This window comes from Rhodococcus sp. 008 (assembly GCF_001682295.1).
GTDB lineage: Bacteria > Actinomycetota > Actinomycetes > Mycobacteriales > Mycobacteriaceae > Rhodococcus_F > Rhodococcus_F qingshengii.
Genome location: NZ_CP012749.1, coordinates 5452353 through 5913725, shown reverse-complemented (window position 1 = coordinate 5913725; position 461373 = coordinate 5452353). Strand labels below are relative to the sequence as shown.

Annotated in this window: 361 protein-coding genes, 4 tRNA genes, 3 rRNA genes, 3 pseudogenes and 3 riboswitches (2 of these 374 running past the window's edge); of the genes and pseudogenes, 235 read left to right on the top strand and 136 right to left on the bottom strand. The window is 62.6% G+C overall.

Features of this window, described 5'->3' with window-relative positions; translation table 11 throughout:
- The 10 genes from AOT96_RS27280 to AOT96_RS36630 all read left to right on the top strand — a co-directional run.
- Positions 1-903, top strand: the 3' portion of a protein-coding gene (locus AOT96_RS27280; RefSeq protein ID WP_065352553.1) for a recombinase family protein. The gene continues 441 nt to the left of window position 1, outside the view; the window shows 903 of its 1344 coding nt (coding positions 442-1344); the start codon falls outside the window, past its left edge; its stop codon occupies positions 901-903.
- A gap of 764 nt (positions 904-1667) precedes the next feature.
- Entirely contained in the window at positions 1668-2222 is a 555-nt protein-coding gene (locus AOT96_RS27275) for a hypothetical protein (RefSeq protein ID WP_156778981.1), read from the top strand.
- 663 nt (positions 2223-2885) lie between these two features.
- Positions 2886-3407, top strand: a complete 522-nt coding sequence (locus AOT96_RS27270; protein ID WP_065352551.1) for a hypothetical protein — start codon at positions 2886-2888, stop codon at positions 3405-3407.
- Between the two features lie 308 nt (positions 3408-3715).
- A complete protein-coding gene (locus AOT96_RS35820; protein WP_197523613.1) occupies positions 3716-3889 on the top strand; it encodes a hypothetical protein in 174 nt (57 codons plus the stop codon).
- Positions 3890-4046: 157 nt separating this feature from the next.
- Positions 4047-4415, top strand: a complete 369-nt coding sequence (locus AOT96_RS36635) for an HNH endonuclease signature motif containing protein (protein ID WP_083197671.1) — start codon at positions 4047-4049, stop codon at positions 4413-4415.
- Between the two features lie 326 nt (positions 4416-4741).
- Positions 4742-5179 carry a hypothetical protein gene (locus AOT96_RS27265; protein ID WP_065352550.1) on the top strand — a complete coding sequence of 146 codons (438 nt, stop codon included), beginning with the start codon at positions 4742-4744 and terminating at the stop codon, positions 5177-5179.
- Positions 5176-7224: a phage terminase large subunit family protein gene (locus tag AOT96_RS27260; protein ID WP_065352549.1), complete on the top strand. Its 2049-nt coding sequence runs from the start codon at positions 5176-5178 to the stop codon at positions 7222-7224. The genes AOT96_RS27265 and AOT96_RS27260 overlap by 4 nt, the downstream gene beginning before the upstream one ends.
- 99 nt (positions 7225-7323) lie before the next feature.
- On the top strand, positions 7324-8646 hold the full coding sequence (locus AOT96_RS27255; RefSeq protein ID WP_197523612.1) for a phage portal protein: 1323 nt from the start codon (positions 7324-7326) through the stop codon (positions 8644-8646).
- The gene (locus AOT96_RS27250) at positions 8643-9053 is read left to right on the top strand and encodes a phage scaffolding protein (protein WP_065352547.1); all 411 of its coding nucleotides are present in this window, start codon (positions 8643-8645) and stop codon (positions 9051-9053) included. Before AOT96_RS27255 ends, AOT96_RS27250 begins: the two co-directional genes overlap by 4 nt.
- A 129-nt stretch (positions 9054-9182) precedes the next feature.
- Entirely contained in the window at positions 9183-9725 is a 543-nt protein-coding gene (locus AOT96_RS36630) for a phage major capsid protein (RefSeq protein ID WP_083197670.1), read from the top strand.
- Here AOT96_RS36630 and AOT96_RS27245 read toward each other — a convergent pair.
- Positions 9666-10649, bottom strand: a complete 984-nt coding sequence (locus AOT96_RS27245) for an IS3 family transposase (RefSeq protein WP_231917465.1) — start codon at positions 10647-10649, stop codon at positions 9666-9668. The genes AOT96_RS36630 and AOT96_RS27245 overlap by 60 nt on opposite strands.
- Positions 10616-10783: pseudogene (locus AOT96_RS36105) on the bottom strand (transposase); the annotation flags it as partial. The pseudogene AOT96_RS36105 and the gene AOT96_RS27245, both read right to left, overlap by 34 nt.
- Before the next feature lie 3 nt (positions 10784-10786).
- Here AOT96_RS36105 and AOT96_RS34875 point away from each other — a divergent pair.
- The 3 genes from AOT96_RS34875 to AOT96_RS27225 all read left to right on the top strand — a co-directional run bounded on the left by AOT96_RS34875 (position 10787) and on the right by AOT96_RS27225 (position 12145).
- A complete protein-coding gene (locus AOT96_RS34875; RefSeq protein ID WP_083197669.1) occupies positions 10787-11299 on the top strand; it encodes a phage major capsid protein in 513 nt (170 codons plus the stop codon).
- Positions 11300-11415: 116 nt separating this feature from the next.
- Positions 11416-11754: a hypothetical protein gene (locus tag AOT96_RS27230; RefSeq protein WP_156778979.1), complete on the top strand. Its 339-nt coding sequence runs from the start codon at positions 11416-11418 to the stop codon at positions 11752-11754.
- Positions 11755-11767: 13 nt separating this feature from the next.
- Positions 11768-12145 (top strand): hypothetical protein, encoded by a 378-nt coding sequence (locus tag AOT96_RS27225; RefSeq protein ID WP_065352544.1) that lies wholly within the window; start codon positions 11768-11770, stop codon positions 12143-12145.
- Between the two features lie 46 nt (positions 12146-12191).
- Here the strand turns inward: AOT96_RS27225 and AOT96_RS27220 are convergent, their stop codons facing one another.
- Positions 12192-12872: a hypothetical protein gene (locus AOT96_RS27220; protein WP_156778978.1), complete on the bottom strand. Its 681-nt coding sequence runs from the start codon at positions 12870-12872 to the stop codon at positions 12192-12194.
- Positions 12873-14099: 1227 nt separating this feature from the next.
- A pseudogene (locus AOT96_RS27215) lies at positions 14100-14489 on the bottom strand (LysE family transporter); the annotation flags it as partial.
- A gap of 110 nt (positions 14490-14599) precedes the next feature.
- Here AOT96_RS27215 and AOT96_RS27210 point away from each other — a divergent pair.
- Positions 14600-15256, top strand: coding sequence for a nitroreductase family protein (locus AOT96_RS27210; protein WP_003942413.1), 657 nt, complete (start codon positions 14600-14602; stop codon positions 15254-15256).
- Positions 15250-15855 (top strand): dihydrofolate reductase family protein, encoded by a 606-nt coding sequence (locus tag AOT96_RS27205; RefSeq protein ID WP_030537073.1) that lies wholly within the window; start codon positions 15250-15252, stop codon positions 15853-15855. The genes AOT96_RS27210 and AOT96_RS27205 overlap by 7 nt, the downstream gene beginning before the upstream one ends.
- Here AOT96_RS27205 and AOT96_RS27200 read toward each other — a convergent pair.
- Complete coding sequence (locus AOT96_RS27200; protein ID WP_231917357.1) at positions 15852-16655, bottom strand: sulfite exporter TauE/SafE family protein; 804 nt, start codon at positions 16653-16655, stop codon at positions 15852-15854. The genes AOT96_RS27205 and AOT96_RS27200 overlap by 4 nt on opposite strands.
- A gap of 92 nt (positions 16656-16747) precedes the next feature.
- Here AOT96_RS27200 and AOT96_RS27195 point away from each other — a divergent pair, with 92 nt between their 5' ends.
- A complete protein-coding gene (locus tag AOT96_RS27195; protein ID WP_065352542.1) occupies positions 16748-17551 on the top strand; it encodes an AraC family transcriptional regulator in 804 nt (267 codons plus the stop codon).
- Here AOT96_RS27195 and AOT96_RS27190 read toward each other — a convergent pair.
- The 3 genes from AOT96_RS27190 to AOT96_RS27180 form a co-directional block, all read right to left on the bottom strand.
- Complete coding sequence (locus tag AOT96_RS27190; protein ID WP_003942394.1) at positions 17529-17978, bottom strand: hypothetical protein; 450 nt, start codon at positions 17976-17978, stop codon at positions 17529-17531. The genes AOT96_RS27195 and AOT96_RS27190 overlap by 23 nt on opposite strands.
- Positions 17979-18024: 46 nt before the next feature.
- Positions 18025-19278, bottom strand: a complete 1254-nt coding sequence (locus tag AOT96_RS27185; RefSeq protein WP_080961256.1) for a glycoside hydrolase family 1 protein — start codon at positions 19276-19278, stop codon at positions 18025-18027.
- Between the two features lie 140 nt (positions 19279-19418).
- Positions 19419-22688, bottom strand: a complete 3270-nt coding sequence (locus tag AOT96_RS27180) for an arabinosyltransferase domain-containing protein (RefSeq protein WP_442978594.1) — start codon at positions 22686-22688, stop codon at positions 19419-19421.
- A gap of 118 nt (positions 22689-22806) precedes the next feature.
- Between AOT96_RS27180 and AOT96_RS27175 the strand changes: the two genes are divergently transcribed.
- The 11 genes from AOT96_RS27175 (at position 22807) to hisF (ending at position 31111) form a co-directional block, all read left to right on the top strand.
- Positions 22807-23289 (top strand): hypothetical protein, encoded by a 483-nt coding sequence (locus AOT96_RS27175; protein WP_231917356.1) that lies wholly within the window; start codon positions 22807-22809, stop codon positions 23287-23289.
- A gap of 153 nt (positions 23290-23442) precedes the next feature.
- Complete coding sequence (hisD, locus tag AOT96_RS27170; protein WP_020908000.1) at positions 23443-24765, top strand: histidinol dehydrogenase; 1323 nt, start codon at positions 23443-23445, stop codon at positions 24763-24765.
- Entirely contained in the window at positions 24762-25904 is a 1143-nt protein-coding gene (locus tag AOT96_RS27165; protein WP_042449556.1) for a histidinol-phosphate transaminase, read from the top strand. Before hisD ends, AOT96_RS27165 begins: the two co-directional genes overlap by 4 nt.
- On the top strand, positions 25901-26515 hold the full coding sequence (gene hisB, locus AOT96_RS27160; RefSeq protein WP_003942383.1) for an imidazoleglycerol-phosphate dehydratase HisB: 615 nt from the start codon (positions 25901-25903) through the stop codon (positions 26513-26515). The genes AOT96_RS27165 and hisB overlap by 4 nt, the downstream gene beginning before the upstream one ends.
- Positions 26512-26661 (top strand): hypothetical protein, encoded by a 150-nt coding sequence (locus AOT96_RS35815; protein WP_007732248.1) that lies wholly within the window; start codon positions 26512-26514, stop codon positions 26659-26661. The genes hisB and AOT96_RS35815 overlap by 4 nt, the downstream gene beginning before the upstream one ends.
- 68 nt (positions 26662-26729) lie before the next feature.
- Positions 26730-27851 (top strand): MFS transporter, encoded by a 1122-nt coding sequence (locus AOT96_RS27155; RefSeq protein WP_065352539.1) that lies wholly within the window; start codon positions 26730-26732, stop codon positions 27849-27851.
- A 9-nt stretch (positions 27852-27860) separates the two neighbouring features.
- A complete protein-coding gene (hisH, locus tag AOT96_RS27150; protein WP_003942389.1) occupies positions 27861-28496 on the top strand; it encodes an imidazole glycerol phosphate synthase subunit HisH in 636 nt (211 codons plus the stop codon).
- Complete coding sequence (locus AOT96_RS27145; protein WP_030537065.1) at positions 28493-28744, top strand: hypothetical protein; 252 nt, start codon at positions 28493-28495, stop codon at positions 28742-28744. The genes hisH and AOT96_RS27145 overlap by 4 nt, the downstream gene beginning before the upstream one ends.
- Positions 28745-28763: 19 nt before the next feature.
- Positions 28764-29498 carry a bifunctional 1-(5-phosphoribosyl)-5-((5-phosphoribosylamino)methylideneamino)imidazole-4-carboxamide isomerase/phosphoribosylanthranilate isomerase PriA gene (gene priA / locus AOT96_RS27140; protein ID WP_003942371.1) on the top strand — a complete coding sequence of 245 codons (735 nt, stop codon included), beginning with the start codon at positions 28764-28766 and terminating at the stop codon, positions 29496-29498.
- Between the two features lie 9 nt (positions 29499-29507).
- Positions 29508-30341, top strand: coding sequence for an inositol monophosphatase family protein (locus tag AOT96_RS27135; RefSeq protein ID WP_003942414.1), 834 nt, complete (start codon positions 29508-29510; stop codon positions 30339-30341).
- Positions 30338-31111, top strand: coding sequence for an imidazole glycerol phosphate synthase subunit HisF (gene hisF / locus AOT96_RS27130; RefSeq protein WP_003942380.1), 774 nt, complete (start codon positions 30338-30340; stop codon positions 31109-31111). Before AOT96_RS27135 ends, hisF begins: the two co-directional genes overlap by 4 nt.
- Here the strand turns inward: hisF and AOT96_RS27125 are convergent.
- Entirely contained in the window at positions 31108-31725 is a 618-nt protein-coding gene (locus AOT96_RS27125) for a TetR/AcrR family transcriptional regulator (RefSeq protein ID WP_030537064.1), read from the bottom strand. The genes hisF and AOT96_RS27125 overlap by 4 nt on opposite strands.
- Positions 31726-31829: 104 nt before the next feature.
- Between AOT96_RS27125 and AOT96_RS27120 the strand changes: the two genes are divergently transcribed.
- Positions 31830-33311 (top strand): flavin-containing monooxygenase, encoded by a 1482-nt coding sequence (locus tag AOT96_RS27120; RefSeq protein WP_065352538.1) that lies wholly within the window; start codon positions 31830-31832, stop codon positions 33309-33311.
- Between the two features lie 21 nt (positions 33312-33332).
- Here AOT96_RS27120 and AOT96_RS27115 read toward each other — a convergent pair whose 3' ends face one another.
- Positions 33333-33854, bottom strand: a complete 522-nt coding sequence (locus tag AOT96_RS27115; protein WP_030537062.1) for a universal stress protein — start codon at positions 33852-33854, stop codon at positions 33333-33335.
- Positions 33855-33957: 103 nt separating this feature from the next.
- Between AOT96_RS27115 and hisI the strand changes: the two genes are divergently transcribed.
- From hisI to AOT96_RS27095, 4 genes are all read left to right on the top strand, one after another.
- Positions 33958-34305: a phosphoribosyl-AMP cyclohydrolase gene (gene hisI, locus AOT96_RS27110; protein ID WP_003942390.1), complete on the top strand. Its 348-nt coding sequence runs from the start codon at positions 33958-33960 to the stop codon at positions 34303-34305.
- Between the two features lie 6 nt (positions 34306-34311).
- A complete protein-coding gene (locus AOT96_RS27105) occupies positions 34312-34605 on the top strand; it encodes a DUF1905 domain-containing protein (RefSeq protein WP_065352537.1) in 294 nt (97 codons plus the stop codon).
- 62 nt (positions 34606-34667) lie between these two features.
- Positions 34668-34928, top strand: a complete 261-nt coding sequence (locus tag AOT96_RS27100) for a hypothetical protein (RefSeq protein ID WP_223304508.1) — start codon at positions 34668-34670, stop codon at positions 34926-34928.
- Positions 34929-35001: 73 nt separating this feature from the next.
- The gene (locus AOT96_RS27095) at positions 35002-35388 is read left to right on the top strand and encodes a DUF2784 domain-containing protein (RefSeq protein ID WP_065352536.1); all 387 of its coding nucleotides are present in this window, start codon (positions 35002-35004) and stop codon (positions 35386-35388) included.
- A gap of 60 nt (positions 35389-35448) precedes the next feature.
- Here AOT96_RS27095 and AOT96_RS27090 read toward each other — a convergent pair whose 3' ends face one another.
- The gene (locus AOT96_RS27090; protein WP_058227033.1) at positions 35449-35874 is read right to left on the bottom strand and encodes a nitroreductase/quinone reductase family protein; all 426 of its coding nucleotides are present in this window, start codon (positions 35872-35874) and stop codon (positions 35449-35451) included.
- 109 nt (positions 35875-35983) lie between these two features.
- On the opposite strand from AOT96_RS27090, the gene AOT96_RS27085 reads away from it, so the two are divergent.
- Both AOT96_RS27085 and AOT96_RS27080 read left to right on the top strand, forming a co-directional pair.
- On the top strand, positions 35984-36406 hold the full coding sequence (locus AOT96_RS27085; protein ID WP_003942406.1) for an ArsR/SmtB family transcription factor: 423 nt from the start codon (positions 35984-35986) through the stop codon (positions 36404-36406).
- Positions 36403-37416, top strand: a complete 1014-nt coding sequence (locus AOT96_RS27080) for a cation diffusion facilitator family transporter (RefSeq protein WP_065352535.1) — start codon at positions 36403-36405, stop codon at positions 37414-37416. Before AOT96_RS27085 ends, AOT96_RS27080 begins: the two co-directional genes overlap by 4 nt.
- A gap of 34 nt (positions 37417-37450) precedes the next feature.
- On the opposite strand, the gene AOT96_RS27075 is transcribed toward AOT96_RS27080, so the two are convergent.
- Complete coding sequence (locus tag AOT96_RS27075; RefSeq protein WP_007732226.1) at positions 37451-38062, bottom strand: hypothetical protein; 612 nt, start codon at positions 38060-38062, stop codon at positions 37451-37453.
- A gap of 317 nt (positions 38063-38379) precedes the next feature.
- On the opposite strand from AOT96_RS27075, the gene AOT96_RS27070 reads away from it, so the two are divergent.
- Both AOT96_RS27070 and AOT96_RS27065 read left to right on the top strand, forming a co-directional pair.
- Positions 38380-41484 carry a multicopper oxidase family protein gene (locus AOT96_RS27070; protein ID WP_197523651.1) on the top strand — a complete coding sequence of 1035 codons (3105 nt, stop codon included), beginning with the start codon at positions 38380-38382 and terminating at the stop codon, positions 41482-41484.
- A 117-nt stretch (positions 41485-41601) separates the two neighbouring features.
- Positions 41602-42840, top strand: coding sequence for an HNH endonuclease signature motif containing protein (locus AOT96_RS27065; RefSeq protein WP_065352533.1), 1239 nt, complete (start codon positions 41602-41604; stop codon positions 42838-42840).
- Positions 42841-42925: 85 nt separating this feature from the next.
- Here AOT96_RS27065 and AOT96_RS27060 read toward each other — a convergent pair whose 3' ends face one another.
- From AOT96_RS27060 to AOT96_RS27050, 3 genes are read right to left on the bottom strand one after another with little or no spacing between them, the layout of a single operon-like run.
- Positions 42926-43897, bottom strand: coding sequence for an antibiotic biosynthesis monooxygenase (locus tag AOT96_RS27060; RefSeq protein WP_065352532.1), 972 nt, complete (start codon positions 43895-43897; stop codon positions 42926-42928).
- The gene (locus AOT96_RS27055; protein ID WP_065352531.1) at positions 43894-46587 is read right to left on the bottom strand and encodes a molybdopterin-dependent oxidoreductase; all 2694 of its coding nucleotides are present in this window, start codon (positions 46585-46587) and stop codon (positions 43894-43896) included. Before AOT96_RS27055 ends, AOT96_RS27060 begins: the two co-directional genes overlap by 4 nt.
- Positions 46584-47408, bottom strand: a complete 825-nt coding sequence (locus AOT96_RS27050; RefSeq protein WP_007733027.1) for an FAD binding domain-containing protein — start codon at positions 47406-47408, stop codon at positions 46584-46586. The genes AOT96_RS27055 and AOT96_RS27050 overlap by 4 nt, the downstream gene beginning before the upstream one ends.
- A 260-nt stretch (positions 47409-47668) precedes the next feature.
- Between AOT96_RS27050 and AOT96_RS27045 the strand changes: the two genes are divergently transcribed.
- The 3 genes from AOT96_RS27045 (at position 47669) to AOT96_RS27035 (ending at position 76521) form a co-directional block, all read left to right on the top strand.
- Positions 47669-74479, top strand: coding sequence for a non-ribosomal peptide synthase/polyketide synthase (locus AOT96_RS27045; protein WP_065352530.1), 26811 nt, complete (start codon positions 47669-47671; stop codon positions 74477-74479).
- A gap of 86 nt (positions 74480-74565) precedes the next feature.
- A complete protein-coding gene (locus AOT96_RS27040) occupies positions 74566-75597 on the top strand; it encodes an alpha/beta hydrolase (protein ID WP_065352529.1) in 1032 nt (343 codons plus the stop codon).
- A 102-nt stretch (positions 75598-75699) separates the two neighbouring features.
- Entirely contained in the window at positions 75700-76521 is an 822-nt protein-coding gene (locus tag AOT96_RS27035) for a helix-turn-helix domain-containing GNAT family N-acetyltransferase (protein ID WP_003944042.1), read from the top strand.
- 10 nt (positions 76522-76531) lie between these two features.
- Here AOT96_RS27035 and AOT96_RS27030 read toward each other — a convergent pair whose 3' ends face one another.
- From AOT96_RS27030 to AOT96_RS27010, 5 genes are all read right to left on the bottom strand, one after another.
- Entirely contained in the window at positions 76532-77998 is a 1467-nt protein-coding gene (locus AOT96_RS27030; RefSeq protein ID WP_050656861.1) for an FAD-dependent oxidoreductase, read from the bottom strand.
- 87 nt (positions 77999-78085) lie between these two features.
- Positions 78086-78547, bottom strand: a complete 462-nt coding sequence (locus tag AOT96_RS27025; protein ID WP_003944075.1) for a carboxymuconolactone decarboxylase family protein — start codon at positions 78545-78547, stop codon at positions 78086-78088.
- Entirely contained in the window at positions 78544-79479 is a 936-nt protein-coding gene (locus AOT96_RS27020) for an NAD(P)-dependent oxidoreductase (RefSeq protein WP_065352528.1), read from the bottom strand. The genes AOT96_RS27025 and AOT96_RS27020 overlap by 4 nt, the downstream gene beginning before the upstream one ends.
- The gene (locus AOT96_RS27015) at positions 79476-80225 is read right to left on the bottom strand and encodes an SDR family oxidoreductase (protein WP_065352527.1); all 750 of its coding nucleotides are present in this window, start codon (positions 80223-80225) and stop codon (positions 79476-79478) included. The genes AOT96_RS27020 and AOT96_RS27015 overlap by 4 nt, the downstream gene beginning before the upstream one ends.
- Positions 80226-80285: 60 nt before the next feature.
- Positions 80286-81752, bottom strand: a complete 1467-nt coding sequence (locus AOT96_RS27010) for an aldehyde dehydrogenase (protein ID WP_065352526.1) — start codon at positions 81750-81752, stop codon at positions 80286-80288.
- Positions 81753-81969: 217 nt separating this feature from the next.
- Here AOT96_RS27010 and AOT96_RS27005 point away from each other — a divergent pair, with 217 nt between their 5' ends.
- The 20 genes from AOT96_RS27005 to AOT96_RS26910 all read left to right on the top strand — a co-directional run bounded on the left by AOT96_RS27005 (position 81970) and on the right by AOT96_RS26910 (position 101520).
- Positions 81970-82827, top strand: coding sequence for a mycofactocin-coupled SDR family oxidoreductase (locus tag AOT96_RS27005; protein ID WP_065352525.1), 858 nt, complete (start codon positions 81970-81972; stop codon positions 82825-82827).
- A 136-nt stretch (positions 82828-82963) separates the two neighbouring features.
- Positions 82964-83530 carry a TetR/AcrR family transcriptional regulator gene (locus AOT96_RS27000; RefSeq protein ID WP_024487471.1) on the top strand — a complete coding sequence of 189 codons (567 nt, stop codon included), beginning with the start codon at positions 82964-82966 and terminating at the stop codon, positions 83528-83530.
- Complete coding sequence (locus tag AOT96_RS26995) at positions 83527-84732, top strand: cytochrome P450 (protein WP_003944019.1); 1206 nt, start codon at positions 83527-83529, stop codon at positions 84730-84732. The genes AOT96_RS27000 and AOT96_RS26995 overlap by 4 nt, the downstream gene beginning before the upstream one ends.
- Entirely contained in the window at positions 84732-85538 is an 807-nt protein-coding gene (locus tag AOT96_RS26990) for an SDR family oxidoreductase (RefSeq protein ID WP_003944110.1), read from the top strand. Before AOT96_RS26995 ends, AOT96_RS26990 begins: the two co-directional genes overlap by 1 nt.
- Positions 85535-86929 (top strand): cytochrome P450, encoded by a 1395-nt coding sequence (locus AOT96_RS26985; protein WP_003944094.1) that lies wholly within the window; start codon positions 85535-85537, stop codon positions 86927-86929. The genes AOT96_RS26990 and AOT96_RS26985 overlap by 4 nt, the downstream gene beginning before the upstream one ends.
- 2 nt (positions 86930-86931) lie before the next feature.
- Positions 86932-87123 (top strand): ferredoxin, encoded by a 192-nt coding sequence (locus tag AOT96_RS26980; RefSeq protein WP_020907945.1) that lies wholly within the window; start codon positions 86932-86934, stop codon positions 87121-87123.
- A gap of 37 nt (positions 87124-87160) precedes the next feature.
- Positions 87161-87712: a hypothetical protein gene (locus tag AOT96_RS26975; RefSeq protein ID WP_042450454.1), complete on the top strand. Its 552-nt coding sequence runs from the start codon at positions 87161-87163 to the stop codon at positions 87710-87712.
- 5 nt (positions 87713-87717) lie between these two features.
- Positions 87718-88965, top strand: coding sequence for a hypothetical protein (locus tag AOT96_RS26970; protein ID WP_042450548.1), 1248 nt, complete (start codon positions 87718-87720; stop codon positions 88963-88965).
- Between the two features lie 26 nt (positions 88966-88991).
- Positions 88992-90629 carry an acyl-CoA synthetase gene (locus AOT96_RS26965; RefSeq protein WP_007728656.1) on the top strand — a complete coding sequence of 546 codons (1638 nt, stop codon included), beginning with the start codon at positions 88992-88994 and terminating at the stop codon, positions 90627-90629.
- A gap of 53 nt (positions 90630-90682) precedes the next feature.
- Positions 90683-91936: a cytochrome P450 gene (locus tag AOT96_RS26960; RefSeq protein ID WP_030536770.1), complete on the top strand. Its 1254-nt coding sequence runs from the start codon at positions 90683-90685 to the stop codon at positions 91934-91936.
- Between the two features lie 34 nt (positions 91937-91970).
- Positions 91971-92711 carry an MlaE family ABC transporter permease gene (locus tag AOT96_RS26955; RefSeq protein WP_042450550.1) on the top strand — a complete coding sequence of 247 codons (741 nt, stop codon included), beginning with the start codon at positions 91971-91973 and terminating at the stop codon, positions 92709-92711.
- A complete protein-coding gene (locus AOT96_RS26950; RefSeq protein WP_003944051.1) occupies positions 92708-93580 on the top strand; it encodes an MlaE family ABC transporter permease in 873 nt (290 codons plus the stop codon). Before AOT96_RS26955 ends, AOT96_RS26950 begins: the two co-directional genes overlap by 4 nt.
- 9 nt (positions 93581-93589) lie before the next feature.
- The gene (locus AOT96_RS26945) at positions 93590-94759 is read left to right on the top strand and encodes an MCE family protein (RefSeq protein WP_042450457.1); all 1170 of its coding nucleotides are present in this window, start codon (positions 93590-93592) and stop codon (positions 94757-94759) included.
- Positions 94756-95778, top strand: coding sequence for an MCE family protein (locus tag AOT96_RS26940; RefSeq protein ID WP_007728666.1), 1023 nt, complete (start codon positions 94756-94758; stop codon positions 95776-95778). The genes AOT96_RS26945 and AOT96_RS26940 overlap by 4 nt, the downstream gene beginning before the upstream one ends.
- Positions 95775-96797, top strand: coding sequence for an MCE family protein (locus tag AOT96_RS26935; protein WP_030536766.1), 1023 nt, complete (start codon positions 95775-95777; stop codon positions 96795-96797). Before AOT96_RS26940 ends, AOT96_RS26935 begins: the two co-directional genes overlap by 4 nt.
- Positions 96797-98059: an MCE family protein gene (locus tag AOT96_RS26930; RefSeq protein WP_065352524.1), complete on the top strand. Its 1263-nt coding sequence runs from the start codon at positions 96797-96799 to the stop codon at positions 98057-98059. The genes AOT96_RS26935 and AOT96_RS26930 overlap by 1 nt, the downstream gene beginning before the upstream one ends.
- Positions 98056-99237 (top strand): MCE family protein, encoded by a 1182-nt coding sequence (locus AOT96_RS26925; RefSeq protein WP_197523610.1) that lies wholly within the window; start codon positions 98056-98058, stop codon positions 99235-99237. The genes AOT96_RS26930 and AOT96_RS26925 overlap by 4 nt, the downstream gene beginning before the upstream one ends.
- Complete coding sequence (locus AOT96_RS26920; protein ID WP_042450461.1) at positions 99234-100553, top strand: MCE family protein; 1320 nt, start codon at positions 99234-99236, stop codon at positions 100551-100553. Before AOT96_RS26925 ends, AOT96_RS26920 begins: the two co-directional genes overlap by 4 nt.
- The gene (locus tag AOT96_RS26915; RefSeq protein WP_231917355.1) at positions 100520-101056 is read left to right on the top strand and encodes a hypothetical protein; all 537 of its coding nucleotides are present in this window, start codon (positions 100520-100522) and stop codon (positions 101054-101056) included. The genes AOT96_RS26920 and AOT96_RS26915 overlap by 34 nt, the downstream gene beginning before the upstream one ends.
- Positions 101053-101520 (top strand): hypothetical protein, encoded by a 468-nt coding sequence (locus tag AOT96_RS26910; RefSeq protein ID WP_042450463.1) that lies wholly within the window; start codon positions 101053-101055, stop codon positions 101518-101520. Before AOT96_RS26915 ends, AOT96_RS26910 begins: the two co-directional genes overlap by 4 nt.
- Here the strand turns inward: AOT96_RS26910 and AOT96_RS26905 are convergent.
- On the bottom strand, positions 101517-102107 hold the full coding sequence (locus AOT96_RS26905; protein ID WP_042450465.1) for a TetR/AcrR family transcriptional regulator: 591 nt from the start codon (positions 102105-102107) through the stop codon (positions 101517-101519). The two genes, AOT96_RS26910 and AOT96_RS26905, sit on opposite strands and share 4 nt — an antisense overlap.
- Positions 102108-102350: 243 nt before the next feature.
- On the opposite strand from AOT96_RS26905, the gene AOT96_RS26900 reads away from it, so the two are divergent.
- Complete coding sequence (locus AOT96_RS26900; RefSeq protein ID WP_042450467.1) at positions 102351-103889, top strand: FAD-binding protein; 1539 nt, start codon at positions 102351-102353, stop codon at positions 103887-103889.
- Positions 103890-103917: 28 nt separating this feature from the next.
- Here the strand turns inward: AOT96_RS26900 and AOT96_RS26895 are convergent, their stop codons facing one another.
- On the bottom strand, positions 103918-104427 hold the full coding sequence (locus AOT96_RS26895; RefSeq protein WP_030536759.1) for a MarR family winged helix-turn-helix transcriptional regulator: 510 nt from the start codon (positions 104425-104427) through the stop codon (positions 103918-103920).
- Between the two features lie 174 nt (positions 104428-104601).
- Here AOT96_RS26895 and AOT96_RS26890 point away from each other — a divergent pair, with 174 nt between their 5' ends.
- Positions 104602-105384, top strand: coding sequence for a dioxygenase family protein (locus AOT96_RS26890; RefSeq protein WP_003944012.1), 783 nt, complete (start codon positions 104602-104604; stop codon positions 105382-105384).
- 40 nt (positions 105385-105424) lie between these two features.
- On the opposite strand, the gene AOT96_RS26885 is transcribed toward AOT96_RS26890, so the two are convergent.
- The gene (locus AOT96_RS26885) at positions 105425-105883 is read right to left on the bottom strand and encodes a peroxiredoxin (protein ID WP_042450468.1); all 459 of its coding nucleotides are present in this window, start codon (positions 105881-105883) and stop codon (positions 105425-105427) included.
- Positions 105884-105940: 57 nt separating this feature from the next.
- Here AOT96_RS26885 and AOT96_RS26880 point away from each other — a divergent pair, with 57 nt between their 5' ends.
- The 12 genes from AOT96_RS26880 to AOT96_RS26825 all read left to right on the top strand — a co-directional run bounded on the left by AOT96_RS26880 (position 105941) and on the right by AOT96_RS26825 (position 122329).
- Positions 105941-107527 carry an anthranilate synthase component I gene (locus AOT96_RS26880; RefSeq protein ID WP_007728697.1) on the top strand — a complete coding sequence of 529 codons (1587 nt, stop codon included), beginning with the start codon at positions 105941-105943 and terminating at the stop codon, positions 107525-107527.
- Positions 107524-108228 (top strand): TIGR02234 family membrane protein, encoded by a 705-nt coding sequence (locus AOT96_RS26875; protein ID WP_050656512.1) that lies wholly within the window; start codon positions 107524-107526, stop codon positions 108226-108228. The genes AOT96_RS26880 and AOT96_RS26875 overlap by 4 nt, the downstream gene beginning before the upstream one ends.
- Before the next feature lie 125 nt (positions 108229-108353).
- Complete coding sequence (gene trpC, locus AOT96_RS26870) at positions 108354-109163, top strand: indole-3-glycerol phosphate synthase TrpC (RefSeq protein ID WP_003944016.1); 810 nt, start codon at positions 108354-108356, stop codon at positions 109161-109163.
- 74 nt (positions 109164-109237) lie between these two features.
- Positions 109238-110587 carry a tryptophan synthase subunit beta gene (gene trpB / locus AOT96_RS26865; protein WP_007728699.1) on the top strand — a complete coding sequence of 450 codons (1350 nt, stop codon included), beginning with the start codon at positions 109238-109240 and terminating at the stop codon, positions 110585-110587.
- Positions 110584-111387, top strand: a complete 804-nt coding sequence (gene trpA, locus AOT96_RS26860; RefSeq protein ID WP_003944010.1) for a tryptophan synthase subunit alpha — start codon at positions 110584-110586, stop codon at positions 111385-111387. The genes trpB and trpA overlap by 4 nt, the downstream gene beginning before the upstream one ends.
- Positions 111384-112457, top strand: coding sequence for a prolipoprotein diacylglyceryl transferase (gene lgt / locus AOT96_RS26855; RefSeq protein ID WP_003944040.1), 1074 nt, complete (start codon positions 111384-111386; stop codon positions 112455-112457). The genes trpA and lgt overlap by 4 nt, the downstream gene beginning before the upstream one ends.
- Positions 112454-112879, top strand: a complete 426-nt coding sequence (locus AOT96_RS26850; protein WP_030536756.1) for a TM2 domain-containing protein — start codon at positions 112454-112456, stop codon at positions 112877-112879. The genes lgt and AOT96_RS26850 overlap by 4 nt, the downstream gene beginning before the upstream one ends.
- 126 nt (positions 112880-113005) lie before the next feature.
- Positions 113006-113833 carry a TM2 domain-containing protein gene (locus AOT96_RS26845; RefSeq protein ID WP_047272252.1) on the top strand — a complete coding sequence of 276 codons (828 nt, stop codon included), beginning with the start codon at positions 113006-113008 and terminating at the stop codon, positions 113831-113833.
- Positions 113834-113966: 133 nt separating this feature from the next.
- Positions 113967-118451 carry a glutamate synthase large subunit gene (gene gltB / locus AOT96_RS26840; RefSeq protein WP_065352523.1) on the top strand — a complete coding sequence of 1495 codons (4485 nt, stop codon included), beginning with the start codon at positions 113967-113969 and terminating at the stop codon, positions 118449-118451.
- A complete protein-coding gene (locus tag AOT96_RS26835) occupies positions 118444-119946 on the top strand; it encodes a glutamate synthase subunit beta (RefSeq protein WP_065352522.1) in 1503 nt (500 codons plus the stop codon). The genes gltB and AOT96_RS26835 overlap by 8 nt, the downstream gene beginning before the upstream one ends.
- Before the next feature lie 82 nt (positions 119947-120028).
- Positions 120029-121447, top strand: a complete 1419-nt coding sequence (gene pyk, locus AOT96_RS26830) for a pyruvate kinase (RefSeq protein WP_003944038.1) — start codon at positions 120029-120031, stop codon at positions 121445-121447.
- Positions 121448-122329 (top strand): acyl-CoA thioesterase, encoded by an 882-nt coding sequence (locus tag AOT96_RS26825; protein WP_003944096.1) that lies wholly within the window; start codon positions 121448-121450, stop codon positions 122327-122329.
- A gap of 33 nt (positions 122330-122362) precedes the next feature.
- Here AOT96_RS26825 and AOT96_RS26820 read toward each other — a convergent pair whose 3' ends face one another.
- Positions 122363-122866: an SRPBCC domain-containing protein gene (locus AOT96_RS26820; protein WP_030536752.1), complete on the bottom strand. Its 504-nt coding sequence runs from the start codon at positions 122864-122866 to the stop codon at positions 122363-122365.
- A gap of 174 nt (positions 122867-123040) precedes the next feature.
- Positions 123041-123121: riboswitch (ZMP/ZTP riboswitch) on the top strand.
- Positions 123122-123144: 23 nt separating this feature from the next.
- On the opposite strand from AOT96_RS26820, the gene AOT96_RS26815 reads away from it, so the two are divergent.
- A complete protein-coding gene (locus tag AOT96_RS26815) occupies positions 123145-124116 on the top strand; it encodes a bifunctional 5,10-methylenetetrahydrofolate dehydrogenase/5,10-methenyltetrahydrofolate cyclohydrolase (protein WP_065352945.1) in 972 nt (323 codons plus the stop codon).
- A gap of 111 nt (positions 124117-124227) precedes the next feature.
- Here AOT96_RS26815 and AOT96_RS26810 read toward each other — a convergent pair whose 3' ends face one another.
- Together AOT96_RS26810 and AOT96_RS26805 are read right to left on the bottom strand one after the other, a co-directional pair.
- Positions 124228-124860 carry an AMIN-like domain-containing (lipo)protein gene (locus AOT96_RS26810; protein WP_065352521.1) on the bottom strand — a complete coding sequence of 211 codons (633 nt, stop codon included), beginning with the start codon at positions 124858-124860 and terminating at the stop codon, positions 124228-124230.
- 75 nt (positions 124861-124935) lie between these two features.
- A tRNA-Leu gene (locus AOT96_RS26805) sits at positions 124936-125012 on the bottom strand.
- A 107-nt stretch (positions 125013-125119) separates the two neighbouring features.
- Between AOT96_RS26805 and AOT96_RS26800 the strand changes: the two genes are divergently transcribed.
- Both AOT96_RS26800 and AOT96_RS26795 read left to right on the top strand, forming a co-directional pair.
- Entirely contained in the window at positions 125120-125737 is a 618-nt protein-coding gene (locus AOT96_RS26800) for an ANTAR domain-containing response regulator (RefSeq protein ID WP_003944029.1), read from the top strand.
- 218 nt (positions 125738-125955) lie between these two features.
- Positions 125956-127287 (top strand): ABC transporter substrate-binding protein, encoded by a 1332-nt coding sequence (locus AOT96_RS26795; protein WP_003944031.1) that lies wholly within the window; start codon positions 125956-125958, stop codon positions 127285-127287.
- Between the two features lie 71 nt (positions 127288-127358).
- Here AOT96_RS26795 and AOT96_RS26790 read toward each other — a convergent pair whose 3' ends face one another.
- The 4 genes from AOT96_RS26790 to AOT96_RS26775 are packed head-to-tail and all read right to left on the bottom strand — an operon-like array spanning position 127359 to position 131488.
- Entirely contained in the window at positions 127359-128165 is an 807-nt protein-coding gene (locus AOT96_RS26790) for an ABC transporter ATP-binding protein (protein ID WP_007728720.1), read from the bottom strand.
- Positions 128162-129190 (bottom strand): ABC transporter ATP-binding protein, encoded by a 1029-nt coding sequence (locus AOT96_RS26785; RefSeq protein ID WP_054187416.1) that lies wholly within the window; start codon positions 129188-129190, stop codon positions 128162-128164. Before AOT96_RS26785 ends, AOT96_RS26790 begins: the two co-directional genes overlap by 4 nt.
- Positions 129183-130172, bottom strand: a complete 990-nt coding sequence (locus AOT96_RS26780) for a branched-chain amino acid ABC transporter permease (protein WP_065352944.1) — start codon at positions 130170-130172, stop codon at positions 129183-129185. The genes AOT96_RS26785 and AOT96_RS26780 overlap by 8 nt, the downstream gene beginning before the upstream one ends.
- A gap of 5 nt (positions 130173-130177) precedes the next feature.
- Positions 130178-131488, bottom strand: coding sequence for a branched-chain amino acid ABC transporter permease (locus tag AOT96_RS26775; protein ID WP_231917464.1), 1311 nt, complete (start codon positions 131486-131488; stop codon positions 130178-130180).
- Positions 131489-131790: 302 nt separating this feature from the next.
- On the opposite strand from AOT96_RS26775, the gene polA reads away from it, so the two are divergent.
- Positions 131791-134538 (top strand): DNA polymerase I, encoded by a 2748-nt coding sequence (polA, locus tag AOT96_RS26770; protein ID WP_007728727.1) that lies wholly within the window; start codon positions 131791-131793, stop codon positions 134536-134538.
- Positions 134539-134596: 58 nt separating this feature from the next.
- Here the strand turns inward: polA and trxA are convergent, their stop codons facing one another.
- Positions 134597-134968 (bottom strand): thioredoxin, encoded by a 372-nt coding sequence (gene trxA / locus AOT96_RS26765; protein WP_003944106.1) that lies wholly within the window; start codon positions 134966-134968, stop codon positions 134597-134599.
- Positions 134969-135042: 74 nt separating this feature from the next.
- Positions 135043-136038 carry a helix-turn-helix domain-containing protein gene (locus tag AOT96_RS26760; protein ID WP_065352519.1) on the bottom strand — a complete coding sequence of 332 codons (996 nt, stop codon included), beginning with the start codon at positions 136036-136038 and terminating at the stop codon, positions 135043-135045.
- A 213-nt stretch (positions 136039-136251) separates the two neighbouring features.
- Between AOT96_RS26760 and AOT96_RS26750 the strand changes: the two genes are divergently transcribed.
- Complete coding sequence (locus tag AOT96_RS26750; protein ID WP_065352518.1) at positions 136252-137181, top strand: DMT family transporter; 930 nt, start codon at positions 136252-136254, stop codon at positions 137179-137181.
- Here AOT96_RS26750 and AOT96_RS26745 read toward each other — a convergent pair.
- Positions 137126-137701 (bottom strand): 2'-5' RNA ligase family protein, encoded by a 576-nt coding sequence (locus AOT96_RS26745; protein WP_083197720.1) that lies wholly within the window; start codon positions 137699-137701, stop codon positions 137126-137128. The two genes, AOT96_RS26750 and AOT96_RS26745, sit on opposite strands and share 56 nt — an antisense overlap.
- Between AOT96_RS26745 and AOT96_RS26740 the strand changes: the two genes are divergently transcribed.
- The 4 genes from AOT96_RS26740 to AOT96_RS26725 all read left to right on the top strand — a co-directional run bounded on the left by AOT96_RS26740 (position 137667) and on the right by AOT96_RS26725 (position 141557).
- Positions 137667-138764, top strand: a complete 1098-nt coding sequence (locus AOT96_RS26740) for an isocitrate/isopropylmalate dehydrogenase family protein (RefSeq protein ID WP_064689634.1) — start codon at positions 137667-137669, stop codon at positions 138762-138764. The two genes, AOT96_RS26745 and AOT96_RS26740, sit on opposite strands and share 35 nt — an antisense overlap.
- Before the next feature lie 164 nt (positions 138765-138928).
- Complete coding sequence (locus tag AOT96_RS26735) at positions 138929-139843, top strand: ABC transporter substrate-binding protein (protein WP_442978593.1); 915 nt, start codon at positions 138929-138931, stop codon at positions 139841-139843.
- Complete coding sequence (locus AOT96_RS26730) at positions 139843-140799, top strand: amino acid ABC transporter permease (protein ID WP_019748635.1); 957 nt, start codon at positions 139843-139845, stop codon at positions 140797-140799. Before AOT96_RS26735 ends, AOT96_RS26730 begins: the two co-directional genes overlap by 1 nt.
- Positions 140796-141557, top strand: a complete 762-nt coding sequence (locus AOT96_RS26725; protein WP_019748634.1) for an amino acid ABC transporter ATP-binding protein — start codon at positions 140796-140798, stop codon at positions 141555-141557. Before AOT96_RS26730 ends, AOT96_RS26725 begins: the two co-directional genes overlap by 4 nt.
- A 3-nt stretch (positions 141558-141560) precedes the next feature.
- Here the strand turns inward: AOT96_RS26725 and AOT96_RS26720 are convergent, their stop codons facing one another.
- Positions 141561-142406: a class I SAM-dependent methyltransferase gene (locus AOT96_RS26720; protein WP_064112545.1), complete on the bottom strand. Its 846-nt coding sequence runs from the start codon at positions 142404-142406 to the stop codon at positions 141561-141563.
- A gap of 337 nt (positions 142407-142743) precedes the next feature.
- Between AOT96_RS26720 and rpsA the strand changes: the two genes are divergently transcribed.
- Positions 142744-144231 carry a 30S ribosomal protein S1 gene (rpsA, locus tag AOT96_RS26715; protein ID WP_003944095.1) on the top strand — a complete coding sequence of 496 codons (1488 nt, stop codon included), beginning with the start codon at positions 142744-142746 and terminating at the stop codon, positions 144229-144231.
- Positions 144232-144410: 179 nt separating this feature from the next.
- Here rpsA and AOT96_RS34870 read toward each other — a convergent pair whose 3' ends face one another.
- A complete protein-coding gene (locus tag AOT96_RS34870; protein WP_003944056.1) occupies positions 144411-144626 on the bottom strand; it encodes a hypothetical protein in 216 nt (71 codons plus the stop codon).
- A 159-nt stretch (positions 144627-144785) separates the two neighbouring features.
- Between AOT96_RS34870 and coaE the strand changes: the two genes are divergently transcribed.
- A complete protein-coding gene (gene coaE, locus AOT96_RS26710; RefSeq protein ID WP_047272286.1) occupies positions 144786-146000 on the top strand; it encodes a dephospho-CoA kinase in 1215 nt (404 codons plus the stop codon).
- Between the two features lie 4 nt (positions 146001-146004).
- On the opposite strand, the gene AOT96_RS26705 is transcribed toward coaE, so the two are convergent.
- Positions 146005-146523 (bottom strand): DUF402 domain-containing protein, encoded by a 519-nt coding sequence (locus AOT96_RS26705; protein ID WP_065352516.1) that lies wholly within the window; start codon positions 146521-146523, stop codon positions 146005-146007.
- An 86-nt stretch (positions 146524-146609) separates the two neighbouring features.
- Between AOT96_RS26705 and uvrB the strand changes: the two genes are divergently transcribed.
- The 3 genes from uvrB (at position 146610) to AOT96_RS26690 (ending at position 150334) form a co-directional block, all read left to right on the top strand.
- On the top strand, positions 146610-148772 hold the full coding sequence (gene uvrB / locus AOT96_RS26700) for an excinuclease ABC subunit UvrB (protein ID WP_007728743.1): 2163 nt from the start codon (positions 146610-146612) through the stop codon (positions 148770-148772).
- Between the two features lie 45 nt (positions 148773-148817).
- Positions 148818-149693, top strand: a complete 876-nt coding sequence (locus tag AOT96_RS26695; RefSeq protein WP_058037516.1) for an SCO6745 family protein — start codon at positions 148818-148820, stop codon at positions 149691-149693.
- A 188-nt stretch (positions 149694-149881) separates the two neighbouring features.
- Positions 149882-150334, top strand: a complete 453-nt coding sequence (locus tag AOT96_RS26690; RefSeq protein WP_003944055.1) for a universal stress protein — start codon at positions 149882-149884, stop codon at positions 150332-150334.
- 1 nt (position 150335) lies between these two features.
- Here the strand turns inward: AOT96_RS26690 and AOT96_RS26685 are convergent, their stop codons facing one another.
- The 3 genes from AOT96_RS26685 to AOT96_RS26675 all read right to left on the bottom strand — a co-directional run bounded on the left by AOT96_RS26685 (position 150336) and on the right by AOT96_RS26675 (position 154227).
- Positions 150336-150797 carry a DUF732 domain-containing protein gene (locus AOT96_RS26685; RefSeq protein ID WP_007728747.1) on the bottom strand — a complete coding sequence of 154 codons (462 nt, stop codon included), beginning with the start codon at positions 150795-150797 and terminating at the stop codon, positions 150336-150338.
- An 83-nt stretch (positions 150798-150880) separates the two neighbouring features.
- Positions 150881-153163 (bottom strand): HelD family protein, encoded by a 2283-nt coding sequence (locus tag AOT96_RS26680; protein ID WP_065352515.1) that lies wholly within the window; start codon positions 153161-153163, stop codon positions 150881-150883.
- A gap of 131 nt (positions 153164-153294) precedes the next feature.
- The gene (locus AOT96_RS26675) at positions 153295-154227 is read right to left on the bottom strand and encodes a DoxX family protein (RefSeq protein ID WP_003944048.1); all 933 of its coding nucleotides are present in this window, start codon (positions 154225-154227) and stop codon (positions 153295-153297) included.
- Between the two features lie 245 nt (positions 154228-154472).
- Between AOT96_RS26675 and AOT96_RS26670 the strand changes: the two genes are divergently transcribed.
- Positions 154473-155039, top strand: a complete 567-nt coding sequence (locus AOT96_RS26670; RefSeq protein WP_231917354.1) for a DUF2716 domain-containing protein — start codon at positions 154473-154475, stop codon at positions 155037-155039.
- A 28-nt stretch (positions 155040-155067) separates the two neighbouring features.
- Here AOT96_RS26670 and AOT96_RS26665 read toward each other — a convergent pair whose 3' ends face one another.
- A complete protein-coding gene (locus AOT96_RS26665; RefSeq protein WP_030536735.1) occupies positions 155068-155754 on the bottom strand; it encodes an MBL fold metallo-hydrolase in 687 nt (228 codons plus the stop codon).
- A gap of 174 nt (positions 155755-155928) precedes the next feature.
- On the opposite strand from AOT96_RS26665, the gene uvrA reads away from it, so the two are divergent.
- Complete coding sequence (uvrA, locus tag AOT96_RS26660; protein ID WP_024487477.1) at positions 155929-158889, top strand: excinuclease ABC subunit UvrA; 2961 nt, start codon at positions 155929-155931, stop codon at positions 158887-158889.
- 71 nt (positions 158890-158960) lie between these two features.
- On the opposite strand, the gene AOT96_RS26655 is transcribed toward uvrA, so the two are convergent.
- Positions 158961-159668: an alpha/beta fold hydrolase gene (locus tag AOT96_RS26655; RefSeq protein WP_065352514.1), complete on the bottom strand. Its 708-nt coding sequence runs from the start codon at positions 159666-159668 to the stop codon at positions 158961-158963.
- Between the two features lie 86 nt (positions 159669-159754).
- On the opposite strand from AOT96_RS26655, the gene AOT96_RS26650 reads away from it, so the two are divergent.
- Entirely contained in the window at positions 159755-160459 is a 705-nt protein-coding gene (locus tag AOT96_RS26650; protein WP_065352513.1) for a helix-turn-helix transcriptional regulator, read from the top strand.
- Between the two features lie 5 nt (positions 160460-160464).
- Here AOT96_RS26650 and AOT96_RS26645 read toward each other — a convergent pair whose 3' ends face one another.
- Together AOT96_RS26645 and AOT96_RS26640 are read right to left on the bottom strand one after the other, a co-directional pair.
- Complete coding sequence (locus AOT96_RS26645; RefSeq protein WP_030536732.1) at positions 160465-160881, bottom strand: DUF1801 domain-containing protein; 417 nt, start codon at positions 160879-160881, stop codon at positions 160465-160467.
- Position 160882: 1 nt separating this feature from the next.
- A complete protein-coding gene (locus AOT96_RS26640) occupies positions 160883-161251 on the bottom strand; it encodes a DUF1844 domain-containing protein (RefSeq protein ID WP_007736262.1) in 369 nt (122 codons plus the stop codon).
- A gap of 369 nt (positions 161252-161620) precedes the next feature.
- Between AOT96_RS26640 and infC the strand changes: the two genes are divergently transcribed.
- The 6 genes from infC to pheT all read left to right on the top strand — a co-directional run bounded on the left by infC (position 161621) and on the right by pheT (position 167646).
- Positions 161621-162313, top strand: coding sequence for a translation initiation factor IF-3 (infC, locus tag AOT96_RS26635; RefSeq protein WP_003944008.1), 693 nt, complete (start codon positions 161621-161623; stop codon positions 162311-162313).
- A 43-nt stretch (positions 162314-162356) separates the two neighbouring features.
- Complete coding sequence (rpmI, locus tag AOT96_RS26630; RefSeq protein WP_003944043.1) at positions 162357-162551, top strand: 50S ribosomal protein L35; 195 nt, start codon at positions 162357-162359, stop codon at positions 162549-162551.
- A 63-nt stretch (positions 162552-162614) separates the two neighbouring features.
- Positions 162615-163004 carry a 50S ribosomal protein L20 gene (rplT, locus tag AOT96_RS26625; RefSeq protein ID WP_003944011.1) on the top strand — a complete coding sequence of 130 codons (390 nt, stop codon included), beginning with the start codon at positions 162615-162617 and terminating at the stop codon, positions 163002-163004.
- A gap of 23 nt (positions 163005-163027) precedes the next feature.
- Positions 163028-163858 (top strand): TrmH family RNA methyltransferase, encoded by an 831-nt coding sequence (locus AOT96_RS26620; protein ID WP_065352512.1) that lies wholly within the window; start codon positions 163028-163030, stop codon positions 163856-163858.
- 170 nt (positions 163859-164028) lie between these two features.
- Complete coding sequence (gene pheS / locus AOT96_RS26615) at positions 164029-165099, top strand: phenylalanine--tRNA ligase subunit alpha (RefSeq protein WP_003944109.1); 1071 nt, start codon at positions 164029-164031, stop codon at positions 165097-165099.
- A gap of 60 nt (positions 165100-165159) precedes the next feature.
- Positions 165160-167646, top strand: coding sequence for a phenylalanine--tRNA ligase subunit beta (gene pheT, locus AOT96_RS26610; RefSeq protein ID WP_003944026.1), 2487 nt, complete (start codon positions 165160-165162; stop codon positions 167644-167646).
- A 58-nt stretch (positions 167647-167704) separates the two neighbouring features.
- Here the strand turns inward: pheT and AOT96_RS26605 are convergent, their stop codons facing one another.
- Complete coding sequence (locus tag AOT96_RS26605) at positions 167705-168766, bottom strand: Lrp/AsnC family transcriptional regulator (RefSeq protein ID WP_064444634.1); 1062 nt, start codon at positions 168764-168766, stop codon at positions 167705-167707.
- A 56-nt stretch (positions 168767-168822) separates the two neighbouring features.
- On the opposite strand from AOT96_RS26605, the gene AOT96_RS26600 reads away from it, so the two are divergent.
- From AOT96_RS26600 to AOT96_RS26535, 14 genes are all read left to right on the top strand, one after another.
- Entirely contained in the window at positions 168823-170142 is a 1320-nt protein-coding gene (locus AOT96_RS26600; RefSeq protein ID WP_065352511.1) for a flavin-containing monooxygenase, read from the top strand.
- A complete protein-coding gene (locus tag AOT96_RS26595; RefSeq protein WP_047270476.1) occupies positions 170142-171053 on the top strand; it encodes a bile acid:sodium symporter family protein in 912 nt (303 codons plus the stop codon). The genes AOT96_RS26600 and AOT96_RS26595 overlap by 1 nt, the downstream gene beginning before the upstream one ends.
- A complete protein-coding gene (locus AOT96_RS26590) occupies positions 171050-171985 on the top strand; it encodes an SDR family oxidoreductase (RefSeq protein WP_058227020.1) in 936 nt (311 codons plus the stop codon). Before AOT96_RS26595 ends, AOT96_RS26590 begins: the two co-directional genes overlap by 4 nt.
- Before the next feature lie 117 nt (positions 171986-172102).
- On the top strand, positions 172103-172564 hold the full coding sequence (locus tag AOT96_RS26585) for a hypothetical protein (RefSeq protein ID WP_021344370.1): 462 nt from the start codon (positions 172103-172105) through the stop codon (positions 172562-172564).
- Between the two features lie 38 nt (positions 172565-172602).
- The gene (gene argC, locus AOT96_RS26580) at positions 172603-173673 is read left to right on the top strand and encodes an N-acetyl-gamma-glutamyl-phosphate reductase (RefSeq protein ID WP_030536727.1); all 1071 of its coding nucleotides are present in this window, start codon (positions 172603-172605) and stop codon (positions 173671-173673) included.
- Positions 173674-173693: 20 nt separating this feature from the next.
- Complete coding sequence (gene argJ / locus AOT96_RS26575; RefSeq protein WP_064444684.1) at positions 173694-174944, top strand: bifunctional glutamate N-acetyltransferase/amino-acid acetyltransferase ArgJ; 1251 nt, start codon at positions 173694-173696, stop codon at positions 174942-174944.
- The gene (argB, locus tag AOT96_RS26570) at positions 174941-175864 is read left to right on the top strand and encodes an acetylglutamate kinase (RefSeq protein WP_007736229.1); all 924 of its coding nucleotides are present in this window, start codon (positions 174941-174943) and stop codon (positions 175862-175864) included. Before argJ ends, argB begins: the two co-directional genes overlap by 4 nt.
- Positions 175861-177060, top strand: coding sequence for an acetylornithine transaminase (locus AOT96_RS26565; protein ID WP_065352510.1), 1200 nt, complete (start codon positions 175861-175863; stop codon positions 177058-177060). The genes argB and AOT96_RS26565 overlap by 4 nt, the downstream gene beginning before the upstream one ends.
- Positions 177057-178007, top strand: coding sequence for an ornithine carbamoyltransferase (gene argF / locus AOT96_RS26560; protein ID WP_021334039.1), 951 nt, complete (start codon positions 177057-177059; stop codon positions 178005-178007). Before AOT96_RS26565 ends, argF begins: the two co-directional genes overlap by 4 nt.
- Entirely contained in the window at positions 178004-178483 is a 480-nt protein-coding gene (locus AOT96_RS26555) for an arginine repressor (protein ID WP_007736224.1), read from the top strand. The genes argF and AOT96_RS26555 overlap by 4 nt, the downstream gene beginning before the upstream one ends.
- Before the next feature lie 47 nt (positions 178484-178530).
- Positions 178531-179730, top strand: a complete 1200-nt coding sequence (locus AOT96_RS26550) for an argininosuccinate synthase (protein WP_007736221.1) — start codon at positions 178531-178533, stop codon at positions 179728-179730.
- A 3-nt stretch (positions 179731-179733) separates the two neighbouring features.
- Positions 179734-181176: an argininosuccinate lyase gene (argH, locus tag AOT96_RS26545; RefSeq protein WP_003944092.1), complete on the top strand. Its 1443-nt coding sequence runs from the start codon at positions 179734-179736 to the stop codon at positions 181174-181176.
- A 170-nt stretch (positions 181177-181346) separates the two neighbouring features.
- Positions 181347-184328 carry an acyl-CoA synthetase gene (locus tag AOT96_RS26540; RefSeq protein ID WP_021334041.1) on the top strand — a complete coding sequence of 994 codons (2982 nt, stop codon included), beginning with the start codon at positions 181347-181349 and terminating at the stop codon, positions 184326-184328.
- A gap of 39 nt (positions 184329-184367) precedes the next feature.
- Complete coding sequence (locus AOT96_RS26535) at positions 184368-184574, top strand: Trm112 family protein (RefSeq protein WP_003944045.1); 207 nt, start codon at positions 184368-184370, stop codon at positions 184572-184574.
- On the opposite strand, the gene AOT96_RS26530 is transcribed toward AOT96_RS26535, so the two are convergent.
- From AOT96_RS26530 to AOT96_RS26520, 3 genes are read right to left on the bottom strand one after another with little or no spacing between them, the layout of a single operon-like run.
- Positions 184571-185188 carry a TetR/AcrR family transcriptional regulator gene (locus AOT96_RS26530; RefSeq protein WP_058037511.1) on the bottom strand — a complete coding sequence of 206 codons (618 nt, stop codon included), beginning with the start codon at positions 185186-185188 and terminating at the stop codon, positions 184571-184573. The two genes, AOT96_RS26535 and AOT96_RS26530, sit on opposite strands and share 4 nt — an antisense overlap.
- Positions 185185-185940, bottom strand: a complete 756-nt coding sequence (locus tag AOT96_RS26525; protein WP_065352509.1) for an ABC transporter permease — start codon at positions 185938-185940, stop codon at positions 185185-185187. Before AOT96_RS26525 ends, AOT96_RS26530 begins: the two co-directional genes overlap by 4 nt.
- Positions 185937-186671, bottom strand: a complete 735-nt coding sequence (locus AOT96_RS26520) for an ABC transporter ATP-binding protein (protein ID WP_058037510.1) — start codon at positions 186669-186671, stop codon at positions 185937-185939. The genes AOT96_RS26525 and AOT96_RS26520 overlap by 4 nt, the downstream gene beginning before the upstream one ends.
- An 86-nt stretch (positions 186672-186757) precedes the next feature.
- On the opposite strand from AOT96_RS26520, the gene AOT96_RS26515 reads away from it, so the two are divergent.
- From AOT96_RS26515 to AOT96_RS26400, 23 genes are all read left to right on the top strand, one after another.
- The gene (locus AOT96_RS26515; protein WP_065352508.1) at positions 186758-187366 is read left to right on the top strand and encodes a DNA-3-methyladenine glycosylase; all 609 of its coding nucleotides are present in this window, start codon (positions 186758-186760) and stop codon (positions 187364-187366) included.
- Positions 187367-187385: 19 nt separating this feature from the next.
- Entirely contained in the window at positions 187386-188663 is a 1278-nt protein-coding gene (gene tyrS / locus AOT96_RS26510) for a tyrosine--tRNA ligase (protein WP_007736194.1), read from the top strand.
- A 568-nt stretch (positions 188664-189231) separates the two neighbouring features.
- Positions 189232-190749, top strand: a 16S ribosomal RNA gene (locus AOT96_RS26505).
- Between the two features lie 338 nt (positions 190750-191087).
- Positions 191088-194222: ribosomal RNA gene (locus tag AOT96_RS26500) — 23S ribosomal RNA — on the top strand.
- A gap of 153 nt (positions 194223-194375) precedes the next feature.
- A 5S ribosomal RNA gene (gene rrf, locus AOT96_RS26495) occupies positions 194376-194492 on the top strand.
- Together the 16S, 23S and 5S rRNA genes form the textbook arrangement of a ribosomal RNA operon.
- A gap of 61 nt (positions 194493-194553) precedes the next feature.
- A complete protein-coding gene (locus AOT96_RS26485) occupies positions 194554-195495 on the top strand; it encodes a hypothetical protein (RefSeq protein ID WP_073513327.1) in 942 nt (313 codons plus the stop codon).
- A complete protein-coding gene (locus AOT96_RS26480; protein WP_030537495.1) occupies positions 195492-196475 on the top strand; it encodes an HAD-IIA family hydrolase in 984 nt (327 codons plus the stop codon). Before AOT96_RS26485 ends, AOT96_RS26480 begins: the two co-directional genes overlap by 4 nt.
- 76 nt (positions 196476-196551) lie before the next feature.
- Positions 196552-196794, top strand: coding sequence for a hypothetical protein (locus AOT96_RS26475; RefSeq protein WP_003946140.1), 243 nt, complete (start codon positions 196552-196554; stop codon positions 196792-196794).
- Position 196795: 1 nt separating this feature from the next.
- Positions 196796-197635, top strand: coding sequence for a TlyA family RNA methyltransferase (locus AOT96_RS26470; protein ID WP_003946142.1), 840 nt, complete (start codon positions 196796-196798; stop codon positions 197633-197635).
- On the top strand, positions 197632-198579 hold the full coding sequence (locus tag AOT96_RS26465) for an NAD kinase (RefSeq protein WP_003946132.1): 948 nt from the start codon (positions 197632-197634) through the stop codon (positions 198577-198579). The genes AOT96_RS26470 and AOT96_RS26465 overlap by 4 nt, the downstream gene beginning before the upstream one ends.
- Before the next feature lie 2 nt (positions 198580-198581).
- A complete protein-coding gene (gene recN, locus AOT96_RS26460; protein ID WP_064444633.1) occupies positions 198582-200360 on the top strand; it encodes a DNA repair protein RecN in 1779 nt (592 codons plus the stop codon).
- A gap of 86 nt (positions 200361-200446) precedes the next feature.
- Positions 200447-201631, top strand: a complete 1185-nt coding sequence (steA, locus tag AOT96_RS26455) for a putative cytokinetic ring protein SteA (RefSeq protein ID WP_007731902.1) — start codon at positions 200447-200449, stop codon at positions 201629-201631.
- Positions 201628-202581: a copper transporter gene (locus tag AOT96_RS26450; protein ID WP_007731900.1), complete on the top strand. Its 954-nt coding sequence runs from the start codon at positions 201628-201630 to the stop codon at positions 202579-202581. The genes steA and AOT96_RS26450 overlap by 4 nt, the downstream gene beginning before the upstream one ends.
- Before the next feature lie 156 nt (positions 202582-202737).
- Complete coding sequence (locus tag AOT96_RS26445) at positions 202738-204498, top strand: CTP synthase (protein ID WP_003946139.1); 1761 nt, start codon at positions 202738-202740, stop codon at positions 204496-204498.
- Positions 204499-204504: 6 nt separating this feature from the next.
- Positions 204505-205137, top strand: coding sequence for an NUDIX domain-containing protein (locus AOT96_RS26440; protein ID WP_019748589.1), 633 nt, complete (start codon positions 204505-204507; stop codon positions 205135-205137).
- 1 nt (position 205138) lies between these two features.
- Positions 205139-206062, top strand: a complete 924-nt coding sequence (xerD, locus tag AOT96_RS26435; protein WP_007731892.1) for a site-specific tyrosine recombinase XerD — start codon at positions 205139-205141, stop codon at positions 206060-206062.
- Positions 206063-206204: 142 nt separating this feature from the next.
- On the top strand, positions 206205-207218 hold the full coding sequence (locus tag AOT96_RS26430) for a ParA family protein (RefSeq protein WP_003946138.1): 1014 nt from the start codon (positions 206205-206207) through the stop codon (positions 207216-207218).
- A gap of 50 nt (positions 207219-207268) precedes the next feature.
- Positions 207269-208090 (top strand): segregation and condensation protein A, encoded by an 822-nt coding sequence (locus AOT96_RS26425; protein WP_046379919.1) that lies wholly within the window; start codon positions 207269-207271, stop codon positions 208088-208090.
- The gene (gene scpB, locus AOT96_RS26420) at positions 208087-208815 is read left to right on the top strand and encodes an SMC-Scp complex subunit ScpB (protein WP_064444632.1); all 729 of its coding nucleotides are present in this window, start codon (positions 208087-208089) and stop codon (positions 208813-208815) included. Before AOT96_RS26425 ends, scpB begins: the two co-directional genes overlap by 4 nt.
- Before the next feature lie 77 nt (positions 208816-208892).
- Positions 208893-210314: a pseudouridine synthase gene (locus AOT96_RS36625; protein ID WP_019748584.1), complete on the top strand. Its 1422-nt coding sequence runs from the start codon at positions 208893-208895 to the stop codon at positions 210312-210314.
- Between the two features lie 11 nt (positions 210315-210325).
- Positions 210326-211006: a (d)CMP kinase gene (cmk, locus tag AOT96_RS26410; protein WP_030537500.1), complete on the top strand. Its 681-nt coding sequence runs from the start codon at positions 210326-210328 to the stop codon at positions 211004-211006.
- Positions 211003-212430 carry a ribosome biogenesis GTPase Der gene (der, locus tag AOT96_RS26405; protein ID WP_003946199.1) on the top strand — a complete coding sequence of 476 codons (1428 nt, stop codon included), beginning with the start codon at positions 211003-211005 and terminating at the stop codon, positions 212428-212430. Before cmk ends, der begins: the two co-directional genes overlap by 4 nt.
- Positions 212431-212532: 102 nt before the next feature.
- Positions 212533-212606 (top strand) — tRNA-Pro (locus tag AOT96_RS26400).
- 267 nt (positions 212607-212873) lie between these two features.
- Here the strand turns inward: AOT96_RS26400 and AOT96_RS26395 are convergent.
- On the bottom strand, positions 212874-213299 hold the full coding sequence (locus AOT96_RS26395; protein ID WP_065352507.1) for a hypothetical protein: 426 nt from the start codon (positions 213297-213299) through the stop codon (positions 212874-212876).
- 467 nt (positions 213300-213766) lie between these two features.
- Between AOT96_RS26395 and AOT96_RS26390 the strand changes: the two genes are divergently transcribed.
- Positions 213767-214222, top strand: a complete 456-nt coding sequence (locus AOT96_RS26390; RefSeq protein WP_021333520.1) for a hypothetical protein — start codon at positions 213767-213769, stop codon at positions 214220-214222.
- Here the strand turns inward: AOT96_RS26390 and AOT96_RS26385 are convergent, their stop codons facing one another.
- The 8 genes from AOT96_RS26385 to AOT96_RS26350 form a co-directional block, all read right to left on the bottom strand.
- Complete coding sequence (locus AOT96_RS26385; RefSeq protein WP_042451032.1) at positions 214223-214564, bottom strand: hypothetical protein; 342 nt, start codon at positions 214562-214564, stop codon at positions 214223-214225.
- Between the two features lie 35 nt (positions 214565-214599).
- Positions 214600-215280: a hypothetical protein gene (locus AOT96_RS26380; RefSeq protein WP_050656160.1), complete on the bottom strand. Its 681-nt coding sequence runs from the start codon at positions 215278-215280 to the stop codon at positions 214600-214602.
- Positions 215281-215455: 175 nt separating this feature from the next.
- Positions 215456-216340, bottom strand: a complete 885-nt coding sequence (locus AOT96_RS26375) for an SCO6745 family protein (protein ID WP_030537506.1) — start codon at positions 216338-216340, stop codon at positions 215456-215458.
- A 65-nt stretch (positions 216341-216405) separates the two neighbouring features.
- Complete coding sequence (locus AOT96_RS26370) at positions 216406-217266, bottom strand: ABC transporter permease (protein WP_020969703.1); 861 nt, start codon at positions 217264-217266, stop codon at positions 216406-216408.
- The gene (locus AOT96_RS26365; protein ID WP_158510646.1) at positions 217263-218225 is read right to left on the bottom strand and encodes an ABC transporter permease; all 963 of its coding nucleotides are present in this window, start codon (positions 218223-218225) and stop codon (positions 217263-217265) included. Before AOT96_RS26365 ends, AOT96_RS26370 begins: the two co-directional genes overlap by 4 nt.
- An 80-nt stretch (positions 218226-218305) precedes the next feature.
- Positions 218306-219838, bottom strand: coding sequence for an ABC transporter substrate-binding protein (locus tag AOT96_RS26360; RefSeq protein ID WP_197523609.1), 1533 nt, complete (start codon positions 219836-219838; stop codon positions 218306-218308).
- A 130-nt stretch (positions 219839-219968) separates the two neighbouring features.
- Positions 219969-220943 (bottom strand): oligopeptide/dipeptide ABC transporter ATP-binding protein, encoded by a 975-nt coding sequence (locus AOT96_RS26355; protein WP_021333513.1) that lies wholly within the window; start codon positions 220941-220943, stop codon positions 219969-219971.
- Positions 220940-221854, bottom strand: a complete 915-nt coding sequence (locus AOT96_RS26350) for an ABC transporter ATP-binding protein (protein WP_231917353.1) — start codon at positions 221852-221854, stop codon at positions 220940-220942. The genes AOT96_RS26355 and AOT96_RS26350 overlap by 4 nt, the downstream gene beginning before the upstream one ends.
- A 275-nt stretch (positions 221855-222129) precedes the next feature.
- On the opposite strand from AOT96_RS26350, the gene AOT96_RS26345 reads away from it, so the two are divergent.
- Positions 222130-222687, top strand: a complete 558-nt coding sequence (locus AOT96_RS26345) for a QsdR family transcriptional regulator (RefSeq protein WP_021333511.1) — start codon at positions 222130-222132, stop codon at positions 222685-222687.
- An 85-nt stretch (positions 222688-222772) separates the two neighbouring features.
- Here AOT96_RS26345 and AOT96_RS26340 read toward each other — a convergent pair whose 3' ends face one another.
- Both AOT96_RS26340 and AOT96_RS26335 read right to left on the bottom strand, forming a co-directional pair.
- On the bottom strand, positions 222773-223594 hold the full coding sequence (locus tag AOT96_RS26340) for a class II glutamine amidotransferase (RefSeq protein WP_054187371.1): 822 nt from the start codon (positions 223592-223594) through the stop codon (positions 222773-222775).
- 21 nt (positions 223595-223615) lie between these two features.
- A complete protein-coding gene (locus AOT96_RS26335; protein ID WP_030537512.1) occupies positions 223616-224059 on the bottom strand; it encodes a DUF7144 family membrane protein in 444 nt (147 codons plus the stop codon).
- A 344-nt stretch (positions 224060-224403) separates the two neighbouring features.
- On the opposite strand from AOT96_RS26335, the gene AOT96_RS26330 reads away from it, so the two are divergent.
- From AOT96_RS26330 to AOT96_RS26310, 5 genes are all read left to right on the top strand, one after another.
- On the top strand, positions 224404-225135 hold the full coding sequence (locus AOT96_RS26330; protein WP_065352504.1) for a hypothetical protein: 732 nt from the start codon (positions 224404-224406) through the stop codon (positions 225133-225135).
- Positions 225132-225746 (top strand): class F sortase, encoded by a 615-nt coding sequence (locus tag AOT96_RS26325; protein WP_231783390.1) that lies wholly within the window; start codon positions 225132-225134, stop codon positions 225744-225746. Before AOT96_RS26330 ends, AOT96_RS26325 begins: the two co-directional genes overlap by 4 nt.
- 93 nt (positions 225747-225839) lie before the next feature.
- The gene (thiD, locus tag AOT96_RS26320; protein ID WP_003946192.1) at positions 225840-226640 is read left to right on the top strand and encodes a bifunctional hydroxymethylpyrimidine kinase/phosphomethylpyrimidine kinase; all 801 of its coding nucleotides are present in this window, start codon (positions 225840-225842) and stop codon (positions 226638-226640) included.
- 48 nt (positions 226641-226688) lie between these two features.
- A complete protein-coding gene (gene pepN, locus AOT96_RS26315; RefSeq protein WP_065352503.1) occupies positions 226689-229172 on the top strand; it encodes an aminopeptidase N in 2484 nt (827 codons plus the stop codon).
- A 65-nt stretch (positions 229173-229237) separates the two neighbouring features.
- The gene (locus AOT96_RS26310; RefSeq protein WP_042451019.1) at positions 229238-230527 is read left to right on the top strand and encodes an alpha/beta hydrolase; all 1290 of its coding nucleotides are present in this window, start codon (positions 229238-229240) and stop codon (positions 230525-230527) included.
- On the opposite strand, the gene AOT96_RS26305 is transcribed toward AOT96_RS26310, so the two are convergent.
- A complete protein-coding gene (locus AOT96_RS26305; RefSeq protein WP_021333503.1) occupies positions 230489-232756 on the bottom strand; it encodes a DUF2254 family protein in 2268 nt (755 codons plus the stop codon). The genes AOT96_RS26310 and AOT96_RS26305 overlap by 39 nt on opposite strands.
- A gap of 4 nt (positions 232757-232760) precedes the next feature.
- Positions 232761-234896 carry a bifunctional lysylphosphatidylglycerol flippase/synthetase MprF gene (locus tag AOT96_RS26300; protein ID WP_065352502.1) on the bottom strand — a complete coding sequence of 712 codons (2136 nt, stop codon included), beginning with the start codon at positions 234894-234896 and terminating at the stop codon, positions 232761-232763.
- A 139-nt stretch (positions 234897-235035) separates the two neighbouring features.
- Between AOT96_RS26300 and AOT96_RS26295 the strand changes: the two genes are divergently transcribed.
- From AOT96_RS26295 to gcvP, 11 genes are all read left to right on the top strand, one after another.
- Positions 235036-235650 (top strand): NUDIX hydrolase, encoded by a 615-nt coding sequence (locus AOT96_RS26295; RefSeq protein WP_054781509.1) that lies wholly within the window; start codon positions 235036-235038, stop codon positions 235648-235650.
- A gap of 109 nt (positions 235651-235759) precedes the next feature.
- A complete protein-coding gene (locus AOT96_RS26290) occupies positions 235760-236359 on the top strand; it encodes a CDP-alcohol phosphatidyltransferase family protein (protein ID WP_030537518.1) in 600 nt (199 codons plus the stop codon).
- On the top strand, positions 236356-237222 hold the full coding sequence (locus AOT96_RS26285; protein ID WP_003946177.1) for a DUF881 domain-containing protein: 867 nt from the start codon (positions 236356-236358) through the stop codon (positions 237220-237222). Before AOT96_RS26290 ends, AOT96_RS26285 begins: the two co-directional genes overlap by 4 nt.
- 13 nt (positions 237223-237235) lie before the next feature.
- On the top strand, positions 237236-237586 hold the full coding sequence (locus AOT96_RS26280; RefSeq protein ID WP_003946178.1) for a small basic family protein: 351 nt from the start codon (positions 237236-237238) through the stop codon (positions 237584-237586).
- A 3-nt stretch (positions 237587-237589) separates the two neighbouring features.
- A complete protein-coding gene (locus AOT96_RS26275) occupies positions 237590-238372 on the top strand; it encodes a DUF881 domain-containing protein (protein WP_047270499.1) in 783 nt (260 codons plus the stop codon).
- A gap of 45 nt (positions 238373-238417) precedes the next feature.
- Positions 238418-238822: a glycine cleavage system protein GcvH gene (gcvH, locus tag AOT96_RS26270; RefSeq protein ID WP_003946160.1), complete on the top strand. Its 405-nt coding sequence runs from the start codon at positions 238418-238420 to the stop codon at positions 238820-238822.
- Positions 238823-239033: 211 nt separating this feature from the next.
- On the top strand, positions 239034-239528 hold the full coding sequence (garA, locus tag AOT96_RS26265; protein WP_003946166.1) for a glycogen accumulation regulator GarA: 495 nt from the start codon (positions 239034-239036) through the stop codon (positions 239526-239528).
- Positions 239528-240265, top strand: a complete 738-nt coding sequence (gene ftsR / locus AOT96_RS26260; RefSeq protein WP_003946161.1) for a transcriptional regulator FtsR — start codon at positions 239528-239530, stop codon at positions 240263-240265. The genes garA and ftsR overlap by 1 nt, the downstream gene beginning before the upstream one ends.
- A gap of 93 nt (positions 240266-240358) precedes the next feature.
- A complete protein-coding gene (locus AOT96_RS26255; RefSeq protein ID WP_003946194.1) occupies positions 240359-240832 on the top strand; it encodes a bifunctional nuclease family protein in 474 nt (157 codons plus the stop codon).
- Between the two features lie 332 nt (positions 240833-241164).
- Complete coding sequence (locus tag AOT96_RS26250; RefSeq protein ID WP_021344354.1) at positions 241165-241719, top strand: MerR family transcriptional regulator; 555 nt, start codon at positions 241165-241167, stop codon at positions 241717-241719.
- 220 nt (positions 241720-241939) lie between these two features.
- A riboswitch (glycine riboswitch) is annotated at positions 241940-242068 on the top strand.
- 53 nt (positions 242069-242121) lie between these two features.
- Positions 242122-244980 (top strand): aminomethyl-transferring glycine dehydrogenase, encoded by a 2859-nt coding sequence (gcvP, locus tag AOT96_RS26245; protein ID WP_065352501.1) that lies wholly within the window; start codon positions 242122-242124, stop codon positions 244978-244980.
- A 22-nt stretch (positions 244981-245002) separates the two neighbouring features.
- On the opposite strand, the gene AOT96_RS26240 is transcribed toward gcvP, so the two are convergent.
- The 8 genes from AOT96_RS26240 to AOT96_RS26205 form a co-directional block, all read right to left on the bottom strand.
- Entirely contained in the window at positions 245003-246151 is a 1149-nt protein-coding gene (locus AOT96_RS26240; RefSeq protein WP_042451009.1) for a metallophosphoesterase, read from the bottom strand.
- Positions 246151-247845: a VWA domain-containing protein gene (locus AOT96_RS26235; protein ID WP_007732001.1), complete on the bottom strand. Its 1695-nt coding sequence runs from the start codon at positions 247843-247845 to the stop codon at positions 246151-246153. The genes AOT96_RS26240 and AOT96_RS26235 overlap by 1 nt, the downstream gene beginning before the upstream one ends.
- A 159-nt stretch (positions 247846-248004) precedes the next feature.
- Positions 248005-250188, bottom strand: a complete 2184-nt coding sequence (locus AOT96_RS26230; protein ID WP_064074336.1) for a malate synthase G — start codon at positions 250186-250188, stop codon at positions 248005-248007.
- A 152-nt stretch (positions 250189-250340) separates the two neighbouring features.
- A complete protein-coding gene (locus AOT96_RS26225; protein ID WP_042451005.1) occupies positions 250341-251591 on the bottom strand; it encodes a saccharopine dehydrogenase family protein in 1251 nt (416 codons plus the stop codon).
- A gap of 44 nt (positions 251592-251635) precedes the next feature.
- Positions 251636-252067, bottom strand: a complete 432-nt coding sequence (locus AOT96_RS26220) for a universal stress protein (RefSeq protein ID WP_003946198.1) — start codon at positions 252065-252067, stop codon at positions 251636-251638.
- 158 nt (positions 252068-252225) lie between these two features.
- Complete coding sequence (locus AOT96_RS26215) at positions 252226-253767, bottom strand: SDR family NAD(P)-dependent oxidoreductase (RefSeq protein ID WP_231917352.1); 1542 nt, start codon at positions 253765-253767, stop codon at positions 252226-252228.
- Positions 253768-253875: 108 nt separating this feature from the next.
- Positions 253876-253961, bottom strand: a tRNA-Leu gene (locus AOT96_RS26210).
- A 162-nt stretch (positions 253962-254123) separates the two neighbouring features.
- Positions 254124-254209: transfer RNA gene (locus tag AOT96_RS26205), tRNA-Leu, on the bottom strand.
- A gap of 118 nt (positions 254210-254327) precedes the next feature.
- Here AOT96_RS26205 and AOT96_RS26200 point away from each other — a divergent pair.
- Positions 254328-255680 (top strand): M20/M25/M40 family metallo-hydrolase, encoded by a 1353-nt coding sequence (locus AOT96_RS26200; protein WP_003946170.1) that lies wholly within the window; start codon positions 254328-254330, stop codon positions 255678-255680.
- A 65-nt stretch (positions 255681-255745) separates the two neighbouring features.
- Complete coding sequence (locus AOT96_RS26195; protein ID WP_054827756.1) at positions 255746-256282, top strand: YbhB/YbcL family Raf kinase inhibitor-like protein; 537 nt, start codon at positions 255746-255748, stop codon at positions 256280-256282.
- Positions 256283-256340: 58 nt separating this feature from the next.
- On the opposite strand, the gene AOT96_RS26190 is transcribed toward AOT96_RS26195, so the two are convergent.
- The 3 genes from AOT96_RS26190 to AOT96_RS26180 all read right to left on the bottom strand — a co-directional run bounded on the left by AOT96_RS26190 (position 256341) and on the right by AOT96_RS26180 (position 258748).
- Complete coding sequence (locus tag AOT96_RS26190; protein ID WP_003946149.1) at positions 256341-257411, bottom strand: quinone-dependent dihydroorotate dehydrogenase; 1071 nt, start codon at positions 257409-257411, stop codon at positions 256341-256343.
- Between the two features lie 63 nt (positions 257412-257474).
- A complete protein-coding gene (locus AOT96_RS26185) occupies positions 257475-257723 on the bottom strand; it encodes a DUF5703 family protein (RefSeq protein ID WP_007733391.1) in 249 nt (82 codons plus the stop codon).
- Positions 257723-258748, bottom strand: coding sequence for a hypothetical protein (locus AOT96_RS26180; RefSeq protein ID WP_065352500.1), 1026 nt, complete (start codon positions 258746-258748; stop codon positions 257723-257725). Before AOT96_RS26180 ends, AOT96_RS26185 begins: the two co-directional genes overlap by 1 nt.
- A gap of 183 nt (positions 258749-258931) precedes the next feature.
- Here AOT96_RS26180 and AOT96_RS26175 point away from each other — a divergent pair, with 183 nt between their 5' ends.
- The gene (locus tag AOT96_RS26175) at positions 258932-259354 is read left to right on the top strand and encodes a hypothetical protein (protein WP_042924727.1); all 423 of its coding nucleotides are present in this window, start codon (positions 258932-258934) and stop codon (positions 259352-259354) included.
- Here the strand turns inward: AOT96_RS26175 and AOT96_RS26170 are convergent.
- The 5 genes from AOT96_RS26170 to AOT96_RS26150 all read right to left on the bottom strand — a co-directional run bounded on the left by AOT96_RS26170 (position 259335) and on the right by AOT96_RS26150 (position 264071).
- On the bottom strand, positions 259335-260198 hold the full coding sequence (locus tag AOT96_RS26170) for a heme ABC transporter ATP-binding protein (protein WP_065352941.1): 864 nt from the start codon (positions 260196-260198) through the stop codon (positions 259335-259337). The genes AOT96_RS26175 and AOT96_RS26170 overlap by 20 nt on opposite strands.
- Positions 260195-261289 (bottom strand): FecCD family ABC transporter permease, encoded by a 1095-nt coding sequence (locus tag AOT96_RS26165; RefSeq protein ID WP_050655282.1) that lies wholly within the window; start codon positions 261287-261289, stop codon positions 260195-260197. The genes AOT96_RS26170 and AOT96_RS26165 overlap by 4 nt, the downstream gene beginning before the upstream one ends.
- A 63-nt stretch (positions 261290-261352) precedes the next feature.
- Positions 261353-262360, bottom strand: coding sequence for a heme/hemin ABC transporter substrate-binding protein (locus AOT96_RS26160; protein WP_042924733.1), 1008 nt, complete (start codon positions 262358-262360; stop codon positions 261353-261355).
- Complete coding sequence (locus AOT96_RS26155; RefSeq protein WP_003946162.1) at positions 262357-263043, bottom strand: biliverdin-producing heme oxygenase; 687 nt, start codon at positions 263041-263043, stop codon at positions 262357-262359. The genes AOT96_RS26160 and AOT96_RS26155 overlap by 4 nt, the downstream gene beginning before the upstream one ends.
- A gap of 92 nt (positions 263044-263135) precedes the next feature.
- On the bottom strand, positions 263136-264071 hold the full coding sequence (locus tag AOT96_RS26150; protein WP_003946175.1) for an aldo/keto reductase: 936 nt from the start codon (positions 264069-264071) through the stop codon (positions 263136-263138).
- A gap of 228 nt (positions 264072-264299) precedes the next feature.
- Between AOT96_RS26150 and AOT96_RS26145 the strand changes: the two genes are divergently transcribed.
- The 4 genes from AOT96_RS26145 to AOT96_RS26130 are packed head-to-tail and all read left to right on the top strand — an operon-like array spanning position 264300 to position 267365.
- Positions 264300-265145 (top strand): undecaprenyl-diphosphate phosphatase, encoded by an 846-nt coding sequence (locus AOT96_RS26145; protein WP_030537531.1) that lies wholly within the window; start codon positions 264300-264302, stop codon positions 265143-265145.
- Between the two features lie 58 nt (positions 265146-265203).
- A complete protein-coding gene (locus AOT96_RS26140) occupies positions 265204-265899 on the top strand; it encodes a histidine phosphatase family protein (protein WP_003946173.1) in 696 nt (231 codons plus the stop codon).
- Between the two features lie 55 nt (positions 265900-265954).
- Positions 265955-266554 (top strand): DUF3090 domain-containing protein, encoded by a 600-nt coding sequence (locus AOT96_RS26135; protein WP_003946200.1) that lies wholly within the window; start codon positions 265955-265957, stop codon positions 266552-266554.
- Positions 266555-266558: 4 nt separating this feature from the next.
- Positions 266559-267365 carry an SCO1664 family protein gene (locus tag AOT96_RS26130; RefSeq protein WP_030537533.1) on the top strand — a complete coding sequence of 269 codons (807 nt, stop codon included), beginning with the start codon at positions 266559-266561 and terminating at the stop codon, positions 267363-267365.
- On the opposite strand, the gene AOT96_RS26125 is transcribed toward AOT96_RS26130, so the two are convergent.
- Positions 267362-267820 carry a MarR family winged helix-turn-helix transcriptional regulator gene (locus tag AOT96_RS26125; protein ID WP_042450996.1) on the bottom strand — a complete coding sequence of 153 codons (459 nt, stop codon included), beginning with the start codon at positions 267818-267820 and terminating at the stop codon, positions 267362-267364. The two genes, AOT96_RS26130 and AOT96_RS26125, sit on opposite strands and share 4 nt — an antisense overlap.
- A gap of 127 nt (positions 267821-267947) precedes the next feature.
- Here AOT96_RS26125 and AOT96_RS26120 point away from each other — a divergent pair, with 127 nt between their 5' ends.
- Together AOT96_RS26120 and mshC are read left to right on the top strand one after the other, a co-directional pair.
- The gene (locus tag AOT96_RS26120) at positions 267948-270038 is read left to right on the top strand and encodes an MMPL family transporter (RefSeq protein ID WP_442978624.1); all 2091 of its coding nucleotides are present in this window, start codon (positions 267948-267950) and stop codon (positions 270036-270038) included.
- Positions 270039-270048: 10 nt separating this feature from the next.
- Complete coding sequence (mshC, locus tag AOT96_RS26115) at positions 270049-271290, top strand: cysteine--1-D-myo-inosityl 2-amino-2-deoxy-alpha-D-glucopyranoside ligase (protein ID WP_003946190.1); 1242 nt, start codon at positions 270049-270051, stop codon at positions 271288-271290.
- 57 nt (positions 271291-271347) lie between these two features.
- Here mshC and AOT96_RS26110 read toward each other — a convergent pair whose 3' ends face one another.
- The 6 genes from AOT96_RS26110 to AOT96_RS26085 form a co-directional block, all read right to left on the bottom strand.
- Positions 271348-275523, bottom strand: a complete 4176-nt coding sequence (locus AOT96_RS26110; RefSeq protein ID WP_065352498.1) for a TIGR02680 family protein — start codon at positions 275521-275523, stop codon at positions 271348-271350.
- Complete coding sequence (locus AOT96_RS26105; RefSeq protein ID WP_065352497.1) at positions 275520-276962, bottom strand: TIGR02678 family protein; 1443 nt, start codon at positions 276960-276962, stop codon at positions 275520-275522. Before AOT96_RS26105 ends, AOT96_RS26110 begins: the two co-directional genes overlap by 4 nt.
- Positions 276959-278464 carry a TIGR02677 family protein gene (locus tag AOT96_RS26100; protein ID WP_007733760.1) on the bottom strand — a complete coding sequence of 502 codons (1506 nt, stop codon included), beginning with the start codon at positions 278462-278464 and terminating at the stop codon, positions 276959-276961. The genes AOT96_RS26105 and AOT96_RS26100 overlap by 4 nt, the downstream gene beginning before the upstream one ends.
- Before the next feature lie 33 nt (positions 278465-278497).
- Positions 278498-279583: a hypothetical protein gene (locus AOT96_RS26095; protein ID WP_065352496.1), complete on the bottom strand. Its 1086-nt coding sequence runs from the start codon at positions 279581-279583 to the stop codon at positions 278498-278500.
- 146 nt (positions 279584-279729) lie between these two features.
- Complete coding sequence (locus tag AOT96_RS26090) at positions 279730-280890, bottom strand: MFS transporter (protein WP_065352495.1); 1161 nt, start codon at positions 280888-280890, stop codon at positions 279730-279732.
- Complete coding sequence (locus AOT96_RS26085) at positions 280887-281741, bottom strand: PAC2 family protein (protein ID WP_223257810.1); 855 nt, start codon at positions 281739-281741, stop codon at positions 280887-280889. The genes AOT96_RS26090 and AOT96_RS26085 overlap by 4 nt, the downstream gene beginning before the upstream one ends.
- 168 nt (positions 281742-281909) lie before the next feature.
- On the opposite strand from AOT96_RS26085, the gene metH reads away from it, so the two are divergent.
- From metH to hisG, 6 genes are all read left to right on the top strand, one after another.
- Positions 281910-285479 (top strand): methionine synthase, encoded by a 3570-nt coding sequence (metH, locus tag AOT96_RS26080; protein ID WP_047270513.1) that lies wholly within the window; start codon positions 281910-281912, stop codon positions 285477-285479.
- Complete coding sequence (locus AOT96_RS26075; protein WP_042450985.1) at positions 285472-286170, top strand: HAD family hydrolase; 699 nt, start codon at positions 285472-285474, stop codon at positions 286168-286170. Before metH ends, AOT96_RS26075 begins: the two co-directional genes overlap by 8 nt.
- Positions 286171-286182: 12 nt before the next feature.
- On the top strand, positions 286183-287043 hold the full coding sequence (gene trhO, locus AOT96_RS26070) for an oxygen-dependent tRNA uridine(34) hydroxylase TrhO (RefSeq protein WP_042450983.1): 861 nt from the start codon (positions 286183-286185) through the stop codon (positions 287041-287043).
- Between the two features lie 57 nt (positions 287044-287100).
- The gene (locus tag AOT96_RS26065; protein ID WP_065352940.1) at positions 287101-287961 is read left to right on the top strand and encodes a pseudouridine synthase; all 861 of its coding nucleotides are present in this window, start codon (positions 287101-287103) and stop codon (positions 287959-287961) included.
- A gap of 59 nt (positions 287962-288020) precedes the next feature.
- Positions 288021-288284, top strand: a complete 264-nt coding sequence (locus tag AOT96_RS26060) for a phosphoribosyl-ATP diphosphatase (RefSeq protein ID WP_003944933.1) — start codon at positions 288021-288023, stop codon at positions 288282-288284.
- Positions 288285-288381: 97 nt separating this feature from the next.
- Positions 288382-289233, top strand: coding sequence for an ATP phosphoribosyltransferase (gene hisG, locus AOT96_RS26055; RefSeq protein ID WP_003944905.1), 852 nt, complete (start codon positions 288382-288384; stop codon positions 289231-289233).
- Positions 289234-289279: 46 nt separating this feature from the next.
- On the opposite strand, the gene AOT96_RS26050 is transcribed toward hisG, so the two are convergent.
- Together AOT96_RS26050 and AOT96_RS26045 are read right to left on the bottom strand one after the other, a co-directional pair.
- Positions 289280-290089 (bottom strand): thioesterase family protein, encoded by an 810-nt coding sequence (locus AOT96_RS26050; protein ID WP_065352494.1) that lies wholly within the window; start codon positions 290087-290089, stop codon positions 289280-289282.
- 1 nt (position 290090) lies between these two features.
- Positions 290091-290981: a RecB family exonuclease gene (locus AOT96_RS26045; protein WP_370852750.1), complete on the bottom strand. Its 891-nt coding sequence runs from the start codon at positions 290979-290981 to the stop codon at positions 290091-290093.
- A gap of 138 nt (positions 290982-291119) precedes the next feature.
- Between AOT96_RS26045 and AOT96_RS26040 the strand changes: the two genes are divergently transcribed.
- Complete coding sequence (locus AOT96_RS26040) at positions 291120-292043, top strand: tRNA (adenine-N1)-methyltransferase (RefSeq protein WP_064688456.1); 924 nt, start codon at positions 291120-291122, stop codon at positions 292041-292043.
- A 64-nt stretch (positions 292044-292107) separates the two neighbouring features.
- On the opposite strand, the gene AOT96_RS26035 is transcribed toward AOT96_RS26040, so the two are convergent.
- Positions 292108-292632: a hypothetical protein gene (locus AOT96_RS26035; RefSeq protein WP_065352493.1), complete on the bottom strand. Its 525-nt coding sequence runs from the start codon at positions 292630-292632 to the stop codon at positions 292108-292110.
- A gap of 195 nt (positions 292633-292827) precedes the next feature.
- Here AOT96_RS26035 and arc point away from each other — a divergent pair, with 195 nt between their 5' ends.
- Positions 292828-294603 (top strand): proteasome ATPase, encoded by a 1776-nt coding sequence (gene arc, locus AOT96_RS26030; RefSeq protein ID WP_003944870.1) that lies wholly within the window; start codon positions 292828-292830, stop codon positions 294601-294603.
- A gap of 118 nt (positions 294604-294721) precedes the next feature.
- Positions 294722-295399 carry a TIGR00266 family protein gene (locus tag AOT96_RS26025; RefSeq protein ID WP_003944961.1) on the top strand — a complete coding sequence of 226 codons (678 nt, stop codon included), beginning with the start codon at positions 294722-294724 and terminating at the stop codon, positions 295397-295399.
- Between the two features lie 35 nt (positions 295400-295434).
- Here AOT96_RS26025 and AOT96_RS26020 read toward each other — a convergent pair whose 3' ends face one another.
- Positions 295435-295992, bottom strand: a complete 558-nt coding sequence (locus AOT96_RS26020) for an NUDIX hydrolase (protein ID WP_054828098.1) — start codon at positions 295990-295992, stop codon at positions 295435-295437.
- 58 nt (positions 295993-296050) lie between these two features.
- Here AOT96_RS26020 and dop point away from each other — a divergent pair, with 58 nt between their 5' ends.
- The 4 genes from dop (at position 296051) to prcA (ending at position 299532) form a co-directional block, all read left to right on the top strand.
- On the top strand, positions 296051-297550 hold the full coding sequence (gene dop, locus AOT96_RS26015; protein WP_003944852.1) for a depupylase/deamidase Dop: 1500 nt from the start codon (positions 296051-296053) through the stop codon (positions 297548-297550).
- Between the two features lie 148 nt (positions 297551-297698).
- Positions 297699-297893: a ubiquitin-like protein Pup gene (locus tag AOT96_RS26010; RefSeq protein WP_003944925.1), complete on the top strand. Its 195-nt coding sequence runs from the start codon at positions 297699-297701 to the stop codon at positions 297891-297893.
- On the top strand, positions 297890-298768 hold the full coding sequence (prcB, locus tag AOT96_RS26005) for a proteasome subunit beta (protein WP_007729873.1): 879 nt from the start codon (positions 297890-297892) through the stop codon (positions 298766-298768). The genes AOT96_RS26010 and prcB overlap by 4 nt, the downstream gene beginning before the upstream one ends.
- Positions 298765-299532 (top strand): proteasome subunit alpha, encoded by a 768-nt coding sequence (gene prcA, locus AOT96_RS26000; RefSeq protein ID WP_003945006.1) that lies wholly within the window; start codon positions 298765-298767, stop codon positions 299530-299532. The genes prcB and prcA overlap by 4 nt, the downstream gene beginning before the upstream one ends.
- 37 nt (positions 299533-299569) lie before the next feature.
- Here the strand turns inward: prcA and AOT96_RS25995 are convergent, their stop codons facing one another.
- Positions 299570-300988, bottom strand: coding sequence for a bifunctional phosphatase PAP2/diacylglycerol kinase family protein (locus tag AOT96_RS25995; RefSeq protein ID WP_197523648.1), 1419 nt, complete (start codon positions 300986-300988; stop codon positions 299570-299572).
- A 144-nt stretch (positions 300989-301132) separates the two neighbouring features.
- On the opposite strand from AOT96_RS25995, the gene pafA reads away from it, so the two are divergent.
- The 7 genes from pafA (at position 301133) to AOT96_RS25960 (ending at position 309738) form a co-directional block, all read left to right on the top strand.
- Positions 301133-302491: a Pup--protein ligase gene (gene pafA, locus AOT96_RS25990; protein ID WP_007729869.1), complete on the top strand. Its 1359-nt coding sequence runs from the start codon at positions 301133-301135 to the stop codon at positions 302489-302491.
- Between the two features lie 110 nt (positions 302492-302601).
- Positions 302602-303612, top strand: coding sequence for a helix-turn-helix transcriptional regulator (locus AOT96_RS25985; protein ID WP_003944939.1), 1011 nt, complete (start codon positions 302602-302604; stop codon positions 303610-303612).
- Positions 303612-304589, top strand: a complete 978-nt coding sequence (locus AOT96_RS25980; protein WP_065352491.1) for a helix-turn-helix transcriptional regulator — start codon at positions 303612-303614, stop codon at positions 304587-304589. Before AOT96_RS25985 ends, AOT96_RS25980 begins: the two co-directional genes overlap by 1 nt.
- Before the next feature lie 134 nt (positions 304590-304723).
- Complete coding sequence (gene tatA, locus AOT96_RS25975; protein ID WP_003944836.1) at positions 304724-304999, top strand: Sec-independent protein translocase subunit TatA; 276 nt, start codon at positions 304724-304726, stop codon at positions 304997-304999.
- A 73-nt stretch (positions 305000-305072) separates the two neighbouring features.
- Entirely contained in the window at positions 305073-306101 is a 1029-nt protein-coding gene (gene tatC, locus AOT96_RS25970; protein ID WP_003945030.1) for a twin-arginine translocase subunit TatC, read from the top strand.
- A gap of 48 nt (positions 306102-306149) precedes the next feature.
- Positions 306150-308861 (top strand): DEAD/DEAH box helicase, encoded by a 2712-nt coding sequence (locus AOT96_RS25965; RefSeq protein ID WP_065352490.1) that lies wholly within the window; start codon positions 306150-306152, stop codon positions 308859-308861.
- Between the two features lie 52 nt (positions 308862-308913).
- Positions 308914-309738: a DUF4333 domain-containing protein gene (locus AOT96_RS25960; RefSeq protein ID WP_003944884.1), complete on the top strand. Its 825-nt coding sequence runs from the start codon at positions 308914-308916 to the stop codon at positions 309736-309738.
- A gap of 4 nt (positions 309739-309742) precedes the next feature.
- On the opposite strand, the gene AOT96_RS25955 is transcribed toward AOT96_RS25960, so the two are convergent.
- Complete coding sequence (locus tag AOT96_RS25955; RefSeq protein WP_058038861.1) at positions 309743-310708, bottom strand: 5'-3' exonuclease; 966 nt, start codon at positions 310706-310708, stop codon at positions 309743-309745.
- Positions 310709-310745: 37 nt separating this feature from the next.
- On the opposite strand from AOT96_RS25955, the gene AOT96_RS25950 reads away from it, so the two are divergent.
- Positions 310746-311882, top strand: coding sequence for a M24 family metallopeptidase (locus AOT96_RS25950; RefSeq protein ID WP_065352489.1), 1137 nt, complete (start codon positions 310746-310748; stop codon positions 311880-311882).
- Here the strand turns inward: AOT96_RS25950 and AOT96_RS25945 are convergent, their stop codons facing one another.
- Positions 311883-312308 (bottom strand): PPOX class F420-dependent oxidoreductase, encoded by a 426-nt coding sequence (locus tag AOT96_RS25945; RefSeq protein WP_065352488.1) that lies wholly within the window; start codon positions 312306-312308, stop codon positions 311883-311885.
- A gap of 30 nt (positions 312309-312338) precedes the next feature.
- Here AOT96_RS25945 and AOT96_RS25940 point away from each other — a divergent pair, with 30 nt between their 5' ends.
- From AOT96_RS25940 to AOT96_RS25900, 9 genes are all read left to right on the top strand, one after another.
- A complete protein-coding gene (locus AOT96_RS25940) occupies positions 312339-313100 on the top strand; it encodes an SDR family NAD(P)-dependent oxidoreductase (protein ID WP_051649467.1) in 762 nt (253 codons plus the stop codon).
- Positions 313097-314380 (top strand): bifunctional cobalt-precorrin-7 (C(5))-methyltransferase/cobalt-precorrin-6B (C(15))-methyltransferase, encoded by a 1284-nt coding sequence (locus AOT96_RS25935; protein ID WP_050655278.1) that lies wholly within the window; start codon positions 313097-313099, stop codon positions 314378-314380. Before AOT96_RS25940 ends, AOT96_RS25935 begins: the two co-directional genes overlap by 4 nt.
- Positions 314377-315126, top strand: a complete 750-nt coding sequence (gene cobM / locus AOT96_RS25930; RefSeq protein WP_003944967.1) for a precorrin-4 C(11)-methyltransferase — start codon at positions 314377-314379, stop codon at positions 315124-315126. The genes AOT96_RS25935 and cobM overlap by 4 nt, the downstream gene beginning before the upstream one ends.
- A gap of 56 nt (positions 315127-315182) precedes the next feature.
- Positions 315183-315896, top strand: a complete 714-nt coding sequence (locus tag AOT96_RS25925) for a cobalt-precorrin-6A reductase (protein ID WP_230587552.1) — start codon at positions 315183-315185, stop codon at positions 315894-315896.
- Positions 315897-316062: 166 nt separating this feature from the next.
- The gene (locus AOT96_RS25920) at positions 316063-316962 is read left to right on the top strand and encodes a HAMP domain-containing protein (protein WP_225320034.1); all 900 of its coding nucleotides are present in this window, start codon (positions 316063-316065) and stop codon (positions 316960-316962) included.
- Between the two features lie 159 nt (positions 316963-317121).
- Positions 317122-317763 carry a ScbR family autoregulator-binding transcription factor gene (locus AOT96_RS25915; RefSeq protein ID WP_019748499.1) on the top strand — a complete coding sequence of 214 codons (642 nt, stop codon included), beginning with the start codon at positions 317122-317124 and terminating at the stop codon, positions 317761-317763.
- Between the two features lie 10 nt (positions 317764-317773).
- The gene (locus AOT96_RS25910) at positions 317774-318133 is read left to right on the top strand and encodes a VOC family protein (RefSeq protein ID WP_047270531.1); all 360 of its coding nucleotides are present in this window, start codon (positions 317774-317776) and stop codon (positions 318131-318133) included.
- Positions 318133-318648: a DUF1990 family protein gene (locus tag AOT96_RS25905; protein WP_081377499.1), complete on the top strand. Its 516-nt coding sequence runs from the start codon at positions 318133-318135 to the stop codon at positions 318646-318648. The genes AOT96_RS25910 and AOT96_RS25905 overlap by 1 nt, the downstream gene beginning before the upstream one ends.
- 201 nt (positions 318649-318849) lie before the next feature.
- Positions 318850-319632 (top strand): alpha/beta hydrolase, encoded by a 783-nt coding sequence (locus AOT96_RS25900; protein ID WP_065352487.1) that lies wholly within the window; start codon positions 318850-318852, stop codon positions 319630-319632.
- 413 nt (positions 319633-320045) lie between these two features.
- On the opposite strand, the gene AOT96_RS25895 is transcribed toward AOT96_RS25900, so the two are convergent.
- The 7 genes from AOT96_RS25895 to cobG form a co-directional block, all read right to left on the bottom strand.
- Positions 320046-320636: a dihydrofolate reductase family protein gene (locus AOT96_RS25895; protein WP_042450962.1), complete on the bottom strand. Its 591-nt coding sequence runs from the start codon at positions 320634-320636 to the stop codon at positions 320046-320048.
- A 77-nt stretch (positions 320637-320713) separates the two neighbouring features.
- Entirely contained in the window at positions 320714-320953 is a 240-nt protein-coding gene (locus AOT96_RS25890; protein ID WP_007729843.1) for a PLDc N-terminal domain-containing protein, read from the bottom strand.
- Positions 320950-321354 carry a nuclear transport factor 2 family protein gene (locus AOT96_RS25885; RefSeq protein ID WP_007729842.1) on the bottom strand — a complete coding sequence of 135 codons (405 nt, stop codon included), beginning with the start codon at positions 321352-321354 and terminating at the stop codon, positions 320950-320952. The genes AOT96_RS25890 and AOT96_RS25885 overlap by 4 nt, the downstream gene beginning before the upstream one ends.
- On the bottom strand, positions 321351-321710 hold the full coding sequence (locus tag AOT96_RS25880; protein WP_076948440.1) for an HNH endonuclease: 360 nt from the start codon (positions 321708-321710) through the stop codon (positions 321351-321353). The genes AOT96_RS25885 and AOT96_RS25880 overlap by 4 nt, the downstream gene beginning before the upstream one ends.
- Positions 321711-321747: 37 nt before the next feature.
- Complete coding sequence (cobJ, locus tag AOT96_RS25875; RefSeq protein WP_065352486.1) at positions 321748-323241, bottom strand: precorrin-3B C(17)-methyltransferase; 1494 nt, start codon at positions 323239-323241, stop codon at positions 321748-321750.
- On the bottom strand, positions 323238-323864 hold the full coding sequence (locus AOT96_RS25870) for a precorrin-8X methylmutase (RefSeq protein ID WP_007729839.1): 627 nt from the start codon (positions 323862-323864) through the stop codon (positions 323238-323240). The genes cobJ and AOT96_RS25870 overlap by 4 nt, the downstream gene beginning before the upstream one ends.
- Before the next feature lie 19 nt (positions 323865-323883).
- Complete coding sequence (cobG, locus tag AOT96_RS25865; protein ID WP_065352485.1) at positions 323884-325026, bottom strand: precorrin-3B synthase; 1143 nt, start codon at positions 325024-325026, stop codon at positions 323884-323886.
- Positions 325027-325077: 51 nt separating this feature from the next.
- Positions 325078-325210: riboswitch (cobalamin riboswitch) on the top strand.
- A 39-nt stretch (positions 325211-325249) separates the two neighbouring features.
- Between cobG and AOT96_RS25860 the strand changes: the two genes are divergently transcribed.
- On the top strand, positions 325250-328870 hold the full coding sequence (locus tag AOT96_RS25860; RefSeq protein ID WP_042919753.1) for a cobaltochelatase subunit CobN: 3621 nt from the start codon (positions 325250-325252) through the stop codon (positions 328868-328870).
- Positions 328871-328906: 36 nt separating this feature from the next.
- Here the strand turns inward: AOT96_RS25860 and AOT96_RS25855 are convergent, their stop codons facing one another.
- A complete protein-coding gene (locus tag AOT96_RS25855; protein ID WP_065352484.1) occupies positions 328907-330562 on the bottom strand; it encodes a GMC oxidoreductase in 1656 nt (551 codons plus the stop codon).
- A 203-nt stretch (positions 330563-330765) separates the two neighbouring features.
- On the opposite strand from AOT96_RS25855, the gene AOT96_RS25850 reads away from it, so the two are divergent.
- The gene (locus AOT96_RS25850) at positions 330766-331146 is read left to right on the top strand and encodes a PPOX class F420-dependent oxidoreductase (RefSeq protein WP_065352483.1); all 381 of its coding nucleotides are present in this window, start codon (positions 330766-330768) and stop codon (positions 331144-331146) included.
- 7 nt (positions 331147-331153) lie between these two features.
- Here the strand turns inward: AOT96_RS25850 and AOT96_RS25845 are convergent, their stop codons facing one another.
- From AOT96_RS25845 to AOT96_RS25830, 4 genes are read right to left on the bottom strand one after another with little or no spacing between them, the layout of a single operon-like run.
- Entirely contained in the window at positions 331154-332059 is a 906-nt protein-coding gene (locus AOT96_RS25845) for a TIGR01777 family oxidoreductase (protein ID WP_065352482.1), read from the bottom strand.
- Positions 332059-333417 (bottom strand): metallopeptidase TldD-related protein, encoded by a 1359-nt coding sequence (locus tag AOT96_RS25840; RefSeq protein ID WP_065352481.1) that lies wholly within the window; start codon positions 333415-333417, stop codon positions 332059-332061. The genes AOT96_RS25845 and AOT96_RS25840 overlap by 1 nt, the downstream gene beginning before the upstream one ends.
- Positions 333414-334934 carry a TldD/PmbA family protein gene (locus AOT96_RS25835; protein WP_003944822.1) on the bottom strand — a complete coding sequence of 507 codons (1521 nt, stop codon included), beginning with the start codon at positions 334932-334934 and terminating at the stop codon, positions 333414-333416. Before AOT96_RS25835 ends, AOT96_RS25840 begins: the two co-directional genes overlap by 4 nt.
- 30 nt (positions 334935-334964) lie before the next feature.
- Positions 334965-335732 (bottom strand): TSUP family transporter, encoded by a 768-nt coding sequence (locus AOT96_RS25830; RefSeq protein WP_030536361.1) that lies wholly within the window; start codon positions 335730-335732, stop codon positions 334965-334967.
- Between the two features lie 38 nt (positions 335733-335770).
- Between AOT96_RS25830 and AOT96_RS25825 the strand changes: the two genes are divergently transcribed.
- Both AOT96_RS25825 and AOT96_RS25820 read left to right on the top strand, forming a co-directional pair.
- Entirely contained in the window at positions 335771-336934 is a 1164-nt protein-coding gene (locus tag AOT96_RS25825) for a sensor histidine kinase (protein WP_063316393.1), read from the top strand.
- Positions 336935-336991: 57 nt separating this feature from the next.
- Positions 336992-337651, top strand: coding sequence for a response regulator (locus tag AOT96_RS25820; protein ID WP_003945024.1), 660 nt, complete (start codon positions 336992-336994; stop codon positions 337649-337651).
- Between the two features lie 37 nt (positions 337652-337688).
- Here AOT96_RS25820 and AOT96_RS25815 read toward each other — a convergent pair whose 3' ends face one another.
- A complete protein-coding gene (locus tag AOT96_RS25815) occupies positions 337689-338348 on the bottom strand; it encodes a hypothetical protein (protein WP_007729826.1) in 660 nt (219 codons plus the stop codon).
- Positions 338349-338598: 250 nt separating this feature from the next.
- On the opposite strand from AOT96_RS25815, the gene AOT96_RS25810 reads away from it, so the two are divergent.
- From AOT96_RS25810 to AOT96_RS25785, 6 genes are all read left to right on the top strand, one after another.
- A complete protein-coding gene (locus AOT96_RS25810; RefSeq protein ID WP_003944915.1) occupies positions 338599-339159 on the top strand; it encodes an FxsA family protein in 561 nt (186 codons plus the stop codon).
- 12 nt (positions 339160-339171) lie between these two features.
- Positions 339172-340806 (top strand): amidohydrolase, encoded by a 1635-nt coding sequence (locus tag AOT96_RS25805; protein WP_065352480.1) that lies wholly within the window; start codon positions 339172-339174, stop codon positions 340804-340806.
- A gap of 37 nt (positions 340807-340843) precedes the next feature.
- Positions 340844-342412 (top strand): apolipoprotein N-acyltransferase, encoded by a 1569-nt coding sequence (gene lnt / locus AOT96_RS25800; RefSeq protein ID WP_030536364.1) that lies wholly within the window; start codon positions 340844-340846, stop codon positions 342410-342412.
- Between the two features lie 92 nt (positions 342413-342504).
- Positions 342505-343335 (top strand): hypothetical protein, encoded by an 831-nt coding sequence (locus tag AOT96_RS25795; RefSeq protein ID WP_047270554.1) that lies wholly within the window; start codon positions 342505-342507, stop codon positions 343333-343335.
- Between the two features lie 136 nt (positions 343336-343471).
- Positions 343472-344125 carry a hypothetical protein gene (locus AOT96_RS25790; RefSeq protein WP_228232700.1) on the top strand — a complete coding sequence of 218 codons (654 nt, stop codon included), beginning with the start codon at positions 343472-343474 and terminating at the stop codon, positions 344123-344125.
- On the top strand, positions 344122-345300 hold the full coding sequence (locus tag AOT96_RS25785) for a PrsW family intramembrane metalloprotease (RefSeq protein ID WP_003944910.1): 1179 nt from the start codon (positions 344122-344124) through the stop codon (positions 345298-345300). The genes AOT96_RS25790 and AOT96_RS25785 overlap by 4 nt, the downstream gene beginning before the upstream one ends.
- A 429-nt stretch (positions 345301-345729) precedes the next feature.
- Here the strand turns inward: AOT96_RS25785 and AOT96_RS25780 are convergent, their stop codons facing one another.
- On the bottom strand, positions 345730-346068 hold the full coding sequence (locus AOT96_RS25780; protein WP_003944971.1) for an RNA polymerase-binding protein RbpA: 339 nt from the start codon (positions 346066-346068) through the stop codon (positions 345730-345732).
- A 189-nt stretch (positions 346069-346257) separates the two neighbouring features.
- Here AOT96_RS25780 and AOT96_RS25775 point away from each other — a divergent pair, with 189 nt between their 5' ends.
- From AOT96_RS25775 to AOT96_RS25760, 4 genes are all read left to right on the top strand, one after another.
- Positions 346258-346614, top strand: a complete 357-nt coding sequence (locus tag AOT96_RS25775; RefSeq protein ID WP_042450945.1) for a hypothetical protein — start codon at positions 346258-346260, stop codon at positions 346612-346614.
- Positions 346615-346908: 294 nt separating this feature from the next.
- Entirely contained in the window at positions 346909-373485 is a 26577-nt protein-coding gene (locus AOT96_RS25770) for a non-ribosomal peptide synthetase (protein ID WP_065352939.1), read from the top strand.
- Positions 373486-373595: 110 nt separating this feature from the next.
- Positions 373596-374771 (top strand): lipase family protein, encoded by a 1176-nt coding sequence (locus AOT96_RS25765; protein WP_054827626.1) that lies wholly within the window; start codon positions 373596-373598, stop codon positions 374769-374771.
- Positions 374772-374844: 73 nt separating this feature from the next.
- The gene (locus AOT96_RS25760) at positions 374845-375318 is read left to right on the top strand and encodes a DUF5709 domain-containing protein (protein WP_003945009.1); all 474 of its coding nucleotides are present in this window, start codon (positions 374845-374847) and stop codon (positions 375316-375318) included.
- On the opposite strand, the gene AOT96_RS25755 is transcribed toward AOT96_RS25760, so the two are convergent.
- On the bottom strand, positions 375307-376356 hold the full coding sequence (locus AOT96_RS25755) for a GGDEF domain-containing protein (protein WP_231917351.1): 1050 nt from the start codon (positions 376354-376356) through the stop codon (positions 375307-375309). The genes AOT96_RS25760 and AOT96_RS25755 overlap by 12 nt on opposite strands.
- Positions 376357-376959: 603 nt before the next feature.
- Between AOT96_RS25755 and AOT96_RS25750 the strand changes: the two genes are divergently transcribed.
- Complete coding sequence (locus tag AOT96_RS25750) at positions 376960-377943, top strand: hypothetical protein (protein WP_065352478.1); 984 nt, start codon at positions 376960-376962, stop codon at positions 377941-377943.
- A gap of 7 nt (positions 377944-377950) precedes the next feature.
- Here the strand turns inward: AOT96_RS25750 and galE are convergent.
- From galE to AOT96_RS25725, 5 genes and pseudogenes are all read right to left on the bottom strand, one after another.
- Positions 377951-378948: pseudogene (gene galE / locus AOT96_RS25745) on the bottom strand (UDP-glucose 4-epimerase GalE).
- Positions 378945-380075 (bottom strand): nucleotidyltransferase family protein, encoded by a 1131-nt coding sequence (locus AOT96_RS25740; RefSeq protein ID WP_065352477.1) that lies wholly within the window; start codon positions 380073-380075, stop codon positions 378945-378947. Before AOT96_RS25740 ends, galE begins: the two are co-directional and overlap by 4 nt.
- Positions 380054-380932, bottom strand: coding sequence for a hypothetical protein (locus AOT96_RS25735; RefSeq protein WP_228232702.1), 879 nt, complete (start codon positions 380930-380932; stop codon positions 380054-380056). The genes AOT96_RS25740 and AOT96_RS25735 overlap by 22 nt, the downstream gene beginning before the upstream one ends.
- Positions 380933-380939: 7 nt before the next feature.
- The gene (locus AOT96_RS25730; RefSeq protein ID WP_007732082.1) at positions 380940-381212 is read right to left on the bottom strand and encodes a PqqD family protein; all 273 of its coding nucleotides are present in this window, start codon (positions 381210-381212) and stop codon (positions 380940-380942) included.
- 46 nt (positions 381213-381258) lie between these two features.
- Complete coding sequence (locus AOT96_RS25725) at positions 381259-383346, bottom strand: glycosyltransferase (RefSeq protein WP_065352476.1); 2088 nt, start codon at positions 383344-383346, stop codon at positions 381259-381261.
- Between the two features lie 52 nt (positions 383347-383398).
- Between AOT96_RS25725 and AOT96_RS25720 the strand changes: the two genes are divergently transcribed.
- Positions 383399-383680 (top strand): hypothetical protein, encoded by a 282-nt coding sequence (locus tag AOT96_RS25720; RefSeq protein ID WP_042450929.1) that lies wholly within the window; start codon positions 383399-383401, stop codon positions 383678-383680.
- 451 nt (positions 383681-384131) lie between these two features.
- Here AOT96_RS25720 and AOT96_RS25715 read toward each other — a convergent pair whose 3' ends face one another.
- Positions 384132-384929, bottom strand: coding sequence for an ArsR/SmtB family transcription factor (locus AOT96_RS25715; protein ID WP_083197665.1), 798 nt, complete (start codon positions 384927-384929; stop codon positions 384132-384134).
- 411 nt (positions 384930-385340) lie between these two features.
- On the opposite strand from AOT96_RS25715, the gene AOT96_RS25710 reads away from it, so the two are divergent.
- The gene (locus AOT96_RS25710; protein ID WP_003944885.1) at positions 385341-386756 is read left to right on the top strand and encodes an NAD(P)/FAD-dependent oxidoreductase; all 1416 of its coding nucleotides are present in this window, start codon (positions 385341-385343) and stop codon (positions 386754-386756) included.
- Positions 386757-386839: 83 nt separating this feature from the next.
- Here the strand turns inward: AOT96_RS25710 and AOT96_RS25705 are convergent, their stop codons facing one another.
- Both AOT96_RS25705 and AOT96_RS25700 read right to left on the bottom strand, forming a co-directional pair.
- Positions 386840-387268: a PaaI family thioesterase gene (locus AOT96_RS25705; protein ID WP_065352475.1), complete on the bottom strand. Its 429-nt coding sequence runs from the start codon at positions 387266-387268 to the stop codon at positions 386840-386842.
- A 236-nt stretch (positions 387269-387504) separates the two neighbouring features.
- Positions 387505-388287 (bottom strand): hypothetical protein, encoded by a 783-nt coding sequence (locus tag AOT96_RS25700; RefSeq protein WP_003944809.1) that lies wholly within the window; start codon positions 388285-388287, stop codon positions 387505-387507.
- A gap of 202 nt (positions 388288-388489) precedes the next feature.
- Between AOT96_RS25700 and AOT96_RS25695 the strand changes: the two genes are divergently transcribed.
- Genes AOT96_RS25695 through AOT96_RS25685 form a run of 3 tightly spaced genes read left to right on the top strand, consistent with a single transcriptional unit; the run spans position 388490 to position 391886 of the window.
- Positions 388490-389950, top strand: coding sequence for a FecCD family ABC transporter permease (locus AOT96_RS25695; RefSeq protein ID WP_073512408.1), 1461 nt, complete (start codon positions 388490-388492; stop codon positions 389948-389950).
- Complete coding sequence (locus AOT96_RS25690) at positions 389947-391038, top strand: FecCD family ABC transporter permease (protein ID WP_003944960.1); 1092 nt, start codon at positions 389947-389949, stop codon at positions 391036-391038. The genes AOT96_RS25695 and AOT96_RS25690 overlap by 4 nt, the downstream gene beginning before the upstream one ends.
- Positions 391035-391886 carry an ABC transporter ATP-binding protein gene (locus AOT96_RS25685; RefSeq protein WP_003945031.1) on the top strand — a complete coding sequence of 284 codons (852 nt, stop codon included), beginning with the start codon at positions 391035-391037 and terminating at the stop codon, positions 391884-391886. Before AOT96_RS25690 ends, AOT96_RS25685 begins: the two co-directional genes overlap by 4 nt.
- 10 nt (positions 391887-391896) lie before the next feature.
- Here AOT96_RS25685 and AOT96_RS25680 read toward each other — a convergent pair whose 3' ends face one another.
- Positions 391897-394470, bottom strand: a complete 2574-nt coding sequence (locus AOT96_RS25680; RefSeq protein ID WP_065352474.1) for a bifunctional lysylphosphatidylglycerol flippase/synthetase MprF — start codon at positions 394468-394470, stop codon at positions 391897-391899.
- Positions 394471-394661: 191 nt separating this feature from the next.
- Between AOT96_RS25680 and AOT96_RS25675 the strand changes: the two genes are divergently transcribed.
- From AOT96_RS25675 to AOT96_RS25610, 14 genes are all read left to right on the top strand, one after another.
- Positions 394662-395075 carry a BlaI/MecI/CopY family transcriptional regulator gene (locus AOT96_RS25675; protein ID WP_003944876.1) on the top strand — a complete coding sequence of 138 codons (414 nt, stop codon included), beginning with the start codon at positions 394662-394664 and terminating at the stop codon, positions 395073-395075.
- Positions 395076-395100: 25 nt separating this feature from the next.
- A complete protein-coding gene (locus tag AOT96_RS25670) occupies positions 395101-396054 on the top strand; it encodes a M56 family metallopeptidase (protein ID WP_007730909.1) in 954 nt (317 codons plus the stop codon).
- Between the two features lie 261 nt (positions 396055-396315).
- A complete protein-coding gene (locus AOT96_RS25665; RefSeq protein WP_007730907.1) occupies positions 396316-398286 on the top strand; it encodes a DEAD/DEAH box helicase in 1971 nt (656 codons plus the stop codon).
- Between the two features lie 217 nt (positions 398287-398503).
- On the top strand, positions 398504-399961 hold the full coding sequence (gene gndA / locus AOT96_RS25660) for an NADP-dependent phosphogluconate dehydrogenase (RefSeq protein ID WP_007730904.1): 1458 nt from the start codon (positions 398504-398506) through the stop codon (positions 399959-399961).
- A gap of 62 nt (positions 399962-400023) precedes the next feature.
- Positions 400024-401526: a DEAD/DEAH box helicase gene (locus AOT96_RS25655; RefSeq protein ID WP_065352473.1), complete on the top strand. Its 1503-nt coding sequence runs from the start codon at positions 400024-400026 to the stop codon at positions 401524-401526.
- A gap of 4 nt (positions 401527-401530) precedes the next feature.
- Complete coding sequence (locus tag AOT96_RS25650) at positions 401531-402412, top strand: DMT family transporter (protein ID WP_003944968.1); 882 nt, start codon at positions 401531-401533, stop codon at positions 402410-402412.
- 3 nt (positions 402413-402415) lie between these two features.
- Entirely contained in the window at positions 402416-403852 is a 1437-nt protein-coding gene (locus AOT96_RS25645) for a GuaB1 family IMP dehydrogenase-related protein (protein WP_007730903.1), read from the top strand.
- Positions 403853-404163: 311 nt separating this feature from the next.
- Positions 404164-405546 carry a hemolysin family protein gene (locus AOT96_RS25640; protein ID WP_003944847.1) on the top strand — a complete coding sequence of 461 codons (1383 nt, stop codon included), beginning with the start codon at positions 404164-404166 and terminating at the stop codon, positions 405544-405546.
- A complete protein-coding gene (locus AOT96_RS25635; RefSeq protein WP_003944826.1) occupies positions 405539-406627 on the top strand; it encodes a hemolysin family protein in 1089 nt (362 codons plus the stop codon). The genes AOT96_RS25640 and AOT96_RS25635 overlap by 8 nt, the downstream gene beginning before the upstream one ends.
- 3 nt (positions 406628-406630) lie before the next feature.
- Entirely contained in the window at positions 406631-407509 is an 879-nt protein-coding gene (locus tag AOT96_RS25630; RefSeq protein WP_065352472.1) for a 3-methyladenine DNA glycosylase, read from the top strand.
- 18 nt (positions 407510-407527) lie between these two features.
- Positions 407528-408841: a CoA transferase gene (locus AOT96_RS25625; RefSeq protein WP_065352471.1), complete on the top strand. Its 1314-nt coding sequence runs from the start codon at positions 407528-407530 to the stop codon at positions 408839-408841.
- 31 nt (positions 408842-408872) lie between these two features.
- Positions 408873-409349 (top strand): OsmC family protein, encoded by a 477-nt coding sequence (locus AOT96_RS25620; protein ID WP_007727816.1) that lies wholly within the window; start codon positions 408873-408875, stop codon positions 409347-409349.
- Entirely contained in the window at positions 409342-410376 is a 1035-nt protein-coding gene (locus AOT96_RS25615) for a nucleoside hydrolase (protein ID WP_065352470.1), read from the top strand. The genes AOT96_RS25620 and AOT96_RS25615 overlap by 8 nt, the downstream gene beginning before the upstream one ends.
- A gap of 230 nt (positions 410377-410606) precedes the next feature.
- A complete protein-coding gene (locus AOT96_RS25610) occupies positions 410607-411554 on the top strand; it encodes a sulfite exporter TauE/SafE family protein (protein WP_007727818.1) in 948 nt (315 codons plus the stop codon).
- A gap of 62 nt (positions 411555-411616) precedes the next feature.
- Here AOT96_RS25610 and meaB read toward each other — a convergent pair whose 3' ends face one another.
- From meaB to mutA, 3 genes are read right to left on the bottom strand one after another with little or no spacing between them, the layout of a single operon-like run.
- Positions 411617-412609 carry a methylmalonyl Co-A mutase-associated GTPase MeaB gene (meaB, locus tag AOT96_RS25605; protein WP_007727819.1) on the bottom strand — a complete coding sequence of 331 codons (993 nt, stop codon included), beginning with the start codon at positions 412607-412609 and terminating at the stop codon, positions 411617-411619.
- A gap of 17 nt (positions 412610-412626) precedes the next feature.
- Positions 412627-414879, bottom strand: a complete 2253-nt coding sequence (gene scpA / locus AOT96_RS25600) for a methylmalonyl-CoA mutase (RefSeq protein ID WP_003944912.1) — start codon at positions 414877-414879, stop codon at positions 412627-412629.
- Entirely contained in the window at positions 414876-416771 is a 1896-nt protein-coding gene (mutA, locus tag AOT96_RS25595) for a methylmalonyl-CoA mutase small subunit (protein WP_030536386.1), read from the bottom strand. The genes scpA and mutA overlap by 4 nt, the downstream gene beginning before the upstream one ends.
- 423 nt (positions 416772-417194) lie before the next feature.
- On the opposite strand from mutA, the gene AOT96_RS25590 reads away from it, so the two are divergent.
- Genes AOT96_RS25590 through AOT96_RS25580 form a run of 3 tightly spaced genes read left to right on the top strand, consistent with a single transcriptional unit; the run spans position 417195 to position 419119 of the window.
- A complete protein-coding gene (locus AOT96_RS25590; protein WP_065352469.1) occupies positions 417195-417902 on the top strand; it encodes a TVP38/TMEM64 family protein in 708 nt (235 codons plus the stop codon).
- Between the two features lie 31 nt (positions 417903-417933).
- Complete coding sequence (locus tag AOT96_RS25585) at positions 417934-418530, top strand: hypothetical protein (RefSeq protein WP_042449124.1); 597 nt, start codon at positions 417934-417936, stop codon at positions 418528-418530.
- 55 nt (positions 418531-418585) lie between these two features.
- Positions 418586-419119, top strand: a complete 534-nt coding sequence (locus AOT96_RS25580) for a hypothetical protein (RefSeq protein WP_003944797.1) — start codon at positions 418586-418588, stop codon at positions 419117-419119.
- Between the two features lie 43 nt (positions 419120-419162).
- Here the strand turns inward: AOT96_RS25580 and AOT96_RS25575 are convergent, their stop codons facing one another.
- From AOT96_RS25575 to AOT96_RS25565, 3 genes are read right to left on the bottom strand one after another with little or no spacing between them, the layout of a single operon-like run.
- A complete protein-coding gene (locus tag AOT96_RS25575; protein WP_030536387.1) occupies positions 419163-420446 on the bottom strand; it encodes an SPFH domain-containing protein in 1284 nt (427 codons plus the stop codon).
- The gene (locus AOT96_RS25570) at positions 420446-420877 is read right to left on the bottom strand and encodes an NfeD family protein (RefSeq protein ID WP_003944877.1); all 432 of its coding nucleotides are present in this window, start codon (positions 420875-420877) and stop codon (positions 420446-420448) included. The genes AOT96_RS25575 and AOT96_RS25570 overlap by 1 nt, the downstream gene beginning before the upstream one ends.
- A gap of 42 nt (positions 420878-420919) precedes the next feature.
- Positions 420920-421747, bottom strand: a complete 828-nt coding sequence (locus tag AOT96_RS25565; RefSeq protein ID WP_042919794.1) for a DUF3097 domain-containing protein — start codon at positions 421745-421747, stop codon at positions 420920-420922.
- A gap of 67 nt (positions 421748-421814) precedes the next feature.
- Here AOT96_RS25565 and AOT96_RS25560 point away from each other — a divergent pair, with 67 nt between their 5' ends.
- Positions 421815-422606, top strand: coding sequence for a hypothetical protein (locus AOT96_RS25560; RefSeq protein ID WP_042449131.1), 792 nt, complete (start codon positions 421815-421817; stop codon positions 422604-422606).
- On the opposite strand, the gene AOT96_RS25555 is transcribed toward AOT96_RS25560, so the two are convergent.
- Positions 422596-424389: an enoyl-CoA hydratase-related protein gene (locus AOT96_RS25555; protein WP_065352468.1), complete on the bottom strand. Its 1794-nt coding sequence runs from the start codon at positions 424387-424389 to the stop codon at positions 422596-422598. The two genes, AOT96_RS25560 and AOT96_RS25555, sit on opposite strands and share 11 nt — an antisense overlap.
- Positions 424390-424543: 154 nt before the next feature.
- Positions 424544-425035, bottom strand: coding sequence for a hypothetical protein (locus AOT96_RS25550; protein WP_083057176.1), 492 nt, complete (start codon positions 425033-425035; stop codon positions 424544-424546).
- A gap of 77 nt (positions 425036-425112) precedes the next feature.
- Between AOT96_RS25550 and AOT96_RS25545 the strand changes: the two genes are divergently transcribed.
- Complete coding sequence (locus tag AOT96_RS25545) at positions 425113-425454, top strand: metallopeptidase family protein (protein WP_003944783.1); 342 nt, start codon at positions 425113-425115, stop codon at positions 425452-425454.
- Between the two features lie 106 nt (positions 425455-425560).
- The gene (locus AOT96_RS25540; protein ID WP_003945014.1) at positions 425561-426169 is read left to right on the top strand and encodes a hypothetical protein; all 609 of its coding nucleotides are present in this window, start codon (positions 425561-425563) and stop codon (positions 426167-426169) included.
- A gap of 11 nt (positions 426170-426180) precedes the next feature.
- On the opposite strand, the gene AOT96_RS25535 is transcribed toward AOT96_RS25540, so the two are convergent.
- The 8 genes from AOT96_RS25535 to AOT96_RS25495 all read right to left on the bottom strand — a co-directional run bounded on the left by AOT96_RS25535 (position 426181) and on the right by AOT96_RS25495 (position 434895).
- The gene (locus AOT96_RS25535; RefSeq protein ID WP_054831632.1) at positions 426181-427233 is read right to left on the bottom strand and encodes a ferrochelatase; all 1053 of its coding nucleotides are present in this window, start codon (positions 427231-427233) and stop codon (positions 426181-426183) included.
- A gap of 84 nt (positions 427234-427317) precedes the next feature.
- On the bottom strand, positions 427318-428115 hold the full coding sequence (gene inhA / locus AOT96_RS25530) for an NADH-dependent enoyl-ACP reductase InhA (RefSeq protein WP_003944803.1): 798 nt from the start codon (positions 428113-428115) through the stop codon (positions 427318-427320).
- 57 nt (positions 428116-428172) lie between these two features.
- A complete protein-coding gene (gene fabG1, locus AOT96_RS25525; protein ID WP_007727875.1) occupies positions 428173-428922 on the bottom strand; it encodes a 3-oxoacyl-ACP reductase FabG1 in 750 nt (249 codons plus the stop codon).
- Between the two features lie 70 nt (positions 428923-428992).
- The gene (locus AOT96_RS25520) at positions 428993-429973 is read right to left on the bottom strand and encodes a VWA domain-containing protein (protein WP_003944878.1); all 981 of its coding nucleotides are present in this window, start codon (positions 429971-429973) and stop codon (positions 428993-428995) included.
- Positions 429970-430962 carry a DUF58 domain-containing protein gene (locus AOT96_RS25515; protein WP_065352466.1) on the bottom strand — a complete coding sequence of 331 codons (993 nt, stop codon included), beginning with the start codon at positions 430960-430962 and terminating at the stop codon, positions 429970-429972. The genes AOT96_RS25520 and AOT96_RS25515 overlap by 4 nt, the downstream gene beginning before the upstream one ends.
- Entirely contained in the window at positions 430959-432155 is a 1197-nt protein-coding gene (locus tag AOT96_RS25510) for an AAA family ATPase (protein ID WP_003944917.1), read from the bottom strand. Before AOT96_RS25510 ends, AOT96_RS25515 begins: the two co-directional genes overlap by 4 nt.
- A gap of 150 nt (positions 432156-432305) precedes the next feature.
- A complete protein-coding gene (locus AOT96_RS25505; RefSeq protein ID WP_003944866.1) occupies positions 432306-433853 on the bottom strand; it encodes an NlpC/P60 family protein in 1548 nt (515 codons plus the stop codon).
- Between the two features lie 451 nt (positions 433854-434304).
- Complete coding sequence (locus tag AOT96_RS25495; protein ID WP_065352465.1) at positions 434305-434895, bottom strand: Rv1476 family membrane protein; 591 nt, start codon at positions 434893-434895, stop codon at positions 434305-434307.
- A 456-nt stretch (positions 434896-435351) separates the two neighbouring features.
- Between AOT96_RS25495 and acnA the strand changes: the two genes are divergently transcribed.
- Together acnA and AOT96_RS25485 are read left to right on the top strand one after the other, a co-directional pair.
- Entirely contained in the window at positions 435352-438153 is a 2802-nt protein-coding gene (acnA, locus tag AOT96_RS25490) for an aconitate hydratase AcnA (RefSeq protein ID WP_007727883.1), read from the top strand.
- Positions 438154-438333: 180 nt separating this feature from the next.
- The gene (locus tag AOT96_RS25485) at positions 438334-438900 is read left to right on the top strand and encodes a TetR/AcrR family transcriptional regulator (protein ID WP_003944970.1); all 567 of its coding nucleotides are present in this window, start codon (positions 438334-438336) and stop codon (positions 438898-438900) included.
- A gap of 60 nt (positions 438901-438960) precedes the next feature.
- Here the strand turns inward: AOT96_RS25485 and AOT96_RS25480 are convergent, their stop codons facing one another.
- Positions 438961-440592, bottom strand: coding sequence for an ABC-F family ATP-binding cassette domain-containing protein (locus tag AOT96_RS25480; RefSeq protein WP_003944932.1), 1632 nt, complete (start codon positions 440590-440592; stop codon positions 438961-438963).
- Positions 440593-440721: 129 nt separating this feature from the next.
- On the opposite strand from AOT96_RS25480, the gene AOT96_RS25475 reads away from it, so the two are divergent.
- Positions 440722-441507, top strand: a complete 786-nt coding sequence (locus AOT96_RS25475; RefSeq protein WP_047270400.1) for an SDR family oxidoreductase — start codon at positions 440722-440724, stop codon at positions 441505-441507.
- A gap of 10 nt (positions 441508-441517) precedes the next feature.
- Positions 441518-442648, top strand: coding sequence for a lycopene cyclase family protein (locus tag AOT96_RS25470; protein WP_065352464.1), 1131 nt, complete (start codon positions 441518-441520; stop codon positions 442646-442648).
- 14 nt (positions 442649-442662) lie between these two features.
- On the opposite strand, the gene AOT96_RS25465 is transcribed toward AOT96_RS25470, so the two are convergent.
- Positions 442663-443634 carry an alpha/beta hydrolase gene (locus AOT96_RS25465; protein ID WP_003944869.1) on the bottom strand — a complete coding sequence of 324 codons (972 nt, stop codon included), beginning with the start codon at positions 443632-443634 and terminating at the stop codon, positions 442663-442665.
- Between the two features lie 149 nt (positions 443635-443783).
- Between AOT96_RS25465 and ku the strand changes: the two genes are divergently transcribed.
- Positions 443784-444623 carry a non-homologous end joining protein Ku gene (ku, locus tag AOT96_RS25460; RefSeq protein ID WP_197523608.1) on the top strand — a complete coding sequence of 280 codons (840 nt, stop codon included), beginning with the start codon at positions 443784-443786 and terminating at the stop codon, positions 444621-444623.
- Position 444624: 1 nt separating this feature from the next.
- On the opposite strand, the gene AOT96_RS25455 is transcribed toward ku, so the two are convergent.
- From AOT96_RS25455 to AOT96_RS25440, 4 genes are all read right to left on the bottom strand, one after another.
- Complete coding sequence (locus AOT96_RS25455) at positions 444625-458910, bottom strand: non-ribosomal peptide synthetase (RefSeq protein WP_065352462.1); 14286 nt, start codon at positions 458908-458910, stop codon at positions 444625-444627.
- 339 nt (positions 458911-459249) lie between these two features.
- Complete coding sequence (locus tag AOT96_RS25450) at positions 459250-459672, bottom strand: metal-sulfur cluster assembly factor (protein ID WP_003944963.1); 423 nt, start codon at positions 459670-459672, stop codon at positions 459250-459252.
- A complete protein-coding gene (sufU, locus tag AOT96_RS25445) occupies positions 459669-460172 on the bottom strand; it encodes a Fe-S cluster assembly sulfur transfer protein SufU (RefSeq protein WP_003944894.1) in 504 nt (167 codons plus the stop codon). Before sufU ends, AOT96_RS25450 begins: the two co-directional genes overlap by 4 nt.
- Positions 460173-460175: 3 nt before the next feature.
- Positions 460176-461373 carry the 3' portion of a cysteine desulfurase gene (locus tag AOT96_RS25440; protein ID WP_003944865.1) on the bottom strand. Its footprint extends 68 nt past the window's final position, so only the last 1198 of its 1266 coding nucleotides appear in the window; the start codon falls outside the window, past its right edge; it ends in the stop codon at positions 460176-460178.

The following is a 461373-nucleotide window of genomic DNA, read 5'->3' as shown; positions in this document are numbered from 1 at the left end:
CGTGCACAGCAGGGCAAACCTCAGAAGGCTGTCACACGACCATTCGGATACACGCATGACTACAAGATCATCGAGTCAGAGGCCAAGCTGATTCGTGAGGGATATGAGCGCGTCATTGCGGGGGAGTCGTTGACCAGCATATTGAAGGACTGGCAGCAGGTACCGACCGTAGAAGGCAAACGCTGGCACCGCCAGACCGTGAAGAAGATCCTGCAAGCACCGCGCAACGCTGGCATTCGCACGTACCGGGGCGAAGAAGTAGCCATCGGGAACTGGGAACCCATCGTGAGCAGAGAAGTGTGGCAGGCCGCTCAGGACGTATTCAACGCCAGAACTCAGCCGATGCCAGACACCACGAGCGTGTATCTGCTTTCTCGTATCGCGACATGCGGCAAGTGTGGCAGTCCGATGTACGGACGAGCACCGAACAAGACACGCAAGGCCAGCTACACCTGCATGTCTGCGCTAGGGGGATGTGGTGGCATCAATCGACAGATGAAGCCGGTAGACGAGTACATATCCGGTCTGATCAAACGTCAGATGGCCAAGGGCAAGCCGGTAGCGCCACCCGTTGACGATCATGCGGCTGAGATTGCCGAGATTGAAACACGCATCAGCGACCTGCGTCAGGCATGGACGGACAAGCGGATCGATCTGTCGGATTTCATAGCCATGCGAGACGCTGAGACACAGAAGCTCAAATCGTTCGAACGTGCAAAGGCACAGGCCAGCGCCACCCAAATCTCGGACACATTTGCCGAGAACTTCGATGATGCCAACCTGAGCCAGCAGCGAGCACTGGTGAAGCGGTACCTGACAGCCGTTGTGATCCATCCGGCGGTACGTGGTGCTCGCAAAGTAGATTTCGATGCTATCGAGCCAATTTGGAAGAAAATAATCTAGTCATAAAAGCTATATCTTCTTCCGTCAGGTCAGGCGCATTCTGCATCTCCTTCTCAATCGCACTTTCCATGTCGTAATTGGTCAACTCACATTCGGTTCTCCCTTCTGTAGGACGGTGCCAAACCTGGTGTCTGGCGTTGCTACGAGCGCGTATGGCGCTAGCTATGTGCTCCTTTCCTTTCGGTCTATCCTACTAACGCAAGTGCTAGTTGACAATAGTTGTCGATAATGAATCTCTTTAAACTATTTGTAATACATAAGGTGCTACAATAGATGTAGCGTTAAGTCCTACCTGACTTGTACGTTGGATGCCCTAGTTACGTCGGTAGCTAGGGCATTTTCGTGCCAACATCAGGTAAATATGCAGGTCAGAGCTGTTCAGCTTATGTCTAAAATAGCTATTGCGTATAGTTGCAGACATAGCTAAGCTATCTATACCTACAGCGAAGGGGCAGGCCATGAGGTGCTTGAAGTGCAATGAAGTGTTCACGCCGAATGGCTCTCAGTTCTGCTCTGCTGCTCATCGTCGTAAGTACGAGCGCAAGAACAAGCTCTGTTCGTACCCACACAAACGTTCATGGTCGAACAAGCACGACGCTCAGACGTTCATCGAGCGCACTGACGGACTGCATCTGAACAGTCTTCGTCCCTTCTACGACCCAAGTTGCAAGCACTGGCACATTGGCCATAGCTACGCACAATCGGCGTAACAATCCACGACAGACGTACGATCCAATCAACAACCACTAGCAAAGGACAAGATCATGGGTAAGAAGACTGTTATTACCAGTGACTGGAACGGCGATACCATCCCGGATCCAATCGAACCTGTGACGATCACGATCACGAAAGCAGGTGAGACTGCGAAGGATGCCAGGTCTTTCGAGGTCTACATGACAGATGATGACGTAAAAGCGTTGGTGGCCAATCTCGAAGATGATGACGAGCACCTGTATCAGGACAAGGCTTCGCGGTCCACGGCAACAGCGGCATCAGTTGCACGCAAGTCCAGCGGTAGCGGCGAGCTTGATCAGTTCAAGGACTCGTTGCGTAAGCATCTGGACGTTGCCAAGCAGCTCAATGCTTCACGCGAACAGGACTGGTTCAAGACGAAGTGGACAAACACGTCCGAGGCCAAGCCGGTACTGGCAGAAATCATCGGGCATGCATCTGATGCTGATCTGAAGCGTATCGCTCAGGTCAGTACACCCGAGGATCGAGAGAAGCTGATCACGATTCTGAATGGCAGCAAGAGCACCGTCAATGCGTCGATTCTAAAGATCGCGCGTGAGCTGATGAACGAAGAGGTACCCAGCTAGACGCACTCGAACGATGATCCCCTGTCAGAAGTGGCGGGGGATTTGTCGTATCTAGACCAATAGCAATCTGATTAATAAAGAACAAATAGCATCGGCGCACGTCAGGGCGATATTGATACTTGCTGTTTAGGTATTGCATCGTTGTCGAGAATCGAACTAGACTCTGTAGAAGCTACTGAGAAACAAGCTAGATATGGCATATCTATTCGGTAACGATAGATTTTGGATCTATCGATTGAAAGGATCTATGCGTACTCTAGATAAATAGAAGGCAACCATCGTGGTTGCGCACAACGAAAGGTAAGTATATGAATGCAAATGAATTTGTCGAGCAGCTGAATCTAGTCGTGGATGAGTATCTAGCAAGCGACCCTGATCGAACCCTGGAAGATGAACCTAGTTACATTTTCAATGTCATCAGCGCAGTCAAAGAGGCAGGTGTTATAGCTACCGCCAGCAGAAAGTAGATGATATAATAGATACGAACAAGCAAACGGTAACCACCACTACTGAAAGGCTATTCCCAAGATTCCCTAATTGATAGAGAAGACCAAGAGGCCGGTACAGATCGTGGTGGACTGTACCGGCTTTCTTGTATCTAAAATCAATTAGGAGAAAGAATGACACACCACATAGTTCGTCAGTCAGGGAGACTGAACGGCAATGGATAGAGATTTTATCGAGGAACTGGCAGAGACGTACGACTTTCCTAGTATCGATGGACTAGCTCTGTTCTACAACTCAAACACATTTGAGTACAAAGACAGCATCATCCAACCGCACGAGCGACTAAGTGCGAATCGAAGCGAGGATGATGAGTTGGTAATCGCGAAGGCTAAGAGTTGGGCACATCGTAAGTACTTTAGTGTACCTAACGATGATCTTGATCAAGAGATTGAGTTAAAGCTATTTGTTGAGGAACAGAAGCAAGGCTACCGATTCTGCGGGGGAGCATTGATGACGGTTTGCAAGAATGCTGCTACTGACTTCTATCGTAAAGAAGCACGATGGAATGAAAAGGTAGACCTAGTTATGGACCGTTTTCCTCATCTCGAAGCATCGTATGACACTCTGTTAGATAGGTACAGGAAGAAGAAGGAACAACAAGAAGTAGCCTCCGGCGGGATCATGCTTTCAGATTATTCTTCTTTTGATACTTCTACTGTGAATATTAGATATAGGTAATGGTAGTTTGAGTATCTACTAGTTGCTCCGCAACTAGTATTACGCAATGAGTTAGGAAAACAATGAAAATATTTAGTAACAAGTATATAACGAATAGATTGGATAAAGGAAAATGAAGAAACAACTTTTGATGTGGAAGGCACCATTGGATAGCGCAATGATCGATCCTGCTGAACTACAGAGTTACCTCGATCAGGGATGGAAGGAAGTAGGTTGGATCGTATGTGAGCCGAGTAATCTGGCGGGGGACACCTGTAGTCATCCAGCCCTTGAAAGTAGCTCAGATCGTGTCAGGCAGGTACGAAACGATGAAGGATGAAGACCCACCTAAAGCACAGGCAGTAGAGAGAGAAGTGCGAACGATCACTGACGCATTCGAACGGCTGTTGGATATGGGAGTACCCGCCATGCGTATCGATCTGATCATCGAGCACATACGGAACAAGTACGGATACAAGAGCAAGAACAGAATGATCAACTAAGATTCGATTGCATTGGTAAAGTTTGTATATATTTATAGTTGAACAGTAATTGCGCATTAATGAAAAAACAGCTCACGCGAGACACGCTAGCGCGTTGTTTATGCTAGGATAGTTGTAATGCGTCACTGAAATTAGGTGACTCAGTAGCTAGTAAATTATGGACAAAGAATTAAAATACGAAGTAGATGAGAAGGGCTGTTGGATCTTTGCCGGGTGCAAGGATCGATCCGGTTACGGAATCATCAAGTATCAGAACAAGAACTACAAAGCACATAGGTATATGTTCTTGAAGCACAAAGGATCGATACCTGATGGTCTGGTGATTCGTCATGCATGCAATACGACAAGTTGTATCAATCCGAGTCATCTGTTGTTGGGTACACAAGCTCAAAACATGCAGGACAAGATTGAATCCAAGAAGCGTTGGTGCGCCGGGGGTCATGAATTGACCTACCAAAACAGCTATAGATACAACAACAGAACAATATGCAAGATATGTAAAGCAAAACTTGCTGCCAGAAGGTAGTAAATATAATAGGAGATAAATATGGACAAATATGGAATATTCAGATTAGAAGATAATGGCATTGAGGTCCCACTTGCCGAGACATTCAAGTCATACCGTCTAGCGAAAGATAAGGTAGATGAACTAGCAATGTTTGGTAATCACAAGTTTAGAATTGTATCGATTGAAGTGTATCGAGAAAGTATGCGTTCTTAGCGTGTTTGGTCGAAGCGGTAATTCTATACTCCGCTTCGACCTCCTATGCTTAATTGAAAGCAGATTTTGCAACACATAACTATAAGTACGAACATAGAGTCATGCAGACTCGGAAAGGATAATGAAAATCATTGGCAAAATACCAATACGAAGAACGAAAGGCATTCGCTGAACTGGCGGGGGATGTTGGTCTAGCCAAGGCCAAGCGAGAACTGGGGTACCCAGAGAGCTGGTCAACGGGTAAGAAGTGGTGCGAAGAGTTTGGCATCGAGATTGAACTCGATGAACTCAAATCCAAAGCAGCACAATACAATTCATTCTACGAAGAGACTGAACTGAGGATTGCTCAGCAGGACATAATCAGTCGTGGACGAGAACTGTTGGAGAACCCAAAGCTGACACCAGCTGAGTTCGACAAGATCGTCAACGGATTGAACAAGGCTACGAACTCGATCCAGATGCTTCGAGGTAAGGCCACCAGTCATCGAGCACCAGAGGACACCACCAGCGAAGATGCGTTGAAGCTGTATGACGAGTTCAAGTCACAGACAGCGGTTGATGGTGAGTGAAACCAGCTCAGTACGTTGCACAGTATCCACGTGAGCTGATCGCCACTTCGGAGGGCCGAAGGCTACTCACCAGGGATGATCCTTTGCTGTTCGCCCTGTTGTATCTACCTGATTCACTCAGATTCGAGGATCAGCCATCATCGTTGGCTCAGTTCCATATCGATCTAGCCGAACATGGCAAGACCTGGATCAATGGCAAGTCATCACGTCATGCATGGATCGCACCCAGACAGTCAGGTAAGACGACGTGGATCTTCCTGTTGCTTCCAATGTGGGCCGCTGCGCACGGTCACATCAAGTTCATTGCAGCGTTCAGTGACTCGGAGGATCAGGCCACTACCCACCTGGACACATTCAAGAAAGAACTGGACTCGAACGAGCTACTTCGCAAGGACTACCCAGAGCTGTGCACGCCGAAGATGGGGGCCAATGTCAAGCGTTACGTCTCTCAGTCCAAGGCCAAGATCGAACAGGCAAATGGGTTTGTATTCGTAGCCAAAGGTATCGATGCCAAGTCGTTGGGATTGAAGGTAGGTAATACAAGACCTGATCTGATATTGCTCGATGATATTGAACCACCTGAATCGAACTACTCATTGAATGAGGTAGAGAAGCGTAGGCGCACAGTGCTTGATGCAGCGTTCTATTTGAGTCATCAATGTCATATCGAGCTAGTTGGAACTACTACAATGAGTGGTTCATTGATCGACCAGTGCAGGCAGGTATGGGAGCACGAGCAGGCATGGAACACGTCTCATATAGTGGAACAATCAGATGATAAGCAAAGCGAACGATATTGTGCCGATAATAGTTATTATGTAAGGCCAGATAAGGATGACCTAACTCAAGTTGAGAGTGAAATAGGTACCTCATTCAAGCTACAAGCGATCGAACATGCTTTCAGCCACTCGGAGACCAAAGAGCCATTTTCTAGTCCAGAATCGCAAATAGAGGCTTTCGTTTCGCCGTCGCATACATTCGGACCTGACTCGATTAGTCAAGTGGATATGGCGGGGGAGAATCGAGGCATTGATAGTGAAGATGGATATATTAACAACCCTGTTAACGATGATCTGAGCCGAAGTTCCGACAAGTCATTGACAAACTTGGAAGCATGTGAATCAAGTGCTGTAGAAACCGACTTTAATTTTCATTCTGTTTTTGATGATGCATCTATACCTAACAACTATGTATCAGAAATTGAAAACTTCGAGACAAGACAGCAGCGAGAGCTAGCTAGATTCGAGACGCCCAAGATCAACCAGGGGGAGTTAAAGCTACAGCAATCGAAGAATGAGCATGTCAATTTTTACGACAGTCTCGATTCTGGTTTGCACTGGATCATTGATGAACGGATCGAGGTGCATTACTACCCAGCGATTGTCGTAGATTTCGAAGGAAACGAACACAGTTGGTGGCCGGAGTTCAAACCCATGTCGGTGCTCGAACGTGATCGTCATACCCGAGCATTTGCCATGAACATGATGAACCGCCCGGTCAACGTCGATGCGCAGTACTGGAACGAACACGATATCGAGATTGCCGAGTTGGACGAGTACCGATGGACCGTCTTGAGTGTTGATCCTGCCGTCAGTACGAAGCAGTCAAGTGACTACACAGCCTTTGTGATCGTCTCTCTCGGAAATGACGGACTGGTGTACGTGCGTCATGCCGAACAGCTCAAACTTGTCAGTATCGAGCTACGAGAGCGTGCCAACGAGCTGATCGAGCTGTTCGATGTGGATCTGCTACTGATCGAGACCAATCAGGGTGGCATGGTCTGGAATCAGGTATTCGACCAGATCAAGTGCAAGTACAAGGCGATCCATCAGACAGAGCCGAAGCCGGTACGAGCGGCCAGAGGGTTGGACTACTACCGCAAAGACAAGGTGCGTCATACCCGTCACTTCGATCTGCTCGAACAACAGATGCACTCGTTTCCGAAGGTGGCGCATGACGACCTGGTGGATGCACTAGGCGCTGGGGTGCATTACCTGTTGAACGCATCCGGTAGAGCACGTATCAAAAAGCGTACCTATATTTAGCACTAGATAGTTACAAAAATGTTAGAATAGCAGGTAATGAAACTAAGGAGATTAATAACGAACTAAATGTCAGATCTATGCATCGCAGTACAACGAATCTTGGATACTCAGCAGCACTACACGCAGGCTGAGAACTATTACAACGGCACCGTACCGGAGTTCTTCGCATCACGATCGGTAGCCAAGGAGCTGGAAAAGCTAGGCGATCCCAATCGGGTCAATTTCGCCGCAACACCAGTGAACGCCGTAGCCAACCGTTTGGAAGTCACGGGCGTAGCCACGATCAGTGAGCCGGCCCGCATCGTGGTTGACCAGGTATGGCAGCAGAACAATCTGGAACTCGAACTGACGCAGCTGATCAATCGCACTCTCGTGTTTGGCAGTGCGTACCTGATCTGTTGGCCTGATTCGGACGGAACGACTCAGATTTACTACAACTCACCACTGAGCATGGTGATGCTGTACGAGCCAGAGAACCCACGTCAGCCGAAGTGTGCGGCCAAGTTGTGGAGCGTGACCGTAGACGGCAAACCACGTACTCGTGTGAATCTGTACTACTCGGATCGCATCGAGAAGTATCTGAGCACCAGTGAGCGTCTACCGATGACGGTCAAAGATACAGACTTCGCACCGTTCATTGACGAGCAAACAGACGAAACTGGCTCTGTTGCAAATCCTTTCGGTCAGATCCCTGTCTTTCACTTCACCACTGGTGTCGATCAGTACGGCAGACCGGAACACATCAATGCCTACGGTCCACAAGACATGATCACCAAGATGCTGGTCAGCCAAATGGCATCGGTGGAGCACTACGGATTCCCCACACGTTGGATGCTTCGTGATCCGAACGGGGCAAGCAATCCGCTCTCAGACGTAGACGATGACGCTGACGACGTACTGGAGAGCGCACCTGGTCAGGTCTGGGATCTGGCAGGTATCCAGAAGGTGGGTCAGTTTCAGGTGGCAGCGCCGGAGACCTATATCGCTCCCTATCGCGAGTACGTGCGCGCTATGGCATCGGTAACCGACACGCCACTGCACTACTTCGAGAACACGCACACAAACGTCTCAGGGGAGTCGCTACGAGCGGCTGAGGCACCGCTGGTGAAGAAAGTACGCACACGGCAGTTGGCCATCGGCCACACGTTGCGTCAGATGTTCGTGTTCGTACTCAAGATGAACAACATTGCCGAGGACGTACAGATCCAGTGGCGACAGATCGAGTCCATCGACACGAAAGAGCAGTGGGAGATTGCCTACAAGAAGTTGCAGGCAGGTCTACCTGTTGAACAGATTTTGCTCGAACAGGGCTATGACACTGAGTTGGTAGCTCAGTGGAAGAAAGACGGTCTGTTGCAGACCGAACCAATCACAAGTACGACAGAAATACCAAATACAAATATTGAAGGAGAAGCAGCATGACACAAGAAAACGAGGACGATATTGAGAGCATGAAGGAAGCTCTGAGCAAGGCAAACAACGAGGCCGCTAGTTTCAGGCATCAGTTGAACGAGGCCAAGGAACAGCTAGAACAGGCGCATAGTTCGGCAAACGAGTACAAAAGCTCGTATGTAGATGCCAAGATCACAGCCAAGCTAGCGGAGAGTGGTGTCAGCAACGTCAAGGTAGCCAAGCTACTGGACAGAACGAAGATTGATATTGACGAATCAGGCGATCTGATCGGATTCGAAGACCAGCTAGAACAGGTCAAGACTGACTTTGCCGAACTGTTTGAGGCGAAGAAGGTACCTAGTATCGATGCCGCTGAGAAGCCGGTAGCAAAGCGCAACCTAAGTAGTGCCGAGAAATTGATACAGAACGCAAGATAATACAATACTTGGTACAATAAGAGTAATAGGTCGAGATGATCTGATCGTGACGCGAGATGTTGAGCGATCCCCATAGTCCATACGGGACTTTAAGACGTAAATTTATTAGGAGTTTTATAGACAAACAATATGGCAAGAGTAAATGCAGATAGCTGGGTACCAGAAGAGTACGGCAGTGAAGTTATACAGACAGTAGAGCAGTTTTCCGCTGTAGAAGCGGTAGGTAGACACGTAAATATGTCATCTAACATCTTCGAGGCTCCCCGATTGGGAGATGTTGATGTTGTCGTTCTGCCTAAGGGTGGTACATACCCAGAAGATCAGCCAACACTTGACAATGTCGAGTTGAAGGCAGCGAAGTTCACGAACCGAATTATCGTCGCTGAGGAAGACCTAGACGATGCAAATGTGAATGTGATCGTTGAGTTCCAGAAGGGTTGGGCTACTAACTACGCACGTAAGTTTGACAATGCGTGTCTCGGCACTACGGCCGCAGCAAATGGCGTTACCGTTCCATTCACCTCTGTTTACAAGGAGGCCGGATCGGCAGTAATCAAGACCGCTGGACCGTTTGGTAGGACCCCGTTTGGTGAGCCACTCGCTATCAGAGAATCAATGCGTGTGAATACAGCTGGCAGCGTACTCATTCGGAGTTCGGTACGCCAGCGATGAATGACGGTGCCGGTTGTTGTAATCCTCCTTCCAATCCTCGATGACCACCTTGGCTTCGAGGAGGCTGTGGAATTCGTTCATGTTCAGGCACTCGTCGCGAACACGATTGTTGAAGGACTCGATGTACCCGTTCTTCCAGGGCTGACCAGGGGGAACATATCCGATTCCCAGTCGGTCCTCACAAAACGTCCGCAACGCCTCGGAGATGAACTCGGGTCCGTTGTCGCACCGCAACACCTGCGGCGGACCGTCCCAGAGCGCAAACGCCTTCTCCAAAGCGGTGACGAGATCCTCTGCCGGAATGGACCGTTCGACCATGTTGAGCACCGACTGACGCGTATGTTCGTCGACCATCGACGCGATCTTGAACTTCCTCCCGTCCGTCGTCGAATCGAACTGGAAGTCGATCGCCCACACGACTTTCGGTGCGTTTGCCTCGGTGATCGGGGTGGTTGAGGCGCCGGCCCGTTTACGGATTTTGCGGACCTTCACCCGCAATCCTTCCTCGCGCCAGAGACGCTGCACCTTCTTCTTGTTGATCACCCAGCCCTCGGCACGCAAGTCCGCCCACGCCCGACGAAACCCCTTGCGCGCATTCGCTTTGGCCCAGTCCCGCAACCACTTCCGCAGATCGGCGTCCGGATCGTCCGGGGTGTTCCTCGCTACTTTCTTGCGTTGGGTCGATCGTGGTTGCCCGACGATTTTGCAGGCGAAACGCTGCGAGAGCCCCATCGTTTCCTGGAGCATCGTCACAGCGTTTCGTTTGGCGGTCGGGCTCAGAATTTTCCCTTCGCGATCTCCTTGAGCGCGGCCTTTTCGAGTTCGGCTTCGGCGAGGAGCTTCTTGAGCAGGGCGTTTTCGTTCTTGAGTTCTTTGAACTCTTTGGCGTCGTCGGCTTTCATGCCGCCGTACTGCTTGCGCCAGTTGTAGAGCGTCGGCACGGAGACGTCGAGTTGTCGGGCGATTTCCTCGACGTCGGCGCCTGTGGCGGCGAGTTCGTCGCCTTGGCGCAGTTTGCGGATGATCTGTTCGGGAGTGTGCCGTTTACGTCCAGCCATGAGATGAAGCCTTTCATGCCCTTTGATCAGGGCGGAAGGATTCTCATAACTTGCGGGTCACTTCATGGGGGTCATGCCACGTTGACATACGCCGACGTATCCGATGTTCTGAGCCTAGCTGAGAATGGACGATACTTTGCAGATCCCGACACAATCGTGATCGCGCATACCAGCTTCAAGGGTCAGCTACGAGGACTTGTAGACCTTAACGGACGACCATTGTTCATCGAGCAGGTAGCAGCCGGTCAGCCTCAGACGCTGTTCGGTTACGAGATTCGTTTCAGCGATGGAGCGAAGACCAGCCCAACAGCACAGTGGAACCCAAACGGTAATCCATTGCTGATCGTGGGCAATCGTAAGCACCTTATCGTTGGTGATCGAACACCGATCGAATCAATGATCAGCTTTGATGCAGGATTCGGCACCGATGAGCCACATATCAAGATGCGCACACGTAAGGCATTCGCTGTCGGACGTAAGGAAGCATTCGGCGTGCTGGAAGTAACAGCAGCCTGATAGTTGATTACAAACGTAGGGCTAGGTTCGCATCGAGCCTAGCCCTATTTTTAGAAAGGAATTGAGAATGAATGTACGCAACAAGAGCGCGAGTAAATGAACTGACCGGAGCGACCGTGACCGACGAGACCATAGGACAAGCACAGGCAATTGTGGAGGTAGTCAGCGGCAGACCGGAGAGTACGGTCACCAAGTTGGCAGATCGAGCATGGTTGGAATACGCCGTCTGTTGGCAGGCAGCATTTATGGCCACCAACAGCCATGTTTTCGAGCAGGCTAACGTGAAGCGTGTCGAACAGGATCGCAGCATGGTCGAGTTCGGTGATCAGCTATACGCCGTCAGTCCACTGGTGATTCAAGCAGTCAAGCGTGTGAGCTGGAACCGAAGCAGATCTTTCGGTACCAAAGGTTTCACGTTCAAGGCGAAACACATGCCAAGCTGGTGGCGCTGGTAATGAGGCGTAAGTCATGAGCCTGATCCCGAAGTCGTATCCCAGCTACGTAGACGTGTACGCGAAGGTCTACGAGGTGGATTGGGAAACGGGGGAGACGATCGATGGATGGGACTACGAGAACCCGCAAACGTATCGATGCATTGTGACAAGCCTCAAGCCAGACAATGCGCTGGAAGAATTCGGTGCCGCATACTGGAAGACCATGCCGGTGAAGGTAGAGCTTCGAGAGCTGGTACCTATGGATAGTCGCATGGGTAATATGCGCAGTGCGCTAGATGGTGATCAGTACTTCGAGGATATGGTGTTTAACATTGTGAACGTCAACACTCAGATCGACATTCTAGGTAATGCTGTCTGTCACGAGCTATACGGCGAGCTATTCGTAGGGTGAAATATGTTATAATTAACGAAGGAATTACTCACAAAGTTTCCTCTTTCTAGAGAGTGCCGTCGCCTGGTAGGGGTGGCGGCATTTTCGTATCTACTGAACGCGCTTGGTTGAACGGGTCAACCTGGAACGGCGGCGCCGGGCGTGCTGCAAGCAGGCGCGCATTTCTTGCTTCTGTCTCTTTGACTCTCACCTCGAATTCCTTCTGTTCCTTGTTTCGAACTTCGGTCAGCCGATGCTCTGTCAGCTCAGGAACGTACTTTGCATCTCCGATCGCTGCTCTGAATTGTTTCGCAAGGTTCTGGTGAAGAATCTCAAGCGCACCGGGGGACATGAGCATTTTTGAGAGTGCATCGTCTGGCGCGGTTTCGTCCTCGGCCGCTGTATAGCTATCGGTGTGCTCCTTCGCCAGTAGTTTTGCGACTCGTGAGAGAGGGCCCGGGGTAAGCAGTTCCAGCTGTGCAACCAGCGGGGTCATCCGTTGTAGCGCATCGGCAGGGTCTAGTAACGAGGCGGTTGATTGTGGCCAACCCACGGCATCCAAATGCAGCACCCTGATTGTCTGGTCACGCTGGCTCGACAGGCTCACAAGTTCGCTGACGATCTTGGTCAGCTCTTCTCGCTCCCATTTGGTGCGTTCACGCCTGTTCATCGAGTGTTGGGTGTACCAGGCCACCAGGCCGGAAGCGATGATCGCAACGACTGATAGGACGAGGGCAAGTTTCTCCATTCCGTCATCATTCCAACAGATGACTACCGGGGTTTCGCAACACGCGGTACGGATCTTCCTGCGCGTAAACATCAATTGGAGGTCTGAACTGTTTTCATAGTGACCTAGGTCACAGGAAGACTGGTTCGAACTTTGCTTCGCATTTGTCAAGAGCAACGTGATTGCCAAGCTCAACAAGACCAATCGGTCGGTCCAATAGAGCCATTTTGTAGCCAATGTGGGTAAAAAGTATCCCTGTGCGTCATTTTGCGGCGCTCTGCGTCATATTGCGGTGTCTACAGGTCCACATGGACCGCGCGGTCGGGAGATTGTGCATGAGGGCATGTTTCCGGCATTTGCCCAGGTGGACGGATACATACGTCGATTTAACATGAACGTAACAATTGGTCGGTGCGGCAAGCTATTTGCCAGGTTGACCAGCGGTTTATCGATTTGTGGAATACCCACAAAATCCCACCGACGTGAGTTCTAGGGCGTTCGGCACGTGTCTGGTGTCGGTAGCCGGGTGTACTGTCCTTTGTAGCCGGAAAACAACGCAGAAAAACCCCAAGCGGGGAATCCAGCCAGGGGTCAGTCTGAAGATGCAACTTGTTCAGGGATGCATTTTCAACTGTACTTCAGATAACAGCTAGCCTGCCACTCGGGTAGGGGAGTTGTGTTGGAACTGTTACCCGGCGGACGGGAGGATGGCTCATGGCCACCTCACGACGAATTGTTCGCACTCGCACGGTCACCATTCCTGTGCGTCGGATCACGGTCACTCGTACCGTCACCATTAAGCGGGTGAAGTGATCATGGCCGGAGCACACAAGCCGCCCCAGGTCCCGGCACCTGGCGGGGGGCAGCGAGAGCGTGACCGCAACAAGGATGGAAGCTGGCGCGAGAAGCGTAGCGACGCAGGAAAGAAGCGCAAGTAGCTTTACGCGCTAGGGCACCCCGGTTCTTCGGAGCTGGGGTGCTTCTGTCTATCAGAACTGATTCCACCATCGGGCAAACTCGTTCCACAGACTGACGCTGGTCCACGTCGCATCGAGACCATAGCCAAGGTCAGGCAGGTTTCCGATCATCGTTCGTCTCCTCAGAGTGGATTCCACCAGGCAGCCAACGGACGCAGAAACGCGTACCAGAACAGGACTTCTTCGGGAAAGTCGGGCAGATTTCCGATCATGCCTGGTGTATCGCACGTCACATCAGAGGCGTTATCGTGCGCACCTATTTGTGAGTAGGCATGAAAACGACGGCCTTCGGATTGCTCGCGTTCACGAGAAATCCGCGAAGCATCATCATCGGACCGGAGCTGCTCGCGGCTGCCTCGTCGGTCTCCACCTCGGTGGGCGCCGATCGCCACTGCCTGATCCCCAGGTAGACGAGGTATGCGACACCGAACCACTTGATCAAGGAAAAGGCCACGGTCGAACTGGCGAGAATTGCACCGACCCCCGCCGCGACAATTCCGATCTGCAGCAACAATCCCAACTGCAGCCCGAAGATGTTCCAGTATCCGCGTCGCAAGCCGTAGGCAAGTCCCGACGACATCGACGCAATGGCGCCGGCCCCCGGCGACAGGCTGATCACCCAACTTGCTCCGAAGAACGCCAACCAGACGTGCCAACTCATGTCGAAAGTCCTTTGATCGGGAAATACTCCCGACAACGAGCACGCACGGGATCAGAAAAGTGTAGACGGACAGTCCTGCTCACTGCTCGCGACAGTGCAATGATCGGGAGATGACGTCGTATCCCGTACTGGACCTGACACCCGACGAATTGCTGACCACAACGCGGACCGTTCGAAAGCGTCTGGATCTGACCCGTCCCGTGCCGTTGGACCTGGTGAAGGAATGCCTCCAGATCGCCCTGCAAGCGCCCTCCGGTTCGAATCGCCAGGGCTGGCAGTGGATGGTGGTGACCGATCCGGCACTGCGTGCAGCAGTCGGGCAGATCTACAAGGAAGTCACCGACGAGTACCTTGCCTCTCACGGTTCGGCGGCAAAACTCTTCGCCGATGATCCCGATCGCGCGCCGATTCAACAACGCGTGGGCACCAGCGTCGCGTGGCTCGGTGAGCACATGGGTGAGGTGCCGGTCCTTCTCATTCCGTGTATCAAGGCGGGCAAGACGCTGCCGGAGGGGAACCAAGCCGGCCTGTGGGGTTCGCTACTCCCGGCTGCGTGGAGTTACGCGCTGGCCGCACGGGCACGTGGACTCGGTACGGCGTGGACGACATTGCACCTGCAGCGTGAAGCGGAAGTTGCCGAGCTGCTGGGTATTCCGGCCGGATTCCATCAGGCTGCGCTCATCCCGACGGCGTACTTCACCGGCGAGACGTTCAAACCCGCCGCCCGTGAACCGGTCGACAACGTGCTGCACGTGGACCGATGGTGAGCCTGATCTACTCGGCGATCTGCTCGATCGACGGGTATGTGGCCGATGAGCAGGGGAACTTCGACTGGGCGGTTCCCGACGCGCAGGTCCACGCGTTCGTCAACGAGCTAGAGAGGGGAGTCGGCACGTACCTGCTCGGGCGCCGGATGTACGAGACGATGATTCCCTGGGAAACAATGGCGTCCGAGGATCTCGAGCGTTCTTCGGTGGCAGGAGGACCTTCGGCTCCGGGCGAGTTTGCCGGTATCGAGGCGGCGACCGCCGAGTTCGCTCAGATCTGGCGTGGAATCGACAAGATCGTGTACTCCACGACGCTGAACGAGGTGTCGACCGCACGTACCAGGATTGTCCCGAGCTTCGATGAAGACTTCATCCGTTTGCTCGAGAGTGAAGCGGTACAAGATATCTCGATCGGTGGACCGACGGTTGCGGTTAGTGCTTTCGCGGCGGGTTTGGTCGATGAAGTCAGACTGTTCCTGTGTCCGGTCAATATCGGTGGCGGATTGCGAGCTCTCCCGGAAAGCCGGCTTGATCTGCAACTGCTCGAGGAGAAAACCTTCGACGGCGGCGTCATCTATCTGCGATACGCCGTTCGCTAAGCAATCACCATCACTGCCGTGACTACTGCGAGTAGAGCGATGTAGGCGGCGGCATGGATCCGGTCCGGGATGGCGCCGACAATTCGCCGGCTCAGTGCAATCGCAGGTAGAGAGCCGGCCAGTAACGCGCAAACGGCGAGAAGGTCGATTGCGCCGACTCTGCCCGCTGACAGATCCGAGGCGGTGCTGTGCCCTGATGAGGCCGCGTACACCGCAGTCGCGACGACGGCGACAGGCAAGCTCAACGGGTTGGCGCTCGCGGCGGCGTCGGCCATCGGAACTCCGCCGCGACGCATCATCGGAACCGTCATGACGCTCCCGCCGACTCCGAGGAAACTTGCGACGGCGCCGATGCCTATCCCGACAGCGCGGACGCCGTGACGGTCAAGATGTTCGCGAGGTTCAGATGGTGTCAGAAACCCTTGTCGCAGAAGACTGTCCAGGATTGTCACCAGCAGGTAGAGCACAAACAGAATCCGGACGACGCCGTCGTCTACGTGGCCCGCCGCAACCGCTCCGAGCCCGGCTCCGAGTGCGACGGGGCCGATCAGAGGTCTGATGTACTCCGTCCGAAGCCGTCCTGACTTCCTGAATGCGACTGTGGCACCGAGTGAATTGACCACCATCACGGCCGCCGAGGATGCTACGGCGACATGCATCGGATCGATGACGTCCGGCCGCAGCGTCGATGCAGCGTAAACGACTGGGACAGTGACGAACCCGCCACCGAATCCGAAAAGAACGGTGGTGACTCCGGTCAAGGCGCCGAAAGCGAGCAGGATGAGGGAGTAGTGAAGCACTTGATGAACGGTAGCGATTTCTCCGTTGGCGCACATTCGAAGGTTCGCCACGTTCCATTGTGAATCGGACACAGACTCGGTAGGTTCCTCCGGTGCGCAACATCTCGATCAACGACGTCGATCACTCGCCCCGCAGTGTTCTCGCAATCGGAACCGACTACCCACCCGGTCACGTGCTGGCCGCCCACGAACATCGACGAGCCCAGTTTCTCTTCGCTGTGAACGGTGCGATGAACGTCGAAACCGATGACGGTGAGTGGACGGTTCTGCCGTCCAATGCGGTCATGATTCCCGCCGGTGTCGCTCATGCCGTGACAATGGACGGCGTCAGCACGCGAAGCCTCTACATCGAACCGTCCGCAGCGCCGTGGTTCCCGGTCAGGTGCCGAGTCGTCGCAGTATCGTCGCTCCTGCGTGAGTTACTTGTCGCTGCAGTCGACATGGATGTCGAGCTGAATGTGGAGGACGACTTACCCGCACACGGACGCAGCGCCGCGGTATTTCAGCTGATCCTGCACGAACTTCGCGATCTTGCGCCCCTACCTGTGGAACTCCCGCTGCCTCGGCACCCGGGATTGCGGGCGTTGTGCGCGCAGTATCTCGCAGCCCCGTCGATCCATGACTCGCCCACGCGGTGGGCCGACCGACTCCACGTCAGTGAACGGACACTGCACCGCTTGCTGATCTCGGAAACGGGGATGAGCGCGTCGTCGTGGATGCAGCGTGCCTGCATTCTTCACGCGCTTCCGAAACTTTCTGCCGGGGCCAGTGTGACGGCCGTTGCGTCTGAACTCGGATACTCGACGCCGGCTGCCTTCGCGGCGATGTGCACCCGAGTCTCGGGTGCACCGCCCAGTAGCTATCGGGCGCGCGTCACGACACAGACACAGGGATGATGTCGGCGACGACGTCGTGGATGAGACCGTCACGGACTTCGAAGGTTTCACGAATCTCCACGGTCATGAGGCGAGTGCCGCCGATTCCCGCGTCGAGCAGGTAGGTGGTCGAGACGATGTCCCCGGCCTCCGACATCTCGAGGTCTCGGACGCCCTGGATAACGCGGTATTGAATACCGTTTTCGAGGTCGGCGGACATCTGTGGTCCGGAGAAACCCGTCTTGAGTCCGGCTTCGACGCGCGTCGCATCCGGGGCGAAATGGACATCGGAAACGTCATGGGAGACGAGGGCGTCGATGTAGGCACGCGCCTGCGCCTCGCGGGGTGAATCGGCCGGGTTGGGGGCTGCTGTCGCAGCGCCTCCGGCAACCAGGATCAGGGCAGCCGTGGCAGCGGCAGTTCCGGCGATATTTCGCAGTGTTCGCATGGGACATCCTAACGACGAGGAGTGGAGGAATTTCGGAAAACGGCCGTCATCGAGTAGCCGTACAGCTGCGGGGAGGATCGACGAGCGAGCAGAAAGCCGGGGCCATGACGGGCACGTAGTCGGCCCCGACGCCGTTCTCGTGAATGATCCGGCGGTAGGCGTCGACGCCGTCGGTCGGGATTCGCGCCGCAGTGGGATCGCCGAGAACATCGACCGTGTAGAGGCCGAATCGAGGTCGGTACGAACCCCATTCGTAGTTGTCGGTGATGGACCAGTAGTTGTAGCCGATCACGTCGGCACCGTCTTCTCGGGCGCGTTCCATCCAATAGATGTGATCGCGTAAGTGATTCGCGCGTGTGTATCCGTCGGCGCGCGGCGCTCCGTTGTCGGTGGGCATGCCGTTCTCGACGATGTAGAGGGGGAGTTCCGAGTACTTGCCCGAGTACCGCATCAATGCGTCGTACAGGCCTTCGGGCTGCGGCGTGACGTTGTAGAACTCGTCGAGTGCGGCGTACGCGGCAGTCGGATTGTTCAGGGCCACACCGTAGTAGTAGTCGATGCCGAGAAAGTCGAGCTTGTCGCGCACTCGATCCGTGAATACCGAATCGATCGCCTCGGACACGCCGGGAATGAAGGAGAAATTACTGCTTACGCGGGCACCGGGATCGAGAACATGGATGCGGTCGTAGATCGCCCGGTGGACTCGGACCAATGAGTCGAACATCGACGGCGCCTGGGTGAGTGCGATTCCGCCGTAGGTCAATTCGCGCTGAACGTACACAGTCGGCTCGTTGATCGTGATCCAGAGCGCCCCGATTCCGGAGTACCGCTCGACTACCTTCTCTGCGTTGACCAGCCAATCGGCTTCCGTCTTCGGATTTGTCCAGCCGCCTTGATCGACAACCCATCCCGGATACACCCAGTGGTCGAGTGTGATCATCGGAGTCATGCCCTGCGCGCGGATGTGAGCTACCACGTCGTCGTAGTAGGCGAATTCGGTCTCGTTCCAGCTCCCGGCGGCGGGCTGAACTCGCGCCCACTCGACGCCGAATCGGAAAACCTTCGATCCCAGATCGGCCGCCCGGTCGATGTCCTCGGCGTAGCGATGACGGAAGTCGACCGAGTCACCGATCTTGTCGTGGGTTCGTCCGGAATCGGAGTATCGAGACCAGTTGCTGTCCGGCGACGAACCTTCCGATTGGAACCCGGAGGTGGCAACGCCCCAGAGGAAGTCATCCGGTACCTCAGCCGAGGCGTGAGCGGGAAGGGCCAGCACCCCGAACAGGCACGTCAGTGCCATCAGCGCAGGCGCGATAGACCGTGACAGGGCTCCCATGCCTGGGAGACTAAGTCATACAAGTGTCCAGTCGCAGGCGTTTCGTCCGATCCGCCCGCGGCTGGACCGTGTCACTCAGTGATCCAGCCGCTCAGAAATTCCGCTCAGAAAACCATGGTCATCGATCCCGGGTTCCACGTCCCGGAGCGCTGAACGGTCGTTTCGTCGACCTGGGCAGGTACTGCACTCGGATCGATCGGTGTGTACTTCTCGATCGAACCCCAGTCGCGAGCCCAGTCGTTGTCGAGATACGACGGAATGGTCTGCGCGGTCAGGAGCAGATCGATCCACCCCAACGGTCCACCACCGTAGTGGTCCTGCCAGGCACTGGTCACGAGCGCACCGGAATGGTCGGGAAGGATCCGATACTCGGGGACCTCGGCGATACCGACCCGATGATCGAAGGGGCGTTGGCACGGGAATGCCAGTCCGACAGCCCAATCCAGCATGACGGGCGCCTGTGAACCGACGACGTCGTTGAGCTTCTGGGTCTTCGGAACCCGCGGCGGGGTGACGGCCACCCATTGGTCGGGCTTGCTGTCGTAGTCGCTGACGACCAGTCGAATGCTGTTGGCTTCGACGGGAATCTGATCCAACGGCACACGCAGGTTCCGCCATGACGGCGCCGGGCCGATGTCGAGGGGCGCGATCTTTCCGAGTGTTTCGACAGCGTCTGTTTCGGCATCGTCGACGCCACGCGCTGTGCCGTACTCGACCTCGACGTTCTGGCCGTAGGTGACGATTCCGTCCTTGTCGACGGACCGAACACGACCAGCCGCGGCAATCGAGATGATGTCGCCACGCGTGGCGTTCTCGCCCACGTCGGGGAGTTGGTACCAGTCACTGGTCAGAGTGCCGGGGGAGGGCTGACCGTAACTACCCATGACGGGTGTTGTCGCCGGGTCGAGACCGAACGGCAACGCGACCGAACTGCCGTTGACTCCGGTCTGTCCGGCGCCACCGCCGGTTCCGGCCGAGTTGCCGGCGGTGTCCTCGGAGGTGTCGACGGTGTTCGCGCCGCCGGTAGCCGTGGCTTCCTTGTCTGCTCGAAGGTCGGAAGCGACGCCATTCGGATCGAATCCCGTAGCCCCACCGGCGGACAGTCCTGTGGCGACGCTGCCCGAGAGGGGCGTCAGCATCGAGGCGTTCGGATCGGTCTCGAGCAGAACGTCGTTGGCGAGACCGCAATGTTGGCCGAGAACGGCGTCGACGTTTGCACGGCCCACCGAATAGGCCGGGTACTGGGTGACCGCGCCCTTGGCCATGGACAGCACCTCGAAGAGGACCATGGCACCTGCGGCAACCGTCAGTGGCGAGATGGCAAGCAGTCGAGCGTGCTTCGCGGATGGTTCCTTCCCCGCGGTGTACGGCTCACGGAAGAAGTACCACGCGGCGACGCCGAGCATCAGCACCGTCAGCCCGAGGAGGACGGTGCTCGCGCCGAGTCCGCTGATGGACACAGGCTTGTCCCACCACGGAACGCTGTAGCTGGACACGTAGTAGTAGCTGTTGCTGCCGGTGAATGCCACCGCGAGGAGGAACAGGACGGCCGCCGCGAAGAGGGCCCGATTGCGCGGCGAGCGCAGGAGTTTTGTTCCCACGGCGACGGCCGTCATCATCGCCAGAACGGCGGTGAGTCCGGCAAAGATTCCGAAGTGGTGCGTCCACTTGGTCGGCGAGAACATCAGCAGTGGCAGTGCGCCGATCGTCAGCCCCACGACGCGGCGTGACGGGCCGGCGGCCAAACCGGGAATCCGGCCCCCCTTGCGCAGCATCATCGCGGTGCAGACGCCAAGGCACAGAACCATGACGAACACACCGAATCTGCGAGTCAGGGAACCGTCGACGGAGATGTTGAAGAGGTACTGATAGCGGAGGTACTCGTCGAACCAGGGCTGATTCGGTGAGATCGAGTGGACGCGTTGCATCTCGATGACGGCGGCCAGACTTTGATCGCCGAACGCGGGGATGAGAATCGAGAGTCCGGCAGCTAGCAGTGGCCCGACAGCCGCGACGTAACCGGTGGTGCGCGCACGTTCGATGATGATGCGCATGATCGGGCGTATTCCGGCGATGAGTGCGGCAAAGCAGATGAGGCCGGAAGGGCCGGCAGTCAAGGTGAATCCGGCGATCAGGATCGCGACTGCGACCGGCAGAAGTCGTCTCGTCGCGACGGCGCGTTCGATCGAGCACCAGGTCAGCAGCACGCCGAGGGCAACGATCGGTTCGGGGCGCAGTCCGTTGTTGAACGGAAGCCAGAATGCGAGGAAGACAAGCGCGCCGGTCCAGAGGGCGAGTCGATTTCCGCGAATGGCGGCGCCCAGCCGAGGCGCAACCTCCCGGCTGATGACGAGCCAGGTGATGATGCCTGCCAACAGAGCAGGCAGACGGACCCAGGGGCTTGCGGTGCTGACGTGGGCCAGGAGTCCGAGGATGTTGTAATACGGCGTTCCGAACGGGGTTTCGGGGACCGCGAACCACCGGAAGTAGTTGGACATGTAGCCCGATTGCTCGGAGGCTCTTGCCATCGTGAACTGGTAGCCGTCGTCGGTGGTGGTAGCGCCGATGAAGTGCCACAGCACCAGAGTTCCGACGACGACCCCGTCGAGGACGGTGAACTTCCACCATCGGGCGGGCAGAAATTTGCGTGTGCCCCGGCCGTCGCGGTTGTCGAGGCGGTGCAGCGCGAAGAGGGACACGAGAGCCGTGAGTGCCCCGAGAATCATGGCGAGAGTCTTGATCACCGACGGGCTCGACGTGAAGCGAGAGTCCGCCTCGATCGAGACGTTCAAACCGGCTGCCGCCGAATCGAGGTCGCTGAAGACGCCGACTACCTGTGGTCGGCTGTCGCCCTCGATGACGCGCGGTTCGGAACCGGTGGCGCTGAAGGTGGTTCGGGTCGGCTCGGCGGCGAGCGTGAGCGCGCATCCAGTCTGCAGATCAGCAACGGGTGTCGAGAGCAACACTTGATCACGCAGGACAACGTCGACCCGAGCGGGAGCGTCGGCGGATTCGGGGGAGACGGTGGCAACAAATCCGTAGCGGCGCGCATCGGGGGCACCCGGAGGTGCAGTCGAGACGAGTGTTCCGCCGGTGGCGGCCAACTCGCTGATCGACGCGCACGGAATCGATGCCTCCATGCGCAACGGTGTGTACGAGACCAATGGCGCCTCGACGCTTGTCGTCGACCCGGCCTGCGGCCAGTTGATGACGGCGGTGTCCTGCTCGATCGGCAGGAACGGCACTGATCCGCACAAAACTATGCCGAGGATCGATGCGACAATCGCAACGATCCGTGCTCGGTTCGGTCCGCTGGATCGCTGAGGGGTCGGCAAGGCCGGAGGTGCGGTCGTGGCCACGTCACTGTCTGTCACGACTTTGGACCCTAGCTGTGCGTGACGTGTTTGTTATAAAAGCGCGAGTAATGGGATGGTCGTGTTCCCGGTGTCATTCTTCGGGGTGGGGTTGTCGGCGATCGAGGCGGGGGGTGCTGTGCGCGAATTTCACGAGTCCATTCCCCTGAGCCCACTACTGCGGCGGTCGGCGGTCGCATTGTGCGTCGTCCTCGGAATTGTCCTGGTAATTGTCTGCGGGTTCGCGGCAATCGTGGATCGCGACTCGGCGGGCTACGTCGGCGCCGTGTTGTCCGCGGTCCTGTCCTTCGGGTTGGCCGCGTACATGTGGAAGGTGCGCGTGATCATCACCACAGACGTCGAACGAGTGTCGATCGCGCTGTCTCCGGGGCTGCGTCAGGTATTTCGGTGGGACGAAGTTGTGTCTGCCACTGCAGTACATATCGGGATGGGCTCCGGAATCGGTTATCGAATGACCGGCCCAGGTATGCGGGTAATTCTCGCATCTCCCGGCGACGGGGTCCGCTTTCGTCTGCATGACGGCCGTGAAATCTCGGTGGCAACACCTCGAAGGGACGAGCTGATCGAACTCGCCCGGCGGCGGGCGCCGGACCTGCAGTGAGCGTTGCAGGTGGACCGGTGAAAAACGGGGTGCGCCTATCCTGGATAATTGACATCAGTTCTGTGTTTCAGGCGCGCTGTTCAGGGCCTGTGATGCCGGACCGGTTTGCTGCCGCTTGCACAGGCACCCCGTTTGCGTACGAGAGGAACTCTCATGCTTGCCCGCACCGACCTGCGTGGTCGTACCCCATCCACGGCGGAACTTCGCGCCGCGCTTCCCCGAGGTGGAGTGGATGTGGACGCGGTACTGCATCAGGTTCGCCCGATGGTCGAAGCCGTCCGTGATCGCGGGGCAGAAGCCGCCCTCGAATTCGGCGAGAAGTTCGACGGCGTTCGTCCGGCTTCGGTTCGTGTACCAGCAGCCGAGCTCGAGCGCGCACTTCGTGAACTCGACCCCGCAGTCAAGGAAGCCCTCGAGGTTGCGATCGAGCGCACCCGCAAGGTGCACGCCGATCAGCGTCGCAAGGACACCGTCACCGAGGTCGTTCCGGGTGGTACGGTCACCGAGCGTTGGGTTCCGGTCGAGCGCGTCGGGCTGTACGTGCCCGGCGGCAATGCCGTGTACCCGTCCAGCGTTGTCATGAACGTCGTGCCGGCTCAGACGGCCGGCGTCGGATCACTTGTTGTCGCCTCGCCGCCCCAAGCCGACTTCGGCGGATTGCCGCACCCGACCATCCTTGCCGCAGCAGCCATGCTCGGCGTCGACGAGGTGTGGGCCGTCGGCGGCGGACAGGGCGTCGCCCTCCTTACCTACGGCGGAACCGACACCGATGGAACCGAGCTTGTCCCGGTCGACCTCATCACCGGTCCCGGCAACATCTACGTCACTGCCGCCAAGCGTCTGTGCCGCGGACTGGTCGGCATCGACGCAGAAGCCGGCCCCACCGAGATCGCGATCCTCGCCGACCACACCGCTGACCCGGTCCACGTTGCTGCCGACCTCATCAGCCAGGCCGAGCACGACGTGATGGCCGCCAGCGTACTTGTCACGACCAGCGTCGAATTGGCCGACGCGGTCGACAAGGCTCTGGCTGCGCAGCTCGAGATCACCAAGCATCGCGAGCGCGTCACCACGGCACTGACCGGCAGCCAGTCGGGCACGGTGCTCGTTTCTGATGTTTCCGCTGGTCTGCGCGTCGTCAATGCGTATGCGGCAGAGCACCTCGAGATCCAGACCGAGGATGCAACCGGGGTGGCAGCTCAGGTCACCAGCGCTGGTGCCGTGTTCGTCGGCCCGTGGGCGCCGGTCAGTCTCGGCGACTACTGCGCCGGCTCCAACCACGTTCTGCCGACGGCCGGGTGTGCACGCCACTCCTCCGGTCTGAGTGTGCAGACGTTCCTTCGTGGAATCCACGTGATCGACTACTCCGAGTCTGCACTGAAAGACGTTGCCGGACATGTCATCACGCTGGCCAATGCGGAGGATCTGCCGGCTCACGGCGAGGCTGTGCGTCTGCGATTCGAGGCTCTGCGATGAGTAGTGCTCCTGGAGAGTCGATTTCGGTCGACGCCCTTCCGATTCGCGAGAACCTGCGTGGAAAGTCGGCGTACGGCGCACCGCAGTTGACGGTTCCGGTTCAGCTCAACACGAACGAGAACCCGCATCCGCCGACCCAGGCGCTCATCGACGATGTGGCCGAATCCGTGCGCGAAGCCGCGAAGGAACTGCACCGCTACCCCGACCGTGACGCTGTGGCGTTGCGGACGGATCTGGCTGCGTACCTGGCGAAGCAGACAGGTGTACCGGTCACCGTCGACAATCTGTGGGCGGCAAACGGATCGAACGAGATTCTGCAGCAACTTCTTCAGGCGTTCGCAGGTCCGGGACGTAGCGCGATGGGTTTTGTGCCCTCGTACTCGATGCACCCGATCATCGCCGACGGTACCGATACCGAGTGGGTCGAGGTCTTCCGTCGGGACGACTTCGCACTCGACGTGGATGCTGCCGTCACCGTGATCGCGGAACGTCGACCCGACGTCGTGTTCGTGACCAGTCCCAACAACCCGACCGGACACAGCGTCGGCATTGCAGAACTGCGACGCATCCTCGACGTGGCGCCGGGCATCGTGATCGTGGACGAGGCGTACGCGGAATTCTCCGCTGCCCCGAGCGCGATGACGCTGATCGACGAGTTCCCGGCCAAGCTGGTTGTGACCCGCACCATGAGCAAGGCTTTCGCGTTTGCCGGTGGCCGACTCGGCTACCTCGCCGCCGCTCCCGCGTTCATCGACGCACTGTTATTGGTGCGCTTGCCTTATCACCTCTCGGTGGTCACGCAGGCGGCGGCACGTGCCGCCCTGCGTCACGCCGACGAGACCCTCGGCAGTGTGCACGCCTTGTCCGCCGAGCGCGATCGCGTGTCGAAGGCGCTGGCGGACACCGGTTTCCGAGTGATTCCCAGTGACGCGAACTTCATCTTGTTCGGACAGTTCACCGACAGTGCACAGGCGTGGAAGGAATACCTCGACCGCGGGGTTCTCATCCGCGACATCGGCATCCCCGGATACCTGCGGGCCACCGTGGGACTCGAAGCCGAGAACGACGCGTTCATCAAGGCCAGTGACGAAATCGCAGGCACCCAGCTGGTCGACACGAATTCAGGAGAGACGGCATGAGCGATCGCATCGCGCGGATCGAACGAACAACTCGGGAATCAAGCATCGTCGTCGAACTGAATCTGGACGGGACCGGCATCGTCGACGTCTCCACCGGCGTTCCGTTCTTCGACCACATGCTCAACGCCCTGGGTACGCACGCCAGCTTCGATCTCGACGTCAAGGCGAAGGGTGACGTCGAGATCGACGCTCACCACACCGTCGAGGACACCGCGATCGTTTTCGGCCAGGCGCTCGGCCAGGCTCTCGGCGACAAGAAGGGCATCCGTCGTTTCGGCGACGCTTTCATCCCGATGGACGAAACGCTGGCGCACGCGTCGGTCGACGTCTCCGGTCGCCCGTACTGCGTGCACACCGGTGAGCCCGACTACATGGTGCATTCCGTCATCGGCGGGTACCCGGGCGTTCCGTATCACGCGGTGATCAACCGCCACGTGTTCGAGTCGATCGCATTGAATGCACGTATCGCACTGCACGTTCGGGTTCTGTACGGCCGCGATCAGCATCACATCACCGAAGCCGAGTACAAGGCCGTTGCGCGCGCTCTGCGTGAGGCGGTCGAGCCGGATCCGCGCGTGAGTGGCGTGCCGTCGACGAAGGGCACACTGTGAGCGTCCTCTTCACCTATCTGCTGTTCATCGGCGCGGGTATTGCCGTGGGCGGCGCCTACTCGATGTTCAAGGTCAACAAGCTTGCGTCGGGAATCCTTCTGGCGTTGGCGGTTCTGGCGGCGGTAGCGGGCGCACTGCGTCTGTGACGCGAAAAGTGACTGTGTCTGAGACGCAAGATCCTGCTCCATCGCCGGGGTTGCTTCGCACTCCGGGCATGATCGGTGTCCTGATCATGGCGGCAGCAGCTTTCGGTGGCTGGTCGTTGCTGTTGCCGGTGGTGCCGTTGCTGGTTGCGCAGTCCGGCGGATCGGATGCGCTTGCCGGATCGGTGACCGGTGTCTTCATGGCGGCCACGGTCTTGACGCAACTGCTCGTGCCTCGGTTGTTGCGGACGCAGGGCTACCGGCGCGTGCTGGCGGTCGGGTGTCTGCTCCTCGGTCCACCGTCGTTGGTGCTGTTGATCTCGGCCGACGCCGGTCCTGTCCTGGCGGTTTCCGCGGTGCGTGGTATCGGTTTCGGCATGCTGACGGTGGCCGGCAGTGCACTGGTGGCGGAGTTGGCGCCCAAACGAATTCTGGGCCGTGCCACCGGTGCCCAGGGAATCGCGATCGCAGCGTCACAAATGGCGGGGCTTCCGCTGGGGCTTGCAATCATGGAACGGTGGTCGGCGACACCGGTGTTCGTCCTCGGTGCGCTGATCCCGGCGCTCGCGCTGGTGGCCATTGCCGGGTTGCCGAAGATTTTCGCCCAGCCGACCGGGGAATCCGTTCGACTGAGTGTGTTCGCCGTCTTGGTTCCGGTGCTCGCTCTGGCGTGTGTGTCCGCCTCGTTCGGCGGATTGTCGTCTCTACTGCCGATCGCAATCTCGGAGCGTGCGGCCGTTGCTGGAGTGGTGTTGGCGACCGCCAGTGGGTCGATGTTGGTCGGCCGGTACTCGGCGGGACTGATCGCCGATCGTCTCGGCAGTGGTCGGACACTCGCGCCGGCATTGGCGTCGTCGACCATCGGATTGGTGCTGTTCGCGATCAACGTCGACGGCGGGTCGACGCCGGTCTTGTTCTGCGCGGCGGTCCTTTTCGGGCTGGGGTTCGGGGCGGTGCAGAACGAATCCTTGGTCATGGCGTTTCAGGCTGCCGGCCCGAGGCAACTCGGATCCGCCAGCGCGATCTGGAACATCGGCTACGACGCCGGCACCGGAATCGGTGCACTGGCGTTGGGATTCGTGGCCACGACTGCCGGCTACGCATGGGTGTTCGCGGTCTCCGCGGTAGTTGTCGCGCTCCTCCCGGCACTGGCCGCGGGCGGCAAAGTGATCGCCAGCAGGGTTGCCCGATAGAGTTGGGGCATGAGCGCTTCCACGATTGCTGTACTCGATTACGGCTCCGGCAACCTGCATTCGGCTACTCGCGCACTGGCGCGCACCGGGGCGCAGGTGGAGGTGACCAACGACATGAAGGTTGCACTGGCGGCCGACGGTCTCGTGGTGCCCGGCGTCGGCGCGTTCGCGGCCTGCATGGAAGGTCTGCGTGCAGTGCAGGGTGACCGAATCATCGGCAGACGCCTGGCCGGTGGCCGACCGGTGCTGGGCATCTGCGTCGGCATGCAGATTCTGTTCGACCGGGGAGTCGAATTCGGTGTCGAGGCGGAGGGCTGTGGCGAATGGCCCGGCACCGTCGAGAGGCTGCAAGCAGAGGTTTTGCCGCACATGGGCTGGAACACCGTGGAGGCGCCGGAGTCCAGCACCCTGTTCAAGGGCATAGACGCCGATACCCGCTTCTACTTCGTCCACTCCTACGGTGTGCAGAGTTGGGAGCTCGCGCCGTCCGAGCACATTGCACCCCCGAAGCTGACATGGGCCGATCACGGCGGAAAGTTTCTCGCTGCCGTCGAGAACGGTGCGTTGTCGGCAACGCAGTTCCACCCCGAGAAATCCGGTGACGCAGGCGCCGAGTTGCTGAGCAACTGGGTGCAGAGTTTGTGACCGGGGGATCCGGACCGAACGGCGGTGACGATTTCTCCCTCGCCCGTCTGGCGTTGTTCTCGCTCGGCGCCGCTGTGGCTGCGCTGGCGGTCGCAACTGTCGTCATCGTTGTTCTCAAACCATCGCCGGGCGTCGGCCTCGTGATCGGTCTCGTGGGGGTCGCCGCTGCGATTGCGGCAATGGGCGTCGTATCCAAGCGGATGACCCGAAAAGCGTTCGGTGACCCGGAAGACGGTTCGAGGTCCTGACCTACTAGGGTTACCGCACGTGAGCCTGGTCCTTTTGCCTGCTGTAGATGTCGTCAACGGTGAAGCTGTTCGCCTCGTGCAAGGAGAGGCGGGAAGTGAGACCGGTTACGGGTCGCCCCGCGACGCTGCTCTTGCGTGGCAGAACGACGGTGCCGAATGGGTGCATCTTGTCGACCTCGACGCTGCTTTCGGGCGTGGGTCCAACAGTGAACTGTTGGCCGGCGTCATCGGCGACCTGACGGTCAAGGTGGAACTGTCCGGTGGAATCCGCGACGACGCTTCCCTGGAAGCCGCACTGGCCACCGGCTGTGCTCGCGTGAATCTCGGTACTGCCGCTATCGAGGATCCCGAGTGGTGTGCGCGTGCATTGGCCAAGTACGGCGACAAGATCGCTGTCGGCCTCGATGTTCGTCTCGTCGACGGTCAGTACCGCACACGTGGTCGCGGCTGGGTCACCGACGGCGGCGATCTGTGGGAGACCCTCGCGCGTCTGGACCGTGACGGCTGCACTCGTTACGTCGTCACCGACGTCTCCAAGGACGGCACACTCACCGGTCCCAATCTCGAACTTCTCAGCCAGGTCTGCGCGGTCACCGACGCGCACGTCGTCGCCTCCGGTGGTGTGTCGACCATCGAGGATCTACTCGCCATTTCCAGCCTGGTTGATCAGGGTGTCGAGGGCGCGATCGTGGGCAAGGCATTGTATGCCGGTCGCTTCACTCTCCCCGAAGCACTGGCAGCAGTTTCCGGATAGATTTTCCAGATGACTCCGACGCGTGACCTCGACGAACTTCTCGCGATTGCGGGTCGGCTTCTCGACGGCGTCCACGATCAGTTCGTCTCCGGTGTCGGCGCCCCGAGTGCGGTCCGCAAGGGCTGGGGTGATTTTGCCACCGAGGTCGATCTTGCGCTCGAGAAGCGGTTGACCGCGGAGTTGTTCGAGCAGACCGGCATCGAGGTGCACGGCGAGGAATTCGGCGGTCCCGACGTCGGTTCCGGGCTCGTCTGGGTTCTCGACCCCGTTGACGGTACTTTCAACTACTCGGCCGGATTGCCCACTGCCGGAACGCTGTTGGCGCTTCTCGACGACGGTGTCCCGGTGCTCGGATTGACCTGGCTTCCATTGATCGGTCACACGTACGCGACTCGCGCCGGCGGTCCGTTGTTGGTCAATGGAATCGCCGTACCGCCGCTGGAGCCAACCGATCTGGCGTCGTCGATCGTCGGCTTGGGTGCGCTCAACGTCAATAGTCGAGGGCGGATCCCCGGCAGTTTCCGTCTCGACCTCCTCGCCGAGATCAGCAAGGTGTCCTCGCGGATCCGGATACACGGTTCCACCGGAGTCGATCTGGCCTTCACCGCGGCCGGCATCCTGGGCGGTGCGATCGTCTACGGCCGCAACGCGTGGGACAACGCGGCCGGGGTCGCGCTCGTTCGCGGTGCGGGCGGGGTGGTCACCGACCTGGCCGGCCGCCCGTGGACCGTAGAATCGGAGTCGGTGCTCGCTGCCGCTCCGGGCATCCACGGTGAGATTCTCGATATCCTCAACGCGCTCGGTGATCCGCGCGCTTCGTCCTCAGGAGGACCACAGTCATGACCCTCGCAGTTCGTGTGATTCCGTGCCTCGACGTCGACGCCGGGCGAGTGGTCAAGGGTGTCAATTTCGAGAATCTTCGCGACGCCGGAGATCCGGTGGAACTCGCGGCAGCGTACGACGCTCAGGGCGCCGACGAACTGACCTTCCTGGACGTGACCGCCTCCACGTCGGATCGCGGCACGATGCTCGACGTCGTAAGTCGCACTGCCGAGCAGGTTTTCATTCCTCTGACCGTCGGCGGTGGAGTGCGCACGGTCGCGGATGTCGATCGTCTGCTGCGTGCCGGTGCCGACAAGGTCAGCGTCAACACCGCGGCGATTGCGCGCCCGGAACTGCTGAAGGAACTGAGTGAGCGTTTCGGCTCGCAGTGCATCGTCCTCTCGGTCGATGCCCGCACCGTTCCCCAGGGGCAGCCGGACACACCGTCGGGGTGGGAGGTCACGACGCACGGGGGCAAGCGCGGCACCGGGATCGACGCTGTCGAGTGGGCCGAGCGTGGTGCAGAGTTGGGAGTGGGGGAGATCCTGCTCAACTCGATGGATGCCGACGGCACCAAAGCGGGCTTCGACCTTCTGATGATCCGCGCTGTCCGGGCGGCAGTCCACGTACCGGTGATCGCCAGTGGCGGTGCCGGCCTGGTCGAGCACTTTGCCCCTGCAGTCGAAGCGGGCGCAGACGCAGTTCTCGCAGCAAGTGTCTTCCACTTCGGCGATCTGAGCATCCCGGAGGTCAAGGATGCGATGCGTGCCGAGGGAATCGTCGTTCGCTAGGCGTTCTCGGCGCGGATTCCGTCGAACATGAGGCGGCTGATGGCTTGGTTCAACGCCGTGCAGTCGACGGACGAACCGGCTCGCAATCCTTGAATCGCACTTGCCAGCATCATGCCGTTGACGGCGTGGGCAGTGTTGTCGACATCGAGGTCGGCGCGTAGATAGCCGCATTCGACTCCGTGGTGCAGGTACGCCGCGGTCAACGATGCCGACTGGTCGAGTAGATCGAGCATCCGGCCCGTCAGATCGGCGTCGACGCCCGTCGTCTCGAACAGCAGAACCCGCGGGATGCGGGGGTCGTCGAAGAAGATGCGGGGGAGCGCCTCGGCGATCCGTCCCACTTGGGCGCGGTACTCGTCCAGTGTGCTGGCGGCGTCGGGAGCATTCTCGGTGGCCAGTGCGCTGATGATCTTTGCGACGAGGTCGTCGATGACGTGATCGATGATGTCGCGCTTGTTCTCGAAGTACCGGTAGAAGGTCCCATGGCCGATTCCGAGAGTTGTTGCGATGTCGGCAATTCCGGTTGCGTGATAGCCGCGCTGGGCGAAGCACTCGAATGATGCGTCGATGATCTCGCGGCGCAATTCCGCCTTTTTTCGTTCCGCTCTGGTCATGGCCTTCGTCACATCAGGAATGATACCGTTCTCAATAACGGAATGACGTGTCAGTTTCTGATGTGCAGTTTTTCTGATGTGCAGTTCACGAGAGGGATTCTCCGATGGCAGTGCAGTACGACGCAGTAGTAGTGGGGGCGGGCTTCGGCGGAATGGGTGCGGCCATTCAACTCAAGCGGCTGGGCCTGAACAACCTGGCGATCCTCGAGCGCGAGGACGATCTGGGTGGAACCTGGCACGTCAACCGCTATCCCGGTCTGGCTGTCGACATCGCGTCGGTCACCTACTCGTATTCGTTCGAGCCCAATCCGAACTGGTCCAGGCTTTTCGCACCGGGCGCGGAACTGAAGAAGTACGCCGATCACGTCGCGGACAAGTACGATCTGCGGAAGCACATGACGTTCGGTGCCGTGGTCAACGGAGCCCGCTGGGACGAGGATTCTTCGCACTGGGTCGTATCCGTCGAAGGCGCGCCGGACATCACTGCCAAGTACCTCCTGACTGCGACGGGTTTCCTCTCGCAACCGCATCGGCCCGACATCTCCGGTATCGGCGACTTCGCCGGCAAGATCATCCACACCACGGCCTGGGACGATTCCTACGATCTGTCCGGCACCAAGACCGCAATCATCGGAACCGGCGCCACCGCTGTGCAGTTGATCCCCGAGGTGGCGCGTCAGGCCGCAGAGTTGACCGTCTACCAGCGCACGCCGATCTGGGTGGTTCCCAAGATCGACGTCCCCATTCCGAATGCAGTGCAGAAGCTGTTCTCGCGTATTCCGCTCACCCAGCGAATCGCCCGCGCTGTCAGTTCGTCGATCCTAGAAATGATCATGGTCAGCGCGGTCCTTCACTACAAGCAGGTCAAACTGTTGAACAAGGGTGCGGCGGCCGCATCACGTGCGTTTCTGCGGTCCCAGGTCAGCGACGCCAGCCTTCGCAAACAACTCACACCGGACTACGACTTCGGGTGCAAGCGTCCCACATTTTCCAACAACTACTTCCGTACGTTCACCAAGGACAACGTGCATCTCGAAACGACGCCGATCGACCACATCGCTGCCGACGGAATCGTCACCGCCGACGGTCGCAAGACCGAGATCGACACCTTGGTGCTGGCAACGGGATTCAACCTCTGGGATGTGAACTTTCCAGCCATCGAGGTTATCGGTCGCGAGGGACGAAACCTCGGTAAGTGGTGGCGCGACAACCGTTTCCAGGCCTACGAAGGGGTCGCGGTTCCGTATTTCCCCAACTTCCTCACGCTCGCCAGTCCGTACTCGTACAGCGGGTTGTCCTACTTCACGACGATCGAATCCCAGATGCAGCACATGGATCGACTGTTCGGCGAGGTGAAACGGCGCGGCGCGGAAACATTCGAGGTCACCGAAACTGCCAACGCCGAGTTCCTCGACCGGATGACCGAGAACCTGGCGGACTCCGTCTTCTACGGCGGTAGTTGCCAGACTGCACGAAGCTATTACTTCAATCAGCACGGCGAGGCTGCGATTCTGCGGCCCACGTCTACACGGAATGCGTTCGTCGAAGCGAAACGCTTTCCGCTCGAGGACTATTCGATCATCTAGGCGGGCTTGTCCCGCGTTCGGCTATCTTGCCGAGCTGACTCCGGTCGGAACCGATATCACGGGATAACGGTTCTGCCGGTTCAGTCGGGAAGTGACCGAGATGTGCATCAGTCGGCTCACCGCGGAGGCAGCGCCTTTTCGCGGAGATCCGATCACGATGGTAAATGCGTCGTATTTGTCCGCGGTTGCGAGAATGACACCGGCCGGGTCTCCATAGGTGCAGTCGTACGTCCAGGTGTCGGCGTGCGAGGCAAGTGCCGAGGTTGTCTGCTCGCGTTGCGACACCATCTCGTCGTGCAGACGCGTTTCGAATTCTGGCGAGTCGGTTTCGACAGGTAGGTCCTCGGACGTGATGCAGTGAACGACGTGGAGGGCTGAATCCTCCTTGGCGGCAAGCGTCAGTGCGTAGCTGAGTACATTCTTGCTGGTAGCACCTGGGCCGATGCCGAGAACGACGTGGCGGGTTCGGACGCGATCGGTACTCAGGTTCGCGAGATGGCAGATGTACTCCGGGTGCGGACCGTCATGACGTTGATGGTTCATGTCGGATCTTCTTCCAGAGCGAGAGAAGCGAAGGAACTTCCATTCTAGGGCGGCCGTGCAGGGGAATTCCACGGAAGTCACAGGTGGAAGGTATAAACGTCATATGAGTCTTGATCCCGCAATCGCGGCGAAGCTGAAGCGAAACGACGCCGGACTGTTCAGCGCGGTTGCGCAGGAGAAGTCGACCGGTGATGTGCTGATGGTCGCGTGGATGGACGACGAAGCGCTCGCGCGAACACTGGAAACCCGTAAGGGGACGTACTATTCGCGCTCGCGGCAGCAGTACTGGGTCAAGGGAGAGACCTCCGGGCACACCCAGTACGTGCACGAGGTGCGACTCGACTGTGACGGCGATTCCGTCTTGCTGATCGTCGATCAGGAGGGCGCCGCGTGCCACACCGGCACTCACACGTGTTTCGACACCGACGTCCTGCTCGCTGCTGAGCAGTGACGCGAGATGGCCACTGACAAGACTCCACAACCGCTCGATTACTCGTTCACCGCTCCCATCGAGAAAGACGGTGCGTTCGCAACGTTCTTGACCGTGCCCGGCTCGGCGGAAATTCTGGGAACCAGACGCGCTGTGAAGGTGCTCGGAACCCTCGATGGTGAGCATCCCTTCGAGGCGACGCTGATGCCCTCCGGCGACGGACCGCACTGGCTTCCGCTGCGCGTGGCGCTGTGCAAGGCGATCGGCAAGAGCGCCGCTGGAGAAGAGGTAGCGGTACATCTACAGCAGCGACTGAGCTGAAGTTTTCCCGAACCAAGGAGCGCCGTCGTGCAATTCTGTTCGATTTCGAACATGCCGCGGACGTGGAGCCGGATCGGTGGGCCGAGTACGGTCCAGGTGCCGTCGGTGTCGGGTGGGACATGGGACTGCTCGGGCTGGCTCGACACGTGGAACTGGGGATCGCGACGCCACTCGAGACACCCGAGTGGTCGGCGAGCGACGAGGCCAAGGCATTCATCGCGGGAAGCAGTGAACTGTGGGCCGAAGCTGCGATCGCATCGGGCGACGACCCGGATGCGGCTGCAGCCGCCGCTGCTCGCACGACCGCTGCATACACCGGGTAGATCACCTCTACGAGGACTAACATCGGATTAGTCTGGTTGTTGCGGGACTTCCGCGCCACGAGCGGAGACGACGATGGTGTATCGGCTCATCGAAGTAGTAACGGTGTTCGTTCACTTCGGGTTTGTCCTCTATGTGGTGCTGGGTGGGTTCGTGGCGTGGAAGTGGCGTCGTACCATCGGTTTCCACCTACTTGTAGTCGTCTGGGGAGCCGGTTCGATAGCGGTCGGATATGACTGCCCGCTGACCAATCTCGAGAACTGGGCCCGCCGGATGGCCGGGATCGCGGAGTTGCCGTCCACCGGATTCATCTCGCACTACATCACCGGCGTGTTCTATCCGGCGAGTATCGAAGGCCTTGTACAGGCGCTCGCGGCGACAGTGGTTGTCGGATCCTGGGTCGGATACGTGCTGCTCGGACGGCATGCGAAGGGTGAGGTCAAAGCCTCTTCAGCGACCTGATTCCGTACAAACGATCCCAGCCGTTTCCGAATGGAAACGACTGGGAGGTGCTACCAGGATTTACGCGCGAGTCAGGGCTACCACCGGGATTGTGCGGATCTCAGCGGTCTTCTCCGCGTATTCGGCAAATCCCGGGTATCGACTGGCCTGCTCGTCGTAGATGCGGTCACGCTTCTCGCCGGTTACTTCGCTGACGGAGACCGGGTATGTTTCGGTGCCGATCTCGACCTCTGCCTGGTCGGTGGCAACGAGGTTGTAGTACCAGTCGGGATTGGTCGGGGCACCGGCCTTGGATGCAAAAACGTAGATGGTCTTCGGATCCTGCTCGTCTGCCAGATACATCATGGGACTCACGAAATTGCGTCCGGATTTGCGTCCTGTGTGGTGGACCAACACCATGGGCGCACCTTCGAAGGGGCCACCTACCTTGCCCTCGTTCTCCCGAAATTCCGCAATGATTCCTGCGTTCCAATCGTCGGTACTCATCGTTGTCTCCCGGTCTGCGAGTGGCGAAGGGCTCTGCCGCCAAGCTTTGCACAACTGGTGAATCGACGAGAGGTCATCTTCGGCGTCCAGCATGATCTACTATCTACGTATGAACGCAGATAGTGGTGTTTGTCGCCGCAAGCTTCCCGATGATCAAGTCGACCTCGTCGTCGAGGTGTTCCGCATGCTGGCCGACGCAACCCGTGTGCAGGTCTTGTGGGCATTGGTCGACCGCGAGTGCTCGGTGAACGAACTGGCGGAACGCGTCGGCAAGCCGGCGCCCTCGGTGTCGCAGCACCTGGCGAAATTGCGCATGGCAAGGTTGGTACGAACCCGCCGCGATGGTACGACGGTGTTCTATCGCCTGGAGAACGACCATGTGCGCCAACTGGTTACGGACGCGGTCTTCAATGCGGAGCATGCCGGACCCGGATTGCCGGGGCATCACCGTAGTGAAGGTGAGCTTCGGGAGATACACCCGGAGCGCTCGGCGAACGTCGATCGGACCGATCAAGAAGAAGGTGCGTCATGACGCACGAACCCAAGACGTCCCACGGCCACGGCCACCGCCATGTCCACGGGCCGAAGGGATTTCGATCGGCAGTCCGCGAAGTGTTCTCGCCGCACAGTCACGACGCTGCCGACAGTGTCGACGACGCATTGGAATCGAGCGCAATCGGCATCCGGGCGGTCAAGATCAGTCTTGTCGCGCTCGGAGTCACCGCAGTTGCTCAGGTTGCGATCGTGGCGATCTCGGGTTCGGTGGCGCTGCTGGCGGACACCATTCACAACTTCTCCGACGCGCTCACGGCAGTCCCACTCTGGATTGCCTTCGCGCTCGGTCGGCGCGCTGCGACCAGGCGCTATACCTATGGTTTCGGGCGTGCGGAGGATTTGGCCGGACTGTTCGTGCTCGCCATGATCGCACTGTCGGCAGTGATCGCCGGTGTCGAGGCGGTGAGGCGATTGATCAACCCGGTCGAGATCGAGCACCTCGGTTGGGTAGCGGCGGCAGGTTTGATCGGTTTCATCGGAAACGAATTGGTGGCGTTGTATCGGATCAGGATCGGCAGGCAAATCGGTTCAGCGGCCCTGGTGGCCGATGGATTGCATGCTCGGACCGACGGATTCACTTCGCTCGCAGTCCTTCTGGGGGCGGGGGGAGTTGCGCTGGGTTTCCCGTTGGCAGACCCGATCATCGGCCTTGTCATCACCGTTGCCATCGTGGCGGTGCTCAGGACTGCAGCGCGAGACGTCTTCCGGAGGTTGATGGACGGCGTCGAACCTGAGTTGGTGGACGACGCAGAGCATGCATTGATGCACGAACCTGGAGTCCTCGGTGTTCGTGATCTGAAGATGCGGTGGATCGGACACCGACTGCATGCCGATGCAGAACTCGACATCGATCCCCGGGCAACACTTGCCGAAGCTCATGCGATTGCACACAGCGCCGAGCATTCGCTCACTCACGCGGTGCCCAAACTCGCTACTGCCTTGGTGCATGCGTACCCGGCGCATGACGCGGCCAACTCCGAAGTCTGATACCGGCCGCCTTCCCGGTGATCTGTGCTTGATGTCAAGCGCAGGCGGCTTCCCAGGCGAAACCGTCTGGGTCTGTGAAGGTTTCAGACGTGCCGGCAACGGTCAGACGGTGTGATCCGGTGCCTTCCGGAGCAACCCCGGCATCCTTTGCCAAAGCGCGGCGACCATACAGTGCGAGTGTCACATTGTTTGCTGCACTGGTGAATTCGACGTACTTGCGACCGAAGCTCTTGGACACCTCGAGTCCGCGGTCGAGGTAGAACTGCTTGCTGGCCTTGACGTCTTCGGCGCCGAGCAGCAGCACGAGGCTGTCGATCGTGCGGGTGGCCGGCCCGTCGTTCTTCTTCGACGACGTGGCGATCTTCCAGATCGAACCGTCTGGAGCCTGGACGACTCCGCCGTATCCCCAGAGGGATTTCTTCACAGGCTTCAAGGCGGTGGCACCGGCTGCGAGTGCTGCGCCGACGAAGGCGTCGACGATGTTCGGTTGGGAGACGACGAGCGAAAGGGTGTACCCACGAAACCCTGTTGTCGGTTCGTTCGATTCGCGTAGCTGGATTCGATCTCCGACGCCGAGAGCGTTGTAGAAGGCTTCGGCTGCCGCGAGGTCGGGAACGTCGAGTATCACGGATTTCGCGGTGGTCATCTGGGCGCTCCCTGCTGATGTGTGGATTGGCGACGTGTGGTCGGAAGTGGACTTCTGTGGTGTGTTCATGTGTTTCAACGTAATTGCGGGTCCCGTGGCTGTGCTTCTCGATTTCTGATCGGTTTGCTGAGACTGCTTGCAAGGTGCAGCACTCACGCAGGCCTTAGGTGGGCGATTTGTCGTGAATATCCTGTTCAGCCGATGTTTTCTCGATAGGCTGGTGAGCGCTGATCGGACGTACCTCACGCCACCATGGAACGGGGAAACCAGTGATCGCACTGCGAGGAAAGTCGTTAGCCGCAGCAGTAGTGGTGTCCATGACGATGGCGTTGGCCGCGTGTACCTCCGGTGAATCGGCGCCCGAGGTGGGCGGCAATTACGGCTCTGGCGGAACCGCCGTCGACTATCGGGAGCCGGTGAAACTGAGTAGCCGAGATGGTGTTCTCGAGGTGCGCTTGTCCGCTCATCAGGGAGTGATTCCGCTCGATACCGCTTCGGCGCCCGTGTCGAATTTTCTGCTCTTCGGGTACGAGGTCATCCGCGGTACGGCGTCGGACGGATCGACCTCGGCGAGTGACGTCTATCCGGCGCCGACTCTCCGCGTCAATCCCGGAGAGCGATTGATCATTCATTACGACAACGATTTGCAGGATCTCACGATCCAGGACTTCTACGATCCGGCATTCACACCGGCGGGCGGGGACGTGCCGATCTATCCGCCGGCGCTGACGTCGGCTCCGCTGAATCTGCACACGCACGGAGTGCACGTGAGTCCGGACGGCAATGCGGACAACGTGTTGCTCAACATTCCAGCCGGCCAGGGAAACGTGTACGACTACGCGATTCCGGGGACGATGCCGAACGGTCTGTACTGGTATCACAGTCACCGGCACACCCTCACCGCCCAGCAGACGTACATGGGCCTGGCCGGGCTACTGGAAATCGGCCGGCCGGACGGCAATCTGCCTGTCGTGACGGCAAACGACGTTCCGATTCGCGATATGGCACTGCAGTACAACTTCGTATTCGACCGAAAAGGAAAGGGCCGACAGCTCAACGACGCGAACTGGCCCCAATTCGTCAGTACGTTGACGCCACCCGCCGGTACGGAACTAGCCGACGGGACGTACCGTCCGAGCCTTGCTCCGGTGAATTTCTCGGACACCACCGAGGGCGCGCAGTATTTCACCAACTGGTATACCGGACCGTTGTCCCCGGCCAATCATCGTGGACAGAATCAATTCGTTCCAGGCAATCTGCAGAGCTTCGTGGGTGAATCGACGACTGTACCGGCCGATCCTTTACTGCCGGACAACCAACGCGATGTGCAGTACACCGTGAACGGTCAGTTCCAGCCGTCGCTGAAACTGAAGCCGGGGCAGACCGAGATCTGGGTGCTTGCCAACATCAGCGACTTTGCCTACATGCCGGTCACGTTGACGGAAACCGCAACCGGCGCCCATCCGAAGTTCGCCATCGTAGGGCAGGACGGGAACCCGTTCGACGAGGTCAGGCCACCCGTGGACGGGGACGGAACCAGGCTGGTGATTCCGCCGGCCTCGCGATACGCAATCGCAGTGACGATGCCGGAGTCCGGCGATCTGGTGCTGGAGATGCCACCGCTCGAAGGTGCGAAGCCGGTGAGCAATCCAGGCATTCTCTACACCAACAACGGTACCGACAATCCGCCCGCCGAACTCGGAACCGTCACCGTCGACCCGTCGGTGATCAGTTACGCGGACGGATTCTTCACGTTCCCGACTCAGCAGTTGATCCGTGCGACGCCAGACGAGGGTGAAGGAAAGACGACTCCCTTCGAGTTCGGACAGAAGCTCGATACCTACACCTCGTTCGTGGATACCGCAGCGATGACGCCCGACGTGACCCGCAATCTCACAGTGTCCGGTGGGTTCGGAAACGAGAAGGCCAGCAACAGCGATCCGAAGGCCTTCACCTACGAATTCGCCGACAACACGTTCCCCAACATTCCGCTGATTCAACCGCGACTGAATTCCGTTGAGGAATGGAAGATCACGAACCTCAACAACGACGAACACCCGATGCATATTCACGTCAACGACTTCCAGGTAACGGAAGTTGTGGATCCCGTCGCAGGTACCACGACGGGCGTTCAGCCCTGGGGAATCGACAACGTGAACGTGCCGGCGCCGGTGACGGACGAGAACGAGAATGCGCTGGAACCAGCATCGGTGACGTTGCGGACGAAGTTCACCGAGTACACCGGAACCTTTGTGATTCACTGCCACCGACTCAATCACGAGGACAACGGTTTGATGGCGACTGTCAACGTGATTCCCGAGGTATCGACATATGCCGTCGCGATACCTGGTTCGGCCGGCGTGCCCGCCAAGGTGCAGATATTCGATGCCAACGGCGACAAACTGATCACTGCTGTGACGCCCTTCCCGTCGTTCGAAGGCACCCCGAGTGTTGCGATGGCGGACGTGAACGGAGACATGGTGCTTGATCTGGTCGCTGGAACAGGTGCAGGCTCGGCTCCGGAAGTGGTGGCGTACAACGCAGTCGGCGGCGTGCCGTTCACCGACGAGTTGGCAAGATTCGCCCCCTTCGATGTGGGTTTTCGTGGCGGAGTGAACATCGGCGGCGTCGATATCGACGGAAACGCACTGGCGGACAACATCATCGTTGCCTCGGGCCCGGGGATGGAGTCGCAGGTCAAGATTTACTCCACCGACCTTCCGGCGGACAAGAAGTCCGCACCCGCAGAATTCGGTTCGTTCTCGCCGTACCCGGGATCGAGTAGCGGAGTCACGTTCGCAACCGGAATGGTTGACAGTCACTCCGGTCGAGCGAGCATCGTGACCGCACCGGGTGCGGGCGAGGAGCCGTTGATCAAGACGTTCCGCTACGACCTGTACGAACCGACGGCGGCTGCGCAGGGCGGCTCCGATGAACACGCAGGTCATACGGCTGGTCCTGTAATGACATCGCAGTTTTTGGCATTCGATCAGGGCTACCGCGACGGGGTGTCTCTGTCGACGGGTTGGGTGGCCGGCGCCGAGGGCGGAGCAAAGTCGATAGTGGCAGGCATGCTCGGAGGAGAAGGATCAATCCGCGTCTTTTCGAGTGGATCCAGGCTCGACGGTGCACCCGAGATGTACCTCGAGAGTCCAGATCACCATTCGACGGACGTGGCGTTTCGGGAGGTTGCAGCTTTCGACCCGTTCACCGGTCCAGGTTCGGGTGTCGGAGTGGCCACGACGAGCACGACCACCGGCGCGGACCTCCTCGTAAGTGGCAGCAACGGAACGGGTGCCGAAGTTCGGAAACTTACGCTGGGTCGCGCCGATCCGTCTGCGACCACATTGACACCGACGCTTGTGGGAACGCTCCCTCCGTATCCTGTCGGCGGGGGAGTTCTGCCACTCGGCGGCCGATGATCCGGTTTTGAGAGTTACTGAAAGTAGTTTCATATCAACGGGTCTCGAGCCTTCCTGTTCTCGAAGTTGTCCGTTTTGTCTCTGGTTATCGAAAGTGTGTTCGATTAAACTTTCGGTATGGACAGTCGGGGAGCGTGGCAGCTGGATGGTGAGGGCCTCAAGGGTGAGGTTCTGGATCTGGTGCGTGTCCGGCACGAGTTGCAGTCGCGGATGGTGTTGTTGATCGTGGAGATGTTTTCCCGGGAGGTTCTCGGCGGGAGGGGTTTTCGGGCGATCGCGCTGTGGTTGCATGGTTCGACGAATCTGGAGATCGGTGAGTGCAGCCTGTTGGTCAGTCTGGCGCGGTTGTTGATGCTCGAACCGGTTGTGGCGGATGCGTTTCATCGTGGTGACGTGGATGCGTTGAAAGCCCGTCAGGTGGCGTCGTTTTGTCAGCATCCGCCCAAGAACATGACGCCGGCGGATGTCGACAAGGCTCGCGGGATTCTGTTGGGGTTGGCGTCGAAGAACATCGCTGATTGTGATGCGGTGCGGGCGGCGATCCGGCGGATCGAGAAGCAGTACGGCAAGCGTGAGGACGGCGTTCCGGTGGGTGAGGATTCGGAGCGTAACGAGTTCTACGCGTCGAAGGGTTTGTACGGGCGGGTCACTGTGAAGGGTGATCTGGATGCTGTGAACGGGGCACGTCTGATCACGTTGTTGTCGAGTCTGTCTGCGCCGACGCCGGAGAAGGACGGCGTGAAGGACACGCGTACTCCGGCATTACGGCGTGCGGATGGGTTTTGCGAGTTGTTGCGCCGGTACGAGCGGGCGGGGTTGGGTCCGATCGAGGGCGGAGTGAAACCACACATCACGGTCACCGCCAGCGCAAAAGACATGACAGACCTCAAGGCGTTGAAAGACCTCTTGCCGTCCACTGAGGAGTTGGGTTTCGCGTGGGCGGATTGGGTGGGCCCGATCAGTATCGATACCGCGCGGATGTTGGCGTGCGACTGCACGATCACGCGGATTTTGTTGGATGAGAACGGGGTTCCGCTCGACTGCGGTAAGGAAGCGAGAACAGCGACGGTGCCGCAGCGGCGGGCGTTGGCGGTTCGTGATGGTGGGTGTGCGTTCCCGGGGTGCGGGACTCCGTCGGGGTGGTGCGATGCTCATCATATTGTTCACTGGGGTGATGGCGGCCCAACGGATCTCGATAATCTGGTCTTGTTGTGTGGTCATCATCATCGGACGCTGCATCACACGGAGTGGCGGGTGGAGATCGGACCCGACCGAAAAACCGTGTTCTATCCACCGATGTCGGTTGATCCGTATCAACAGCCGATCGGCGGGAACGGCCCACCGACGGCCGCCTGAACGGCCAAAACTGAAAATGCCAGCGTATGCACCGGGGAAGAATCATGCCCCGTTACATGCGCTGGCATTTCGTGTTCCGGAGAGTTCAGGGCAGCGACCAGAACTGAGTAGTCACGAGGTAGAAGACGACAACCCAGAACAACGTCACAGCGGCGACGATTGCCACCCCTTGTGCGTTGGTTTTTGCGACAGGAATCCCCGGAGGCGGACGCAGCCAACGGCGCAGGAGTCGATTCACGTAGTACGGCATCGTGAAGAAACTCATGATGAAGCTCGACAGCAGATTGCCGATCAACAATCCGAGCCAGAGTGGCAGCTTCAGCGGTGACAGCGCCAAAGTAAGCAAGACGACAGTCGGGTAGAGACCGACCCAGACCGCGATCGAGGTTTTTGTCTCCGAAGGTGGAGGGGCCTCGTTTCCGTTCTCGTCGAAGGCAAACCAACTGCCGAACGAATTGTCCACGGTTCGCAGTTCGAAGTCGTGAAACTTGCGGCCCTCGGCGAGGAGTTGTTGTCGCTCAGGGGAAGTCAGCCACGTATCGAGGTGGGCAGCATTGTCGAAGCGATACAGCAGGGTCCATTCATCCTGCACACCGTCGACGGGGCGAAACAGTTCGGTGCCGCGGAATCCGTCGAAAGCACTCTCCACCTCCCGAAGGCGATCCTGCCAGGCAAGGAACTCGTCGATGCTGTCGTCACCGACTCGGTGCGTCACTACGACAGTCAGCAGTGGGTCCGGAGGCCTGATCCCGCCGCTCACTACCTGCTGCGTGGCCGGGCCGTCGAAGAACTGACGACCGCTGTCGAGGTAGTCCTGCCTCGTCGCGCTGTTGATCCACGCCTGAACATGAGCGATGGAGTCGAATCGATACACGATCACCCAATCAGGTTGGGTGGGCGTCGGAGCAGCGATTTCTGCCCCGAGGAAGCCTGCATAATCTGCGGCCGCCCGGTTGAGATCTTTCTGCCAGACCTCGAATTCTTTCTCCAGTCCGGCACGCACTCGCTGGCCGATGATGACCGTCGCGGCGCTGTCCGCCGACGTGTTCGCGGTCATCGGTTCAGGCCTGAGTAGATGCGTTCCGGGGTGAGCGGTAGTGACCGGAATCGTGACCCGGTTGCATCCTGCAGTGCGTTCGCCAATGCAGGGGCAACCGGATTGATGCAGCACTCCGCCATGCCCTTGGAGCGGAGAGGACCGACGGAGTCTGATGACTCGACGAGGATCACCTCCGTGCGTGGGATATCTGCATATGTCGGGATCCGGTAGTTACGTAGATTCGGGTTCATCATCGCGCCGTTTGCGTCTACGTGGAAGTTCTCGGTGAGTGCGAAGCCGATGCCCTGGGCGACGCCACCTTCGATCTGTCCCCGCACCTGCGCCGGATTGATGATCACCCCAGCGTCGGTGGCTTGGACGCTGTAGAGAATGCGGATCTCGCCGGTGATGCGATGGACGGCAATCCGGAAGCCATGAGTGTTGGACACCACGCTGCGCGGAGATCCGTATGCCTTCCGCGCCTCGGTGAATCGGATCCCGCGCGGGCGTGCGGCCTCGAGTATCTCTTGCAGTGTTAATCGAGTACTACCGCAGACGATCTTGTCGTCGTCCATCGAGCACTGGTCAATCGACACGCCGGTGTGGTGCGCGGCGAAGGCAAGTAGGCGATCGCGGAGCGCATTCGACGCGCGAAGTACCGCGTTCCCAGCGACAAACAGGCCGGCGCTGGCGAAAGCGCCTGTGTCGAAACCGGTTCGGTCGGTGTCCGACTGAATGATTCGTACACGCGACGGAGTTGTGCCCAGCTGATTTGCGGCGATCTGCACGTGGGCCGTAGAAGTTCCCTCACCGAATTCGACTGTGCCGATGGCAAGTTCGTATACACAGTCTTCGCCGAGGGTGAGCCAAGCCTCGGAAATGTGCTCGGTGGGTGGCGCGGTCTCATGTAGTGAACTGGCGGTACCGGTGCCGATCAGCCAATCGTCTCCGAGCGAGGGAACCTGTTGCCGCTTCAACGCGGTGTCGATCAGATCGATGCATTGCCCCAGTCCGTCTTCGGTGAAGATCACGTCGTCTGGGCCGTCTTCGAGTGCGATCAGCGAATCGCCCGGTCGGACGATATTGCGTCGACGCAGTTCGAGCGGATCCATGTTCAGCGCGACGGCCAATTCGGTCATGGCCGATTCCACGGCAAAGGCCGGTTGCGTCATCCCGTACCCACGCAGAGCGCCGCTCGGGACGTTATTGGTGTACACGGAATACGCATCGAACTTCTTGTTGGCGCAGCGGTAGAGCGATACTGCCGCGCCGCCGGCAAAGAGTGTCTCTCCACCGTGGTTTCCGTACGCACCGGTGTTCGATACGTTGCGATACTGAAAGGCTGTGAGGGTTCCGTCCGACTTGGCACCGAGCTTGATCGTGAGCTTCATCGGATGACGCGGCGACGCGGTGGTGAACTCTTCTTCTCGGGTGAACTCGAGGCAGACGGGACGACCGGTGTCGAGGGTGGCGAGCGCCACCAGATCCTCGCTGATCACTTCCTGTTTTCCTCCGAACCCGCCGCCCACGCGTTTGCAGAACACGCGTAGCTGATCCGGGCGGAGGTCGAAGAGATGGGCGAGTTTGACCTTGGCGATGGAGGGGGACTGCGAACTTGTGCGAACGTGAAGGCGTCCGTCTTCCATCCAGGAGATCGAACCGTGCGTCTCGAGGTGCGCGTGCTGAACCCGCGGCGAGAAGTAGGTGCCTTCGTGGATGACGTCGGCCTCGGCGAACCCTGCCTCGACGTCGCCCACATGACCGTGAAGTTCGAGCAGGATGTTGTGCTCGGGATCTCGAACAAAGGGATCGTCGGATCCGTGCAGGGCTGGAGCGCCGTCGGCCATGGCCTCTTCCGGATCGAACACGGAAGGCAGGATCTCGTAATCGACCTTCACCTTCCGACGGCCTTCTTCCGCAGCGACGACGGAGTCGGCGAGGACGGCCACTACACGCTGACCCACGAACCGCACGACGTTGTCGAGAATGTAGGTGTCGTCCGGATCGACAAGGTGGTCGGTATGTATTGCCGTGGTGAAGAGCTTGCGCGGCACGTCTTTCCAGGTGTAGACGCGATGGACACCGGGGACGGCGAGCGCCTCGGTGGTGTCGATGGAGGTGATGCGGGCATGTGCGTGAGGCGAGTGCAGCACTTTCAGGTGCAGCATGCCGTCGATCGCGGTGTCCATAGTGTATTCGGCTCGGCCGGTCACCACGTCGGTGGCCGCCGGCGCCCCGACGCTGGTTCCGACGGCCTGTCCCGGGAGGGCAACTTCGATAGCACCGACACCGTTGACCGCGTCTTCGATGGATCGGTAACCGGTGCAGCGGCACAGGTTTCCCTTGAGCGCTCGCGGCAAGTCTTCTTTCTGCGCGTCGGTGAGCGCCGCCGAGGTCATGATCATCCCGGCGGTGCAGAACCCACACTGAAAGCCGGGTGCATCCCGGAACTGCTGCTGAATCGGATGGAGATCTTCGGGCGTGCCGAGTCCCTCGATCGTGGTTACCGCGCGACCGTCGGCGCGAAAGGCGGGCGTGATGCAGCTGTGTATCGGTGTTCCGTCTAGCCACACTGTGCACGCCCCGCAGTCCCCGCCGTCGCACCCCTTCTTCACCCCGTGGTGTCCGAGGTGCCGAAGAAACGTCCGGAGACACTGTCCCGGGAACGGCTCCTCGTGGAACTGCCGGTCGTTCACCGTGTAGCTCATGACTGGCTCCCCGTGAGTTCGTTTCGGAGCTCGTCGGCGTAGTGGCGGGCGAGGTGGAGGCGGTGGTCTGGGGTTCCGTTGGGATCGTCGAACCAAATGTCGGCCGAAATGGAGTCGACGGCTCGTCGCAGAGAGTGCTCGTCCGGCATGGTGTCGAACGTCAGCCGGATCGGATGGGTGGTGCCGGCGGTGATGGTGAGGTGAAAGTCGTCGGCGCCAGGAGTCTGCGTCGCGATCATGAAGATCGTCGAACGGCCGAGGTGCGTGAGACTGAAGCGGCGGTGGGCGTGCCGTTTGGTGAGTGCGTGCACCGGGAACTCGATGCTCCGAAGGACTTCGCCCGGCTCCAGGACATTCTGGTGGTCACCGGTCACGAAGTCGCACGCGTCGACGGTCCTCACTGTTCCGTCGGTAGCCCATAGTGTGAACGAAGCCTCGAGTGCAACTGCCAGGGTGATCATCGGTCCGGCCGGAAGCGACATACAGATGTTGCCGCCTACGGTGGCCGAATTCCACACCTTGAAAGACGAGAGGAAGTACTCGCAGCTGACGCGAATAAGTGGACTCGCACGCCAATTGTCCGGCGGGACAAACGCATACAGTTCGGCAACGGTGCACGTAGCTCCGACACCGAAATGAGTCGGGCCGACCTCCAGTGGTGTCCAACCGAGCGCGGTGAGGTCGACCAGTCGACGCGTGTCGGGTTGTTCTGCTGAGAACAGCCACGTTCCTCCCGCGAGCCAGGCGTCGCCGGGACGCCACACGTCCCCTGGGCGATCCGGTGGTCGGCGTATCACGTCGGTAATGGTGGTGATGTCCATGCGCCTGCTCCCCTCGGGGGATGTGTCTTCTCGGAGTGGGACATTACCGAGGTGACGAGACGCATTCACACTTTTAGTACATATCGGGCACGCGAAACATGAGCGATACGTACGTGACATCGACTGGTGGGGCGGTGCATGCGCTTGCCGATTCTGGGTACGACTGCTTGAGAGGCGCGATCAGCCTCTTGCTTTCGCGCTGTTGATTCGGACGCGGCTACGCACTCGGCGGCCGCGGAGATCATGCGGGGCGGGGCGCTGTGAAACCCTTCGAGGTAAGTCGGACCGACCCTTCTGATGAGACGCTCTTTCCGCTCTCGGCCGCCCAACGGGCAACCTGGTTCGCTCAGCAATTCGATCCCGAAGTCCCGATTCTGATAGCGCACTACGTGGAGCTGCGCGGCGAACTCGACGTCGAACTGCTGGATCGCGAAACGCGAGCGGTGGCATACGAGTTTCAATCTCCTTTGCTCAAAGTGATCGAGATCGACGGTCAACCGATGCAGTACGTGGATGAGAAGGCCGAAATCTCGGTCGGTTTGGTCGACCTCCGTGGGTCCCCCGATCCGATCGAGGATGCCCTCGGGTGGATGCGCCGAGATTGCCGGACACAGCTCGACCTGGCAGTCGACGGAATCGTCGCGACCGCTGTGCTGCGCGTGGGTGACGCGCACTATCTGTGGTACAGCCGCATCCATCATGTTGCGCTCGACGGTTTCGGTGCCATGACCATGATGAACCGCATTGCGCATCGGTACTCGGCCTCGGCGGCGAGAAAGGACTCGCAGCCGAGTCGTGCCGCGACGCTGCGCACGCTGTACGACATCGACGAGCGGTACAGAATGTCGGATCGATTCGCCGCCGACCGGGAGTACTGGGCTGAGCGCAATACCACCCTCGCCGGATCCAGCCTGGCGGAGGCTTCTGGGCCCGCGCAAACCGAGAGCCGACTCGAAAGCACACTGATGTCGGACCGAAGTTGTGCCCTTCTCTACGAATCCGAGAACCACGCTGCACCGGTCATCGCTGCGCTCGCGTTGTACCTCGCGCGGATGACGGCGAAAGAGACTGTCCAGATTCATGTTCCGATGTCCGGACGGACTACGGCGGTGCTGCGGGATTCGGGCGGCATGATGGTGAACGTCACGCCACTGCTCATCCGTGTCGCAGCGGTCGACACCGTCGGTGAACTCTTCGCCCAGGTCCAGCATGAGCTCATGGGTGCATTGCGGCACCAGCGCTGCAGCCTCGACGACATCCGTCGGGACGCAGGCGTGACGAGCGGTCTGGAAGGCGAAGACTCATATGCCGGGCCCATGGTCAACGTCATGCTGTTTCGCCAGGAGGTGCAGTTGGGCGAGGTGGTTGGGGCGTATCACATCGTCACCTCCGGGCCGGTGGACGACCTTCTGGTCAACGTGTATCCGAGCGGCGACAGGCTGCGTGTCGACTTCCGGGCAAACCCGATCCGATACGAGGAGGCGGGTTTACGCGAGCACCACCGGAATTTTGTCGGCTTGCTGGAAGAGTTGATCGCGTCTGATTCCGGTGCCGAACTCGCAGACATTCACAGCCCGACGGCCCGGGAGGGCGAGCGACGACGACGCGAAGTGCGGCACCTCGAGTATTGGAGACATGAGCTCACCGGGGCGCCCGAACTATTGCAACTTCCGTTCGATCGGCCCAGACCTGCAACGCAATCGCTGGAGAACGGACGGGTTGAGGTCCTGATCGCCGCCGACACCCACGCGCGGATCACGGCGATGGCGAGTGATCTCGGGACGGACACTCGTGCGGTCTTACATGCAAGCTTTGCTCTCCTGGTGAGCCGGTTGTCCGGTGCTTCGGATGTTGTGATCGGTACGCCCGCGGGATCCGACGCGAACATCGTCGCCATCCGGAGTCGCATCGATCTGGAGACGCCGTTCACGGCGCTCCTGTACAGCGTCGTCGAGGTCCACAGTAATGCGCGGGCGCACAGCGAGATACGGCTCGAGCAGTTGGTTCAGCCATTGCACGTGGAGGATGTACCCGCCTATGCGCCGGTTGTACAGGTGACGTTCGTGTCCGTCGCCGGCGCTGACGAGCACCCTCGCGACATCGGCCGCTTCGATCTCGGAGTGTCTGCAGTCGAGACTTTCGACGAGGTGGGTACGCCGTCCGGAATCTCGGTGAGGCTCGCGTTTGCCACCGACCTGTTCGACGCCGAGACGGTACGCGGCCTCGGTTTGCGGTTCGCGTGTGTCCTGGAATCCGTCACAGCGGATCCGGCAATCATGGTCGGCGACATCGATATCTTGTCCGACGACGAGCGATCCGCGATACGGCCTGTCCGCGGTGAACCGCGCGCTTCGCACCGCACCCTGGCCGATTTGTTCGACGGTGCGGCGCGCACACACCCCGACGGCGTGGCCCTGTCGTATCTCGATGCCGAGTTGACGTATCGAGAACTCGACGAGCGTTCCTCGAAGTTGGCCCGAGAATTGATCGACCGCGGCATCGGTCCGGAAAACAGTGTGGCGCTGGGTATGACGCGTTCGATCGGATCGGTTGTCGCGATGTTGGCGGTGACCAAAGCTGGCGCGGCATTCGTGCCGGTGGATCCGACCTATCCGGGTGAACGTGTTCGCTTCATGCTGACCGATTCCGGCGCCGTACTGGGGCTCACGGTCGTTTCCGAACTTCATCGTTTGCCGGATTCGATTTCCTGGATAGCAATCGACGACGCTGAGTTCCGTGGCCGACTTGCACGGTTGTCAGTGCGCTCCATCTCCGATGTCGATCGGGTGCACCCGATCCGGCCCGACAATCCTGCATACGTGATCTACACTTCGGGTTCCACCGGACTCCCCAAGGGGGTGACGGTCTCGCATCGTGGACTGGAAGCGCTTGCTGCCGAACAGCGTTCGCGGTTCGGTGCGACCCAGGATGCGCGAACATTGCACTTCTCGACCCCGAGTTTCGACGCCTCGATTTTCGAATACCTGCTGGCTTTCGGTGCCGGAGCGACCATGGTGATTGCGCCGAGCACGATCTACGGCGGTGACGAGTTGTCTCACTTCCTCGAATCCCAGCGTGTCACGCATGGTTTTGTCACTACTGCGGCGCTCGGAACAGTTTCGCCTGAGGGCCTTTCGGACTTCGGCGAAGTGGTGGTCGGTGGTGAGGCCTGTCCGCCGGATCTTGTGAAGCGGTGGGCTCCCGGCCGACGGCTGTGCAATGCGTACGGGCCGACCGAGACCACCGTCATGTCGAACATCGGCGAGCCGATGGTGTCGTCGGAGAACATCACAGTGGGCGGTCCGCTCCGCGGCTTCGAGGAGATCGTGCTCGATCAGCGATTGCACCTCGTCCCCGACGGTGTTGTGGGCGAGCTGTACATCTCGGGAGACGCGCTCGCACGCGGCTACCACCGAAAGTATGCGTTGACGGCAGAACGATTCGTGGCAGACCCCTTCGGCCACCCGGGCCGGCGGATGTATCGAACGGGGGATTTGGTGCGGCGGCGTCGTGGCCGTGCACTCGAGTACGTCGGCCGTAGTGACTTCCAGGTGAAAGTTCGCGGATTCCGTATCGAGCTCGGGGAAATCGACAGCGTCGTGCAGTCGTGTCCGCAGGTCGAGAATGCAGTCACCGTGGCGCGTGCGGCTCCCTCCGGTACAACGATGATCACCACGTACGTCGTGCCTGCCGGCGGAAGTGCGCTCTCGACGGCCGAGCTGACGCAGTACGCCGCGAGCCGTGTGCCGTCGTACATGGTTCCAGCGGCATTTGTTCTACTCGACGAGTTGCCGGTAACTCCGGCGGGAAAGGTCGATCGCGCTGCCTTACCGGCACCTCGGTTCGATGCTCGGTCGGACAACTTTCGACCGCCCGAGGGCGCTGAAGAACTACTGCTGGCCGAGATTTTTGCCGACGTTCTAGGCGTCGAGACGGTGGGTGCGGGTGACGACTTCTTCGAGCTGGGTGGGAACTCACTGATCGCCACAAAGGTGATCGCACTAGTCAATGCCGCTGAAGCAATCGATTTCGGGGTGCGGACTTTGTTCGAAGCACCGACGATCGAATCACTGGCCCTCCACGTGCGGGATGCGAAGTCATCCCGCGTTGATCGCACGCGTTCGAAGCGTCCAATCCTGCAGGCACATTCGTACAGGGACAAGATTCCGGTGTCTGTGGCACAACGACGCCTGTGGTTCGTCAATCAGTTCGACACGTCGTCCCCGGCCTACAACATTCCGATGGTGGTCCGACTGTCAGGTGCCTTGGATGTCGCTGCAATGCAGCGCGCGGTGGGAGATGTTGTCGATCGGCATGAATCGCTCCGTACCGTCTACCCGGCGTCGGTCGACGGCCCACATCAGGTAGTAGTGCCTTCGGAACGCGTGACGTCGAAGATTGCGTGGGAAGTATCCGTGGACGAGGAAGCCTTGGACAGGCGCATCGCCGATCTCGCTCGCGAGGGGTTCGACGTGAGCGCGAACGTGCCCCTGCGCGGCTCCCTTTTTCGGGTCACGCCGGACGATCATGTCCTTGCGCTGGTGGTTCACCATATTTCGGCGGACGGAGCATCCCTCGAGCCGCTGGCCCGCGACCTGACCCGCGCCTACGCGGCGCGGGCTGCGAAACGGGCACCGGACTGGTCGCCTTTGCCTGTGCAGTACGCCGACTACAGCCAATGGCAGATCGAACTGCTCGGCAGTGACGACGATCCGGACACGCTCGAGGCGAAGCAGTTGGACTACTGGACGTCCACCCTGGCCGGTCTACCTGACGTGATCGACCTTCCGCTGGATCGACCGAGACCGGCGGAACGATCCATGCGCGGTGAATCGGTCCGATTCTCGGTGCCCGCAGACGTGCACAGTGAACTCCTCGAACTCGCTCGGAATCACAACGCGACACCGTTCATGGTGATGCACGCAGTGCTGGCGGTTCTGTTGGCACGGCTGAGCGCCTCGCCGGACATAGCGATCGGGACTCCGGTAGGAGGGCGCGCCGAGCAAGTCCTCGACGATCTGGTCGGGATGTTCGTCAACACGGTCGTCCTGCGAATCACCGTTGACACCGCCGCGACTTTTGAGGAGATCCTTTCACGAACTCGCGAAGTCGATCTGGCAGCGTTCGGACAAGCCGAGGTGCCGTTCGAGCGAGTCGTCGATGCAGTTGCGCCGGAGCGTTCGTCATCTCGCTCACCGCTCTTCCAGGTTCTGTTGGAATTCCAGAACACCGCAGATCCCCACCTCGAACTACCCGGACTGGATGTCGATGTTGTTCCAGTCGACGTCGGTGTCGCCAAATTCGACTTGCAACTGTCGCTCACCGAGCAGCGTGGCAAAGACGGCGTCCCCATGGGTTTCGATGCCGCCTTCACCTATGCCTCCGATATCTTCGAGCGCACCACAGTCGCCGAGTTCGGCGAGCGTTTCGTCCGCCTCCTCCGGTCGGTCGTGTCGGATCCGACAGTGCCAGTAGGGGATACGGAAATTTTGGGCGCGCCCGAGCGTGGGTTGGTGGTGGGTGGTTGGGATGGTGTGGGGGTTGTGGTGGGGGGTTTGACGTTGGTGGATGTGTTGGATGGGCGGTTTGCTGGTGTGGGTGGTGGGGGGTTGGTGTGTGGTGGGGTGGTGTTGTCGTGGGGTGAGTTCGATGTTCGGGTGAATCGTTTTGCGCGGTTGTTGATTTCGTTGGGGGTGGGTCCGGAGTCGCGGGTGTGTGTGGCGTTGTCGCGGTCGGTGGAGTTGTTGGTGGCGGTGTTTGCGGTGGTGCGGGCTGGTGGGGTGTTTGTTCCGGTGGATGTGGGTGCGCCGGTGGAGCGGGTGGGGTTTGTGGTGGGTGTGGTGGATCCGGTGGTGGTGTTGTCGCGGGTTGGTGATGGTGGGTGTTTGCCGGTGGGGGTGGGGTTTGTTGATGTGGGTTGTGTTGATGTTTCGGGGTTTTCGGGTGGTCCGGTGGGGGTGGGGGATCGGTTGGGGGTGTTGTTGCCTGAGCATGCGGTGTATGTGATGTTCACGTCGGGGTCGACGGGTCGTCCGAAGGGGGTGGTGGTGTCGCATGCGGGGGTGGTGAATCGGTTGTTGTGGATGCAGGGGGAGTTTCCGTTGGGTGTGGGGGATGTGGTGTTGCAGAAGACGCCGGTGTCGTTCGATGTGTCGGTGTGGGAGTTGTTTTGGCCGTTGATGGTGGGTGCGCGGTTGGTGGTGGCGGATCCGGGTGGGCATCGTGATCCGGTGTATTTGGTGGGTGTGATCGAGCGGTGGGGGGTGTCGGTGGTGCATTTTGTGCCGTCGATGTTGGAGGTGTTCGTGGGGGAGTTGAGCGTGGGGGAGTTGGGGGTGGGGTGTTCGGGTTTGCGTCGGGTGTTTGTGTCGGGTGAGGGGTTGTCGTCGGTGTTGGCGGGGCGGTTTGCGGGGGTGTGTGGTGCGGAGTTGGTGAATTTGTACGGGCCGACGGAGGCGTCGGTGGATGTGACGTTTCATGTGGTGGAGGGTGTTGTGGGGGTGGGTGTTCCGATTGGTCGGCCGGTGTGGAATACGCGGGTGTTGGTGTTGGATTCGCGGTTGCGGCCGGTTCCGGTGGGTGTGGTGGGGGAGTTGTATGTGGGTGGGGTGCAGGTGGCTCGGGGGTATGAGGGTCGTGTGGATTTGACGGTGGGTCGGTTTGTGGCGGATCCGGTGTCGGGGGTGGTGGGTGCTCGGGTGTATCGGACGGGTGATGTGGTGCGGTGGGGGTGTGGTGGGGTGTTGGAGTTTGTGGGGCGCAAGGATTTTCAGGTGAAGGTGCGGGGGCAGCGGGTGGAGTTGGGTGAGGTGGAGGCGGTGTTGGCTGCTCAGGTGGGGGTGGCTGGTGCGGTGGTGGTGTTGCGGTCGGGTGTGGGTGGGGATTTTTTGGTGGGGTTTGTGGTGGGTGAGGTGGGGGTGGTGGTCGATGAGGTGGTGGTGTTGGAGGGGGTGCGGAGGTCTCTTCCGGGGTTCATGGTGCCGTCGGTGGTGGTGGTGTTGGGGGAGTTTCCGGTGACGGTGCATGGGAAGTTGGACCGTAAAGCCCTCCCGGACGTCACCTTCGAACCTCAAGCGCTGCAGTATGTTGCGCCACGAACGCCGGTCGAGGAGACGGTTGCCGCAATCTTCGATGATCTGCTGGGAACGTCGACGGTGGGCGTGAACGACGACTTTTTTGCCCTGGGTGGGAACTCTCTCAGTGCGGCCAGGTTGGTTGCGCGAGTGAATTCTGTTCTCGGCGAACGGATCAACATTCGTGACGTCTTCGATGCTTCTACCGTTGCAGCGCTGGCCGAATTGGCGCAGTGTCGCGGAGGAGAGGGGGCCAAGCCGGCGTTGACGCCGCGGGGTATGACGACAGATATCCCACTTTCACCGGCGCAGGAGCGAATGTGGTTTGCGAATCAGTTCGCCCCCGAGTCCGCCGCCTACAACGTCGCGTGCGCGTTGAGGCTCGAAGGTGCAGTGAACGTGAGTGCGCTTCACGCTGCATTTGTCGACGTCGTCGAGCGGCACGAGTCCTTGCGCACTGTTTTTCCTCTCACTGACGACGGCCCGCGTCAAGTGATCATGTCCACCTCACAGGTGGTATCGGATCTTGCACCGATACTTGTGCAGGGAGAGGAAGAGCTGCGCGAGCGTAGCCGGCAGATCGCTTCGGATGGTTTCGACGTCACGCAGCAGGTCCCGATGCGCGCCACCTTGTTGCGGCGAGATGACCAGGTCCACTCGCATGTCCTGGTGATCGTGATTCACCACATCGCCGCCGACGGATTCTCGACGGTACCGCTGGCCCGAGATCTCATGAGCGCATACTCCTCCCGTGTGAACGGTAAGGCACCGCAGTGGGCGCCGCTCGGGATCCAGTATGCCGACTACGCGTTGTGGCAACGTGGTTGGTTGGGCTCGGAATCGGACTCTCGGTCTCTGATCTCGAAACAGCTCGGCTATTGGGCCGAGAATCTTGCGGGCGCACCTGAGGTTCTCGACATTCCGACCGATCGACCGCGCGGTGATGTGCGTTCGCTTCGACGCGGACGGATCAGGTTCGAGTTCGGTCCGAAGGTGCATGCCGGTGTGGTTGCCCTGTCGCGCAAACACAACGCCACGGTCTTCATGGTTGTGCACGCAGCCTTGGCAGTGCTGCTGGCGAGGCTCAGTGATGAGGACGACGTAGCCGTCGGAACTCCCATCGCCGGGCGTGGGGAGCGCGAACTCGACGACCTGGTGGGCATGTTCGTCAACACGTTGGTCTTGCGCACTGCAGTGGACCGCGGCGCAACTTTCGGAGACTTCCTCGACCAGGTCCGAAACGTAGATCTGAGCGCCTTCATTCACGCGGACGTGCCGTTCGAAAGAGTCGTCGAGATCGTGAATCCTTCACGTTCGACGGCGTACTCGCCCCTGTTTCAAGTCATGTTGGAGTTCCAAGACATCGAACGGCCTGCACTCGAACTCCCCGACCTGCAGGTGACCGACGTGGGCGTCGAGATCGACACCATCAACTTCGATCTTCAGTTGACGGTGACGCGGAACGCCGGCGCAGCCGGCGAATACGACGGTCTTCGCGCCGAATTCGGATATGCCACAGATATTTTCGACGAGGAAACGGTAGCGGGCTTCGCCGACCGCCTGCAACGGATTCTCGAGCGCGTTATCACGTATCCGCAATCACGGATCGGAGATATCGAGATCCTCGACGCCTATGAGTCAGCCGAACTGGTACCCGTGCGAGGTGAGATTTCCGCCGCTGTTCAGACCCTTCCGGATTTGCTGACTGCAGCAACAGATATGGCGACCGCCCAGGATCCCGGCGCCGTCGCGCTGGTGTTCGAGGAACGTGAAGTGACCTATCTCGAACTCGACGTGCGGTCGAACCGCTTGGCCCGCATGCTGATCGAATCCGGAGTGGGTCCCGAATCGGTGGTGGCGTTGTGTCTCCCACGCTCCATCGAGTCCGTTCTGGCGGTGTGGTCCATTGCCAAGACAGGTGCGGCATTCCTGCCCGTGGACCCGGGACATCCTGCTGCTCGTATCGAGCACATGCTGGGCGACTCCGGTGCAGGGTGGGGGATAACGTCTCGAGCTCACACCGCGGCATTGTCCGGCCTCGTGCCGTGGCTGGTCCTCGACGATGCCGGTTTCGAGGAACGGCTGCGGGCGTACTCGCCATCGAAAGTCACCGACGCGGATCGGAAGGCACCGATTCGCATCGACAATCCGGTCTATCTGATCTACACGTCGGGGTCGACAGGAACACCCAAGGGCGTGACGGTCACACATCGCGGGTTGAGCGACTTCGCGCTCCAGGAGCGTGAGACCTTCGCCGCCACGACCCGATCCAGAACTCTGCACTTCGCTTCGCCGAGTTTCGACGCGTCGGTTCTCGAGCTCGTGATGGCCGTTGGTGCTGGAGCCACGATGGTGATCGTGCCACCGACCGTCTACGGCGGGTCGGAACTGGCGGCGCTACTGGAGCGCGAGCGCGTCACCCATTGTTTTGTGACTCCGGCGGCCTTAACGTCCGTCGACCCAGACGGTCTCACCACTGTCGGTTGTGTCGTGACAGGTGGGGAAGCGTGTCCGCCGGAATTGGTGGCCCGCTGGGCGCCGGGCAGAAAGATGTTCAACGCCTACGGTCCTACCGAGGCAACTGTCGTGTCGAGCATCAGTGCGGCACTGGCTCCGAACGACCCGGTCACTATCGGCACACCTACTCGCGGATTCAGCGAGGTAGTGCTGGACTCGCGTCTGCGAGCGGTACGGGTAGGTGTCGCGGGGGAGTTGTATCTTGCCGGGCCGGCTCTCGCTCGCGGCTATCACCGGCGATACCCGTTGACCGCCACGCAGTTTGTCGCAGATCCCTTCGGTGCGCCGGGAACGCGGATCTATCGCACGGGCGATCGCGTGCGGTGGACGCCCGACCGACGGCTGGAGTATCTCGGGCGCACCGATGCCCAAGTCAAAGTCCGTGGGTTCCGCATCGAACTCGGGGAAGTCGAGGTGGCACTGCAGACGCACCCGCGCGTGGCCCAGGCGGTGACGGCCGTCTGGAACGGCGACGGCAGGGATCGGTTGATCGGCTACGTGGTTCCCGATCGCGGAGCGAGTGTCGATCCGCGAGACGTCCTCGCCCATGCAGGCAAGCGCCTGCCGTCGTACATGGTGCCGGCGGCGGTGGTGGTGCTCGACGCCGTTCCGCTGACGGTTCACGGAAAACTCGACCGCGCAGCGCTTCCCACACCCGATTTCTCGTCCGCCGCCACACCCGACCGGCCACCGCGAACGGAAACCGAGAATCTTCTTGCCGCTCTGTTCGCGCAGGTTCTCGGTCTCGACGCGGTAGGAGTGCATGATTCGTTCTTCGAGCTCGGTGGCGACAGCATCATGTCCATCCAATTGGTGGCCCGCGCTCGCGATGCGGGTGTGATCATCTCACCCCGAGATGTTTTCGACCACAAATCCGTCGCCGCGCTTGCCGAGTCGGCGCACCTTGAGCAGGACAGGCCTGATGTACTCGCGGAGCTACCGGGATCCGCTGTCGGAACTGTTCCATTGAGCCCGGTGGCGCAGTGGATGCTCGACCGCAGCAGTGGCGGGCTGCGTGGCGGCGGAGTGAAACGGTTCTCCCAGGCGCTCTTGCTGACAGCTCCCGCTGATCTCACCCAGGACCTCCTTGTCCGTGGTCTCCAGGTGTTGCTGGACCGCCACGGAATGCTTCGAGCTCGCTTGGTTGAGAGTGACCGGGTCATGGAAGTCTTACCACCCGGCTCGATCTCGGCCGAAGGACTGATCCACCGCGTAGCTGTCGATTCGGTGGACGACGAAGGTTTCAGGGCCTTGGCGTCGGGAGAACTCGAGGCCGTGGCCGACAGCTTGGATCCCGCCACGGCTGACATGGTGCGCGTGATCTGGTTCGACCTGGCCGACAAACCTGACGTGTCGACCGGGCGGGGCCGACTACTTGTGGTGATTCATCACCTGGTTGTCGACGGCGTCTCGTGGCGCATTCTGGTCACCGACCTGGCGTCGGTGACAGCACAACTCCAGGCCGGTGTCACGCCCGAACTGCCACAGATCGGAACGTCGTTCCGGCGATGGGCGCATGGGCTTGTCGAGCACGTGGGCGACCGGAGCGTCGAACTGGACATATGGAAAACGATCCTGGACGGCGATGACCCGTTGATCGGTTCGCGCCCACTCGATCCCACGATCGACGTCGACGACACGGTCGACACCGTTACAGTGGACATCTCGCCTTCGGCGACCAGGAACCTTCTCACCACGGTTCCTGCGGCATTCCACGCCGGCGTGAACGACGGACTCGTCACCGCTGTTGCGTTGGCCTCGATCGAGTGGCGACGACGCCGCGGTATGGATACCGCTGCCGCCCTGATCACGCTCGAAGGACACGGGCGCGAGGAAGGAGCGGTTCCTGGTGCAGACCTCGCTCGCACCGTTGGTTGGTTCACCACGCTCTACCCGGTGCGCGTGGAACTTGGCGCAATCGACGTCGACGACGCACTGGCAGGTGGCGCCGACGCCGGGCGGGCTCTCAAAGCTGTCAAAGAGTACGTGCGTGCGATCCCCGATCATGGAATCGGATTCGGGATGTTGCGGTACCTGTCGGGCGAGAGCGACCCACTCGGCCGATTCCGTTCTCCTCAGATCAGTTTCAACTATCTGGGCCGGATCAGCTCCTCTGACGGAACACAGGACTGGCTGCCGGTGGAGGGCAATCGAAGGCTCGGCGGAACCCAGAACCCGTCCATGCCTGTGGCGTCCGTGATCGACATCAACGCCGCGGTTGAGGACCACGTCGACGGGCCGTGCCTGACAGCGTCTTTCACCTTTCCCCGCGGAGTGCTCGACAGGTCTGACATCGCGGAGTTCGCGGAACTGTGGCGTCGTGCGCTCGACGGACTCACCGCGCACGCGTCGCGACCTGATGCGGGCGGTCTGACGCCGTCGGACATTCCCCTCGTCTCGGTCGACCAACAACAGATCGAACGCTGGGAGAACGACTTCCCCGGATTGCACGATGTCTGGTCGGTGTCGCCCCTTCAGGCCGGGCTGATGTTCCATGCCTCACTGGCGGCCACGTCGACGGACGTCTACACAGCGCAGTTGTGCGTCGAGCTCGAAGGATCGGTTGATTCCGAGCGTTTGCGCGGCGCTGCTGCCGGACTATTGGCAAACCACCCGAATCTGTGTGCAGCGTTCGTCTACGACGTACACGGCCTACCGGTGCAGTTGATTGTCGACGATGCCGTGATTCCCTGGACCGAGGTCGACCTGAGTGATCGCGGATCGGCAACCGACGCAGATCTGGAGCGCCGCCTCGCCGAGGATCGCAGTGCACCCTTCGACCTCGCTTCGCCGCCACTGCTTCGGCTGACGTTGCTGCGAACCTCGCCGACGAGGTGTGTGTTGGTGGTGACGAACCATCACATCGTTCTCGACGGTTGGTCGATGCCGTTGCTGGTTCGCGAACTGTTGATGCGATACGCGGACGACAGTCTCTCGGTCGAGAGGGCCCCGGCCGATCTTCCCGAGACTCCGTCGTACCGCACCTATCTGGAATGGTTGATGCACCGCGATATGGAGACCTCGCTCGCGGCGTGGGAGGACGCCTTGGAAGGCGTCGACGAGCCGACGTTGTTGGCGCCTTCGACGCCGATCGCGGAGCAGCTGGTGCCCGAAGAGGTTGCCGTCGATCTACCCGATTCGGTGCGCGACGGACTCGGTGCGCTGGTCCAACGGAGCGGGATCACGATGAACACGGTGATCCAGGCGGCGTGGGGTGTCCTACTGTCTCGGATGCTTTCCCGTGACGACGTAGTCTTCGGCGTCACGGTTTCGGGCCGCTCACCCGAGTTGCCTGGTGTGGAAAACATGATCGGGCTGCTGATCAACACGTTGCCTGTCCGAGTGCAACTGGATCCGGACGAGACGTGTACGCAGCTGCTCGCTCGACTGCAAAGCGAGCAGACAGCTCTGCTCGATCATCACTATGTCGGACTCGGCGCGATTCAATCTGTCGTAGGGACAGGCAATTTGTTCGACACACTGTCGGTCTTCGAGTCGTATCCGATCGATACCTCGGGGATGGGCGGGAACACCGACATTGCCGGTATGCGCGTCACCGCTGTGAATGCCCGCGACGCCACGCATTACCCGCTCACCGTGCTGTCGGTCGCGGAACCGACGCTGCAGGTCAGCCTGCGGTACCAGCCGGCGGCATTCGACCGCGCCGCGGTCGACACCATTGCACAGCGAATGTCGCGGATTCTTGCCGCCTTCGCAGCGAACGCGGATACACCGGTCGGTGAGGTCGACGTGTTTGTCGCCGGTGAGCGTGGGTTGGTGGTGGGTGGTTGGGATGGTGTGGGGGTTGTGGTGGGGGGTTTGACGTTGGTGGATGTGTTGGATGGGCGGTTTGCTGGTGTGGGTGGTGGGGGGTTGGTGTGTGGTGGGGTGGTGTTGTCGTGGGGTGAGTTCGATGTTCGGGTGAATCGTTTTGCGCGGTTGTTGATTTCGTTGGGGGTGGGTCCGGAGTCGCGGGTGTGTGTGGCGTTGTCGCGGTCGGTGGAGTTGTTGGTGGCGGTGTTTGCGGTGGTGCGGGCTGGTGGGGTGTTTGTTCCGGTGGATGTGGGTGCGCCGGTGGAGCGGGTGGGGTTTGTGGTGGGTGTGGTGGATCCGGTGGTGGTGTTGTCGCGGGTTGGTGATGGTGGGTGTTTGCCGGTGGGGGTGGGGTTTGTTGATGTGGGTTGTGTTGATGTTTCGGGGTTTTCGGGTGGTCCGGTGGGGGTGGGGGATCGGTTGGGGGTGTTGTTGCCTGAGCATGCGGTGTATGTGATGTTCACGTCGGGGTCGACGGGTCGTCCGAAGGGGGTGGTGGTGTCGCATGCGGGGGTGGTGAATCGGTTGTTGTGGATGCAGGGGGAGTTTCCGTTGGGTGTGGGGGATGTGGTGTTGCAGAAGACGCCGGTGTCGTTCGATGTGTCGGTGTGGGAGTTGTTTTGGCCGTTGATGGTGGGTGCGCGGTTGGTGGTGGCGGATCCGGGTGGGCATCGTGATCCGGTGTATTTGGTGGGTGTGATCGAGCGGTGGGGGGTGTCGGTGGTGCATTTTGTGCCGTCGATGTTGGAGGTGTTCGTGGGGGAGTTGAGCGTGGGGGAGTTGGGGGTGGGGTGTTCGGGTTTGCGTCGGGTGTTTGTGTCGGGTGAGGGGTTGTCGTCGGTGTTGGCGGGGCGGTTTGCGGGGGTGTGTGGTGCGGAGTTGGTGAATTTGTACGGGCCGACGGAGGCGTCGGTGGATGTGACGTTTCATGTGGTGGAGGGTGTTGTGGGGGTGGGTGTTCCGATTGGTCGGCCGGTGTGGAATACGCGGGTGTTGGTGTTGGATTCGCGGTTGCGGCCGGTTCCGGTGGGTGTGGTGGGGGAGTTGTATGTGGGTGGGGTGCAGGTGGCTCGGGGGTATGAGGGTCGTGTGGATTTGACGGTGGGTCGGTTTGTGGCGGATCCGGTGTCGGGGGTGGTGGGTGCTCGGGTGTATCGGACGGGTGATGTGGTGCGGTGGGGGTGTGGTGGGGTGTTGGAGTTTGTGGGGCGCAAGGATTTTCAGGTGAAGGTGCGGGGGCAGCGGGTGGAGTTGGGTGAGGTGGAGGCGGTGTTGGCTGCTCAGGTGGGGGTGGCTGGTGCGGTGGTGGTGTTGCGGTCGGGTGTGGGTGGGGATTTTTTGGTGGGGTTTGTGGTGGGTGAGGTGGGGGTGGTGGTCGATGAGGTGGTGGTGTTGGAGGGGGTGCGGAGGTCTCTTCCGGGGTTCATGGTGCCGTCGGTGGTGGTGGTGTTGGGGGAGTTTCCGGTGACGGTGCATGGGAAGTTGGACCGTAAAGCCCTCCCGGACACCGATTTTGCGAGCGCTGCATATCGGATTCCTGCCACTCCTGCCGAAATCGGAATCGCCCGTGCTGTTGCCGACGTTCTCGGTCTCGACCAGGTGGGTGCCGACGACAGTTTCTTCGAACTCGGCGGGGATTCCCTCAGCGCCACTCGAGTCATCGCCCGCATCAACGCCGCATTGCACACCAATATGGGGGTCAATGCACTGTTCGACGCCCCCGTGGTCGCGGACCTGGCGGCCTCGATAGATCCAATCGACTCCGCGCCGGGCGAGCCTGGACTCGAGGAAGCTACTCGTGTGCCCCTCACGAGTAGGGCACGGCCAGAACGTATTCCGCTGTCGTTCGCGCAATCGCGGATGTGGTTCGTCAACCAGTTCGACACGTCGTCTCCGCTCTACAACATCCCCGTCGCACTACAACTGGACGGGTTCCTGGATTCGGGTGCGCTCCAAGCCGCGCTGGGTGATGTGGTGGAACGGCACGAATCTCTTCGAACGATCTTTCCTGCGTCCGCAGACGGGCCCTACCAGGTGATCGCCGAACCCGCGGTCGCTGCTCCTCGAATCCACCCCGTGCCGATTCCCGGCGAGTGGCTTTTCACGGACTTGCACGCGTTCTTCGACATCGGATTCGATGTGTCCGAAGGGTTCCCGCTGCACGTGAGGTTACTCCGAACCGGACCGGAGCAGCATGTACTCGCGATCGTTGTTCACCACATCGCCGCAGACGGCTTCTCGATGGCACCACTGGCACGCGACCTGATGAGTGCATATACCGCGCGCACGCAAGGTCGGAGCCCGGACTGGGCGCCGCTGCCGGTTCAGTACGCCGACTACACCCTCTGGCAGCGTGAGATCGTCGACGCAGACGTTGGTCCGGAAACTTCGCCCTCGGCCGAATTCGATTATTGGACAGCGAAGCTGTCGGGTATTCCGGACGTCTTGCCGCTCCCTCTCGATAGACCACGAACCTCGAAACGGTCTGCCGAGGGCGCGGTGGTTTCGATGGACTTCTCGCCCGAGATCCATCGAGCTTTGAACGAACTCGCACACCAGAACGGTTCGTCTCTGTTCATGGTGATGCATGCGGCTCTGGCGGTATTGCTGGCACGGCTCACTACAGCGGACGACGTAGTGATCGGGACTCCGGTCGCAGGTCGCGGTGCATCGGTGTTCGACGATGTGGTCGGGATGTTCGTCAACACGCTCGTCCTTCGCACACCTGTCTCATCCGGAGCAACCTTTGCCGAGGTGTTGGCCGCGGTGCGGTCAACGGATCTCGGTGCTCTGGACCATGCAGACATCCCCTTCGAGAGGTTGGTGGATTACCTCTCGCCCGACCGTTCCACCGAGCATTCACCTCTGTTTCAGGTACTCCTCGAATTCCAGACCGATACGGGACTGCGCTTCGACTTGCCGGAACTGACGGTTCGCTCGCTCGACGTCGATCTCGCGGTTGCGAAATTCGATCTGCAACTGAGTGTGATGGAGCACGTCGACGAGCACGGTGAGCCCGCTGGTATCAGCGCCGGTTTCCGTTATGCAACAGATATTTTCGATCGAATGTCGGTGGCGCGCATCGCGGCGCGCTTCGAAAGAGTGATCGGCGCCGTGACCGAGAACCAGTCGGTGGTCGTCGGTGATATCGACATGATTCTGGCCGGCGAACTCAGCGGGTTGCTGGTTGCGCCCACGCCCTCTGGCGCCGGAACAGACGAGGATTCGTTGTCGGATCTCTTCGATCGCACGGCGCGGACGTCCGGTGCTGCCGTGGCGGTGCGCTGCGGCGGATTGTCGGTTACGTACCGCGAACTCGACGAGCGAGCAAACCGCCTTGCTCGACTGTTGGTGGCGCAGGGGGTGGGGCCGGAAACCTTGGTGGCAGTCGCGATGGCCCGCTCGATCGACCTGATGGTGGCATTGCTGGCGGTGGTGAAGGCGGGTGGCGGATACGTACCGGTGGACTCGACTTCTCCGGTAAACCGGGTGGACTTCGTGCTGCGTGACGCCCGGCCGAAGTGTGTGTTGACCACCCGGGCCGACGGCGTCTACATACGAGACAGTGACGCAATCGCAGACAGCGAGATTCCAGTGATTGCGGTAGACGACCCGGTGATTCTCGATGCACTGCACAGGTTTTCTCCGCTTGCGGTGACCGACCGAGATCGGCTGCTACCGCTCCGACCCGAATCGGTGGCCTACGTGATCTACACCTCGGGGTCCACCGGGCGCCCGAAGGGGGTGCAGGTTTCTCACCGCAGCGTAGTGACGTTGCTGGCAAACACCAGAGCGCTCTTCGGCTTCGGCAGCGGCGATGTGTGGACGATGTTCCATTCGGAGGCATTCGACTTCTCGGTCTGGGAAATGTGGGGCGCACTCGCACACGGTGGCCGACTGGTACTGGTCGACTACTTCACGGCCCGTTCACCAGAGGCATTCCTCGAATTGCTACGGCACGAACGTGTCACGGTGCTCAATCAAACTCCCACCGCCTTCTATCAATTGGCGGAAGCCGACCGGCTTACCGGGGGTGCGGCCCTGTCATTGCGCTACGTGATCTTCGGCGGAGAAGCGCTCGACTTCGGACAGTTGACGCGCTGGTACGCCCGTCGCGGGACTTCGTCACCAGATCTGGTCAACATGTACGGCATCACGGAGACCACTGTGCACGTCAGCCATTTACCGCTCGATCGTGTGCTGGTGCGTCAACGATCGGCCTCGGTGATTGGTCGGGCGTTACCCGGATTGCGTGTGTATGTGTTGGATCAGCGGTTGCACCCGGTGCCGCCCGGTGTGGTGGGTGAACTGTATGTCTCCGGTGATCAGGTTTCACGCGGATACCTCGGCCGGTTCGGTCTGACGTCCGCGCGGTTCATTCCCGACCTCGCGGTCAGTGGTGCGCGTATGTATCGATCCGGTGACCTGGGGCGCTGGAACGACAGCGGGCAGCTGGAGTACCTCGGACGAAACGATCTGCAGGTGCAGGTGAAGGGGTACCGAATCGAACTCGGCGAGGTGGAGGCTGCACTGCTCTCCGGAGTGGGCGTGTCTCAGTCGGCGGTGGTAGCCCGCAGAGACCGGTTGGTGGGCTACGTGGTGCCGGAGTCCGGTGCCACTATCTCTCCGGCGGCGTTGCTCGGGTATGTCTCACAGAGGTTGGCGCCCCACATGGTCCCCGCTGTCGTGACGGTTCTCGAGGGTTTGCCGCTGACGGTGAACGGAAAGCTCGACCGGAATGCATTGCCTGAACCTGACTTCGGGCGACAGGCAACCGTAAGTCGTGGCCCCGCGTCCGCGACGGAAAACATCCTTGCGAGTCTGTTCGCCGAAGTTCTGGGACTCGAGGAGGTGGGGGTCGACGATTCGTTCTTCACTCTAGGCGGTGACTCGATCATGTCCATCCAGTTGGTGACGCGCGCCAGGTCTGCCGGAGTTCTGATCACACCGCGCGAGGTGTTCGAACGCAAAACTGTTGCGGCGCTGTCCGAGACGGCCGGAACGGCTGGCAACCGTGTCGTCGTCGACGAATTGCCTGGCGGCGGCGTCGGTGAGATCGAATTGACGCCGATCGTCGAATGGATGCTTGACCGTGGTGGAGATTTTCTCCGGTACTCCCAATCTGTTCTGCTCTCGGTTCCTGCCACGCTCGACGAGGTCACGCTGACACTGGCCATGCAGGCTGTGCTGGACCACCACGACATCCTCCGCGCAGGCATCCGGGCGACGCATCATCCTGAATCCGCTCGGCGGATGGACGTTGCGCCTGTAGGTACGGTGCGGGCGGAGACCGTCGTACGCCACGGGAGCCTCGGGGGTTCTGCCGCGGAGACGGTCTCGACAGAACTCGACGCAGCTCTGGGGCGGCTCGACCCGGAGGCAGGTGTGATGGTGCAGGCAGTCCTGCTCGACACCGACGGGCAGATTCAAAAGGACCGGCAGGTTCAAAAGGACCGGCAGAGCCGGAAACGGTTGCTACTGGTAGCGCACCATCTGGTGACGGACGGTGTTTCCTGGCGAATCCTGATCCCCGATCTTGCACTTGCCTGTGCGCAGGTGCAGTCAGGCGTCGACCCGTCACTTGCTCCGGTCGGAACCTCGATGCGTCGATGGGCACATGGCCTCGTCGACGCCGCGTGCGAGCCCGATCGGGTGGCTGAGATCGACTATTGGCGAGAGGTGCTCGAGGGTCCCGATCCGACTCTGGGTGTGCGCGCCCTGACGAAGAGGGACACCGCCTCGGCCACCATTGACATCGAAGTACGAGTTCCCACGGGATTGACCGAGGCCGTGTCGACGACAGTTCCGCAGGCGATTCACGGGAGCGTCGAGGACGGATTGTTGACGGCTTTGGCACTTGCGATGGTCCGCTGGCGCATGGACCGCGGCATCGACAATCCGGAGACATTGATCAGTCTCGAGGGGCACGGACGCGAGGAACAGGTGGTTCCCGGGGCAGATCTTGCTCGCACGGTGGGATGGTTCACGACGATCTTCCCGGTGCGGATCGATCTGAGCGGAGTGGATCCGGGTGACGCCTTCGCCGGCGGCCCGGCTGCCGGCGTCGCTGCCAAGACTGTCAAGGAACAACTCCGGGCGGTGCCGGACCGCGGCATCGGCTTCGGGTTGCTGCGCTATCTGAACCGCGAAACGGCACACACTCTTTCGCAACTTCCGGTGCCTCAGATCAGCTTCAACTACCTCGGACGCGTCGGTGGATCCGACGCCGACGCTTCAGCGGGATGGGTACCGATCCGTGACGAGGACCTGCGGACGGTTGCGGCCGTCGATCTTCCACTCGCCAGCGTCCTCGAGGTCAACGTGATGACGGTCGACAGCGATACCGAGGACGGTCCGCAGCTCGTTGCCGGCTGGACGTTCCCACCGGACATTCTGGGTGCGGACGACGTTCGGCAACTGGGGCAGTGGTGGCTCGACGCACTGGCCGGGCTCGCAGAGTTCGCGGCGGGCGGCGGCGGATTCACACCCTCGGACTTCGATCTGGTCGATCTTAGACAGGAGGCGATCGACGACCTCGAAAGTCGGTGTCCCGACCTGAGCGATGTCTGGCCACTCTCTCCACTGCAAGCGGGGTTGTTGTTCCACGCCGAATTGGCCGAACGATCGGTCGACGCATACCTCGTACAAGTGGCTCTCGATCTAGCCGGCGCAGTCGATTCGGAGCGCCTGCGCCGCGCCGCCGACGCGCTGCTCGGCCGGCATGAGAACCTGCGTACCGCCTTCCTTCACAGCGCCGACGGCCGTGCCGTCCAGGTGGTCCGAAGCAACGTGGCAGCGCCGTGGCAGGAAATCGACCTCACTGGTGCACCAGATCAGGAAATTGATCGAGCGCTGGCCGAGGACCGAGCGCGCCCGTTCGACATGGCACGGGCGCCGTTGATCCGATTCACCCTGATCGCTCTCGCCCCCGAAAAGTTCACGCTCGTGCTCACCAATCATCACATCCTTCTGGACGGCTGGTCCATGCCCCTGCTGATCCGGGAATTGGCGACGCTCTATGCCGCCGACGGTCAAGTGGCGGCCTTGCCTCACGCGCGCGCGTATCGCGACTATCTGACCTGGATGAGCCGCCGCGATCAGCAAGCTTCCCGAGCTGTGTGGGCGAGGACGCTGAGCGGAGTCGAAGGACCGACGCTGTTGGCTCCAGCGGTTCGATCGCGTCGACTCTCCACCATGGCGGCCGAGTGGGTGTTCGATCTGGACGAGGAATTCACAACCTCACTTCGCGGAATGGCGCGTGAACTCGGGCTGACGATCAACACGATTGTTCAGGCATCGTGGGGGATCGTCCTTGCTGCACTGACCGGGAGAGACGATGTGGTGTTCGGAGCGACGGTGTCGGGTCGACCTCCCGAGCTGACCGGGATCGAAACCATGGTCGGGCTGTTCATCAACACAATTCCGGTCCGAATCACGCTGCGCCCGAGTGAAAGTATCGGCACACTCCTCGCGCGGATCCAGGCCGAGCAAGCAGAGCTGTCGGATCACCACTGTCTCGGGCTTTCCGAGATCCACGTAGGCGCGGGGCCGGAGATCGGATTCGACACGTTGACTGTCTTCGAATCGTATCCCGTTGACCGTCAGGGGCTTTCGTCCGATGCCGATATTGCGGGGGTCCGGATCACCGATGTCGAAGCCAAGGACGCTGCCCACTACCCGCTCAGCCTCGTAGCATCGGTCGACACCAGGCTCCGCCTGAAATTCGAGTACATACCCGAGGTTTTCGGTGCCGCCGACATCGAAGAGATCGCCGGACGACTGCGGCGCGTACTCGAAGCGTGTACCCAGCCGGATCGTCCCTTGGCTGTGGTGTCGGTGCTCGCAGCCTCCGAACATACTGAATTGGTGCCAGTCCGTGGCACGGCCGGCGGGTCGTCGCGCGTCTTCCCGGAGATCTTCGACGAGGCAGCCCAGCGTGATCCGAACGCACCGGCCGTGGAATCGGCGGACGGCAGCATGACCTACGGCGAGCTGGACATCCTTTCCAATCGCATTGCTCGCATGCTCGTCTCGCACGGCCTGGGAACCGAGGACTATGTAGCGGTCGGTGTCCCACGTTCTCTCGCGTCCGTGGTGTCGATACTTGCCGTCGCCAAGACAGGCGCTGCGTTCGTGCCGATCGATCCCGACTATCCGGACGAGCGGATCAATCACATGCTGATCGATTCGAAGGTCAGCTTCGGATTGACCACCACCGCGGGCCGAGATCGATTGCCCGATATCGCGGAGTGGCTGATTATCGACGATCCGCATTTCACTAAGAAGTGCGAGGGATTCTCGGGGAGCCCGTTGACCGACAACGACCGACTCCGTCCGATCGGGTTGGATTCAGCTGCCTACGTGGTCTACACCTCGGGGTCGACCGGCGTGCCCAAGGGCGTCGTGGTCACGCAGCGAGGGCTCGACAACTTCGCCCGAGACCAGCTCGAACGCTACGGCGCAACTCCACAATCACGCACGCTGCACTTCTCCACTCCGAGTTTCGACGGGTCGCTCTTCGAATATCTGCAGGCTTTCGGAGCCGGGGCGACGATGGTTGTCGCTCCACCCGGGATCTACGGGGGCGAGGACCTGGCGCAACTTCTGGCAGAGCACGCCGTCACGCACGCGTTCGTCACCACAGCGGCATTGGCATCGGTGGACCCGGCTGGGCTGGAACAACTTTCGGAAGTCGTATTCGGGGGCGAGGCGTGCCCGCCCGACCTCGTCGCTCGCTGGGCACCTGGCCGCCGCCTGTACAACGCGTACGGACCGACCGAAGCAACGATCATGTCCAACGTCAGCCCACCGATGACCGCCGGAGAACCAATCACCATCGGTGGACCCGTCAGGGGCGTCAGCGAACTGGTGCTCGACACTCGACTTCAAGCGGTTCCCGTCGGGGTCCCCGGCGAGCTGTACCTGGCCGGACCAGGCGTGGCACGGGGATATCACCGAAGGGCGGGGTTGACGGCAGAACGCTTTGTTGCCAACCCGGCTGACCCAGGAACGCGGATGTACCGCACCGGCGACATCGTGCGATGGACGGCGGACATGTGTGTCGAGTACGTCGGGCGAAGCGACTTCCAGGTCAAGGTTCGAGGCTTCCGTGTCGAACTCGGTGAGATCGACAGTGTGCTGATGTCGGAGCCCAACGTCGGTTTTGCCGTTACGGTTGCCGATTCCGGCCCCACCGGAGACACCCGACTCGTGTCGTACGTCGTGCCCACGGCGGGTCGACTGGACACCAGGATCCTGATTCGCGCCGTGGCCCGGCGCTTGCCTTCGCACATGGTGCCTGCCGTTCTCACGGTGCTGGAGAACATTCCGTTGACCGCTGTCGGAAAAGTCGACCGTTCGGCGTTGCCAAGACCCGAAATCGAGACGACCACAGGGGATTTCCGTCCCCCGGTCGGCCCGGTCGAACAGGCAGTGTCGGACGTGTTCGGCGAGGTGCTCGGCCTCGAACGAGTCGGTACCGACATCAGTTTCTTCGAGCTCGGTGGAAATTCTCTGAGCGCCACTTCGGTCGCGGCGAGGCTACGGGCGGTGCTCGGAGCTACCGTAGGCGTGCGGGATCTGTTCGAGACGCCGACGGTGGCCGAGTTGGCTACGGTGATCGGCCAGTCGGTTGCCGAAGGGTCGGAGCGACTGGGACCGCGCCCCCGACCCGACAACATCCCCTTGTCGTTTGCTCAGCAGCGGATGTGGTTCGTCAATCAACTCGACACCAGTTCTCCTGCATACAACATTCCGCTCGTGGTGCGGTTGAGCGGTGAACTCGACAAACCGGCCTTGAGATCAGCGATGTCCGATGTCATCGCCCGCCACGAATCGCTGCGAACGATGTTCCCGGTCCACGGTGACGGACCGGTCCAGCACATCCTGCCCACCGAGAGCGCCGAGCTGCCGCAACTGACCGAGACATCGGTGACCGACGAACATCATCTCCGTGACGAGCTTGCCCGGATGGTCTCGGCCGGTTTCGACGTCGCCGCACGAATTCCCCTGCGGGCAGCGTTGTTCACAATCGATGAGCGCGAACACGTGCTTGCCGTAGTGGTGCACCACATCTCGGCTGACGGCTTCTCGATGTCTCCGTTGACCCGAGACGTGATGATTGCATACGAGGCCCACGCGTACGGCGGGGATCCCCAGTGGACGCCGCTTCCAGTCCAGTACGCCGACTTTGCGCTCTGGCAACGGGAGATTCTGGGCTCAGTCGACGACCCAGGGTCGGTGATCAGTGAGCAGTTGGCTTACTGGCGACGTGCACTGTCAGGTGCTCCCGACCTCTTGGAACTTCCGCTCGATCGAGACCGGCCGACGCAACAGAGTTTTCACGGCTCGCGGATTCACTTCTCGATCAGCAATGATCTTCACCGCCGTATTCTGAACGTGTCGCGGCAGCACGAGTCCACTGCATTCATGACTGTGCATGCAGCGCTCGCGCTCTTGCTGGCACGTTTGGGCAGCACCGACGACATCGTGATCGGCACGCCGATCGCCGGCCGGGGAGATCGTGCCCTCGATGATCTGGTCGGCATGTTCGTCGGCACGCTCGCACTGCGCACACAGGTGGATCCGGCTCGATCGTTCCGCGAGTTGGTTGAGCATTGCCGCGAAGTCGACCTCGTCGCGTTCGCTCATTCCGACCTGCCCTTCGAGCGGGTAGTGGACGCGGTCGGGCCGAAACGGTCGAGCGCTTATGCACCGATTTCCTCGGTGTCGCTGGAATTCCAGAACAACAAACGACCGATTCTGAAGCTACCGGGACTGGAAGTCCGCGGGATCGACCCTGAACTCGAGGTAGTGAAGGTAGACCTGGAATTCCTTCTGGCCGAGGAGTACGACGATCGCGGTGAACCGGGAGGGATGAGCGGAGCCGTCGACTTTGCCACTGATCTCTTCGACCCCGGTACGGTCGGCGGTTTTGCCGACATGTTCGTTCGTGTGCTCGAGGCCGTGACCCGGAATCCGCAGGTACCGATCGGTGACATCGACCTACTCGGCGATCCCGAACGTCGCGAGTTGACGCCGGCGCATGGGCTCCCCGAAGTACCTCCGAAATTGTGGCCTGAGTTGTTGGCGGACGCCGTGGCGATCGATCCTGACTCGGTGGCCCTGTCGCTCGAGAACCGGCAGCTCAGTTATCGCGACCTGGACGAGTGGTCGAATCGTGTTGCCCGGGAGTTGTGCGGTCGCGGTGTGGGCCCGGAGACCTTCGTGGCACTGGGAATGCCTCGCTCGATCGAATCGGTGGTGGCGATCTGGTCGGTGACCAAAGCCGGAGCGGCTTTTGTGCCTGTCGATCCGGCCTATCCGCGCGAGCGCGTCGAATACATGCTTGCCGATTGCCGAGCCTCGCTCGGTTTGACTGTTCAGACCAGCCGAACTCACCTACCCGACGTTGTTCCCTGGCTGGAACTCGACGACCCACACTTCGCCCGGCGGGTAGCCGCGCTGTCGCCGGAACCGATCACCGATGACGATCGAACCGGTGAACTGAACCTCGATCATCCGGCCTACCTGATCTACACCTCGGGATCTACCGGGAAACCCAAGGGAGTGAACATTACTCATCGAGGTTTGGCGAGCTTCACGGCCGAAACTCGTGAGAGGTTCGAGGTCACTCACGACTCTCATGTCTCTCAGTTGGCATCGCCGAGTTTCGACGCTTCCATCTTCGAGTTGACGATGGCATTCAGCGCCTCGGCGCAAGTCGTGATCGTTCCGCCTGCTGTGTACGGTGGCGCCGAATTGGCCGATGTTTTCCGGCGCGAGCAGGTCACTCATGCCACCATTACACCGACCGCGCTGGCGGCGTTGGGTGACAACGGTTTCGAGGCGCTCCGTGTTCTCGATCTGGTGGGCGAGGCCTGCCCGCCGGAGGTCGTCGCGCAATGGGCGCCGGGTCGGAGGCTGCACAACGGCTACGGCCCGACTGAAACCACCGTGCAGGCGAGCGTCAGCGATTCGATGAAACCCGGTGCGGGAGTGAACATCGGCTCGCCGGCAGTGGGCTTCGGCTTCCTGGTGCTGGACGAGCGTTTGCAGCCCGTCCCGGTGGGCGTGCCGGGGGAGTTGTACATCATCGGTCCAGGTATGGCACGTGGGTACCATAATCGGGCGTCGCTCACGTCGGAACGATTTGTCGCGTGCTCGTACGGGTCGCCGGGGCGCCGGATGTACCGCACCGGAGATGTCGTGCGTTGGCGTGAATCCGGCGGTGACAGTGCCAAAATCGTTGGCTCCGGCGATGGAGTGCATCACACGCTCGAATACATCGGGCGCAGCGACTTCCAGGTCAAGGTCCGTGGTTTTCGGATCGAACTCGGGGAAATCGATGCAGTTCTCTCACGCCATCCGTCGGTGGACTTCGCCGCGACTGTCGGCCACACGGGACCGTCGGGTGAAACGGTCCTGGTGTCGTACGTGCGTGCGTCAGCTGCTGACGCCACCGGCACCGACGAGATACGGGCGTACGCAGCCGACCGACTACCCTCGCACATGGTTCCGTCGGCAGTGGTGCTTCTCGAGCGGATTCCGATGACACCGGTGGGCAAGCTCGACCGAAAGGCCTTACCGGAACCCGAATTCGGTTCGGCTGCAGCCGAGTTCCGCGAGCCGGTCACCGACACCGAGCGCGCCGTGGTCGACTCGTTCGTCGAGGTTCTGGGTGTCGACCGGGTGAGCACTACCGACAGCTTCTTCGACCTGGGCGGGTCCTCCCTGGTGGCCACCCGAATCGTCAGCGCACTGCACTCTCGTTTCCGACGGAGAATCCCGCTTCAGTGGATGTTCCTCGACCCGACACCCGCTGGAATCGCTCGACGCCTCGACATGCCGACAGCCGACGCCGGTATGGAAGAGCTTCTCGCCGTGGTTGTTCCACTGCGGACGAAAGGGACTGGGCGACCGCTGTTCTGTGTGCACCCCGGTATCGGCCTGTCCTGGGGGTATGCCGGCTTGGTGCGGTATCTGCCCGAGGACAGACCCGTGTACGGACTTCAGCTCCCCGCTCTCAGCGACGACGGTGACTATCAGTCGATCGAACAGTTAGCCCATCGCTACGTCGAAGAGGTGGAGGCCGTTTCGCCGGACGGGCCGTACGACTTACTCGGGTGGTCCCTTGGCGGAGTCATCGCGCACGCCATGGCCGTCGAACTGCAATCGTCCGGCCGCGACGTCGCCACACTGGCGATGATGGACAGCTACCCCGACAACGGCGATGCCCCTGCGTCAGCCGAACTCGACGTCCGAGACATACTGCGAGGACTCGGCCTCGAGATCGAGACCGACCGAGATCTGACCTTCGACGAGGCGGCGGCCGTGTTGGCCCGGAGGCTCGGGCCCGAGACGGGAGTCGACGGTCGGGACCTCGAACGGATTGCCCGAGGGTACGAGACTTCGCAGAGAATCACGCACCAGTTCGTTCCCCAGGTCTACGAAGGAGATCTGCTGATCTTCCTGGCATCCGGAGACGACGACACGATTCCGCGCGACAGGTCGCCGCAGGAATGGAGCCCACTCGTGACGGGCCGGATCGTGGAGGTGCCCGTGCGCTGCGAACACAACGAGATGATCGAACCTCCGGCCATGGCGGTCATCGGACCGGTGCTCGCCCGGGTGCTCTCGATGTTTTCCGGATACCCCGAACGGGCATGACAACTTCAAGCCACCAAGCCGCACGCCCGCGAAGCGAGCGCCACCGAGCTGTTGCCGGGCACCGCAATCGAGCACGAGGAGCGGCAATGAGAAGAATCGGACGTACTCGGGCAATGCTTGTCGTCGCCCTCGTCGCCCTCGTCGCGTGGACGGGACTGTTCGGCGAAGCAGCGTTGGCCTCGGCTGACCCGGCCCCGACATCCCCTTCAGGCGGTTCAGCTCTCGATCACGTCGAGGAGATCAACGCCCGTCAGCTGACTATGTACGTCTACTCGGCTGCGATGGACAAGGTGATTCCGCTCGAGGTGATTCGGCCGGCAGACACAAGTGCGCCCCGGCCGACCCTCTATCTACTCAATGGCGCCGGCGGAGGCGAGGACACGGCGACGTGGCAGACACGGACAGACGTCGTCGACTTCTTCGGCGACAAGAACGTCAACGTCGTCAACCCGATCGGCGGTGCCTACAGCTACTACACCGACTGGGAGAAGCCCGATCCTGTTCTCGGACTGAACAAGTGGACCACCTTTCTCACCCAGGAGTTGCCACCGATCGTCGATGCCACGCTCGGGACTACGGGTACGAATGCCGTTGCCGGATTGTCGATGGCAGGTACCTCGGTTCTGAGCCTGGCCGAGGCGGCGCCATCCGTTTACCGTGCCGTCGGTGCTTTCAGCGGGTGTGCCGAGACGAGTACTCAACCCGGTCAGGACTACGTGAGATTCGTGGTCGGATTCCGCGGCGGCAACGTGGACAACATGTGGGGTCCTCCCGGCGGTCCGGGCTGGGTAGCCAACGATCCTGTGGTCAATGCCGAGAGATTGCGGGGGGTCGACCTCTACATCAGCAATGGATCGGGCCTGCCCGGCCCACACGAGAATCTGGGCGGACCGATGGTCAACGGCGACCTCGGCGTTCTGGCGAACCAGGTGATCGTGGGTGGAGTCATCGAGGCCGGGACGAACCAGTGCACCCAGCGTTTGGCCGAGCGGCTCGACTCCTTGGGCATCCCGGCCACCTATGATTTCCGGGCAACTGGCACTCACTCTTGGGGTTACTGGCAGGACGATCTTCACAACTCGTGGTCGATGATTGCCGCGTCGATCGGTGCGCGTTAGCCGGCGAACCCTGGGGTCGGTGGCTGAGTTGTTTCTCACTCCGGGACACTCTTGCCGAACCTAGCCGACCGAACTGCAGGTCAGCGGCGTTATAGTCGCCTCATGAGTTCAGAAACACTCGCTCCCCTCGACACCGACGTACTTGCGCGCAGGTTTGCGTGCCTGGGTGATCCGACGCGGCTGCGAGTGCTCCGACTTGCTGCCGGCGGTCCGATCGACGTCGACACGATTGCACACGCCGCATCACTCGAGCCGTCGGCGTTGAGTGCCCACCTCGAGGCCTTGATCGAGGTCGGTTTTGTCGAGGCTTCGGTGCGTGAAGGCACTTCGGTTGTCAGTGTTGCCGGAACGGCATACTCCGATCTGATGGCAGCGGCCGCCGTCGTGGCTGCTCGTGGTCCGGTCGAAGACACACTGGGAGTTCTTCCCGATGACGTGGTGGTGCGCCGCATGGAATCCGGCGACTGGGATGCCGTCCGCTCGATCTACCGCGAAGGAATCGACACCGGAACCGCGACGTTCACCACCTCGGTGCCATCCGCCGAGAAGCTCGACGCGCAATGGTTACCCGATCATCGATGGGTGGCCGAGATCGACGGCCGCGTCGAAGGCTGGGCGAGCCTCAGCCCGGTGTCCTCGCGTGATTGCTACCGCGGGGTCGCCGAGAACTCCATCTACATCGGTAGCGGCGCTCGCGGGCGCGGCGTGGGCAAGCTGCTGCTTCGCCGACAGGTGCAAGCCGCCGACGCCAGTGAGATATGGACAGTGCAGTCGTCGATTTTCCCGGAGAACCGGGCAAGCGTCGCCTTGCATCAGGCCGTCGGATTCCGAGTCGTCGGCACTCGGTCGCGTATCGCTCAACTGGGTGGGCGGTGGCGTGACACGTTGTTCCTCGAACGTCGCAGCGAGGACGCTGACATCTGAGAAGAGACGCTCAGCCCTTAGCAGCGCTGACTCCGGCGCGTCGCCCGTAGAAGCTGCCGTCACCGAGGGACGTTCCGGAGGCGTATCCACCGGCGCAGACGCCGGCGGTGCAGCGTCCAGCGGCAAACAAACCCGGGATCGGTTCGCCGGAGACGTGGATGACCTCCGAGTTGATCGACGTGCGCAGACCGCCGAGCGTGAATCCGGCGGTGAAATTGCGAAGATCGAGCGCAGCGACGGGTGAGCCGATCGGCTTGACCCACTCCTTCTTCTTTCCCAATACCGGGTCCTCACCACGGGCGGCGTGGCGGTTGTAGACCTCGACGGTCGACTGGAGGGTGCCTTCCGGCAGACCCATGTCGGATTCGAGTTCCTCGACGGTCTCGGCCACCCACTTGGGCTGGAATCTGAAGAACGGTGTGGAACTGTCGGCGGCGCAGCCCTCTTCGTAGGAAGCTTCGTCGATGATCAGGTAGGCCTGATTCTCGTTGCGCAGCAGCGTCTCCTGGCCGATTCTTCCCGGGTACGTGTCCTCGTTGACGTAGCGCTGGCCGCGTCCGTTGACGAGAATGCCGCGGATCATCAACTGGGGGTCGCCGAAGAATGCGACCTCGGTGGCGTCCATGTGCGCGAGGTCGGCCCCGAGAGCCTGCGCCATCTGGATGGACTTTCCGTCGTGCTCTTCGATAGCCGCACCGGGGCGCCCGATCAGCCGTGGGGCGTACGACTGGATCATCGCTTCGTTGTAGGCGAAGCTTCCCGTCGCCAGTACGACACCCGTGCGTGCTCGAACTGCCACTTCCTTGCCGTACTGCTTGGCGATGATGCCGACCACTCGATCTCCGTCGACGACCAGGCGCTGGACTCGCATGTCGTATTCTGCTCGTACGCCGAGGCTTTCGGCCGTCTCGATCAGTGGCTTCATCAACATGAAACCACCGCCCTTCTCCCCGGTGCGCTTGCCGCTCATCTGTGGAACGTGCCCGCGAGGGGCCGGTGTCGCGATCGTGTTGAACGGTGCCGAGTTCTCGCCGCCGGAATACATGAGTCCGTCGTCGAAGGGTGTTTCCCAGCCGGGTTGGCCGTAGAAACTCTCCTTGAACGGCACACCGTTGTCGACGAGCCAGTTGTAGTGCTCGACGCTGCCTTCGCAGTAGTCGGTGATCTTCTCCTCGTCGGCGCCGGGACCGAGTGCGGCCATCATGAACGATTTCATGTTGGCGGGGGAGTCCTCGAACCCGAGTGCCTGCTGCAACGGGGTCCCGCCGCCCAGATAGATGAATCCGCCTGCCAGCGCCGCAGCGCCGCCCCAGCCGCTCGTGCGCTCGAGCACCAACACGTCGGCGCCCGCTCGCGCGGCCTCGATCGAAGCACTCACTCCGGCAATGCCGTAGCCGGCGACGACGACGTCAGCCTCGAAGTGCCACTGCTCGATGTTTGCGGAGGACTGCGGACGGATTGAGCTGGCCTCGGCCATGGATTCGGATCCTTCGCTCTTCTGGTTGGTTGGTGGGGGAATCGGTGGGTGTGATCGATGCCCTGATGGCAGTATCTCGACCGAAAGTCAGTCGGTGTCCGTTTTCGCGGAATCGGCCGCGGCCTTCTCCTTGGCGCGCGCGGCTTTACGTCTGTCGGCCTTCACGGCGATCAGCGCATTGTTGAGCCCGGTGGCCAGCGGCCAGCCGACGTAGTGGCACAGGAAGATTGCGGCCTCTTCGAACTGCTGCTCGGTCAACTCCTCGTTGTGGAGAGCAGCGTTGATCTGGATCTTCGCCACATCGTTCTGCCCCTGGGCGGTGATGGCACCGATCAGGAGTAGTCGTCGATCACGTACCGACAGTCCCGGTCGCGTCCAGATGTCGGCAAAGAGGTGGTCGGCGGTGACCGCGAAGAAGTCGCCGGGAACGTCGGCGGGAAGCTCCCAGCCGTACACCTCGTTCATCTTCGCGACGCCACGAGCACGGGCCTCGGAGATGCGGCTTTCGTCGGTTCCACCGGCATCGGTCATGTGAGTGGTGTCGGTCATGCGTGCTCCCGAGTAGTAGATGCTGTTGAAGGTTCGGCCGGCCTGACTTCGCTGTCATTCCCGACGCCCAGACCGGCACCGAGTCCGGCGAGCGCAAGGTGCGCGAGCGGCAGGTCGAGATTCAGCCGATCACCGAGGTTGATGGCCAAGGCCAAGTCCTTCTCCCCGAGATTGCGAACATGCCGCAGTATCGAGAACCACGGGTCGTCCTCCGAGACCGGTGCGGTGGTGTCGCGGAGCATGATCGCGCCCGCGCCACCGGTGATCGCATCGGTGTGCCTGACGACCTTTCCGAGCGTGCGGAGATCGAGTCCTGCTGCTTCGGCGAGTCGCGCGGCCTCGGTCGTGGCGGTGAACGAGACGAAGTGAAGAAGGTTGCGTGCGAGCTTCATTCGCGTTCCCGCGCCGACGTCACCGGCGTGAACCACCAGCTCGGCCCAGGATCCGAAGGGCTCGCGGACGGCTTCGAACGCCTCGTCGGAGCCGCCGATCATCACTGCCAGCCTGCCCTGCGCTGCGCCGCCGGCACCGCCACTGATCGGCGCGTCGACCAGCAGAACACCACGCTGTTGACAGATGTCAGCGAGTTCCACCGCCGTGGTGTCCGAGATAGTGGAGTGAATCGCGACGACAGTGCCTGGCTGTGCGGTCGACAGAATCCCGTGCGGCCCGCACACAACCTCGCGTACCTGCGCGTCGTCGAGCACCGTGACGGAGATGATGCTCGCCTGCGCTGCAACGTCGGCGGGCGTCGATGCTGCGCTCGCGCCCGCAGTGGTGAACGGTTCGAGCGCTTCTGCGCGGGCATCACACACCACCAGTCCGCCCGGCCAGTCCAGGAGGCGCTGCGCCATCGGCGCGCCCATGTTGCCTAGGCCGATGTATCCCAGTCTGGTTTTCGAAGCGCTGGCTTTCGGCGCCGATTCCGTCATGACCGGTACACCTGGCCTCCGTCGACGTTGAAGATCTGCCCGGTCACCCAGCCTGCGTCGTCGGAGAGAAGGAACAGGCACATGCCGACGAGATCCTCCGGTGTTCCCATGCGCTGCAACGGGATTCGCTTCACCATGTCCTTGACGATGTTGCCGGGGGTGACGGTTCGAGTCGCCTCCGTGTCGATGGGACCGGGAGCGATGGCGTTGATCCGGATGTTCGACCAGCCGAGTTCGGTCGCGAGTTGTTGTGTCAGGCTGTTGACGCCGGCTTTCGCGAGTCCGTAGTAGTTCGAGTACAGCCAGGCTGCTGTGGAGGACTGGTTGACGATCGAACCGCCCTTCGCTCGCATGTGAGGTACGACCGCCCGGCACACGTGCAGTGCGCCGTCCATGTTGACGCTCATGAACTTTCGGTAGTAGTCCCAGTCCACCGTCAACAGGGAATCGATCTTCATTCCGCCGTAGATGGCAGCGTTGTTCACCAGATGCTCGATGCTGCCGAACTGCTCGATCGTGAAGTCGGCAAGTGCCGCAGTCGACTCCCCGTCGGCGACGTCGACGTCCTTGAACACGGCACTTCCGCCGTCCGCGTTGATCTGCTTGGCGACTGCTTCGCCGAGTTCGCGATTGAGGTCCGCCACGACCACGTTGGCCCCCTCCGCGGCCAGAGCGCGGGCATACGCCTCTCCGATACCCTGCGCTGCTCCGGTGACTATCGCGGTGCGACCGTCGAAACGTCCCATGTCGACCTACTTTCGTGGTGATCATTCTGTGGTGAGGGTGTGGGGTGAGGGTGTGGAATGTCAGGAAGGTGAAGCGACGAGCTTGGTTTCGAGGTATTCCTCGAAACCCGCGAGGCCCATTTCGCGGCCGATCCCTGATTGTTTGTAGCCGCCGAACGGTGCGTCGGCCGAATACCAGACGCCGCCGTTGACGCTCAGCGTTCCGGTTCTGACACCGGCAACGACGTGCGCGACGCGATCGGGATCGGTGCCCCACACCGACCCGGACAGGCCGTAGGGGGAATCGTTGGCAATCCGGATAGCGTCGTCGTCGTTGTCGTACGGAAGGATCACGAGGACGGGCCCGAAAATCTCCTCCTGCGCTACGCGAGACGAGTTGTCCAGCCCGGCAATGAGAGTGGGTTCGACGAAGAAACCCCTCTCGCGATCGTCGGGACGGCCCCCACCCGTCACGATCGTGCCGCCCTCTTCGACCGCGAGGGCGAGGTAGCTCTCCACCCTGGCGCGCTGGCGCGCCGAGATGACCGGGCCACACACCGTTCCGCGCGCGCTGGGGTCGCCGGCTCGGATACCCGCCATCGCGGCAGATGCCGCGGCCAGAGCATCGTCGTACCGAGCGCGCGGCACCAGAAGTCTGGTACTGAGCGCGCATCCCTGACCGGCATGAACGCAGACGGAGAACGCGGCAACCGAGCATGCACCCTTGATGTCCGCATCGTCGAGGACGATGAATGCGGACTTACCCCCGAGTTCGAGGAAGACCTTCTTGAGAGTTTGCGCGGCCGTGGCCATCACTGTGCGTCCGGTGGCGGTGGAACCGGTGAAGGACACGAGATCGACGCGCGGATCGCTGCACAGCTGCGCGCCTAGGGAGTGATCCGTCGACGTCACGACGTTGACTACGCCGGCCGGGATCTCGGTTTCTTCTGCAATCACCTTGGCGACCAGCGCGGCGCACCAGGGCGTGTCCGGCGCGGGTTTGAGAACGACGGTGTTGCCGGCTGCGAGGGCGGGACCGAGCTTGGCGAAATTGATCTGGTGCGGAAAGTTCCACGGTGTGATTGCGCCGACGACGCCGACGGCTTCCTTGAGCAGTCGGCGATGGGTCGGAATCCCCATGGGAGACGCGTGCCCGAGATCTTGTTCCCACGAATAGGTTTCGATCAGATCGGCCCAGTAGCGAAGATCTTCGATCGGGCCTTCGAGTTGCGGACCGCTCGTCAGCATGACCGGTGCGCCGACCTCGGCGACGGTGATCTCACGCAACTCCTCGATGTGGGACTGGAGTGCATCGCACAGTTGGCGCAGGCAGCGAGCGCGAAACCCGTGATCGCGTGCCCATTCGGTGTCGTCGAACGCACGGCGCGCAGCGGCGATGGCCGCGTCCATGTCCGCGGCGGTGCCTTCGGCCGCACGGCCGATCAGTTCCTCGGTCGCCGGGTTGAAAACTTCGAAGGTCCCGCCGGATCCGGGAACCAGTTTTCCGTCGACGAGAAGTGCAGAACTGTCTGCGGGTCGAAGCGTCATAGCGCAAACCCTCTCTTTCTGGACATGTGTCTGGACTCTAGTTCACACTTGTGGTTGAGGCAATGGTTTTTGGGGCATAAGAGATTTCGAGAGCCCAGCGGTCTCGAGAGGGTCTCGGATCTGCTTCGACGAAAAGCGCCTCGTGTCCGGTGCGGCGCCGCTACGGTTCACCGCACATTCACAACCACGTCTTCACATCCACAGGAGAGAGGTCGAAATGAACAGAGTTGACGGAAAAGTGGTGTTGGTGACCGGCGCTGCTCGAGGTCAGGGGCGCAGTCACGCCGTCCGTCTCGCGCGGGAGGGCGCGCACATCATCGCCTTCGATCTGTGCGCAGACATCGCCAGCAACGAATACCCGCTCGCCAGTCCAGCCGATCTGGAGGAAACCGCTCGCCTGGTGAAAGAGGCCGGGCAGCAGGTGGTGACGGCGCGTGTCGACGTCCGTGATCGCGCCGGACTCGAAACAGCACTTGCCGAGGCGGTAGGGCAGTTGGGCGGATTGCATGTCGTCGTGGCGAACGCCGGTATCTGTCCGCTCGGCAAACACGTGTCGACCGCCGGTTTCGTCGACGCCTTCGATGTGAACTTTCTCGGTGTCGTCAATGCAGTGCACGCGTCGATGGAATACCTCGGCGAAGGAGGTTCGATCATCGCGATCGGATCTGTTGCCGGTCTGGTGCCGCAGACCGGATTCAACGGGCAACAGGCGCTCCAGGGTCCGGGTGGCGACGGATACGGCTTGGCCAAGAAGCTGATTCAGGCCTATACCAGTTCGTTGGCGCTGACCCTCGGGCCGAGTTCCATTCGCGTCAACGCGATTCATCCGACCAATGTGAACACCGACATGTTGCAGAGCATGCCGATGTACCGGACGTTCCGTCCCGACCTCGAGAATCCGACGGCCGAGGATGCGGCAGTGACGTTCCCGTTCATGCAGGCGATGCCGACTCCGTGGGTCGAACCCGCGGACATCTCGCATGCGGTCGTGTACCTGTCCTCGGACGAGTCGCGATTCGTCACCGGCCAGCAACTGCGCGTGGACGCTGGTGCCGGGATGAAGATCGGTCTGTAGTAGAACTTTTCGCTTCGTGGCTGCCTGTTCGTGGTGAATTTTCGAAGTTTCCCCATTTCGTTGCCCTGGACAGGACGCTGTAGTAACGTCCAGACACGTGTCCAGCAAACGGGGCGATTCAAGTGGCGGGGGATCGATTGTCTATGAATCCACTCGCAGGCGCCTCACGGGCAAACAGGCGGAAACTGTGGCCAGGCTTGCCGAAGCAACAGTGAAAGTTCTACGTAAACAAGAGTTTTCCGGACTGACTGTCCGTTCGGTTGCGGCCGAAGCGGGTGTAGGAACTGCGACCGCCTACACGTATTTCGCGTCCAAGGAGCATCTGGTCGCAGAGGTCTTCTGGCGAAGACTTCAGAACTCGTCGGCGCCTGATGGCTCGGGGTTGGATCGCACCGCGCACGTGCTGTCTGTACTTCGAAATATCGCGCTGCTTCTCGCGGACGAACCGGAGGTATCGGCCGCCGTGACCAATGCACTGCTCGGATCCGATCCTGAAGTGGAACATCTTCGCGGGCGGATCGGACTCGAGATCCATCAACGACTCGCCTCGGCGTTGGATCCGAATGGCGAACCCGAAGTGTTGGAAGCGCTCGAAATGCTTTATGCCGGGGCGCTTCTGCGGGCAGGGATCGGCTACGGAACCTACGCGCAAATCGCTGGACGCCTCGAGGCCTCAGCTCTACTGATCCTGGAGAAATCATGACAGAAGCTTTGATCGATCCGGTGGTCTTCAATCCGTACGACTACCACTTTCACGACGATCCGTATCCGACGTACAAGCGTCTGCGCGAAGAATCACCCCTGTATCACAATCCGGACGTGGGCTTTTGGGCATTGTCGCGATATGCGGACGTGGTCGACGGATTCAAGGACAACAAGCGTCTGTCGAGCGCAAACGGAGTATCACTCGACCCCGCTGCATACGGTCCACACGCGCATTATGTGATGTCGTTTCTCGCTATGGATGATCCCCGCCATATGCGGTTGCGCCAGTTGGTTTCTCGCGGATTCACACCGCGGCGTGTTGCGGAGCTCGACGGCCGGATACTCGAACTGACGAAGCAACATCTGATACCCGCGCTGGGCGCGGGGGAGTTCGACTGGATTACGGAGGTGGCGGGAAAGCTGCCGATGGACGTCATCTCCGAACTCATGGGTGTCCCCGAACCCGACCGAGCCGAACTGCGGCGCAAGGCGGATCTGGTGGTGCATCGAGAGGCGGGTGTTCTCGACGTGCCGCAACCTGCGGTGGAGGCTTCGATCAGTTTGATGGGCTACTACAAGGAGATGATCGCGCAGCGTCGCCGATCGCGGACGGACGATCTGACCTCGGCCTTGCTCGACGCCGAGATCGACGGAGACAAGCTTTCGGACCAGGAGATCCTCGGATTCATGTTTCTGATGGTCGTGGCCGGAAACGAGACCACGACCAAGCTTCTCGGAAACGCTCTGTACTGGGGTTCGCACCACCGGGAGCAGATCGCACCGGTCCTCGACGATCCCGAACGAGCCTCGGAATGGGTGGAAGAGACTCTTCGCTACGACACGTCGAGTCAGATCGTGGCTCGGACTTCGGTTGTCGACCTCGAATACCACGGGCGCACCATTCCAGCGGGGGAGAAGGTCCTGCTCCTGATCGGATCGGCCAACCGAGACGCCGACGTCTTCGACGATGCCGACAGCTTCCAGATCGGCCGGAGTTCGTCGGGAAAACTCGCGAGTTTCGGTGGTGGCGTGCACTTCTGCCTCGGTGCCCACCTTGCCAAGCTCGAAGCCAAGATCGCCCTGGCGGAGTTCGGGCGTCGGGTCAGCGACTACGAAGTCGTCGAGTCCGGAATCGAGCGTGTTCATTCGACAAATGTCCGGGGCTTTGCGGCCCTGCCGGTGAAAGTGCAGGTGCGCTGATGCCTCGTTTCGAACCCAATCCTGTTCGCCGGCCGGCACTGATCAGTGGTGCGTCGTCGGGAATCGGCACAGCCACCGCGTATGCCCTGGCCGAACTCGGGCATCCGGTTGCACTCGGTGCGCGTCGAGTCGCCGAATGCGAAGCCATCGCCGAGAAGATCCGCAGCAACGGTGGTGAAGCGTTCGCCCACTTCCTCGACGTCACGGACGGTGATTCGGTCGACGGGTTCGTCTCGGCCGCAGAGGCAGTCCACGGCCCCGCGGAAATCGTCGTCTCCGGTGCCGGAGACCTTGAATTCGGGGCTGCGGACGAGATGAATCCTGAGGCGTTTCTACGGCAGATCCAAGTTCACCTCGTCGGTGCGCAGCGATTGGCGCATCGTGTTCTCCCCGGTATGAGGCAACGACAGCGCGGTGACTTCGTACTGATCGGCTCGGATTGTGCCGAGCGCCAGCGTCCACTCATGGGTGCGTACGACGCAGCGAAGGCCGGGCTCGAGGCAATGGGGCGTCAGATGCGAATGGAGCTCGAGGGAACAGGCATTCGCGCGTCGATCGTGCGACCCGGGCCGACACTGACCGGCATGGGGATGGACACGACGCCGGAGATCATCGGACCGGTCGGGGAATCGTGGAGCAAGTGGGGGTTCGCCCGCCATGGTTACTTTCTGCGCGCCTCGGACATCGCCAATGCCATCGTCGCCGTTGTGTCGGCGCCGCGAGGAGCGCACATCGTGCTCGTCGAAGTTCAGCCCGAGGCGCCACTGGACAAACTTCCCACTGCGAACTCACAGGAGACGACATGACGCACGGAGTGCAAGAGACGTCGCGAACACTGCCAGAGCCGCCGCGGGTGTCCGGCGGGGATCTCCCGCACGGGCATCTCGAGGAACTGCGAACCGACCCGATAGCGCTCATGCGCCGGGTGCGTGAGGAATGTGGTGACGTCGGCGCCTTTCAACTTGCCGACCGCACAGTGATCTTGCTGTCCGGAGCCGAGGCAAACGAGTTCTTCTTCCGCTCCACCGACGAGGACCTCGACCAACAAGCGGCTTACCCCTTCATGAAGCCGATATTCGGTGAAGGCGTCGTCTTCGACGCCAGCCCGGAGCGGCGTAAAGAGATGCTGCACAACTCGGCTCTGCGCGGCGAACAGATGCGCGGGCACGCCGCCACGATCGGCCGCGAAGTCGAGGCGATGGTCGCGCAGTGGGGAGACGAAGGCGAGATCGATCTGCTCGACTTCTTCGCCGAGCTGACCATCTACACCTCGTCGGCGTGCCTGATCGGCAAGAAGTTCCGCGACGAACTGGATGATAGCTTCGCCAAGCTGTATCACGAGCTCGAACAGGGAACGGATGCATTGGCTTTCGTGGATCCGTACGCGCCGATCGAGAGTTTCCGCCGCCGCGACGAGGCCCGGTTGGCGTTGGTCGCTCTGGTACAGGACATCATGAACAGGCGCATCGCGAATCCTCCGCAGGGCAAGGATGACCGCGACATGTTGGACGTGTTGGTCTCGGTCAAGGACGAGAACGGCGACCTCCGGTTCAGTGCCGACGAGATCACCGGCATCTTCATCTCGATGATGTTCGCCGGCCACCACACGACTTCCGGCACGGCAGCGTGGTCGTTGATCGAGATGTTGCGGCATCCCGACACCATGACGGACGTCGTCGACGAACTCGACAATCTGTACTCCGACGGCGCCGACATCAGTTTTCATGCCCTGCGCCAGATTCCGGTTCTGGAGGCTGTGGTCAAGGAAACCCTTCGACTGCATCCGCCGTTGATCATCCTGTTGCGTGTGGCACGTGGAGATTTCGAAGTGGGAGGCTTCGAGATCCGAGAGGGCCATCTTGTCGCCGCGACACCCGCGATCTCCAATCGAATCGCCGAGGACTTTCCCCGGCCGGACACCTTCGATCCCGGGAGGTACATCGACCCGAATCAAGAGGACATCGTCAACCGCTGGACGTGGATTCCGTTCGGAGCCGGCCGGCATCGCTGCGTCGGCGCTGCGTTCGCCCAGATGCAGCTCAAAGCGATCTTCTCGATCCTGCTGCGGGACTTCGAGTTCGAGATGGCGCAGCCGTCGGAATCCTACCGAAACGACCACAGCAAGATGGTCGTCCAGTTGCAGCAGCCGTGCGCGGTGAGGTACCGGCGCCGAACACGTCCCGGGCGTGAGGGGTGATCATGCACGTCGAAGTCGACCTCGACCTGTGCCAAGGCCATGCGGCATGCGAGCTGGAGGCACCGGAGATCTTTGTCGTCCCGAAGCGGGGGAAGGTCAGTCTTCTGGACTCCGACCCACCCGAGTCGCTCCGCGGTGAAGCCGAGATGGCGGTCAGGTACTGCCCGACCGGCGCCCTGAGAATTGTCGATTGATTGCAGCGAATTCATGTGCTCGAGGGAGGAAGTTCAGATGACGGGTTTCGACCGCGCAGAGCTCGACGAGATGGTCCAACGCTGGATCGAGGCGAACAAAAAGGCCGAAGCCGCCGGCGATTGGAAACCGTTGGCGGACATGTATACCGAGGACGCCACGTACGGGTGGAACTACGGCCCCAAGCAGGATTTCATGGCGGTGGGGCGCGAGGAGATTCGTGAAGTCGCGCTCGGTCTCGAGATGAAGGGCCTCGAAGGCTGGGAGTATCCGTATCAAGACTTTGTGATCGACGACCGTAGCGGAAACGTGATCGGCTTGTGGAAGCAGATTTCCGATGCCAAGCGTGAGGACGGTAGCAACTACTCCGTCTACGGTATCGGTGGTAGTTGGTTCCGCTACGGCGGGGATTTCCAATGGTCCTGGCAGCGTGACTTCTTCGATTTCGGGAACGTGTCGGCATTGTTCATGGAGATGATCGGCAACAACGCTCTCTCGAAGGGGATGCAGGGGCGGATCCAGCGATCGATCTCGGGCGACCCGCTACCGGGCTGGTATCCGGTGGGCACCGCGCCGGTCCCGCTGTGGTGAGTCCGATGACGGTGCGCGATTCCTTCGAGACACTCTCGCAGCGCGACCTTGCCGTGTTGGTGCCCGAGTTGCTCCTGTGCGGGCAGCTGATCGATCGCTCGGGCATGGCGCATCTGATCGTCGAATTCGGACGCGAGGGTATGGCGCAGGTGGCCGTCGAGGAGTGGGAATCGGCCAGCCCCTGGTACACCCGCCGCATGCAGAAGGCTCTCGGATACGAGGGCGACGACGTCGTGACGATCTTCAAAGGATTACAACTCGACATCGGCGCTCCTCCACAGTTCATGGACTTTCGATACCGGGTCGACGATCCGCTGCACGGTGAATTCTGGCTCGACCATTGCGGAGCACTCATGGACGTCGAGCCGTTGGGCGATGAGTTCGTGACCTCGATGTGTCACGACATCGAGGATCCGACTTTCGATGCAACGGCCATCGCGACCAACCCGCGCGCCCAGATCCGGCCGATTCACCGACCACCGCGCAGGCCCGCCGACCGACATCCGCACTGCGCCTGGACCGTGTCCATCGACCCGTCGCACACGCCTCCCGTGATGACCGCGCACACCGAGCAGATCGGAAGCACCGCCGCGGTGACGGTCGAGCTGAGCCCGATCGATCACGGTGGGGACGGTAGGGCGGACTACTCGGGTCCGTTGTTGTCCGACCTGAGGTTTTCCGACTTCTCGCGATCAGCCTTGGTTCGTATCGCAGAGGAGATCTGCGTGCAGCATCATCTGTTGGCGTTGGGCTTTCTGGCAGCGGTTCGCCGCCGTGCCGACGAAGACAAGGCTCGCGAGATCACGCGAAAGCAATTGACCGGAATCGCGGGAGTTGCGGCACAGCGTATTCGAGATGCGCTCGGGCTTCCTTCGACGCTGGAATCGTTGGCATTGGTCCTGTCCGTGCATCCCTTGCTGAATCCGAAGCAGTATGTGGAGAGCGAGATTCGACAGGACGGCGGTGCTCTGGAGCTGCGGATCTCGCGAGAAGCTCTTGTCGACCGAGACGGCGGTTGGCCGACCTTGCTCGGCAGCGAGCACCTCGATCCTCTCCAAGCTTTGGTCCGCGGCGTGAATCCGCACTTCACCGTGAGAGTGGTGGCCGAAGATGCCGCGGGGCTTCTTCTGGCCGTCGACATCACCGAAGCTCCCGCTCCGGAATGCGTCGAAGTCGCCATCACGAAGGTCAGTACCGGCGCGGCATTCGTATTCGAAGATCGCGGAATCCCCTTGCCTCTCTTCGTCGTCTGACCGGCCGAACCCGAAGGACTCAACCTATGGCGTACACGTTTGCAGACCTGTTCGAGCATTCCGTCGATGCGATGCCCGATCGCCTCGCGCTGATCGTTTCCGGCGACGAGGTGACATACCGTGAGCTCGACGAGCGGGCCAACCGATTGGCGCATTACTTCCAGTCCGTCGGGTTAGGTGTCGGTTCGCACATCGGTATTCAACTGCACAACTCGATCGAGGCGATGGTTGCTGTCCTCGCGGCCTTCAAGATCCGCGGCGTTCCCATCACGGTGAACTACCGCTACACGAGCGACGAATTGGTTTACCTGTACGAGAACGCGGATCTCACGGCGTTGGTTTTCCATCGTGGTTTCGCTGAGCGGGTTGCCGAGGCGTTGGTGTCCGCGCCGCGGGTCAAGTACGTGATCGAGGTGGCGGACGAACTCGCTCTCGGGAACGAACCGTCGATTCCGGGGGCAGTGGCGTACGAGGATGCGCTCGGCAACCAATCCCCGCTGCGCGTAGGTGAACATGCTTTTCCCGAGCGTTCCGGCGACGACGTCTACGTTCTCTACACCGGCGGAACAACCGGACGACCGAAAGGCGTCGTCTGGCGGCAGGAAGACATCTGGCGCGTGTTGGCCGGCGGTTACGACTTCTATTCGGGTGAGCCGATCGCCGACGAGTACCAGCAGTCGCGCGGTGGCGCCGCGGCAGCCGAACCGATGCGGTGGTGCATGCTTCCACCGCTGATCCACACCTCGGCACTGATGCCGACGTTCAACGCTCTGTTCTCCGGAAACACCGTCATCTTCGAACCGAAGTTCGATGCGGCGCAGGTCTGGAAAGTCGTCGCCGAATATCGCCCGCAGGTCATGGTCATCACCGGCGACGCCATGGGCCGTCCACTGGTCGAAGCCCATCACGAATTGCAACCGGATGCGTCGAGCCTGGCCGTGCTCGCCTCCGGCGCTGCGCTCTTCTCCGGATCGGTCAAAGATGCGTTCTTCGACGTCTTTCCGAATCTGATGATCTCCGATTCGGTTGGATCGTCCGAAACAGGCTTCGGCGGAATCGGATTCGCAACCAAAGGGCTCGAGCAGCGTGGCGGACCCAAAGTGGGCGCCAACAGATTCACGGTCGTCGTCGACGACGACAACCGAGTGTTGGAGCCGGGCTCGGGCGCCGAAGGATGGCTGGCGAAACTCGGAAACGTTCCACTCGGCTACTACAACGATCCGGTGAAGTCGGCCGAGATATTCCGCGAGGTGAACGGCGCGCGGGCAGTGGTGACCGGAGACCGGGCGCGGATCGAGGACGACGGCTCGGTCACCCTCCTCGGACGGGGAAACATGGTGGTCAACACCGGCGGCGAGAAGGTCTTCGTGGAAGAAGTCGAAGCCGTGGTGAAGGCCCATCCCGACATCTACGACGCGACAGTGATCGGTGTTCCGGACGAGCGGTGGGGCAATCGGGTGGCGGCAGTGCTTCGCATCCGCGACGGTGTGGAACCGGATTTCGAATCCATCGAGAAGCACGCCCGCAGTCACCTCGCCGGCTACAAGATTCCGCGTTCCTTCTGGATCGCCGACGAGGTCGTTCGAGCGCCGAGCGGCAAGCCGGACTACCGCTGGGCCAAGGAGTTCTCACAGAACAGCGACCCGGTCCACCGGATCGACTAGCGCTCACACACAACACCCGGCACCCGGCACCCATCCGTAAAGGAGCATCTGCAATGCCTGAGATCGACCTTCCCGACGGGTTCGACGTGACCGACCCACATCTGTACGGCGAGCGCGTCCCGCTTGCCGAGTTCGCCGAACTACGACGATGCGCTCCGGTCTGGTGGAACGCCCAGGAACCGGGTACCGGCGGATTTCACGACGGTGGTTGTTGGGTTGTCTCCCGCCACGCAGACGTCCGCGACGTCTCGTTGCGCAGCGAGGAGTTCTCGAGCAACGTCAACGGCTGCATTCCGCGGCATGAAGACAACATCTCGGCGGAGGAGTTGGAGGCGACGAAACACGTCCTCATCAACAAGGACGCCCCTGAGCACACACAGCTGCGCAAGTTGGTGGCACGCTTGTTCACTCCGCGGTCGGTGGAAGCGATGCGGGCCGGGTTGGAAGCGCGGGCAGAAGACATAGCGTCGGCTGCCGTGGCGGAAGGTAGCGGTGATTTTGTCAGCCAGGTCGCCAGCGAGTTACCCATGCAGGCGATCTCGGAGCTGATCGGTGTACCGCAGGACGGGCGCCGTCAGCTGTACGAATGGTCGAATCAGATGACGGGATACGACGACGAGTCACTCGCCGGCGAGTCTCGGATGGCGTCGGCGCAGATATTGGGCTACGCCTATCAACTGGCTGAGGCGAGACGGGAGGAACCGCTCGACGACATCATCTCGCGCTTGGTGCATGCCGACATCGACGGGCAGAAACTCACCCCGGAACAGTTCGGTTTCTTCGTCATCATGTTGGCTGTCGCGGGCAACGAAACGACGCGAAACGCAACGACACTCGGCATGATGGCATTTCTCGAGCATCCGGATCAGTGGGAACTGTACAAGCGCGAGCGTCCGCGCACCGCCGCGGACGAGATCATCCGCTGGGCTTCGCCACTGACGTCGATGCAACGAACAGCAGTGGTGGACACACAGATTGCCGGCACTGCGATTGCGAAGGGGCAGCGCGTCGTACTGCTCTACGGCTCGGCGAACTTCGACGAAACCGTCTTCGGGAACCCTGACGTCTTCGACATCACCCGAGACCCGAACCCGCACCTCGCGTTCGGAGGAACCGGGCCGCACTACTGCGTCGGCGCCAACCTGGCCAGAATGGAGGTCGATCTGATCTTCGGCAAGATCGCCGATCACATGCCCGACATCAGCAAGCTCGGCGATCCGAGCAGGCTCTCGTCCGGTTGGCTCAACGGGATCAAGGAATTCAAGGTCGACTACGGCAACTCCACGTCATGTCCTTCGGGGCATTGACGTGTACAGCGGAAGAGTTGCACTTGCGGGCCCGATGCGCGAACTCGGCCGGTTCTACCGGATGGGCGCCGATGTCGCAGTGGGCTTGTTCCGCACCCGCTTTCAGGTGCAGGAGTTTCTCGAGCAGAGTTGGATGATCGCCCGGGTGTCGATCGTGCCGACAGTGTTGGTAGCCGTGCCGTTCACGGTCCTGGTGAGTTTCACCCTCAACATCCTTCTCCGCGAAATCGGTGCCGCCGACCTCAGCGGCGCCGGGGCCGCGCTCGGCGCCGTGACTCAGGTCGGTCCGGTGGTGACGGTGCTGATCGTGGCAGGTGCGGGCGCGACAGCCATCGCCGCCGATCTGGGATCGAGAACGATTCGTGAAGAGATCGACGCCATGGAGGTGCTCGGGATCGATCCGATCACTCGGCTGGTGATTCCTCGGGTGGTCGCGTCGACCGTGGTGGCTTTGCTGCTCAACGGACTCGTCTGCGTCATCGGCATCGCCGGCGGTTACGCCTTCTCGGTGTTTCTCCAGGGAGTGAACCCTGGCGCCTTCGTCGAGGGAATCACGTTGCTGACCGGCCTGCCCGAGGTGGCGTTGTCGATGGTCAAAGCTGCACTGTTCGGGATGCTGGCGGGATTGGTGGCCTGCTATCGCGGACTGTCGGTACGGGGTGGGCCGAAAGGCGTGGGGGAGGCCGTCAACGAAACGGTGGTGTACGCATTCATGGCGTTGTTCGTCGTCAACACCATCGTCACCGCGGTCGGCATCCGATTGACGGCGGGGTGATCGAGGTGACGCTGTCGGATTCGCTGGCACAAATCGGCAAGTTCGGACGCACGCGGGCGCGGGTGGCTCGAACGTCACGCTCGATCGACGACGTCGGGCGACAAGCTGTCTTCTTCGCGCGCGCCATCGCTCACATCCCGTGGGCAATTCGCAAACACCCGAAAGAAGTGTTGAGGCTGGTAGCCGAGATCAGCATGGGCACCGGAGCTTTGGCAGTGATCGGCGGCACGGTTGCGGTCGTAGGATTTTTGACTCTCGCCTCGGGCGGCACCATTGCGATCCAAGGTTTCAGCTCACTGGGAAATATCGGAGTCGAAGCGCTCACCGGATTCTTCTCCGCCTTCATCAATGTTCGTATCGCTGCGCCGGTCATCGCGGGAATCGGCCTGTCGGCCACGATCGGCGCAGGTTCGACCGCGCAGATCGGTGCCATGCGCATCAGTGAGGAAATCGACGCCCTCGAATCGATGGCGATCAGTTCGGTCCCGTACGTCGTCAGCACCCGCGTCACCGCAGGGATGATCGCGATCTTGCCGCTGTACTCATTGGCGCTCGTAGGATCTTTTCTGGCCGGAAGGTTCACCACGGTCGTGCTGTTCGGTCAGTCCTCCGGTCTTTACGACCACTACTTCACGACGTTCCTCGATCCGGTCGATGTCGCATGGTCCTTCGTTCAAGTGCTCGTGATGGCACTACTGGTGATGCTGATCCACACGTACTACGGATACAACGCGTCCGGGGGACCGTCGGGCGTGGGAACTGCAGTGGGCCGCGGGGTTCGGCTCTCGCTGATCTGCGTCGTGGCGGTGACCCTGCTCGTCTCACTCGCGCTCTACGGCGGTTCCGGCAACTTCAATCTGTCCGGTTAGGGGGACTGCGTGCACAGATACGGCTACAAGTTGGCTGCTCTGGGCTTGGCTGCGGCGATCGTCGGGGTCATCGCGTTGTCGGTCGCGTCTTTCAACCAGGTGTTTGTCGCTCGCGTCCCGATCACGGTGATCGCGGAGCGCGCGGGGCTCGTGATGGATCCGGGCGCGCGGGTGAAGATGGCCGGGGTGACCGTGGGCTCGGTGGAGTCCATCACGCCGACTGACGACGCCACCGCACAACTGTCGTTGTCGATCGATCCCGAAGCGCTCGAATCGATTCCGTCAAACGTGAATGTGGCGATCACGTCGAACACGGCCTTCGGCGCGAAGTTCGTCAGCCTGTCCTCGCCGGAGCAGCCGAGTAGTGCGCGACTTGCCGCCGGAGCGACGATCGACGCATCCCGGGTGACCGTCGAGCTGAACACGGTGTTCGAGAAACTCACCACCGTGCTCCGGACGGTGGACCCGGGCAAACTCGATTCGACATTGGGTGCCCTCTCGACTGCTCTGCAAGGACGCGGCGAACGGCTCGGGGTCGCACTCGAACAAGCAGATTCCTCCTTGCTCGAATTCAACACTGCACGTGAGGCTCTCGATCATGTGTTGACGGATTTACCAGCCGTCACACAGACCTACCGCGACGCTGTTCTCGACTTGATGGACACACTCGACTCGCTCACGACGACGGGAACCACTGTTCTCGACGAGCAGCAGAATCTTGATCTCCTCTTGCTCAACGTGATCGGGGTCGCCCGCACCGGAGAAGATGTACTGGGAGAAAACGCCGACGGTATCGACACCGTTCTGTCGTTACTGCGGCCGACCACCGCACTGCTCGAGGAATACTCCCCGGTGATTCCCTGCATGTTCCACGGTCTGCAGGAGAGCAAGCGGATCGGCGACGGCGCCTACAACGGTCAACCGGGCATCAAGATGTCGATCGGTCTGATTGCCGGAACCGAACCGTACCGATATCCCGACGACCTGCCCAAGGTGGCGGCTACCGGCGGTCCGCAGTGTATGGGTCTCCCTTTGCGTGATCCGAACGTCAATGCTCCGTACCTGGTGACCGATACCGGGGTGAATCCGTTTGCGCCCGAGCGTCAGCCGAATGGTGGGCAACCGATGAACACGGTCCCGGATCTGATGAGCTACCTGTTCGGGACGGAGATCCGATGAAAGTTCGTGGGTACACCGTCAAGTTCGGAATTTTTGTTCTGGTGATGATCCTCGTCAACGCCGGGCTGATCCTCGTGTTCGGCCAGATGCGAGGTGGCGACGCGAGGTCGTACTCGGCGGAGTTCGTCAACGCCTCCGGGCTCAGAGCCGGCGACAAGGTGCGCATCGCCGGTGTGCCGGTCGGTTCTGTCGGCTCCGTCGAATTCGGTGGGAATCACCGTGCCCACGTGAGTTTCAGTGTGGATACGGGTGACACCGTGACCGTATCGACCAGAGCCGCTGTTCGATATCAGGATCTGGTGGGTAATCGATACCTCGAATTGCTCGACGATCCGGGGATCGCGGAACCGCAACCGGAGGGTGAGAGCATCCCCGTCGATCGCACCGCACCGGCACTCGACCTCGATGCGCTACTCGGTGGTTTCAAGCCGCTGTTTCAAGCCCTGGACCCGGAGCAGGTCAACGCGTTGTCGATGTCCTTGCTCGAGGTGTTTCAAGGCCAGTCCGGAACTGTGGCATCGGTGCTGGCGCACACCGGATCGATTACGAACACTCTCGCAGACCGCGACCAACTGATCGGTCGAGTGATCGGCAACCTCGACGGTGTGCTCAGCGAATTGCGCAGCCGCGGTGGTCAGTTCAGTGACACTCTCGATCACCTACAACAGCTGGTCAGCGGGCTCGCGGCGGACCGGGAGATGATCGGGACTGCCGTCGAGAGTGTGAACACCGCATCAGGCACCTTCGCCGATCTCCTCGCCGGAGTTCGCCCGGACATCGCGGGAAACCTGTCGAAGCTGGACGCAAGCCTGAATCCGCTGATCGAGCAACAGAGTGAGCTCGATCGGATTCTCGCGTCCATGCCCTCGAACTACAAGCAGCTGATCCGAGTCGGCTCGTACGGGTCGTTCTTCAACTTCTATCTGTGCGGAATCGCACTGAAGGTCGACGGTGCCGACGGTACGCCGCTCACTGTCGACCTGGTGGATCAGACGACCGGAAGGTGCGCACCACGATGAGAGAGATGGCACAGAGCCAGGCCGTACGCGTGGGGGTCGTGGGATTGGTCGTCACGGCCGCCGTCGTATTGGCATCGCTCCAGTATCAGAATCTGCAGTTCCTGAAATCGGGTGTCGGGTACAGCGCGGTGTTCGCCGACGCCAGCGGTCTCGCGCCGGGAGACGAAGTCAACGCCGCCGGAGTGAAGATCGGAACGGTGGATCGGATCGAGGTCGAGCACGGACTCGCGCGCGTGGATTTCACACTGGAAGGCTCGATCGGTTTGGGAGAAAGCACATCGGCGGCCGTCACCACGATGTCGTTGCTCGGCAAGCGAGCGGTATCGCTCGATCTGGACGGTCCGGGAAGGATCGCGGTCGGCGGCGAGATCCCGGTCGAGCGAACAAGATCGGCGTACTCGCTGCCCGACGTGCTCGGTGACCTCACCACGACGGTCGAGGACATCGATCTCGACCAACTCTCCGAATCGCTCGACGCAGTGGGGCAGGTGATGTCCGACAGTGCGCCGAACCTGAGGCCGGCGCTGGACGGTGTCGCACGGATCTCCGACAGCGTCAATAGACGCGACGACATGTTGCGCACCTTGCTGTCCGATGCAAACGACGTCGCCGGGACGCTGGCCGAGCGTGGACCACAGGTCAACGCGCTACTCGTCGACGGCAACGCCTTGTTGGGAGAACTGGATCGGCGACAGGCGGCGCTGGGGGAAGTGATCACGAACATCTCGGCGTTGTCGACCCAGCTGAGCGGACTCGTCCACGACAACGAGGCGCAATTGCAGCCGGTCCTCGGCAAACTCGACACGGTTGTCGGAATTCTGCAGAACAACAAGGACAACCTTTCTCAGGGAATCGACGGTCTCGGTACGTACGTCGGCACGCTCGGTGACACCGTGGCCAGCGGCCCCTTCTACTACGCCTACGTTCAGAACCTGGTGCCGGCGCAATACACCCAACCGTTGATCAACGCGATGTTCGGGCTACCACCTGCGCCGCTACCGATTCCGGAGGTTCGATGATGGGTGCCTTACGAGTTCGCAAACCGGTGAACTGGCGTCGAATCGCCGTCGTTGGTGGAAGCGTCATCGGTGCGGCGATCGTCGTCGTGTCGGGATACCTTGCGGTGCAACATCTGCGCTACTACAACGTGACGGCCTACTTCACCTCGACGACCGGTCTGTATGTCGGTGACGACGTTCGTGTCGTGGGAGTCGACGTCGGCCGCGTCACCGCGATCGCCCCACAGGGAGATCGAATGCGCGTCGAACTGAAATTGGCGCGCGAGGTTCCCGTCGCCGAGGACGCGAAAGCGGTGATCGTTGCCCAGTCGCTGGTCTCGGCCCGCTTCGTGCAGTTGACGCCGGCGGTGACGGACGGCGCCGACGCACTGAATGACGGTGCGGAGATCCCACTCGACAGAACGGCCGTCCCGGTCGAGTGGGACCAGATCAAGGAACAGCTGGGCCGGGCTGCCGATGCTTTGGGTCCCGTCGGGGACGATCGCGGTCCCGCCGCCAACTTCCTCGACGGTGCCGGATCCGCACTGGCCGGCAACGGGGAAGCGCTGGGGCGCTCGGTGACCGAACTCTCGGAGGCTATGAGCACACTCGACGAAGGCGGAGCCGATCTGTTCGGCACCATCCGCGGCCTGCAGACCTTCACGACCGCACTCGCCGCAAGCGACGAACAGATCGTTCAGTTCCAAGGACGACTGGCAAATGTCTCGAGTGTGCTCGCCGAGAGCCGGACGCAATTGGCTCCGGCTCTCGCCGATCTGGACGCCGCCGTCGTCGACGTACAGCGGTTCGTCGAACAGAACCGAACCGGCTTGACGGAGCAGATCGCGAAGTTGGCCGACGTGTCCCAGGTATTGGTCGACAAGCGCGCAGGTCTCGAGAAGGTACTGCATCTGGCTCCGACAGCGTTGTCGAACTACTACAACGTCTACCGGCCGGCCCAAGGAGCGATGGTGGGTGTGCCCGCATTCCAGAACGTCGGCAACCCGATCGACTTGATCTGCGGCGGAATCGCCGGCCTGGCCAACGACACCTCGAAGAAGGGCGCGGATTTGTGCATCGAATACCTCGGCCCGTTGCTCAACACGATCAAGGCCAACTACCCGGACCTGAGCATCAATCCGACCCGGGCGCTCGGCGCTCTTCCGGACCAACTGGTGTACAGCGAGCCTGATCTGAAACCGACTGCTGCGTTGGGCTTTCCGATCATGCCCCCGGCGCCTGACCTGGCCGGACTGCTCATGCCGTCGACAGGATCACGATGACTGCCCGCTGGTGGGGAACAGTGTGTGTGGCGGCGAGCGCCGTGCTCGTTCTGACGGGTTGTCAATGGAGCGGGCTGAATTCGGTGTCGCTGCCAGGCGCGGCCGGCCGCGGTGAGGGAAGTTTCTCGGTCGTGATCGAGATGCCCGACGTCACGTCGATCAGTCCGAACTCTCCGGTCATGGTCAACGACGTGACAGTCGGGAGTATCAGTGCGATCGAGACCGACAACTGGCACGCACGGGTGACGGTTGCGCTCGACGGCTCGGTGTCGCTGCCCGCCAACGCGACTGCCAAGATCGGCCAAACCAGTCTGCTCGGATCCAAACACGTCGCGCTCGCGCCGCCCACCGAGGTGGCGCCGGAAGGGCGGTTGTCGGAAGGATCCGTGATTCCCCTTGCATCGGCCAGTGTCTATCCCACCACCGAGGAAGCGTTGACGGCACTGTCATTGGTCCTCAACGGCGGCGGGCTCGCTCAGATTCACAGCATCACCACGGAGCTGAACACGGCGCTCGGCGGACGGACCGACGCGGCTCGCGACCTGCTGAGTCAGATGGATACCGTGACCGAAACACTCGACCGCCAACGTGATGCGATGGTCACGACCATGGAGAATCTCGACGTCTTCGCCGGCGAGATCACGGCTCAGCGAGACGTTCTCGGTGAGGCGTTGGAGACCCTTGATCCGGCCTTGGCGGAACTGAGCGCCCAGCGCGTGAGCCTGACCACCGCGCTCGATGCGGTCGGCAGGTTCGGGGACGTCGGGACCGATCTGGTCGACCGGACCCGCGACGATCTGAAAGCCAATTTGAGCTCCTTGGAATCGACGCTGCAGAAGGTGGTCGAAACAGGACCGGACCTGATCAACAATTTGGGCAATCTGAGTACCTTCCCCTTCCCCCAGACGACCATCGACGACGGAATGCGCGGTGATTACACCAATTTGTGGGCGCTGATCGACCTCACGAGTAATCGTCTGCAGTCGGGGCTCGGTTTCGGCACTCCGTTCGGGGCGCCGCAAACTCCGGTGGAGAACGGAATACTGGTTGATCCTTTGACCGCGCCTCTGGGTACCGGGCGGACCGCCCCAAGTGACACAGGGCGGGCCGCCCCAAGTGACACCGGGCGGACCGACCCAAGTAGCACAGGGCGGACCGCCCAGGACGGTGGACGATGATTCTCACGAAGTTGGTGCGAAGGCAATTGACGATCTTCGCGATCCTGGCGGTGATAGGCATGAGCGCAGCGGCTATCTCGTACCTGAGAGTTCCGACCATGCTCGGCATCGGGCGCTACTCGGTGACAGTCGAACTGCCCGACGCCGGCGGCCTGTATCGGAACGCGAACGTGACCTATCGCGGCGACACCATCGGTCAGGTCAGGTCGGTGCGTCTGTCTCCGGGAGTGGTACGCGCCGAATTATCTTTGGAGAGTGCGGTTCCCGTTCCCTCCAGCGGGCTCACAGTAGCGGTGCGAAGCGTGTCGGCAATCGGCGAGCAATACGTCGACATGCAACCGAGCACCGCGGACGGACCCTTTCTGACCGACGGAGACGTGATCGGCCCCGACGCTGTCACGATCCCGACCGAGATCGGACCGGTCCTCGATCAGGCGCAGGCGATGCTCGCATCCGTACCGCAGGACAAGTTGCGATCGGTGATCGACGAGTCCGCGGCAGCTTTCGGAGGCAGGGGAGAGGATCTGGCTCGTCTGCTGGATTCGACCACTTCGTTCGTCGATCAGATGTCTGCTGCCACAACGCCGGCTACGACGCTCGTACAGCAGTTGGATCCGCTCCTGCAGACACAGGTGGTGACGGGCGATCAGATTCGCCAGTGGGCGTCCAGTGTCGCTCAACTCAGTGGACAGTTGGCGGTCGCCGACGGGTCCGTGCGCAATATCCTCGAGACCGGACCGGGCTTCGCGACTGAAGCCGACCTGCTGTTTCAAGGCCTCAAGCCCACTTTGCCTGTGCTGCTTGCCAATTTCACCAGCACCGCTCAGGTGGCTTTGACGTACAACGCCGGGTTGGAGCAGGTGCTCGTCATCTTGCCGCCACTGGTTGCGGCACAGGAAACCGTTGTCCAACGCGGGCAGGTGGACGGCGCCGCGAACGTCAACTTCCACCTCCAAGCGCAGGACCCCGCGGCGTGCTCGACCGGTTACCTTCCGGCCGATCAGCGACGGGACCCGACCCAGATGAGTGTGCCGGACACCCCGGCTGATCTGTACTGCAAAGTTCCGCAGAACTCGGTCTTCGCAGTTCGTGGATCCCGGAACATTCCCTGTATGGAGGTACCGGGCAAACGAGCACCGAGCCCGGAGATCTGTCGGAGCCCCGAAGCGTACGTGCCGTCGGGGACCAATGCTCCCGGCGAGTTGTACACCGGGCCTGACGGTGTCGACTATCAACACACGGAATTAGCTCCTGCTGCTTCCGATTCGGGGGAGGGTGAGCCGTGGCAACAGTTGCTGACGCCGACGAATCGTTGAGAGGCGAGGTGCTCGAGCCGGTCCTAGGGAAACGCGGTGTTCTCACTGCCTTGGCATGGATCGCACTCGCGGCTCTGAGCGTCGTTGTGGTCTTCGGTGCTCTGGCAGTTCAATCCGACCGGGCGCGCGAGACCCAGCGTCAAGAGTACGTCGACGGTGCGGTCGCAGGAGCCCTCGCTCTGATCGACGTTCACTCTGCCACAGTCGACGAGAATCTCGCGACGCTACAGGCCCTGAGTACGGGAGCCTTTGCCGACGAACTGAAGTCCGGCGAATCTGCGTTCGTCGCGTCCATCCGTGATTTTGCCGTCGATTCCGACGGGCGTGTCGACACCGCAGCCCTGGCATCGGAATCCGGAACCTCGGGGGTGGTACTGATCGCGGCATCGGCTCAGGTCGCCAATTCAGCGGGAGAGTCTTCGGCGCGAACCCACCGTCTGCGCGTCGGTGTCGAAGAGGTCGACGGTCGGGTACTGATGTCGAGTGTGGAGTTCGTCCCGTGAAGCGCGCGGTCTTGGCGTTTGCAGCGCTGATCTTGGTGGGAGTCGGCGGGACTCTGCTCTGGAGTCACCACCGTTCGGGGGACGCTGAAACCGCACGTGCCGAGGTGATCGGTGTGGCGCCGATGCTCGTCGAGAATCTCTTGAGCTACAACAGCGACACGGTGGACGAGGATCTTGCACATGCTGCCGGGGGCGCAAGTGGAACATTTCAGGACCGCTTCGCTGAATTCGGATCGAAAACCGTTGCACCCCAGTCGAAGGAGCAAGGAATCAGCACGAAGGCGCGAGTAGTCGATGTCGGAGTGCTCTCCGCTGCTGCAGACCGAGCGGAATTGCTCCTGTTCGTCGATCAGATCACGACGAGTATCGCGCGGCCGGCACCAGCGTCGACGTCGAGCCGAGTCGAGGTGACACTCGATCGAGTCGACGGCACATGGCTGGTGAGTGCCATGACCCCCATCTAGTGAAGGTTGTCGCGGCCCGCCATGATCAGCCTGGCAGTGACTTCGAGCCGGTCTGCGATCTGCGAATAGGACTCGTAACCCATGCCGGCTCGGACAAGCGCTCCGGACCAGGAGATTTCGAGTGCTTCGAGTACGTCGGGATCGTATGACGGCCCCAGCGCCTCGATGAGCCGCTCGCGGATGTTCTTGCCGATACGTCCCCGAAGGTGTTCGACGTCGGGATCGTTGCCCATCATCGCCGTGGTCACGGCCGCGGCCAGCTCCGGTTCGTCGGAAACGAGGAGTGCGACGCTGCGCAGGACCGAGCAGACCTGCGCTTCCCGTTCCGACTCCGGGGAGGGCTCGTGGGGTACCGCGTCGAGGCGACGCCAGAACAGTTCTGCCACAAGGTGACTCTTGGACGAGAAATAGGTGTATGCCGTGGCTGCGGCGACACCGGCTTCTGCTGCCACCATCCGCACGGTCAGATCGGCAAACCCTTTGTCGCGCAGGACCGTGATCGCTGCCGCGGTCAATCGATCGACGGTTTCGGCTTGCTGCTGGGTCAGTCGGCGGCGAGTGGACTCGAACTTGGTCTTACCAGACATGTGTCCAGACACTACGGGATCGGACCCGTGCGGGCAAAGTGTGCGCTATCTCCGCTCGTTCTCGCTCCCGCTCGGCGTCATGTCTCGCTCCCGCTCGGCGTCATGTCTCGCTCCCGCTCGGCGTCATGTCTCGCTCCCGCTCGGTGGGACAGAATTTCGAACCCCCGCGATCGCTAAGTCCATGTGTTAGAACGATTTCTAGAACATGTTCGGAAACTGTGCCCAGAATCAGAGAGGCTGACGATGACGAAGTGGGACGAGACGTGCGACGTACTCGCTGTGGGATCAGGTGGTGGACTCACCGGCGCGTACACGGCAGCCCGCGAAGGCCTCGACGTCATTGCGATCGAAGCAACCGACAAGTACGGCGGAACAACGGCGTACTCGGGCGGCGGCGGAATGTGGTTCCCGTGCAACGCCGTTCTTCGTCGGGGCGGGGACGTCGACACCATCGAGGATGCGCTGGAGTACTACCGATCAGTGGTGGGTGATCGTACGCCCGCCGACGTTCAGGAAGCCTACGTTCGAGGTGGCGCCGGGTTGATCGACTACCTCGAAGAGGACTCGAACTTCGAGTTCCAGATACTGCCGTGGCCCGACTACTTCGGTGAGGAGCCCAAGGCTCGAGCGAGCGGACGGCACATTGTTCCCAAGCCGATGAACGCGAACAAGCTGGGTGCGCTTCGTGATTCGCTTCGTCCGCCGCTGGCGACGGAACGGCTGGGGGAGGAGTTGCCGAAGTACCTCGTCGGCGGCCAGTCGTTGATCGGTCGATTCCTGTTGGCTCTTGCGGAACTCCCGAACGCCACCATGCACCTGAAGACCACTCTCGAGGAACTGGTTGTCGAGGACGGAGTGGTGGTCGGAGCCGTCGTCGACCGAGATGGTCGGCGTCGAACCATTCAGGCACGCAGAGGAGTGATCCTCGCCGCCGGTGGATTCGAGCAGAACGAGACCATGCGTGCCGAATTCGGTGTCCCCGGATCCGCTCTCGACACGATGGGCTGCCCCGGCAACCTCGGGAAGGCGCACCAGGCGGCGGTCGCCGCGGGTGCCGACACCGACCTGATGGGCGAGGCCTGGTGGTCGCCGGGACTCACCCATCCAGATGGGCGCTCCGCGTTTGCGCTGTGGTTCACCGGCGGAATCTTCGTGGACGACGACGGTCGTCGATTCGTCAACGAATCAGCGCCGTACGACCGCTTGGGTCGCGCTGTCATCGAACACATGCGGGCAGGGAAAGTAACCACGCCGTACTGGATGATCTACGACAACAGCGAAGGCGCAGTGCCGCCGGTGAAGGCGCCCAACGTACCCATGGCACAGACGGAGCAGTATGTGGATGCGGGGTTGTGGAAGAGTGCACAGACACTCGAAGACCTCGCTGCCCAGATCGATGTTCCCGCAGCGGAACTGGTGGAGACCGTGAAGCGATTCAACGCGTTTGCGGCGACTGGCGTCGACACGGACTTCGGTCGAGGAGACACTGCGTACGACCGCGCCTTCTCTGAGGGGGCTTCGCCGCTCGTACCGATCGATCAAGGGCCGTTTCACGCTGCCGCTTTCAGCATCTCCGACCTCGGGACCAAAGGTGGTCTACGGACCGACGCGACCGGGAGGGTGCTCAAAGCCGACGGTACGGCGATTGCCGGGTTGTACGCGGCGGGGAACACGATGGCAGCGGCCAGCGGGACTACGTACCCCGGCGGTGGAAACCCGATCGGAGCGAGCATGCTGTTCAGTCACTTGGCTGCTCTCGACCTCGCGAAGCTGCCGTCTTGATCATCAGTCGCGCGTCTCGGGGATGTGGTCAGGCCTTGCCGAGTCCGGCGGCGATTCCCTTGTCCAGTTGGGTGAGCATTGCTGTACCCAACGACGAAAGCTGGGCGACCTGGCGATCGTCGAGGCCCTCGAAGAGGAGACCTTGAACTGAGGCGACGTGCGGCGGTGCGGCCGCGACCACCTTTGCCATTCCCTCGTCGGTGAGCACTGCGTTGGAGCCGCGGCTGCCACGAATGACTTCCCGTTTCACCCAGCCGGCCTTCTCCATCTTCGTGATCACGTGCGAGAGGCGGGACAGGGACGCGTTCGCGCGCTGGGCCAGTACCGACAACTGGAGCTTGTGGTCGGGGGCGTCCGAGAGTGCCGCGAGTACGAAGTATTCGAAGTGTGTGAGTGCCGAATCGCGTTGTAGTTGAGTGTCGAGTGCGGCAGGCAACCGTGTCACGAGAGCGATCAGTGTCAGCCATGCTTCTTGCTGCTCGGCTGTGAGCCACTTCGTCTGAGACTGCGCGTCGGGCTGCGCGGTCGGTTCACTCATCGGTGACTTCTCCTTCGGGTCGAGCATTCTTCGTGCACGGAGCGTGCTTGTGTACAGCGTCTCAGACGCATGTCCAGAAGAATCCTGCGGGGAATAGTTGCGGGACGCAAGTGTTGAGTTCTATATTAGGTTGAACCTTCAACTTACGACGAATGTCTATCCCGAGGAGTCCGTATGTCCACCACAACCATGCCTGCGCTGTATCTCAGCCACGGTGCTCCGCCGCTGGTGGACAGCGCGTTGTGGGTCGACCAGTTGGGGGCGTGGGCCGGCGATCTTCCGCGGCCGACGGCAATCCTCGTCGTATCGGCGCACTGGGAATCAGCACCGCTGACGATCGGATCGACGACCACGGGCACCCCGCTCATCTACGACTTCGGTGGTTTTCCCGAGAGGTTCTACCGCGCGAAGTACAACTCTCCCGGCGCTCCGGAACTCGCCGCCCAGGTTGCCGCGTTGATGCCGGACAACGAACGCGTGGTTCAGCAGCCGAATCGAGGCCTGGATCACGGTGCCTACGTGCCGCTCACGGTGATGTACCCGGACGCAGACATCCCGGTACTGCAAATTTCGCTGCCCACCCTCGATCCTGAGCGTTTGCTCCATCTCGGACAGCGCCTACGGCCACTCCGTGAGCAAGGTGTACTGATCGTGGGATCCGGATTCACCACGCACGGGCTACCGTTCCTGCGCGATCCGTCACCGGAGGCGCAGGCCCCGGGATGGTCGGCGGAATTCGACGCGTGGGCAGGGGAGAGGTTCGCTGCCGGTGACGTCGATTCCTTGATCGACTTCCGCGCTCAAGCTCCCGGGATGCCGTACGCGCATCCGACCATCGAGCACTTCGCCCCGTTGTTCGTCACGCTCGGTGCGTCATCCGATCCGGAACAGGTGCCCACCCAGGTGATCGACGGATTCTGGATGGGGCTTGCGAAGCGCTCGATTCAGGTCGCGTAGAGATTTCAAATCGCGCAGAGAATCAGGTCGCCCAGGTGGGTCAGCTTCGATTGCGAAGGAACTCGAGCGCCTGGTCGCCGTGGGTGTTGGCGCGTAGTTCACTCGAGATGACTTTGAGGACGGTGCGGTCGGTGTCGATCACGAAGGTCGAGCGTTTGACCGGAGCCATCTTGCCCAGGAGTCCGCGCTTGACGCCGAACTGTTCGGCTACCTTGCCGTCGGTGTCGGCGAGTAGGGGGTAGTCGAAGGATTGTGCGGTGGCAAAGGTGGACTGAGCTTCGACCGTATCGGTGCTGATGCCCGCTCGCGAAGCGCCCACCGCGGCGAATTCGCTGCCGAGGTCACGGAAGTGGCACGCCTCGGCGGTGCACACCGGCGTCGAGGCTGCCGGGTAGAAGAAGAGGACCAGGGGTCCGTTCTCGAGCAGGCTCGTCAGCGAGCGCGGAGTCCCGTCCTGGTCGGGCAGTGAGAAATCGGGAGCGAGTTGGCCTGGTTTCATTCGGCCGAGGTTACCCGCGCACGACGGCCACATGGGGGAGCCTGGGATGATGGAGCCATGCACGGCGAGCCCACCTCCATGTCCGCACGGTCATCCGACACCGCGATCGTCGGTGACGCGTCCGATTCCACCACGACCCGGGAGCAGTTCCGAGCTCTCGCAGCTGAGCACCGGGTCGTTCCGGTCACTCGGAAAGTGTTGGCGGACTCCGAAACTCCGCTCTCGGCGTACGAGAAGTTGGCCGGCAATCGTCCCGGCACCTTCTTGCTCGAGTCGGCCGAGAACGGTCGTTCGTGGTCGCGGTGGTCGTTCATCGGCGTCGGGAGTCCGGCTGCACTGACCGTCGTGGACGGAGAGGCGGCCTGGTACGGCAACGTTCCGGCCGGCGCTCCGGCCGGCGGCGACCCGATCGACGCGCTCGGTGCCACCCTCGAGCTGCTTCGTTCGGAGCGGCTGCCCGACCTGCCCCCGCTGACCGGCGGAATGGTCGGATTCCTCGGCTACGACGCGGTGCGGCGCCTCGAGAGATTGGGTGACTCCGCGGTCGACGACCTGCAGATCCCCGAGATGGTCATGCTGCTTGCCGCCGACATCGCCGCAGTCGATCACCACGAAGGGGCGATCACCCTCATCGCCAATGCCGTCAACTGGGACGGCACGGACGAGCGCGTCGACACGGCGTACGACGACGCAGTCGCCAGGTTGGACGCGATGACTCGTGCTCTCGCGGCGCCGGCGAAATCGACGGTGTCGACATTTTCGAAAGCGACTCCGAACTACCGTCGTCAGCGCACCACCGAGAGCTTCGGTGTCGATGTCGAAAAGTTGATCGGCGACATCGAAGCGGGCGAGGCATTCCAGGTAGTTCTCTCGCAGCGATTCGAGATCGATTGCACTGCAGCACCGATCGACGTGTACCGGATGCTGCGAGCATCGAACCCCAGCCCGTACATGTATCTGCTCAACGTGCCGAATGGTGATGGAGAGACGGCGTTTTCGATCGTCGGTTCGAGCCCGGAAGCACTGGTAACCGTCGCCGAGGGCGTCGCGACAACACACCCGATCGCTGGAACCAGATGGCGCGGTGCCACAGAGGAGGACGACATCCTGCTCGAGAAGGACCTCCTCGCCGACGAGAAGGAAAACTCCGAGCACCTCATGCTCGTCGATCTGGGGCGAAACGATCTGGGTCGTGTCTGTCGCCCGGGCACGGTGAAGGTGCACGACTACCGGCACATCGAGCGGTACAGCCACGTGATGCATCTCGTATCGACGGTCACCGGACATCTGGCCGAGGGAAAGCACGCTCTCGACGCCGTCACCGCATGCTTCCCCGCTGGAACCCTCTCGGGGGCGCCCAAGGTCCGTGCGATGCAGCTGATCGAAGAACTGGAACCGACCAGGCGCGGTATCTACGGCGGCATCGTCGGCTACCTCGACTTCGCCGGCGACGCCGACACCGCGATCGCGATCCGAACGGCATTGATCAAGGACGGGATCGGATACGTCCAGGCGGGCGCCGGCGTCGTCGCCGACTCGGATCCGGTCTACGAGGACACCGAGGCCCGCAACAAGGCGATGGCAGTGCTGAGCGCGATTGCGTCGGCGCACACCCTGCGCACCATCGGAGGTGACGATCAGTGAGTGAGAACGAGTCGAGTGCAGCGGAGCCTACAAGCGTTTCTCGTGGCACCGCCGTGCCGAGAACGCTTCTGCTGGCGTTGTCGGCAGCAGCTCTGTGGGGCAGCTCACGAATGACGTGGGTTCATCTGACCTCGAGCGACGGCAAGACGCTGGAGAGGACGACGGATCTCGACGGCAGCACCTGGGCGGCGGCGATGACTCCGCTCGCGCTCGCGCTTCTGGCGGCGATCGCGGCGTCGTTTGCGGTGCGAGGTTGGGCACTTCGGGTAGTCGGACTGTTGGTTGCCCTCGTCGCCATCGCGGTAGCGGTTCCGGCAGTGCAGTTGTTGGTGTCCGGAGCCTCTGCGGACCGAGCGGTGGACTTGGCCGAGTTGTCCGGTCACCCGGAAGATCTCTCGACGACTGTTTCGGTATTGCCTGCCTTGCTTGCGTTGGTCGGAGCGGTGGCGGCGCTCGGCGCGGCGGTACTTCTGATGCGCAAACCTCCAGTGCGAGGCGGGTTGTCGTCGAAATACGACAACCCTGCCGCGCGCCGCGAGGCCGCAGCCAAGCTCGGTCAGGGAGACAAACCCGCATCGGACGAGCCTGTGACACAACGGATGTTGTGGGATGCGCTCGACGCCGGAGAGGACCCGACAGAGACTGACGGGGACGACGGAGTTGGGGGAGACAACGGCGCGAAACCGGGGTCGTCCCACTGAGTAAGACTGAACCCTCACCTGCGTGGGTACCCCGACGGAGTAGCAAAATTTCGTCCCACTAGGCTGAGACCACCCTGATGACGTATCTCACATCGGGCTCTTGCCCAGAAAGGATTCGGGCCACGATGACCGTACTCGACTCGATTCTCGACGGGGTGCGCGCTGATGTCGCCGCCCGCGAAGCCGTACTCGACTTCGCTGCAGTCAAGGCTGCTGCGGCCGCTGCACCGCCTGCACTCGATGCTGCAGCAGCACTTCTGGAATCGAGCATCGGCGTCATCGCCGAGGTCAAGCGAGCGAGCCCGTCAAAGGGTGCGTTGGCCGACATTGCCGATCCCGCTGAGCTTGCCGCGGCGTACCAAGCCGGTGGCGCACGCATCATCAGTGTTCTCACCGAAGAGCGCCGTTTTCACGGCTCGTTGGCCGACCTGGACGCAGTCCGTAAAGCGGTCACCATTCCGGTGCTCCGCAAGGACTTCATCGTGGGGCCGTACCAGATTCACGAGGCTCGCGCTCACGGCGCCGACGTCATCTTGCTGATCGTCGCGGCACTCGAGCAGCAGGCGCTCGCCTCGTTGATCGATCGCACCGAATCTCTGGGAATGACTGCCCTCGTCGAGGTGCACACGGAGGAAGAAGCCAACCGCGCGCTCGAAGCCGGCGCCAAGGTGATCGGTGTGAACGCCCGCAATCTCAAGACTCTCGAGGTGGACAAGAACACCTTCGGTCGCATCGCTCCCGGTCTTCCGACCGAGACGATCAAGATTGCCGAGTCCGGTGTTCGCGGAACTGCCGATCTGTTGGCGTACGCCGGGGCGGGCGCCGACGCAGTGCTCGTCGGTGAAGGCCTCGTGACCAGCGGCGACCCTCGCAAGGCCGTCGCAGATCTGGTCAATGCAGGTGCGCACCCGTCCTGCCCCAAACCGTCTCGATAAATCGCTTCACCCGCCCGGCGTGCTTTGATGCACCCGGGCGGTGACCAGCGACACCGTTGGGGCAGACTGGTGGGGTGACTTCACGTACTCAGGAACCAGGCTCCGGTGCAATATTCAAGGGCGGCAATCTGCCGCCGGCCAGCGCGGGACTCACCGAGCGCTCCCACGATCCCGACGCCGGAGGCCATTTCGGCGTCTACGGCGGACGGCATGTGCCGGAAGCCCTCATGGCGGTTATCGACGAAGTCACTGCGGAGTACGAAAAGGCTCGAGCGGACGACACGTTCTTGAACGAACTCGACCGCTTGCAGCGCGATTACACCGGACGTCCGTCGCCGATTTTCGAGGCAACGCGAATGAGCGAGTTCGCCGGCGGTGCGCGCATCCTTCTCAAGCGTGAAGATCTGAACCACACCGGTTCTCACAAGATCAACAACGTTCTCGGTCAGGTTCTGCTGGCAAAGCGTATGGGCAAGACCCGCATCATCGCCGAGACCGGAGCGGGCCAGCACGGTGTGGCATCGGCCACCGCCTGTGCACTGCTCGGTCTCGAGTGCGTCATCTACATGGGTGCTGTCGACACCGAACGTCAAGCACTGAACGTCGCACGCATGCGCCTGCTCGGCGCGGAGGTCGTTTCGGTCGAGACCGGTTCGCGCACGCTCAAGGACGCGATCAACGAAGCCTTGCGCGACTGGGTTTCCCACGCGGACAACACCTATTACTGCTTCGGTACCGCGGCAGGCCCGCACCCGTTCCCCACCATCGTTCGGGACTTCCAGCGAGTGGTCGGCCTCGAAACACGCGTCCAGGTTCAGGCACTGACCGGCCGCCTGCCCGATGCAGTCACAGCCTGCGTCGGAGGCGGCTCCAACGCAATCGGAATCTTCCACCCGTTCATCGACGATCTGTCGGTACGGCTGGTTGGCTACGAAGCGGCCGGCGACGGTGTCGAAACCGGAAGGCATGCAGCAACGTTCGCCGGCGGTACCCCTGGTGCATTCCAGGGTGCCTACTCCTACCTCCTCCAGGACGAAGACGGTCAGACCATCGAATCGCACTCGATCTCTGCTGGTCTGGACTACCCGGGCGTCGGACCCGAGCACGCTTACCTGAGCGATATCGGGCGTGCGACCTACGAACCCGTCACCGACAGTGAAGCCATGGATGCGCTGCTGCTGCTCTCGCGCCGCGAGGGCATCATCCCGGCCATCGAATCGGCCCACGCCGTCGCCGGCGCACTCCGACTGGGCAAAGAACTCGGTGAGGGCGCGATCATCGTCGTCAATCTCTCCGGTCGCGGTGACAAGGACATGGACACCGCCGCAAGCTGGTTCGGTCTTTTCGACGGCGCCTCAGGTCAGGCAGCCGCTCCGGATGATGCAGCAGACGAGAACGACAACACGGAAGGCTCGGACAAGTGAGCGAACGACCATCACGCCTCGCACCCACCTTTGCCGCCTGCAAGGCTGACAAGCGTGCCGCCCTCGTCGGTTACCTGCCTGCCGGTTATCCGACCGTTCCCGAATCGATCGACGTGTTCAAGGCGATGGTCGACGGTGGCTGCGACATCATCGAAGTCGGTGTCGCGTATTCCGATCCGGTCATGGACGGTCCGACCATCCAGCGTGCAGCCGAAACTGCACTCACCAACGGCGTTCGCCTTCGCGACATCTTCACCGTGATCGAGCAGATCAGTTCGGTCGGCGGCAAGGCCGTCGTGATGACGTACTGGAACCCGGTACTGCAGTACGGCGTCGACAAGTTCGCACGAGACCTCGCTTCCGCCGGCGGGCTCGGACTGATCACCCCCAACCTCATTCCGGAAGAAGCCGGCGCCTGGATGGAAGCATCCGAGGAGCACCACCTCGACCGGATCTTCCTTGTCGCTCCGTCCTCGACGGAAGAACGACTCGCGATGACACTCGATGCGAGTAGTGGATTCATCTACGCGGCCTCGACGATGGGTGTCACCGGCGCTCGCGACGCAGTGTCTTCGATGGCTCCGGAACTGACCGCACGAATCCGCGCGCATTCCGATATTCCCGTCGGCGTCGGATTGGGAGTTCGCTCCGGCGCACAGGCTGCCGAAATCGCGGCATACGCCGATGCCGTCATCGTCGGCTCGGCTCTGGTCTCCGCGGTCGAGAACGGCCTGGGAGCGGTTCGCTCGCTCACCGAAGAACTCGCCGAGGGCGTCCGCTCGGCTACCGTGGCGTCGTGACCTCAACTGTGGACCTGCTGGCCTATATCCCCAGCCCGCCCCAAGGCGTCTGGTACGTCGGACCGGTGGCGCTTCGCGCCTACGCGCTCTTCATCATCCTCGGCATCATCGTCGCGATCGTGTGGGGAGATCGTCGTTGGGTCGCCCGCGGCGGCGAGAAGGGGACCGTTCTCGACATCGCGATCTGGGCCGTTCCCTTCGGTCTGATCGGTGGCAGGCTCTACCACGTTTTGACCGACTGGCCCGCCTATTTCGGCGAGAACGGTCAGCCACTCGACGCACTCAAGGTGTGGCAGGGAGGCCTCGGAATCTGGGGAGCAGTGTTCCTCGGCGGCATCGGTGCGTGGATCGGCTGCCGTCGACGCGGCATTCCGGTGTCCGCGCTCGGTGATGCGATTGCGCCCGGAATCTTGCTCGCGCAGGCCATCGGTCGTATCGGCAACTACTTCAACCAGGAGTTGTACGGTCGCGAGACCACAGTCCCATGGGGCCTCGAGATCTTCGAGCGTGTGAACTCTTCCGGCCAGCTCGATCAACTGGCAGGTGTCTCCAACGGAGAAGTCATTCGGGTCGTTCACCCGACGTTCCTCTACGAAGCTGTGTGGAACGTCCTGATCGTGATCCTGCTGGTCCTCGTCGACCGACGATTCAAGATCGGCCACGGACGCCTGTTTGCTCTGTACGTCGCGGGCTATTGCCTGGGCCGGTTCGTCGTCGAACTGATGCGCGACGATTTCGCCTACGAGATCGCCGGCATTCGCGTCAACACCTTCACTTCGGGGATCGTGTTCTTCGCCGCACTGGCCTACTTCTTCCTGGCGAAGAAGGGTCGTGAGGATCCGGCTGATTTGAAGTCGAAGGACTACGTCGCTGCGGTAGCCGCCGGCGAAGCAGGAGTCGCGGCGCCAGTTACCGAAACTGACTCGGCGAAGGCCGACGCGAAAGGCGCCGACGCTGAAGATTCTGAATCCGATGCTGCTGAATCCGCTTCCAGTGAGGCAAGCGACTCCACGGCAGCGTCGGATGAGTCGTCGGACGCGGTGAAGCTGTCGAAGAAAGACAAGCCGTGACAGGTCCCTATTCGCAGGGGGGATTCCCCGAGGATCAGGGACCGGTCTACGGCGCGCCCAATCCGTACGGATATCAGCAGCCATTGCCGCCTCCATCGATGTACGGGTTCGGAGATCCCTACGCCCCGTACGGTCGGCACCCGGTAACCGGGGAACCGTATTCCGACAAGTCGAAGGCCACCGCTGGACTGTTGCAGATCTTGCTGGGCTTCTTCGGAATCTGTGGAGTCGGGCGCCTCTATATCGGAAGTGTCGGCATCGGATTGTGCCAACTGCTCGGCATGTTCTTCGCGCTGTTCATGTCGGCGTTCCTCATCGGAATTCCATTTGCGATCGGAATCTGGATCTGGGCGTTCGTCGACGGCATCGTGATACTTTCGGGCAATGCGCGGGACGGTGCTCGCCGGCCATTGCGAGGATGAGTCGCGAGCGCGAACCGAGGAAACATGTGTGGGGGACTGGCCTCGAGAAGGTCGAACCTTCTCGAAGTCCGATAACAAAAGCTATTACGTACCGTCGTCGAATCGAAGGAAAGTACGTTGCCTAACTTGAACAAGAATCCGGAACCTTCCGAGTCGGGGGACTCGTCTGGATCACAGCCGCCGGTTCCACCGCAGTTCGGGTCGCCGTTCGACTACGACGCGACGGCGGATGCGTCGTTGACGGAAACCTCGGCACCCACCGAAAAGACGCCGTCGACGGAGACCACCGGCACCGGTCCAGGCTGGGACACGTATTCGGGAGTCGGAAACGGTCCGGGGTGGGGAAACCACCCCATCTACCCGCCGCCGACCGGAACCGAATCGACCACAGCGTTTCCCGCTGCCGATTCTGATTCCACCCCGAATCAGCCGACAGCGCCGTACACGTCGCAGGAAAGTTACGCCGCCCAGAACTATCCGGCGACCGACTATCCGGCGCCGGACTACTCGAGCCCGACCCAAACCCCGACGGACGGTCCCGTCTACGGTGCACCGGCAGATCAGACTCCGAATCCCTACGCGGCTCCGCCGCAGGGCTACCCCCAGCCGGGATACTCACAGCCGGGTTACGGTCAGCCTCAGGGGTACCCACAAGCTCAGGGTTATCCTCAGCCTGGCTACGGCCTGGTCGACCCGTCCGCACCATACGGACGTGACCCGATGACCGGTGAACCGTACTCGGACAAGTCGAAGACGACTGCCGGATTGCTGGGCATTCTGCTCGGCGGATTCGGTGCAGGACGTTTTTATCTCAACCAGCCCGGCATGGCTGTCGCACAGATCGCGGTCACTTGGTTGACGTGTGGAATCGGTGGCATCTGGCCGCTCATCGACGGAATCATGATGTTGACCGGCAGTGTGCGCGATCAGTACAACCGCCCTTTGCGTAGCTGATCGAAACGACCCTCGGCAAGTGTGACCCCCTGATGCCTCGGTATCAGGGGGTCACCGTTTTGCTCTCGCGACCTGCGGTTATGGGCTGATAAACTAGCGCACGTCGGCTGCATGTCCGCGTGGAGGTCGCCGAGTGCCGTTTTCTCGAATACCTGAACCTCGGGGCCTGTACGACCCCGATCAGGAAACCGATTCGTGTGGTGTAGCCGTGGTAGCAGACACCTCTGGACGCCACCTGCATTCCGTTGTCGACGATGCGCTCGCGGTCCTGGGCAATCTCTCCCATCGCGGCGCAGTTGGGCGCGAATCCAACAGCGGAGACGGCGCGGGCATTCTGATTCAGCTGCCGACGGAGTTCTTCGACGCGGTGACCGAGTTCGAGCTTCCACAACCCAACGCGATGGGTGAGAACACCTACGCGGCCGGAAACTGCTTTCTCCCGGTGGATCAGGAAGCACGTCGGCGCGCGGTAGTTCGGATACGCCGGTACGCAGCGGCAGAAGGACTGCAGATTATCGGGTGGCGAGAGGTGCCGGTCGACCGAGACTGCGTCGGAACCGTTGCCGCGCAGTGCGCTCCGTACATCAGTCAGTGTTTTGTGACGTGCGCCGAGACGCGAGATCGTAGTGTGGGCGGAATTGCCTTGGACAGACGAGTGTTTGCGCTCAGGAGACAAGTCGAGCGAATTCATTCGGCCGATGATGCGGTGTATTTCCCCTCGTTGTCCGCCCGAACCATCGTGTACAAGGGCATGCTGACGCCGGCGCAGTTACCCGGTTACTTCACCGACCTACGCGACGACCGAATGCGAACTGCGTTGGCAGTCGTGCACAGTCGATACTCCACGAACACATTTCCGTCGTGGCCACTCGCTCAGCCGTATCGCTGCATCGCCCACAACGGCGAGATCAATACGATTGTGGGAAACAGGAATTGGATGCGCGCTCGCGAGCCGATGCTGCGGAGCACACTTTTAGGTGGGGACATCGATCGCCTGTTTCCGATCTGCACCCCGGGAGGATCCGACTCTTCGTCGTTCGACGAAGTACTGGAGTTTTTGACGCTCGGGGGCCGCAGTGTGCAACACGCCATCGCGATGATGATTCCCGGAGCCTGGGAGAACGGTTCTTCGATGCCCGACGAGATAAAGGCCTTCTACCAATTTCACGGTTGTCTGATGGAACCGTGGGACGGTCCGGCGTCCGTGACGTTCAGCGACGGCATTGTTGTCGGGGCCGTGTTGGATCGCAACGGTCTTCGCCCAGGGCGATGGTGGCGGATGAAGAACGACCGTATCGTGTTGGCCAGTGAGAGCGGTGTGTTCGACGCTCCCACGTCCGAGGTGTTGGAGAAGGGGCGCCTCGAACCGGGACGCATGTTTCTCGTGGACACCGCTCGCCATCGGATCGTTTCCGATGCGGAGATCAAGTCCGAACTCGCGAGCACAGCCCCCTACCGGGACTGGGTCGACGGGGGATTGGTCGACCTGGAGGACATCCCCGAGACTGCGCCTGCCCGAGGCGATCCGGCTCCGCTGTTGCAACGGCAGTTGCTCTTCGGATACCACGCCGAGGACCTGCGGGACATTCTTGTCCCGATGGCAAGCTCAGGATCGGAGCCGTTGGGATCGATGGGTGTCGACACGCCTCTCGCCGTTCTTTCGGATCGGCCGAAGCTGTTGTACGACTACTTTATTCAGCTCTTTGCTCAGGTGACCAACCCGCCTTTGGACGCGATTCGCGAGGAAGTCGTCACTACGCTTGGTGTCACCCTCGGCGCTGAGCAGAACTTGTTCGAAGCGTCGGCGCTGTCGTGCCGAAGGATTGTTCTCGACAAACCGGTGATCGGACCGGGGAAGATGGCGAAGGTCGCCGAACTATACGGCGCAAGAACTCCGAGAAGCGCTGTCCTTCGCGCAGGTTTCGATCCGAGGGGCAGTCTCACCGAAGGCGTCGAGAGGCTTCGTGAGTCCGCCCGAACAGCCGCCGCAGCCGGAATCGAGATTCTGGTGATCTCCGACCGTGGATCAGGCCCTGAGCAGGCTCCCATTCCGTCATTGCTCGCAGTATCAGCCGTGCACTACGATCTGGTTCGTCATGGCCTGCGGACCAAGGTTTCCCTCGTCGTCGACTCGGGTGACGCGCGCGAAGTTCATCACATCGCGCTGCTGATCGGCTACGGTGCGGCGGCTGTCCACCCGTATCTTGCTCTCGAATCTGTCCAAGCCCTCAGCGAGCAGGACGAACTTCCCGGGATAGATCCGAAGACTGCGTCGGACAACTACCTGAGAGCAACAAATTTCGGCGTGCTCAAAGTGATGTCGAAGATGGGAATCGCTACGGTTCACTCCTACACGGGCGCACAGGTATTCGAGGCCGTGGGCTTGGGTCGAGAGTTGGTCGACGAATACTTCTGCAACACACGGAGCCGGATCGGCGGGATCGGTATCACCGAAGTCGCGCGCGAAGTTCTGATGCGCCACACGGCTGCGTTCTCGTCGTCCGCAGTGCAGCATCGTCAGTTGAGCAGCAGTGGAGAGTTCCGGTATCGCCGCGGTGGTGAATTGCATGTGTTCACACCCGAATCCGTGTTCTTCCTTCAGCATGCGACCCGGACGGGGCGAAGTGAAATCTTTCGCCGCTACAGCGATGAAGTCGATCGACTGAGCGCGCAGGGCGGAACACCGCGGGGATTGTTTCGATTTCGGTGTGAGGTTCGTCCGCCGATTCCGCTCGATCAGGTCGAACCCGTCGAGATGATTCTCGCTCGATTCAACACCGGTGCGATGAGCTACGGTTCCCTCTCTGCGGAGGCGCACGAGACGATGGCGGTTGCGATGAATGCTCTCGGCGGGCGTTCCAACACCGGTGAGGGCGGAGAGTCGCCGGAGCGGTTGCGTGACGACAAGCGTCGAAGCGCAGTCAAGCAGGTCGCGAGTGGGCGCTTCGGGGTGACCAGCGATTACCTGGTCAATGCCACCGACATTCAGATCAAGATGGCCCAAGGTGCCAAGCCCGGTGAAGGAGGGCAGCTTCCGGGGTCCAAGGTGTACCCGTGGATCGCGGAAACCCGGTACTCGACGCCTGGGGTCGGGCTCATTTCTCCGCCCCCGCACCACGACATCTATTCGATCGAGGATCTCGCCCAATTGATCTACGACCTCAGATGCGCAAACGATCGCGCGCGGATACACGTGAAGTTGGTCAGCGCAGCCGGAGTCGGGACTGTTGCGGCAGGTGTGGCCAAAGCGCACGCCGACGTGGTGCTGATCTCCGGTCACGACGGTGGGACGGGTGCTGCGGCACTCTCGTCCATCCACCACGCGGGTACGCCGTGGGAGATCGGGCTGGCCGAAACTCAGCAGACCCTGGTGCTCAACGGGTTACGCGATCGGATCGTCGTCCAGTGTGACGGGGGTTTGCGCACGGCGCGGGACGTCGTCGTCGCCGCGTTGCTGGGGGCGCAGGAGTACGGGTTTTCCACGGCGCCACTCATCGCGGCCGGGTGCGTCATGATGCGGGTATGTCACCTCGACACCTGCCCTGTCGGAGTAGCGACGCAGAATCCCGAACTGCGCGAGCGATTCACCGGCCGGCCCGAGTACGTCGAGAACTTCTTTCGCTCCATCGCCGACGACGTACGACGGTTGTTGGCAGAACTGGGGTTTCGAAGTATCGACGATGCTCTGGGGCACGCAGACGTATTGGAAATGTCTCCGGCGGTGGCACATTGGAAGAGTCGCACGTTGGACCTCTCACCACTCTTCGACGTTCCGGCCGCGCCGGCCGGCGCGGCCTTCCAACCGTATGTACCTACTTCGAGCGAACTCGAACGCACCCTGATCAAGTTGGCTGCGAACTCCCTCGAGGACGCTCGACCGGTGCATATCGAACTGCCAGTACACAATACGGATCGAGCGGTGGGAACGAGGCTGGGCGCTGAGGTGACCAGACGCTACGGCGCCGTCGGGCTACCTGACGGCACCATCGACGTCGTGCTCCGTGGAACGGCAGGCCAGTCACTCGGTGCGTTCCTGCCACCGGGCATCTCGCTGGTCGTTGTCGGCGATGCAAACGATTACGTGGGAAAGGGGCTCTCGGGTGGACGAATTGTGCTTCGGCCGAGTGAGGACGCACCCTTCGTGGCCGAGGAGCAGGTGATTGCCGGCAATACGCTGCTGTACGGCGCTACGAGCGGTGCGCTCTATGCCAGGGGGCGTGTCGGGGAACGATTCGCGGTGCGAAACTCGGGTGCGGTCGCTGTGGTGGAAGGCGTCGGCGACCATGCGTGTGAGTACATGACCGGGGGTCGCGTCGTCATCATCGGCCCAACTGGTAGGAACCTTGCTGCGGGAATGTCGGGCGGAATTGCCTTCGTACTCGATGTGAAGGCAGAGAAGGTCAACCGCGACATGGTCGTGCTGGAGCGGCCTTCGGCGGAAGACTGTCGTCAGCTGGTCGACATTCTCGGCGAGCATTTCGCTGCGACCGGCTCGCCGGTGGCTGCGAAACTTCTCGACGACTGGGTTGGCCAGAGTCCGAGATTCACCAAAGTCTTGCCTGTCGACTACCGGAAGGTCGTGGAAGAGAACGAACTGGTGGAGCCGGCTCATGCCTGACGCACGCGGGTTCCTCAACGTGAAACGATCCGACGCACCGACCAGATCGCCCGATGTGCGTGTCGGCGACTGGGCGTCGGTATACGAGTCGCTGGATCCCGTCGTGCGAAATCGAGACGTATCTGCACAGGCCTCGCGTTGCATGGACTGCGCTGTGCCGTACTGCCATTCGGCCGACGTAGGGTGTCCGCTCGGCAATCTCATTCCGGAATGGAACGACCTGGTTCGGCGTGGACGGTGGTCCGAAGCCTCGGAGAATCTGCATTCCACCAACAATTTCCCCGAGTTCACCGGACATCTGTGCCCCGCACCGTGCGAAACGGCGTGCGTTCTCGCACTCGACGACGAGCACACGTCGGGGGGTGTCACCATCAAGCGCATCGAACAGGCGATTGTCGACAACGCCTGGGAGTCGGGTTGGTTGGGGCCGCAGGCTGCGGTAGTTCACAGCGGAAACCGTGTTGCGGTTGTCGGTTCGGGACCGGCGGGACTGGCCGCGGCTCAACAACTGACACGAGCCGGACACAGTGTCACGGTGTTCGAGCGGAGCGATCGGATCGGGGGACTGCTTCGCTACGGAATTCCTGAATTCAAGTTGCCCAAGGCCCTCATCAACCGGCGGCTGGACCAACTGACCGCCGAGGGGACCCGATTCGTCACTGACTGCGCCGTCGGAGTGAACGTGAGCGCGCACGACCTCCTGACGGATTTCGAGGCGGTAATCCTGGCGGTCGGGGCTGATCGTGTCAGAGACACCGACGTACCGGGTCGTAGTCTTCGCGGAATCCATCCTGCGATGACGTACCTGCGGGCGGCCAACCGCGAATGCGAGGGTGATGGTGCGTCGAGCATCTCGGCGCGAGGTAAAAACGTCGTGATCATCGGTGGCGGCGACACGGCCGCCGACTGCCTCGGCACGGTGCATCGCCAGGGTGCGCACGCAGTGACGGAATTGGACTACCACGTCCCACCTCCGGCACACCGCGATCGAGATCGCGACCCATGGCCGTTGTGGCCGCGGGTCCTACGCAGCTCGCCGGCGGATGAGGAGGGCAGTGACAAACGATTCCGATGGGCGGCGCAGGAATTTCTCGACGACGGTAAGGGTGCGGTCCGCGCAATCCGGATGGTTCCGGTAGCCGTGTCACGAGCGAAGAACGGACAACGAACCTTGGTGGAGACTGGAGACACGATCGATCTCGTGTGCGAGATGGTCCTGCTCGCTCTGGGTTTCGACGGCGTCGAAACCGCTCCACTGCTCACCGACCTTGATGTCGGCACCGATCCACTCGGCAGAATCGAGTGTGATGTCGGGTGGCAGACCCGCACACCCGGCGTATTCGTCTGCGGCGACGCGCATCGCGGGGCGTCGCTGGTCGTGTGGGCGATTGCCGAGGGACGGTCGGCCGCACGTGCCGTCGACATGTTTCTCACAGGCGAGTCGGCGCTTCCGGCTCCGGTTCATCCAAAGGCATTTCCGCTGTTCGTGAGCTGACCAACTGAATCGAGTAAGTACAGAAAGTGCAGGTCGCAAATGCCGGATAGAAGTGCGGTGGGGTAGCGACTAGGCTCGAGCCGTGAACCGACGGACAAAAATTGTATGCACACTTGGACCTGCGACAGCTTCTGGCGACCGCATCCGTGAGCTCGTGGAGAGCGGCATGGACGTGGCGCGCCTCAACTTCAGCCACGGCGAGCATGCCGATCACGAAGAAAACTACATTCGCGTCCGCGCCGCGTCGGACGCCACCGGAAAGGCCGTCGGTGTTCTCGCCGACCTTCAGGGGCCCAAGATTCGCCTCGGCCGATTCAAGGACGAGCGGACCACCTGGGCCAACGGTGAAGAGGTTCGTATCACCGTCGACGACGTCGAGGGAACGCACGATCGCGTCGGGACCACGTACAAGGAATTGGCGCGCGACGCCAAGGCCGGCGATCGACTGCTGGTCGACGACGGAAAGGTCGGCCTGGTCGTCACGTCCATCGACGGCAACGACGTCGTCTGTCGGGTCACCGAAGGCGGTCCGGTCAGCAACAACAAGGGCCTCTCACTGCCCGGTATGAACGTCTCCGTTCCAGCCCTGTCGGGCAAGGACATCGCCGACCTCGAGTTCGCTCTCAAGCTGGGTGTCGACTTCATTGCACTCTCCTTCGTTCGCTCACCGGCGGACGTCGAATTGGTTCACGCCATCATGGATCGAGTCGGGCGCCGCGTTCCCGTCATCGCGAAGCTCGAGAAGCCCGAGGCCATCGACAATCTCGAGGCCATCGTGCTCGCGTTCGACGCCGTCATGGTCGCCCGCGGTGACCTCGGTGTCGAGTTGCCGCTCGAGCAGGTCCCGCTCGTTCAGAAGCGCGCAATCCAGATTGCTCGTGAGAACGCGAAGCCGGTCATCGTCGCGACGCAGATGCTCGAGTCGATGATCGAGAACTCACGTCCCACTCGCGCAGAGGCATCCGATGTCGCCAACGCCGTTCTCGACGGCGCCGACGCAGTCATGCTCTCGGGCGAGACTTCGGTGGGCAAGTACGTCATGGAAACCGTTCGCACCATGGCCCGCATCGTCGAGGCCGTCGAGAACGAATCAACCCGTGTCCCACCGTTGACCCACGTCCCGCGCACCAAGCGCGGTGTCATCTCGTACGCAGCACGCGACATCGGCGAACGTCTCGACGCCAAGGCCTTGGTTGCGTTCACTCAGTCCGGTGACACGGTGCGTCGACTGGCTCGTCTGCACACGCCGCTGCCGTTGCTCGCCTTCACACCGCTGCCCGCGGTGCGCAGTCAGCTGACGCTGACGTGGGGAACCGAGACGTTCCTGGTCGATGCGGTGGCCACCACCGACGAGATGGTGCGTCAGGTGGACAGTGCGTTGCTCTCCCTCGGGCGGTACGTCAAGGGCGACCTCGTGGTCATCGTTGCCGGATCCCCTCCGGGAACTGTCGGTTCCACCAACCTCATTCACGTCCACCGTATCGGCGAAGAGGACCACTGAGTGACCCACGCGAACGCGTCCACCGACCTCGGTACTCTCCTCGGTCTGTTGGATCTGGAGCAGATCGGTGAAGACGCGTTCCGTGGATACCACCCGAAACAGGTAGGTTCGCGGACGTTCGGCGGTCAGTTGGTGTCTCAGGCACTGATGGCCGCCGGGCGGACCGTCGACGGTGATCGCCCCATCCATGCGGTGAATGCCCATTTCATTCGCGGCGGAGATGTCAAGGCGCCCATCGAGTATCGGGTGGATCGTCATCGCGACGGGCGGGCGTTCGCCAACCGTCAGGTGACTGCCTATCAGGGTGAGAACGAATTGTTCGTGATGCTCGCGGCGTTCCAGGACTCCGGCAAGGGGCTCGACCATGCTGTCGAGATCCCGGATGTTCCACTTCCGGAGTCGTTGCCTCCCATCGGCGATCATTTGGTGGGGTACGAGGAAAAACTGCCGCATTTCAGTGCGGCGCTCAAGCCGATCGACATGCGGTACGCCAACGATCCGGCGTGGATCCTCAAGGGCACCGGCGAGAAACTCAACCACAATCGGGTGTGGATGCGCCCCGACGGTGATCTGCCGGACGATTCGCTCATTCACGCTGCGACGCTGGCATATTCGTCCGACACCACCGTGCTCGATTCGATTCTGACCACTCATGGTTTGTCCTGGGGTCATGATCGTATCGTCGCGGCGACGGTCAATCATTCGATCTGGTTCCATCGCCCGTTCCGGTTCACCGACTGGGTTCTGTACGCCACCGAATCGCCGGTCGCCGCAGGTTCGCGCGGTCTGGCAACCGGACGGTACTTCTCGGTGGAAGGACTGCTGTTGGCGACGGTGGTCCAAGAAGGAATGATCAGGCATTTCCCGCGTAAAGGGGAATGAGATGCGGGCCCGAGACTGAACTCGGGCCCAGAATCAAGCAGACTTGCGATATTGCGGTGAGAGTTCGTCGGCGCGGTCCCACGGAGACCAGTCGACTTTGCGTCCATCGAGTTGGGCCGCAACAACTTCCAAGCCCGCGTGCCAGCCGGCAGCGTGGGCGTACGCGGACTCTTCGTCTTCCATCGTGTGGGTGAGGGTCAGCCAGCAACCGCCGGTGCCGTCCGGTGCCAGTTCCCAATGCAGAGTATCTGCGTCCCAGAGGAATTCGAGAATTCGGTGCGGGTGGACGCTGATGACCGTCCCGCGCGTCACGTGATCTGCTGGCAGTCCGAAACGCTCGACTTGTTCCGGGGTCACCTTGAACAGCAGATCCGCGCCGGGAGTGAGATCGAAATCGACGTCCGCCGGAAACCAGGCGTCGAGGTACTCGCGTTCCGTTATCACTTTCCAGACCTTGTCCGGTGCGTGCGGAATCGCCAGTTGGAAGCTCAGTGACACCCGACCGTCATAGGTCAGGTTTATCTTGCCGTTGTCCATCGGTGCCTCCAATGCTTGGTGCCCGTGCGGTTGCCCCCATCGTGCCATCTAATTGCACAGGATGGAATAACTGCAGGTCAGATCGTTACCTATTGATAGGTTATGTCGATTTGTCTCGTTTTGTGAGTGGCGTTCTCGACGCGTTTCGTGGCGGTGAAGCAACCGCGCGGTACGCTGACCACGCACGACTGGCGCGGGTGGGGATTACCACCGGGGAGTGCACATCGCGAGGCATCGACCGCCTGGGTGCTTCACACATCTTGTGTGAAGGGGGATCCATGTCTACCGAGAATCGGCCTACCGAAAACGTCTCTACCAAGAATCTGTCGACCCAGACCGCGCCCGCTCGAATAATCGACGGACGCGCAATTGCCGATGGTGCGCTCGCGGACCTGTCAGTGCGCACCAGGCAGTTTCGTGATGAGGCGGGGCACGTTCCTTGCCTGGCCGCCGTCATCGTGGGAGCGGACCCGGCCTCGAAGGCGTATGTACAGATGAAGGCCAAACGATCTGTCGCCGTCGGAATGACGTCGCGGACGGTCGAACTCCCGGTGAGTACAACCACCGAAGAACTGGTCGGCGTGCTGAGAGCGTTGTCGGCGGACCCTTCGATCGACGGCATACTGCTGCAACACCCGGTGCCAGACCACATCGACGAACGGGCCGCGTTCGATGCCATCTCGGCCGACAAAGACGTTGACGGCGTCACTTCGGCATCTTTTGCGGCAATGGCGTTGACCGGTGGGGGATTCGAATCGTGTACGCCGAGTGGCATCCTGCGCCTGCTCGACGCCACAGGCGTCGAACTCTCCGGAAAGCATGCTGTCGTGGTCGGCCGAAGCCCGATACTCGGATTGCCGATGGGAATGCTCCTCCTGCGTCGAGGCGCAACGGTGACATACTGCCATTCGCGCACCGTCGACCTGGCCGCCCACGTCGCCTCGGCAGACGTCGTCATCGCGGCCGTCGGTGTTCCGGAACTGATCAAAGGGGCGTGGATCAAGCCTGGGGCAGTGGTGATCGATGCGGGGTACAACGAGGGCAACGTCGGAGATGTGGAGTACGCCGCTGCGCTCCCACATGCCGGTGCGATCACACCGGTGCCGGGTGGCGTCGGCCCCATGACGGTTGCCGTCCTGCTGGAACAAACACTGGCAGCAGCAGTTCGAGCAGCGGAAGTTCGGGCATGTAGTGAGAATCATGACAGTCGTGTTGGACCGGACCCAGCAATCGCCTCGGATCGATTGTGAGACCTCGGTTTCGAGACGGAGTATTCATCCGCCCCTCGATAACCGAATTACCGCGTCGAGCATCGCTGCGCTGGAATGGCTGAGCTGAGCGCGCAATTGGGTATTCGACAGTCAGCTGTCTGCCGTGGGGATGTCGATCGTCAACTGGGACGGTGAATCGGATGTCGATACGGTGTATGCCGGACGGATGTCGACCGTGCCGACAAACGACTGCAGGATCGCACTGTTCCTGGCCGCACTGTCTATGCGCGTGATGTTTTCGCCCTCGTGAGATACGGAGTTGAGCGACGAATCCGATTGGACTCCCATCAGGTCGACTTGAAGTATCGATCGACTTCCGACGTCCACGACTGTGCTGTCACCCGCTCGGATTGCTTCGCTGACATATTCGGTTTTCCAGAACACTGATCCATTTCCGTCGAATCGGTAGGTGATTCGGGTGAAACCATCGTGATCGGTCACGTCGATCTCGGTCACGTCGACGCGCGGATTCGGTGAAGGGATCTCCGTGTCGTTCGGGAACGGAGCAAGCGTGGAGATCTCGGTTGGTGGGGCATCGATCGGGGGAGTGCCGACCTGAAGGGTGCCTGTCTGTGTTGCAGCATCGAGGACGGTCTGGGTGGAAGATTCGCCGGCAGTGTTGGATTCGCCGGCAGTGTCGGATTGGTCGTCAGTCTGACATCCGGGGAGCAGCGCGAAAACAGATATGGCTCCGAGCAGAGCAATCAGGCGGTGACCGTTCATGGATCGAATCTAACGGCGGTCGATCTGGCGTACAGCCGAATGCCGAAACCTTGCGGTGCGGCCAGCTGCGGCAGGTGGTGCCCTCGGTGAGACTCGAACTCACACTGGACGGGTTTTGAATCCGTTTCCTCTGCCAATTGGGATACGAGGGCTTGTTGCGATGACTACATTAGAAGATGCGATTTCAATGTCAAACACCGGTACCCTCTAATCGTTCGCGTCTCGTGTCGGGGCGGTTCGATGGAGGAGGATGGTGGCCATGAATTCGCCGCAGCCGCAAGGCAATCAGCTCGCACCCCGTCGTGTTGTCGTCGCTGAAGACGAGGCGTTGATCCGCATGGATCTGGTCGAGATGCTCCGCGAAGAGGGCTACGACGTCGTCGGTGAGGCGGGTGACGGGCAGGTCGCGGTGGAGTTGGCCGAGTCGCTCAAGCCTGATCTGGTCATCATGGACGTGAAAATGCCCAGGAGAGACGGCATCGACGCCGCTTCGGAGATTGCCGCCAAACGCATCGCTCCTGTTGTCATTCTCACAGCGTTCAGTCAGCGCGAGTTGGTCGAGCGCGCACGCGATGCCGGCGCCATGGCTTACTTGGTCAAGCCGTTCTCGATCAGTGACCTCGTTCCCGCTGTCGAATTGGCGGTCAGTCGTTTCCGCGAGGTGACGGCGCTCGAGCGTGAGGTCGCTGATCTTTCGGACCGGCTCGAAGCACGCAAGCTGATCGAGCGAGCCAAGAGTGTTCTGATGGTTCGCCAAGCGCTCACCGAACCTGAGGCGTTCAAGTGGATTCAGCGCGCCGCGATGGATCGGCGCTCCACGATGAAGGCGGTCGCACAGGTCGTGCTGGAAACTCTGGGCGGTGAACCGGACGCTTGAGCAAAGTGTCCGGGTTACCCGGCTGCACTGAGTGGCTGCGTCGACAGTTGAAACGTCGCGCAGCGCTACAGCCGTGTAAACACTGTGCACCTTCAGATAACAGTCAGGTCACAGGGCTTTCTTGAAGGATCGCGAAACGGTTCCAAGGTCTAGCGTCTGATCCCACAGCGAGCGCCAGTTCGGGTGGCGCGAGCACCGGCTGATCTTAGGAGCGTGGGATGGCTAGACGAACACTTGTGCGTACTGCTGCAGTTCTCGGCGCGGCATCACTGGCACTTGCAGGCTGTAGCTCGGACAAGTCGGATGACTCGTCTTCGAGTGGCTCTACGTCCGGCGCTTCTGCCGCGACGACATCCGTCACGACTGATTGCACCCCGGAGCAGGCCAAGGCCGGCGCCACCCCGTCCACGGAAGCGCTGCGCATCGGCACGCTTCTTCCCGATACAGGCAGCTTGTCGTTCCTCGGGCCGCCGATGGTCGCGGGCACCCAGCTGGGAGTCAACGACGTCAATGCAGCCGGAGGCGTTCTCGGCCAACCGGTCCAGCTGATTCCCGGCGATTCGGGTGACACCACAACGGACACCGCCAACACCACCGTTGACCGCGAATTGGCTGCAGGCACTCAGGTCATCGTCGGCGCCGCGTCGTCCTCGGTCTCGCTCAAGGTGATCGACAAGATCGCGAGCGCAGGCGTCGTGATGTTCTCGCCTGCCAACACCTCGGACCAATTCGTCTGCTACCCAGACAAGGGCATGTACTTCCGCACCGCTCCGACGGACGTACTGCAGGCTCAGGCCGTCGCACAGCTCATTTCGGACGACGGTGGTCAGCGCGTAGCGATCATGGCCCTCAACGACCCGTACGGGACGGGTCTGGCGGACAACATCGAAAAGAATCTGATCGATTCGGGTGTCCCCTCCGATCAGATCGAGAAGATCATCTACGACCCGAACGCGCAGTCGTTCAACTCCGAAGTCGATCAAGTCAAGAACTTCAATCCGGATGCAGTGGCACTGGTGGGCTTCGAAGAGTCGGCGAAGATCATCACGCGCATGCACGAAGTGGGCATCGGCCCGTCGGACGGAATGGCGATGTACGGCGTCGACGGCAACATGGGTAACGCTCTCGGCGAATCCGTGGCGAAGCCGTTGCTCGACACCATGCAGGGAACGACGCCCCTGACGGACGTCGGAGCTGCCTTCCAGGATCGTCTGAAGGCTGTGAACCCCTCTCTGATCGACTTCAACTACGCCGGAGAGTCATACGACGCGGTGGTGATCTCAGCGCTCGCTGCCGAGCAGGCGAAGTCGACGGCCGGTACCGACATCGCGGCCAACATCAACAGCGTCACCGAAGGCGGCACCAAGTGCACGTCCTACGTCGAGTGCCTGCCGTTGGTGAAGGCGGGAACCGACATCGACTACGACGGCATCACCGGTGAGTTGGACTTCAACGATTCGGGGGAGCCGTCCATCGGTTCGTACGGAAAGCTCAAGTTCGGCCCTGAGAACACCCTGACCACAGAAGGATTCGTGGTGGTGGGCAAGTAAGTCGTGGGCAGGTAAGCAGCCAACGAGAATGGGCCAGGGTCTCGCGACCCTGGCCCATTCTCGTGTCTGTCCTACTTCTCTTTGCTTCCAGCGAGCGTTCCCAAGTACAACTCGATCACCTTGGGGTCGTTCATCAGATTGGCGCCGGTGTCGGTGTACGCGTTCTTACCCTGATCGAGTACGTAACCGCGGTCGCAGATCTGAAGGCAGCGGCGCGCGTTCTGCTCGACCATGATGACCGAGACACCCGCAGCATTGATCTTCTTGCAGCGGATGAACACCTCGTCCTGGAACATGGGGGACAGGCCCGCGGACGGTTCGTCGAGCAGCAGCACCGACGGATCCATCATCAGGGCCCGGCCCATCGCGACCATCTGGCGTTCGCCGCCGGAGAGTGCGCCGGCCTTCACCTTTCGTCGTTCACTCAGAAGGGGGAACAGTTCACTCACGAAGGCGAATCGTTCCGCGAATGCCTTGGGACGCAGATAAATGCCCATTTCGAGGTTTTCTTCGATGGTCAGAGTCTGAAAGACGTTCTGCGTTTGAGGGACGTACCCGACTCCCTTCTGAACGAGGACGTGAGCGGGCGCAGACGTGATGTTGTCCTCGCGTAGGGTGACCGACCCTTCGCGTACCGGTATCAGTCCGAACAGTGATTTCAGGAGTGTCGATTTGCCTGCGCCGTTCGGTCCGATGATCCCGACGATTTCCCCTTCCTTCAGGAAGAAGTTGCATTCACGCAGGATGTTGACGCCGGGAATGTAGCCCGCGACGAGGCTGTCGGCGCGGAGCAGGGCACCTGCCGACAGTCGCTGATGCTCCTCGGCCGTCGCGGCGAACTCTGCAGGCGTGAGTGAACGTGCGTGGTTCTCGCTCATGGCTTCTCGTGCCTTCCGCGCGGTTCCTCGGGACTCGATTCCAGCGTCGCGGCGAGATCGGCCGGAAGGTTGTCGACGTCGGGTTCCGACAGGTCCCCGCCCGACTCGAGGGTTTCGACCTCGGCTTCAGCCAGGGCGGCGGCCAGAACGGCCGTCTCGCCCACCGGATTTCCGTTGTCGTCGAACTCGAGAGCCTGGTCATGGTGGCTGCCCAGATATGCGTCGACGACGGCTGCGTTGGACGAGAGTTCGTCCGGGGTGGATTCGGCGATGACGCTGCCCTGCGCCATGACCACCACCCAATCGCTGATGTCTCGGATCACGTCCATGTCGTGCTCGACGAACACCACTGTCATTCCGTCGTCGCGCAATGACTTGATGTGTCCGAGCAGGCTTTGCGTCAGAGCAGGATTGACCCCCGCCATCGGTTCGTCCAGCATCACCACCGAGGGCGAAGTCATGAGTGCGCGAGCCATTTCGAGCAGTTTGCGCTGCCCACCGGAGAGTGAACCGGCGAGGTCGTCGGCCTTGGTGTCGAGTTTGAATCGTGCGAGGAGTTCGTTGGCGCGTTCGGTGATCTCGCGTTCCTGGCCTTTCCAGATCCACGGGACGAGAGATGCAAAAATGCGTTCACCACGTTGGCCGGTGGCACCGAGACGTACGTTGTCCAGCACGGTGAGTTTGGAGAGCGCCTTGGTCAACTGGAACGTCCGTACCACTCCTTTCCTGGCTACCTGGTGGGGATACATGCGGCCCAGCGATTGACCGTCCATCGACCACGTACCGGTGTCCGGCCGGTCGAATCCGGTAAGGAGGTTGAAGAGCGTCGTTTTTCCGGCACCGTTTGGACCGATCAGACCCGTGATGCACCCTCGTTGAATCTCGAGGTGATCGACGTCGACGGCCTTGAGACCGCCGAACGTCCGCGAGACGTTGTCAGCGACCAACACCGGGTCGGGTTTCGCCGATCCGGGAAGGTGAGGAACGTCGGCAAAGATCTGTGCTCTGGTATCGGCGTCAAGCATTGAGTTGCACCTCCCGCTTGTTACCCAGTATTCCCTGCGGTCTGAAGACCATCAGGAGAGCAATCATCAATCCGAGCAGGACATACCTGGTGGCTCCGACCTGTTGTTCGGACAGCGAGAGCAGCGGATTCTCGCCGGAGATCGCCTGACGCAGCAAGGCATCAGGGATGGCGAGGAGGAACCAGAACAACATTGCGCCGACCACCGGGCCGAATACCGTTGCCGCCCCGCCCAGAATCAGTGCGCCGAACGCGAAGAACGTCTGCGCGGTCGAGTAGAAGTCCGGGTTGATGGACTTGGTCTGCAAAGCGTTGAACACCCCGGCCAGACCACCGATCACGCCGCCGAGAACCAGCGCCTGCATCTTGTACACGAACACGTTCTTGCCCAACGATCGCGCTGCGTCCTCGTCTTCGCGTACCGCCTTGAGGACGCGCCCCCACGGGCTGTGCGTCAACAGGTAGACAAATCCGCACAAGATCAAGACCAGGGTCCACCCGACGACCATCGACCAGAGATCGTCTCCGTAGAACTTCACGCCGATAAACGAGTATTGCTTGGCCGAGTCGAACGGGCTCAGTGCGGTGAACGGATCTGCGAAACCGAAGAGGCCGTTGGTGGAACCGGTCACCGAATCCGACGCGGTCGAGCGGAAGATCAGACGCAAGATCTCCGAGGCCGCGATGGTGACGATGGCGAGATAGTCGGCGCGCAGACGCAGCGTCGGAATACCGAGCACGAGCGCGAGAAGGCCGGCTGCGGTGAGTCCGACGAGGATGCCGAGCCAGAGCGGCTGGTCGTAGGTCACGGTCATGATGCCGACGCCGTAGCCGCCGAGAAGGGCAAAACCGATCTGACCGAAATTGAGCAGTCCGGCGTAGCCGAAGTGCAGGTTCAACCCGATTGCCAACAGTGCGTAGAAGATTGCCGACGGCCCGATCAGCTGGGCGAAGGAAACCTGGAAAGCTCCCATGATGTCCATGTTCGTCACCCGATCCTTTGTTTGGATCCGAGGATGCCCTGGGGGCGAACCACGAGGATCACGATCAAGACGAGAAGTCCGCCGATGTATTTGAGGTCTGGGTTGATGATGAGCGTCGAGAGTTGGACCAGAAGTCCCACGATGACGCAGCCGAGTAGCGCCCCGTACGCGGTTCCCAGACCACCGAGGGTGATTCCGGCGAACATGAGCAGCAACAGTTTGAAGCCCATTTCCCACTGGACGCGTCCGCCGAGCTCGGAGATACCGAACAGCACACCGCCGAGGGCGGCCAATCCGCCGCCGAGACCCCAGACGAACATGATCACCCGCTCGACGTTGATACCGGACGAAGCGGCGAGGTCACGATTGTCGGAGACGGCACGCATGGCCTTTCCGATGCGAGTCTTCTGCAGAAGCAGTGCGACGCCGACCAGGACGACCAGACTGACGATCATGACTATCGCGTTGGCGTCGGTCAGTGCGATCGGGCCCCAGTTCTTCTCGACCTGGCCCTGGTAGTCGTCGAACGGTTCGGCGCGGTCGGAGAAGAAGATCAGGATCAAGTAGCGCAATGAAATCGCGAGACCGATCGAGACCACCAATTGCGCGATCAACCCGGTCTTGCGCTTACGCAGTGGTTTCCAGACGATTCCGTTGGTCAGCAGGCCGATGCCGATGCCGACGAAGATCGCGAGGATCGTGGCGGGAATCAGCGGAACGCCGAAGGACGTGTTGATCACCCAGGCAGCAACGGCTCCCAACGTCACCATCTCGCCGTGAGCGAAGTTGGTCAGGCCGGTGGTGCCGTAGATCAGGCTCAAACCCACACCGGCGATCGCGATCACGAGGCCGAACCGCAGACCGTCGACCGTCGTGCGGATCAGCTTCTCGCCGAAGCTGACATTCGAGGCGGTACGTACCTCGCCGAACGAGAAGATCACGGTGTTCGCGCGGCCGGCCACCACCTCGCGTTCGACAGCGGCTTGCACACTGACCCCGTCGGGAAGTGTGTCGGCAACGATCTCGAAGGTGTAGGTGCCCGGTGCCACGGCCAGTTCCCAACGGCCGTTCGATGCCGATTCTCCGGTGGCGACTTCCGTGCCGGAAGAATCGAGCGCACGGACGGTGACGCCCTCGAGGCGTGTGCCGCCGTTGTTGAGATTGCCGCTGACGGGGACAGCGTTGTCGGGAACCGGTGCTGTCGGTGTTGCGGATGCTGTCGGGGTCGGCGGTGTAGGGGAAGTGGTCGGTTCCTGAGCCGAAGCAGTTCCGGCCAGGCTGAGTAATGCGAAGAACGTCAGTAATGCAAAGGCCAGTAGTCGGCTGAGTGTCGCGAGGGTCTGCCGTTTCACTACGGGTGGGGCCACGTACGTCCTCCGAGCGGGTCGGGAATAGCGCGTCTGGACAAAGTGCCGCGCAGCAGAGGGATTGTTTCGCTGCTGCGATTTCCGGACTCTAACGGCTCCGTTCGCTTCAGATGGGGTTCTGAGATTTCCGGGATGTTTCGGTTCCGTATCGAAGGCCGAAGGCTGCATCAATTGTCCGATTCTTGTGTCTGTTCCTGCGTAAACAACGGCGAAGGCGTCGATGTCGGTCGCGATCCCTAGACTGATGAACCGTGAGCCCCGCAACCACAACTCGGTCCAGCACGTCCACCGCTCCAGCCGGCACCACCGGCAAGGCGGACGATCGCCCTCTCTTGATGCTTCTCGACGGGCATTCGTTGGCGTTTCGCGCCTTCTACGCGCTGCCTGCAGAGAACTTCAAGACACACAGTGGGCAGGCCACCAACGCGGTGTACGGCTTCACGTCGATGTTGATCAACCTTCTTCGTGACGAGCAGCCCACCCACCTGGCCGCGGCCTTCGACGTGTCGCGTCAGACGTTTCGCGCCGACCTGTTCCCCGAATACAAGGCGCAGCGCGCGAAGGCTCCGGACGAATTCAAGGGCCAGATCGACATCACCAAGGACGTTCTCGGCGCGCTGGGCATCCCGGTCATGGCCGAGGAAGGTTTCGAGGCCGACGACGTGATCGCCACCTTGACCACGCAGGCGGAGGCACTCGGATACCGGGTTCTCGTCGTGACCGGTGACCGTGACTCGCTGCAACTGGTGACCGACAACGTCACTGTGCTCTACCCGAAGAAGGGCGTCTCGGAGCTCACCCGATTCACGCCGACGGCCGTAGAGGAGAAGTACAGCCTCAGCCCGGCGCAGTATCCCGATTTTGCTGCACTGCGCGGCGACCCGAGTGACAACCTCCCCGGCATCCCCGGCGTCGGCGAGAAGACCGCCACCAAGTGGATCCGTGAGTACGGCGACCTGCAGGGACTGGTAGACAACGTGGACAAGGTCCGCGGCAAGGTGGGCGACTCACTGCGGGAGAACCTCGCGAACGTCCTGCTCAATCGTCAGCTCACCGAAATGGTTCGCGACGTTCCCTTGCCGTACACGCCCGAGCAGTTGGTGTTGGCCCCGTGGGACCGCGAGAAGATTCATGCGTTGTTCGACGATCTCGAGTTCAAGGTTCTCCGCGATCGACTGTTCGCGACCCTGTCGTCGTCCGAGCCCGAAGCAGAGGAAGGGTTCGAGGTCAGCGGCGACGCACTCGCCCCGGGTGCGGTTGCCGCGTGGCTCGACGCCCACGCACGAACCGGTGAGCGTCACGGCGTGACGGTGCTCGGAACCAGAACTCCGTTCGCCGGCGACGTCACTGCACTCGCGATCGCGGCCTCCGACGGTGAATGTGCATACATCGCGGCGTCGACGGCAACACCGGAAGACGAAGCAGCTCTCGGTGATTGGCTCGCCGACGCATCGCAGCCGAAGGCGCTGCACGAAGCCAAGTGGGCGATCCATGCTCTGCGTGGGCGTGGTTGGACGCTCGGGGGACTGACCAGCGACACTGCTCTGGCCGCGTACCTCGTCCGGCCGGGCCAGCGCAGCTTCAATCTCGACGACCTCTCGCTCCGCTACCTCAAGCGTGAACTGCGCGCCGAAACATCCGGCCAGGAACAGCTTTCACTGCTCGACGACACCGAACAGCTCGATGCCGAAGCGGCCGAGACCGCGATGCTCAGCGCTCAGGCCGTTCTCGACTTGGCGGCTGCACTGGACACCGAGTTGGAGTCGATCGAATCCAAGTCGCTCCTCTCCGACATGGAACTGCCGTTGACGATCGAGCTCGCTCAGATCGAGGCCACCGGCATCGCCGTCGACAGCGCGCATCTGCACGATCTTCAGAGCCGTTTCGCCTCCCAGGTCGCCGACGCCGCAAACTCGGCCTACGAGGTGATCGACAAGCAGATCAACCTGGGTTCGCCGAAGCAGCTGCAGGTGGTCTTGTTCGAAGAACTCGACATGCCCAAGACGAAGAAGACGAAGACGGGCTACACCACCGACGCCGAGGCGTTGCAGGGTCTGTTCGACAAGACAGGACACCCGTTCCTCGAACACCTTCTCGCGCACCGTGATGCGACGCGTATGAAGGTGACCGTCGACGGTCTTCTCAAGGCCGTAGCCGAAGACGGACGCATTCACACGACGTTCAATCAGACGGTTGCCGCGACCGGACGCCTGTCGTCGACCGATCCGAACTTGCAGAACATCCCGGTGCGAAACGACGCGGGGCGCGAGATTCGCGACGGATTCGTAGTCGGGCAGGGGTTCGACGTTCTGCTCACTGCCGACTACAGCCAGATCGAAATGCGCATCATGGCGCACGTGTCAGGCGACGAGGGGCTGATCGAGGCATTCAACACCGGTGAGGACCTGCACAGCTTTGTCGGCTCGCGCGCATTCGGTGTACCGATCGAAGAGGTGACTCCAGAACTGCGGCGCCGGGTCAAGGCGATGTCGTACGGTCTGGCCTACGGGCTCAGTGCCTACGGATTGGCGTCGCAGCTGAAGATTTCGACCGAAGAAGCGAAGCAGCAGATGGATGCGTACTTCGCTCGTTTCGGCGGCGTGCGGGATTACCTCCACGCGGTGGTCGAGCAGGCACGTAAGGACGGCTACACCTCGACGCTCTACGGTCGTCGTCGCTACCTGCCGGACCTCAACAGCGACAACCGTCAGCGTCGTGAGGTTGCCGAACGTGCTGCCCTCAATGCGCCGATCCAGGGCACTGCGGCCGACATCATCAAGGTCGCGATGATCAACGTGCAGAAGGCTCTCGCCGACGCCGGATTGAAGTCACGCATGCTGTTGCAGGTGCACGACGAATTGGTGCTCGAAGTGGTTGCCTCCGAGTTGGAGGAGGTCACCGCGCTGGTCAAGGACAAGATGGCCACAGCCATCGAGCTGTCGGTACCTCTGGATGTTTCGGTGGGAACCGGTCGAAGCTGGGACAGCGCGGCTCACTAGGCAACAACGAAAAAGGCTGGGCCGGAATCGACTTCGATTCCGGCCCAGCCATTTCACGCTATTCAGCAGATGCGGTCTGCTCTGCGATCTGCTTGCGGACCTCGTCCATGTCGAGTGCCTTGACCTGAGTGACGAGCTCTTCGAGCTGAGCGGCGGGAAGCGCGCCGGCCTGGTTGAACACGAGTACGCCTTCGCGGAAGGCCATGATCGTGGGGATGGAGCGGATGTTGGCGGCCGCTGCGATTCCCTGCTCGGCCTCGGTGTCGACCTTGGCGTGAACGACGTCGGCATGCTTCTCCGAAGAGGCTTCGAACGTCGGTGCGAACTGGCGGCACGGGCCGCACCAGGAGGCCCAGAAGTCCACGAGGACGACGTCGCTGCCGTTGATCGTTTCGTCGAAGTTCTGCTGGGTGAGTGTCTGGGTGGCCACAGGGGTCCTTTCCATTGTGCGGGCTGTTGGTGTGTGCAACGCCCCGGAACCGCTGATTCTTCCCTGAGCCGATTTCAGCTTGCGTTGTCGGTCGCCCGAAACGTCCGGCGGTAGGCCTGCGGCGTGGTGCAACGCAGACGAATGAAGTGCTGGCGAAGCACGGCACCGCCGCCGAATCCGACGCGTTCTGCGATGACGTCGACGGAGAGGTCGGAATTCTCGAGGAGATGTTGGGCGGCCAGTACTCGCTGATCGCTGAGCCAGCGGGCGGGGGTTGTTCCCGTTTCCGCTTGGAAACGGCGCGCGAACGTGCGCGCGGACATGTTCGCGCGGGTTGCGACCATGCCCACAGTGAGGTCGAGGGCGAGGTTCTCCGTCATCCAGTCGAGGAGCGGGGCAAGGGTTGCACTCGGCGTCGAGGCGAGGGGAGTGGCAACGTACTGGGCTTGCCCACCGTCACGATGGGGCGGCACCACCATCCTTCTCGCGATGCCATTGGCAACGCGAGAACCCTGTTCCTTTCGGACGATGTGCAGGCACAGGTCAATTCCTGCCGCGGTGCCTGCGCTGGTGAACACCGGATCTTCGTCCACGTACAACACGTCCGGATCGACCTTGGCTTCCGGATACGTCTGGGCAAGCCTCTCTGCATGCCGCCAATGCGTCGTGCATCGCCTTCCGTCCAGTAGTCCAGCCGCCCCGAGGACAAACGCTCCGGTGCACAGACTCGCCACCTTGGCGCCCCGGGCTACGGCCTCGTTGAGTTTGACCAACAGGGGATCGACACTCGAGTCGGGACTCGGTGAGCACATGTACGCGTCGCCGGCGTCGTAGGTTCCGCCGGCGGACACGACGATGAGATCGGCGTCGTCGAGAGAATCGAGGTTGTACGGAACATCGATGTTGTACCCGAACCGCGTTCGGATCGGACCCGGAACTGCGGCGATCAGAGAGAAGTCGTACGTGGGGAGGCCGTCGTCGGATCGGTCGAAGCCGAAGACTTCACATGCCACGCCGAGTTCGAACGCCTCGGTCATCGGCATCAGTAGGACCACCACTTTCGCGAGCATCTTTCGAGTGTGACAGAAAAACAGGAAAGTGGCAGAAAATCGTCCAAGTCTGGCTTTTCTGCCACTACTGCCACGTGGGACATTCCGTCAGGCTGGACACATGGCAATCATCGTCGTCAGCGTCTTGGTCCTACTGGTCCTGAACGTACTAGCTCTTGCCGGCCGAACGCCCGACACTCGTCACGACGTCAGTCCGCACGGAGACTTCACCCTTTGAGGGCAAGTCTGGCCTTTCAATACACCGCAGCTGCGGTGGTGTGGGGAGCCAGTTTCCTCTTCATGAAGATCGGGCTCGAAGGTCTGTCCTTCACGCAGGTAGTTCTGTGGCGCTTGGTCTTCGGTGCGCTCGCGCTGGTTCTCGTGTCAGCGGTCAGCCGGATCGGCCTACCGAGGGACTTTCGCGTCTGGAAACACATGGCTTTTCTCGCAGCGACACAATGCATCGTGCCGTGGCTGCTGTTCAGTTGGGCGGAGCAAAACATGTCCTCGGGACTCGCGAGCATCTACAACGCCACCACGCCACTGATGACTATGGCTGTCTCCCTTGCCTTTCTGCCGGGGGAGACGCTGACGCGATACAAATCGCTGGGGTTGCTTCTCGGATTCGGTGGGGTGCTGATCGTATTGGCGCCGTGGAATCTCGGCGTCGGCGGAAGTGTCAGTTCTCAGGTCGCTTGCCTGGGAGCGACTGCCTCGTACGGGATTTCGTTTGTCTACCTCAGACGTTTCGTGCTTCCTCTCGGCGTCGACACCCGCACGGTCGCGTTATTGCAGATCAGTATCGGTGCATTCCTGATGGTTCTGGCCTCACCGGTCATCGCGAATACACCGATGCACCTGACGCCGGCAGTTGTCCTGTCGATGATCGCTCTGGGCGCACTGGGGACCGGGCTCGCATTCATCTGGAACACCAATGTCGTTCATGGGTGGGGGCCGACTGCGGCGTCCACCGTCACTTACCTCAGTCCAGTGGTGGGCGTCGCTCTCGGCGCAATAGTCTTGAACGAAAGCGTTGGCTGGAATCAGCCGGTTGGTGCACTCGCGGTGATCGCGGGAATCCTGGTGACCCGACGTGCAACCCGATCTGTCACAGCGGCGGCGTCAGTAACCACTCCGTCTTCTGTTCGCCGTCCCAGCGCCTGATCGCGCCGCTGCGCCCGTGAATCACGTCGTTACCGACCAGGGCAATGGCTTCACCCAGACGTGCAGGTTCGACGCGTCGGGCGAGCGTCACATGAGGAGTCCACCCGCCGGGCTCGACGTGGGCGGGAAGCGCCGTCGAACCAACGGTTGCCTCGGCTATTTCTCGGTGCAGGTGAAGGAGTGCGCGCGAAGGAATGACCGAGCGCGCCAAGACCATCTGCTTGCCGCCGAACACGATGTAGCCACCGAGTCGGACCTCGAAGTCCGGGGCCGAGAAGCGCCGCTTCAACAGTCCGTCGACCTCCGCGGGGATCTCACGGGCGACGAACAGTGTGATGTGCGGACGGTTGGACGGGCTGTGATGAGAGGCCTGACTTGGTAAACCGGCGTCGGCGAGAAGCTGCCACTGTGCTCGGACTTCCGACTCACTCACTGGATCGAGGAGCAATTCCACCGACTGGACCATGGTGAGCAATGATTGCCTGATGACAGGTGCGAGCGCAATCGGTACTTCGGCCATGCGGCTGGGACTCATGCACGGCGACGGAATCGGCCACGAAATCGTCCCGGCGACACGGCAGATCGTGGATGCGGCGTTGTCAGCGGTTCATGCTCCGCCCGTCGAGTGGGTCGAGCTTCCGCTCGGGAACACGGCCATCGACAGCCACGGCACACCGATTCCCGACGAGACCATCGATTCGTTGGGGCAGCTGCAGGGTTGGATTCTCGGACCCCACGACAGTGCGTCCTATCCGGAGAGGTTTCGCGGACAACTCACACCCGGCGGCGTCATCCGGAAGAAGTTCGAGCTGTTCGCGAACATTCGGCCGGCAGCGGCGTTCCCCGGTGTCAAGGCAATGGTCCCCGACATGGATCTGGTGATCGTCCGCGAGAACACCGAGGGGTTGTACGCGGATCGGAACATGGCAGTCGGCAGCGGCGAGTTCATGCCGACGCCCGACATCGCGCTGGCCGTCGGTGTGTTCACCCGCGCTGCGTGTGAACGGATCGCACGCACTGCCTTCGCGTTGGCGTCGCGACGGCGCAATCACGTCACGATCGTCCACAAAGCCAACGTCCTCACACTGACCACCGGCCTGTTCCGTGACGCCTGCCGAACAGTCGCTGCGGAGTACCCACACGTAGTCGTCGACGACGAGCACGTCGACGCGATGGCGGCGCACCTGGTTCGGCGCGGCGGCGACTTCGATGTCGTGGTGACCGAAAACATGTTCGGCGACATCTTGTCGGATCTGGCGGGCGAGCTGTCCGGTTCACTCGGAACCGCGCCGTCGATCAACGCTTCCGAGACGCAGGTCATGGCTCAGGCTGCGCACGGTGCCGCACCCGACATCGCCGGGAAGAATCGGGCGAACCCGACGGCACTGTTCCTCTCGAGTGCAATGATGCTCGACTGGCTCGGTGATGCGCGTGGCGATCGGTTGTTGTCTGCGGCAGCACGCCGGATTTCAGATGCCGTTCGCACGACCATCGCGTCGGGCATCGCGACCGCCGACCTCGGCGGTTTGGCATCGACCAGCGAATTTTCCGAAGTCGTGTACGCACACACTCTGCGTCGCTGATTCTTGTACGACAGGCCGGAATCTTGCGAAGTCGGCGACGGTGGAACTCCTGCCGTAACCTACCGTTCGACTGAATTTCGGATGGACGTTGCAAGTGCGGCGATCGACGAGTGGAGAGCAGAGTCGTGGTCGATGAAAACGCACGGGCACCAAGGCCACGTGGCGTGAGTTATGGCTCGAGCAGTGGCGGGCGTATCCGCGCCAACGTGGTGCGAGTCTTGTTGGTGGGCTTGATCGTCGCACTGTGCGGCGGGTGTGTGACCAACAACGAGGGCCTCGTTCCGGAGGGGCCGCCACTTGACATCCAGAAGGTGCCCGAGATCGCCGCCCTGTTGCCCCCGAACGTCAGGGAGTCGGGCAAGCTGCAGGTCGGGGTCAACATTCCTTACGCACCAAACGAATTCAAAGATGAGAATGGCAAAATCGTCGGCTTCGACGTCGACATCATGAACGCAGTGGCGACTGTGCTCGGGGTCGAAGCTGTCTATAACCAGGCCGACTTCGACAAGATCATCCCCGCTATCCAGTCGGGAAGCTACGACCTCGGCATGTCTTCGTTCACCGACTCCAAGGAGCGGGAGAAGTCGGTCGACTTCGTCACGTACTACAGCGCAGGTATCCAGTGGGCTCAGCGGCCGGACAATCCCGTGGACCCGAACAATGCGTGTGGGTTGCGAGTGGCGGTACAGACCACAACTACCGAGGACATCGACGAAGTACCCGCCAAGAGCGAGGCATGCGTTGCTGCGGGCAAGCCGCCCATCGAGAAGATCAAGTACGACAGTCAGGACGATGCGGCCAACGCGCTCATTCTCGGTCGAGTCGACGCGCTGTCCGCTGATTCACCAGTGACCGGCTATGCGATCAAACGGAGCAAGGGCCGGATGGAAGCTGCGGGAGAACCCTTCGATTCGGCGCCTTACGGCTGGCCGATCGTGAAGGGCTCCGCCCTCGGTCCCGCCCTGCAGCAGGCAATGCAGTACCTGATCGACAACGGTGTCTATCAACAGATCGCGCAGACCTGGAGTGTCGAGGCCGGCGTCATCGAAGTATCCAAGATCAACGGCGCGGAAAGCTGATGAACATGACAACAACTGAGACCGGCGATCCGGTGCCGATCAAGGCGATTCCACTACGCAGACCTGGTCGTTGGATTGCCGCGGTCGTCGTCGTGGTCCTCTTCGGACTGTTCGTTTACGGCGCGGCGACCAACGAAGCCTTTGCATGGGGGACTTACGGTCAGTATCTGTTCGACAAACGCATCTCCGCTGGTGCGTGGACAACGATCCAGCTGACGGTGCTGGCAATGGTGATCGCGATCGTCCTCGGTGTGATTCTGGCAGTCATGCGACTCTCTCCCAACCCGGTGCTTCGCGCCGCGGCTTGGGGCTATCTGTGGATCTTTCGAGGAACACCTGTCTACGTGCAGTTGGTCTTCTGGGGCCTGTTCCCGTCGATTTACAAGAGCATCGATCTCGGTATTCCCTTCGTACATCAGTTTGCGCACATCAATCTCCAGGACTTGCAGGCAGCGTTTCTGTTTGCCGTGATCGGTTTGGCATTGAACGAGGCCGCCTACATGGCCGAGATCGTCCGCGCCGGCGTGAGTTCGGTCAACGAGGGCCAGACCGAAGCATCTGTTGCATTGGGTATGACGTGGAGTCAGACGATGCGACGAACCGTTCTACCGCAGGCGATGCGCGTCATCATTCCGCCGACCGGTAACGAGGTCATCAGCATGCTCAAGACCACCTCGCTCGTGACGGCGGTCCCTTACAGCTTCGAGTTGTACGGTCGAGCGCGCGATATCTCGGGCGCCAACTTCGAGCCGATTCCCCTGTTGATGGTGGCGGCGACGTGGTACCTCGCAATCACGAGTCTGCTCATGATCGGGCAGTACTACGTCGAGCGTCACTATTCGAAGGGCGCAACCCGAGCACTGACCACACGCCAACTTCAGGCACTGGCCGACGCGCAAGGAAAAGCTACGGTAGTGGAAACGCTTCCGGATACCCCCGGAGGAGAACGCAAATGACCCCCATGGTGAAAGCAGACCGAGTTTGTAAGAACTTCGGCGCATTGGAGGTCCTGAAAGGGATTTCGCTCGAAATCGACCCCGGTCAGGTCCTGTGTCTCGTCGGGCCGTCCGGGTCGGGCAAGTCGACGTTCTTGCGCTGCATCAATCACCTCGAGCAGGTCAACGCCGGCCGACTGTACGTCGACGGCGACCTGGTGGGCTACTCGGAGAAGAACGGAAAACTGTACGAACTTCACCCGCGAGCAGCGGCCAAACAGCGCCGCGACATCGGGATGGTGTTTCAGCACTTCAATCTGTTCCCGCACCGCACCGCTCTCGAGAACATCATCGAAGCGCCGACGCAGGTGAAGCGCGTCAGTAAGAAGAAGGCTGTCGAACGAGCGAAGGACCTCCTCGATCAGGTCGGGTTGAGCGCCAAAGCCAACGCCTACCCGGCCCAGTTGTCGGGTGGTCAGCAGCAAAGAGTTGCCATCGCCCGCGCACTCGCGATGGACCCGAAGCTCATGCTGTTCGACGAGCCGACGTCCGCGCTCGACCCCGAACTGGTCGGTGAAGTTCTCACCGTGATGAAGCAGTTGGCCAAAGAAGGTATGACGATGGTGGTCGTCACCCACGAGATGGGATTCGCCCGCGAGGTCGCCGACCAGTTGGTGTTCATGGACGGGGGAGTTGTGGTCGAGGCAGGCGAGCCGCGGGAACTCCTGGCCAATCCTCAGCACGACCGGACCAAGGCTTTCCTGTCGAAGCTGCTGTAGCCGTCAGGGTTTGACGGCGCTGAAAATTGCAGTGCCCGGAAAGAGTTGGCCGCGCAGGGGACTCCACTGTCCCCATTCGCGGTCCAACCACTCCGGCCATTCGGGCTCGATGATGTCGCGCACCTGAAGTCCGGCGGCGACGATCTCACGAACCCGGTCGCCGATGGTGCGGTGATGCTCGACGTAGGTGGGGACTCCGTTGTCATCGACCTCGACATACGGGGTGCGGTCGAAGTAGGGGAGGGTCGCGGTCAAGCCCTTCGGCCCGGGATCGTCGGGGAAGATCCATCGAATCGGATGGTTGACGGCAAAGACCCACGATCCGCCGGGACGCAGAACCCGGGCGACTTCGTTCATCACTCGCTGCGAATCGGCAACGAACGGGACGGCGCCGAACGCGGAACAGACGATGTCGAAACTCCCGTCGGCAAACGGCAGGAGTTCCGCACTTGCCTGAATCAACGGGACTGCCGGTCCGCCGGCATTCATCGCGTCCTGCCCGCGGGCGAGCATCCCCATCGAGATGTCGAGACCGACGGCCCGAGCACCATGTCCGGCGAGCCATCGGGCACACGGTGCCGAGCCGCAACCCACTTCCAATATGTCTTTGTCGACTATGTCGCCGAGCAAGTGGTGATCGCCCTCGTGCAGCCCTTCGGGGCACCAGACGAATTCACCTTCCGCGCTGTTCACGCCCAGAAACTCGCCGTGGGTTCGGTGGTAATCGTCGGCGTCGGCGTCCCACCACGCACGGCTGGCGCGGTCGCTGGCACTCGAATCGACACGGACTCGGCCGACGCCGCTGGTACCGAGAATGGAATTGGCAGCGGCATGGCGCTCGTCAGACATGAACAACACAGTAGAACGGGTGATGCGGGCGCAGGGTACCCGGGTTTGCCCGGCAAGATAGCCGACGCGTAGTCTTACTCACGCGAGTGTCTGTCATCCGACCGATTGTCTATACGAGATCTTTACCAAGGTCTCGGAATCAGTCGGACCGAGGGAGCTCGCGGTGCGCTTCCGCGGTGTGGAATGTGATCCGGTATTCGGTTGTTCGTTATTGATGCAGCTGGGTACTTCGATCTAGTACTTCACAAAGTACTTCCAACATTTGTACGCCACAGTTGCGCATCTCGTCCGACAAAATCCATCAACCGACCACAACTCGTCCGGAGCAATTCAACATATGCCCTCCACAACCGTCACCTCGCCGCAGGTTGCCATTAACGACATTGGCTCCGCCGAGGACTTCCTCGCCGCCATCGATGCCACGATCAAGTACTTCAACGATGGCGACATCGTCGAAGGAACCATCGTCAAGGTCGACCGCGACGAGGTTCTGCTCGACATCGGTTACAAGACCGAAGGCGTCATCCCTTCTCGTGAGCTCTCCATCAAGCACGACGTCGACCCCAATGAGGTCGTCTCCGTGGGAGATGCGGTCGAGGCTCTCGTCCTCACCAAGGAGGACAAAGAAGGTCGACTGATCCTGTCGAAGAAGCGCGCTCAGTACGAGCGTGCCTGGGGCACCATCGAGGAGCTCAAGGAGAAGGACGAGGCCGTCAAGGGCACCGTCATCGAGGTCGTCAAGGGCGGCCTCATCCTTGACATCGGTCTTCGTGGCTTCCTCCCCGCTTCGCTCGTCGAAATGCGTCGCGTCCGCGACCTCCAGCCGTACGTCGGCAAGGAGATCGAGGCCAAGATCATCGAGCTCGACAAGAACCGCAACAACGTGGTCCTGTCGCGCCGCGCATGGCTCGAGCAGACTCAGTCCGAGGTTCGCAGCGAATTCCTGCACCAGCTCCAGAAGGGCCAGGTCCGCAAGGGCGTCGTGTCCTCCATCGTCAACTTCGGTGCATTCGTGGACCTGGGCGGCGTAGACGGTCTGGTTCACGTTTCCGAGCTGTCTTGGAAGCACATCGATCACCCGTCCGAGGTTGTCGAGGTCGGCACCGAGGTCACCGTCGAGGTTCTCGACGTCGACCTGGACCGCGAGCGCGTCTCCCTGTCGCTCAAGGCAACGCAGGAAGATCCGTGGCGTCAGTTCGCCCGCACGCACGCCATCGGCCAGATCGTGCCCGGCAAGGTCACGAAGCTGGTTCCGTTCGGTGCATTCGTGCGCGTCGAAGAGGGAATCGAAGGCCTCGTTCACATCTCGGAGCTCGCTGAGCGCCACGTCGAGGTTCCGGACCAGGTTGTCGGCGTCGGCGACGATGCACTCGTCAAGGTCATCGACATCGACCTCGAGCGTCGTCGTATCTCGCTGTCGCTGAAGCAGGCCAACGAGGATTACAACGCCGAGTTCGATCCGTCCAAGTACGGCATGGCCGACTCGTACGACGAGCAGGGCAACTACATCTTCCCCGAGGGCTTCGATCCCGAGACCAACGAATGGCTCGAGGGCTTCGACAAGCAGCGTGAAGAGTGGGAGAACCGCTACGCCGAGGCTGAGCGTCGCCACAAGATGCACACCGCTCAGATGGAGAAGACCGCTGCAGACGAGGCCGCTGAGGCTGCCACCGCTGCTGCCGGCTACTCCTCGGAGACGGCTGCTGCAGACGACGCCGAGGCTCCGGCTGCTGCCGGCTCCGCTCCGGCCGAGTCCGCTGGCGGATCGCTTGCCAGCGATGCACAGCTCGCCGCACTTCGCGAGAAGCTGTCGGGCAACGCATAAGGATTACCGCTTGATCTGATCAGGCGAGATCTGTGAAGAACCCCGCCCCTGCACGTGCAGGGGCGGGGTTCTTTTCTCTGCCAGGTGTCACTTGCGAGCGAAGAATCAATTCAGTGAGTGAACACAAAAATGACCGGCACCGAAGGGTTGCCGGTCATTTTGTACTTTGTGAAGAGAACTCAGTTTGCGGGAGCAGGCACCCAGTAGGTGGCGGTCGCTTCGGCTGTGCGCTTACGCATCGACGCGAAGCTGTGTCGGCCTTGGCTCACGAGCATCGTGAACCACGTACGACGGTGCTCTGCCAGGGCAAAAGCAACTTCGGGAAACTCTATGCAGTGCACGCCGTTCGGCATTCCGAGGCGGTGCTGACCGTGATGGTCGCGATCTGCTCGCATGGCGTCCACTTTCTCGAGAAGGTGCAGGTACAGGTGCGTTCGCTAGAACATAACCGCACGGTCACCGAAATTGTGGTATTTGAGCCTCGAACGCCCCGGCGTGTTCGATCAGTAGGCGTGTCTGAATCTCTCGGGCGCGGAGATGAGAGACTGTCGAGTGTGTTGAGAGTTGGCCTCACTGGAGGCATCGGAGCCGGCAAGTCGACAGTGTCGAAAATCCTCAGCGAACTGGGAGCCGTCATCGTCGACGCCGACCTGATCGCCCGAGAAGTGGTCGAGCCCGGTACTCCGGGACTTGCCGCTCTGGTCGATGCATTCGGCGACGGGATTCTGTCCGAGGACGGCAGCCTCAACCGACCCGCGCTGGCGTCGTTGGCGTTTGCCGACGACACGTCACGCGGAACTCTCAACGGCATCCTCCACCCACTGATCGGTGCGCGGACGATGGAGCAGATTTCGTCTGCGCCGTCGGATGCAGTGCTCGTTCAAGATATTCCGCTGTTGGTCGAGGGTTCGATGGCGCCGGCATTCAATCTGGTCGTCATCGTTTACGTCGACGAGGAGGAACGAGTTCGGCGCTTGGTGGGCTCGCGCGGCATGCCTGAATCCGACGCTCGTGCGCGCATCGCAGCGCAGGCAAATGACGATCAGCGTCGTGCTGTTGCCGACGTGTGGCTCGACAACAGCGGAGAGCCGGGTTCACTCGACGACGTGGTCCGCGACTTGTGGGCGAATCGACTTGTTCCCTTCGAGAAGAACCTCCGCGAGGGCACGGTAGTGCGCGCACTGCCCGAGCTGACTCCAGCCGACCCGTCGTGGCCGGCGCAGGCCGAACGAATCATCGGCCGGTTGTCGTTGGCGTCCGGTGACCGTGCGCGCCGTATCGATCACATCGGATCGACCGCAGTGCCTGGTCTCGATGCCAAGGACGTGATCGACATTCAGATCACTGTCGAGCACCTCGGCGTTGCCGACGACCTCGCGGAAGATCTGGCCGCTGCCGGGTTCCCCCGGATCGAGCACATCGTCGCCGACGACCCGAAACCGTCGTACCTCGGTGGCGAGACCGATCCGGCGGTGTGGGCGAAGCGAATTCACGGAAGCGCCGATCCAGGGCGCCGCGCGAACATCCACATTCGGGTGGATGGTTGGCCGGGTCAGCAGTTCGCGATCCTCTTCCGTGACTGGCTTCGCGCCGACGCAGCGGCGCGTGCCGAATATGCCGAACTCAAGGTCAAGGCAGCCGAGAGTGCCGCCGGCATCGACGACTACGCCGCTGCGATCGATGCCTACCTGGGAGTCAAGACGCCGTGGTTCGACGCCGCTTTCCACCGGGCATGGGAGTGGGCCGAGAAATCAGGCTGGTCCCTCTAACCACTCAGTGCCACGTGACCGGCATGCCCACCGAGGTGAGCCAGGCGTCGAGATCGTGACCGTGGGCGGCGATGCCCTCGATAGCGCGGGCCGCGTTCAGCATCGCACGCTCTGACGTCTTCGGGTCGAGAATCCCGGCGGTGTTCGCCTCGAGCAATTCGTCGACGTCGAGCAATTCGACGCTGCGTCCGGTCTGCACGATCAGGTCGAGGTAGTGGTCCTCGGACGTCCAGACCTGGTCGCCGCGGATGAAGTCGCCGATGTCGACATAGAAATCCCAGTCTCGGATGTGTTCCGGGGTGAAGTGCAGGATCGACGCCCGAATTCCGAGTTCGGGAATAATCCAGGACTCCAGGTAGTGAAACCGGGGATGGTCGGCGTGGCGCGCCATGTACAGCCCCCACGGTTCTTCGCGGTAGTGCTCGACCGGGCGAACGAAGCCCTTGGGATCGACGTTGGTGCGAGCTGCGATGTCGAAGGTTTCGACCTTCGGCCGGTGAATGTGGGGACGTTCCTCGCTCATGGTCGAAGAACCTACCGCCGAACTGCATTTTCGGCTGAACGCGGACGAGCGGGCATTGTGTCGGTAGGTGCGCTTACCCTGGTTTCATGGCGTTTGCTTCCGAACATCCCGTGGTCGCGCATTCCGAGTTTCGGCCGGTTGGTGACATCGAGCGCTCAGACGCGCGCTTCGAGGTCGTCAGCCCGTACGAACCGGCAGGCGATCAGCCGGCAGCTATCGCCGAGCTGGAGAAACGGATCAACGAGGGGGAGAAGGACGTAGTCCTCCTCGGTGCGACCGGTACCGGTAAGTCGGCCACGACTGCGTGGTTGATCGAGAAGCTGCAGCGCCCGGCTCTGGTGATGGCTCCGAACAAGACTTTGGCGGCTCAGCTCGCGAACGAGCTTCGGGAAATGCTACCCAACAACGCGGTCGAGTACTTCGTCTCGTACTACGACTACTACCAACCCGAGGCGTACATCGCCCAGACGGACACCTACATCGAGAAGGATTCGTCCGTCAACGACGATGTCGAGCGGCTGCGCCACTCGGCGACGTCCAGCCTTCTGTCACGACGGGACGTGGTCGTGGTGGCCTCGGTGTCGTGCATCTACGGCCTCGGTACACCGCAGTCGTACCTCGATCGCTCAATTCAGCTGGACGTCGGTGTGGAGGTGCCGCGGGATGCGTTCCTGCGTCTGCTCGTCGACGTTCAGTACAACCGCAACGACATGGCGTTCACGCGAGGTTCGTTCCGCGTGCGCGGCGACACGGTCGAGATCATTCCGTCGTACGAAGAGCTGGCGGTCCGCATCGAATTCTTCGGTGACGAGATCGAGGCACTGTACTACCTCCATCCACTGACTGGTGACATCGTTCGCCAGGTCGACACGGTTCGTATCTTCCCGGCGACGCACTACGTCGCCGGCCCTGAACGCATGGAGCGTGCCGCCAAGGACATCGAGGCGGAACTCGAAGAGCGACTCGCCGAGCTCGAAGGCAAGGGCAAGCTCCTCGAGGCTCAGCGTCTGCGCATGCGTACGCAGTACGACCTCGAGATGATCAAACAGGTCGGATTCTGCTCCGGCATCGAGAACTACTCGCGCCACATCGACGGCCGTGGCCCTGGAACTGCCCCCGCAACCTTGATCGACTACTTCCCGGAAGATTTCCTTCTGGTCATCGACGAGTCGCACGTGACGGTTCCTCAGATCGGCGCCATGTACGAGGGCGATATGTCGCGCAAGCGAAACCTGGTCGAGTTCGGATTCCGGCTACCGTCGGCAACAGACAACCGCCCTCTGACTTGGGAAGAATTCAGTCAGCGGATCGGTCAGACCGTCTACTTGTCGGCGACACCAGGTAAGTACGAGTTGGGTCAGTCCGGCGGTGAGTTCGTCGAGCAGGTGATCCGCCCGACCGGATTGATCGATCCCGAGGTCATCGTCAAACCCACCAAGGGACAGATCGACGATCTCGTTCACGAAATCCGCGAGCGAGCGGAACGTGACGAGCGTGTGCTGGTCACGACGTTGACCAAGAAGATGTCGGAAGATCTGACCGATTACCTGCTCGAACTCGGTATTCGCGTCCGCTACCTGCACTCGGATATCGATACGCTCCGGCGAGTCGAGTTGCTCCGTCAGCTCCGCCTGGGGGAGTACGACGTGCTGGTCGGCATCAACCTCCTGCGTGAGGGACTCGACCTTCCCGAGGTGTCGCTGGTCGCGATTCTCGATGCCGACAAAGAAGGTTTCCTACGTAGCTCCACCAGCCTCATTCAGACGATCGGCCGAGCGGCTCGAAATGTATCCGGTCAAGTGCACATGTATGCGGACAAGATCACCGCTTCCATGGCGCAGGCCATCGAGGAAACCGAGCGACGACGCGAGAAGCAGGTCGCCTACAACGAGAAGATGGGCGTCGACCCACAACCTCTACGCAAGAAGATCGCGGACATTCTCGATCAGGTGTACGAGGAGGCAGAGGACACTGCGGCGTCCGTGGACGTCGGTGGTTCGGGTCGCAATGCGACGCGTGGTCGGCGTGCGCAGGGTGAGGCCGGTCGTGCGGTCAGTGCGGGTGTGTACGAGGGGCGCGACACCAAATCGATGCCTCGGGCCGAATTGGCAGATCTGGTCAAGGAACTCACCGATCAGATGATGAACGCTGCACGTGACCTTCAGTTCGAGTTGGCTGGGCGATTGCGAGACGAAATCTCGGATTTGAAGAAGGAGCTTCGAGGAATGGACGCCGCGGGTCTCAAGTAGGTCGCCTCGCGTGCGTTCGTGCTTTCGACCGCTACGGTTTCAGGTATGGATGCACAGACTGCAGGCAAGACCGCGCGGACTCTCGAACTTCTCCATTCCTTGGCGTACTTCGTCCCGGAGACGGAGAAGGAACTTGTCGGCGTCGGGTTGGAGCCTGGCCGAATGGTGTACTTTGCCGGGCGATCAGCTCCGCTCGGCGCTCCACCCGCGACTGTCGTCACGGCCACCTTCTTCAACTTCAATCCTGAATTGATCGCCAGTGTCATCCCACGTGCCTGGGAATTGGCAAGGCACACAGAGGTTGTCGCCGCGCGGTATCGGGCAATCGACGCGGCGTACGTCCGCCTGTTCGGTGCAGACGTGACAGGATCGGCGGACATGGCCGAGGCCGCCGAACTCGTGTCGATCGCTGCCCAGAACATTCCTGGAGTGGACGGCCGCCCTCTGTACGCGGGTTGGGCGTCGCTCGACTGGCCGGCCGAGCCGCACCTGCGTTTTTGGCACGCGCTGACACTGCTGCGTGAGTATCGCGGTGACGGCCACATTGCGGCCCTTCAGACCGCGGGATTGAACGGCCTGGACGCGTTGATCACGCACACCGCGACGGGAATCGGGTTTCAGCGCAAATTCGCGCAGACTCGTCGCGGATGGTCGCAGGAACAGTGGGACGAGGCCGTCGAGAGTTTGAAGGACCGCGAACTGCTGGATCGTTCGTCCGGTGCGCTGACCGAGGACGGGCAGGACTTGCGTGACGTCGTCGAAGACCTGACGGACGACCTCGCTTTGGCTCCGTGGGATGCGCTGGGTGAGGAGGGTGCCAAGCGGTTGCTGGAATTGGCGACGCCGTGGCGTACCGCCCTGGTCGAGCAGGAAGTATTTCCGGCGGCGCTGTTCGGGCCCCGCTTCGGCAAACTTCGCTGAGTGGTCACCACCGAACAAATGTGTCTGTGACGAAGAATCACATTCACTGTGGGCTTGTGGCGTGTACTGCAAATAACACTATCCGCGGCACAATCCCGCTAATGTCAGCGCAGCGGTTGTCGAGCGGGCGCAACAGCGTTGCGCCCGGTGCCGGCCGTACCGTCCGTCCCGTAACCATGGAGGAATGAATGAGTGCCTACCGGACCGTTGTCGTAGGAACCGATGGCTCCGAGTCGTCACTGAAGGCAGTCGACAGAGCTGCCGCCATTGCCAGTGGCTCGGACGCTCAGCTCGTCATCGCGTGTGCGTACTACCCGGCTGATCCCAAGGACGTGAGCGCTGCCGCTGATGCGTTGGGTAACGAGGCCTACCAGGTCACCGGTTCCGCTCCGACCTACGAGATCCTTCGCACCGCTCGTGAGCGCGCACATGCCCAGGGGGCAAAGGATGTTGTCGAGCGCGCCGTCGTCGGCGCTCCCGTCGAATCGCTTCTCGCTTTGCTCGACGAGGTGAAGGGCGACTTGCTGGTCGTCGGAAATCGCGGATTGAACACGTTGACCGGGCGTCTACTCGGATCGGTGCCTTCCGATGCCGCTCGCAAGGCGACGTCCGATGTCCTGATCGTGCACACCGTTCGCTGAACTACCGGCAGTAGTCGGCCTCGGCCGCATCGACGAACACTTCAGCCAGCTGATCGGCGCTGGGGGGTGTTGTCGATGCGGCCGAGCCGTTTCCGGAGGTGACCATTGGTTCGCTTGCTCCGTTCAGCGATACCGCCCGCAGATTCGCGATGATCATCGCTCGATCCGTTCCGGCCGCGAGCTGCTGGCAGACGCCGTCACCGAGCGCCTGCAACATGTCGTCGGAAAAGGCGGGCGTGACCCCGGTAGACGCAAGCGCCGCCCGCAGCCGATCTGCCTCGTCTACCGGTTTTTCTGTCGGTGCGGCAGCAACAGCAGCGATGTCGTCGCTGCCGGCAGCAGCCGTCGAACTCGAATCATCCTCTGAGCAACCGGCTGTCACCGCCGCAAGCATCCCGACGCCGATCACCACGCGAGCGATCTTGCGGATGGGTGCGGCGGAACTTGCGGGCAGGCCAAGCACGAGGGGTCATTCCTTCAGTCGTCGACACAAATTGGAGTGACACCACCATTCGTGGTGTCACGCACGAACCTACTCCGTGATGCTCACGAATCGAAGGCCAACTCTGCTGCTTCGACGCCGTCGAGAACCGAGGGGAGCGACTCGACGTGAATGATGCCGAGCCTCTGGGTAGCGCGGGTCAATGCGACGTAGAGGTCGTTCATTCCGCGTGGTGACTCGTCGAGAATGTCGGCAGGTTCGACGATCAACACTGTGTCGAACTCGAGTCCCTTGACGTCCTTGACGGACAGGACGCTTACGGTGTCACTCGCAATGCCCGCCAGATCGGCAACGACCTCGGAACCGGCGATCACTGCGGTGATACCGGGATGCGACTCGGACTCGATGCAACGGCGCACGGTCGATTCCAATTCTTCGGCCGTGGTCTTGAGCGCCCACGGCGCGAATCCGCTGTCGCGTACCGACCGGGGCACGGATTGCTCCGGGTCGATCTCTTCGAGCACACGGTGCGCGACATCCATGATCTCCGAGGGAGTTCGGTAGTTGACGGTCAGTTCGGTGAGCTTCCAGCGCTTGGCGACGTAAGGCTCGAGAATCTTCTGCCAGGACGAAGTTCCCGCGGGATCACCGGTCTGAGCTGTATCGCCGACCAACGTCATCCAGCGATTCGGTATGCGCCGCATCAGCATTCGCCACGCCATTTCGGAGAGCTCTTGGGCTTCGTCGACGATCACGTGACCGTAGGTCCAGGTTCGGTCGCCGGCAGCGCGTTCTGCCGTGGTCTGGCGCTGGCCCTGATCGTGGCGTTGGGCGAGTTGGCTGGCGTCGATCAAGTCGTACGCCATCAAGATCTCGGGATCCATCTCGTCTTCGAGATCCTGTGGTGCAGACCCGGTGAGGATGTCGAGGGCGCCCTGGGCGTCGGCGATCTGCGCGCGCCATTCACGTTGTGCGCGTTCGCGTTCGGCGGCGTCGTCGACGCCGAGAATCTCGGCCAGTTCGTCGAGCAGGGGAGCATCGGCCGCACTGAAACCCGGTCCGACGCTCTGCAGAAGCTCGTCGCGTTGGGCGTCGTCGAGTTGCGGCGCTGCCTTGGCCAACCTCGCCGGCGACGTCCACAGTTCCGCGAGGATTTGCTGCGGCGACAATTCGGGCCACAGCTTTCCGATGGCGGACATGATGTCAGGGTCCTCACGCATCTCGTCGCGAATGTCGGCGATGTCGTCCCGACTGAGGAGTGACCCACCGTCGACGAGGTTTCCGCCGATGAGTTCGGCCATCTGCAGTGCCAACGCCTCGATGACTGCTGCCACGAAGATCGGGCGCGCCAGGTTGTGTGGGCGACGCGACGACCGAGCACGCCCGCGCGCCTTCGTGACAGTCTTTCGATCCAGCTTCAAGTCGTACGTGTCGAATCGAAGGGTAATCGGCTTCGACGGAACTTCCTGCCGATCCCGGACGGCGTTCTTGAGTACGTCGAGGATCGCGAGGGAACCCTTGATCTCACCGGCGGCGAGGGAATCCGTACGAGTCGCACGCACTACGGGATACAGGTCCCCGATCGTCGAGAGCAGAACTCCGGTCTCGCCGAGTGAAGGAAGGACCTGGCTGATGTAGTCGAGGAACGTCGCGTTCGGCCCGATGATGAGAACACCGGCCTTGGCCAGTTGCTGACGGTAGGTGTAGAGCAAGAAGGCGGCACGGTGAAGGGCGACTGCGGTTTTACCGGTACCCGGACCGCCCTGGACGACCAAAACGCTCTTGTGCTCGGAGCGGATGATGGCATCCTGCTCACTCTGAATGGTCTCGACGATGTCGTTCATCTGACCCGTACGCGCTGCGTTCAGAGCGTCCAGGAGTGCGCTCTCACCGGCGACGCCACCGGCTTCGGTCACCACGCCGGCGGCTCGGGCAGCGTCGAGGTCCAGGTATTCGTCGTTGATGCCGGTGACTGTTCGGCTCCGACTGCGGATATGGCGTCGTCGCTTGACGCCCTCAGGTGCCGCGGGCGTCGCCAGATAGAACGGGCGTGCCATCGGAGCTCGCCAGTCGAGCAGTAGCGTTTCGTAGTCGTTGTCGGTGTCCAGAATTCCGAGTCGGCCGACGTAGCGTCGCTCGTCGTCGAAGTCGATGCGTCCGAAACACATTCCGTTCTCGGCTGCGTCGTACTTGGCGAGATCTTCGGTGTACATGGCATTGAAGGATTCGCGTTCACTGCGTGCTTGCGGGGTTCCGCCGGTCTCGAGGAGCACCGTGCTCAAGCGAGTTTGGGCATACTTTCGAAGATCGTCGAGACGGGAGTACAACATCGTCACGTACTGCTGCTCGAGCTCGTGCTCGTTCAGTGACGGGTCCGCGTCGGGCAAAGGATCTCCTAGGCTTGATGAGAAATTCACGCGCTGCAAAAGCGCCAAGACAGTCTAGTTCCCCCAGATGAACTGCCGCATAGATACAGGTCAGGCCACCCGAAGGTGGCCTGACCGTGTTTTCGGTGCACTCAGTGCGTCAATTCGTCCTTCTTGGCGCGAGCCTTTTCGAGCGCCTTCTCGGCGCGCTTTCGGGCACGCTTACCCAGCACCTCGGTCTGCTCCGACGCCGTTTCGGCCCACTCGTTGCTCTTTTCGAGCGCGAGTTCGGCGAACTCGGAGCTGCGCTTGCTCGCCAGCTCTGCCAGTTCGGCGCTGCGCTCGCGTGCGGTCTCGGCCAGTTCGGAGCCGCGCTTCTGCGCGACTTCGAGGATGTCCGGGCCGCGTTCCTTGGCGACCTCTCCGAATTCCGCGGCTCGCTTGCTCGCGATCTCCGCGAACTCGGAGCTGCGCTCCTTCGCAAGTTCGAGCCAATCCGTGCCGTGTGCCTTCGCGGTTTCGGCAAGCTCGGAACCGCGTTCGGATGCCACCGACAGAGCATGCTCGACGCGATCGCTCGTGTGATCGGTCTGCGATGCGACCAATGGAAGTGCCGCGGCGATAGACGCCTGGGCTTTCTTCGCGGCGCGACGGCCGCGCCAGCCGAGCGACGGCTTGCCCTCGGTGTCGACGGAGGCGATCATCAGTCCGCCGAGCAAGCTGACGTTCTTGATGAAGTTGGTGCGCTGCATCGCTCGCAGTGACGGATCGGTTTCGTTCCAGAAGTCGTGACCGGCAAGCGTGGTCGGTACCAGGCTCCCCGCGAGCACCAACGACGCGAGCCGCGGCGCCTTGCCGGTGGCCAGCAGGGCACCGCCGCCGATCTGGACGGCGGCGTTGATCTTGACGAGTGTTTCCGGATCAGCAGGCACCTTCTGCGTCACTGCTCCTGGCAGCGTCTCGACGGATTTGTCGATCAGCGGTGACGCTTTGGCTGCTCGCTGAGCAGGGTTGCGCAAAGCATCGATTCCCCCGGCGATGAAGATCGTGGAAAGCAGTGGACGAGCAATTCGACGTACCAGCATGTTTCAAGCCTCCCGATGTAGGTTCGTTTTCCACCCTAGCGATCTCACAAGGAATTGGTCCGGTTCGGCGATCCCGGCACGCCTGGCCCGGTCGCCGGATTCCTGGTCGCCGAAGCGCGCTGTACTGCGACGATGACTTCTCCACTGATCCGGACACACCGTTCTGAAGTATCCGTTACCGCGTATCCGCATACGGCGTGTTCGAAGGTGTCACAGTATGCGCACCGTTCGAGCACGATGGTGTTGTGACCACCAAGATGACTCAGAACTTCGGCTCGACCCTTCCCACCGGCTGGGGACAGCTGTCGGACGAGGAGAACGAGAGAAACTGGGCGATCTTTCGTGACCACTTTGGGTTCACGCCCGGCATCGACGCACGATCTTGGCCCGCCATCGCCGAGCCCATCCCGTCCGTGGTCTTCGATTTGGGTGCGGCGCCAGCTGCGACTCCAGGGGCGTGGGCCGCTCGCGTGGATGCGATCAACGCCGAAGCGTTGCGCTGTTTTGTCACCGATTGGAACGACGATCCCAACTTCGTCGTTCTGGATTGGCAGCATCCGGGCTACACCTTCGACGCGGAGGCACACGCTGCTGCGAAGGAGCTTGCGGAGTGGCGTGTCCCGGTCTATCCGAACGGTGACTACTACATATTCAGTCGGGACGACTTCACGGAAGGGACCTTCGGCCATCCGTGGGAACGCACGCTGTGTGTGTTCGGGGAACGGATGGTCGAAGGACTGGGCCGGACTCTGTCGACCTGGCTTCCGCGACTTCGAGTCAACGGTGAACAGGTCGACAGCCAAGTCGGTTAGCGGGGTCCAGTACGGAACAGGTGAAACGTCACCAACCGCGTTCGCGCCACTCCGCCAGGTGCGGGCGCTCGGCGCCGAGCGTCGTGTCCTTGCCATGCCCGGGGTAGACGACGGTCGCGTCGTCGTACCTTCCGAACAGCTTGTTTTCCACGTCGTCGAGCAGCGAAGTGAACTTCTCGGGGTCGGCGGTCTTGCCTACTCCGCCGGGGAAGAGTGAGTCGCCGGTGAAGAGGTGAACCTGTCCGCTCGGTTCGGTGAGAGCCAGCGCGATGGAGCCGGGCGTGTGGCCGGACAGGTGAATGACGTCGAGGCTCAAGTTGCCAACGGTCACCTTGTCGCCGTCTTCGAGGAGCACGTCCGGGGTGACGGGAAGGACCTCTGCGTCGAGGGGGTGCGCGGCGGTCGGCACCTTGGTTGCGGCGTGAACGTCTTCGAGGGCCAACCAGTGATCGCCGTGCTGGTGGGTGGTGACGATGGAATCGAAAACAGGTGCTTCCTGTTCGATGAGCGCGATGATCTTCTCGGCTTCGTTGGCCGCATCGATCAGGAGAGATTTCCCGGTCGTGGAACAGACGACGAGGTAAGTGTTGTTGTCCATGGGGCCGACCGACATCTTCGTGATGACGGCGCCTTCGACTGTGCGCCGCTGAGGGGCAGAATCGGGGGAGACCTGACCGGTGTAGGAGTCGTCGATCACGATGGGCTGATTCGTCATGAAACGCAGGCTACCTTCGAATAGGGGCAGGTAGAGCGATGGGCTCGCCTGGTGAGAAAAACGTGTCGGTGGCTCGGCCTACGATGACGATCGCTCGAGGACTCGCGTTTGCGAGGCTACTCGAGACTTCTCCGGGGGGACGGCCCCGGACGATTGACAATGAAGGGAATTGGTGTGGCGGATCGCCTGATCGTGCGGGGTGCGCGTGAGCACAATCTGCGAGGAGTCGATCTCGACCTCCCGCGAGACAGCCTGATCGTCTTCACCGGGTTGTCCGGCTCCGGCAAGTCCAGCCTCGCGTTCGACACGATCTTCGCCGAAGGTCAGCGCCGCTACGTCGAGTCGCTCTCGGCATACGCGCGTCAGTTCCTCGGTCAGATGGACAAGCCGGATGTGGACTTCATCGAGGGATTGTCTCCTGCGGTGTCGATCGACCAGAAGTCGACCAACCGCAACCCCCGTTCGACGGTGGGCACCATTACCGAGGTCTACGACTACCTCCGACTTCTCTATGCCCGCGCAGGTTCGGCGCACTGCCCGGTGTGTGGTGAGAAGATCGCACGTCAGACGCCCCAGCAGATCGTCGACCAGGTGCTCGAGATGGAAGAGGGCATCAAGTTCCAGGTCCTCGCACCGGTAGTCCGTACTCGTAAGGGCGAGTTCGTCGACCTTTTCGATCAGCTCAATACCCAGGGCTACTCGCGAGTGCGCGTCGACGGTGTCGTCCATTCGCTGGCGGATCCGCCGAAGCTCAAGAAGCAGGAAAAGCACGACATCGAAGTAGTGGTCGACCGATTGCAGGTCAAGGCGAGTTCGAAGCAGCGCCTGACCGACTCGGTCGAGACCGCACTTCGCTTGGCTGAAGGCATCGTGGTCCTCGACTTCGTCGACCGTGAAGAAAATGCACCTGATCGTGAGCGTCGTTTCTCCGAGAAGCTGGCCTGCCCGAATGGCCACGCACTCGCGATCGACGATCTCGAACCGCGCTCGTTCTCCTTCAACTCGCCCTACGGCGCCTGCCCGGAATGCACCGGCCTCGGTATCCGCAAGGAGGTCGACCCGGATCTGGTGGTTCCCGATCCCGACCTGAGTCTCGAAGACGGAGCGATCGCGCCGTGGTCGATGGGCCAGAGTTCGGAGTACTTCGGACGGTTGCTCTCCGGCCTCGGCGACATCCTCGGTTTCGACATGAAGACGCCGTGGAACAAGTTGCCGGCGAAGGCCCGCAAAGCAATCCTCGAAGGCAGCGAGGAGCAGGTTCACGTCCGGTACAAGAATCGGTACGGCCGTACCCGTTCTTACTACGCGGAGTTCGAAGGTGTGATGCCGTTCCTGCATCGCCGGCTCGAGCAGACCGAATCGGATCAGATGAAGGAACGGTACGACGGGTACATGCGCGACACGCCGTGCCCGGCGTGTGGTGGTGCTCGCCTGCGCCCGGAAATCCTGTCGGTAACTATCGCGGCTGGAGACTTCGGCAGTAAGTCCATCGCCGAGGTCTGTGAACTGTCGATCTCCGATTGCGCGGACTTCTTGAACAGCCTCACTCTCGGTTCGCGCGAAGAGGCGATTGCGGGTCAGGTCCTCAAGGAAGTTCAGGCACGACTCGGGTTCCTGCTCGACGTCGGCTTGGAATACCTTTCCCTCTCGCGTGCCGCTGGCACGTTGTCCGGTGGCGAGGCCCAGCGAATCCGCTTGGCAACGCAGATCGGTTCCGGACTCGTCGGCGTGCTGTATGTACTCGACGAGCCGTCCATCGGCCTGCATCAGCGTGACAATCGACGACTGATCGAAACCCTGACGCGCTTGCGCGACCTCGGCAACACGCTGATCGTCGTCGAGCACGACGAAGACACTATCCGCACGTCCGACTGGGTAGTCGACATCGGACCGTACGCCGGCGAGCACGGCGGCAAGGTCGTCCACAGCGGGCCATACGAAGAACTGCTGACGTGTGAAGAATCTCTGACCGGCGCCTACCTGTCAGGTCGTAGCTTCATCGAGGTTCCGGCCATTCGTCGACCGGTGGACCGCAAACGCCAGGTCACGGTCGTCGGAGCTCGCGAGCACAATCTCGACGGCATCGACGTGAGTTTCCCGCTGGGTGTTCTCACCGCTGTCACCGGTGTCTCCGGTTCGGGCAAGTCGACGTTGGTCAACGACATTCTCGCGACCGTCATGGCGAACAAGCTCAACGGTGCACGCCAGGTACCTGGGCGTCACACACGAATCAACGGTCTCGATCAGCTGGACAAGCTCGTGCAGGTCGATCAGTCTCCGATCGGCCGGACTCCACGATCGAACGCGGCGACGTACACCGGCGTGTTCGACAAGATCCGAACCCTGTTCGCGGCCACCACGGAAGCGAAAGTCCGCGGTTACCAGCCCGGCCGATTCTCGTTCAACGTCAAGGGCGGACGCTGCGAGGCGTGCTCCGGCGACGGAACGCTGAAGATCGAGATGAACTTCCTGCCGGATGTGTACGTGCCCTGCGAGGTGTGCCACGGCGCCCGGTACAACCGCGAAACGCTCGAGGTCCACTACAAGGGCAAGTCGATCGCCGAGGTACTCGACATGCCTATCGAGGAAGCAGCCGAGTTCTTCCAGCCGGTCACCTCAATTCACCGGTACCTCAAGACGCTGGTCGACGTCGGCCTGGGCTATGTCCGACTGGGTCAGCCGGCTCCGACTCTGTCCGGTGGTGAAGCGCAGCGCGTCAAGCTCGCCGCCGAATTGCAGAAGCGGTCCACCGGTCGCACGGTGTACATCCTCGACGAGCCCACCACGGGTCTGCATTTCGAGGACATCCGCAAGCTCCTGATCGTGATCAACGGTCTGGTGGACAAGGGCAACAGCGTGATCGTGATCGAGCACAATCTCGACGTGATCAAGACGTCGGACTGGGTCGTCGACATGGGACCCGAGGGTGGATCCGGCGGCGGAACCGTTGTGGCGCAAGGTACGCCGGAAGACGTTGCCGCGGTCCCCGAGAGCTACACGGGCAAGTTCCTCAGTGAGGTTCTCACCGCACAGCACGCGCCGGTCAAGGCCAAGCCGATCACCAAGAAGCGTGCGACGAAGGCAGTTGCCGCAAAGAAGGCCGCGCCACGGAAGAAAGCCGCTTCCGTGAGCTAGTAGAACGTGAGCAAGTAGAAATCGGTCAGTGATGCCGGGTCGGAATCGACCCGGCATCACTGCTTTGTCGATCAGGAAGTGCTGGTCTCGAGAATTACGTTGGCGACCTCTTCGGGGCGCGACCACATCGGCCAATGGCCGGTCGGGAGGTCGACGTACGTCACGGGGAGTTTCGCCAGTTCGGCGGCCATCGGATGACCTCCGTCGGCCATCTGGGCGATCACCGCGGAGGGGAACGTGCTGCAAACGACGGTTGACGGCACCTGGTAGCGCTTTTCGTTCGTCAGGACAATCGGCTCACGCGCGGGCCCAGCCGGTTCGGGTACCGCGTTGGCGCGGAACGTCTCCAGAGCTTTCTCGTCGAGTCCTTCGAGGCTGCTGCCGTCCGCTTCGAGCTCTGCCCACGTGGGGAGCGGAATCTCGATGACATCGGAGGCCAGATCCGGTCGCAGCGCTGCGCCGTCGGGCATGGGGCCCGAGTCGACGTAGACGATCCGAGCGACGCGATCCGGGATGCGATCGGTGACGGCGTACCCCACCGGGCCGGCGCCGCTGTGTACGACCAATACCGTGCGCTCGTCGGAGTCCGATACGGCGTCGACGACTGCACGGACGTGAGCGTCGAAGGTGACCGCTGATCGATCTGTGTTTACTGAGTCGAGCCCGGGCAGTGTCAGGCTGGTCACGCGGGTGTCGGAACGTTCGAGGTGGGGGAGTACTGCATCCCAAGCCCATGAACCGAGCCAGAATCCGGGAACAAGAACGATGTGAGTTTTCATGGACTCACAGTGCACCCGGGTTGGTGACAACAGAGTGTCACCAATTATGTCACCGTTTGGTATCGGAATCTGAGACACTGGAGAACGTGAATCGAGCTGCGAGATTGCATGCTCTCGTCGAGGAACTTCGGCGACAGGGCGATCGAGGGACTACGTGCTCCCGATTGTCCGAGGAATTCGGTGTCACCACCCGGACGATCAAGAGGGATATCGAGACGCTGATGATGTCGGGTGCGGCGATCGAAGCGCGCTCAGGTCCCGGAGGTGGATACCGACTCGTGGGTCGCGCCACGCTGCCGCCGGTGAATTTCACTGTTCCGCAGGCAGTTTCGATCGCGTTGGCCTTGACGGCGATGGGTGATGCTCCGTTTGCGCCGGATGGGCGAGCAGCGCTGGCGAAACTGCTCGATGTGATGGACGAGGAGAGTCGTCGCAAGGTCGCCGAGCTCGGTGGCCGCGTGTGGATTCGCGGTGAGGGCGGGGCTCTGACGGATTCGCGCGCGAACCGGCAGGCCGTCGAGCAGGGTCTCGAACAGAGTCGAGTCGTGTCGTTGCACTACGTGGATGGGGACGGTGCGGAGACGGTGCGGGCAGTTGAGCCGCACATTCTGGCGCAGGACCGTGGTCAGTGGTTTCTCATCGGCTGGTGTCGCGAGCGCGACGCCGTGCGGTGGTTTCGACTCGATCGAATGCGTCGGGCCACGCTGACGAACGATCACTTCACACCACGCGATTCGACCGTCTTCGGGCAACCGCCCGAAGACGCTCGGCCTGTTTCTCCCCGTAGGTGAGTGACTCAGTCGATCATGTTGCGGGCTGCGGCAACGGAATCCGTGATCAGTTCGGTCAGGGCGGTCACATCGACGTCGCTCAGCCGTTTGACGTACAGGCAGCCCTTGCCGATTTTGTGCTTGCCGAGGCGAGCGAGCGTGTCGGTGTAGTCGTCGAAGTTCAGCGACAAGTACAACGTGAGCGCGGTGGCCCTGGGGGAGAACCCGATCAGTGGGGTGTCACCTTCGTGGCCACTCGCATATCGGTAGTGCCGTGCCCCGAATCCGATGATGCTCGAGCCCCACATGACAGCAGGCTCGCCGGTTGCGGCCGACAGCAGGGAGATCAGCTCCACGGCGTCGGCGCGTTTGCGGTCGTCGACGCGTGAAATGAATGCGTCGACGTCCTCGGGCGTCGGTTGAGTCTTGTTGGCGGTTGCCAACTCAGTAGACCGGACCGGTGAACTTCTCGCCCGGTCCCTTTCCTGGCTCGTCCGGGTGCGAGGACGCCTCACGGAATGCGCGCTGCAGGGCTTGGAGGCCTTCACGGATGGGTCCGGCATGAGGGCCGAGGTATTCGACCGACGCAGTCACGAGTCCGGCAAGTGCCGTGATGACGCGACGCGCTTCGTCGAGGTCCAGGTAGGGGCTGGAAGACGGATCGGCGTCGGAGAGGCCGAGTTTTTCGGCAGCCGAACTCATCAGCATCACTGCAGCGCGGCTGATGACCTCGACCGCGGGAACTTCGGAGAGTTCGCGGACGTCGGGGTTCGCGCCGTCGGTGTTCTGTTCTGCCTCGAAGTTCTCACTCATGGATGTAAGGATTCCATCAGGCCGTGACGGTGTTGAATCGGGCCTCTCCCGGCAGCACTGGGAGCGGCACCGATTTCTTTCATCTGTGGCGACCTGTTACTCTTGTTGCAACGACCGCCTCCGACTTGTTCGGGGGCAGCAAGTGGAGTCCGACTCCCACCTCTGCACGGCAGGTGAAACTGCAGTTCAGTGGTTCCGGTCACCTGTTATCGGAGATCATTCTTCGTCAGGTTCCTCGCTCAGTCGAGGAGATAGGTTTCGGCGTGAGCTGGATCCTATGTGATCGGTCGACATCGGGCCCCGCGGATGAGCAATCATCACAGCGGGGCTTTTTTGTTGGGGTGCGGGCGGTACGGGCTGCGTGCGGTCATGAAGACCGCACCGTTCAACCTAGGAGGCCCCATCAGCACTGAGACCCGCATCAACGATCGTATCCGCGTTCCCGAGGTTCGTTTGGTCGGACCTGGCGGCGAACAGGTAGGCATCGTGCGTGTTGAAGATGCACTCCGCTTGGCCCTTGAGGCCGACCTCGACCTGGTCGAGGTAGCTCCTGACGCCCGTCCACCGGTCTGCAAGATCATGGACTACGGCAAGTTCAAGTACGAGGCTGCACAGAAGGCACGTGAGTCACGTAAGAACCAGCAGCTGACGGTCATCAAGGAGCAGAAGCTCCGACCCAAGATCGACGACCACGACTACGAGACCAAGAAGCGCAACGTCGTTCGCTTCCTCGAAGCCGGTTCCAAGGTCAAGGTCACGATCATGTTCCGCGGACGTGAGCAGTCACGCCCCGAACTCGGCTACCGCCTTCTGCAGCGTCTGGGAGCAGACGTCGCAGATCTCGGATTCGTCGAAACCTCGGCAAAGCAGGACGGCCGAAACATGACGATGGTCCTGGCACCGCACAAGGGCGCCAAGACTCGTGTCAAGGCGCAGGAGAGCGCTCAGGCGCCAGTGGCTCAGGCTGCTCCGCGTCCGGCTCCGGCCGCACCGGCTTCCAGTGAAGCAGCTCCGGAAGCACCGGCGACCGGCGATGCCGCTCCCGAGGCTCCGGCCAGCTAGTCGATTTCCCAAGATCCACCACGTAACAAGAACTGAGGACTCCATGCCCAAGATGAAGAGCCACAGCGGCGCCTCGAAGCGATTCAAGGTGTCCGGCAGCGGAAAGCTCATGCGCCAGAAGGCCGGCCGTCGCCACCTTCTCGAGCACAAGTCCAGCAGGGTTACCCGTCGTCTCGACGGTGTCGCTGTTGTCAGCCCTGACGACGCTCCGCGCATCAAGCGCATGCTCGGCATCTGAGTCGCCCCCTTACTGACCACCCGGGGCCGTACTTTCAGCCCCTAGATTGACAGGATTTTTCAAGTGGCACGCGTAAAGAGGGCGGTCAACGCCCAGAAGAAGCGTCGTTCAATTCTTGCTGCATCCAGCGGCTACCGTGGACAGCGTTCGCGTCTGTACACCAAGGCCAAGGAGCAGCAGCTCCACTCGCTCACCTACGCGTACCGCGACCGTCGTGCGCGCAAGGGCGAGTTCCGCAAGCTGTGGATCACGCGTATCAACGCTGCAGCTCGTGCAAACGACATCACGTACAACCGCCTCATCCAGGGCCTGCGTCTGGCAGAGGTCGACGTCGACCGCAAGATCCTGGCCGAGCTCGCTGTCTCCGATGCCGAGGCCTTTGCCGGCCTGGTCGCACTCGCGAAGGCCGCTCTGCCGGCTGACGTGAACGCTCCTGCCGGAGAAGCAGCCTGATTCACGCATCACAGCAACGGCCCGTGGACCCGCTCACCGAGCGGACTCCGCGGGTCGTTTCTGCTGTCAAGCTCCTGCGCACAGCAGAACGACGCAAAGCAGGACGTTTCCTCGTCGAGGGCGAGAACTCGGTCACCGAACTGTTGAACGGTGCACTCTCGAATGGCGAGGCCCGCCCGGTACACGACCTCTTCTACACCGAGGACGCAGCCGAGCGCTATCAGCACGTCATCGATCGGGCGCAGACCGCTGGAGTTCGTGTTGCTCGTGTGACCGATCGAGCAATCAAAGCTCTCAGCGATACCGTCACGCCGCCCGGACTCGTTGCCGTCAGCGATCTACTGGACGTACCGCTGAGCGCAGCCGTCCATCAGGAGACCCGCCTGCTCGCAGTGCCGGTCGAGGTCAACGAACCAGGTAACGCGGGCACCGTCATTCGCATCGCCGACGCAGTGGGTGCCGATGCGGCAATCCTCGCCGGCGACAGCGTCGATCCGCATAACGGCAAGGTCGTTCGTTCGTCGGCGGGCAGCCTGTTTCACCTGCCAGTCGTCCGCGATCGAGACACAGTGTCGGTGATCGAGCAGATTCGCGCAGCCGGCATTCAGATTCTCGCGACTGCAGCTGACGGCGAGGTCGATCTCGACGAGGCCGACGAGTTGCTGAGCAAGCCGACGGCCTGGCTGTTCGGTAACGAAGCGCACGGTCTCGATCCGGCGATCGCCGCGCAGGCTGATCATCGGGTCAGGATTCCGATCCATGGCCGCGCCGAAAGCTTGAACCTCGCGACAGCGGCGGCAATTTGCCTGTACGCAAGCGCGCGGGTGCAAAATCGCGCCACCGATCACGGCTGAAAACGCACGCGAAGACCTCACGGAATCCCATTTGCGGAAGCCTGAGACAATACAAGAGCAGAGACAATGCTCGAGCGAGTTCGAAAGCTCGCTCGCAGTACAAGAAGTAAGCAGTACAAGAAGCACGCAGTACGAGAAGTAAACCGAGAAGCGACAGGAGCGTCACAGCCGTGGCCAAAAATGAGGGCGCGACACCGCCGGAGGTCGACGCGAGTGTACTCACCGAAGAGGCGTTGACCGCTGCGGCTGAGAACGCCGAGAAGGCGCTGGCGGACGCCGCTGACCTGGATGCGCTGGCGCACGTCAAGGTGGAGCACCTGGGGGACAAGTCCCCGATCGCCCTCGCTCGCCGGGGACTCGGCAGCCTTCCGGGCAAGGAAAAGGCGGACGCCGGTAAGCGCGTCAACATCTTCCGCACTCGGATCAACAACGCGTACGACGCTCGTCGTGAGGTCCTCCTCGCCGAGCGTGACGCCGCGGTGTTGGTTGCCGAGGCAATCGACGTCACTCTGCCTTCCGATCGTCACCCCGTCGGGGCGCGTCACCCGATCAGCCTGATTTCCGAGCAGGTCGCCGACGTATTCGTCGCGATGGGTTGGGAAGTTGCCGAGGGTCCGGAGGTGGAGACCGAGCACTTCAACTTCGACGCGCTCAACTTCTTGCCGGATCACCCTGCCCGCACGATGCAGGACACCTTCCACCTGGCACCCGAGAACTCGCGCCAGGTGCTGCGTACCCACACCTCGCCGGTGCAGGTCCGCACCATGCTCTCGCGTGAGGTACCGATCTACGTGGTGTGCCCGGGCCGCACGTTCCGCACCGATGAACTCGATGCGACCCACACGCCTGTCTTCTCGCAGGTCGAAGGCCTGGCCGTCGACAAGGGCCTGACCATGGCCAACCTGCGCGGGACTCTCGACGCGTTCGCTCGTGCCCTTTTCGGCCCCGAGACGCGTACCCGTATGCGCCCCAACTACTTCCCGTTCACGGAACCGTCGGCCGAGGTCGATGTCTGGTTCGCGAACAAGAAGGGCGGCGCAGGCTGGGTCGAGTGGGGCGGCTGCGGCATGGTCAACCCGAACGTTCTGCGCGCCAGCGGTATCGATCCCGACGAGTACTCGGGTTTCGCATTCGGCATGGGCCTCGAGCGGACCCTGCAGTTCCGCAACGGTATCCCGGACATGCGCGACATCGTCGAGGGTGACGTGCGTTTCACGCTGCCCTTCGGTGTCGCAGGCTGACCGATCCGGTCCGCGGAACCTTCACAAAGACTTATCGACAAACGAGAGAGCTGAGCAGACGTGCGAGTAGCGCAATCCTGGCTGACCGAGATCCTGCAGCGGGCAACTCCGGACTGGGAGGTGACCCCGGAAGAGCTGGACGCCGGGTTCGTCCGGGTGGGACTCGAAGTCGAGGAACTCGACACACTCGAGGCGATCGACGGCCCGTTGGTCGTCGGCAAGGTCGTCTCCATCACCGAACTGACCGAGTTCAAGAAGCCGATCCGCTTCTGCCAGGTCGAGGTCGGCGAACCCGAGCCTCGCGGCATCGTCTGTGGCGCGCGTAATTTCAACGAGGGTGACCTCGTCGTCGTTGCGTTGCCCGGCGCGGTGCTGCCCGGCGGATTCGAAATCGCCACTCGCAAGACGTACGGCCAGGTGTCCGACGGCATGATCTGCTCCGTCTCGGAACTCGGTATCGGCAAAGACCATTCGGGCATCTTGGTGCTCGAGCCCGGTACCGCCGAACCCGGCGCGGACGGCAACGAGTTGCTCGGTCTCGGTGACACGATCATCGAACTGAACATCACCCCGGACCGTGGCTACTGCTTCTCGGTCCGCGGTCTCACGCGAGAACTCGCGTGCGGCTTCGATCTCGAATACGCCGATCCCGCTTCGGTTCCCGCTCACCCGGCTGAGGGTGAAGCCTGGCCGGTGCGCCTCGAACCGGAGTCCAAGGCTTCGCGTTTCGTGATGCGGAAGATCACGGGTATCGATCCGCAGGCAGTGAGCCCGTGGTGGCTGCAGCGTCGACTGCTGCTCTCGGGTGTTCGCCCGATCTCGCCGGCAGTCGACGTCACCAACTACGTGATGCTCGAACTCGGTCAGCCTCTGCACGCGTTCGATGCGACCGCAGTGCAGGGCGACCTGGTGGTCCGTCGCGCCAAGGCGGGGGAGAAGCTGACGACGCTCGACGACGTCGAACGCACGCTCGATCCCGAAGACGTTGTCATCGCCGACGATTCCGGAGTCATCTCGCTGGCTGCCGTCATGGGCGGCGCAACCACCGAGGTGGGAACGGCAACGACGGACATCCTCCTCGAAGGAGCTACCTGGGATCCGCTCGCAGTCTTCAAGACGGCGCGCCGGCACAAGCTGCCGAGTGAGGCGAGCAAGCGTTTCGAGCGCGTCGTCGATCCGGCAATTCCGCTCGCGGCCGTCGACCGCGCAGCCGCTCTGCTGGTCGAGATTGCCGGCGGACGGATCGAACCGGTCCTGACCGACGTGGGCGATGTCGCCCCTCGCGCTGCCATTCGCATGGATATCGACCTGCCCGACCGTGTCGCCGGAGTCACGTACCCCAACGGCACCGCAGCTCGCCGCCTCACCCAGGTTGGCTGCAACGTCGAGGTCGGCGTCAGCGAAGAAGGACACGGCCAGTTGGTCGCGACGCCGCCGTCGTGGCGTCCGGACCTGGTGCAGCCTGCGGACCTCGTCGAGGAAGTTCTTCGCCTCGAAGGTCTCGAGCAGATCCCGTCTGTGCTTCCCGCCGCTCCGGCCGGACGTGGGTTGACTCCGTCGCAGCGGCGAAAGCGCACGGTCTCGAAGGCCGTGGCTCACGCCGGTTACGTCGAGGTCCTTCCTCCGGTCTTCCTGCCGACGAACGTCTTCGACGTCTGGGGCCTCGACGCGGATGATCCGCGCCGCAACACCAGCAAGGTCCTCAACCCGCTCGAAGCCGATCGTCCGGAGTTGGCGACCACGCTGCTCCCGGGTCTGCTGGAGATCCTGGCTCGCAACGCTTCTCGCGGTCAGCGTGATCTGTCGCTGTACGGCATCGCGCAGGTCGTCCTGCCGGGCCCCGACACCAAGCCGGTGGATGCATTGCCGGTGGATCGTCGTCCGACGGACGAGCAGATCGCGAACCTGATCGCGTCGTTGCCGGCTCAGCCCGTGCACATCGCTGCAGTGTTGAGTGGTTTGCGTGAGCCGAGCGGCCCCTGGGGTCCTGGCCGTCAGGCCGAGGCTTCGGACACTTTTGCAGCCGTGCGGGTCATTGCAGCTGCAGCAGGCGTCGAGGTGGAACTGCGTGCGGCGCAGTACCTGCCGTGGCATCCCGGCCGTTGCGCCGAGGTTGTCGTTGACGGCAACGTAGTCGGTCATGCGGGCGAACTGCATCCGGCTGTTCTCGAGCGCGCGGGACTGCCCGCGCGCACCTGCGCACTGGAAATCGATCTCGACGCTTTGCCATTGGTCGAGAATCTGCCCGCTCCGCGCATTTCGCCGTTCCCCGCAGTGCTCCAGGACGTGGCAGTTGTTGTCGATCGCGACATTCCGGCAGCCAAGGTGCAGGAAGCTCTGCGTTCCGGCGGCGGTGAGCTTCTCGAAGACATCCGCCTCTTCGACGTCTTCGAGGGCGAGCAGGTCGGTGAAGGCCGCAAGTCGCTCGCGTTCGCATTGCGATTCCGTGGTGTCGACCGGACGCTGACCGAGGACGAGGCCAGTGCCGCGCGCGATGCAGCAGTGGAGGCGGCTTCCAAGGCTGTCGGTGCGCAGATGCGTGGCTGATTTCCTCAACTGATCACAGAGCCCACGACCGTTGCCGGTGGTCGTGGGCTCTGTCGTGTTATCGGCTTTTTGACTGAGGTGAATCGGAAAGCCACACATCTGGCGCAACGGTGTCCGTCCGTCGCCCTTGCTGGTCGAGCACGTGGCCGAGCAGTTTGCGCAAATACAGCACGATGGATCGTTCCGTGACGCAAAGACCCGGAATCTCCTTGCGCAGACGAGTTTCGAATGCATCGAGTTCTGCAGGAGAATGCAGCCACAACTGAACCACCAGGTTGTCGGCGCCGACCACAGCGAAGCAGTTTCGGACTTCCGGCGCTCGGCTCAGCACTCGTCCCGCCGTATCGAGAAGCTCGGGTTCGACGCGGCACCACAAAGTGGCGAGCACGGGAAGCCCGGCCAGCGGCCGCGCGAATTCACACCGCAGCGCCACCAACCCCGAAGACGTGAGCCGGTCGATCTGGCGTTTGCACGCAGCGGGACTGACACCGATCGCGTCGGCCAACTCCTTCATGGGAGTGCGCCCGTCGTAGGCGAGCATCGTGAGAACCTTGCGATCCTGTTCGGAAATGCCGGTCGGCCGAGCGCGCACGGCAGTACGGTTTTCGCTGGTGGTCAGCACACCCTTCTCGGACGGTGCCAGCGCATTGAGTCTCCATCGGCCACCTTCGGTGAACCAGCGTGTGATGATCGAGGTTCGTGTCGCCAGTACACCGTCGATCGTTGCGACGTCTTCCGAGATGAAGCGCGACATCGACGCCAGATCCGCGGTACCGGCTGTGACGAGCAGATCTGCTCTGCCCGTTGATGCTTCGATGGTCACGGCGTGGGCCGAGCGAGTCAGCCGTGCCGCGACGGTGTCGAGAAGAGCAGGTGAGCAATCGATTTCGATGATCGCTGTGACGATGCTGCCCAGCACCTGTGGCCCTGGAGTGACCGTGACCCAGGCCAACGACGATTCGGAGAGTCGATTCCAACGACGGGCGAGAGTCGCGGCGTCGAGTTCGAGTGGTCCGGCCAACGAAAGCCACTTCGATCGCGGTGCGAGCTGGAGCGCATTGATTATCCTCAGATCGATTTCATCTATCCCGCGACCGTTGCCGGTATCTGGTGCGCTCATAACGTCATTATCCGGCATATTTCTGCAAGATTCGGACTATCTGCGACGCTCGACGGATGATCACAGAGGAGAAGTACGCGCTGATCGGAGCGGGCCCGTCTGGATTGGCCGGCGCGCGAAACCTCGATCGGGCCGGGATAGCGTTCGACGGCTTCGAGAGCCACGACAACGTCGGTGGGCTCTGGGACATCGACAACCCGCACAGCACCGTCTACGAGTCGGCGCACCTCATCTCTTCGAAGGGCACCACCGCATTCGCCGAGTTCCCGATGGCGGATTCGGTGGCCGACTACCCGAGCCACGTGGAACTTGCCGATTATTTCCGCGACTACGCCGATACTCACGATCTTCGCAGGCACTTTGCCTTCGGCACTACCGTCGTCGACGTCTCGCCGGTCGATTCGCTGTGGCAGGTCACCACGCGCAGTCGCAGCGGTGAGACAACAGTCGCGCGGTATCGAGGCGTGATCATCGCGAACGGAACGCTGTCGAAGCCGAACATGCCGACTTTCCGGGGCGACTTCACCGGCACGTTGATGCACACGAGCCAGTACCGCAGCGCCGAGATCTTCCGCGGGAAGAAGGTACTGGTCATCGGGGCGGGCAACAGTGGATGCGACATCGCCGTCGATGCCGTCCACCAGGCCGAGTGCGTCGACCTGAGCGTTCGGCGAGGCTACTACTTCGTCCCCAAGTATCTGTTCGGCCGACCCTCGGACACCTTGAATCAGGGAAAGCCGTTGCCGCCGTGGATCAAACAACGCGTCGGCACCTTGGTACTCAAGCAGTTCACGGGTGATCCGGTGCGGTTCGGATTTCCGGCACCGGACTACAAGATCTACGAATCGCATCCGGTCGTGAACTCGTTGATCCTGCACCACATCGGGCACGGTGATGTGCACGTGCGCGCCGACGTCGACCGGTTCGAGGGGAAGACGGTGCGGTTTGTCGACGGATCGTCTGCCGACTACGACCTCGTTCTCTGCGCCACGGGGTATCACCTCGACTATCCCTTCATCGCGCGCGAGGACTTGGACTGGTCGGGCGCTGCCCCGGACCTGTTCCTCAACGTCGCGAGTCGCCGCCACGACAATCTCTTTGTTCTCGGCATGGTCGAAGCATCCGGTCTCGGGTGGCAGGGCCGTTTCGAGCAGGCCGAGTTGGTGGCCAAATTGATCACCGCACGTACCGAAGCCCCCGCCGCGGCGCGGGAATTCTCGGCGGCGGCGGCCGGTCCTCCTCCAGATCTGTCCGGGGGATACAAGTACCTGAAGTTGGGACGAATGGCCTACTACGTGAACAAGGACGCCTACCGCTCGGCGATCAAGCGGCACATCGGACTGCTTGATGCCGCTCTGACGAAGGGAGGACAGTGATGCCGATCGACGACGTGGTGCTCAACTTCAACCCGGGATCGTTGATGATCCTCAACGTGGTGCTGGCCACGATCATGCTGGGGATCGCCCTCGACACCTCGGTCGACGACTTTCGTCGTGCGCTCACCAAACCCAAGGCGATGGCGGTGGGTATTGCTGCGCAGTTCCTGCTGTTGCCGGCAGTGACTTTTCTCCTGACGCTGATTCTCTCGCCGGCTCCGTCGGTAGCACTCGGCATGATCCTGGTGGCGTGCTGCCCGCCAGGGAACATCTCGAACGTCCTGACTCACCGGGCGGGCGGCGACGTCGCACTCTCGGTGTCCATGACGGCGGTGTCGAACGTCCTCGCGATCTTCCTCATGCCGCTCAATCTTGCGTTCTGGGGGAGCCGACGCCCGGAGACCGACGCTCTGTTGCAGTCCGTGAACCTGAATGCGCTCGAGATGGTCGCGCAAATCGCCCTGATCATCGGTGTGCCGTTCGTTCTCGGCATCTGGGCGGCACGAAGGTTTCCGGAGATCGCCGCGAAAGCGCAGCCTTGGGTGAAAAACGGTTCGTTGGTGGCGTTGTTGATCTTCATCGTCGCGGGGGTGTCGGGGAATGCGTCGTACTTCGTCGACTACATCGGGGTGGTACTGCTCGCGGTCTTCCTGCACGACACGGTTGCCCTCGCACTGGGATACTTCTGCGGCGCCGTCACCGGGTTGAACGAATACAGCCGTCGCGCCGTCTCTTTCGAGGTCGGCATCCGCAATGCGGGGCTGGGGCTTGGCCTGGTGTTCACGTTCTTCGACGGTCTCGGTGGCATGGCCGTCGTGGCCGGCTGGTGGGGGATCTGGGACATCATCGCCGGGTTGGCTCTGGCGACGATCTGGTCCAAGCGACGCGCCCGAAAGGCGGTACCGGCATGACCGTCGCACTCGTCACGGGCGGAAACGGGTTCCTGGGTACCGCTGTCATCGACGCACTGATCGCGCAGGGCATCACCGTCGTCTGTGTCGACCTCACGGTCAAGGACACGCCGGACGATCGCATCCGCCGCGTCAGGGCGGACGTCTGCGACCCCACAGAATTGGGGCGGGTGTTCGGTCAGTACCGACCGAACGTCGTGATCCACCTTGCGTCCATCGTGAATCCCGGCAAGAACACGACAGCAGAGCAGGAGTACCGCGTCGACGTCGACGGGACACGAAACGTGCTCGCGGCCTGCGTCGAACACGGGGTTGGACGGATCGTCGTGTCTTCGTCCGGAGCGGCGTACGGCTACCACTCCGACAGCCCACCGTGGATCACCGAGGACGTACCTGTCCGAGGCAACGACGAATTCACATACAGTCGCCACAAACGCCTGGTCGAAGAGATGCTCGCCGAATATCGCGTCGAACACCCGGAGTTGGAACAGGTTGTCTTCCGGATCGGCACGATCTTGGGTGAGAGCGTCGACAATCAGATCACCGCGTTGTTCGATCGCCGCAAGCTGCTCAAGGTTGCCGGGAGCGACAGCCCCTTCGTCTTCGTCTGGCACACCGATGTCGCGGGCGCTTTTGCGGAGGCCGTGACCGGAAACCAAGTGGGCATCTTCAATGTCGCGGGCGACGGCTCGTTGACCGTCGACGAGTTGGCTTCCCGGATGGGCAAGAGCACGGTGACGCTTCCTGCATGGTTGTTGCGAGGCGTTCTACGCGTCGGACGGCGATTGGGCGTAACGGAACACGGTCCGGAGCGCGTCGGATTTCTCCAGTACCGACCGGTTCTCGACAATCGGCGGCTCAAGGAACAGTTCGGATACGTCCCCGAATATTCGAGCGAGGAAGCGTTTGCCGCGTATCTCGCGTCACGCTGACCCCTTCGACGGACGGTCGTGGAAGGATCGGAATTGTCCGTCGGCGTTTTCGAGAAGGGACTGACAGTGTCACGAAATGATGGGCCCGAACATGATGGGTCCGAGCACGATGGGTCCGTGCACCAGGTAGTCGAGGCCGCCAGTGCACTCGACGACAAGGACTTCCTCGCGGTCGTCCGCGCAGTGGTCGAGCGTCGTCCGAGCTTGTCGGTCCTTCTTTCCGTGGTGGACACCGCTGCCGCGAGCCTCGAGCCGCACCGTGTAGAGGACGACAACACGATCACGGACGCCGAAGAAGTCGAACTGCCCGACACCGTTGTGGAGGTCGACGAGATTATCGACGTCCCGGTGGTACTTGCGACCGACCCGAGAATTCCCGAACCCGACTACACCGAAGGGGGAGTCCCCACTTTCGACCGTGTTCGGGAGAAGATAGAGGGGCGCTTCGGTACTTCCATAGGTTCGGCCGAATTGGCGCACGAGAGTCCTGCCGGAAAGTCCGTCGACGAGCAGTGGGACGAGCGCCAGAAGGCCGCAAAGGCCAAGCTCGAGGAGATCCGGCGATCCATGGGTAAGTAATTATGCATTCCGATGCACAATGATGCATACTGTGTGACATGACTGAAGGTGGTACGACCGAGAACGCACGCAAGCCGATCAGAGTCGCCGTTGCCGGCGCCAGTGGGTACGCCGGTGGTGAGGTTCTGCGTCTGCTCCTCGGGCACCCCTCCTATGTCGACGGCAGTCTGGTGATCGGTTCGCTGACCGCCGGTGGCAACGCCGGTTCGACGCTCGGTGAGCATCATCCGCACTTGCTCCCACTCTCGTCGCGGGTACTCGAAGAGACCACTGTCGAAATCCTCTCGGGTCACGACGTCGTCTTCCTCGGTCTCCCGCACGGAAATTCGGCTCAGTATGCCAAGTTGCTACCCGAATCGACGGTCATCATCGACTGCGGCGCGGACTTCCGGCTGCAGGATTCCGCAGCCTGGGAGAAGTACTACAAGAGCACTCATGCCGGTACCTGGCCATACGGTCTTCCTGAATTGCCCGGTGCCCGTGAGAAATTGGTAGGCGCAACCCGCATTGCCGTTCCGGGCTGCTACCCGACGGCTGCGAGCCTCGCGCTGGCCCCCGCCGTTGCCGCGGGGATCGTGGAGTCGCACGTGAACGTGGTTGCGGTCAGTGGCACTTCGGGCGCCGGCCGGGCGCCGAAGGCCGATCTGCTGGGTTCCGAGGTCATGGGCTCCGTCCGTGCGTACGGTGTCGGAGGTGTCCACCGCCACACCCCTGAGATCATTCAGAATCTTTCGGCCGCAGGCGGCAAGGACATCAGTGTTTCCTTCACTCCAGTCCTCGCGCCCATGCCGCGCGGCATCCTCGCGACCTGCACGGCAGCCACCACGGCCACCGAAGAGCAAGCGCGTGAAATCTACGAAAAGGCATACAACGACGAGCCGTTCATCCACGTACTGCCTGCCGGAGTCTTCCCGCAGACCGGTGCCGTGATCGGATCCAATGCCGTACAGATCGGGGTCACCGTCGACGCCGACGCCGGTCAGCTCGTTGTCATCTCGGCAATCGACAATCTCACCAAGGGCACCGCCGGTGGCGCGGTGCAATCGATGAATCTCGCCCTTGGCCTACCCGAGACCGCAGGTCTCTCTACCGTGGGAGTAGCTCCGTGAGCACCGACAATCCGCAGCAGATCGACAACGCAACCGAGCCTGACGCGACCGTTGCAGACGTGGTTCACGTCGCCGGGGGACGTCTGCTCCGCACGCAGGGCGTCACCGCACCTGCCGGATTCCGCGGTGCCGGAATTGCTGCCGGTATCAAGAAGAGTGGCAAGTCGGACCTCGCATTGGTGCTCAACGAGGGACCCGATCTGGCCGCTGCCGGCGTCTTCACCCTGAACAAGGTCAAGGCAGCTCCGGTGCTCTGGTCTCAGCAGGTCCTGACGACGGGCAAGCTGCGCGCGGTGGTGCTCAACTCGGGCGGCGCGAACGCCTGCACGGGCGCGGGTGGATTCCAGGATGCACACAAGACTGCCGAGGAAGTTGCTTCGGCACTGAGTAATTGGGGCACCGAGACGGGCGCGATCGAGGTCGCTGTCTGTTCGACCGGACTTATCGGTGACCGCTTGCCCATGGACAAGCTGATCCCCGGTGTCACCGAGGTAGTGCACGAACTGGCCGGCGGAATCTCCGGCGGCACCGACGCGGCATACGCGATCATGACCACCGATACCGTGCCGAAGCAGGCGTCGCTGCACCACGCGAACAAATGGAACGTCGGCGGAATGGCCAAGGGCGCAGGCATGCTCGCGCCTGCGCTGGCCACGATGCTGTGCGTCGTCACGACCGATGCTGTCGCAACGGCCGAGCAGCTCGATATTGCTCTGCGCGCCGCCACCCACCTGAGCTTCGATCGCCTCGACGTCGACGGCGCCACGTCCACCAACGACACAGTGCTCCTGTTGGCCTCCGGCGCCAGCGGTGTCACGCCGACGCAGGACGAACTGAACGCCGCAGTGCTGGCCGTGTGTGATGACCTCGCGGATCAGTTGATGGCAGACGCCGAGGGTGTCACCAAGCGGGTCAAGGTGACGGTTCGCGGCGCGGCGTCCGAGTCCGATGCGTTGATCGGCGCCCGGACCATCGCCCGCGACAGCCTGGTCAAGACAGCGCTTTTCGGTTCCGATCCCAATTGGGGTCGCGTTCTCGCCGCAGTGGGTATCGCTCCCATCGAGCTCGATCCCGATCGAATCAGTGTGTCCTTCAACGGGAGTCCCGTCTGCATCGACGGCGTCGGTGCTCCGGGGGCGCGTGAGGTGGACCTGAGTGGGATCGACATCGAACTCGACATCGATCTGGGAATCGGCAACGAGTCCGTGAGCATTCGCACCACGGACCTCTCGCATGCTTACGTCGAAGAGAACTCGGCGTATTCGTCATGACCGAGACGTATCCCGTGATCAGCGAGCATCAGAAAGCGCATGTCCTTGCCGACGCGCTGCCGTGGCTGCAGCGATTCCGCGACAAGGTGGTCGTGGTCAAGTACGGCGGAAACGCCATGATCGACGAGACGCTCAAAACGGCATTTGCCGCCGACATGGCGTTCCTGCGGACTGTCGGCATCCATCCCGTCGTCGTGCACGGCGGTGGCCCGCAGATCAACGCGATGCTGGCACGCCTTGGCATGAAGGGTGAGTTCCGCGGTGGTTTCCGTGTGACGACGCCCGAGGTGATGGACGTCGTGCGGATGGTGCTTTTCGGTCAGGTCGGCCGTGAACTCGTCGGCTTGATCAACGCGCACGGTCCTTACGCGGTCGGTATCTCCGGTGAAGATGCGCACCTGTTCACCGCTACTCGACGCACTGTTGCGGTCGAGGGGGAGCAGACCGACATCGGGCTGGTCGGGGACGTCACCACCGTGAACCCAGACGCGGTACTCGATCTCATTGCGGCAGGACGTATTCCGGTCGTCTCGACCATCGCACCCGACGCCGACGGTGTCGTCCACAACATCAACGCCGATACCGCTGCTGCAGCACTGGCCGAGGCGATCGGTGCCGAGAAGCTCGTTGTCCTCACCGACGTCGAGGGCCTGTACACCGATTGGCCGGACCGAGCCTCACTGGCCACCGAAATCGACACCGACGCCCTGGCCCAGTTGTTGCCGAGTCTCGACGCCGGCATGGTGCCCAAGATGGAGGCCTGCCTTCGCGCGGTGCGCGGAGGTGTGCCGTCGGCGCACGTGATCGACGGTCGGCTCGAACATTCAGTCCTACTCGAACTTTTCACCGGTGAAGGAATCGGCACGATGGTCGTGCCGGGTTCCTCGGTCGCCGGTCCCCAGCAGGGAGCTATCTCATGAGCACGATCGATCTGCAGCAGCGGTGGTCCGCTTCGCTGATGAACAATTACGGCGTACCCCGGGTTGCTCTCGTCCGCGGTGACGGCGCCGTACTCACCGACGCCGACGGCAAGCAGTACGTCGACTTCCTGGCAGGAATCGCCGTCAACATCCTCGGACACGGACATCCGGCCGTCGTCGAAGCCGTCACTACTCAGTTGTCGACACTCGGCCATGTTTCCAACCTGTACGCCAGCGAGCCGGTCGTCGAGTTGGCGGAGCAGTTGCTCGCTCATCTCGGCAACGTCACCGGGCGCGCGTTCTTCTGCAACTCCGGTACCGAGGCGAACGAGGCTGCCTTCAAGCTCGCTCGCGCCACCGGCCGGAAGAAGATCATCGCAGCCGAAGGCTCCTTCCACGGTCGCACGATGGGGGCACTCGCTCTGACGGGTCAGCCGGCCAAGCGGGCGCCGTTCGAACCGATGCCCGCCGGTGTCGAGTTCGTGCCGTACGGCGACGTCGAGGCACTCGAGCAGGCCGTCGATTCCGACACCGCCGCTGTGTTCCTCGAACCGATCATGGGTGAGGGCGGCGTCGTGGTGCCACCCGAGGGATACCTCGTCGAGGCTCGGCGGATCACCGCCGAGCGCGGTGCACTTCTCGTGCTCGACGAAGTGCAGACCGGCATCGGCCGGACCGGCTGGTTCTACGCCCTTCAGGCAGTCGGCATCGTTCCGGACGTCATCACTCTTGCGAAGGGACTCGGTGGCGGAATGCCGATCGGCGCCTGCATCGCGACCGGGGCAACGGCCGAGTTGTTCGGACCGGGTAAGCACGGTACGACGTTCGGTGGCAATCCGGTGTGTGCTGCGGCGGCACTTGCCGTGCTGAAAACCATTGCAGCGGAAGACCTGATCTCACGCGCCGACAGCTTGGGTAAGTCGATCTCGGCGGGCATCGAAGATCTGGGCCATCCGTTGGTCGACTACGTACGGGGATCAGGACTGTTGCTGGGTGTCGTGCTGACCGAGGACGTCGCGCCGGCGGTGGAAAACGCAGCGCGCGAAGCCGGGTACCTTGTGAATGCAGCGCAACCCGGAGTGATCCGGTTGGCGCCGCCGCTCATCCTCACGGACGAGCAGGCCGAAACCTTCGTGGCAGCACTACCTGCCATCTTCGACAGTGCACTATCGGCTGACCAGCCGGGGGAGAAGTGACTACCGTGGTGAAACACTTTCTCAGGGACGACGATCTGACTCCTGCGCAGCAGGCCGAAGTTCTGGAACTCGCTGCGATTCTCAAGAAGGACCCGTTCGCTCGGCGTCCGCTCGAGGGTCCCCGCGGAGTCGGTGTCATCTTCGAGAAGAACTCGACGCGTACACGTTTCTCGTTCGAGATGGGCATCGCACAGATGGGCGGTCACGCTGTCGTCGTCGACGGGCGCAGCACTCAACTCGGTCGTGAAGAGACCTTGGCGGACACCGGACGCGTTCTCTCCCGCTACGTCGACGCCGTCGTGTGGCGCACGTTCGGCCAGAAGCGCCTGGAGCAAATGGCTACGGGCGCAACGATTCCCATCGTCAATGCATTGTCCGACGAATTTCATCCCTGTCAGGTTCTGGCCGATCTGCAAACGCTGATCGAACAGAAAGGTGAGCTCAAGGGGCTGAAGCTGACCTACCTGGGCGACGGCGCCAACAACATGGCTCACTCGCTGATGCTCGGCGGAGTGACCGCAGGCATCGACGTCACCATCGCAAGCCCCGCCGGCTTCGAACCGGCGGACTGGGTCGTGGCAGCAGCACGCAAACGCGCCGAGGAAACCGGCGCGACCATCACCCTGACGCAGGACCCACAGGCCGGCGTCGTCGGTGCCGACGCGTTGGTCACCGATACCTGGACCTCGATGGGTCAGGAGAACGACGGACTCGATCGGGTCGGACCTTTCCGTCCGTTCCAGATCAACAAGGAGCTGCTCGCAAAGGCAGATCCGAAGGCCGTCGTCCTGCACTGCCTGCCCGCGCATCGCGGCGAAGAAGTCACCGACGAGGTTCTCGACGGGCCGCAGAGTGTTGTCTGGGACGAGGCGGAGAACCGTCTGCACGCCCAGAAGGCATTGCTCGTGTGGCTGCTGGAACAGCGAACCCAACTGGACCCGGCGTGAGCGTCGCTCCCACTCGGGCTGGTCGCCAGTCGCGCATCATCGCGCTTCTGGCGGCTCACCCTGTCCGAAGTCAGACGGAGCTGGCGGCCTTGCTCGGTGCCGAGGGCATCGAAGCAACGCAGGCGACGCTCTCGCGTGACCTCGAAGAGCTGGGAGCGGTGAAACTGCGTGCCGCCGACGGCGGCGCCGGTGTTTACGTGGTGCCGGAGGACGGGAACCCGGTACGCGGTGTGGCCGGCGGCACCGACCGCCTCTCACGGCTGTTGGGTGAGTTGTTGGTCTCCACCGATTTCAGCGGCAACATGGCGATCCTCCGGACACCGCCGGGAGCCGCGCACTACCTCGCGAGCGCACTGGATCGGTCCTCGATGCCGGACATCGTGGGCACGATCGCCGGAGATGACACCATCTTCGTAGTGGCCCGGGAACCGCTTTCCGGAGCGGAACTCGCGGCCATGATCGAATCGCTCGCCTGACCCCTTATTCTTTGATAGAGATTTTCAACCGAAGGAGCACAAAAACCATGGCCGATCGCGTCGTACTCGCCTACTCGGGCGGGCTGGACACTTCTGTTGCCATCAGTTGGATCGGTAAGGAGACGGGCGCTGAAGTTGTCGCCGTCGCCATCGATCTGGGGCAGGGTGGCGAGGACATGGAGGTCGTGCGTCAGCGCGCGATCGACTGCGGCGCAGTCGAATCCGTTGTCGTCGACGCCCGCGACGAGTTCGCGGACGAATACTGCCTGCCGACCATCGCGGCCAACGCCCTGTACATGGACCGCTACCCGCTCGTCTCGGCCATCAGCCGTCCGCTGATCGTCAAGCACATCGTCGAAGCTGCACGCTCGCACGGCGGCACCATCGTCTCGCACGGTTGCACCGGTAAGGGCAACGACCAGGTTCGCTTCGAGGTCGGATTCGGCGCCCTCGCACCCGACCTGCAGGTCATCGCACCGGTCCGCGACTACGCCTGGACCCGCGAGAAGGCCATCGCCTTCGCCGAAGAGAACAACATCCCGATCAACGTCTCCAAGAAGTCGCCGTTCTCGATCGACCAGAACGTCTGGGGCCGCGCCGTCGAGACCGGATTCCTCGAGGATTTGTGGAACGCGCCGACGAAGGACGTCTACGACTACACCCAGGACCCGACGGTCAACTGGAACGCACCCGACGAGCTCATCATCAGCTTCGACAAGGGCCGCCCGGTCGCCATCGACGGCCGCCCGGTGTCGGTTCTCGAAGCCATTCAGGAACTGAACAAGCGCGCAGGCGCTCAGGGCGTCGGCCGTCTCGACGTCGTCGAGGACCGTCTCGTGGGCATCAAGAGCCGTGAGATCTACGAAGCTCCCGGCGCCATGGTTCTCATCACCGCGCACCAGGAACTCGAACACGTCACCCTCGAACGCGAACTCGGTCGCTACAAGCGTCAGATGGAGCAGCGTTGGTCCGAGCTGGTCTACGACGGCCTCTGGTTCTCGCCCCTCAAGGACGCACTGGACACGTTCGTCAACAAGACGCAGGAACGCGTCACCGGCGACATTCGTCTCTTCCTGCACGGTGGAGCCATCACCGTCAACGGTCGTCGTAGCCCGGAGTCGCTCTACGACTTCAACCTCGCGACGTACGACGAGGGCGACAGCTTCGACCAGTCCGCATCGAAGGGCTTCGTCGAGATCCACGGTCTGTCGTCGAAGGTCGCCGCGAAGCGCGATCTGGGACTCTGAGCCATGACGGCTCACGGTGACGGAGACGCTCAAAAACACGGCACCAACGAAGGTGCGCTGTGGGGCGGGCGGTTCGAGTCCGGACCGGCCGCTGCCATGGCGGCGCTGAGCAAGTCGACTCACTTCGACTGGGTCCTCGCTCCGTACGACGTGCGGGCGTCGCAGGCGCATGCGCGTGTGCTGAACAAGGCAGGCCTGCTCAGTGAAGCCGACCTCGTGACAATGCTCGACGGTCTCGACCGCCTGGCGGCAGATGTTGCCAGTGGCGCCTTCGGGCCCAGCGAGTCGGACGAGGACGTACACGGCGCACTCGAGCGTGGTCTGATCGAGCGTGTCGGGCCTGAGGTCGGTGGGCGCCTGCGTGCTGGACGTTCGCGAAACGACCAGGTGGCCACGCTGTTCCGCATGTGGCTTCGCGATGCAGTCCGCCGCATCTCCACCGGAGTTCTCGACGTGGTCGACGCATTGGCGACTCAGGCCGGGGCGCATCCGGATGCCGTGATGCCGGGCAAGACGCACCTGCAGGCGGCTCAGCCGGTCCTGTTGGCGCATCACCTGCTCGCTCACGCACATCCACTGTTGCGGGACGTGCAGCGCCTTCGCGACTTCGACGTGCGAGCTGCGGTGTCCCCGTACGGTTCCGGTGCACTGGCCGGTTCCTCACTCGGACTCGATCCCGAAGCGATTGCGGCGGAACTGAAGTTCGACAGCTCGGCCGAGAACTCGATCGACGCAACGGCTTCGCGTGATTTCGCAGCCGAGGCAGCGTTCGTGCTCGCAATGATCGGTGTCGATCTCTCCCGTATGGCGGAAGAGATCATCATCTGGAGCACACCGGAGTTCGGCTACATCACGCTTGCCGACGCGTGGTCGACGGGATCGTCGATCATGCCGCAGAAGAAGAATCCGGATGTCTCGGAACTGACGCGCGGTAAGTCGGGTCGTTTGATCGGCAACCTGACCGGATTGTTGGCGACGCTCAAGGCTCAGCCGCTGGCGTACAACCGCGATCTGCAAGAGGACAAGGAACCGGTTTTCGACTCGGTTGCGCAGCTCGAGATGCTGCTCCCGGCCATCACCGGTCTGGTGCAGACGCTCGAGTTCCACACCGAGCGCATGGCGGAACTAGCTCCGGCAGGGTTCACGTTGGCCACCGACATCGCGGAGTGGATGGTGCGTCAGGGCGTGCCGTTCCGGGTTGCCCACGAGGCTGCCGGAGCGTGCGTGCGTGTCGCCGAAGCACGAGGGGTCGGACTCGAAGATCTCACCGACGAGGAGCTGGCCGGCGTCGACAGCGCGCTGACACCCGCTGTTCGTGAGGTGCTGACAGTCGAGGGTTCCATTGCTTCGCGCAACGCGCGAGGCGGCACTGCGGGGGTGCGGGTTGCCGAGCAGCTGGACGGAGTCAAAGCAGTGGCGCAGTCACTGCGGGAATGGACCCTGTGACCTCGCGGTCACGAGTGTTGTCGCTCTCTTTTCGGCAGTAGTCCTTCGGTCGTACGCGGTCAGGTAGCAGAATTTGCTCCCTGACCGCGTACGCGTATTCATCGTCAGTAGGCTTGTCGCGCGCGGGAAAAATGAGACTGACGTCACATGGTGAGTAACTTGGGAGTGAAATGGTGGGATTGAATTCCAAGTCTGTGCTGGGCCCGATTCGTCGGGTGGTTGCGACAGCACAAAACGGCCTCGAGGTCGTCCGGTTGGGTGGGCTGGAAACGGATGCGACCACGTCGCCGTTCGAGATCGTCGAACGCGCAGCGATGTATCGGCTACGGCGCTACTTCCCGGACAGTGACCCGGAAACCGTCGGCGCACCGATCTTGCTGATCCCGCCGATGATGATGTCGGCGAACGTGTACGACGTGACCCGTGACCAGGGCGCTGTGGGAATTCTGCACGAGATGGGCCTTGATCCCTGGGTCGTCGATTTCGGTTCGCCCGACTCCGAAGAGGGCGGTTGGGATCGTAACCTCGCCGATCACATCATCGCTCTCAGCGACATCGTCGATCACATCCACCGTCACACCGGAAAAGATGTTCACATCTCCGGTTATTCGCAGGGTGGCATGTTCGCCTATCAGGCTGCCGCGTATCGGCGTAGTCGAAACATCGCCAGCGTCATCACCTTCGGCAGTCCGGTCGACACACTCGCCGCGCTACCCTTCGGCATCCCGGCGGGATTGGCAACCAAGGGTGCAGATTTCCTCGCCGATCACGTCTTCAATCGCCTGGCGGTCACCGGGTGGATGGCCCGTACCGGGTTCCAGTTGCTCGATCCCGTGAAGACGCTGAAGATGCGCGTCGACTTTCTGCTTCAACTGCACGACCGGGAGGCGTTGCTTCCGCGGGAGCAGCAACGACGCTTCCTCGCGACCGAGGGTTGGGTCGCGTGGTCGGGGCCCGCGGTAGCCGAACTGCTCAAGCAGTTCATCGTGCACAACCGAATGATGACCGGTGGGTTCGTCATCAAGGATCAATTGGTCTCGCTCGCCGAGATCACCTGCCCCATCCTGGCATTCGTCGGCGAGGTCGACGACATCGGTCAGCCGCAAGCGGTTCGAGGCATCAGTCAAGCCGCTCCGCGGGCGAAGGTCTACGAATCTACCTTGCGTGCAGGCCATTTCGGTTTGGTTGTCGGTTCCACTGCGGCCAATCACACCTGGCCGACCACCGGTGAATTCGTACAGTGGACCGAGACGGGTGGACCCCTCCCGGACCGTATCGCGAACATGGTCTACGGCGCCGACCTCGAAGACCAGACCGGTGTGTCGATCAGCAATCGGATCATCCACACCGTCGCCTCGGTCGCTGAAGTAGGTGCAGGAGTCACCAAGGGAATCAGTGACCTTGCCGCCGGTGCGTTGCGCGGCACTTTCGAATTGTCGGGAGAAGCGGCACGAGCGTTGCCACGTCTGGCTCGACTCAACCAGATTCAGCCGCACACCAAGATCTCGCTGAGCCAGTTGCTGGCGGAGCAGCGTCGAAAGGCGCCGAACGGCGAGTGCTTCCTCTTCGACAATCGCGTGCACACCTATGAAGCGGTCAACGCGCGTATCGACAATGTCGTGCGTGGATTGATCTCCGTGGGAGTGCGTCCGGCAGCGCATGTCGGTGTCCTGATGGAGACCCGCCCCAGCGCACTCGCGGCCATCGCGGCCCTGTCGCGACTTGGTGCCGTCGCGGTCATGCTTCCGCCAGGCTCCGACATAACGGCGGCGGTCAAGCTGGGGTCGGTCGATCGGATCATCACCGATCCGGAAAACGTCGATGCTGCAGTGGTTACCGGTCGGCCGGTACTGGTGCTCGGCGGCGGCGATGCCCGTGGCCTCGAGGTGGATCCGTCACACGACGTGATCGATCTCGAACAAATCGATCCGACGAAGGTCAATCTGCCCGGGTGGTACCGACCGGATCCCGGTGTCGCCCGCGAACTCGCCTTCATCATCTTTGCGGAATCCGGCGGTGTGCTCGAGGCCAAGCAGATCACCAACTACCGGTGGGCACTGTCGGCCTTCGGCACGGCCACGGCGGCAGATCTCGATCGCGGTGACACCGTGTACTGCCTTGCACCACTCCATCATTCGTCGAGTCTGCTCGCGACCATCGGTGGTGCCATGGCCGGTGGCTCACGCATTGCGCTCTCACGTGGACTGAACCCCGCGAGGTTCGTCGAGGAAATCCACCGCTACGGCGTGACGGTCGTGAGTTACACGTGGTCGATGATGCGCGAGATACTCGACGAGGATCTTCTTCTCATCGACGGTAGTCATCCGGTCCGCCTGTTCATCGGTTCGGGCATGCCCCATGGTCTGTGGAAGCGGACAACGGAGGCGTTCGACCCCGCGCAGGTACTCGAGTTCTATGCGTCGACCGAAGGCGACGTGATTCTTGCCAATGTTGCAGGCTCCAAAGTTGGTTCCAAGGGGCGCCCACTGCCGGGTAGTGCGCAGGTGCGGTTGGCGGCATACGACCCGCTGAGTGGTCGGCTCCTCGAGAACGGAAACGGATTTGTCCGTGAGTGCGCCGAAGACGAGGTCGGATTGCTGCTCGGGCGCGCGGGATTCACCGCCGATCTCTCGGGCGGAGCCATGCGAGGTCTCTTCCAAGCCGGCGATTCGTGGATTCCCACCGAAAATCTCTTCCGCCGGGACGCCGACGGCGACTACTGGCTGATCGACCACAAGAACACGGTCATTTCCACGCTCCGCGGTCCCGTGTTCACCCAGCCGATCGTCGACGCGTTGTCGAGTGTGGCGCGGGTGGATCTTGCCGTCGCATACGGAGTCGGTGACGCGCCGCATCAGCTGGCGGTCGCTGCCGTGACATGGCGTCCGGGACGGCAGTTCCGTTCTGCCGAGCTTGCAGAGGCCCTCTCGCGCATCGCTTTCGACGCTCGTCCGGATATCGTGCACGTGGTTGACGAGATCCCGGTGGGTTCGTCGTACCGTCCGAGCTCAACTGCTTTGGCTGCGGCCGGATTGCCGGCGCCGGGGCCACGGACCTGGTTCCTCGATTCCGAGTCGCAGTCGTACAAGCGGCTGACCAAGGCAATTGCCGCGCAGTTGATGCCGACGAGGGTGAGCACCGGAGCACGGTAGCCTGAGGACATTCTGTTTGATCGGTTCGAGAGGACTCACGTGGCTATTGATTCGACGTTGCTCAGCATTTTGGCCTGCCCCCAGGACAAAGGCCCGCTGTTGCTGGTCGGGGACGAGTTGCTCTACAACCCGCGCCTGCGGCGTGCCTACCCGATCGAGAACGGCATTCCCGTTCTGTTGATCGACGAGGCACGCGATGTGGCGGACGACGAGCACGAGAAGTTGCTCGCGCGGGCTGAAGGCTAGATCGGTAATTCACCGGTCAGGTACCGCTGGAGGTTCGGAGCCACCAGCGGTACCAAAGCGTCAAAGCTCAATGATGCGAGTGGTTCGAGTCCGAGCACATATCGCGTGACAAGCAGTCCGGCCATCTGAGAGGCCACCAATTCCGCTCTGATCAAGCCGGTACCAGGTGGTGTGTCCACCCGCGGAATGATGTCGCGCAATACGACATCGAGCAGAAAGCTCTGGATCAGCTGCGATCCGTCGCCGGAAATGGCTGATCGAAAAGCCGCCAGAATCGCCGGCTGATGTTCCGAATCCCATAGCCCGATCACCGCCCGGAGAAGGCTTTCGCCGAGGTTTTCGGTCGGGGAGGTGTGAACCGGTCCCAGTACCTTTGCTGGATCGATCGGTAGCGCGATCGCAGCGGTGAACAACTGCTCCTTGCTCCCGAAATGGTGATGAATCATAGCCGGATCGACGTCAGCGGCCGCAGCTATCGATCGAACGGTTGTTCGTCGAAAACCGTTCTGGGAGAACGCCCGTCGCGCCGAATCGAGGATCTGCGCGCGAGTCTCCGACTTGCCCGGTCGTCGCCCCGAACGAATCGGTGCAGGACTCGTGTCCTTGTCGGTCATGGAGTGCGGCGATCGAGTGTGGCCGCGGCCAGCGAGAGTGCGGCGGCGGCGAAGCCCGCCATGACGGCGAGATCACGCCACATCTGACCCGTCGCGTCGGCATGCATCGACACTTGCTGAAGTGCGTCGACGGCGTAGCTCAAGGGGAGGACGTTGCTGATCCATTCGAGCCAGGTCGGCAATTGGTCGCGCGGTACCAGGAGTCCGCAGAGGAAGAGCTGTGGAACCACAACTACCGGCATGAATTGCACCGCTTGGAACTCGGTCTTCGCGAATGCGCTGGCCAACAGGCCTAGCGCAACGCCCAGTATTGCGCCGAGAACTGCAATGACGATGACCCAGGCAAGACTGCCGGCGATGGTGAGTCCGAGGAATCCGAAAGCAACCGCGCACGCGAGAGCTGCTTGAGCGGCGGCGGAGAGCGAAAATGCCGCCCCGTATCCGGCGAGAAGGTCGAGTTTGCCCATCGGTGTGGTGAGCAGGCGTTCGAGGGTTCCTGTACTGCGTTCGCGCTGCATGGCGATGGATGTGACCAGGAACATCACCACAAACGGCAAGATTCCCAACATCGTGATCGCCACTCGTTGGAAGAGCGAAACCTGGCCGGGTGGCGTCGGGACGTCTTGGTAGAGGAAATACAGCAAAATCATCAACAACGACGGGACCAACAAGATCATGGCCACCGTGCGATGGTCCTGGCGGAGCTGAAGCAGAATGCGTACGGTCGTAGCGCCGAAGATCCTGATGCTCATGATATTTCACCTCCGACGGGTGAAGTCCGAATCAGCTCGAGAAAGGCGTCCTCGAGCCGTTCACATCTGGTTTTGGCGCGCAATTCATCGGGTGTGAGTTGAGCGAGGAGGTACCCGTCTCGCATCAGGATCAGCTCAGCGCAGTGGTCGGCCTCATCCATGACGTGGCTCGAGACCAACAGGGTGGTTCCGCTGCGAGCAAGGTCAGCGAATCGTTCCCACAATTCGACGCGAAGCACCGGATCGAGGCCGACGGTCGGTTCGTCGAGGATCAACACATCAGGTGACGCCACCAACGCGCAAGCCAGCGAGACTCGCCCGCGTTGACCACCAGACAGATCGGCGGCGGTCTGGTCGGCGTATCGGCTCAATCCGACGGCGTCGACCGCTGCTGCGACGTCTGCGCCGGATTTTCCGTACAGAGCGCCGAAATACTGAACATTTCGCGTGACCGTCAGGTCGCCGTACACACTGGGGGATTGGGTGACGTACCCGATCCGACGGCGAAGGGCAACGGACCCGGCGCGATCTCCCAGGACTCTGACCTCACCGCTTTCGACGATCTGCGTTCCGACTATCGCGCGCATGAGGGTTGTCTTGCCGCAACCGGAGGGTCCGAGCAGTCCGGTGATCGATCCTGCTGATACCTGCAGGTCAAGCGAGTGAAGAACTTCGTGCTTGCCGCGAATGACTCGTAGTCCGCGGATGTCTATTGCCGGCGTTGTGGTCACGGTTCGCCTCGTTTCAATAATTCATCACTTGTTGAATTATGCGACTCGGCCGACCGATGAGTCAACGGCGTGGGCACAATCGAAGGGTGAGCATCGAGACCTTGGAAAATGTGGAGAACCCGTTGGAAGCGGGCCTGACAATTCTCGGCTCGACCCTGACCGTCGACGACATCTCGCTGAGGATCGTCGAGGTCGAGGCGTACGGAGGGGAGAAGGACGGGCCATGGCCGGATCCGGCAGCACATTCGTATCGGGGGAGAACGCCGCGGAACAGCGTGATGTTCGGGCGGGCGGGGCGTCTCTACGTCTACCGCAGCTATGGAATGCACTTTTGTATGAACATCTCGCACGGCCCGGATGGTGTCGCGGGTGGTGTTCTGCTCCGAGCGGCCGAAATCGAGGCCGGTCACGATGTGGTGTCTGCTCGGAGATCGCCGGACCGGCCGTCTCACCAATGGGCCAGAGGGCCGGGTAATCTCGGTGCTTCTGTCGCAATCACGTTGGCGGACAACGGAACAGACGTGTTCAACCCTGCCTCTCGGATTCGGCTCGAATTGGGGGAGTCGAAGGAATGGGTCAGTGGACCGCGGGTGGGGGTCAGTACCGCGGCGGAGGTTCCGTGGCGCCTGTGGATTCCGGACTCGCGAGCGGTGTCCGCGTATCGCCGAAGCCCGCGAGCGCCGGTCATTTCGTGAAGATGGGATGATCGAGTCCGTGACTGAGAATATTCTCGACGAACTGACCTGGCGCGGGCTGATCGCCCAATCAACCGATCTCGACGCTTTGCGTAAAGATCTCGAGGCCGGACCGGTCACGTTGTATGCGGGCTTCGACCCGACAGGACCGAGCCTGCACGCAGGTCACCTGGTTCCGCTCCTCGCGCTCAAGCGGTTTCAGCGCGCCGGCAACCGCCCGATCGTTCTTGCCGGCGGTGCAACGGGCCTGATCGGAGACCCCCGTGACGTCGGGGAACGGACGATGAACTCCGCCGATACCGTCGCGGACTGGGCAGGTCGCATCCGTGGTCAGCTCGAACGATTCGTGGATTTCGACGATTCGCCGACGAGCGCGGTCATCGAGAACAACATGAACTGGACCGGCAAGATGTCGGCCATCGACTTCCTGCGTGATGTCGGTAAACACTTCTCCGTGAACGTCATGCTTGCGCGTGACACCGTGAAGCGTCGTCTCGAGTCGGACGGGATGTCGTACACCGAGTTCAGCTACATGCTGCTCCAGGCCAACGACTACCTGCACTTGCGACGCGATCTCGGCTGCACTCTGCAGGTCGGCGGGTCCGATCAGTGGGGCAACATCATTGCCGGCGTCGAACTCAACCGTCGTGTCGACGGTGAAAGCGTTCATGCAATGACGGTTCCGCTGGTGACCTCGGCCGATGGCAAAAAGTTCGGAAAGTCGACCGGTGGCGGAAGTTTGTGGCTCGACCCCGAGATGACCAGCCCGTACGCCTGGTACCAGTACTTCGTGAACACTGGCGACGCCGACGTGATCAAGTACCTGCGCTGGTTCACCTTCCTGACTGCGGACGAACTCGCGGAGCTGGAGACTGCAACAGCGGAGCGGCCGCATGCGCGAGAAGCGCAGAAGCGACTTGCCGCGGAGATGACGACCTTGGTTCACGGGGAACACAACACCCGTGCTGTCGAGCTCGCCAGTCAGGCGTTGTTCGGCAAGGCGGAGCTGGCGGAACTCGACGAGTCGACGCTAGCCGCGGCGCTGAAAGAAGCATCGGTCAGCGAATTGGCGCCGGGGGAGCCGCGCACGATCATCGATCTGCTCGTGACGAGCGGCTTGTGCGAGAGCAAGGGGGCCGCTCGACGCGCCGTGAAAGAGGGCGGTGCTTCGGTGAACAACCAGAAGGTGTCGGCCGACGACTGGGAGCCCACCGCATCCGATCTGCTTCACGGCAGCTGGTTGGTCGTCCGGCGCGGAAAGCGCAACTTCGCCGGCGTGAGAATCCTTCCGAACTGACGTGTGTGGGGTCACAGTTGTCTTGCGGGGCTCCTGTGGCCGCTGGTGGCCCGCCTCCGGGCGGGCTACCAGCGGATTTAACCTGTCGAACATCTGCGACCTGCACGTTTGACGCTCAGTTTTCATTCGCGTAACTTTGTCCAAGTCAGAGCGACACGGACACCAACCCCGACCGACAGGCCGGGGAAACGCGGTTGGACGAAGTCGGAGACAATCACGCTCAGCGGGAACTTGCTTCCTTGGAGCGAACAAGCTAAGATTGTAACCCTTGCCCCGAAGCTTTCAACCTGGTTGAAGTGATGGTGTGTGCGTGTTCTTTGAGAACTCAACAGTGTGTCGATGAATGTCAGTGCCAAATTTTTTTTGGTACTTCACATCCGCGAATGATCAACCGCCTCTTGGGGTTTGGTTGGTTTGTGTGTGGTGTGAGTATTTTTCGTCGGTGATTGTTCATTCTTCCGTCTGAATGGTTGCCGACACATTTTTTGCTAGTTGAGTTTTTTTGCTAGTGATTTGACTCTTTTTGTCTATGACTGATTAGCAGTTTCGGCTGTGAAATCTAGAGTCTTCAACGGAGAGTTTGATCCTGGCTCAGGACGAACGCTGGCGGCGTGCTTAACACATGCAAGTCGAGCGGTAAGGCCTTTCGGGGTACACGAGCGGCGAACGGGTGAGTAACACGTGGGTGATCTGCCCTGCACTTCGGGATAAGCCTGGGAAACTGGGTCTAATACCGGATATGACCTCCTATCGCATGGTGGGTGGTGGAAAGATTTATCGGTGCAGGATGGGCCCGCGGCCTATCAGCTTGTTGGTGGGGTAATGGCCTACCAAGGCGACGACGGGTAGCCGACCTGAGAGGGTGACCGGCCACACTGGGACTGAGACACGGCCCAGACTCCTACGGGAGGCAGCAGTGGGGAATATTGCACAATGGGCGAAAGCCTGATGCAGCGACGCCGCGTGAGGGATGACGGCCTTCGGGTTGTAAACCTCTTTCAGCAGGGACGAAGCGCAAGTGACGGTACCTGCAGAAGAAGCACCGGCTAACTACGTGCCAGCAGCCGCGGTAATACGTAGGGTGCAAGCGTTGTCCGGAATTACTGGGCGTAAAGAGTTCGTAGGCGGTTTGTCGCGTCGTTTGTGAAAACCAGCAGCTCAACTGCTGGCTTGCAGGCGATACGGGCAGACTTGAGTACTGCAGGGGAGACTGGAATTCCTGGTGTAGCGGTGAAATGCGCAGATATCAGGAGGAACACCGGTGGCGAAGGCGGGTCTCTGGGCAGTAACTGACGCTGAGGAACGAAAGCGTGGGTAGCGAACAGGATTAGATACCCTGGTAGTCCACGCCGTAAACGGTGGGCGCTAGGTGTGGGTTCCTTCCACGGAATCCGTGCCGTAGCTAACGCATTAAGCGCCCCGCCTGGGGAGTACGGCCGCAAGGCTAAAACTCAAAGGAATTGACGGGGGCCCGCACAAGCGGCGGAGCATGTGGATTAATTCGATGCAACGCGAAGAACCTTACCTGGGTTTGACATATACCGGAAAGCTGCAGAGATGTGGCCCCCCTTGTGGTCGGTATACAGGTGGTGCATGGCTGTCGTCAGCTCGTGTCGTGAGATGTTGGGTTAAGTCCCGCAACGAGCGCAACCCCTATCTTATGTTGCCAGCACGTTATGGTGGGGACTCGTAAGAGACTGCCGGGGTCAACTCGGAGGAAGGTGGGGACGACGTCAAGTCATCATGCCCCTTATGTCCAGGGCTTCACACATGCTACAATGGCCAGTACAGAGGGCTGCGAGACCGTGAGGTGGAGCGAATCCCTTAAAGCTGGTCTCAGTTCGGATCGGGGTCTGCAACTCGACCCCGTGAAGTCGGAGTCGCTAGTAATCGCAGATCAGCAACGCTGCGGTGAATACGTTCCCGGGCCTTGTACACACCGCCCGTCACGTCATGAAAGTCGGTAACACCCGAAGCCGGTGGCTTAACCCCTTGTGGGAGGGAGCCGTCGAAGGTGGGATCGGCGATTGGGACGAAGTCGTAACAAGGTAGCCGTACCGGAAGGTGCGGCTGGATCACCTCCTTTCTAAGGAGCATCTCTTTCGCTCGCTGCACACAGGTGTGGTTGAGGAAAGCAGAGGCCATTTCGTTCCCGTATGTGGAACGGTGGTTGCTCATGGGTGGACGCTGACAAGCATTCGTTTTCGTTACTGCCGGCCTCAGTGCTGGTGGGAGAACAAATTATATCGGCATACTGTTGGGTCCTGAGAGAACACGCGAGTGTTTCCTCGAAGGAAGTAACGACAAATGACTGCTGCAGTCATACCGCAAGAATTATTCGTGAGAATGGTTTTTGTTGGTGTCTGCGTGAGGTAGTTGTTTGTGTGTTGTTTGAGAACTGCACAGTGGACGCGAGCATCTTTGTTGTAAGTAATGAAGAGCGTACGGTGGATGCCTTGGCACCAGGAGCCGATGAAGGACGTAGGAGGCTGCGATAAGCCTCGGGGAGCTGTCAACCGAGCTGTGATCCGAGGATGTCCGAATGGGGAAACCCAGCACGAGTGATGTCGTGTTACCCGCGCCTGAATATATAGGGCGTGTGGAGGGAACGTGGGGAAGTGAAACATCTCAGTACCCACAGGAAGAGAAAACAACCGTGATTCCGTGAGTAGTGGCGAGCGAAAGCGGAAGAGGCTAAACCATGGGTGTGTGATAGCCGGCAGGCGTTGCATTCGTGGGGTTGTGGGGTTCATTTTGTCTGTTCTGCCGAGCAGGCCAACAGTAAGAAATCACAGGGTTAGTGGAAGTGGTCTGGAACGGCCTGTCGTAGAGGGTGAGAATCCCGTACACGAAAACTTTGTGACTGTTGTAATGGAAACCCAAGTAGCACCGGGCCCGTGAAATCTGGTGTGAATCTGTCGGGACCACCCGATAAGCCTGAATACTCCCTGGTGACCGATAGCGGACTAGTACCGTGAGGGAAAGGTGAAAAGTACCCCGGGAGGGGAGTGAAATAGTACCTGAAACCGTGCGCTTACAATCCGTCAGAGCCTTCGAGCAGTTTACTGCTGGGGGTGATGGCGTGCCTTTTGAAGAATGAGCCTGCGAGTTAGTGGCATGTCGCGAGGTTAACCCGTGTGGGGTAGCCGTAGCGAAAGCGAGTCCGAATAGGGCGATCGTAGTGGCATGCTCTAGACCCGAAGCGGAGTGATCTACCCATGGCCAGGTTGAAGCGACGGTAAGACGTCGTGGAGGACCGAACCCACTTAGGTTGAAAACTGAGGGGATGAGTTGTGGGTAGGGGTGAAAGGCCAATCAAACTCCGTGATAGCTGGTTCTCCCCGAAATGCATTTAGGTGCAGCGTCGCGTGTTTCTCACCGGAGGTAGAGCTACTGGATGGTCTAGGGGGCCCACAAGCTTACCGAAATCAGCCAAACTCCGAATGCCGGTGAGTGAGAGCGCGGCAGTGAGACTGCGGGCGATAAGGTTCGTAGTCGAGAGGGAAACAGCCCAGATCGCCAGCTAAGGTCCCTAAGCGTGTACTAAGTGGAAAAGGATGTGGGGTCGCGAAGACAACCAGGAGGTTGGCTTAGAAGCAGCCACCCTTGAAAGAGTGCGTAATAGCTCACTGGTCAAGTGATCCTGCGCCGACAATGTAGCGGGGCTCAAGTACACCACCGAAGCTGCGGCATTCACGCAATAGCCCCCAGTTGATCCAAGGATTTTCTGGCAGGTGTGTGGATGGGTAGGGGAGCGTCGTGTGGCCATGGAAGCGGCAGGGTGACCTAGCCGTGGAGGCCACACGAGTGAGAATGCAGGCATGAGTAGCGAAAGACGAGTGAGAAACTCGTCCGCCGAATGACCAAGGGTTCCTGGGCCAGGTTAATCCGCCCAGGGTGAGTCGGGACCTAAGACGAGGCCGACAGGCGTAGCCGATGGACAACGGGTTGATATTCCCGTACCCGTGTGAACGCGCCCATGGTGAATCAGTGATACTAACCATCCTGAAGCCACGAGAAGACCTTCGGGTCTCGAGTTGGTGGATGCATGGGACCTGATCTGGTAGTAGCCAAGCGATGGGGTGACGCAGGAAGGTAGCTGAGCCAGTCAGTGGTAATACTGGTGTAAGCGTGTAGGGCGTGACCTAGGCAAATCCGGGTCGCACATAGCCTGAGACGTGATGCGTAGCCGATTGAGGCGAATTCAGTGATCCTATGCTGCCGAGAAAAGCCTCTAGCGAGCTTTCACACGGCCCGTACCCCAAACCGACACAGGTGGTCAGGTAGAGAATACTAAGGCGATCGAGATAACTATGGTTAAGGAACTCGGCAAAATGCCCCCGTAACTTCGGGAGAAGGGGGGCCCTGTCTGGTGACGACATTTACTGTCTGAGCTGGGTGGGGCCGCAGAGACCAGTGAGAAGCGACTGTTTACTAAAAACACAGGTCCGTGCGAAGTCGTAAGACGATGTATACGGACTGACGCCTGCCCGGTGCTGGAAGGTTAAGAGGACCGGTTAGTTCCTTCGGGAGCGAAGCTGAGAATTTAAGCCCCAGTAAACGGCGGTGGTAACTATAACCATCCTAAGGTAGCGAAATTCCTTGTCGGGTAAGTTCCGACCTGCACGAATGGCGTAACGACTTCTCAGCTGTCTCAACCGTAGACTCGGCGAAATTGCATTACGAGTAAAGATGCTCGTTACGCGCGGCAGGACGAAAAGACCCCGGGACCTTCACTACAGCTTGGTATTGGTGTTCGGTTCGGTTTGTGTAGGATAGGTGGGAGACTGTGAAACGGTGACGCCAGTTATCGTGGAGTCGTTGTTGAAATACCACTCTGATCGAATTGGACCTCTAACCTCGGACCATGATCTGGTTCAGGGACAGTGCCTGGTGGGTAGTTTAACTGGGGCGGTTGCCTCCCAAAATGTAACGGAGGCGCCCAAAGGTTCCCTCAGCCTGGTTGGCAATCAGGTGTCGAGTGCAAGTGCACAAGGGAGCTTGACTGTGAGACTGACAGGTCGAGCAGGGACGAAAGTCGGGACTAGTGATCCGGCACCGGCAAGTGGAAGCGGTGTCGCTCAACGGATAAAAGGTACCCCGGGGATAACAGGCTGATCTTCCCCAAGAGTCCATATCGACGGGATGGTTTGGCACCTCGATGTCGGCTCGTCGCATCCTGGGGCTGGAGTAGGTCCCAAGGGTTGGGCTGTTCGCCCATTAAAGCGGCACGCGAGCTGGGTTTAGAACGTCGTGAGACAGTTCGGTCTCTATCCGCCGCGCGCGTTAGAAACTTGAGGAAGGCTGTCCCTAGTACGAGAGGACCGGGACGGACGAACCTCTGGTGTGCCAGTTGTTCCGCCAGGAGCACCGCTGGTTAGCTACGTTCGGAAGGGATAACCGCTGAAAGCATCTAAGCGGGAAGCCTGTTCCAAGATGAGGTTTCTCACCCCCTCGAGGGGGTAAGGCCCCCGGCAGACCACCGGGTTGATAGGCCAGAACTGGAAGTGCAGTAATGCATGCAGGTGACTGGTACTAATAGGCCGAGGACTTACCACAAAGAAGCTACGCGTCCACTGTGCGGTATCTGAAACAACACACAGATACTGATGAGAAACCCTGTTTTCTCCATCCCCCAACACCAGAAACTGGTGTTGACGGGTGGTGAAACCAGGTGATCAGAAGAAGGTTACTGTGACAGTTTCATAGAGTTACGGCGGTCATAGCGAAGGGGAAACGCCCGGTCCCATTCCGAACCCGGAAGCTAAGCCCTTCAGCGCCGATGGTACTGCACTCGACAGGGTGTGGGAGAGTAGGACACCGCCGAACACCCGTTAACCGAAAGGGGACCCAACATATTGGGTCCCCTTTCGTGCGTTGTATGAGAGGAATGACTGTGTCGGAGAATGGCGACGAGCGTCGGTCCTTCCGTGGGGGAGGAGCGCCTCGATCAGGTGGCCCCCGTCGTGACAACGACGGGCGTGGATCACGCGGCGCTGCAGGCGGAGACCGCCGCGGTGGTGCCGGAGACAACAACCGTGGCGGTGCTGGAAACAGTAACCGCGGCGGCGGATTCAACGGCGGACAGCGTCGCGGCGGCGAGGGTGGGTTCACCCCTCGTGGACGCGATGGCGACCGCAACCGTCAGCAAGCACGACCTGACGAACCGGATTTGCCCGACAACGTAGAGCCCACGGAGTTGGACCCAGCCGTTCGTCGGGATCTGCTCAGCCTCGACAAGGACAACGCCAACACAGTTGCGCGTCACCTCGTCATGGCGGGCAAGCTCGTCGACGAAGATCCGGAACTCGCACTGCTCCACGCTCGCGCTGCCCGTCAGCGCGCCGGCCGAATTGCGGTCGTTCGTGAAGCTGCCGGAATCACCGCGTACCACGCCGGTGAATGGGCTGAAGCTCTCTCCGAGCTTCGTGCTGCCCGTCGAATGGCTGGCGGACCGGGTCTGATCGCTGTCATGGCCGACTGCGAACGCGGTTTGGGTCGACCAGAACGCGCGATCGAGCTCGGCCGTAGCGACGAGGCTGCCCTGCTTTCGGGCGACGAGGCGTCTGAGTTGAGGATCGTCGTCGCAGGCGCCCGCATGGATCTCGGTCAGTTCGATCAGGCAGTTGTCACACTGCAGACCAAGGATCTGGACGCAGCGCGTACCGGTGAAGCTGCGGCTCGGCTGTTCTACGCCTACGCCGATGCCCTCGTTGCAGCTGGTCGTGTCGAAGACGGACTGAAGTGGTTCCTCAACGCTGCAGCTGCTGACCTCGAGGGTGACACGGATGCTGAAGAACGGGTGGCCGAGTTGACCGGAGAAGATCAGTGACCGTGCTTCGTACTCAGTACGACGTACTTTTGCTCGATCTCGATGGCACTCTGTACGCCGGAGCTCATGCGATTCCCGGCACCCAGGCCGCTCTCGGTCAGGGCACGCAGGCCTTGTACTACGTGACCAACAATGCGAGTCGCTCGCCTTCGGCAGTGTCGGCGCATCTGACCGAACTCGGTTTCGATTCCGAAGACGATCGTGTCGTCACCAGTTCTCAGACGGCAGTGCGTCTGCTGTCGGAGCGTCTCGAACCCGGTGCCGCTGTGCTCGTCGTCGGTACCGACGCATTGGCCGACGAGGTGACGCGCGTCGGGTTGCTTCCGGTGCGCGAATTCGCGGATTCTCCGGTTGCTGTCGTTCAAGGACATTCGACGGAGACCAACTGGTCGATCCTTGCCGAGGCGTGCTTGGCGATCCGGGCCGGTGCGCTGTGGGTAGCGGCAAACCTGGACACAACACTGCCGTCGGAGCGGGGTTTGGTGCTGGGCAACGGCTCGATGGTGGCAGCTCTACGCGCTGCGACCAAGCAGGAACCGTTGGTGGCAGGTAAGCCTGCTGCACCGCTGATGGAGGACGCGCTCGCTCGCAGTGGGTGCTCGCGTCCACTGGTGGTCGGTGATCGTTTGGACACCGATATCGAAGGCGCACACGCTGTTTCGATCGACTCGTTGTTGGTTCTCACCGGTGTGAGCACGCCGGGTGACGTACTGCGGGCTCCGGTTGAGCAGCGCCCCACCTACATTGCAGCAACTCTGGATTCGCTCAATCAGCCGGCCGTCGAATCGCTGGTCGGTGCGGACTCCAAGTGGTCTGTCTCCGTGAACGGGTCGGCGCTGGTTGTCGACGGCCCGGTTGTCGGGGACGAGATGTCGCTTCTACGCGCGGTTGCGCCTGTCGCATGGGCTAATCCGTCGTTCCGGACCCTGGAAGCGTCGGATGCCGGCGTGGCGGATCTGTTTGCATCCTGGCTCGTCTGATCTCTCGCAAATGTGTTCGACTCGCGGGGGTGTGGGTGTATGCGTAACCGAGAGTCATGCACTAACGTTGTGCCCGATGAGCACGCCGACACCGCACCCCGGAAACACGAGTAACGGATCTCCGTTGCCCGGGCCACGCCCTTCCGTCGATCCGGAACGCATACGTTCTGACGTCGACGGTTTGCTGGCGCGCCTCGGTGGCATCGAACAGGATCCGAACGATCAGCACGGAGCAGGTGTGATTCCGCAGAAGGCACATATTTTGGAACAGGCACACGAGGTGCTCGTCCAGGCACTCGCCTCTGTGGACAGGGCTTGACGTGGCACGTAGAGCACGGGTGGACGCCGAACTTGTCCGTCGCGGACTCGCACGGTCACGAGATCATGCGCAAGAACTGATTTCCGCCGGGCGAGTTCTCATCTCGGGAGCCGTTGCGACCAAGCCTGCGACGGCGATCGAAGCCGGAACGCCACTTCGGGTCGTCGAGGTGGAGCAGGAAGTTTCGTGGGCGTCGCGGGGTGCTCACAAACTGATCGGCGCACTCGACGCCTTCGGTGCCGAAGGATTGACGGTCGAAGGTCGCCGTTGCCTCGACGCCGGCGCATCCACCGGTGGGTTCACCGATGTTCTGCTGACGCGTGGTGCGAAGGAAGTTGTCGCAGTCGACGTCGGCTACGGACAACTGGTGTGGCGCCTGCAGTCCGATGACCGGGTGCACGTCATCGACCGAACCAATGTTCGTGCAATTGATGCAGAGACCATCGGCGGAACTGTCGATCTCGTTGTCGCGGACTTGTCGTTCATTTCTCTCAAACTTGTACTCGGGGCGTTTGTCGCCTGTACTGCTGACGGCGCGGACCTGGTTCCGATGGTCAAGCCTCAGTTCGAGGTGGGCAAGGACCGCGTCGGTGCCGGTGGCGTCGTACGAGATCCGGAATTGCGAATCTCGGCTGTGCTCGACGTGTCGGAGGCTGCTGCAAAGGTAGGTCTGCGGACGTTAGGTGTTGTGGCCAGCCCATTGCCCGGTCCGTCGGGAAATGTCGAGTATTTCCTGTGGCTTCGAAAGACAGGTTCGCCCGGTGATCACGAGCCGGACACCGAGGGAATTCCTTCGGTGGAGGACATGATTCGCAAGGCTGTAGAGGAAGGGCCCCAGTGAACGCGGTCACGAACGGCGAGTCGCGCGAGATCCTTCTTGTCGCACACCCTGGTCGACGTGACATCACGGAAACCGCCAAACGAGTCGGGAAGATTTTCGAACGGGCGGGAATCGGGCTGCGAGTCCTCGTCGACGAAGCAGACAGCTCGCGCATCGAAGCAATGACGGAACCCGCGGGCTTCTCTGCGCCGGGTCTCGACGTCACGGTTGTTCATCCCGGCCCTGATGCTGCCGTCGGATGCGAGTTAGTTCTGGTTCTCGGTGGTGACGGCACATTTCTGCGCGCCGCCGAACTCGCTCAAGAAGCGTCCATTCCGGTACTGGGCATCAACCTCGGACGGATCGGATTTCTGGCAGAGACCGAGGCCGAGCATCTCGACGAGGCGCTCGCACAGGTAGTTCGCAAGGAATATCGCGTCGAGTCCCGTATGACACTCGACGTTGTGATTCGGGTGGACGACGAGATCATCGATCGCGGGTGGGCGCTCAACGAGGCCAGTATCGAGAATCGTTCGCGTCTGGGAGTTCTCGAAGTTGTCCTCGAAGTCGACGGCCGACCGGTGTCTGCCTTCGGTTGCGACGGTGTTCTCGTGTCCACTCCTACAGGCTCGACCGCTTACGCATTTTCCGCAGGCGGCCCTGTCGTGTGGCCCGAACTCGAAGCTTTGCTCGTCGTACCCAGCAACGCGCATGCGCTGTTCGCGCGGCCGTTGGTCACCAGCCCGAATTCGATCATCGCGGTGGAGACCGTCGCCGGTAGCCACGACGGCCTGGTCTTCTGCGACGGTCGTCGTACGTTGGAACTGCCTGCCGGCGCTCGCGTCGAGATCGTTCGCGGCGCCACTCCCGTCAAGTGGGTCCGGTTGGACTCTGCGCCCTTCGCTGATCGGATGGTTCGCAAGTTCGAGCTTCCGGTTACCGGATGGCGAGGAAGGAAGCCTTAATCGTGCTCGCAGAGATCCGTATCGACAGTCTTGGTGTGATCTCCGAGGCCAGCGCCCAGTTCCACGAGGGCCTGACCGTCCTGACCGGTGAAACCGGCGCAGGTAAAACGATGGTCGTCACCAGCTTGCACCTCCTCAGCGGAGCGCGAGCCGATGCCGGTCGGGTGCGGTTGGGCGCGTCGCGAGCCGTCGTCGAAGGACGATTCATCGCCGACGACGTCTCACCGGCCACCGAGCGTGAGATCGTCCGAATCCTGGAATCGTCCGGCGCCGAGCGCGACGAGGACGGGACCATCATCGCCGTCCGGACAGTCGGCAGCGACGGCCGCTCACGGGCTCATCTCGGCGGACGAAGCGTGCCGGCGGGAGTTCTCTCCGAATTCACGGACCCACTTCTGACTGTCCACGGACAGAACGATCAGCTGCGATTGCTTCGTCCCGACCAGCAACGCAATGCGCTGGACCGCTTCGGGGACAAGGCAATCGGAACGCTGCTGACGAGGTACCGCAAACACCGTCGTGAATGGCTCGATGCTCGTTCGGAGTTGATCGAACGCACGTCGAAGGCTCGTGAACTGGCGCAAGAAGCAGATCAGTTGACCTTCGCGCTCAACGAAATCGACGGCGTGGCACCCGAGCCAGGCGAGGACACGGCGATAGTTGCCGAAGTTCGACGACTCAGTGAACTCGATTCGCTCCGCTCGGCTGCGGAAGGGGCGCACGCTGCGCTCGCCGGTAGTGACGACATGGCAAGCGGCGACGTCGGGGTCATGCCGGCGCTAGACCTGATGTCCGAAGCGCGGGCGCGTATCGAGTCGGTCACCGACGCAGATCTGGACGGCCTCGGTTCCCGGTTGGCCGACGCTATTGCCGTCGTCACCGATGTTGCCGGTGACCTGAACACCTATCTGTCCGGGCTGCCCGCAGACCCGGGTGCTCTGGACTCGCTGCTGTCGCGGCAATCGGAACTGAAGACTCTGACTCGCAAGTACGCCGCCGATGTCGACGGTGTTCTCGAATGGGCAGATACCGCTCGCGCTCGTCTGTCCAAACTCGACGTGTCGTCGGATGCGTTGTCGCTGTTGGCCAAGCAGGTCGAGGAGACGGCTGGCCTCACCGCGGAAGCCGCCACAAAGCTGAGCGCCGCGCGAGTCAAGGCAGCGGCAAAGCTCGCCAAAGCCGTCAGCGCGGAACTCGCCGGTCTGGCGATGGGACGTGCGGGTCTCGAGGTGACTGTGCGCTCGCAGCCTGCCGGCCCGCAGGACTCGGCGCCGCTCAGCGTCGGGGGAGTAGACCTTCATGCCGGGTCTGCCGGCGTCGACGAGGTGGAATTCCGTCTGTCTGCGCACAGCGGGGCACCGTCACTTCCGATCAGCAAGAGCGCTTCCGGTGGCGAGCTGTCACGCGTCATGCTGGCGCTCGAGGTTGTTCTCGCTGGTAGCGACACCGGTGCGACGATGGTTTTCGACGAAGTGGACGCGGGGGTCGGTGGTCGCGCTGCTGTCGAGATCGGCCGCCGATTGGCGAAACTTGCTCGTACGCATCAGGTTATCGTCGTCACCCACCTTCCGCAGGTTGCTGCGTTTGCCGACACCCACCTCGTGGTGGACAAGGTCGACGACAAAGGCGGCGTGGTGAGCAGTGGCGTGCGGACCTTGTCGGATTCGGATCGGGTGGTCGAATTGGCCCGTATGTTGGCAGGGCTGGACGACACCGAGACCGGTCGTGCGCACGCCGAAGAACTGCTCGAGATCGCGAATGCGGCCCGCGTCACAGATTGAAGGTTCTGTGGTGTTGGTGTGACTGATGTGGTAGTTGTCGGCGCGCCTCCACCGGTCAACGCGGTTTCAGGTTCATCATCGAAGCCATGAAGATGCCCGGATTGCTCTCACGTAACACCGAATCCTTGCCTGGGATCAGTGGCATCGCCAGGGCCGATCGGAACACGGCGAAGCTTCTACGCCGCGTCGGTCCTGGAGACATCGTGATCCTCGACGAAGTCGACATCGATCGCCGGACCGCCGATGCTCTGGTGAAAGCCGGAGTCATGGCCGTGGTCAACGCGTCGCCGTCGATTTCGGGGCGGTACCCCAACCTCGGACCGGAAGTGATCGTCGCCAACGACATCGTTCTGATCGATGCCGTAGACGGTGACGTCTTCAAGAACGTCAAGGACGGCAGCAAGATCCGCCTGCACGAGGGCGAGATCTTCAACGGCGAGAAGAGCCTCGTCAAGGGCGAAGAGCAGACCGAGGCCGAGATCTCCGATCGGATGATCGAGGCCAAGACCGGCCTGGTCGATCACCTGGAAGCGTTCTCGGGTAACACCATCGAGTTCATCCGCACCGAAAGTCCTTTGCTGATCGACGGAATCGGTGTTCCGGACATCGACATCGACTTGAAGGATCGCCACGTCGTGGTCGTCTCCGACGGACCCGAACACGAGGCAGATCTGAAGAACCTCAAGCCCTTCATCAAGGAGTATTCGCCGATCCTGATCGGTGTCGGCGCAGGTGCGGACGTGTTGAGCAAGGCCGGATACCGCCCCGATCTGATCGTGGGCGACCCGGAAGAGATCACCAGTTCCACCCTCAAGTCCGGCGCGGAAGTTGTACTGCCCGCAGACCAGGACGGTCATGCGGCGGGGCTTTCCCGAATCCAGGATCTCGGTATCGGGGCGATGACGTTCCCGGCGACCTGCTCACCGACCGACCTTGCGTTGCTGCTCGCCGATCACCACGGAGCTTCACTGATCGTGACGGTCGGCAACGTGGTGTCCTTGGACGAGTTCTTCGACCGTGGGCGTCGTGAAAGCAATCCGTCGGCGTTCATGACACGGCTCAAGGTGGGACCGAAACTGGTCGACGCCAAGGCTGTGGCAACGCTGTATCGAAGTCGAGTGTCCGGCGGCGCGATCGCGCTCCTGGTGCTCGCCGCCCTGGTGGCAGTGATCGTCGCCCTGGTCGTGTCCAATGCCGGTAGTGAAGTTCTCGACTGGGCAATCGCAACGTGGAACAGCTTCGCGCTGTGGGTTCAGGGGCTCTTCAAGTGATTTCGATGCGTCAACATGCAATTTCCATAGCGGCAATCTTCCTGGCACTCGCGATCGGCGTGGTGCTCGGTTCCGGAATGCTGTCCAGTGGATTGCTTTCGGGTCTGCGCGACGACAAGGCGGACCTGCAGAACGAGATCGAAGACCTCAATCAACAGTCCAATCAGCTTCAGCAGCAACTCAATTCCGCGGACGGCTTCGATGCTGCTGTCGGCGGTCGCGTCGTGCGTGACAGTCTCGCTGGTCGCACCGTCGTCGTCATCACGGCACCGGACGCCGATCCCGGTGATCTCGACGGTGTCAACCGACTCGTCACTGCCGCCGGTGGCGCCGTGACCGGACGCGTCTCGCTCACCGATTCGTTTGTCGACGCCACGGGCGGTGACCGCTTGCGGACCGTCGTCACCAATGTCATCCCTGCGGGCATCACACTCAAGACCGGTGCGGTCGATCAGGGCAGTCTCGCGGGTGATCTGCTCGGTTCGGTTCTGCTTCTCAACGGGCAGAACAGCGAGCCGCAGAGCACTCCGGACGAGATGAATCTCGCGCTCGACTCGCTGCGTAGCGCCGGTTTCATCAGCTACGACGACGGAGCGGTCAAGCCGGCTCAACTCGCGGTGGTTCTCACCGGCGACAACAAGAGTGAATCCGACGCAGCCACCGGTAACCGCGGCGCCGTCATCGCCCGGTTCGCTGGTGCTCTCGACGGACGCGGCGCAGGAACGATTCTCGCGGGCCGGCCTGGCTCGGCCGAGGGCAGTGGTCCGGTTGCCGTCGCTCGTGCGGACGCGGCGCTCTCAGCGGGCTTGACGACCATCGACAACATCGATCGGGAGTCGGGCAAGATCACCACGCCGTTGGCGCTGCAGGAACAGTTGAACGGCGGCGCCGGCCGCTACGGCACGGGACCGGGAGCGGCGGCGGTCACCGTCGGCGCACCCACCAACTGAACACCCCGGTATTGATACGCCGGTCACATCGGGGGCGGAAAGTCGGCGCGTTGTAGGCACCGACCCCCGATAGGTGTTACCGTGAAATCCCGTGGGTCGGCAGGCCCCAGCATGCTTCATCAGACCAAGCCCTGCACAGTCGTCACGGGAGCCCCTTTGCCACAGTCACGCACTAACACGCGTACCGCCACCAAGCACATCTTCGTCAGCGGAGGTGTAGCTTCCTCGCTCGGCAAAGGTTTGACCGCCTCGAGCCTGGGACAGTTGTTGACCGCGCGGGGAATGCGCGTGACCATGCAGAAGCTCGATCCCTATCTCAATGTGGATCCGGGCACCATGAACCCCTTCCAGCACGGCGAGGTCTTCGTCACCGAAGACGGTGCCGAGACCGACCTCGACGTCGGACACTACGAGCGGTTCCTCGACCGTGACCTCTCCGGCCAGGCGAACGTCACCACCGGCCAGGTCTACTCGACGGTCATCGCCAAGGAACGCCGCGGCGAGTACCTCGGCGACACCGTTCAGGTCATCCCGCACATCACCGACGAGATCAAGCGTCGCATCCTCGAGATGAGCGGTCCGGATCTGCAGGGACACCGCCCGGACGTCGTGATCACCGAAATCGGTGGCACCGTCGGCGACATCGAATCGCAGCCCTTCCTCGAAGCCGCTCGCCAGGTCCGCCACGACGTCGGCCGCGACAACGTCTTCTTCCTGCACGTCTCCCTCGTGCCGTACCTCGGCCCCTCCGGAGAACTCAAGACCAAGCCCACGCAGCACTCGGTTGCGTCGTTGCGCAGCATCGGCATTCAGCCCGACGCGCTGATCCTTCGTTGCGATCGTGACGTTCCGCAGGGCCTCAAGAACAAGATCGCCCTGATGTGCGACGTGGACGTCGACGCCTGCATCTCGACGCCCGACGCTCCCTCGATCTACGACATCCCGAAGGTTCTGCACCGTGAGGGCCTCGACGCCTACGTCGTTCGCCAGCTCGGTCTCCCGTTCCGCGACGTCGACTGGACCGTGTGGGGCAACCTCCTCGATCGTGTTCACCAGCCGCGTGAGACCGTGCGGGTCGCGTTGGTCGGCAAGTACGTCGACCTGCCCGACGCATACCTCTCCGTCACCGAGGCACTGCGCGCCGGTGGATTCGCGAACCGGTCCAAGGTCGAGATCTCCTGGGTCCCGTCGGACGCCTGTGAGACCGAAGCCGGAGCGCAGGCCGCTCTCGGTGACGTCGACGGTGTTCTGATCCCCGGCGGCTTCGGCATCCGCGGCATCGAAGGCAAGCTCGGCGCGATCCGTTTCGCACGTTCGCGCAAGCTGCCGCTGCTGGGTCTGTGCCTGGGTCTGCAGTGCGTCGTCATCGAAGCTGCTCGTAGCGTCGGCCTCGACGATGCCAACTCGGCCGAGTTCGAGCCGGACACCAAGCATCCGGTCATCTCGACGATGGCTGATCAGGAAGACGTCATCGCCGGTGACGCCGACCTCGGTGGCACCATGCGTCTGGGTGCTTACCCGGCCGTGCTGACCAAGGGTTCCGTCGTCGCTCAGGCCTACGGAACCGAGGACGTCTCCGAGCGTCACCGTCACCGTTACGAGGTCAACAACACCTACCGCGACCGGATTGCCAAGTCCGGCTTGCAGTTCAGCGGAACCTCACCGGACGGCCACCTGGTCGAGTTCGTCGAGTACCCGCGTGAGCAGCATCCGTTCTTCGTTGCCACCCAGGCACACCCGGAGCTCAAGAGCCGCCCGACACGCCCGCATCCGCTGTTCGCCGCCTTCGTCGAAGCAGCGTTGACGTACAAGCTCGAAGAGCGCCTGCCCGTCGACGTCCACGGTGACGAGAAGATAGACACCGCCGCCACCGAGACGGCGCTCGACGCTGCAGTCGAGAACGTGGAAAAGGTCTAGCCACACATGAGCGATCCCGGTCGGCACGAATTCGACACCCTCGGCTCCAAGACGGTCTACACCGGCGCGATCATCGCGTTGCGCGTCGACACCGTTGCGATGCCTGGTGGTCAGCGTGCCGATCGGGAAGTCGTCGAACACCACGGCGCCGTTGCCGTCGTGGCACTGGACGAGCACGACAACCTGGTGCTGATTCACCAGTACCGTCACCCGCTCGGGCACCGGTTGTGGGAAATCCCTGCCGGTCTGCTCGACGCTGCGGGGGAGAGCCCGGTCGAGGCGGCAGCGCGCGAGCTGGGCGAAGAAACCGGACTCGGCGCCGATCGGTGGTCGGTGCTGGTCGATGTCGCTCTCTCACCCGGGTTCACGGACGAGGCGGTTCGCGTCTTCCTCGCCGAGGGGTTGCACGAGGTGGAGCGCGACGATCCCGAACACGAAGAAGCCGATCTCGAGATTTCGCGGGTTCCGCTCGCCGACGCCGTCGACATGGCGCTACGCGGCGACATCGTCAATGCCACAGCGGTATCAGGCATTCTCGCGATCGCCACCGCACGCGCGACGGGAAAGCCGCTACGCCCCGCCGACGCACCGTGGCCCGATCGTCCTCGCGCATTCGGAGAACGCAAGTCGCGAGCCTGAAGTGCTTGCCCGACAGGTGGACTCGTATCTCGACCATCTAGCGGTCGAGCGAGGATCTGCGCGCAATACTCTACTTTCCTATCGCCGCGACCTGAATCGGTACGCGGAGTACCTGCACGGACGCGGCATCGACGACGTCGCGGGCGTGACGGAGAACGACGTCACCGAATTCGTGACACATCTGCGCCTGGGTGACAAAGATTCCGGCGTCGTACCATTGGCGGCCAGTTCGGCAGCACGCACCCTGATCGCGGTTCGCGGATTCCACAAGTTTTCCGCCGCCGAAGGTCTGGTCAGCGTCGACGTGGCCCGAACGGTCAAGCCGCCGACGCCCGGACGCAAGCTGCCCAAGGCCCTGCCTCTCGACGACGTGATCGCCCTGCTCGACGCTTCGGGTGGCGGTGCGGCCGGTGACGGGCCCCGCGACCTGCGGGATCGCGCTCTGCTCGAGCTCCTGTACTCGACCGGAGCGCGAATCACCGAGGCGATCGATCTGGACGTCGACGACATCGATACCGAAACTCGTTCCGTGCTGCTCAAGGGCAAGGGCGGCAAGCAGCGGATCGTCCCCGTCGGCAGGCCGGCGATCGCCGCCGTCGACGCGTATCTCGTCCGCGGGCGCCCCAGCCTGGCGACGCGCGGTGTTCCTGCCCTCTTTCTCAACGCGCGCGGTGGACGCCTCTCGCGTCAAAGCGCGTGGCAGATACTTCAGGATGCGGCGGCGTCGGCCGGGATCAAGGCGGACGTCTCACCCCACACGCTCAGGCACTCGTTTGCCACACACCTGCTCGACGGCGGCGCGGACGTACGCGTCGTGCAGGAACTTCTCGGTCACGCTTCGGTAACCACGACGCAGATCTACACGCTGGTCACCGTCACCGCGCTGCGCGAAGTGTGGGCTCAGGCACACCCACGCGCCCGTTAGGCGTGGTTGGCTCATGCGTGTCTGCGAGACCATTCGGTGATGTAGGCGGTAGCGTTCAAGGAGCGCGAGCGGCCTCCACCGCAGTTTCGGGGGTTTGCCGGCGCCGAGAGCAACCGCCGAAAGAGTAGGGGAGCATCGGACCGTGTCGACATCGCAGCCACCAGCGGCGGAGTCCGCGCCGCCGCATGTCAATGCCCAACTCTTCGAGCGCGTGAACGAATCAGCACCAGCTGTACCCTCCGAACCAGAGGCGATGTTCGAAATAGATACGACGCCAGTAGCCTCTCCACCTGCGGAAACCCTCACCGTTTCCGCGGAAGAACTCGGCCCGACAGGTCGACCGGTCCGCGAGGTACCCCAACCGACACCGTTGGCGCACCACGGACCCGCGATGATCATCGCGATGTGCAACCAGAAGGGCGGCGTCGGCAAGACGACGTCGACCATCAACCTGGGTGCGTCGTTGGCCGAATACGGTCGCCGAGTGCTCCTGGTGGATCTCGATCCCCAAGGCGCGTTGTCTGCTGGACTGGGCGTCCAGCATCACGACCTGGAACTGACCGTCCATAACCTTCTGGTCGAACCGCGTGTGTCCATCGACGATGTGTTGATGCGCACTCGGGTCGACGGCCTCGACCTGCTGCCCAGCAACATCGACCTTTCGGCCGCCGAGATCCAATTGGTCACCGAGGTCGGACGTGAGCAGACCTTGGGGCGCGTGTTGCACCCTGTTCTCGATCGGTACGACTACGTGCTCATCGACTGCCAGCCGTCGCTTGGCCTGCTCACGGTGAATGCGCTGGCTTGCGCCGATTCGGTCATCATTCCGATGGAATGCGAGTACTTCAGCCTGCGCGGCCTGGCACTCCTCAACGACACCGTCGAAAAGGTGCACGATCGTCTCAATCCCAAGCTGGAGTTGGCCGGTATCGTCGTCACGATGTTCGACGCCCGGACTCTGCACGCTCGTGAGGTGATGGCGCGAGTCGTCGAGGTGTTCGGCGACGTCGTCTACGACACGGTGATCAACCGCACCGTCCGATTCCCCGAAACCAGCGTCGCCGGTGAGCCGATCACGACGTGGGCGCCGAAATCGGCTGGGGCCGAGGCATATCGAGCATTGGCCCGCGAGGTCATTCACCGGTCTGGTCGTTAGTGGAACTGATTGCATCGCAAGAAGATTCGGTCGAAGTCGAGCCGGATTCGATCGACCCGAACGTGCCGACCGACGCTCAGACCGCAGCCAAGGCTGCCGGTTTCCGAGTCACTCTCCGGAACTTCGAAGGCCCGTTCGATCTGCTGTTGAACCTGATCAATCAACGACAGCTCGATGTCACCGAAGTCGCCCTGCACACCGTCACTGACGATTTCATCGCATACACCAAGGAACTCGGCAGTGCGATGGGCCTCGATCAGACAACAGAGTTTCTGGTCGTCGCAGCCACTCTTCTGGACCTGAAAGCGGCAAGGCTGTTGCCCGCCGGGCAGGTCGAGGACGCGGAGGATCTGGCGCTTCTCGAAGCCCGCGACCTTCTCTTCGCGCGACTGCTGCAGTACCGGGCGTACAAACAAGTTGCGGCGCTGTTCGGTGAGTTGGAGGAAGCAGCGCTGCGGCGCTATCCGCGCTCGGTTGCCGTCGAGGATCAGTTCACCGAACTCCTGCCCGAGGTGTTGTTGGGCGTCGATCCTCAGCGTTTTGCGGAGATCGCGGCGACGGTGTTCACACCGCGTCCGGTGCCGACGGTGGGCCTCGATCACCTCCATGTGTCCAATATCTCGATACCCGAGCAGGCTGAGCGAATTCTCGAGTTGCTGCGCGAGCGAGGCATAGGGGAGTGGACACCCTTCGGGGACCTCGTTGCCGAGTGTGAGATCACCGTCGAGATAGTCGCAAGATTTCTCGCGTTGCTCGAGCTGTATCGCCGGCAGGTCATCGTGTTCGAGCAACCCGAAGCCCTCGGGCCGCTGATGGTGAGTTGGACCGGAGACGACCCGGCCGCGCCGGTCACAGAGGAGGACTACGGATGAACGCCGAGCCGACGGAATCGGAATCTTCGCAGCTAGACGAGATGATCGAGCCTACCGACCCGGCCGCGGATTCCGAAGATTCCGCCCCCGATTTCGAACTCGACGACGATCAACTCGACGCAGTGCTGGAGTCGCTTCTGCTTGTCGTGGATTCGCCGGCCGAAGTGAACCAACTCGCATCTGTCACCGGAACCGCGCCGGAACGAGTCGAAGAACGCCTGACGTCGATGTCAGCCGCATTGACCGCTCGCGGCAGCGGAATGGACCTTCGCTACGCGGGCGACGGATGGCGTCTGTACACGCGACAAGAGTTTGCCCCGTACGTGGAAAAGCTGCTATTGGACGGCGCACGCACCAAATTGACCAGGGCGGCATTGGAAACTTTGGCCGTAGTCGCATACCGTCAACCGTTGACTCGTGCGCGGATCAGTGCGGTACGAGGCGTCAACGTGGACGGGGTGGTACGCACCCTCCTTGCCCGCGGACTGATCGCGGAAGCCGGGCCTGACCCGGACACCAACGCGACACGGTACTCCACGACCGAACTGTTCCTCGAACGGCTCGGCCTGGCCTCGCTGAGCGAGCTCCCGGAGTTGGCCCCGCTCTTGCCTGATGTCGATCTCATCGACGACATCAGCGAAAGCCTGGAATCCGATCCGCGATTTGCGAGAATGAACAAGGCAGACGTGCCCGCTGACGTAGTGGACACCGAAGTCGACGACTGACCGGAATCCCGGCGCTCGTCAGCACCGAGAAAGACCCGACCACGCTCGGGAAACAGTAGAAAACTGACAGGAAAAAAGTGAACAATCCCGCTCGCCGAGATGGCACACCGGACCGTAACAACTCCCGCGACAACCGCGGCGCACGCAGCGATGCACCCCGTGGTGGTCGCAGCGACGCCCCCCGCGGCGCACGTAGCGAAGCGCCCCGTGGTGGACGCAGCAACACTTCCCGCAGTACCTCTGGATACGACCGCAACGCCGGATCCGACCGTCCCCGCACGGACGACCGTCGCGGTGGATTCAATGATGACCGTCGCCCGCCGCGCAGTGATGACCGTCGCCCGCCGCGCAGCGATGACCGTCGCCCCGCACGTACCGACGACCGTCGTGGTGGCTACAACGACGACCGTCGCGGACCGCGCACTGACGACCGCCGCGGACCCCGCAGCGATGACCGCCGTACCCCCCACGTCGACGCCCGTCGCGCACCGCGTGGCGGCGCTGACCGTCGTAGTGACGATCAGCGCGGCGCACGCCCCGACGCTCCTCGCGGCGGCGCATGGTCGAACGCACCTCGTGGGTCCAAGTTCGACGGACCTCCGCGCAAGCGCCCGGCAGCCCCGACACCGCCGGCGACCAACAAGCGTGGCAAGCCGAAGACCGAGAAGCCGCAGCGCGTCGTCTCTCAGAACCCGTTGGTCTCCAACGCCAAGCCGGCGCGTCATCAGCATGCCGAGATCACCAAGCACGACGGCCCGCCGAAGGGCGACGGCGTCCGCTTGCAGAAGGTGCTGGCTCAGGCCGGCGTCGCATCACGCCGCGCTGCTGAAGAACTGATCGATCAGGGTCGCGTCGAGGTCGACGGCCGCATCGTGGTCGAACAGGGTCTGCGTGTCGACCCCGAGAACGCAGTGGTTCGTGTCGACGGCGTCCGCGTCGTCGTGCAGAAGGACCTCGTCTACCTCGCGATGAACAAGCCGCGTGGCTGGCAGTGCACCATGTCCGACGATCTCGGTCGTCCGTGCGTCGGCGACATCGTCTCCGAGCGCGTTCAGTCGGGTCAGCGACTCTTCCACGTCGGCCGCCTCGACGCCGACACCGAAGGCTTGCTCCTCTTCACCAACGACGGCGATCTGGCTCACCGCCTGATGCACCCGTCGTTCGAGGTTCCGAAGACGTACCTCGCCACGGTTCACGGCGTTGTCGAGCGCAGCACCGGCAAGCAGTTGCGCGACGGTGTCACCCTCGACGACGGTCCGGCCAAGGTGGACGCGTTCACCGTGCTCGAGATCAACGAGGGCAAGACGCTCGTCAAGCTGGTTCTGCACGAGGGTCGTAAGCACATCGTGCGTCGCCTCCTCGATGCCGTCGGTCACCCCGTTGTCCGTCTGGTTCGCACCAACGTCGGAGTTGTCGCCCTCGGCGATCAGCGTCCGGGAACGCAGCGCGTCCTCGGACGTAGCGAGGTCGGTGGACTGTACGAGGCGGTCGGCCTGTGACCGATTCGTCCATGCCGCTGGTAGTCGCTATGGACGGACCGTCCGGAACCGGCAAGTCCAGCGTCTCTCGCGCGTTGGCGCAGCGTTTGGGCGCTCGCTACCTCGACACCGGAGCCACCTACCGGATCGCGACCCTGCACGTGCTGCGTCAGGGAATCGATCTGGCGGATTCCGCCGCGATCACGGCCGCCGTTGCGGCGTTGCCATGGTCCATCGGTACCGATCCGAGCAGCGAGCAGGTGCATCTCGACGGCGCGGACGTCAGCGAGGAGATCCGCGGCGACGCGGTAACCAAGGCTGTCTCCGCGGTGTCGGCCGTACCCGAAGTTCGCGACCTGCTGGTCGCCACTCAGCGTGAGTTGGCGGCGGGTGCGGACCGGATCGTCGTGGAAGGTCGCGACATCGGAACCGTCGTACTCCCCGATGCAGACGTCAAGATCTTCTTGACCGCATCGGCGGAAACCCGTGCGGCACGGCGCAATACGCAGAACATCGGCCAAGGCCGTGAAGACAATTACGAAGCGGTGCTGGCTGATGTGCAGCGCCGTGACCATCTCGATTCGACTCGGGCAGTGTCGCCGTTGCGCCCTGCCGACGACTCCATTCTGGTGGATACGAGCGAATTGGGAATTGAAGATGTGATCGCCAAGTTGCTGTTGGTGGTCAGCGACAGAACTGGAGCAGTGCAGTGAGCGACGATCTGGTAACCGAATATGCCGGTGACGGAACTTGGTCCGAGGAATCGGAGTGGGATTACGCCGATCTCGAAGCGGACGGCGAAGGCGAAGCGCACATTGCCGTCCCGACCTTGGCTGTTGTCGGTCGACCGAACGTCGGCAAGTCGACGCTCGTCAACCGCATCATCGGCCGTCGTGAAGCGGTAGTCGAGGACATCCCCGGCGTTACCCGTGACCGCGTCTCCTACGAGGCGAACTGGGCCGGACGACGCTTCCTCGTCCAGGACACCGGCGGATGGGAGCCCGACGCAAAGGGTCTTCAGCAGGCCGTTGCCCGGCAGGCCGAGTTGGCCATGGGAACGGCTGATGCCATTCTCCTGGTCGTCGACGCTGTTGTCGGCGCTACGGCGACGGACGAAGCTGTGGCTCGCGTGCTTCGCCGCTCGAAGACTCCGGTCATCCTCGTTGCCAACAAGGTGGACGACGGACGCACCGAGTCCGAGGTTGCAGCGCTGTGGTCGTTGGGCCTCGGTCAGCCGTACTCCGTGAGTGCGACCCACGGCCGCGGCACCGGCGACCTGCTCGACGAGGTTCTCGAGAAGCTGCCGGAAACCCCGCGTGAAGGTATCCCCGGCGGCGGTCCGCGTCGTGTTGCTCTCGTCGGAAAGCCGAATGTCGGAAAGTCCAGCTTGCTCAACAAGCTGTCCGGTGACGAGCGGTCCGTCGTGCACAATGTTGCCGGCACCACCGTCGACCCCGTCGACTCCATCGTCGAACTCGGCGGGCGCCCTTGGCGTTTCGTCGACACGGCTGGTCTGCGCAAGCGTGTCAGCCATGCCAGCGGTGCCGAGTTCTATGCGTCGCTGCGTACGAAGAGCGCGATCGAGGCCGCTGAGGTTGCGATCCTGCTGATCGACGCACACGAGCCGATCACCGAGCAGGACCTGCGTGTTCTGAGCATGGTGGCCGACACGGGTCGTGCATTGGTGATCGCATTCAACAAGTGGGACCTCGTGGACGAGGACCGTCGACTCATGCTGGACAAGGAAGTGGACCGCGATCTGGTCCGCGTTCCGTGGGCTCAGCGAGTCAACATCTCCGCCCACACCGGTCGCGCCGTGGCGAAGCTCGTGCCGGCTCTCGACACGGCTCTGGAGTCCTGGGACAAGCGCATCCCCACGGGTCGCCTGAACACCTGGCTCAAGGAAGTTGTGGCAGCAACGCCGCCTCCGATGCGTGGTGGTCGCCTTCCTCGCATCATGTTCGCGACGCAGGCAAGCACACGCCCGCCGACATTCGTTCTCTTCACCACGGGCTTCCTCGAGGCCGGCTACCGCCGCTTCATCGAGCGGCGTCTGCGTGAAGAGTTCAACTTCGACGGCAGCCCGATCCGCGTATCCGTCCGAGTGCGCGAGAAGCGTGATCGTAAGGGCCGCTGATTCTGCGTCCAATTCGGTACTGAAACGGCTCTGACCAGCCGATTGGTACTTCGGCCCGTCCCTGATGTAGTCTTTCCAAGCGCCCGAAACAAGGGCGTGGGACGGGCTGTGGCGCAGCTTGGTAGCGCACTTGACTGGGGGTCAAGTGGTCGCAGGTTCAAATCCTGTCAGCCCGACCGAAGTTAGATCAAAAAGGCAGTTTCTCAGAAATGAGAAACTGCCTTTTTTGTGCCTTCAGAGGTTCGGCAACGGATCGCGCGGGAAGTCCTGCGGTGACGTGATCTCCGCGTCGGCAGCGTTCACGACTGCAACATATTCTTCGTCGGTTTCGCGCTCATCAGAACGTCTGCTGGAAACGCGTAGTGGATCTCGTCGTCTGGATGCAAGTGGGAGCGAAGGCGCGCACGGACACTCGCGGAAACCGGCATGCGCGGAAGGCTAGCTCAGGTTCGCTGACTGAGGCGAATATTGTGAACGGCAACGGTTACTCCGAAGAGCGCGATCAGAATGGCGGTAAAGATTGCTGCCAACCACCACGGCGCCGAACCTGCTGTATTCAGCCAGATGGTCAGTGCACCGAAAATTGTAGTCGGAATGCCGACAGCACGAGACAGGTCGACGTTCCTCGGATTGACCGGCGGTGTTCTCCACCAATGAAGGCGATGTCCTCGATTCTCACGCAGCATTCGCAGGATGGACCAGACAGTAGGCGGCAGACCAATCGCGAGGATGACCATCCCGCCAATGATCGCCAAAGTGCACCCGTCTCGGAAGTACGTCACGGCAACGCCCACAACACCTGCAAAACCGATGGCCGTGAATACTTTCCACGCCGGGGTTATGGACTGGCCATGCGGTTGTGTTGCCATGCAAGCACCCTTCCACAAAACATAATCGAAAACTTCAACCCTGTTGCGGCCGTCGATTGTGCATCATGGTGACAATCAAACTCGGTAGGCCGTTAACTACTCCGAGTACAGCGACTGCGATACCCGCACTCAAGAGAGGTGCTGTCTCCCAATAGTTGTCGACGATGGCAGATGCTCCGATCAAGCTCGATACCCAGCCCGTGAGTTGAGCACGTCGGACATGTTGTGCCGCTCGCGAGGAGGTCGGTCCTACCGAGAGAGGTAATCTCCGCCCGTAGTCGCCGTGAGTTGCGAGGCGAGCGCCATAGATATGGGCACCAGTGGCAAGCGCCAGTGCTCCCCATGCGATCAACATAGTTTGATCCATTCTTTGATTAGCGTTGACGGTATCGACCTTCCACGCAGTTCGAGTCGTAATTGCTTTCTTCTCCGGAGCGCAATTTCGCCTACTGGCATGATCTCTTCTTATGATTGGGATTCGGATCGCGTGGGTTGTATTGGCGGTCGCCACCGGGATTCTGGGATCCGCGACGGCACAGTGGCCGCTGTACGAGATCACCGATTGCGAAATAGGCCTCGGCCCGCTCAGTTCTGCCGATTGTTACCGCTCGATTCACGACTATTTCGGGCGGGAGCTCTTCTTGGTGCTGGCGTTGCCGGTGGCTCTGTGCGTTATTCCAGCCGTGATCCCACGACCATTAGTTTCCTGGATCGTCTCGGCGACAATGCTTTGCGCTGCAGTACTGGGTTTCTTTACCGCTTTCAGCTCTGGTATGCCTTCTCTGCTGTCGATGGTGGGGAGCCTCCCTGCTGCAGTGCTGGCATTGGTACTTGCTGCGGTGCATCAGGGGATCGCATTGCGCAACAAGGGCGCCATTGCGCGTGCGCGCAGTGGGGTTCGCGATACGCAGCCGAGTGAGTGATCAGTCGGGGCTGAAGAACAGTTCCATCGAGATCCAGAACCACGCCACCATTGCTGCCACAGAAAGGAACGCGAGCACCAATGGCAACGCGAATTGCCTGCCGGTGCGGCTGGGAATAGTCATAAGTCCGAGAATGACGAACACGGCGGCAGGCGCCGCCCAACTTATCCAGTAGGTGAGCGGTGGCGGGTTGGGGCCGAACGACGTGAACGAACGGTTCGGATAAAGCTGCGGCTGCGGGACATCTGCGAAATGTTGCCACAGGAGTACCAACGGCAGATAGCCGAACAGCCCGAGCAGAAGGCCGACGACGAGTCCCGCGAAGATTCGCTCGCCCCTCATCTCGATGCGCCCGTCGGAATCAATCGTTCCACCGCCTATGCCACTTCTGGAAAGTCACGAGCCTGCATCCGTAGTGCCCACGCCCGGGCCGCAACGAACGTCACGGCCAATACGAGCACCACCAGCAGTACGACTGCAATCCAGGTGGGAGCGGCGGTGGAAAAGCCCAGCTTCCACGCAGTACCGACACCTACAGTCGTCGCCGCCAACGCCCCGACCGGAAGCATCGCCGCGACCGCTCGCGTCGTGCGAACGGTAAGTCGATCCCCGGCAGCGCGGAGGACTCCGAACACGGCGGCGACCGAAATGCCATACGCCAGGAGACCGCTTACGGCATAGACCAGGAGCGGGGACCATCCGATATCAACCGACCCGGTGAATGCCATGCCGATCAAGACCAACAGGGGCGTCAACCCAAGCGTGACGCCTGCGAGGCCTGCCACCACAGTTGGAACCATTCGATTGTCCTGGCCTCCGGAGATTCGCACGCCCGCGAGGCGGAGCACGAACCCGGTCAGCGCGCCCAGAAGGGCGCCGATCACCGCAGCCTCGATGGGCCAGGTCCATTGCGATTCACCCGCGAAGCCCGAGATTGTGGTGCCACCCGAAAAGAGGGTGATCGTGGCGGACGCCTGTGCCGATCCCTGTGTCAGCGCCGCCGTGACGATGGCAACGGTCGCACCGAACAAAGCAAACCCGAGTGCCTGTTTCCACATCTAGCCATCTTGACCCATCCCGCGGGAGAATTCGGCACAACGGCAGTCTCATCCGGATGCCTTCTCACTGTGCAGATTGGGGCGCAGCCGACTTCGGCGATAATTGTGTGAAGGGGCTGGTGGTGACACCCTCGTCGTATCACCACCAGCCACGTTCGACACTCACGACCTGCTGTCACGCACGCAATCGGCGACGTGCTGCCAGTGCTGCCGGAAATCCGAGATCTGCATCGATCACTTCACCGGAGAGACGTTCCGAGATTTCGATCAGTCGACTGCATCCGGTCTCTCCGATCGCCTCGTACGGGTACGACCCCAGCACATCGGTCTGATGCTCAACCCGCTTTCGGCGATCGCGACCCACCTCGTTCAGGTGAAGCTCGGGGCCGTCTTCGAGCCATCCACGCGCCCGCACACTTTCGACGCCTTCCGCCCACTGATCGTTGTCCCATGCCCGGCTCATTTGCAGAGCAGCAGCAGGAACATCACCGGTTGCGGCGTGGACTACCAACGCTTCGACACCGTTGAGTCCCTCGGCGTGAAGAAGTGCGACATGAGAATCTCCGCGAAACTCCCGGAGCAAGGATTGGGCATGCCACAACACGAGATGAGGCTCCTCAGGCCACGGCAATGATGCGTGCCCACCGAACAGGGGTCGCCCTTGTGGTCTGTTGCAGGCGCGTTCCGCGGCTCGACGTGCGAGTTCGGCAGCTTCGCGAACTTCGGTGCCGTCGACATGTTCTCCCCAGGCCTTGCGCAGCGAACGGTCGACAGCGTCGAGTCGAGCGGTGAGGATCTGTTCGGGGGTGGCGATTGTCCAGGCTTCCGGCAGCACCGCGTGTACCAGTTCGGGGTTGAAGTTGAAGAACGTAGCGATGGTGACTTCAGCCGCTACTGCGCCCATGGGCGCAGACCGCGAAGCGAAGTAGCCCATTCGAGGGTGTGTAAAGCCCAGTGCGGCATATGCTTCCGCGCCGAAAGGGGTGAAGTAGATCATGCCGTGTATTGGTTCGGCTCCACGGAAGACGCGGCGCGCGGTTTCTGGTGCGATCGAGGTCATCGATAGTCCTTCATGCTGGTGGTGTGGTCTTCGAACAGTCGAGTCGGATGGTTGTTCTACGCCGGCTATCTCCCTCTGACATACATGCGGTCCCGGACGGCATCACCCACTCGGTAGACGGCCAGGACGACCAATGAAATCAGAATGCCGGAGGGGAGAATCTGTTGTGGTGCACTCAAGATGTGCAGGTACGCATCGGATAAGTCACCGCCCCAACTCGGAGTGGGGGGCTGTATTCCCAACCCCAGGAATGAGAGTGCCGCCTGCGCGAGAAAAGTCAGGCCGGTGAGCACGGTCACCTGAACGACAACCGGCCCGATTGCGTGCGGAAGAAGATGACGCAGGAGCACTACGTGCGGCGGGCATCCTGAGAGTCGCGCGCTCAGAACGAAGTCTCGGTTCCTCGTTTCGCTGACCCCGGCAGCCAGAATTCTTGCAATTGTGGGTGCATAGACGACTCCGAGCGCTGACATCGACGTGATCAGGCTCGGCCCCAGAACACCGGTAATAGCCACTGCGAGAACCAAACCTGGGAATGCCAGCAATGCGTCCGCCACCCGGAGGAGTGACGCGCCGATCCAGCGTGGCCAATATCCGGCGATCAACCCCCACGGAATTCCCAACAGCAGACTGACAGCGACAGCGATCGCGACGCCGAAGAAGGCGGAGCGTCCTCCCCAGATCAATCGACTGAGCACGTCACGACCGAAGCCGTCAGTGCCAAGCAGGTGCTGTGCACTCGGACCGGCGAACGTGTTGGTCAGGTTCTGATCGGTCGGACTGTGCGGAGCCACGAACGAGGCCAAGACGGACGCCGCTATCAGCGTGCCGAGAAAGCAGTAGCTGAGCCATAATCCGGGGTGCAGTCGAGGGAGAGCCCACTTGGAGCGGGTCTCGCCTGCGGTGGTCAGCGCGAGTTGGCTCACGAGATCGTTCCCTTCCTCAATTGTGGGCTGATCATGTTGTTGACGACGTCGACCAGGATGTTCACGAGAAGCACGATCACGACGAACAGCAACACAATGCCTTGAAGCATCGGATAATCTCGCGTGTCGATCGCAATGACGAGAGCGCTCCCGAGGCCCGGCAGCACGAAGATCTGCTCGAGAATGACCGTCGCACCCAGCATCGCCACGGCGAGCAATCCATAGACAGTGACAATCGTGGGAACGATGTTTCGTAGCGCGTAGCGCCACACGATCTTCCGCTCGTCGATACCCATCGCACGCGCAGTTCGTACGTAGTCACTTGACAGTGTCTCGATCATCGCAGCCCTGGTCTGCCGAACCGCAATCGATGCTGCGCCGGCAGCGAGCGCCGTTGCTGGTAGGACCAAATGGCTCAGGTTGTCGATCACACTGTTCTCGAGAGGAACCCAGCCGAGCACCGGTAGAACTCCCAAACCGAGGGCGAAGACATCGACCAGCACGATAGCGAGGAAGAAGTCCGGTACCGCGAGTCCGATCCCCGAAACCGTGCGGGTCAGACCATCGCTGCGTCGTCCCTGCCGCGTCGCGGTCCACACACCGAGCGGTATGGCGACGACGGCGGACAGTAACAGTGCGAGTACAACGAGCTCGGCGCTCGCCGGCAGGCGCGCAAGGATCTGTGGGCCGACGGGGGCGCTGTTCTGTAGCGACGTTCCCAGATCTCCGTGCAGAGCCGACACCACCCAGTTCCAGTACTGGACCAGCAGAGGTTGATTCAATCCGAGGCGCTCGTTGAGTGCCGCGATGGCTTCATCGCTGCCGTTCGGACCGAGAAGTGCCTCGGCTGGTCCACCGGGGATTATCCGGATAAGGGCAAAGGTTATGAAACTAGCGATAATCGCGGTAGGAATTATCTGTGCGAACCGGACGCCGATCATCCGTATGTAAGGATTCACCGGCGATCGGTGAGGGTTTCGGGTCGGAACGCTCTCAGGCTCGGGGGCCAACGAATTCTCTTGCGATACAACGGTTGTCGTCATGACTTCGAGAGGTACGTCAGATTGGGGGAGCCGTTCAGTGCGGGAACGGCCCCGTGGACGTTCTTCGTGTAGGCGACCACGTCGGGAGTGAAGTACAACGGTACGTACTCAGCGGACTTGATCACGACTTGATTGATCTGTTTGACGATGTCGAGCTGAGCGGTTTCGTCATACGTGTTGTTCAGCAGTGCGATCAGCTTCTCCAACTCCTCGTTGGGGACGGAATTCTGCCGGAAGTACGATCGCGAACCCAGAGAGGCTTCGAAATTGAGCGGTGCGGATGCTCGCGTGGGCCATCCCACGCTGAAGACGTCCGCGCTGTTGTGTGCGACGAACTCCGTAATCGCCTGAGGTCCACTCATTTCGACGAAGTCGACCTTGATGCCGACTTTCTCCCATTGTTCTCCGACAAGGACCGCGTTGGTCGAGTACGGCGGTAGGTTGCCTGCTAGTCCGCGCACGGTGACCCCATTCGGATACCCCGCCTCCGCTAGCAGCGATTTGGCCTTCTCCGGGTCGTACGGCCATGCATCTTCGGTTTCCTCGTCGTAGAACTGCGAACCGGGAGGATATTGACCGAACGCCGCAGTTCCTTCCGAGCTGTCCAGCGCGGCTCGCGCAATTGCCTTGCGGTCGAGCGCATACTGCATCGCCAGACGAACCCGGACGTCGTTAACCACAGGGTTCTTGTTGTTGATCACGACGAGCGCAACTCCGAGTCTCGGGTCGTGACTGACGTTCAGGTTGGGATTCCGTTCGAGGATCGGAGCACTCGACGGTGTGAGCCCGTATGCAAAATCCGCAGCGTTCGATGTCAGGGCATTTGTCAGCGCTGTGGGATTGGAGATCACCTGGATCTGGATCTTGGCGAGCTGGGGGCTGGGTGGACCTGCCGGTTTGTAATCGTCGAATCGACTGAATGTGTATGAACTGTTCGGGACTGCGCTGGTGAATGTGTACGGCCCTGCGCCTACAGGCTTGTTGGCGAAGTCTGCCCCTGCTGCTGCCAGCGCAGTGGGGGAGACCACCATTCCCAATCTGCCGTTGAGCCAGCCTGGTAAACTGGAGGTAGGTGAACTCAACGAGATCGTGACGCGATCTGGGGACGTTGCTTCGATGCTCTTGATCGTCGGGACGGAAACGATTCCGAGACTCAAGCAGTGTTCCATGCTTGCCTTGACGGCTGCTGCATCGACAGCTGTACCGTCGTGGAAGGTCAAGCCGTTCTGCAACGTCATCTCGAACGTCAGGTTGTCCGGTCCGGAGAAGCCCCACTCGCTGGCGATTCCGGGCCGCAACTTCTGGGTGGCAGGTTCCGCATCGATCAGTGGTGCATACATCAACTGTAAGTAGTCGATGTCGTATCCGATGTTTCCCGCACACGGGTCGAGCGAGGCGGGCACGTGCGATGTCGCGACCTTGAGTTCGGCGTTCGGATCGGCAGGTCCGGTATCGCCGGCGGTACCGGTGGCGCTGCTCGAACAGCCGCTGAGCACAAGAGCAGAAAGTGCAAACGCAGCTACCAGCACACGTGGGCCACTTTTCCCATGATTCTGGAAGCGTGTGATCGGATATCGGGATCGCAAAGACAGACGCGGATTCATATGGTGGACTTTCGCTTTGGTCTTCTCGGAAGGGGGAGACTGACGCGGCACGCATTTACTGCGGCGGGTTGGAGATTCCGGTCGATGTGGCCGGGGACGATAGATGGCAGGCGGAGCTGTGTGCGGAATTCGAGGCCGCGCGAAGTGACGGCGCTTCCGACGCACAGCGATCCATCGCAAACGGGCAGCGGGTGCGGAATCGACAACCCGAGGGTGGATTCCGTGGGTCGGGTAACTCGCCCCGCACCAATGCTTTCCGACGACTGCGCCGCTCGAGTTCGATGTGCGGGGCCGCGGCGAGAAGCGCCTGCGTGTAGGGGTGCGATGGAGTCCTCAGGACCGTGGCAACCGGTCCGATCTCGACGATTCGGCCGAGGTACATCACCGCGACGCGATCGGCGATCCGTGCCACCGAACCCAAATCGTGCGAAATGAAGATGTACGTGAGGTCATGTTCTTCTCGGAGATCGGCAAGAAGTTGCAACACCTCTTCCTGAAGCGAAACATCCAGGGAGGCAACAGGTTCGTCGCAGAGAATCAGTGGCGCCTTGGAGGCAAGTGCACGAGCGATGGTCACGCGTTGGCGTTGGCCACCGGAGAGCTGGGTCGGGAGGCGGTCGGCAAGCTCAGCGCCGAGACCGACCCGACGCAACAGCTCGACGGCTTTCGGCCGCAAGGACTGTGGGATGCGCAGACGCCCTGGCGCCATCGGCTCGGCTACGCAAGCCCATGAGGCCATCCGATTGTTCAAGGCCGACGTAGGGTTTTGAAAAATGAGATGGGAAGATCCACCCTTGCCGAACGCCGGGTCGTCGAGATTCATAGTGATGGAGCCTGCGGCCGTAGCCACCAGACCCGCGAGAGCGTGAGCCGTCGAGGATTTTCCCGATCCTGATTCACCGATTATCGCAAGGGTTTCGCCCCTCTGTACGGAGAAGCTGACGTCGTCGACCGCGCGAAGAGCTTTGCGTCCGCGTCCGTACTCGACTGCCAGATTCCTAACGTCGACGATGACGTCGGTGTTGCTCATAAGCTCACCAGTCCGAGCAACTCGAGTTCGTCGCTGCGGTGACATCTTGTTGCCGATTCCGGTGATCCGATCAGAAGTGGATGATCGGATATGCAGAGCTCCTCGGAGTAGTTGCACCGGGCGACGTATCGGCAACCCACGCCGTCAGCAGGGGCTTTGGTGGTGAAATCGCCTCGCGCCTTGGGCGATTGGGAGGAGACTTCTTCGAATGTCGAGCGTGCCGCCTCGAGAAGGCTGAACGTGTAGGGATGCGCGGGCCGCCGAAGCAGCACGTCTCGTGGCGCGACGTCGACGATCTCGCCGCGAAACATGGTGATGACTCGATCCGCGACCTCGGCGACAACCGCGAGGTCGTGACTGATCAACAACACGGCAAGATCGCGCTGTTCGGCCAGTTCTCGAAGGAGATCGACAATCTGAGCTTGGATGGTGACGTCGAGCGCTGTTGTCGGTTCGTCCGCGATCAGCAACTTCGGACCGCATGCCAGGGCCATCGCGATCATCACCCGCTGACACATCCCGCCGGAAAGCTCGTACCCGAACGACTTCAAGGTTCTGCTCGGGTCGGCCAGACCGACCTGGTGGAGAAGATCTGTAGCCACGTCCTCCGCATCGACTTTCGTGATGTCGCGGTGGGCCTTCAACACATCGACGATCTGGCGACCGATGCTGACGGAGGGGTTGAGAGCCGAACTCGGGTCCTGGAAGACCATACTGACGTCGCGACCGCGTATTTTCCTCAACTCGGCGGCGGGCAGACCCACAAGTTCCTGTCCTTCCAAACGGATGCTTCCGCTGGTTGTTGCCGTACGGGGCAAGAGACCGAGCAGAGCGAGTCCGGTCAGTGTCTTTCCGCTCCCGCTCTCTCCTACGAGGCCGGTGATTTCGCCCGACCCCAACTCGAAGCTCACGCGGTCGAGGAGTCTGTTCGAAATCGATTCTGTCCCAATGTCAACCGTGAGGTCTCGTACTTGCAGAAGTGGGCTCATCGTCGGGTCGTCCACGTGTGATCGTTCATCGCATTCCTCCGTAAACAACTGAACTGTTGTGACTGGAATCACGTACCGGGGAACAATAAACACTCACCTGCAACAAAGTCAATGAATGTTGCAACGATTGCCGTCGATGGCGCCGTCTGATCGCCTCCGGCTACCGACCAGCACGTCGTCAGCGATACATTCACTCCATGGCCGAGACACGTGACATCCGCGCGGAAGCGTTGAGTGCCGCCCGACGACAGTTCGCAGCCGGAAAACCGCTCGATGTGAACGCTTTGGCCACCGAGTTGGGGGTGGATCGGACCACCTTGTTCCGGCGTGCAGGGAATCGCGACACAATTACCGGTGACGTGCTCGATTCGCTGGCGCGCCGAACGTGGCGAATGGGCCTCGAGGAGTGCGGTGGAAGCGGAGCGTCAAGGGTTGTCGACGTCCTCACTTACCATGCACGGGCGACAATCGAGACCGAATTCTTCCGGACGTATTTGACTCGGGAACCGCAAAAGGCGTTGTGCATACTCACAACTGGACTGGGGCCGATTCAGGGCACGATGGTCGAATCCGTGCGAAGGCTGATCGAAGCTGAAATACCGGAGCAGATTCGGCCAGACCTGCCCGTCGAGGACATGGCATATCTGCTGGTTCGCGTGGGTGAGTCGTTCATCTACAACGATTTGCTCACTGGTGGCACTCCGGATACGGAGAAGGCTCGCTTGGCGTTCCGGCTCATCCTCTCGCGTGACTAGTGTGCCGAGTTTCCGTTGTCTCAGTTTTCGTGAAAGCGCTTCGAATGCAAGCTATTTCATAGCTATGCCTGGTTGTATGACCCAATCAGGCTGGTGGGATCGGCACAAAGCTCCGCATCTCGTCCCGTCCGGGCCGGATGACGCCTGCGACGGATTCGGGAACCTTGTTCCAGGCGCCGGGAAGGTCACGTAGAGGCTCGGAGACGACGATTCGGGTCTCCTCACTCAGATGGTGCAGGGCATCCACCTCAGGATGGAGCTTGCGCAACGTGGAAATCTCGGTGGAGAAGAACAACGACCTCGACTGGTGCTCGCTGGAATAGCGAAAGATCCAGGTGGAGATGCCATCCGACGTGGCGACGGTCATCTGAACCGGATTGTCGATTCCCTGCGAGCGGGCCGTGTGCTCGACGAATCCGACGGCCCTCGCGACACCTTCGAACGGATCGTCGGTCAGGCCGAACGTCAGCGCGAGGAAGAACAAGGTTTCCGAGTCCGTCGATCCTTCGAGATCCGGAAAGAGCGACGGATCAATGGCAGTCACCAATTCCCGTTTCATGTCGTGGAATCCGTGTAGTGAACCGTTGTGCATCCACAACCATTGCCGGTGCCGGAACGGGTGACAGTTGCTGCGCTGCACTGCAGTTCCCGTCGAGGCGCGGATGTGAGCGAACAGCAGAGGGGTGCGCAATTGGGAGGTGACTTCGCGCAGGTTCGAGTCGTTCCACGCGGGTTCGATGCTCTTGAAAACTGCCGGTTGGAGGCCTTCCCCGTACCAGCCGATTCCGAAGCCGTCGCCATTTGTCGTCGTGGCCCCGAGTTGAGAATGCAGGCTCTGGTCGATCAGCGAGTGCTGTGGCCTGAACAGCAAGTCATGGGCCAGTATCGGCTCTCCGGAATACGCCATCCACCTACACATACTTTCAACTCAAGCAGATCGAGTCGGCGTTGACGGTGCATGCGCAGCGGCATGCGTCGTCTGGGTGGGCTTCCATGTCGACACAGCCCAGATCACGACGATGTTCAGCGCGATGATGAGAGTCGACCACCAGGGGTAGTACGGCAGCCACAAGAAGTTCGCGATGATCGAGATCGCGCAGATCACCACTGCCGACACCCGCGCCCAGGCCGCTCCGGTGAACAGTGCAAGCCCGACGAGAGCGACGAGCGCGCCCAACACGAGATGGATCCAACCCCACGTCGTCAGGTCGAACTGATAGACGTAGTCGATCCCGACTACGAACACTTCGTTTTCGGCGACGGCAGCGAGTCCTTGGAAGAACTGCACGATGCCGACCGTCACCAAGATGACGGCTGCCCCGATCGATGTTCCTACCGCGAAACCCTGCTTGACTGATGTTGTATCCGACATGACGGTTTCCCTTGATTCGGTGGGGGGCGACCGGACACGTGCCCGGCACGCTCGTTGTAGTGATCGTTGTTCCACCGGCTGACCGCTATGAAACGGAAATACCTGTCCAATGCGGTGAGAAATCAGTGCGATCTGCTCCGATGTGCGGGCGAAATGTAACTTCTGACCCCTGTTGATCCGATGGACCCCTTGTCGGAACGCGTGTGCGGAGAAATTGCTCGTAACCGAAGTTCACAGAAAACAAGAAGAATTCGGCACGGAATTCGACCTATTTGTCCAGCTGTACTGGTATTTTGACTGAATTGACCGGAAGCTACGGTCCGCGGAAAAAAGGTAGCGAGAGAATGACGATCTTCGGCAGGCGTACCGCGGGCATCACCGCGACGGCCTTCGTCTTGGCGACCGTTGTGTCGACAGCACTCCCCGCAGTGGGATCGGCTGCCCCCGTTTCGCTCACCCGCGCGTGCAACTCGGAAATCAACGAAAATTCGATGTCACTCGATCCGGCCGTGATCGACGGTTGGTACGACATCTCGACTGGATCGCCTGGAACGAAAATCAACTCGATCGAGGCGTGGCGGACAGTGCCGGGAGACATCCTCGAGTTCCGCGCATCGGTGACGATCAGAGCCCACGGAAGTCCCGTCCGAGGGACCCTTCGGATCGACGGCGCCGGCTTGACCGGAGATCAGGATTTGATCTCCAGAATGACGTTGACCCAAGATCTCGGCCGGTCAGGATCAACGGTCACCGACGCTGACGACGGTTCGGTCATCCCCGTACGTGCCAAGCTCGCCTTCGACGTCACAACTCCGGGCCAGGTAGCCCAGAATCGGACAGTCAACCTCTCTGCGGTCAAGATCGTTTTGAGCGGCGACACCACCGATCCGGGAGGTGAATGCCCCGGCCCCGGCCCGGGCCCCGGCGGCGGCGGGAATGGAAGCGGTGGCGGGAACGGCGGTGGTGACGGTTCCGGTGGGAACGGTGGGGATTCCGGTGACGCACTTCCCGGTCGTGACGTCGGAAACCGAGTACCAATTTCCCAGATTCCGTCCGGCCCGACTTCTCGTCCGTGACAGCGGCACCTGGATCCACGGCCAGCCGAACGTGGGCCGCTGCAGTAGTTGCGACGATGCTCTTGATCGGCGGATGTTCCGACGACGGTGACTCGCCGACCCGCGTCCTCGCGACCGGCCAACAAGATTTGCCGCCAGAGATTCGCGCGGTGGTCGACGGTCCGGATGTCCCGACCACGCTGCGCACAGGCAACAGCACCGCTGACATCCTGCCGATCAAGACGACGACGGACGGCTCGCTCATTCCGCCCGAGGATGTCAGTGAGATCGGATGGTGGGCAGATTCGGCATTTCCCGGCTCCGGCGCGGGCACCGTGGTGATCACCGGACACATCAACGACATCTATCAGGGTGACGGTTTCGGAAAGAAGTTCTCGACACTGGAAATCGGCTCGGTCGTGACCGTGGCGGGCGCCGGGGGACAGACCTGGAACTACCGTATCGATGCGGTCGATCACTACAGCAAGGACGGCGAGCTGCCGGTCGAGCGATTGAACAGCCTCGACGGACCCGAAACCCTCGCGCTGATCACCTGCGGCGGCGAGTTCGTCGGTCCGCCGTTCGGATACGAGGACAACGACGTCGCGTGGGGAACTCCGGTGCCCGCATAGCCGAAAACCAGACGTCGGAACGGTTGATAAACTGGGTCCCGCGTTCGTGGCCATCCACGCACGTTTCAAAAGTCCGAAGAAGGAGATTGTGCTGTGGTTGACCTCGCCTATGTCATCGCTGGGTCCGAAGCGACTGGCGGTGCCGGCCTGCAGGTCGACCTGAAGACGTTCCAGGCATTGGACGTCTACGGCGTAGCGACCACCACATGTATCGTCTCGTTCGATCCCAAGAACAACTGGGGTCATCGCTTCGTACCGATCGCTCCTGACGTGATCGCTGATCAGATCGAGGCTGCCACTGCGGCTCACGATCTGGACGTCGTCAAGATCGGCATGTTGGGCACGCCCGCCACCATCGAGGTTGTGGCAGAGGGCCTGCGTCGGCAGTCCTGGCGCCACGTCGTCCTCGACCCGGTCCTGATCTGCAAGGGCCAGGAGCCCGGTGCGGCTCTCGATACCGATACAGCACTTCGTGATTCGATCCTCCCGCTCGCCACCGTCGTCACACCCAACCTGTTCGAGGCACGCACCCTCGCCGGAATGGACAGCATCGAAAGCGTCGACGACCTCATCGAGGCCGCACGTCGTATCCATGATCTCGGACCCAAGTACGTGCTCGCAAAGGGCGGTGTCGAACTCGCCGGTGGCGACGCCGTCGACGTGTTGTTCGACGGGACCGACGTGACTGTTCTCTCCGCCCCCAAGGTCGGCGAAGAGCGCGTCTCGGGTGCCGGTTGCACGCTGGCCGCCGCAGTGACCGCGGAGCTGGCAAAAGGCGCCGACGTGGGAGAAGCCGTCGCTCTGGCAAAGAAGTTCGTCACGGCGGGCATCGAAGGCCGCGTCTCGGCACACACGCCGTTCGACACCGTCTGGCAGGGCGCGTTCAAGGGATAGGCGCACGGCGGCTCACATCGCCGCGCGCGGCCTGGCAGGATCGAGTGCGTGAGTACTGCGAACCTGAATCGAAGCGAAGTCGCCGAACGATCTCGAGCCATCTCCGTCGCCGGTTACCGGGTGGAGTTGGATCTGCGATCGGCGGTCGACTCCGCCGTGAAGACCTTTTCGACGGTCACGACAATTGATCTGACGTCCTCGGTGGAGTCCACGTGGCTCGATTTCATCGGTGCTGCAGTCGATTCCGTGGACGTCGACGGTGCGTCGATTCCGGTGGAGTACGACGGATCCCGGATCGTGCTGCGCGGACTCGGCGGATCGAACGTCGTTCGGGTGGCAGCTCACGGCAACTACAGCCGTTCCGGTGAAGGGCTGCACCGATTTGTCGACGACGCTGACGATCAGACGTATCTGTACACGCAATACGAGCCTGCCGATGCCAGGCGTGTTTTCGCCTGCTTCGAGCAGCCGGACCTCAAGGCGCCCTTCACGTTCGAGGTGACAGCACCTGACGGCTGGGAAGTCCTGTCGAATCAGCCCGCGACCCAGACTCTCTCCGTGGACGGTGCACAACGCGTCACTTTCGCCCCGACGCTGCCGATCTCGACCTACATCACCGCGATCGCGGCCGGGCCGTATCACCGCGTGGCGTCGTCGTGGAGTCGCGGCGAACTCACTGTCGAGTTGGGTGCGCTGTGCCGGGCGTCGTTGGCTCCACACCTCGATGCAGACAACGTTTTCGACATCACCCGTCAGGGGCTGGACTTCTACGCCGAGCACTTCGACTATCCGTATCCGTTCGGCAAGTACGACCAGATCTTCGTCCCCGAGTACAACCTCGGCGCCATGGAGAACCCGGGACTGGTGACCTTCACCGAGGCATACGTGTTCCGCGGCTCCGCAACCGACGAGCAGCATCAGCGCCGCGCCAACACGATCCTGCACGAAATGGCGCACATGTGGTTCGGCGATCTCGTGACCATGGTCTGGTGGGACGACCTGTGGCTCAAGGAATCTTTTGCCGATTTCATGGGATCGCTGGTCAGCGCCGAAGCCACTCGCTTCACCGATGCCTGGGTGGCATTCGCCATCAAGCGAAAAGCGTGGGCGTACCTCCAAGATCAGCTGCCGACAACTCATCCCATCGTCGCCGACATCGTCGATCTCGAAGCTGCGAAGCTTAACTTCGACGGAATCACCTACGCCAAGGGCGCCAGTGTCCTCAAACAACTTGTGGCGTTCGTCGGGCGTGACGCGTTCTTCGAAGCGGCACGCCGGTACTTCAAGGCTCACGCGTACGGAAATACCACGCTTGTTGATCTGCTCGACGTGCTCGCGGAGACTTCCGGACGTGATGTGCGCGAATGGGCCCGAATCTGGTTGCAGACCACCGGAGTGTCCACGCTGTCGCTCGACGGAACAGACCTGGTCCAGACGGACCCGAGGCCGCATCGGCTCGCAGTCGGAATCTACGACTACAACGAGTCCGGAGATCTTGTTCGCACCGAACGCGTCGAACTCGACATCACCGAATCACGCACGTCGGTCGACCTTCCGCCCGGAGCACTCACACTGCTCAACGACGAAGACCTCACCTACGCCAAGGTGCGATTGGACGCGGAATCTCTGTCCACTGTCGAGGCATCCCTGGACCGCGTGAGCGATCCGCTTGCGCGCGGGGTGATCTGGTCGTCGCTGTGGAACTCGGTGCGTGATGCGCAGCTCTCGGTGTTCCGGTACCTCGACATGGTGGAACGATTCGCTCCCGCGGAGACAGATCTTGCGATTCTCAGCTCGATCCTGACCGATGCCCAATACGCGGTTCTTCACTACGTTCCGAAAAGCTTGCGGCCCAATGTAAGTGCAGGCTGGTTGGAAACGACCTGGAAGGCGGTGTTCGAAGCCGAACCGGAGTCCGGAAGACAGCTGGCATGGGCACGGGCTCTGTCGGCCGCTGCAGCGGTCAACGATGCTCGCGCCGACGAGGTGCGGTCGATACTCGACGGCACCTGCCCGGGGCCGGTCGGACTGGCTCTCGATCCTGATCTGCGGTGGGCATTGTGGATCGCCCTGTCGGCGACCGGCCATGCGAGTGTGAGCGACTTCGATGGTGAGCTGAGCAAGGACAGCACGTCAGCGGGTCGAACGGCGTACGTCCGCGCCGCGGCGTCGATTCCCGATGCCGAGACCAAGGCGGCTGCCTGGGCGTCGGCGACCACTGACGGCTCACTCTCGAACGACCGCCTGGATGCGACGATCGCCGGATTCCGTTCGGGCACGGACCCGTCGTTGATCGAGGGATATGCGGCAGAGTACTTCTCGTCCCTGGGGAAGTGGTGGTCCGAACGCAGCATCGAGATCGCCCGACGGTTGGTGAACGGACTCTTCCCGGCAGCTGAAGACACCTCTGCTGTCGATTCCTGGATCCAGGCCAATGCGGAGGCGCCCGCGTCGCTGCGGAGGCTTGTTCTCGAGCGTCGGGATCACCTGGCCCGAGACCTACGTGCCCAGGCGTCGAACGCGGTGATCTGACGCCATCAGCTCCGAAATGTCCTGTTCTTGGATATTGTCTAAACAGGGCTGCGACGGGAGACGACGTGCACACGATCACGGATCTGTCGCTGGTCACGGGCCCGGTTCCGCCCGTGGTGACGGTGCTCGGAATTCTGGCACTTCTGTGGCTGATCTTCTCGAGATCGAGGCGTCACGTCCTGATCTCGATTCCGGTCTGCATCGTCGCGGCAATCGCGATCACTCTCGTGCTGTACTGGCTGATCGAGAAGGTGTGGCACCCGTTCCCCGATCCGATTGCCCGTCCGGTCTACGTGTGGATCGGGTTGGGCATTCTCGGCGTGCTGCTGGGTGTTTCGCGGGTATTTGCGGCGACGCGGATCGACGGTCGCGTGCTCACCGTGGTCTCCGTGCTCCTGGTGGTCGTGTCGAGCGCGGCTCACGTGAATCTGCAGTTCCAGTCGTATCCGACGTTGGGAACAGCGCTGGGACTCTCGGACGCGGAGAAGGTTTCACTCGCAGACCTGGACGACGGCAAGGACGGGGCGGTACCGGTTTCGCAATGGAAGGCTCCCACGGACATGCCGTCGGCGGGCAAGGTCAGCACGGTCACGATTGCGGGGACGGTCTCCGGATTCAGCGCCCGCGACGCCGAGATCTACCTACCGCCCGCGTATTTCACCAACCCACGACCGGAGTTGCCCGTGTTGGTCCTGCTAGCCGGCCAACCAGGCGCGCCCGAGGACTGGCTACAGGGCGGACGTCTCGTCCAGACCATGGACACCTACGCCGCTGCGCATTCGGGCTTGGCTCCCGTTGTCGTCGTTGCTGACGGGACCGGGTCGGAACTGGCGAATCCGCTCTGCGTCGATTCCCAACTCGGGAACGTCGCGACGTACCTTTCGCGCGATGTTCCCGACTGGGTGCGCGGGAACCTCCAGGTGGATCCCGACCCGAGGAAGTGGGCGATCGGGGGACTTTCCTACGGCGGCACCTGCGCGTTCCAGATGGCAACGAACTTCCCCGCGGTCTATCCGACGTTCCTGGATCTGTCCGGTCAGATCGAACCCACACTCGGCGATCGCAAGCAGACGGTCGATGCAGCGTTCGGCGGCAATGAAGCCGCGTTCGTGGCAGTGAATCCGCAGGATCTGCTCCGGGAGAAGAAGTTCCCCGACAGCGCCGGGGTGTTCGTGGTCGGCAAGCAGGACAACGACTACCGCCCAGGTCTTCAAACGCTCTACGAAGCCGCAAAAGCCGCAGGGATGGACGTCCAATACGCCGAGGTCGACGGAGGACACAGCTTCCAAGTGTGGTCGGCTGGATTGGCGAGTCAATTAGGTTGGCTGGGAACGCGACTCGGCCTGCCCGGATGAACGATCGTCCGGAAGTTCCGAAGACCCGATGATCAGCGGGTGAATTCTTCCGGTCGCCCCGGCTTCGGAGCCCAATCCCTGCGGATCCGCCACACTCGCGAGCCGAAGGTCGAGTGCGCCGGTCCATTCTCGGGTCAATTGCGCATCGAGTGCGTCGACGCGCTCGAGTAGCGGAGGGTGCTGGTCCGGCGGGCAGGCTTCGAGCAAGGTCGCGAATACCGCGCGTAGACGGCGCTGGACCTGCGCGGAATTGGTACTGAAGTGCCGGATCTCGTCGGTGGCGACGGACACGTAATCGGTCCAGGTGCGTTGCTGCCCTCGGATCAGCGTGAGATCCGAGGTTGATGTGTCGAATCGGACCCGCGGGGCGAGAAGTACCAGAAGATCTTCGATGTGGTCGAGAGCCTGGACGGCTCGGCCCGGGTCGTTGATGGCGGGTGACAGTGCCTTGAGCGCGATGTCCACGATCGACTGAAGCGCTGCACCGGGGCTGACGACCGGGCTGTGCGTGTCACCGAAGATCAAGCACGACATCAAGGTGTCCGGGCGTACCTTCAGCGAGGGTCCGCGTACCTCGAAGAGGGGCGCGTTCTGGGCGACGAACTCGCCGATGCTGGGGACGACTTCGACCGAGACGTCCCAGCGGCCGGCCAACCGCTGCAGTCGTGCGAGATCGATCGCCAGCAGAATCCGGCCGTCGGGTGAGAGGTGGCGCAGGCGAATCACCAGTGCGTCGGCGCTCTCGGAGTTCTCGGACTCGCGCGGTTGGGGTAGGGGGAGCGGCTGACTGGGTTTCGGTGCGCCAGAGGGCAGGTCCTCGTACAGCGGATAGGCACGAATCGTCGCGCTCCGGCCCTGGGCCGCTATCCAACGCAGCAACCGACTGGAATTGAGAATCGACCCGACCTTCGCCACCAACGCGATGAACAGGATCGCACTGGCCAATGCCAGAAGCAGTGCGATCGCCGTGGAGATGGTCGGTGAGGAATTCTCCGAATCGAGCGCCAGATCGAGCGCAATGATCAAGGAGAAGACGAACGTGGCCAGAAACATGCCGATCGACCACCGCATCACCCGCTGTTGCGCAAGCATCGGGACCACCCGCACCGAAATCTGCGATGCGCCGAACTGCATTGCGAGGGTGATGGCGGTGAACACCAGACCGGTGAGAGTGATCATCCCGCCGGCGATGACGCTGAGCAGCGTCGCGGTGGCCCCGGCGTCCACGCCCTCGGAAATGGTACCGACGTCGCCGTCGCTGACGAGATCTCCGTCGATCCCGACGAGGATGTTCGCGGTGACGACGGACAGGACGACGAGGATCACGGGGAGACGCCAGACGGGGACTGTTCGTAGTCGTCGGCGAGTTCGACGCCAGCGAATTCTGTCCGAGAGCCGCCGCGACAATCCGACCTTCGACGTGGGGGTTGTGGTGTCGACGACGGGGAGCGGTGGTGGGGGCGGGGGAGTGGAACCGAAACTTCCCGACACCGTTTCCTGCACGTAGATCTTCGCGTGGATCATCGGCTCGCGATAACGCTGTTCACGGGCCACTGCCCGGCTCATCTTCGCCGGCTTGTCGCGGTAACGCGAGCGCGCCCACGGCGCACCCGGGCGACTCAACCGAATTGCTCCGATCAACAGAAGTGGGGTGAAGAACAGCCCGATCAAGCCGGTCCAGAGTTTGCCCTTCATCAACGTGATCACGGCTAGTCCGAGTTGGATCACGATCGCGACGACAACCCCGATCAACGTCGCCAGGCTCCGGTCCTGCTCGTACGGGTCGAACTCTCCCGCGAACCCGATCGGGTGGACCCCGAGAAGGAAAAGGAACGAGATCGCGATGGCAACGAACACCGCGTCGATGGACGAGCGACCTTCCTCGGCCCAGTAGACATCGCGCAGATGCAACACGAGCGCGTACTCGTCGAGGACCAACGCGCTGCCGATACCGAACACCGACGCGAGAACACAATTGGCGATCGGGGTGTGATAGTCGGCCAGAGCGATGAAGGCGAAGCCGGACACGAGCATCATCATCAAACCGAAAACCATGTGGTGGATGTGCATTCCACCGGGCGTGACATTGCCTGGCCACCACGAGACCTCGGCCCGGATCATCCGGACGCTGAAGCGGATGAACAGGAACGTCAGGACAAAGGCGAGTAGGAGGAAGAACAGCGGGAGCCTGCCGGTGTCGACGACCGTGTGCTCGAACCAGGACCGCACGGCGTCAACTCTTGCTGGTGGCGAGCTTGATCAGCTGAGGAGCCGTTGCGTCGGGCAGGTAGGCACGCGTCAGTGCGATTCCGATCCGAGGCAGGTCGGCCTCGTCGCGGAAACACAGGAAAACGGGTTCGTACCTCGGCTTGAACTTCTTCTTGAACGCGTGAAGAGACCGGAAGCCGTAGAGCGGTTCCATCGCGGCACCGAGCATGTCCAGCAGGCGGTCCATCGATGCGGCGTCGGCGGCGTCGTCGCTGCGGGCGAGCGGTGCTCCGGACAGTGAGACGAATTGGGCACCTTGTTCTTTGAACTCGAGGGCCGACGATGCGATGAGGAACTCGACCACCGGACGGAACCCGTCGGGACGTCGACGCATGACGTCGAGTGTCCAACCCTGAACCACGCCGCCTTCGCCGTACACCGGCAACCACGAGGTGACGCCGTGAATGCTTCCGGTCGGGTCGACGGCCAAGCCGACCCGGACGTCGCGATCGAGCGCCTCCTCGACGCTTCCGAGGGTGAACCCCATCTCGGGCAGCCCCTTGTCGCCCACCCATTCCTCGGAGATGGCGCGCACCTGAGCCAATACGGAGAACGGCTCGTCGGCCAATGTTGTCATCCGGAAGGTGATGTCGTCCTTCTTGGCCTTGTTGAGCGCCGAGCGGATGTCCTGCCAGGATTTACCGGTGAACTGCAGTTCTGGTAGGTCGACGATCGTGTCTTCGGCGACCTGAACGGTGCGCCAGCCACGCCGGGCGGCGGCATCGGCTGTCTCCTTCCCCACGGAGAACAAGCAGGGAGTGAGGCCGTTGGCTTCGGACATCGTCGTGAATTCGTCCACCGCTGCGGCAAGTCGGTCGGGGCTCGCTATCGGATCGGCCAGGACCACGACGACACCGACATGCCGTTGGAATGCAACGACGCTCTCACCCGACTCGCCGAAGTAGTAACTGTTGCCGTCCCACGTCGTCATCCACGACATGGTTCCGCCGCCGTGCCGTTTGAGCAGTTCCCGAGCGGCGGCGCGCGGATCGTTCCCGGACAACGGCCCGCCTCGAATCTTGCGCCGCATCGGTACGTGGAAAGCGTGGCGGCCCTTGATCAACAAGATGAGTTCGAGAAGCCAGAGCAGCGCGGTACCGACCGTGACGGCGCCGGCGCTCTCGTAGTCGAAGAAGATGACCGAAACGAGGACGAGGGCGGTGGCCAAGACCGTCAGTGAACCGAACACCACGGCAACCCACCAGGCCCAGCGGCGACCTCGTCGCAACTGGTCCGCGATGAGGGCAACGATGACCACGTCGATCAATGCCGTCCAGCCCGAACCGGTTTCGGCTTCCGTCGGCCCGAACGGTCCGCTTCCGGGGAACAGCCAGACGGCGATCTCGACCACGCCGATCAGGAGCAGGCCGATGAATCCGAGCAGGCGGATCTCGCGTCGCGTTCGGGGGATGAACCCGCGCTCTCCGTCGCCGAAGAACTTCTCGCCCACCGGCAGGAATATCGCGACCGCGATGAGGTGCTGCACGTCGGCGAGGCGGCCTTCGAAGAGGAACGCGATCGCAATGTACGCACACAGAATGGCGCGGACTCGCATTCGCCAGGGCGAGCGGAGTGTTGCTGTGGTCGCGGCGAGTGCGGCGATGATTGCAGTGGTCACGCCGACGTCGCGGTGGGTGGCGAGGTTGCGAGCCCAATCCCAGTCGGTGTGGCTGCCCGCCCAGAGGAGGAGCGATGCACCGAGTTCGCCCGCCAACTGACCGCTGATCGTGACGATGGCCGCGTTCTTGGTTCCCAGGCGCCATTCGCACCAGCCGACCGCGAAGGCAAAAACGACGATGATCGAAACATACTGACCCGGCGTCAATCCGAAGAACCACCCCGTGACGAGAGTCCACCACTTGCCTTCCTGCAAGGCAGGAACTCCGTAGGCGATGTCGTTGAACCACGAGTAGGTACGGACGTGATTCCACAGGGCGCCGGTCGCGATCCCGACGACGGTGATGGTGAGGACGACGATCGAAGTGAACGGCACGCGCCTCAGGACGCTCAGCGTGTCGGAAGCAAAGCGAGAGGCCCGATTCGACGCGCCCGGCGCGCTCTGGTCGGTCTGCGGGGTGGGGGTCTGGGACTGCTCAGCCATCGAGGTTCTCTTCTCGCCATGCCGCACGGTGGATTCTGCCTGTTCAGCATGACAGGAATACAGACCGATAATCAGGCGAAGCGGCCAAAATGGACCAGACTGGCTGAGGGTCTCAGTCTCGTGGCGCTACTGTCGAGCCATGGTGAACGGAGATTTACTGAATCGGGACCACGTGGTCGCCTCACTTGCCGCTTTCGAACCTCGGTCGGTCGAATTGGACGGAAGGCGCTCGGCGTCGGTGGTCATCGTCGTCATGCGGACAGCGGACGGAACACCAGTGTTCCCGGTGACGAAGCGGCCGAGCAAGATGCGCGCCCACCCCGGTCAATTCGCGTTGCCGGGCGGAAGCGTCGACCCGGGCGAGTCGTCCGAACAGGCAGCGGTTCGGGAACTTTCCGAGGAGCTGGGTGTCGACGTTCCCGAGTCGAAGATCATCGGCCGGCTCGACGACTACGTCACTCGTTCGGGATTCGTGATCCGGCCGTTCGTCATGTGGTCGGGCGAGGACATCGGGGGACTGGTACCCAATCCCGACGAGGTGGCCCAGGTGTATGCCGTCACGTCGGAGGAGCTCGACGTGGACTCGCGCTTCGTCACCATCGCGGAGTCACCGAACCCGGTGATCCAATGGCCGTTCCGAACGAGCCTGATCCATGCGCCGACCGGAGCCGTCATCTATCAGTTCCGCGAAGTGCTGAACGGACGGCACACGCGCATCGACAAGCTCGAGCAGCCGGTGTTCGCCTGGAGATAAGGGCAGCTCGACACGCTCGGGACAGTTCAGGCTACGGCGCCTCGGCGAATAGTCCGTCGTGCTGTGGAAAGCTGGCCGCACGGCAATCGAACGACGCGAGGTGTGTGCAGTGAACTCTGGCGAACAAGAACCGATCCCCACGGACCGGATTCTCACTGTTCCCAACGTGCTCAGTATCGTGCGTCTACTCGCTCTGCCGCTGTTCGCCTACCTGTTGCTCGTCACGCACTCGGACGGCTGGGCATTGGCGCTGCTGATGCTCAGCGGGTTCACCGACTGGCTCGACGGCAAGCTGGCCAGAGTGCTCGGACAGACCTCGCGTCTGGGAGCGCTTCTCGACCCGCTGGTCGATCGTCTGTACGTCGTGACGACACTGGTCACCTTCGTCGCCCGCGATTTCATTCCCTGGTGGGTCGCAGCGATACTCATCGGCCGTGATCTTCTGCTTGCGTTGACGCTGCCGATCTACCGCAGGCGTGGCCTGCCACCGCCCGAGGTGGTTTATCTCGGCAAGGCTGCGACCTTCCTACTGATGTTCGCGCTGCCGTTGATTCTTGCCGGGCACGGAGACTGGGCCATCGGACCGTTCACCCATGCCTTCGGTTTCGCTTTCCTGATCTGGGGAACCGTCCTGTACGTGTGGACTGCCGCGATCTACGTGCTCAAGGCCGTTGACGTTGCGCGAACCCACGAGGTCGTGCCCCGATGAAGTCGACCGGGGAGGACGTCCGTCGTAACCCGGTACCGTCGCTGCTTCGCTCACTCATGACCGAACATCTCGACCCGGGCTACGAGGCAACTGCATTCGAACGCCAGCACGAGCACACCAAGAACAGATCCTCGAAGACGGGGCCGTGGCTGGCCCTCGGCGCACTGTTGATCGGGTTCATCGTCACGGTCTCGGCTGTTCAGGCGACGAAGCAGGTGACCGGCACCGAAGAGGTTCGAAGCGAGTTGGTGGCGAAGGTCCGTGATGCGGAGGATCGAATCGATTCACTGGCCGCGTCCCGCGATTCACTCGGCGGAGCCGTCGACGCCGCGCGCGGCGTGGCGCTCGAAGGCGATGCACGCGGCAGCGCCGTCCTCGACCAACTGCGAGCGGTCGAATCCGGCGCAGGAGCCGAAGCTGTTCACGGAGAGGGACTGGTGGTGACGTTGACCGACCCGGCCGGACGCCCGAACCTCTCGGATGCGTCGCAACGGAGTGTCGGCGGTAAGACAGTTGTCCTCGATCGCGATCTGCAGACCGTCGTAAACGCCCTGTGGGCTGGGGGAGCGGAGGCGATCGCCGTCGGCGGAGTGCGAATCGGGCCGACGGTGACCATTCGTCAGGCCGGCGGCGCGATGCTCGTCGACAACCAACCTGTTTTCTCCCCGTACCTCGTCGAGGCGATCGGAGACACGCGAGCACTGCAGCGGAAATTCGTCGTCAGCGACGCCTACGTGAGAATGTCTAGCGTCTCGCAACTGTACGGAGTCGGTTTCGCGGTGGCCGAAGACGATTCGTTGACTCTGCCGCCTGCGGCGCCTCGCGCCGTCCGAGTGGCAACAGAACCCACAGAACCCAAGTGACAGAAGGAGTTCGATGAAGGCCGGTTCCGCCCTGTACGGACTCGCAGCACTGGTCGTCGGCATCGTCCTGGGCGTAGTTTTCAGCCCGCAGGTGCCCGACGTGATCCAGCCCTATCTTCCGATCGCTGTCGTTGCGGCGCTCGACGCCGTCTTCGGTGGACTACGCGCGTATCTGGACGAAATCTTCGACGCGAAGGTGTTCGTGGTTTCCTTCGTCTTCAACGTGCTCGTCGCGTCGTTGATCGTCTGGCTCGGTGATCAGTTGGGTGTCGGTACTCAACTCTCGACGGCGATCGTCGTCGTGTTGGGTATCCGGATCTTCGGCAACGCAGCGGCATTGCGACGCCGACTGTTCGGAGCGTGAGTCATGGCGGAACATTCCACGACCGAACCGGAAGAAGAACCTCCCGTCACCACTGCGGGTGAAGGTCGTCACGAGTTGCGTTCACCGTCCAAACACCGCACCAACGTCGTCTTCGCAATCCTCGCTGCTGTGCTGTTGAGCGTGCTCGGCGTTGCGATTGCCACACAGGTACGCAGCACAGTGGCCGGAGATTCACTCGACGCCGCGCGCCCTGCCGACCTCCTGGTGGTTCTCGACAATTTGAATCGGCGCGAAGCCGCGCTGAGGCAGGAAGTCGCGAATCTTCAGGAATCGCTTGCCACTTTGGAAGCCGGTGGCAACACGGGAGCAGCGCTGGACGAGGCGCGGGCGCGGCTGACCTCACTCTCCATTCAAGTGGGGACCGCTCCGGCCACTGGACCGGGTGTGACGATGACCCTGACAGATCCGGCGGGCGGCGTCGGATCGGAAGTGATTCTCGATCTCATCCAGGAACTGCGTGCTGCCGGTGCCGAAGCCATCTCGATCGCAGGTGCGAACGGCGAACCCATTCGTATCGGCGTGAACTCGTGGGTGAGTGGGCGCGGCGGCGAGATCGAATTGGACGGAACCCGGATCGAGCAGCCGTACACTGTGACCGCGATCGGAGATCCGCCGACATTGGCGGCAGCGTTGAACATTCCCGGAGGCGTCTTCGACAATGTCGCACGCAATGGCGGAACGTCGTCCGTCGAGCAATCGCAGCAGGTCACGATCTCCGTCTTGCGACAATTGAATCCGCGCCAATACGCTCAACCCGGAAATTGATCTTTTTGCGTCCGACTTTCGGACGGCCTGTGAAAGGAAGCCACTGTGAGTGAGCTCGATACACCTACCGATCTGCGCTACACCGCGGAGCACGAGTGGGTGAAGCGAACCGGCCCGACCTCAGTTCGAGTCGGTATCACCGACTTTGCTCAGTCGCAGCTCGGTGACGTCGTGTTCGTCCAGCTTCCCGCTGTCGACGAAGACGTGACCGCCGGTGAATCGCTCGGTGAGGTCGAGTCGACCAAGAGCGTCTCCGACATCTTTGCTCCGTTCACTGCGAAAGTTCTTGCAGCGAACGGTGAATTGGACGGACAGCCCGACCTCGTCAACACCGACCCGTACGACACGGGTTGGTTGGTCGAACTCGAGGTTGCCGACGAGGCCACACTCGACGCCGCACTCGCGGCAACTCTGGACGCGGAGGCATACAAGGGACTCACGTCCGAGTAGAAAACCTGCGCGTGGACCGGCCAACTCGTGTTGTGTCGCGGCCTGTCTCGCTGCACACGGCGGTCTGCGCAGGGTACGGTCGTTAGGTACGCATGTGCCGAGTCGGGGCGCAGGGCCGTATCGAACGTGACTGTGAAAGATGCTCGTGAAGAAAGTGCACTGCGTAGTCCAGTGATTCATGATCTGGATGATTGACCCAGGAGGAGAAACAGTGAGCGAGAACGGTAACGACGCGGGCTATGGGGAGTCGCCGGCGGAGACCACTTCGGTTTTCCGCGCGGACTTCCTCAATGAGCTCGACAACACCTCCTCTGCAGCACCGGCCGCCGAGCAGCCGGTTTCGGGCGTGGAAGGTCTTCCCGCCGGAGCCGCACTTCTGGTGGTCAAGCGGGGACCGAATGCAGGATCCCGCTTCTTGCTCGATCAGCCGACGACGTCGGCAGGTCGGCACCCGGACAGCGACATCTTCCTGGACGACGTGACCGTCAGCCGTCGTCACGCCGAGTTCCGTCAGGAAGATGCAGATTTCCACGTCGTCGACGTCGGAAGCCTCAACGGCACCTACGTCAACCGTGAGCCTGTCGATTCGGCAGTTCTCGCGAATGGTGACGAGGTTCAGATCGGCAAGTTCCGTCTGGTGTTCCTCACCGGCCCTCGTGCCGGCGGTTCGCAGGTCGGCGAGTCGTCAGCAGGTGCGGGTAGCTAATGACGGCAGTGCGGCAGCAGAGCCAGCCCGGAATGTCGATTGGTTCCGTGCTGGATCGGTTGCGTCCAGATTTTCCCGACGTGACGATTTCGAAGATCCGTTTCCTCGAGTCCGAGGGCTTGATCAGCCCGCAACGGACACCGTCGGGATACCGCAGATTCTCTGTCGAGGACTGCGAGCGTCTTCGCTTCGTGCTGACCGCTCAACGCGATCAGTACCTGCCGCTCAAAGTGATCAAAGAACAACTCGAAGCGATCGACAGTGGCGCAGCGACGGTGAGTGCAGAAGTTCCTGCGCCTCGTCGTGCTCGCGTCCTGTCGATCGCTACGGGCGATGTCTCACCCGAGGCGTTCCGGGTCGATCGCGAAGTTCGAGTCGGTCGTCAGGATCTTCTCGCGCGCGCCGACATCGACGATCGGTTTCTGACCGATCTGATCCGCACCGGTTTGGTCGTTCCCGGCGCGGCGGGCTTCTTCGACGAGGATGCCGTGACGTTGGCGCGCACCGCTAAGGCGATGTCCGAGTACGGCTTGGAGGTTCGCCATCTGCGCGCGTTCAAGTTGGCTGCTGATCGCGAAGCGGGACTGGTGACTCAGATCGCCGGACCGGTTGCCAAGGGTCGTGACGCCGGAGCACGTGATCGTGCCGAGGAAATGGTGCGGGAGCTGGCCGCTCTGTCACTGACTTTGCACACGTGTCTGGTCAAATCGGCAGTTCGGGGAAGTCTCGATCGCTGAGTTCCTCGATCAGCGGGGCACACTCGAATAGAATTTCAGTACGACCGCATCGGAGTCGGTCGGCTGGATCACGTCAGGTTGGAGGCAAGCTCGATGGGCGAAATGCGTGTGATCGGAGTTCGTGTCGAGCAGCCTCAGAATCAGCCGGTCCTGTTGCTGCGAGAGTCCGACGGCGATCGGTACCTGCCGATCTGGATCGGGCAAACCGAAGCTACCGCGATTGTTCTCGAACAACAGGGAGTCGAGCCGGCGCGGCCGCTGACTCACGACCTGATCAAGATCTTGATCGAATCTTTCGGTCGGAGCCTCAAGGAAGTTCGGATCGTGGACCTGCAAGAGGGCACTTTCTACGCGGATCTCGTCTTCGACGAGCAGACCACTGTCTCGGCACGTCCGTCGGACTCGATTGCATTGGCCCTGCGCATCGGCGTTCCGATCTTCGCGTCGGAGGCTGTTCTCGCCGAGGCCGGTCTGGTCATTCCCGACGAGCGCGAAGACGAGGTCGAGAAGTTCAAGGAATTCCTCGACACCATCTCGCCGGACGATTTCAAAGCCACTGATGGTTAGCCTGAATTGACTGGTTGCGGACTTTAGTCTTCAACTCTCAAGTGGAGGTTGAGTTTCGGTCGGCGTGTTGCGTTGACCATGCACCCTCCTGGACTTACCGTTGCGTGCGGTGGAGATCTTCTCGCCTTGTCGATCGAGGCGTACTCTGGGTAAGTCCACTCATGGAATTACCTGCCTTGGATTCACATCTGAAAGTTCGGTCGGCACGGGATTCTCGTGACTGCTGATAGCACAGGTTGGTTACATGATGGCGAAGCGAGAGGGAGACGGCAGTGGAAGAACAGTCGAATGAGCGCGGGACGGGCATAGCCGGTAGTGCCGCGACTGCAGAAATGTCTTCCGAAGAGCTGCAGCCGGGCTTGTTCCCGGACGATTCCATCCCCGACGACCTCGTCGGATATCGAGTACCCAGTGCGTGCCAGATCGCCGGGATCACGTACCGCCAACTCGACTACTGGGCACGGACGTCGTTGGTTGTTCCGTCGATCCGTGGCGCTGCCGGATCCGGAAGCCAACGTCTGTACTCCTTCAAGGACATTCTCGTTCTGAAGATCGTGAAGCGTCTGCTCGATACCGGCATCTCACTGCAGAACATCCGCGTTGCCGTCGATCACCTCCGTAAGCGTGGCGTCCGCGATCTTGCCAACATCACTCTGTTCTCCGACGGCACCACCGTGTACGAATGCACGTCCCCCGAAGAGGTCGTCGACCTCCTCCAGGGTGGGCAGGGCGTATTCGGCATCGCAGTCAGTGGCGCGATGCGTGAACTCACCGGAACGATCGCCGACTTCCCTGCCGAGCGGGCCGACGGCGGCGAAAGTGATCCCAACCCGGAAGACGAGTTGGCTTCGCGACGCAAGAATCGCGCCAGCCGCAAAACCGGATAACGTACGTCACATCTCTTTGGAGGATGCCACGGTGCAGGTAGGCGTTTCGGTCAACTAGACTGAGCCTGCGTCGCCGGCGTACGGGAGAGCCTCGGATACCGATTCACCGAACTTGTCTTTGTTTCAGTCTTTGTCTCAAAGGTCAGTCGTGAGCGGGATCAGGGCGCCGAAGGAGCAATACCTCCCCGTCAATCTCTCAGGCACCAAGGACCGTACGGGCTCCGACGCCTCTGGAAAGCGGTGGGACAACCCACCCGCCGACGGGGAAAGGCTGTGGCTTCCGCCTTCGGCGGATCACTACCGAATCTCTCAGGCGCTCGGGAATCGAGCATGCGACAGAGGGGGAGGAACACACCGCAGTTCGGTGTGTGTCCTGATCCTCCGATCTGTCTGGGAGTTGTCGTGATCGACGCTGCAAGCCGTATATTTGCCGACCGCCATGTCGGTCCGAACGCCGCGGAACTCGCGCGCATCCTCGAACTCGTCGGGGTCGATTCACTCGACGAACTGGCAACCAAGGCCGTTCCCTCCGTCATCCTCGACGCTGCCCCGAACGGCATCGCTGCCGGACTCGACGCTCTGCCGCTTCCGGTCGGAGAGCACGAGGCACTTGCCGAACTGACTGCACTCGCAGCCCAGAACACCGTCGCGACGTCGATGATCGGCCTCGGCTACTTCGACACGTTGACGCCGCCGGTGTTGTTGCGCAACATCATCGAGAACCCGGCCTGGTACACCGCGTACACCCCGTATCAGCCGGAGATCAGCCAGGGCCGTCTCGAAGCCCTCCTCAACTTCCAGACCATGGTCGCCGATCTCTCCGGCATGGAACTGGCAAACTCGTCGATGCTCGACGAGGCCACCGCCGCTGCCGAAGCCATGACGCTCCTGCGCCGCGCGAACCGCAGCAAGTCCCCACGATTTGTCGTCGACGCCGATCTCTACCCGCAGACCCTCGCCGTCATCGAGACTCGCGCCGAGCCGCTCGGCATCGAGATCGTCTCCGCGGACCTCACCGCTGGTCTTCCGGAAGGTGACTTCTTCGGCGTCATCGCCCAGATCCCAGGTGCCTCGGGACGAGTCGTCGATTACGCCTCGATCGTCGCGGAAGCTCACGAGCGCGGCGCACTGGTTGCCGTCGGCGCCGACCTCCTCGCGATGACGCTCATCACCTCACCCGGTGAGCTCGGCGCGGATGCGTGCTTCGGAACCACCCAGCGTTTCGGTGTTCCCATGGGATACGGCGGACCGCACGCCGGTTACCTGGCCGTGCACTCCAAGCATGCGCGTCAGCTGCCCGGCCGCTTGGTCGGCGTCTCCATCGACGCAGACGGAGACAAGGCGTACCGCCTGGCGCTGCAGACACGTGAGCAGCACATTCGCCGCGAGAAGGCGACGTCCAACATCTGTACCGCTCAGGTGCTCCTCGCCATCCTCGCTGCGATGTACGCGAGCTACCACGGCGCCGAGGGACTCAAGGCGATTGCGTTGCGCGTCGCTGCCCGCGCACACGCGTTGGCAAACGGCCTGCGCGAAGGCGGCGTGACCGTCGTCCACGATTCGTTCTTCGACACCGTGCTCGCTCAGGTTCCGGGCAAGGCGGCCGACGTCGTCGCTGCGGCCAAGGAATCCGGGATCAACCTGCGTCTGGTCGATGCCGATCATGTCGGTATCTCCTGCGACGAGGCCACGACCGCCGACCACGTCCTTGCCGTGCTCGACGCGTTCGGGATCGAGGATGCTGTTGTCGCCATCGAAGCCGAGGGCAATTCGGTTCCGGCTGCTCAGGAGCGCACCTCCGACTACCTGCAGCACGAAGCCTTCACCCGTTACCGTACGGAAACGGCAATGCTTCGCTACCTGCGCGCGCTGTCCGACAAGGACATCGCCCTCGATCGCAGCATGATCCCGCTGGGTTCGTGCACCATGAAGCTCAATGCGACCGCCGAGATGGAATCCATCACCTGGCCCGCGTTCAACGCGATCCATCCGTTCGCGCCGACATCGGATGCGCCCGGTCTGCTGAAGATCATCAAGGATCTCGAAGACTGGCTGGTCGCGGTCACCGGCTACGACAACGTCAGCCTGCAACCCAACGCCGGCAGCCAGGGGGAATACGCGGGCCTGCTCGCGATCCGCAACTACCACCTCAGCCGGGGCGACGACCACCGCGACACCTGCCTCATTCCGTCGAGTGCTCACGGCACCAACGCGGCTTCTGCCGTCATGGCCGGGATGCGCGTCGAGGTTGTCGCCTGCCGTCCCAACGGTGACGTCGACGTCGACGATCTGCGCGCGAAGATCGCCGATCACGCCGAGCGTCTCGCCGCGATCATGATCACCTACCCTTCAACACACGGTGTCTACGAGCACGAGATCTCCGACATCTGTGCAGCGGTACACGACGCCGGTGGCCAGGTGTACGTCGACGGCGCCAACCTCAATGCGCTTGTCGGCCTTGCCCGTCCGGGCCGATTCGGCGGCGACGTCAGCCACCTGAATCTGCACAAGACCTTCTGCATCCCGCACGGCGGCGGCGGACCCGGCGTCGGCCCGATCGGTGTGCGCTCACACTTGACGCCGTTTTTACCCGGACACCCGATGGCCCCCGAACTCGGTGGTAGAGGAACGATCTCGGCAGCGCCGTACGGCAGTGCGTCCATTCTGCCCATCACCTGGACCTACATCCGGATGATGGGTGCTGCGGGCCTGCGCCGCGCCAGCCTGACCGCCATCGCGTCGGCCAACTACATCGCGCGTCGACTCGACGAGTACTTCCCGGTTCTCTACACCGGCGAGAACGGCATGGTCGCGCACGAGTGCATCCTCGACCTCCGTGGGTTGACCAAGGACACCGGCGTCACCGTCGACGACGTGGCAAAGCGTCTGGCCGACTACGGTTTCCATGCTCCGACCATGAGCTTCCCCGTGGTCGGCACACTGATGGTCGAGCCCACCGAGAGCGAGAACCTCGAAGAGATCGACGAGTTCTGCGAGGCGATGATCGCCATTCGCGGCGAAATCGATCGCGTCGGAGCGGGCGAGTGGACGGTGGAGGACAACCCGCTACGCGGTGCTCCCCACACTGCGGGAAGCATTGCAGCGCAGTGGGATCACCCGTACTCGCGTGAGATCGCCGTCTTCCCGCGTGGCAAGGCTCGCCCGAAGGTGTGGCCGTCCGTGCGTCGTATCGACGGTGCACATGGCGACCGCAACCTGGTCTGCTCCTGCCCGCCGATCGAAGCGTTCGCAGGCAACTAAGGCGTGTGCCCGCCGGAGATCATCACCTCTCGTGTACGAGTTCGAGAACGGTGATCTCCGGCGGGGCGCCGACGCGTACCGGCGGACCCCAAGCCCCGGCGCCACGCGTCGTGTACAGCACTGTGTTTCCGACCCTGTCCAAGCCTTGCACCGAAGGCTGCTGCAGCGGAACGAGATACCGCAGCGGCCACATCTGACCGCCGTGAGTGTGCCCGGACAGTTGCAGATCGATACCCATCTCGGATGCCTCGATCGCTTGACGCGGTTCGTGCGCGAGAAGCAAGGCGAAAGTATTCGGATCGCGACCTGCGAGCGCGGCAGTCAGGTTCGGCTCGTACGGGGCCGGCGACGTGTAGTCGTGGATGCCCACGATGTCGATGGTATCGCCGCCATGCTGGATCGAGGTGCGGCTGTTGCGAAGTGTGGTGATCCCCAATGTCTCCCACACGTCGAGCCATTTGCCGCCGTCGTCGGCGTAGAACTCGTGGTTTCCGCTGACTCCGAAGATTCCGTCGGGCGCCCGAAGATCGGCGAGCGGAGCAAGATCGGGAGCAACTTTCGCGACGGTTCCGTCCACGAGGTCGCCGCCGATCGCGATCAGATCGACATTCTGCGAGTTCACGATATCGACCACCTTGCGGGTGAAGTCGACCCCGCGGGCCGGTCCCACGTGCAGGTCGGTGATCAAGGCGATCCGGTATCCGTTGAAGCCCTCAGGTAGACGAGCGAGCGGCACCCGGACGCGAGAAATCTTGGGGCCCGACGCCTCGTAGACGCCGTAGCCGGCGGTGCCGATCGCCGCGAGAGTGACTGCTGCCGTAGCCAACTGCAACGTACGACGCTTGGCTGGGTCGACTTCGGTCGTGGTATCCGTGTGGCGTGCACGTAGTCGACCGATCCCGGCGAACAGGCCGATCACGAGCAGTCCGGGAATCAGATACAGCCACGAAGCCAGCCAGACCCATCCGACAAATCCGATCGGTCGCGCCCAGGACGTCGAGAAGACTTCGCCGCTGCCGACCCCGATGAGCGTCGAGACCGCCAAGACGACAAGCGCAGTGTCGGCGAGACGAGCCCATCGCCTCGGGATGCCGGTGGCGCGAACGAGTCGGCGATGCAGGAACCAGGTCAGAAGGGCGAGAAGGACTGCAAAAACCGCGACGCGCCCCATCAGGACAGCATCTTGGTCACTGCGGCCGCGAGAGCGGGGTCGGACGTCGAATCGACCCGAACCAATGTGCCGCCCGTCCGATCCGAGACGTCTTGGAGTGTGGAGACGTCGTCGCCCGCACCGACGACGATCACGTCGACCTGTACCGGACGCGACGGATTGCCCGCAGCGGCGATCGCGCTGAGCAGTTCGGCTCGCGTCGTGGTGGATTCGTCAGGCGTACTCGAGGTGATCAGCAGCACCGAGTTGACTCGCCCCGCGTCGAAACCGTCCACGGCGGCTTTGTAGGAGCTGGCAAGCGCCGGGTATTTGGAGGTCTTTCCGCCGGCCCGAAGCCCGTTGAGGAAATCGGTGATCGTGGCACGCCGATTCGGCTCGGACAGTGAACCGCCCGGAACCAGGATGCGCTCGGACGGTTTTCCGTCGGTGCCCGTGCTGAACTCGCGAAGGCCGATGTCCGAAGCGTCAGGGCTGCGACCCAATTGGGTATTCACCGCCGAGGCAACGTTCGCCAAGCGGGTAGTGCCACCGTCGTCGGTACCCATCGACGCCGACGTGTCCATCAGGATGGTGGCACTACGCGGCGAGACCGGGTTGGCGACTATGTCACCGAGCGCCGCTGCGGTCTCCGCCGAAGCCGGTTTCAACGTGGACGAGATCTTGGCCGGGGACACCGCCCCGAGATCGGGAAGGTCTTGGCCCTCGACCCGGAAACCGGCGCCGACGAACAACTGTGACTGATTCGGCTCACGCATGAAATCGGCAAACTGTGCCGCTGCGCGCGACGCGGTTTCGTCGATCCCGCTGCCCGAGACGATGACCGCCGGATAGTCCGCGACTGGCGTTGCGCCGGCGGGGGAGTACGTCGTCATCGCCGCGTTCGCGCTCTGCGCTATCGACTGTTCCGTGGCCGGAACGGCTTTCACCGAATCCGGTGTTCCGGCGCTCAGTGCTCCGAGGGCTTCGGCGGTGGACGAGGGGGGAGTCGGCAAGGATTGGAACTGCAACGCCCGTGCACTGAGCGCAGCGTTGACCTGAGCGGACTTCGCCTGATCCGTCGTGACCGGACCGGCACCCGCATCGGCGACGTCGGCAGCGATCGCCTGTGCAGCCATCGAGGTTTCGGTACTTCCGACCGGCAGGGCGACCGTCAGATCGGAAGGCAAAGACTTCCAACTCGATGCTGCGCCGGCCAATGCTGCCGCGGTCTCGGGACCGGCTGCCAGAACGATCGGGGAACTCGCGAGCGAGCGAGGATCACCGTTGATCACGGCCTTGCCCGACAGTGGCGCGAGTTCGAACGAACTCGTCGGGATCCACAGGGAGGGACGCGGTCCCAATGCTGCGTCGTCCCAGGGGGCCGCCGGACCGGCTTCGAGTGCCGTCGAGACCGACGCGGACGGCGCACCGTGCACCACGACGGCGATGCAGTGATCACGCACCACCGGCGAGGTCTGGGTGTACCGCTTCGCCAGTTCCTCGACCTGTGGGGCTATGGACGGATCCGCGGTGACGTCGAGTGTCTTGTTGCCCTCGACGCACGTACCGGCTGCCTGCTGTCCCTGATCGTCGATCCGGTTGCTGAGGGCCTTCCATCCGAAGAAGCCTGCCACGATCAAGACGATCAGCACGACGACGAGAATCGGCCCCTTACTGATACCTCTGGCGCCTGACCCGCCGCGATGTTCGCCCACGTACCTTGCCCTACCTTGGTCACTCGAAGAATGTCTGTTGAACGGACTGTGTCCTCGGCCAGTCTAGTGACGAAACTTCGGGGCCTACGCGAACAGCCTCGACACCGGGAGCGGTGCCGAGGCTGTTCGGGTTCAGCTTCGAGTTCGAAGAAGGTGAAATCAGGCGTTGGCGGCCTTGTACTCGCGGCGGCGGCGATGCAGGATCGGCTCCGTGTATCCGCTGGGCTGCTTCGCGCCTTCGAGGATGAGTTCCTTGGCAGCCTGGAACGCGATGTTGGAATCGAAATCAGGTGCCATGTTGCGGTACTCGGCGTCGCCCTCGTTCTGACGGTCGACAACCGGGGCCATGCGCTCGAGTGCACTGACAACGTCGCTCTCGCTGACGATGCCGTGACGCAGCCAGTTGGCGAGCAGCTGGCTCGAGATGCGCAGCGTGGCGCGATCCTCCATGAGCGCGACATCGTGGATGTCGGGAACCTTGGAGCAGCCGACGCCCGCGTCGATCCAACGGACCACGTAGCCGAGGATGGACTGGCAGTTGTTGTCGAGCTCTTCCTTCTTCTCCGCGTCCGTCCAGTCGGTGCTGGGAGCGAGCGGGATGGTCAGGATGTCGTCGACGCTCGCGCGAGGCTTGCCCTTCAGGCTGTCCTGAACTGCGAATACGTCGACGCGGTGGTAGTGCGTCGCGTGCAGCGTTGCGCCGGTCGGCGAAGGTACCCATGCGGTGTTGGCGCCGGCCTTGGGGTGACCGATCTTCTGCTCGAGCATGTCTGCCATCAGCTCGGTCATGGCCCACATGCCCTTGCCGATCTGCGCCTTGCCCTGCAGGCCGCAGGCCAGTCCGGTGTCGACGTTCCAGTCCTCGTACGCACCGATCCACTTCTGCTTCTTCATCTCGGCCTTGCGCACCATCGCGCCGGCTTCCATGGAGGTGTGGATCTCGTCGCCGGTGCGGTCGAGGAAGCCGGTGTTGATGAACACGACGCGGTCGACGGCTTCCTTGATGCAGGCGGCGAGGTTGACCGTCGTACGACGCTCCTCGTCCATGATGCCGACCTTGAGCGTGTTCTCCGGAAGCCCGAGGACCTGCTCGACACGGCCGAACAGTTCGGTGGTGAAGGCAACTTCCTCGGGACCGTGCTGCTTGGGCTTGACGATGTAGATCGAGCCGGTGCGGCTGTTGTCGAGCGGTCCGTTGGCGTCACTGATCGAGAGGCCGTGCACTGCACAGGCACTGGTGATCAAGGCGTCGAGGATGCCCTCGGGGACCTCGTTGCCGTCGGCGTCGAGGATCGCGGGGTTGGTCATGAGGTGACCGACGTTGCGGACGAACAGGAGCGAACGACCGTGCAGGCTGAGTTCGCTGCCGTCGACTGCGGTGTACTTACGGTCGCCGTTGAGCGTGCGGGTGAAGGACTTGGCGCCCTTCTTGATCTCCTCGGACAGGTCACCGCGGTTGAGACCCAACCAGTTTCGGTAGCCTACAACCTTGTCGTCGGCGTCGACAGCGGCGACCGAGTCCTCGAAGTCCATGATCGTGGTGACGGCGGATTCGAGAACGACGTCCTTGACGCCGGCGGCGTCGGTGCTGCCGATCGGGGACGAGGCGTCGATCTGGATCTCGGCGTGCAATCCGTTGTTGAGCAGCAGGATGCTCGTCGGTGCGTCCTTCTCGCCGAGGTAGCCGACGAACTTCTCCGGCTGGGCGAGCGTGGTGACAGTACCGTCTGCCAACGTGATCTTCAGTTCACTGCCGTCGACAACGTACTTGGTTGAATCTGCATGCGATCCCGACGCGAGAGGTGCTGCCGCATCGAGGAATTCACGCGCCCAGGCGATGACTTTGTCGCCGCGGACCTTGTTGTAGCCGGAACCCTTCTCGGCGCCGTTCTCCTCGGAGATGGCGTTGGTGCCGTACAGCGCGTCGTACAACGAACCCCAGCGGGCGTTGGACGCGTTGAGTGCGAAGCGCGCGTTGAGGATCGGCACGACCAACTGCGGGCCGGCCGTCGAGGTGATCTCGGTGTCGACGTTCGCGGTGGTGACCGAGAACTCGGCAGGCGTCGGCAGGAGGTAGCCGATTTCCTGCAGGAACGCCTTGTACGCGGCGGCGTCGATGGGAGCGCCGGCGTGATCGCGATGCCACTGATCGATCTGAGCCTGCAGATCGTCACGCTTGGCAAGCAAGTCGCGGTTCTTCGGTGCGAGCTCGGTGATGACCTTGTCGGCGCCGGCCCAGAACGTTTCGGCGTCTACACCGGTGCCGGGAAGAGCCTCCTCGACCACGAAGTCGTAGAGAACCTTGGCAACCTGAAGACTGCCGACCTGAACGCGCTCAGTCATGAATAGCCTCACTTTTCCGAAAGCGGAGCATCACATATGGATGCCATGAACCAACATCAATGTTACCTGGGAGTATTCCCACCGCTGTCCGCGCCCTGAGCTGCGATAATCGGGCGCGAAGAGCTGAAACGATCAAGTGAAATTCGTTCTGTCTAGAGTTTGCGCGCGGAAATCTCGAAACCAGCCGCGCGTAGACGCTCGACCAGGACGTCGCCGAGCGCTGTCGCTGGAGTCAAAACGCCGGTGGCCGGGGGAAGAGCCTTTTGGTCCTTCGCCAACGACAACGCAGATTCGCCGAGCATTACCGCCGTCGCGCTGTATCCCGGGTCGCCCTTCGCCTTCACTCGTGATGTGTATCGGGCGCCGGTCGTGGTCGTGGTGAACACGTCGAGCGTGAAGTGGCCCTTCTTCTGGGTGCTCTCGCTCGGACCTTCACCGGGAGCCGGCAAGACCTTGTCGAGAAGGAAACGTGTCGGAGGTAGAGCGAGTCCGGCGACCAGCGCGCCGAGGCCGACCGCCACGCCGCCCGCAATCACCGGTGACACCACCGATGAGCCGACGCTCATCACCTCGCTGTACTTGAACTTCTTGCCGTACGCCCACTCTCGGAGCGCATTGCTGCGACGGACGACTCGTGTGTTGTACGACGCCATCACGAACGGCGCTTTCCACCCCTTCAACGACGGATCGATCTTCTTGCCGTCGATTACGCTCACGTCGCTCTGGCGTCCGAGTTCGGGCTCCCGATCACGATCGGGGCTCAGCGAGTACGGCGAGGCAGCAAGTTTCCGCAGGCGCGCATCGTCTTTCGACACGTCGATTTGGTTGCGAAGCGAATCGATGGTGCCACCGCTCACGCCGCCGCGCAGGGCCGTGACCACCAGGGTGGTGTCGGTGAGCTCGCCGGCGCCGTCGGCGGCGACCTTCTCGTGCAGGACGTGAACTCCGAGATCGGAAGGGATGGAATCGAATCCGCAGGAATGGACGATCTTGGCACCGGTCGAGACCGCCAGCTCATGGTTGTCGTCGATGCTCTCGCGGTGGAACAGCACCTCACCGGTCAGGTCGACGTAATGAGTTCCGGCGGAGGCGCATTCGTGAACAAGGGCGTGGCCGTACTTGGCATACGGGCCGACCGTGGTGGCGACGACCCGGGTTCGCTGGGCGAGTGCCTTCAGTGCGGTTGCGTCGTCGGCGTCGGCGATGATCAAGGGGAGATCGGCAGCGGCAGTACCCAGATCGGCGCGAGTGGCTGCCAACTTTTCGAGGGAGCGGCCACCGAGGCCGATCTTCGTGCCTTCGGGAGCATGTTTGACGAGGTAGTCGGCGAGTAGCTTACCGACGAAGCCGCTCGCTCCGTAGACGATGATGTCGAGTTCTCGGGCGGGCGAGGTTCCAGTCATGGAGCCAGCCTACAAACGAGCACCCGAAAGTGATGTGACCGAGGTCACTCGGCGGGGAGGGGTTCCTTGACGACGAGGATCGGAGCCTCCACTTCGAGTAGGAGACGCTGCAGCGGGCGTTCGAGGAGGAACTTGCCGATGGGGGACATCCGGCGTGTTCCGACGATCAGGAGATCGACACCCGCGTCGTGGACCAGGTCGACGAGCGCGGTAACCGGATCGCCGTCGTGCTCGGTGGTGCGCAGATCCCACTTCGTCTCCGAGAATCCACCGGCGTCGAGCGCTGACTGGATCTCGCCGCGAAGAGCGGCCCGATCGTCCTCGGTGTCTCCGAGGTTGACCGTGCCTCCGATGTTGACGTCGTCCAGGACGTGCAGAACCAGCAGTTCCTCGCTTCGACCCACGGATTCCCGTGCGGCGGCCACGATTGCGGCGCGGCCTTCCGGGCTGTCCTTGTGTACGACGGCGATCGTCATGGTTCCTCCGAGTCGGTGAGCAGGTACGCACTCCATTATCGCCTGCAATGCTGTGCTCTACCTGAAATGAGCTACTCGACACGGGGGTTTGGGGGTGACGAGATCGCCACATCGGGGCGGCTAGGTGCTGCCTGTCACCACCGCGGCGGTGCCGCCCATCACCACGGCGAGGGTTTGTAGTCCTTGAGGAAGCAGCCGTGCAGGTCGACGCCCAGTTCACCCTGAACGATGGGGTCGTAGACGCGGGCGGCACCGTCGACGAGGTCGAGTGGTGCGTGAAAACCTTCGTCGGCCAACCGCATCTTGGTGAAGTGTGGGCGTTCGTCGGTGATCCAGCCGGTGTCGACGGCGGTCATGAGGATGCCGTCGTCGAGCATTTCCTTGGAGCTGGTGCGGGTCAGCATGTTCAGTGCTGCCTTGGCCATGTTGGTGTGCGGGTGGCCAGGGCCCTTGTACGCGCGGCTGAACTGGCCTTCCATGGCGGAAACGTTCACGACGTACTTGCGTCGTGCAGCGGCCGCGGCCATCGACGGGCGCAAGCGCGAAACGAGAATGAAGGGCGCGACCGAGTTGCAGAGCTGGACTTCGAGAAGCTCGATTGGATCGACCTCTTCGACGGTCTGAACCCAGCTGTTGGTGTGCGCGAGGTCGGGCAGCAGCCCGCCCGCGTCGATGGCGATGCCCTGCTCGATGCGATCGGGTGACGCCGACTTGGCGACGAGGGCGAGTGAACTGACCGCGTCGGCGGACAGATTTCCGGAGGTGATGCTTGCGACGTCCGACAGCGATCCGGCCAGAGCCGCGGGGTGGGCGTCGCTCGTCTTGCCGAAAGTCAGGACATCAGGGAGTTCACCGGCGGGAAGCGCACTGGACTCGGCGTCGACCAGAGCGCCGTAGGCACCGGGGGAGCGTCGGACGGTTTGCGCGGCGTTGTTGATGAGGATGTCGAGTGGACCCTGTGCGGCAACGGAATCCGCGAGTGCAACAACCTGGGCGGGGTCGCGGAGGTCGATGCCGACGATGCGCAGACGGTGAATCCAGTCGTTGCTGTCTTCCATCGCTTTGAATCGGCGGATCGCGTCGTTGGGGAATCGCGTCGTGATGGTCAGATGTGCGCCGTCACGCAGCAGGCGCAACGCGATGTACATGCCGATCTTCGCGCGGCCGCCGGTCAGAAGTGCGCGTCGGCCGGTGAGATCAGTGCTGGCATCACGTTTGCTGCGGCTGGTGGCAGCGCAATCGGGGCACAGTTGGTGGTAGAAGGCGTCGACTGCGGTGTAGCGCTGCTTGCAGATGTAGCACGGCCGCGCCTTGATGAGCGTGCCGGCGGAAGCGCCCGCGGTGTTCGACTTGATCGGAATGCCTGCGGTCTCGTCGTCGATGCGATCGGGTGAACCGGTGGCAGTCGCAGCGACCACTTGGCGGTCGGCTTCGTTGACGGCTGCGCGCGAGGCGAGGCGACGCTTCTTCTTGAGTCGCTTGAACAGATGGCCGACAGCGCGCTGCATGGTGATCGAATCGGGATGCTCGTCGTCGAGTTCGGCGGCTTCGGAAAGGACCTTCAGGCAGATTTCGAGTTCTGCGGGGTCGAGTCCGGTGAGTTCGGCTCGAGCAGATTCTGAATCGGCTGTTTCCAGCGAATCTGCCTGCAGTGCATCCGACTTCTTGGTGTCTGTATCCACTTCGAACTTCTGTTCCATCTCGATCGCCGCTCGCGCGGACTGTTCCCTGGTGCGGGAACTTCGCCAATTACGAGAAAAGCTCCGGTTCGATGAACCGGAGCTTTTCCTGTCTGTCTCAACACAGAGTGTCCGAGGGGGGACTTGAACCCCCACGTCCGTTAATAGGACACTAGCACCTCAAGCTAGCGCGTCTGCCATTCCGCCACTCGGACTCGGCCCCGATTTCTCGGTGCTGGGAAAGAGTATCCGATGCCATCCCCAGGTCCCAAATCGCCCCACTGCTGTGCGCCTTTATTAACCGCCGGGGGTTAATAAAGGCGCACAGCAAAAAGACCCCAACCTGATCAGGCTGGGGTCTTTCTGCTGTATTCGAGTGTCCGAGGGGGGACTTGAACCCCCACGTCCGTTAATAGGACACTAGCACCTCAAGCTAGCGCGTCTGCCATTCCGCCACTCGGACTCGGCCCCGATTTCTCGGTGCTGGGAAAGAGTATCCGATTAGGTGAGCTGCCCCAAATCGCCAGGTTGCGGGGCATTCCGGTCGCCCGCGTCGTTTGATTCGATGGTAGGAAAGTGGAATGACCACAACCCCGAATAATCCGAATCCGAGCAGAGCCGAAGCAGAAGTAGTCGAACTGGTCAGTTCCCTCATCCGCTTCGACACCTCGAACACGGGAGAACTCGAAACCACCAAAGGCGAGCGTGCGTGCGCGGAGTGGGTTGCCGCGCAGCTTCAAGAAGTCGGTTACGAGACGGAATACGTCGAGTCCGGAGCACCCGGCCGAGGAAATGTCTTTGCTCGCTTGAAGGGAGCCGAGTCGGGTCGTGGTGCGTTGATGCTTCACGGTCACCTCGACGTAGTTCCGGCCGAGCCCGCCGACTGGAGCGTCCATCCCTTTGCCGGCACCGTCCAGGACGGTTACGTCTGGGGGCGCGGCGCCGTGGACATGAAGGACATGGTCGGGATGATCCTGGCCCTCGCCAGACAGTTCAAGGCGGAAGGCGTCGTACCGCCGCGTGATCTGGTGTTCGCTTTCGTGGCGGACGAGGAAGCGGGCGGAAAGTACGGATGCCAGTGGCTGGTCGAGCACCGCCCGGATCTGTTCGAGGGAGTGACCGAGGCCGTGGGTGAGGTCGGCGGTTTCTCGCTGACGGTTCCGCGGCCTGACGGAACCGACCGCCGGCTCTACCTCGTGGAGACTGCGGAAAAGGGCCTCGGTTGGATGCGTCTGACTGCCAAGGGACGCGCCGGACACGGCTCCTTCCTCCACGACGACAACGCGGTCGCGACACTCGCCGGCGCGGTCTCGAGGCTTGCTGCCCACCAGTTCCCGATCGTGATCTCGGATTCGGTCGCGGAGTTCCTGACCGCCGTCGGCGAGGAGACCGGATTGGACTTCGATCCGGGATCACCCGACATCGACGGGACTCTCGCGAAGTTGGGGACGATCGCCAACATCATCGGGGCGACGTTCCGTGACACGGCGAACCCGACGATGCTCAAGGCCGGATACAAGGCGAACGTCATTCCGCAGACTGCCGAGGCGGTCTTCGACTGCCGCGTGCTGCCGGGACGGCAGGCCGAATTCGAGCGCACGGTGGACCAACTGATCGGTCCCGACGTGACCCGCGAGTGGATCACCAAGCTGGATTCGTACGAAACAACGTTCGACGGCCACCTCGTAGACGCCATGAACGAGGCGATCCTCGCCCACGATCCGGAGGCTCGCACAGTTCCGTACATGCTCTCCGGCGGAACCGACGCGAAGGCATTCGCGAAACTGGGCATTCGCTGCTTCGGCTTCGCGCCGTTGCAGTTGCCGCCCGAGCTGGATTTCAGCGCGCTGTTCCACGGCGTCGACGAGCGAGTTCCGGTGGACGCACTACTGTTCGGGACACGTGTTCTGGAACATTTCCTGCTCAATTCCTGACGAGCACGTAGATAGATCCGTGAGCTCGACGCACATCGAGCTCTCTTGTCACAGAAAGGATTCGCATGGCGCACGATCCGTACGAACCATTGCCGAAGTTGCCGAGTTTCGAGCTGACCAGTGACGACATCACTGCGGGCCAGCCGCTGAAGCTTGCTCAGGCCAGTGGAGCCTTCGGTGTCCCCGGTGGCGAAGACATCTCACCGCAGCTCTCGTGGTCCGGCTTTCCGGCCGAGACGAAGAGCTTCGTGGTGACGGTGTTCGATCCGGACGCACCGACTGCGTCGGGGTTCTGGCACTGGGCCGTGGCGAACATCCCCGCTTCCGTCACCGAGCTCCCGGCCGGTGCCGGCGCGGCGGACAGCGATGTCCTGCCCGCCGGAACCGTCACCCTCCGCCACGACGGTGGTGGGTTCGGTTTCATCGGTGCAGGCCCGCCTCCCGGGCACGGTCCGCATCGCTACATCGTCGCGGTGCATGCCCTCGACGTGGAGGCGCTCGACGGAGTCACCCCTGATTCGTCGCCGGCGTTCCTCGGTTTCAACGTGTTCCATCACGCGATTGCGCGTGCAACCCTGACCGGGACGTTCGAGGTCGAATAGTCACTTTGCTGTGCGCCTTTATTAACCGCGGGCGGTTAATAAAGGCGCACAGCACTCTCTAGCGAGGGTTCTCAGCTCCCACAGCCTGGGCGATCGACGAGAAACCCGCTGCGCGGACCCGCTTGGCTATCCCCTTGTGGATGCTGCGAGCCCAGAACGGTCCGCCGTAGATGAAGCCGGTGTATCCCTGCACCAGTGTCGCGCCGGCGAGGATCCGTTCCCACGCCTGATCGGCCGTCTCGATACCGCCGACCGAGATGATGGTCATCTTGTCGCCCACTCGGGCGTACAGGCGCCGAAGTACTTCGAGTGAGCGCTCGGCGACCGGTGCACCGGACAGCCCGCCTGCGCCGAGTGCAGCTACCTCGGCGTCCGGGGTCTTCAAACCGTCGCGACGGATCGTGGTGTTGGTCGCGACGATTCCGGCAAGTCCGAGTTCGATTGCCAGATCGGCGACCGCGTCGACGTCCTCGTCCGAGAGGTCGGGCGCGATCTTCACCAGTACCGGCACGCTGACGGTGTCGAGCACGGCCTGCAGGATCGGGCGCAGTGATTCGACGGCCTGCAGATCACGGAGTCCAGGTGTGTTCGGCGAGCTGACATTCACGACCATGAAGTCGGCCAGCGGACCCAGAAGCTGCGCGCTGGCGGTGTAGTCGGCAGCGGCGTCGGCGGCTTCGACGATCTTGGTCTTGCCGATGTTGGCACCGATCGGCACCGTGACGCGGCGCTGTCGCAGGAAATTCGCCGCGTGACCAGCGCCGTGGTTGTTGAAGCCCATCCGGTTGATCAGAGCGCGGTCGGCCGGAAGACGGAAGAGACGCGGCGCGGGGTTACCGGGCTGAGCCTGGGCCGTCACTGTTCCGACCTCGGCGAAACCGAATCCCAACGGGCCCCAGGCGTCGACTCCGGTGGCGTCCTTGTCGAATCCTGCGGCCAGGCCGAGAGGTGCCGGGAACGTCAGACCGAATGCCTGACTCCGCAGTACCGGGTCGTCGACGACAAGGACTTTTGCGACCAGCCAGCGAAGGGGAGCGAACCGTGTCACCAGTTTCATCGCGGTGAAGGCAATGTGGTGGATGCGTTCCGGTGGGACCCGGAACATCAGGCTCAGCAGCAGTTGGTACACGATTCTCCAGCTCTTCGATGGTGTGATTTTGTCAGCGGCGGGCTCTGGTCGTCTGTTGGACGATCAGTGCTGAATGCCGTCCGGATCGGTCACGTGCAGCGGCGTCTTCTTTCGCTTGAGGAGCACGCGACGACTGCCGTCGGGGTAGAGACGGACTCGGGAGAGTTCCCATCCGCCGAACTCGGCGGAGATCGCCAGACGCATCGACGCCGTGACCCGCGAAACGTTCGGCGGTAGTCGAAGGGGCACATAGTCGAACTTGTCGTCCGACGTCTCCCACTGCGCGGGGATCCCGCGCGCTCGCTTTTCCATCAGTTCTCCCGTGACGGGATGACCTGCAGCCCGTCACCGGTTGCCGATCCGACGATCAGATTGCCGTTGGAAGAGTCTACGGCCAACGAATTCGGCTGTCGCACCGTCTTGAACCGTCCGGTCTCCACGGGGATGCCGGACGACAGATCGAAGCCGACCACTTCATTGGTCGCGGTCAGTGTCACCCACACCCGATCCGCGGTCTCGTCGTAGGCAACGGCGTACGGCGACTCGCCGACGGGGTAGCGCTGGTGCATCAGGAGCGGATCGGCAGTGAAGACGAGCAGTTCGTTGCCGGTGGTGTCGGTGACCAGAATGCGTCCGAAGCGATCGGTGGCCAGATGAGTTGCGCCCTCACCGGCGCGGAGAGCGACGCCGAGTTTGCCGTCTTCGAGGTTGATCGCCGTCAACGAGGTCTGACGGTGATCGAGGGCGCTCAGGTTGTCGCCGGTGACCGCGAGTTCGTCGACGGATGCGAATCCCGAAACCGTCTGTGACTGATCGGTCTTCGGGTCGACGATGTGAACTGAACCATTGTCCGTGCCGATCGCGATGCGGCCGTCGTTGAGTTCGACCGCTGAATTCGCCTGCCCGTCTACCGGGATGGACGTCTGTTCGCCCGAAGTCAGATTCAGCTTCACGACCTGGCGATCCATCGACAGAAGAGCGCTACCGTCAGAGCCGATCGAAACGTCGCGTACGTCGGAATCCAGGGCTGTTGGACGGCCTGCAGAGGCGGGGTCGGCGCCGGCCAAACCGTCCGAAGGAACGACCAGCACCGAACGGGGGTCGTTGGCAACCACTACAGCGCTACGCGTGATCGGGTCGAATGTGATGGAATCGATCAGACCTGAATACGGGTGAACCACGCCGTCCGGGGTACTGATGGTGGCCGGTGAGACCGCTGCCGTTGCGGGATCGATCGTGATGAGGTCGTCTCCGCCATCTCCGGAAGAACATCCTGTGACCAGCAGAACCGCCGCCCCCATTGCTGCTGCAGTGGTGCGGATCCCTAGGCGAGCCATGTGTAGTTCCTCTTTTTCTTGTCATCTGTTCTTCACGCAGTGCGACTGTCATCGATCATCCCTGATCGCAGTCGGGCGCCGTTCATCGCGTCGAGGAACTACCGACCATTCCGCTCACACCCTTGACGCGATACCGTACGAACAGCGATTGCGGTTGACGCTGCAATCACCGAGGAGATCATTGTGATTCCCACAGAACCCACCGATTCCGGCGCGCAGTCGCCCGAACCGGCGCGGCCGGGCTTCGAGATCGAGGACCTCACCGTCGGCGCCCATGCACACGGTTTCGGCAGGTCCGACGGTCGAACTTTCGCGTTCCGCGTACGAAAGAGCATGCTGTTCGTCGAGGTATACGGCGAATACTGCGAGCACAGTGTGCCGACCCCTGCAGACGTTGTCGCCACCGCGGAGCGATCGGTGACCGACATCGATCTGACCGACGAGCGAAGCATCGCCGGTGTGGTCCGCGACGCAGTTCTGTCCACGGAGGCTGATTGGTCACAGCCCGGTCCCGGTGACGGAGTTCGTGAGAGCGACGGTCGCAGCCTGCCGACGGTGAGAGCCGTCCTGAACAGGCTGGGATCGATCATCGATTCTGTTCGGTGAATTCTCGGCGCGGGATGACCAGCGTTGCTCCGGTTGTCGGATGCGGGAAGACCTCGACCGGATAACCGTAGTCGCGGGTCAGAAGCTCTTCGTGCAACACCGATTCCGGGGGACCGTCAGCGGCGATGCGGCCGTTTTCGAGCACGACGATCCGATCCGCGTACGCCGCTGCCAACGCGAGGTCGTGCAAAACGACGACGACGGCATCGCCGTCCGCAGCGCGAGCGCGCGCCACGGACATCACCGCTTCCTGGTGTCCGAGATCGAGAGCTGCAGTCGGCTCGTCCAGCAGGATGGTCGACGTTTCCTGTGCCAGTACCCGGGCCAGCGCGACCCGCGCTTGCTCGCCGCCGGACAGCACGGCGAACGGCCGATTGGCGAACCCCTCGACATCGCAGGTCTTCATCGCCGCGGTGATAGCAGCGCCGTCGCGGTCTTCTCGGCGAGTTCCGGTCCATGGCGCACGTCCCATACGAACCACCTGGCGAGCGCTGAACGAAAATCCGATGGTGTGTTTCTGGGGGAGCACCGCGCGTCGGCGCGCCATGTCGATCGGCGACCACTGAGTGAGGTCGGTGCCGTCAACGTCCACCCGCCCAGCGATGACGGGCTGATCACCGGCCAACGCCGCAAGAAGAGTCGACTTACCGGCGCCGTTCGGTCCGACGAGAACGACTAGCTCGCCTGCCCGGACTTCGATGGACACGCCTTCCAGAATCTGCCGACCACCGCGTTCGACTGTGATGTCGCGCGCCTCGAGGGTGACATCACCGACGGCTGGGCTCTTCGGTTCGGGGGTGACGCGGCCGAACAGTTCGCGCCAGTTTCTTACGAGGCTGCTCATGCCCACCCGCCCTGTTGCGCGCGCGTGCGTCGGAGAAGCCAGAAGAAGAAGGGGCCGCCCACCAGAGCGGTCAGCATTCCGAGGGGCAGGTCTGCGTTGTCGATCAGCGACCGCGAGCCCAGATCTGCGACAAGCAGAACCAGTGCGCCGGCGAGGGCGCTCGCCGGAATCAGCGCGCGGTGGCCAGGTCCGACGAGAATGCGCATCAGGTGCGGAACGACCAGGCCGACGAAGAGGATGATGCCGGTGAAGGCAACACTCGCCGAGACCAGGAGAGCGACGATCAGTACCGCGAACTGGCGAAGCCGTTCGACGTTGACGCCCAGATGACGGGCCGCGTGTTCACCGAGCGCCAGCAGGTCCAGACGTGGGGCGATCATCATGGTCGCGGCGATCCCGACGACGGTCATCGGCGCCACGATCAGGACTGCGTTCCAGGAAGCGCCGTTGAGTGAGCCGAGTTGCCAGAACACGATCTGATCGCGAGCGGACGGGCTGGCGACGAAGGTGAAGAACGCGATGAGCCCGCCGGCGAACGCGTTGATCGCGACGCCCGTCAGCACCAACGTCACTACTTCGGTTCGGCCTTCGTGCCGAGCCAGCAGGTAGACCGCCGCGGTGGTGACCAGCCCGGCGACGAACGCAGCCGCAGCAACGGCCCAGCCGGCCACGAACGTTCCCCCGACGACGATGACAGCACTCGCGCCAACTGCCGCGCCCGCAGACACTCCGATCACTCCGGGTTCTGCGAGCGGATTGGAGAACACACCCTGCAGGAGCGCACCGGAACATCCCAGCGCCGCGCCGACACAGATGGCGAGCACGACGCGGGGGAATCGAACCTCCCACAAAGTCACTTCACCGCTGGGATGGGCGGGCATCGGACCGAGGTCGAGCCCGATGCGATGCAGGATGCTGCCCAAAACCTCGAGTGGCGACGTCGGAACTTGACCGATGCACGCCGACAGCACCGCGACGATCACGAGGGCGAGAGTCAAGCTGACCAGAACCGCACTCACCCGCGACCGCGACGCGGGGGCAGACGCCGACTTGTCGGCGCCCCCGACGTCGTGTGAATCCTCGGCCGACACAGTCTTACCTGCTTCGGAACTACCTGTCTCTGTACTCACGAATCAGCACTCACGAATCTTTGCTCACGATCCACCGGGCTCGTAGATCGCTTCGGCGAGTGCCGCCATGACGCGTCCGGTGTTGGGCCCGAAGCTGAGCAGTACACCGTCCGCCATGTCGACTACTCGTTTGTTCTTTCCAGCCGGCGTCTGCGCGATGCCAGGGACCTTTTCGAGGCCGTCGATTCCGCCGATCGATGCCAATCCGTCCGTCATCATCAGCAGGGCGTCAGGCGCTGCGGCGATGAGCGCTTCGCTGGTGATGGGCACGAACTGTTGTGTGATGCCCGAGGCGGTTCCTGCATCGGTGGCGCCGAGTGCCTCGATCAAGGAATCTGCTCCGGACCCTTCACCGCCGATCATGGTGATGGCCGATCCGCGCATGTAGAGGAATGCGATTTTCAGTGGATCGCCCTCGGTGGGGACCAGGTCACGAGCTCCAGCGATTTCCGATTCGGTCCGATCGACCAGCGCCGCGCCCTGGGCGGGGACGCCGAGCGCGTCGGCGACGGCCTGGAGTTGTCCTGGCACACCCTCGAGTGTTCGGGTCGGATCGAAGAAGACGACGGGAACACCGGCGGCGCGCAACTGATCCTGGACGCTCTTGGGCCCGATACTGGTGTCGGTGAGAACAACGGTGGGATTGAGGTCGAGAATTGCCTCGGTGTTGAGCGATTGGCCGCCGACCGTGACAACCGGCACGTCCGCGACTGCGGGGAACTTGGCGGCGGTGTCGCGGCCGACGAGATTGTCACCGAGGCCGAGCGCCACCGTCGTCGTCGCGAGCGTCCCGTAGCGGTCGGCCGCAACGATCCGGCTGTTGTCGGTGATGGTCACGTCGACGCCGTCGAAGCTCTTCACCGTCACGGGCAGTGTCGCGGTCGGGTTGTCGGACACGGGAACCGGGCTGGAATCTTCGAGTACCGCGGTCCTGGCACCCTGAGATGTCGTCGGAGTGTCGCTGGACCCGCAAGCCACCAGACCGAAACCGGCTGCTGCGACCAGAGCCGCCGCGGCCAAGCGCTTCATCATTTGACGAGGTAGCTCTCGATGTCGCCTTCGAGGTCGGCGAACAGGTCGCCGTTGAGGCGGTACGCCAGATTCACCTCGTCGATGAAACGCTGCTGTTCCTCGGCAGGAATCTGCAGTGCATCCAGATTCGAGCGGTAGTCGTCCTTGAAAGGCTTCGGCTTGGGGATGCCTTCGAAGATGTAGAAGCGAAGTCCGTCGGTCTCGAATCCGTAGGCGCGTTCGAGCATCCGGCGGATGATCTGTCCGCCCGAGAGATCGCCCATGTACCGAAGGTAGTGATGTGCGACGAAGCCGGCAGGCCAGTCGAACGCCACCTCCTTCAGGCGGGCGATGTAGCGCTCGGTTGCCGGCAGTGCCACGAGTTCGTCGCGCCAGTTCGGTCCGCCGAGGAACTCGAGATCGGCCTCGAGTGAAGCCACGCGCAACAGATCCTCGGACAGGAACGGGGCGACCAACTCGTTGTCGGCGTGTGTGCGGCCGGCCTCTTCGAGGCTCGTGTAGACGAGGTACGTCTGTCCCAGAAGTGCGGCGTAGCCAGCGGTGGTCAGCTCACCGCCGAGTAGTGCGCCTACGAATCGCGACTGCTCCGTCTCGCGGTGTGCTGCGTCCGTCTCGGTCTTGATTCGTTCGGAGAAGGCTGGGCCTGCGTCTGCGGAAAGGCTGTCTACGTCGAGCGTGGTCATTGATTCTCCTGAGGCTGTAGTCAAGCGTTGCCTACTAGGTTAGCCTGCCCTCGCCAACGCGATACCTCCGGTATTTCGATCAGCGAGACAGATCAAGCGCTCACATCGTCGAGAGCCGCGGCAATCGCTTTCGGAAGTTCCAATTCTTCGGTTGCCAGTACTCCTGTCAACTGGGCGAGATCACGCGTGCCGACGACGGCGCTGGCCACCCCGGCGCGATCGCGCGCCCAGGCCAGTGCCACCGCCAGTGGGGAAGTACCCAGACCGTCGGCAGCGGTAACGACTGCGTCGACCACCCGGATCGAGGAATCGGTCAGATAGCTCTGCACATCCTGCGAATGTGCTTCGTCGGCGCCGCGGGAATCGACGGGAATGCCGTCGCGGTACTTGCCGGTCAGCACACCGCCCGCGAGGGGTACTGCGGCGAACACTCCGACGCCGTGATGGGCCGCCGCTGCGAACAATTCTTCCTCGACGCCGCGTGCGAGCAACGAGTACTCGGCCTGCGTCGCGGCGAGTGTTGTTGCGCCACCGGCTCCTACGGCCGTCGCGAGCTGCCAGCCGAGGTAGCCGCGCACTCCGACGTACCGCACCTTGCCGCTCGAGACGGCGTAGTCGAGGGTTGCTGCAACCTCGTCGACGGGCGTGAGCGGATCCCAGGTTGCGACCTGCCACATGTCGAGGAAGTCGGTTCCGAGTTCACGAAGAGTCGCGTCGAGCTGGCGGAGCAATCCGCGCCGCGAGCAGTCGACGCGGTCGGTGCCGATCGGTGTGGGGTCGATGCCGGCGCTCGAGCTGATGATGAGTTCGTCACGTGGAACGACGTCGTCGAGCAACTCGGCGAGGATTCGTTGCGCCGCACCGGCGCCGTAGGCGGGCGAGGTGTCGACCAGGGTTCCGCCGGCCTCGGCGAACGCGAGTAGCTGCGCAGCAGCCTCGTCGCCGTCCGTGTCGCGTCCCCATGTCAGTGTGCCGAGCCCAAGTCGCGAGACCCGAAGTCCGCTCGTTCCGACAGATCTGTGCTTCATAACCGCCTGCATCTCGCGCCCGACTCGTGTGCGCAAGTGCGGCACCCGAGAGATCTCACCACGTGCAGACTAGTAGGCGCTCGCCTCGAGTCGGGGTATTCGGACACGGACGTGCCGGGCGCGGCGCGGCGCCGTGGGCCCCGGTAGCGTGGCGCCGGTGAAACGTGAACCCGACACACGAAACCTGTGTGCAGTAACCCCATTCGAATCAGCCGGGATCGGTGAGTGATGGGCGAAGCGATGACCTGGCTCCAGGCCGTGATCCTGGGCCTCGTGCAGGGCTTGACCGAGTTCCTGCCCATCTCGTCTTCCGGACATTTGCGAATCGTGTCGGAGATATTCTTCGGCAGTGACGCCGGCGCGTCGTTCACCGCGGTGACGCAGCTCGGCACCGAGTTGGCGGTCCTGATCTACTTCGCACGCGACATCGTGAGGATCATCACTGCCTGGTTCCGAGGTGTGTTCAATGCCGAGCACCGGGGCGATCTCGATTACCGGATGGGCTGGTACGTCATCATCGGCACCATCCCGGTCGGCATCCTCGGGTTCTTCTTCAAAGACCAGATCCGTACCGGCGCACGCAATCTGTGGCTGATTGCCACGATGCTGATCGTGTTCGCGCTCGTCATCGCTGCTGCCGAGTACTACGGACGCAAGACGCGCCCGATCGAATCGCTCACAGCGCGCGACGGCATCATCATGGGTTCGGCTCAGGCGCTCGCGCTCATCCCGGGTGTCTCACGTTCGGGTGGCACGATCAGTGCCGGCCTTTTCCTCGGACTCACCCGTGAGGCCGCAGCCCGTTACTCGTTCCTGTTGGCGATTCCGGCAGTTCTCGCCTCCGGTTTGTTCAGCCTCCCGGATGCCTTCGAGCCGGCCGGTGAGGGTCTGAACGCGAGCGGTCCGCAGTTGCTGGTGGCAACCGTCATCGCCTTCGCGGTCGGTTACGCAGCGATCGCCTGGCTGCTTCGATTTGTTGTCGATCACTCAATGTACTGGTTCGTCGGATACAGAATCGCTCTCGGCGTAGTCGTCCTTGCGTTGCTGGCCACAGGGGTCGTGTCCGCGACATAGGGCCCGTTTCGACGTCGACCACCCGTCCGTGCGGCCACCGCCCCATTAGGGTTGTGGAATGACAGTTGTCCTACTGCGGCACGGGCGGTCGACGTCCAACACTGCCCATACCCTGGCCGGTCGAACGCCGGGTGTGGAACTCGACGACCACGGCCGGAAACAGGCCGAAGGCGTCGTCGATCGGCTGGTCGGTCTGGACATCGCGGAGATCGTCCGCTCGCCGCTGTTGCGGTGTGAGCAGACGGTCGGCCCCATTGCCGTCGACCGTGGTCTGACGCCGGTGGTCGAGGATCGCCTCATCGAGGTCGATTACGGCGACTGGACGGGTCGCCCGCTCAAGGAACTCTTGGAAGAACCGCTCTGGAAAGTGGTGCAGCGCCACGCTTCCGGTGCAGTGTTTCCCGGCGGTGAAGGGCTGGCCCAGGTACAGGCGCGAGCCGTTGCCGCGATCCGAGAGCACGACGCACGGCTGGCCGAAGAACACGGCAAGGACGTCGTCTGGATCGCGTGCACGCACGGTGACGTCATCAAATCGGTTCTCGCCGACGCGTTTGCGATGCATCTCGATTCGTTCCAGCGCATCGTCGCCGAGCCCGCCTCGGTCAGTGTGATTCGCTACACGGCGACACTGCCGTTCGTTCTTCGCGTCAACGACACCGGAGACGTGCTCGCCGCGATCGGTGCGGCGAAGGCCGCGACCAACGGTTCGGCTCCCGCGCAGGAGTCCGTCCCCGGCGGAGAGGTCGGTGCGTGAGCTGTGACGGATAATGGGTATTCAGTGATGTTCTGCTCGAACTCGAGGAGGTGCAATGTCGCGCGCGATTCACGTATTTCGCACTCCTGACCGATTTGTCGCAGGAACGGTGGGCGAACCCGGTGACAGGTCTTTCTATCTCCAGGCCGTGCACGAATCACGGGTGGTGAGTGTGCTGCTCGAGAAGCAGCAGGTTCAGGTTCTCGCCGATCGCATGGGCTTACTCCTCGAAGAGGTGCATCGACGCTTCGGAACCGAGGTTCCGCCACAAGCCGACGACGTCTCCGACCTCAGCCCGCTGGTCACACCACTCGACGCGGAGTTCCGGGTCGGCACGATGGGGCTCGGTTGGGATGCCGATGCCGGGGCGGTCGTCGTGGAGCTGCTTGCCGTCAGCGAGACGGAGTTCGACGAATCGGTTGTCCTCGATGACGCCGACGACGGTCCGGACGCAGTCCGTGTGTTCCTGACTCCGGAGCAAGCGCGCGAGTTTTCGCTGCGGTCCGAACGCGTCATCGCGGCGGGACGCGCGCCGTGCCCGCTGTGTGGTGAACCGTTGGCGCCCGAGGGGCACGTCTGCATCCGCACGAATGGGTACCGACGCGGCGAGTCCTTCGGTTTTGCGATCGACGACGCAGACGACGACGAGGTCTGACGTCGTGTCCGAACCTGGTGTGCCGGACGTGCTGCTCGAGGGTGATCTGACTCTGATCGGTCAGATCACCACGGCGAGCAACGCCACGCTGGTATGTGAGTCGACTCTGGGGGAGAAGTCCACCCGCGTGGTCTACAAGCCGGTCCGGGGTGAACGCCCACTGTGGGATTTCCCGGACGGCACTCTGGCGGGGCGTGAGGTCGCGTCGTACCGCGTGTCCGAGGCGCTGGGTTGGGGAGTGATTCCGCGAACAGTGTTGCGGGACGGCCCCTTCGGTCCAGGCATGGTGCAGCGATGGATCGACACCGTCGATCGCCGTGCGGATGGATCTGGCGGACTCGAGATGGTGGACCTGTGCAGTCCCGGCAACGTTCCGCCGGGGTGGTTCGAGGTCCTGCAGGCCTTCGACTCGGAGGGTGAACCAGTCTCCCTGATCCATGCGGACGATCCACGGCTGCAGCGAATGGCCGTTCTGGACGTCCTCATCAACAATGCCGACCGTAAAGGTGGTCACGCCCTCGAGGGCGTCGACGGCTCGGTGTACGGCGTTGATCACGGAATCTGTCTTCACTCGGAGAACAAGCTGCGGACGGTGTTGTGGGGGTGGGCCGGGCAGCCCGTACCCGGTGCTTTGATCGCCGACGTCGCCGAATTCGCGACAACTCTCGACGGGGATCTCGGCGACGAGTTGTCCGAACTGATCACCGAGGAAGAGATCGTGGCTTTGGCGGTGCGGGCGATGCAGTTCGCCGAGTCCGCGGTGATGCCTGAGCCGAACGGCCATCGAACGATTCCCTGGCCGGCCTTCTAGTCGCGAGACGTTTCCTGCTGTTCGCGAGTTGCCGTCAATCCGGGTGAGCGAACCAATCGCAGTAGTTGTTCGCGCAGCGCGGCGACATCCCCGACGCCGACGGTCAACGCCGCATCTTCCTTCTCGAGCGTCAGTAGTCGCTCGTACGTCAGTCTTCCGGCGTCGGTTATCGCGATCACGCGCCGACGCTCGTCCCTCGGATCGGTGTCACGAGTGACGTAACCCGCTCGTTCGAGACGGTCGATCGTGCGGCTCATCGTCTGATCGGTGACGCGGGCGTTCTTCGCGATGTCGCGTTGAGACGCCGCCCCACCGGCGATCGAGTGGAGCACGATCAGGCCCGCGTGCGTCATGTCCTGAGACCGCAAGACCTTCTCCCACGAGTGCTCCACCAGGCGTGCAGCGGTGGACAACAGCCGGCCGGTGGGCCAGTCGTCCAGGCCGTCGCTGCTCATTTTTCTGCCTTCCGTTTGCAATTACTCAGCATGCTGAACAAAATAGTCGGCAAGTCCTCTGCTGCCGATCCCTGGAGACCCAGTGAGCACACCCGTACAAAATCGTCCTGTTCGTCGCCTTCGATGGATTGTGCCAGCTCTCCTCGTGATCGGCTGGCTGGCAATCGGAGGATTCGGCGGTCCGTTCGCCGGAAAGCTCAGCACGGTGCAGCAGAACGACAACACGTCGTTCCTGCCCGCGTCGGCCGAAGCGACCGAGGTGGCAAAGCTTCAAGAGAGCTTCACGGACACGCGCTTCGTGCCGGCCATCATCGTGGCGGAACGACCGGGTGGCCTCGAGCCCGCCGACTCCACCTTCCTTTCCCAGACCGTCGATTCGTTTGTCGGTACCGAAGGATTCGGCGACGCCTCATCGCCGCCGATCCCGTCGGCCGACGGCCAGGCACTCCAGATGTTCCTGCCGGTCGACAGCACCCTCGAAGTCAAGGACAGCGTGAAAGCGCTGCGCGCGGCGCTGGAGTCGAGCCCTGACGGACTGACAGTCAAGGTCACCGGCCCCGCTGGGCAGGTTGCGGATCTGTCGGCAGCATTCGCCGGTATCGACGGATTGCTGTTGTTGGTAGCCGGATCCGTCGTGATCGTGATCCTGATCATCGTCTACCGAAGCCCGATCCTGCCGTTCGTGGTGATCTTCTCGGCGATCTTCGCACTCGGATTGTCGAGCTTGCTCGTGTATCTGCTCGCGGACGCGGACGTCATCGCACTGAACGGTCAGAGCCAGGGCATCCTGTTCATCCTCGTGTTCGGTGCCGCCACCGACTACGCGCTACTGCTGGTCTCTCGCTACCGGGAAGAATTGCGGATCGAGAAGGACAAGTACGCAGCAATGCGCACTGCGTGGCGCGCGACGCTCGAACCTGTCGCAGCGTCTGCAGGAACGGTCATCGCGGGCGTTCTGTGCCTGTTGCTCTCCGACCTGAACTCGAACCGCGGACTCGGTCCGGTGGCCGCCATCGGTATCGCCGCGTCCTTCCTCGCATCGATGACCTTCCTACCTGCTGTCCTGGTTCTGTTCGGGAGGACGGCGTACTGGCCGACCAAGCCGAAGTTCGATGCCGACCGCGAGCACCACGACGAGGCGAACGATCACCGGTTCTGGGCCGGGCTCGCTGCTCGAATCGGTAGGCATCCGCGCCGCTTCTGGGTGGCGTCGACGCTGGTGCTGGTGATCTTCGCGATGATGATGCCGCAGTTCAAAGCCAGCGGTGTCTCGTCGTCCGACATCTTCTTGCTCGATGTCGATTCGGTTGCAGGCCAGGAGATTCTCGGCGAGCACTTCGACGCGGGTTCGGGTTCACCGGCCGTGGTCATCGCGAATGCAGACCAAGTGGATGCCGTTGCGGCAGCCAGTCGCGTGGAGGGTGTCAGCGACGTAAGCGTCGTGCAGAACGGGGGAGCGCCTCTGGTTGTCGACGGGCGAGTCTCCCTGCAGGCGACGTTGACTGACGCTGCCGACTCGCTCGAGGCCGAAGACACCATCGTGCGACTGCGTGATGCAGTTCACTCAGTGGAGGGCGCCGACGCATTGGTCGGTGGCGTCACTGCGACCGACCTCGACACGAAGAGCACCTCGACACGGGACCGGACACTCATCATTCCCGTGGTGATCATCGTGGTGTTCGTGATTCTCTCGCTCTTGCTGCGTTCGCTTCTCGCACCGCTGCTTCTCATGGGCACCGTTGTGCTCTCGTTTGCTGCGACACTGGGCATTTCGTCGCTGGTGTTCGACCACATCTTCGGTTTCCCCGGCGCGGATCCGGTGGTCCCGCTCTTTGCGTTCGTGTTCCTCGTGGCTCTGGGAATCGACTACAACATCTTCCTCATGACGAGGGTGCGTGAGGAAGCGCTGAAGATCGGCACCAGGGCGGGCGCTCTGCGGGGACTCACGGTGACCGGCGGGGTGATCACATCTGCCGGAGTTGTTCTGGCAGCAACCTTCTCGGCGTTGGCGGTGATCCCTCTGTTGTTCCTCGCCCAGATCGCGTTCATCGTGGCGTTCGGTGTCCTGCTCGACGCTCTGATCGTCCGATCCTTGCTGGTCCCGGCCTTGACCTACGACATCGGTCAGAAGATCTGGTGGCCGAGCAAGCTCGCGTCGACGCCCGAACCAGAGCAGGATCAGCCAGCACCTTCCCAGCCTCAGAGCAGTCTCCACTAGGCTCGGCAGCATGCAGTCTTGGTCCGATACCGCACTCCCGTCCGTTCCCGGTCAGGGGCCGCCGTTGCGGCTGTACGACACAGCCGACCGTCAGGTTCGCCCCGTCACCCCGGGCGAGAAGGCGACGATGTACGTCTGCGGCATCACCCCGTACGACGCCACCCACCTCGGCCACGCGGCCACGTACCTCACGTTCGACCTCGTGAACCGCATCTGGCGCGACGCCGGACACGATGTCCACTACGTCCAGAACGTGACCGACGTGGACGACCCGCTGTTCGAGCGAGCCAATCGCGACGGCGAGGACTGGATCGTCCTCGGCATGCGTGAGACGGCACTCTTCCGCGAGGACATGGAAGCGCTGCGTGTGCTTCCGCCGAAGGACTACATCGGCGCCGTCGAATCGGTGAACGAAGTAGTCGAGTTGGTGGAGAAGTTCGTGGCGTCCGGTGCCGCGTACATCGTCGACGACGCGGAGTTCCCCGACGTCTACTTCCGTGCCGACGCGACCGAGCAGTTCGGCTACGAGTCGGGCTACGACCGCGCGACGATGGAGAAGTTCTTTGCCGAACGCGGCGGAGATCCCGATCGCGTCGGAAAGCGCAATCCTCTCGACGCACTTGTCTGGCGTGCGGAGCGTCCGGGCGAGCCCTCGTGGCCCTCACCCTTCGGGCCGGGGCGCCCCGGCTGGCACATCGAATGCGCGGCCATTGCACTCAACCGCATCGGCTCCGGCTTCGACGTCCAGGGCGGTGGCAGCGATCTGATCTTCCCGCACCACGAGTTCTCGGCGGCGCATGCCGAATCGGCAACGGGTGATCGCCGTTTCGCGCGGCACTACGTGCACACCGGCATGATCGGTCTCGACGGCGAGAAGATGTCGAAGAGTCGCGGAAACCTGGTCTTCGTCTCCAAGCTGCGCGGTGAGGGGGTGGACCCAGCGGCAATCCGTCTCGGACTGCTGTCCGGCCACTACCGCCAGGATCGCGCGTGGACTGATCAGGTCCTCGCGGATGCTCAGTCGCGCCTGAAGGTGTGGCGCGAGGCCGCGGCTCTCGGTTCTGCGCCGTCTGCCACCGACACTGTTGCGCGTTTGCGTCAGCACCTGGCCGACGATCTCGACACCCCGAAGGCGCTCGACGCGCTCGACGGTTGGGCCCGCCGCGCCATCGAGGGCGGCGGATCCGACACGCAGGCACCCGGCGAGTTCGCCGATGCCGTCGACGCCCTACTGGGTATTTCGCTTCGCTGAACCCCTGCTGTGCGCCTTTATTAACCGCCCGCGGTTAATAAAGGCGCACAGCAGTTTCTAGGCGTAGTCCAACGCACCTTCGGCGGGTGTCGGCACCCGGCGCCGTAGCGGCGAGCCCAATGCCCTCGCCAGATCCGTTCCGTCGTGCTCGGCAAGCAGCTCACCGTTCGACCAGACCAGCAGCGCGGCGCTGACAGCCTGTTCGGCCGTGGAGTGCGCGAGGTCGTAGTGCGCACAGCCGGGGACGTCTGCGTACGTGATCCACAGGTCGTAGCCGGTCATGAAGAGGTCCAGGTCGAACTGAACGCTCAAGCCGAGAAGCTCGCTGCGACCGTTGTCGTCGACACCGGCGAAGGCCTCGTCGAGTGCCAGCAGACGCGGGGCGTGCGGGTCGGCCGAGTCCAACATGACGTGCGCCGCGGCGAACAAAGGAAGGTGCAGCGAGACGGACTGCTCGCCACCGGACAGCGCGCTGTGCCGCGCGACGGTAAGACGGTCTTCCTTGCCCTCACCGCTGATGAGGGTGAACGAGAACACGCGCCATTGACGGTAGTCGAGCGCCGAGGACAGAATCTCCGGGTACGAGCGTTCGGGGTGCGCCGCGCGGGCGGTACGGATCTGCGTCGCGAAATGTGCTCGCAGAGTAGCTAGTTCATCGACGCCGAGGGCCGACGCGTCTCGATCCAGCAGCTTGGAGATCGCCCGCGAGCTGTCGTCGAGGTTGTCGGCGAGCACCCAGTGAACGCCGATGGTATTGCCTGAGGACATCCGACGCTCACGCATCTCGGTGCCCATCTGTGCGATCAACTCGCGTGCGTCGACCGTGCGCTCGTGGATCTGCTGAGCCAATCCGGTCAACAGGGCATCTTCGAGAATGCGACGCTCGGATTCGGTGAGCAACTGCTCCTGATCGCCGCGAGCGTCGTGGATCCGCGTTGCGAACTCGCCGATCGACGAATAGCCCTGATCGTCCTGGACTCGTACGACGGTCAGCCGATCCGGTGCATCCCACTGCAGACGGTAGTCCTGTCCGGCTGCTGCGAGTTGCGCGTCGAAGTCCTGCAGCGCCGAGGTCAGTGCCGTGCGGGTTGCCTTTCGGGCGCCGTCGGTGACTCGGACTGCCGAGGTCGCAGCCTCGAGCGCTCGGTACAACTTGTCGACGTCTTCGGGGAGGACAGGCGGGTGGGCTGCGTCCTCGCTGCGATTTTCGTTCTGGATGCGGTAGACCAACTGATCGGGGCTCATCCACGCCGCTGAACTTGCCGGCCAGCTCAGATGTTCCTTGACGCCCAACAACTCGAGAAGGTCCGGGCGCGCGTAGGGTGCGAGTCGCTCTGCATCACTGCGGGTTTCGGTCAGGGTGTGACGCAAGGTCTCCACGGCAGTGTTGTACGCACCCTCCGCCGTGCCGATCTGGAGGACGGCGGCGTCGTACGCCTTTCGCGCCGCACGCTGTTCGACCTTGCATTCTTCGATCTTCGCGCGGGCTTTTGCCAGGTCCAGGTCGATCTGCTCGGCGCTGGCACCGAGGGTGTCGCGCAGCGTCTCGAGACGCTGCACCTGCTGGAGCAGACTCTCCTCGGCGATGGCGGCTTCCTCGGCGAATTCCTCCGCATTGGCGCGTGATTCGTCGAGACGGTCGCGAGACTCGCGTTCGAGTTCGACTTCCTTGGCATGCTCCCGTCGGCAGCGCAGCGCCAGTTCCCCCTGCTTCTCGAAATGACGGATCGCCGCCGCGAGGGAGTCGAGTTCACGGCCGATATGCGGGGTCCGGTGCTGCGACGCCGTCGCTCGGAGTTGCTTTTCCTTCGCCGCGAGATCAGCGATCGCCGCATCGAGTTCGCGTTGTGCCGTTTCCGTGGCCTCCGAGCGAGTACGGAGTGCGCCGGCAGATTCGGTGACCGTCTTGAGTGCGCGCAGGATCGAACCTGTCTTCGGCAATTCCTTTGCCGCAGAGTTGATCCGGCTCAGTTGCTCGTTGGTCTGCGCCACCAGTGCCTTGGCCGTATCGACTGCCGCGGCAAGTTCTTCCAGAGCCGCGTCGATCTCGGTGATCCGAGCCTCGCGTCGACGCGCCCGTGCTGTGGTGCCGATGTACTCGGCATCGGCCTTGACGTGCCGGCCACGCGCGACGCCCTGCCAGAAGCGGCCGTCGACGCCGATCGCGACGCTTGCATCGGAGTCTCCCGGTGCCTCGACGAGACTGATCGACGCGAGAATGTCCTGTACCCGAGCGTCGGGTACGTCGGCATTGCCTTCGACCTCGAGGACGTCGGCCAGCGTTCGTCCCTTAGGACGCTGCTTGACGGGCAGAGCCGTTAGGAACTGCTCGCTCACGTGCTCGGGAATCTTCTCGTCCGGGCAGACCCAGCCGTCGAGCAGATTTGCCGCCTGGAGTGCGGATTCGATTCCCGTGGCCACGTCTGGTTCGACGGAATCGGCGAAGCGCACCAACTGCCATAGCGGTGCACCTCCCAGTTCACTGCGGTTATCGGTGCGTGCGTGGAAGGCAGGCGGAGCGTCGTCGTGTTCCGCGGAGACGGCCTTGCGCTCGGATTTGAGAGCCGCGATGGAGGCGTGTGATGCAGATATTTCAGCTTCGGCCTCACGTCGACGCTCGCGCAGCGTCTCGGTGCCGGCCTCGGTGTGCTCGGCGAGAACTGCGGACAGCGCCGGAGCGTCTTCGTCGCCGACTTCGGCGAGCGCCGCGTCGAGAGCTTCGAACAGCGACGTGTCGGCGCCGACAGCCGAAAACAGGGAGGAGTGATCGGTCCACCACGCGCGCAGCCCGCTGGCGCACTGACTGCGTGCGAGTTCCACGGCAGCTTCGCCCTCGAGCACAGCCGCCTTGGACGCTTCGAGCAGCTCTTGTCCACGGCGAGAGCTGTTTTCGGCCCGGGTTCGTTCGGTCGCCGCCTTCTCGACGGTCGCCAGTGCGGTGCGGACGACGCGTACGTCACCGTCACGCTCCTCGGCATGGCCACGGACGGCTGCCGTGATCTGGTCACTGCGTGAGCCGTCGGGCAGGGGAGTCCAGACGATGCCGGCGTCCTCGGCTGCTGCCTGAAGTTCGTCCTCGGCGCGCGAGAGTGCTTCGGCCGCACGCTTGACCGACGATGCAGCCTTGTCGGCTTCGTCGCCGCGTTGTGCGAGTGCGGCCTGCGCTTTCCGGGACTTGTCTGCCTGCTGCTCGGTCGAGAGCTTGAGCGTCGCGACGGCCTGGGCGAGGTCGTCGAGTTGCTGTTTGCCTTCGTACGCGCTCGAGCGTTGCAGTGCTTCGACATTGGCGCGCGCGTTCTCGAGTGCCTGCTCGGCCTGGTTGAAGCGCTCCTCGGCTGCTGCCCGCGCCTCACGGCTGCGGGTCTGGGCGAGCGACGACTCGTCCATGGCGGCAACACCTCTGGTGACCGCTGCGAGGCGGGTGCTGACCTGTTCGATCTCTCCGCGAGACTGCTGACGCAGGTACTTGGTGTAGACCCCGATGAAACTCTGGGCTGCCTGATCGGCGGCCGCGAGCCCCTCGAGCGCGCGGCCGACTTCCTCCATGTCGCTGAACGAACGCGCAGCTTCGAGGACCAACTGATCGTCGAGTGGACGGAGACCGTCGGTGAGTGCCTGCGAAAGGCCCTTCGGGTCGAGGTTCTTCGCGAGCTGGGGGCGGCGAAGCGTGAGAATGAGATTGATCAGCTGGTCGTAGCGCTGCACACCGAGACCGAACATTCGCGCGTCGATGGCTGTGCGGTAGTCGAGGGGACGGTCGGTGATGGAATCGCTGCCGAGTTGTTCGGCCAACTGCTTCTTGGTGAGAGGACGATCGTCGTTGCCGATCAGCGAGAAGTCGACTCCGACGCGGCCGTCGGCGACGAAGTACCAGCGGGTGACCTTGTCGTTGGTGCGTGTTGCGCGCATGCCGATTCCCACGGTCACCGACTCGGGATCTTCGAGGGAGCCGCGGCAGAACTCCATCCACACGTAGGAGTGCGCGCTGTCCTGGCCCCGGTAGAGCAGGTTGGACTTCATCGTGCGCTCTTCACCGGCGAACGGGTTGAGGCGCCGCGGTTCGATGCGGCCGTCGAAGACGAACGGGAACAGGACCTCGAGGGCCTTGGTCTTGCCGGATCCGTTGGGTCCCCGCAGAACCAGTCGACCGTCGGCGAACGAGAACTCTTGGTCTCGGTAATCCCAGAGGTTGATGATTCCAGCCCGAGTAGGTCGGAAGCGGGCGTTGCTCATACGTTCTCTACCTCTGATAGTTCGCCGTTGGGGGAAGGTTCGGGGCCGAATTCGTCGACCGGATCCGGTGCGGAGTTGTCCACCGCGAAGTCGATCTGAGGATCGCGTTCGCGCACGGAGACCACGACGTCGCGGTACCGGGCAAGGACGGGCAACACCAGTACGCCGCCGTCGACCGCATGCGTCAGGCGCAGACGTTGCAGCAACCCGAGCGCCTGCTTGCGCAGCCCGTTGTGATCGGCCTGCCACTGCGCCGCGAAAGTTCGCCCGAACTGGTCCACCAACTCGGTGACCTTGTCAGCGAGCCACTCGTCGTCGATTTTCGGGTACGTGACGGGTGGCGGTGGCTCGGCCGGTTCGCCGGCGGGCAGCACGAAGTCGTCGTCCTCGTCGGCGAGGTCCTCGAAGATCCCGGCCTCGGGGATGGCGGCATCGAGTTGTTCGATCAGGTGATCGTCCGACACGTGCGGGATCGGAAGTTTCGGCAGTTCAGGAGCGTCGACGTCGAGTACGCGGTCGGCAATCTCGCCGGCCAGGAGAAGTGCCACCTGAGCGATCGTTCCGGTGCTCGGGAAGCGGACGTCGGAGAGTCGGCCGGTGGGATCGATCATCGCGATTCCCTCGGCGCGGCGCTCGGCCACCAACCCCGTCAGTAGTTCGACTTCCGACGCGGTCTTGGGCTGCGCCAACGCGATCAATTCGTGCTGATCGAGTTCGCCGGCCAGTACGACCGGGCGCTCGACCAGAGCCCGACGTACTCGGCGTCCGATCTCTTTCGCGTCCACGGGAATTCCGTCGTCCTCGGAGGCGCTCGAGGTCTCGGCGGCCAGGAGTCCGCGGATGGAGTGAAGGTGCTGCAGGGCGCGCGGTGGACGGAACAGCGCTACGACGACGGAACGGTCGATGTCGTAGAGCGCTTCTCCCGCTTCGGGATTGGACGCCCAGCCGTTTGCGTCACCGTCGGCGAGGGCGATGGCGCCTCTGACTCCGAGCCAGCCCACTGCGTCGACGAAGGCGTCGCGGTCGGACGCACGATCGGTGGAGAGTTCCACGCCGTCGACCTGCCCTGCGTCAGCCGCGACGTGATCGGCCAACTCCGACAACGTGATCTGGTTTCCGGCGCGGCCCAATGCGGCCAGGCACAACGCCAGGTACGCGTAGCGCGTGCGATCGAAGGTTCGCTCGGAGGCAGTTCTGGCCGGTGCCGACGGGTTGAGCCGATCCGACACCGTGAACAGGCGCGCGGTGGTCTCCGTCACCTCGAGGCGGTAGCCGAACAGTTCGAGTAGGTCGTCACGCAGCTCGGTGGCCCAACGGCGCAAGAGCGGCAACGCAATTCGATCCGGGTACGTCGAGGTGATCAGGTGGTTGGACAGGATCACTCGCGCCGCGCGTTGATACGAGTCGAGGGCAAGGGGCGTGATCTCGCGAGCTCTCATCGAACACTGACCTCGATGCCGTCGAGGTGCATACGCCCGCGGGCGGTCTTGATGGTGGTCGAACCGTCCGAGGGACTGAGCGTCAGCTTCACCCCGTTCTCACTACCGGTGGAGCTCTTGACGCGTCCCACCACCGGAACGCGCGCGGTCAGTGCTGCATTGAGCAGACTCAGCAAAACTTCGGTCTCCTGCTCGTTGAGTTCGCGCTGATAGACGCCGTTCGACGCGAGGGATTGCGCCGCGGCACTGCGCGTACGTTGCGCCGCCAGCTGCTCTTCGCGCAGGCGGCGGATGCTGCCGTCGTTGCGGGCGACTTTGCTCGGCAAGCCGGGTGAGGGCGGGCGGCCCGTTTCGGCGAGTGTTCGCGCGATCTCGACCGGCGGTGCCTCCCACCACGAGCGTGAGTGCGAAATGATGTCGGCGTCCGGATGCACCATCGAGAGATGGCGTGGACGACCGAGGTCGAACACTGCCTGGAACAGAGCATGAGCTGCGTCTTCGGACGGCGTGGCGGCGAACCAGCCGGCGAGGTGCCGGAGCTGGCTCTCACGGCTGACGCCGCCGCGACGGGTTTCCGTGACGCGGCGAAGGAGCGCCAGAACCGCGGCGATCGCGCTCATCGTGCCCTCACGTAGACGCTCGGACTCGCTGATCCCCGATTCCGCGGAGACGAACCAGGCGGTCAATCCTCGCCAGCGCGCAGCCCAGTCGTCCTCGCGTTCGGTGATCGGGACGAACACCCGTTCGTCACTGGCGGCGGCGAGGCGGATCATGCGATCGACCCCGGTGGATTCGACGTGCTCGATCGCTTCCTTGAGCTTGGGGGCGTAGCGAGCCAGATCGGAGCTGAACTCCCGCATGTGCGTGAGCAGAGCGTCCTTGTGCGTGAGGAAAGCCTGCGGAGTGATCTCCGTGGTCCGTACGAGGTCCCCGAGGGTCAGATAGAAGTGCGCGGCTCGATCAGCCATGTCGGAGAGTGTCGAGTCGAGGCGCTTGAGCTTGCGGAAGATCAGATCGCCGTCGGAGCTTCGGTTGGCCTCGGCGAGTTCGGACATGTCTGCGAGCAGGTCCGGCAGAGCGAGACGCGAGAGCGACGCCGAGTCCAGGCGTGCGGCGAGAACGTCTTCGACTGATCGATAGACCTGGTATCCGGCCTGACCGAACTGGTAGACGAAGTGGCGATTGCGGTACTCGGCCAGCGTGGCCGCGCGGGTGCCGTCGTAGCTGCGCTCGAGGATCTCCCACACGTGGAGCTGATCCAACAGGGGAGTGACCTCTGCTGCCGACAGATCGGCCGCCGGATCCGATCCACCGATCTTCTCGAGGATGTGCGCGACGGCTCCGGCATGCAGCAGGACGGTGTAGTTGGCGCGAGCATGGTCGAAGGCACGAAGTACCCAGAGGTACTCGGCCCGTTTTTCCGCGATCGTGAACGAAAACAGCTTCAGTCGATTGGTGTCGGCGTACGCGGCGTAATCGGGCGCACTCGTTTCTTCCACCATGACAGGGTAGGCGAGAGACGCCCCCTCTTTTTCCTACGGGCGATCCGTAGCAGGGGATGCGGCGCGTCGCCACTGCGATTCGTTCTCGATCATCCATGTGAGCAGGTGCTCGGCCGCCGCCTCGTCGGAGTCCGGGCCGACCAGCAGATCGGCGAACGCTTGGCTGGGGGCGACGATGCGGATGCCGTCGCGGGTGAGCAATCGGTCGAAGGCAGACGGTGAGAGGGGAGCGGTGATCCACACGTCACCGCCGGATTCCACCCGCCGTAGTCCGAGAGCGTCGGCGAACTGATCGACGTTGTCGGCATGGAAGTGGGCACGTCGAGTGGGCGCGTACCGAGCAAAGGGTGCGGCGGCCACCGAGGCGGTACCGGCGTAGATGTGACCGCTGAGCTGACGCAGTTGATCGAAGAGTGCTTCCAACCCGTCCGGCGCGTGAAAGCCGTGAGGCGTCGGCGCTTTGGCCCCGGCCTCAGCCGCCCATTCACGAAGCATCTTCGGCCAGCGGACGTCACCGATCCCACCGCGGGGGAGCCTGGTCACCAGTTCACGATCCGACAGTGTCTGAACCACCCGATAGGTTGCTCCCGTCGACGCACCGGCCAGGCGCACCAAGGCAGTGATCGCCAGTGGCGCCGCGAAATCGGCAAGCGCACGCACGACGCGAGCTGACGGATCGCCCGTCAACTGTCCGGAAGGACGTCCGGGCCCCCGCCACGGATCGGCGTCGGCTCCGCGTCCACGCACCCAGACGGCGGGTCGATCAGCGGTCAACGACACGTTGCCCGTGGCGTCTGCGTACGAGATCGCGTGGGAATCGAGCTGCCGGCGAACCGGCTCGGACAGATATTTTGCGCACACGAAGCCCGATTGACCGGTGGGGAAGCGATCGGCGATACCGGGAACGTCGCTGCTCAGGACACCGTGAGCGGCGTACACGCCGAATTTGGCCACCGAGCCGTCAGGGGAGCGGAGGTCGAGTCGGAGTGGCGCCTCGGACAGGTCGGGGGAGCGCTGCGTCGACAAAGACCAGGTAGGAGGCAAATTTTCTTCGATGACGGCAACCGATCGCCGAAAAATGTCGATCGGCCGTTCCGGTTCCGACTCAGAATCGCTCATGTTCCAATGGTATCAATATCTGTCGACGACGGAAACACAAGATTTTCCGAATAACGTTCGGCCTGACAGCCTCGCGACAACGGTGGTCACTTTCGCCGAGAAACTCACTACCTACACAACTTCAAATTCGAAATTGCCGAGACCGATCAGTGTTGCTTCGGCATGATCAGGGGAGCGACGACGGCGAGCAGTAGTGCGGGGATCAGGAAGCTCGCGGCAGGCGAAGAGTCGTAAATCGGTGTCAGGGCCAGGGGAGCAAGAGCGGCGCCGCCGAAGCGCATCGCTTGGACGACGGACACGGCGCCGCCACGGTTCGGCCCCGCGGATCCGAGGACCGCCGCGTTGACGCCGACCAGCACGAACTGGCTCGCGACGCCTGCGACAAACCATGCGATCGCGATCACCGGCACCAAGCCGGCAAGGCCGACGACGGAGACCAGAACTGCTCCGCCCAGGGCGCCGATCATCACGGAGGAGCGTGCGCCGATGCGATCGATGAGGATTCCGATGCGCCGGGCCGAGAGGATGCCGGCCACGCCGAAGACGGTGAGCAGTAGGCCGCGGACGGTGGGGGACAGCCCGAACTCGTCTTCGAAGCGGAAGGCGAGCAGGAAGCTCAGTCCACCGAGGGCGCCCCAGCCGAGCAATGCAGCGATACCGATGCGGAGCACTTCGGGGCGTAATGCATCGCGGAGACGGGCGGGAGTGGTCGCTGCCGGTGCTTCGGACTTCGGAAGTCCGACGGCTCCCAGAATGCCCGCGACCACTGCGATGACGAGAAAGGCCAGACGCCAGTCGAATTCGGCCGCCAGTCCGCCGATCAACGGAGCCGACGACTGCCCTGCGGCCTGGAAAGCGCCGAAGGCTCCGAGGGCTCGACCCAGCCGTGCCTGCGGTGTTGCGGCCGCCAACGAGGCAAGCAGTAGCGGCGTGGTGAATGCGTTCGCGGAGCCCTGCAGTACCCGGGCGGCAAGGAAGATCTCGAGTGTCGGGGCGAGGAAGCATGCCAACGACGCGAGGACGTAGACGCCGTAAGCGATGCGCACCGTCCGAACCTTGCCCCACCGCGTCCCGAGTGTCCCCGACACCAACATCAGAGCGGCGAAGGGGAGCAGGTACGCGGTGAGGGAAGAGGCGGCCGCCGACGGACCGACCCCTAGATCGTCACCGATCTCGGGAAGGATCGAAGCAACCACGCCGCCGCCGAACGGGCCGAGGAACCCGCCGGCGTACAGCGCGATCAGCTGAAGCCGGAGGCGCAGTGGGCGCTGTGTACTTCCGCCTTCTTCTGGAGTGTTCTTGCTCACAGTCCGAAGCTGCCGGGGCCTCGCCGTCTGAGGTAGCGCTCGAATTCCGCGGCGATGGCGTCGCCGTCGATCTTGGAGATTGCTTCGCTGATGTCGGTTTCGGCGTCTCCCCGTTCTTCCAGGGTGCGCACGTATTCGCCGATTTCCTCGTCGTCCGCGGTCATTTCGTTGACCGCTTCCTCCCAATCCTCCGACTGAGCCGGGAGCTCCCCGAGTGGGACCTCGATGTCGAGAACATCCTCGACTCGTTGAAGGAGGGCCACTGTGGCCTTCGGGTTGGGTGGCTGCGAGACGTAGTGCGGAACCGCCGCCCAGAACGAAATAGCGGGTACACCAGCACGAACGCACTCGTCCTGAAGAACCCCGGTGATGCCCGTCGGGCCTTCGTACCGCGTCTGTTCCAGGTTGAATCGGGCGGCGGATTCACTGCTGTAGGCCGTGCCCGTCACCGGGACCGGTCGGGTGTGCGGAGTATCGGCGAGCAGGGCGCCGAGGATGACGACCGTCTTGACGTTCAGTTGGTCGATCAGCTCGAGCAGATCCTCGCAGAAACTGCGCCACCGCATGTTGGGTTCGATCCCGCGAAGCAGGACGATGTCGCTCTCGCTGCCAGGAGGCGAACAGACCGACAAACGTGTTGCCGGCCAAACGATTTCGCGAGTGACACCGTCGACCTGCCGGACTGTGGGGCGGTTGACCTGATAGTCGTAGTAGTCCTCTGAATCGAGTTCGGCGAGCGGCTGGGCATCCCAGATCAGCTCGAGATGTTCGACCGCACCGCTGGCTGCGTCACCGGCGTCGTTCCAGCCCTCGAAAGCTGCAACGAGGATGGGATCACGTAGGACAGGGATGTCGCCCTCGAGGCGGTCGCTGCTGTCGACGGCAAAGCCGTCAGGACTCTCGAAGGCCGCGGAATCATCGAAATCGACCGGGCCGTCGGGAGTGACGGGGAACTCACTTGGACTCACCCACCCAGCCTACGGCCAGAGCTTGTCGGTGCGCCCACTACTCTGGACGGCATGTCTGCCCCATTTAACTCTGCCCTGCTTGATGCGCTGAAACAGCGCGTTGTCATCGGCGACGGAGCGATGGGCACCATGTTGCAGGCCGCGGACCTCACCCTGGACGACTTCCTCGGCCTCGAGGGGTGCAATGAGATCCTCAACGACACCCGTCCCGACGTGCTCAAAGACATCCACCGTGCGTACTTCGCCGCTGGTGCCGATGCCGTCGAGACCAACACCTTCGGTTGCAACCTGCCCAACCTCGCCGACTACGACATCTCTCACCGGATCCGCGAACTCGCGGAAAAAGGCACTGCTCTCGCCCGTGAAGTAGCGGACGAGATGGGACCAGGCCGCGACGGCATGGCCCGATTCGTACTCGGCTCGATGGGACCGGGAACCAAGCTCCCCAGCCTGGGACACGCACCGTACGCAGTCCTGCGTGACGCGTACACCGAAGCTGCGCTCGGCATGATCGACGGTGGCGCCGACGCCATCCTCGTCGAAACCTGCCAGGACCTGCTTCAGGTGAAAGCTGCAATCCTCGGCAGCCAGCGTGCGATGGAGCAACTCGGACTGCGGTTGCCGATCATCACGCACGTGACGGTCGAGACAACCGGAACGATGCTCCTGGGCAGTGAGATCGGTGCGGCGCTGACGGCACTCGAGCCACTCGGTATCGACATGATCGGTCTGAACTGTGCCACCGGGCCGGCCGAGATGAGTGAACATCTCCGTCATCTGTCCAAGTACTCCACGCTGCCGGTGTCGGTCATGCCCAATGCCGGCCTGCCGCAGCTCGGCCCCAAGGGTGCCGAGTATCCGCTGACTGCCGACGAATTGGCCGAAGCCCTCAGTGGTTTCGTCTCCGAGTTCGGACTCGGCCTCGTCGGTGGCTGCTGCGGTACGACGCCCGAGCACATCAGCGCGGTCGCCGACGCGGTCCGTCAGGTCGAGAAGGCCCAGCGCACGCCGATCCACGAGCCGAGCACCTCTTCGCTGTACTCGGCGGTGCCGTTCGAGCAGGACGCCAGCATCCTGATGATCGGCGAACGCACGAACTCCAACGGCTCCAAGGCTTTCCGCGAGGCGATGCTCTCCGCGGACTACCAGAAGTGCCTGGACATCGCCAAGGACCAGACCCGCGACGGCGCACACATGCTCGACCTCAACGTCGACTACGTGGGCCGCGACGGTGCCGCCGACATGTCGGAACTTGCCAGCCGCCTGGCGACGTCCTCGACGCTGCCGATCATGCTCGACTCCACCGAGCCTGCCGTGCTGCAGGCCGGCCTCGAGCACCTCGGTGGCCGCTGCGCCGTCAACTCCGTCAACTACGAAGACGGCGCCGGCCCCGAATCGCGTTTCCACAAGATCATGACTCTGGTCAAGGAGCACGGCGCGGCGGTCGTCGCCCTGACCATCGACGAAGAGGGCCAGGCTCGCACCGCCGAGACGAAGGTCGCCATCGCCAAGCGTCTGATCGAGGACATCAAGGGAAACTGGGGACTCGCCGAGTCCGACATCATCGTCGACGCCTTGACCTTCCCCATCTCGACCGGTCAGGAAGAGGTACGACGCGACGGCATCGAGACCATCGAAGCGATCCGTCAGCTCAAGGCTGCGTACCCGGAACTGCACTTCACCCTGGGTATCTCGAACATCTCGTTCGGTTTGAACCCGGCAGCTCGTCAGGTCCTCAACTCGGTGTTCCTGCACGAGTGCACCGAGGCAGGTCTGGACACGGCGATCGTTCATGCGTCCAAGATTCTGCCGATGGCCCGAATTCCTGACGAGCAGCGTGAAACCGCACTCGACCTGGTCTATGACCGTCGTAGCGAGGGCTACGACCCGCTGCAGAAGCTGATGGCTCTGTTCGAGGGTGTCTCGGCTGCGTCGGCGCGCGAGTCCCGTGCGCAGGAACTGGCGGGACTTCCGTTGTTCGACCGGCTCGAACGCCGCATCGTCGACGGCGAGCGCAACGGCCTCGACGACGACCTCACCGAGGCGATGACGATCAAGCCTCCGCTGGCCATCATCAACGAGACCTTGCTCTCGGGCATGAAAACCGTCGGCGAGCTGTTCGGCTCCGGACAGATGCAGTTGCCGTTCGTGTTGCAGTCGGCCGAGGTCATGAAGGCTGCCGTGGCATTCCTCGAACCGCACATGGAAGCGAGCGACGAGGACGGCAAGGGTCGCATCGTGATCGCGACCGTCAAGGGCGACGTTCACGACATCGGCAAGAACCTGGTCGACATCATCTTGAGCAACAACGGCTACGAGGTCGTCAACATCGGTATCAAGCAGCCGATCGCGACCATCCTCGACGTCGCGTTGGACAAGAAGGCCGACGTGATCGGCATGTCCGGACTGCTCGTGAAGTCCACTGTCGTGATGAAGGAAAACCTCCAGGAACTCAACGCACGCGGAGTCGCCGAGAAGTTCCCGGTTCTGCTCGGTGGTGCGGCGCTCACGCGCTCCTACGTCGAGAACGACCTGCAGGAGGTGTACGAGGGCGACGTCAGCTATGCCCGCGACGCCTTCGAGGGTCTGAACTTGATGGACCAGATCATGACGACCAAGCGTGGTGGCGGCCCGGCGCCGGACAGCCCGGAGGCCATCGCTGCTCGCGAGAAGGCTGCCGAGCGTAAGGCACGTCACGAGCGTTCCAAGCGCATCGCCGAAAAGCGTAAGGCTGCAGCGGTTCCCGTGGTCCTGCCGGAGCGTTCCGATGTCGCAACCGACATCGCGGTGCCGACACCTCCCTTCTGGGGCTCGCGCATCGTCAAGGGAATCTCGCTGTCCGAGTACTCGGGGCTGCTCGACGAGCGCGCTCTTTTCCTCGGCCAGTGGGGCCTTCGCGGTCAGCGCAAGGGCGATGGTCCGACGTACGAGGAACTGGTCGAGTCGGAAGGCCGTCCGCGACTTCGGTACTGGCTCGATCGGCTGACGTCCGAGGGCATCCTCGCGCATGCCGCGGTCGTGTACGGGTACTTCCCGGCGATCTCGGAGGGCGACGACGTCATCGTGCTCACCGAGCCGAAACCGGATGCACCCGAAAGGTTCCGGTTCACCTACCCGCGCCAGCACCGCGACCGCTTCCTGTGCATCGCGGACTTCGTTCGCTCGCGCAAGGACGCCGAGGCCACCGGGCAGGTCGACGTACTCCCGTTCCAGTTGGTGACGATGGGTCAGCCGATCGCGGACTTCGCCAACGAGTTGTTCGCGTCGAACTCGTACCGCGATTACCTCGAGGTTCACGGAATCGGTGTCCAGCTCACGGAGTCTCTGGCCGAGTACTGGCATCGACGCGTCCGTGAAGAGCTAGTGCTTCCCGAGGGTCACACCGTCGCGGAGCAGGATCCCACCGAGGTTGCCGGCTACTTCGATCTCGAGTACCGCGGCGCTCGTTATTCGTTCGGATACGGCGCGTGCCCGGATCTCGAGGATCGAGCCAAGTTGGTGGCGTTGCTCGAACCCGAACGAATCGGCGTCGAATTGTCCGAGGAGCTGCAGCTGCATCCCGAGCAGTCCACGGACGCTTTTGTCCTGCACCACCCGGAAGCAAAGTATTTCAATGTCTGAGTTGTTGACCGAAGTATCCGAATCAACGCTCGGTGGTGTCCTGTGGGACATGGACGGCACCCTGCTCGATTCGGAGAAGCTGTGGGACATCGCGCTTCGTGAGCTGTCCCTACGCCTGGGCGGACCGATGACGGAAGCGACACGCGTTGCCGTCATCGGTGCGTCGAGTCCCTTCGCCCTTGCGACGGTGTTCGACGCGCTCGGCCTGGAGAAGCATCCCGATGCCATCGCCGAGGCGAAGGACTGGATGTACACCCGCGTCGGTGATCTGTTCGAGGACGGCGTGACCTGGCGGCCGGGTGCTCGCGACGCACTGTCGACCGTGCGTGACGGTGGTTTGCGTTCTGCACTGGTCACCAACACCGAGCGAGTTCTGGTCGATCGGGCACTCGGCATGCTCGGCCGTGAGTTCTTCGACCATTCGGTGTGTGGCGACGAGGTCCCCAACGGGAAACCGGCAGCGGATCCGTACCTGCGCGGCGCGCATCTGCTCGGACTCGAGCCGGCGCAGTGCCTCGCGATCGAGGACTCGCCGACCGGCACGGCGTCGGCCAGCGCTGCGGGTTGCGCGGTGCTCGTCGTTCCGTGTGAGGTCGACGTCCCGGCCGGCCCTGGACGTGTGTTTCGAGAGTCTCTGGTGGACTTGTCCATTCACGATCTTCACGACGTTCACTCGAGCGCGGCACGTTAGGCTGGATTTGCTGTGGCTATTCCGAAAATTGTTCTCTTCTACCAGTTCACGCCGTTGGCGGACCCGGAAGCGATCAAGCTGTGGCAGCACAGCCTGGCCGAGTCCAACAACCTGACGGGCCGGATCATCGTCTCGCCGCACGGGATCAACGCGACGGTCGGCGGAGACATCGAGGATGTCAAGCGATATGTCCGTGGTACGCGTGGTTACGAACCCTTCCGTACCGCTGACATCAAGTGGTCGGACGGCCTCGGGAACGATTTCCCTCGTCTGAGTGTCAAGGCACGCTCGGAGATCGTGACGTTCGGTGCCCCCGACGAGCTGAAAGTCGACGAGAACGGTGTGGTCGGCGGAGGAGTTCACCTGGTGCCCAAGGAACTACACGAACTCGTCGACACTCGCGGTGACGACGTCGTGTTCTTCGACGGGCGCAATGCCTTCGAAGCCGAGATCGGCCGTTTCCGAGATGCGATAGTTCCGGACGTCGCCACCACTCGGGATTTCGTCAACGAACTCGACAGTGGCAAATACGACCATCTCAAGGGCAAAGCCGTGGTCACGTACTGCACCGGCGGAGTGCGCTGTGAGGTGTTGTCTTCGCTGATGCGCTCACGTGGCTTCGACGAGGTCTATCAGTTGGACGGCGGAATCGTCCGTTACGGCGAGACTTTCGGCGACCGCGGCCTCTGGGACGGTTCCCTGTACGTGTTCGACAAGCGGATGAACATCGAGTTCTCATCCGAAGCCAAGACACTCGGCGTGTGTGTCGATTGTGGTACTCCGACCCCGCGGTACCGCAACCGGATCGACGGCGACGGCCGAACCCTCGAATTGCTCTGCGAGAGTTGTTCACCAGACCTCGAGCAGGACTGAGCTGTGCCCAAGGCTCCGTTGCCGATCCGAAACGGTCTCGGACCTGACCGGCTGCGGATGCCGGCGGAGTCGTCGGCGCGGACCGTCCTCGAGTACCTGGTCGGCGAGCATCCCGGGGAGCGGGACCTGTGGGCGGACCTCGTCAGCGCCGGGGACGTCGTCGACGAGCACGGGCGGGAGATCACGAGCCGAACGCCCTATCAGCCGACCCGGTTCGTGTACTTCTACCGCGAGCCGGCCCCCGAGATTCCGGTTCCGCACGAGATCGAGATCTTGTACCGCGACGACTCGATTCTCGTGATCGACAAACCGCACTTCCTGGCGACCATTCCACGGGGAGCGCACATCGTCGAAAGCGCAGTCGTGCGCCTGCGTCGTGACCTGGACCTTCCGGATCTTGCGCCAGTTCACCGCCTCGACCGGATGACGGCGGGTGTCATCGTGTTCACCGTGACACCGGACCTACGACGGCCGTACCAGGAACTTTTTGCCGAGCAGCGGATCGTCAAGGAGTACGAGGCGATTGCGGGCTTCGATCCGGAACTGACTTTCCCTCGCACGGTGCGCAGCCGCATCAACAAAGTTCACGGCGAGATGACGGCTACCGAAATCGCGGGCGAGCCGAACAGTGAGACGTCGATCGAACTGATCGAGGTGATCACCGACTCGGCCGGCCGGACGCTCGGGCGATACAGGTTGCTCCCACGGACCGGCCGGACCCATCAGCTTCGGCTGCACCTCAACTCGCTGGGCGTCCCGATCGTCGGTGACAACTACTATCCGGAGTATCTGCCCGCAGTGCCCGGTGACTTCTCGACTCCGTTGCGATTGTTGGCGCGAGCGTTGGAGTACCCGGATCCGATCACCGGGCAGACCCGCAGGTTCGTGAGTTCGCGCAGCCTCGACGCAGGCCTGTGAACACCGCTGTTCGTGGGCGTGTGAAAACCGCTTCCGTCCTCGTGAAAGAATAGCTACCCGTGAAGACCTTCGAATCCTTGTTCGCCGAATTGACCGAGCGCGCTGCTACTCGCCCCGAGGGGTCCGGCACTGTCGCCGCCCTCGACGCCGGTGTGCATGCTCAGGGCAAAAAGGTCATCGAGGAAGCCGGTGAAGTGTGGATCGCTGCGGAATACCAGAGCGATGAGCAGCTAGCCGAGGAAATTTCCCAGCTGCTGTACTGGACGCAGGTGTTGATGGTCGGTCGCGGACTGACCCTCGAGGACGTGTACCGACATCTGTGATCGGAGCTGACCAGCGAGATGTACTCCGTCTCGCTCGTCCAGGGCTTCCGATTCATGTCGTCTCACGTCACCCACACCTTCCGAAAGGACATCCACCATGCTGCGCGTAGCAGTTCCCAACAAAGGCTCACTGTCCGAGTCCGCCGCCGAGATTCTCAGCGAGGCCGGCTACCGTCGACGCACCGATTCCCGTGATCTGACAGTCCTCGATCCGGCCAATCAGGTCGAGTTCTTCTTCTTGCGCCCCAAGGACATTGCGATCTACGTCGGCTCCGGTGAGCTGGATCTCGGCATCACCGGTCGTGATCTCGCCGGCGACTCGGGTGCTCCCGTATCCGAGCGTCTGTCACTGGGCTTCGGCCGTTCGTCGTTCCGTTACGCAGCACCTGCCGGCAAGGACTGGGCCGTCGAGGATCTGTCCGGCCTGCGCATTGCAACGTCGTACCCGAACCTGGTCCGTAAGGACCTCACAGATCGCGGACTCGACGCCACCGTCATCCGTCTCGACGGAGCAGTGGAAATCTCGATTCAGCTCGGCGTCGCCGACGCGATCGCCGACGTGGTCGGATCGGGTCGTACTCTCCGCCAACACAACCTCGTGGCTTTCGGTGAATCGCTCTGCGATTCCGAAGGTGTCCTGATCGAGCGCACCGGCGCTCCGCAGGACGATCCCGCCCGCAACCAGCTCATCGAACGCGTACGCGGAATTGTCTTCGCGCAGCAGAATCTGATGATCGACTACGACTGCCCGCGCACCATCCTCGACGACGCCATCAAGATGACTCCCGGTATGGAATCGCCGACCCTCTCACCGTTGGCCGATCCCGACTGGGTCGCGGTTCGCGCGATGGTCCCGATCAAGGGACACAACCAGGTGATGGATGCCTTGGCCGAACTCGGTGCCAAGGCCATCCTCGCGTCGAACATCCGCTCAGTACGCGCTTTCTGATCACTGCCTGAATAGATTTACGCGCATTCGCGCCCGTTCCTGGAAATCAGGAACGGGCGCGAATCTGCAAAGTCTGGGCGATACGGCCCACGGCACCCTGCTCGTCGTAGAGCACGCCCGCACACATGCCGACGCCGTCCGGACCCGTTGTGGTTTCGGCGGCGACACCGACCCACTCTCCCTCGGGCACACGGAAGATATGCACCGTGAGATCTGTGTTGAGAAACGTCCAGTGCTCCGGGTCGAGCTTGGCGCCGACCCCGTTTGAGATGTCGGCCACCGCGAACAAACGCTCGAGAGCAGACATCTTCTCACCCTCGACCAGCTCTGGCTTGGGGCGCGCCCATACCTTGCCGGTTCCCACGCACCCGATCGGAGCAATCCAGGACCAGTCGAGGGTCTTGAGATAGCCGACGCTCCACAGACCCTCGAGAACGCCCGGGGTGCCGCTGTCGCGGGGTTCGAGCGGGGGATCGACTACGTGGACGACGTCGCCGGTATCCACCGTCTCCATCCGCCACGCCGTACCGCGCGCAACCGCGCGTGCAGTTCCATCGGCGGTGGTTGCCCACAGTTCGGCGACGATCAATTCGATTCGGCGACCGGGTCGTTCGATCCAGGACCGGACTTCGAGGTCGGCAATCGGAATCGGTCCGAGAATCTCGACGACGACGCGCGTCAGACGGGTTTCGTCGCGCGCACCGCACCGCTCGAGGGCTCGTACCAACAGCGCCGACGGGGGAGCGCCGTGCTGCAGTGTCGGGCCCCAGATGCTGACAGTTGCCTGCGTGCTCGCGAACCGCTCGTGCCCTTCCTCCGTCGTTCCGAGGTAGCGGTAGTACGAACTGTCCGTCATGTTATGAATTCTCCTTTGCGGCAACAGGTTCGGTGCTCAGCAGGTCCGGCCAACCTGGATACGGCGGAGGTGTTCCGCCGAACGAGGGGCACAGTGACTTGTGATCGCACCAGTCGCACAGTTTGCCAGGCTTGGGTCTGAAGTCTCCGGTCGCACCTGCTGCGAGGATCGCTTTCCAGATGGCGGAGAGGGTTCGCTCGAATCGGATGAGCTCGTCGTGATCCGGGGCGTACGTGAGAATCGAGCCGGAGGCCAGATAGATCAGGCGCAGTTGTGCGGGAACGATTCCGCGAGTGCGCAGCAGTACGAGCGCGTAGAACTTCATCTGGAAGAGCGCCTTGGATTCGGTGAACTCGCGAGGCGCTTTTCCGGTCTTGTAGTCGACCACCCGCACCTCACCCGTCGGTGCAACGTCTATCCGGTCGACGAAGCCGCGGAGTCGAACGCCGTTCTCCAATTCGGTCTCGACGTAGACCTCGCACGCCTCGGCATCGAATCGAGTGGGATCTTCGAGCGTGTAGTACGTCGCGACGAGCTTGCCGACTTCGTCGAGGAACGAATCCAGCTCGCCCTCCGGAACAAGGTCAGCGGCCTCGGGAGACTCGGCACTGACACGTTCCCACGCGGGACGGACGAGTTCGGCTGCGCGATCGGGAACCCGGTGACCGGTCGGGAGTGCAAACAGTGCTTCCAGTGCCGCGTGTACGACGGTGCCTCTGACCTGGGCTCTGGTTGGCGTTTCCGGAATTCTGTCGACTGCTCGGAAGCGATAGAGCAGGGGGCATTGTTTGTAGTCACCCGCCCGAGACGGAGAGAGCGCCGGCCGACTACGCGGGCGCTCGTGTGATGTTGCACCCGTTGGAGTGGGGGTTGGCAATTCGACAGAGCTCACACCTGGCAGGCTATGCGGTTGGTCCGACAACTCCGTCGGAGCCGGTGGCGAGGACACCGGAAACAAGCGAACAGGGATCATCTGCGCATGGCGAACGAGCTGCAACCAGAAGAAGGCACGACCGAAGTGGATGAGGTTGTGCAGCCCGCTGTCGCCGAGATTCCCGAACAAGAGCTTCCAGAAGCTGATCTCACTGCGCCGGGCAAGCGGCCGTCAGGTCCGTTCCGCGTCGGCGACCGAGTACAGCTGACCGACGGCAAGGGACGCCACTACACGATCGTTCTCGAGGCGAACCGCGAATACCACACCCACAAGGGCGGAATCGTTCACAACGATCTGATCGGTGCCGACGAGGGCAGCGTCGTCAAGTCGGTCAACGGCACGCCCTATCTCGCACTGCGCCCCCTGCTGGTGGACTACGTGCTGTCCATGCCGCGCGGTGCCCAGGTCATCTACCCGAAGGACGCAGCTCAGATCGTCCACGAAGGCGACGTGTTCCCAGGAGCACGCGTGCTCGAGGCCGGAGCCGGCTCCGGCGCACTGACATGTTCGCTGCTGCGTGCCGTCGGACCCGAGGGCAAGGTCATCTCCTACGAGGTCCGCGACGATCATGCCGAACATGCGGTTCGCAACGTCGAGACCTTCTTCGGGGAACGTCCGCCGAACTGGGAACTGACCATCGCCGATCTTGCCGAGTTCGATCCGGAAGCGCACGGAGGCAAGGTCGATCGCGTCGTCCTCGACATGCTGGCCCCGTGGGACGTCCTGCCCGCCGTCTCGAAGGCACTCGTGCCGGGCGGCGTGTTGATCGTCTACGTCGCGACCGTTACTCAGCTCTCGAAGGTCGTCGAGGCGATGCGGGAGCAGGAATGCTGGACCGAGCCCCGCTCGTGGGAATCGATCGTGCGCGGTTGGCACGTCGTCGGATTGGCGGTGCGCCCCGAACATCGGATGCAAGGCCACACCGCGTTCCTCGTGAGCGCTCGTCGTCTCGCCGAAGGAACTGTCACCCCGAAGCCGCAGCGGCGTGCGGGCAAGGGCTCGAACACCGCGGCCAAGTAGTCACACGAAAACAACAAGAGCGGCGATCCGGTATCCGGATCGCCGCTCTTGTCGTAGCTGGAAGTTATGCGGTGCAGGACGCGCGGCCCATTTCCAGGAGCACGCAAGCCGAGGTGTCGGACAGCTTCCAGGAGCCGTCTTCGAGCTCCCAGGTCCACGGGGTGGCCGGGGCGGCGCCGTGCGGGCTGACGACGGCGACGTCTGCAGTTGCGGTCTGACCGTCGACCTTGACGTTGTTTACGTTGAACGTGATCGCGTAGGCCGGGTTACCGCCTAGTGCAGCACTCATCGTCTCGATGTTGGCCTGACGCTTGGTTCCGTCGACCACCAGAGCGGTCTTCTCCTCGATCGGCTTGGCCGGATCGATCAGAGCGACGAGCGAAGCGTTGAGCTCCTCGGCCGTCGGAGCCGCAGCGGCAGCGGCAGCTGACGTCGTGGCGGAAGCCGAGGCCTTGGCCGTGGTGCTCGAGGCGGCGGCGGAAGTAGAACTTGCAGCCGTCGAATCCTTGTTGTCGTCCGAGCTGCATGCACCCATGGTCAGGACGGCAGCGACAGCACAAGCGCTGATGAGAGTCTTGCGGATGATCACAGCGTTACCTTTCGTTGTAAAGAGAGACAGGCGCTGTCTCCATCTTGTAGGCAAGGCTAACATGACCAAAATCTGGCTCGAGACCAGTCGGCACGGTCCGCGCGCAGGTGTGAATTCGCACTCGCGCACCGTGTCTGGCGACAGTTGGGGCCTTATGCCGGTAGCGTTGATGGATCGCACTGGGAGGAGACGCACATGAGCTCGACAGAGAACCCGGATTCGGTTGCGGCAGCAGAAGAACTCCACGCGCTACGAGTGGAAGCACAAGTACTGCGCCGACAACTTGCACAATCGCCGGAGCAGGTGCGTGAGCTGGAGTCGAAGGTGGACTCGTTGTCCATCCGAAACAGCAAGTTGATGGACACCCTCAAAGAGGCCCGTCAGCAGCTCATCGCGCTTCGTGAAGAAGTCGACAGACTCGGTCAACCGCCGAGCGGTTACGGAGTCCTTCTCTCGGTACACGAGGACAAGACCGTCGACGTGTTCACGTCGGGTCGCAAGATGCGGTTGACGTGCTCACCGAACATCGACACGGACACCCTCGCCCTCGGGCAGACGGTTCGCCTCAACGAGGCACTCACCATCGTCGAGGCCGGCACCTACGAGCAGGTCGGTGAGATCAGCACGCTCCGTGAGGTACTCGACGACGGCTTGCGCGCACTGGTGGTCGGCCATGCCGACGAAGAGCGCATCGTCTGGCTCGCAGCGCCGTTGGCAGCCGTCTTCGCCGACCCCGAAGCCGACATCATCGCGTACGACGCCGATTCTCCGACCAGGAAACTGCGTCCGGGCGACTCGTTGCTCGTCGACACCAAGGCCGGGTACGCCTTCGAGCGCATCCCGAAGGCCGAGGTCGAAGATCTGGTTCTCGAAGAAGTTCCGGACGTTCACTACGACGACATCGGTGGTCTCGGGCGTCAGATCGAACAGATCCGTGATGCCGTCGAACTCCCGTTCCTCCACAAGGATCTGTTCCACGAGTACTCACTGAGGCCGCCGAAGGGTGTACTGCTCTACGGTCCGCCTGGTTGCGGCAAGACGCTCATCGCCAAGGCCGTCGCCAACTCGTTGGCCAAGAAGATCGCCGAAGCCCGCGGTCAGGACAGCAAGGACGCCAAGTCCTACTTCCTGAACATCAAGGGCCCGGAACTTCTGAACAAGTTCGTCGGCGAAACCGAGCGTCACATCCGGATGATCTTCCAGCGTGCTCGTGAGAAGGCGTCCGAGGGCACTCCGGTGATCGTCTTCTTCGACGAGATGGACTCGATCTTCCGTACCCGTGGTTCGGGAGTCTCCTCCGACGTGGAGACAACGGTCGTTCCGCAGCTGCTCAGCGAGATCGACGGTGTGGAAGGGCTCGAGAACGTCATCGTCATCGGCGCTTCCAACCGTGAGGACATGATCGACCCGGCCATCCTGCGTCCCGGCCGACTGGACGTGAAGATCAAGATCGAGCGCCCCGACGCGGAATCGGCTCAGGACATCTTCTCGAAGTACCTGGTGGACGGTCTGCCGATCAATGCGGACGACCTCGCCGAGTTCGGTGGAGATCGCACTGCATGCTTGAAGGCGATGATCGTTCGCGTCGTCGATCGCATGTACGCGGAGAGCGAAGAGAATCGTTTCCTCGAGGTCACGTACGCCAACGGCGACAAGGAAGTTCTGTTCTTCAAGGACTTCAACTCGGGGGCGATGATCCAGAACATCGTCGACCGCGCCAAGAAGTACGCGATTAAGTCTGTGCTCGACACCGGTGCTCCGGGCTTGCGTGTGCAGCACCTCTTCGATTCCATCGTCGACGAGTTCGCCGAGAACGAGGATCTGCCCAACACCACCAATCCTGATGACTGGGCACGTATTTCGGGCAAGAAGGGGGAGCGGATCGTCTACATCCGCACTCTCGTCACGGGCAAGAACGCCAGTGCGAGCCGCGCGATCGACACGGAGTCGAACACGGGCCAGTACCTGTAACGAAACGAACATCGATCGGGCCGGCCACTCCGCGGGAGTTGTCGGCCCGATCTCTGCGTCACTGCCGTTGACTTCGTTGCGATTGGACCGGTCGGTCGCGCTGGTTTAGAGTCCCGCCGTGCAGATACATCTTCGACACAATCCGTCGTCCACAGTCGCTCGCTGCTACCTCGCGCCCGGCGAACCGCTGCGCGTGGAGAGCGGGGCGATGCTCGCGCATTCTGCCGGCGTAGTACTCGAAGCGAAGGCGCAGGGCGGCGTCCTGCAGGGACTCAAGCGGTCGATGCTGAGCGGCGAATCATTTTTCGTCACGACGTATACCGCTCCGCCGCAAGGTGGTTGGGTCGACGTGACTGGCGTGCTTCCCGGAGATCTGATTCCGCTGACCATCACCTCTGATCGCCCGTTCTTCCTCAACCGTGGAACCTGGTTGGCCAACTCCTACGGTGTGACGGTCGAGTCCAAGTGGGGCGGCATGTCCAACCTCTTCGGCGGTGAGGGCGGCTTCGGCCTGCGGGCAAGTGGCGACGGTGAAGTAGTGCTGGCCGTCTACGGCGCGATCGACGTCATCGACTTGCAGCCAGGCGAGACGGTCACGATCGATACCGGTCACGTGGTCGCCTACGACCTCGGGATGAACTTCAACATGCGGCGCGCCGTTCAGGGGCGCACCATTCAGTCGATGAAGTCCGGTGAAGGATTTGTCTTCGACTTCACCGGCCCAGGACGCGTTCTCGCGCAGACCCGCAACCCCAGCGCCTTCGCTGCGTGGCTCTCGGCGATCACCCCGGGCTGATCACAGGTCCCACCAGTGTTCAGTCCCAGCGGTGTTCAGCTCCAGCAATAGTCGGCCAGCAGCGCGCGTGAGTCCGGAACGAACGGCCACGACGGGTCCTGCAGGTGGGCGCCGAGTTCTTTCGGTGTCCACCACCAACCTTCGGCGATTTCGCTGGGCTGATGTGCCATCGGCCCGTCGTATCTGAGTTCGAACGCAAACAGGTGACAGCGCAACGGAGAGTTGTTCCACTCGCCGTCCCAGGATTTTCGAGCGATCTCCGTCAGTTGGAGTGGCTGGTCTGCCGTTCCGAAGATTCCGAGTTCTTCACCGACTTCACGGATCGCAGTTTCCTGCGGCGTCTCACCTGGATCGACGACACCTCCGGCCAGACAGTCGTGATAGCCCCCGAACACCGCTTTCGTGTCGGTTCGGCGATGGACGTAGATGCGGGAGCCGTCCCCGGTACGAACCAGGACGCCCGCACTCGCGTGCCAGAGCCCACCCGAGTAGACGACGGAACGTGGTGCTCGGCCGATCGGATTACCCGTCCGGTCGTACACGGCGACTACCTCGTCCGCGGGATTCAGGTCTGCGGTGAGAGGTTGGTGCATTCCTCCAACTGTGCCACGCCTGTGGGTGCCGCGCCGCAATCACATAGGCTCTTGTGTCATGCAGCGGATCATCGGTGTCGAGGTCGAATACGGAATATCTTCACCCAGTGAGCCGTCGGCGAATCCGATTCTCACTTCAACCCAGGCGGTGCTTGCCTACGCCGCCGCAGCGGGCGTGCCACGGGCCAAGCGCACACGCTGGGATTACGAGGTCGAATCTCCGCTGCGAGATGCCCGAGGCTTCGATCTGGGGCGAATGAGCGGTCCCGCGCCGGTGATCGACGCGGACGAGATCGGCGCCGCGAACATGATTCTCACCAACGGGGCACGGTTGTACGTTGATCACGCCCATCCGGAGTATTCGGCGCCCGAGGTCGCCGACCCGCTCGACGCCGTGATCTGGGACAAGGCCGGCGAACGCGTCATGGAAGCGGCTGCGCGGCACGCATCCAGCGTGCCGGGTGCGCCACGGCTGCAGCTGTACAAGAACAACGTCGACGGCAAGGGTGCCTCGTACGGCACGCACGAGAACTACCTCTGCTCACGTGAGACCCCGTTCGCCTCGATCGTGACCGGATTGACGCCGTTTTTCGCGTCCCGGCAGGTGATCTGCGGTTCCGGTCGTGTGGGTCTCGGTCAGTCCGGCGACGAGGCCGGATTCCAGCTTTCGCAGCGATCCGACTACATCGAGGTCGAAGTAGGCCTCGAGACCACTCTCAAGCGCGGAATCATCAACACCCGCGACGAACCGCACGCGGATGCGGACAAGTATCGCCGCCTGCACGTCATCATCGGTGACGCGAACCTCGCGGAGATGTCGACGTACCTCAAGGTTGGAACAACGGCGCTGGTACTCGACCTGATCGAGGCAGGTGTCGACCTCACCGATCTGCAACTGGCGCGTCCGGTCACGGCCGTCCACCACATCAGTCACGACCCCACTCTGCGCAAGACCGTTGCGCTGGCCGACGGACGTGAACTGACAGGGCTTGCGCTGCAACGCATTTACCTCGAACGTGTCTCGAAGTTCCTCGACCGTGAGACCGATCGTGATCCGCGAGCGGACGATATCGTCGCCAAGTGGGCGATGGTTCTCGATCTCCTCGAGCGCGATCCCATGGAGTGCGCGAACATCCTCGACTGGCCGGCCAAACTGCGTCTGCTCGAAGGGTTCCGCAATCGTGAGGGACTCGCGTGGTCGGCGCCGCGATTGCATCTGGTGGATCTGCAGTACTCCGACGTGCGACTCGACAAGGGCCTGTACAACCGCCTGGTTGCTCGCGGCTCCATGGAGCGGCTTGTCACCGAACAGCAGGTTCTCGACGCGGTCACGAACCCTCCCACCGACACTCGCGCATACTTCCGGGGCGAGTGCCTACGCCGATTCGGTGCCGATATCGCGGCCGCGAGCTGGGATTCGGTCATCTTCGATCTCGGCGGTGAATCGTTGATCCGTATCCCCACCCTCGAGCCGCTTCGAGGTACCAAAGCGCACGTCGGAGCGTTGCTCGACTCCGTGGACAGCGCCGCGGAACTGGTTGATCAGCTCACTCACTGAAATCAGCCGATGCGGCTCGCCGTCGCGTCTCTCCACACCTGACGGTGCCGCTCGGTAGGGTGAAGGTCCGAGCGGGATCAGTTACCGACTCTGCTGGGCCGAACAGGATGCTCGCGAGAGCTCCCTTCACACAAGGAGGTCGACGGCGATGGCTCAAGAACAGACGCAGCGTGCCGGTGGCGGCGAAGACGACGAAACCACTGGTGGCGACGGCAGTGCCGGCCAGGAACGTCGCGAGAAGCTCGCTGCAGAAACCGACGACCTGCTCGACGAGATCGACGACGTGTTGGAAGAGAACGCCGAGGACTTCGTCCGTGCCTACGTCCAGAAGGGCGGCCAGTGACGGTGGATCGCGCGCCCCGGATCACAGACGGGGACACACGGTTGAGCTTCGGCTCGAATCTGTCGTCATTCTCGGAATACCTTCGGGTGCATGCACCGGAGCATCTTCCGCAGAACCGCTTCGCCGACACAGGAGGTGTTGTCATGGGCGGGGGAGACGTAGCTCCGCACGGCACCACCATCGTCGCGATCAGCTATGCGGGTGGTGTTCTGCTCGCGGGTGATCGCCGAGCGACGATGGGCAATCTCATCGCCAGCCGTGACGTGCAGAAGGTGTACGTCACGGACGACTACTCGGCTGCGGGTATTGCCGGTACGGCCGGGATCGCAATCGAACTGGTCCGGCTCTTCGCGGTCGAGCTCGAACATTACGAGAAGATCGAAGGCGTCCCACTCACGTTCGACGGCAAGGCCAATCGACTTTCGTCGATGGTTCGAGGAAATCTCGGAGCAGCGATGCAAGGTTTGGCGGTTGTGCCACTGCTCGTGGGTTACGACCTGGACGCGGTCGATCCGTCCACCGCCGGTCGCATCGTCTCCTACGACGTCGTCGGTGGGCGATACGAGGAGCGCGCGGGCTATCACGCAGTCGGATCCGGCTCCCTGTTCGCGAAATCGGCGCTCAAGAAGCTGTATTCACCGGGAATCGACGAGGACACCGCGCTTCGGTTCGCCGTCGAGGCGCTGTACGACGCGGCAGATGACGATTCGGCTACCGGTGGTCCTGATCTGACACGAGGGATCTATCCGACGGCGGTCACCATCACCTCGGCCGGCGCTGTCGAGTTGTCGCCCACCAGGGCTGCCGAGATCGCCAGGGAGATCGTCGCGGCTCGCACGGCGACCGTGAGTCCGGAAGGGGAGTCTGCGCTATGACGATGCCGTATTACGCATCAGCCGAACAGATCATGCGCGATCGTTCGGAATTGGCGCGCAAGGGAATTGCCCGCGGGCGCAGCGTCGTCGTTCTCACCTACCGCGACGGAGTGCTCTTTGTCGCCGAGAATCCGTCGCGTGCTCTGCACAAGGTCAGCGAACTGTACGACCGTCTCGGATTCGCGGCAGTGGGCAAGTACAACGAGTTCGAGAATCTGCGCCGCGCGGGCATCGTCCACGCAGACATGCGTGGGTACTCGTACGACCGTCGGGACGTCACCGGGCGTTCGCTCGCCAATGCGTACGCACAAACCCTGGGAACGATCTTCACCGAGCAGCCCAAGCCGTACGAGGTCGAGATCTGTGTTGCCGAGATCGGTCGCTTCGGAAGCAGTACGCCGGCTCAGCTCTACCGGATCACGTACGACGGATCCATCGCGGACGAGCAGGAATTCGTGGTCATGGGCGGCACGACCGAACCGATCGTGACGGCGATGCGCGAGTCGTACCAGCGAGACCTCGACCTCGAATCCGCAGTGCGGATTGCAGTCGGGGCGCTCCAAAAGGGCGGCCCGGCACCGGCCGGAACCACTGAGGCGGAACCACGAACTCTCGATGTGAGTGCACTCGAGGTTGCCGTACTCGACAGCAATCGTCCACGCCGTGCGTTCAAACGGATCGCTGGAACGGTTTTGGAAGAGATGCTTCCAGCTCCGGCAGCAGTCGAGGATGCGCCGCCGGCAAACGGCGACGCACCCTCGTAGATACTCCGTAGGTCTGGGAGTTACTGCAGGTCTGGAGTTACTGAGTGACTCGGTAGACGGCCACCGCGCCCGGTTCGGTGTCGAAATCGAACCGGCGCGCGTCTGCCACCACTTCACCGTCGGTGGCGATGGCTACCGGTGAATCGGCGACTCGGACCGACATCGACGAGACGAGTTCGCGAACGTAGACCCGCGAGCTGCCCAATGTTCCTGTGGCAGCCGCAAACAGCAGACGTGAGCGCGAGAATTTCTTGTCCGCGCGCAGATAGCGGACGTCGAGTAGTCCACGGTTCATCTCCGGACGCGACATCGGCACCTGATCGGCGGGGGAGTATCGCCCGTTTCCGACGAACAGCATCCAGATTGTGGTCCGCTTCCCGTCGATGGTCACCGTCATCGGCTCCGCCGCTGCGAGAACCCGGATCATCGCGGCTCCTGCGGCCGGCCACTTACCGAAACGCGGTTCCCATTTTTCCCTCAGGCGCACAGCATCCGGGTATCCACCGAGGCTGGCTGTGTTGAGAAACCGTGCAGTCACTCCGGAATCCGTGCGCACCACCGCGTGGTCGACGAATGCCGCCTGACCGGACTCGACTGCCTGTGCGGTCTCCTCGACATTCACCGCCCCGACGTCGCGGGCGAAATGGTTCAATGTTCCGCCGGGAAAAACCGCAAGTGGTAGCTCATGCTTTGTCGCCGCGGTCGCGACCGTGACCACTGTTCCGTCGCCGCCGCATACACCCAACGCTTTCGGCGAGAGCTCGGGGATCTTGGCATCGATCTGCATGTCGAAGTCGATGTCCGCGTCGAACTCGTAGACGATCGCTTCCGGTAGTAGTTCTCGAATCGATTCCACGATCCCGTCGTCCTCGGAGCCTGAACCAGGATTGGTGAAGACCAACAAGCCTTCTCCGCGCGGGAGCGCGGGAACCACGCACTCGGGTCCGAGTTCGGCGGGCTCTTCGTCCCGCACCGCCCACCAACGACGTGTGCCGGCAGCGATAGCACCGCCGACCGCGAGGCCTGCGAAGACGTCGGACGGCCAGTGGACTCCGTTGTGAACGCGTGAGTACGCCACTGCTGCGGCCAGTGGTGCCAGAGCAGCTCCAGCAACCGGGGACTCCATGGCCACTGCCGCGGTGAATGCCGCGGACGAAGACGAATGTCCGGAGGGGAACGAGGACGACGTCGGAATGTCGACGCCTCGCTTCGGGCTCAGCCAGACGCGTGCCGGTGGGCGTCGGCGGGGAAAGAGGGGCTTGAGTATGCCGTTGGCCAGCGCGCTGGAACCGGCCAGTGCGAGCAGCCCGCGTGCTGCTGCCCTACGGGGCCGCCCGCCGATCATCGCGAGCAAGGCGGCGACAACCATCCACAAAACGCCGTGATCGGCGGCTCTGGAGAGAAACCGCATGGTCGGGTCGAGCACGGAAGGGCGCAGTGCTCCAGTGCTTTCCATGACTTTGACGTCGCTTCGGACAACTTTTCGGCGAATAAGGCTCACACCGTCACACTATGCTGCCGCCCGACGTTGTCGAGTCGTGACTTACGACGCGATCGAAGTACACGGGTGAACCTCGCATTCTGGTTGTACTGTCGAAGTGTGCAGAGACGAATCATGGGTATCGAGACGGAATTCGGCGTTACCTGCACCTTTCACGGGCACAGGAGACTGAGCCCCGACGAGGTTGCTCGTTACCTCTTCCGTCGTGTCGTGTCGTGGGGTCGCAGCTCCAACGTCTTCCTCCGTAACGGAGCCCGCTTGTACCTGGATGTGGGTTCGCACCCGGAGTACGCGACGGCCGAGTGCGACAGCCTCATCCAGCTGGTCAATCACGACCGTGCCGGTGAGCGTGTGCTCGAAGAACTGCTGATCGACGCCGAGGCGAGACTCGCCGAGGAGGGTATTGGTGGCGACATCTATCTCTTCAAGAACAACACCGACTCGGCCGGAAACTCGTACGGCTGCCACGAGAACTTTCTCGTCGCGCGCGCCGGTGAGTTCTCCCGCATTTCGGATGTCTTGTTGCCGTTCCTCGTCACGCGCCAGTTGATCTGCGGCGCCGGAAAGGTACTGCAGACTCCGAAGGCCGCGACGTTCTGCCTCTCGCAGCGCGCGGAACACATCTGGGAGGGCGTCTCGTCGGCTACCACTCGCTCGCGTCCGATCATCAACACCCGCGACGAACCGCACGCGGACGCCGAGAAGTACCGCCGCCTGCACGTGATCGTCGGCGATTCGAACATGGCCGAAACGACGACGATGCTCAAGGTCGGTTCTGCCGCACTGGTGCTCGAGATGATCGAAGCCGGGGTGTCGTTCCGCGATTTCGCTTTGGACAACCCGATTCGTGCCATCCGCGAGGTCAGTCACGACGTGACCGGTAAAAAGCCGGTTCGCCTTGCTGGTGGACGTCAGGCCAGTGCTCTCGATATTCAGCGCGAGTACCACGCCAAGGCGGTCGAACATCTGCGTAACCGCGAACCGGACCCGCAGGTGGAGCAGGTAGTCGACCTGTGGGGTCGCACCCTCGACGCCGTCGAAGCTCAGGATTTTGCGAAGGTCGACACGGAGATCGACTGGGTCATCAAGCGCAAGCTGTTCCAGCGATACCAGGACCGTCACGGTTTCGATCTGTCCGATCCCAAGATCGCGCAGCTCGACTTGGCGTACCACGACATCAAACGCGGCCGGGGCGTCTTCGACGTGCTCCAGCGCAAGGGCTTGGTCAAGCGGGTCACCGAGGACGAGACGATCGACGACGCCGTCGAGAATCCGCCGCAGACCACGCGCGCCAAATTGCGGGGCGACTTCATCACCGCAGCCCAGGCAGCAGGCCGGGACTTCACAGTCGACTGGGTTCACCTCAAGCTCAACGATCAGGCACAGAGAACGGTGCTGTGCAAGGACCCGTTCCGCTCCGTCGACGAGCGTGTCGAGCGTTTGATCGCTTCGATGTAGGTCACCCAATTTCACGATTTACAACACAGCAGGTCTGTTTTGCGGCGACGCGCCGGGCACGAAAGTGTCCGGCGCGCGTTCGGTTATCGGATAGCCACTAGGATTTCGGCGTGGCGACATCAAAAATCGAGCGGTTGATGAACCTGGTGATCGCGTTGCTGTCCACCAGACAGTTCCTCACGGCGGAGAAAATCCGTGACAGTGTGGCCGGGTACAACGATTCCGCGAACTACGAAGCGTTCAGTCGCATGTTCGAGCGCGACAAGAACGAACTTCGTGACCTGGGTGTCCCGTTGGAAACCGGTCTGGCAGGACGGTTCTCGACCGTCGAGGGGTATCGGATCAATCGCAACGCCTACGAGCTTCCGGACGTGGACCTCACCAGCGAGGAATCTGCTGCAGTCGCCGTCGCGGTGCAGTTGTGGGAGTCGCCGGAACTGATTTCGGCAGCCCAGAGTGCACTACTCAAACTCCGAGCGGCCGGCGTCCAGGTCGACTCAGAAGTCAGTGCCGCCCCGGTCACCGCGATTCCCGCGCGCACCCGCGGTTCGGAGCCCGCGCTCGGCAAGCTTCTTGCAGCGGTCGACGCCGGCCGAGCAGTTCATTTTCAGCACCGCGGCGCATTGAACGAACCGTTCACCGAGCGCACCGTCGAACCGTGGGGCGTCGTCACGCACAACGGCAAGTGGTACCTGGTCGGGCACGACGTCGACCGTGATGCGGTGAGGACCTTCCGGCTCTCACGGATCGGTGACGACGTCAGGGAGTTCGGCCCGGCCGGTTCGGTTCACAAACCTGAAGGTGTCGACCTTCGCGAGGTCGTCGATCGCGTGACCGGTTCGGGCGTCGTGACCGGGACGGCTACGGTGTGGGTCGCAGACGGCCGCGCCCATGAGCTTCGGCGGCTTGCGACGTCGTCGTCCGAACGGCGGTTGACCGATCGCGACGGCAGCGTGCTGGCCATCCCCGTCCGATCCTGGGAATGGACCGCTCGGTTGATCGCCGGTCACGGGTTGGACGCATTGGTGCTGGACCCACCGGATTTGCGTGCTGAGGTCGTCGCGAAGCTGCGCGCCGCCGCGGCGAGCCCGATCACCGGCAATGGACAGGGGGACCACTGATGAGCAATCGACTGTCGTCGCGGTTGGCACGGCTGCTCAACCTCGTGCCGTACTTCATCGCAAATCCTGGCATCAGTCCCGCCGATGCCGCCGAGGAGCTCGGTGTCAGCACCACTCAACTGATGACCGACCTCAATCAACTGTGGGTGTGCGGACTGCCCGGTTACGGTCCCGGTGATCTCATCGACCTGTCCTTCTCCGAGGAAAGTATCGAGGTCACGTTCTCGGCCGGGATCGATCGCCCGTTGCGCCTCACCTCGACGGAGGCGACGGCGTTGCTGATCGCCCTGCGGTCCTTGGTGGAAATGCCCGGCATGGTCGATCCGTCCTCGGCGCAACGTGCCATCGCGAAGATCGAGGACGCAGCAGGCTCGGCCGCGGCACGAGCCATCGGTCAGGACCGGGACACATCGCCGGCGCCGGACATCGCCGAAGACCCGATAGCAGCGACGGTCAGAGCCGCGCTCGCAGACAAGACCGCCCTGCGATTGACGTATTACTCCGCCTCGCGCGACGCGGTCTCCGAGCGCATCGTCGACCCCGTTCGTATCGTGTTGGTCGACAACTACAGCTACCTCCAGGCGTGGTGCCGTCAAGCCGAGGGCGTGCGGTTGTTCAGATTCGATCGGATCGACGCCGCCGTCCAACTCGACGAGCCCGCCGACCCGCCGCCGCAGGCCCTCGAGGAGGATTCGAATCTCGAATTGTTCAGCGGCGACGGTTCCCTTCCGGAAGCGCGGTTGTTCATCACCAAAGAGTGGGTGTGGATGCTCGACTACTACCCGTTGGACGTCGAGCACGTGAACGACGACGGGTCGGTCGAGGCGACGATGAGTTTCGGAACACTTGAATGGATGGCAAGGCTGGTGTTGGGATTCGGTGAGGGCGTTCGGGTCCTTCATCCGCCGGAACTGGTCTCCGAAGTCCATGATCGAGCCGTTGCGGCGCTCGACGCCTATGACGTAATCGGTTCGTAAAACTTCGGGAAACTTCACGTTCAGTGAGTTCGCAGGAAACAAACAGGTAAAAGGTAGCTGAAGTAAGTGCTTTGGCACCTCCGAGCGCCGGTTGTGTCCGGTAGCATCGAGGAATCTGATCATGGGAGGTCGTTATGGGTGCAATGCAGCCGATGCATTGGCTGATTGTCGCTGTTGTCGTCGTAATTCTGTTCGGGTCGAAGAAGCTTCCCGATGCAGCACGCGGTCTGGGTCGTTCCCTCCGCATCTTCAAGAGCGAAGTCAAGGAAATGCAGAACGACGATGCGGCGCCCGCAAGCGCGCCGGTCGCACAGCCTGCTCCGGCACAGTTGCCGACGGCCAACACCGCGGTGGTCGCAAACGGTGCAGCAGCACCTGTTGCGCAGCCGACCGAAGTCAAGCCGCTCTAGTACACACTGCGTTCTAGCCGGGGTGAAATATTCGTTCACCCCGGTTGTCTGCTGACCAAGACCAGGATGCACAGTGCGTATTCCGTTAGACCCGCGTAACCGCAAGCGGAAGGTCAACCCAGACGGCACCATGTCGTTGGTCGACCACCTGTACGAATTGCGGACTCGTTTGTTGTTCGCATTCCTCGGCGTGATCATCACCACGGCGTTCGGCTTCTTCTGGTATTCACACTCGATACTCGGTCTCGAAAGTCTGGGCGATCTGCTTCGCGGACCGTACTGTGAGCTTCCGTCCGAGAGTCGCGCCAACCTCAGCACCGACGACGCGTGCCGATTGCTGGCGACCGGGCCGTTCGAGCAGTTCATGCTGCGATTCAAAGTGGCGCTCACCGCCGGCATCGTTCTTGCCTGCCCGGTGTGGCTTTACCAATTGTGGGCATTCATCACCCCGGGCCTCTACGCCAAAGAGCGTCGCTACGCGGTCGGATTCGTCACCGCAGGTGCCGCTCTCTTCATTCTCGGCGCAATCCTGGCGTACCTCGTCGTGGCGAAGGCTTTGCACTTCCTCCTGACCATCGGTGACAACGTCCAGATCACCGCGCTCAGTGGTTCGGAGTACTTCGGCTTCATCATCAATCTGCTGCTCATCTTCGGCGTCAGCTTCGAAATTCCACTGCTCGTCGTCGTGTTGAACTTTGCCGGCATTCTGACGTACGAGCGTTTGAAGGCCTGGCGTCGAGGATTGATCTTCGGGCTCTTCGTATTCGCTGCAGTTGCCACGCCAGGGTCGGATCCGTTCTCGATGTTGGCGCTCGCGCTGGCTCTGACGCTTCTCTTCGAGGTCGCGGTCCAGATCGCTCGCCTCAACGACAAACGTAAGGCCAAGCGAGCCGGTGAAGACTGGGGCGCACTGTCCGACGAGGAAGCTTCCTCCATCTCGGCTCCGTCCGATCTGAACGAGGCTTTCGACAATCCGACCAAACCCAAGGCCGAATCGAGTGGATTGTTCGGACGTAAGTCCAAGTCCAAGGCTCCGGTCGCGGAGAAATCCGACACCGCCGGCGACAACGCGCCCGGCCAGGATTTCACTGACACTCTCTGAGCGCCGTGCCACCACGTCGGCGGCGTGTGAAACCCTGACGAGGTGGTTATGAACAAGAGTGAACTGAGCACGTTCGCGTCCAGCCTGAAGTTCGAACTCGATCCATTCCAGGTGAAGGCATGCGTTGCGCTCGAAGCGGGCCACGGCGTCCTTGTCTGCGCGCCGACCGGTGCAGGCAAGACCGTGGTCGGCGAGTTCGCTGTCCACCTGGCTCTGGCGGCGGGCCGCAAGTGTTTCTACACGACGCCGATCAAAGCGTTGAGCAATCAGAAGTACGCCGAACTCGTCGAGCGGTACGGCCCCGGCGAAGTCGGTCTGCTGACGGGTGATTCGAGTATCAACTCCGACGCACCGGTGGTCGTCATGACCACCGAAGTCCTGCGGAACATGCTCTACGCCAACTCCGAGGCACTGCGCGGGCTTTCGCACGTCGTCATGGACGAAGTGCATTACCTGGCCGACCGGTTCCGTGGGGCGGTGTGGGAGGAAGTGATCCTGCACCTGTCCGAGGACGTACGCCTGGTGAGTTTGTCGGCGACCGTGAGCAATGCCGAAGAATTCGGTGCCTGGATGGAAACCGTCCGCGGCGACACCACTGTGGTCGTGGACGAGACTCGGCCGATCCCGCTGTGGCAGCACATCATGGTCGGTAGGCGAATCTTCGATCTCTTCGACAGTCGTAGTCATCCTGCTGCCGGGCCGAAGACCGTGCTCGTCGACCAGGATCTGGTTCGCCACGTCAAGCAGCGTCAGGCTCTCGAACGCGTCGAGAGCTGGCAGCCGCGTGGCCGCGGACGACGCGGCAGCTACCAGAGCTCCAACGATTTCCGGCCCTTGCCACGACCTGACGTCATCGCTCAGCTCGATCAGTCCGGACTGCTCCCGGCCATCACTTTCATCTTCAGCCGCGCCGGTTGTGATGCGGCTCTTGCACAGTGCCTGCGGTCCAGACTGGATCTCACTTCGCCGGAGCAGGTCCGCGAGATCGACACCATCATCGAGAAACACACCGGGGAACTACCCGAAGAGGATCTCGAAGTTCTCGGATATCGGGACTGGTGCAAGGCACTACGACGCGGACTGGCATCTCACCATGCCGGCATGCTGCCGGCATTCCGCCAGACAGTCGAGGAACTGTTCGTCAAGGGACTCGTGCGGGCGGTCTTCGCGACCGAGACGCTGGCCCTCGGCATCAACATGCCGGCACGCACGGTGGTGCTCGAACGTCTGGTCAAGTACAACGGTGAATCGCACGCCGAACTGACGCCGGGGGAGTACACGCAGCTGACGGGTCGGGCCGGCCGACGCGGCATCGACGTCGAAGGCCACGCTGTGGTCCTGTGGCAGCCCGGGGTCGAGCCGACGGATGTCGCCGGCTTGGCGTCGACACGGACGTTCCCGCTCCGCAGTTCGTTCCGCCCCTCGTACAACATGTCGATCAATCTCGTCGAGCGCATGGGCGCGGCGGATTCACGGAAGCTGCTCGAACGTTCCTTCGCGCAGTTCCAAGCGGATCGCTCGGTGGTCGGCCTGGTGCGTGGCATCGAGCGGAACGAAGAAGCACTGAAGGGTTTGCGGGAGAAACTCGGCGGTGCGGACGGCGAATACTTCGAATACGCGTCGTTGCGTGAGCGGCTCAGTGCGCGCGAGCGCGCGCTCGAACGTAAGGGCCGCGAAGACCGACGCGGAGATGCGGTGGAGTCCCTTCGTGCACTCGCCCGCGGTGACGTGATCGCAATTCCCATCGGTCGTCATTCCGGGGTGGCGGTGGTCCTCGTCCCGGACAACGATCCGAAGGACCCGCGTCCGCTGGTTCTGACTGCCGACCAGTGGGCCGGCCGACTCTCCTCGGGTGATTTCCCGGAAGCAGCCGACGTTCTGGGAAAGATGCGACTGCCCAAGCATGTCGATCACCACACCGCCCGGATCCGGCGCGATCTGGCCTCGGCGTTGCGTAGTACCGGGATCAGTGCCCCCCGGCGAAAGAAGCGCCACAAGGCCGGCGCGTCCGAAGATGCCGAGGTCGCTACTTTGCGACGTGCTATTCGCTCGCATCCGTGCCATAGCTGGCCCGATCGTGAACATCTGAGCCGGATCGGTGAGCGCTACAACCGGCTGGCCAGGGAAACGCAGTCGATGAGGGAAAAGGCTGCGGCCACCACCAACTCGTTGGCGCGGACGTTCGACCGCATCATTGCGCTACTCAAAGAGCGTGAGTACATGACTGCCGAAGCAGCGCCCGAAGTCACCGAATCCGGACGACGACTCAGCCGCATCTACTCGGAAAGCGACCTTCTGGTCGCCGAATGCCTGCGGACGGGGGCGTGGACAGGTCTCAGCCCGGCCGAGCTGGCGGCCGTCGTGTCCTCGGTGGTCTACGAATCACGTCGGGACGGGGACACCGTGGATCGGGTGCCGACAGCGGCGCTTCGTCACGCCCTCAACGACACTCAACGATTGTGGAGCGAACTGCGGTCGGACGAGATTCGCCACAAGCTGCCGCCGACGCGGGAACCGGATCTCGGATTCGTCACTGCCGTTTATCACTGGGCGAGCGAGAACTCGCTTGTCGACGCACTGATCGCGGCTGGAGTGCAGGGTCGTGCGCTGTCTGCGGGTGACTTTGTACGTTGGTGTCGTCAGGTGATCGATCTCCTCGATCAGGTCCGCCTGACTTCGACGGATGCCGACGTCGCGAAGACTGCGGCGCGGGCGGTAGCTGCAATTCGTCGCGGGGTAGTTGCTGTCGACGCAGCATGACCGCAACTATGTGGTTTGATTCGCAGACTGGTATTTCGAGTGGGAGGCGAACATGAGCGGGCCTTACGGACCGAACGATCCGAATCGGCAATGGGGTCCTGGTGATCAGCAGCAGCCGAACGAGCAGCAGTGGGGGCAGAATCCTCAGCAGCCGGGCGGACAACAGCAGCCTGGTCAGCAGCCCGGTCAGCAACAGCCGTGGGGTCAGCCTGGTCAAACACCGCAGCCCGGTCAGCAGCCCGGCCAGCAACAGCCGTGGGGACAACCTGCCTACGGCCAGCCGGGTGGTCAGCCTGCGTACGGTCAGCCGCAGCAACCTGGACAAGGACAACCCGGCCAGCAACAGCCGTGGGGACAACCCCAGCAACAACCTCCCGCACAGCCGTGGGGTCAGCCCGGGCAACAGCAGTCACCTGACGCAACCCAGGCGTGGGGTCAGCCTCCGGCTGCCGCACCGCAGCAGGCGTGGGGCGCCACGGCCCCCGGGCAGACTCCGGGACAGCAGAACCAGTGGAACCAGGCTCAGCCGTTCCCGAGTCCCGGTGCGCCCGGAAACCAGTCGGGTAAGTCGAAGAAGCCCCTGATCTTCGGTGCGATCGGCGTTCTCGTCGTTCTTGCCGCTGTCGTGGTGGCCCTGGTGTTCGGAGTCTTCGGCAAGAACACACTCGATCAGAGCGCGGCTCAGGCCGGCGTCGAGAAGATCGTCACCGAGTCCTACGGGGCGAAGAACGTGAGCAACGTTCAGTGCCCCGCGGACCAGGAAGTCAAGTCAGGCAACAAGTTCACCTGCACGCTTTCGATCGCGGGTGTGAAGTCGAACGTGACCGTGACGTTTGTCGACGACAACGGCACGTACGAGGTCAGCCGCCCGAGCTGACGCCCTATTGGTCGGACCGGCTTGCCGCCGCAGCCTCGAGCGCGGCGGCAAGCCGGCCGGCCGAGCGCTCGATGTTCAGCGAGGCCGCCACTTCCTCGAGGCGTGCGGGATCGACGGGGGTCGCCGGGAGTCGGTCGTCCTTCGAGAACTGAACGTCCGCGTCGCGAACCACTCGTACGACCGGCAACGCAGCATCAAGGTAAGCCATTGCCTCAGGTGAGGTCAGTTTTGCGCGAATCCCCTTGGCCATATCCGATTCAGGATCAGCTGCGGCCGCCCGAAGTCCGGCCAACGAGCCGTAACGGAGCATCAGTGTCGACGCAGTCTTCTCACCGACACCCTTGATGCCGGGTAGACCGTCGGAGGCGTCTCCGCGAAGTACCGCGAGTTCGGCGTAAGCCTCGCCCGCACGGTCACCGGGTACTCCGTATTTCTCCGCAACCTCGACCGGTCCGAAGAGTTCCGCCTTGGACAGGCCACGGCCCACGTACAGGACACGGACGGGCACGTACTCGTCTGTGACGACCTGCAGTAGGTCTCGGTCACCACTGACGACGACGGTGAGATCTTCGCGCTCGGTGGCGGCAAGCGTTCCCAGTACGTCGTCGGCTTCGAGTCCGACTGCACCCGCCGTCGCGATACCCGCTGCAGCGAGCACGTCCATGATCATGTCGACCTGAGGCGTCAACGTGTCCGGAACTTCTTCGGACGCACCGTCAGAGCCTTCCTCGACGCGATGCGCTTTGTACGTCGGGACTGCATCGACGCGGAACTGCGGTCGCCAGTCCAAGTCCAGGCACACGGCGAGACGACTCGGCTGGTGTTTGGTGATCAGGGAAGCAACCATGTCGGTGAAACCGCGCACCGCGTTGACAGGTCTTCCGTCGGGGTCGACGAATGATTCGGGCAGCGCGTAGAACGCACGAAACCACAGGCTGGCACCGTCGAGGAGAAGCAATGGCCCACTCATGGTCACCATCCTGCCAGTCGGCACTAACCTGTAAGCCATGACGTCTCCAGCCGAACAGGATTCCCGATTCTCCAGCGCCGTGTACGGCGCACGTATCGCTCGTGCCGCCGAGTTGGCTCGATCAGCAGGTCTCGACGGTCTGGTGGTGACTCCAGGTCCGGATCTGCGGTACCTGACGGGTTCTCGGGCTGACTCGTTCGAGCGCTTGACCGCGTTGGTCATCGCCGCGGACACGGCGAAGGCGTCCGTCGTACTTCCTCGGCTGGAGTTGGCGTCGCTGAAGGAATCGGCAGTGGGCGATCTCGGGTTGACCGTCCTCGACTGGGTCGACGGTGTCGACCCGTATGCGATTGTGGCGGCGCAACTCCCGACCGGCGCGAAGGTGGCGGTGACGGATGCGATGCCTGCGCTGCATCTGATCCCGCTCGCAGACACCTTGGGCGCGTTGCCGATTCTCGCCACCGGCGTCTTGCGCGAATTGCGGATGGTCAAGGACGGCGCCGAGATCGAGGCGTTGCGGCGAGCCGGTGCGGCCATCGACCGTGTTCACGCCCGCATGGCCGAGTTCTTGGTCGTCGGACGTACGGAAGCTGAAGTAGGCGAAGCGATTTCGGCGGCGATTCTCGAAGAGGGGCACACCGAGGCCGCGTTCGTGATTGTCGGTTCGGGCCCGCACGGCGCCGATCCGCATCACGAGGTTTCGGACCGGGTGATAGAGAGCGGCGATATCGTGGTCATCGACATCGGCGGACCGGTCGAGCCCGGATACAACTCGGACTCCACTCGCACGTACAGCATGGGGCAGCCGTCCGCGGAGGTTGCCGCACAGTTCGCGGTACTCGAGGCGGCGCAGCAGGCTGCGGTCGATTCGGTGCGGCCAGGAGTCTCCGCAGAATCCGTGGACGTTGCAGCTCGCGAAGTGCTTGCCGCACAAGGGCTTGCAGAGGTATTCGTTCACCGCACCGGTCACGGTATCGGGCTGTCCGTACACGAGGAGCCGTACATCGTCGAGGGCAACACCATCGAACTCGTCGAAGGTATGGCCTTCAGCATCGAACCGGGAATCTACTTCCGCGGCAGTTGGGGTGCCCGTATCGAGGACATCGTCGTCGTGACCGCGGACGGTTGCGAGTCGTTCAACAACCGTCCGCACGGCCTGACTGTCCTCGACTGATCAGCTTTCCTTGAATGCAGCGGACCCGAGTATGCGTGTGACGTCGATTTCGATGACCACGCGCGCGGGATTGACCCGTGGCTGGCGGTACCGCTCGGCATAGCGCCGAACGGCGTCGGCCACGGAGTCCGCGTCGGTGAGCACGCGTGCCGGCCCCTCGAGCGTGAGCCAGCGGCCACCGTCGACCGAACTGACGGCGGCGTATCCGCCACGCGCTGCGTTGATCGCCTTCTGTGAGCCACCGCTGGTGATCACGCGCGCCTTTCCGGCTCCCTGGTCCCAGGTGAACCCGACGGCAACGACGTGTGGGGTGCCGTTCGGACGCAACGTCGTGAGTGTCGCGAGGTGGTATTCACCGACGAACTTCAGCCCGTCTTCGGTGAGAGTCTGCTGTGACGATGGCGTGGTGGAGGGGGTGAGCGTCATGCCACGACGGTAATCCAGGACACTGGAGCGGTGACTGCGGGTGCGAACGTGAATGACATCGAGACGGTACTGCTCCTCGGCGGACGAAGTGAGATCGGCCTCGAGATCGCGGTCAGGCTCGCGCCAGGCCGCAACATCGTTCTGGCTGCCAGACGCAGCGGAGAGCTGTCGGAGCAGGAGCAGATGCTCAAAAACGCCGGCGCTGTCGACGTCTCCACCGTCGAGTTCGACGCCGACGCCGTCGACACGCACGGAGACCTCCTGGGCGCCGTAGTGGCCGAGCACGGCCGGATTTCGATTGCAGTGCTGGCCTTCGGGATTCTCGGCGATCAGGCGCGTGCCGAAACCGACGCGGCGCACGCGGTCGCGGTGGTGCACACCGACTACGTGGCTCAGGTCAGCATCCTCACGCATCTCGCGGAGATCATGCGCGGACAGGGAACCGGAAAGATCGTGGTGTTCTCGTCCGTCGCCGGCGTCCGGGTTCGCCGCGCCAACTACGTCTACGGGAGCGCAAAGGCCGGCTTGGACGGTTTTGCCAGCGGCCTCGGCGACGCGCTGCACGGTTCGGGCGTCCAGTTGATGCTGGTACGGCCCGGGTTCGTCATCGGCAAGATGACCGAGGGAATGTCGCCTGCCCCTATGTCGAGCACTCCGTCGCAGGTCGCGGACGCCGTCGTGCGGGGACTGAACTCCGGGGCGACGCGTGTGTGGGTACCGCGAATTCTGCAGCCGGTGTTCTTCGTCATGCGGCTTCTGCCTCAGACGATCTGGCGCCGGATGCCGCGATGACCACACACCCGGTGGTGATCGTCGGCATCGGCGCCGACGGCTGGGATGGGCTGTCCGAGAGCGCAAAGGGCGCAATCCTGGGCGCGGAGGTCCTGATGGGGTCGCCGCGCCAATTGGACTTGGTCCCGGCGACACATCTCGGGGCACGGCGTGCGCCCACCAGGCTGACCTGGCCGTCTCCGATGATTCCGGCGTTGCCGTCGATGTTCGCCGAGAACGCGGACCGCAGAGTATGCGTGCTCGCCAGCGGTGACCCGATGTTCCACGGTCTCGGTGTCACATTGGTCAGGCTGCTCGGCGCGGACAACGTGCGAGTGATCTCCCACCCGTCGTCGGCGGCGTTGGCGAGCGCGCGAATGGGATGGGCATCGGCCGAGATCGACGTCGTGAGCCTGGTCAACCGAGACTCGGCGACAGTATTGGCTTCCGTGACTGACGGTGCGCGACTGCTGGTGTTGAGCAACGGGCGCTCGACACCGGGGGAGGTGGCACGTCTGTTGTCCGGCGCGGGCTTCGGTCGATCGATCGTGACCGTGCTGGCCCAGCTGGGCGGGGCCGGGGAATCGCGGACCGTCATGGTCGCAGACGAGTGGGATCACGCGGACGAGGACGTGGACGCGTTGAACGTTCTGGCCGTCGAGTGCATCGCGGCCGATCCTCTCTTGCGGCTGACTCGAATCCCGGGGCTACCGGATGCTGCTTTTGTCGGCGACGGTCAGATGACGAAGCAGGAGATCCGTGCGTTGACGTTGTGCGCGCTTGCCCCGGCGCCGGGAGAACACCTCTGGGACGTGGGCGGTGGGTCGGGAACCGTCGCCATCGAGTGGATGCGAACTCACCCACGTTGCACTGCAACAACATTCGAGAAGGTGGCGAGCCGCGTGTCGCAGATCGGTGCCAATGCACTCAATCTCGGCGTGCCCGCGTTGAACGTGAAAGGGGCCGCGCCGGAGGCGTTTGCGGACGAAACTCGACGTCCCGATGCGGTGTTCGTCGGCGGCGGCGTCACGCAACCGGGAATGCTCGAAGCGTGCTGGGAGCAGTTGAGCGTGGGTGGTCGTCTGGTCGCGAACGCCGTGACCGCCGAGTCCGAATCGTTGCTGCTCGGCTGGATGAGTCGCCATGGTGGGACGCTTCGACGCTTTCAGGTGCAGCGCGCCGAGCCGTTGGGAACGTTCAACGTTTGGCGACCGCAACTTCCGGTGGTCCAATGGTCCGTCACAAAACGTCAGCCGTCTGCAGGCGCAGACACAGATACGCCGGAGGAATCCACACAATGACCGTTCATTTCATCGGTGCGGGTCCCGGTGCGGCAGATTTGATCACTGTGCGCGCGCAACGGATCATCGCTGCGAGCCCTGTGTGCTTGTACGCAGGCAGCCTTGTTCCAGCGGAGTTGCTCGAGTGGTGCCCGGTCGGAGCTCAGGTCGTGGACACTGCTCGGCTGAGCCTGGACGAGATCACCGCGATTCTTGTCGAAGCGGATTCCGCTGGGCTGGACGTCGCGCGTTTGCATTCCGGTGATCCGTCGATCTTCAGTGCAGTGGCAGAGCAAGCTCGTCGCCTGGACGCCGCAGGAGTCGATTTCGACATGATTCCCGGTGTTCCTGCATTTACCGCGGCTGCAGCCGCGCTGGGGCGCGAGCTGACTGTCCCAGGCGTCTCGCAGACCATTGTTCTCACCCGAGTCTCCACCTTGTCGACGGCGATGCCGGAGGGCGAGGATCTGCGGTCCCTCGGCCGCAGCGGCGCGACGATGGTGATTCACCTCGGCGCTCATCGCATCGAACAGATCGCATCCGAGTTGGCCGACAATTACGGCGAGGACTGCCCGGTCGCGGTGGTCGCCTTCGCCTCACGGCCCGAGGAGATCGTTGTTCGAGGCACTTTGAAGACGATCGTCGAACTTGTTCATGCGGCCGGCATCACGAAGACGGCCGTCGTGATCGTCGGCCGAGTGTTGACTGCGGAGGGGTTTCCGGACAGCTACCTCTACTCGGCAGCGCGCGAGAGAAGCACACACTGACCTCGACAGGTACTCGTCGCCGCGTACTCCTGCTCGGCGGCACAGGCGAAGGTCGAGTGATCGCTTCTCGCTTGGCCGGTTCAGCCGACCTCGAGGTTGTCACATCGCTGGCCGGCCGGGTTCGTGATCCTCGATGGCCGGAGGGGGAAGTGCGTATCGGCGGGTTCGGGGGAGCCGAAGGGCTGTCGGAGTGGTTGTCGGCCAATGATATTCGTGCAGTGCTCGACGCCACGCATCCGTTTGCCGCTCGCATCACCCAGAATGCGTTCGAAGCGTGCCTTGCGAATTCCGTGCCGTACGCCATGTACCGACGCCCGCCCTGGCGCGAGCAACTCGGTGACACTTGGCTTCCGGCACACGATCTCGATCACGCCGCAGAGTTGGTGCCGACGGTCGGCTCACGCGCTTTTCTGACGATCGGGAGGCAAGGAGTTTCGGCGTTCGACCGCGTGAAGAGCGTCTCGTTTCTCGTGCGCTCGATCGATCCGCCTTCAGGGACATTGCCGCCTCACTCGCAATTGCTGCTCGCACGTGGTCCATTCGACATCGAAGCGGAAGTCGATCTGATGCGAACTCACAGCATCGACGTCGTGATCACCAAGAACAGTGGCGGCGAGCAGACGTACGCAAAGATCGCTGCAGCCAGGCAATTGTCGATCCCGGTGATCGTCGTCGAACGACCACCGATCCCGGCGACCGTCCCGGCATTCGATACCGAAGCCGAGGCGATGGACTGGCTCACGGCTTTCGGTCGTGGAACGGCGCTGTGAGGCCGACATCGCGTTCGCTTCAGGTTCGTCTAAGGTTCCGTGACCATACTGGAGGGATGTTGGGATTTTTCGACGCCGCACTGCGGGACCGCGCATGAGAGTGTCGGTTCCCGGAATGAGCCGTCGAAAACCATCGGGAATTCACGTGCGGACGCTCCATGCTCGCGTGAAATTGCTGACTGCAGGCCTGGTGGCGATCGCGGTGATCGTGTCGGCGTCGGCGGTGTACATAGTGTTCAACGCGTATTTGCAAGGCAACGTCGATCGGCAACTCGAGCGCACGAGTGACGCGATCACCGACACCGTCAATTTCGGCGGTGTCACACCGGTTCTGGGATTGACGGCCGGCGCGGATACAGCGGTCATCCAGGCGGTGGGGCTTCTCACTGCCGACGGCGCCTTGGTGACGGCGACTCCCGGTCTGCCGCCGTTCAGCACCAGCGCAGACGCCATCAGGTCGATCGCAGACGGCAATTCGTCGCAGACAATCGCAACCGTCGATGCGTATCGAATTCTTGTCGAGCCCTCGGTTGCGGGCCAGACTTTGGTTGTCGCGCAATCCCTGGGGCCGACGCGTTCGGTACTCAAGCGACTGGCAGTGGTGTTGGCGGCACTCGGGGCGGCCGGAATCGCCCTAGCTTACGCAGCCGGAGATGCTGTGGCACGCACAGGATTACGGCCGATCGCGCGACTTACTGCGGCGACGCGGCGGGTCGCCGAAACGGATGATCTTGCGCCGATCCCGGTGACCGGTGACGACGAGTTGGCGTCGTTGACAGTCAGTTTCAATCGGATGCTCGGGACGTTGTCGGAATCGCGGGCACGCCAGAGAAGTCTGATCACCGAAGCGGGCCAGGACCTTCTGGCTCCTTTGACTGCACTTCGCACCAATATCGAGTTGTTGATGTCTTTCGATACCAAGTCCGGCGCGATTTCCGAGGCGGATGCAACGCAGCTGCGTGAGGAAATCACCGACCAGATGATGGAGTTGACGCTCCTCGTCGGAGAGTTGGTGGACCGTGCGCGGGTTGACGAAAGCACGTTGGGGAGAGGAGATTCCCTCTAAATCGGACGTCTGACCAGCGACTTTGTTGCATTCGTAATTGAAGCAATGGAAGGAGCGCTGGTAATGTGGGGCAATTGTGAAGTTTTTGGGTATAGCTGGAGTGTGGCGCGAACCGTGGGGTTTGCTGGGCGGGGGCCTTTGGAGGACGAGAGGGATTCAGTGGTCAAGCAAGCACGCGCCGAGCTGACTCGGCAGCAAATCGTTGCCGGCGCGGCCGCGCAGTTCGAGAAGACTGGTTACGGCAGCACCAGCATGGCCGACATAGTCTCGGGGGCCGGTACTACCAAGGGCGCGTTGTATTTCCATTTCGCGTCGAAGGACGAGCTCGCGCAATTCATCATTGCCGAACAGCATCGGCTCTCGATCGAGTCGGTGCAGGCGATTTCCGCGACGGGCAAGGACCCGTTGGAACAGATGATCATGCTCACGCACGAAATGGCACGCCAGATTGTCGACGAGCCGATAGTTCGCGCGGGCATTCGCCTCACGCTGGAACTGAGCACGTACGAGGGGCCGGTGGAACCGTACGCCGAATGGATCTCGGCAATCACCGATCTCACCGCCAGAGCTCAGGCGGAAGGTGAAATCCGAAAATCGGTCAGCGCAGAATCGTTCGGCAGGTTCATGCCCTCGGCATTCACGGGGGTACAGCTGGTTTCGAACGTCCTCACCCGACGCTCGGATCTTCCGGATCGTGTCGACGAGATGTGGCAGATCCTGCTTCCGGGGATCGTCAGCGACGAACTTTCCGGTGACATCGAGCGCCTCGTCAAGTCGCGGTGGACTCCGGCGGCGGCGTAACCTGCGGGACATGGCCGTCACGCGGATAGTTTCGGATCTGTCGAGTAGTTCGCTCGAGGCCGCGCAGCGCTTCTACACCGAAGTGCTGGGCCTCGAAGTTGTCATGGATCACGGGTGGATCGTGACGTTGGCTTCGCCGACGGATCCGTCATTGCAGATCAGCGTCATGACGCACGACGCTCATGCGCCCGTAGTACCGGACGTCTCCGTCGAGGTGGACGATCTCGACGCGGCGTACGAGGCCGCAGTGCAACGCGGCGACACCATCGTCTATCCCGTCACCGAGGAGCCGTGGGGGGTCCGCAGGTTCTTCGCTTCCGACCCCGACGGCCACGTGATCAACATCCTCAGCCACCGACGCGAGCAATGATGGCGTCCCGCCCGGGAGGACTGACGTACCTCGAGGTGGGCGCAACGTCAGGCGTTCTCCCCGCCGGCTATCACCACATTCACGAGAGCGCGACGGTCGGATCCGGACGGGAGGATTTCGAGGTTGCCGCTCGAACCGTCGCGAATTGGGGAATGCACCGCGGAGCCGGACTGGCCGTACGGACGGCAGCCCTGACCGCCGTGGCGGGTCAGGATGCGACTTTCGGACTCGGTCCGGTAACTATCCCCGTTCGGATCGTCTATGTCGTAGACGAACCCAATCGCAAGGGCTTCGCGTACGGAACCCGCGCGGGCCACCCCGAATGCGGGGAGGAATTGTTTGTCGTCCAGTTCGACGAGGCCAGCCAAGCGGTTCGTATCGAGATCGTTGCGTTCTCCAAGCCCGGAACGTGGTGGGTGCGTCTCGGCGCTCCGATCGGACGTCGAGTACAGGCGTTTGTCACGCGCCGCTACATCCGTGCCGTCCGCCAGAGCGTCGCCCGATCGCGGGTATGACCGCTGCCGGGCGCGCTGGAAAAATGATTGGACGAGCTTCGGTTGGGGTTGATAGCTTGTGCGAGACCGTGACAACACGCCAGGAGGTGAGACCCATGAACGCTGTAACCATGTGGGTGCTCCCACTCGTGTTCACGGATCGGCGATTGACGTAGGTGTCGCCGGGAGCGCCTCGAGTAGGCAATCCCGAAAGGTAACACCATGCAATCCAATTCTCAGACCATCGAATTCACTTCCGAGACAACGTCGAACGGGGTCGTCGAACGCCATTTCATTCTGGACGACATCACCGGTGTGCTCTGGTCACCCGCGTCCGGATCTGTCGAATCACCCCTTCTGCTGTCCGGGCACTCCGGCGGCATGCACAAGAAGGCGCCGGGACTGGTTGCCAGCGCACTCCACAGCGTGAGCTCCCACGGGTTCACAGTCGCCGCGATCGACGCGCCCGGACACGGTGACCGGCCGCGGAACACACAGGACGAACAGTGGGTCGAGGCGATCCACCAGGCTAGGGCGGCCCACGAGCCGATCGCCCCGATCGTCGTCGAGTACAACCGATCGCTGGCGGAGCGTGCAGTGCCGGAATGGCAGGCGACCATCGACGCTCTGCAAACGCTGCCCGACGTCGACGCCGACGCTCCGATCGGCTTCGGCGGCGTGTCGCTAGGGGTCGTGACCGGGCTGATGTTGGCCCCGGTCGAATCCAGGATCGCTGCCGTGAGCTTCGGGGGAGTTTTTGTGGACAGCTCCCTCCTCGAGGCAGCACGAAAGCTCGCGGTCCCGGTCGAGTACCGGATCCCTTGGGACGACAAGGATTACGACCGCACGTCGGGGATAGCGTTGTTCGATGCCTTCGGCTCGAAGGAGAAGACGCTGCACGCCTACTCGGGCAGGCACTATCCGGTGCCCGACTACGAGCGCGACAGTTCGGCTCGGTTCTTCGCCCGCCACCTCGGCGGGAGCGGTGGCGCTCCTGTGAGCTGACGTGAACACGTATCGGCGTCCGGCCTGTGTCGGACGCCGATACGATTTTGATCCTTCGCTCGCTAGAAGCCGTCCAGCTTGGCCATTTTTGTTGAGGCGCGCGAGGGCGCGCGCAAGCATGGCCCTCGACCGGGGGTGCTTACAGCTCGAGGTGCAGTGCCCGTGGAATAGGGGGCCAGAGTGTTCGATAGCGACGAGTGGTCCTTACGGTCCGCCGGGCGGAACGAACTTGTTCGTGATCCAGTTCGATGCTTCGATCTCGTTGAGGATTGTCCGGAGACTTCGGTGGCTAATGCTCGTGCTGTGCCGAGTGTCCGGTCAATACCGAACATCGAACAAGACTGGAAACTTTCTCGTGTCCGACCTGAGGCGACGACATGTCTTTCAACCGCGCATGTCCAGCCATGCGTCGACTAACCGTCCGATACCTGACCTGGGGGCGGTACTTGAGTGGGCCGATATCGCACGGCGACTGCACCCGACTGGAACTCGTGGCGATCGACGAGTTCGAGTTGGATGCGCTCGTGCAGACCGGCGAGCAACGTCGGTCCGTGTCCGGCAAGGACCGGTTGCACAACGAACTCGTACTCGTCGATCAGTCCCAGGTCTGCCAATGCCAGGGGGAGTGTCACGCCGCCAACCCACAGACCTTCGCCGGGCTGCTCCTTGAGCCGTTGAATCGCTGACCCCAAGTCGCCTTGCACGAGTTCGGCATTCCAATCGACCCCGCTCAGCGTGCTCGACACGACGTACTTCTTAGCCCGGTCCATTGCCTCGGCGAACGGGATCTCCCACTCGTCCATCCAGTCAGGCCACGCCCCCGTTGCGGGCCGCCGCCACGCCGACTCCATCATCTCGTAGGTCACCCGGCCGAACAGCAAAGCATCGGCTCGTTCCATCTGAGCAGTCCAGTAGCGCATCGACTCCTCGTCGGGTGGAAGCCCCGCCTCGTGATGGCAGCAGCCGTCGAGGGTGACGTTGATCGAGTATCGAAGTGGTCTCATCTCGTTGTTCTCCCCTGATACGCGCAGAGTGACAGCACCGGACCGTACTCAGACTACTGCCGGGCCGTCGGTGTAGATCAGGTTCGGGACCTGGAGTCACGCGGGGGTCGACCGAACAGTAACCAGACGAGCGCACCGAGTACAGGCACCGCGATCACCAGTGCCGACCACCAGAATTTGCTCCCCAAGCGGTCGAAATCGGTGCGCACGATCGCCACGAGCGCGCTAATCGTGATGAAGATCCAGGCAAGAACGAAGACGGTGAAGGTGATGTCCATCCAAAGCGGAATGGTGGGGTTGGGGGTCGATTCGTTCACGCTTCCAGACCACTTTCGACGACTGTGCCTTGATGAAACAACACGCTCCATCGATTCTCGGTGAACCGCCAGATGGATGATCGCTCGGTAACTCGTTGCGCTTGCGCCAGCCGGTACGTCACCAGATACGTGTCAGGCGCAATCCGGCTCAGCGCTGGCCGGTCGGCCGTCCACCCGAGTTCGGCGGCGTCGTTCACCTCGCCGCGGAGGCGTCGGCGCTCAACTACCGACTGCACGTAGTCGCGGGTGTATCGAGCGCCGGAGGCTCCGATCTCCCGGAACTGCGGGTCGACGACCGCATCGAACTCGTCTCGTGACATCGCTACTCGAGTTCGGTGAAACAGAGGTTCGAACTCCATCAACTCGTCGAGGATCGGGCGAAACTCGTGTGGGGTCGTCACGACTGCTCCGAGAACTGCGCCCTCATCTCGATCCCTATCTCCGCGTGTCGCAGGAGGAAGGCCTTCTCGTCATACCCCTTGCGCCGCAACCAGAGAGTGACCTCGCTGTTGCATTTGCTTGCATTGCACGAGCGGCACGCCGGTGCGATGTTGTCGAGTGTGTAGCGCCCACCGCGGGAGATCGCCAGCACGCAGTCACGTTGCGGCGACTCGTCCGACTCGCCGCAGTACGCGCAGCCACCCCAGGCCGCTTTGAGCGCGGACCACTGCTCGACGGACAGATCGTGCTCCACCAAATCCATCCGGCGTTTCCGTTTACGCGCGTATCTTGCTTTCCGGGTCCGGTTGACGGGCATGACGCCATGCTATCGCCGTGCTATCGCCGTGCGGCGTTCACTCCGGGTAGCGCCGCGGGGTGAACACCTGACGGCCCGAACCGGTTTCGACGACGGTTGTCATCGACGAACCGACGATGAGCAGCGTCCGCATGTCGATCTCGGAAGGCTCGAGCTCGCCGAGGGTCACGACGCGAACTGATTCCTCGGCACCGGCAACATCGCGGCCGATGACGACGGGAGTCTCGGGGGAGCGGTGCTGGAGCACGAGGTCCTTCATGGCTTGGACCTGCCACGTCCGGGACTTCGACGCCGGGTTGTAGACCGCAAACGCCATGTCCGCGGCTGCAACTGCCGAGATACGGCGCGCGACGACATCCCACGGCTTGAGGCGATCAGACAACGAGAGCACCGCGTAGTCGTGCCCGAGGGGAGCACCGACGCGACTGGCGACAGCGTTTGCCGCCGTCATGCCGGGAAGGATGCGGACCGGCACGCCGCGCCACTGGTCTTCGGCGGCAACTTCGAGAACTGCTGCAGCCATGGCGAATACGCCGGGATCTCCCGACGAGACGACAGCTACACGGGCGCCGTTCTTCGCCAGGTCCAACGCCATCGCGGCGCGTTCCGCTTCGACGCGGTTGTCGCTGGAATGGCGACGCTGGCCCGGACGCGTCGGCACGCGATCGACGTACGGGCCGTAGCCGACGAGGTCGGTTGCCAACGAAAGCTCATGCGCCACTTCGGGTGTGGTCCAGGCGGTGTCGCCCGGCCCGAGTCCGACCACGACCACCTCGCCGCGAGACTCGGTCGCAGGTCGAGGGTTGTTCGACGGGCTCGGAACGATGGCGATCGAAAAGTACGGAACTCCGTCCGGGTCGACCTCGGCAGCGGATTCGACGCGTTGACGTGTGGTGCTCGCGCGCTCGACGTAGTGGGCCTCGCCGAGGCGACCGGAATCCTCGAGCGATTGGAGGACCGGTGGGAAGGTACGTCCGAGCTTGAGGATGGCCGCGGCGTCGGTTTCCTTGAGCCGCCTGGTCAGCTCGGCCTGCGGCAACGTTCCGGGCAGGATCGTGAGGATCTCTTCACCCTCGACCAGCGGCTTTCCGAGTGCAGCAGATGCCGCGCTGACGGAGGTGACGCCGGGAATCACTTCGGCGTCGAAGCGATCGGCCAGTCTCTTGTGCATGTGCATGTGCATGTAGGAGCTGTAGAAGAGCGGATCGCCGGCGGCGAGCAACGCGACGGTTCGACCGGCCGCGAGGTGAACTGCCAGCCGTTCGGCAGCTGCTTCGTAGAACTCGTCCATCGCGCCCTGGTATCCGCCGGGATGATCAACGGTCTCGGTGGTCACGGGGTAGACGAGGTGTTCTTCGATCTGTCCTTCGCGCATGTACGGCGCTGCAACTCCGCGGGAGATGCTCTTGCCGTGCCGCGCGGAGTGGAACGCAACCACATCGGCCTCGCCGATGACGCGGGCGGCCTTGACGGTCACCAATTCGGGATCGCCGGGGCCGATACCGACACCCCAGAGCTTGCCTGCACTCATTCGACTTCGCTCGCAATCGCATTGACGACGGCGGCGGTGATCGCGCTGCCGCCGCGTCGGCCGCGGAGAACGAGATGATCGATCCCGCTGGCGTGTTCGATGAGGGCTTCCTTCGACTCGGCAGCGCCGATGAAGCCGACCGGACCTCCGACGATGGCGGCCGGACGGGGTGCGCCGGCTTCGATGAGGTTCAGGAGATGGAACAGTGCGGTGGGTGCGTTTCCGATCGCGACAACAGCGCCCTCGAGCTTGGCTCCCCACAGTTCGAGAGCAGCCGCCGAGCGAGTGTTGTCGATGGTCGACGCCAGCACGGGAACCCGCGGATCGCCGAGGGTGCAGATGACGTCGTTGCCGGCGGGCAGACGCTTGCGCGTGATGCCGGCAGCCACCATCTGGGCGTCGCAGAAGATCGGCGCGCCGTCGCGCAGAGCTGCGCGCGCAGCCGAGACGACACCGGGTGTGAAGGCGACGTCGTCGACGAGATCGACCTGGCCACTTGCATGAATCATGCGCACTACAGCTTGCGAGACATCCGCCGGGAAACGGCTCAGGTCGGCTTCGGCCCGAATGGTGGCAAAGGACTGGCGATAGATTTCCGCGCCGTCACGGATGTACTCGATCATGTGCCACACGATAGAGGCATCACCGATCGGGCGGATTCACCCGGTAACCGTCACCCGTCGCGATCACATCCGCTACGTCCCCGCGGGGACGTCCGCAGCTGCGGTCGCACCCGGCCCAGTGCTGGCGCCCGACAACCGGAAGTTCTGCCTGCTCGACGGCGGTGATCGCGTCGGCGCGCACGTCGGCGAGCGACTTCTCGCATCCCGGACTTCCGGTGCAGGCGGTGACCTCGAGCCACGGTGAGTTCTCGTCGAAGATCAACCCCATGGGTGCCAGCACCCGGACTACCTGCTCGGCTGCCCATTCGTCGAGGTCGAAGATATGCACCGATCGCCACGGCGTCACGACGACGGGCTTGTCGACGGCGGCGAGGAACTCGGCCAGCCGAGCGTCGAGCAGTCCGAATCGCAGGCCGCCGCCCAGAGCTACGGTCCCGTCGCGCTGCTCGAGCCAGCCGACAGTGGGCCGTGCATCCGGGGTGAGGTCCGCCGCAACGGTGGACTCGGCGCTCAGACCCAGCTGCTCGAGGGTGCGTTCGATTCCGTCCGGAACCTCGGCCAGGCGCCAGTGCTTGTCGCGAACGTCGAGGAACGATCGAGCCGCCTCGAGGAGCAATTCGACGGCGTCGTCCGCCTGGACGAGATGAGTGGTGTGGTGACCGGCGAGCACCAGTGAATGCTCGGTGGCGCTGCGCGCATGGAGTCCGAAATCGCCCCGTAGCCCTGTGATGTCTCCGCGCCCGTCGTCGAGGGTGAACAGGGTTCGCCCTGGCAGATCTGCCAATGCTTGATCCGCTTGGATCGCCGAATCGAGACGGTGGACCAGTTCGCGAATGTCGGCGACGCCCCCGATACGGCCGGACAGTGGGGACGCGAGGATGTTGCGCACTCGCTCGTGCGTCGCTGACGGCAGCAGACCGGCCGACGCGATTCGCGCCGCGAAGGCTTCGGGGTCCGAGACCGAGCGCAGTTGTACGTTGCCCCTCGAGGTGAGTTCCATCTGCCCGTTGCCGAGATCGCGCGCCGCGTCGGCGAGCGTCTGCAACTGGGTGGGGGTGAGGAGTCCGCCGGGTAGGCGCACGCGTGCCAATGCGCCGTCGGCGGCGTGGTGAACTTGCAGTGCACCCGGGCACGCGTCTGGCTGTGAACGGTCCGTGGGCATGGCTCCAGGGTACGACCTGTCATGAGTGCCTTCTGCGGACCGGTAGCATCACCACCACCAGTGACGGCAGTTGAGGAAACCGGTGAAAGTCCGGTGCGGTCGCGCCACTGTGAGTGTTGCTCGAGCGGGACGTGTTTCCGCTCGGAAACACGAGTCAGACCCTCAACCGCCGTCGATGACAGATCTGTGCCACGGGGCGCGAAACCCCAGGAAGGCTTCACCCGTGATTCTTCTGCTCTCCACGTCCGACACCGATCTGCTGAGCGCCCGCGCCAGCCAGGAAGCCGGCGACGGAGTTTCCTACCGCTGGGCCAACCCCTCACGCTTGCTGGTCTCGGAGGACTTGCCGCCCTTGCTCGACGGCGTCGACCTCGTGATCGTTCGTATCCTCGGCAGCCGTCGCAGCTGGGAAGACGGCCTGGACATGGTCCTCGCCTCCGGACTCCCCGTAGTCGTTCTCGGCGGCGAGCACGCGCCGGACGCCGACCTCATGGAGTGCTCGACGGTTTCCGCCGGTGTTGCTGCCGAGGCGCACAACTACCTGGCTGAGGGTGGCGCACAGAATCTGGCACAGCTGCACCACTTCCTTTCCGACACGGTCCTGCTCACCGGCCACGGTTTCGAGCCGCCGGCCCACCTGCCTTCCTGGGGCATCGCTGATTTCGCGCCCGATCTCGACTCGGCGAGCGGTCCGGTCATCGCAGTTCTGTACTACCGCGCTCAGCATTTGGCCGGCAACACCCGGTACATCCAGGCGTTGTGCGACGCGGTCGCCGAGGCCGGTGGCACCGCGCTCCCGATCTACTGCGCATCTCTGCGAACCGCTGAAGCCGAACTTCTGAGCACGCTCCGCCGCGCCGACGCCATGGTCGTGACAGTTCTCGCTGCCGGCGGCACCAAGCCCGCCACCGCGTCCGCCGGTGGGGACGACGAAGCCTGGGATGTCGCAGCACTCGCTGCACTCGACGTCCCGATCCTGCAGGGGCTGTGCCTGACCAGTAGCCGCGCCACCTGGGACGAGAACGACGACGGACTGTCGCCTCTCGACGTCGCGACGCAGGTGGCGGTGCCGGAGTTCGACGGTCGCATCATTACCGTCCCGTTCTCCTTCAAGGAAATCGACTCCGACGGACTGTCCACCTACGTCCCCGACGTCGAGCGCGCCGCCCGTGTCGCCGGGATCGCGGTCCGTCACGGCAAGCTGCGCCACATTCCCACCACCGAGCGTCGCGTTGCTCTGATGCTCTCGGCGTACCCGACCAAGCACGCCCGCATCGGCAACGCGGTCGGTCTCGATACTCCGGCGAGCGCAATCGACCTGCTCACCGAAATGCGTTCTGCTGGTTACGATCTCGGTCCGGTCGACGGTCCGGACGCAGTTCCCGGCCTGGCGGCGAAGGACGGCGACGCGCTGATCCATGCCCTGATCGCGGCCGGCGGACAGGATCCCGACTGGCTCACTGCCGAGCAGCTCGAGGGCAATCCGATCCGCATCTCGGCAGCGAAGTACCGCGAATGGTTCGCCACCCTGCCCGAGGAACTGCGCAGCGGTGTCGAAGAGCACTGGGGCGCAGCGCCCGGAGAGCTGTACGTCGACCGCTCGCAGGATCCCGACGGCGAAATCGTCATCGCGGCACTGCGATTCAACAACATCGTCCTCATGGTCCAGCCGCCGCGGGGATTCGGTGAAAAGCCCGTCGCGATCTACCACGACCCGGATCTGCCGCCGAGCCACCACTACCTCGCGGCCTACCGCTGGATCGCTGCAACACCGGACAACGGCGGATTCGGCGCCGACGCCGTTGTGCACCTCGGCAAGCACGGCAACCTCGAATGGTTGCCGGGCAAGACGCTCGGCATGTCCAGCAACTGCGGCACCGACGCAGCCCTGGGCGACCTGCCGCTGATCTACCCCTTCCTGGTCAACGACCCGGGTGAAGGAACACAGGCAAAGCGTCGTGCCCACGCGACGCTCGTCGATCACCTGATCCCACCGATGGCCCGCGCCGAAAGCTACGGCGACATCTCCCGTCTCGAGCAACTGCTCGACGAGCACTCCAACATCTCCGCACTGGACCCGTCCAAGCTGCCGGCCATTCGCCAGCAGATCTGGACGCTGATGCGGGCAGCCAAGATGGACCACGACCTCGGCCTCGCGGAGCGTCCCGAAGAAGACGTGTTCGACGACATGCTCCTGCACGTCGACGGGTGGCTGTGTGAGATCAAGGACGTCCAGATCCGCGACGGCCTGCACATTCTCGGCCGCGCACCCGAGGGCGACGCCGAAATCGAACTGGTCCTGGCCATGCTCCGTGCCCGTCAGATGTGGGGCGGCGAACAGAGCGTCCCTGGTCTGCGCGAAGCTCTCGGGCTCAGCGAAGACGGCGACGAGTCCCGCAACCGTGTCGACGACGTCGAGGAAAAGGCGCACGCCCTGGTTCGCGGCATGTACGACGCCGACTGGAACCCCGCTGCGGCAGAACAACTCAGCGACGACGAGACCGTCGTGAAGATCCTTCAGTTCGCCGCCACCGAAGTGGTTCCACGCCTCCGCCAGACGAACAACGAGATCAAGCAGGTCCTGCACGCGCTCGACGGCGGCTTCATCGCCGCCGGCCCGAGTGGGTCACCGCTGCGCGGCCTGATCAACGTGCTTCCCACCGGTCGTAACTTCTACTCCGTCGATCCCAAGGCAGTTCCCTCACGACTTGCGTGGGAGACCGGTCAGGCGATGGCCGAGTCGCTCGCCGCTCGATATCTCGCCGATCACGGCGAGTACCCGCGCTCGGTGGGTCTGTCCGTGTGGGGTACCGCCGCCATGCGTACCTCCGGCGACGACATCGCCGAAGTGTTCGCGCTCCTCGGTGTTCGCCCTGTCTGGGACGAAGCAAGCCGACGCGTGGTCAACCTCGAGGTCATCGATCTCGAAGAGCTCGGCCGCCCGCGCATCGACGTCACCGTCCGCATCTCCGGATTCTTCCGTGATGCGTTCCCGCACGTGCTCGCACTGCTCGACGACGCTGTTCAGTTGGTCGCCGCATTGGACGAGACGGACGAGCAGAACTACGTGCGCGCCCACGCGCAGGCCGACCTTGCCGAGCACGGCGATGCCAGGCGTGCGACCACCCGCATCTTCGGTTCGAAGCCCGGAACCTACGGCGCCGGCCTGCTGCAACTCATCGACTCCAAGACCTGGCGCGGTGACGACGACCTCGCCGAGGTGTACACCAACTGGGGCGGCTTCGCGTACGGCCGTGGGCTCGACGGAATCCCGGCAGCCGACGACATGCGCAGTGCATACCGTCGAATCAACGTGGCGGCCAAGAACACCGACACGCGTGAGCACGACATCGCCGATTCGGACGACTACTTCCAGTACCACGGCGGCATGGTTGCCACCGTGCGCGCGCTGACCGGAAAGTCGCCCGAGGCGTACATCGGCGACAGCACTCGGCCGGAATCGGTTCGCACACGCACACTTTCGGAAGAGACCGCACGTGTCTTCCGGGCGCGCGTGGTCAATCCCCGCTGGCTCGACGCGATGCGCCGTCACGGGTACAAGGGTGCGTTCGAGATGGCGGCCACGGTCGACTACCTCTTCGGGTACGACGCCACCACCAACGTGGTCGCGGACTGGATGTACGAAAAGCTCGCCGAGACCTACGTTCTGGACGAGCAGAACCAGAAGTTCATGACGCAGTCCAACCCGTGGGCCTTGCACGGAATCGCCGAGCGGCTCCTCGAAGCCGCCGAGCGCAACATGTGGGAGCACCCCGAGCAGAAGACACTCGACGGCTTGCGTCAGGTGTACCTCGAAACCGAAGGCGAACTCGAGGGGGAGTAAACCTCGATCACCGTCAGGTCCGGGCGCTGAAGTGCTTCAGCGTCCGGACTTGATGATCTGAGCGATGTTCCGCTCCGCCAGAGCAGTGATGGTCAGTGACGGATTGACGGTGCCGGTGCTGCCCGGAATAGCGGCGCCGTCCATCACGTACAGGCCGTCGTAGCCCTTGACTCGCCCGTAACCGTCGGTGGCCTTGCCCAGAACCGCACCGCCGAGGGGATGCGCGGTGAACGAGGAATTGACGTCCTTCGCGAACGGCAATGCCGACGGCAGCGTGGTGCCGGCGAAGGCCATCTTGTTCTGGACGGCGCGCAGGGCCTCGACGGTGGCGTCGTTGCCGTTCTTCGGCCAGTTCAGCACCACCCGATCGGAGCCGCCGTCGTAGGCGAAGTCGGCGCGCTGCGAGTCGAGGGTTATCCCCAAGGTTCCGAGCATGCCGATGTTGACGGGCAAGCCGGGGACATACCAATTCTCGAGGGAGAGCGGCATTCCCGACTCGTCGACGATGCGTGATGCCGACGGTGCGGCTTGCGCAGTGCCTTCACTGAAGCCGAACGAGCGCACCATCCCGGCGTCGCCGTTCGTTCCCCAGCCCTTACCGACGTGTTCGTTGAGGTTGGGCAGCGCGCCCGTCGCCTGGGCGCGTACCAGCAGTTCGGAGGTGCCGATCGAGCCGGCGCCGAGGAACAGACGGTCACAGGTAAGAGTCTTCCGGGCCAGAACGCCACCCGTCGGATCCGTCGATTCGACGTCGACGACGTAGCGTCCATCACGTTCGCGACTGATCGCGAGCACCTGATGTCCGTAACAGACGGTGGCTCGTCCGGTGGCTTCGGCGGCGGGAATGTAGTTCTGTGTGAGGTCGAACTTCGCGCCGTTGGAGTTACCCATGTTGCTGTCACCGACAGTGGCCGAGGCTCGGGTTCGGCCGTCGAGTTCTGAGCGCACCACGTCCCAGTTCCAGATCCCGTCGATCCGCTGCGGATCGAATCCGGCACGACGAGCGTCCTGATCCCAACGACGCGAGTGGCCGAAATTCGGGGTTTGGTAAATGTCTTCGGGCAACGGGCTCAGACGCAGCATCTGGCGCACCTTGGGGTACCAGGTGGACGCCATCTCGTCGTAGTCGAGGGAGTTGCCGAAGACTGCGTCGAAGAATCGGCGCTCGGGCGCGATCATCACGCCGGTGAAGATGATGGAACCACCGCCGACTGCAGCGCCGCGCCAGACCGAGATGTGTTCGTAGTCGGTGGCATCGAGGACGCCGCTGAAGTAGTCGCACACCACCGGGAGTCCGGTGAGGTTGGTGAACGATGTTCGCCGGAAGACTCCGCGGCCGTCGGCCAGCATGTCGGAGGTGTGAATCTCCCGCTGCGGATCATGCGGCCATCGGAGTCCGCGTTCGAGGATGGTGACCTGGGTGCCGCTCTGCGCCAACCGGAGAGCGGTGGCGCTTGCGCCGAATCCGGAACCGATGACGATGGCTTCGGAATGCTCCGGGGGAGTAGGAGATGGTGCGAACAACTCGGGGACGAGCGCGCGGTAGTGATCAGCACCCATCGGGAGCGCCCGCAGTGGTGCGGGGGTGGCGTGGCTGGTCGACGTCGACATGAGCGGTATCGCGGCTGCAACTGCCGCCCCCGCCCCGGCGGCTTTGAAAAAGTCACGACGCTGCAAGTCACGGCGCTGCATGTGTAAGTTCGACTCCCCAGTTCGACGGTTTGCCTCAGAATAACTCGAGATGGAGTTCGGGGACGAAACGGCGTGTCCGACGTCAAGAAGAACCGGATAAAACGTGCATAAGTGGCACTTCCTGGGTGGTACTGATGAGTCGCCAGATAGTCGCGGAAACCTGTCGATGTTCAGCGAGAGGCGCTCGCACCTATCCTCGAGGAGTGAACCCCGACTTCAAGCGCGTCTCCGAGGCCAAGTACGTCCTACTCACGACCTTCCGCAAGGATGGAACTCCGGTGGCGACTCCACTCTGGGCCGCGCCGGACGGCGACAAGCTCCTGATGTGGACCGTCACCGATTCCTACAAGGTCAAGCGCATCAGGCGAAACCCGTCGGTCACCGTCGCCGCGTGTGACGCTCGGGGAAATCCGAACGGTGAACCGGTGGCCGCCGTCGCCGAGATCCTCGACGCGCCGGGCACCGATCATGCTCGCGACGCGATAGCACGTCGCTACGGAATCCTCGGCTGGATCACCATGAAAGGCAGTCTCCTGCGCCGCGGCAAGACCGGAACGATCGGACTTGCCATCACTGCAGCCTGACCGCGCGTCAGTTGCCGAGCAGATCGTCCAACGCTGAATCAAACCGCGGATAGGTGAAGGCGAAGCCGTTGTCCGCCAACACTTTCGACACGGCATGGCGACCCGTCAGGCCCAGGGCAGCGTCGCTGCGAAGAAGAAACGCGCCGAATCTGACCATGAAAGCGGGCGTCGGCGGCGCAGGTGGCCGGTGAAGATGCTTGCGCAGCCCGGCCATCAGTTCTGAATTGCGGACGGGATCCGGGGCAGTCGCGATGACCACGCCCGAGGCAGCCGAATCGGGTTCGAGGGCCCAACGAACGATCGACAGCCAGTCGTCGATGTGAATCCAACTGGTCCATTGTCGACCTGACGCAACGCGTCCGCCCAGACCGAGACGTACGAGCAACAGCAGTCGCTCGAGCGCCGGTGTGCCCTTCTCCAATACGACGCTGGTTCGCAGGATCACTACTCGTGACGTGTTTGCTCCCTCGACCGCGGCCTCCCAGTCCTTTGCGACGTCGGTCATCTGAGGTGGTCCGTCAGCGAGTGGGGAAGCCTCGTCGAGTCGGGTCTCTCCGGCGTCGCCGTAGATTGCGAGCGTGCTCGCCTGGATCCACACCGGAACAGGGTGCGCCAGTAGTTTCGACGCTTCGACCAGCGCGCGGGTCGGATCGACTCGGGAGTTGGTGAGCAGTGCGATGTTTGCCGGGGTGGGTCGGCGATCGACCAACTCGCCGGCAAGGTTGATCACAGCGGCGCCGTCGAGTTCGCGTGCCCAGTCGCCCACCGTGACGCCGTCCCACTGAACCTGCCTGTGCCTGCCGGGTTTCGGTGAGCGAGTCAGGACCACGACGTCATATCCGCGGTCCGCGAGATCGTCGCTGATTCGGCGGCCGAGAGCGCCGGTGCCGCCGGCGATCACGACCTTCGTCATCACTGCGCCTGGCTGACCGAGGACATGTGGAAGTCGGGAATGCGCATCGGCGGCATGGCCGTGCGGGTGAACCAATCTTTCCACTCCCGGGGAAGCGTGATCTCGGTGCGTCCAGCCTCGGTGACCCGCCGCAGGAGATCGAGCGGACTCTCGTTGAAACGGAAGTTGTTGACGGCGCCGACGATCTTGCCGTCCTCGATCAAATACACCCCGTCACGGGTGAGTCCGGTCAACAGCAGCGTCGTGGGATCGACCTCACGGATGTACCAGAGGGTTGTGAGCAGTAGACCCTTCTCGGTACCTGCGATCATGTCCTCGATCGAGGTGTCTTCACCACCGGTCAGGATGAGATTGTCGCCGGGAACTGCGACAGGTCGACCGAATTCTCGTGCAGCGTGGCGCGGGTACGCCAGCGCATTGACGACGCCGTCTCGGACCCAGTCGACGGGTTCGATCTCCATACCGTTGTCGAACAGTGAGACGGATTCACTCGACGACGTCGTGATCACGAACGGCGCGGATTGCAAGCCCTCGGCGCCGGGGTCGGAGGTGAGTGTCAGTGGCAATCCGAGCTTCTCGCCGATCCGGGTTCCACCGGTGGTGGACAGTGCGGTGTGGCCTTCTTCGGCGCCGCGACCCTCCATGGTCCACATCAGATAGATCATCAGGTCCGCCACAGCAGACGGCGGAAGAATTGTCTCGTAGCGGCCGGCAGGCAGACTGACGGAGTTACCCGCCCAGTCGAGTCGAGTGGTCAACTGCGACAAGAGCTTCGGTATCGAGATATCGCTGAAATCGACAGTTCCGGATCCGACCCAGGCGCTGGCGTCGCCGCGCTTGCCGTTGATCTCCACGGAGCCGGTGGCCTGAGCCGTTCTACGTCGCACGCCCGTCGAAGTGCCGAGCCAGGTGGTGTGCAACTGGTGGTGAGCGAAGCCGAACAACTGGTCGCCGCCGTCGAAGGCCGTGGACAGGTCGGCAGCCAACGGCGCAAAGACACCGATGTCGGTCAGGGCGGCCGGCAGGTCCCAGTCGGTCTCTGCCGCCGACTGCGTGATCAGGTCGGACGCGTCGTCAGCCGGAGTGGCTGTGCGAGCAGCTGCCTCGCTTGCCTGTACGAGCGCGGAAATCTGCTCCGGATCGACACTGCTGGAACTGACAGTGCCCACCTTCGCGATGTCACCCTCGCGCACGATCGAGATCACCGTCCACGTCCGGGACAGCGAAACTCCGTTGGTGGTCATCGAATTGTTGGCCCACCGCAGCGACGCCTCACTCGCATCGGTCACGATCACCAACGATTCGTCTACCGTCCTCGCGGCCAATGCACGCTCGACGACCTGCTGCGGATCGATCACTGCTGAGCCTCCGAACGAGTATTGAGGATGTTGACTCCGCGGAACAGAGCGGACGGGCAGCCGTGGCTGACCGCCGCAACCTGACCGGGTTGCGCCTTGCCGCAGTTGAACGCGCCCTGCAGGCGCCAGGTCGACTCACCGCCAACGGCTTCCATCGAGCCCCAGAAATCCGTCGTCGTCGCCTGATACGCCACGTCGCGCACCTGACCGTCGAGCTTTCCGTCACGGATCTTGAAGAACCGCTGACCGGTGAACTGAAAGTTGTAGCGCTGCATGTCGATCGACCAGGACTTGTCACCGACGACGTAGATGCCGTTCTCGACTCGCGAGATCAGGTCTGCGGTCGAGGTGTCCGTAGAAGGGTCGGGGGAGAGCGAGACGTTGGCCATTCGCTGGATGGGAACGTGATGTGCGGAGTCGGCGTACGAGCAACCGTTGGAACGCGTCAGCCCCAGCCTCGGCGCGAACACGCGGTCTAGTTGATACCCGACCAGTGTTCCCTCTGCCACCAGATCCCACCGTTGAGAGGCGACGCCGTCGTCGTCGAATCCGACGCTGGCCAGGCCGTGCTCTTCGTTTCGGTCGGCGGTCACGTGCATGAGTGGCGTTCCGTATTTCAGCGTTCCCAGCTTGTCCGGCGTCGCGAACGACGTACCGGCGTAGGCCGCTTCGTAGCCGATCGCGCGGTCGTATTCGGTGGCGTGTCCGATGGATTCGTGGATCGTGAGCCACAGATTGGTCGGATCGATCACGAGGTCGGTCGGACCTGCTTCGACGGTCGGTGCCTTGGTCTTCTCGGCCAGCCACTCCGGGATCTGCGCGAGCTCATCGCCCCAGTTCCATGTGCTCTCCGCCCCGAGGTACTCCCATCCGCGGCCTACCGGCGGCGCCAAGGTGCGCATCGATTCGAAGCTGCCGGCCGACTTGTCGACGGCGGTCGCCTCGAACTCGGGGTGCAGACGCACCCGTTGCTGGGTGATCGACGAACCGGCCAGATCCGCGTAGAAGGTCTGCTCCTTGACCTGGAGGACACTCGCCGTTACGTGATCCACGCCGTCGGCGGCTTGAAGCCGTCCGGAGTAGTCGACCAGCAGGCCTACCTTCTCGGCCGTCGGTGTCGCGAAGGGATCTTCGAGGTACGGCGACACCCACGTCGCGTCGGCGTAGACGGGCTCGTCGGCGAGGGTGACCGGATCCCGATTGAGCGAGCGCAATGCCTTCGCAACCTCGACCGCTTGGCGTGCCAGCGCAGCAGCGACATCGGGGGACACCTCGGCGTGCGAGGCGAATCCCCACGTGCCGTCGACGATCACACGGACGGCGACCCCGATCTCGTCTCCGTCGGACACCGCCTGAACTACGCCGTCGCGCAAGCGGATCGACTGTGTGAGCACGCGGTGGACACGAACATCGGCGTGCTGGGCGCCGGCCGTTCTCGCTGCCGACAGCGCCGCATCAGCGACAGCTCGCAGCGGGAGGGCGAGGAAATCTGCATCGACATCTCGGGTGACGGTCACGCACACGACGCTAGCCGACGACCGCCGATCTCAGCCGAACTGCTGCCATCCGAGGCGAATCACCATGGCGATCACGACCACCAACAGCGTGATCCGCACGAATCCGGATCCCTTGCTCAGCGCCATCCGCGAACCGATGACCGCGCCGAGAACGTTGCACACCGCCATCGCCAAACCCAAACTCCACCAGACATGCCCGGTGACGGCGAAGTAGGCGAGCGCGCCGAAATTGGAACCGAGATTGATCACCTTCGCCATCGCTGCGCTCCGAACGAATTCGGTTCCGAGGAAGGTCGCGAAGCTGATGATGAGGAAGGTGCCGGTGCCGGGTCCGAGCAGACCGTCGTAGAGGCCGATGAGTCCGGCGGAGAGCAGCAGGACGAGGACGGTCTTGCGCTGCGTCGGACGATGGGTCGCGATCGTGGTGCCCAGCGTCGGACGCATGGTCACGAAGACGGCGACGGCGACGAGGACGACCATCACGATCGGAATGAAGTACTTCTTGTCGATCAGCGAAACGGCCGCCGCCCCGCACGCGGCCGTCACCGCAGCCAACGCGGCTGCCGGCGCCATCTGCCGCCACTCCATCGGGATTCGACGGGAGAACGTGTACACCGCAGCACTCGTCCCGGTGAATGCCGTCAATTTATTGGTGGCCAGTGCCGCCTGTGGGGTCAATTGCGGGGCGACCAGAAAGAGCGCCGGCAACAGAATCAATCCACCGCCGCCGACCACGGCGTCGACCCAACCCGCCGCCGTCGCTGCCGTCATCAGCAGTCCCCAATCAGCAATATCCACGGCGGTGACTCTTTCACAGCTGTGACACTCTTGAGCACATGCGGAGGTTCAGCCTGTGGCTGCGAGGAAAGCCGATGATCGCGGACAGCGCGCTGGCGCTCGTGTTCTTCGCGCTCGAGGTAGTTACGTTCGTCAGTTCGCCGCGTGAGGAGCGGTGGCCTCAGCTCGTCGTCGGATTTCTGATCTGCCTTCCCGTCGTGTGGCGTCGCAAATATCCGCGTGTGTCCGCTGCGTCCATTTTGTCGATGTCGTACTTCGCAACCTTGATGATGTGGGCGACCGGGGATCCGGCTGCGGAACATCCAGGCCTGTTGGCGCTCGGGGTCTCGCTCTACACACTCGTTGCGTATGTCGATCGACGCACCGGGGCGATTTTCGCGTGCTTCCTTGCCCTGGACATGACACTCTCGTTGCTCGTCATCCGCGAAGACGTGATCCTCACGATCATCATTGCGACCCTGCTCTATGCACTGGCCTGGATCACCGCCGAGTTCTTGAGCGCCCGCCGCGCCTACGACGAGGAAGTGGCCGCCAGACTCGAAGTGGCCGAATACGAACGGGATCGGCGTGCCGAGGATGCGGTGGCCACGGAAAGAACCCGAATCGCCCGCGAACTCCACGATGTCGTCGCCCACGCGGTCAGCGTGATGATCGTCCAGGCGGACGGCGCGTCGTATGCGGTCGATTCCAATCCCGCGTTGGCCAAGAAGGCGCTCGGCAACATCTCCAGCACCGGACGCGACGCCCTTGCCGAGCTTCGCCGGACCGTCTCGCTTTTGCGCACCGAGGTCAGTAGCGATTTGATGCCGCAACACGGAACGGCCGGCATCGCCAAGGTCGTCGAGATGATGCGTGCCGCTGGTCTCGGCGTGCGCCTCGAGCTGACCGGCGAGCTCGACGACGTCAGTCCTTCAGTCAGCCTGGGAATTCATCGCCTGGTCCAAGAGTCACTGACCAATGTCCTCCGTCACGCCGGCGCAAATCCGAAGGCACGAGTCACCGTGCGCCGCACCGACACCGCGGTGCTGCTCGAGGTCGTCGACAACGGAACGTCGAGTTCGACCTTCTCCCACGGTTCGGGGAATGGACTGGTCGGAATGCGTGAGCGGGTGGCGGTACTGCACGGGACACTCGAGACCGGACGACGCCCCGACGGCAGTTGGCGTGTGTACGCAGAGCTGCCGCTCGAGATCCACGATTGATACCGGCTCGCCGCAATCGCATTGGCACCGACGTCTCAGGCCCGATAGGTTTACGCCGTGCCCATCACCGTGCTGCTAGTCGACGACCAGGAACTCATGCGGATGGGCCTGAACATGGTGCTCGAAGCACATGAAGACATCTCGGTTATCGGTGAGGCCGGTGACGGAGCCGCGGCGGTCGCAGCGGCGGTGGCGCTGAAGCCTGACGTCGTGTTGATGGATGTGCGGATGCCGATTGTCGACGGGGTGAAAGCGACGGAGCAGATTCTTGCGTCCGGGATCGAATCCAGGGTCCTGGTGATGACGACGTTCGACCTGGACGAACACGCGCTCGGCGCCCTGCGTGCCGGAGCGAGTGGTTTTCTTCTCAAAGACACCCCGCCCGAGGACCTCGTGTCGGCTATCCGCAGCGTGGCAGCCGGTGACGCGGTTGTCTCCCCGAAGGTGACACGTCGTCTGCTGTCGAGGTTCATCGTGGACGGTCCGGCGCCCCGGCGCGATCCGGTGGTTCTCGACGTCCTGACCGAACGCGAACGCGAAGTCCTCGGACACGTGGCCACGGGACTGTCGAACATCGAGATCGCACAGCAGCTGTACCTGTCCGAATCGACGATCAAGTCGCACGTCGGACGCATTCTCACCAAACTCGATCTGCGTGATCGTGTGCAGGCTGTGGTGCTGGCCTACGAGACCGGACTGGTGACTCCGGGCGCGTAGGCCAGCCGCCTGTCAGGGATCGAGCGTTTCGCTCTGCTCAAGCATCAAAAGAGCCCACTGTTGGCAGCACGATGCAGGTCTTCCCGTCTGCGTAATCGACATTGCCGAACAGAGCGGCAAACACCTTGCCGTCACCGGTGTCGACGACCTTCGAGAGCAACGGCGTATCGAGTACGGGCAACTTCTCGTCCAACGGGACGATGCCGCCCTTGAACGTGCCGACGTTGATCCAGGCAACACTCAACCCTGAGGTCTTGGGTATGCCGACGTAACCCGGGATTGCCTGGAAACGGAGATGGTCGGCCTCGACCCACGGCGGCAACGGGAAGTTCGGACCGGCCTGTGCGGAGCTGAGGGTGACGGTGACGGGTTCACCGGCCACGCCACACCCGACCGTCGGTGCGGGGTACATGAACGACTGCGGCTTGGTGACGCCGATGTCCGGGAGATCGAGAGCGGTCGTGATCTGATCAGCGCCTGCCGTGCCGATCAACTGCTGAACAGCAGCAGAGGCTTCGGGGGAGATGGCTGCGGCCTGCGCGATCAGTGCGGCAATTCCTTCGGGTACTACCGGTTCTGCGGCCGCGGTTCCCGCGCTGATCATCGCGCTGCCGGCGGTGAGTGCCACGACTGCGGCAGTGCCGGCGATGGCAGCGGGAATGCGTCGGGCGAGTGTCTTGCCGGGGAGTCGGCTCATGTCGGGCTCCTTCATTTCATGAGGCCGGGAAATGCGGCCCGAAGTGACTTGACCATGCGCAGAGTCTCAACGTCAACTTGAGGTTTAGAATCGTTAGCGGAGCGTTAGTTAACGCCAGGCAAGTCGCACGTGCGTGAGAGAAGGCCAGTGTGACTCACAGCACCCACCTGTTTTGCACCTCTGCGTCGTTGTCGGGAGAAAAACCGGCCCCTCGAGCGTTGAACGAATAGACCGTCTGAAAGGGGACGTCATGATCGCCGCCGTATTTCTCCTCTACGTGATCGTCGAGATCGCAGCCTTGGTCATCGTGGGCAACGCCATCGGTGTCGCCTGGACAGTGCTGCTGTTTCTCGCCGGATCGCTTGTCGGATTGATCCTCATGCGCTCGCAGTGGCGAAGGGTCATGGACGGGTTCCGTAAGGCCACGCGGGGTGAGGGATCGCCGTCACTGGCGGTCGCCGACGGCGCCTTGGTCGCGGCGGGCTCCGCGTTGATGTTCGTACCCGGACTCGTGACTTCGGTTCTGGGCCTGCTGCTTCTGATTCCGCCGACCCGCTGGGCGCTGCGCCCGCTTGCAGTGCTCCTGGCAGGTAAGCGCGCAGCAGCATTTGCCGCCGGTGGTGACGCCTTCGCCGGAACCGTCGGCTACGCGGCGCGGATGCGCGGAAACGGCGAGGTGATCGACGGCGAGATCATCGTCGAGACACCCGAAACCACCGAGTACGTCGCCAGCAACGGCAAGGAACTCGTCCTCGAGGGTGAGATTCTGGACACGGATACACCCACCCGTTCGCGGGGGCCGCAGTACTAACAGGCAGACTGGGTGCTCGTGACTACTCGTCTGCTGGTCAACGGCCGGATCTACAGTTCATTTGCACCTGACGCGACCTCGATCGCCATCACCGACGGCACCGTCGTGTGGGTCGGCGACGAGCGCGCCGGACGGGCGTTGCACCCCGCCGCGGAGATCGAAGACCTGGGTGGTGCGTTTGTCACTCCCGGGTTCGTCGACACCCACGTCCACATCACCGCACTGGGACTCAATCTCGTCGGCCTCGATCTCGTGGGCGCGAACTCTCTGGACGAATGTCTCTCGCGAGTACGAACATTCGCAGCCGCGAACCCCGAAACTGCCCATCCCGACGCAGTCATCTGGGGACACGGTTGGGACGACACCGAGTGGGCCGAGCAGACCCCGCCGTCGACCGCAGATCTCGACGCGGCCGCCCCTGGCCGCAAGGTGTATCTCTCGCGGATCGACGTTCACTCGGCCGCGTGCTCGAGCGCATTGCGCGACGGGATCTCCGGCCTCGCCGACACCGCTGGATACTCAGCCGAAGGCCCGTTGACGTTCGACGCACACCACCTGGCGCGCAATGCCGCTCGGAATCTGCTGACGGAAACTCAGCGCGCGTCTGCTCGTACCGCTGCGCTCGATCTCTGCGCCTCACGCGGAATCGTGGCCGTTCACGAGTGCGGGGGACCGGACATCTCGGGATTGACCGATTTCCAGGAACTGTTGGCCCACGATCACGGCGTGGAGGTTCGGGGCTACTGGGGTGAGCGTGTCGACAGCGAAGAGGATGCTCGCGCGCTCCTCGACAAAACCGGAGCAGACGGACTCGGCGGGGATCTCTTCATCGACGGCTCGCTCGGTTCGCATACCGCGTGGTTGCTCGAACCCTATGCAGACCAACCTGATTCGACGGGCAATGCCTACCTCGACGTCGACGCGATCGCCGCACACATCCGGGCCTGTACCCTCGCGGGCGTCCAGGCCGGGTTCCATGCCATCGGTGACGGCGCCGTCTCGTCGGCAGCTGCCGCGTTCCGCAGGGTCGCCGACGAACTGGGTGGCCCCAAGGTCGCCGCGTTGGGTCACCGCCTCGAGCACGCGGAAATGATGTCTATGGCCGACGCGGAAACCTTTGCCGCCTTGGGTGTCATCGCTAGCGTCCAACCGGTGTTCGACGCACTGTGGGGTGGCGCCGACGGTCTGTACGCCACGCGCCTGGGAGTAGAGCGCGCAGCAGCGTTGAATCCGTTTGCACCTGCTGCCGGTAAGGGTGTCTCGCTCGCATTCAGCTCCGACGCCCCGGTCACCCCCATCGAGCCGTGGGCGATGCTGCGCGCCGCTGTCCAGCACCGCACCGACGGAAGTGGAATCTCGCCGCGTGCGGCCTTCTCCGCGGCAACTCGCGGCGCCTGGCGCGCGGGCGGAGTGCGGGACGGCGCCGCGGGAACCCTCAATCCGGGCGCACCGGCCTCCTACGTGTTGTGGGAGGCAGGCGAACTCGAAGTGAGCGCACCCGCCGACTCGGTTCAGCGATGGTCTACCGATCCGCGCTCGCGCGTACCCGCTCTGCCGAGGCTGGCGGAAGATGCGCCGATTCCGGTCTGCATCAAGTCGGTGCATCGCGGACGCGTCGTCTATCAGCGCGGCTCGTCGAGTGAGTGAGGCCGGCGCAGAGGCGTCTGTCGGTGATCGCTCCCGTGTGAGCGCTGTGCTCACCGGTTCCGCATGGCTACGTTCGCTGTACGCGGCCGCAGGTGGATTCCTGATCTTCGCAGGGTTCCCACCCCGCCCGCTGTGGTTCTTGGCGCCCGTCGGGATCGCTCTTCTGACGTGTGTGTTGACGAACTTCGGGCGCGGCGGACTGCGCCTTCGTGCCGGCTTCGGTTACGGATACTTGGCTGGTCTCGGATTTCTGGTGCCGTTGCTTCCGTGGATCGGTGTGTTCGTAGGTGCGGTCCCGTGGATCGCGTTGGCCGCGGTGGAGTCGTTGTTCATCGGACTGTTCGGGCTGCTTGCGGTTCTGGTGGCGAGGTTGCCATGGGCACCCTTGTGGATTGCTGCGACCTGGACGCTCACCGAGTGGCTTCGTTCCAGCGTTCCTTTCGGCGGATTTCCTTGGGGCAGGCTCGCATTCGGTCAATCCGAAGGGTGGCTCCTCCCTCTTGCGAGTGTCGGCGGTGCGCCGCTGCTCAGCTTCGCGGTGGCCCTGACCGGTACCGGCTTGGCAGCAGTTGCAGTCGCTGTCGCGGCCAAACGATGGGACCGAGGATTCTTCGGAGCTGTTGCCGCTGCCCTCGTGCCCGTGATCATTGCTCTCGCGGTGTCGCCGTTCTTGTCCACCATGGATTCCGGTGATCGAACGATCACCGTCGCCGCCATTCAGGGAAGCGTTCCGAGGTTGGGCTTGGACTTCAACTCGCAACGCAAGCAGGTCCTCGACAACCATGTCGCCGAAACCGTGAAACTTGCTGCCGAGGTGGACGCGGGCCGCGTCGATCAGCCTGACGTCGTGATCTGGCCGGAGAACGCCTCGGACATCGACCCCCTGCGAAACGCCGATGCCGCTGCCGACATCACCCGGGCCTCCGAAGCGATCGGAGCGCCGATTCTTGTCGGCACCGTACTCGTGAATGCCGATCGTACGACTACCAATTCGGTGATCGTGTGGGACGGCGCCAACGGTCCTCAGGAACAGCACGACAAGAAGATCATTCAGCCGTTCGGCGAATACCTGCCCTACCGAAGCTTCTTCCGGAACTTCTCCTCGTACGCCGATCGCGCGGGCAATTTCGTTCCCGGCGAGGGCAACGGCGTTGTCCATGCAGCGGGAGTACCCATCGGTGTCGCGACTTGTTACGAGGTGGCGTTCGACCGGGCGTTCCAGGAATCGGTGCGCAACGGTGCACAGTTGCTGGCGGTACCGACCAACAACGCCACTTTCGGGGACACCGAGATGACCTATCAGCAGCTGGCAATGTCGCGTGTGCGGGCAGTCGAGCACGGCCGCGCCGTCGTTGTCGCCGCAACCAGTGGTGTCAGCGCCATCATCGCTCCCGACGGTGCGGTGACTTCGCAAACCGACCTGTTCGTGCCGGCGGCCCTGGTGGCGAAGGTGCCGCTCTCGACCAGTTCCACCCTTGCCAGCCGAGTAGGTCCGGTGCCGGAGATCGTGCTCAGCATCATCGCGGTCGGCGCGATTGCCATGGCAGTGCTGGCCCGGCGCCGAGATCAGGCTGAGCACTCACCCGAGGAGACTGCGGCAATCTGAGCCGAGCATCGGATATTAGGGCTGCCGATGTTCCGAGGAGCGCCTACGCGGGTACTCGCTGTGCCACCCGTTCCTGCGTAAGGCGGCTTCTTGTGACCGAGCCTGAGAAAACCGAGCCAGACAAGTCCGAGCCCCGGGATGCAGTTCACAAAACCAGTGTCGTCGACGCGGTTCTGCAGTCACCGCTCGCCGGCCTGTCACCGTGGATCTTGCTGTCTTTGCTCTCCGGGCCGGGAAGGTTCGAGGAATCCGCGGCCGCAGCCCTCGGGTTGTCGCTGCTGATCTTGGCGGCCAGTCACCGGCGCGGCGGCACCGTGAAGCTGTTGGAGGTCTTCGACGTCGTGTTCTTCGGCGTTCTGGCGGCCATCGGCCTCCTCGCGTCGGCGAACACGATTCGGTGGTTCGAACTCTGGGGAGGCGAACTGACCAACATCGCGCTGGTGGTCTTTGCCTTCGGATCGATCCTGCTCCGCAATCCTTTCACTTTGCAGTACGCGAAAGAGTCGACGCCTGAAGAGTATTGGACGACGCCACTGTTTCTGCGCATCAACTACGTCATTACGGCGGTGTGGGCTCTCGCCTTCACCTGGTCGGCCGTGGTGGGCCTGTTCGGAGACGCACTGCTGCACGACGGTGACAACTTCTGGACCGGATGGATTCTGCAGTTGCTCGGAACCTTCTTCGCGATCTCCTTCACCGAGTGGTACCCCGAGTATGCGCCGAACAAGGCCGCTCAGGCTCAGGGCCTCGAAACCGAACCACCGCAGTCGATTTTCAGGCTGTTCGACTTTTTGCCGGTGTTCGTAGCCGTGACCGGCATCGCGGGGTTGGTGACCGACTCCGTTTCCGTGACCGCAGGCGTCACGTTGATTCTGGTCGGCGTGTTCGGACATCTGGCGATGCGAAGATTCACAGTCGACTAGGAGCTCTCGGTGATCTCGCGCCTACGGGAACTTGGTGCACGATCGTCTCGATGACCGGCAGGTGCCGGCTGATGCACGGAATTTGTCCGTTTCTGCGATAGTCAGTGCACCTGCCGTGCAATGGAAACGAGGGAAATTGAGCGTTATTTCGAGTACTGCACACAAGCACGAGCCCCTACACGGAAGACGTCCACCAGCGGATCACCGCTTCCTCGGATTCGACACACGAGTCTTCCCACACGCCCTCGCGATCTTGGCGGTGTGGATGCTCTGGACCGTGATCGTGCCCGCCATCGATTCCGCTGTCTCCTCCGAAGATCCAACCGGCGCCGGAGACCGGATGGCCGTGACCGAAACGGTCTCCTTCGCCGTACCTGCGGGCTGGAATGTCGACAGTGGTTTCCGAACCGACCAACATGGCGCGTCCGATTCGCTCCCACGTGTGACGTTGACCGATGGCACCGTCACCGTGAGCGTCGACGCCGACACATTCAGTGGAACTGCCGACGAGCTCCTCTCCCAAACAGATGCCGTGAGTCTTGCGACGAACGGCAGTTCCGTGCTTGCGGTCTCCGGTGCGCGCCAGCCGATCAGCACCGCCGGGGGTCTGAGCGGCGTCCAGGTCAGCTTTGACACTCCGCGGTCCGCCGGATCGGTGACCACATTCGTCGTCGACGGCAAGGGAATTCGGGTACAGGTAGTCGGCCCACCCGATCAGATCGCCGCCCGCAGTCGAGAAATCACCGACATGATCGCCTCTATCGGCACACACGAGGGAGACACCAAGTGAGCACCGATCTCCTCGAAACCCGCTCCCGCGCATTCGATACGACGGCCTGGGGCGAGAAATTTCACTTCTTCCAGCCACGCAACGTCGTGTTCTGGATATACCTGTGGATGTGCGGATTCGGCCTCGTCAAAGGCTGGCAGATGTTTGCTCCCTTCGCCGGATACTTCGGGCGCGCACTCCTCGTTGCCGGCATCGTCGGCGTCATCAGCGCCGCGGTCTGGACATGGTGGTTCCGGCACATCGACCGCTACGAACGCCAACCCGTAGGACTAGTGGTCACCGGCTTCATCTGGGGCGCCACCGCAGCAACATTCACTATCGCAGTACCCGCGAACGGAGCAGTCGGTTCGCTCTACTCGAAGATTTTCGGGCAGGTATGGGCTCAGGACTGGCATGCGGGCCTCTCTGCACCCTTCGTGGAGGAAACCGCCAAAGGCATCGGCATCGTAGTCCTCCTCGCGCTTGCACCACGCCTGGTGCGCACCGCAACCGACGGCCTGCTCCTCGGTGCTTTCATCGGCTTGGGATTTCAGACCAGCGAAGACTTTCTGTACTCGATTGCCGGCGCAACACAGGGCTTCGGCGCCCACCAAACCGACGGCCTGCTCGGTTCCATCGCCACCCGCACCTACTCCGACATCGTCTCTCATCCCCTGTTCACCGCCCTTTTCTGCGCCGGCGTGATCTATCTGATCGGCACCCCGGCCCAGCCCCGGCGGATCGGACGCGGATTGGCGTTGATCGTGGCACCCATCCTGATCCACGGCGTGTGGGATTCCATGCTCGCGATCGCCGGCGGCAGCAGTTCGCTCGTGTTCGTCATCATGATCGGCGACATCGTCTTCGCGTTCACTGCCTTGTGGATCGCGTTCGTCTGGGCGCACCCACGTGAATCCCACTTCGTCCGTGACATTCTCGCCCCGGAAATCGAGTCCGGCGTCCTGACCGACGCCGAGGTGACAGCCGCCGGCGGATGGCGACAACAACGCACTTACGCGAAAGCCGCACCCACTCGCACCGAACGTCGCCAACGACGACATATCGTTCGTGCCGCGCTGGATCTGTGCAGCGACCTAGCTGTCAGCAAGGGCGACGACAGCCCCCAGGTCGTCGAATCACGCAACGAAATCACCCGCCTCCGCCAAGGAACCGCGGCACAGAGCATCACTCGGTGACCGGGAAGTAGCGGAAGAACCGTTCAGCACCGCAAATCATTCACCCACACCCCAGTCGGCCGGGTTGCTTGCCATCGTCACTTGGCAAGCAACCCGGCCGAGTGACTGGGCTACCAGTTCACTCCGTATCGAAGTTTGGTGTACCGAAGTTTGGTGTGTCGCGGGGTGGGGGATACAGCTCACACTGGTGCACGAAGCAGTGCCGATGGTTCTTCAGCGCAAGTCCAGGATTTGCGCACTGTCGGCCCGCGAGTGCGCCTGGATGCTGAATGACGTTGCCCTGAAGTGTCTTTGAGGACCGCGAAGCATCCTGAAGTTGCCACGTCGAAGAAGGGCCGAAGTATGACGTCGACTTGTGAACGATCACTCCCCGAAGAACGAGAAAGACCGCCCGGTGTAGAACCGGACGGTCTTGATCGAAGTGCTAGTTCATGCGCCGCGACGCTTGGCCTTCAGCAAATCGAGACGCTCTTTGAGGAGCTCTTCGAGTTCCTCGACCGAGCGACGCTCGAGCAGCATGTCCCAGTGGGTGCGGGGAGGCTTGACCTTCTTGGCTTCGGGAGCAGTCCCCTCCATGAGGGTGCCTTCGAGGCCGTTTCGGCACAACCAGGTGCCGGGGATCTCGGCTTCGTCCGCGAACGGGATGTCGAAGATCTCGCCGTTCTCGCACTTGTACTTGGCCATACGACGGGGCGCGAGGTCATGGTCACGGTCGGTCTCGTAGCTCACAGCTCCGAGTCGGCTACCTCGAAGTACGCGATCTGCCATGGTGGTGTCCTCTCTTCGTTCGTCACCGCTGGTGGGCGCCCTGACTTGGGGAGTAGACGCTCACACTCATCTACAACGCCACGAGCACCCGATTGGTTCCCGTGTGGCGAGAAGACGCAACCTCTCCATCTTACCGGGTACCGTGCGCGTTCATCGAAGGCGTCCGAATCTCGAGTACAGTGTCGATTCATGGCTGAGAGCACACGCGTCGGATCACCGCAGTCTGCGCGTTCGGGAAACCCGTGTGTGTGGTGTGGTCGAGAGGTCGCGGTGACCGGTGTCGGTCGTCGACGCCGGTACTGCAGCCAGTCTTGTCGACAGCGTGCGTACGAGCAGCGCAATGCCGTCAAGGGCACGTCGATCCCGGCTGACGCCGTCATCTTGACCGCAGTCGAAGCGGTCGAACTCGTGGATCGGATGTTCGAGGTCCGATGCGCTGCCGAAGATGTGGCGACAGCAGTTGCCGAGGGCGCAGAGAGTTCAGAGCTCACACAGTTGTGTGAACGGTTGACCGAGCTTGCCCGCGAAGCCGAACGTTTCCGGTAGAGCAGGTGTGGGCAACCGGTTTCTAGCCTTGCGTCGAGCACTGCAACACTGCGGTGCTCCTGACGCCTGACGACGACAAATTTTGATCCTGAGTTCGGACCTTCGGGGAGGTTCGGACTTCGAAGCGACCCTTCGTCGAGGTCGATGACATTCGGCTGCGCTCTCGCAGGATCGCCACATGGTTTCCACTCGATATCGAGGCGGTGCGATGTTTCTCTTCAATCCCCGAGCCACACTTCCCGGCGCTGATCGTGACAACGCTGATCGTCACAACGCTGTGTGGGGGTGGTCGTGATGGATACCGACAAGAGGATCGACCCGCTCACCGGATCGCGAAGCCTGCCGGCAGGAGCGTTCCCCCTGTCTGCGGTGCAGCGCAGCATGTGGTTTGCGCAGCAACTTCACCCGACGGTCCCGTACTTCATCGCGCAGTACATCGAGTTCCACGGCGATTTGGACATGCAACTGCTCAGTCGCGCCGCGGTGGAGGCTGCCCACGAGTTCGAATCGCCGTTTCTACGGTTGATGTACCCGGATGGGGAGCCCTGCCAGATCGTGGACTTCACAATCGACCCGGGCATCGACTACTTCGACTTCCGCGAGCGTGAGAACCCTCGGCAGGCTGCCTCGGAGTGGATGGACAACGATTACGCGACGACGCTCGATCTGACTCGCGATCGTCTCGTCGAGATGACAATTCTTCAAACTGGTGATCGGGATTACCTGTGGTACACCAGGATTCATCACGTCGCTCTCGACGGATACAGCGGTATGACGATCGTCAATCGGATTGCGGCGATCTACACCGCAGCCGTCGAAGGTCGAGAGCCTGCGGTGAACAAGGCGCTCGACGTCACGACGCTGTCCGAGCTCGACCAGAAGTACCGCGAATCGAGCCGATTCGAAGCCGACCGCGAGTACTGGGCCCAGCGTGTGTCGGGCGTCGAACACGGTTCGACGTTGGCCACCCGTGAGGGACCCCCGACTGCACGCAGTGAGCTCGTCAGTGCCGCGATGTCGGCGAACAGCCTTGCTGCCTTGGACGAATGGAATTCACGTTCCGGTGCAACTCCGGCCGCAGTGTTGATTTCGGCGCTGGCGTGCTACCTGTCCCGCAGTACCGGCTACGACGACGTGCTGATCAACCTGCCGGTTTCCGCGAGGACGACGGCACCGCTGCAGCGGTCCGGCGGAATGCTGGTCAACGTCGCGCCGCTACACATCCACGTAAACCCGGACGAAAGTGTCGACGATCTGGTCGGGCGCGTGCAACTCGAACTTCTCGGTGCGCTTCGTCATCAGCGATGCAGCCTCGAGGACATCCGGCGTGATGCCGGTCTGACCGTCGGCGACGCGCGTCTGTCCGGCCCGATGATGAATGTGATGCTCTTCCGGCAGGAGATAACCCTCGGGCCACTGACCGGTGAGTATCACATCGTCACGTCGGGTCCGGTCGAGGATCTGCTGGTCAACGTGTACCAGAGCGGCGATCCGGCGCAGACGTTGATCGACTTTCGCGGAAACCCCAATCGCTACGGCCACGACGAACTGGCCGAGCACCACCGGGCGTTCACCGAGTTGGTCGCAGAACTGACAGCAGTACCGGCCGGTACGCCGATGAACCGGATTCATCCGGCAAGTGCCGAGGCAGGGGCGCGCAGTGCACAGCGCAGGGAACTCGAGCGGTTCTGGGCGAGATACCTGGGGGACTCCGACGAGGGCTCCACACTGGACCTCGAGACACTGGGCCTCGAGCGAATCGACTCCGAAGCGGAGCCCACCGGTACGAATCGGCTGAGCGTCCCACTCGATCCCGCGGTCGCCGAACTTGCGCGCACGGAAGGCGTCTCCCTCTTTGCCGTTGTCCATGCCGCATTTGCTGCGTTGCTGTCGAGATCGACCGAGCGCCGGGACGTGCTGATCGGAACGAGGACCGAGTGGGGAACTCTGCCCCTGCGCTGCGAGGTCGATCCGGCGGCGCCGTTCGACGAGTTCGTGAGTTCTCTTGCTCGAGAACGCGATACGTTGTCGATTCGATCGGCGGCAGGTGTCCCCGCACTGCCCGAGTTGCACGTCCACCTCAACGACGGCTCGCAGGAGACCACGATTGCCGGCCTCGACGTGGCGATCGACGTCCACGCAGATACCGGCGCCCTCGAGGTTGCGTACTCCACGCAGCACTACGCCGAATCCACGGTCCGAGCCTTCCTCTCGCGACTGGTGCGGATCCTTGCAGGCGCAGCAGCAGCCCCGCGAACGCCGGTCGGAGACCTCGATCTCCTCGACGACTTCGAGCGTGAGTCCCTGGTACCGGCGCGAGGAGCGACCGCGTCCTCCCCGTTGACTCTCCCCGATATTCTCCGCCGGGCCTCGGCTGTGAACCCCGATGCCCCAGCGCTTGTTTTCGGTGATCGTGAGGTGAGCTACCGGGATCTCGACGCCGAGTCGAACACACTCGCCCGTGAACTGATCAACAGGGGAGTCGGCCCCGGCACCTATGTCGCCCTTGCGCTGTCGAGGTCTCTCGAATCGGTGACCGCGACGTGGGCGGTGGCCAAGACCGGCGGTGCCTTCCTCCCGATCGATCCGCACTACCCCGAGGATCGTGTTCGGCACATGCTCACCGATTCGGGAGCTGTAGTCGGAATCAGTGTGGGGGAGCACCACGGCGGGCTCGCCGATTCGGTGGATTGGCTGCTCCTCGACGAACTGGACACCTCGCACCAGTCCGATGCACCGGTCGACGACGCCGAGCGGCGTACGCGCCTGAGCTACGACGATCCGGCATACCTCATCTACACGTCCGGCTCCACCGGTGTCCCCAAAGGCGTCGTGGTCAGTCACCGCGGGCTGAGCAGCTTCGCCGACGAAGAACGAGTCAGGTTCGGAGTCGAACCTGGAGACCGCACCCTGCATTTCTCTTCGCCGAGCTTCGACGCTTCAGTCCTCGAACTCCTCCTTGCCTTCGGGGGCGCGGCAACGATGGTGATCGCGCCGCCCACCGTGTACGGCGGCGACGAACTGGCACAGGTGATGCGTATCGGACGGGTCACCCACGCTTTCGTCACCCCGGCCGCGCTGGCAACAGTCGATCCCGCCGGCCTACCGGATCTACGAGTGGTCGTGACCGGCGGCGACGCATGCTCACCCGCGCTGGTGGATCAGTGGTCACACGGACGCTCGATGTTCAACGCGTACGGACCGACCGAAACCACCGTCGTCGCCACTCTGACCGGACCGCTGAGCAGCGATGTTCCCGTCACCATCGGGAAGCCGATGCGCGGAGCCGCAACCGTCCTCCTGGACTCGCGGCTTCAACCGGTGCCGATCGGTGTCGCCGGCGAGCTCTATGTGAGCGGTGTCGGTTTGGCGCGCGGGTACCACGCGCGTGCCACGATTACGGCCGAACGATTTGTTGCCGACCCCAACGGTGTTGCGGGAGAGCGCATGTACCGCACGGGTGACCTCGCGCGGTGGAACGGCGAGGGTGAGCTGGAGTACCTCGGCCGGAGCGACTTCCAGATCAAGATCCGCGGTTTCCGCGTCGAGCTCGGCGAGATCGACGACGTGCTGCGCCGCCACCCGAGCGTCGCACAGGCAGTCACCGCCGGAGTTGCGGGCCCGAGTGGGGAAACACTGTTGGCGGCGTACGTCACGGCGGCTGCGGGCACACACATCGACAACTCCGAGCTGGTCGCCCACGCGAGATCTTCGTTGGCAGCCCACATGGTTCCCGCGCGGATCGTCGTCCTCGACTCCATTCCGTTGACTCCGGCAGGAAAGATCGACAGGAAAGCGTTACCGGACATCGATTCTGTGGGCGGGTCGGCTGAATACCGTGCCCCCGAGACCTCGACCGAGAAGCGAATTTCGGCGGTGTTCTGCGATCTGCTCGGTATCACCCGGGCGGGAGCAGACGACAGTTTCTTCGACCTCGGCGGTGACTCGTTGATCGCGACCCGCGTCGTGTCGCGAGTCAACGGAGCTCTCGGAACGACGCTGAGCGTTCTCGACCTCTTCGAGGCGCCGACCGTCTCCGCTCTGGCAGCACGTGCCGACCTCGCGGACTCGCGGAACACACGTGCCCCGGCACTGACGCGTATCGATCGCCCTGACCGGATACCGGTATCTCTGGCGCAGCAACGAATGTGGCTGACCAATCAACTCGATCCGAGTTCGCCGGCGTACAACATTCCGATCGCGGTTTCGATGACCGGCGATCTCGACGTCGATGCACTGTTCACCGCGCTGCGGGACGTGATCGTTCGACACGAGATCTTGCGGACCGTTTTCCCCGAGAGTGCGCGTGGCCCCGTCCAGCACGTTCTCGGTGTGGACGAGATGTTCGATCATCTCGAGGTGGAAACGGTGCCTGCCGCAGCGACCTCGGCGCGGGCGAGTGAGCTCGCGCGAGAGGGATTCGACGTCAGCGAATCGGTGCCGATCCGCGCGACTCTGCTCGAGGTGAACGAACGCGAGCACACCTTGGTCCTCGTCGTGCACCACATTGCAGCAGACGGCCTGTCGATGGCGCCGCTGGCTCGTGACGTGATGGTGGCGTACGCCTCGCGGGCGAGCGGACGCGTGCCGGCGTGGCTGCCACTCGAAGTGCAGTACGGCGATTTCAGCGAGTGGCAACGCGGAGCGCTCGGTGAAGCGTCCGACCCGGATTCGATTCTTGCCGAGCAGTTGCGGTTCTGGTCGCACACGCTCACCGAACGCGGTGAGCTCGCGGAACTGCCGATGGATCATCCGCGCCCTGCGGGTGTCTCGCTCCGCGGTGACGATCTCGATTTCCGGATCGACTCCGCGACGTACCGCCGGGTCGGCGAGATCGCGGCGCGCAGCGACGTCAGCGTGTTCATGGTGATCCACGCCGCGCTGGCCGTCCTGCTCAGCCGAGAATCCGGAGCGAACGACATCACGATCGGCACTCCGGTGGCCGGGCGGAGCGAGCGCGCTCTCGACGACGTCGTCGGAATGTTCGTCAACACGGTGGTGCTGAGGACGGTTCTCGAGGGGGGACTCACCTTCGGTGAAGTTCTCACCCGCGTCCGCGACGTCGACGTGGCGGCCTTGCAGCACACCGAAGTGCCGTACGACGTACTCGTCGAATCCCTCGCAGACAACCAGGCGCCGCTGTTCCAGGTGATGCTGGTGATGCAGGGCGCCGCTCCCACCGAGGTCACTTTGCCCGAGCTCGAGGTCACGGTCGACGAACTGTCGACGGGCGCGGCAAAGTTCGACCTTCAGGTCATTCTCACCGACCGCGGCGACCATCTCGACGGCCAGTTGAACTACGCCAGCCAGCTTTTCGACTCGGACACCATGTCCGGCCTCGCTGATCGCTTCACGATGCTCCTCGACGCGGTAGCTGCCTACCCGGAATCCGTCGTCGGCGACGTCGATCTCACAGCTCCGGGCGAGGCGGAACTGGTCCTCGAGCGTTGGAATGCCACCGAACACGCCGTACCGATCACCACCCTCTCGGACCTGGTGGCGGAGCAGGCAGCCCGGACACCCGAGGGGGCCGCGCTGGTCTTCGGCGAGCGGACACTGACCTATGCGGAGTTCGACGCGAGGGTCGGTGAACTTGCCAGAACCCTCATCGCCCGCGGGGTCGGCCCGGACATGCGCGTCGCGGTGTCGATTCGACGGTCACCGGAACTACTCGTCGCGGTCCACGCCGTGATCCGTGCCGGTGCGGCATACGTCCCGGTGGATCCCGATCATCCCGCCGAGCGCATCGCGTACGTCTTCGACATCGCGGAACCGATCTGCGTGCTGAGCCGGCCCCAGGACCACGGCGCTCTTCCCGCGCGAGTCCCGATCGTGGACGTCGATCTCGATCGTCAGGTGTCCACGACGGCGCCGATCACCGACGCTGATCGGCTCGGACCCCTCCGCCCGGACAATGCTGCTTACGTGATCTTCACGTCCGGATCGACGGGTCGACCGAAAGGTGTTGCAGTATCACACCGTTCGATCGTCAATCGCCTGCTGTGGATGCAGGACACGTACCCCCTTCACGCGTCGGACGTGGTGCTGCACAAGACCCCGGTGACCTTCGACGTCTCGGTGTGGGAACTGTTCTGGCCCCTGCAGACCGGCGCGCAGTTGGTGATCGCGGAACCGGACGGGCACCGTGATCCCGGGTACCTGTCGGCGTTGATTGCCGAAAAAGGCGTCACGACGGCGCACTTCGTTCCGTCGATGCTCGCGGAATTCGTCGCTGCCGCGACTGCCGGGCAGTGTGCGAGCCTGCGTCAGGTGTTCTGCAGCGGTGAAGCGCTCGCGCCTACCACTGCGGAGGCGTTCACCCGTCTGAGTTCTGCGGGACTGTTCAACCTGTACGGACCCACGGAGGCTGCCGTCGACGTCAGCGCCGCCGAATTCACCCCCGACATGACCGTCACCGTTCCCATCGGTGCGCCCGTGTGGAACACCCAGCTCTATGTCCTCGACGGGCGGCTGCATCCGGTTCCGGTCGGCGTTCACGGCGAGCTGTATCTGGCGGGAGTGCAACTGGCGCGTGGATACCTCGGGCGCAGCGATCTCACCGCCGACAGGTTCGTGGCCGACCCGTACGGCCCGTCTGGCACCCGGATGTACCGAACCGGTGATGTCGTCCGGTGGCGCGCCGACGGGCTGCTCGACTATGTCGGTCGACGCGATTTCCAGGTCAAGATCCGCGGGCAGCGCATCGAACTCGCCGAGGTCGAAGCAGCATTGCTCAGGCTGCCCGGTGTCGCGCAAGCTGCTGCTCTCGTCCATCACGACGACGTGGTCGGTGACAGTTTGGTCGGCTACGTCATCGCCGACACCGGCACTTCGATCGACACGGACGGCCTACGCACCGAGTTGAGAGGTCTCCTTCCGGCCTACATGGTTCCCGCTGTGGTCATCGCCCTCGACGTGTTCCCTCTCGGTTCGACCGGCAAGCTTGATCGGAAGGCTCTGCCCGCGCCCAGCTTCGACAGCTCGCAGACGTATCTGGCGCCGCGAACACCGCTCGAAGCGCAGTTGGCGGCGATCTTCGAGGAGCTTCTGGAATCCGGGGCAGTCGGTGTTCACGACAACTTCTTCGAGATCGGCGGAAACAGCCTCGTCGCTGCACGCGCTGTGGCGCGCGTGAACGATTCGCTGTCGTTGAACTTGTCGATCAGAGAGTTGTTCGACGCGCCGACCGTTGCGCAGTTGGCGGTCGAGTGCGCCACGGCACGAGGGGGACCGGCAGTCCTTCCGCTCGAGGCATTGCCGCGGCCACAGACGATCCCGCTGTCGCTGGCACAAAAGCGCATGTGGTTCGTCAATCAATTCGACGTCACGTCCGCGGCGTACAACGTCGCCATAGCGATCAGGCTGAGAGGCCGGTTGGACGTTGCCGTGTTGGAGGGCGCGATCACCGACGTGCTTACTCGCCACGAATCGCTGCGCACGCTGTTTCCCATGATCGAGGGAGTGCCGGCGCAGGTGATCGTCGAACCCGGTGAAGCGTTGGGCGCGCTGCCGGTTGTCGCCGCAAACGCCGAAGCGGTACTCGGGGAGATCGAACGTCTCACCTCGAGGGGCTTCGACGTCACGCAGGCTCCACCGATCAGGGCGGAACTGATCGAGGTCGACGAAGAAGATCACGTCCTGACCGTGGTCGTCCATCACATCTGCGCCGACGGATTCTCGATGGCACCGTTGGCGTTCGACGTGATGAGCGCGTACTCGGCAAGGCATCGAGGTGAGGCGCCCGACTGGTCTCCTCTTCCGGTCCAGTACGCGGACTTCGCCATCTGGCAGGAAAGGGCTCTCGGTCGGATCGACGAAGCGGACAGCACTCTTGCCGGTCAGCTCGAGTACTGGACACGTCAACTGGCGAGTGTTCCCGAACTTCTTGCGCTCCCCGCAGATCGACCGCGTCCGCGTGTGCAGGATCTCTCGGGCGGCGTCGTTCGATTCGACATCGATGCCGGCATCCACCGCCGTCTGAGCGAAACCGCGATCGAACACCGAAGCAGTATGTTCATGGCGGTACACGCCGCATACGCAGTGCTCGTGGCGAGATTGTCCGGCATGGAAGACATCACGATCGGCTCACCGATCGCCGGGCGCGGAAATGCCCTGCTGGATCCGATGGTCGGTATGTTCGTCGGCACGTTGGTCCTGCGCGCCGACGTCGACCCCGCCGCCTCGTTCACCGATCTGTTGGCCAGAGTTCGCAGCACCGACCTCGACGCCTTCGCTCACGCAGACGTCCCCTTCGAGCGCGTCGTCGATGCGCTGGCTCCGGAGCGGTCGACGTCGCATTCACCGTTGTTCCAGGTGATGCTGGAGTTCAAGAACACCACTCGGCCAGCAGTTCGTCTGACGGATTTGGACGTCGAGGTCCTCGAACTCGAATCCGCCGTCTCGAATTTCGATCTGCAACTCACGCTTGCCGAGACCTTCGACGACGACGGCCGGCCGGCGGGAATCGAGGCCGGGTTCACCTACGCCAGCGCCCTGTTCGACGAGTCGACCGTCGAAGGTTTCGCTCGATACCTGGTTCGGATTCTCGGTGCTGTCACCGAATCACCGCACACGCCGGTCGGCGACATCGATCTCGTGAGTGATCTCGACACGATTCGCGCCGTCGCACCGGAACTTCCCGAGCAGGTTCACTTCTCGACGTTGCTCGAGCGGAAGTACGTCGACGAACCGCAGAGGACTGCACTGATTTTCGGCGACCGCCATCTGACCTACTCCGATCTGGACCGCCGCGCCAACCGGCTTGCACGACTGTTGATCAGCCGCGGGGTCGGTCCGGAATCCGTTGTCGCCCTGGCATTACCACGCTCACTGGAATCCGTGGTCGCGATCTGGGCGGTTGCCCGGTCCGGCGCTGCATTCGTACCCGTCGACCCGGCGTATCCCGTCGACCGCGTGCACCACATGATCAACGACTCGGGAGCGGGCGTCGTTCTCACCACCGCCGAGCATGTGGGTGTCGTCCCCGACGAGGCAGACGCCGTTCTGCTCGATCAGGCAAAGACACTCGCAACCCTCGAACAGATCGGTGATCAGCGGATAGATGCCTCGGAGCTGCTGGCTGCGGTGTCCCTGGACAACCCGGCCTATGTCATCTACACCTCCGGTTCCACCGGCGTCCCCAAAGGCGTCATGGTCACTCACCGTGGGCTTTCGGCACTCGCCGAGCAGGAACGCAGTCGCTTCCGCGTCGAGTCGACCTCGCGCACGCTGCATTTCAGCTCACCGAGCTTCGACGCCTCGATTCTCGAACTCCTGATGGCTGTTGGTGCCGGGGCCACGATGGTCATCGCCCCACCGAGCATCATCGGCGGAACCGAACTGACGAGTCTGATCGCCGACCAGCACGTCACGCACGCCTTCATCACACCAGCCGCACTGGCCACGGTCGATCCGAGCGGACTGAACGAGCTGGTGTGCATCGGAACCGGCGGCGACGTCTGCCCACCCGACCTCGTCGCCGCCTGGGTCAGCGATCACCGGATCATGATCAATGCCTACGGACCAACCGAATCGACGGTCGTCGCCAGCATCACCGAGCCGATGTCCCCGACCGATCGAGTCACGATCGGTCGCCCGTCGACAGGCATCACCGCGTGGGTCCTCGACAATCGCCTGCACCGCGTCCCGGTCGGAGTGACGGGAGAGCTGTACGTCAGCGGCGACGGACTCGCCCGCGGTTACCGAAACCGCGCCGGCACGACCGCCGAACGATTCGTGCCCAATCCCGCGGGCAGTGCGGGCACACGGATGTACCGAACCGGCGACCTCGCCAGGTGGAACAAGAACGGCGAACTCGAGTACCAGGGTCGAGGCGATTTCCAGGTCAAGATTCGCGGATTCCGCATCGAACTCGGCGAGATCGAGGCAGTTCTGGCTCGCTATCCCGGCGTTGCACATTCCGTGGTGACCACGCTCGAACGTGACGGAGGCGCCGCACGGATCGTCGGATACGTCGTGCCTGCCAACGACGCTCAGACTGTGGATCCCGAGGCCGTCATCGCGTTCGCGGGCTCGGCTCTGGCCCCGTACATGGTTCCTGCGGTCGTGGTCGTTCTCGACGAACTGCCGATGACTGCCAACGGAAAGCTCGACCGCCGAGCCCTGCCGGTTCCCGACTTGCGAGCAACCCAGGCACGCTCGCGGGCCGCCGAATCCGATACCGAACGCACGCTGGCCGCCTTGTTCGTCGATGTCCTCGGTGTCGAATCGGTGGGCGTCGACGACTCGTTCTTCTCGATGGGCGGCGATTCGATCATGTCGATTCAGCTCGTCGCCCGTGCCCGCGATGCCGGGCTCGTCTTCACCCCGCGTGACGTCTTCGAGGTGAAATCGGTCGCCGGTCTTGCGGTTTTGCTGGCATCGACCAAGGACGACGAACCCGAGGTGCTCGAGGAACTTCCCGGAGACGGCGTGGGCCACGTGCCGTTGATGCCGGTGGCTCAGTGGTGGCTCGACCGGCTCGGCTCCGATCTCCGAGGTCTCGATTCGTTCTCCCAAGCGACTCTTCTCAACGCGCCGCACGGGCTTCACAGTGTGGAGCAGTTGACCGCGGCTCTTCAAGTTGTTCTCGATCGTCACGACATCCTTCGCGCACGCCTCGAGCTCGACGGCGAGCGCAGGCTTGTTGTCGGCGAGCCGGGATCTGTTGCAGCCGAGAATATTTGCCGGGTGATCGAGGTAGAGGCCGAGCCGGGCACCGCGGTGTTCGACGCGGCGATCGTCGACGCACTGGGCGGTGCGCGTCGAGAACTCGACCCCGGCCGGGGCGTGATGGTGCGGGTCGTCTGGTTGTCCGGCGTGCGCAACACCGGCCGGCTGCTCCTGGTGATCCACCACCTCGCCGTCGACGGTGTCTCCTGGCGCGTCCTCGTGCCGGAACTTGCGTCGGCTTTCCACCGCATCGATGCAGGCGAGGAACCGGAGCCGTCGTACTCGGGCACGTCGGTTCGTCGTTGGTCGCATGCGCTCCGCGACATCGCGCCCGATCGAAGAGTCGAATTGCCCCGGTGGCGTTCGATACTCGAAGGTGCCGACCCGCTGATCGGAACCCGGCCGCTGGACCCGCGGCTCGACACGTTCGATTCGGTCGGCCGAGTTGTCGCCGACGTACCCGTCGAACTGTCCGACACAGTCCTGACCACGCTTCCGGCGCTTTTCGGTGGATCAGTCAACGACGGTCTCGTTGCTGCTCTCGCACTGGCACTGACGCAGTGGAGGCAGGCACAGGGCATACGAACCGACAACGTACTCATCTCGATGGAGGGCCACGGACGCGAAGCTCACGTGGTGCCCGGTGCGGACGTCCTGCACACGGTCGGCTGGTTCACCAGCGTCTTCCCGATGCGGATCGACCTCGCCGGCATCGACATCGCGGAAGTGATGAGCAGCGCCCCAGAGGCAGCGGTGGTGCTCAAGCGTGTCAAGGAAGAACTCTTGGGTGTTCCGGACAGCGGCATCGGCTACGGAGTTCTGCGTTACCTCGACGAGGTGGGTCGAGCGGAACTCGAAGACCTCCGCCAACCGCAGATCTCGTTCAACTATCTGGGCCGTTTCTCCGGCACCGAAGCAGGAGAGTCACTGGGGGACTGGGCACTGGCCCGGGACGTCGATCTGGAAGCGGCAGCGCGGTCCGAGATGCCAGTGGGTTCGGTCCTGGACGTCAACGTCGTCACCACCGAGATCTCGGGCGCACCGCACATCGGTGCCACTATCGCCTATCCCACCGGCGTGCTGGCAGAGCGCGATGCTCGCGCCATCGCCGACCTCTGGGTGCAGGCGTTGCGCGCGCTGGCCACCTATGCCGAACACAGCGAACGCGGGGGACTCACCCCGTCCGACATCGACCTGATCGACCTCGACCAGGATTCCATCGACCACCTCGAGCGCGAGTTCCCGACACTGACCGACGTCTGGTCCCTCTCACCGCTGCAATCCGGACTGCTCTTCCACGCCCGCTACGCCGAACACACAGTCGACGCGTACACCGTCCAACTCGCACTCGAACTCGACGGCGTCGACGCGTCCCGGTTGCACCGTGCCGCACAGGCACTGCTCGACAGACACGAGAACCTACGCGCGGCGTTCACGACCGACACCGGTGGACGATCGGTGCAGGTGATCAACGCAGACGTGGACGTGCCGTGGACCGAGATCGACATCTCTCCGTTGGCCCCCACCGAACAGGCGACCGAGATACGCGAGCTCCTCCATGCGGATCGGGTCCGCGGCTTCGACATGGCCACTCCGCCCCTGCTGCGGTTCCTGCTTCTGCGAACCGGTGACGACGCGTATCGGTTGATCCTGACCAACCACCACATCCTCCTCGACGGATGGTCGATGCCGCTGCTGGTCCGCGACCTACTGACGCTCTACGCCACCGACAGTGATCACAGTGCCATCCCACGCGTACACCCCTACCGGGACTATCTGAGCTGGATCAGCACTCGCGACGACAGCGTGTCGATCGAAGCCTGGGGCGAAGCACTCCGCGGACTCGACGACCCGACGCTGCTCACCGGAACTCACGCCGTCCACGAGGACGGCGCTACCTCACGCTCGACGACCACAGCGCTCGGAGAACGTGAGACGGAACTTCTGCGTGGATTCGTCCGCTCCCGTGGCCTGACGACAGCCTCCTTGATCCAGGTGGCATGGGGAATCGTGCTCGCCGAACTTCTCGGACGCGACGACGTCGTCTTCGGTGGAACCGTCTCCGGCCGACCACCCCAGGTGTCCGGCGTCGAGTCGATGGTGGGTTTGTTCATCAACACTGTCCCCGTCCGAGTTCGCCTCGATCCAAGAGAGTCCCTGGCGGCGCTGTGCGTTCGCGTCCAAGCGGAACAGGCGCGGTTGTCCGATCACCATCATGTCGGGCTTTCGCACATCACTTCGGCTGTGGGGTCCGCTGCATCGTTCGACACGCTGACTGTGTTCGAGTCGTATCCCGTCGACCGCGGTGGACTCTCCTCCGGCACCGACATAGCCGGAATGCACGTTCTCGACGTCCACGACGCCGAGGATGCCGCGCACTATCCACTCGCGATCGTTGCCTCTGCGGCAGACGGGCGACTGCGGCTCAAATTCGAGTATTTCCCGGGAGTCCTGGGCGATCACGACATCGACGCGATCGCCGACCGGTTGCTCCGCACCCTCGAGCTGATCACCGCGCAACCGGATCTGCCGCTGGCGAAACTGCGTTTGATGCCGGATTCGCAAGTGCAGCAATTGGTTCCCGCGCGCGGCCGGCAGGGCCGCTCGGTCAGGACACTCGATCGCATCTTTTCGGACACCGCGAGCAGATTCCCCGAACGGGTCGCACTGTCCTGTGGTGAGAGAAAGATGACCTATCGAGAGCTGGACGAGGCGTCGAATCAGTGGGCGCGCGTGCTGATCGCTGAAGGCGCCGGGCCGGATTCACGGGTGGCGATCTGTGTGGAACGCTCCTTCGAATCCGTCGCAGCGGTCTGGGCGATCACCAAGACCGGCGCCGCCTTCGTGCCGATCGATCCTCGCTACCCGAGTGACCGGATCTCGTTCATGCTCGAGGACTCGGCATCCTCGCTCGGATTGACCACGGCTGCCCACAGACCCGGCGACGGCGGTGTGACGAAGTGGCTCGAACTCGACGACCCGACGAGCATCGCTCGGCTCTCCGGAGTGTCCACGGCGCCGCTACGCGAGGACGAGCGTCGAGGAACCCCGCGGTTGGAGAACACTGCCTACCTCATCTACACCTCGGGCTCGACCGGCCGACCCAAGGGCGTCGTCGTCACGCACACCGGTCTCGAGAACTTCGCCGACGAACAGCGTCATCGCTACGGTCTCACCGAGAATTCACGCGCACTGCATTTCGCCTCTCCGAGCTTCGACGCCTCCGTTCTCGAGTATCTGCTCGCCTTCGCCGTCGGCGGTGAACTGGTCGTAGCTCCCACCACCGTCTACGGAGGAACCGAACTGGCCGACGTTCTCCGCGAGGGACATGTCACCCACGCGTTCATCACGCCTGCAGCGCTGACGTCGGTGGATCCCGAGGGAATCGACGAACTGACCACCATCACGGTGGGCGGCGAGGCGCCCTCGGCGGACCTGGTGCGCACCTGGGCGCCGGGAAGATCGTTCGTCAACGTCTACGGACCCACCGAAACCACCATCTCCTGCAACCTCAGCGACCCCATCCCGGCCGGCGAGAAGGTCTATCTCGGACCGCCGAACCGCGGATTCAGCGAGGTCGTCCTCGATCGCAGACTTCAACCGGTGTCCGTCGGAGTTCCCGGCGAACTGTATGTCGCCGGAGTCGGACTCGCGCGCGGCTATCACGGGCGCTCACCACTGACGAGCGAACGATTTGTCGCCAACCCGTACGGCGAGCCGGGGGAGCGGATGTACCGCACGGGCGACGTGGTGCGCTGGCGCAGCGACCGCACCATCGAGTACCTCGGACGCAGCGACTTCCAGGTCAAGATCCGCGGCTTCCGCATCGAACTCGGCGAGGTCGACACGGCGTTGGGTCAGCTGCCCGGCGTGGAGTACGCGGTCACGTTGGCGGTGCGCGGACCCTCCGACGAGCAGGCCTTGGCGGCATATGTCGTCTGCGACGACGAACGCCGGGTGAGCGCCGAGGACATCCGGGCGGCGGCACGGGAGCTACTGCCGGCACACATGGTGCCCGCAAGCGTCGTCGTGCTCGACGAACTACCGCTGACCGGCGTCGGCAAGGTCGATCGGGCTGCTCTTCCGGCGCCTCGTTTCGACACCGATGCCGAAACACTCACTGCACCGGCCACCGAGTTGGAACGGCTGGTGGTGGGCGTTTTCGAGGACGTGCTCGGAGTGTCTCCGATCGGTATCGACACTCACTTCTTCGACGTCGGCGGAAACTCACTGACCGCGACCCGCGTCATCGCCCGCGTCAACGCACTTCTCGGCACCGACATCGGCGTTCGAGGACTGTTCGAGTCTCCGACAGTTCGGCAGCTCTCGCGTCTGGCGGAGAGCGTCGGCCGCGGAGAGAACCCCAGACCACCGCTGACTCGGCGATCCCGCCCGGACCCACTGCCCGTGTCACTGGCACAGAAGCGGATGTGGTTCCTCAACCAGTTCGACGTGACGTCCCCCGCCTACAACGTTCCCCTGGCAGTGCGCCTCGACGGCGATCTGGACTTCGCCGCATTGCAGGCCGCGGTAGCGGACGTACTGGGTCGCCACGAGAGCTTGCGGACGAAGTTCCCCTCGATCGACGGACAGCCGGTTCAGCAGGTGATGTCCAGCGACGAGGTCATGCCGATCCTGGAGCCGGAAATCGTCACTGCTGCCAGAGTGTCCGATCGAATCCTCGAGCTGGCCTCGGCAGGCTTCGACGCCTCGGCCGAAGTTCCGATTCGCTGCGCGGTCCTGCGCGTCGACGGGGACGAGCGCAGGCACGTACTCGTGATCGTCGTCCACCATATCGTCGCCGACGGGTTCTCGATGAACCCCCTGGCAGCGGACGTGGCAGCGGCCTATGCGGCCCGCAGTGCCGGCAGTGCGCCGAACTGGTCGGAACTGGCCGTGCAGTACGGCGACTTCGCTGTGTGGCAGCACGAAGTGCTCGGCTCCGAGGAAGATCCGGACTCGGCTCTGACCCGTCAGCTCGATTACTGGAAGGACCGACTCGCGGGACTGGGCGAGCCGATCGCGTTGCCGACGTCGTTCTCACGTCCGGCAAAGCCGTCCATGGTCGGCTCGGTCCACCGGTTCGCGGTATCGCCGCAGACCCATCGGGCGCTGACCGACCTGGCACGTGAGCACGGCACCACCATGTTCATGCTCATGCACGCAGCACTGGCGGTACTTGCGGCGCGCCTGGCCGGTACCGAGGACATCGCCATCGGGACACCCGTCGCCGGCCGCGGCGAGGCCGAACTCGATCACCTGGTCGGTATGTTCGTCAACACTCTCGTGCTGCGAACACAGATCACGCCCGACGCGTCGTTCGAGGACGTCCTCGCCCAGGTTCGCGAAGGCGACCTCGGCGCGTTCCAGCACACCGATTTGCCCTTCGAAAGGTTGGTCGACGCACTCGACCCGGAACGCTCGACTTCGCACACTCCGTTGTTCCAGATCCTCATCGAGTTCCGCAACAATGCACTCCCACAACTCGAATTGCCGGGGCTGTCGGTCTCGGGAGTCGAGTTCGACCTACCCGTCGCCAAGTTCGATCTGCAACTCTCGGTCACCGAGCGTTACGACGCGGATGGCGGAACGGATGGAATCGACGCCGAATTCATCTACGCCACAGACCTGTTCGACGGTGAATTGATCGATTCGTTCTCACGCAGACTGCTCACCATCCTCGAGGCGGTCTCGCGAGAGCCGTCGACTCCTACCGGTGACATCGACGTCGTGAGCGCCGACGAGCGTCGACAGATGCTGACCGAGTGGAACACTCACGCCGAACCGGCCCCAGCGGACAACATCGCGGACCGATTCTTCGAGGCTGTTGCAGCACATCCGTCGTCGACCGCGGTCAACGACAGCGACGGCGCCATGACGTACGCCGAACTGGACGGGCGCGCTAACCGCCTGGCGCGGCTCCTGATCGGCCGCGGTATCGGTCCGGAATCCGTGGTGGCTGTTGCGATGCCCAGAACCACCGATCTCGTGCTGGCCCTCGTCGCCGTCATCAAAACCGGAGCGGCATACCTGCCGGTCGACATCACCTACCCGGCCGAGCGCATGCGGTTCCTCTTCGACGACGCGCGGCCGGTATGCCTGGTCACGACCGGAGACTTCCGAAGTGACCTACCTTCGGAGATCATCGAATCCGGCATAGACGTCGTCGAACTCGGATCGCCGGAGATCGCGGTACGCCTCGATCACTCCGCGCCCCATCGCATCACCGACGCGGACCGGACGACACCACTTCTGCCCGACGCGATCGCGTACATCATCTACACCTCCGGATCCACAGGGCGCCCCAAAGGTGTCCAGGTCAGCCACCGAAACGTGCTGACTCTGATGGACAACACCGCCCCGACATTCGGGTTCGACGACACGGACGTGTGGACGATGTTCCACTCGTACGCATTCGACTTCTCCGTCTGGGAGCTGTGGGGGCCGCTGCTGCACGGTGGCCGGCTGGTCGTCGTCGACTACTACACGACCAGATCGCCGGACATGTTCCACGAACTGCTCCGCAGGGAGCGAGTGACGGTGCTGAACCAAACACCCACCGCCTTCTACCAACTCGCCGAAGCCGACCGTGCGTACTCACCGAACGGCACCGGTCCCGACCTTGCACTGCGCTACGTCGTCTTCGGTGGCGAAGCGCTCGACCTCGGGCAGTTGCGCAAGTGGTACGACAGGCGGGCCGACACGGCTCCGACGTTGGTCAACATGTACGGGATCACCGAGACGACAGTGCACGTCAGTCGAATCGCACTCGACCGCAACGACAGCGAGCACGCGTCGGCGAGCATCATCGGGCGAGCAGTACCGGGATTGTCCGTCTACGTACTCGATCGGCGACTGAACTTGGTACCACCAGGTGTCGTCGGCGAAATGTACGTCGCCGGTGATCAGGTGACTCGGGGATACCTCGGGAAACCCGCATTGACTTCGGTGCGGTTCCTTCCCGATCCATTCGGTAGTTCGGGGGATCGAATGTATCGGAGCGGGGACCTGGCGAGGTGGAACGACGCGGGGCAGTTGGAGTACGTGGGCCGCAGTGATTTCCAGGTGAAGGTGCGTGGTTTCCGCATCGAACTCGGAGAGATCGAAGCCGCAATGCTCCGCTGCCCCGGCGTCGCTGCCTCGGTAGCACTTGTTCGGACAGAGGGAGCGTCACCGCGGATCGTCGGGTACGTGGTCGCCGAAACAGGCAGTACCGTCGATTCAGCGACGGTGACCGACTTCGTCGCCGCCGAACTCGCGGAGTACATGGTGCCCACCGCCATCGTCGTCCTCGAATCGCTTCCACTGACGGTCAACGGAAAGCTCGACCGACGCAGCCTCCCGGCTCCGGACTTCACCGTCACGGGACCAACCGAGGCGACGCGGGCGCCGGCCACCGCGACCGAAGCGGTCCTCGCGGACCTCTTCGCGGAGGTGCTGGGTCGGGGCAGTATCGGAGTGGACGATTCCTTCTTCGGTCTCGGCGGCGATTCGATCATGTCGATCCAACTCGTCTCACGGGCGAAGTCCGCAGGCCTCGTCTTCACTCCGCGGGACGTCTTCGAAGCGAAGACCGTGGCCGGCCTCACCAAAGTGCTCCTCATCGAATCATCGGAAACGGCACCGGTTCTCACGGAGCTACCCGGCGGGGGAGCCGGCCCGCTACCGCTCACGCCGATCATGGAGTGGCTCGTCGAACGCAGTCGCGGTGACCTGAGCACGATCCGCAGTTACAGCCAGAGCGCGCTGATCGCACTGCCCGCGGATGTCTCCGGCCCCGCGCTGGAACGAGCATTGCAAACGATCCTCGATCGTCACGACGTGCTGCGGGCGCGCCTGGACGCCGCGACTCACCAACTCGAGATCCGCGAGCCAGGGAGCATCACCGCCCCCGACATCCTGCGCCGAACCCCCATCGTGTCCACCAGCGGCGAAGAATTCGTCGCCGCTGCGGAAACCGCGATGCAGGACGCATCCAGCCGCCTCGATCCCGAACACGGGAAGATGATCAGCGCAGTCTGGTTGGATCCCGTCAGCTCGAACGGCAACCGGGCCGAAGCCGGACGGTTGCTCCTGGTCCTTCATCACCTCGCGGTCGACGGTGTGTCCTGGCGCATGCTCGTCCCGGGCCTGGTCACTGCTTATGCCTCGGCGTTCGACGGAGAAACACCGATACTTCCGCCGGGTGGAACGTCGATACGTCGCTGGGCGACAGCGCTCGCCGAGACCGCTGCGCAGCGACGCGACGAGATCGACCTGTGGTCGAGAATGCGGACCGACGAGCCATTGCTCGGGGCACGCGGGCTCGACCCAGCCGTCGATGTCGGAGCCACCGTCGACCGAGTCAGCGTCGACGTTCCGACCTCCGTGACCGAGAACGTCATCTCGACGGTGCCTCAGCATTTCGGAGGCTCGGTGAACGACGGACTGCTCGCTGCTCTCGCGATTGCCGTCACCGCCTGGCGTCGATCGCGCGGACAGCGCAGCGGGGACGTGCTCGTCAACCTCGAAGGGCACGGCCGGGAGGAGAACGCCGTACCGGGCGCCGACCTCTCGCGCACGGTCGGTTGGTTCACCACCTTGTTCCCCGTCCGGATCGATCTCACCGGACTCGATGTCGTCGATGCACTGGCCGGGGGATCAACCGCCGCCTCCGCCGTGAAACTCGTCAAGGAAACGCTGCTCGGCCTGCCCGACAACGGAATCGGGTTCGGCATCCTGAAGTACCTCGATCGAAACGAGGAACTTCGTGAGCTGCCCACGCCGCAGATCTCGTTCAACTACCTCGGACGATTTGCCGGCTCGGATCCCGAGCACGGCGAAGTGCCGTGGCTGCCGATCTCGGAAGTGACCCTCGACGAAGCGCACAGCGGCGAATTGGCCGCCGCGTCGGTGCTCGACATCAACGCCGTCACGACCGATACCGCACACGGTCCGATTCTGCGCGCTACGTGGTCCTTCCCCCGCGGCATTCTCAGCGAGGCCGAAGTCACCGAACTGGCGGAGCTCTGGGCCCGAGCACTGGGCGCACTGAGTGAATACGTGGAGGAACACTCCGAGCGCGAGCTCACGCCCACCGATCTCGATCTCGTCACCGCGGATCAACAGAGCATCGAACAGCTCGAGCGCAGATTCCCCGACCTGACCGACATCTGGTCACTGTCACCTCTGCAATCGGGCATGCTCTTCCACGCCCAGTTCGACGAAACCGAAATCGACCCGTACATGGTGCAACTGACCCTCGAGCTCGGGGGTCGGGTGGAGGCGCCGCGCCTGCGCCGCGCCGCGCAGGCCTTGGTTGATCGTCATCCGAGCCTGCGCGCGGGATTTGTCTCCGCACCGGGAGGGCGGGCACTGCAGGTGATCCGTTCCGGTGTCGACATCGGCTGGGCCGAGATCGACCTGTCCGGGGCCGAAGACAGTGAAGTCGCGTTCGGTCAGCTGCTCGAACGCGATCGCGCTCATCGTTTCTACATGGAAACAGCCCCGTTGATCCGCTTCATGCTCGTGCGAATCGGACCGGACACAGCACGCCTCGTCGTGACGAACCACCACATCCTGCTCGACGGCTGGTCCACCCCGCTGTTGCTTCGAGACCTGCTCACTCTCTACGCAACCGACGGTGACCCCGAGATTCTGCCCCGAGTTCAGTCGTATCGCGACTATCTCTCCTGGATCTCGAAGCAAGAACCCGAGACTTCGCTACGGGCGTGGCAAGAAGCGCTACGGGGCGTCGACACGTCCACCCACCTCTCGAGGGCAGACACCGCCGCCGAAACCGTGGCAAGTGAAATCCACTCGTACTCGCTGCCGACAGAACGAACCGAGACTCTTCGAGCGTTCGCGCGAAGCCGCGGCCTGACCATGGCGACCCTGGTACAGGTGGCATGGGGAATCGTGCTCGCCGAACTTCTCGGACGCGACGACGTCGTCTTCGGCGGAACGGTCTCAGGACGCCCACCACAGGTGCCCGGCGTGGAATCGATAGTCGGCCTGTTCATCAACACGGTGCCTGTCCGAGTCCGCCTCGACGCCCGAGAAACCCTCGCCGAACTGGCCATTCGCGTCCAATCCGAGCAAGCGTCATTGCTCGACCACCACCACATCGGACTGTCGGACATCGCCGGAGCAGTCGGCGCCGCCGGTTCCTTCGACACCCTGACGGTATTCGAGTCGTATCCCGTCGACGAGACAGCCCTGACCGCCGAAACCGACATCGCGGGAATGCACGTTCTCGGCATCGACGGACGCGACTCGGCGCACTATCCGATTGCCGTGGTAGCGTCCGAAAGTGACACGCTGAATCTGAAGATGGAGTACTTGCCGACGCACTTCTCCGCCCGCGAAGTCGCCAAGATCACCGAGCGCGTGGGCATCGTCCTCGGGCAACTCGCCTCGGCACCGGATCAGCCGCTGGCCCGTCTGCAGGTTCTCACGGAGTTCGAGAGCCGTGATCTTGCGCCGGTCTTCGGCTCCCCGGGGCGCTCCGCGCGAACGCTCCCAGAGATTCTCGCCGACGTCTCTGCCACCTATCCCGACCGCATCGCGCTCTCGGCCGGCAGCCGTTCCATGACCTACGCCGAACTGGACCGGCGCTCGAACCAGTTGGCCAGAGCCATGATTCGCCGCGGCGCCGGGCCCGAGACGTCGGTTGCCATCGGCATCGAAAGGTCCGTCGAATCCGTACTCGCGGTGTGGGCGGTGGCCAAGACCGGCGCAGCGTTCGTCCCCGTCGACCCCACCTATCCGGCTGACCGAATCGAACACATGCTCAGCGACTCCGAGGTGTTGTTCGGGTTGACCGTCGTCGACGCCATCGACACACTTCCACCCATCGTGTCCTGGTTGGTGCTCGGAGAAGAGGCATTCGACGACGACGTCGCCACCAGTTGCACGCTGCCGATCACCCAGGACGAACGGCGTGCACCGGTGGTCATGGACAACGCCGCCTACGTGGTCTACACCTCGGGATCCACCGGCCGACCCAAGGGAGTTGTCGTCACCCACACCGGACTCGACAGCTTCGCACTCGACCAGCAGCGTCGATTCCACGCAGATCACCACTCTCGAACCCTGCACTTCGCCACCCCCAGCTTCGACGGAGCCGTCTTCGAGTACCTGCAGGCATTCGGTGTCGGAGCAACCATGGTGATCGTCCCGACCGACATCTACGGCGGCGCCGAACTGGCAAGTCTCATCCGCCGCGAACACGTCACTCACGCGTTCGTCACCACGGCAGCACTCGCCACCGTCGACCCGGCCGGCCTGGACGAGTTCCGGCACGTCGTCGTCGGGGGAGAGACACTACCGCCGCATCTCGTCGGCCTCTGGGCTCCCGGACGAGAATTCGTCAACGCCTACGGCCCGACCGAGACAACCGTCATGGCAGACATCAGCGAACCCATGACAGTGGGCGCACCCATCACGATCGGTGGACCGATCCGCGGCGTGCACGAGATGATCCTCGATTCGCGCCTGCAACCCGTACCCGTCGGAGCTCCCGGTGAGCTGTACATCGCCGGCATCGGCCTGGCTCGCGGATACCACCGGCGTCCCGGCCTGACCAGCGAGCGATTTGTCGCCGACCCCTTCGGCAAGCCAGGCGACCGGATGTACCGCACGGGCGACATCGTCTCCTGGCGAAGCGATCACACCATCGAATACGTCGGGCGCAGCGACTTCCAGGTCAAGATTCGCGGATTCCGCATCGAGCTCGGCGAGGTCGACGCCCAGATCACCGCAATGGCGAGTGTCACGAACTGCGTGACACTCGGCGTCGACGGACCGGCCGGCGCCACAGTTCTCGCGTCCTACCTCACCGTCGAGGAAGGATCGACGCTGACCGGGGCAGAGATCACCGCGCACCTCGCCGGACGTGTTCCCTCGCACATGGTTCCGGCCAGCATCATGATCGTCGACGAGCTACCGCGCACCGCGGTCGGCAAGCTCGATCGAAAAGCGTTGCCGACGCCGGAGTTCACCGGAACCGGTGTGGAATTCCGGGCGCCCGGCACCAGCCTCGAACGTCGGATCGCCGATGCGTTCATCGACGTACTCGGCGTCGAACGGGTCGGCGTCGACGACAATTTCTTCGAGCTCGGCGGCAACTCGCTGATCGCCACTCGCGTGGTCTCGCGGCTCAACTCCGCACTGAACATCGACGTCGGGGTGCGCGTGCTGTTCGAGGCACCGACGACGGCTCAGCTCGCCGAACGGCTCTCCAGCGCTGTCACTGCCGTCGGCACTGTGCCGCTCACTCCCATGGAGCGCAATGGCAGCGTCCCGCTCTCGTTGGCGCAGAAGCGCATGTGGTTCCTGAACCAATTCGACACACGCTCAGCCGCGTACAACATCCCACTAGCTGTTCGCCTCACCGGTGACCTCGACGTCACGGCCATGCAACAGGCCATCGCCGACGTCGTCGAGCGGCACGAAACACTGCGGACGGTGTTCCCCGCCGTCGGCGGCGATCCGATTCAGCAAGTGCTCACCGTCGACGAGGCAGTACCGCCGGTCCGTGAAATGACGTTGGGGGAGGACGAACTCGCAGAGCGCATGCAACGACTCGCCACGACCGGCTTCGACGTGTCGGTGGACCTGCCGCTGCGCGTGGCACTGTTCCGACTCGACACCGCTGAACCCGCTCACATTCTGTTTGTCGTGGTCCATCACATCTGCGCCGACGGATCGTCGATGGCGCCGCTCGCACGCGACGTGATGACGGCCTACCTGGCGCGTACGGCAGGGACCGAGCCCACGTGGGCGCCACTCGAGGTGCAGTACGCAGACTTCACGTTGTGGCAGCATCGCGTCCTCGGATCGGAAGACGACCCGGAATCCGTCATCAGTCGCCAATTGCACTACTGGAGTGAGCAACTCGCCGGACTCGACGACGTCATCGCACTGCCCGCCGACCACCCGCGACCCGTGCAACAGACCTTCCACGGTGACCGATTCACCTTCGACATCGACGCGAACACCCACCGCGCCCTCGCGGACCTCACCAGGGCAAACGGTGTCACGATGTTCATGGCGCTGCACGGCGCGCTCGCAGTGCTGATGTCCAAGTTGTCGGGCGCCGACGAAGTCACCATCGGCACACCGATCGCCGGCCGAGGTCAGGCAGCGCTCGACCATCTCGTCGGAATGTTCGTCAACACACTGGTCCTGCGAACCAGCGTCGATCCCGACATCACGTTTGCCGACCTGTTGGAGCACGTCCGGGAAATCGACCTGGCCGCATTCCAGAACTCGGACCTGCCATTCGAACGGCTCGTCGACGTCATCAACCCAACCAGATCCACGTCGTACTCACCGTTGTTCCAGGTCGCCCTCGAACTTCAGAACAACGAACCCGCACATTTCCACCTACCCGGCCTCGACATCGACGGACTGACCGTGGAAACCAAATTCGCGAAGGAGGACCTGGAGCTGATCGTCGACGAGAAGTTCGACGAGTTCGGCATCCCGGCTGGGATGTCCGCAGCCTTCGACTTCGCAACCGATCTCTTCGAACCCGCCACCATTCGTCGGTTTGCCGACCGACTGCGCCTGATCCTGGACGCTGTCGGACGCGAACCCGCAACACGTATCGCCGACATCGGCATCCTCGGCGCCGATGAAACAGCTGCCCTGGTGCCGGCATCCGGTGCCGCCGCGACTCGAGCGCGGGTGTGGCCGGAGATCCTCGCCGAAGCAGTCGCCTCGAACCCGGATGCCCCAGCCCTCTCGAGTCGCGAGAGGTCGATGACCTACCGCGAGCTCGACGAGGAATCGACGAAGCTGGCGCGCGCGCTGTGTCGGCGCGGCGTCGGTCCCGAAGATTTTGTGGCGCTGGGTCTGCCGCGGTCCACTGCGGAGATCGTCGCGATCTGGGCGGTCACGAAAACCGGTGCAGCGTTCTTGCCGGTCGACCCGAACTATCCCGACGATCGCATCAACCACATGCTCGACGATTCGCGGGCCGTACTCGGCATCACCGACGACGCTCACCGCAGTCAACTTCCCGACACGGTCGAGTGGATGGTCCTCGATGAAGCCGAGACCGTCGACGAGATCGACGCCCAGAGCGCAGCCGCGATCACCGATCGCGACCGCACGATCCCCTTGCATCACGGGCATCCCGCGTACCTGATCTACACCTCGGGTTCAACCGGGAAGCCGAAGGGCGTCATCGTCACCCACCTCGGGTTGTCAAACCTCAACGCCGAGGAACATCAGAGATTCAACGTCCAGCCCTATTCGCGGATCTCTCACCTGGCATCACCGAGCTTCGACGCCTCGGTCTTCGAACTCATGATGGCGTTCGGCAGCGGAGCGTGCCTGGTCGTCATCCCACCGACGGTCTTCGGCGGATCCGAGTTGGCCGAAATCTTTGCCGACGAACACGTCTCACACGCGTTCATCACTCCGACCGCGCTCAGCTCGATCGAAAGCTCCGCGCTACCCGAACTCCGCGTACTCGCAGTCGGTGGCGAAGCCTGCCCACCCGAACTCGTGGACATCTGGGGCCGCGACCGTCGCATGTTCAACGGATACGGACCCACCGAATCCACCATCCAGGCCAGCGTCAGTGAACCCATGCGACCGGGCAAGGACATCAACATCGGACGACCGGCCATCGGCTTTGCCGGACTGGTCCTCGACGGGCACCTCAAGCCCGTGCCGGTGGGAGTCATCGGGGAGCTGTACGTGACCGGCCCCGGACTCGCCCGGGGATACCACAATCGTCCCGACCTCACCGCCGACCGATTTGTCGCCGATCCGTTCGGCGAACCAGGCCAGCGGATGTACCGCACGGGCGACCTGGTGCGCTGGCGCTCCGACAGCACCCTCGAATACCTGGGCCGCAGCGACTTCCAGATCAAAGTCCGCGGATTCCGCATCGAGCTCGGCGAAATCGACTCTGTCCTGATGGCACACCCATCCGTCTACTTCGCCGCCACACTCGGGCACGAAGCGCCGTCGGGGGAGACGATGATCGCCTCCTACATCCAGCCCGTGGAAGGACAGACCGTCGACGACTGGGAGCTTCGCCGCCATCTGTCTTCTCGCCTGCCCGCGCACATGGTTCCCGGCGCGATCGTCGTCGTCGACCGCATTCCGGTGACACCGGTCGGCAAGCTGGACCGCAAGGCACTGCCGACCCCGAGCTTCGAGCGACGCACGGTCCCGTACGCACCGCCGACAAACAACACCGAACGAACGGTCGTCGACATCTTCGAGACCGTGCTCGGGCACGAGCACATCGGCGTCGACGACGACTTCTTCGAACTGGGCGGAACGTCGATCGTGGCCACTCGCATCACCATCGAACTCGAGAAGCGTCTCGGGATGCGAGTGCCGTTGCAATCGCTTTTCCTGGATCCGACACCTGCCGGAGTCGCCCGGGCTGCCGACGGAATGGACGCACACTCGCCGGACGATTCGTCGGATCTTCTCGCCCCGATGATCACGCTGCGCGCCGGATCCGATCGTGCACCACTGTTCTTCGTCCATCCGGGTATCGGATTGTCCTGGGGTTACGCAGAATTCGTCAAGCATCTCGAGCTGGATCAACCCGTCTACGGTCTTCAGCTACCGTCCCTGAGCGGCGGGCCCAGCTTCGACTCGCTGACCGAACTCGCCGACGACTACGCGAATCGCATTGCAGCCGTGGCATCGACCGGCCCGATCCATCTGGCCGGCTGGTCGCTCGGCGGCGTGATCGCACACGCCGTGGCACACAGCCTCACTCGGAGCGGACGTGACGTGACTCTGTCGATACTCGACAGCTATCCGTCGTCGGATTCCGATCAGCCCGCAGAACTCTCGGTCTCCGAACTACTGGCCGGGCTCGCGATGCCGGCGGGATCCAAGACGGTCGAGACCTTCGAAGAAGCGGCGGAATTGCTGGAGCAGACCCTGGGTGCCGGAATCGGAATCGAAGCGGAGCATCTGGCGCGGATCAGTCGCGGTTACTCCCACTCCGTCGAATTGACGAATCGGCACCAACCGCCTGTCCACGTTGGAGCCATCGAGTTCTTCGTAGCCGGAAGATCTACGGAGAACGGACACGATGTCGCCGAATGGCGAAGGTTTGTAGAAGGGGACATCCGAGTCACCGAAGTCGATTGCGAACACAACCAGATGATCGAACCGGGTCCGGCGGCAACCATAGCTGTACGATTGCGAGAAGTTATCGCTCAGTGGGGTGTCTGAACCAGGTTCGACATGGGTATGAGTGAAACACACAGGGTGATGGACCCCGGGTGGGTCCGGACGAGGGGAAAACGTTGAAACTGCGAACCACACGCGTGTTTACCGGATCGATGCTGACTGCCGCTGCACTGACTGCCGCACTGCTCTCCGGGGGGACTGCACAGGCCGATCCCGCATATCCGGCACCGGACCCGGACCCGTTCTACTCGCAAGCAGCTGCCGAGGGGACCGCCGGCACGCCGATCTCCGTGCGCCGGGCCCCTGACCTGATGACCTTTCCCGGCGTCGCGATCTGGCAGGTCAGTTACAGGTCCACGAACTCAGAGAACAAGCCTATTGCCGCGGTCAGCACGATCCTGGTCCCGCCGAATCAAGCACAAGACGGCCCGTTGCTCTCGTATCAGCACATCGTCAATGCACTCGGTACGGGATGTGCGCCATCTCGCGCGCTTTACGCATCGGATCCCAACATCGTCATCCGTGAAGCGCCCATCCTCAACGTCGCGCTGCAACGTGGATGGACCATTGCCCTTCCCGACCATCTCGGACCCAACAGTGCGTACGGCGCCGCGCGCCTGGGCGGACAGATCACGCTCGACGGTATCCGCGCCGTTCAGAAAGTCCCCGAATTGCGTAGTGGCGCCAGCCCTGTAGGTATTGCCGGCTACTCCGGCGGCGGCATGGCCACCGCGTGGGCGGCCGCACTGGCCCCGAGCTACGCACCCGAGGTCAACCTTGTCGGTGTAGCCGAGGGCGGCGTCCCGATGAATCTGTCCAAGATGGCAAACGGCCTCGGACAGGATCCGCACCCGGCATTCGGCCTCGCCTTCGCCGCAGCAATGGGCCTCGAACGCGAGTATCCCGACCTACTGCCGCTGAGCAACCAACTCAACGACCTCGGACGGTCGATGCGGGCCGAACTCACCAACGCGTGCACCAACGACATCCTCAGGGTCGGTGCCGGGCGCAGTGCCTCTCAGGTGTCGACGTCGACATCCTTGCTGTCCAGCCCTGAAGTGCGAAAGGTGATGGACGACAACAGCGTCGAACTCTATCCCGGTGTGCCGACTGCCCCGGTGTTCGAATGGCACACACCCGACGACGTTCTGATCCCCATCGATTCGGTGGTCAACACGATTTCGCGGTACTGCGCCGCCGGAGCCACGATTCAATCCCAACTGTTCCCCAGCCCGGACCACCTCACCACTGCGGTCCTCGGTCTGCCCACCGCATTCGAGTACCTACAGGACCGATTCGACGGAGTGCCGGCCCCGCGTTCGTGCTGAATGTCTCCGCAGTGATGTATCGAGCAGGCGCGGCACATGGCCAACTCGGTGTGCCCGTGGCATCGTTGATCGTATGAGCGACACGGATGACACCGGCGCGGCCGGCAATGGCGATTACAGTCTCGATCCCGACGACCAGCTTCAACCCGAAGACACTCTGATCGATCGAGGCGTCGACGACATTCTCGACGAGGGAATCTCACCACCGGAACGCCCACTGGGACTTGATGCCCACGGGTTGACCGGCAGCGAGGAATCAGCGGGGGAGACCCTCGACGAGCGCCTGGCCGAAGAAGAACCCGATCCGTACGCGTCGCTCGGAGATCCTTTGAAGGATCCCGCCGATGCCGACGAATTCGAACGGGAAGAAGAATTCCCGAACGGTGACGAAGTGGGTAACCGTCGGGTCGGGCGTCTCGTTGCCGAAGACGAGGGCAGATACGAGGACGAGGAAAGTGAACTCATTGCCGGAGACGTCGGAATCGACGGCGGCGCAGCGTCGGCAGAGGAAGCCGCGATGCATCTGATCGACGATTCAGAGGACTGAACGACCGCCTGACTGTTGTGGCTGTTGTAGCTGTTGATCGGTGAGAACGATGGAGTGGACGTGATTTCCACCCATTCTCTTGCTTTCGTACATCGCCGAATCGGCGAGGCGATGTAGATCGTGAACGCCACTTTCTGCTGCTTGTACGTCCGGCCAGGCGCCGTTGTGGATGCCTATGCCGATGCTTGTCGTCGAGATTGGTTCGCCTGTAGGGGAGTTCATGATGGGCGCGATCCGGGCCAGTAGATCGCCGACGTACGGCAACGGCATCATCTGAACGACGACGAACTCGTCACCGCCGATGCGCGCTATCGCCGCGTCCGATCTGGCCCAGTCGTGTAGTCGATAGGCCGTGCGCAGTATGACTCGGTCGCCGACGTCGTGACCGTAGGTGTCGTTGAAGTGTTTGAAATTGTCGATGTCGATCACCACGACCAGCAAGGACTGGTCGAGGCTGGATTTCGCTTGCAGTAGTTCGGAAGTCCGCCGTGCGAGTCCGCGCCGATTCAGCAGGTCCGTCAACGGATCGAGTTCTGAGCTTTGAGCGTCGTTGCTCAGAAGCGCCAGAGCAATCTGCGTGACCACCGGTATGACAGTGATGACAGGAATGGCAAAGGCAATGCGCCCCAGGACGTCTGGAAGGCCAGAAGGTACATCGGTGAACACGCCGATGCTGGCGACAACGATGACCGCCCCGGAAAACAGCAGGTGCCACAGCTGAGTTCGAAGATTGTGAAAGAAGGCTATGTACGAGCCGACGAGCCCGAAGACGAGACATCCGAGTAATCTCTGATCCGGATTCGCCTCGGCCAGCACGATCACCGCAACAGCGAAGTCCCCGGCAACGACGAAGAAATACGACCTTTCACGGGTGGTCGCTACGACAGGCAGGGCAATTCCGCCGATCATCACAAGCACTGCGACGACGACGTCCAACGGAAATCCGATGGTCTGTACCGAATGAGTGCCCAGTCGCTTCAGCAGAATCGTGATACCCAGGAGGAAAACCAATACGCCGATGCCTATCCGAGTCGGCATCAGAATTCCGTTGTCGCGCAAGAATCGCGTGAATCGGTCAAACTGGTCTGGCACTGCGAGCCAGCGATGCACGACCTTGGGTGTGTCGCTCATCGCGGCCACTGACCATGAGAAGCGGCCGGTCGAATACAACACATGCGGCGATAGTAGTCCGTGGCGATGACAATGGAACTGAACTCGCCTCCAGCCTGTCAACCGTAATACGTCACAGTGACGAATTGAGGTGGGGTAGCCGGAAGTCGGTGAGACGTGTTTATCGGCATCAATCCACATCAGAGCACTTATTGGTCGTTCCTGACGTCCAGGTCGCGCGGCGTAGCCGCAGTCGCCGGCGAGGCCAGGCGGTGATCGGTAGCAATTCAGCCGGCGATCGCGGAGTCGCAATGGTCGAGTCGTGCAAGTCTGTCGCAGATCTCGGACGGAAACGCAGGAAAGCCGGCAAATGTACCGGCAGACAGACATAGGTGGGCGGAAACAAAGAAGGTTGCACGAACCAGGCGTGAGGCGGATATCGCCAGGTCGAGAATTTGCCGATAATCTACATTATGTCAAGTAATGGATATTCGAACGTCCCCCGTCAGCTTGTCCGCTAGCTTTACCCAGATGGATTCCGTTGCACTCGTCCTCGGTTCACCACGTGGCCGTCGCTTCTGTGCGAACGTCGGGCACGCGTGCCGCGCCAGCGCAAGCAACTCCGGTGGACACTGGCCTCAATCGCCGGAACATGCGCTCGAAGTTCTCGGCGCTGTTGATATCCGGGCAATCGCCGAGATGTCCGAACTCGAGATTCTGCACTGTCTTGCGTATGCCGTAGATTTTGCACGCTACTGGGAGCCGCCGGACGAAGAAGACCTGATCTTCGTCCGGCCGGATGTCGCAGCGGCGCTGCGACCGATTGCCGAAGCACTACTCGACTCCCCACGCACTGCCTGGTGGACCGAGCCGATCGACCGTCTGAACCAGAATCTGGTTGAAAAGCGAAACCCTATTTACGGCTGGTCGGACCTACCCTTGCGGATTTACCGTGCAGAGGACGGCCTCGAACAGTGGCGTGCTGAGGCACTCGACAACGAACGTCAGTTTCTGGAATACCAGATCGAAGATCCGGACCGTCACATCGGAGGCGAATGGTGGTCTATCCCGTTTGCCAACGGTACAACCGAAACAACCAGGGCCCGCGACGGTATCGGGGCGCTCGGGGTGTTTCTCGAAGAAGACAGCTCCTCGAACGAGGCGCGGGTGCAGCCGGTAAGGATCTACGGCGCGCCCCGGATCTACGAGATCACCGGTCCGCAGGACTGGGCGAATCTGGTCGATACCTATCCCCTGCCTGTGCCCGCTTCACGTCGCTCCGTGTGGTACGACACGACCGGTGAATACCGTGACTGGTTCATTCCGGACTGGGTTTCGGTGTCCGCGGATTACGACGCCGTGCACCTGACCATGATGGCTTATCTGACCACGCCAGGTGTCGCGATCCCGTTGTCGGCCAACGCGGGGGCCACTGTGCTCGCCGGGTGGGATCCGGACGCCACCTTCTGGCTACGTAGCAACAACATCACCGTTGACGACGACCCGACGGGCTGACGTTCGGCTACACCGAGTTGAGCAGGTGCGGGCGCACTGCCAGCCACCGCGCGGTGTCCTCGATCCCCTGTTCCAGGGTGAATGTCGGAACCCACCCGAGTAGTCGCAACGCACGATCGTTCGATGCGTAAGCGCCGGCAGTGTCACCGGTGCGTCGGCCGGCAGCGACCACGTCGATATCTTCGCCGAGCACGTTCTCGAATGTGTGTACCAGCTCCCACACGGTCGTCCCCCGCCCGCTGCCCAGATTGACCACAGTCATGCGTGATGATTCAGCGGTGACCCGGTCGAACCTTTCCAGTGCTCGAACATGAGCGTCTGCAAGGTCCCAGACATGAACGTAATCACGCACTCCGGATCCGTCGCGCGTCGGCCAATCCGTTCCCGTAACCCTGAAAGGCGTTCCTGTCGAATATGATTCGAACAGCTTTCCGAGTGCGTGGGTCGGGCGTGCCGATGGTGTACCACTTCGCAGATCCGGATCTGCCCCGACCGGGTTGAAGTAGCGTAGAGATATCGCCGATAATTTAGTGGCCGCCGCAATGTCGTCGAGCATCGTTTCGAACTGAGCCTTGCTGTGCGCATAGGGACTCTGCGGTGCGATCCCCCAACGTTCGTCGACACACCCACCGTCGCTCGGCGCATACACCGCCGCAGAGGAACTGAACAAGAAGCGCTCACACCCGTTCCGAAGGACACTCGATACCAGCGTCAGCGACTTGGATACGTTGTTCTCGTAGTACCGCGCCGGGTTACTCACGGAATCTCCGACCACGATCAAGGCCGCACAGTGAACTGTCGCATCGATATCGGAATGATCTGCGAATACTTTGTCGAGCAGTTCTCGTCCGCGATGTCGCCGCAGTAGAACGGGAATCTGTGCGCAAATTCGGCGCGGCCGGTCAGCAGGTTGTCGAGAATCACGACATCGATCCCGGCGTCGACGCACTTCGACGCGACGGTGCTTCCGATGAATCCCGCTCCGCCCGTGATCAGTACTTTCACGCCGCTCCCCCGGCATCTTCGACGGCAGTCCTCGCACGACGGACGAAGTGGGACACGCGTGAGCGGGCCAAGTCCCATCCACGTAGGTCACGCCCGTCCCGGATGGAAAGCCGATCACGGTCGAGAAAGAGCGGCACCATGACCAGATCGCGATAGAGCGAGTGCAGGCGTGGACGATCCGCCAACCACAGCGTCCATCGCCACCACCAACGCGCCGGGACGGTCGTCATTCCGGTACTGACGCCGAAGATCGATTCCACCGCCGCCCAGTGGACGTTCACCGCCCGACGGACATCGCGTGGCAACTGGCGTCTGGAGAGCGTCACAGCGAGTTCCGGTTCGGAAGTAAGCAGGTACCCCACGTCGAAGACACTGTTCAACGACAAATCGGCTCGAATCAAGGCCCGATCGGCAAGCCGCGCGTGAGCGATGACGTGCAGCGTCACGTCGGCCATCGCAAGGCGGGATCCTTCCGCCTCCGAGCTGATTCCTCGGACCGCGGCCTCCCGGGTCAGCGCGTGACGGGCGAACCTCGGAAGTAAGTGCGAATGGATTTCGACGGAGCCATGACGGTCGTCGCGAAGGAGTGCCGGTTCCTGGTGATCGTCGTGATCGATGGAGTCGGAGTCCACTTCGTCGGGGCGGACCATTCGGTAGCCGAAGTCGAGGATCGCGTCGTTGGCCGGAACGGCATGTGCAGGGTCGACGACCAAAAGGTCGATGTCCGTCATCCGTCGAGCTGCCGGGTTCGGCCAGATTCTTCGCTCGAGAAGGGCGGCACCCTTCAGTGCAACCGTCGGAAATCCGTTGCTGTGTAACAGCTCTTGCAGTTCCACTCGTTGCGCGTCGAGGTCCGAGATCCTTATGGTGTTTCGGTGATGGACAAGGCTCAGCGTCAATTCCGGACTCGATGCGGTGGCCGAGGATTCCGACAGCATTTCCGCGAAGCTCGCAGGTAGGACCGATGCGAAGCCGGCCTCGACCGCTCGGGAGGCGAGCAACGGCAATACCTTGTGCCTTACAGCGGCGTCGATGACTCTGGGCCAATCCTGCTGCGAACACAAGCGGATGACGTCGGCCCCACACTCGGGTTTCAACATGGAAATCAGGTACCGGGTGTCACGCATGACGCCACCAGTTCCTCCACCGTGTCGGCGCCGGTATCGCCGTGATGTCGAATCAGTCTGTAGCACGGGGCATTCGAGAGTAGAGCAGCGATGTTTCTCAGGGTCAATCTGTGGTTGTCGGACCACAGTGCGGATTGCTCGGCCAGCGACTGTATCGCTTGGGGTACGGGCATCGGAGCGAGTCGAGTCGGCCCCTCGTCCCATCCATCGAGGATCAGCACCAGGTCGATTCCGCGAACCGCCGAGCTGACGTTTCGTTCAGAAGGCAAGGTTGACGGGTCCAACGCCCACACCGGCGGGGCGTACGGAAGATACAGCGAATCGTGCGCTTTGATCTCCGGGAGGACGTCGAACGTACCGGCTTTGAGGTGAACCCGCCGCGGTAAGCCCACAGCTTCGGTACCACGAATGAAGACGCCTTCGTCAGCACGCAGTTGTGCACCCCGCATGGCAAGGGCGAGCGCCAAGGTGGTCTTGCCCGCCCCGGAATGCCCGGCGATCGCCACTCTCACACCGTTGCAGTCGACCAGAGCGGCGTGCAGGCGTGTCCACTGTCGGGCGTGCGCGGCCGTCATGACATCCCGGTGCACCGTGCGGTACACGCTCTCCGCGAGCTGGAGACCGTCCAGACCGATCAGCGTTTCATGGCTGCCGCCGATGGTCGATTCGATGGTGACGTCCCAGCGACCGAATGTCGCTCGATTCCGCTGAATCCGAACTTCGACGTTGTTGTCCGCAGGCCACGGGCTGGCAATCCGATGCTCGACGACACCGACCTCGGGTATGCGGAAACCGCGCACAATCGCGTCAACCCAAAGGTAGTGCGCCCGGAATTGTGGTACGTGGTTGCCTGTCACGGAATTCTCACACCAGCAGACGAGAGGTGCTCAGCTGTCCGTACGTCTCGTTGACTACCGACTTCGCCTCGTCGTCAGGGATCTCGAGCACTTCTGCCACGGCCTGGACAATTTCGCTGACGGTCCGGCCGTCACACAGTTCCCACACCAACGTCGCGACCGGGTTGAGGTGATGGGCAACCTCGCTGGAGCTGTCGTACAGCACAACACCGTCGGTGAGATCGTTGCTCTCCACCGTCTGAGAGCGTTGCGGTCTCACACCTTCGAGTAGTTCGGTCAAGATATCTCCTTGATTCAGCGAATCCGATTTCGTTTTGGTGGTGGTCTCACAGTGCGAAGCGTCGTGAGTATTCGGATTCGATTGCGCCCGAACGAATCAGGCTGCGTGTGGAGGCGATGCCGGGCGACAGCGTCAGGCACGTGAGCGCTCCCCCGGCACTCGCATCCACCAGGTAGTCGCCCAGAGTTCGGTAGTGACCCGCCCATTGTCCGAATGCTTCGGGATCTGACTCCGGATCCGCAATCTCATCGAGAATTCGCTCGAAGGCGCGCGAATGTACGAGAACGGCGTGGACTCCACGGTTCTCAGGACTGGTGCGCAAGAGTGCCGAACCGTCGAGCAGAGCTCCGTCCCTCGATTTCGGGTCGTGTCCGAGGTGGACGACATCCCAATCGCCGTGATCCAACTCTTCGCGGGCATGGCCAAGGATCGATGCGGCGGCATCCAGCAAACTGACGTCGTCAGCAGCGATGAGGACCGAATCCCAGCCCTTCTCAGTCGCCCGAGCGAGCGCACGACGCCACGAGACGGTGAAGGCCGCGTCCTGATTCATCGCGTCCTCGAAAGCCGACACTCTTTCCACCGCTGTTACGCGCGGTAAGCGAATGAATCTATGCCAGGACGCTTTCCATCTGTCGATGTCAAGATCGAGATTCACGACGGCAACACCGAGGTCCGACTGAGAATCCTCGACAACGGGGTTGGGTTCTCCCCCTACTCGGACAGGCGACAGTGGGCGATCGAGCACAACGTCGACTGCGCCTCGCTCGAGCAGATAAGCCGCCAGTGAGAAGTCGGACGGCACGGGTCCGTTGATCCTTCGTGAGAGTTCGTCTCGCAAAGTTCCGTATGTCGCCGCGCGAACAATCAGTGCAGCTCCGACCAGATCTTCGCCGTGTGCGTGGATGACAGCCGTATCGGCTTCGGCGGGGAGGTCGTCGACGATGTTCCGTAGCTTGTACATAACCGCGGGTTCGATCACGCGCGCCTCGTCCAGAAAAACCACCGACTTCCAGCCCAGCAGAATTGCCTTGTCGAGTCCGGCGACGAACGCAGAGGCCGTCCTCCACCCATCCGGACCGTCGTCCTCCGCCGGAATGGCACGGTGAACGGTCAGTTCGATCGACTCGGCCTCCGCCAGGCATGAACGCCACGGAGCGACTCGGCCGTCGTCGCTGAGAACGACCACCCCACCGAAGACCAACTCGGGTCGCTGGACGCTCAGCTCGGCACGGCGACGAATCTCGGGATACGAATCACCGAGGTACCTGGAGAACTGACGATGGAGTGAGTCGAGATCCCATCCGACCTCACTCCAACCGAGCAGGTAATTGTGAACGCGATCTTCCCAGTCTATTCGATACGGGACACCGGCCGGGCGCTCGAATCGATGGTGCCAACCAAATGTCGGAAGGCAGACGACCTTTCCGCCGTTGATCCGGAACTTCTCGTGGATGTATCCCTCTTCACCGCCGAATCCGGTGAAGTGCGAGTTCAATCCCGGCCATGCCTCACGCCTGCAGGCAAATGAGCCGAGGCCCTGCATGACGATCTCGAAAGGCACGTCAGGGTGTTGCTTCGCTCGCGGATCAACTCCCCACGAGCCGAACATCCCGTTGCGCCACTTGGGGTCCATGTGGGTGGCCGCGATGTGCGAGGAATCCTGGGAGAGCATCGGTCCCTGGATCAGATCGTCGGTTTCCGGGTCCGCATCGAAATACGCCAGCAACGCCGACAACGATCCCGGTGCCAAGATCACGTGAGAGTCGAGGACAAGGACATACTTTCCGGTGGCCTTGCGGAACAGGACGTCCCGCACCGCAGTCGATCGAACGTCGGTGAACGGGATGTAGCGGAACCGATCGATGTAACCGGCAAACGATTCGAGCATCGGCGCCGGCAACCCCTCGGGGTTGTTGTCCAACAAGACGAATTCGACTCTGTCCAGAACCTCGCGATGATGGACCAAGATCGAGTGGATCGTGAAGTACGCGCCGTCGAAATCGTCGTAGGTCGCGATCGCGACAGTCAGATCGGCCGGTTCTCCGTGTGGCGGAGTCTCCTTCACCTGAACTGACCCCGCGCTCTGAAACTTCTTCAGAGCGCGGTGTAGCGCGACGTCGAACTCTGTCATCGTCGGTGTTCCCCCTCGGAACCAGTCGCGTCGTGTCGGCTACGTAGGTTCCGTGGGATTTGTCGGCTGGGTCGGAGGGGTCGGGAAGGTCGGCTCGGTGCGAGTGGTCGGCACCGTCGGTACGGTTGGCACAGTCGGGACGGTCGGCTCCGTCGGCGCTGTCGGCCCGGTGGGTTTGGCGGTCGTCGTTCCACCCGAACCTGACGAGCTACCGGTTGATCCGGAACCTGTGGAACTTCCGGACGGTCCCGAACTCCCGGAACTACCCGAACTTCCTGACGATCCCGAACTTCCCGATGATCCGGGATTGCCCGGCTCGTTTCCGCCCGGCTGATTCCCTCCCGGAGTATTACCACCGGGTTGATTCCCGCCTGGTTGCTCGCCGCCTGGTTGATTCGGATTCTGCTGGCCACGACTTGGCGCTCCGGAAAGATTCGGTGTGTCACCGGCTGCGAAGGCCGGCGCCGCACCACCGAGGCTGATCGACGTCACGACTGGCACAGTTACCGCCGAGGCCGCTAGAACTGTCTTGACGAACTTGCGTCGATCAACTGGAACATTCTGAAAAGCGTCGCCGCCCATAGCGTTTCTCCCATGCGTCCGAGACGAGGTCGTCCTCACTCGATGTCGGGCAAAACGCTAGCATCCTTCTGGCAACTTTACAGACTGAATGCGCCGATATTTGACGGTTATGCGAATTTGAGTCCGGACTGGGCCGACTGTTCGGACAAACGTACGGCGATCTCCTCCTGTTCAGGGGACTCGTTTGTCCCGGTCGACAACCGTCAATCGACCGGCATCTCCCACGGCGCCACCGGAAGAGTGCTTCCGGTTTCGAGGTAGGACTTCAGGTTCGACAACACCGCCGACCATCCACCGGCCACCTCCATGCGAGCCGATTCGTCCGCCAAATCGGTGTGCTTGACGGTCAGTCGCACGATCGCGCCGAAGGCTTCGATGTCGAAACTCACCCGAGAGATGTCGACGCCCGGTTCGCCGTTCGGATCAGCCCAGGTGGTGACCAACCTCGACGGAGGGTTGCTCTCGACCACGGTGCCGACTACATCGGCAATGTTCGAACCGTCGATCCGGCGGTGCTCCCAGGTCGATCCCGGCTGCCAGTCGGAGACGTTGCTGTGTCCCCAATACTCTGCGGTGGCCTGTGCGTCGGTGAGCGCTTTCCAGACGTTGTCCGCCGTGCTCGCAATGTAGGTGACGTACACAAAACTGGGCTTGTCGGTCATGGCTTCCTCCGCGATTTTTTTGACGGTACTGAGCGCACGAAGGCGCGGTACCTCGAACTTGTTGATCCACCGCTCTCGAATCTCCTCGAGCGCAACGGGATTGAGATAGTGAAGCTTCGCCCTCCCCTGTCGGACCGTGCTGATCAGATTGGCGTCCTCGAGCATGGTGAGGTGTTGAGTGACAGCTTGCCGACTCATGTCGAGGCTGTCGCACAACTCGCCGAGCGACTGACCGTTGGCTACGAACAAGCGGTCCAGGAGAAGCCTTCGTGTGGGATCGGCCAGTGCTTTGAAGGCTGCATTCATCCGGTCGTTCACAACTTCACAATATGCAAGCATTTACTTGCATGTCAACGCTTGGGCGTGCCGGGTTTCGAAAGTTGGGACAGATGAGGTGTGATGTCTCTAGGCAGATGTGATCTGAATCCCGGATTACACCGTAAGAGAGGTTGGGCACATGGACTGGGCAGCAATTGGAGTGGGTGTCGGGTATGCCTCGGTGGCCCTGTCGATCCTGGTTTTCGTCGGCGGATGCATCGCACTGTTCATCTTGTCCGTCCGCCAGTAGCCGACACCTCGACAAAGTGGTGATCACCCCGGGGTCCGGCCAAGCCGATCACCTCGGGAGTGATCACCCTCGAGGCCGCTTGATCGATTCGGACACACCGGCGCGCGTCGGACTGCTCGCAGAGAAGCTCGGCCGCGGTGGGACTACCGTAGGACTGTCGCCTAGAACTCGAGGAGTACGGAATGAGCATCCAGTCGGTTGAACCGCACCGCCACCGCGTAGTGGTGATCGGTTCCGGCTTCGGAGGATTGTTCGGCACTCAGGCTCTCAAAAAAGCCGATGCCGACATCACGATGATCGCGCGTACAACCCACCATCTGTTTCAGCCGCTCCTCTATCAGGTTGCGACCGGCATCCTCTCGGTCGGTGACATCGCTCCCGCCACGAGACTGGTGCTGCGCAAGCAGAAGAACGCACAGGTACTGCTCGGTGAGGTCGAGACCATTGATCTCGAGAATCAGACCGTGACCTCGCGCCTGCTCGAACGCGTCACTGTTACGCCGTTCGACAGTCTGATCGTGGCAGCCGGTGCCGGTCAGTCGTACTTCGGCAACGACCAGTTCGCGGAGTTCGCCCCCGGAATGAAAACGATCGACGACGCCCTCGAACTGCGCGGACGAATCCTCGGGGCCTTCGAACAGGCCGAACTGTCGGACGATCCCGCCGAGCGTGCGCGCTTGCTCACCTTCGTCGTTGTCGGCGCCGGCCCCACCGGCGTGGAGTTGGCCGGGCAGATCGCCGAGCTTTCCCGTCGAACGCTGGACGGCGCGTTCCGCAAGATCGATCCTCGTGAAGCGCGCGTCGTGCTCCTCGACGGCGCCCCTGCCGTGTTGCCCGTGTACGGCGGGAAGCTCAGCCGCAAGGCTGCCGAGACGCTCGAGAAGCTCGGCGTCGAGATCCAGCTCGACGCGATGGTCACCGACGTGGACAACGACGGTCTGATCATCAAGGAGAAGGACGGCACGCTTCGCCGTATCGAGTCGCAGTGCAAGGTGTGGTCCGCCGGCGTGCAGGCCAGCCCCCTCGGCAAGCAGCTCGCAGAACAGAGCGGCGGAGAAACCGACCGCGCTGGCCGCGTCATGGTCAATCCCGACTTGTCTCTGCCCGGGCACCCCAACGTCTTTGTCATCGGCGACATGATGTCGCTCGACAAGCTGCCCGGATTGGCTCAGGTTGCCATGCAGGGTGGCAAGTACGCGGCCAAGCAGATCAAAGCGTCACTGGACGGCAAGTCCCCGTCGGAACGAGTTCCGTTCAAGTACTTCGACAAGGGCAGTATGGCAACGATCTCGCGCTTCAGCGCGGTAGCCAAGGTGGGCAAGCTCGAGATCAGCGGCTTCATCGGGTGGGTTGCCTGGCTGGCAATTCACCTCCTCTACCTCGTCGGATTCCGTTCCCGTGCCTCGACGCTGTTGTCATGGGCGGTGACGTTCTTCGGGCGTGGCCGTGCTCAGATGGCGTCCACCGAGCAGCAGGTCTTCGCGCGAAACGCGATGGGCGAATTGGAGAAGAAAAACAAGGAAGCGACGGAGTCCGGCAGCGCTTCGAATGGCGAAGCCAAGAAGGCTGCCGGCAAGCAGCAGAAGGCCGCCGGCTGATCAACACCTGAGTGACCGGCGGAGGGCGGCTGTGGAGTTCAACTCCACAGCTGCCCTCCGTCATTCGATCGACTGCCGTGTTGTCAGTTTCCGATCTTCGCCACCTCGGTGATGTTCGCGAGGCGAACCTGTCCCTTGGAAACGAGTCGGTCGTTCTCGTCGGTGATGCGAACTTCCCAGAGTTGCTGGGTGCGTCCGCGATGAATCGGGGTGGCTTCAGCGGTGAGAGTGCCCTCCCGCGTTGCGCGCAGGAAGTCGGTGTTGTTGTTGACTCCGACCACGTGTCCTCGCTCACCCAGCCACACGGTGCCACCGACGCTGGCGAGAGACTCCACCACCGAGCAGTACACACCCCCGTGCTGTATCCCGGCGGGCTGGTGCAGCGTGGGCTTGACGGTCCATTGCGCCCGCACGCGATCTGGGGTCAGTTCGGTGTATTCCAGGCCGATGGTGGCGTCGAAGCCCGTTCCGAGCCGTTTCATCATCTCTGCGGTCTCAGCAGTGTCGACCATGCCATCTCCATCTGTGATTCTCTGGCGCCGGTGTGGCTGCCACTCCCTACCTGATTACACGAGAGGTAACTCGAGCTTGGAATCAGGTCTGGAAAAAGAACCGGCGGGTTTCACATCATTCGATGTGAAACCCGCCGTGGGAAGGACCGGGAGTCTCTGCAGCCCTCAGGACTCCGGCGCGGTCCGGCAGTTTCGTCACTCTCGCGGGGTGTAGCTCTCCGCGCGGTGTTCCACAATCATAGGCAAGGCTGACCTAATTTAGCAAGCCCTTCGTCGAACTGGTTCCAACGAGGACGTAGCGAGACCTTGCGGCGTGCACGCACGGGCAGTCCGGCGGCGACAAAAGCGTCCAGCAGCCCCTGCCCGCGGCGCTGAGCGGCTGATTCGCCCCCGCCGGCCAAGATGGGGACATATGCCGCTGCGCCCAGGATCGACTCCCCTACCAAGCCCCAGAATCTGAACTGGTCGACGGGCGCACACCTGGAGACGGCGTCGTAGATCGCCCGTAGCGAGGTCAGGCAACGGTGCGCAGTCCAGACGAGAAGCGCTTCTTCGCACGGCATGTCGACGACGCCGTCACTGCCGGACTCCCGTCCGTTCGGCGCAACGCGCAGAGTTTCGTCGATCACCCCGGCCCAGTCGATACCGCCGTCGCTGTCCATGTGGATGAACAGGTTCTCGAGGCCTGGATCCCAAGCGGCACCTTCGGAGACGATCGATGCGGCAACCCTGCCGACCACAGCGTGAATCAGTGATGTTGCGACCTGTATCGCCGCAGCTTCGGCACTGTCGAGATCCTGGAGCGAGCGGGCGAACATCTGATGCACCCGATCCCCGCACAAGCCTTCACTCAACTGCCACCAACGCCGTTTGCCTTCACCTGACATGGCGGCAACCGCGTAGACGCGCGGGTAGTCAGGGTTGAGTGCTCGTAGGCGAACGCTGGTGCGGCTCAATGCGTTCGACCGGAGTTCGAATTCACGAACATCCGCATGCTGGGTGGTCAAGGTGATTGTCACCGTGCACTCCAATCGGCCGAAGTTGTCTTGTGGTTCTTAATGTAGGTTAGCCTCACCATAATTCAAGAGTAAAGAACTGTGACGCTGGGCACCGCATATTCACAGGAACTTGCCCCGCAGGGAGCACACCCACATAGGGTTCCGTAACCTAAGATGCGAATTCCCTGCGCACAAAGACCAGGAGCTCGAACCGCCAGTGACGATGATCAAACCGCTCGGGAACGGACATCCCCGAGGACCCAGCGAGACGTACGGACGGCGCATAGTGCCGCGCGGCCCGGCTCCTGTCCGAATGCGTGTTCTAGCTGGGATTTTCGACGCGGGGGTGTTCCTGCTTCCGTTGCTCGTCGGCTGGTACGTCGTTCAGTCGCTCCGAGACGAGAACGGTGGCGGCGAAGCCGACCGCGCAGTATTCGGTGGGACGGCAATAGCCATTGCCGTTGGTCTCCTCGTGTGGAACCTGGGATTCCGCGAAGGTGCCACAGGCCGGACCTCGGGAAAGGGATGGGTAGGTCTGGTCACGCGTGACGCGAAGACAAAGCAGCCCATCGGTGTTCGCCGGGCTCTGCGCAGGCCGTTCGATCGAACCGGTATCGAGGTGGTCCGTGAAAGCACGGCGCGCGAAGAAGGGTTCGAGGAACTCGCGCGCGACAACAGCGTCGGGGCAACTCGTCGACGCCGGCTGATCGGTCTCGCGGTGCTCACGGTTCTTCTCGCGCTCGTCATGCTCGCGAGCATCGCGGTGGGCGCACGTCCGCTGACGTTTGCCGAGATCTTCCACGCCATCTTCAGTTCGGACGGCACCCAGACGGACATCATCGTGCGAACGTTGCGCGCTCCGCGGACCATCCTGGGTCTTGTCGTCGGCATCGCACTCGGTATCGCCGGCGCCCTGATTCAGGGACACACGCGTAACCCGTTGGCAGATGCCGGACTACTCGGCCTCAACGCCGGCGCGGCTTTCTTCGTAGTCATGGCGATCTATCTCTTCGGCTTCACCGCACCGAGTCAGTACCTCTGGTTCGCGTTTGCAGGATCGTTCGTCGCCAGCATCGTCGTCTTCGGCTTGTCCTCCATCGGAAACGGCGGCGCAAGTCCTCTGAGTCTGGCTCTGGCGGGCGCGGCCGTCGCGTTCTTCCTGCAAGCCATGACCAACGCCGTGATAATCCTCGACCAGACGAGCCTGGACGCCTACCGTTTCTGGGTAGTCGGGTCGGTGTCCGGTCGCGGGTTCGACGTTCTCTGGCAGGTCCTCCCCTTCCTGATACTCGGGTTGGTCATCGCCCTGGCGAGTACGCCTGGTCTCAATGTCCTCAGCCTTGGTGAAGACGTCGCAAAAGCGTTGGGAACGAACATCGCGTTCAGTCGCACCCTCGGCATCATCGCGATCACCCTGCTGACCGGCGCCGCGACCGCAGCGTGTGGACCTATCGCGTTCATCGGATTGGTGGTCCCCCACGTGGCCCGGGCCATCACCGGACCCGACTATCGCTGGCTGGTCCCGTACGCGGGCTTGCTCGGTGCGGTCATGTTGATCACCGCGGACATCATCGGTCGCGTAGTCGTGCGCCCCGGCGAGTTGCAGGTCGGAATCATCCTGGCCCTCTTCGGCGCCCCGTTCTTCATCGCTCTCGTACGCCGCAGGAAGTTGGCAAGTCTGTGACGCTCAAGCAAGAACTCCGGGTACTCCCCCGGACCGTCCCCTCACGTAAGTCGATTCGTATCGGTGGATTCTCGCTGGTCTACCGTCCACTCGCGGTGTCGGTGTGCATTGCGCTCGCGGTCGCACTCTTCCTTCTGCTCTGCATCAACATCGGACGCGGCGACTATCCGATCTCGATCCCCGATGTCATTTCCGTCCTGCTCGGTAATGGAAGCAAGACACAGAACCTGATCGTCTTCGATCTCCGACTTCCTCGATCGCTCACCGCACTCTTCATCGGCATGGCACTCGGAATTGCCGGTGCGGTCACCCAGACGATCGCTCGCAACGCCCTCGCCAGCCCCGACATCCTCGGAATCACGGCCGGATCGAGTGCTGCCGCGGTTGCTCTCATCGTGCTCGGTGGTGGCGGGTCGTTCGTGGGACTGCTTGCCACACTGGGGATTCCGTTGGCTGCACTCTGCGGCGGCCTACTGACAGCAGTGGTGATCTACGCCCTGGCATGGCGAAAAGGCGTCGAGGGATTCCGCCTCATCCTGATCGGCATCGGCATCAACGCCATGCTCGTGGCAGCGACGGGATGGCTTCTCATCTCGGCGGACATCAACGATGCTTCCCGCGCACAGGTGTGGCTCAACGGTTCGCTCAACGGTGCCACCTGGAATCAGATGTGGCCGGTAGCCATCGCTGTCGCGGTAGTCGGCGGCTACGCGGTGATCGCATCGTTCACCATGGGAGCGCTGCGGTTGGGCGACGACAACGCCACCTCGCTCGGTGTTCGCTTGCAATCATCGCAGGCCAAACTGTTGCTCTCCGCCGTGGCGCTGGCCGCCATCGCAACCGCCGCAGCAGGCCCGGTCGGCTTTGTCGCCCTGGCTGCGCCACAGGTCGCCATGCGTCTGGTGCGCTCTGCCGGCCCGCCCATCGTGGCGTCCGCGCTGACCGGTGCTGTACTGGTGGTCGGCAGCGACGTCATCGCTCGAACAATTCTGCCTGTGGAACTCCCCGTCGGAATCGTGACTTCCGCACTGGGTGGTCCGTTCCTGCTCTACCTGTTGGTTCGTAACAATCGGAAGGTCACAGCATGACCACCATCGCTCAGTCCACCGATACTCCTTCGCGTCTCGTCGCCAAGAACCTGACGCTCGGGTACGGGGACCGCATCATCGTCGACGGACTCGATCTCGAGATCCCTACCGGCGTGATCACGACGGTCATCGGCCCCAACGGTTGCGGCAAGTCGACGCTCCTGCGTGCGCTCGGTCGTCTGCTCAAGCCCAAGGGCGGATCGGTTGTCCTGGACGGCAAGGCGATCAGTTCGATGAAGACCAAGGAAGTCGCACGGGTGCTCGGAATGCTCCCCCAGACTCCGGTTGCGCCCGAAGGACTCACGGTCGCCGATCTGGTCTCACGTGGGCGCCACCCGCACCAGTCGTGGATCAGGCAGTGGTCTGCGGACGACGAGGGCGAGGTCGCCGAAGCGCTGGAGCTGACCGGTGTCTCGGATCTCGCCGATCGACCCGTCGATCAATTGTCCGGCGGTCAGCGCCAGCGGGCCTGGATCTCGATGGCTCTCGCCCAGGGAACCGACATTCTGCTTCTCGACGAACCGACTACCTATCTGGACCTCGCGCACTCGATGGAAGTCCTCGACCTGGTGGATCAACTCCACGAGGAAATGGGGCGCACCGTGGTGATGGTGCTGCACGACCTCAATCTCGCGGTCAGATACAGCGATCATCTGATCGTGATGCGCGACGGCGCCGTCGTCGCTTCTGGTGTCCCCAAGGACATCATTTCCGCGGAACTTCTGCTCGAGGTGTTCGGTCTCGAAGCTGCGGTCATCGACGATCCCGTCTCGGATCGGCCGCTGATCGTTCCGATCGGAACCCGGCACGTGTTCGGCGCCGTCGGCGGGCCGGCAAAGCCTGCGTGACGATCGCGAATCAGCGACCCAGAATCGTCCGAACAAGTTTGAATCCCTGACCGATCGTCACGGTTGGCAGGTACGCCCGTCCGACCGCGTTCCCGATGCTCGGCAACGCGGCTGGATCGGCGAAGGTCATGTGCATCGGCACGTACCGAGGCTGGAACTTCGATTTGAAGGCCAACAGCGAACGAAATCCGTACACCGGTTCCAGGGTGCGACCGAGTAGGTCGAGCACGCTGTCCATCATCGCCGAGAAAGTCGTGGCCTCCGGTTCGTTCGCATTCCTCTCGGAGTCACCGGCGATTGTTGCCAACGGTGCACCGGACAGACTGAGGAACTCGACGCCCTCCTCCTCCAATTTCAGTGCAGCGGAGGCGATGAGGAACTCCATCGCGGGACGGAATCCTTCGGAGCGTCGCCTCATGAAGTCGAGTGTCCACCCGACGACTTTGCCGTCGCGGTACACCGGTAGCCACGACGTGACACCGTGCACGGTGCGATCCTCGTCGACGGCGATCAGGCACCGCACTTGTTCGTCGTCGATCTCGTCGAGTCCGCCGAGGGTGAATCCCATCTCGGGCATCCCCTTGTCCGCCACCCATTCCTCCGAGATCGCAACTATCTGATCCTTGATCGCGAGAGGTGCATGAGGGAAGGAAATCCACTCGGCCGTGATCCCGGACTTCTTCGCCCGGTTCAGTGCTGTTCGCACATCCTGGAACCGCTTTCCTGTGAACGCGACCTGTCCGAGGTCGAGCACGGTTTCCTCGGCGACCTGCAGGCCGCTCCAGCCCATGGAATCAGTGATGCTTCGGGCGTCGTCGGTCACTGAATAGAAGCAGGGAATCCAACCGTTCGACGAAGCGAACTCGGCAAACTCCTCGATCGCCGTGCGCATGCGATCTGGAGGACCGACCGGATCACCGGTTGTGAGAGCAACACCGGCGATGACGCGATACGCGACGTAACTCGAACCGTCCGCGCTGAACCAGTATGTGTTTCCCTTCCACGTCGTCATCCAGGACAACGGGCTGCCGGTACCGGCGATCAACATGGATCGTGCTCGTTCGGCGGCTTTGGGATCGGCGGTCTTGACCGGCTTGAGGAAACTCACGAACACCAACACGGCGGCGACGCCCCAGAACACGACGCCGGTCCACTCGAAGAGCAACGTCGACTCGATGTCCACGGGAAGCAGACGCGGATCGATCAACTGCAGGTACACGGGCGGTACAAGGCGCTGAGGGAAGTCCGCGAGCAACATCGTTACGGTGGGCTCGCGATCGAACCCGTGCCTGGCGAGCATTCCGCCGCCGACGTAGATCACGGCGAGGACCGCGAGCAAGGTCACGATCGCAGCACCGAGACGTCGGTATGTCTTGGCCGGGGCCGCGACGTCGAAGTATCGACGTGTCGCGATCAGCAGGATCAGTACGAAGAGCGGTGTCAGGAACGGCACCAGAGTTCGGTACACGTTCGGATCGCTGATTCCGTAGAACAAGCTGTCACTGTCGACGGCGTCGACGAACCTGATGACGAAGTTCCCGATCGAGAGGACGAGTAGGACGACCTGAGCACACACTGTCGCAATCCAGGCGAATCTGCGGCCACGACGGAGCCCGTCACTCAACACGAGAACGAAGATCGACGGCATCAGCGAGAGCAGAGTCGGGCCGATACCGGAGAGTCTGAGCTCGAGGAGTCCTCGTCGGCAGTCCGGATCCGACGACGACTCCTCGCACAGTTCTCGAACCTCGGCGACAGTCCAGGGAACTCCGCGGAAGAGGTCACGGAGGACCGCGAGTGGGCCGACCGCTTGCGGGGACAGCGCGGCGATCATCGGGCCGATCGCACTCGCCGCGACGACGATGGCGACCAGGACGCGACCCTCTCGCTGTGTCCCGGCGATGCGCTCACCGCGCGCCGATCGTCCGACGATCCACTGTCCGATCACCAAACCCACCACAGCGGCAAAGAATCGGATGACGTCTTGCAGCTGACCACTGAACAAGGCCAAAGTGATCGTCAACGCCAAAGTTCCGACGCGAATGCGACGGCGCCACAGGGTGCCCATGTTCGAGCTGGCGGCCATCGCAGCGCCGACGATCCATGCACTGGCTCCGACCGCGGAGCCCACGTGGAGGCGGAATCCCCAACTGGAATCGAACACCTTCGCAAACGACGCCCAGCCGAGCCCGAGCAGGACTCCCAAGATTTGAGTGCTTGCGCCGGCGATCGCAAGCTTGATCGTTCCCATTCGGCGTTCGAGGGGTGCGGCGACTGCGATCAGGAGCACGGTCGCGCCGAGGTACCCGAGCAGGTTTCCTGCCCACAGCACGGACGTGAGCGGAGTCCAGATGCGGCCGTGCTGGATCGAGCCCATTCCGGCACCGATCGTGTGCTCGAGATCGCGGGACGGTCCGTGAACGAGGCTGCCGGTTGCGGCACCCACGATCCACATGGTGAGAAGTAGAACGACCGTCAACGGTGCGTCGCGAATGCCGAAACGGATGATGCCGGCAGCTTTCTGCGTGACTACCCGCGCCCGTGATGTCGATTCTTCGGTGCCCGGCGAACTGTCGATCGTCATCTACGTGCGGCTACTTTCTGCGGATCGACTGTTGGCTTGCAATTATCGGGCATCGTCATTGTCGGGACTTTCGTCGTCTCACACCACCGTAACCGTCACGCAGATCACTATGGCCAATACCACACCCCCACCGAGGTGGTTACTACTACCAGTAGTACGTATTTCGTCGTGGAAGTCCGTAGAATCGAAGAATGGCAGGTCTAGGTGAACTCGAACGCGCGGTGATGGATCATTTGTGGTCCACATCGGAACCGCAAACTGTGCGACAGGTGCATGAAGCACTCGCGACGCATCGCGAATTGGCGTACACGACGGTGATGACCGTTCTGCAGCGCCTGGCGAAGAAGCATCTGGTGATTCAGCAGCGTGACGATCGCGCACATCGCTATCTTCCCGTCAATAAGCGCGAAGAACTGGTCGCGAGTCTGATGGTCGACGCGCTGGCCCAGGCTCCGGAGTCCGGCGGTCGCGCTGCGGCGCTCGTCCACTTCGTGGGACAGGTCAATGCTGACGAAGCCGATGCTCTCCGCGAGGCGCTCGCTGCCCTCGAGGTGCGCGAGTCCGCGAAAAAGGCTGCGCAGCCCGGAATTTCTAGGCCGAACTGATTTCGTCGTGCATGATGTGTAGGACATGAACGCCACTACTGCACTGGTTTTCGGACTGCTTGCCTTGTTGCTGGCCGGTCCGGTTCCCGCACTCCTGAGCCGCTCCACGTGGCCTTACCGCGCTCCACGCGCGGCGTTGGTTCTGTGGCAAGCCGTCGCAATTGCTGCGGTGCTGTCGGCATTCAGCTCGGGCCTGGCCATTGCCAGCCAGCTGCTCGTTCCCGGCACTGACGGTAGGCCGACGACGGCCCCGACCGCCGAAATCGATGCACTCGGGCTCCCGCTGTGGATTCTGTACGTGGTTGTTTTTGCCCTGACGCTTCTGATCGGCGCGAAGCTGATCTTCTCGATCATCCAGGTCGCTGTGAGAACCCGACGTCGCCGTGCACGTCACCGCGTGTTGGTGGACCTTCTCGACGACTGCGCCATGCCCGCGTCGGTGGAACGCACACCCGATCTGCGGGTACTGGACGTCGACGAACCGATCGCATACTGCCTGCCAGGTCTGCGTCAACGCGTGGTTCTCAGTCAAGGCACTTTGCAGAACCTCGATCATGCCGAGGTCAAAGCCATCCTGACGCACGAGCGTTCCCACCTGCGAGCTCGTCACGATCTGGTCCTCGAGGCTTTCACTGCCGTCAACCACGCGTTCCCCCGTTTCGTTCGTAGCAAGTCGGCCCTGGGATCGGTGCAGCTACTGGTGGAGTTGCTCGCCGACGATTCAGCCGTGCGGGCTACCGGTCCCACTCCCCTCGCGCGGGCGCTTGTCGCGTGTGCCGGATCGACGGCACCCCGCGGGGCAATGGCAGCGGGCGGGCCGTCGACGCTCATCCGAGTGCAACGCCTCTCGGCCGACGACGCAGATCCCCGCATCGCAGTTTTTGCGTATCTCGGGGCGGTCGCGATTCTCGTTGTTCCCACGGTTGCGGTGGCTGTGCCCTGGCTCACCGAACTTCGACTGCTTTTCAACGCATACTGAGTCTTGACCTGCGTAACCCCGTGTAGTAGTGCAGGTCACAGGCGGGGCTACCTGACTTCGGTGTCCCCGGTGGCGTAGAGTGGATCACGGCCACCATCGTGGTCCGTCAACATATAACGGCACACAGCCCAATTCCCCGCAGTATGCGTTCGGATTGCCAGGTGACATGTGCCCTGGCTCGTCCCTTTGCGAACTGTGTCGTGTATTTCAGCATGGCTTCTTCCGCTCCGCGACGTGCCCGTAGTCCGGAGAGGTTTCCGCGTGACCAACGCTGTCCAAATGTCGTCTTCCGAGAACATCGAAGACCCCACCGTCAACACCCCCGCTGCCGAAGAAGCAGTCGCCACCGAGCCGGGTATCACCTTCGCCGAGATCGGCCTGCCCGAGCAGCTTGTTGCCGCATTGGCGCGCAACTCCATCACCGTCCCGTCCCCCATCCAGGCGCAGTCCATCCCGGACGCGCTCGCCGGAACCAACGTTCTCGGCCGCGCACAGACCGGATCGGGCAAGACCCTCGCCTTCGGCCTGCCGATGCTGACCCGCCTCTCACGCCACGAAGATCGCCCGGCCGCCAAGCGTCCCCGCGCACTCGTGCTCGTCCCCACCCGTGAGCTTGCTTTCCAGGTGGTCGACTCCCTCAACTCCTACGCCGGCGCACTCGGACTCACGGTTCGTCCCGCTGTCGGTGGAACGCCGTTCGCCAAGCAGGTCGATCAGCTCCGACGCGGCGTAGACGTCCTCGTCGCAACGCCGGGTCGTCTCGGCGACCACCTGCGTCAGGGCACCTGCATCCTCGACTCGGTGGAAATCACCGCACTCGACGAAGCCGATCAGATGGCAGACATGGGCTTCCTGCCCGAGGTTCGCTCGATCCTCGGTGAGACCCCCGCAGACGGACAGCGTCTGCTGTTCTCGGCAACCCTCGACCGTGAGGTCCAGTCGCTGGTTCGTCAGTTCCTGGCCAACCACGTCACCCACTCCACCGAAGACGGCCGCGCAAGCGTCGACACGATGGAGCACTACGTTCTCCTCGTCGATCGTGGACAGAAGGATTCCGTTCTCGCCGAGATCGGTGCCCGCGACGGACGCACCATCATGTTCGCCCGCACCAAGCTCGGTTGCGAGGGAATCACCGACCGCCTCCGCGCAGTCGGCATCGCTGCCGAGTCGCTTCACGGCGGCAAGGCACAGAACCAGCGCACCCGCGTCCTCGAGCGTTTCAAGAACGGCCGCACCCCGGTCCTCGTCGCAACGGACGTCGCAGCACGCGGCATCCACGTCGACGGCATCGACCTCGTCGTTCACGTCGATCCCCCGGCCGACCACAAGGACTACCTGCACCGTGCTGGTCGTACCGCTCGCGCCGGCGAGAAGGGCACCGTTGTCGCCATCGTGCTGCCGAACCAGAAGCGTCAGTTCAAGCGTCTGACCGGTATGGCCGGCGTCAATGCCGCAGCCGTTGCCGTCACCCCGGGTTCTGCTGAACTTGCTCGCATCACCGGCGCCAAGAAGCCGACCGGAGAACCGTTGCGCGAGAGCTCTTCTCGTGGCGAGCGTTCCTTCGGTGATCGTGGTGGAAGCCGCGGCGGATACCAGGGCAACCGCTCGTCCGGTGGATACCAGGGCAACCGCTCTTCGGGTGGCTACCAGGGCAACCGCGACGGCGAGAGCCGCGGCGGATACCAGGGTGATCGCTCCAGTGGTGGTTACCAGGGCAACCGCGACAGCCGCCCCTCGACCGGATACCAAGGAAACCGCTCTTCGGGTGGCTACCAGGGCAACCGCGACGGCGAGAGCCGCGGCGGATACCAGGGCAACCGTTCGTCCGGTGGTGGATACCAGGGTGATCGCTCCAGCGGTGGTTACCAGGGCAACCGTGACAGCCGTCCGTCCTACGGAGACCGCGACAGCCGCCCGTCGACGGGTTACCAGGGCAACCGCTCGTCGGGCGGATACCAGGGAAGCCGTGACGGCGAGAGCCGCGGCGGATACCAGGGCAACCGTTCGTCCGGTGGTGGATACCAGGGCAACCGCGACAACAACCGCTCGTACGGCGATCGCGACAGCCGCCCCTCGACCGGCTACCAGGGCAACCGCTCCTCCGGTGGATACCAGGGAAACCGCGAAGGCGGCGACAACCGTGCAGCCTCGACCAGCGGTGGCGGCTTCCGCAGCCGCACCGACCGTCGTAGCTATGACGGATTCGACGGCCCGAAGCGCGATCAGCGGTAATACCTGCGCTGAGCTGCGGCTCGACAACTGAACACTGAGAACCTTCCGGCTGTGCCGGAAGCTGTATCGAGACGGATGCAGGTCACTGCAATTAAAGTGATCTGCATCCGTGTTTTGTATGCACGGTCTGATGTTCACGCGCGTCGCGGCCGCACCGTTTTCGGCTGCGCACAGCGCAGGATTTCACAGCCGCGGACCGAGAGGGAAAGCTGTAAGCATGTCAACCACTAGCACCGAATCACCCCGAGCTCAGATCGGCGTCACCGGCCTGGCCGTCATGGGTTCGAATATTGCCCGCAATTTCGCCCGCCACGGTCACACCGTTGCCCTGCACAACCGCAGCATCGCGAAGACCGATGCCCTGATCGCCGAGCATGGTTCCGAGGGCGATTTCGTGCGCACCGAGACCGTCGAGGAGTTTGTTGCCGCACTTCAGAAGCCGCGACGCGTCCTGATCATGGTCAAGGCCGGCGCCCCGACCGATGCTGTCATCGAAGAGCTCGCAAACGCCATGGAGCCCGGCGACATCATCATCGACGGTGGCAACTCGCTCTACACCGACACGATCCGTCGTGAAGCGGCGATCCGCGCCCGCGGACTGCACTTCGTCGGCGCCGGTATCTCCGGTGGCGAAGAAGGCGCACTCAACGGTCCGTCGATCATGCCGGGCGGCCCGAAGGAGTCCTACGAGGCTCTCGGCCCGCTTCTCGAGTCCATCTCCGCTCACGTCGACGGCACCCCGTGCTGCACGCACATCGGCCCCGACGGCAGCGGTCACTTCGTCAAGATGGTGCACAACGGCATCGAGTACGCCGACATGCAGCTCATCGGCGAGGCGTACAACCTCTTCCGCGACGCTCTGGGCTACGACGCCGGTCAGGTTGCCGACGTCTTCACCGAGTGGAACAAGGGCACCCTCGAGTCCTACCTGATCGAGATCACCGCCGAGGTGCTCCGCCAGGTCGACGCCGAGACGGGCAAGCCTTTGGTCGACGTCATCGTCGACGCTGCCGAGCAGAAGGGCACGGGCCGCTGGACGGTCAAGTCCGCTCTGGATCTGGGCGTGCCGGTCACCGGTATCGCCGAGGCCGTATTCGCTCGCGCACTGTCCGGTAGCCGCAATCAGCGCGCCGCAGCTCAGGCGCAGGGTCTGGCTGCCGGCTCTCTCGGCGACAAGCCTGCTGACGCCGAGCAGTTCGCCGCCGACATCCAGGCCGCGCTGTACGCGTCGAAGATCGTGGCGTACGCGCAGGGCTTCGATCAGATCGCTGCCGGCAGCGCCGAGTACGACTGGAACCTCAAGCCTGCCGACCTGGCGACGATCTGGCGCGGTGGCTGCATCATCCGTGCGCAGTTCCTCAACCGCATCAAGGACGCGTTCGACGCCGATCCGAGCCTGCCGAGCTTGATTCTGGCGCCGTACTTCCGCGAGGCCATCGAGGCAGGCATCGACAGCTGGCGCCGCGTGGTCGCCACCGCGACGATGCTCGGCATTCCGGTACCTGCGTTCGCGTCCTCGCTGTCGTACTACGACGGTCTCCGCGCGGAGCGTCTGCCGGCCGCCCTGACTCAGGGTCAGCGCGACTTCTTCGGCGCGCACACCTACGAGCGCATCGACAAGCCGGGCAAGTTCCACACACTGTGGAGCGGTGACCGCAGCGAAATCGAGGCCTGATTCACAGCGGGTATCGGTAGATGCGGTCATCTACGTCTACCGATACCCGGTAGCCTGGACAAATGCAGGAATCGACGATCGACTCGCCCACCTCGACCGAAGGGCGTTCGTTCGTCGACCTCGGAATCCCCGCCGTGATGGTGCACGCGTTGCGCCGAAGCGGCATCGATGCCCCCTTCCCCATTCAGTCGGCAACCATCCCCGATGTTCTTGCCGGTCGGGATGTACTCGGGCGCGGTGCGACGGGTTCCGGAAAGACTCTGGCCTTCGGGCTTCCGATGCTGGTGCGCCTCAAGGGTGGGGCGAGCAAGCGGAATCGTCCGCGCGGTTTGGTGCTCGCTCCCACCCGTGAGCTGGCGATCCAGATCCACAAGGCACTCGACGACGCCGCTACCGAGATCGGTTTGCGTGTGGCAAATGCGGTCGGGGGCGTTCCGATCAAGCGTCAGGCCGACATCCTTGCCCGCGGCGTCGATCTGCTGATCGCGACCCCCGGGCGCTTGCTCGACCTACTCGAGCAGAAGTCGGTGATTCTCGACGACGTCGTGATCACGACCATCGACGAAGCCGACCACATGGCGGACATGGGCTTCATCGACGAGGTTGCGAAGATTCTCGACACGACTCCGAAAGACGGTCAGCGTCTTCTCTTCTCAGCGACACTCGACGGCAAGGTCGACGATCTGGTCGCGGGTTACCTGCGCAATCCGGCGTCGCACTCGACTGCTCCCCCGGTTGCGACCGTCTCGACCATGGAACATCATCTGCTCTTCGTCGACCGCGACGACAAGAGATCCGTTGTCGCACATATCGCTTCGCGTGCGGGGCGGACCATCATGTTCGTCAAGACCAAGCACGGTGTGGATCGTCTTGCGCAGCAACTGCATTTGATCGGCGTCTCGGCCGGGGCTCTGCACGGCGGCAAGACGCAGAACAATCGGACCAAGACCCTCGCGTCGTTCTCCGACGGGACAACACCGGTCCTGGTCGCCACCGATGTCGCCGCGCGCGGAATCCATGTCGACGACGTGACGCTCGTCGTTCACGTCGATCCCCCGGCCGAGGCGAAGGACTACCTGCACCGGGCCGGTCGGACGGCACGCGCCGGCGAATCGGGCGTCGTCGTCACCATCGTCACCGACGAAGAACGTGATTCGGTCGAGAAGTTGACCAAGCAGGCAGGCATCAAGGTTCACGGTGTGCGGGTTCGTCCTGACGATCTTGAACTCACGCGCATCACCGGTGCGATGGAGCCGACGGGAATTCCGGTCGAGGCTCCCGATACGACGGTTGCCGTCAAGCACACCGCCAAGCGTGGCCGTCAGGAACACGACACTGCAGGCCGGACCGCTGCCGGAGGCCGGATGAAGAAGGACGGCGACAAGCGCGCCGCCTCCTCGCGGCGCGTCACCGATCCGAAGAGTGTGAAGAAGATCCGTGCGGACGGCACTCCGGTCCCGACCCGTTCGGAGCGTCTGGCGTCCAAGGGCTTGACCCCGCGTCGCGGCGCACCCGGCGCAGGAAAGCCGTCTGCCGGAAATCGGGGGGGCAAGCGCGCACACTGAGGGAATGGGTGATCTTCCACTGATCTCGGTTCTCTGCGCACTTCTCGCTGCACTGCTCTTCGCGTGCGCTTCGGTCGCTCAGCAACGGGCGGCGTCCGCGGTTCCCGAGGGCGAGGCGTTGGTGGCGTCGTTGATTCGCAGTCCTCGGTGGTGGGCCGGGCTGATCGGTGACGGCGGCGGGTACGTCATGCAGGCCGTTGCACTGTCGTTGGGTTCGGTGTTGGTGGTGCAGCCGCTGATCGTGACCTCGTTGCTGTTCGCGCTGCCTCTCTCGGCCAAATTCTCGGGAATCCGCATCACCCGTTCCGCGTGGTCACTGGCGATCATGCTCGCGATTTCCTTGGCGATCTTCCTCGTCGTCGGCGATCCCACCGAGGGAGACAGCAATGCTCCATGGTCGGATTGGGCTGTGCCCCTGACGATTACGGTCGCAGTGGCCGTGGCCGCAACTGTCGGCGGCTTGTCCAAACTCGACGGCGGCTGGCGCGCACTGCTTCTCGGCTCTGCGGCAGGCATCTTCTACGGCGTCGCCGTCGCATTCACCAAGTACGTCACCGACCTACTCGGCCACGGCGTCGTCGGGGTGATTTCGGCATGGCAGACGTGGGCGCTGATCGCCTCGGGCGCAATCGGGGTCTACCTGCAACAGCGCGCGTTCCAGGTCGGGCCGCTGTCGGCGTCGCTACCCGCCCTGACGATCGGCGAGCCGATCGCGGCCATCTTCCTGGGGATGACAGTGCTCGACGAACGCCTCCGCGTCGACGGTCCCGGAATTGCTCTCATCGGGTGCGCCGTCGCCGTCATGATCATGACCACGATCGCCCTTTCCCGCTCACAAGCGCGCGATACCGAGGGCGCTACGGCGGAATCGACGGTAGGCTCGTGAAACGTGCAGTTCCTCGAAGGGCAACGCCCCCCATACGACCTGACCTACGACGACGTCTTCCTCGTCCCTAACCGGACCGAGGTCACCTCTCGGTTCGACGTCGATCTCAATTCTTCCGACGGATCCGGAACGACCATTCCCGTCGTGGTCGCCAATATGACCGCAGTCGCCGGCCGCCGCATGGCGGAGACTGTCGCCCGCCGCGGCGGACTGGTCATCATTCCGCAGGACGTCCCCACCGAAGCTGTCGCCGAGACCGTGGCGTTCGTCAAGAGCCGCCACCTCGTCGCCGATACGCCGGTCACGCTTAGTCCGGACGACGCCGTCTCCGATGCGCTGGCGCTGCTTCCCAAGCGTGCTCACGGCGCGGTCGTGGTGGTCGAGGACGGTAAGCCTCTCGGTGTCGTCACGGAGGCTGCCTGCGCGGATGTCGATCGGTTCACTCGCCTACGTACCGTCGCGATCACCGACTTCGTCACGGCCCCGGTCACCGCCACACCGCGTGAGGTCTTCGAACTGCTCGAAACCAAGCACGATCCGCTGGCGGTCATCGTCAACGAAGACGGGACTCTTGCCGGCGTCCTCACCCGCACCGGCGCGATCCGTGCCGGCATCTACGACCCCGCAGTCGACGCGCGCGGCGCACTCCGGGTCGCTGCGGCGGTCGGTGTGAACGGTGACGTGGGCGCCAAGGCCAAGGCACTCGTCGACGCCGGTGCCGACGTGATCGTCGTGGACACGGCTCACGGTCACCAGCAGAGAATGATCGATGCACTCACCACCCTCAAGGCGCTCGATCTCGGCGTCCCGTTGGTCGCAGGCAACGTGGTCTCCGCACAGGGAACCCGTGATCTGATCGCCGCAGGCGCGGACATCGTCAAGGTCGGCGTCGGACCCGGAGCCATGTGCACGACTCGCATGATGACCGGCGTCGGACGCCCGCAGTTCTCGGCCGTCGCGGAATGTGCTGCAGCGGCACGTGAGCTCGGCAAGCACGTCTGGGCCGACGGCGGCGTTCGACACCCCCGCGACGTTGCACTCGCCCTCGCGGCGGGCGCGTCGAACGTCATGATCGGCTCGTGGTTCGCCGGCACATACGAGTCCCCCGGCGATCTCAAAGTCGATCAGGCGGGCAACGCGTACAAGGAGAGCTTCGGTATGGCCTCCAAGCGCGCTGTTGCCGCTCGCACAGCCACCGAAACGGCTTTCGATCGCGCCCGTAAGGGATTGTTCGAGGAAGGCATCTCCAGTTCGCGGATGCGTCTCGATCCCGAGCGCCCCGGAGTCGAGGACCTGATCGATCAGATCTGTTCCGGCGTGCGCAGTACCTGCACGTACGCGGGTGCGCGCTCTCTCGAAGAGCTGCACGAGAAGGCCGTTCTGGGCGTGCAGTCCGCCGCCGGATTTGCCGAAGGACGGCCGCTTCCGTCTGGTTGGTGAACCACGTTCTGTGACTGTCGGCGGGTGCTCGGGTCCCTACTCCCGGGCACCCGCCGGTATCATTGGATCCGTAAACAGAAAACAAAACTCGGTCGGGTGCCCTTCGGCGACCCGACCGAGCCCGCTACAGCCGAGAACTACTCGGCTCTGACGAAAGGAACCCGGTGCCCGAGGCACCCACACACTTACCCGGCGCTACACCCGTCGTTTTATCCGAGGAATCTTCTGATTCCGCCGGTTCGGAGGGCTCCTCTAGCGAGCCGGGAGACAAACCCGGCGGCCCCCGTGCACATCTCAGGTGGCGATGACACATGGACATCGTTTTCACCATTCTCAGCCTGGTCGGCTTCATCGCGCTGACTGCAGGCACCGCCCTCTTCGTGGCGGCCGAATTCTCACTGACCGCGCTCGAACGCAGCACCGTCGACGAAGCTGCTCGTGGCGGCGACCGACGCTCGCGGCAGGTTCAACACGCGCACAAGACTCTTTCGTTCCAGCTCTCCGGCGCTCAGCTGGGCATCACGATCACAACCCTGATCACCGGTTACCTGGCCGAGCCGGTCCTGGCACGGTTCATCACACCGGTCACGAAGGCCGTCGGGCTCAGTGAATCCGCTGCCTCGACAACGTCTTTGATCCTGGCTCTCGTGATCGCGACCTCGTTCTCCATGATCTTCGGTGAGCTCGTACCGAAGAACCTCGCAATCTCCAAGCCGATGCCCACCGCCCGCGCGACTGCGGGCCTGCAAGCAGGGTTCTCGCTGATCTTCCGGTGGGCCATCAACGGCCTCAACGGAACCGCCAACTGGATCGTGCGACGCCTGGGCATCGAACCCGCGGAGGAATTGCGCTCCGCGCGATCACCGCAGGAACTCGGGTCCCTCGTGCGGACGTCCGCGCAGCGCGGGTCCATCGACAAGGGCACGGCGATGCTCGTCGACCGTTCACTGCAGTTCGGTGACCGCACGGCAGAAGAGCTGATGACTCCGCGAGTGAAGATCGAATCGCTGGAACTCTCGGACACTGTCGCAGACCTGATCGTGACGGCGTCGCGGACCGGCTATTCGCGCTTCCCGGTCGTTCGCGGCGATCTCGACGACACGGTCGGCGTCGTACACATCAAGCACGCGTTCACCGTTCCGGCCGAACGTCGGCGCACGACGCGCGTCGACAGTCTGGCTCAACGTGTTCCCGTCGTGCCGTCGAGCCTGGACGGAGACACCGTCATGGAGCGGATCCGCTCCGACGGCATGCAGGTTGCGCTCGTCGTCGACGAGTACGGCGGAACTGCCGGCATCGTCACGATGGAAGACCTCATCGAGGAAATCGTCGGCGATGTGCGCGACGAACACGACGAACCCGAACTCGACGTACAGCGCGTCGGCGACGGATGGTCGTGCTCCGGTCTCCTGCGCATCGACGAGGTCACTTCGGCTACCGGGTACACCGCTCCCGAAGGCGACTACGACACGCTCGGCGGCTTGGTGCTCACCGAACTGGGCCGCATCCCCGACGAGGGTGACGAGGTGGAATTGCCCGACGTCGACTCGTCCGGTGATTCGCGCGGAAAGTGGATTGCACGAGTGACCGGCATGGACGGCCGCCGTATCGACCGGGTGACCATCACGCCGGTCCCCGCTTACGTCGAACCCGAATCCGCAGACGACAGCAAGAAGGAGTCCGACGATGAATAACCTCTTCGGTGTACTCCTCACCGTCGTGCTGCTCGCCGGCAATGCATTCTTCGTCGGTGCGGAGTTCGCACTGATCTCCGCACGACGTGACCGCCTCGAAGCACTGGTCGCGCAAGGCAAGAAGCGGGCGCTCACAGTCATCAAGGCCGGTGAGAACCTCTCGCTCATGCTTGCGGCGGCTCAGCTGGGCATCACGATCTGCTCGATCCTCCTCGGTAAGGTCGCCGAGCCCGCCATTGCGCACCTCCTCGAGGTGCCGATGGAAGCCGTCGGCCTGCCCGACGGATTGCTGCACCCGATCTCGTTTGCCATCGCGCTGTCGCTCGTCGTCGTGCTGCACATCCTGCTCGGCGAGATGGTGCCCAAGAACATCGCGTTGGCCGGCCCCGAGAAGACGGCCATGCTGCTCGTTCCCGTGCATCTGGCGTTCATCAAGATCGCTCGCCCGATCATCGCGTTCTACAACCTGTGCGCGAACGGAGTGCTCAAGCTCCTGCGCGTCGAACCCAAGGACGAACTCGACGTCACGGTCTCGGCGGTGGAGTTGTCCGCGATGATCGGTGAATCGCGATCCGAAGGTCTGATCGACGCCGAAGAACACCGGCGGTTGAAGCAGGCACTCGAATCGACCGATCGGACCGTCTCCGAGGTCCTGATCACTCTCGACAAGGTGCGGACCATTCCCCTCACACCGTCGGGAACAACACTGGGTGAGATCGAGCGTGCGGTCATCGAGACCGGATACTCGCGTTACCCGGTGCGAGCGAGCGACGGATCGCTGGCTGGGTACGTGCACCTCAAGGACGTGCTCGACGAGGTGCTCGACGAGGCCGCTGGACCGGACACCGTCGTTCCGACGTCGGATATCCGGCCGCTGCCCATCGTTCCGCTCAGCACACCGCTGGCCGAAGCGTTGGCCGGCCTTCGTCGGGCCAGCTCGCACCTCGGCGCTGTCACGGACGCTGACGGAGTGGTGATCGGTATCGTCGCGCTCGAGGATCTCCTCGAGGAGTACGTCGGAACGGTCCGCGACGGCACGCATCGCGGCACGGATGCTGTTCCCGGACAAAGAAACAGCTGATCGATGACACGTTCGGTGCATTCACTCGCACTCGCGCAGAGCGAGTGGACGGCTCGGCGGGCACTTCACCTCGAGGAGGTGGAGAACCTCGTCGAGCCGCACCGAGCGCGTCGTAGCGCCGGTATCTCTCACCCGGTGCACGACTTCCTCTTCACGTACTACAACTTCAAACCCGCTCAACTGCGCCGCTGGCACCCCGGGTACGGAGTCGCGCTCGAGAACGCCGCCGAATACGCAGCCTTCTCCGGCTACCGCGTCGACGATTCGGGTACCGCGACGGTCGAGGCCTCAGTGCTGGAGCGTCGGCGTCACACAGTCGAATTCGTGTGGAATCTGTTGAATCAGACGTCTGCGCGGCCCGCTGTGCTGGGTTGCTTCGGCCTCCACGAATGGGCGATGGTCTATCGCGGGGGCGAGGACGCAATCCGTCACCAGTCGGTGCCGCTGCGACTCGGGTTCGCCGGTACCGACGCGGTCGTCGAATCCCTGCCACTCAAATGCACGCACTACGACGCGTTCCGGTTCTTCACACCGGACGCGGCCCCCAAGAACTCGCTCCCGCTTGCACGCGAAACTCAGATCGATCACGAACAGCCGGGCTGCCTGCACGCCGGTATGGACCTGTACAAGTGGAGCTTCAAATTGTTGCCACTCGTCGATTCCGACCTGGTGATGCGGTGCTTCGAACACGCGCTCCTGGCCCGTGAACTCGACATGCGCGCGAGCCCATACGACCTCGCCGAGTACGGGTACTCCCCCATTCGTATCGAAACTCCCGCGGGCCGCGCCGAATACGTGCGTCAGCAACAACAGTTGGCGGATCGTGCTGCGCCGCTCCGCGATACGCTGGCAGAGAAGTGCCGGGAGCTTCTCGGCCACTGAACTGCCGAAAGGCGTCGCATGGATCACGGGTACGGGTTCTATCTCGACGAATACCAGCGTGACGTCGGGGTGCACAGCGACGACCGACGCGGGCACATCGAATGCCCGGACTCGGCGGGTTTCCTTGCGGCGCACTTGCCGGTGTTCGACCTCGCTGCGGGCTCGGTAGCGGCGTTCGCCTCGGCGATTCATCGGTCAACCGGCCCGGGCGACGGATACTGGACCCTCGATCCCGAGCGCATCGCCGCGTCCTTCTCGAGCGATCGACTGTTCCGGATCGGCGGCGAGCCGATCAACGGGTTCTCCGAGCACTCGGGGTTCTTTGCCGCCCGCGACGGTTGGGTCCGCACGCACGGCAACTATCCGCACCATCGCGACCGCCTGCTCGCCGTCCTGGAGCTCGATCATGGATCACCCAAAGATGCAGTGGCGCAACGTATATCCGAACTCAGCGCCATCGAGATCGAGCAGCAGGCCGCCGAGATCGGAGCCATCGCGGTCCGTGTTCGTACCGAGACCGAGTGGCGCCTGAGTGAGCAGTGCGCAGCTGCGAGGTCTGAGCCTCTGGTATCCATCCGAGTACGCGACGAGGGAAAACCCCGCACGCATCCGACGCGCCCACGTGTTCTCGACCTGACCCGCGTCATCGCCGGTCCGGTCGCGACGCGTGCCCTGGCGTTGGTCGGCGCTGACGTTCTGCGGATCGACCCTCCGGCGATCCCCGAGATCGGATGGCAGCACCTCGACAGTGGACAGGGCAAGCGGTCGGCGCTTCTCGACCTGAAGTCCTCGGCGGGAGCGACAGCGTTCCGAGAACTCCTCGAAACCGCAGACGTACTGGTCACCGGCTACCGGCCGGGTGCACTCGAAGCGCTCATCGGGCAGGATCTTCCCGCCCACCTGATTCACGGGCGCGTCAGCGCATGGGGATGGGAAGGTCCGTGGGCGAATCGCCGCGGCTTCGACAGCATTGTGCAGGCCGCGTCCGGCATTTCGTTCCTCGAGGGCGGTGAGAACCCTGGCGCACTTCCGGCGCAGGCACTCGACCACTCGACCGGATACTTCCTGGCAGCGGGGATCCTCGACGCGTTGACGCTGCGCTCGCAGGACGGCCGTGGCCGCGATGTCGACGTGTCATTGGCCAGCACCGGGTCCCGTCTTCTCGACGCACCCGGCCGAACCGTCCATCCCGGTCTACCGACCGCTCCCGGCCTGAATGTTGTTGTCAACCATGCCGACGTGACCACCGCACGACCCGCGCTGGCAGAGTTCGAGGACTACCCCGAACCAGCCCATCCCTGGGGATCGGATCGCGCGGAGTGGGCACACTGAGGGACCGGCACATTCAGGGCAAGATGGACCTGTGAAGTCACATACCTACACACTCGACCTTCAGTGGACGGGCGATCTGGGAACCGGAACGTCCAGCACGCAGGGATATTCGCGCAATCATGCAATATCCGCGGTCGGAAAGCCGGAACTTCTCGGCAGCTCCGATCCATCGTTCCGCGGTGACGCGCAGCGATGGAACCCCGAGGAACTGCTCGTTGCCTCCCTCGCCCAGTGCCACATGCTCTGGTACCTCGGGCTGGCAGCTGCCGCTGGGGTCGTCGTTCTCGACTACAGCGATCAGCCGGTCGGCAGCATGATCGAGGAATCCGATGGCGGCGGCCAGTTCATCGAAGTGACGTTGAATCCGACGGTGTTGGTCGCGGAGGCGTCGATGGTCGAGAAGGCCCAGGAGCTTCACGGCCCCGCACACACGAAGTGCTTCATCGCTCGGTCGGTGAACTTCCCCGTCCTGCATTCCCCGACGATCCTGGTGGCCACCGATGAGTGACATGCACAAACTCATCGTCGACGTCGACACCGGTATCGACGACTCGTTGGCGCTTCTCTATCTCCTTGCCAGCCCCGAAGCCGAGATACTGGGGATTGCGAGCACCGCCGGCAACGTTCCGGTGGAACAGGTCGCGGCCAACAACTTGAACTGGCTTGCGCTCTGCGGCGCCCCGGACATCGAGGTTGCACTCGGCGCCCGCGAGCCATTGGTCATACCGTTGCGCACCACCGAGGAGACTCACGGTCCGCAAGGAATCGGCCATGCGGTCCTCCCCGATTCGGGTCGCAAGCGCTCGGTCCGAACCGCCACCGACCTCTGGGTGGATCTCGTCCGCGAGTACCCCGGACAACTCACCGGGCTGGTGACGGGGCCGCTCACCAACCTGGCCTTGGCGATCAGACGTGAACCCGATCTGCCGTCTCTGCTGAAGCGACTGGTAGTGATGGGTGGGTCGTTCAACTATCCGGGCAACACGACGCCGACCGCGGAGTGGAACGTCTCGGTCGATCCGCACGCCGCCAAGGAGGTGTTCGACGCGTTCTCCGTCGTACCCGCGCACCGGCGCCCGATCATCTGCGGCCTCAACGTCACCGAATCCATCGAGATGTTCCCCGAACATGTGCGTCGGCTCGCCGAAGCTGCCGGGAGCACCCCGGAAGAGATCATCTCGCCTGACGACGGTCCCGACGTCCGCAGTTCCGCGTCCAACTGCGTGATCAGGCATATGTCCGACGCAATCCGGTTCTACATGGAATTCCATCGTGAATACGACCAGGGATTTCTTGCTCACATGCATGATCCCTTCGCTGCTGCCGTCGCGCTCGATCCGAGCCTGGCGACGCTGAAACCGGCAACGGTAGATGTCGAAACCGAGAGTCCACTGCTGATCGGAACGACGGTTGCGGACTGGGTCGGGCACTGGAAGCGTGAGCCCAACGCGGATATCGCGGTCAGCACCGATCCGGCGGAATTCTTCGATCGACTTGTCCACCGAGTGGGAAATTACGCCCGCGTCGTGGGTTGACCGAGCCGGGCACCGGCTATGCTCGCATGGACAGAACACCAACGAACGAGAACAAAGGACCTGACGTGCAGATTTCCAGCCACGATGCCTCCCCGGCATTTGCGCTCGGATTGATGGCGTTCTGGCCCACTCGTCGTAGCGCATGCTTCGATCAGGCGTGTTGCTGAGCGGCGATTCTCGCTGCCTGCACCCCTGACTTTGTCGCTTCTTCGCTCGGAGTCTGTCTTCTCATGTTCAACCTTCTTTTGTTCACCCTTGTCGGCGTCGGCGCCCAGCTCGTCGACGGCGCCCTCGGTATGGCCTTCGGTGTCACCGCAACCACTCTGTTGATGATCGGTGGCCTCGGTCCGGCTCAGGCCAGCGCCGCTGTTCACCTGGCCGAGGTCGGCACCACCCTCGCTTCGGGTGTGTCGCATTGGAAGTTCAAGAACATCGACTGGAAGCTCGTCGCCAAGCTCGGTGTGCCCGGCGCAGTCGGTGCATTCATCGGCGCAACTGTGCTCTCGGGTCTGTCCACCGAAGCGGCAGTCCCCATCACGGCGACGATCCTGCTGGCCATCGGTATCTATGTGGCACTACGCTTTTCGGTCCGCCCACCGGCCGTCGCGGACGCTCGTACCACCCCGCACACTGCACGTTTCCTGTCCCCACTCGGCCTGTTCGGTGGTTTCATCGATGCATCCGGCGGTGGTGGTTGGGGTCCGATCACCACCAGCACGCTGCTCTCACGAGGAAAGACCGCGCCGCGCACCGTGATCGGCTCGGTCAGCGCCTCGGAGTTTCTGGTCGCGTCAGCCGCGTCGCTGGGATTCCTTGTCGGATTGGGACGTGAGTCGGCGGGAAACCTCCTCGTTGTCGCCGGTCTCGCGCTCGGCGGTGTCATCGCAGCTCCGTTCGCGGCGTGGCTGGTCAGCCGCGTACCTGCAACCTTGCTCGGAACGGCGGTGGGCGGCGTCATCGTGTTGACCAACGCACAGAAGCTGTTCAAATCCTTCGACATCACCGGGGCGGTCACAGTGGCCGGTTACCTGACCATTCTCGGCGCGTGGGCAGCGCTGCTGTTCTACGCGTGGAAGCGGTCCACTCTCACCCCGGCCGAGGCAGAAGGCGATTTCACGGGAGTCGAACTCGCTGTCGAGACCGAACTCACCGAGCCTGCAGTCAAACGCGAACGATAGCTCGTCACAGAAGAAATCCCGGGTATCCGCGCTCGGATACCCGGGATTTTGTTCTTTCCGCGCTAGTTGCTTCCGTCGAACGCGTCGAGAATTCGCCCCGCCGCCAACGCTGCCGTCAGCGAACCGTCACGCACGCTCTGCTCGACGTCGGCCCGGATCGCACGCACCCGATCGTTGCTCGAGAGCCTGCGTAGCAGCTGATCGTTGACCATCGTCCAGGTCCAATCGACCTGTTGCTTGCGACGCTTCTCCTCGAACTGTCCCGCTTCGGTGAGCACCTCACGGTGTTTGGTGACAGTTCCCCAGAACTCGTCCAGCCCGACACCTTCGAGACCGCTCATCGTGATGACGGGCGGCTTCCAGATGGCGTCGTGCGGGTAGATCAGGCGAAGCGCACCCGCCAATTCACGGGCAGCGCCCTTTGCCTCGCGCTCATGCTTGCCATCGGCCTTGTTGACCGCCACCAGATCTGCGAGCTCGAGGACACCCTTCTTGATGCCCTGGAGCTGATCACCGGTACGAGCGAGGGTCAGGAACGTGAAGCAGTCCACCATGTTGGCAACAGTGACTTCGGACTGGCCGACACCCACCGTTTCCACCAGGATGACGTCGAAACCGGCAGCTTCGAGAAGCACGATGGTCTCGCGGGTTGCCTTGGCAACACCACCGAGCGTGCCGGACGTCGGTGACGGCCGGATGTACGCATTCGGTTCGACGGTGAGCCGAGCCATGCGTGTCTTGTCGCCGAGAATCGAGCCGCCGGTGCGGGTGGACGACGGATCGACCGCCAACACCGCAACCCGATGTCCCTTGCTCAGCAAGTACATTCCGAGCGCGTCGATGAAGGTCGACTTGCCGACGCCGGGAACTCCGGTGATGCCGATCCGGTGCGCTCCCCCGGCCTCCGGCAGCAACTTCAGTAGAAGTTGCTGCGCGAGGGCCCGGTGGTCGTCGCGAGTGGACTCGACGAGGGTGATCGCCCGAGCGAGGCCGGCACGCTGATTTCCGCGCACCGCCTCGGCGAGGGAATCAATGTCGATGGGCTGACGTGCCATCTTCAGTGACCCCCTTCTCAGCTGTTGTCGTGACCCAGTTGGGCGGAGAGCTTCTCCAACAATCCGCTGGCAGCGTCGGCGATGACGGTGCCGGGCGGGAAGATGGCAGCAGCGCCGGCCTCGTAAAGTTCGTCGAAGTCACCGGGCGGAATGACGCCGCCGACGACGATCATGATGTCGGGACGACCGGCCGCAGCCAAAGCCTCCCGCAGCGCCGGCACCAAGGTGAGGTGACCGGCTGCCAACGACGACACACCGACTACGTGGACGTCGTTGTCGGCCGCCTGATTCGCGACCTCTTCGGGGGTCTGGAACAGCGGTCCGACGTCGACGTCGAATCCGATGTCCGCGAAGGCGGTGGAGATGACCTTCTGGCCACGGTCGTGACCGTCCTGGCCCATCTTCGCGACGAGGATGCGGGGACGACGTCCCTCGTCCTCGGCGAACTTCTCGACCAGTTCCATCGCCTTGCTGATGTTGCTCACCGTTCCTGCCTCGTCGCGGTACACACCACTGATGGTGCGGATCTCGGCCTGGTGGCGTCCGTACACCTTTTCGAGGGCGTCGGAAATCTCGCCGACGGTAGCCATCGCGCGGGCGGCGACGACAGCGAGGGCGAGGAGGTTGTTCTCCATGCCGCCTTCGGTGGATGCGGCAGCGCGAGTGAGGTTCGCCAGTGCGGCCTCGACGGCTTCCGGATCACGTTCCGCGCGAAGGCGAACCAACTTCTCGAGCTGTTCCTTGCGGACCTTGGAGTTCTCGACCTTGAGAACTTCGATGGTGTCGACCTCGTCGGGAACGTACTTGTTGACGCCGACGAGCGGCTGCCGACCGGAGTCGATGCGTGCCTGGGTGCGGGCGGCAGCTTCCTCGATGCGCAGCTTCGGGATGCCTTCGTTGATGGCCTGAGCCATTCCGCCGGCTTCCTCGACCTCTTCGATGTGCTTACGAGCCCGGTTGGCGAGTTCGTTGGTGAGCCACTCGACGTAGTACGAGCCGCCCCACGGGTCGATGGGACGCACTGTGCCGGATTCCTGCTGCAGCAGCAACTGGGTGTTACGGGCGATGCGGGCGGAGAAGTCCGTCGGCAATGCGATCGCTTCGTCGAGTGCGTTGGTGTGCAAGGACTGGGTGTGGCCCTGGGTGGCAGCCATGGCTTCGACGCAGGTACGCGGCACGTTGTTGAAGACGTCCTGCGCGGTCAGGGACCAGCCGGAGGTCTGCGAGTGGGTACGCAGCGAGAGCGACTTCGCGCTCTTGGGGTCGAACTTGGCGACAAGCTCGGCCCACAGGAGGCGTCCGGCGCGGAGCTTGGCGACCTCCATGAAGAAGTTCATGCCGATGGCCCAGAAGAAGGACAGGCGAGGTGCGAACTTGTCGATGTCCATACCGGCGTCGAGGCCGGCGCGGATGTACTCGACGCCGTCGGCGAGGGTGTACGCCAGTTCCAGATCGGCCGTCGCTCCGGCTTCCTGGATGTGGTAGCCCGAGATCGAGATGGAGTTGTACTTCGGCATTTCCGCGCTGGAGTACGCGAAGATGTCCGAGATGATCCGCATCGAGGGCTTCGGCGGATAGATGTAGGTGTTACGAACCATGAACTCTTTGAGGATGTCGTTCTGGATCGTTCCGGCCAGCTTGTCCGGAGTGACACCTTGCTCGCCTGCCGCAGCGACGTACAGCGCGAGAATCGGCAGCACGGCGCCGTTCATCGTCATCGAGACCGACACCTGCGAGAGGTCGATTCCGTCGAAGAGCTGACGCATGTCGAGGATGGAATCGATTGCGACACCGGCCATTCCGACGTCACCGGCAACGCGAGGATGATCGGAGTCGTAGCCGCGGTGTGTAGCGAGGTCGAAGGCGACCGAGAGGCCCTTCTGACCGGCCGCGAGGTTACGACGGTAGAACGCATTCGACTCCGCGGCAGTGGAGAATCCGGCGTACTGGCGAATGGTCCACGGCTGGTTCACGTACATGGTCGGGTACGGACCACGCAGGAACGGCGCTGCGCCCGGGAAGCTGTCGAGCGGGTAACCCGACTCGGCGGCGGCCGTGCGGTCCGCACCGGTGTACACCGGCTTGACGTCGATGCCTTCCGGGGTGGACCAGACAACCTGCTCGGCGGCGTAGTTGTTGGCGTTGGCGCCCTCTTCGATGAGCGCCTGGGCCTGCTCGACCGACGGCGGTGTGGGTGCCGGAGACTGCGGGTCCTCGAGTGGGACCTCGGCGAAACTGCCGATCACGTGCTTGACCTCTCGTGTCGTCACTTGGAGCTTCCCGTCTCGATGAAGTCGAGCAGTTCGGTCAGAGCCGACACTGCGTCGATGCGGGCGGTGAGGAATCCGTCCGGGCGAGAATCGCCGGTCGCGTCGGCGACTGCCTTCTCCGGTCCTGCGAGCAGCACCTTGGTGATGCCGGCGGCGCGAAGTTCGGCGACGGCCGCGGCGGCGCTCTCGCCGTAACGCTTGTCCGTGCCGCACAGCACGGCGACGGTGGCACCGGAAGCCTTGACTGCAGCGGAGATGGCCTCGGCGCCCACCTCGAGCGGGCCGGGGTTGACTGCATCGATACCACCCGAAGCGAGCAGGTTGGACGCAAACGTGGTGCGCACGTTGTGTTCTGCAACCGAGCCCAGCGGCGCGAGAAGCGCAGTGGGACGGGCGCCGCCGGCGGCGAGGAACGCGTCCGAACGGTCACGAAGCGCTTCGAATGCAGCTGCGTAGCGGGCGACGGACTGGCCGGGCTCGACGGCTTCGGCGGACAGCGGCGTTTCGCCGAGGTTCGGGAACTCGTTGACACCGGTGACCGTGGTCTTGCGGTGTGCGATGTCGGAGTCGCGCTTGGCCTTGGTAGCGGCGATGCGACCGGAGACGATTCCCGCTTCGAGTGCCGCCAGATATCCGCCGGCTGCTTCGATTTCCTGGAAGAACTCCCACGCGGTGGCGGCGATCTGCTGTGTCAGGTCCTCGACGTACCAAGACCCGGCCGACGGATCGAGGACACGGCCCAGGTGCGACTCCTCGAGCAGGAGCAGCTGTGTGTTGCGCGCGATGCGCGAGGAGAAGGACTTGCTGACACCGAGGGTGCCGTCGGCCAGGGCGACGTCGAACGGAAGAACAGTCACCGCGTCTGCTCCGCCGACGCCGGCGCCGAATGCAGCGAGGGTCGTGCGCAGCATGTTCACCCAGGGATCACGCTGAGCCATCATCGCGGCGGAGGTGACTGCGTGCTGCGGCGCTCCACCGAAATCGGAAGCTCCGCAGACCTGGGCGATGCGTGCCCATACGAGACGTGCGGCGCGGAACTTCGCGATGGTCTGGAACTGATCGTCGGTTGCCGCGTAGCGGAAAGCCAACTGCGACAACGCAGCACCGATGGTCAGGCCGCTCTGGGCGGTGAGTGCACGGAGGTACTCGAGGCCGGCGGCGATTGCGGCTCCGAGTTCTTCGGCGTCGCCGGCACCCGCGTTGTGAAAGGCCGTGCCGTCCACGGTGATCGCGTGCACGGTTTCCGCACGAGCGGCGGCGAGGGCGGCCAACTCGACTGCGCCTGCAAATTCGACGTCGGCTGCGCCGGAGAACGAACTGGTCAGCGGTGCTGCACCGAGGTGAACTCGGATACTGCTGCGATCGCTGACACCGTCGCCGGCTTCGCTGCGTGCATCGAGGAGTGAGAAGAGTGCTCGGGCTGCATCGTTTGTCGCTGCGCCTGCATCGAGCGTGAGCGGTGCGAGGTCGAGAAGCACGCCCTCGAGCGCAGCGGCGAGGTCGGTGACCGGAACGCCGTCGGCGCCCACCTTCAACCAGAGTGCGCTGACTCCGTTTTCGAGGGCGTCCAGGATGGCGCGATTGGTCTCGGCCGCCGAGGCGGTTCCGAATGCAGCGGAAACCAACCAACCGGCATTGACATCACGGTGAGCGTCGACGCCACGCACGTACGGAAACGTGCCCGGCAAGCTCTGCTCGGGACGCTCGTCGCGTGGGCTGTAGAGCGGTGCGACAGTGACACCGTCGTAGGTGACGGTTTCGAGCAGTTTCTGTGGCTCGGGGCCCAGTTCTGCCGCATCGACTCTGCGGGACTTGGCGAGCACACCGGCTACGGAGCGCTGCCACTCCGCGTACGCCTGCTCGACAGCCTCGGCTTCTGAAGCTAATGACACTGTGTCCGCTCCCTCTCATTTTTTGCGTGAGCGCTTTACCGATAATCGGATTTGTTCGTTAGTTCTGTGATGCTAACCCGCGGTTGAGCCCAGATATCGTGAGGATCACGTCATGTTCTTCACAGGGCTGTTCGTGGCCACTTTCCGACCGGCCGGGCGACGTGCGGATTCGGTCGTTCGTGCACGTGTAACCGGCCCTTACCTAGCGATTGTTCAGCATGTTTGCGGGTTACCCGCGAGTTCGTTTCACTGGCCGGGACTGCAGGTGAAGGCCACTCCGAAAGCCTAGTGGTTTTCGTCACAGCGCCGTTTCATTGTCGCCTGGAGCACGCCGCTTTCCCGCCCCCGTGGCGATGTTCGACTCACGATTGCGGGTCGGCAGTCGGCCCGGTTCACCGTTCGCAGGTAGCCTTGTGACCTGTGATGGGACGCCTGCTGGACCGAAGATTGATCGCAATAGTCCTGGTAGTGCTCGCTTTGTTCCTCGCAGCCCTCCTCGCCCCACATCCCACGGTGGCCCAGGTGCGAGAGTGGGCGGACTCGGTTGGCCCGGCGTTTCCCCTCGTGTTCTTCCTGGTTCATTCGATAGTCACCGTCGCGCCGTTCCCGCGCACCGTCTTCACGCTCAGCGCGGGGGTTCTTTTCGGCTCGGTGACCGGCATCGCTCTTACCGTGGCGGCAACGACTGTGAGCGCCGTTCTGGCCCTCTACCTGGTCCGCGCCATCGGCCGCGACGTCGTGTGGCAACGGATTTCGAGTCCGACGATCCGGCGGGTGGACGAGCGGATCGAAAAGCGGGGGTGGCTGGCCGTCGGCTCTCTGCGCTTGATCGCGTTTGTCCCCTTCTCGGTGGTGAACTACTGCTGCGGCATTTCGTCGATCCGGATCGTGCCCTACATCCTTGCCACCGTCGTCGGCATCTTGCCCGGCACTGTTGGGATTGTCGTTCTGGGCGATGCGCTCTCCGGCGAAGCCGATCCTCGTCTCCTGATTCTGTCCGGGATCTGCATTGCGATCGGCATCGCCGGTCTGGTGTTCGACGCTCGCCGTCAGCCTTCACCGGGCGAAACCATCGTTGACAACGGTCAACCCCAAGAGGTTGATTTGATTGAGTCAACCCAAAACGATTGACTATTGAAAGTCAACTATCTAGCATTGACTAATGTTTGTACTGACGGTGGATCAGCGAGGTAGCCGACGGGATGTCGACCGCGTCGGGGACATCATCGACGACATGGCCGATTGCAGGCTCCTGCGGCCGTTCGAGCGCACAGCGGGCGACGAGATTCAAGCGGTGACCGACGATCCGGCGCTACTCGTCCTCGTCGCACTCGAGCTGATTCGGCGCGAGCACTGGAGTGTCGGGATCGGGATCGGTCCCGTCGAGCAGCCTCTCCCACGGCAGACCCGGGCCGGACGCGGACCGGCATTCGAAGCTGCTCGGATCGCCGTCGAGCGAGCCAAGCGAGCTCCGGCCAGAATTGCCGTCGAACAGGCGCCGGCGGATAGCTCACGCGACGAACTCGCCGCAGATGTCGATGCCGCGTTCACCTTGCTCGGAACGATCGTCACGAGACAGACGAAGGACGGACGCGAAGCCATCGCCCTGATGGACAGCGGACTCACTCAGGTCAGCGCAGCGGCCCACCTCGGAATCACCAAACAGGCCATGTCCAAGCGACTCCTGACAGCCGGGTGGCACGCAGAACTCGCCGGGCGCAGACTCGCAGAACGACTTTTGGTCAGACTCCAGCCCTAGACTGCTCACGCTCGCACCGGTACAAACTCGTCGACACAGCAGGGGGCTCGAATACATGGTCGTTCTGGCGTTGATCGCGCTCGCCGTCGCCGCCGCGGCACCAGCAGTTGCAGCGGCACTGGGACCGCTCAGTCGTGGTCGACTCGAAGTCCCCGAATGGGCGTCGTCCGTGGTGGCTCTTCCGGCGCTGGGTGTTGCCGCACTGGCATCGACCCGAACGACCCCGGTCACCGGTTTCGCTCTCGGGGCGACGCTTGTCCTGTGCGTACTTGCCGCCGCCACGGCCGGTGCACCGTTGGTACTTGCCACCTTCAAGATCGCTCGTCGCCAACCGGACGGGAGCCCGGCCCCGGACGCCGGACCTCTTCGCGGCGGACGTGTGATCGGCATCCTCGAACGGCTCGCGGTGGCGGCGTCGATTCTTGCAACCTGGCCGGAGGGGATCGCGATCGTCTTGGCAGTCAAGGGGCTCGCACGGTACCCGGAACTTCGCGAACCTCATGCGTCCGAGCAGTTCATCATGGGAACCTTCGTCAGTGTCCTCTGGGCGATCGCCGTATGCGGAACGGGACGGGCACTCATCACGTAGGTGATGAGTGCCCGTCCCGATCAACGTTCGCTACGAGAGGCGTCTACTGGCGCTGGCCACCCTCGGGCGGCTGCCCCTGGTACGGGTACTTCTGCTGGAAATCTTCACGCTCGGGCGGCAGCGGCAACTGACCCGGCCAAGGATTTTCGCCCTGCTGTGGCAACGCGGGATCTACGAATCCAGGCTGCTCGGGCGCACTCTCACGGCGGTGCCTGACCGCAGCTGCCGGGTCTTCGACCGGTGTGCGTGCAGCAACTTCAGCAGCGCGCACTGCTTCCGCGATAGCCGGATCGGATTTGGTCTCGAACCACTCCGCCACCTCGGCTGAATCGTCCTCAGGATTGGGAAGATTCTCTTCGGCGGCCGGCGGCTCGTACCGGAAGACGCCATCCTGCCCTTGCGCGCCAAGCGTTTTGGCAAATCCCTTCAGCGCGTCACCGAAGTCGCTGGGTACGAGCCACACCTTGTTCGCATCGCCTTGCGCCATCTGCGGCAACGTCTGAAGATACTGGTATGCAAGCAATTCCGGAGTCGGCTTACCGGACTTGATAGCAGCAAAAACCTTCTCGATGGCCTTGGCCTCGCCTTGAGCCTGCAAGTACTTGGCCGCGCGGTCACCTTGAGCACGAAGGATCTGGGACTGACGCTCACCCTCGGCGTTGAGGATCGAGGCCTGCTTGTTTCCCTCGGCAGAAAGAATCTGGCTCTGCTTGGCACCCTCGGCGGTCTTGATAGCGGATTCGCGGTGACCTTCAGCCGTCAGAATCATCGCGCGCTTCTCGCGGTCCGCCTTCATCTGCTTTTCCATCGACTCCTGGATCGAGGGCGGCGGATCGATGCTCTTGAGCTCGACGCGGGCCACTCGCAGGCCCCAGCGACCGGTCGCCTCGTCGAGGACACCACGAAGCTGACCGTTGATGGAATCACGCGAGGTAAGCGTCTCTTCGAGGGTCATTCCGCCGACGACGTTTCGCAGCGTGGTGGTCGCCAACTGCTCGACGGCAGCGATGTAGTTGCTGATCTCGTACACCGCAGCTTGCGGATTGGTGACCTGGAAGTACACCACCGTGTCGATGGACAGTGTCAGGTTGTCCTGGGTGATCACCGGCTGCGGTGGGAAGGAGACCACACGCTCACGAAGATCCACCTTGGCGCGCACACGATCGGCGAACGGGATCAAGAACGTGAGCTGCCCGGACACCGTCTTCGAATACCTACCGAGCCGCTCGATCACCGCGGCTTCTGCCTGCGGTACCAGTGCTACCGACTTCGCGACCACCAAGATCACGAATAGCACCAACACACCGAGCACTATGAGTGCTGCCATTAAGGTCCCCTCCAGACGACTGCTGTTGCGCCGTTGATTTCCATCACCGTCACCTTGGTGCCCGGCGGGTACACCTCGGTGGTGTCGTACGGCCTGGCAGTCCACACCTCGCCGTCCAACTTGACCTGCCCGGAATGCTCGCCCACTTCTTCCAGAACCAGAGCGTGCTTACCTTCGAGTGCCTGTATTCCGGTCGGGGTCGGCGGCGGACTACCGAAGCGACGCAACATGATCGGTCGCACGCCCAGGACGAGGGCGGCGGAGAACACTCCGAACATGACGGCGTCGACCCACACCGGGAAGTCGGTGACAGCACTGACACCGGCAGTAGCGAGCGCCCCACCGGCGAGCATCAGCAGGAAGAAATCCCCCACCAGCGCTTCGGCCCCGGCGAGCACCAGTGCTCCGATCAGCCAAATAAGTGCAGCCACAACACCATCTAACCAGAATGTGTGACCCAGGCCGCCGCTACGTCAGTTCGGCTCGGTAACGAAATCGACAAGTTGTTCGACTGCACCGATCAAAGGAGCTTCCAGATCGCGGAAGCTCTCGACCGAGTTGTAGACCCGCCGCCAGCCCTCCTGAGGTGTCCCCCAGCCCAGTTCGCGGCAGATTCCCGTCTTCCAATCCTCGCCGCGTGGAATCTTCGGCCAGGAGGCGATTCCGACAGATTTGGGACGAACGGCCTCCCACACGTCGATGTACGGGTGCCCGGTCACCAACACGTCCGGGCCGAGGCCCTGAGTCAGTTGGGTTTCCTTGGAACCGGTGACCAGGTGGTCGACCAGGACCCCGACGCGGCGGCCGGGACCAGGCCCGAATTCGGCAAGCCGCTCCCCCAGATTGTCGAGTCCTTCGAGATGTTCGACGACAACACCTTCGACGCGAAGATCGTGACCCCACACCCGCTCGACGAGGGCAGCATCGTGTACTCCCTCCACCCAGATCCGGCTGGGCAGTGCCGTGCGGGCGCGTAAGCCTTCGACTCGCGTCGAACCCGAAGCCGACCGTGCGGGTTTGGTGGACACGGGCTTGGGGGCCGGGCGTACGAGGGTGACCGGTGCGCCGTCGATGAGGAAGGCCGCCTCGCGCATCGCGAACAACCGCGTTCGGGAACGACCGTCCTCGAGCCGCACGAAATCGCCGTCGTACGTGCGCTCGAAACCGACTACCGCACCGCAGAATCCCGTCGCCGCATCCTCGACGACAAGATCACGCTCGGCCGCCACTTCAGGCGTCACGCGCTTCTGTTTGCGGGTATGACCCGCAAAAATGTCACCGTATCCGTTGCCACCGCTCACGCCGGATCACGCTAGGTCACAACGCCGGGGCCGCGCATGTCGCCACGCCGAACTAAACTTCACGGTCATGAGTTCTCCCAGCGCAACCCTCACCGTGTGGGCAGCGTCATGGCTCGCCGGCGACGCTGCGCCGGACGACGTCATCGACGCCCTTGCCGCGTGGGCACCGATGCACCTGATCGGCGCCGCCGATGCGGAAACCGCGGTCCGCCACGATCTCGAATGGCCGGGAGTCACGGCTTCCGGTGTGCCCACCCTGCTCAGAATCGCACGCTCGGAGGCTGCCGAGGTCCGCCTGGTCCTTCCTACGGCTGGTGATGTACGTGGTCTGCCCACCGGGACCGAGTTCGCGCGCGCTGCGATCGCAACGGGTGAAGGGATACAGATCGGCGCCGTCGGCAAGCCGGGAGTCGGACTCGTGCCGTCGAAGGAAGGCCCGGACGTCTTGCGATGGACGGTCTTCTCCATTCCCACTGTGGCGGGCAGCGCCGAATCGATCGGACTCCGCGAAGCCGAATACGAACTGCGCCAAGCTGTTCGGGACGCAGCCGAGGTGCTCGGCGGGCTTCCGGCCGTAGCCACCGGAATACCTGGAAACGACGCTCGTACGCTGGTCGCCGAAGCCCTGCAGGCACAGGCCGGACACCGCTGGCCGTCGACACTGTCACCTCGGCATTTGCAGGTGATCGACACCGCCGACAACGTGGCAGCCATTCTCACCGTGGCTGCGTCGGTATCGACCAATCAGGCCCCGAGCGTGTCTACTGCGCAGAGGCGTGACGACCTGCTGCGACGACTGTGGGACGTTGTTCGCACTGCCCGTGTCGCGTCGGCGAACAGCGTGTCGATCAGAGCTTGAGCACGAAGTTCCGGCGTTTCTCGGCAAACCCGTTGCGGTCACCGAACATGTCGATCTTCATCTCTTCGAGCTCACGCTCCTCGTAGGGCTCCACCGGATCACGTTCCAGTCGAAGACGTTTGCACTCCAGCATCGATTCCAGCCGATCTCCTTCGAGCAAGTCGGTGGCGACCTCGCGCAACCACGCCTCGAACAGATCCGGCCGCCTGGGGCCGATCGCGTCGACAAGTCCGATGTCCAAGGCTCGACGGATGCCGATCGCACTGCACTCGGCCAGCAGACTGCGGGCCTGCTGCTCGCCGACCCGAGCCGGAAGTGTGTACGTGTGCAGTTCCGAGCCGAACAGGCCCATCGTGGCGTAATGAGGATTGAGAACCACACCGTCCCTGGCCACGACTACGTCGGCTCCAAGCGGGAGCATGACCCCGCCGGCACCGGCGTTGCCTGTGAATGCCGCCACCACAACCTGTTCCGTACAGGTGACGATCGCTTTCGCGATCTCGTTGATGGCTTTGATGTTGGCCCACGCTTCTCCGGCTTGATCCGACGCGGCCTCGATGACGTTGAGGTGGATACCGTTGCTGAATCTGTCGTAGTCACCCGTCAGGACAAGGATCTTGGTGTCCTGCGCGATCGCCCAGCGGAGCCTGGAGGTCAGTCGCGCGCATTGCTTCGTACTCATCGCACCGTTGTAGAAGCGGAACGAGAGATATCCGATTTCGCCGTCGCGGTGATAGTCGGTCTCGGGGTAACGACTCTCCCAGACCTGTGGAACGAACACGTCCGGACGTACGACCGCGGTCGACGGAAGTTTGACATTGCCGGCGCCGACGAGCCGCGCATGTCCGATCCAAACGGAGCCCGCACCGGTGGCAACACGTATTGCCTGGTGGAAGTACTCGACGATGGTGCCGGGCGCTGCATCGACGTGGGTATCGAGGTGAGCGTCGTAGACGTAGACCCGGTCGAGCCCCAACTGAACGGCGACGCCGGGAAAGCCGTCGGCGGCGTTGACGGCGCGGACGATGCTCGACGCGTCTTGCTCCCAGCTGAAAACGCGATCGGCCTGTTTCATGCTGGGCCTCGATCGGGTCGAAGCCACGGGCCGCGCAACTAGGTCCGATGGGATCGCCTGGAAGTCAGGAGTTCGGAAATGTTCGACGACCTCCGTAATGCACTCCATCGCCGCGTCGGTGACTTCCTCGTTGTATACCGAGGATTTGGTTGCCCCGTTCCGGAGTTCGAACGTCCGCCAGGCCCACACCGCTCCGGCATCCAGTTCCTCGGCGGCCTGCAAAGCGGTCACTCCCCAGATCGGTTCGCCATCCGTTATCGCCCAGTCCAGCGACGACGGTCCGCGATCGCCGGGCGGGCCGGGATGGATGATGATCGTCGTCCACCGCTGCCAAACAGATTCCGGGACATAGGCTTTCAGAAACGGGCAGATGATGAGATCAAAATCTCCCGCAGACGTCGCGGCCAGCACTGCGTCCGCGTCGGCGACGACGGCTGTACGGACTTGGTGTCCCGCCTCGCGAAGAACAAGACCGGCCCGCTGCGAGAGACCGTTGTCGGAGGTGACGAGAAGGAGCACGCTCAACGGTGGCGCGAAGGTCGTACGTGGGCGTGAGCGCCGGAACAGCGCCGCCGTCGCCGCTCGCAGACGGCCCCTGCCCGATACACCTTCACGTAGCTTCGCCGTTGCTCCATCGCTGGAAATAGCCACAGAAGTCGTGAGCGCGGCCGATTTGGGCATCGGTCGCACTTCGGGGGTCGAAACCATGAATTCCTGCTCGCATGCTCGGGTATCTGCAGCGCAGACCAGACTCCCCCCAGAGCAGGACCGACGCACCGATAGATTGATTGAGGTATTTAGGGACTTTATACCTACCGTCGGTTTGTTTCAATAGCTATTTTCAAGCAAACCGTTTGATCGATCAACCCACAGACTTGTGATTGATCGCGATATGGCGGTCGATGCGAATATGTTCATCCAGCGTCGGGTAGCGCAAACCGGTGTCCTGGCTGTACCCCTGACGGCGCAACCAATCCAGGACGTCGCCCCAGAACCAGATCCCCCCGGCAACCGAGTTGTACGGAATCGGGAAAGGCGTAGCCGCCTGCCGGACCCCTCGCACCCACTGCCCGACAGCTTGCCGCGTCACCCCCGCACGGTCGGCAATGTCCTGACGTGACACCAGATCGGGATGTGTCCGCTGGGGACGCACGCCTGCAGCCACCAACTGGTCCACCACTGTGATAGCCGTTGTCGCCGCTCGCATACCTTCCGAGGTGAGCGTCAGCAGCTGCAGCCCGCGTCGGTCCTCGACCCTTCCGCCCAAGCTCTCTTCGATCGCCTGCTCTTGCGAGACTGTCAGCAACTGAACGATGAATGTGAATTCGTAACGGTGATAGAGGTCTTCGGCCACGCAATGAACATAGCCGTAAGCTGCACTGTTTCCACATGGACACACCCGGATCCCGCCCCCGCACGCACAATGGGCAAATGATCGACGTGGACGACAGCCAGTTCGAGGACATGGTCAAGCGGGCGCTCGACAGCCTGCCACCGAAATTGGGTGCGGAGATGGCCAATGTCGCAGTGACCGTTCAACTCGAAGGTGGACGACCGGGGCTACTCGGGCTGTATCAGGGCATCCCACTGACCAAGAGAACCACCACGTATGCCGGCGTCCTTCCCGACCGCATCACGATCTACCGCAGGGCCATCTGTGCGATCTGCAGCACCGAAGACGAGGTGATCGAGCAAGTTCGCCGAACAGTGATCCACGAAATCGGCCACCACTTCGGGATCGGAGATCCCCGGTTGCGTGAACTCGGATGGTGACAACCGACTCATCTACAAGTCGGAAATCAGCTAGAGGTTGATAATCGGCGAATTGTCATGTCAGCTGTACCAAGCCCGCAACAATTGAACACTTACAGGAGTTCGCATGGTCAATTTGATCCAGATCGCCCCGAAGAATGCCCCGACGTTCGCGATGAGCCGACAGAAGGCCGCAGAACTGCTGGGCATCTCGGTCGACAGCGTCGCGTTTCTCCTCAAGTCTCGCTATCTCCCGGATCTGGACGCCGGTCGGTTGATCTCGATGGCCAACCAGCCCTGGTTGTACTCGGACGGCGACTTTCCCGTCCTTCAGCAGGGCGCATCCGAACTTGCACCCAAGAAGATGCTGCCCGCACGTAAGTACATCGGCGAGAGCGCAATTCACTCCGACGCCGAATGCGTGGAGGCCAACCAGGGGCAGTGGGCGGGATTCAACGTCGACCATGTGCTCGGCGCCCGCTTCCTGCCTGTGACGCTGCGCAAGTTTCCGGTGTCGGTGCTGCAGATCCACGACGTCAACGACGACGACGAAGAACGCGTCTCGTTTGTCGCTACCCTCGCCGGGCGAGTCCGCGAACTGGGCGCGCCCGAACTCAACTACATAGACCCGTCACTGAGCCCCGAGGATCGACAGATCGTCGAGACGCTCCTCACCTCTCGCAGCACGTCCACCGTTCCCGGGCCCTGCGGAAAGCTCAAGCATCCGAACACCTGAGCGCCGGACCGTCAGCGGGGACGCTGAACGGCCGCGCAGCAATTGACTGCACACGAGAGACCGTTGGTGGTCGAGCCGAGCAGCGGCTCGACCCCCAGTCGCAGTGGCTGCTCGGCCTCGGCCAGTTCCCGAACGAGCGTGGGCACCAGCTGCGCGAAACGCTGATCGCGGCCGGGCGTTGCTGCCCGAACGAAATCCATCCCGAGTTCGGCTGCCTTGTCCTTGGCCTCGGTGTCCAGGTCCCACACCACTTCGAGGTGATCGGAGACGAAACCGACGGGGCATACGATCACGGCGCGAACATCTTTGGCGGACAACGTATCCAGGTGATCACAGATGTCGGGGTCCAGCCACGGAACCTGCGGCGGGCCTGATCGCGACTGCCACACCAGATCGAAATCCTCGACGCCGACGGCCTCGGCAACCAACTTCGCGGCCTCGGCGACCTGTCGACTGTAGAGATTTCCGCCCTCTGCCGGCGGCCCTGCATTGCGGTCTGCGGCACTCGGTACCGAATGCGCGGTGAACACCAGGCGCGCAGTATCGCGAGTCGCTTCGGGCAACTCTGCGCGGGCCGCGCGCACACCGTCGGCGAACGCGCCGACGACCAGCGGATGGTCGTAGTACTGGCGAAGTTTTGTCAGCGTCGGTGCGCCGTCACCGACCGCCTCACGGGCGCGGGCGATGTCCTCGTGGTACTGCCGACATCCGGAGTAACCACCCCACGCCGACGTGGCGAACACGGCGGCGTTGCGGACACCGTCCTCGCGCATCTTGGTAACGGTGTCTTCGACCATCGGGTGCCAGTTGCGGTTGCCGAAGTACACGGGCAAATCCACGCCGGCTGCTGCCAGCTCACCTTCGACCCGTTCGATCAGGTCTCGGTTGAGCGCGTTGATGGGCGAAACTCCACCGAAATGCATGTAGTGCTCGACGACGGCGTCGAGCCGCTCCGGTGGCACTCCCCTACCGCGCGTGACGTTTTCGAGGAACGGCCGTACGTCTTCGGGTTTTTCGGGACCGCCGAACGACAAAACGAGAAGAGCATCGAACTGCATGTCCATACTTGCGGTCATGAGTTCAATCTTGCGCGATGCCGTTCGGCGGGAGTCACCCGGGTACTCACCTGCGTAGTAGAAGGGGTGCTACTAGCCGACCATCGCGTGGAAGCCGCCGTCGACGTAGATGATCGACGCGGTCGTGCCGGGCAACCAATCCGAGAGGACAGTGCAGACCGTTTTGGCGACCGGCTCGCGATCGTCGACGTCCCAGCCGATGGGCGCAGCACCGTCCCAGGCGGTGTTCAGCTTGTCCAACTCCGCGCCCGGACCGGTGCTGTCACCGGCAATGGCCTTGGCGGCCAGGGTCTTGATCGGGCCGGAGGACACCAGGTTCGAGCGGATGCCGCGGACGCCGACCTCTTTGGCCACGTACCGATTGACGGCCTCGAGGGTTGCCTTGGAGACACCCATCCAGTTGTAGAAGGGCATTGCGCGTGCCGGATCGAAATCCATTCCGACGATGGACGCGTTGTCGTTGAGCACCGGCAGCAAGGCCTTGGCCAGTGCGCTGTACGAGTATGCGGACACCTCGAGTGCGACCGCCACGTCTTCCCACGGCGCATCCATGAACGGGCTTCCCAGGCAGGAGCGGGGAGCGAAGCCGATCGAGTGGACGACGCCGTCGATACCCTCGGGAGCCAGCTCGCGCACACGCTCGGCGAGAGAGGCGAGATCCTCCGAGCTCTGGACGTTGAGCGAGATTGCCGGCGGCACGGGCTGCGGCAGGCGCTGGGCGATGCGGTCGATGAGGCGCAGACGATCGAATCCGGTGATCAGTACCTTTGCGCCCTGCTCCTGCGCGACCTTGGCCACGTGGAACGCGATCGACGAATCGGTGATGATGCCGGTGACAAGAATGGTCTTACCCTCGAGCAAGCCGCCCATGAGATGTCCTCCTGATTTCAGACGTACGAGAAAGGTGTGCGTGTGCGAAAAAGCGGATCAGTGGCCCATGCCGAGTCCACCGTCGACGGGGATGACCGCACCCGAGACGTAGGCCGAATCGTCGGAGGCGAGGAAACTGACAACTGCTGCAACATCTTCCGGCTTTCCGGTCCGCTGCAACGGGATGAACTCGGTGGCCTTGTCCTTGACGTCGTCGCCCAGTGCTGCCGTCATGTCGGTCTCGATGAAACCTGGTGCGACGACGTTGGCGGTGATCGAACGTGAGCCGAGTTCCCTTGTCAGGGAACGAGCGATACCGACGATGCCTGCTTTGGACGCTGCGTAGTTGACCTGGCCGGCTTGTCCTGCCAGACCCACCACAGAGCCGAGGAAGATGAACCGTCCGAAACGCGCGCGCAGCATCGACCGGGTCGCACGCTTCGAGAGGCGGAACGTACCGGTGAGGTTCGCGTCGACGACGCTCGTGAACTGCTCTTCGCTCATTCGCATGATCAGTGTGTCGTCGGTGACGCCGGCATTGGCGACGATGACCTCGACCGGCCCCTGGTGCGCTTCGACCTCTTTGAACGCACGGTCGATCGACTCGGTGTCGGTGACGTCGCACACGACGCCGAACAACCCTTCGGGGACACCGGAACCGCGGTGCGTGACGGCTACCTTGTGACCGTCTGCGGCGAGCCGCTGAGCGACGGCCAAGCCGATTCCGCGGTTACCGCCGGTGACGAGCACCGAGCGAGGTGTGGTGACGGTCCGTTCGGAAACCACTGTCGTGGGAGGGGTAGACATGGCGATCAACCTATCAATTCTCTGCGGGCCGCGTACCAGCGGTATTTGGACAATTCGGAACTGCTCTCGATCAGGGCAGACGCTGCCTGCGTACCAGGGCAATCGTCAGACCAGCGGTCGCGAACACGACGCCGAGGACCAACCACGGTCGACTCGCGTCTCCTCGTGTCGTCTCGAAACCGATCTGCTCTTCGAGCGTGTCGTACACCTGGCGCAGTTCTTCGAGGCTCGATGCCGTGAAGAAACTTCCGCCGGAAAGGTTGGCGATCTCCTTCAATGACGCGTCGTCGACCGGGACGGGGATTCGGTCTCCTTCGATCTCGACTCGCCCGTATGTCGTTCCGAAGGAAATGGTCGAGATCGGAACGCCCTTGTCCTTGGCCTGACGGGCAGCGGTGAATCCGCCCCGCGGATCGTCCGAGTTCTCGGGAACGGTCTGCTTACCGTCGGACAGCAACACGATGCGCGCCGGTGGCGCCTGATCGCTGCCGCCGAGAACAGCCGACAGCGTGTCGATCGACTGCAACGAGGTGAAGATCGCTTCGCCCGTCGCCGTTCGCTCACTGAGCTTGAGGTTGTCGATGGCGACCTTCGTCGCGTCACGATTCGTGGTGGGCGACACCAGAACCGAAGCCGTTCCGGCAAATGCGACCAACCCGAGGTTGATGCCGGGAGTCAGACCGTCGGCGAACGACTTCGCAGCTTCCTGCGCTGCTGCCAATCGCGTCGGCTCGACGTCGGTGGCCTGCATCGACAGCGACACGTCGATCACGAGGATCACCGTGGCGCGGTTTCGCGGGACCTTCTTGTCTGCCGTCGGACCGGCAAGGGCGACGGTGAAGAACACCAATGCGATGACCATCAGAATCGCCGGAATATGACGCCACCGCCCGGGCCGCGAAGGCGCGACCTTCTCCAACAGTGCGAAGTTCGTGAACCGAAGTGTGTGCTTGGCTCGCTGCTTCTGCACGAGTACGTAACCGACCACCAACGCGGCGATGACAGCGAGGAACAGCAGCCACCACGGTGCGGTGAATTGAGAAAGACTCACGAACGAACGCCCCCAGTTCCGGCGCCGGCACCATAACTGTGTCGGCGTGCCGAGATGAATCTCACGACGTCGGCAATCCAGTCCCGATCGGTGTGCAGGGACATGAGCGGTGCGCCGCAACGACGTAGAGCTTGCCTGACCTCGACGCGGTGCTCGGCGGCGACTCTGGCGAAGTCGGCGCGCAATTGCGGCGTCGTGGTGAATTCTCTGGTCCGGCCGGACTCGGGATCGTGGAGCACCACGTCGCCCACGTCGGGCAGTTCGAGGTCTCGCGGATCGACCACTTCGACACCGAGCACGTCGTGCCGTCCTGAAATGGCGCGCAGCGAGCGTTCCCAGTCGATCGGTCCGAGGAAGTCACTGATGACCACCGCCAGTCCGCGCCGACGCTGTGGGCGTCTGAGCGCTTCGATCGCGCCGACCAGATCACCGCGTACCCCGTCCGGCGCGTGCGAAGTCGTCGCGATCTTGCGGAGCATCGCCTGTGCGTGAATTCGCCCACCGCGGGCCGGAATTCGAGTTGTCTGTGCGCCGGTCGAGATGATGGCGCCGACGCGGTTACCGCCCGAACTGGTCAGGTGAGTGATCGCCGCGGCTGCGGCGACGACCAGGTCGCGCTTCTCGCATCCGGCGGTCCCGAAGTCGAGACTTGCGGACAAGTCGATGACGAGCCACGTCTCGAGCTCACGATCTGCGACCGACTGACGCACGTGTGGGTGCGTCGTCCGTGCGGTGACGGACCAGTCCATCTGCCGCACGTCGTCGCCCGGCTGATACTCGCGGGCATCTCCCGGCTCCGAACCCGGACCGGGAATCAGGCCGAGATGATCGCCGTGCAGCACACCGTCGAGGCGGCGGCGAACCGTCAGCTCGAGGGTGCGCAGCGCAGCGGTGAGTTTGGGGTCGCTGAGCTCGCCGGATCGGAACGACGGCGGAGAACCGGTGGATCCGGCGGGTGTCGCCTGGCCACCGTCGCGGCCTTCGGTCACTGCGGGCGACTCATCGTCTCAGCGGTCGCGATCGGCGCGCCGTTGCCCTGCGGATTAGCTGTGCCCTGCGGATTAGCTGTGCCCGGTGCGTTGAACTGCGGTGCCTGCGGTGCGCCCTGCTGGGGCGGTCCGGGAACGGTAGGAACCGGCCGCGCGGCGATCTGCGGCAGTCCGACGGTCTGCAGCACCCGGGCGATGACGGCGTCGGGAGTCACCTCGTCGGCCATGGCGTCGTAGGAAAGAACGAGACGGTGACGCAACACGTCCGGGATCACCTCGATGACGTCCTGCGGCACTACGTAGTCGCGCCCGCGGACGAGAGCGAGGGCCCGCGACGCGGCGATGATGCCGAGCGTCGCGCGGGGTGAGGCGCCGTACGCGATCCAGCCGGCGACGTCCTCGAGTCCGACCTCACGCGGCGTACGCGTGGCGGCGATGACCCGGACAACGTAATCGACGAGCGCGTGGTGAACGAAGACGTTGCTGGCGACGCGTTGGAGCCTGACCAACTCCTCCGGACCGAGGATCTGGTGCGGCTCCGGGGCCGCGACGCCCATCCGGTAGACGATTTCGCGTTCTTCCTCCACTGTCGGGTAATCGACGAGGATCTTGAACAGGAAGCGGTCGCGCTGCGCCTCGGGGAGCGGGTAGACACCCTCGTTCTCGATGGGGTTCTGCGTCGCCATCACCAGGAACGGATCGGGCATGTGGTACCGCTTGCCACCGATCGAGACGTGGCGTTCTGCCATCACCTCGAGGAGCGCGGACTGCACCTTGGCCGGGGCACGGTTGATCTCGTCGGCCAACACGAAGTTGGCGACGACGGGGCCGAGTTCGGTGTCGAACTCCTCGCGGCCCTGACGGTAGATGCGCGTGCCGATCAGGTCGGTGGGCACCAGGTCCGGGGTGAACTGGACGCGGGAGAACGAACCGCCGACGACCTTCGCGAAAGTCTCGACGGCCAGCGTCTTGGCGACACCGGGTACGCCTTCGAGGAGGACGTGCCCCTTGGCGAGAAGTCCGACGAGAATGCGCTCGACAAGCCGGTCCTGCCCGACGATGACTCGCTTGACCTCGTAAATCGCTCGTTCCAAGGTCTGAACGTCGGCTGCCAGGGAAGGTGCTGCTCCGTCCGCACTTCCACTCGCCTTGCTTACGTCGACCGTTCCGACCGAATCTTCACGTGAGGTCACCAAGAATCCATCGCTTTCACCTAGAAAAGTACCGACAGTAACGTGTTCCCCGTCAACTATTCCAGGTAGTTGCGCTCGATGCCGTAACACCACGTCGGGAACTTGATACTTCCCTGACAATGCGGGTGTCAGCGGCATTTCCTCTGACGGTCAGGACACCAGTCGGACGGCGTACGGCGTCATTCCGCCCCACCGAACCGGTGAGACCATGACACTCGAACCGGATTGTGGTGCCTCGAGCATCTGACCGTTACCGAGGTAGAGCGCCACGTGTTGGCTGGCGTTGGGGCCGTAGAAGATCATGTCGCCGCGCTTCATCTCCGAAGACGGAACCTGAGTGCCTGCGGTGTACTGATAGCCGGTGTAGTGCGGCAGCGAGATCCCGATGCCGGCAAAGGCATAAATCATCAAGCCGGAGCAGTCGAACCCGACCTTGTTGAAGTCGCCGTAACTGTCAGCGACGCCGCCGTCACGGATGCCTCGCGTCGGACCGTTCTCGTCGCCGCCGCCCCAGGCATACTGCACGCCTAGCTGAGACATTCCGCGGTCGATGACGGATTCGATTGCAGCGCTTCCGGTGACGGAAGGCTTCGGAGTGGTGGGTTTCGGCGTCGTCGGCTTCGGGGTGGTGGGCTTGGGCGTCGTGACCGTTTCCTCGTCGGTGCCGGTCTCTTCGTCCGTGCCTGTTTCCTCGTCGGTCCCTGTTTCTTCGTCAGTCCAGGTGTCGTCGTCGTCCGGGATGACGGTCGGAGTCGGGTCTTCGACCGCGGTGTGCGGACGCTGGGCCGCTGCCAGTGCGGCAGCTCGATCCTTGGCTGCCTGGTCGGCTGCGGCACGGGCGGCGGCCTGAGCGGCCGCTTCCTTGGCAGCGGCTTCGAGAGCCTTCTGATGAGCTTCCTCGGCACGGCGCTGTTCGTCCCAGGTCGCGTATGCCTGGCGTTGACCCTGCAAGCCGGCGACGGCGTTGCGGGCGGCGTCGAGCTGAGCCTGGGCAGAGTTGCGCTCGGCTTCGATCGCGGCCTTCTTGGCTACCTGCTGATCGAGAGCGTTGCGCGCGATCTGAATCGCTTGCTCCGCCAGATCCTTCAGCTGCGCGGCGACCTCGGCGGCGGCATCGGCCTGCTGCTTGGCCTGGCGGGTCGCGGAATCCTTGTTCGCCTGCTCGGTACGTGCTCGCTGGAGACCGTCGAGCACTGCACTCTGCGTATTGGCGAGAAGCTTGAGGACCTGCGCGCGGTCGAGAACGTCGCCAGGACCCTTGGCGTCGAGGAACGACGAGATCGACGCAGTATTGGTGCCCTTGACGTAGCTCGAGCGTGCGTACTTGTCGAAGTCCGTCTGAGCGACCTCGATCTGCGCCGACGCGTCCTTCAGAGCTTGTTTCGTGACTCCGACGGCCTGCGCTGCGGAGTCTGCGGCGCCGCGAGCGTTCTGCAGATCCACGAGAGTCTTGTTGACGTCTTCACGCTTGATCGCAACTTCGTTGTCGAGTGCCGACAACTGTTCGTTTGCCGATGCGACTTGATTGATGAGCGCGCTGACGGTGCCGACGCTCGACGAGACCTGCGAATCTGCCGCGGCGATATCCGAGTCACTCGGATTCGGCGGCGGTGGCGGTACGGCCGAGGACATGGCCGGCGTCCCGACGATCAGGGATCCGACGACGCCGAATCCGATGACCAGTTGCGCCAGGCGCATCGATTTACGGGAAGGACCACGACGGGACTCGCCGCCACGTGTTACTTGCCTCACAAATAACTCTCCCTCGCGTGTAACGCCACGGCCCGCTGGGTCGCCGATCCGTGCGGGGAGGGAATGCGCAGACCAAGCACCGGTCGCCCACAGCCCGAGAGCTGCTCGTCGACCTGGACGTGCCGTACGAACGCCACCGTCGACACCTCGAGAACGAGGCAACCGACAAGTACGCGTCGAACAACATCAGCCTGTCTGCGACACTTCTTCCCCAAAAAGTGCCAGTTGTACCGTACGACACTCAAGCGTTCTTTGGAAACTTTAGCCACAAATAACACAAACGGTATTTGAGCTGGTCGAATGGCATGCAGGCACCAAAAAGGGCAGGTACTCACCGCAAACAGCAGTGAGTACCTGTTTTCGACGAGTTACTGAAAATCTCGCAAAAGGACCAAGGTCAGACGGAATCGGCCCGGTGGTCGAATGGTGCTGGTGTTTCCGAAGTCGAGGCGATATGTCTGGTTTGCGCGTTTTCTGGCTCTCGCCGCCACTTGACGGCAAAGGTAATTCCGGCAATAACCGCCACCACTGCGATGACAAGGACCGTGTAAAGCGTCCACGGCGGACCTGGCGCCACGATCTCGTGCGAGAAGCGGTCCGCGGTCACGCTTGCGCTTTCGCCGAAAGATCGGTCCTGTGCAGTTTCGAGCTGCACTCGACTGATCGAATCGCTGTAGCTACCCATCCAGTCAGGGCTCAGAACGAGAACCGTTCCGCCTTCTGTTTTGCCGACCGTCGTGGCCAGGTCTCGAAGATCGGACGGCCGGCCCGGATTTGCGTCGACTACTACGACGCTCAAGTCGACACCACGTTCACGAGCGTCGGTCACCACCGTGGTCAGCCCCGCAACATCATCCGCGGGGGCGGAGACGCCGTCCGTCGAAATGTCCGCGAGCACGTCGTCGAGATCGACGTCCGACGGAACAGCGACGTGCAACGGGGACTTCACGTGCACAGGCGCAAAAGCGTGATTTGTAGGAGCAGACATCTCTCATCCGGGTGCTGTTCGGATTCCGTCCACCGCTGAGATGCGGGGAGTTCTTCCGAGGTCGTTTTTCGGCGGCCGACCCGCGACGGGCCTGCATGCACCCTACTTCAGGTCGACTGCCACCAGGCGTCACACACAACCGCCGCGCGTGCCGCCCGAGCGGTAGCTGTGGGTGCGGTCACCCAGCCAAGCCTGCGTTGCGCAGGCCCGCAGTCTGCATGAAGATTGTTTCGGTCAACTTGCCCTGAATTCTCACAGGACAAGCGTACTGTTAGACTTGGACCAAGAGGTACCACCGGTCAGGACAGGTTCTACTGCAGCTCCGATGTTCGGACAGTTCTCACGCGAACTGTGCGATTGGCGTGAGCTACGGAGAATCTTCCCGGCCGAAGTACCTCGCTTCAGCTGCCGACACAGCCCCGTCGGTAGCGACCCTCATAGACGAGTGGAGCAGACGTGAGCACCAGTATCGATTCATTCGGAGCCAAGGGAACCCTCGAGGTCGGTGAGAACTCTTACGAGATCTTCCGCCTCTCGGCCGTCCCCGGCACCGAGAAATTGCCCTATTCCTTGAAGGTTCTCGCCGAGAACCTTCTCCGCACCGAAGACGGCGCCAACATCACCGCGGATCACATCCGCGCAATCGCAAGCTGGGATCCCTCAGCCGAGCCGAGCATCGAAATCCAGTTCACGCCTGCCCGCGTGATCATGCAGGACTTCACCGGCGTTCCTTGCATCGTCGACCTCGCCACCATGCGTGAGGCCGTCACCACCCTCGGCGGCGACCCGAACAAGGTCAACCCGCTCTCCCCCGCCGACATGGTCATCGACCACTCGGTCATCCTCGACGTCTTCGGCCAGGCCGACGCACTCGAGCGCAACGTCGACCTCGAATACGAGCGCAACGGCGAGCGTTACCAGTTCCTCCGTTGGGGCCAGGGCGCATTCGACGACTTCAAGGTCGTCCCCCCGGGAATGGGCATCGTTCACCAGGTCAACATCGAGTACCTGGCACCCACCGTCATGTCGCGTAACGGACAGGCATACCCCGACACCTGTGTCGGCACCGACTCGCACACCACGATGGTCAACGGCCTCGGCGTGCTCGGCTGGGGCGTCGGCGGCATCGAGGCCGAGGCAGCAATGCTCGGCCAGCCCGTCTCCATGCTGATCCCCCGCGTCGTCGGATTCAAGCTCTCCGGTGAGATCAAGCCCGGCGTCACCGCAACCGACGTCGTGCTCACCGCCACCGAGATGCTCCGTAAGCACGGCGTCGTCGGCAAGTTCGTCGAGTTCTACGGCAACGGTGTTGCCGAGGTTCCGCTCGCGAACCGCGCGACGCTGGGCAACATGAGCCCCGAATTCGGTTCCACCGCAGCGATCTTCCCGATCGACGCCGAGACCATCGAATACCTGCGCCTCACCGGCCGCAGCGACGAGCAGCTCGCTCTCGTCGAGGCGTACGCCAAGGAACAGGGCCTGTGGCACAACCCCGACAAGGAACCCGTCTTCTCGGAGTACATCGAGCTGGATCTGGGAACCGTTGTTCCCTCGATCGCCGGCCCGAAGCGCCCGCAGGACCGAATCCTGTTGTCGGAGTCCAAGACTGCGTTCCGCAAGGACATCCACAACTACGTGGAAGAGAACCACCCGACCGAGCACACCCAGCTCGACGAGGCCGTCGAAGAGTCCTTCCCGGCTTCCGATCCCGCGGTTCTGTCGTTTGCCGACGACGGAGCGGTCGACGTTCTCTCTGCTGCCAACGGTGCAGAAGGCCGTCCGAGCAAGCCGGTCGTCGTCAAGTCCGACGCCGGTGAGTTCGTTCTCGACCACGGCGCCGTCGTCGTTGCAGGTATCACCTCCTGCACCAACACGTCCAACCCGTCGGTCATGCTCGGTGCTGCACTGCTCGCACGCAACGCCGTCGAGAAGGGCCTCGCCACCAAGCCGTGGGTCAAGACCAACATGGCTCCCGGTTCGCAGGTCGTCACCGACTACTACGAGAAGGCCGGCCTGTGGCCGTACCTCGAGAAGCTCGGTTACTACCTCGGTGGTTACGGCTGCACCACGTGCATCGGTAACACCGGACCGCTGCCCGAGGCAGTCTCGAAGGCGATCAACGACAACGACCTCTCGGTCACCGCGGTGCTCTCGGGTAACCGTAACTTCGAGGGACGTATCTCCCCCGACGTCAAGATGAACTACCTGGCTTCCCCGCCGCTCGTGATTGCCTACGGCCTCGCCGGAACCATGGACTTCGACTTCGAGACCGATTCGCTCGGTAACGACACCGACGGAAACCCCGTCTACCTCAAGGACATCTGGCCGTCCACGCAGGAAATCGAAGAGACCATCAAGTCCTCGATCGACCAGGACATGTTCCGCAAGTCGTACGCAACCATCTTTGCGGGCGACAGCCGCTGGCAGAACCTCGAAACCCCGAAGGGTGACACCTTCGAGTGGGACGAGAACTCCACCTACGTGCGGAAGCCACCTTACTTCGACGGCATGACGATGGATCCGGCTCCGGTCAAGGACATCAAGGGCGCTCGCGTCCTCGCACTGCTCGGCGACTCGGTCACCACCGACCACATCAGCCCGGCAGGTCCGATCAAGGTCGGTACCCCCGCTGCGCAGTACCTCGACTCCCATGGCGTCGAGCGTGCGGATTACAACTCGCTCGGCTCGCGTCGCGGTAACCACGAGGTCATGATTCGCGGAACGTTCGCGAACATCCGTCTGCGCAACCAGCTCCTCGACGACGTCTCGGGTGGTTACACCCGCGACTTCACGCAGGAAGGCGCACCGCAGGCATTCATCTACGACGCGTCGCAGAACTACCAGGCAGCCGGCATCCCGCTGGTCGTCCTGGGCGGCAAGGAGTACGGCTCCGGATCCTCGCGTGACTGGGCAGCCAAGGGCACGAGCCTGCTCGGCGTCAAGGCCGTCATCACCGAGTCGTTCGAGCGCATCCACCGCTCCAACCTGATCGGCATGGGCGTTGTCCCGCTGCAGTTCCCGGTCGGCGAGTCCGCAGGTTCGCTCAAGCTCGACGGCACCGAGACCTTCGACATCGAAGGTGTCGAGAAGCTGAACGAGGGCGTCACCCCGAAGACCATGAAGGTCACGGCGACGCGCGAGAACGGCGAGAAGGTCGTGTTCGACGCAGTCGTACGCATCGATACCCCCGGCGAAGCGGATTACTACCGCAACGGTGGCATCCTGCAGTACGTGCTTCGCAACATGATCCGCGGCTAGTAGGCACTACGTGCCTGTGAGCACTTTCGGCCCCTGACGGGTCACAAAGCGCTCACGACCACTTTCGCCGGAAGGCGAACCAGGTTTCATCGGTGGTCGTGAGCGCTTTGTGCACTGAGTCGACATTCAGCGCCTACGGCCGAAAGTGCTCACAGGCAACCCGACAAAGGAGGGATGCCCGTGCCCAAGGTCAGTGAAGACCATCTCGCGGCACGGCGCAGTCAGATCCTTGACGGCGCCCGCCGCTGCTTTGCGGAATACGGCTACGACGGCGCCACAGTTCGCCGTCTCGAAGAAGTCACCGGTTTGTCCCGCGGAGCGATCTTCCATCACTTCAAGGACAAGGACGGCCTGTTCCTCGCTCTCGCAAGCGAGGATGCGAGCCGGATGGCAGATGTCGTCGCCGAAGAGGGCCTCGTCCAGGTCATGCGGGACATGCTCGCGCAGCCCGACCAATTCGATTGGCTGGGAACGCGACTGGAGATAGCGCGTCGACTGCGCAACGACGCCGATTTCCGCGAGAAGTGGTCACAGCGCTCCGTAGAACTGACGGAAGCGACCAGTGCGCGCCTCGCCAGACAGAAATCGGCAGGCAGACTCCGTGACGACGTCCCCACCGAAATTCTGATCGGGTATCTGGATCTGGTGATGGACGGCCTGGTCGCGAGAATCGCCTCCGGCCACGGCGTCGACAACCTGTCAGCGGTTCTCGATCTGGTCGAGGAATCGGTGCGGCGGAGAGACTGAGGGGCTTCGCCCCTGTGCGCCTTTTTGGTAGTTCCCACTACCAAAAAGGCGCACAGGGGTTTAGGCGAGCTGGATCAGCTCGAGGTACTCCTGCGACCAGTGGTCCTCGTTGCCGTCGGGCAGGAGGATGACTCGCTCGGGGTTGAGGGCCTCGGCAGCGCCCGGATCGTGGGTGACCAGGACGACGGCACCGGTGTAGCTGCGGAGCGCGTCGAGCACCTGCTCGCGTGAGATCGGGTCCAGGTTGTTGGTGGGCTCGTCGAGAAGCAGAACGTTGGCAGCGGACGACACCAGTCCGGCCAGAGCCAGACGCGTCTTTTCACCACCCGAGAGCGTTCCGGCCGGCTGTTCGAGCTGTGGGCCGGTGAACATGAAGGCACCGAGCAGAGAACGCAGTTCCTGCTCCCCTGTGTCCGGCGCGGCGTGGCGGATGTTCTCCCACACGGACGCGTCGTCGTCGAGGGTGTCGTGCTCCTGAGCGAAGTAGCCGACCTTGAGTCCGTGACCGGCGATCAGCTCACCAGCGTCCGCTTTCTCCGCGCCCGCGAGGATGCGGAGCAGTGTGGTCTTACCTGCACCGTTGAGTCCGAGGATAACCACACGAGACCCACGATCGATCGCGAGATCGACACCGGTGAAGATCTCGAGCGAGCCGTACACCTTGGTGAGGTTCTTGCCCATCAGCGGAGTCTTGCCACAAGCGGCGGGTTCGGGGAAACGAATCCGCGCAACCTTGTCCGAGACACGTTCGGCATCGAGGTTCGCCATCAATTTGTCGGCTCGCTTGGCCATGTTCTGAGCCGCGACGGCCTTGGTTGCCTTTGCGCCCATCTTGGCGGCCTGAATCCGCAGCGCACCGGCCTTCTTCTCGGCGTTGGCGCGCTCACGGCGACGACGCTGCTCGTCCGTGGCACGAGCGTCGAGGTACTTCTTCCAGTTCATGTTGTAGACGTCGGCCTCACCGCGGACGGCATCGAGGAACCACACGCGGTTGACGACGTCGTTGAGCAGGTCGACGTCGTGGCTGATGACCACCAGTCCACCCTCGTGGTTCTGGAGGAAGCCACGCAGCCAGGTGATGGAGTCGGCGTCGAGGTGGTTGGTGGGCTCGTCGAGCAGCAGAGTCGTGTCCGAGCGGGCACCGCTGCCGTCGGAGGCGGCGAAGAGGATGCGCGCCAATTCGACGCGACGACGCTGACCGCCGGACAGCGTGCTGAGCGGCTGCCCGAGAATGCGGTCTTCGAGTCCGAGGCTGCTGGTGATGCGTGCAGCTTCACTCTCGGCTTCGTATCCGCCGAGGGCCGAGAACCGATCCTCGAGCTGACCGTACTTCTTGACCGCGCGGTCCTGCGATTCCTGATCGAGCACCTCGCCCATCAGAATCTGCTGCTTCTCCATCTCGCGGAGCATCGTGTCGAGGCCACGTGCGGAGAGAACCCGGTCCTTGGCGAGGACGCTCAGGTCGCCCTCTTTGGGGTCCTGCGGGAGGTATCCGAGTTCACCGGTACGTACGACGCTTCCGGCATATGCCTCACCTTCGCCGGCGAGGATGCGCAGTGTGGTCGTCTTTCCGGCTCCGTTACGTCCGACGAGTCCGATCCGGTCGCCCGGCTGGATGCGCAACGAAGGCCCGGGAGCCGTGAGAAGGGTGCGGACACCGGCACGAACTTCGAGGTCAGTGGCGGTAATCAAGCAAACTCCTCAGGAAAAACGACGAATACGGGTAAACAATGCCTGACTACAGACACAAGAACTATCGATTTTACCGTGACCTGACGGTCGTTCCGACCAGCAGCGTGTGAGTCCGCTAACGTTCGGGACATGACTAGCGAAAACAGCACTCGTCCTCGCGACCTCGAAGGCCGTGCCGCCATCGTCACCGGCGCAAGTCGCGGAATCGGCAAAGCTGTCGCCGCCGAACTCCTCGCTCGCGGTGCCGACGTCTTGATCACAGCCCGCAAGCCGGAGCCCCTCGAGGCCGCCGCATCCGAGCTGTCCGCTCTGGGGCACGGCGGAAAGGTCGTCGCATTCGCGGGCAACGCAGCCGATGCCGAAGCCCGCTCCGGTGCCGTCGACCGCGCCGTGTCCGAATTCGGTTCACTCGACATTCTGGTCAACAACACCGGAATCAACCCCGTCTTCGGTTCGCTCATGGAAGCGGACCTCGACGCCGTGCGCAAGATCTTCGACGTGAATGTGGTTGCCGCCCTCGGTTACGTCCAGCAAGCACATCGGGCATGGATGGGCGAACACGGTGGAGCCGTCGTGAACCTGGCAAGTGTGGCCGGGATCCGGTCGACGGGCGTCATCGCGGCGTACGGCGCGTCGAAGGCTGCGCTCATCCGCCTGACGGAAGAACTGGCCTGGCAACTGGGACCGAAGATTCGTGTCAACGCCGTAGCTCCCGGGATCGTCAAGACGCAGTTCGCGGCAGCCCTGGTCGCTGCCGGCGAGGACAAGGCGTCGGCGGGCTACCCGATGAAGCGGCTCGGCACCCCCGAGGACGTTGCCGGTCTGGTCGGCTTCCTCGTCTCCGACGCGGCGGCGTGGATCACGGGCGAGACGGTCCGGGTCGACGGCGGTCTGCTCGCAACGGGATCGATGTAGTGCGCCGGTCGTGAGCACAGACAACTCTTCCGCCGACGTGGTGATCGTCGGTGGCGGCCCGGCCGGGCGGGCACTCGCCACCCGCTGTATCGCCCGGCAACTCACCGTCGTCGTTGTCGATCCGCATCCCCATCGGGTGTGGACGCCGACCTATTCGGCGTGGGCTGACGAGCTGCCGTCGTGGCTGCCGGTCGATGTGATCGCAAGCCGGATCGAACGCCCGAGCGTGTGGACCCGCAGACAGAAAACGCTTGATCGCACATATTGCGTATTGAATACATCTTTACTGCAATCATTTCTCTCGGGCACATCCGTACAGTTCAGAGCCTTGCGTGCTCAAACACTGTCACCCACCGCCGTCCTGTGCGTGGACGGATCGCAGCTGAGGGGATCAGTCGTCATCGACGCCCGAGGTACCGAACTGACGGTGACAACAGCGCAGCAGACCGCCTTCGGAGTGATCGTCGACCGCGCTCTGGCCGATCCGATTCTGGGTAGTGGCGAAGCCTGGTTCATGGACTGGCGACCAGACAACGGCGCCTCCGACGCCGACACTCCGTCGTTTCTCTATGCGGTCCCACTCGATGACGAGCGAGTTCTCCTCGAGGAGACCTGCCTCGTCGGCCGGCCGGCGTTGGGACTCCGCGAACTCGAAGCGCGTCTGTGCACCCGACTTCACAATCGGGGCTGCGAAGTCCCCGACGACGCACCGGTCGAGCGAGTCCGTTTTGCAGTCGAAGGCCCGAAGGAGTCGTTCGCCGACGGTGTCCTCCGGTTCGGCGGGCGAGGCGGTCTGATGCATCCGGGAACCGGATACAGCGTTGCCTCGTCACTCGCCGAGGCAGACGCTGTCGCCAAAGCAATCGCCGACGGTGGAGATCCCAACGCGGCGCTCTGGCCGCGGTCGGCCAAGGCGGTGTCTGCCCTTCGCCGCGTTGGCCTGAACGCACTTCTCACCCTCGGCTCGGGAGAGGTCGCGACATTCTTCGACACGTTCTTCGATCTACCGGTCGAGGCTCAGCGGTCCTACCTGTCCGATCGGCGGGACGCGTCCGCGACGGCGAAGGTGATGGCAACCCTGTTCCGATCGTCACCGTGGCACGTCCGAAAGACGTTGATGCGCGCGCCGTTTCTGAGGTGAGCACTCCGGACCGACTACTGCGCTCCCATCGAGCCGGCGATCATCGGCCAGGAATTGTGTAGGTCGTCCTGCCAGTAGCCCCACGAGTGGGTTCCAGTCGGCTTGAAGTCGAAGGTCGCGGGGATGCCCAGTGCGTTCAGTCGGTCCGCCAAGCCGTGCGTGCACCCGTTGACTGCGGATTCGATGATGCCGCCGACGACGATCTGATTAAGGAGGGCTCCGGGATTTCCGTTCACATCGGGTGCCTGAAGGTTGTCGTGCGGACCTGGCAGCCCGGATCCGGTGGAAACGTACAGTGCGGTCCCCCGCAACTTCTCCGCGTTCACGACCGGATCGTTCTCGCGCCACCCCGGACCGTCGAACGGTCCCCACATGTTTGTCGGATCAGCGCCACCCCGCGCGCCGACCACCAACCGCACATAGTCCTGACCCGGCTGGGTGGAAGTCTCCGCGCACCCGCTGTAGGCCCCGACACTCCGATAAAGCCCTGGTGCCGAGATCGCGAGATTGAGTACCGACGTCGCCGTCATCGAAATCGCCGCGATGGAGTTGACCCCGTTGGTACCGAACTGCGCATCGATGACGGGCGGCAGTTCGCGAGTGAGGAACGTCTGCCACTTGTTGCGCCCGAGTACGGGATCGTCTTTCTGCCAGTCGGTGTAGTAGCTGAACGCACCTTCCAGCGGCGTCACGACGTTGACGTTCTTGTCGGCGAAGAAGTCCAGGACATCGGTCCGTCCTTCCCACGTTGCACTGTCCTCGCCACCACCGGCGCCGTTGAGCAGATACAACGTGGGCCGTGGGGCGCTCGTGTCGGCGGGGAGGATCACCTCGAGTGGAATGTCGCGGCCCATCGCATCGGAGTGGACGCTGATGGTTACGGTGCGTGCCGGATCTGCGTTCGCGGGCCAAGGCGCAAACAGCAGTGGAACCAGTGAAATCGCCAGCGCCGCGGTGACGCGTCGACGGTAGGTTCGGATTCTCATCGGAGCGTCTCCCCAGGTGTGCGAGTCGGGTTCTCGAAGCGGATACCCGCTCGATACGCCCCGAACCGACCCATCCACACGCAACGGTTCGGGATCAACCGTGATCGTTTGCCTCGCGCAAACGGCCGGCGGCGACCATCATGGGAGGCATGCGCTCGATTTGGAAAGGCTCGATAGCCTTCGGTCTGGTCAACGTCCCGGTCAAGGTGTACTCGGCGACCGAGGACCACGACATCCGATTTCACCAGGTCCATGCAAAAGACGGTGGCCGCATCAAGTACAACCGTGTGTGTTCCGAGTGCGGAAACACGGTTCAGTTCGCGGACATCGACAAGGCGTACGACTCGGAAGACGGATCGCGCGTCATCTTGAGCGACGAGGACTTCAACAAACTCCCGGCTGCGGAGAAGCACGAGATTCCGGTGCTGGAATTCGTGGCGAACGATCAGATCGATCCGATCTTGTTCGAGAAGAGTTACTTCCTCGAACCCGATTCGGCGTCGCCGAAGGCGTACGTCCTGCTTTCGACTGTGCTCACCGAGAGTGATCGAACGGCACTGGTGCATTTCACGCTGCGACAGAAGACGCGCCTGGCCGCGATGCGCGCTCGCGATGGTGTTCTGGTGATCCAGACCTTGCTGTGGCCCGACGAAGTTCGTGCAGCAGAGTTCCCTTCCCTCGACGACGTGGAGAAGCCGAAGGCGAAGGAACTGAAGATGGCGCAGACGCTGGTCGAGAGCATGGCGGGCGACTTCGATCCGACCGAGTTCACCGACGACTACCAGCTCCAACTGAGGCAGTTGCTCGACGAGATGATCGAGAACGGCGGCAAGAAGGTCATCCCGGCCGCCGAGGTCGACCAGGAGGGCACCGACGCAGAGGTGGTCGACCTGGTTGCCGCACTGCAGCGCAGTGTGGACGAAGCGAAGTCGAACGCCTCCAAGGCCGGCTCGTCGAAGTCGACCACACCGAGGAAGAAACGAGCCTGAGTCAGCCGCGCACGTCTTGGATCTCGATCAGAGCGTCCAACTCAGCGTCGACGTCCGGGGCCGCGTGACGACCCGTTCCGACCGCAAGGTTGATCACGGGTCCGATCGCCTCCAGACCTGCCTCGGTGAACATTTCGGCGTGTGACGTGGGCACCGGACGGTCGATGATCACCCCGGAGACGAACGGTCGCCACGCCGACGCGGTTCGCAGCGGGTCGAAGGTGTCGGCGTGTGCCGAGAAGAACAGCAGATCGCCCACGAACTTGCCCGGGCGGTATCGGTGAGCCAGTTCGGCGCCGGCGGAGTATTCCTCGAACAGTCGCTCGATCCGATCGCGCGAGACCAAAGGGTGATCGCCGATGGTTTCACGCAAGAGTGCTTCGGCGTCCTCGGATGTCAGATCACGCTCGCCGGTGTCCGGGACCGAGATCCCCAACCCGCCGATCAGTTCGGCGAGAGAAGGCTGCGCGCCCGCCATCGTCGGGTCTTCGAGAACGAAGCTGTCGAGCAGAATCAGGTCGGCGACGCTCTCACCCGCGGCTTGCAACTGCACCGCCGCCGCGTGAGCGATCAATCCGCCGATGGACCACCCCAGCAGGTGATACGGACCGTGCGGCTGAACTCCGCGAATTTCCTCGACGTACCGCGCCGCGAAGTCCTCGATCAGCTCCGCCCGAAATTCGGAGTCCGTCAGGACCGGCGACTGCAGGCCGTAGAGCGGCCGGCTGGAGTCGACGTAGCGATCGAGCGCTCCGTAGCACCAGGCCAATCCGATGGCCGGATGGATGCAGAACAGTGGCTCGGCGCGGCCTTCCGGACGTAGTGGCAGGACTACCGCAAGTGCGGAGGTATCCGCGTCACTTGTCACAACTGTTGCCTCGAGTTCGAAGAGTCTGCGCGCCAATGCCTCCGGAGTCGGGTCGGAGAATATCCACGCGATGGGGACGGTCATGCTGGTGCGTTCTTTGATGGCAGCGACCAAACGCGTTGCCATGAGTGAGTTGCCGCCGAGTTCGAAGAAACTCGAATCGGCGTACGTGTCTACGTCGGCCAGATCGAGTACCTCTGCGAAAGCAGCGCAGATCGCGATCTCGTCGCTGCCTTCCGGACTGCGTCCACTCGGCGACTCCCAGTTGGGAGCAGGCAGAGCGCTGCGATCGAGCTTGCCCGCCGGTGTGGTCGGGACTGCGCCGATCACGACAACAGCGGACGGGATCATGTGCGCAGGCAGCGATATACCTGCGTGACGGCGCAGCGCGGCGGCGTCGAATTCCGCATGTGCCGGGACGACGTACGCGACGATCCGAGCGTCGACGCCCTCCCCGACGACGACGCTGACAGCCGAATGCACGGACGCTTCCGCTGCCAGCACCGCGTCGATTTCTCCGAGTTCGATTCGGAACCCTCGGATCTTGACCTGGTGGTCTGCGCGTCCGAGGTAGATCAGTGCCCCTGAGCGATCTTCGCGCACAAGATCCCCGGTGCGGTACATCCGAGCGCCTTCGGGTCCATGCGGGTCGGCGACGAAGCGCGCGGCTGTGAGTGCGGGGTTGCCGAGGTACCCGCGGGCGAGACCGTCGCCGCTGACGTAGAGCTCACCGACGACCTGGCCGGGAACCGAGTGCAGTCGGGAATCGAGAATCATCGCGTCCACGCCGCGGATCGGGCCGCCGATCGTCACGGGCTCCCCCGCGACCAGCGAATCACTGATGGTGACGGCGACGGTGGCCTCGGTCGGGCCGTACGCGTTGAACATTCGGCGCCCCGGTGCCCACCGAGATACGAGGTCGGCGGAACAGGCGTCGCCGCCGACGACGACGGCTTCGAGATGGTCGAGCCCGGCGGGATCGACAGTCGCCAAGGCGGCTGGAGTCACGAAAGCATGGGTGATCGTCTGCTCGTCGAGCAGTTCGTGCAATTCGACACCGCCGAGAACTGTCGGCGGCGCTATCACCATCGTTGCGCCGGCGCCGAAAGCCAGAAGGAGCTCGAGAACCGACGCGTCGAAGCTCGTCGAGGCGAAGCTCAGAGCGCGAGAGTGCGCGGTGACGCCGAAACGCTCCCGCTGTTCGTCGGCAAACGCTGCCAGTCCCGCGTGAGTGACCAACACGCCCTTGGGTTTTCCTGTCGAGCCCGAGGTGTAGATCAAGTAGGCCGGGTTGTCGAACTCGAGTGGCGCGTCCGGCAGTGTCTCGGAATGGACTGCCTCGATTTCGGTGGTGAATTCGATCGCATCCAACTCGATCCACGATGTGACGCCCGGAAGGTCGGCCGCATACTCGCCCCTGGTGATACCGAGTACCGCTCCACTGTCGGTGAGCATGTGCTCGATCCGCTCGGCGGGGTACGCCGGATCCACGGGAAGAAACACTCCGCCGGCTTTCGCTACGGCCCAGAGCGCGATCACATAGTCGGCCGACCTCGGAAGCGCCAGTGCCACAATCATTTCCGGCGCTATTCCGCGAGCGATCAACGCAAACGCCATAGCGTCGGAGCGTCGGTCGAGTTCGCCGTACGTGAGCGTGACGGATGTGGCGACGTCGACGATTGCCGGAGCGTGCGGATCGGCAGCGCCGCGAAGCAGCAACTCCGGCAAGGTCAAAGCATCGCCGGCCGGACGTCCGGGCAACGCACGCAGGCGACGTCCCGCAAGATCCACGTCACCGACGACGGCGGAGGGCTGGGCAGTCAGTGTCTCGACGATCGTTTCCAGCATCACTGCAAACGACTCCGCTGTATCGGTGTCGAAGAGATCCTTCGCGTAGGTGAGGGAGGCCTCGTAGCCGCCGCCTTCCTCCGTGGTCTGTTCGACAACGGTGAACTGCAGGTCGTACTTGGCGATGTCCGGTGTGATCTCGTGGGCACGAACGGCAAGTCCAGGCAGGTCCCACGTCGTCGGGTGGGCGCCGTGGAACGAGATCATCGTCTGGAACACCGGATGACGGTCGGTGCTCCGGGTCGGCGCCACCACGTCCACGACCTGCTCGAACGGAATGTCCGCGTGGGCGAAGGCGTCGAGATCGACGGAGCGGACAGTACGCAGAACGTCGACGAACGTCGACCCGGGGTCGACCGTCGTGCGCAGTCCCACCGTGCCCACGAACATTCCCACGAGGTCGTCGAGAACTCGGTGTCCTCGCCCGGCGACCGGAGATCCGATCACGATGTCGGTGCTTCGACTCAGCCTGGACAGCAGGACGGCATAGGCAGCGTGCAGCACCATGAACGGCGTCGCCGCATTGGCTCCGGCAACCGCCTCGACCGCGATCCGGGTGTGCGCCGGAAGCGAGACCGCGGTGTGGGCACCGCTCAACGACTGGGTGAGCGGACGCGCTCGATCGCTCGGAAGGTCGATCAATTCAGGTGCGCCCCGCAACGTCTCCCGCCAGTACGACGCCTGTGCCCCGAGCACGCTCTCGGATTCGTTCACCGAGCCCAGCGCTTCCCGCTGCCAGATGGCGAAGTCCGCGTAGTGCACTTCGAGCGGGGTGAACTCGGGAGCGTGTCCCGAACTTCTCGCGACGTAGGCGGTGAGCACGTCCTTCATCAACGGCGCGATCGACCATCCGTCCGCCGCGATGTGGTGGATCACGATGACAAGTGTGTGGTGCTGCGGCGTCGATTCGAGCAGGAGCGCGCGAACGGGAGCTTGGGTCGTGATGTCGAATCCACGCGACGCGAATTCTCTGGCGAGCTCTGCCGGTTCACGGGTGTCCGCATTTCCGTACTCGAGCGAGGTGAATGCATCCTGGATCACCTGGTGTGGACCGGAGTCGGAGTCGGGGAACACCGTGCGCAGGATTTCGTGCCTTTCGATCACGTCGAGGACCGCAGCTTCGAGGGCCGGCACGTCGAGTGCACCGTCGAGGGAGATCGCAGCAGGGACGTTGTACGCGGGTGAGCCGGGATCCATCTGGTTGAGGAACCAGATGCGTGCTTGCGCGTAGGACAGCGGAATTCGCTCGGGGCGGTCTACGGCGGTGATCGGTGGAAGCGCCTTCGCCCCGGCGGATGTGTCGAGCGCAGTGGCAAGTTCCCGAATTTCGGGGTGCTCGAACAGCATTCGGACAGGCACCTGCCTGCCCAACGACTCGCCGAGTCGCTGGGCCAGTCTGGTGGCGAGCAGTGAGTTGCCACCGAGTTCGAAGAAACTGTCCGACGCACTGATCTGTTCGATACCCAGCAGTTCCGCCACGACGCCGGCAACCTGGAGTTCGGTCGCGGTCGTCAGCGGCTCGACACTTCGCTCGGACGAACGCAGTGTCGGCGCCGGCAATGCCGATCGGTCGAGCTTCCCGACGGGGGTCAGCGGTACGTGATCGATCGGGGTGATCGCCGACGGCACCATGAAGGCGGGCAGTGAGCGGCGCGCATGGCTCAGCAACTCGTCCATCTCGACCGCATCGGCACCGAGCACTACGTACGACGCCAACATCGTCTCACCGGAAGCTGCGTCGACGCCCACGGTGACCGCGAACTCGACGCCGGGGTAAGTGCTGAGGACGGAGTCGATCTCGCCCAGTTCGATGCGGAATCCGCGCACTTTCACCTGGTGATCGGAGCGTCCGACGTATTCGATCGTCTCGAGCGGCGTCCACCGAACCAAGTCACCGGTCCGGTACATGCGGGTGCCGGCCGGGCCGAACGGCGCTGCCACGAATCGCGTCGCCGTCAAGGCGGGTTGGTCGAGGTAGCCGCGGCCAAGTCCCAGGCCGGCGATGTAGAGCTCACCGGTGACCCCGACGGGTACCGGCTGAGCCGAGCCGTCGAGAATTACCGCGGACACGCCGCGGACGGGCCCGCCGATGGTCACGGTCTCCCCCACGCTCAAGGCATCACTGATGCAGACCATGACGGTGGTTTCCGTCGGCCCGTAGCCGTTGAACAATCGGCGACCCGGTGCCCACTTACGGACCAGTTCGGGTGGGCATGCCTCGCCACCGACAACGATCGACTGCAAGACGTCCAGCCCGGTGGGATCGACCGAGGCCAGCGCTGCCGGTGTGATGAACGCGTGGGTCACCTGGTGATCGGTGACCAATTCGGCTAGGTCCTGGCCGCCGTAGACGTCGGGAGAGGCGATCACCATCGTCGCGCCTTCACCGACTGCGAGCAGCAGTTCGAGGATGGATGCGTCGAAGCTCGGTGAGGAGAAGTGCAGCGTCCGCGACTGCGCCGAGATGCCGTAACGCGCCGTCTGCTCGGCCGCCAACGCGCTCAGGCCACGATGAGTGACGCTGACGCCCTTGGGCTTTCCCGTCGATCCGGAGGTGTAGATGATGTAGGCGAGGTTGTCGATTCGGATCGGCGCGGCCGGAACCGGCTGCCCGACACCGTCGCCGTGGATGTCGTCCATTGTCATCCACGGAACCGGGCGGGGCAGTGATTCGATTACCGCTTCCGTCGTCACTCCGCGAGTGGCTCCGGAGTCGGTGAGCATGTGCAGAATGCGATCGGCGGGGTATCGCGGATCGACCGGAACAAACGCGGCGCCGGTCAAGGAAACGCCCCACAAGGCGACGATCGAGTCGATCGAGCGCGGAATCGCGATCGCCACAATGTCTTCGGCACCGATCCCTTCCGTGGTCAGACGGCGGGCAAGCGCCGATGCACGGGCGAAGAGATCTCGGTAGAGCACGGTGGTGTCACCGGATCGAAGGGCCACCGAATCGCCTGAACGGGTGGCGGTCCGCGTCAATATTTCGGCCAAGGTGCGCGAACTGGTCCACGCCGGACCTCGTACCGGCATCAGCGACGCCCGCTCGAGGGTGCTGAGGAAATCTAGGTCGTCGATCGCGGCGTCCGGATCTGCGGCGACGGCGCGGGCCACCGACTGCACACGCGCGGCGATCGTTTCCGCGGTGGCAATGTCGAAGAGCGCCTCGGCGAACCTGAGCGACCCGGTGATCTCGGTCTTCTCGGAATCGCCTGCCAGCAGGGTGAACTCGAGGTCGAACTTCGCGACGGACGGTTCGAGTGCTTGCGCTTCGAGATGCGCGTCGTGGACCGTGACCTGCGGCGAGACCACATTCTGGTGGTACGACAGCATGACCTGAAACAGGGGGTGTCGCGTAGTGGACCGGTCGAGATCGAGGGCGTCGACCAGCACCTCGAAGGGCAGCTCGGGGTGCGCGAAGGCGGCAAGGTCGCGTTCACGGACGACCTCGAGCAGGGAGGTGAACGGCGCTCGGTGATCGACCGGCGTGCGAAGCGGTACCGAATTGACGAACATCCCGATCAGGGAATCCAGCTCGGGTCGCCCGCGGCCTGCCACCGGGGTGCCGACCACCACGTCGTCGGTTGCACCGAGACGCGCGAGAACAACCGCCAGGATCGCGTGTACGACCATGAACTGCGTCGAGCCACTGCGCCTCGCCAAGGCGGCGAGACGCTCCCCGGTCGCCGCGTCGATGACGATCGGCACCGATCCGACGGCGGTCGTGGAGACAGATCCGCGTGGGCGATCGACCGGTAGCAGTACCTCGTCCGGGGCACCAGCCATGGCAGTGGTCCAGAAGGTCAGTTCGCGGGCAACCAGAGACTCCTGGTCGCCGACCTGTCCGAGCGAGTCTTGCTGCCACACCGCGTAGTCGGCGTACTGCACGTCGAGCGGTGTGAAAACCGGGGCGTCTCCGACGACGCGTGCGGAGTACGCCGCGACGAAATCTGCCGCAAAGGGAGTCAGGGACCAGCCGTCGAAGGCGATGTGATGGATGACGACGACCAGTACGTGAGCGAAAGTGTCCTCGCGCACCAGCATGGCCCGAATCGGCAGATCCGAACCGAGATCGAACCCACGCGCCGCGAACTCCGTCGTCGCGGATTCGATACCTTCGGATCCGCGGTAGCGCTCGACGGAGAACTGCACGTCGGAAATTGCTCGGATGACCTGACTCGGGCCGTCGGCGCTGTCGACGTAGATCGTTCGAAGCACCTCATGGCGTGCAATGACGTCCGCAAGCGCCTCCTCGAGTGCATCGCCGTGGATGTCTCCGGTGATGCGGATCGCGAACGGAATGTTGTAGACCGCGGACTGCGGGTCGAAGCGATTGACGAACCACAGCCGCTGTTGCGCAGCGGAGAGCGGTAGGCGGTCCGGGCGAGCACCGGCGCTCAGGGCAGGTCGATCGTCTGATTCTTCGGCGCTCGCCGCCAGACGTGCAGCGAGCGCTTCGACGGTCGGCGCTTCGAAGATCGAGCGAACGTCCACCGTGAGTCCCGTCGCTGCGCTCAACCGCGCGGACACCTGCGTCGCGACGAGCGAGTTGCCCCCGAGATCGAAGAAGCTGTCTCCGGCCCGGACCTCGGGCACGTCGAGCAGTGAAGCGAACACGTCGGCAACGGTTCGTTCGAGTCCGGCCTCGGGTTCACGGCCCGTTCCGAGGATTTCGCGCGGTATCGGCGTCGGCAACGCTCTGCGATCGAGTTTGCCGACCGGAGTCAACGGAATGGCGTCGATCGGGGTGATCGACGACGGAATCATGTACCGCGGCAGCGTGTCGGCGAGTCCCACGAACAGCGACTCGATATCAGCGTCGCCGCTGAGCAACACGTACGACGCCAGAGTGGTACCCGCGGCGGATTCGACGGGAATCGTCGTGGCGAACTGGACGAGAGGGGAATCCATCAGAGCAGCGTCGATCTCGCCGAGTTCGATGCGGAACCCGCGGATCTTGAGCTGATGATCGCTGCGGCCCACGTAGCGAAGGGTCAGGTCCTTGGTCCAGCGGACCAGGTCACCGGTTCGGTACATCCGGGCACCGGGCGTCGAGTACGGATGCGCGACAAACCGATCCGACGTCAGCGCGGGACGAAGGTGGTAACCACGTGCAAGGCCCGGCCCACCGATGTACAGCTCGCCGACGCCGCCGATCGGGACCGGTTGCAGCCGAGAGTCGAGCACCACGGCGTCGATTCCGCGGATGGGACCGCCGATGGTGATCGGCTCCCCCGGTGAGAGTGGGTCACTGATGGCAACCATGACAGTGGTTTCGGTCGGACCGTATCCGTTGTGCAGTCTGCGCCCGTTGCCCCAGCTCGAGACCAATTCCGGCGTGCACACGTCGCCGCCGACGACTACGCATTCCAGTGACGTCACGCCCGCCGGATCGACGGTCGCCAGCGCAGCCGGAGTGATGAAGGCATGAGTGACCTCGCGGCTTCGGAGGAACTCGCTCAACGCCTCCCCTCCGTAGATGTCGGGAGGGGCGATCACCATCGTCGCGCCGGTCGAACCGGCGAGCAGTAGCTCGAGTACGGCGCCGTCGAAGCTCGGTGACGCAAAATGCAGAGTTCGCGACCCGGCGGTGATCCGGTACCGATCCTGTTGTTCGCGAGCAAGATTGGCCAAACCCGCGTGGGTGACGACGGTGCCCTTCGGCACTCCGGTCGAGCCGGACGTGTAGATGACGTACGCAGCCGACGCCGCAGTGATCGACGCTGTTCTGTCAGCGTCGTCGATGGCAGCGTCGGAGTAGGCGGCACATTCTGCAACCGTGTCCGCGTCGCCGAGGTCGATCCAGACTGCGACGTTCCCACCGGCTGCCGGACCAGCCGCAACCTCGGCGGACCGAATTCCGATCCGCACACCCGAATCCTCGAGCATGTGCGCAACTCGATCTGCGGGATAACGGGGATCGACCGGGACGAAAACGCCACCGGCTTTGGTGACCGACCAGACTGCGAGCACGGAGTCGACCGATCGGGCGACGGCCAGTGCGACCGGTGTCTCGGGGCCGACTCCCAGGTCCATGAGGTATCGAGCGATCCGATTCGATCGACGCTCCAGCTCCCCGTACGAGAGTGAGCGCTCGGAGTCTTCGAGGGCGATCGCGTCGGGATACGTCCTCGCGGTGTCCCCGAGGATCTGCGCCAGCGTCGATTCGCCCACCGAAGCCACACCGCGTCGCGGCAATATCGCGGCACTCTCCCGCGATCCGAGTACACGAAGGTCACCAACCGGTGCAGTCGGTTCCGACACTGCCGATTCCACGAGGGTTACGAAGTTTCGCGCCAAGGCTTCGACGGTCGCGTTGTCGAACAGGTCGGTGGAATAGGTGAACGTGGCATCGATTCCTGCTGCGGCCCCGGACTCGTGACGTTCGGTAACGGTGAGCTCGAGGTCGAACTTGGTCAGCCCCGTCTCGACTGCCCGCGCCGTCATCGACACCCCGGCCAGTTCGGCTGTGTGAGCGGTGGTTATCCGCGAGGTGATGGCAGCTTGAAAGACCGGATGGTGCGCAGGCGAGCGGTCCAGTTCGAGCGCGTCCACGACGACGTCGAAAGGCACGTCCGCATTGTCGAAGGCATCCACGTCGACGGCCCTGACCTGCGACAGGTGTGCGGCGAACGTTGCGTCCCGATCGACGAAGGTCCGCAGGGCAAGAGTGTTGACGAACATGCCGACGAGCAGATCGAGAGATCTGTCCCCTCGTCCGGCCACCGGTGTTCCGATGACGATGTCGTCCGTGCCGCTGTACCTGGCCAGAAGCAGGGCGAAGCACGCGTGCAGGGCGATGAACGGCGTGGCGTCGTGATCGGCGGCAAGTACAACGAGCTTCTGATGCGTGGAAGCGCCGATTCTGATGTCGACTCCGGCTCCGCGCATGGTCGGGTCGAGTGCGCGCGGACGGTCCGTCGGCAGGTGGAGCTGCTCGGGCGCTCCCGCCAGCTGCTGCTTCCAGAACGCGATCTGTGAGTGGGCAAGTGAATCGGTGGATGACGCGTCGCCGAGGTGTTCTCGGTGCCAGAGCGTGTAGTCGGCGTACTGCACCGGAAGGGGTGCCCACTGCGGGCTGTTGCCGCCGACGCGGGCGGCGTAGGCGCCGGTGAGATCAGCAGCCAACGGCGCGAGCGACCAACCGTCGGCCACCATGTGGTGCAGAACCACTACGAGGACAGCTTCCTCGTCATCGCCTTCCTTCTCGGCGGCGACAGTGATCAGCAGGTAGCGCACCGGACGTTCGCGGACCAGATCGAAACCGGCCGAAGAGAATTCGAAGATCACTCTCTCGAGGCTTCCGCGTTCCACGTCGATCGACTCGAGCCCTGCGATCCCCTCGCCCAGGCCCAGAACCTTCTGCGTCGCGTTGTCCCCGATCTGAGGAAACACGGTGCGTAGTGACTCGTGACGTGTCACGACGTCCACGATCGCGGCACTGAGTGCGTCGGGATCGACGGCGCCGCGCAACGACACCGCCAGTGGAATGTTGTACGCACCTGATTCCGGTGCCACGCGGTTCAGGAACCACAGTCGCTGCTGCGCGGGAGCGAGAGGCAGTACCGCCGGCCGGGCCACGACCTGAATACCGTCGGCGTCCGGGGTCTGTGCCGCACGCTCGATCGTCGCCGCGATCCCGGACACCGTGGGATGGTCGAAGAGTGCACGCAGCGGCATTTTAACCCCGGTGGCTTCGGTCAAGCGCGCTACCGCCGTCGTCGCTACCAGCGAGTTTCCGCCCAGATGGAAGAAATTATCGTCGAGTCCGAGCGGTCCACTACTCAGGATGTCAGCCAGAACCGCCGCAACCTTGCCCTCGGTCGGGGTCGTCGGGGGTCGGAAGACCTTGGTGGAGGCCAGGATAGGCGAAGGCAGCGCACGCCGGTCCAGTTTTCCGTTGGTGGTCAACGGAATCGAATCGAGGACCATGAAGGCATCGGGAACCATGTAGGTCGGGAGGGCTTCGGCGGCGTGAGCTCGGAGGGCTTCGGCGTCCACGACGTCGGAAGCGGTCACATAGGTCACGAGAGCGCCGCCCGCCGGCGTCGGAGCCACGACGGTCACGGCATCGTCGATTCCCGGCGCGCTGAGGATGACGGAGTCGATTTCGCCGAGTTCGATCCGGAATCCGCGGATCTTGACCTGCGCGTCGCCGCGTCCGAGGTACTCGAGTTGTCCGGGCGCAATCCATCGTGCGCGGTCGCCGGACCGGTACAACCGTCGTCCGCCGGCATTGAACGGATCGGCGACGAACCGGCCCGCGGTGAGGTCTGGACGGCCCAGATAGCCACGGGCGAGTTGACCGCCCGCGACATAGATCTCCCCCGCGATCCCCACCGGGACCGGGGAGAGATGCTCGTCGAGCAGGTACACACGAAGTCCGTCGATCGCGTCACCGATCCGGCTGCCGGTCAGCGCACTCGCGCTCGCCCGGTCGAGTTCGAGATGGGTGACGTGCACCGTCGTCTCGGTGATGCCGTACATGTTGACGAGTGCAGGCGCGGATTCCGTGTGACTTTCGTACCCCGGGTGATTGTCGTACCAGCGCCCGAGTCGACGCAGGTCCAAGGCTTCGCCACCGAAGATCACGTACCGGAGCCGGGTCTCCGAATCGGCCCGAAGGTCGGCTTCGATGTACTGGTAGAAGGCCGAGGGCGTCTGATTGAGCACGGTGACGCCTTCTGCGGCGACCAGCGCCCGGAAGGCGTCAGGGTCGCGTGATACCTCGTGATCGACCAGGACCAGCGTTCCGCCGTGGAGCAGCGCGCCCCACAGTTCCCAGACCGAGAAGTCGAAGGCGAACGAGTGGAACATCGTCCACACGTCGTTGCCGTCGAATCCGAATTCGACGTGCGTGTTCTCGAACAATCGCACCACGGTGGCGTGGGTGACGGAGACACCTTTGGGTCGGCCCGTCGACCCCGAGGTGTAGATCACGTACGCCAGATTGTCGGCTCCGTGTCCGCGCGGGCGCTCATCGGTTTCCAGACTCTCACCGGAGTATTCGTCGGATTCGACGCCGACGACCACCACGTCAGAGTTCGGGAAGGCGGAGTTCGGGAAAGTGGAATCGGAGATGACGCACACCGGTTGCGCATCCTCGACCACGTATGCCAAACGCTCGGCGGGGTGTGCACGATCGAGTGGGAGGTATCCGCCGCCGGCCTTCACTACCGCGACAGCGGCAACGATCATGTCCACGGATTTCGGCAGCATGATTCCGACCAACGACTCGGATTGCACGCCATGATCGACGAGCTTGCGCGCCAACTGATTCGATCGTCGATCGAGTTCGCGGTACGACACGCGCTCGCTGCCCGCGACCACGGCGATCGCTTCCGGGGTCGCCCGAATGCGGTCGGAAAGGATCTCGGAGAGCGTTCGGACCGGGGTAATCGGCAGAACGGGCGGCACCAGCGCCTGGCGCGCCTCCGGGCGCAGTAGATCCACTGAGCCGAGCGCCGAGTGCGGAGTACCGACCATCGCGGTCAAGATTCGTAGATAACGGTCGGCGAGGTCCTCGGCTTGCTCTTTCGTGCCGAGCCAATCCAGAACACCGGAGATCGGCTGATCGAAATCGGCATGCTCACCAGTCGGAATCGCCAGGGAGACAAACAGTTCCGGCACGGTGGCCAGATCCGATCCGATAGGCGCACCGACCATGAGCCCCGGAAATCTCGGGTGAGCATCCAGCGGCTCCTCGAAACAGACCATCGCCCGGAACAACGGGCCCGTCTCGACCCAGCGGCCGTCACCGAGTGCGGCGGTCACCGAAGACAGAAGAATGTCTGCGTGTTCGAGAGCTTCGATTGCGACGGTGTCCACCGCACCGACCAGGTCGGTGAGCGTCATGGTGTTCGACACCGTCGAGCGAAGCACCAACTGGTTGGCGAACATCGAGACGAAATCGTCCGGATTGGAGGCGCCGTACCCTCGGACCGAGACGCCGATCGACACCTCATCGGCCGAACCGACGCGGCGCAGCAGTCCGGCCATCGCAGACTGGAACAGCACGAACAGACTCGTGTTCATCGTCGTCGCCATCGTCTCGAGGCTCCGGCAGAGGCCTGCCTCGATCTCGAGGGGCGTGGACGTTCGACCGGTTCCGGCGACGACCGGCAAACCCAGTTCCTCGGCGGGGTTCGACAAGGTCGCAGACCAGTACTCGACGTTGCGGGCGTGTTGGACTTCGGCGATCCATTTCCCCGCGGCGTCGGGGTCGATGTCCATCAATCGAGTTCCCGATTCTGCGGCGCAGAATAATTCGAGGAATTCGAGGAAACGCCGGTGGTGACGCGAGATGTCCTCGTTGGTGTACAGGTCTGGGTTCGCGGCGAAGTCGATCTGGATCTCTTCGGCTGCGGAAGTCTGATAGACGTTGACGGAGAGGTCTTCGATCGGCCCGGTCGAGATCACGTTCAGTTCGCCGTGCGCGTCCCCGAGAGTGATTCCGGAATGGAACAGCATGAGGTTGATCAACGGCCCGTGGAAGCCTCGTCCGTCGGCGATGCTGTGATCACCGGCGTTGAGGTCGCGTCGTAGGTCCTCGTGGCGGTACTTCTGATGACGCAGTGCGCCGGTGAGTTCGATCTTCACCTCGTGCAGCAGGTCCCCGACCGCGAAATGCGGATCGACGCTCGCACGTATCGGGACGACGTTCGACATCATTCCGCCGGACCTGCGAGCAGCTTTTGTCGTCCGCCCCGAGACCGGCAGGCTGAGGACCACGTCGCGGGTCCCGGTGGCCCGGGCGAGGTAAGCCGCCAGTGCACCGATCACCACTGACGACGTCGTCACGTCGTGGGCGGCGGCCAGCCGTTCGAGGGAGCTCCGCAGTTCCGTAGGTACCGTGGCCGACCGTAGGCGTGACCATGCCTGCGACGGAGCAGTCGAGGACGCGAGCGAGGTTCCGCCCGGCTTGTCGGCCATCTTGGTGTTCCAGTAGTCGCGATCGCGTTCCCACCGGGTTGAGCCCAGATAGTCGGCCTCTGCCTTCACCAACGATTGGAGGGGGGCAGTTACCGCTGGGGGAACTGGCAGATCCCGCACCGCGGCGGTGTAGATCTCGGCTGTGCGGTTCATCATCGACATCGCGCCGAAACCGTCGAGCGCCACATGATGAATACGGCTGTACCAGTAGTAATGGTCGTCGCGAAGCACCAGGACTGCCAGCCTGACCAGACGATCGGTGAACGGATCGATGGCGGTGGTGTGCTCTCTGCGCATCCATTCCTGCGCTGCAGATTCCGGATCCGATTCGGCGCGAAGATCGACCACGTCGAGGGAGTCGTCCATGTCGAGATCGAGCCACTGACGCGCAACCCCGTCCACCTCGACCAGGCGCAGATATCCGGAGCCGATCTCACGACCGGTCTGTTTGCTGGCAGCGGTCAGCAGCTCGATGTCGAGTGGGCCGTCCACGTCCACGTACTGAGCGATGCTGACGGGAATCTCGGGTCGAAGCTGTTGTGCGACAAGCAGGGAAAGTTGCGCGGCAGAAAGAGGGAAGGTGAGTTCGTCGTCCGGACGAGCTGCGGAAACGATTCCTCGGTCGGGACTGCCATCCACACGAATCTCCCTCTTACAACTTGATCATGATGCAAACAGGTATATGCGTCCGCTGGACGCTTCGAACTGATCGGGGCACTTCGAAAATGAGACGAATACTTTGGAAAGCTCGGGTGGAAACTGGCAAATCGCCCGCCGGAGATCACATCGTGACAATCAGCTGCGATGTTACCGATCAGTCAGCTTCCAGCAAATATTCATCAAACAACCATTTGGGACTATTGTCCTGAATATCATGGCTAAAACGGCCCTATATAACAAACCGAAGCGCCGGTACCCGACGAACGGGCACCGACGCTCCGGTGAAATCTATTCAGTTGATCGTGCCGAGGTTACTTGTCAGACCGTGAAGCCGAGTGCGCGCAGTTGCTCGCGTCCGTCTTCGGTGATCTTGTCCGGTCCCCACGGCGGCAACCACACCCAGTTGATCTTCATGTCGGTACACAGATCGCTACGCACAAGTGCGCCGCGTGCCTGGTCCTCGATCACGTCGGTCAACGGGCACGCCGCCGACGTCAAAGTCATGTCGATCGTGACGACACCGTCGTCTTCGAAGAGTCCGTAGACCAAGCCGAGATCGACGACGTTGATTCCCAGTTCGGGATCGACGACGTCGCGCATCGCTTCTTCGAGTTCGTCGAGTCGCTCAGGCGACGGGACAGTGCCACTGCCCTGTGCGCCACCGAATTCCGCAGTGGAATCGGGATTCGGATTCACCGGAGCGCCGACCTCGGCGTCCTGCACTGGTTGTGTCTCGGTCATGATCCCTGTCCTTCAGTCGTGTCGACCAATTCACTGCTGCTGTCCGCCGTCGTCACAGCACTGCCGTCGACAATCTGGACTACAGCATCCTTGAATGCCATCCATCCGAGCAAGGCGCACTTCACGCGTGCCGGATACTTCGAGACTCCGACGAACGCGATACCGTCGCCGAGAACGTCCTCGTCCCCCTCGACGGTGCCCCGACTGCTCACCATCTCGTTGAACGCCGTCACCGTCTTCAGTGCGTCGGTGACCTGCATCCCGATGACGAGGTCGTTGAGCACCGACGTCGACGCCTGGCTGATCGAACAACCCTGACCGTCGTACGAGACGTCGGAGACCGTTCCGTCCTCGGATATCTGGACGCGCAACGTCACCTCGTCGCCACACGTCGGGTTGACGTGGTGCACCTCGGCGCCGAACGGCTCACGGAGTCCGCGGCCGTGCGGATGTTTGTAGTGATCGAGGATCACTTCCTGATACATCTGCTCCATGCGCATGATTCAGTTCAACTCCCCTGCGACACCGAAAAATTCCTGCGCACGCTTGATCGCTGCAACGAGAACATCGATTTCCGCGGTGGTGTTGTAGAGCGCAAACGACGCACGGGCCGTCGCAGCGACACCGAACTTACGATGCAGCGGCCACGCACAATGGTGTCCGACGCGAATCGCGACGCCCTCGTCGTCGAGGATCTGTCCGAGGTCGTGGGCGTGAATACCGTCCACGACAAAGGAAATCGCTCCGCCGCGGTTCTCGGACGTCTGTGGTCCGATGATGCGCAGACCTTCGATCGCCGACAACTTTTCGAGAGCAGCCTCCACCAACACGTGCTCGTGCGCAGCGACGGCGTCCATCCCGAAGGTGTTCAGGTAATCCACGGCAGCGCCCAGTCCGACCACCTGTGAGGTCATCGGTACGCCGGCTTCGAAACGCTGAGGCGGCGGCGCGTAGGTGCTGACCTCCATGGTGACCGTCTCGATCATCGACCCGCCGGTGATGAACGGAGGCATCGCTGCCAGCAGTTCACGACGGCCGTAGAGAACTCCGACCCCCGAAGGGCCGAGCATCTTGTGGCCCGAGAACGCCGCGTAGTCCACTCCCAGTTCGTGGAAGTCGACGGCCATGTGAGGCACCGACTGGCACGCGTCGAGCACGACGAGTGCACCGACGGCGCGTGCTCGTCGCACCAATTCCTCGACGGGCGCGATCGCGCCGGTCACGTTGGACTGGTGGGTGAACGAAACGACCTTCACCGCGTCTGTCAGCTCCAGCGAATCGAGATCGATCCGGCCGTCGTCGGTGACTCCGTACCACTTGAGCGTCGCACCGGTTCGGCGCGCAAGTTCCTGCCAGGGAACGAGGTTGGCGTGGTGTTCGAGTTCGGTGATGACGATTTCGTCGCCAGGACCGACATGGCGGTCGAAGCGATCGTCACCGAGAACGTAGGTCACCAGATTGAGAGCCTCGGTGGCGTTCTTGGTGAACACCAACTCGTCCGAATCCGCGCCCACGAAAGAAGCGATGGTGGCGCGAGCATTCTCGTACGCGTCCGTCGCCTCTTCTGCGAGCTGATGAGCACCCCGGTGTACTGCCGCGTTACACGTGGTCAGGAAGTCCCGTTCGGCATCGAGAACCTGGACCGGACGCTGCGAGGTAGCGCCGGAATCCAAGTACACCAAAGGTTTTCCGTCGCGCACG

Coding starts and splice junctions, on each gene's coding strand:
- AOT96_RS27275 (WP_156778981.1), top strand. CDS start 1,668: ATGGGTAAGAAGACTGTTATTACCAGTGACTGGAACGGCGATACCATC.
- AOT96_RS27270 (WP_065352551.1), top strand. CDS start 2,886: ATGGATAGAGATTTTATCGAGGAACTGGCAGAGACGTACGACTTTCCT.
- AOT96_RS35820 (WP_197523613.1), top strand. CDS start 3,716: ATGAAGGATGAAGACCCACCTAAAGCACAGGCAGTAGAGAGAGAAGTG.
- AOT96_RS36635 (WP_083197671.1), top strand. CDS start 4,047: ATGGACAAAGAATTAAAATACGAAGTAGATGAGAAGGGCTGTTGGATC.
- AOT96_RS27250 (WP_065352547.1), top strand. CDS start 8,643: ATGACACAAGAAAACGAGGACGATATTGAGAGCATGAAGGAAGCTCTG.
- AOT96_RS36630 (WP_083197670.1), top strand. CDS start 9,183: ATGGCAAGAGTAAATGCAGATAGCTGGGTACCAGAAGAGTACGGCAGT.
- AOT96_RS34875 (WP_083197669.1), top strand. CDS start 10,787: ATGAAGCCTTTCATGCCCTTTGATCAGGGCGGAAGGATTCTCATAACT.
- AOT96_RS27225 (WP_065352544.1), top strand. CDS start 11,768: ATGAGCCTGATCCCGAAGTCGTATCCCAGCTACGTAGACGTGTACGCG.
- AOT96_RS27220 (WP_156778978.1), bottom strand. CDS start 12,872: ATGGAGAAACTTGCCCTCGTCCTATCAGTCGTTGCGATCATCGCTTCC.
- AOT96_RS27210 (WP_003942413.1), top strand. CDS start 14,600: ATGACGTCGTATCCCGTACTGGACCTGACACCCGACGAATTGCTGACC.
- AOT96_RS27205 (WP_030537073.1), top strand. CDS start 15,250: ATGGTGAGCCTGATCTACTCGGCGATCTGCTCGATCGACGGGTATGTG.
- AOT96_RS27190 (WP_003942394.1), bottom strand. CDS start 17,978: ATGCGAACACTGCGAAATATCGCCGGAACTGCCGCTGCCACGGCTGCC.
- AOT96_RS27185 (WP_080961256.1), bottom strand. CDS start 19,278: ATGGCACTGACGTGCCTGTTCGGGGTGCTGGCCCTTCCCGCTCACGCC.
- hisD (WP_020908000.1), top strand. CDS start 23,443: ATGCTTGCCCGCACCGACCTGCGTGGTCGTACCCCATCCACGGCGGAA.
- AOT96_RS27165 (WP_042449556.1), top strand. CDS start 24,762: ATGAGTAGTGCTCCTGGAGAGTCGATTTCGGTCGACGCCCTTCCGATT.
- hisB (WP_003942383.1), top strand. CDS start 25,901: ATGAGCGATCGCATCGCGCGGATCGAACGAACAACTCGGGAATCAAGC.
- AOT96_RS27155 (WP_065352539.1), top strand. CDS start 26,730: ATGATCGGTGTCCTGATCATGGCGGCAGCAGCTTTCGGTGGCTGGTCG.
- hisH (WP_003942389.1), top strand. CDS start 27,861: ATGAGCGCTTCCACGATTGCTGTACTCGATTACGGCTCCGGCAACCTG.
- AOT96_RS27135 (WP_003942414.1), top strand. CDS start 29,508: ATGACTCCGACGCGTGACCTCGACGAACTTCTCGCGATTGCGGGTCGG.
- hisF (WP_003942380.1), top strand. CDS start 30,338: ATGACCCTCGCAGTTCGTGTGATTCCGTGCCTCGACGTCGACGCCGGG.
- AOT96_RS27125 (WP_030537064.1), bottom strand. CDS start 31,725: ATGACCAGAGCGGAACGAAAAAAGGCGGAATTGCGCCGCGAGATCATC.
- AOT96_RS27120 (WP_065352538.1), top strand. CDS start 31,830: ATGGCAGTGCAGTACGACGCAGTAGTAGTGGGGGCGGGCTTCGGCGGA.
- AOT96_RS27115 (WP_030537062.1), bottom strand. CDS start 33,854: ATGAACCATCAACGTCATGACGGTCCGCACCCGGAGTACATCTGCCAT.
- hisI (WP_003942390.1), top strand. CDS start 33,958: ATGAGTCTTGATCCCGCAATCGCGGCGAAGCTGAAGCGAAACGACGCC.
- AOT96_RS27105 (WP_065352537.1), top strand. CDS start 34,312: ATGGCCACTGACAAGACTCCACAACCGCTCGATTACTCGTTCACCGCT.
- AOT96_RS27095 (WP_065352536.1), top strand. CDS start 35,002: ATGGTGTATCGGCTCATCGAAGTAGTAACGGTGTTCGTTCACTTCGGG.
- AOT96_RS27090 (WP_058227033.1), bottom strand. CDS start 35,874: ATGAGTACCGACGATTGGAACGCAGGAATCATTGCGGAATTTCGGGAG.
- AOT96_RS27085 (WP_003942406.1), top strand. CDS start 35,984: ATGAACGCAGATAGTGGTGTTTGTCGCCGCAAGCTTCCCGATGATCAA.
- AOT96_RS27080 (WP_065352535.1), top strand. CDS start 36,403: ATGACGCACGAACCCAAGACGTCCCACGGCCACGGCCACCGCCATGTC.
- AOT96_RS27075 (WP_007732226.1), bottom strand. CDS start 38,062: ATGACCACCGCGAAATCCGTGATACTCGACGTTCCCGACCTCGCGGCA.
- AOT96_RS27070 (WP_197523651.1), top strand. CDS start 38,380: ATGACGATGGCGTTGGCCGCGTGTACCTCCGGTGAATCGGCGCCCGAG.
- AOT96_RS27065 (WP_065352533.1), top strand. CDS start 41,602: ATGGACAGTCGGGGAGCGTGGCAGCTGGATGGTGAGGGCCTCAAGGGT.
- AOT96_RS27060 (WP_065352532.1), bottom strand. CDS start 43,897: ATGACCGCGAACACGTCGGCGGACAGCGCCGCGACGGTCATCATCGGC.
- AOT96_RS27055 (WP_065352531.1), bottom strand. CDS start 46,587: ATGAGCTACACGGTGAACGACCGGCAGTTCCACGAGGAGCCGTTCCCG.
- AOT96_RS27050 (WP_007733027.1), bottom strand. CDS start 47,408: ATGGACATCACCACCATTACCGACGTGATACGCCGACCACCGGATCGC.
- AOT96_RS27040 (WP_065352529.1), top strand. CDS start 74,566: ATGAGAAGAATCGGACGTACTCGGGCAATGCTTGTCGTCGCCCTCGTC.
- AOT96_RS27035 (WP_003944042.1), top strand. CDS start 75,700: ATGAGTTCAGAAACACTCGCTCCCCTCGACACCGACGTACTTGCGCGC.
- AOT96_RS27030 (WP_050656861.1), bottom strand. CDS start 77,998: ATGGCCGAGGCCAGCTCAATCCGTCCGCAGTCCTCCGCAAACATCGAG.
- AOT96_RS27025 (WP_003944075.1), bottom strand. CDS start 78,547: ATGACCGACACCACTCACATGACCGATGCCGGTGGAACCGACGAAAGC.
- AOT96_RS27020 (WP_065352528.1), bottom strand. CDS start 79,479: ATGACGGAATCGGCGCCGAAAGCCAGCGCTTCGAAAACCAGACTGGGA.
- AOT96_RS27015 (WP_065352527.1), bottom strand. CDS start 80,225: ATGGGACGTTTCGACGGTCGCACCGCGATAGTCACCGGAGCAGCGCAG.
- AOT96_RS27010 (WP_065352526.1), bottom strand. CDS start 81,752: ATGACGCTTCGACCCGCAGACAGTTCTGCACTTCTCGTCGACGGAAAA.
- AOT96_RS27005 (WP_065352525.1), top strand. CDS start 81,970: ATGAACAGAGTTGACGGAAAAGTGGTGTTGGTGACCGGCGCTGCTCGA.
- AOT96_RS26995 (WP_003944019.1), top strand. CDS start 83,527: ATGACAGAAGCTTTGATCGATCCGGTGGTCTTCAATCCGTACGACTAC.
- AOT96_RS26990 (WP_003944110.1), top strand. CDS start 84,732: ATGCCTCGTTTCGAACCCAATCCTGTTCGCCGGCCGGCACTGATCAGT.
- AOT96_RS26985 (WP_003944094.1), top strand. CDS start 85,535: ATGACGCACGGAGTGCAAGAGACGTCGCGAACACTGCCAGAGCCGCCG.
- AOT96_RS26980 (WP_020907945.1), top strand. CDS start 86,932: ATGCACGTCGAAGTCGACCTCGACCTGTGCCAAGGCCATGCGGCATGC.
- AOT96_RS26975 (WP_042450454.1), top strand. CDS start 87,161: ATGACGGGTTTCGACCGCGCAGAGCTCGACGAGATGGTCCAACGCTGG.
- AOT96_RS26970 (WP_042450548.1), top strand. CDS start 87,718: ATGACGGTGCGCGATTCCTTCGAGACACTCTCGCAGCGCGACCTTGCC.
- AOT96_RS26965 (WP_007728656.1), top strand. CDS start 88,992: ATGGCGTACACGTTTGCAGACCTGTTCGAGCATTCCGTCGATGCGATG.
- AOT96_RS26960 (WP_030536770.1), top strand. CDS start 90,683: ATGCCTGAGATCGACCTTCCCGACGGGTTCGACGTGACCGACCCACAT.
- AOT96_RS26955 (WP_042450550.1), top strand. CDS start 91,971: ATGCGCGAACTCGGCCGGTTCTACCGGATGGGCGCCGATGTCGCAGTG.
- AOT96_RS26940 (WP_007728666.1), top strand. CDS start 94,756: ATGAAAGTTCGTGGGTACACCGTCAAGTTCGGAATTTTTGTTCTGGTG.
- AOT96_RS26935 (WP_030536766.1), top strand. CDS start 95,775: ATGAGAGAGATGGCACAGAGCCAGGCCGTACGCGTGGGGGTCGTGGGA.
- AOT96_RS26930 (WP_065352524.1), top strand. CDS start 96,797: ATGGGTGCCTTACGAGTTCGCAAACCGGTGAACTGGCGTCGAATCGCC.
- AOT96_RS26925 (WP_197523610.1), top strand. CDS start 98,056: ATGACTGCCCGCTGGTGGGGAACAGTGTGTGTGGCGGCGAGCGCCGTG.
- AOT96_RS26920 (WP_042450461.1), top strand. CDS start 99,234: ATGATTCTCACGAAGTTGGTGCGAAGGCAATTGACGATCTTCGCGATC.
- AOT96_RS26905 (WP_042450465.1), bottom strand. CDS start 102,107: ATGTCTGGTAAGACCAAGTTCGAGTCCACTCGCCGCCGACTGACCCAG.
- AOT96_RS26900 (WP_042450467.1), top strand. CDS start 102,351: ATGACGAAGTGGGACGAGACGTGCGACGTACTCGCTGTGGGATCAGGT.
- AOT96_RS26895 (WP_030536759.1), bottom strand. CDS start 104,427: ATGAGTGAACCGACCGCGCAGCCCGACGCGCAGTCTCAGACGAAGTGG.
- AOT96_RS26890 (WP_003944012.1), top strand. CDS start 104,602: ATGTCCACCACAACCATGCCTGCGCTGTATCTCAGCCACGGTGCTCCG.
- AOT96_RS26885 (WP_042450468.1), bottom strand. CDS start 105,883: ATGAAACCAGGCCAACTCGCTCCCGATTTCTCACTGCCCGACCAGGAC.
- AOT96_RS26880 (WP_007728697.1), top strand. CDS start 105,941: ATGCACGGCGAGCCCACCTCCATGTCCGCACGGTCATCCGACACCGCG.
- trpC (WP_003944016.1), top strand. CDS start 108,354: ATGACCGTACTCGACTCGATTCTCGACGGGGTGCGCGCTGATGTCGCC.
- AOT96_RS26835 (WP_065352522.1), top strand. CDS start 118,444: ATGCCTGACGCACGCGGGTTCCTCAACGTGAAACGATCCGACGCACCG.
- AOT96_RS26820 (WP_030536752.1), bottom strand. CDS start 122,866: ATGGACAACGGCAAGATAAACCTGACCTATGACGGTCGGGTGTCACTG.
- AOT96_RS26815 (WP_065352945.1), top strand. CDS start 123,145: ATGTCTACCGAGAATCGGCCTACCGAAAACGTCTCTACCAAGAATCTG.
- AOT96_RS26810 (WP_065352521.1), bottom strand. CDS start 124,860: ATGAACGGTCACCGCCTGATTGCTCTGCTCGGAGCCATATCTGTTTTC.
- AOT96_RS26800 (WP_003944029.1), top strand. CDS start 125,120: ATGAATTCGCCGCAGCCGCAAGGCAATCAGCTCGCACCCCGTCGTGTT.
- AOT96_RS26795 (WP_003944031.1), top strand. CDS start 125,956: ATGGCTAGACGAACACTTGTGCGTACTGCTGCAGTTCTCGGCGCGGCA.
- AOT96_RS26790 (WP_007728720.1), bottom strand. CDS start 128,165: ATGAGCGAGAACCACGCACGTTCACTCACGCCTGCAGAGTTCGCCGCG.
- AOT96_RS26785 (WP_054187416.1), bottom strand. CDS start 129,190: ATGCTTGACGCCGATACCAGAGCACAGATCTTTGCCGACGTTCCTCAC.
- AOT96_RS26780 (WP_065352944.1), bottom strand. CDS start 130,172: ATGGACATCATGGGAGCTTTCCAGGTTTCCTTCGCCCAGCTGATCGGG.
- AOT96_RS26760 (WP_065352519.1), bottom strand. CDS start 136,038: ATGCTCGCGAAAGTGGTGGTCCTACTGATGCCGATGACCGAGGCGTTC.
- AOT96_RS26740 (WP_064689634.1), top strand. CDS start 137,667: ATGACAGGTGCGAGCGCAATCGGTACTTCGGCCATGCGGCTGGGACTC.
- AOT96_RS26745 (WP_083197720.1), bottom strand. CDS start 137,701: ATGGCCGAAGTACCGATTGCGCTCGCACCTGTCATCAGGCAATCATTG.
- AOT96_RS26730 (WP_019748635.1), top strand. CDS start 139,843: ATGAACATGACAACAACTGAGACCGGCGATCCGGTGCCGATCAAGGCG.
- AOT96_RS26725 (WP_019748634.1), top strand. CDS start 140,796: ATGACCCCCATGGTGAAAGCAGACCGAGTTTGTAAGAACTTCGGCGCA.
- AOT96_RS26720 (WP_064112545.1), bottom strand. CDS start 142,406: ATGTCTGACGAGCGCCATGCCGCTGCCAATTCCATTCTCGGTACCAGC.
- rpsA (WP_003944095.1), top strand. CDS start 142,744: ATGCCCTCCACAACCGTCACCTCGCCGCAGGTTGCCATTAACGACATT.
- AOT96_RS34870 (WP_003944056.1), bottom strand. CDS start 144,626: ATGCGAGCAGATCGCGACCATCACGGTCAGCACCGCCTCGGAATGCCG.
- AOT96_RS26705 (WP_065352516.1), bottom strand. CDS start 146,523: ATGAGCGAGGAACGTCCCCACATTCACCGGCCGAAGGTCGAAACCTTC.
- uvrB (WP_007728743.1), top strand. CDS start 146,610: ATGGCGTTTGCTTCCGAACATCCCGTGGTCGCGCATTCCGAGTTTCGG.
- AOT96_RS26695 (WP_058037516.1), top strand. CDS start 148,818: ATGGATGCACAGACTGCAGGCAAGACCGCGCGGACTCTCGAACTTCTC.
- AOT96_RS26690 (WP_003944055.1), top strand. CDS start 149,882: ATGAGTGCCTACCGGACCGTTGTCGTAGGAACCGATGGCTCCGAGTCG.
- AOT96_RS26675 (WP_003944048.1), bottom strand. CDS start 154,227: ATGCTGGTACGTCGAATTGCTCGTCCACTGCTTTCCACGATCTTCATC.
- AOT96_RS26665 (WP_030536735.1), bottom strand. CDS start 155,754: ATGACGAATCAGCCCATCGTGATCGACGACTCCTACACCGGTCAGGTC.
- AOT96_RS26655 (WP_065352514.1), bottom strand. CDS start 159,668: ATGAAAACTCACATCGTTCTTGTTCCCGGATTCTGGCTCGGTTCATGG.
- AOT96_RS26640 (WP_007736262.1), bottom strand. CDS start 161,251: ATGAGTGAGAACTTCGAGGCAGAACAGAACACCGACGGCGCGAACCCC.
- infC (WP_003944008.1), top strand. CDS start 161,621: ATGAAGACCGCACCGTTCAACCTAGGAGGCCCCATCAGCACTGAGACC.
- rpmI (WP_003944043.1), top strand. CDS start 162,357: ATGCCCAAGATGAAGAGCCACAGCGGCGCCTCGAAGCGATTCAAGGTG.
- AOT96_RS26605 (WP_064444634.1), bottom strand. CDS start 168,766: ATGAGCGCACCAGATACCGGCAACGGTCGCGGGATAGATGAAATCGAT.
- AOT96_RS26600 (WP_065352511.1), top strand. CDS start 168,823: ATGATCACAGAGGAGAAGTACGCGCTGATCGGAGCGGGCCCGTCTGGA.
- AOT96_RS26595 (WP_047270476.1), top strand. CDS start 170,142: ATGCCGATCGACGACGTGGTGCTCAACTTCAACCCGGGATCGTTGATG.
- AOT96_RS26590 (WP_058227020.1), top strand. CDS start 171,050: ATGACCGTCGCACTCGTCACGGGCGGAAACGGGTTCCTGGGTACCGCT.
- argC (WP_030536727.1), top strand. CDS start 172,603: ATGACTGAAGGTGGTACGACCGAGAACGCACGCAAGCCGATCAGAGTC.
- argB (WP_007736229.1), top strand. CDS start 174,941: ATGACCGAGACGTATCCCGTGATCAGCGAGCATCAGAAAGCGCATGTC.
- AOT96_RS26565 (WP_065352510.1), top strand. CDS start 175,861: ATGAGCACGATCGATCTGCAGCAGCGGTGGTCCGCTTCGCTGATGAAC.
- AOT96_RS26550 (WP_007736221.1), top strand. CDS start 178,531: ATGGCCGATCGCGTCGTACTCGCCTACTCGGGCGGGCTGGACACTTCT.
- argH (WP_003944092.1), top strand. CDS start 179,734: ATGACGGCTCACGGTGACGGAGACGCTCAAAAACACGGCACCAACGAA.
- AOT96_RS26540 (WP_021334041.1), top strand. CDS start 181,347: ATGGTGGGATTGAATTCCAAGTCTGTGCTGGGCCCGATTCGTCGGGTG.
- AOT96_RS26530 (WP_058037511.1), bottom strand. CDS start 185,188: ATGACCGACAAGGACACGAGTCCTGCACCGATTCGTTCGGGGCGACGA.
- AOT96_RS26525 (WP_065352509.1), bottom strand. CDS start 185,940: ATGAGCATCAGGATCTTCGGCGCTACGACCGTACGCATTCTGCTTCAG.
- AOT96_RS26485 (WP_073513327.1), top strand. CDS start 194,554: ATGACTGTGTCGGAGAATGGCGACGAGCGTCGGTCCTTCCGTGGGGGA.
- AOT96_RS26475 (WP_003946140.1), top strand. CDS start 196,552: ATGAGCACGCCGACACCGCACCCCGGAAACACGAGTAACGGATCTCCG.
- steA (WP_007731902.1), top strand. CDS start 200,447: ATGAAGATGCCCGGATTGCTCTCACGTAACACCGAATCCTTGCCTGGG.
- AOT96_RS26440 (WP_019748589.1), top strand. CDS start 204,505: ATGAGCGATCCCGGTCGGCACGAATTCGACACCCTCGGCTCCAAGACG.
- scpB (WP_064444632.1), top strand. CDS start 208,087: ATGAACGCCGAGCCGACGGAATCGGAATCTTCGCAGCTAGACGAGATG.
- cmk (WP_030537500.1), top strand. CDS start 210,326: ATGCCGCTGGTAGTCGCTATGGACGGACCGTCCGGAACCGGCAAGTCC.
- AOT96_RS26395 (WP_065352507.1), bottom strand. CDS start 213,299: ATGGCAACACAACCGCATGGCCAGTCCATAACCCCGGCGTGGAAAGTA.
- AOT96_RS26390 (WP_021333520.1), top strand. CDS start 213,767: ATGATTGGGATTCGGATCGCGTGGGTTGTATTGGCGGTCGCCACCGGG.
- AOT96_RS26385 (WP_042451032.1), bottom strand. CDS start 214,564: ATGAGGGGCGAGCGAATCTTCGCGGGACTCGTCGTCGGCCTTCTGCTC.
- AOT96_RS26380 (WP_050656160.1), bottom strand. CDS start 215,280: ATGTGGAAACAGGCACTCGGGTTTGCTTTGTTCGGTGCGACCGTTGCC.
- AOT96_RS26375 (WP_030537506.1), bottom strand. CDS start 216,340: ATGACCTCGATCGCACCAGAAACCGCGCGCCGCGTCTTCCGTGGAGCC.
- AOT96_RS26355 (WP_021333513.1), bottom strand. CDS start 220,943: ATGAGCAACACCGACGTCATCGTCGACGTTAGGAATCTGGCAGTCGAG.
- AOT96_RS26345 (WP_021333511.1), top strand. CDS start 222,130: ATGGCCGAGACACGTGACATCCGCGCGGAAGCGTTGAGTGCCGCCCGA.
- AOT96_RS26340 (WP_054187371.1), bottom strand. CDS start 223,594: ATGGCGTATTCCGGAGAGCCGATACTGGCCCATGACTTGCTGTTCAGG.
- AOT96_RS26335 (WP_030537512.1), bottom strand. CDS start 224,059: ATGTCGGATACAACATCAGTCAAGCAGGGTTTCGCGGTAGGAACATCG.
- AOT96_RS26330 (WP_065352504.1), top strand. CDS start 224,404: ATGACGATCTTCGGCAGGCGTACCGCGGGCATCACCGCGACGGCCTTC.
- AOT96_RS26300 (WP_065352502.1), bottom strand. CDS start 234,896: ATGGCTGAGCAGTCCCAGACCCCCACCCCGCAGACCGACCAGAGCGCG.
- AOT96_RS26295 (WP_054781509.1), top strand. CDS start 235,036: ATGGTGAACGGAGATTTACTGAATCGGGACCACGTGGTCGCCTCACTT.
- AOT96_RS26285 (WP_003946177.1), top strand. CDS start 236,356: ATGAAGTCGACCGGGGAGGACGTCCGTCGTAACCCGGTACCGTCGCTG.
- AOT96_RS26280 (WP_003946178.1), top strand. CDS start 237,236: ATGAAGGCCGGTTCCGCCCTGTACGGACTCGCAGCACTGGTCGTCGGC.
- AOT96_RS26275 (WP_047270499.1), top strand. CDS start 237,590: ATGGCGGAACATTCCACGACCGAACCGGAAGAAGAACCTCCCGTCACC.
- ftsR (WP_003946161.1), top strand. CDS start 239,528: ATGACGGCAGTGCGGCAGCAGAGCCAGCCCGGAATGTCGATTGGTTCC.
- AOT96_RS26255 (WP_003946194.1), top strand. CDS start 240,359: ATGGGCGAAATGCGTGTGATCGGAGTTCGTGTCGAGCAGCCTCAGAAT.
- AOT96_RS26250 (WP_021344354.1), top strand. CDS start 241,165: ATGTCTTCCGAAGAGCTGCAGCCGGGCTTGTTCCCGGACGATTCCATC.
- AOT96_RS26240 (WP_042451009.1), bottom strand. CDS start 246,151: ATGGGGCGCGTCGCGGTTTTTGCAGTCCTTCTCGCCCTTCTGACCTGG.
- AOT96_RS26230 (WP_064074336.1), bottom strand. CDS start 250,188: ATGACTGAGCGCGTTCAGGTCGGCAGTCTTCAGGTTGCCAAGGTTCTC.
- AOT96_RS26225 (WP_042451005.1), bottom strand. CDS start 251,591: ATGACTGGAACCTCGCCCGCCCGAGAACTCGACATCATCGTCTACGGA.
- AOT96_RS26220 (WP_003946198.1), bottom strand. CDS start 252,067: ATGACGATCGCCGTCGTACACAAGGACAGCCCGGAAGGCCGCGCCGCA.
- AOT96_RS26215 (WP_231917352.1), bottom strand. CDS start 253,767: ATGGAACAGAAGTTCGAAGTGGATACAGACACCAAGAAGTCGGATGCA.
- AOT96_RS26200 (WP_003946170.1), top strand. CDS start 254,328: ATGACCACAACCCCGAATAATCCGAATCCGAGCAGAGCCGAAGCAGAA.
- AOT96_RS26195 (WP_054827756.1), top strand. CDS start 255,746: ATGGCGCACGATCCGTACGAACCATTGCCGAAGTTGCCGAGTTTCGAG.
- AOT96_RS26185 (WP_007733391.1), bottom strand. CDS start 257,723: ATGGAAAAGCGAGCGCGCGGGATCCCCGCGCAGTGGGAGACGTCGGAC.
- AOT96_RS26180 (WP_065352500.1), bottom strand. CDS start 258,748: ATGGCTCGCCTAGGGATCCGCACCACTGCAGCAGCAATGGGGGCGGCG.
- AOT96_RS26170 (WP_065352941.1), bottom strand. CDS start 260,198: ATGAGCAGCCTCGTAAGAAACTGGCGCGAACTGTTCGGCCGCGTCACC.
- AOT96_RS26160 (WP_042924733.1), bottom strand. CDS start 262,360: ATGATGAAGCGCTTGGCCGCGGCGGCTCTGGTCGCAGCAGCCGGTTTC.
- AOT96_RS26155 (WP_003946162.1), bottom strand. CDS start 263,043: ATGACCACGCTCGACGTAGACAGCCTTTCCGCAGACGCAGGCCCAGCC.
- AOT96_RS26150 (WP_003946175.1), bottom strand. CDS start 264,071: ATGAAGCACAGATCTGTCGGAACGAGCGGACTTCGGGTCTCGCGACTT.
- AOT96_RS26145 (WP_030537531.1), top strand. CDS start 264,300: ATGGGCGAAGCGATGACCTGGCTCCAGGCCGTGATCCTGGGCCTCGTG.
- AOT96_RS26140 (WP_003946173.1), top strand. CDS start 265,204: ATGACAGTTGTCCTACTGCGGCACGGGCGGTCGACGTCCAACACTGCC.
- AOT96_RS26135 (WP_003946200.1), top strand. CDS start 265,955: ATGTCGCGCGCGATTCACGTATTTCGCACTCCTGACCGATTTGTCGCA.
- AOT96_RS26125 (WP_042450996.1), bottom strand. CDS start 267,820: ATGAGCAGCGACGGCCTGGACGACTGGCCCACCGGCCGGCTGTTGTCC.
- mshC (WP_003946190.1), top strand. CDS start 270,049: ATGCAGTCTTGGTCCGATACCGCACTCCCGTCCGTTCCCGGTCAGGGG.
- AOT96_RS26110 (WP_065352498.1), bottom strand. CDS start 275,523: ATGAGCAACGCCCGCTTCCGACCTACTCGGGCTGGAATCATCAACCTC.
- AOT96_RS26105 (WP_065352497.1), bottom strand. CDS start 276,962: ATGAGAGCTCGCGAGATCACGCCCCTTGCCCTCGACTCGTATCAACGC.
- AOT96_RS26100 (WP_007733760.1), bottom strand. CDS start 278,464: ATGGTGGAAGAAACGAGTGCGCCCGATTACGCCGCGTACGCCGACACC.
- AOT96_RS26095 (WP_065352496.1), bottom strand. CDS start 279,583: ATGAGCGATTCTGAGTCGGAACCGGAACGGCCGATCGACATTTTTCGG.
- metH (WP_047270513.1), top strand. CDS start 281,910: ATGTCTGCCCCATTTAACTCTGCCCTGCTTGATGCGCTGAAACAGCGC.
- AOT96_RS26075 (WP_042450985.1), top strand. CDS start 285,472: ATGTCTGAGTTGTTGACCGAAGTATCCGAATCAACGCTCGGTGGTGTC.
- AOT96_RS26065 (WP_065352940.1), top strand. CDS start 287,101: ATGCCGGCGGAGTCGTCGGCGCGGACCGTCCTCGAGTACCTGGTCGGC.
- hisG (WP_003944905.1), top strand. CDS start 288,382: ATGCTGCGCGTAGCAGTTCCCAACAAAGGCTCACTGTCCGAGTCCGCC.
- AOT96_RS26050 (WP_065352494.1), bottom strand. CDS start 290,089: ATGACGGACAGTTCGTACTACCGCTACCTCGGAACGACGGAGGAAGGG.
- arc (WP_003944870.1), top strand. CDS start 292,828: ATGAGCTCGACAGAGAACCCGGATTCGGTTGCGGCAGCAGAAGAACTC.
- AOT96_RS26020 (WP_054828098.1), bottom strand. CDS start 295,992: ATGCACCAACCTCTCACCGCAGACCTGAATCCCGCGGACGAGGTAGTC.
- dop (WP_003944852.1), top strand. CDS start 296,051: ATGCAGCGGATCATCGGTGTCGAGGTCGAATACGGAATATCTTCACCC.
- AOT96_RS26010 (WP_003944925.1), top strand. CDS start 297,699: ATGGCTCAAGAACAGACGCAGCGTGCCGGTGGCGGCGAAGACGACGAA.
- prcA (WP_003945006.1), top strand. CDS start 298,765: ATGACGATGCCGTATTACGCATCAGCCGAACAGATCATGCGCGATCGT.
- AOT96_RS25995 (WP_197523648.1), bottom strand. CDS start 300,988: ATGGAAAGCACTGGAGCACTGCGCCCTTCCGTGCTCGACCCGACCATG.
- AOT96_RS25980 (WP_065352491.1), top strand. CDS start 303,612: ATGAGCAATCGACTGTCGTCGCGGTTGGCACGGCTGCTCAACCTCGTG.
- tatA (WP_003944836.1), top strand. CDS start 304,724: ATGGGTGCAATGCAGCCGATGCATTGGCTGATTGTCGCTGTTGTCGTC.
- AOT96_RS25965 (WP_065352490.1), top strand. CDS start 306,150: ATGAACAAGAGTGAACTGAGCACGTTCGCGTCCAGCCTGAAGTTCGAA.
- AOT96_RS25960 (WP_003944884.1), top strand. CDS start 308,914: ATGAGCGGGCCTTACGGACCGAACGATCCGAATCGGCAATGGGGTCCT.
- AOT96_RS25955 (WP_058038861.1), bottom strand. CDS start 310,708: ATGAGTGGGCCATTGCTTCTCCTCGACGGTGCCAGCCTGTGGTTTCGT.
- AOT96_RS25950 (WP_065352489.1), top strand. CDS start 310,746: ATGACGTCTCCAGCCGAACAGGATTCCCGATTCTCCAGCGCCGTGTAC.
- AOT96_RS25945 (WP_065352488.1), bottom strand. CDS start 312,308: ATGACGCTCACCCCCTCCACCACGCCATCGTCACAGCAGACTCTCACC.
- AOT96_RS25935 (WP_050655278.1), top strand. CDS start 313,097: ATGACCACACACCCGGTGGTGATCGTCGGCATCGGCGCCGACGGCTGG.
- cobM (WP_003944967.1), top strand. CDS start 314,377: ATGACCGTTCATTTCATCGGTGCGGGTCCCGGTGCGGCAGATTTGATC.
- AOT96_RS25910 (WP_047270531.1), top strand. CDS start 317,774: ATGGCCGTCACGCGGATAGTTTCGGATCTGTCGAGTAGTTCGCTCGAG.
- AOT96_RS25905 (WP_081377499.1), top strand. CDS start 318,133: ATGGCGTCCCGCCCGGGAGGACTGACGTACCTCGAGGTGGGCGCAACG.
- AOT96_RS25900 (WP_065352487.1), top strand. CDS start 318,850: ATGCAATCCAATTCTCAGACCATCGAATTCACTTCCGAGACAACGTCG.
- AOT96_RS25895 (WP_042450962.1), bottom strand. CDS start 320,636: ATGAGACCACTTCGATACTCGATCAACGTCACCCTCGACGGCTGCTGC.
- AOT96_RS25880 (WP_076948440.1), bottom strand. CDS start 321,710: ATGCCCGTCAACCGGACCCGGAAAGCAAGATACGCGCGTAAACGGAAA.
- cobJ (WP_065352486.1), bottom strand. CDS start 323,241: ATGAGTGCAGGCAAGCTCTGGGGTGTCGGTATCGGCCCCGGCGATCCC.
- AOT96_RS25870 (WP_007729839.1), bottom strand. CDS start 323,864: ATGATCGAGTACATCCGTGACGGCGCGGAAATCTATCGCCAGTCCTTT.
- cobG (WP_065352485.1), bottom strand. CDS start 325,026: ATGCCCACGGACCGTTCACAGCCAGACGCGTGCCCGGGTGCACTGCAA.
- AOT96_RS25855 (WP_065352484.1), bottom strand. CDS start 330,562: ATGCAGCGCCGTGACTTGCAGCGTCGTGACTTTTTCAAAGCCGCCGGG.
- AOT96_RS25845 (WP_065352482.1), bottom strand. CDS start 332,059: ATGACGAAGGTCGTGATCGCCGGCGGCACCGGCGCTCTCGGCCGCCGA.
- AOT96_RS25825 (WP_063316393.1), top strand. CDS start 335,771: ATGCGGAGGTTCAGCCTGTGGCTGCGAGGAAAGCCGATGATCGCGGAC.
- AOT96_RS25815 (WP_007729826.1), bottom strand. CDS start 338,348: ATGAGCCGACTCCCCGGCAAGACACTCGCCCGACGCATTCCCGCTGCC.
- AOT96_RS25810 (WP_003944915.1), top strand. CDS start 338,599: ATGATCGCCGCCGTATTTCTCCTCTACGTGATCGTCGAGATCGCAGCC.
- AOT96_RS25780 (WP_003944971.1), bottom strand. CDS start 346,068: ATGGCAGATCGCGTACTTCGAGGTAGCCGACTCGGAGCTGTGAGCTAC.
- AOT96_RS25775 (WP_042450945.1), top strand. CDS start 346,258: ATGGCTGAGAGCACACGCGTCGGATCACCGCAGTCTGCGCGTTCGGGA.
- AOT96_RS25770 (WP_065352939.1), top strand. CDS start 346,909: ATGGATACCGACAAGAGGATCGACCCGCTCACCGGATCGCGAAGCCTG.
- AOT96_RS25765 (WP_054827626.1), top strand. CDS start 373,596: ATGCTGACTGCCGCTGCACTGACTGCCGCACTGCTCTCCGGGGGGACT.
- AOT96_RS25760 (WP_003945009.1), top strand. CDS start 374,845: ATGAGCGACACGGATGACACCGGCGCGGCCGGCAATGGCGATTACAGT.
- AOT96_RS25755 (WP_231917351.1), bottom strand. CDS start 376,356: ATGCCGACTCGGATAGGCATCGGCGTATTGGTTTTCCTCCTGGGTATC.
- AOT96_RS25750 (WP_065352478.1), top strand. CDS start 376,960: ATGGATTCCGTTGCACTCGTCCTCGGTTCACCACGTGGCCGTCGCTTC.
- AOT96_RS25740 (WP_065352477.1), bottom strand. CDS start 380,075: ATGCGTGACACCCGGTACCTGATTTCCATGTTGAAACCCGAGTGTGGG.
- AOT96_RS25725 (WP_065352476.1), bottom strand. CDS start 383,346: ATGACAGAGTTCGACGTCGCGCTACACCGCGCTCTGAAGAAGTTTCAG.
- AOT96_RS25715 (WP_083197665.1), bottom strand. CDS start 384,929: ATGCTTGCATATTGTGAAGTTGTGAACGACCGGATGAATGCAGCCTTC.
- AOT96_RS25710 (WP_003944885.1), top strand. CDS start 385,341: ATGAGCATCCAGTCGGTTGAACCGCACCGCCACCGCGTAGTGGTGATC.
- AOT96_RS25705 (WP_065352475.1), bottom strand. CDS start 387,268: ATGGTCGACACTGCTGAGACCGCAGAGATGATGAAACGGCTCGGAACG.
- AOT96_RS25695 (WP_073512408.1), top strand. CDS start 388,490: ATGATCAAACCGCTCGGGAACGGACATCCCCGAGGACCCAGCGAGACG.
- AOT96_RS25685 (WP_003945031.1), top strand. CDS start 391,035: ATGACCACCATCGCTCAGTCCACCGATACTCCTTCGCGTCTCGTCGCC.
- AOT96_RS25680 (WP_065352474.1), bottom strand. CDS start 394,470: ATGACGATCGACAGTTCGCCGGGCACCGAAGAATCGACATCACGGGCG.
- AOT96_RS25675 (WP_003944876.1), top strand. CDS start 394,662: ATGGCAGGTCTAGGTGAACTCGAACGCGCGGTGATGGATCATTTGTGG.
- AOT96_RS25670 (WP_007730909.1), top strand. CDS start 395,101: ATGAACGCCACTACTGCACTGGTTTTCGGACTGCTTGCCTTGTTGCTG.
- gndA (WP_007730904.1), top strand. CDS start 398,504: ATGTCAACCACTAGCACCGAATCACCCCGAGCTCAGATCGGCGTCACC.
- AOT96_RS25655 (WP_065352473.1), top strand. CDS start 400,024: ATGCAGGAATCGACGATCGACTCGCCCACCTCGACCGAAGGGCGTTCG.
- AOT96_RS25650 (WP_003944968.1), top strand. CDS start 401,531: ATGGGTGATCTTCCACTGATCTCGGTTCTCTGCGCACTTCTCGCTGCA.
- AOT96_RS25640 (WP_003944847.1), top strand. CDS start 404,164: ATGGACATCGTTTTCACCATTCTCAGCCTGGTCGGCTTCATCGCGCTG.
- AOT96_RS25635 (WP_003944826.1), top strand. CDS start 405,539: ATGAATAACCTCTTCGGTGTACTCCTCACCGTCGTGCTGCTCGCCGGC.
- AOT96_RS25630 (WP_065352472.1), top strand. CDS start 406,631: ATGACACGTTCGGTGCATTCACTCGCACTCGCGCAGAGCGAGTGGACG.
- AOT96_RS25625 (WP_065352471.1), top strand. CDS start 407,528: ATGGATCACGGGTACGGGTTCTATCTCGACGAATACCAGCGTGACGTC.
- AOT96_RS25615 (WP_065352470.1), top strand. CDS start 409,342: ATGAGTGACATGCACAAACTCATCGTCGACGTCGACACCGGTATCGAC.
- AOT96_RS25610 (WP_007727818.1), top strand. CDS start 410,607: ATGTTCAACCTTCTTTTGTTCACCCTTGTCGGCGTCGGCGCCCAGCTC.
- meaB (WP_007727819.1), bottom strand. CDS start 412,609: ATGGCACGTCAGCCCATCGACATTGATTCCCTCGCCGAGGCGGTGCGC.
- AOT96_RS25590 (WP_065352469.1), top strand. CDS start 417,195: ATGGGACGCCTGCTGGACCGAAGATTGATCGCAATAGTCCTGGTAGTG.
- AOT96_RS25585 (WP_042449124.1), top strand. CDS start 417,934: ATGTTTGTACTGACGGTGGATCAGCGAGGTAGCCGACGGGATGTCGAC.
- AOT96_RS25580 (WP_003944797.1), top strand. CDS start 418,586: ATGGTCGTTCTGGCGTTGATCGCGCTCGCCGTCGCCGCCGCGGCACCA.
- AOT96_RS25575 (WP_030536387.1), bottom strand. CDS start 420,446: ATGGCAGCACTCATAGTGCTCGGTGTGTTGGTGCTATTCGTGATCTTG.
- AOT96_RS25560 (WP_042449131.1), top strand. CDS start 421,815: ATGAGTTCTCCCAGCGCAACCCTCACCGTGTGGGCAGCGTCATGGCTC.
- AOT96_RS25555 (WP_065352468.1), bottom strand. CDS start 424,389: ATGGTTTCGACCCCCGAAGTGCGACCGATGCCCAAATCGGCCGCGCTC.
- AOT96_RS25545 (WP_003944783.1), top strand. CDS start 425,113: ATGATCGACGTGGACGACAGCCAGTTCGAGGACATGGTCAAGCGGGCG.
- AOT96_RS25540 (WP_003945014.1), top strand. CDS start 425,561: ATGGTCAATTTGATCCAGATCGCCCCGAAGAATGCCCCGACGTTCGCG.
- AOT96_RS25535 (WP_054831632.1), bottom strand. CDS start 427,233: ATGGACATGCAGTTCGATGCTCTTCTCGTTTTGTCGTTCGGCGGTCCC.
- inhA (WP_003944803.1), bottom strand. CDS start 428,115: ATGGGCGGCTTGCTCGAGGGTAAGACCATTCTTGTCACCGGCATCATC.
- fabG1 (WP_007727875.1), bottom strand. CDS start 428,922: ATGTCTACCCCTCCCACGACAGTGGTTTCCGAACGGACCGTCACCACA.
- AOT96_RS25505 (WP_003944866.1), bottom strand. CDS start 433,853: ATGCGCCTGGCGCAACTGGTCATCGGATTCGGCGTCGTCGGATCCCTG.
- AOT96_RS25495 (WP_065352465.1), bottom strand. CDS start 434,895: ATGTCTGCTCCTACAAATCACGCTTTTGCGCCTGTGCACGTGAAGTCC.
- AOT96_RS25475 (WP_047270400.1), top strand. CDS start 440,722: ATGACTAGCGAAAACAGCACTCGTCCTCGCGACCTCGAAGGCCGTGCC.
- AOT96_RS25465 (WP_003944869.1), bottom strand. CDS start 443,634: ATGAGAATCCGAACCTACCGTCGACGCGTCACCGCGGCGCTGGCGATT.
- ku (WP_197523608.1), top strand. CDS start 443,784: ATGCGCTCGATTTGGAAAGGCTCGATAGCCTTCGGTCTGGTCAACGTC.
- AOT96_RS25450 (WP_003944963.1), bottom strand. CDS start 459,672: ATGACCGAGACACAACCAGTGCAGGACGCCGAGGTCGGCGCTCCGGTG.
- sufU (WP_003944894.1), bottom strand. CDS start 460,172: ATGCGCATGGAGCAGATGTATCAGGAAGTGATCCTCGATCACTACAAA.